The sequence below is a fragment of the Micromonospora sp. A202 genome, assembly GCF_006715105.1.
In the GTDB taxonomy this organism is placed as follows: domain Bacteria; phylum Actinomycetota; class Actinomycetes; order Mycobacteriales; family Micromonosporaceae; genus Micromonospora; species Micromonospora zamorensis.
In genome coordinates, this window is the sequence record NZ_VFMP01000001.1 from 6187356 (window position 1) to 6648728 (window position 461373).

Sequence of the window (461373 nt, forward strand, 5' to 3'; positions counted from 1 at the left end):
GGAGACGACAACGCCGGCTTCTACCGGCCGCGGCCCGGCTACGGTGCCCCCGCGGACCGCGACGGGGTGACGCTTGAGGCGTACCGCTGGAGCCGGCTGACCGGCGGCACCGCGACCCGGACGTTCTCCCTGGTCCTGCTCCTGCCGTTCATGCTCAGCAACATCGCGGTCTGGATGCTGCCGGTGACCGGTGGCGGCGGCCGTGCCGCGCGGGCGCTGTGCCGACTGCTGGCCGCGACGATGACCGCGATGTACGTGCTCTCCACCGTCGGGGTGTCCCTCGACCTGATCGCCTGGCAGTGCGCGGCCTACCCGAGGTGTCTGGAGGGGCGGCGGGAGTTCTCCTGGCTGGGCGGCGTGCCGCCCGGGCAGCGGCTCGCGCTGCTGGCCGTACCGCCGGTCATCGCGATCGTCCTGATCTGGCGGCTCGGTGCCCGGACCTGGCAGCTCCCCGAGGACAGCGACCACGCTCCCGGCGTGGGTGCGGACCGGCTCGACGCGCCCGCCTTCTGGGACACCCGCTCCCTGCTGCGCCGACTGCGCTCGGTGCATGTCGCGGTGGCGCTGGGCACGCTCGACGTCACTCTGCTGCTGGCTCTGGCGCCGCACGACGCCACACTGCCCGGCTGGCTGCTGCTGGCCGCGAATGTGGTGCTGCTCGCCGGCGCGGTGGTGCTGCTCTGCCGGCCGGCAATCGAGCGACGCGGGGAGCAGGACCAGCGGAGTTCGCGGACGATCCGCTGGGCGGCCGTCGCGCTCACCGCGCTGACCCTGGGGTACGCCCTGGTGCCTCGGCCGCCGTGGGCGGTCGAGGGGATGTTGCCGGGGTACGGGATGCTGGTCGCCGGGTTGTTCGCCGGGCAGGTGGCGCTGCTCGCGATGCTCGGCCTGGTGGTGGCGGTGCAGCGCCGTTCCCTCCCCCGCCCCTTCTTCCTGCTGGCCGGGCTGGGCGCGCCGGTGCTGATCACCGTCGCGATCGGGCTGGGCGTCGCCTACTCCTCGGGTCTGACCTACGGGCTCGCCGAGTATCTGGACCGTGGGTCCAGCCCGACGCCCGCGCGGCCGCTGCCGCCCGGGGCGCCACCGCTGTCGCCGCCGATCGCCTACCGCTGGGTCACCCTCGGCTTCAGCCTTGCCGTGCTCCTGGTGGTCGTGACGGCAGTGCTCGTACCCCGGATCCGGCGTGGTCGTCGCCGCCGGGAGGCCGAGGAACTGGTCCGGCGGGACTACCCGGAAGCCTCCCGCGCGGCCCCCGAACGGGTCCGGGCCGTCCGCGACGCGATCGTGCGTGCCAGGCTGACGGATCGGCTCGGGCCGCTGCTGGCCACCGCATACGTGGTGTTGGCACTGCTCACCCTGGTGGCGGCCGGGCTCTCGGTGATCGGTCCCGGCCCGGGTGCGCTCGCTCTGCGACTGGGCGGCGAGCAGCTGGCCCGTCCGGTGATCTTCGTGACCGACCTGGGCGCCCTGCTGATCGGGCTGTTCGCCACGGTCCTCGCGGTGATGGGACTGGTCGCCTACCGATCCGGCGCGATCCGGCTGGTCGGTGTGCTCTGGGAGCTGGCCACTTTCTGGCCGCGCGCCGCGCACCCTCTCGCCCCGCCGTGCTACGTCGAGCGGGCGGTCCCCGAACTGACCCGCCGGATCGGGCAGCTCACCGCCGACGGGAACGCTGTGGTGCTGTCCGGGCAGAGTCACGGCAGCGTGATCGCGGCGGTGACGATCCTTCAACTCCCCGACCACTGTCAGCGGCGGGTGGCCCTGCTGACCTACGGAACCCCGCTCGGAAACCGGTACCGGCGGATCTTCCCGGCGTACGTCAACGACGAGATGTTGCGCGAGGTCGGCGGCCGGTTGGCCTGGCGGTGGATCAACCTGTGGCGGTACACCGACGCGGTCGGCGGACCGGTGTTCGTCCCGCTCCTGGACGGACCTGACGACCCGGCAGCCCGGGTCGACCGTCGGGTGCGGGACCCGAAGGGACTGCTCATCCCACCGACCGACACCGTGCCCCCACCGGTGCAGGGCCACCGGTTCACCCCGGACGACGACTTCCTCGACGCGATCCGCGAGCTGGTCGGGCGATTGGAGCGAACCGACGGGTGACCGCCCGGGTCAGAGGGTGAGCTGCCAGTTGTTCCAGGCGTCCACCGGGCGGAAGCCGAGTTGCTCGTTGATCGCCACCATGTAGCTGTTGCTGGCGGCGTTGAAGGTGTCGATGACGCGGACCGTCGGCTCGTGGGTCAGCAGGTGGTGCAGGTTCTCCGCCTTGGCGATGAGACCGAGCCGGTGCCCACGGTGGGCCGGGTCGACGATGGTGATCTGCTGGTAGGAGTGCCAGTCGGTGGAGGCGCTCACGTCCAGCAGGGTCCAGGCGACCAGCCGCCCGGACGCCTCGTGGCGCATCCCAAGGTGGTAGCGCCGCCGACCCCGGGCGTCCAGGGCGCGCTCGGTGCCACGGATGCGCTCGGCGTCCACCTGCTCCGGGTCCCACTGCACGTCGCCCATGGGCGCGTCCATGAGCAACCGGCCGTCCAGGTAGGCGATGTCCGCCACGTACTCCTGCGGGGTGGAGCCCTGCCAGCAGACCGATTGATAGCCCTCCGCCCGCGGCCGGGCCTCGGCCAGCGCCGCGCGCAGGGCGATCCGGTCGATCGCGTCGACGTCGAGGCGGCGACGCACCTCGGGCAGCGCCGACTGGGCGCCGGTGGTGGCGGCGAACGCATCTCCCGCCGCTGATCGCGCCGGCCCGTCGGGCAGCGCGGAGACGGTCATCGCGACGACCCGCTTGCGGCCGCGCTCGCGGAGCAGGCGTACGCCGTACTCGTGCAGCGCGCGACCGACACCCCGGCGCCGCAGCTCGGGATGCACCGTCAGCTCGGCGGTGGCGTTGTCGGTGTTGTCGAGCTGCGGCAGGTCCAGCTGGAGGTAGCCGGCCGGCGCGCCGTCCAGCCGGGCCAGCGCCCAGAGCGATTCGGTGCCGGGCATCGGCGTGTGGAACAGCGCGTCGAAGCGGCGTCGGCAGGAGGGTGGGAAGTCCGGCAGGTCGACCTCGATGGCCGCCGCGCCGATCCGGTACGCCTCGTCGACCGAGGTGCGGTCGGCGCCGTCGAACGACGCGATGGTGATGCTCATGCCGGTGAGCGTGCACCGTACAAAAGCGATCGGGCCAGCGAATTACTCGCTGGCCCGATCGAACGTTGGTCGGGAGGGACACTCGCACAACGCCTCCGGCGTTGGGTCGCAAGAACTTCAAAAGTCTTCGGCGAAATGCCCTCCCGCACGGAGCATCTTGCGCCGTCCGGTTCCTGCCGTCAAGTCCGTAGCGGCGGGTTTTCCACACTCACAGCTAAAACCCAGTTACGGACTGATCGACTCGGTTTCACTGAAGTCGGGGTGTCCAGTCAGCCCGGACACCCCGACTTCCGTAAACCCGAGTTGATCAAGACCGGCCGCGGGTCAGCCCAGGAGGCCGGCGTCGCGGGCGGCGCGCAGCGAGGGCTTGATGTGGTGGGTAGGCCCGACCTGACCGGCCACCGCGTCGATGGTCTTCAGACCCTCGCCGGTGTTGAACACCACGGTCTCCGCCGTCGGGTCGAGCCGGCCGGACTCGACCAGCTTGCGCAGCACCGCCACTGTCACCCCACCGGCGGTCTCCGCGAAGACGCCCGTGGTGCGGGCCAGGTCGCGGATGCCCGCCCGGATCTCGTCGTCGTCGGCATACTCCATCCAGCCGCCGGTGCGACGGACCGCCTCCAACGCGTAGAGGCCGGCGGCGGGGTCGCCGATGTTCAGCGACTTGGCGATGCCGGTGGGCTTGACCGGGGTGATCGTGTCGGTGTCGGCGTGCAGGGCCGTGGCGATCGGGTTGCACCCGGCGGACTGCGCGCCGAAGACCTTCCAGCCGCCGACCGGCGCCTCGACCAGACCGATCTCCACCAGCTCGGAGAACGCCTTGTCAATCTTGGTGAGCAGCTCGCCGCTGGCCATCGGGATCACCACCTGCGCCGGGATCCGCCAACCGAGCTGCTCGGCCACCTCGTAGCCGAGCGTCTTGGAACCCTCCGCGTAGTACGGGCGGACGTTCACGTTGACGAACGCGGTGTCCTCGAACTCGTCGGTCTCCACCAGCTCGCCACAGAGCCGGTTGACGTCGTCGTACGAGCCGTCGATGGCGACCAGCTCGCCCCCGTAGACGGCAGTGGTGATGACCTTGCCCTGCTCCAGGTCGCTGGGAATGAAGACCACCGAGGGCACCCCGGCGCGCGCGGCGTGCGCGGCCACTGAGTTGGCCAGGTTGCCGGTCGACGCGCAGGCGAACCGGGTGAAGCCGAGCGCCTTCGCGGCGGTGAGCGCCACCGAGACGACCCGGTCCTTGAACGAGTGCGTGGGGTTGGCGCTGTCGTCCTTGACCCAGAGCTGCGCGGTGATGCCCAGCTCGGCGGCGAGGTGCGGGGCCGCCACCAGCGGGGTCAGCCCCGGGTCGAGGGTGACCCGGCTGGCCGGGTCCTGACCGGCGGGGAGCAGTGCGGCGTACCGCCAGATGTTCTTCGGCCCGGCCTCGATCTGCTCGCGGGTGACCGTCGCCAGGGCGGCCGTGTCGTAGTCGACCTCCAGCGGGCCGAAACACTCGTAGCAGGCGTGCTGGGCGGCGAGCGGGTAGCGCGCCGAACAGGCGCGACAGACCAGGGCGCGGGCGGGGCTGGCGGAGGTGTCGATGCCGGAGGCGGCGAGCGTCGACGTCATGTCGAGAGTCCTCTCATCTTTCCCCGCATCGCACGGTGCGGCGGGGACGGAATTGGCACCTGCCCCGCGGGTCGCTCAGCGGTGAGCGCGCGGGGTGGTTGCCGGGGCGTCGTCGGGCCGTATCCCTCAGCCCCTCTGGATGAGGTATGCAGTTGTGTCGTCGAGTCTAGGCAAAGCCGGGCGCGGCCTCCAGGGCAGATCCCAGGTAGTGGGTCAGCGGACGCTCACCGCTGCGGGGTCGGTCACCGCGATCGGGTCCGTGACCGCTGTGGTCCGTGGCAGCGCCGCGGCGCGGGTCCGGGGCCGGGTGGCCAGATTCGCGGCGACCAGGGCGGCGATCGTGATGGCGGCCCCGACCAGCTCGACGGGCTCCGGGCGGTAGCCGCGGGCGATCTGCACCGCGAACGTGGTCACCGGGACCAGGTTCATGAACAACGCGGCGTTGGCGGCACCGAGTCGCTGCACGCCGGTGTTCCAGGCCAGGACCGCGACCACGGCGCCCAGGATCACCGCGTACGCCAGTTGCGGGGTGACCGCCACGAGGTCGGCGGCGGCCGGCGCGTGCTGCCAGCCGACGGCGTCGGCGCCGATGCTCGCGGCCAGCATGGCGGCCGTGCCGGCGAGTGCGGTCAGCGTGGTGAAGCGCAGCGGCGACCACTCGCCGAAGCGGCTGGCACCGTGCGTGTAGATGCCCCAGCCGAGCACCGCGCCGATCATCATCAGCCCACCGAGACCGAACTGGCCGAGCCCGCTCAGGCTCCCGCGGGTGATCACCAGGCCGACACCGAGAAGCGCCACCAGGGAGAGACCCAGCAGGAGCGGCTTCGGGCGTACGCCGTCACGGGCCCAACGGACCAGTTGGGTGATCACCGGGGTGGTGGCCACGAAGAGCGCGACCTGCTGCGGGGCGGCGTGTTCGAGGGCCAGGCTGCTGAGCAGGTTGAAGCCGGCGAAGCCGACCACTCCGAGCACCACCACCTCGGCCGTCCGGCCGCCCGACCGCAGCGCGTCGGCACCCTCCCGGAGCAGGAGGACGGCGAGAAGGATGACGGCGGCGAGAAGGTAGCGGGCAGTGGTCAGGTTGAGCGGGTCGACCCGGGTCAGCGCGCTGGCCAGGACCGGGAACATCACTCCCCAGGCGAGCACGGCGAGCAGCGGATAGGCGGCGGCGCGGGATCGCATCGTCAGCTCCAATGTTCGAGTATCGTCGAACCAACGGAACCGACATTAGGAGCTTGTTCGATAATTGTCGAACAAGGGTTACACTGGTCACATGGAGCCGCACGAACCCGAACTGACCGCCGTACCGGTCACCGCCGTGCTGGCCGCACTCGCCGACGACGTGCGGTTGCAGATCGTCCGGGCGCTCGCCGAGGGCGGCGAGGCCGCCTGCGGCAGCTTCGACTTCGGCGTCTCCAAGGCGACCCGCAGCCACCACCTCAGGGTGCTGCGCGAGGCCGGCCTGACCCGCACCCGCGCCGCCGGCACCAGCCGCCTGGTCCGACTCCGCCGCGACGAGCTGAACAAGCTCTACCCCGGCCTCCTGGACGCGGTCCTCAGCCCTCGCCCGCCGGCCTGACCCCCGCCACCACCGTCGCCGAGCGCGTCGCCGGAGCCGCCTCGTCGAGGCCCCGGCGACGCGCGGCACGCGTGCGGTCAGACAGCCACCGAGCTGGGTTCGACCGTCGAGGCGGGCGCTGGTGCAGACGGGGAGTCGGTGCGACGCCGGGCGAACAACGTGTCGAGCGCCCAGGCGCCCGGGCCGAGGGTCGCTATCAGCAGGAACGACCAGCAGAAGAGGGCGGACAGCTCGCCCCCGTTCTGCATGGGCAGCAGGTGATCCGGCTGGTGCACAACGAAGTAGGCGTACGCCATCGAGCCGGATGCCAGTAGAGCGGCGGGTCGGGTGAAGAGCCCGGCCAGCACCAGCGCGCCGCAGACCAACTGGATCAGGGCGGCCCACCAGCCCGGCCAGGTGCCGAGCGGTACCGCCTTGCCGGTCATCGGATTGCCGCCGAACAACCCGAAGACCGAGGTCAGGCCGTGCAACGTGAACAGCAGGCCGATCACGATGCGGAACAGGGACAGGGTCGGCCCGCCGAGCCGAGAGACGTTCATGGGACCTCCATTGAGGTGAATGGATGGATCCCGTCCATCGTGACGCATGGTTACATCGAAGTTAATAAATTCCTTGCTGGTGGGAAGATCCCCGGTTGAAATATGTCGGCGCCGCGCCCGCCGGTGACGAGCAGGCGGGGCGGCGAATGCGTCGTGCCGAGGCTCTGAGCTGCGGCTGCGCAGGAAAATCGACCTCAGCAGGGCGTTGGTCGCTCGATGGGAGCGCTCCCGAATGACGGTACAGCCCACCGGGCGGTGCGCGCAGCCCGCCGACCCGCCGCAGACGCGGACGGCCGGCCGACCCCGATGATCCACTCGGCTTCCTTGAAGGCGCGGTATCCCGAGGCCAGGATGCCCCGGGTTCAGGGAAACCGAGTCGATCAAGCGCCGGAGACCGGCTCAGCGGCCGGGGACGGGCAGGGTGGGCAGCGGCGGGACGCCTCCGTGCGCGAGGATCGGTGGATGATCTCCCGCGAGATGACAGCGCGACGGGCCGGCCGGTCGCTCGCGGTGTTCGCGTCAGCGCTGGCGCTCGGCGCCTGCGCACCCGGCGATCATCGCGGCCAGTCCGGGGACGGCCCGAGCCGGCCGCCGATCGCGCCCAGCCCGTCCGCGAGCACCGACCCGCTGGCCGAGTGCCCGGCGTCCGGCGTCCGGATCCGGTCGACCGGGTCGGACGCCGCGATGGGGCTTCGCGCCCTCGGCCTGGAGCTGGTCAACTGCGGCGACCGCCCCTACCAGCTCAACGGTTATCCGGTGCTGCACGTCTACGACGAGCAGCGCGAGCCGATCATGCTGCGCGTGGTCAACGGCGCCAAGGAGATCACCTCGGGCTTCGACCAGCCGCCCCGGAAGGTCACTCTCGCCCCGAACGAGCGAGCCACCGCCGTGGTGCTCTGGCGCAACCTGGTCACCGATTCGACAGTGGTGGCCACCAACGGGGAGTTCCTGACGGTGGCACCCGCGGCCGGCCAACCGCCCCACGAGGTCGACCCGGACGGGCCGGTCGACCTGGGCAACACCGGCCGGATCGGCGTCAGCGCCTGGAAGAAGGCCGACCCGTCCGCGCCGGCACCGACGCGCCCGGCCCCGCTGCCGATACCGAGCGTGGTGCCGTCCTCGGTGAGCCCGCCCGACAGCCGGCTGTGAGCCCGGCCCGTCAGCTGGTGATGTCCTTGCGGGTGAAGCGCCAGAACGCCAACCCCCAGAACAGCGTCGCGTAGCTGATCGCCGAGATGCAGCCGCGTACCACGTCGTCGGTCTGCACGGGAGTCGAGAGCAACCCCAGCCAGGCGGTGCTGAAGTGGGTGGGCAGGAAGTCGCGTATCGCGCCCAGGGCGGTGATCTGGTCCAGGATGCTGGACAGGATCCACAGCAGCACCGCACCACCCACCGCGCCCAACGCGGCGTCCGTGGTCACCGACAGCAGGAACGCCAGCCCGGCCACCACCAGGAGTACGACCGCCAGATAGCCGAGCACCGCCAGCAACCGGAGCAGCCCCTCGGTGGGTTCCAGCTCGGCGGCGACAGTGCTGCGCAGCGGCGACCAGCCGTAGCGCAGGGTCCCCGCCAGCAGCGCGGTGCCGGCCAACAGGATCAGGGCCAGCCCCGAGTACGCGAGCGCGACCACCAGCTTCACCGTCAGCAACCTGGCCCGGGGCACCGGGATCGCCAGCAGGTAGCGCAGGCTGCCCCAGCTCGCCTCACTGGCGACGGTGTCGCCGCAGAACAGCGCGACCACCACCACCAGCAGGAACGACGCCGAGACGAAGATCGAGAACAGGGTGAAGTTGAGGCCACCCGAGGTGGCCAGCTCGACCAGGCTGGAGAACTCGTTGCGACCGTTGTCGTCGTCCCCGCCCGAGTCGAACTGGAACGCGATCAGGATGATCAGCGGCAGCAGCACCATGAACCCGAGCGCCAACTGGGTGCGCCGCCGGGACGCCTGCCGCCGGAACTCCGCCGCGAAGGGCATGGTGGCCGACGGCCGGTAACCGCGGGCCGCACCGGCCGGGTCGGTCACGCCCAGCGGCGTCTCGACGGAAGAGCCTGCCATCACCGGTCACCGCTTCCCCGAGAGTTCTCGCCCACCAGGGCGAGGAACGCGTCCTCCAGGCGCCGCCGGGGCACCACCCGGTCCACTCCGATGCCGGCGCGCACCAGCTCGGCCACCACCTCGCTGCGGGCCGTGCCGTTGGTGTCGACCACCAACTGGCCGTCGCTCTCCGGCAGGACCCGGACCCCGTGCAGCCGGTCCAGCACCGCGCGCGCCGCCACCGGGTCGGTGACGTCGAACAGCACGCTCGGCGACTCGCCCACGATCTCCTCCACCGGCCCGGACGCCACGATCCGGCCCTTGTTGACCACCACCGCGTGCGTGCAGGTCTGCTCCACCTCGGCCAGCAGGTGGCTGGAGACCAGCACCGCGCGCCCGTCCGTGGCGTAGCGCTGGAGCACCCGGCGCATCTCGGCGATCTGCGGCGGGTCGAGCCCGTCGGTCGGCTCGTCCAACACCAGCAGCTCGGGAAGACCGAGCATGGCCTGGGCGATGGCGAGGCGCTGACGCATCCCGTGGCTGTAGTTCTTGATCTTCCGGTGCACCGAGTCGCCCAGTCCGGCGATCTCCAACGCCGCGTCGAACTGCGCGTCCTCCCACGGCCGTCCGGTGGCCCGCCAGTACGCCTTGAGGTTGTCCAGACCCGACAGGTGCGGCAGGAAGCCGGGGCCCTCCACCAGCGCGCCGATCCGGGACAGCACCGGCGAGCCGGGCACCAACCGGCGACCGAAGACGTAGATCTCCCCGGCGGTCGGCTGGGTCAGCCCCATCAGCACCCGCAGGGTGGTGGTCTTGCCGGCGCCGTTCGGCCCGAGCAGACCCACCACCTGACCCGGGTGCACCTCGAAGTCCACGTTCGACACCGCGACGAAGCCGTCCGCGTACTCCTTGCGCAGTGCGCGCACGGCCAGCGGGGTGTCCGCGTACTCCGGGTGCACCGAGCGGTCCTGGCGGCGGTGCCGGCGGCGGACCACGGCGACGACCACGACGAGCCCGACCGCGATGGCGGCGAGCAGGCCGGCGAGCACCCAGCGCCAGAGCGTCGCGGCGGTGGGGATCGGCTCGCCGCTGACCGTGGGCAGGGTGACAGCGCCGTCCACGGCCACCGTGTAAACGGTGGGCTGGGCGGGCGTGGTGTACGCCTGGTCGGAGGTGGCCACGACGAGGCGCAGCCGGTGGCCGGCCTCCACCCGTCGGACGATCCCGGGCAGCGTCACGGTGACCGGGCGGGCGTCCTGCACCTGCTGCGGCAGGCCGGTGAGCCGGATCGGGGCGACCAGCCCGTTCGGCAGGGTGGCCGCGCCGTCCGGGTCGACGTCGTAGAGCTTGACGAACAGCACCGCCTCGCCGGTGGGCGACGCGGCCCGCACGGTGACGGTCGGCGCACCGGCAACGTCCACCGCCTCGGTCAGCGGCGTCGACTCGAACCGGGCGTGCTGGCCGGGCACGTCACCGGCCACGCCGTCCAGCAGCGAGGCGAGCCCGCCGGCGAACGGGATCGAGGAGATCGCAGCCGGATTGCCGTTGGGCGGGTTGGCGATCGGCTGGGCCGGGCCGGCGACCGGGATCTCCCGGCGGGCGTTGCCGGTCAGGCCCGGGTAGTCGGCGCGGCGGAAGCCGGTGGCGACGAGACCCCTGTCGAGCGCGTCGAAGCCGGCGATCCGCGACCAGGTGAAGTCGTCGCCGGGTGCGTCGCCCTCGCCCTTGACGTAGTGGTCGAGCCACTGGACGGTCAGGAACTTCACCCGGTCTTCGTCCGAGCGGGGTCCACTGCCACCGTCGTGCCCGCCGGTGAACCAGGCGACCCGCACCGGGGTGCCGGCGGCGGCGATGCCGCGAGCGTTGGCGTCCGCCTCAGCGAGCGGGAAGAGAGTGTCCGCCTCACCCTGCACCAGCAGGGTGGGGGCCTTGATCCGGTCCAGGACACCCGCCGGGCTGGAGCGGCGCAGCAGGTCCACGGCGGCCTGGTCGGCCCGACCGGTGGTGGCGATCCGCAGGTACGCGGCGCACACGTCGGCGGCGAACCGGCCGCAGGACGGGTCGGCGGCACCGGCCGGGGCGCCACCGGGACCGGTGCCCGGGCCAGCGCCCGGCCCGGGGCTGGGCGGACCGGCCGACTCCGGGGCTCCCTGCGGCTGGGCGGCGGTCGCACCGGACAGCCCGGCCGGCCCGGAACCCACGTTGCCGCCGCCACCGAAGAACAGACCGGCCCAGCCCTTCTTGAACACGCCCTCGGTCGGCGCTCCGCCGGTGCTCTCCGGCAGGAAGGCGCGCGACAGGTCGTTCCAGGTGATCATGGGGACGATCGCGTCGACCCGACTGTCCTGGGCGGCCAGCAGCAGTGCCAACCCGCCGCCGTACGAGCCGCCGACCACACCGACCTGCGGGTCACCGGCGGCGTTGGTGCGCACCTCCGGCCGAGCGGCCAACCAGTCCAGCAGCCGCTGAGCGTCGCGCACCTCGTGGTCCGGGCTGTCCAGGTGGATCTCACCGCCGCTGCGGCCGAAGCCCCGGGCCGTCCAGGTGAGCACCGCATAGCCGCGCCCGGCGAACTCCTCCGCGTCGGAGCGCACCGACTCCTTCGTGCCGCCGAACCCGTGTGCCAACAGCACCGCCGGCACCTTCCGCCCGGACGACGCGTCGTCGGGCAGGTAGAAGGTCGTGTCCAGGTCCACCGGCTGGTCGCCGGACGGTCCGGAGCGGACGGTGAGCATCGCGCTTTCGGTGCGTACGCCCGGCCCCTGCGGCCACACCGCCCAGGTCACGGCAGCGGCCAGCAGCACGACGACCGCCGCTGCGGCGATCGCGCGACGGCGGGTGGGCAGGGCACGCCGGAACCACGCGGCCGGCGACGGCGATGTCATGCGGCACACGGTACGGCCCGCAGCCTGAGCGTTGGCTGAGATCCGCCGTACGTCCGTCCGGTTGCCCCGATCGGTGTCGAGATGGGTGCAAGCGCGCAACGTCGGACGCGGCACAGTGAGTTGACTTCGGATTCCGTGAATTCCGATCTATGCCGGATATCCACCTCGATCCCTCCATGTCACACCCATCGACGAAACAAAGTGGGCTGGAGGCGCGGACAAATGCTGACATTGCTCGAACTGACGCGAACCTGACTCGCCGACTGAGGTCTGACCGGTAGGCGGTTCGATTAGTTTTCCGGTCCGGTGCACGGGACTTTTCGGCTGACCCGAGACCGCGCCAATTCGCGCTTCCCCGCCGGAGGAGACACACATGACAGTCCCCGCGCCGCGGGCCCGTCGACGGCCGTCCACGCTGGGCCGACTGCTGCCGCTGCTGCTCGTCGGGGCACTACTGGCGCCCGTGGGTCTGCTCGTCACGACTGCCTGGCGGCAGACCAACGACGACCGGACCCTGGCCGCCCGCGAACGACTCGGCGTGCAGTACCTCGGTGCCCTGGCCGGGGTCACCGACGCCCTGGTCGAGGCCCAGTCGGCCGCGGTCAGCGGTCGCCCCGTCGCCCGGGAGCCGTTGGACCAGGCGGTCGAGAAGGCCGCCGCGGTGGACGCCCGCATCGGCGTCGAGCTGCTCAGCCAGGAGCGCTGGGCCGGGGTACGCGCCAAGCTGGAAGCACTGCGCGGCCGCAGCCCCGCCGACCCGGAGTCCGCCTATACCGCGTACGGCGAGGCCGCCGACCTGCTGCTGGCCCTGCACCGCAAGGTCCGGGAAAGCTCCGGGCTGGTACGCGACCCCGCGGTGGACTCCTTCTTCCTTCAGGACAGCGTCGGCGAGGAGTTGCCCAAGGCGGTGGTGGCCGCCGGCCGGCTCGCCGACCTGGGCACGCTGATCTCCCGCCGGCCCGCCGCCGAGCAACCCCGTGGCCTGATGGAGCTGACCGGCCTGCGGGTGACCGCCCTGGCGCCGGCCAACGACGTCGTGGACAACCTGCGCTCTGCCGTGGACGGCTCGGAGAGCACCGATCTCGGCGCCAACGTGCTGACCCCGCTCGACACCTACCAGCGCTCGGTGGAGGCGCTGGCCGCGTTCTCCACCCCCGGCGCCGGAGGCGTGGACCAGGGTCAGTTGGCTGCCGCCGGGCTCAACACGCACCGCGCGGCGCGCCAACTCCAGCCGATCATCCTCGCCGAGCTGGACGCCCTGCTGGTCGAGCGTGTCGACGGGCTGGACCGGGGCCGCTGGCTGACCATCGCCGCAGGGGTCGTCGCCGTGCTGTTGCTGGGCTGGCTCGCCGCGCTGCTGATCGGGGCCGGTCGCCGGGCCCGACGCCGGGCCGCCCTGGCCACGACCCACACGGAAGCCCCCGACACCCCGTCCCGGGCAGACCCCTGGCAACCGGCCGTCGCCGAACCGCGAGAGCTGCAACCGACCGGCGGTCTCCGGGCCCCGGAGACCGCGCAGTGGGGGGCGTTCGATGCTGCTCGGTAGGCTCCGCATCCGCGGCAAGCTCGCGCTGCTCGTGGTGATCCCGCTGCTCAGCATGGTCGGCCTGGCCGTGCCCGTGATGCTCGACCGGGTGGCCGCGGCACAGCGGGCCGGCGACACCGCCGACCGGGTACGACTCGCCAGTCGCGTCGGCAGCCTGGTCCAGGACCTCCAGCAGGAACGCATCCTCTCCGTCGGTTTCCTGCTCGGCCGGGTCGACCGCAGTGAGCTGATCCGCAAGTCCGCCGACGTGGACGACCGGGTCGCCGACCTGCGGGCCGACGGGAGCGACGCGCTGACCGACCGCGTCGACCGCGCCCTGGACGGTGTGTCCAGCCTCAGCGACCTGCGCACGGCAGTGCTGGCCCGGGCCGCGAACCCCGGGCAGGTGATGGAGGCGTTCGGTCCGGTCAACGTGGGCATGATCGACTCGCTGCGGCTGGCGTTCGGTGTGGACACCGAAACGCAGGCGGGCCGTCAGGTGCTCGCCCTCGACGGGCTGCTCCGCGCCGACGAGGGCCTAGGCGCCTGCGCCACCCTGATTGTGCTGGTCAAGGTCATCGGCAGCCCGGACACCAGCGCCGCCTACGTGGCGTGCATCGCCGCGCTCCAGGTCGACAGTCGGCGCTTCCGCGCCCTGATCACGCCCGAGCAGCTCGCGGTGGCCCAGCTCAACGACGCGGCGGTGGCCGCGCGTACCAGCCCCGACTTCCTGGTCACCAGCGCCCGGAACCCGGCCGGCGCAGTCCGCGACGTGCCGATCGAGGCGCTCTTCCCGGCCGTCCGCACGATGATCCGACTCGGCCAGTTCGTCGAGAAGAAGCTGGTCGCCGACGTGCTCAGCGAGGTGACGGCCGAGCAGCGCCGGGCGCTGACCGCCGCGTACCTGGTCGGTGCCGCGGCGGTGCTGATCCTGATGCTGGTGGTGATGCTCAGTGCGGCGGTCGCACGGACGGTGGCCCGACCGCTGACCCGCCTCACCCGCTCGGCCGACCGCGTTGCCCGGGTCGCCGAGGCCGAACTGGTCCGGGTCACCGACGACGAGACGGAGAGCCCACAAGCGGTCCGGCTGGAGCCGGTGGACGTCCGGGCCAACGACGAGATCGGCGACCTGGCACGGGCCTTCGACCGGGTGCAGACCACCGCCGCGCGGCTGGTCGAGCGGCAGGTCGCCGGCCGACGCAACGTGGCGCAGATGTTCGGTCACGTCGGGCGGCGCACCCAGAACCTGGTGAGCCGGCAGATCGCTCTCATCGACCGGCTGGAGCAGCAGGAGGCCGACCCGGGCCGGCTGGAGCACCTGTACCGCCTCGACCACATCTCCAGCCGGCTGCGGCGCAACGCCGGCAGCCTGGTGGTGCTCTCCGGCGCGGCCGGAGCCGACGCGCACACCGCGCCGGTGCCGCTGGCCGACGTCGTCCGGTTGGCGCTGGGCGAGATCGAGGACTACACCCGGGTGGAGGTGCGGGTGCCGGCGGGCATCTCGGCCGCGCCGGCGGTGGTCGGTGACCTCATCCTGGCGCTGGCCGAGCTGATGGAGAACGCCACAGTCTTCTCCCCGCCGCACACCCGGGTGCTGGTTGCCGCCGAGGCGTCCGGCCTCGGCGCCCGGATCACCGTGGTGGACCACGGCATCGGCATGGGCGAGCAACGCCTGGCCGAGGAGAACGCCCGGCTCACCCGCCGGGAACGGCTCGACCTGGCACCGACCGAGGTGCTGGGCCTGTTCGTGGTGGGCCGGCTGGCCCGTCGCCACGGCTGGGAAGTGGGCCTGACCGCCACCGGCGGCGGTGGGGTGACCGCACACCTGGAGATCCCGTCGGCGTCACTGGTGCTGCGCCGCGCCGACCGGGCCGGGGCCGCCGTGGCCCGGGCCGCCGTGCCGGCACGGGACCGACGTACGGCCACCCCGGCGGTCGACGACCACGACACGCGGTCCCTCGCGGCGGCCGTCGCCGCGCCGGCCCGCTTCGACTCGGACCTGCTCAGCCGAGCCACCCTCAGCCTGGAGGCCGGCCCGTCCTGGAACGCGTTCGGCCCCGGCCAGACGGAGCAGGTCGCTCCCGCACCCCAGGCGCCGGAGCCGCCGGGCACGCCGGCCGGACCGCGGGTCCGGCAGCGGGTGCCCGGGGCCAGCCTGCACGCCACCGCCGCGCCGACCCGGCCGGTGGACGCCACCGCCGCGGACCCCGCCGCCGCCCGCGCCCTGGTCGAGGCGTTCCAGGCCGGGGTACGCCGGGCCGAGGCCGCATCCGGTGTCCGGTCGACCACGACGGACCCGAGTGTGACCGTCGACCTGCCGAGCACACCGGGCGGCGCCGGCCCGACGGTGACGGACAACGCGGGACTGTCGGATGGCACACCGGGTCGGGGCCGGCTGAGCCGGCGGGTGCCGGGGGCGAACCTGACCGCCATCCCGGCCTGCCAGCCGCCCAGTACGCACCTCGGTGACCCGGCCGAGGTCCGAGATCAGATCAGCGAGTTCGAGGAGGGCGTCGCCCGCGCTCTCCGCGAAGTCAGCCCAGACCACCGGAACGAAGAGGGATCATCACGGTGACCAGCCCCTTCCTGCACGACAACGTCGACCAGAGCCCGACCGGCGCCATCGGGGATCTCAGCCCGGAGGCTCGCACGTTCAACTGGCTGCTGGACTCCTTCACCTCCAGCACCGCCGGGGTCCTGGAGGCGATCGCGGTCTCCTCGGACGGCCTGCTGATGGCCATGTCGGCGATCAAGGATCGGTCCAACGCCGAGCGGTTGGCCGCCGTGGTCTCCGGAATGACCAGCCTCGCCGGTGGGGCGGCCAGTTGGTACGCGCTCGGCGGCCTGAACCGGGTGATCGTCGACATGGCCGACGGCTATCTGCTGATCAGCGCGATCAGCAGCGGTTCCGTGCTCGGGGTCGTCGCGGACCGGTCGGCCAACCTGGGCACCGTCGCGTACGAGATGACGCTCTTCGCCGGGCGGGCCGGTGGCGCCCTGACCCCGCGGTTGATCGTCGAGTTGAAGAACGCCGTCCAACAATGACCCCCGAGGTCGCCGGCGAGGATCCGGACCCGGACCCCCGGGTCCGGATCCGCCCGTACCTGCGCGCGTTCTCCCCGACCGGGGAGAGCGTGGCGGCACCGGCGCTGCCCGAGCCGGAGGAGGGTGGCGGTGGTCCGGCCGGTCCCCGTCCATTCGTGCTCACCTCCGGGCGGGTGGCGGGTGCCGATCCGGCGATCGGGCTGGAGACGCAGGTGACGGTCCGCCCGGACAGCGGCTGGTGGAGCAGCCCTCCCGGGGTCCTGATGGCACCGGAGATCCAGGCGATCATCGCGCTCTGCGCCGAGCCGATCTCGGTGGCCGAGATCTCGGCCCGGACCCGACTGCACTTCGGGGTGACGCGGGTCCTGGTCGGTGACCTCCGGGCGGCCGGGCACCTGGACGTGCACGTCACCGACACCGACGACGCTCTCGACCCCAACCTCATCCTGCGAGTGATTGATGGACTCCGTGCGATCTCCTGAATGGCCGGTCGCCCCGCTCGGCGGGGTCGCCGCGAACAGCGCCGCCGCCCGGTACGGCATGTCATCGGGCACCGGGCCGATCGTCGGGCGGGCCGGGCCGCCGTCGAGCGCTCCGCCGCCGCCGTACCAGCCTCCGTCCGCTACGCGGGCGTCATCGCCTCCGGTCAAAAGACCCGCCGCGCCGCCGGTCCCGGTCAAGATCCTGGTTGCCGGCGGCTTCGGGGTGGGCAAGACGACCACAGTGGGCGCGATCTCGGAGATCGCGCCCCTGACCACCGAGGCCGAGATGACCACCGCCGGGATCGGCGTGGACGACCCGGGCGCCAGATCATCCAAGACCACCACCACGGTGGCCATGGACTTCGGCTGCGTGACCATCGACCGCAGTCTCAAGCTCTACCTGTTCGGCACCCCGGGGCAGTCCCGGTTCGGCTTCATGTGGGACGACCTCGCCCGGGGTGCGCTCGGCGCCCTGGTGGTGGTGGACAGCGCCCGGCTGGACGACTGCTTCCCTGCGATCGACTTCTTCGAGCGGGCCGGGTTGCCGTTCGTCGTCGGGGTCAACGCCTTCGACGGGCGGCTGGCCCTGGAACTCGGCGAGATCCGCTGGGCGCTGGCCATCGGCGACCACGTTCCCCTGGTGCAGTTCGACGCCCGGGACCGGCTCTCGGTGCGGGACGCCCTGCTGGTCGTCCTGGACCGTGCGCTGGACCGGGCTACGCGGGACCGGAGGGCCTGAGCTGACCGGCTCCGGCCGTGGCGGGAAGGAGGTCTGTGGTGAGGGGTGACCTGGACGAGACGCTGGCCCGACTGGCCCGGCGCGAGGAGGCGCTACGCCGGCGGGTCAACGACCGTGCCGACACCACACCGCCCTCGGGCCAGCCCGAGCTCGGGCGCGGCGACGAGCGCGACGCGGTGCCGGGCGGCCACGGTCCCCGCCACGCGGGGGCGGACCCCTCGGCCGACGTGGCCGGTTGGGGGCCGGTCGAGGAGGTGGCCGAGGCGGTGCGTCAGATCGTCGGCGCCCACCCAGGGCTGGCGGTGACCGTGCACGTGGAGCACGCCGGGCGGACGTACCCGTTGCGGGTTTCCTGGGACGGGCCGGACGTCACGGTCGGGCCGGTGCCCCCGGCGGCACCGCCGGTGGCACCGGTGACACCTCCACCGACCTGGCCGCTGTCCGGCCGGACGGTTCCCGGCTGGGCGCCCGGCCCGAACGGGTTGACCCCGGACCCGGCGGCCCGACTGGCCGAGCTGATCCGACGGGACCCGTCGCTGTTGGACGAGCTGGATCCGCGGCGCTGACCGGCAAGGCTGGCTGTCGGCGGCTACGGTCGGGCAGTGGCGCAACCCGACCTGACCTTGACGGCGAGCCTTCGGCCGGCCGCGCTGGACGCCCGACGGGGCATCGTCCGGCTGCACCCGGAGGCGCTGACCGCGCTGGGGCTGCGCCCCGGCGACCCGGTCCGGCTTGTCGGCCGCCGGGAGACAGCCGGGATCGTGGCGGCGGCTGCACCGGGCGCGAGCAGCGCCCTGCTGTACGCCGACGACCTGATCCTGGGCAACCTGGGCCTGCGCGACGGCGGTCAGGTGCTCCTCACCCCGGTGCCGCTGACCCCGGCGGGCCGGGTCGTCCTGGCCGGCCCGGTGGAGGTGGTCGCGGCGGTCAGCCCGGAGATGCTCCGGCTCGCCCTGCTGGGCAAGGTGCTCACCGCGGGCGACGACGTGTCGCTGCTGCCGCAGGACGTGCTGCCGGACGCGTCGGTGCGCAGCCTGGTCGAGGCGGCTCGACGCAGCCTGGCCAACACGGTCGGCTTCGCCTGGACCAGCACCCTGCTCACCGTGGTCACGATCGAACCGTCGGCCGGTGCTCTGGTCACCATGAACACGGTGATCGCCTGGGAGCATGGCGCGACCACCCACGGCGGGCCCACCCCGGTCGACACCACGCCTGGCCGGCCGCGCGGGGCGACCGACGCGACGCCGGCGGCCGACGTGCCGGACGACGCGCCGGACGTGGACGAGCTGCCCGGGCTGCGGGCCCAGGCCGAGGAGCTGACCGAGCTGCTCGACCTCGGCTTCCACCACCGGGAGGTGCTGGGCCGGCTGGGCACCACCATCTCGTTGGGCGTGCTGCTCGTCGGCCCGGCGGGTTCGGGAAAGTCGGCGCTGGTCCGCGCCGTTGCCGCCCGGGTCGGTGCCCGCGTCCATCCGCTCTGGGCGCCCGAGGTGGCCGCGTTGACCAACCAGGCCGCAGCCGACCGGTTGCGCGGCGCGGCGGCGAAGGCCCGGGACGGCGGGCCGGCCGTGCTGCTGGTCAGCGACGTCGAGGCGCTCGCGCCGGCGGAGAGTCCCGGCCCGGTGGCGACGGTGTTCCGCCAGGTGCTCACCGAGTGCATTCGAGCCGGCGTCGCCGTGGTCTGCACCACCAGCCGACCGGAGGCGGCCGATCCCGCACTGCGCGCGCCTGACCTGCTGTCGCTGCGGATCAGCATCCCGCTCCCCGATCAGGCGCTGCGCCGCGAACAACTCACAGTGCTCACCCGGCAGGTGCCGTTGGCCGACGACGTCCGGCTGGACGAGGTGGCCGCGCGTACCCCCGGGTTCGTCGCGGCGGACCTGGCCGCGCTGGTCCGGGAGGCCGGGGTACGCGCGGCGCTGCGGCAGAAGTCCGCCGAGACGCCCACGGTGTCGATGACCGACTTCAGCGCTGCATTGGAGGTGGTCCGGCCGACCACGATGGCTGCGTCCACACTGGATCTGGCCTCGGTGACCCTCGACGACGTGGGTGGCCTGGACGAGGTCAAGCAGACCTTGACCGAGTCGGTGCTGTGGCCGTTGACCTACCCGGACACGTTCGCCCGGCTCGGGGTGCAGCCGCCACGCGGCGTGCTGCTCTACGGGCCGCCGGGCTGCGGCAAGACCTATCTGGTGACCGCGCTGGCCGGGTCGGGGCGGGCCAACGTGCTGTCGGTGAAGGGCGCGGAGCTGCTCTCCAAGTGGGTCGGCGAGAGCGAGCGCGCGGTCCGGGAGCTGTTCCGCCGTGCTCGCGAGGCGGCTCCCACCCTGATCTTCCTGGACGAGGTGGACGCGCTGGCCCCGGTACGCGGCCAGGCCACCGACGGTGGCACCACGGACCGGGTGGTCGCCGCGCTGCTCACCGAACTGGACGGGGTGGAGACGCTGCGCAACGTGGTGGTGGTCGGTGCGACGAACCGGCCGGACCTGGTCGACCCGGCGCTGCTGCGACCAGGCCGGTTGGGACGCCTGGTCTACGTGCCACCGCCGGACGGGCCGGCACGCTCGGAGATCCTGCGGGCCGCGTCCCGACAGGTGCCACTGGCCCCGGACGTCGACCTGGCCGCCCTCGGCGACGAGCTGACCGGCTTCTCCGCGGCGGACTGCGCGGCGCTGGTCCGGGAGGCGGCGCTGGCCGCGATGCGTGAGTCGCTCGCCGCCGCCACGGTGACCGCCGAACACGTCGCGGCCGCGCGAGCGCGGGTACGCCCGTCACTCGACCCGGCCCAGGTCGCCTGGTTGGCCGCGTACGCCGCCAACCGGGAGTGATCAGAGAAGGACAACCTTTCGCAATACCCCGAGCGTTCCTAGGACGTCACTTTCCTCAGTGGAGTCATCCACTGCGACGTCAGGCGGTGTTCCTTGCGGAAGTTGTCCTCTCTTCTCCTCGTCCCCCTGGTGGCGGCGGCGACCCTGGTCACGGTTGGTGCACCGGCGACCGCACATCCGGCGAAACCGTTCCCTGCCCGGATCGCCCTGCCGAACGGATTCACCCCCGAAGGGCTGACGATCGGTCGCGGGACGACCGTGTACGTGGGATCTATTTTGGACGGAGCGGTGTGGCGTGGCGACTTACGCACCGGCCGCGGGTCGGTGCTGATCCCCGGCACACCGGGCACCGACAAGGCGGGCCTCAAGCTCGACCCACAGGGCCGACTCTGGACAGCCGACTTCTCCGGAGGCGGCGCCAGCGTGTACGACGCGGGCACCGGCGCCAAGCTGGCCCACTACCAGTTCACCGATGAGCCGGGCAGCTACGTCAACGACCTGGTGATCACGGACCGGGCGGTCTACTTCACGGACTCGGGCCGGCAGGTCCTGTACGTCGTACCGCTGGGTCCGGGTGGTCGCCTGCCGGCCCCCACCGCGTTCCGGGTCCTCCAGCTCACCGGCCCGGCCGCGACGCCGGACGTCTACCACAACGGGATCGTGGCGCTGCCGGACGGGGATCTGCTGGTCGCGCAGATGCTCAGCGGCCAGCTCGTGCGGGTCGACCCTCGCACCGGCGGCAGCCGCGTCGTCGACCTCGGTGGCTACTCGGTGGAGCGGGCCGACGGGCTGGTGCTGCGGGGGCGCACCCTCTATGTGATCCGCAACCTGACCAACGTCATCGCTGTGGTCCGCATGAACGCCGGGTACACCACCGGCGTGGTCCAGCGGGAGATCACCGGCCCGCAACTGCGGTCGCCGGCCACGGGCGACCTGCTCGGCTCGGCGTTGTACGTGGTCAACGGCCGCTTCGACGTGGAGTCGACGCCGGACACCGACTACGACATCGTCCGCGTGCCAGCCTGATCCAGACGGTCGGCGGCGGCCCACCGCGGTCGCCGCCGACCAACCGGGGTCACCGTCGACCGGCCTCGCTCAGAGCGCGGGCGGCGTCGAGTCGAGGCAGATTTCGGCGCGCACCTTTCCGCCGTCCTCGCGCAGTTTCGCGCCGCATTTCTCGAGTACGGAGACCGCGCCGAAATTGTCCCGGGTCGTCTCCGCCACGACGGCCCGCATGCCGGCCCGCGCGGCCTCGTTCAGCAGCTCGCGCAGGGCGACGACGCCGATCCCCTGGCCCCGGGCCGAGCGCCCGAGCCACATGCCGGTCTCCACCGTGCCGGGCTCGTCACAGCGCGTCATCCGGACCATGCCCATGACCTCGCCGCCGACGAGGATCGCGTACATCTGGGAACCGGTCGGGCCGTCCAGGCCACCGAAACTCGCCCGGTGAAAGTCCCGGAACGCCTCCCGGCGGGCGAGTGACCAACCTGCGGGCGCCTCGACCGGAGGCATCACGTCATCCGGCTCGGCCTCGGCAGCCGCTACGGAGAGCAACGGCTCCAGGTTCCGCTCGTCCACCGGCTCCAGCCGGACCGCACCCGCCACGTGCCGCAGTCTGCCGGCCTCATTGGTCGAAGTCCACCCCATTGGACATCCAGTGGCGGTCCGGTCAGTCGTACCGGCCGGTCGGGCGGCGTGGGTGTTCCTCCTCACGCTCCGTTGTCACCCGTCGGTGTAGAAAATTTCTGATCCGCCTACTCGAACTCGCAGAACACCACCGAGGCGTCGTCGGTGGGCTTGTGCCGGCGCAGCCGATCGGGGTGGTCGCGCTCGGCGGCCCGGACCCGGTCGATCAACTCGCCCGGCCCGTCGGTGCTCAGCAGGTCCAGCAGACCGGCCCAGTCGGTCAAGCCGAACTGCTCGACCGCGCTGGACGCGCCGTCACTGAGCAGCGCCGCCCGGCGTAGCGCCGCCGGGCCATGCCGTGACAGGGTCCCGGTCACCGCGTGAAAGGCCGCGTCGGGGTCGGCCGCCGCGACCCAGTAGCCGTGGGTGCGGTTCATCCGCTCCCGCTGGACGCTCACGGCGTGCCGGAACCGGGTGACCGGGTCCGCGGCACCACCCGGCACGGCCGCGACCGTCTCCCGCAGCTCCGCCATGGCCGTGTCCAGCCGGTTGTCGGTCACCACGCTGACCTGGCCGCCGGTGTCCAGGACCAGTGGGCTGTCGCAGAGCACCAGGTAGTCCACCTGGTCGCCACAGTCACGCAGCAGGCAGACCGTGCTGGACGGGGTGCCCGGATGGTCGAGGTCGCACTGCCCGCCGTGGTCGGCGCGTACGGCGAGGATGGCCGCGGCAAGGTTGCTGGTCAGCCGGGCCGCCGGGCGGACCGCTTCCGCGACACCGATCCGGGCCGCCAGGTGCCGGACGTACCACTCCGGCCCGTGCACGCAGCCGGTGTCGAAGCCGTCCGGCACTGTCGCGCCGTCCAAAACGCCGACCAGCGGACCGAACCGGAAGACCAGGTCCTCGTTGACCGGCCGGGCCGGGGCCGGCGCGGACGCGGAGCGAACCCGCATCGCCCGCCCCGGCCCCGACGCACCCATCGGGTCAGCGCTGCCGAAGGTCGTCGGCGGCCGCATGGGCCTCCCCCTGCACCTGACCGGCGGCCGAACGGCCCTGGTCGCGGACGGCGGACATGCCCTGCTGGGCGCTGGACCGCACCGACTGTGCCGCCTGCTGTGCGGGCTCACGCAGGTTGTCCTGCACCTGGTGGCCGGCCTGACTCGCCTGCTCACGCAGCTGATCAGAGTGCTCGCTGACCATGGTCCGCGCGCGCCCGGCGAGTTGCCGCTCGCGCCCGCTCGGCGGGATGAGCGAGGCAGCCAGCAGACCGACGCCGAAGGCGACCAGGCCAGCGGCCATCGGGTTGCCCTGAGCCCGCTCGCGGGACTGCTGCCCGAGAGAACGGGTCTCGTCCCTTACCGAGCCCATGGCCTCCCGAGACTGGTGCCCGAGCGACCGGGTCTCTTCGCGTACCGAGCCGGCCATGTGCGACATCCGCTGGCTGGCCTCCTGCCCCATGTGACTCGAGCTGCCCATCACCTTCTCCTTCGCTCGGGTGAACGCGTCCCGGGCCTGCCCGGCACGGTCACCGGCGATCCGACGCGGGTTGACCTTGTCAGTCAGCGCGTCGACGTCATAGCTCAACTCGGTGCGGGTGGTCTCGATCTCCCGCCGGATCCGATCCGGATCACTGGACACGATCTGTCTCCTCCCGACTCGTTCACCGACCCCGCAGGGCGTCCGGCAACTCCCGAGCAGTCTGCTTCGTCCGGGGCAGAACCGCACGTGCCCGCTTCAGCTGGGTCCGGGCGTTGATGAAGAGACCACCGGCCACGGCGGCCCACAGCACCGCGACGATCAACGCCGCCCACCCCTGGTCCATGGTGTTGGACAGCCCCCACCAGAGGGCGTACGACACGAAGAGCACGGCCAGGAACCCGGCCAGCCCGGCACCGCCGAACATGCCGCCAGCCTTGCCGGCCTGGCTGACCTCTTCGCGGAGTTCGGCCTTGGCCAGCTCGACCTCCTTGCGCACCAGGGTGGACATGTCCCGGGTCACGTCGCCCAGCAACTCGCCGACCGAGGCCTGGGTCCGTTCCTTCTCGGGGGCGCTCACGTGCCCACCCCGCCCGGCAGGTCGGACGACGAGCGGCCGGCGGGCGAGACGTTCTGCGCCCGTGCCGTACCCACGTAGGGCTGATCAGCCTCCGCCGGCGCGCCCTGCGGTCGCGACGGCCCGCCGGCTGCGCTGCCCGTTCCACCGTTACCGGAGGCCGACGCCGTCAGGCCACGGGTGAGCCGCCCGACCAGCAACCCAGCCACCGCCGCGCCCGCGAGGAACGTCCCCGGGTGGCGCCGCGCGTACGTGCGTACCTCGTCGAGCACCTCGCCGGGCTCGCGCTCGTCGAGCCACCCGGCGGCCTGCTGGGCGGCGTCGGCGGCCTTGCGCACCACCTGACCGGCGAGTCCGGAATCGCCGTCCCGTTCGGCCATCGAGTTGAGGTTCTGACCCAGGTCGCGAAGTCCCTCAGCTGCCCGTCGCTGCTGCGTCTGCGCCTGGTCACGCAGCTGCCCAGTGGCCTGGCCGGTCAACTGCTGGGCCTGCCGCCGTGCCTCGGCGGCCACCTGCCCGCCCTGTTCGGCAGCGGTATGTGCGACCTGACCCCCGGCCTGGGTGGCCTGCTGGCCGACCCGGGAGGCCTCCTGTCGGGCCTGTTGCGCTCTGCCGCTCTGGTTCGTAGCCGTCATCCTCCGCTCCCTTCCTGAGTCCGGGGTCGCGTGGCGACCTCGGAACGCCTCCCGCCTACCCGCCTCATCAGCCGGCATGCGGTTCTGCCGCCGGCCCGGTCGCGACGATCGGAGGGGGAGGCAGCAACGGGAGAAAGCGGAGGAATCAGCCGGCAGGGCACGAAGGGAGCAACGCGGTCAGCGACGCCGGTTACGGGCGCGCGACGAGCGCAGGCGACGCAGCCGGCCGATCAGCAGCGGCTCGGCGGCGAGCGCGGCCGGGTTGTCCAGCAACCCGTTGAGCAGCTGGTAGTACCTGGTCGAGGAGATCCCGAAGGTGTCCCGGACGGCCTGCTCCTTGGCGCCGGCGTGCCGCCACCACTGCTGTTCGAAGGCGAGGATGGCCCGCTCCCGCTCGGTCAGCCCGGGCGGCGGATCAGCGGGCGGCGCCGGCTCGTCGATGGTCTCGGCGGACAGCGCCGACTCGTCCGTGGTCTCGATGGACGGCGCCGGCCGCGGAGTCGGGACGATCGGCCCGGCACCACCCGCCGCGTCACCCGGACGAGCGTCGGTGGACGGCTCGGGGGCGGCGGGGGTGGCGTCGGCGGACATGTCGCTCAGCCTAGTCAGCGGCGACCAGGGACGCAGCAAGCGGCGCGGCCGCTCCGCACCGTCGGGAACCCCGACGGCCGGGCCGGCCGCGCCGCGTCACTTCGGTCAGGTCAGGAGATGTCGCGGCGACGCATCGCCCAGAGCGCCGCCCCGAGGATCACCACCACCCCGACCGAGAACAGGACGGAAGACTGCTGCCAGGTGATGTCCAGAGTGTCCGGCTTGCACTCTCCGTAGTAGGTTGCGTTGCAGGAGTTCCAGTCCTGGAGGGTGACGGTCTTCGTCATCCAGGCCAGCGCGTACGTGGGCAGCAGGAATGCCTCGGCCCAGCGCACGTTCGCCATCGCCAGCAGGATGCCCAGGCCGAACTGGCCGACCACCATCAACGCCACGACACCGCCGAGTGCCATCGCGGTGTGCCGGCCCAGCGACGCCAGGGCGAAGCCGATGGTGGTGAGGACCAGCACCAGAACCACACCGCGCAGCCCGGTCAGCATGAACGACTGCCAGGCACCCGAGGTCATCTTCTCGGTGCTGCCCCGGAAGGACGCGACCGCCCAGAACCCGGCGAACCAGAGCACCGCGGCGGGCAGCGTCACCGCCAGGATGCCGGTCAGCAGCGCGGCCAGCTTGGTGAGCAGCACGGTGAGCCGCTTGGGCCGCCAGAGCAGCAGGTTCATCATGCCGCCGGTGCTCCACTCGGCACCGACGAAGGACGCGCCGATCACGAACCCGACCAGGGCGAGGATCGCCGCGAACGGGATCAGCGTCTCGTCGAACGTCTCCCGGAAGTCGAACGTCGAGGGCAGGAACCACTGCGCCTCGATCTGGTCCCGCGACGGCGGCGTGATCATCGAGCAGTCGTCCGGGTAGCGGCCGTCGTTCGGCGTGCCGGCCTTCTTGGCCTGCTCGCACGCGACGCGCTCCTGCTCGATGTAGCGCACCTGCTCCTGGTACTGCTGGTCGGCCTGACGCTCAGCCCGGGCGAGCTGCTCGGCGCCGAGCTTCTGGTTGCTGAAGAAGACCCCGATCACCACCGCGGCCAGCACCAGCAGACCGAGCAGTGTCATGTACCGGGTGAAACGCCGCTTGGTGAGCCGGCGCAACTCCGTCCGAAAGAGGCTCACGCGCCCCACCCTCCTCCGGCGGGGCCGGGCTGACCCGCCCCGCCGACCTTCATGGACTCGTCGACCTGCCGGTGCTGACCGGGGACCGGCGCGGTGGCGGTCAGTTCGAGGAAGACGCTCTCCAGATCGACGGCGATCGGCGCCAACTCGCTGACATAGAGGTTCTGCTCGGCGAGCAGCCGTGTCACCGAGGCAGGCTTGTCGACGCCGGCGAGCATCAGGTGGTCGGGGTGCCCGGCGACCTGGATCCCCGCCCGGGTGAGCACCTCGGTGGCCGCCGGCAGGTCGCTGACCGCTTCCAGCCGGATCCGGACCGCACTGGACGAGTGCTGCGCGAGCACCTCGTCGACCGGGCCGAAGGCGACCCGCCGACCCAGCGAGATGATGGTGACCGAGTCGCAGATCAGCTGGATCTCGCCGAGGATGTGGCTGGACAGCACCACTGTCATGCCGGATTCGGCAAGGGTACGCATCAGCGTGCGCATCTCCCGGATGCCGCCCGGGTCGAGGCCGTTGGCCGGCTCGTCGAGGATGAGCAGCTTCGGGTTCTTCAGCAGGGCCGAGGCCACGGCGAGCCGCTGCTTCATGCCCAACGAGTACGTCTTGACCCGCTCACCGGACCGGTCGCGCAGCCCGACGAGTTCCAGCACCTCGTCGACCCGGGTGGCCGGCACCTCGCCGGCACCGGCCAGCAGGGACAGCGTGTCCCGTGCCGAGAAGTGCGGGAAGAACTGCGGGCTCTCCACGATCGCGCCGACCTGGCCGGCGACGGCGGGCAGCGCGGCGGGCACCTCGTGCCCGAGCAGTGACATCCGCCCTCCGTCGGGCCGGATCAGGCCGAGCAGAGTACGCAGAGTGGTCGTCTTGCCGGATCCGTTGGGGCCGAGGAAGCCGTGCACCTGCCCCGCGTCGACCCGCATGTCAAAGCCGTCGAGCGCGTTGCGGGTGCCGCGTCGACGACTCTTGTACGTCTTACGTAGACCTTCGATCTCCAGGACAGCTGGCAAGCTGCACCTCCCCCGATGGGTGGGCGTGACAGGCGACACCATACGCGGTATGCAGATGGCCGCAATACGCGGTATGCATCGACGCGCCGATCGGGCTACTCCATCGACGGAACGTGACGGCTCAGGCGCAGATGACCTGTACGCCGGCGGCGCGGAACCCCTCCACCACCGTCGGGTCGGCACCGGAGTCGGTCACCAGCGTCTCCACCCGTTCGACCGGGCAGATCCGGGCGAAGGCGTGCCCGCCCAGTTTGGACGAGTCCGCGATGATGACCACGCGCTTGGCCCGGGCCACCATCAGGTTGTTCATCGCCGCCTCGCCCTCGTGGTGGGCTGCGGCGCCGAGCTGCGGGTCGATCGCGTCCACGCCGAGCAAAGCGACGTCCAGGGTGACCTCGCGCAGCAGCGCCCCGCCCAGCGGGCCGACGAGTTCGAACGACTTCGGGCGCACCACCCCGCCGGCCACCACGACCTTCATCCGGGACCGGACCAGCAGCTCGTTGGCGATGTTGAGCGCGTTGGTCACCACGGTGAGCTGGGCGCCTTCGGCACTGGTGTTGAGGTCCGGCCGGACGGCGAGGGCCCTCGCGACCTCGGTGCTGGTGGTGCCGCCGTTCAGGCCAACCACCGTGCCCGGTGTGACAAGCGCGGCGGCGGCAGCCCCGATGCGCTGCTTCTCCGCCGAGTGCTTGGCCGTCTTGTAACGCAGGGGCAGGTCGTACGAGACGCCGTTGGCGACCGCGCCGCCCCGGGTCCTCGTGATCATCTGCTGCTGGGCGAGCTGGTCGAAGTCACGCCGGATGGTGGCCTGGGAGACGTCGAGCCGCTCGGCTGCCGCCTCCACGCTGACTCGGCCGTTGTCGGTCAACATTTCGAGCAGGGCGTTCCATCTGGCGTACCGGTCCACCGCGGAGGCCCTCCCAGTAACTGCACGGACGGTGATTGATTGCGTGCACACTAGTGCGCGAAACTAGGCTGGCGCAAAAGACTGACCTGCGCGATCGGCTGGTCGGTTGCCACGGCCACCCGCGTTCGCGCAGAATAACGCGCGAAATGCGGGTCAAACGAGCCGTATTGCGCACCGGCCGCCCCTGCGAGGAGTTTCCCATGGCGTACGTGGACGCGGAGATCGCGAGCCAACCCGACTGTTGGCGGGAGGCCGCCGAGCTGGCCGACGTCGTACGCGGTGACCTGCCGCGCCCCGGTGAGCGGGTCGCCGTCGTCGGTTGCGGCACGTCGTGGTTCATGGCGATGGCGTACGCGGCCCGCCGCGAGCAGGCCGGCCAGGGCGAGACCGACGCGTTCCAGGCATCCGAGTTCCCCGCCGGCCGCCAGTACGACCGGCTGATCGCGATCACCCGCTCCGGCTGCACGACGGAGGTGCTGGACCTGCTCGCCGCGCTGCGCGGGCGTACACCCACCACCGTCATCGTCGGCGACCCGGCGTCCCCGGCGGTCGACCTGGCCACCGCCACGGTCGCCATGCCCTTCGCCGACGAGCGGTCGGTGGTGCAGACCCGCTTCCCGACCACGGCCCTGGCTCTGCTCCGGGCCCACCTGGGCGACCCGGTGACCGCGCTCGCCGCCGACGCCGAGGTGGCCGTGCGCTCCCCGCTGCCAATCGACCCGGCCACCATCGGGCAGGTCACCTTCCTCGGTCGGGGGTGGACGGTCGGGTTGGCCCAGGAGGCAGCGCTGAAGTGTCGCGAGACGGCCACCTTCTGGGCCGAGGCGTACCCGGCGATGGACTACCGGCACGGCCCCATCTCGGTCGCCGCGCCCGGCCGGCTGGTCTGGGCGTTCGGCGAGCTGCCCGAGGGTCTCCCCGAGGACGTGGCCGCCACCGGCGCCGCATTCGTGCACAGCCGCACCCACGGTTGGCGCACGGTGCTGGGCAGTTGGTCCGCCGGTCGCACCCCGGTCGACCCGATGGCCGACCTGATCCTGGCGCAACGCTTCGCTGTCGCGCTCGCCACCAGCCGGGGTCTCGACCCGGATGCGCCCCGGCACCTGAGCCGGTCCGTGGTGTTGGCGTGAGCGCGAGGAGTGAGCCGGGTTTGCGAGCCCCGCAGTCGCGAACCGAGCTGGCCCAGTGAGCGACGCCGTGGACGCCGACCAGGTCGTCGTCGCGCTGGACGTGGGCGGCACCGGCATGAAGTGCGCCCTGGTCCGGCCGGACGGCGTGACGGTACGCACCGAGCGGCACCCCACCAATGCCAGCCGCGGCCCGACGGCAGTGGTCGGCACAATCCTGGACGTGGCCGAAGGGCTTGCCGAGAAGGCCCGCGCCGACGGCCTCACCCCGATCGCTGTCGGCATCGCCGTGCCCGGGGTGGTGGACGAGGCACGCGGAGTCGCGGTCTGGTCGGCGAACGTGGGCTTCCGGGACGTACCCCTGCGGGACCTGGCGGTCAGGCGGCTCGGCCTGCCGACGACGCTCGGCCACGACGTGCGCGTCGGTGGTCTCGCCGAGGCCCGGCTCGGCGCCGGGCGCGGCACCGGGCACGTGCTGTTCGTGGCGATCGGCACCGGCATCGCCGCCGCGCACGTCGTCGACGGCAGAGCCGCCGTGGGTGCCCACGACGCCGCCGGGGAGATCGGCCACATCCTGGTCCGACCCGACGGCCCGCGCTGCGGCTGCGGTCGACCCGGCTGCCTGGAGGCGATCGCTTCGGCCTCCGCGATCGGACGCCGCTACGCCGAACTCTCCGGTGCGACAGCCGACGCCCCGGTGACAGCCGCCGAGGTGGCCGAGCGGGCCGCGGCCGGCGAGCCACTCGCCGGCGAGGTCTGGCAGGAGGCCGTCGAGGCGCTCGCCGACGGCCTTGCCACCGGGCAGGCGCTGTACGACGTGGCGACGATCGTGCTCGGCGGCGGCCTGGCCCAGGCCGGCGACCGGCTGCTGACCCCCCTGCGGGCAGCGCTGCACGAGCGAATGACCTTCCACCGGGAGCCGCGGCTGGTCGCGGCTGCCCTCGGCGACGAGGCCGGCTGCCTCGGTGCCGCCCTGCTCGCCCTGGACGCCGTTCGCGTCCGTGACCACCAGGAGAAACGATGACCGTACGGGTGAACGGCCGCGTGGTGACCCCGACCGGTGTCATCCGACAGGGCTGCGTCGAGTGGGACGGGGATCGGATCACCGCGGTGGCCGAATATCCCTCGGTCCGCGACGGGCACTGGATCCTGCCGGGCTTCGTCGACATGCACACCCACGGCGGTGGCGGGCACACCTTCACCACGGGGGATGCCGCCGAGGCTCGGGCGGCAGCCGACTTCCACCTCGCGCACGGCACGACCACCCTGCTGGCGAGCCTGGTCAGCTCGCCCTTCCCACTGATGCGCGCGGCCACCGAGGCGTTCGCTCCCCTGGTCGACGAGGGTGTGCTGGCGGGCGTCCACTTCGAAGGGCCCTACCTCTCCTCAGCACGGTGTGGCGCCCAGAACCCGGAGTACCTGCGCGACCCGTCGACCGACGAGCTGGCCGAGCTGATCGAGCTGGGTCGGGGCGCGGTGCGGATGGTCACCCTCGCCCCGGAACGCGACGGCGCACTGGAGGCGATCAAGCTCCTCACCGCGCAGCGGGTGGTGGCGGCGGTCGGCCACACCGACGCCACGTACGAGCAGACCCGCGCAGCGGTCGCCGCCGGCGCCAGCGTCGGCACCCACCTGTTCAACGGCATGCGTCCCGTGCACCACCGCGAACCGGGTCCGGTGGTGGCCCTGCTCGACGAGCCCACCGTGATCTGCGAGCTTGTCGCCGACGGGGTGCACCTGCACGACGGCATGTTGACCTTCGCGACCGCGACCGCAGGCCCGGACCGGGCCGCGCTGATCACCGACGCGATGGCCGCTGCGGGGATGGCAGACGGCGAGTACGAGCTGGGCGGCCAGGCCGTCACCGTGACCGACGGGGTGGCGCGACTGGCCCGTGACGGGTCGATCGCCGGCAGCACCCTGACCATGGACGCCGCCCTGCGGCACGCCGTGGACGCCGGGATCCCGATCTCGGACGCCGCTCGGATGGTGGCCACCACCCCGGCACGGGCCATCGGCCTGGGCGACCGGGTGGGTGCCCTCCAGGTGGGCCTTCGCGCCGACCTGGTGGTGCTGGACGCCGACCTGAAGGTGGTCCGGGTGCTGCGCCGAGGCTCCTGGGTGGAGTAACGGCGGCCGTCGCCCTGGCCGGGCCCGGTCTGGCGTGCTCCGGCGCGGCGCGGCGTGCTCCCGGCGGGCCCGGCGCTGCTCGGCCTGGCGCGGCGTGGCCTGGCCTGGCCCGGCGCGGCGTGGCACCCCGCGGCCCCTTTGGAGCTACCACATACTCCCGATGCGACGCGGAGCAGGCATAGCCCCAGCTCAGCCGATGGCGGGGACTTCCACGCCGAGGATGGCCTGCTCGTCGGGACGGTGCACCAGCACGTCGGCCAGGTACGACTGGACCGCGTGGCGCATCCCGACGTCCCGGCCGGCCTGCTCGGAGAGCAGCCATTTGTGCTCGATGATCTGCGCGAACAGCTCCTGCGGCTCCAGCTTGCGGCGCAGGTGCGCGGGAACGGCCCGGACCACCGGCTCGAAGACCTCGGTGAGCCAGCGGTGTGCGGCCTGCTGCTCGTCGGTCAGGTCGCTCTCCGCCCGATAGGCGTCCAGGTCGTTGAGCAGCTTGCGAGCCTGGTTCTCCTCGGCGTCCAGACCGGTCAGCCGCAGCAGCCGCCGGGTGTGGTAGCCGGCGTCGACCACCTTCGGCCGGACCAGGTAACGCCCGTCGTCGATGGACGACATGGCCACCTCGGCCACGTCGAAGCCCAGCTCGTTGAGGCGGCGGATCCGGCCCTCGATGTCGTGCCGGGCCTCCCGCTCGACCGCCTGCTCGTAGGTGATCTCGTGCCACAGTCGCTCGTAGCGCTGCACGACCTCCTCGCAGACCACCTCGGGGTCGATGGACTCGTGCAGCAGGCCGGCGGCCTGGAGGTCCAGCGCCTCACCGAAGATGTTCACCCGGGCGATCTCCAGGTCCTCACCGCGCTGGCCGTTGGAGAGTGAGTTGTGCAACGCGCCCGTCTCCGCGTCCACCAGGTAGGCGGCGAACGCGCCCGCGTCCCGGCGGAACAGCGTGTTCGACAGCGAGCAGTCACCCCAGAAGAAACCGGTGAGGTGCATCCGCACGATCAGGGCGGCGAGCGCGTCGAGCAGCCGGCTCATCGTCTCCGGCCGCAGGGTGTGCGAGAACAGAGCCCGGTACGGCAGGGAGAACTGGAGGTGCCGGGTGATCAGCACCGATTCGAGAGGTTCCCCGTCCTCGGTCTGCCGGTCGGCGACGACCGCCACCGCCTCGACCGAGGGAAAATCGATCCGCTCCAGGGCCCTGAGCAGGTCGTACTCCCGCTCAGCGATCCGCTCGCGGGTCTCCTTGAACGCGTACACGTAGTCACCGAGCCGGACGAACCGGACGATGTGTCGGGAGATGCCCTGCGGCAGGGCCACCAGGTGTTGGGCAGGCCACTCCTCCAGCGGTGTCGACCAGGGCAGGTCGAGCAGCGCCGGGTCCACGAGGGCAGACGTGATCCGCACGGGCACAAGCATGACGCCTCGCCCCCCGCATCCGCCTCACATCGTGGTTGGGCCCACAGCGCCGAACACCCCGGCCTGGCGCCGGGCCGGTAGCGTGGTCGCGTGCTCAAACCCACGGCGGTACGACGTGACCTGCGGCTACGGCCCGTCCGACCAGCCGGCTGGTGGTTCGACGCGCTGCTGCTGGTCGGTCTGGTCGGATTGACGGTGGCGCTCGCCGCCGACCAACTCTTCGGGTTGGACCGGGCGGTGGCCGACTGGGCCGACGGGCACCGACCGACGGTCGCCTACTGGGTGGCCCGGGTATTCAACCTGCTCGGCCAGGGCACTCCACTGACCCTGATCGCCGCAGGGTTGGGCGTGCTGCTGGCCGTCCGGCTGCGGTCGGTGCGGCCGATCCTGCCGCCGGTGGTCGGGTTCGTGCTGACCTACCTGACGATCGGTCCGCTGAAGGTCTGGACCGCGCGGGCAGCGCCGAGCGCCAGTGTCAAGGAGCCCTTCCTGCCGCCCGAGCAGACCCTGCCGCTGTTCCACGACGACCTGCCGGTCCGATTCGCCCAGTCCTACCCGTCGGGGCACGTCGCCAACGCCATCGTCTGGTACGGCGTCATCGCGCTACTGCTCGCCCCGCTGGCCCGCAGCTTCGGCCGGCAACTGCCCGCCCGGCTGATCACCGTGATCCGCATCGTGCCACCGCTTGTCGTCCTCACCACCACCACCTACCTCGGCTGGCACTGGCTGACCGACTCGGTGGCCGGGCTGCTGCTGGGCCTCCTGCTGGACCGGCTGCTGCACCGGGTGCCCTGGGACGACATCCCGCTCCCCCGCCGGCTACGCGATTGGGACCGGCCGTTCACCTCGTACCCCTAGGGTTTCGGTCCGTGGACCAACTGTCGCGGCGGCTCGGCGTACCCGATGCGGTTGTCATCGGGTTGGGCTCGATGCTCGGCGCGGGCGTCTTCGTGGTCTTCGGCCCGGCCGCGGCGGCGGCCGGCGGCTCCGGGTTGCTGCCCGCGCTGGTGCTGGCCGGTTTCATCGCCTTCTGCAACGCGACCAGCTCGGCGCGGCTGGCGGCCCGCTACCCGGAGTCCGGCGGCACGTACGTCTACGGCCGGGAACGCCTCGGGCCGTTCGCCGGGTTCCTGGCCGGCTGGGGCTTCGTGGTCGGCAAGACGGCGAGCTGCGCGGCGATGGCGTTGACCATCGGGGCGTACCTGTGGCCGGGCCAGGCCCGGTTGGTCGCGGTCGGCGCGGTGCTCGCGGTGACCGGGGTCAACCTGCGCGGCATCGGCAAGACGGCCACCGTCACGAAACTGCTGGTGGCGCTGGTGCTCGCGGTGTTGGCCCTGGTCGCGGTCGTCGGAGTGGCGGGCGGGCCGGTGCACCTGGATCGGCTCGGTGAGCCCGGCGGCTCCGCCCGAGGTGTGCTCACCGCCGCCGGGCTGCTCTTCTTCGCCTTCGCCGGGTACGCCCGGATCGCCACGCTCGGCGAGGAGGTCCGCGATCCGCAGCGGACCATTCCCCGCGCGGTGCCGTTGGCGCTCGGGGCGGTGCTCGCGATCTACCTGGTGTTGGCCGTGGTCACGCTCGGCGTACTCGGCGCCGACCGGCTGGCCGGATCCGCCGCGCCCCTGGTCGACGTGGTGACCGCCGCCGGGCTACCCGGCCTGGCCTGGGTGGTCCGCGCCGGGGCCACGATCGCGGTCGTCGGGGTGCTGCTGTCCCTGGTCGCCGGAGTCGGCCGGACCGCCCTCGCGATGGCCCGCCGCCGCGACCTGCCCGGTGCGCTGGCCGCCGTGCACCCGGTGCAAAGGGTGCCGCACCGCGCGGAGCTGGCGGTCGCCGCCGTGGTGATCGTGGTCGTGCTCCTCGGCGACGTACGGGGGGCCATCGGCTTCTCCAGCTGCACGGTGCTGGTCTACTACGCGATCACCAACGCGGCGGCGCTCACACTGGGGCGGGAACCCGGTCGGCGGCTGCCGGTGCAGGTGCTCGCCGGCCTGGGGCTGGTCGGGTGTCTGCTGCTCGCGGTCAACCTGCCCGTGACCAGCGTCCTCGCGGGCTTCGGTGTGCTCGCCGCTGGCGCGGCCTGGTACGCGCTGCGCCTCGCGCGCCGGTGACCTGAGCGGGCCACCGGCGCGCGGGGGTCAACGGCTCAGGCGTCGGTAGCGGCGCACCGCCAGCGGAGCGAACGTCGCGATCAGCAGCATCGGCCACAGCACCGCCAACAGCATGGCGTGCTCCGCCGGCCAGGAGTTGCCACCCAGACCCGGGTTGCCGAACAGTTCGCGGATCGCCGCGACGGTGGCCGACAACGGGTTCCACTCCGAGATCGTCCCGATGACCGGGGGCATCAGCTCCGGCGACACGAAGACATTGGAGATCGCGGTGAGCGGAAACGCCGCCGGGAAGACGATGACGCCGACGGTGTCCGGGCTGCGGACCAGCAGCGCCAGGTAGATCCCCATCCAGGTGATCGCGACCCGCAGCAGCAGGAGCAGCCCGACGGCCAGCAACGCCTTGCCCACACCCTCTCGCCACTGCCAACCGACGAGCAGGCCGCAGACCAGCAGCGTGGACATCTCCAGCAGGGCGCGCAGCAGATCGGCAGCGCTGCGGCCGGTCATCAGGGCGGACCGTGCCATCGGCATCGACCGGAACCGGTCGACGACACCCCGGCTGAGGTCCAGCGCCACGCCGGTCGCGGTAGCGCCGAGGCCGTACAGCATCGTCATCACGAAGACCCCGGGCAGCAGGAACTCGCGATAGTTGCCACCACCGGGGACCTGCATGCCGCTGCCGAACACGTACCCGAAGACCAGCACGAACATGATCGGCAGTGAGAAGTACAGGATCACCTCCTCCGGCTGACGGACGACATGGATCATGTTGCGCCTGGTCATCGTCCAACCGTCGGCTACCGCAGTGGTCATGCCACGTCCGCCTTTCGTCCGGCGCCAACCGGTTCGCGGGCCTCGTCGGGACGATGCCCGGTCAGGTGCAGGAACGCCTCGTCCAACGTGGCGCGACGCAGGCCGATGTCCTCGACCGCGACCCCCGCGTCGTCCAACGCCCGCACGACGTCGACCAGCCCGGCGACCCGGTCGGCCACCGGCACGCTGAGTTGCCGGATCTCCGGGTCACGCTCGGGCTCCGCGCCGCAGATCGGCGCGACGATGCCGGCGGCCAGATCCAGGTCGGCCGCATCGCGCACCACCACCTCGATCCGGTCGCCGCCGGTCATCGACTTCAGCTCGTCCGGTGACCCCTCGGCCACCACCCGACCGGCGTCGATCACCGAGATCCGGTTGGCGAGCTGGTCGGCCTCCTCCAGGTACTGCGTGGTGAGCAGCACCGTCGTCCCCTCGGTGACCAGGGCGCGGACCAGGTCCCACACCTGGTTGCGGCTGCGCGGGTCCAGGCCGGTCGTCGGCTCGTCGAGGAAGAGCACGCGCGGCGTACGGATCAGGCTGGCGGCGAGGTCCAGCCGACGGCGCATCCCACCCGAGTACTCACCGGCGGAGCGGCTCGCCGCCTCGGCAAGCCCGAACCGTTCCAGCAGTTCGGTGGCGCGTTGCCGGGCCTCCCGCCGGCCCAGCCGGAACAGGCGGCCGAACAGTTCCAGGTTCTGCCGACCACTGAGGGTTTCGTCGACCGCGGCGTACTGCCCGGTCAACCCGATCCGGGCCCGCACCTCGTCCGGCTGTCGCAGCACGTCGAACCCGGCCACGGTGGCCCTGCCCGCGTCGAAGCGCAGCAGAGTGGTGAGGATCCGTACGGCCGTCGTCTTTCCCGCGCCGTTGGGCCCCAGCAGCCCGTACACAGTGCCGGTCGGTACGGCCAGGTCGAACCTGTCGAGCGCGCGGGTGGGGCCGTACCGTTTGCCCAGACCCTCGGCGACCACCTCGTATGTCGTCATGACCCCACGGTGCGGTCAGGCGCTGACGGGTCACGCACCGTCCGCTGACGGCAGGGCACCAGGCCTGCTCGCGGCTTCGGCCTTCTCCTGCTCGGTGATCTCGTCGAGCACGAGGATGATCTCCGACCGGGTGGCCTCGCCGACGTACCAGCCGGTGAGCCCGCCGACCAACGCCTCCTCGCAGAGCCGTCTCGCCTCGAACAGATCGCCGCGCAGCCGGGCCACCTGGGCGAGGCCGAGGCGAGCGCTGGCCACGAACTCGGGCGCGCCACTGCGCTGCGCCAGGAGCAGCGCACCGGCGAAGTCGTCCCGTGCCGCGGCGAGGTCACCGGCACGCAGCCGGATCTCGCCCCTGGTCCGCAGCATGTCGGCCTGGTCGACGGCCGACCCGAGCGCCTCGACCAGTCCCATGGCCTCGTCCATGTGGACGCCCGCCGTCTCCGGATCACCCTGCCAGGCAGCCAGTTCGCCGAGCGCACCGAGTGTGATCATGCAGCCCCACCGGTCCCCCGTGCTCCGGAAGCCGTCCAGCGCGGTGGTCAGCGCGCTCCTGGCCCGGTCCCACTCGCCACTCCACATCAGCGCCGAGCCGCTTCCCATCGCGCCGAGCGCGTTGATCCACACGTCCGGACCGACCAGTCGCCGCAGCTCCCGCATCAACTCCTCGACGTGCTCGGCGCCGCCGGACGGCGGCCCGGTCGAGATCCCCGACAGATACAGCAGGAACGGTTGTCGAGGTGCCCGATCGAGGCTGCGGATCACGGACCGCTGATTTCCGAGCGAGGGCAGGTGGCCGGCACCGGCGAGCGAGCTGTTGTAGACGCAGAGGGCGAACTCCTCGCTCAGCCCCGGCGGCGCTTCGGCCCCCAGCAGGTCGAGGACGTTGGCGGCCAACCGGGCCGCTTCGCCGCGCATGCCGCGCAGCCACCAGTAGAACGACAGGGCCGCGACCAACCCGGCCGCGTCGGGCGCGTCACCGGCCGCGGTGGCACGGCGCAGGGCTGCGTGCAGGTTGTCCCGCTCGGCGTCGAGCCGCCGCAACCAGTGCAACTGTTCGGCTCGGCGAAGGTGGTCGCTGGCGGTCCAGGCGAACTCCAGGAAGTACGCGGTGTGCGCACGACGTAGCTGGTCGGCCTCGCCGGCTTCGGCGAGACGCTCGGCGCAGAAGGCACGCACCGTCTCCAGCATCCGGTAACGGCCGCCGGTCAGCTCCACGAAGGACTTGTCGGCCAGCCCGCTCAGCGCGTCGACGAACTCTGCCGCAGGAAGGCTGGAGACCCGCCCGGCGGCCTCCAGCGTGGCGCCGCCAGCGAAGACGGTCAGCCGGCGGGCCAGTCTGCGTTCGGCATCGTCGAGAAGGTCCCAGCTCCACTCGACCACAGCCCGGAGCGTGCGGTGTCGGGGCGACGCGGCCCGGCTGCCCATGGACAGCAGCCGGAACCGGTCGTCCAGACGGGCGGCCACCTCCGCGACGGGCAACGCCCGCAGCCGCGCGGCGGCCAGCTCGATCGCCAACGGCAGGCCGTCGAGGGTGCGGCAGATCCGCAGCACCACGTCGACGTTGGCCGGTGTGACGGTGAAGTCGGGTGCGACGTCGGCGGCCCGTTGGACGAAGAGGCTGACCGCGGCGTAGTCGTCGGCATTCTCCGTCGACGCGTCGGGTGGCGGCAGGGTGAGCCCGGACAACGGGCACAACGCCTCGCCGGCCAGCCCGAGCGGCTCGCGACTCGTGGCGAGCACCCGCAGCGCCGGGCACGCGCTCAGCAGTCGTGCGGCGAGCCGGGCCACGTCGGCGATGACGTGCTCGCAGTTGTCGAGCACGAGCAGCAGCCGCCGCTCGGCCAACGCCTCGACCAGTCGGTCGGTGGACTGCCGGCCCGGCTCGGCCGGGGCCCGCAGACCCGCGTCACGCAGACCGAGCGCGCTCAGCACCGCCTGCGGCACGTCCGACCCGTCGGCCAGCCCGGCCAGCTCGACGAAACGGACGTCGCCGTCGACGCGTCCCGCAGCCTCGATGGCCAACCGGGTCTTGCCCGCTCCTCCAGGGCCGGTGAGGGTGACCAGCCTGCGCTCGCCGAGCAACGCTCGAACTCGCTTGAGCTCCTCCTCCCGCCCGACGAACGTGGTGAGCTGGCTCGGCAGCGCCTGCTCGGCCGCCGCGCGTTCCTCACCACGCAGCACCGCCAGGTGAACGGCAGCCAGCTCCGCCGATGGGTCGACACCGAGCTGATCGGCCAGCGTGTGCCGCGCGTCCTCGAACTCGGCCAGCGCCTCCGCCGGCCGACCCAGTGCCGCCAGGGCACGCATGAGCTGGCCTCGCGAGCGCTCCCGCAGGGGATGCGCCACGACCAACTCCCGCAGCTCCGCGATCAGCGCGCTCTGTGCGCCCAACGCCAGGTCCGCCTCGACCCGATCCTCGATGGCGGCCAACCGCAGCTCGTCCAGCCGGGCCGCCTGGGCGGGCGCGCCGGCTGCGCCGACGGCATCGGCCAGGGCGGGACCACGCCACAGCTCCAGCGCCTCGCGCAACACCGCCGCTGCCCGGGGCCAGTCACCGTCGGCGAGCGCGCGCCGCCCCGTCTCGGCGAGCCGTTCAAAGCGGTACGCGTCGACATCGTCGGGATCCACGGCCAGGCGATAACCGGCCGGGTGAAACTCGACCGGGTCGTGCCCGGCAGGCAGGGCCTGGCGCAGCCGCGACACCTGGGACTGGAGCGCATTGGCCGCACCACGAGGCGGATGCTCCCCGTACAGGCCGTCGATCAGCCGCTCGGCGGAGACCACCCGACCCGCGTCGAGCAGGAGGAGTGCCAGCAGTGCGCGCAGCCGCGGACCGCCCACGGGGACCTCTCGCCCGTCGGCCAGCACCACCTGGGTCGGACCCAGGATGCGGAAACGCATGCCGTCCATTGTCGCTCAGCTCCGGCCGGTTCCGGCTGACCGATCCGCCGAGCTTGCGGGTCGGAGGGTGAACCGCAATTTCTGTGCCCCACACAGGAAGGAGAAGTCCCTATTCACGCTCGCTTTGGTGTCGGAATCTAGCGTAGACAGGGGTGTAATCAGGTACATTATCGGGAACATTCGGGTAGCGAATGATGCCCTCAGTCTCCCACCAAGAGCTTATGTACTCGCCTGGATTCTTGTATTCAAATATCGCTACCAGGCCGAGTAGGGAAACTGGGTTGTCCGCCCTGAAGTCCCAGCCATCCCGCTGAGCACAAAAAGTATCGGTTCCCTGTCGTACCAAATCGAGAATCGCTTATTTTCGAGGACTGTGATTGCGTTGTGTAGACATTCATGTGTTCGCTCAGCGCTGCCATACCGACTCCTTTCCGCGTCGTACGGTTGTCTCATCGGCCCCCGCTCAATCAAGTCGTGCGCATACCACCCACAACTCGTACTCCTCTGCCGTTACCCCGCATACGGCATCGCCGGCCAGTGACATCGCGACAAACTCCGGCTCGCCAGGATTCGGACCGAGCGCGTCGAGCGCCAACGGCCCGTCCGGCAGCCGCACCGCCACCCAACGCCTTTCGTCACTGTGCCCTGTGAGGCCGATTAGCAGGGTGCCATCGCCGCTCGTCAACCCGCGCTCATGCACCAAGCGGCGCCACCGTCGCTCCACCTGTTCCACTGCATCGACCGCGGCGAGTGCGACCGACCATCCGGGGCTTGCCGGCGAACTGACGACCGGCTTCCAGGCTTCCTGTTCGGACGGCAGCCCTTCCGCCATGTCATACGCCTCGAGCACGTGGAAGCCGGCCACCCTCAACCGATCTTTAATCACTTACGAAGCGGCCGAGAAGCTGCCCAGGGTCTGACAGGGAGCGTCCGTGTCGCCATTAAGAACACCGTCGTCCCACGGCAGTTGCCGCACACCACCGACCGGAATTCGTCGAGCAGCGGCGCGAAGCTCTGCGACGGCTGACCGGTCACCGGCGGAGTCTCCGAGAATTGTGAGAGCCTCCGCCTGCCGCCGCAGCTCAACCTGGACTGACGGCGACCCAAGCAGAGCCTCACGGTCATCGGCGTCGAGCACCCCAAGGCCCTGCTCCCGAGCCGAGAGCTCGTCGGCCGCCGCATATGCCCGCTCGGCTGCGTAGACGGCGTAGGTGACGTCATCGCTGCCCACCAGCTCAAGCAGGTAGATGAGCGACGCGACCGCATCCTCCGCCTGAGGCGCCCAGTCATTCCAGTCATCCTCCGAGGGCAGCAACTCCTTCACTGCGTCCGGCGAGGGCAACTCGGGACAGTGCACAGCCGGCTGATGACCGGCCGAGGCCGACCAGACAGCATCGACGCTGGCTCGCACGAGGTCAGCGTCACCGATCTGGTCCGGCTCGCTGAACTTGACATAGGACGGCACCAGAACCTCAACACAACTGACCGCGAACGCAACACGCTGCCACGGTTCGAGTGCGGCAAGGACCGTGCGCAGCCGCTGACCGTTGAAGCTCTCGGTAGACGCTGCTCCAGCTTCAGGACGGCAAGAGGGCTCAGTTTCCTTGCTCAAGGAACACCTCCGCGTCGAATGGTCGGCCCGCCAGGCGAACAGCCTCTCGAACCTCTTCGGAGGTCATCCGTGAGACCAGCTTATGGGCCTCGTGCACTCCGTCGCCACTGCCCTCATTGAGCATCGCAATGAACCACCGCAGACCCTGCACCAGATCCACGCTCGTCCCAATGCCGTCCCGGTACCAACTGCCCACGACGAACATACAGTTGGACTGACCCGCCGCGGCGCCGAAGAGATACCACTCGAACGCTTCTTCATCAAGGTCAAGGGCAGCCAGATGGTTTCCCAGGAACGGGTACGCCTCAGTGACTTCCGCCTTCGCAGCTACCCTCAACCATCGCACGGCGTTAGGGATGTCGACCGCAAGGAATTCGCCATCGGCGTAATGCAGGCCAAGGTTGAAGGCAGCTATCCCGTCTCCACCCTCGGCTGCCGCACGATAGAGCCGCATCGCCCTTTCCTTGTCAGAGGCGACCCCCTGCCCTCGCTCCAGCAGGTACGCCAGAGTCCGCTGAGCGACCACGTCGCCCTCGGCGGCGGACTGACTCAGGAGGTCGACAGTCTCCTCCGGAGCGTCGACATACAGCATGAAAATGACGCCCAACATCGTACGTGCACGAGTGTTTCCGAGGTCAGCCTGCGCCTTCAGCACAGGGCACAGGCGAAGCAGTTCAGCGACAGCCGAGTCATCGCCTGCGGCAGCAGACCTGAGGCACGAGTCCGCCACTTCAACCGGATCCTGGCGGTCCCAACTCCCCCGGTCATAGATCGAATGCAGCATCATCCAACTCCACCTCCATGACCAACCCGGTGACGTCGACGTAGGTCACGTATTCCGGGTCGTCCGAGAGAATCCCTGCGTGGGAGAACGAATCAAGCAGTTCCAGACCGCCGGGCTGCCTGGACCCCACTCGCACCGCTCGAGCCAGGCCATCAGCACGATAGAGCCCGTTCTTGATCGGCAGGCAACCCGATGACCACGAGTCGGTGATTGACAACCACTTACGCTGCCCTTCTTCCCTGACCAGGTGGATAGCGCAGCGGCCGCGCCGCCGGGTGATGTCAGCTCACCTCGCCGCTCTCGTCATGTCGGCGGGTCAGCGCGAAGTCGTCCGGTGGGCCGCCAGCGATTGTCGAGGAAGCGCCTGCGGCGGGGGCAACGGGGTGGGCCACGCCGGCCCCCGAGTCCGTCTGGCCCGGCACCGAGGGAGACGCCGCCGCTGGAGTGGGCACTCCGCCGTGGACCGCTCCGGCCGGCCGGGAGACCGGGCCCGGGCGGGCTGGCGGGGCACACTGCCGCGTCAGCCAGTCCAGTCCGCGCCGCCGGGCGACCACTGTCAACCGGTCCCCCGCGAAGACCACCTGGCGAGGGTCGAGGTCCTTCCACCAGATCGTCCTGCCGCCACCGGCCGGGGTCCGGGCGATCAGCCGGACCTGCCCGTCCCGGTTGACCATGCCCAGGGGCCGGCCGTCCAACTCGGAGCCGGCGGCGACCGGCACCTCGGCGACCGGCAGCGCGTGCCGGTCGACCGGGATGGTGGTGATCACCGCCCGTTCGGTGAGGGCACCGATGAAGGCCGGGGCGGCCAGGTAGGAGACCGACCGGGAGACGCCGAGGGCGAAGGTCTCCTCCACCCGCTCGGCGAAGTCACCGTCGAAGAACCGCAGCACCACCCGCAGGTCGCCACGAAGATCACGGGCCGCGAGCGCCGCCTCCAGGTTGGCCACGTCGTCGGTGGACGCCACCACCAGCGCCTGACAGTCGGCCACCGACGCGGCGACCAGCGTCTCCGGCAGCGCGGCGTCACCGACGATCAGCGGCACCTCCAGCTGACGGGCCAGGGCGGCGCCGCGCGGCTCCGGGTCCTTGTCGATCGCCACCACCTCGACGTCGTACTCGCGCAGCTGCGCCATCACCCGGGTGCCGACGTTGCCCAGGCCGATCAGCACGACGTGCCCGGCCCGCGCGGGTTGCAACTGGCCTGTGTGCAGGGCCAGTCGTGCGTTGACGATGCCGTCCACCACGACGGCGGTGATCAGCGGAATCAGCGCCAGCCCGGCCAGGTTGAGCACCACCTGCATGATCTGCGCGCCGGCTGGTTTGGTGGTGTCCGGGTCGGCGCCGCTGAGCGTGGTCACCAGCGTCAGGTACAGGGCTTCCAGTGGGGAGGCGCCCTCGGTGCGGGAGATCAGCGCCCCCAGCACCGCGATCACCGCGAGCACCAGCATCACCGCGACGCCGATCTTGCGGGTTGCGAAGCCGCGTACCGCGCCCAGCAGCACCGCGACCGGACGGCGTCGCCGACGGGCCCGGACCAGTCGACGGGCGGCGACCTCGGTGGCGGGTGGCTGCCCCGTCGCCTCGGCGAGCACCAGGTCCGCGCCAGCCTGCTCGGCCGGAAGCAGCTCCACCCCCTGCGCCTCGGTGAGGTGGGCCAGTGCGCAGACCACGTCCTGCGGTCGGACGTCGGCCCTGCGGGCCACCCGCAGCGTCTTGTCCCGGTGCTGGAAGGAACTCGGGTCGACCTCGCCGAGCGCGGCTGCCACGAAGGCCGGCGCGGCCATCTCGGCGTCGGAGAGCACCTCGACCGATGCCTTGAGCAGCTTGCGCACACCGTCGGCGAGGGTGCCGTTGAACATTCGCAGCACCTGGCGGACCCGCTGGTCGACGGCCTGGGCGCAGAGCGCTGCGTGCAGGTTGCCCACGTCGTCCTGGTGCAGCAGGGCCAGCCCGGACGCCCCGGCCAGGCCGGCGGCCTCGAAGGTGGCCACGTCCAGCCGATCCGAGCGGACCACCCGGACCCCCCGCAGCGCCGCCACGTCCGGGCCGTTGCTGCGGTAACGCTCCGGCACCACGACGGTCACCCGGGCGCCACCCGTCGGCAGTTCGGATTCGAGCATCGCCCTGGCCACGTAGTAGGCGAGCGCGTCCTTCCCGCAGATCACATAGTGCGGGCGTGGATCACCGACGGAGCGCAGCCGCCAGTTCCACTCGACCGCCCGTCGCGCCCGGTCCCGCCACGGCTCCGCCATGCCCGGATCGTAATCAGCACGGCCACGGTGGGCGACCCCGTCCGGATCATCCCCCGGCCAGGCATGCCCGCCCTGGCGACGGGTAGAGCAGCGACATGCAGACGTTCCTCCCGTACCCGGACTTTCTGGCCAGCGCCCGGACGCTGGACCAGAAGCGGCTGGGCAAGCAACGGGTGGAGGCCATCCAGGTGCTGCGCGGGCTCACCCGACCCGGGTACGGCTGGCGCAACCACCCGGCGGTGAAGATGTGGGCCGGGTACGAGGAGGCGCTCACCCGCTACGGGCTGGACATGTGCGCGGTGTGGACCGAACCGGGGCGGGCGGACACCTGTGCCACCACGATGACCGTCGACCTCGCCGCCGCCTGCGGGGCCGGTGTCGTACGGACCCAGGACGAGCTGGCCCGGGACGGCGAGCTGCCACCGTGGCTGGGCCGCGACGACCTGCACCTGAGCCACCGCTCGTCGCTGGTCCGCAAGGACCCGGCGCACTACCGGCCACTCTTCGGTGACGACGTTCCAACGGACCTGGAGTACGTCTGGCCTGCCTCCGACCGCGCGCGCCGATGCCTGGAGTAGGGGAGACTGGGGCCCGAGGAAGGTAGGTGCCCATGGCGCTGTCGCAAGTGGTGGGTCGGCTCATCGGCGTACGCCAGCACCTGGTGGACCCGGGCGGCGGTGGCGCGGACCGCGTGCCGCGACCGGCCACGGCGGTGGTGGTTGGTGGCGGCATCGCCGGCATGTCGGCGGCGGTGGTGCTGGCCGAGCGGGGTGTGGCGGTGACGGTGCTGGAGGCGGCGCCGACGCTCGGTGGTCGACTGGGTGCCTGGCCGGAGGCGCTCGCCGACGGCAGCCAGCAGAACGAGCACGGCTTCCACGCGTTCTTCCGGCAGTACTACAACTGGCGGTCGATTCTCCGCCGGGTCGACAGTGACCTGGGTTTCCTCAAGCCCATCCCGGGCTACCCGATCCTCAGCGAGCAGTGGCCGACCGAGGAGTTCGGCAAGCTGCCGCCGGCACCGCCGACGAATCTTCTCGCGCTGCTGTTGCGCAGCCCCAGCCTGCGCCTGGCCGACCTGCGACTGATGGATCGGGACGCCGCGCTGCCGCTGCTCAGCTACGACCCGGTACGCACCTACGCCGAGTTGGACGACACCACCGCCGATGAGCTGCTGGCTTCGCTGCGACTGCCGGACCGGGCGCGGGCCATGCTGTTCGAGGTCTTCTCGCACTCGTTCTTCAACCACGAGGCGGAGATGTCGGCCGCCGAGATGGTCGCCCAGTTCCACTTCTACCTGCTCGGCAACCCGGAGGGGCTGGCGTTCGACTGCCCCGACGAGGACTACGCCACGGCTATCTGGGAGCCCCTGACCCGGCACGTCGAGAAGCACGGCGGCCGGGTGCTGACCAGCTCCGCCGCGACCGGTGTGCACCGCGACGGCGACGGCTGGCGGGTGACGACCACCGACGACGGCAGCCACCCGGCCGGTCACGTCGTGCTCGCCGTCGACCCGCCGGCGCTCGCCGCGCTGGTCGCGGCCTCCCCGGACCTGACCGGGCAGGCACCGGAGCTGGCGGCGCGGATGCCCGCCTTCGGCCAGCCCGGCCCGCCGTACGCGGTGGCGCGGTTCTGGTGTGACGGGGACGTGGCCGCCGAGCGGGCGGTGTTCAACGGCGTGTCCCGGCAACCCACTCTGGACTCGGTGACCCTCTACCACCGGTTGGAGAACGAGCCGCGGCGCTGGGCGCGGCAGACCGGCGGGTCGGTCATCGAGCTGCACGCGTACGCCTGCGAGCCCGGCGTGCCGGCGGAGGAGCTGGCCGAGCGGATGCGCCGCGAGCTGGTCGCGCTCTGGCCGGAGGCCGGCGACCTGCGGGTCCGCGAGCTGCGGGCCCGGGTCGAGGCGCAGGCGCCAGCGTTCACGCCGGGCAGCCACGCCTGGCGACCGGGGGTACGCACCGACGCGTCCGGCGTCTACCTGGCCGGGGACGGCATCGCCACGGACTTCCCGAGCGCGTTGATGGAACGCTCCGCGGCGACCGGAATCATCGCCGCGAACCACATCCTGCGCGCCGAGGGCGCCTCGGCCGAGCCGGTGCGCTCGATCCGACCGCGCGGACTGCTCGCCCGGAAGCCCTGACCCGCGTGGAAGACCTGGCGCGGGAGTGCGGGTGCGTGCCCGCACCCCCGCGTCGGATCAGTTGACAGTGACCGAGAACGACCGGTAACTGGACAAGCTGCCGTCGGCGTACTCGACGGTGAACCAGAAGTAGGTCCACCCGGCCCTCGTGGGCGTCCAGGTGATCGTGGCCTTGCCGTCGGCGGCCAGCGGAACCACTCTGGGGTTGTTGTCGACACTGTCGAACCACCGCACCGAGGTGGCGCCCTTGGTCACCGCCGGAGAGACCGTGAAGATTCCGGGGACGCCGACGCCACCGCCGGAGCCGTCGATCGGATAGACACCGTCCGAGGTGATGGTGGGCCCATCGTCGACGAAGAAGGTCGTCTCCTGCTGATACTCCGGTTCGCCGGAGGCGCTCCGGCCGACGTAGCTGAGCTGGTGCTCGCCGCCCTTGAGGGGCGCCAGGACCGGCTCGGCGACCCCGTCGGCTCCCACGGTCGCCAACTGCTCCGACCCACCGTCCACCCGATAGGCGATGGTGGTGATGCCGTTGCCGGGCTGGGTGCTGAACCGCATCGTGACCGCCATTCCGTTACCGGAAGGGTCGGGCTGTTGGGCCGTCGACCACGCGTTGACGGTCAGGTCGCGCACGTTGAACGTGTAGGCCCGCACCGGAGAGCTGTTGCCGGCGCGATCCATGCTCGCCACGTACAGCGTCTGTTCGCCCGCGTCGCGAGGTCGCCACCGAATGGTGGCCGCGCCGCCGAGCTGGTCGGCTGGCACCTGGTTGTAGAGAGCTCCCTGGCTGTCGCCGTACCGGAAGCTCACCACGTCTGCGACGCCATGCGACGTGAACAGGAAGGTGCCCTCGGTTTCACGGCTGCCGGTCGGGTTCGCCGGGTTCTCCGGATATTCCGGAGAGGCGACGGTCGGCGAGACGGCAGGCTTGGTGCGATCCACAGTGAAATGGCACGGATCGCTCCAGGGTGACCAGGCCCGCTGGTCGAATGTCCGGGCGTGCCAGGCGTACTCCCCGTCCGCGAGCGAGGCCACCGGCATCTGGCCGACCGCGTCGAGACCGTCGGGGCCGCTGGAAATGCCGGGGTCGACAGGCGTGACAGCAGACGGGTCGGCGAGCGGCCAGTACTCGATCTCGGCGGTCAGCGCGTCGTACGGGTCCCGATCCCGGTCCGTCATGTTGGCGTATGCGGCAAATTCTGATCCGGCGAAGTACTCCGGACCGCAGGGGGTGTCGGTGTTCGCGTTGAAGAGCTTGGTCGGCTTGAGCGGGGCGGTGTTCGTCAGCTCCACCTCGAACCGGAACTCGTTGGTCTCCAGCCAGCGGCCGTAGGAGACATCCCCCTCGTTCCGCTTGGGGACCCGAAGCTCGGTGGTGAGTTGGTGCTCACCCCGGCCCAGCGCCCTGGTCAACGCGGCGGTCAAGTCCCATTTGGTCCGCCAGGAGGCACAATCAGCGCCCTCGGCGGTCGCGGCGACCGCCTTGCCAACCGTGGCCGGCGGGTGCGACCAACTGTTCTCACCGGTGAAGGCTGCCGTGGCCTGGGCGACGGTGGCACGCGCGCGTGCGCAGTCGTTGGCGCGGCTTTCCCGCCCGACGAGGGTCGCCTGGCTCAGCCGACCGACGTAGATCCCGCCGATGTCGAACGTTACGTAGATGCGGGAGGAGTGCGTGCTGCCGGCGTCATCCCGCCACGACCCGACCGGGATCTCTCCCCCGCTGGGGTAGAAGACCGCGGTGTCCGGGGTGGTGGAGTCGGTGTAGGCGAGGAGCGACGGTGTGAACACGTGGTGGGGTTCGGCGGCGGCGGCCGGACCGGGCGAGAGGACGACAGCTCCCAGCGCCAGCGTGGCGACGGCGGCCAGCACCGGCATATGCCCGCCCGGCCGGACACCGCGACTTATGAATCTCAAGTGGAGTTCCTCCTGTACGGTCGCCAGCAGAGCGGCGGCGACCGCTCGGATCGTAGTGACTTGGACCGACGGCGGCGGCCCCGTTTTCGATCGACGCGGAGCATCAGCCAGAATCCGACGGCTGCGCCACACCCTCCGCCTGAACGGGGAACGATGAACAGACCCGCCCGCAGAATCTTCATGCTCGCCTCGGCGACCGCGCTCACCCTCGCGGCCACTCTGGCCGCAACTCCGGCGCAGGCCGTGGAGCCCGATAGCGGCGCCATCACCGGCCACGTGGTGACCGAGAAGCCCGGCAACGTCACGGTCAACCTCTTCACCACAGATGGTGCCAGCGGTGGGCAGGTCGTGTCCGACGCTGACGGCAACTTCCGGTTCGCCTCCGTCCCGGTTGGCACCTACAAGATCCAGTATGGCTTCCTCGGCCGGTTCCAGTGGTCGCACCAAAAGCTCGGCTACTCGACCGCCGACGTGGTCACCGTCGCGCCCGGCGTCACCACGACGGTGCCGGAGGAGCAGATGCTCCTGCCAGGCGTCGTCGAGGTGCTCGCGACCGACGCGGTCAGCGGCGGCCCGGTGAACGCGTACTGCGCGGGCGTCCGCCCGTACGACCAGCAGTGCGGCGCCACCGACGGCCGGATTCGCCTGGCGAACCTGGAGTCGGGAACGTTCACCCTGGAGCTGCGCTCCTCGGACGGCCTGCATGCCGCGCAGGAGGTCAAGAACGTCAAAGTGACCCTCGGTCAGACCACCACGGTCGAGGTCGCCCTCCGCCCAACCACCGCAATCACCACCACCGTCGTCGACCGGGCCAGTGGGGATCCGGTCCCGAACGTCTGTGTCGCGGCACTGTCACTGACCTTCGGCTCGGTGGACAGCGACACGTGCGAATGGGGCGTCAACTACACCGACGAGCAGGGCCGGATCACCATCGGAGAGTTGCAGCCGGGTGAGTACACCCTGCTGGCGCTACCGGCCGACGAGGTGCACGGCATGCAGTGGGTGGGACGCCGTGGGGGCGTCGGCCGGCAGTATGACGCGCTGCGGGTCGATGGTGATGCCGGGCTGCTCAGCACCGTGCCCACCGTCAAGCTGGACCCGGCGGCCCGGATCACCGGCACGATTCGGGACACCGAAACCGGCCAGCCTCTCACCAACGGCTGCGCGTCGGTCCTGCCGACACGTCAGGGCTCCGGCGCGCCCGGGATCGGCCCGTTCTGCACCGACTCCGACGGCACCTACACGGTGCCGAACCTCGGGCCGTACGACTGGCCGCTGGAGTTCTCGCACTTCTACGACTACACCGAGCCGTATGCGGCGGTGTGGACGGGCAACGCGTCGGACCGCAAGACCGCCGCGACGACCAGGGCCGGAACCGACCAACCGGGCGTCGCCGACATCTCGCTCGGCAAGAACGGCCCCCGGTTGAGCATCGGCGTGACGTCGGCGGACGGCCAGCCGTACAACGGCTGGCTCGCGGGCGAGGTCTACAACGCCCGCACCGGGGACCTGGTCAAGGAGTACTCGTTCTACGGCCAGCGGGTCATCGAGGGGATGACCGACCAGTCGGTCAAGATCCGGTACGTGCCGAATCCGCCGTGGGTCGGCGGCTGGTACGGGGGGTCCGACCTCGCCTCCGCACGTGGCGTCGCCCTTCGTGACGGCGCCAACAAGGAGATCACGATCGTCCTGTCAGATCCCTCCTGACCTGGGCAGATTCAGAACGAGGGGCCGCGCCGGTACGCCCGGCGCGGCCCTTCGCTCACTACCGCCGCTAAAACCACCAAAGCTGCTATAAGCGACTATTTGCTGTCGTACGCTCGATTGATCAACCGTCGATCGACCGGGCGGGAGGGCAGCGGCAGATGTCACCACTGCACCGCGTCGGCGCGGAAAGCGGCCCGCCGAACGACGAGATCGGCCGCGACGACGCGTACCCCCTGATCCGCGACGAACGCGCGTGCATCGTCACAACGCTGCGGCTGGGCTGGTGGATGGCGGACGCCTACCACCACGGGCAGCACGCGGAGCTCGGCGCTCCCGTCGAGGCCCGACCGGCCGTACCCCCGGCCAAGCTCTCCAACCTCACCGAGATGTCCGCCCACCGCCGGATGCGGATGTACCTCGACGGGGTGGACGTCGCCCTGGCCCAGATCGCCGACCTCACCCGGCACAACGGGCCGGTGCCCGACACCGCCTCCGCCCGGGCCCTGCTCCCCGACCTGGACCGGGCCGACCCCGCAGACCCGGTACCCCTGCTGCTCGCCCTCGACGACCTCAACGTGGACGTGCTCCGCTGGACGATGGCCACCAACCACCGGGTCGGCCTGGCCTACCGGCTGGGCCGATCGGTGGCCGACACCGTCCGAGCCGGCGACGCCGCCCAGCTGCTGAGGCAGTTCGGTGGGCGGCAGATCCAGATCCGCCGGTGGTTGGACGAGCTGGCCACCGTCCTGCCGCCGTACTCGGCCGCGGTGGTGCGCCGGTCACTCGCCGCCTGGTCGAGCGCTGTCGACCGGGCCGGCCTCGGGGACCCGGCCGTGCCGGCGCCCGCCGAGCTGAGCCGGGCCCTGCGCGGCCAGGGCGACCTCTGGCGCGACGTGCTCACCGGCGGCCTGCACCCGCGCGACCTGCTCGACGAGGAGGACTACGCGGTGATCGCCAGGAATTTGATGATCCGGGACCGGCGGCTGGTGGCGCAGGCGGCACGGGGCATCTTCTGGCCGGTGCTCGTACCCGTGCTGTTGGTGCTCTTCGCGGTGGTCGGGGTGAGTGCCGCCGCGGCCGCCGGCTCACCGGCCACTCGGGCCACCGTCGCCCTGGTGGGCCTCGGCGCCGGTCTGGCCGCGATCTGGCGATCGGTCTCGGGCCCGGCGCTGGCGGTCGCCGGTGAGGTCAACCGACCCCTGCTCGACAGCGAACTCACAGTGCGGATGGCCCTGCGGCTGAACCGCCCGCTGGACACCGCCCACATCTCGACGGAGGCCACCGCCCCCACCCGCCGCCAGCGCCGTTCCGACGAGGCCAACCGATCGAAATCCGTTGCCCGTCTGTCCCGTCCTGGCCTACCGTGATCGCGCAAGGTCAACCACCACCGCGGGAGCAGCTCATGGCGATGTCGCACGTCACCATCGTGCCGTCGACGCTGCCCGGCGGCGGTTGCCGAGCGGAAGGTCCCCGGGCGGGCCGGCCCGACTGACGCGTACCCGTACGCGCTGAGCCGCCCCGTCCGACAGCCGGACCGGGCGGCTCTTCGCTGTCCGTCAACCTCTGGAAAGGAGTCCCGGTGGACGCCGTCCTCGTCATCAACGCCGACCTCGGCCCGCTGCACCGGGTCACCGTCCAACACGCCGTACGGATGCTCTGCCGTCGGGTGGCCGAGATCCACGAGGCCGAACCGGACCGGGTGATCGGGATCTTCCCGATGCCGCGGGTGGTGCGGCTGGTCCGCTTCGTGGTCACCCGTTGGAGGTTCCACTCCGGGCCGGCCTGGTCCCGGGCCGGGGTGCTGCGCCGCGACGGCAGGTGCTGCGCGTACTGCGGTGGGTCCGCCTCCACGATCGACCACATCCTGCCCCGCTCGCGCGGCGGTCGGAACACCTGGCGGAACACCACCGCCGCCTGCTACGCCTGCAACCAGCGCAAGGGTGACCGGACGCCGTCGGAAGCGGGCATGCCGCTGCGCCGGGAGCCGGTCAACCCCGGGTGGGGGGCGCTGGCCGGGCGGTGACGGACCGGCCGGCGGGAACGGGGGGCCGCGTTCCGGGTACGTCCCGGGCGCGGCACCCGCCGGCCCCCGGTCAGACGGCGCGTTCCCTGACCCTCGATTTCGGGCTGCCGCCGGGGCAGCGCACCCGGACCTCACTGCGGTGCTCGGAGGAGACCAGCTCGACCTGGATCTGCTTCGCCGGGCCCGGGTCGTACGCCTCGACCCGGAACCCGGGCACGAGCGTCACCGCGAGCACCTCGACGGACTTCCCGACGCAGCGAATGGTGACCGTCCCGCCTCGCGCGTCCACGGACGCACCCGAGCCAGGGGTGGGCGTGGGCGTGGGCGCAGCCCTGGTCGGGGTCGGCCCGGGGGTGGTGACGGTCGGGCTCGGCCTGGCCCGAGGGGCTGACCGGGAAGCGGGCGCGGTGCTCCCGGCCGGCGGGACGGCGGCCGATCCGGTGTCGGCCGGCTCCTCACTGCGCGGCATTCCCACAGTGGTGGTGCCCGGGCCGATCCCCGTCGAGGGCCCCTTCTGCCCCAGCCGGCGGTTGTGCGAGTCACCGAGCGACCCGGCAATCGCCACCGCGGCGATCACCGCGCAGCTGACCGCCAGCACGGCCCGCCCCCGACGCCACGCTCCTCGCCGGGACGTGGACCCGGCAGCCGCCTCGCCCGTCTCGACCTTCGGCCCGGTCGGCTCGCTCGCATCGGCGGGCGTGTCGCCGGGCTGCTCGGTCCCGTCGGCCGCCGGGTCGACAGCGCCGGCCGCCTCGACCACGGCAGTCGCTGCGCTGGCGGCGGCGAGCAGGATGCGGGCCGCCTCGACGGCCGGCGGCCGGTCGACGGGGTCGCGGGCCAGGCACCAGCGGTAGAGCCGGTGCACCTCGGGCGGTACGCCGTCGACCGGAGGCAGCGGACCCGGCTCGACGTGCGTGTGGGTGCGGAGCATCCCGGTCTGCGCCTCGGCGGGCAACGGCAGCCGGCCGGTGAGCACCCGGTGCAGCAGCAGGCCGAGGGCGTACACGTCGCAGGCCGGCAACACCTCGCCGGCCTCCAGTCGCTCCGGGGCCAGGTAGGCCGGCGTGCCCAGCAGCCGCCCCTCGAAGTCGATCTCCGACTCACCGGCGGCCGCAGCGATGCCGAAGTCGAGCACCTTGGCGCCGGTGGGCGTGAGCATCACGTTGCCCGGCTTGATGTCGCGGTGCACCAGATCCTGGTCGTGCGCGGCGGCCAGCGCGGAGGCCACCTGGGCGCAGACCCGCAGACCCGCGCGGGGCGGCAACGGCCCGGCCGCCAGCCGTTGTTCGAGGGTGTGACCGCCGAGCATCTCCATCACCACGAACGGGATCTGGGCACCGTCGACCAACGACTCGCCGAAGTCGTAGACGCTGGTGACATGCGGGTGCGACAGACGGGCCGCGGCCTTGGCCTCAGCCCGGATCCGCTGCCGCGCGTTGTGGTCGGTGGCGACGAGCACCTTGACCGCGACGTCCCGTTCGAGCACCTCGTCGTACGCCCGGTGCACCGCGGACATGCCACCACTGCCGAGGCGTTCCAGGAGCCGGTAGCGCCCCGCAAGCAACTGATCACGCTGCACGACCGACAGCCTGCCGTACCGACCGGCGGCGGGCCACCCCGGATCGAGGTGTTGCGATGGGTGGGACGGAGCTTCGGCTACTGCTCGCTCAGATCCGGGTGGTTCCGGAGGAACGCCTCACCCCGTCGGGCGTTCCGAAGGACCGACACGATCAGCACCGCCCAGATCACCACCAGCAGCCCGCCGATCACCGCGTGGAACGGCGCGAACCCCACGAAGACCTGACCGACGCTCGTCATCACCAGCCCAGCGCACAGCACCGCGAGATAGCGCTGACTGACGAACTGTCTGGCGGTCTCCACGAGCAGAGCCCGGTCTTCGTCGGCCTCGGGTGCGTCGCGTCGCACCTGCCGATCCAGCCGACGACGATGCGACCAGCTGAGCCCGATCAGGGGCGACTGTCGTCCCGACCGGTAGCGGCCGGTGGCGACCAGCCAGATGGCTGCGGCCACCTCGATGACGACTCCGACGATCACCAGGACGAGGCCGAGGTTGCTCGCCCAGCGCGCTGGGTCGCCGTCGAAGATGCCGGTGTTCTCACCACCGGTCGCGACACCCACCGCGAGACCGCCGACCACGGCGGGCAGCAGCACGAAGAGAAGAATCAGACGGAGTCGCCGTTGGCCCCGCTCGGTCTGCCCCCGATTCGATGCTGCCGCATCCATGGTGGTCCCCCGATCACCGTGTGAAGCGGGGACTACCCATCGACGGCGACGGCTCAAACCGGTCAGTCGTCGGCCGGTGCCCGCCAGGCGAAGCGGGGCGTACGTCGCTCGGCCATCGCCGCGACCCCCTCGCGGGCCTCGCCGGTGGTCGCCACCTTCCGGTGCCACCAGGCGATCCGCGCGGGCCCGGCACGGTCGTCGATGATCTCCTTGGCGGCGGCGACGCTCAGTGGTGACCGCTGGGCGATCGTCATCACCAGTTCGTCCACCCGCCCGGCCAGCCGATCGGCAGGCAGCACCTCGTCGACCAGGCCGATCCGCAGGGCCCGCTCGGCGTCGATCAGTTCGGCGGTGAACAGCAGATGCTTGGCGGCGGACGGGCCGACCAGCCGGGCCAGCCGGCGCGTCGTCGGTGCCGGATAGACCAGACCGAGCCGGGCCGGCGGTACGCCGAACCTGGCGTCGTCCGCAGCGATCCGCAGGTCGCAGGCGACCGCGAGCTGAGCGCCACCCCCGACGCAGGCGCCTCGGATGGCCGCGACGGTCGGCTTGGCGAAACTGGCCAGCCGTTCCTCGGCGGCCACCGCGATGCTGGCGTCGCCCGCGTCCAACAGCTCGGCCAGGTCGCCGAGGTCGGCACCCGCGCAGAAGGCGTCGCCCGCGCCGGTGAGCACCAACGCCCGTACGCCCGGGTCGGGTTCCAGCCGGTCGAGCAGTTCGGGGAGCTGACGCCACATGGCTGCAGTCATCGCGTTGCGCCGGGCCGGGTTGTGGATCACCACGGTTGCGACCGGCCCGGTCACCTCGACGGTCAACTCCGCGTCCGACATACGGCGACCATAACGGCGCGGGCCCAGCGGCCACCCCGAGGGGCGGTCGCTGGGCCCGCGGTCAGGTCAGGAGACGGTCAGCGCGGTGTCGTCGACCACGAAGGACGTCTGCAAGGAGGAGTCCTCGGTGCCGGTGAACTTCAGGTTGACGGTCTGGCCAGCGTACGCCGCCAGGGAGAAGGACTTCTGGCTGTAGCCGGTGGCCTTGTTCAGGTTCGAGTAGGTCGCCAGCGTGGCCAGAACGGTTCCGCTCGAGTTCAGCACCTGCACGTTGAGCTTGTCGTAAGCGACGCTGGTGGTGGTCTCGGCCGAGTCGATGTGCAGCCAGAAGCTGAGCGCGTAAGACGAGCAGCCGGCCGGCAGGCTCACCGACTGGGCGAGCGTCTCGGTGCGGGTGCTGCCGTACCCGTTCAGCCATGCCTTGTACGACCCGGTGCGGGCGGCCTGGCCGCTGGAGGTGGTGATGACGCCGGAGCTGGCGGTCCAACCGGTCGCGCCGGACTCGAAGCCCGGGTTGGCCAGCTTCTGCCCCGGCGCGGTGCAGCCACCGCCGGTGCCGTTCACGGTGAGTCGGTAGGTGGCGCTGCGGGTGACCGCGCCCGCACCGTTCACGGTGATCGAGTAGGTGCCGGGCGGGGTGCTCGCCGAGGTGCTGATGGTGAGGGTGGACGAGCCGCCCGAGGTCACCGAGGCGGGGCTGAACGCGGCGCTGGCCCCGCTGGGCAGGCCGGACGCCGAGAACGTCACCGTCTGCGCCGAGCCACTGGTGGTGGCGGTGGCCACGGTGGTGGAGACCGCGCTGCCCGGGTTGACCGAGCCGGCGGTCGGCGAGAGCGCGACCGAGAAGTCGTTGCCGGTCGAGCAGGCCGAGTCGCTGCCGGCCACGTTCACCGCGGTCCAGGCGGCCTGCACGGCCTTGTACTCGGTGGAGCAGCTTCCGTACAGGTCGGTGGCTGCCCGCAGGCTGTACGCGCGGGAGGTGTTCGCCGGGTTGCTGGTGCTGACGTACGCCGTGTTGGACGTGAAGTAGACGTCCAGCGCCCGGTACCAGATCTTCTCGGCCTTGGCCCGGCCGATGCCGGTCACCGCGGGGGCGGAACCACAGACCGGGGAGGTGCCGTACGAGGTGGCGCCGGTGCCCTCGGCCAGGTTGAAGAAGAAGTGGTTGGCCACGCCGGAGGAGTAGTGCACGTCCTTGTTCTTGGTGCTGGTGGACCAGCAACTGTCGGACGAGCCGTCCAGCGACGGGTTGTACATGTAGCGCAGCGGCGTGCCGTTGTTGTTGATGTTGATCTTCTCGCCGACCTGGTAGTCGCCCGGGTCGCTCGGCGCGGCGGCGTAGAACTCCACCATGTTGCCGAAGATGTCACTGGTGGCCTCGTTGAGGCCGCCGGATTCGCCGGAGTAGACGAGGCCGGCCAGCGCTTCGGTGACACCGTGGCTCATCTCGTGCCCAGCCACGTCCAGCGAGACGAGGGGGCGGGAGTTGCTGGAGCCGTCACCGTAGGTCATCTGGGCGCCGTCCCAGAAGGCGTTGACGTAGTTGTTGCCGTAGTGCACCCGGCTCGGCACGCCGGAGCCGTTGCCGAAGATGCCGTTGCGGGCGTGCACGTTCTTGAAGTAGTCGAACGTCTTCGCCGCGCCGAAGTGCGCGTCCACGCCGGCGGACTGCCGGTTGGAGTTGGCCCCGGTGCCCCACGCGTTGTCGGCGTCGGTGAAGGTGGTGCAGCTCGACGTGCCGTTGTTCATGTCGCAGGTACGGCCGTTGCCGTGCGACGGATCGATCATCTGGTACGTGCTGCCGGAGAGCGTCGTGTCGATGCTGACCGTGCCGGTGTAGATGCCCTGGCCGCTGCCGACCACCGACTCGATCTCGTCGTACGACCCGACGGTCGCGCCGGTGGCGGCGTCGGTGATCACGTGCAGCCGGGACGGGGTCTGCCCGTCGGGCTGCCACCCGCTGACCACGGTCTCCCAGGCCAGTCGACCCTGCCCGGAACTGGCGTCCACGAACAGCTCCGGTGTGCCCACCGTCTCGGCCTTACCGACGAACCGGGCGCTGGCGGCCTTCTTCGCGGCCGCCGCGGTGGTCCTGGCCGAGGTGGCGAGGGTCAGCGGCGCGGCCAGCCCGACCGAACTGCCGGCGTACGTGCCGTTCGGCGCGGTGTGGATGACGAAGTCACCGCCGTACACCCGTAGGCCCTGGTAGGTCCTGGTGTAGCGGGTGTGGGCAGCGCCGCTGGGGTCCACCTTGGTGCTGCGCACCTGGTAGGACTCGGCGCTGGAACCCTGGACGGCGCCGGGGTTCGCTCGTAGGACGGTTGCCGCTCGGGCCGCAGCGGAGGCGTCCGGCGCGGGAGAGGTGGGCGGGGCCGCATGCGCCGGGGTGACGACGCAGGTCAGCAGGCCGCTGGTGAGCAGCACTGCACTGACGGCGGCAAGAGCTCTTTTCAAGTGCGCTCCTGAGAGGAGAAGGATGTGACGGAGGTAGTCACGCATGTAGATATAGCTATGTATTGAAGAAAAGAGAAGCCCTGAACTGATGTCAGGCATCGACATTGACCGAACGGATGAGGGGCTTGACGAGGGAACCAATACCTGCCCCAGCACGTCCGACGGACATGAGACCCGTCTCGACAGCCGGCGTCACGTTCGCCCTACTGGTCGCGCTCCTGGCCGGCTGCACCAGCACCGACCGCACCGGCGACGCTCGTGACCAGCCGCCGACCAGCACCGGCGACGCTCGTGACCAGCCGCCGACCAGCGCCGACCCCGTCCCGACCGGGCCGGCCACCGACGCCCCGCGGACGCCAACCGCGGGCCCCGCCTCCACGTTGCCGACCGGGCCGCCGGCCACCGATAGCGCGTCGACGCGGGTGATGCTGTTTCGCTCCGGCGGCTTCGCCGGCCGCGCTGACACCGTGACCGTCGAGCCGGACGGCCGGTGGACGGCCGTGGACCGCGCCGGCGGGCGGCGTACCGGCCAACTCACTCCCGCCGACCTCGGCCGGCTGCGCGGGCTTACCGCCGACGCCCGGCTGGCCGCCGAGGCCCGCCAGACGGCCGGCGCGACCATCTGCACAGACGTGTTCAGCTACCGGCTGACCGTCGGCACCATCGAGATCGGGTACGACGACTGCCCCAGCGACGACACGCAACAGCTGCCGGCCACCCGCGCGCTGGTCGAGCTGCTGCTGCGGGCCACCGGCACTCAGACCACGTAGTCCGGAGGCAGGCCGGTTGCACGCAGCTCCGGCGGCAGGTGGGCCACGTCGTTGAGGGCGATCAGGTTGGGTGGGCCACCGGAGCTGTACCGGATCACTGTCAACCCCGCGTTGTGCAGGTTCAAGCCCAGCCATCGCCGCTCCGGCGCGTCGAGGGCGTGCCGCACCAGCCAGGCGATCAGGAAGGTGTGCGTCACGACCAGCTCGCGGACCGGCTCGCAATCGGGAGCTTCCTCGGGGACCGGGCCGGCGAACCGCCGCACGGCCTCCGCCGTCACCCGCGGCCCGTCGGCCCGCTCGGCAGCCGAGAACTGCGCCAGGAATGTGGCGTACGCGGGCGGCAGGCCGGCCGGGTCCGTGTCGTGTGGGAGGTGGTCGCCGGCCAGCTCCGTCGCGTACACCGGAGCTTCGGGCAGCGACCTGGCGATCAGCTCGGCGGTCTGCGCGGCCCGGCGCAGCGGTCCGTGGTGGACGGCGGCGAACCGGCGGCCTCGCAGGCGCTCGCCGAGCAGCGTGGCCTGCTGCTGGCCGCGCTCCGTCAGGCCCGTGTCCGGTTCACCGGCATCCGACTCCCGCAGCGCGGTCAGGTCCTGCTCGGCGTGTCGGGCGAGGTACAGCAGGCGAGTCACCATGCCGCCCACCTCAACACACCGGGAGGTGCGGGCTCCACCCCGCACCTCCCGCGCCTGCGGCCGTCAGCTCAGTCGGCCTGGCCGGACGCCGCTCGCGCGAAGGTTACCGACACCCACAGCCAGCCGGCCGTCACCGCCAGACCGAACGCCACCATCACGGCCGGAGCCGGTCGGACGATCAGGGCGACCCAGGTCGCCGCGAAGAAGACCCCGATCACCAGGCTGTACGCGGCTCGACCACGTGCCCCCTGCCGTGCGGCCCGACGGCCCGCCACCACGGTCGCCGCGATCAGCGACACGAAGGCGACCGCCGCCACCAGGAAGTGCAGGCCGCCGTGCCAGCTGATCTGACCGGCGCCCCGGGGCGTGCCGACCGGGAACCCGTCGGCCGGGTCGGCGCTGAAGATCGCCGCCCCGATCAGGCCCAGCCCGTACAGCGCGAGCAGCCGGGGAAGCCAGACGGACCCGCCGCCTCCGCCGGTACGGCGGCGCAGCGCGTCGGCGGCCAGCGCGCAGAGCGCGCCGGTGACCAGGAACGTGACGATCTGGATCCAGCCCAGCTCGCCGGTGCTCAACACGCTGACCGGATGCCGGCGAAAGTCGAAGCCGTCCCGGGTCGACGCCTGCACGATCGCCGAGCCGACGAAGATCGGGCCGGCCAGCACACCGCCGATCAGCAGTGCGCGGTCCCGACCGACAGCAGCCGGTCCTACCAGCGGGAAAGGTGCAGCCTGGCTCATCGTCGGCTCCCCTACGCCCGTGGGAACATCTGGCCGATGCGGATCCGGTTGCCGAACGGGTCCCGGATGCCGAAGTCGATCCCGTACGGGCGTTCGGTCGGCTCGTCGGTGATCTCTACACCCTTCGCCACAAGATCCTCGTGCGTCTTGCGGGCGTCGTCGGTGGTCATGAAGAGGTACCCGCCGAGGGCCCCCTTGGTGAGCAGCTCCCGGACCTGCTCGGCGGTGGCCGGGTCCAGTGCGGGCGGGCCCGGCTTCTCCAGCAGGATCTCGCGCTCCGGGTCGCCGGGCAGGTTGACCGTCAACCACCGCATGAAACCGAGGTCCTGGTCGGTGTTGACCTCCATGCCGAGCTTGTTGACGTAGAAGTCAAGCGCGGCGTCCTGGTCGAGGACGTAGATCTGGGAGCGGCTGATCGCGTTCATCGTCATGCCCATGACGCTAGAGGTAGACCGTGACCTGCGGCTTATCCAAAACTGCTGGGTCGGGTCCACGCTTTGGCGAAGCACGACGGCACATTGGCCGCCGCGACGCGGTGCCGCCGGAAATCCGAGGGCGACTCCCCGACGATCTGCCGGAACGTACGGCTGAACGTGCCCAGGCTGCCGAAGCCGACGGCATAGCAGATGTCCGTCACATCCCGGTTCGACTCCACGAGCAGTGCCATCGCGCGCTCCACCCTGCGGCGTTGCAGGTACCGGTGCGGGGTCTCACCGAACGTGGCCCGGAAGGTCCGGATGAAGTGCGCCTCAGAGACGAGCGCGATCCGGGCCAGCGCCGGGATGTCCAGCGGCTCGGCGTACGCCCGGTCCATCGCGTCCCGGGCGCGCAGCATCGCCCGGTTCGACTCCTCCACCGCGCCACTCATCGCCCCCCGTCCCGCCCTGCTCGTTGCCCGGCCCCAGGCTACCGCCGACCCCGGTGACCCGGCTTTCAAACCCGTCTCCGCTGTGACATCGGCCTATGGCCGGGACGGACCGACCACGCCAGCATGGAGGGCATGACTCGTGCACTCATCGCCCTGACCAGTCACTCCGAGCTGGGCCGCACCGGCCGCTCGACCGGCTACTACGTCGGCGAGGCCGCCGAGCCGTGGGAGGTGTTCCGGGCCGCTGGCTACGACGTAGACCTGGTGTCCGTGGCCGGCGGCGAGCCGCCGGTAGACGGCCGGGACGAGAACGACAGCACCCAGAACGACTTCCTCGCCACCGCCGGCGTAACGGACACCCCGAGGGCCGCCGACGTCGACCCGGCCGGGTACGACGTGATCCTCTTCGCCGGAGGTCACGGCACCATGTGGGACTTCCCCGACGACCCCGACCTGGCCCGCATCGCCCGCTCGGTCCACGAGCGCGGCGGCGTGGTGGCCGCCGTCTGCCACGGTCCGGCGGCGCTGGTGAACCTGACCCTCACCGACGGCTCCCGGCTCGTCGCCGGCAAGCGGGTGGCCGGCTTCACGAACAGCGAGGAGGCCTCCGTCGGCCTCACCGACGAGGTGCCTTTCCTGCTCGCCGACAAGCTCACCGAGGCTGGCGCGCAGCACGTACCGGCGCCGGACTTCACCGAGCACGCGGTGGTCGACGGCCGCCTGGTGACCGGTCAGAACCCGCAGTCCGCCCGCGCCGTGGCCGACGCCGTGGTGAAGCTGCTCAGCTGAGCGCCGGTCGGATCCGGTAGTCGTCTGGCGGGCCGGTGGCACCGCGCGACTCATCGACCCCCGTCCACTCGGCTCGTCGCCTGGCCCCAGGCTACCGCCGGTGCCTTCGCCGGTCGGGTGGCGCGCCGCCCGGTGAAGGCAGCGGCGACCACCATCAGAGCAACCACGCCGAGCAGCGCGCCCAGCAGCACCGTGCTGCGCACCCCGTGGCTCGGTAGCGCGAGGCCGGCGACCAGGGCTCCACCGGTGATGCCGACGTTGACGGCGGCAGAGACGGTGGCGGCGGCGAGGTCGGAGCGCCCGGGCGCAACCTCGAGCACGATGCCACCGAGCACCGCGGTGAACGCCGCGAACGCCAGCCCGGCCAGGGCGAGCAGGCCCACGGCAGCCGCCGGACGGTGGCCGACCGCGTACAGGCCGAGCAGTGCCACCGACTGGAGCGTGACGGTCGCGGCCAGGGCGAGCCACGGGCTGCGGTCCACCACCACTCCGACGGCGAGGATCCCGAGCACGCTCGCAACGCCGCGCACCAGCAGGATGACCCCGACCGCCGAGGCGGCGAACCCGCTGACCTCGGTGACGAAGAGGGCGACGTAGGTGTAGCCGGCGATGGCACCGGCGGTCGCCAGGATGGCCACCGCGACCAGCAGCCAGAAGCGGTAGACGTCGGGTGTCGCGCCCCGGGCGGCATGTCCCTCGTTGGGTGGCGTCGACGGCAGGAGCGAGGCCACCGCGACGAGCACGATCGCGCCGAGCCCGGCCACCGCCAGGAACGACATCCGCCAGCCGGTGCGTTCGCCCAGCCAGGTGCCCGCAGGCACGCCCAGGACCAGAGCGACGCTGCCGCCGGCGAACACGATCGCGACCACCCGACCGCGAAGCCCGGGTCGGAACAGCTCGGCCGCGGCCGGCACCACCACCGCCCAGAACAACGCATGGGTCGCCGCGGTTGCCATCCTGGCCGCCAGCAGGAACGCAAACGAGCTCGCGAACACCGTGATCGCGGTGCTCACCACGAAGCCGGCCAGGAGCGCGGACAGCAGTCGCCGACGGGGGATTCTCCGGGCCAGCGCCGTCAACGGGATCGAGGCGACGACCACCACCGCGCCGTACGCGGTGACGAGCATGCCCACCTGAGACGGCGAGACGGCAAGATCGGCTGCCATCGGGAGCAGCAACCCGATCGGCAGCGCCTCCGCTGTGGTGTAGAGGAACGTCCCGCCCGACAAGCCGATCAGTGCTCCCACTGCTCGCCTGTGGCCCATGCGACCTCCCTTGTTACCAGCTAAATCGTGTACGCCAGAAACAAGCTAGCGATCCCCCTTGCCGACGGTCAACTGGTAAAGTTGGTTTTGATGGAAACAGTCGAGGGCGTCACGCGGATGAACCTGGTGGGCGGCAACCTCGCCCTGGACTTCATCAACACCCGCTCCGGTCCACCCGTCGGGCTCCCGGACGACGACGTGCTGACGGGCTATCCCGAGCTGGTCGCCTGGGGGGTGCACGCGGGGGCCCTCACCGAGACCGAGGCGACAGCGTTGCGACGGCTGTCCCGCAACGACCCAGACGGCGCTCACGCTGCCTTCTCGCGAGCGCTGCACACCCGCGACTACCTCGACGAGGTGTTCCGGCCGCTGACCGTTGGAGAAGCCCCGAGCACGTCTGCACTGGCCCGGCTGCGTGACGACGAAGCGGACGCGCTCGGCCACGCACACCTTCAGGGCGGCAGCACGTTTGACTGGGTCTGGCGAGACGACCACACGCTTGCCCGACCTCTGCGGCCAGTGGTGCACGCAGCGGTCCAGTTGCTCACCACGGGTGCGCTGGACCGGATCAAGGGATGCGGAGGCTGCCGCTTCATCTTCATCGACGAGAGCAAGAACCGCAGTCGCCGCTGGTGCAGCATGGACGACTGCGGAACTGCCGAGAAGATGCGCCGCTACGTCGCAGCGCGACGCACGCGCGCGACGCAATGAGCGCGCTGCCGCCGTCGGGAAAGCCTGGTGGATACCCGTTGCTGTCGACAGCCCACCGCGCTCGCGCGCCGGCCGCACCAGAACGCCTGATAACCGCTGTAACGGTCACGGTGCATTCGGGCAGGATCATCGGCCGTGACACTTGTCCTGCCGCCGCGCCTGACCGCCTCGGCTCAGAGCTTGCGCGAAGCCGATCAACGACGCGGACTACGCACCGTCCAGCTTCGCACTTTCGAAGTGCCCGCCGGGTGTACGCGGCCTCACGGGCGGCCTGTTCCTCGCCGGACGGATCGGTCACCCGAAAGCCGTGCAGGGAAGTCGTACGGCTTGCCGATGTTCTCCTGGATGCCTCCGTCCGGTGACAGGCTCAGCGACCTGATCAGCACACCGTTCTCCCAGACCGCGAAACTGAGCCAGTCCACGACCGAGTGCATGCCGTGCCTGATGATCCGTCGACCCGCCCCGGCCTGGCGCAGACGCTCCGGCAGCTCAGACGCTCCTCACGATTTCGGCGAACGACCGTCGCACGCCTCTGGCAGACGCCTCCCGACGGCGTCGACCCGGCTCGCTCGTAACACTCGTTCTTTCAGGCTACGGACGCGCGCAACGGATCCGTTGGGTCGATCGCGGCATCGTCGAATCGCTGTTCCAACGCCTCGGTGTCGTGCTGCTGGCGGAACGCCTTCTCGGCTGCGGTGATCGGCAACAACCACAAGAGCCGGGCATGCCCAGACGGCAACGCGCATGCCTCCAGGTCTGGGCCGTGCAGATAGGGCAAGCTGACGAGTAGGTGATCACACGCCGAGCCCGGGAGCCAAGGGACGCCAATCGGCATCGTGTGCCAGTGGTCGAGGCGATGGCCCGCGTGGTAGTAGGCGGCCATGGCGATCAGATCGACCATTGTCGATTCCCGCAGTTTCGACGTCATCACGAACTCGATCCCGTGGCCGTCCTGGTTGACCGCCGACCAACAGCCGGCGGTGACATATGCCCAGGAGTCGCTGCGGGGTCCTGGACCGACGACCATGATGCGCAGGTCGGGCACAGCCCTGCGACGGCCGAACCCAAGGTCGTAGTCGACGATCTCAACGTCATGCCCAGCGAAGAAGGCCCGCACGTGAGCCTCGGTCGCTTCCACAGCCGCCAGCCGTTGCCGCCTCCGTTTCACCGTGCCCTCCTCCTCGCCTCAAATCCTGGCGCGCACGGCCTCACCGTGATCATGTCGGCCATTATTCGACGCCGCTCTGTCAGGCATCAAACGAGACCCGGCATCGCCCGCAGCCGGTTGTCCGGCCGGCCCGATCAGGGGCCGAGGCATCTCTGATGCTCGCCGAACGATTGGGTGAGGCTGTCCAGAGCGGCTTTGCCCTCCTCGGCGGTGCCGAGTGAGGATCGGCCGATGACGCCGCTGGTGATGTAGGCAGCCATGCCGAGGGCGAGGAGGCGCGGCCGGTGGTCGGCCGTCCACCGTCGTATCGCTTCTGATGGAGCTGGGCGTACCGCCGCACGTTGCTCATGCCATCGCTCGACACGCCGACGTGAAGATCACCCTCAAGGTCTACGCCCACGCCAACCTCGACGCGATGCGTCAGGCACTCGGCACTGCCGTCGCTGTCAACCGGTTGGCTCGTGGCAGTGCCGATCGGGAAATGCCTGGTGGAATTGGAGCCCCCGGCCGGGATCGAACCGGCGACATCTCGCTTACAAGGCGAGTGCTCTGGCCAGCTGAGCTACAGGGGCGCGTGCGTCGAGGTCAGCATAGCGAGTGACGTCCGGATATCCCGCTCGCGATGCCTCCCGAGCACGGGAAACGTCAACAACCCGACGCCTGTACGCCTTTCCGCCGTCTAACCCTGTGTCGATTGATGTCCGACCGTGCCGGAGTGACCGGAATGTGTAATCCCTATGTCACCTCCGACGCTCCCTGACCTTGGCAGCAAGGGGAAACACGTTTACGGTTCACACACGGACGACAGCCCGGCGCCCCCGCGTGACCGAGCCGCCGTCCGCTGACCGGCACGGATACGCGCCGGTTGCTCCTTCACTCGGATCGTCCGGCACGTTCCTGCCGGTGAAAGGAAGCGCTTCACCATGGCTACGGTCACCTATTCCAAGGCGTCCCGGGTCTACCCGGGCCAAGAGCGTCCCGCCGTCAACGAGCTGGACCTCGAGATCGGCGACGGCGAGTTCCTCGTCCTGGTCGGCCCCTCCGGTTGTGGCAAGTCCACCAGCCTGCGGATGCTCGCCGGTCTGGAGGACGTGGACGCCGGCTCGATCTACATCGACCAGCGTGACGTCACCCACCTTCCTCCGAAGGCCCGCGACATCGCGATGGTCTTCCAGAACTACGCGCTCTACCCGCACATGACGGTGTACGAGAACATGGCGTTCGCCCTCAAGCTGCGCAAGACCTCCAAGTCGGAGATCGACCGGCGGGTCAAGGAAGCGGCGGCGCTGCTCCAGCTGGAGGAATACCTCGGCCGTAAGCCGAAGGCGCTCTCCGGTGGTCAGCGTCAGCGTGTCGCGATGGGCCGGGCGATCGTCCGCGAGCCGCAGGTCTTCCTCATGGACGAGCCGCTGTCGAACCTCGACGCCAAGCTGCGTGTGCAGACCCGTACCCAGATCGCGTCCCTGCAGGCCAAGCTGGGCGTCACCACGGTCTACGTGACGCACGACCAGGTCGAGGCCATGACCATGGGTCACCGGGTCGCGGTGCTGCTCGACGGTGTCCTCCAGCAGGTGGACACCCCGCGGGCGCTCTACGACACCCCGGCCAACGTGTTCGTCGCCGGCTTCATGGGCTCTCCCGCCATGAACATCAAGACCGTTCCGCTGAACGAGCAGGGCGCCGAGTTCGCTGAGCTGCAGATCCCGCTGACCCGGGAGCAGGTCGCGGCGGCCCGCGCCGAGGGTGGCGACGGCAAGGTCACCGTGGGCTTCCGCCCGGAGGACTGCGAGCTGGTCAGCCCGACCGAGGGCGGCATGCCGGTCGTGGTCGAGCTGGTCGAGGACCTCGGCTCGGACGCCAACGTCTACGGCCACGCCGCGCTGGGTGGCAACTCGGAGCGCTTCGTCGTCCGCACCGACCGGCGCACCATGCCGAACATGGGTGACACCGTGTTCGTCAAGCCGGTCGCCGGTCGCAGCCACGTCTTCCACGCCGCCACGGGTGGCCGGATCTGACGTAACGCCTCACCGACGGGGGCGGTCCGCTTCGGCGGGCCGCCCCTTTCGTCGTACCGGCAAGGGCTCTTCACCCTGCGGAGCCAGCGCGGAGGTGGCTCTGTGGGGTGACTCGGCACGGCGGCTCTTGCTCGTACCGTCACGGCGACCCGAGCCCGAGGAGACGCCGTGCGCACCGTTCCCGCCCAGTCCACTGCTCACCCGACCGCGCGTGCCCGGCCGTACCAGGTGGTTCGCCTGGCGGGCCGCAGCCTCGCCTACTGCGCGACGCTGGTCCCGGTCGCCGTACTCGCGCTGGTGACCGCCCCGCTGGGCGGGGCCGGCGCCGCCGTCGCACGCTGGCGTGCCCTGCGTACCGGGCTGCTCGGGATGCCACCGACGACCGTGCCCGGCCGGCGGCCCGGCACAGTCGCGGTGCTCGGCCACGCGCTGCTCAGCCTGCTCCTCGGTGCCGTGGCTCTGCTGCCGCTCGGCGTCCAACTGCTGATGGTGCTGCGCGGCGCGCTGTACGGCCTGGTGGACCGGGGGCCGTACGACGATTCCTGGGGTGGTCCGACCCGGGCCGGCGCGTGGGTGGCGCACTTCCTCGTCGGCCTGCCGATCACGGCTGCTGGGCTGGCCGCTCTGATCGGCATCGCCGCCGTGCACCAGCGGCTCACCCGACGCCTGGACGGGGAGCGGGGTCCTCGCTGGCTGATCCCGGCCGCGCTGCTGATGGCGCTTGCCGGGGCGCTGCTCTTCGTCGCGTGGACCCGTCAGATCTGACGGCGAAGCCCCCTCCCGCGCTGGCGGAAGGGGGCCTCGTCGACGTGGTTACAGCTCGGCGGAGCGTCGGCGGGCGACCTCGGCCAGGGTGACCGCGGCGGCCACGCTGGCGTTGAGCGACTCCACCTCGGAGATCATCGGAATGCTGACGGTCAGGTCGCAGGTCTCCCCGACCAGGCGGGACAGCCCGCGCCCCTCGGAACCGACGACCACCACCAGCGGACCGACAGCGGCCTCCAGGTCGTACAGGTCGGTGTCACCGTCAGCGTCCAGGCCGACCACCATGAAGCCGGCGTCCCGGCACGCCTTCAGCGACCGGGTCAGGTTGGTCACCTGCGCCACTGGCACCCGCGCGGCCGCGCCGGCGCTGGTCCGCCAGGCGGTCGCGGTGATTCCGGCGGCACGTCGCTCGGGTACGAAGACACCCTGCGCGCCGAACGCCGCAGCCGAACGGATCACGGCACCCAGGTTGCGCGGGTCGGTGACACCGTCCAGCGCGACCAGCAGGGGGGCCTGCTGCTCCAGGGCGGCGGCGACCATGTCCTCGAAGGGCTGGTACGCGAAGGGCGGCACCTGCAACCCGACGCCCTGGTGCAGCACCCCGCCGGTCATCCGGTCCAGCTCGGCCCGGCTGATCTCCAGGTTGGCGATGCCCCGGTCGGCGGCGGTCCGGATGATCTCGTTGATCCGGTCGTCCATGTCGATGCCCTGGGCGGTGTAGAGCGCCGTCGCCGGCACGTTGGCGCGCAGCGCCTCCAGCACCGGGTTGCGCCCGACCAGCAACTCCGGGGAGTCCTTGGACGGGTTGGACTTGCGCCCCGGCGCGACCCGCGGGCCGGACCGGCCGGTGGGCTTGCCGCCCCGACCGCCGCCGCCGGCGCCCCGGCCGACCGGTACGCCCCGACCGCCGCCCCTGCCCCAGGTGGTGTCCTTGCTGCCCGGCTGACCGATCTTCGGGGCGCGCCCCTCCTCGGCCGCCGCGCGGCGCTCCTTGTCCTGCTTCCAGGCGGTGCGCTGGGGCAGCTTCTCGGTGCCCGAGTAGCCCTTGTGCCAGGGACGCTCGTCCGCGGGCAGGGTGCGACCCCGCCCGGCCAGGGAGTCCTTGTTCTTGCCGCCGGTGCCCTTGGGGGCGCTTGCCTTTGACGTCAGTCGCCGGCCACGGCGCTGCGAGTTGCCGGCCATCAGTCCTGCTCTCCAATAGTCCAACGGGGGCCCTGGGGGGTGTCCTCGACCACCACGCCGGCCAGCTTGAGCTGGTCACGCACCGCGTCGGCGGCAGCCCAGTCCTTGCGGCCCCGGGCCTGCGCGCGCTGCTCCAGGGCCAGCGCGATCAGGGAGTCCACCACGGCACGCAGATCATTCGATCGGCTGCCACCGGTCCACGCCGGGTTGAGGGGGTCGATCCCGAGGATATCCAGCATTGCCCGTACCACGGCCAGGGTGGTGCGGACGGTCACATCGTCACCGGCGCTCAGCGCGGTGTTGCCGTCCCGGAGGTGCTGTTGCAGCACGGCCAGCGCGGCGGAGGTATTGAGGTCGTCGTTCATCGCCGCGACGAAGCCGGCCGGCAGCTCACCGGGCTGCCCGGCGCCGATCCGCTCGGCCGCCCGCTGCACGAACCCCTCGATCCGGCGGTACGCGGTGGCCGCGTCGCGCAGCGAATCCTCCGAGTAGTCGATCACCGAGCGGTAGTGCGCGGCGGCGTAGTAGTAACGCAGCTCGACCGGCCGCACCCCGAGCGAGTCCACGTACGCCAGGTCGAGCGCGTTGCCGGCGGACTTGCCCATCTTGGCCCCACCGATGCTGAGCAACCCGTGGTGCACCCAGTAGCGCGCGAACGGCAGCCCGGCGGCCTTGGACTGGGCGATCTCGTTCTCGTGGTGCGGGAACGTCAGGTCCAGCCCACCGCCGTGGATGTCGAACTCCGGGCCCAGATACCGCCAGCACATCGCCGAGCACTCGATGTGCCAGCCCGGACGACCGAGCCCCCACGGCGACGGCCAGTAGGCGTCCGCCGGCTCGTCCGGTTTGGCACCCTTCCAGAGCGCGAAGTCGCGCGGGTCCCGCTTGCCCCGGTCCGGGGCGTCCCCGGCCGACTGCATCGCGTCCGGGGACTGACCCGACAGCGACCCGTACGCAGGCCAGGACGCCACATCGAAGTAGACGTCGCCGGAACCGTCAGTCGCCGGGTACGCGTGCCCGTCGGCGATCAACTTCGTGATCAGCTCGTGCATCTCCGGGATGTGCCCGGTGGCGCGCGGCTCGTAGGTGGGGGGCAGCACGTTCAACGCCCGGTACGACTCGGCGAGAAGCAACTCGTTGACGTACGCGATCGACCAGAACGGCCGACCCTGCTCGCCCGCCTTCACCAGAAGCTTGTCGTCGATGTCGGTCAGGTTGCGGATGAAGGTGACCTCGTAGCCGGCGGCCAGCAGCCAACGGCGCAGCACGTCATAGTTGACGCCAGAGCGAAGGTGACCGATGTGCGGCGGGGCCTGAAGAGTGAGACCACACAGGTAGACCCCCACCTTGCCGGCTTCCCGCGGGACGAAGTCCCGCACCGATCGGGTGGCGGTGTCATACAGGCGTAGCGTCACCGCACAAGGGTAGCTGTCCGTGCCTGTCCGGGTCCGGCGGTGCCGGGTCGTACGCTGCCAGGCGTGGATGCGACCGCACGCTCGGGTGAGACTCCGGCCAACCCCAGCGGCCCCGCTGACGCCGTTCCTGCGCAGGCGGGCGCGGCGGGGCATGTCAATGCGGCCGGACAGGCTGGTGCGGCCGGACAGGTCGATGAGGTTGTCGGGCGGGCTGCCGCTGTTGCGGGACGGGCCGTTGAGACGTCGCAGACCCTCGACCGAGGTCTGCGGCTGCTGCACCTGGTCGCCGACGCCTCGGGCGGCCTGACCGTCACCGAGGCCGCCAACCAGCTCAACATCGGTCGGGCGGCCGTCTACCGGCTGGTCAGCCCGCTGATCGGGCACGGCATGCTGCGCCGCGACGGCGACGGCAGGCTGCGCCTCGGGGCCGGGTTGCTGCACCTGGCCCGACGGGCCCAGCCACTGCTCGCCGAGGGTGCGCTACCCGCGCTGCGCCGCCTCGCCGAGCAGGCCGGAGCGACCGCGCATCTGACCGTCGTCGAGGGTGGCGAGGGCGTGGCCCTGGCGGTGGTCGAGCCGAGCTGGACGTCGTTCCACGTCGCGTACCGCGCCGGAGCACGGCATCCGCTGGACCGAGGGGCGGCGGGCCGGGCCATCCTGGCCGGTCGAGCCGGGGATGCGGCGCCGGTGAGCAGCAGCGGGGAATTGCAGGCCGGGGCGTACGGGGTGGCTGCGCCGGTGCTCGGCGTACCCGGTCTGGAGGCCAGCGTCGGCGTGGTCGCGCTCGCCCCGCTGGACGTCGACACGATCGGTCCCCAGGTGCTGGCCGCAGCGACGGCCATCACCAACGCCCTCCGCTGACAAACGAGCCACCCGCCTGTTCCGACCAATTGCGGCGGGCTCGCGCCCCGCTTGATCAACTCGAGTTCCTGAAACTCGCGGTATCCCGTTGCCGACGACACCCCGACTTTCATGAACGCGAGTGGATCACAGCAGCACGATCGCGTCATACCACGATCGCCGCACGGATTTTCGGTTGTCCACAGGGTCGGACGGCCGCCCGGGGCAGCTTGTCCACAGGGGTTTCGGCGGTCCAAGGATGGTCGGCAGGCTGCTCGGCATGCCACCACGTCCGCACCGCCCCGACGCCCTGACGTGGTGGGTCTTCCGCGGCTCCGATGCTGTCCGGGATGGCCTGCTCACCGAACATCAGCTGCGCAGTGCCGCCTGGCTGCGGCTGCGCCACGACATCTACGCCGACGCACGGCTCGACCGGGACCACACCCTGGCCTGTCGCGCCGCACTCCTCCGACTCCCGCCCGGGGTGGTGATCGGAGGCCCGTCAGCCGCCTACCTGCACGGTGTCGAACACGCCGCCGCCTTCACCGACGACGTGCACGTCCTCGTGCCCCGGCCGATGCGGATCGGCCCACAGCGCGGCCTTCGCGTGCACGTCAACGCCATCACCCCGCTCCTCGACGACGAGATGCCGACTATGGCCGCGCCGTCACCGGCCTCGCGCCGCCCACCAGGCTCAGGGCGTCCACCAAGCGCGGGGCCTCCACCAGCGGCGGCGCATCCACTGGAAGCAGAACGGTCGCCGGACGCAGAACGATCACATGACATAGCGCGCCCATCGCGAGCCGGGCTCCCCACGGGAGCAGGGCGCCCGCCGACCATGGGAGCACCATCACGCCCAGCTCGGCAGCTTGCCCGACCGGAAGCGGTGACGGCGAGGACGGGCAGCATGGCGATCACCAGACTGGGCAGCGTCGCGGTCGCCAGACTGGGTGGAGCGGGTGTCACGTCCCAGCCCAACTGGGACCCGAGCGGCCCGATCCCCCGCTCCGACCCGGGGCGGGCCGCCTGGGAAACGGCGGTGTGGCTCGACCCGATCCCGGCAGTCGCCGTCGTCGACTCGCTGCTTGGGCAGGGGCTGACCGATCGCGACACGTTGGCCGCACTGGCTGCCCGCAACGCCGAGCGGCCTGGTGGGCGGCGGGCACGATGGGTCTTCGACCTGGCTGACGGCGGAGCCCAGTCACCGCCGGAGTCACACCTGCGCGTACGGCTGGTGCTCGGTGGGCTGCCACGGCCGGTCGTTCAACATCCGGTACGCCTGGTCAGCGGCGTCGTCCTGCACCCCGACCTGGCGTGGCCGGAGTATCGGGTCGCGGTCGAGTACGACGGCAAGTGGCACTCCGACGCAGATCAGCTACACCGGGACCGTCGTCAGCTCAACCTGCTGGTCGGCGCGGGTTGGCTGGTCCTGCATGTGACGAGTCGGCGGCTGCACACCGAGTTTCCGGCGGTGCTCAGAGAGGTGCGCGACGCCCTGGTGAGCCGCGGATGGCGACGGTGATCCCCAACCTGCCCACGATCGACTCGGGTTCCTGGAAACCGTGGCATCCACCGGCCCCCGACACCCCGCCTTCAAGAAACCCGAGTCGATCAAGGCGAGGAACGAAGCCGCGCACACCGACCTGGCCGCGCACACCGACAGGGCCCGGTCGACGATTGTCGACCGGGCCCCGAGGTGGTGCTTTACGGGCGGGCGTTCGGCTTGAGCGGGGTCTTCACCGCCGCGTAGGCGTCAACGATCCCGTAGCCGTAGAAGCCGTTGAAGTTGACTCCACCGGCGCAGTAGGCGTCGTAGGTCTCGTCCCGGCCCTCGTTGCGGTACTGCTGGAGGCGCGGCTCCGGGCAGGCGTGCTCGGCTGCCGTCCGGTACAGGTGCTGCTCGACCAGGTCCGGCGACATCCCGAAACCGCCCCGGCGCTCCGGCTTGCCGTACCGGCTGACGATCAGCGCGGCGACGCCGGCGGCGTGCGGGGACGCCATCGAGGTGCCCTGCAGGTAGGTGTAGTAGCCACACTCACCGTTGGCCTTGCACTGCTTGAAGACCGACTCCTCGAACCCGGCGACGATGTTGCCGTCGGCGTCGACCGAACCCTCCTCCTGAAGCACGTGCTTCGGGTACGAGGAGAGGATCATGTTGGCGTCGGTCCGGAACGTGTCGGTCCCGAAACCGTCCCGGAACCAACCGCCCGGGGCGGCGACCGAGGTCTGCTCGGTGCCGTAGTTGGAGAAGTCCGACTTCTTGCCGGACGGGCCGACCGACGACACACCGATCACGTGTGGGCCTTCGGCGGGCATGTCCCAGCAGCTGTTGTTGTCGATCGGCCGGGGGTACGGGTCGGCGCCGTAGTCCGGGCTCGTGACGTCGGTCCGGGGTGCGCCCAGGTCCTCGTTGTTGTTGCCGAGCGCACCGACGAGGGTGACGCCCTTGTTGTGAGCGAAGATCAACGCCCGCTTCATCGCCTTGATGATGGCCCGCTGTTCGGCCTGGTCCTCGGGCGAGTCGGCAGGGTTGGCGGTGCAGTTGTAGAGCCATGGGTCGACGTAGAACGACATGTTGACCACGTCGATCCCGGACCGGCCGGCGTAGACCAGGGCGTTGACGACCGGGTCGAGGAAGAAGTAGCCGGAGTCCTGTCCACCCTTGAGTTCGACCAGCGAGACGTTCGGGGCAACGCCGGAGAGGCCGAAGCCGTTGGCCGCTGCGCCGATGGTGCCGGCCACGTGGGTGCCGTGCCCGCCGTCGTCGGTGCCGACCGGGTCGAGGCAGCTCGGCACCTCACAGGGGCCGTCCACGTCGGTCAGGTCGGGCGCGAAGTTGCGCGACAGCGACCAGTTGAAGTTCGGCGCGATGTCCGGGTTGCTGGCATCGACGCCCGTGTCCAGTACGCCGACGGTCACGCGACGGTCGCCGGGCTCGATCTTGCGGGCCTTGTCGGCCCGAATCATCTCCAAGCCCCAGAGCTTGTCGTCGAGCGGGTCGAGCTTGGTGCCCTTTTTGGCTGCGGCACGAGCGGCACCGTTGGCGGCAGCGGCCGTCAGGTGCTCCTGCTCGACGCGGTCCAGCTTCGGCTTGCGGCCGATGGCCTTCTGCTCGGCGGCACCGAGCAGCGTCGGGGCGGCGTTCGCCCTGGCCGCGAAGTCGGCCCGGTCACTGGTGACCTGGAACATGCCGACCTCGTCGGACCGCGACACCACCGTGCCGCCGGCTGCCCGGATCGCGGCGACCGCCGTGTCGGCGGCGACGCCGTCCTCGGCGACGACGGTGAAGGTGCGGGAGTCGCTTGGCGCGGCGCTGGCCGGTACACCCAGCCCCGAAGCCGTAAGTGCCAGCACTGCCGCGGTTGCGACAGTGCCGACGGTGAAGCGCTTGCTCACCACATCAGATCCTCTCGTTGAGGGACGTGGCAGCCATCACACAACAACCTTCGGGTTTGCGCCAGGTGAACGCCCGTTATGGCGGTGAATCTCTCCTTCATCCACCCAGTTCGACGTCAACGCCGCCCACACCAACGCCGCCCACACCAGCGCTGCCCACCCCAACACCGCCCGGACCAGCGCCCACACCAATGCCACCCACAGCGGCACCGGCATGCAGATGAGCGAGCGCGATCGGCAGTTCGGCCATGCTGGACACTTCGGCGTCGGGCGTGCACCCGGCGGGGCGGGGCAGCCCTTGCCGGTTCAACCACACCGACCGCAGGCCGGCCCGCTGGGGTGCCACAACGTCGTGTTCCCACGAGTCTCCGACGTACACGATCTGCTCGGCCGGCACCCCGGCCGCCGCCACCACCGCTGCGAAGAACTCCGGCGCAGGCTTCTTGGGCAGGCCGTTCACGTGCGCGTACACCTCGAAGGCGAACTCACCGGCGAGCCCGCACCGTTCGGTGCGGCTGTTGCCGTTGGTGGCGAAGCCCAGGGTGTACCGGTCGCGCAGCGTGGCCAGCGCCGGTGGCACGTCCGGGAACGGTCGGGTGAGGGCGAACCGGCGCGCGAAGAAGAGGGTCGCGACCTCGTCCAGGTGGTCGTCCAGTCCGGCGCGGGCCAGCGACCGGGCCAGCGCGGCCCGGCGGATCTCCACCACCGGCGCGGCCTTCATCTCGCCGAAGACCGCGCCCCAGTCCGACTCCAGTTCAGCGAGCGTCACCTCGGCCGCCCCCGGGATGAGCCGCCGCATCTCGTCGAGGACGGCCACCAGCCCGCCCGTCACCGCCGGCCGCAGATCCAGCAGGGTTTCGTCAGCATCGAACACCACAGTGGTCAGCACGCCACCCACTGTCTCACCGACCACCGACCGCGGCCGCCGAGCACCAGCACAGTCACCAAGCACCGAACACGCTCACCGACGGGCGAGCACCAGCTCCGGCTCGGTCGACACCGGCGCGGACGCCGCCGGTGTCCCGCGCAGTTCGTCGAGGCGTACCAGCGCGACCCCGGCAATGATCATCGCGCCGCCGAAGAGCTGCCACCCGGTGGGCAGCTCGTTCAGGAACAGCCAGGCGATCAGCACCGCGAAGAGCACCTCGGTCAGCCCGACGAACGACGACAGGCGGGGGCCGAGGATCCGAGTGCCGGCGATACCGGCGAGGTATGCGATGACGGCGGCCACCAGCGAGAGCCCGGCGATGGGCAGCAGCCAACTGGTGGGCTGCCCGGCGAAGGTGACCTCACCGAAGGTGGCGTGCAGCGGCAGCAGACCCGTCAGCCCGACGAGGAGCAGGACAGCGGCGCCGACGGCCATCCCGCCGCTGGCCAGGGCGACCGAGGGCAGCCGTGGGTCGACCCGCCCGGCGAGCACGAAGTACCCGGCCAGGCCGATTGCCGCACCCAGTCCCCAGAGCACACCGACCGGGTGGAAGTCGGCGGTGCCGGCGAGGTCGAGCACGAACGCCAGCCCGGCGAGGGCGGCTACCGATCCGGCCACGGTGAGCCGGCGGGGTCGCTGCCCGTGCCGCACCCACATCCAGCCGACGACGAGGATGATGCCGAGGTATTCCAGCAGCAACGCGACACCGACCGGCAGGTAGCGCACGGCATTGAAGAAGCAGACCTGGGCCAGCGCCACCCCGAGGAGGCCGAACAGCCCGATGGCCGTGGCGTTGCTCCGCAGCACGGCCCACCTGCCCCGCAGCGACAGCAGGGCGGGGATCGCCAGCACCAGGGCGGCGATGCCGACCCGGGCGATCACTGCGGACCCGGCCGACCAGCCGGCGTCGATGAGTGAGCGCGCGAAGGTGCCGGAAGTGGCGAAGGTGACTGCGGAGAGCAACGCCAACGCGGCGCCGGCAGCAGGTCGTGAGTGCATGTCGCGCTCCTCGGGACGGCACCGTGTCATGAGCAAACTATCCTTGTGCCCGTGACGTTAGGCGGAAGCCATGACAGGAGTCAAGATGCTATTTGCTCATGACACTGAATGTTCCCTGATCGCCGCCGCCGCGCTGGTCAACACGACGGGTCGGGACGGCGAGCAGCTGCCCGACGTCGCCGCGTTGGACGCGTTCTTCGTCCGCTACTCCTACAGCGGGCGACACGAGCACACCGACGCCGAGTTGCGCGCCGTCCGGGAGTTGCGGCCCCAGCTACGCCGCATCTGGTACGCGGAGCCACCCGAGATCGTCGCGCTGGTCAACGGCCTGCTGCTGGAACACAAGGCGCTGCCCCAGCTCATCGAGCACGACGACGAGCCGTACCACCTGCACGCCGTACCCCGGGACGCGCCTCTGGCCACCCGGATCGCGGTGGAGGCGGCGATGGCGATGGCCGACCTGGTTCGCGCTGGCGAGCTGCGCCGGCTGCGGATCTGCGAGTACCCGGACTGCGACAGCGTGGTCGTCGACCTGTCCCGCAACCGGTCGCGGCGGTTCTGCGAGGCCGGTTGCGGGAACCGCGCCGCGGTGACCGCCTACCGCGCCCGGCGGGCGGCGGGTCGCTCCTGAGCGGCGGCCCACTCCTCGGCCCGCAACTCGTACTCCACCTCGCCGTGCTCGGTGCCCGGAATCGGGTGGTCCCACTGAAGGTGGAAGGTCCGTAGGTAGCGCAACCCCGCCTTCGCCATCACCCGCCGGGACCGCTCGTTGACCGTCATCGTCTCGGCCCAGACGCGACGCACACCTACGGTGTCGAAGGCGTGCCGGACCAAGGCCCGCGACCCCTCCGTGGCCAGCCCGAGCCCCCACGTCGAGCGCCGCAGCCGGTAGCCCAGCTCGGCCTCGGTGCCGTCCGCCGACGGGTCAAGCGCGAACCAACCCAGGAAGTCGCCGGTTCCCCGGTCGAGCGCCGCCCAACGGCCCAACCCGGGATGCCGCTCGTACTGGGCCAGCAGCCTCGGCAACTGCTCGTCGCGGACCGTAGCCAGCGGCGTGGCCACACCACCGCTGAGGAACCGCATCACCTCGGGGTCGCTGTCCAGGTCGACCAGCGCGTCCACGTCAGCCATGGTCAACCGCCGAAACCGCAGCCGCTCGGTGCAGGGCAGGTCACTCATGACGGGATCATCCCGCCGCCCCACCTCACCGTCGAGCCGTTTTACCCGCGCCGGTCCGCAGGCAAGATCCGCGCAACATCGGGGGAAGTTGCTGCGTCAGGCCGCGACGAGGCAGCAACTTCCCCGATGTTGCGGGCAACCAACCCCGCGACCACCGTCGCGGGCGAGGCGGCCGCGTCAGCGCGGGGGCGCGACCACGAAGAGCCGCCAGGAGTACGCGTCGACAACCAGCACGGGCCCGTCCAAGTCCTTGCTGTCTCGCACTCCGACCACGTCCCCCAGATTCGTCGCCACCTCGACGCAGTTGTTGTCTTGGTTGCTGCGGCTGCTCTTGCGCCATCGAGCGTCAGTCAGCTCCACGACTCGGCCACCTCGCTGATCAATTCGATGGACGCCTGCGGGGGAAGGGCTTCGCCCAAGGTAGCCTCCCAGACCCGCTGCAACCGCAACAGATCCCGCGGCTGGTCAAGCTCCTGGCCGCGAACCTGGCACTCCATATAGGCCAGCTCCGTGCCGTCGGGCAGGGCGGCAAGCGCAAACTGCCCGCCTAGCCCCGGATATTCCTCGGCGGATCGCGGCACGACGTGCAGCCGGACCCGCGGATGCCCGGTGGCGATGCTGGCCAGGTGCAGCGTCTGTTCGCGCATCACCTTCCGCCCGCCCACCCGTCGCCGCAACACCGCCTCGTCCAGCACCGCCACGATCTGCGGCGCCCGTTCGCTGTGCAGCACGTCCTGGCGATTCATCCGGTCGGTTAGCCGCCGCTCGACCTCCTCGGGAGCGAGCAGGCCGCCGGCCTCGAAGACCGCACGGGCGTAATCCTCCGTCTGGAAGAGCCCCGGCACGTAGCGAGGCTCGTACCACCGGACCGTTCGCGCCTGCTCGAAGATTGCCTGCCAGCCGCGTAGCCAGGGCTGCGCCCGGTCCAGGCTGACCAGCTCGGTGGACATGCGGCCGAACAGTCCGCCGGTGTCCAGGGCGCGGTCGACGAGTTCCAGGTATTTGGCGGTGGGTGGTTGCTGGCCCAGCTCGACCGCGCTGACCATCGACTCCGAGTAGTTGACCGCCTTGGCCAGCTCGTCCTGACTCCAGCCCCGCCGAGCCCGGGCCCGGCGCAGCTCCGCGACCAGGAACGCCGCCGCCGTCATCTGTCCATCGGCCATGCCGTGCCGCCCCTCCACCCCACTGACGATCAACTCCAGTCGGCCGCCAGCGGCGGCGCCACCCGAAACAGGGCGACTGTGACGACGCGGCCAAACCCTTCCGACCGTAGTCGCCTGATCACCAGACTGTGAAGTGCGGCGCCGCTCCCCGTCCCCCGGGTCTGTCGGCGCCGCACGGGACCGCCCGCTCCCCCGGCCGGGCGGTCCCACCTCCGGTGGAAAAGGGATGAGCGAGGGGCGAACGGGGCCGATGCCACAAACGATTCAGCTCCAAAGGAAGGCAGCAGCATGTCCCGGACCGCCCCGGACAACCGCGCCACGACGCCCTGTCGGCCACACCTGCCGTTGCGCCCGCTCTGGCTGTGCCGGGTCTGCGCCGCACCCTGGCCCTGCCCAGTCGAGCGGCTCACCCTCCGCCAGGAGTACGCCGACGACCGGGTCGGGTTGAGCGTCTACCTGTGCGCGGTCCTGCACGAGGCGGCCGCCGACCTGTACCGGCTCAACCCACACGACGGCCCGGAGCCCGCGGCGCTCTTCACCCGCTTCCTCGACTGGGCCAGACCACGCGACACCCGCTGAGCCGGGCAGGCCGGTTGTCAGGGGTGGGTCATCCGCAGCAGGTCCAGCGTCTCGTCGAGCTGGGTCTCGGTGAGCTTGCCGGAGTCGACGTGCCCCCGGGAGATCACCACCTCGCGGATGGAGGTCTGCTTGGCCAACGCCTCCTTGGCGATCGACGCGGCCTCGTCGTACCCGAGGTAGCGGTTGAGCGGGGTGACGATCGACGGCGAACCCTCGGCGTACGCCAGGCAGACCTCGGCGTCCGCGACCAGGCCGACCACCAGCCGGTCGGCGAACAGCCGGCTCACCGCGGAGAGCAGCCGGATCGACTCCAGCAGGTTGCGGCCCATCACCGGGAGCATCACGTTCAGCTCGAAGTCGCCCTGCGAACCGGCGAAGCCGACTGTCGCGTCGTTGCCGATCACCTGTGCGCAGACCTGCCGCATCGCCTCGGCCACCACCGGGTTGACCTTGCCCGGCATGATCGACGAGCCGGGCTGGAGGTCGGGGATGCGCAGCTCACGGAGGCCGGCACGGGGACCGGAACCCATCCAGCGGATGTCATTGGCGATCTTGTAGAGGCCGACCGCCACGGTACGCAGCTGCCCCGAGGTCTCCACCAGCGCGTCCCGGGCGCCCTGCGCCTCGAAGTGGTTGCGCGCCTCGGACAACGGCAACCCGGTCGACTCGCGCAGCTTGTCGATCACCGCGGCGGCGAAGCCGAGCGGGGTGTTGATCCCGGTGCCGACGGCGGTGCCACCCAACGGCAGCTCGGCCAGTCGGGGCAACGAGCCCTCCAACCGCTCGATGCCGTAGCGGACCTGCGCGGCGTACCCGCCGAACTCCTGGCCGAGCGTGACCGGGGTGGCGTCCATCAGGTGCGTACGCCCGGCCTTGACCACCGTCTCGAACTCGGCGGCCTTGGCCTCCAACGCCGACGCCAGGTGTGCCAGCGACGGGAGCAGATCCTCGACGATGAACTGGGTGGCAGCGAGGTGGATCGAGGATGGGAAGACGTCGTTGCTCGACTGGGAGGCGTTGACGTGGTCGTTCGGGTGCACGGGCGACCCCAGCTCCCGGCTGGCCAGGGTGGCGATCACCTCGTTGGTGTTCATGTTCGACGACGTGCCGGAGCCGGTCTGGAACACGTCCACCGGGAACTGGTCGTCGTAGCCGCCGTCGGCAACGTGCGCGGCGGCGGCGGCGATCGCAGCGGCCACGTTGGCGTCGATCACGCCCAACTCGCCGTTGACCTGGGCCGCCGCGCCCTTGATCTGCGCGAGCGCCTTGATCTGGGCCGGTTCGATGCCCCGGCCGGAGATCGGGAAATTCTGCACCGCGCGTTGGGTCTGTGCCCGCCACAGCGCCTCGGCGGGCACCTCCACCTCGCCCATCGAGTCGCGTTCGATCCGGTAACCGGTCGCCTCTGGAGTCGTCACGCGTACCATCCTGCCGCGCCCGTGGCCGACTCGCAGATGATCCGTCAGCCCAATTCGGCCAGCAGCCGCTCCACCTCGTGCTGCTCCGGTGACTCGATCTCGCGGAACAGGGACAGGGCCCGGGTCAGGTGCGCGCGCGCCGCCGCCGGGTCGGTCGCCAGCAGGCAGCGGGCGATGCCCTCCAGCGCCCGGCCCTGCTCGTGCCGGGAGCCCAGCCCGGTGGCGTCGACGAGCACTCGCCGATGCAGGTCGAGGGCACTGGTCACGTCCCCCTGATCCAGGATGGCTCGTGCCAGCAGGTTGCGCGAGCCGCACTGGCCGATGCGATCCCCCGCCTCGGTCATCGCGACCAGTGCCGCACGGTGCAGGTCGGCGGCCTGTTCCGGACGGCCGGCCTCCCGTTCCATCATCCCGATCTCGTTGAGCACCTCACCCTCCCCGAACCGGGCGCCCCTCTGGCGCTTGAAGCGCAGCGCCACCCGCAACAACCGTGCGGCCGGCGCCACGTCGCCCATCCGATGTCGGACCATCCCGAGGTGCCCGAAGGCGTTGCCGATCCGCCGCGTGTCGCCGACCTCGCGAGCGATCCCCAGGTGCCGCCGAGCGGTGCGCAGCGCCTCGTCGTACCGTCCCCAGAGCAGCAGGGTCATCGTCAGATTGTTGAGTTCGTTCGCCAGCGCCGTCGTGTCGCGCATCCGCGTCGCCAGCGTCCGAGCGGCGTCGTAGGACTCGCGAGCCCGGCGGAACTGGAAGTTGGCGGCGTACGCGGTGCCCAGGTTGCCCAGGGTGTTGCGGTATTCGTACTGCAGACCCAGGTGGCGGAAGATGTCGAGTGACCTCTCCATCACCCGGATCGCGGTGGGGAAATCACCCAGCCGGTAGTGGGCCGAGGCGAGATAGTTGAGCATCATCCCCACCGCCCTGTCGTCACCCAGCACCTCGGCGGCGCGCAGGCCGATGGTGTGTGTCTCGATCAGTTCATCCAGGCGACCGCCCTCGAACTGGGCGTACCAGCAGGCTCTCGCCAACTGCCAGCAGTAGCGGGGGAACCCCTCGGTCTCCGCCAACCGGACCAGGGCGGTCCACGCGGCCAGGTTCTCGTCGAGCCAGGCGCGACCCTGCTCGGCGACGAGCATGGCCAGTTCAGGACGGAGCGGCTCCCCCACCACGATCAGCGAGCGAAGCGCGGAGAGTTCCCTCTCGCGGGCGATCGCCGTGGCGACGTGCAGGTGGTGATCGAGCAGACGCTCGATGCCGCCCCGCCGCTCGACCGCCCGCCCCGGCTCGGCCACCAGCGTCCGCGCGTACTCCCGGACCAGGTCGTGCAACCGGTACCGGCCGGGCTCCGCCTCCTCCACCAGGTGCGCGTCGACCAACTCGTCCAGCAGGTTCTGCGTGTCGGGTAGGGACAGTTCGGCGAGGACGGCGGCGACCGAGTTGTCGAACCGTACTCCCGGGTGCAGACCCAACAGCCGGAACGCCCGCTGCGCAACCGGCGACACCTGGGCGTACGACAGGGCGAAGGCGCGGCCGACGGACCGTTCGCCGGCTTCAAACTCGGCCAACGGATCCGGTCGGGTGCTGAGCCGCTCGGCCAGGTCGGCGATGCGCCAACGGGGTCGGTGCGCCAGTCGGGCACCGGCCAGCCGGATGGCGAGAGGCAGGTGGCCACAGCGTCGAACCACCTCGGTGGCGGCCTCCGGCTCCGCCGCCACCCGCTCCGCGCCGACGACCCGTCCCAGCAGCTCGACCCCCTCGTCGGTGTCGAGGACGGGAAGCGATGACGGCCGTCCCTCGTCCACCCCGACCAGCCGGCGACGGCTGGTGATCAGGACCAGACAGTGCGAGCCGTTGGGCAGAAGCGGTGTCACCTGGTCAGCGCTGGCTGCGTTGTCCAGCACCAGCAGCGCCCGCCGGCCGGCCAGCTCGCTGCGCCAGAGCGCCAACCGGTCGTCCTGGTTGGCCGGCACCCGCTCGTCGGGCACACCGAGCTGCCGCAGGAGAGTGGCCACCGCTGCGGCCGGCGTCAACGGGGTGCGCTCACTATGCCCGTGCAGGTCGATGTAGAGCTGGGCGTCCGGGTAGTCGTCCGCGAGAACGGTCGCGACGTGCACCGCGACGGTGGTCTTGCCGCTGCCGGCCATGCCGTCGATGAGCTGGATCCGCGCGCCGGCCTCCACCTCCTTGACCAGGCGGGCCAGGGTGTGCTGCCGGCCGGTGAAGTCGCCGATCGCCCGCGGCAGCGAGCGGACCGGGGCGATCGGTCGGGCATCCCGACCGGCCAGGGCCAAGTCACCGGCGAGCACCCGTTGGTGCAGCTCCTGCAGCTCGGCGCCCGGCTCGATGCCCAGCTCGTCGGCGTAGAACCGCCGACCCTCGCGATAGACGGCGAGCGCGTCGGCCTGCCGACCGACCGAGGACAGGGCGAGCATCAGCTGGCCCCGCAGCCGTTCCCGCAGCGGATGCTGGTCGACGCTTTCGGCGATCTCCTCGATCAGCTCGGCGGCCCGCCCGAGGCGCAGCTCGACGTCGACGCGCTCCTCCAGCGCGGTGAGGCGCTGTTCGTCGAGGGTCTGTGCGCGACGGCGGACGCTGCGGCTGGGAATGCCGCTGAGCGCCGACCCGCGCCAGAGCGCCAGGGCCGCGTGGAACCGCTCAGCCGCCTCGGCGAACCGACCGGCCGCGACGGCGGATCGGGCCTCATCGACGCCACGGGCGAAGGTGTCGGCGTCCAGGTCGCTCGGGGCGATACGGACGCCGTAACCGGCCGGGTCGGTGACGATGATTTCCGGTGCCAGCCCCAGCTCGGCGAACCGTCGCCGCAACCGCGACACGCAGGTCTGCAGCTGGGCCCGGGCGGTTGCGGGAGGGCGCTCCTCCCAGACCGCGTCCACCAGATCCTCGACGGGCACCAGCCGGCCGGAGCGCAGCAGCAGCATGGCGAGCACGATCCGGTCCCGGCCGGCGGTGACGGTGGACTCGCCACCGCCGACGCGCAGAGGTCCCAGGATCCCGAAACGCATCTGCTCCCCCGCTGTGATCTGCAACTTGCAGCAGCGTAACCCGGCCGTCACACATTGACGCAGTCCGGTGATAGTGATGTGAGAGTGGATCGACAGGGGTGCGCCTCAGACTCGCACCGGGTTGTCGGTGACGGCATCCGACGGGGGCGGTGCGCCCGCCCCACCCCAGCGGGGCGGGCGCACCGATGTCGGCAGAGCACGGACGACAGAGGGGGTGCCGGGCGAGTTCGCCCGGCACCCCCTCGCGTACGTGTCGGTCAGCGGCGGCCGACGGTGAGCACCGGTTTGGTGACCTCGGCAAAGAAGTCGTTGCCCTTGTCGTCGACCACGATGAAGGCCGGGAAATCCTCCACCTCGATCTTCCAGACCGCCTCCATGCCCAGCTCCGCGTATTCGAGGACCTCGACGTGCTTGATGCAGTCCTGGGCGAGGCGGGCCGCGGGGCCACCGATCGAGCCGAGGTAGAAGCCGCCGTGCTGCTGGCAGGAGCGGGTCACCTGACCCGACCTGTTGCCCTTGGCCAGCATCACCTGTGAGCCGCCCGCGGCCTGGAACTTCTCCACGTACGCGTCCATCCGGCCGGCGGTGGTCGGGCCGAAGGAGCCGGAGGCGTAGCCCTCGGGGGTCTTCGCCGGGCCGGCGTAGTAGACCGCGTGGTCGCGCAGGTACTGCGGCATCGGCTCGCCGGCGTCCAACCGCTCAGCGATCTTGGCGTGCGCGATGTCCCGGGCCACCACGAGCGGGCCGGACAGCGACAGCCGGGTCTTCACCGGGTACTTGGACAGTTCGGCGCGGATCTCGTCCATCGGCCGGTTCAGGTCGACCCGCACGACCAGCTCGGCGTCGAGCGAGTCGTCGGTGACCTCGGGCAGGAACCGGGCGGGGTCGGTCTCGAGCCGCTCCAGCCACACACCCGACGGGGTGATCTTGGCGACCGCCTGCCGGTCCGCCGAACACGAGACGGCGATCGCCACCGGGCAGGACGCACCGTGGCGGGGCAACCGGACCACCCGCACGTCGTGGCAGAAGTACCGGCCGCCGAACTGGGCGCCGATGCCGAAGTTGCGGGTCAGCTCCAGCACCTCCGCCTCCAACTCCAGGTCACGGAAGCCGTGCGCGCTCATCGAACCCGAGGTGGGCAGCGCGTCGAGGTACTTGGCGCTGGCGTACTTCGCGGTCTTCAGGGCGTACTCGGCGGAGGTGCCGCCGATGACGATGGCCAGGTGGTACGGCGGGCAGGCGGCGGTGCCGATCAGCCGCAGCTTCTCCTCCAGGAACTGCATCATCCGCGTCGGGTTGAGCAGCGCCTTCGTCTCCTGGTAGAGGTACGACTTGTTGGCCGAGCCGCCACCCTTTGCCATGAACAGGAACTTGTACGCGTCGGGGTGCCCGTCCGGGTCCTCGGCGTACAGCTCCACCTGGGCCGGCAGGTTGCTGCCGGTGTTCCGCTCGTCCCACATGGTCAGCGGGGCGAGCTGGGAGTAGCGCAGGTTGAGCTTGGTGTAGGCCTGGTAGACGCCCCGGGAGATGGCCTCGGCGTCGCCACCGTCGGTCAGCACGTGCCGGCCGCGCTTGCCCATGACGATCGCGGTGCCGGTGTCCTGGCACATCGGCAACACCCCGCCTGCGGCGATGTTGGCGTTGCGCAGCAGGTCCAGTGCGACGAACCGGTCGTTCGGCGAGGCGGCCGGGTCGTCGATGATCGCCCGGAGCTGGGCCAGGTGCGCGGGGCGCAGGAAGTGCGCGATGTCGTGCATCGCCTCGGCGGTCAGCGCGGTGAGCGCGGCCGGCTCCACAGTGAGGAACCGGCGGCCTCCCGGGCCGTGTACGACGTCCACGCCCTCGTCGGTGACCAGGCGATAGTCCGTCTGGTCGGGGCCGGTCGGCAGCAGAGGGGCGTACGAGAATGCGGCGGCACTGCTCATGAGCGGCAAGCCTAGGGCAGACCGGTCGATCACTCCCACCCGCCGGGCGGGTCCTGGGACGCCGCTCTCATCGCCTCGGGGCCCACCACGCCTCCCCGCCGTCCGGATCAGCTGGTGACTCGCCCGCTCAGCCGTCCTTGCCGCCGTCCGGCTCGGGGCAGAGTTCGCCCTTCGGCCCGCAGTCGCCGTTGTTCGACCCGCCCGGCCCGGTGCCACCCGGCGCGGGATTACCGCCGTCGCCTGGCGGTCGGACGGGCGAGCCCCCGGCCGCACCGAAGCGGACGTACCCGATCTCCCGCCCCTCGCCGACGATCATGCCCTGCGACCCGACCGCGAGGGCGTTCGCCGAGGTGCGCAGGACGGCCAGTTCCCGGCCGGTGCGTGGGTCCAGTGCGGCCAACCGGGACGGCTTCTCGTCGGCGACCACCGCCGCGTACGGGGTGAGCGCGGCACCGGCCTTGCCGCTGGCGGGTCGGGTCCACAGCACCTTCTCGGTGCCCAGCTCATGGGCGGCCACCGACCGCTTGTCGGCCGCCCGGAACACCGCCAGGCGGTCGTCGACCGCGATCAACTTGGTGCCCGAGCCGCCGACCCAGAGCAGTCGCCCGTCGTACCCGTCGATGACCGCCTCGCGGCCGTCCGGGCCGACGCCGATCAGCACGTTCCGCGCGCCCTGCGGGTCTTCGCGCTGCACGCAGCCGGCGGAGTCGGCGGTGCGCAGGTTGACCCCGGCCCGCTGCCAGGCCTCCTGCCCGGTCGCCGAGTCCCGCGCGGAGATGGCGAAGTAGCAGGTGCCGTCCTGGGAGCGGGCGGCGATTCGCAGCATCCGGCCCCCCACCACGGACAGCCGCTCGTCCCGGCCGGGTTCGACGTTCTGCAACACACGACCGGTGGCGGTGTCGACCACGTGCACGCGGCCATCCACCGGGAACCCGAGCAGCGGTGGTGCGGGTTCCGCCCCGGCCACCCCGTCGTCGATCCGGGTGTGGGTGAGCCGGCGGGTGCCGCGCAGGCCAGGGTTGTCGGCGAGCAGGCCGCTGTGCACACCGGGCAGGAACGCCGTCCAGAGTGGCGTGGTGCCGCGCGGGTCCCAGGCGCTCAGGGTGCAGTCGGTGGCGTCCGTGCAGCGGGCGTCGAGGAGCAGGTTGCGGTACGTCCACACGGCCACCGCGTCGTCGTCACGTCGCCGGGTCACCCCGGTGGCCGGGTCGAGCAGCTCGTACCCCTTGACCAGGAGCTTGCCCACGGCGACGACCGGGTCACGGTCGCCGCCGGCGACCGCCGACCAGTCCGCCTTGCGCTCCCACAGCTGGGTGCCGGTGGCCAGGCTGCGGGCCTCCACCCGGGTGCGCTGCTCGACCACGACGGAGTCGCCGGCGATGGTCACGCTGCGCGGAGTGCCGCCGACCCGTTGCTGCCAGACCACGTCGGGCTCGGAGATGGGTTCGCTGCGGTCCACCCAGTCCCACAGGCCCGGGAAGGGGTTCCACACGCCGGTCGCGGCGAGGGCGACGACCATGGCAAGGCCGAGCAGCAGCCCACCGCGCACGCTCCCCTTCGCCACACCGCACACCGTAGCCACGATCACGGATCTTCCGTACGCCCGCGCCGCCGTGTCGCCACGCTTTCTGGGCTCGGAGGTGTTAGAGCGCCCTTCCTTCGGCCCGAACGGCGCTCCGCACCAACGGAAGCGTGCGGTAGGGGATCTGCTCGGCCAACGCGATGATCGTGGACGCCCGGGTGATGCCGGCGGACGAGACGATCTGGTCGATGACCCGTTGCAGGTCGGTGTTGGAGCGGGCCACGATCCGGCAGAGCAGGTCGCTGGAGCCGGTGATGGTGTGCGCCTCCAGCACCTCGGGGATGGCGGCGAGGTGGGTGGTGACCGGGTCGTGGCCGTGCCGCTGGCTGATCTCCAGGGTGACGAAGCTGGTCACTCCGAACCCGATCGCGGCCGGTGAGATCTCCGGGCCGAAGCCCTCGATGACCCGCCGCTCGACCAGCTTGTCGAGCCGGGCCTGCACGGTGCCCCGGGCCACGCCGAGGCGACGGGAGCACTCCAGCACCCCGATCCGCGGTTCCTCGGCGAGCAGTTCGATCAAGCGCACATCGAGCCCGTCGAGCTGTACATTCTGCTCACCATTCATGGGTGCCAACCATACCGAATGCGCAACCTGACCAGCATTTCCGCCAACAGTTGCCCACCCGGTGCCGGGCCAGCGATCCTCGCCACAAGAACCGACCACGGCGGCCCACAAGGCCGGCCGGTACGCGAGGGAGCCCACCATGACCCAGGCGATCGACCGACCCCAGTCGACCGAGGACGTCGACGTCGACCGGCTCGTCGGCGCAGTCGACCACGACATCAGCCACGACCCGTTCCCGGTCCGGGGCCTCGACCACGTGCACTTCCTGGTCGGCAACGCCAAGCAGGCCGCCCACTACTACTCCACCGCGTTCGGCATGACCTGCGTGGCGTACCGAGGCCCCGAGCAGGGCTACCGGGACCACGCCCAGTACGTGCTGACCAGCGGCTCGGCCCGGTTCGTGCTGACCGGCATGGTGCGCCCGGACGCCGACGGCGCCGACCACGTGGCCCGGCACAGCGACGGGGTCAGCGACATCGCGCTGGAGGTCCCGGACGTCGACGCCGCGTACGCGCACGCCGTCGCGCAGGGCGCCACCAGCGTCGTCGAGCCGCACGAGGTGACCGACGAGCACGGCACGGTCCGGATGGCCGCCATCGCCGCGTACGGCGACACCCGGCACACCCTGGTGGACCGGTCCCGCTACACCGGCCCGTTCCTGCCCGGCTTCGTGGCCCGTGGCCCGATCGTGAACCGGCAGCCGATGATCGACGCGGGCATCCAGCCGAAGCGCTTCTTCCAAGCCGTCGACCACGTGGTCGGCAACGTTGAGCTGGGCCGGATGGACGAGTGGGTCGAGTTCTACAAGCGGGTGATGGGCTTCTCCAACATGGCGGAGTTCATCGGCGACGACATCGCCACCGACTACTCGGCGCTGATGAGCAAGGTCGTGGCGAACGGCACCCGCAAGGTGAAGTTCCCGCTCAACGAGCCGGCGATCGCCCGCAAGAAGTCGCAGATCGACGAGTACCTGGAGTTCTACCAGGGGCCTGGCGCCCAGCACATCGCCGTCGCCACCAACGACATCCTGGCCAGCGTCGACGCGATGCGGGCCGCCGGTGTGGAGTTCCTGGACACCCCGGACTCGTACTACGAGGACCCGGAGCTGCGCGCCCGCATCGGCAACGTGCGGGTGCCGATCGAGGAGCTGAAGGCTCGCAAGATCCTGGTCGACCGGGACGAGGACGGCTACCTGCTCCAGATCTTCACGAAGCCGGTGCAGGACCGCCCGACGGTCTTCTTCGAGCTGATCGAGCGGCACGGCTCGCTGGGCTTCGGCAAGGGCAACTTCAAGGCGCTCTTCCAGGCGATCGAGCGGGAGCAGGAAGCCCGCGGCAACCTGTAACACTTGCGAGCGTGACGCAGCCTCCGTCGTACCCGACGCCGCCGGTCGGTGGGCCTCAGCCCGCCGCCGGCGCCGTCGCGCCGCCGCCCGGACCACACCCGCAGGGGTACGCCGCGCCGCCGCAGTACGCTCCACCCGGTTACGCCCCGCCGCAGTGGCACGCCGGACCACCCGGCCCGCTGCCCCCGCTGCTGAGCCCGGGCGGTCAGCCGCTGGCCAGCTTCGCCGACCGGCTGCTGGCCTGGCTGATCGACACGGCGCTGGCGACCGCCGTGTCGCTGGCGTTGTTCAGCCCGTTCTTCGTCATCCTGTGGCTGCGCATGTTCAGCGAGATGACCCGGACCAACCCGGACGGGACCCTCGTGGAACCCGACCCGGCCGTCTTCCTCGTGGAATTCTTCCTGCCGATGGTGTTGCTCCAGCTCGGGCTCCTCGTGGTGATGCTCGGGCTCTACTGGCTCTACCACGTGGAATACCTCAAGCGCCGCGGTCAGACCCTCGGCAAGAAGGTCATGAAGCTGCGGGTGGTGCCGCTCGACCCGACCCGCACGCTCAACCGGGGAATGGCCGGGCGACGGTGGGTGGTGCAGCACCTGGCGGGCTCGCTGGTTCCCGGGAGCAGCTACCTCGATGGGCTCTGGCAGCTCTGGGACAAGCCGTGGCAGCAGTGCCTCCACGACAAGTTCGCCGAAACGGTCGTCGTTAAGGTGTCCTCGTGAGTGTGCAACCCGGCTGGTACGTCGACCCCGCCGACACCGAGACCCGGCGCTACTGGGACGGCGAGGGTTGGCTCGGCGCGCCCATTCCCGTCGACGCCACCCCGCCGGACGGCCCACCGCCGCCCGAGCCGGTCACGCCGCCCGAGCCGCCCACGCCCCCAACCTCCGGTCCGACCTCCCCGGGGCCCGTCGCACCGGGCTGGCCGCCACACCAGGGCCCACAACCCGGACCACAACCGGGGTACGGCCCGCCGCCGGGTCACGGCCCGGGCTGGGGACCGCAGGCCGGCCCGCCCGGCTGGGGTCCGCAGGGCGGCCCGCCCGGCTGGGCCCCTCCGGGTGACCAGTCCGCCGGGACGCCCCCGGCCGGTCAACCCGGCTGGGCGCCTCCGGCTGGTCACCCCGGCTGGGTGATACGACCGCCCGAGCCTCGGCCGCATGGCCTCAGGCTGGCCGGTTACGGCCGCCGGCTCACCGCGCGGCTGATCGACCTCGCGCTCCTCCTCGCACTGAACGTGGTGGTCAACGGCTGGTTCGTCTGGCGCTGGGCACAGGAGTGGGCACCGTACTGGCAGGAGTTGTTCCGGCGCGCCGCGCGCGGCGACACCTCCGCCGAGGGCCTGCCCGTTCCCGGGGAGCAGGCAGGGTCGCTCCTCGTGGTGATCCTGCTGATCGCCACCGCGCTGTGGCTGGCGTTCGAGGTGCCCGCCATGGCCGCCGGTGGGCAGACCGTCGGCAAGCGGGTGATGCGGATCCGGGCGGTGCCGATGGCCGCTGACCAGCCGTTGGGCTTCGGCCGGGCGCTGAGCCGGTGGAGCACGCTGGGCCTGCCGACGCTGCTCTGGTACTGCGCCGGGATCGGCCTGGTGCTGCAATTCGTCGATTCCCTGTCCCCCCTGTGGGACCACCCCCTGCGCCAGGCGCTGCACGACAAGCGCGCGCAGACGGTGGTCGTCGAAGTCCCCTACCGCCCCGCTTCCGCCCCCTCGAACGACCGCGACCAGCCCCCGGGAGACACCCCATGACCGACTCCGGACGTCACCAGCCGGCGCTGCGGCTGACCCGCGCCGACCTGGACGCGTTGCCCAACTACGTGCCGGGGCGCAGCCCTGCCGACCTGGCTCGGGAGTTGGGCCTGCCGGAGGCCATCAAGCTGGCCAGCAACGAGGTTCCCTACGGGCCGCTGCCCGGCGTGGTGGAGGCGGTCACCGAGGCGATCACCACCTCGCACCGCTACCCGGACATGGGCGTGGTCGCGCTGCGTGACGCGCTGGCCCAGCGGTACGGCGTGGACGCCGACCGGATCGCCACCGGCTGCGGTTCGGTGGCGCTGGCCGAGCACCTGGTCCGGGCCACCTGCCTGCCCGGCGACGAGGTGCTCTACTCGTGGCGGTCGTTCGAGGCGTACCCGATCATCGTCGCGACCAGCGGCGCGACCAGCGTGCGGGTCCCCAACGACGCCGGGCACGGGCACGACCTGGCGGCGATGGCCGCGGCGGTGACCGACCGGACCCGGGTGATTTTCGTCTGCAACCCGAACAACCCCACGGGTACGGCATTGCGCCGGGCCGAGCTGGACCGGTTCCTCGACGCGGTGCCGGACGACGTGCTGGTGGTGATCGACGAGGCGTACCGGGAGTTCGTCACCGACCCGGAGGTGCCGGACGGGCTCGACTACCTGGACCGGCCCAACGTGGCGGTGCTGCGCACGCTGTCGAAGGCATGGGGGCTCGCCGGGCTGCGAATGGGCTGGTTGGTCGCCCAGCCGGTGGTGGCCGCCGCCATCCGCAAGGTGGCGACGCCGTTCTCCAGCAGCACGGCGGCCCAGGCCGGTGCGCTCGCGGCGCTGACCCAGGCGGCCGAGATGGAGCGCCGCTGCGCCCTGGTCGTCGCCGAGCGGGACCGGGTCACCGAGGCTGTCCGCAAGTTCGTGCCGGACCTGCCGACGAGTCAGGCCAACTTCGTCTGGCTCCCGCTGGCCGACCGCGCGGTGGCGTTCGGCAAGGCGTGCGAGGCGCGTGGCGTGATCGTCCGGCCGTTCGCCGGGGACGGCGTCCGGGTCACCATCGGCACCCCGGCCGAGAACGACGCGTTCCTGGCCGCCGCCGAGGCGGCGCTGACCTGAGCGTCGATCTGGTGTGACCAACCAGTGACATAAGAGGCGTTTGTCCTGTTTAGGGCGTTTTTACCCCTATCTTTCGAAGTAGCCAGCCGTGCGAGGACGCGCGCCGGCTCACTTCGAGAAAACGGGGTAACGAACAGTGCGTACTGCCAAGATCTGTCTCGCCGGGGCGGCCGCCGCCGCGATGGTGGGAGTCCTCGCCGCACCGGCCGCTGCCGCGCCGACCGACACCACGACCACCACCTTCGAGGTGCTCGCCGGCACGCTCGACATCGACGCGCCGGCCGCCGCCGACCTCGGTGACGGCGCCCCCGGCGGCACCATCACCGGCCAGCTCGGCACGGTGACCGTCACCGACTCCCGGGGCGCCACCGACGCGTCCTGGGTCGCCTCGGTGACGGCGACGGTCTTCCAGACCGGCGGTGGCTCACCGCCCGAAACGGTCCTACCGGAGGAGATCAACTACTGGTCTGGCCCGTCGACGGCGTCCACCGGCGACGGCACCCTCACGCCCGGACAGGCGGCCGCCGGCGACGCCGATCCGCTGTCCAGTGTCACCCCGCTCACCGCGTTCACCCACAGCGGCGGCACCGGCGGCAACACCGCCAGCTGGAACCCCACCCTGGTGGTCAACGTCCCGCTGGACAGCATCGCGGGCGTCTACACCGGCACGGTGACGCATTCGGTGGCGTAGCCCCCGGGGGCGGTCGACCATCGCGGTCGCGCTCGCTCTGTTCTGCCTCGCCGGTCCGGGTCTGTCGACCCGGGCCGGCGCGGTCGAACCGGACGCGGGGTCGGACGACGGGGCCATCGGGATCCGGCTGTTGGAAGCCCCGGCCGACCGCCGCACCGATCCTCGTGCGCTGCGCTACGTCGTCGACCACCTACCGCCGGGCACCACCATCAATCGGCAACTGCTGATCGTCAACCGCACCGACGAGACCCGTCGCGTCGACGTGTATCCGGCAGCCGCGACCCTGGAAGCCTCGGCGTTCCGCTTCGGCGAGGGTCGTGCCGAGAACGAGCTGACCTCCTGGGTCACCCTCGACCAGCGCGCGCTGGAACTGCAACCGTGGGGCGAGGCCCGGGTCCGGGCGACCGTCACGGTGCCGCCGGCCGCCTCGAAGGGCGAGAGGTACGGGGTGATCTGGGCGTCCACCGCTTCGGCACCCCGGGCCAGCGGTGAGGTGACACAGGTCCACCGCGTGGGCGTCCGGATGTACCTCGACATCGGGCCCGGCGGCGAACCGGTCTCCGACTTCTCGATCGGTGACGTACGTCCCGCCCGCGGCCCGGAGGGTGACCCGTCGGTGACCGTCCAGGTCCGCAACACCGGCGGCCGCGCCCTCGATCTGACCGGCACGGTCTCCCTGACCGACGGTCCAGCCGGCAGCCGGGCCGGCCCCTTCCCGATCGGGCAGGGCGTCACGCTGGCACCGGGTAACGCCGGGCAGGTCATCGCCCGATTCCCGGTCGAGTTGCCGAACGGCCCCTGGAAAGCGGAGGTGAACCTGGAGAGCGGGTTGGTGAAGCGAAGCGTCACCGCGCAGGTCCAGTTCCCCGATGCGGGTCAGGTCGGAAAACGGGGCAGCGTCGTCAGCCGGATCATGTCCGGCTGGGCCGTGGGGGCGGCCGTCGCTGGCCTGCTGTTGGTCACCGGCCTCGCGGTGCTGGTCCGCCGATCCCGGCGATCCGGTCGGCCGCCAGCCGGCCGGCCGAGGGAGCGGATCCGCGCTGGCGGCTGACAGCACGCCAGCGACCGCACGGGCCGCCGGCCGGAGGGCACAGGCCGCCGGCCGGAGGCCGCACGGGCCTGGCCGGAGGTTCAGGTCAGACCGGCCGCCTCCGGCGGACAGCGAGCCAACCGACGAGGAGCAGACCCCCGCCCAGCCCGACGAGCGACAGTGTCGACCCGCCCGGGCCGGTGACCGGCAACTGACCACCGTGGCTGGGCGTGGGTTGAGGAGGGTCGGGCGTGGGAGTGGGTGGAGGCTGGGTCGGTGTCGGTGTCGGTGTCGGTGTCGCCGGCAGGATCTCGAAGGTGACGCCGGTGTCCGCCGACGGCTCGGCCCGGACGGCACTGATCCCGCGCGCCGATGCGGGGTCGGCGCTCAGCACCGGCGGGACCGCCAGCACGAGGCTCGCGGTCGCGGCGAGCGCGCCGCCCACGAGGTAGCTGGCTGCTGTCCGACCCATGCGCCGACCCCTTTCCCGGAAACCTGAACCATGAAAAACCTACCCTTTCTGGACAAAGGGTATGGGCTGATCGAGGGTTCAGGTGCCGAAGACGCCACGATCAGGTGGCAGCCAGGATCACCGCTTCGCCGGTGTAGTAGTAGCGCTGGTCGTCACCGTCCGGGTCGACCGGCTTGCGGAGTCGTTCGACAGCGACGTAACCGTCCGCCGCCGCCACCGCCCCGGGGGCCCAGCCGGTCCCGTCCAAGCCGACGTTGAGCAGGAAGCGGGACAACTGCCCACCCGTCGCCGGATCCAGCGTCACCAGGTCGTTCGCCTCGGTCAGCAGGTGCACCCGGCCAGGCTGCGCGGCCAGCACCCGGGCCGCACCCAGGCCCTCGGACCGCCACAGCTCCGTGCCGGTGGTCGCCGACCGGCCCACCGCGACCCCGTCGAGCACGACAACGGCCTGGTCACCGACCAGCACCGCGCCGGCCGGATCCAGCGCCGGGGCAGCGACCGGCACACCAGCACCGAGCAACCAACCCCGGCCGCCATCGTCACCCGGACCGGAGGTCCGCAGGGCCAGGCAGTCCGACTGGCCGGTACGGCAGCCGAGGGGAGTCACCACCAACTCGTCCGGGCCACCCGGCGGTCGCCAGCGCTCGCGCACCACGCCGGTCGCGGCGTCCCGGAACTCGATCGTGGCCGGCCCGGCGCAGGTGTCCAGGCCGATCAGCTGTCCCGAGGAGCTGGTGCCGACGTCGCTGCGGCACCTGCCCGGCAGGTCGACCCGCCACAGCTCCCGACCGTCGCTCAACTCGACCCCACGCGCCTGGGTATCCCCGCTGACCAGCAGCACCGTCCGGCCGCCCGGGAGGGCGGCGAGCTGGAGCCCGCGCGGTTCCCACACGGGGGCCGCCCAGGTACGTCGCACCACCGCCGTGCTTGCGGCCGGCTTCGGACCCTCGGCCTTCCAGAGCACCCCGCCGGTCCGCGCCTCGAGGGCGACGAGTTGGCCGTCGGACCAGCGGCTGACCACCGTGCTGCCGCTGGCGACGATCCCGGTCAGCTCGGCGGGCCAGCGCCGGTACGACCAGTACGGGCTGGTCCGGTACCGCCCGTCGACCGGCCAGTCGGCGTAGACCTGGCGGTGTGCGGCGTACACCCGCAGTCGCCCGTCCACGATCAACGGGGCGACCGGCAACCGACCGATCACTCCGGCAGCCGGTCGGGCCGGGGCCGGGTAGTCACCCCGCGCCAGCGTGCTCACCTCCGCCGGTGCGAGCACCCGGTGGACGATGACCGCGACAACTGCGATCGCGAGCAGCGCCGCGACCGCCATCACGAGCCGTCGTCGACCCCTCGGGAACCCCATGCCGCACCTCCGACCGGCACCCTACCCAGCGGAACCGGCCGCACCCCGCTCAGGTCACGGCGACGACGGTCGCGCGGAGGGCGGATCTGACGGGTCGGCGCTCAGGCGGCTTCGACCGAGCCGAGGACGCCGGCCGCGACGGTCAGGTCGGCGAGATCACGCCGCAACGCCACCTCGACCGCCCGCGCGGCGAGGCCGCCGAGCAGCAGCGCCACCACGCGACCGTACGGGTCGGTCGGCGCCGCCTCCTGGCTGACGGTGATCGCCGTGCAACCCCGGCGGCGACGACGGACCGGACGCAGGCTCCAGGTGATGCGGTAATCCACGCCGGCGCCGGAGGAACAGAGAACCAGCCGATGGGGAGCGACTGCCTCCACCACCAGGAACTCCTCGCTCAGCGTGCCGCCGCCCGGCTGGGCGCGCTCCTCACGCCAGGCGGTGCCCGGGCCGAACGGCCCCGGGGTGAGGATCTCGATCGGGCCGGCGGCGCTCAGCCGGGCCGCACGGTCGGGCAGGTCGGTCAACAGACGCCAGACATCGACAGCGTGCGCCTGGATGAACCCGGTAACCGCGACCGTCGACATGCCACCCTCCCGTGTCCCCGACGGTACGCGGAGTGAGGGCCGGACGGGGCCCCCGGGACGGAATTTCCACCACCCGGAGGCCACGCTGTCCGTTTGGACCGTTGCTCGGCACCGGACGTCGTCGACCGGTGCCGATGCTCCGGTCAGTGCTCGAATCGACCGGCCCGGATCGCGCCGATGAAGGCTGTCCACCCCGGCGGGCTGACCGCGAGCGTGGGGCCGGCCTGGTCCTTGGAGTCGCGGACCGCGACCAGACCGTGGACGTCAACCAGGTTGTCCGCGACCTCCACGCAGAGCCCCTGGTCGTTCGAACGGCTGCTGGTACGCCAGATCGCGCCCGTAAGATCGTGCATCGTCGTTACCTCCGTGTGCAATGGAAGCCCCACCGCTGAGAGCCGGGCGGAGCCCGGCCCGGATCGCGCGGCGAGGCAACGGGATCCGGACGATCAACGGGTCAACCGGGGCCGGTTATCGCACGGGCTGTGCGATGACCGGTCCCGTGCACGAGACGGATGGAATGCGACCGTTCAGTTGGCCGGACGAATGGTGCCGCTGACCTCGCCGAGGGCGATGGTGGTGCCGTCCGGGCCGGGCGCGGTGGCGGTGATGGTCACCGTGTCGCCGTCGGCGAGGAAGGTGCGGCTCTCGTCGCCCACCTTCACCGGCTCCGCCCCACCCCAGGTCAGCTCCAGGAACGAGCCGACCTGCGATCGGTCCGGACCGGAGACGGTGCCGGAGGCGTACAGGTCGCCGGTGCGCAGTGACGCGCCGTTGACGGTGAGGTGCGCCAACTGCTGAGCCGGCGTCCAGTACATGGTGGCGAACGGCGGCTCGCTGACCTGCTCGCCGTTCCACTCGACCGCCAGTCGGAGGTCCAGGCCCAGGTGCGGCACGTCACGCAGGTAGTCGACCACCGGCGGGTCCTGGTCGGGGGCGGGCACGAACGCGTCGCCGAGCGCGTCCAGCGGCGTCACCCAGGCTGAGACCGAGGTGGCGAACGACTTGCCGAGGAACGGCCCGAGCGGCTGGTACTCCCAGGCCTGGATGTCCCGGGCCGACCAGTCGTTGACCAGCACCACTCCGAAGACGTGGTCGGCGAAGTCGTCGACCGACACCCGACGCCCCAACGGGCTGGGCACGCCCACCACGAAGCCGACCTCGGCCTCGATGTCGAGGCGTACGGACGGGCCCGTGACGGGGCCCTCGGCGGAGGCGCGCTGCCCGGTCGGTCGGATCACCGGTGTGCCGGAGACGATCACGGTGCCGGCCCGCCCGTGGTAGCCGATCGGCAGGTGCTTCCAGTTCGGCAGCAGCGGCGGCTGGCCGGGGCGGAAGATCTGCCCGACGTTCGACGCGTGGTGCTCGGACGAGTAGAAGTCGACGTAGTCGGCTACCTCGATCGGGAGCAGCATCTCCACGTCGTCGAGGGGCACCAGCAGCGGCTCCACCGCGGGTCGGTGCGCCGGGTCGGTCAGCAGTTCGGTGATGCGCTGCCGCACCGCCGTCCACTGCGGACGGCCCAGCGCCATGAACTCGTTGAGGGTGGGCCGGCACAGCGCACCGGCGGCCAGCACCAGGTCGGCTGCCTCCGCGGCGGCCAGGTCGAACACCCAGGACCCGATCCGTACGCCGATCCGCGGCTGGCCCTCGTCGGACCGGAACACCCCGTACGGCAGGTTCGTCACCCCGTACGGCGATCCGTCAGCGCCGGTCACCCAGGTCATGCGTCGTAGCCCCCGTTCACCAGCCCCAGCCGGATCAGATCGGTCAGTGGTTCCAGGATGCTGCACGAGCCGAAGCCCACCCACAGTGGGCGCGGTAGGTCTAGTCGTGTCGTCGCCCGCTCCACCAGTGGGCGTGGGTCGACCACGGTCAGCAACTCGGCGACCGCCTCCACACCGTCGCCGTCGGCGGCGGCCAGGGTGGCGGCCAGCACGTTGGCGTAGCCGTGGTGGGTGAACCCGGTCTCCGAATCCAGGTGCCGGACCGCCTGGTGCAGCCCGGCGGTGAGCTTGAAGGGCAGGCCCCGGTCGCGGCAGGCGCAGATCACGGCGGCCAGCTCGGCTGGCGTGGGAAAGAGTTCGGCGGCCAGGCCACCGGTGCGGAACTTGGCCGCGACCGGCACCCCGTCGTGCCGGGCCGCGGCCAGTGCGTCCAGCGCGCCCATCAGCCCGAAGGTCAGCGGCAGCTCGGCGTAGACGGCCTCGACGTCCGGCAGCGCATCGGTCAGCCGCAGCAGCTCGGCGATGCCGGGCAGCGGGTCCTCGCCGCGCTTGGCGACAGCCACCTCGACCTGGCGGGCGGTGACGCCGTCCGGGGTGAGAAACGAGAGCGCGTACGGCAGGTGCCCGATCCCGGTGTCACCGATCAGCCCGATCACCAGGCCCTCACCCGGGTCGACCAGACCAGTCAGCTCGCCCGCCGAGACTGTCGAGGCGGGGATCAGCAGCGGGCCGACCAGGTCGGCGTACCAGGCTGCGCGGTGCCTGCGGTGGGCGGTCAGCGCGTCGGGCAGCGTGGCGCTGCCCGGGGGGAAGACGGCGGCGTCGTCCACCAGGCCGTCGAGGAGTGCGGGCACCTGCGTTGACACGGAACAAGAATGTACGGGACGCTACGAGGAACGGACAACAGCGTCCGATTATCGGACGCGGTTGATCGGTGAACGGAACATATCGGGAGGCGAGATGCCGTATTACCGCAGCGTCGGCGATGTGCCGCGCAAGCGCCACACCCAGTTCCGCCAGCCCGACGGCACCCTCTACGCCGAGGAGCTGATGGGCCAGGAGGGCTTCTCCTCCGACTCGTCCCTGCTCTACCACCGGCACGCGCCCACCGCGATCCTGGCCGCCGACGAGTTCACCCCGCCCGCGTTCACCCGGGCACCGAACCTGCCGCTCAAGCCCCGCCACCTGCGCACCCACAAACTGGACACCGGCGGCTCCGACCCCGTCCTCGGCCGGCAGTACCTGCTCGCCAACGACGACGTACGGATCGGCTACGTGCTCGCCGACCGCCCCTCACCGCTGTTCCGCGACGCCACCGGCGACCACTGCCTCTACGTCGAGTCGGGAACCCTGCGGGTCGAGTCCCCGTTCGGGGTGCTGGACGCGGTGGCCGGCGACTACGTCATCATTCCCACCTCGACCATCCACCGGCTGGTGCCCACCGGTGACCAGCCCGTCCGCCTGCTCACCGTCGAGGCGTCCGGGCACATCGGCCCACCCAAGCGCTACCTCTCCGTCCGCGGCCAGTTCCTGGAGCACTCGCCGTACTGCGAGCGCGACGTCCGCGGCCCCGACTCGCCGCTGCTCGTCGACGGTGAGGAGGTCGAGGTGCTGGTCCGCCACCGCCGCGGTTGGACCCGCTACGTCTACGCGAACCACCCGTTCGACGTGGTCGGCTGGGATGGGCACCTCTACCCGTGGGCGTTCTCCATCCACGACTTCGAGCCGATCACCGGGCGCATCCACCAGCCCCCGCCGGTGCACCAGACCTTCCAGGGCCCCAACTTCGTCATCTGCTCGTTCGTGCCCCGCAAGGTCGACTACCACCCGGACGCGATCCCGGTGCCATACAACCACCACAACGTCGACTCCGACGAGATGCTCTTCTACACGGGCGGCAACTACGAGGCCCGGCGCGGCTCCGGCATCGAGCAGGGCTCGATCTCCCTGCACCCGTCCGGGTTCACCCACGGCCCCCAGCCGGGTGCGGCCGAGCGTTCCATCGGTGCGGACTACTTCGACGAGTTGGCCGTCATGGTCGACACGTTCCGTCCCCTGGATCTCTGCGACGCCGCCACCGGCTGCGAGGACGAGGGATACGCCTGGACCTGGGCGCGGCGCGGCTAGCGGATCGCGGTTCTGGTGAAGACGGCGAACTCGGCGATCGCCGTGGCGGCGATGGCCAGCACCAGCGGCCATGGCGAGCCGATCACCGCATACACCAGCAGCAGCACCGGCGCGGCGGCCACGGCGTAGACCGCCAGGGCCATCGCGCGGTCCGAGTGCAGCATGGCGGGCAGGACGGTCCGGGCCAGCCCGGGCAACCGGGCCGCGAGCTGCCAGACGACGATCCCACCGGTGAGCGCGGCGAGCACCGCCAGCATGCGGGAGAACCCGTCGCTCGCCGACGCCGCGACCGCGACCAGCACCGCCGCCACCAGCGACCAGCCCGCCCCGTAGAGCACCAGGCGGTGCAGGCCGGACGCGAGGGTTCGCGGCGAGTCGACCCGGCTCGGGGTGATCGACACCGCGTCCGCCACGTGCGCCAACGCCTCCGACCAGCGGCGCTGCTCCAGACGCATGACACCGACCTCGTGCCCGGCCTCGGCGAGGCGCGGGTCGAGCCGCAACGCCTCCCGGTAGGCCCGCTCGGCCAGGTCGAACAGGTCCAGCCGGGCGGCGACCAGGCTGAGCACCAGATGGGCCTGCGGCTCCTCCGGTGCCAGCTCGACCCCGCGCCAGGCCGCGTTCAGCGCCGGCTGCCCGTTGCGAGCGCCGGCCAGGATCGCCGCCGCGCTGCGCTGGGCGTACGCGTCGGCCGGGCCGAGGGCGAGGATCCGGTCTGCGGTGGCAGCCGACTCGGCGTAGCGCTCCAGATCGGCCAGGGCCATGCCCCGGGCGACCAGCGGCGGGAGCGCCTCCGGTGCGGCGGCCACGGCCGTGTCCGCGGCGGTGAGCGCCTCGGCCGGACGGTCGGCGGCCAGGTGCACCCGGGCCAGCATGGTGAGGGCATCCACGTCGTCCGGCTGGAGGGCCAGCCCGTAGGTCAGCTCGCCGGCCGCCTCGTCGTGGCGGCCGAGCTCGGCGAGGAGTTGGGCGCGCTGGACGTAGCCGTCGGCGGCGGACTGGTCGGGAGCGGGATCGCTGGACATCGCGGCGAGCTTAGGCGGCCGGCGCGTCGTACACCAGAGCCACCGCGATGCCGGTGAGCCCTTCCTCGCGGCCGGTGAAACCGAGCCCGTCGGTGGTCGCGGCGGACAGCGTGACCGGGGCGCCGACGGCGGAAGAGAGCACCTCCTGCGCCTCCGCGCGACGCTTGCCGATCTTGGGGCGGTTGCCGATGACCTGCACGGACACGTTGCCGATCTCCAGGCCGGCGGCCCGCACCCGGCGGGCCGTCTCGGTCAGCAGCGCCACACCGGACGCGCCGGCCCACTCCGGTTGACCCACTCCGAAGACGGCGCCGAGATCACCGAGGCCGGCGGCGGAGAGCAGCGCGTTGCAGGCGGCGTGCGCGACCACGTCGGCGTCCGAGTGCCCGGCGAGGCCGTCCTGGTCGGGCCAGAGCAGCCCGGCCACCCAGCAGGGCCGGCCCGGCTCGAACGCGTGCACGTCGGTGCCGATGGCCACCCGGGGAACGATCATGATCAGAGCGTACGCGTCAACCGCCGGCGGCAAGCAGATGCTCCGCCAGAGCCAGGTCGAACGGTCGGGTGATTTTCACTGCGTACTCCGAGCCCGGCACGCAGGTCACCGTCACGCCCTGCTTCTCGACGAGACCGGCGTCGTCGGTGAGGGAGTCACCAGCCGCGGCGTGCGCGGCGCTGAGCACCGCCCGGCGGAAACCCTGCGGGGTCTGCACCGCACGCAGGGCGGAACGGTCGACGGTGCCGAGCACCACGTCACCGGCGCCGACCTCCTTGATCGTGTCGACGACCGGCAGGACCGGGATCACCGCGTCACGCCCGCCACGGACTGCCGCGGCGACGGATTCGACCAGCTCGGGCGGCGTGAGCGCGCGGGCGGCGTCGTGCACCAGGATGATCGTCGGGCCAGCGGGCACCGCGGCCAGCGCGGCGGCCACCGACGCCTGTCGCTCCGCACCGCCGGCCACCACGATCACCGGCGCGACCGGGGCCAGCAGCTCACGGACGGCCGCCACCTCGGCGCCCGGCGCGGCCACCACGATCGTGTGCACCGACGGTGCGGCGGCCAGCCGTCGCACGGCGTGCACGAGGAGCGGCTCGCCGCCGAGCAGGCGCAGCGCCTTGGGTCGGCCGGGGCCGAGACGTACGCCGGCACCCGCCGCAGGCACGAGGACCGCGACGTCACCGCGCGGATTGAGCTGCGCGGTCACGTCACGGTCCTCGGTGGTTTCTTTGCTACGAAGTGGGTACGACGATGCTGTGCGGACTAGGCCTCGGTGAGGACCTTGTCGAGCAGCGTCTCCGCCTCGTCCTTGGTGCTCTTCTCAGCCAGCGCGACCTCACCGACGAGAATGTCGCGGGCCTTGGCCAGCATCCGCTTCTCACCAGCGGAAAGGCCCCGCTCCCGCTCCCGGCGCCACAGGTCGCGAACGACCTCGGCGACCTTCAGCGGGTTGCCGGAGGCCAGCTTTTCCAGGTTGGCCTTGTAACGCCGCGACCAGTTGGTCGGCTCCTCGGTGTGCGGAGCCCGGAGAACGTCGAAGACCTTGCCCAGGCCTTCTTCGCCGACCACCTCGCGCACACCCACGATCTCGGCATTCTCGGCGGGCACCCGGACCGTCAGGTCACCCTGCGCGACCCTCAGGACGAGGTATTTCTTAGGCTCGCCCTTGATGATCCGAGTCTCGATTGCCTCGATGAGTGCGGCCCCGTGGTGGGGGTAAACAACGGTCTCGCCGACACTGAAAACCATAGGTTCGAAACCCCTTTCGCTGTGTCTAGGGTAACACGGTCAGGCACTGATGTCTCTCCGATGTCCTGACCATTGGCGCAGCTCAGGGGCCCTGTGAGAGGTCTTGCTTCAGCTTGACAGGCGGTCAAACCAATGGTTCGAACACGCTCCGTAACGAACGAATGACTGCCCGGTACGGGTGAACGGAACGTCGAGATCAAGGGCTACGCGCTCCTCCCATGGTAGCCCGGCCAGCGGGACTGCGCCCAGGTGTAGCGGGAGGAGCCCCTGGTGCGCGACCCTGGAGACCGAGCCGCACTCCGCTCTCGAGACGCTTCCAGGAGGTCCGATGGGCAAGCCGGACGCAGAGGGCCACGGGCCGACCGACGGCCTGCCCGGCCTGCCGCCCGAGTGGGGCCGTGTCGTGGTTCCCGACGACGCCTCCGCGCTCGCCGCCGAGGCCGCCCAGATCCGCCGTGAACTCCGCAGGGCCACCGGCCTGCCCCGAAGCCGCGCTCTGGGCCTACCGCTGCTGGTCCTGCTGGTGGCGGTCCTCACCACGCTGACCGGCCTGGTCGCGGTCACCTGGCCACGCGCCAGCCGCAGCGACCGGCCGACCCCGGCGCCCTACTCGCCACCCGCGACCCTCGCCGGGCGGGCCCTGCCCGCCCTGGACCTGGTCGACGAGGGCCAGGCACCGGTGCCACTGCGCGGCCTGCTGCCCGCCATGATCATCCTGTTGGACGGCTGCCCCTGCCCGGACCGCGTCGCCGACGCCCTGACGGCTGCGCCCGCCGGGGTCTCCGTGGTGACCGTCAGCGGCGGCCGGACGGCGCCAGCCCCACCGACCAACCGACCGCAGGTCCGGGCGCTGGCAGACCCCGCCGGAGGGCTGCGCTCGTTCCTGGGCCAACCGGCCCGCCCCGGCGTCGCCACCGCCCTGCTGGTCGACCGCGCCGGCACGGTGACCCTGGTGCTGCCCGACCTGGGGCCGGTGGACACCTACCGAGGTGAGCTGACCGCCCTCGGCGCCTGAGCGCGGCTCGGCGCCTGGGCGGCCTGGTCGCGGCTCGGCGCCTGAGGGCCGGCGCGACGCGCCCGAGCGCGGCCTGCCGGCCTAGCGGGGCAGGAGGACGAGCTGCGCCTGCACGTCGATCTCCCGCTCACCCGTCGCCGACAGCGACACCCGGAACGGCCTGCCGTGCGCCAGCACCTCGGCGCTGGCGACCGTGCCGTCGCAGTCGATCTGGGACGGCCCGGCAAGCCCGGCCCCGGAGACGCTCACCAGCATGGCGCCCGGCCTGGTGCACCGGTATTGCAGGAGGTGACGCCCACTGTCGCCCGGTGCCTGCCGGACCACGCTCTGCCCCGGAGCGAGTGCCGCCCGCTCCCGCCACACGGTGTCGCGGAACGAGGGCAGATCGCCCTCGAAGAAGAACCCAGCGAGATTACCGTCGATGTCGACGATCTTGCCGGTCTCCGGGTCGATCTCCGTCCGTACGCCGTCCGGAGCGCTGACGACCTCACCGCTCGCGTCCACCCGCATCGTCAGCCGTTCACCGGGCACCCCGGTGACCAGGGCGCGTTCCAGCGCCGTGCTCACACTCGGCCCGGTGGACGGGACGGTCTCCGAAGGAGCAGCCGACCTGGCCGTCGAGGCGGGCGCGGCGGCCTGCCACCACCAGCCACCAACGGCCAGCACGGCCACCGCGGCACCCACCAGGACGGCCGAGCGCAGTCGGTCGTCCGCCGTCGTATCCATCCAGCGAGCGTACCGGCCGGAGGAGGAGGTGATCAGTCCTGTCGATCGAGCAGAGCGGCGTACAGGGTGAGGCCGGGACCGAACGCCAACATGACGACGCGTCGAGCCGCAGGAGTCGCAGGAGTCGCACGGCCCAGCCGATCCAGGATCAGCAGCACGGTCGGGGACGAGCAGTTGCCGTGCTCGTCGAGCGTCGCCCGGGACGCCGCCAGACCCTGCGGCGGCAACGCCAACTCACGCTCCACCACGTTGAGGATCCGCGGCCCGCCCGGATGCACCGCCCAGCCGTCCACCTCGGAACTGGTGAGACCGTGCCGGGCCAGCAGGTCGTCGACCAGCGCACGGACGTGCCTCGACAGCACCTGCGGCACCTTCGGCGACAGCCCCATCCGGAAACCAGCGTCGGTGACGTCCCAGGTCATGTGGTCCGCCGTCGATGTGTCGGTGACGGACGTGACCTCGCGCAACGCGTACCCCGGGCCGCTCGGCGTGACCACGGCGGCGACCGCCGCATCCGAGAAGAGCGCGTGGGAGACGATCTGCTGGGTGTCCACCCTGGCACTCGACGGTTGGATGTGCAGGCTGGTCAGCTCCGCGCAGAGCAGCAGCGCCGGTCGTCCTCGCGCGGTGACGAAGTCACTCGCCGCACCGAGGCCCGGCATCGCCGCGTAACAGCCCATGTGGCCGATGAACATCCGCTGGGTGTCCGCGGCCATGCCGAGGTCCCGGGCGAGCAGAATGTCCAGCCCGGGGGTGGCGTAGCCCGTGCACGAGCAGACGATGAACAGCCCGATGTCGCCGGCGTCCAACCCGGCTGCGGTCAACGCGCGGCCCACCGCCTCCTTGCCCAGCGGCAGCGCCTCGACCTGATAGCGACGCATCCGGCGCTCGGTCGGCCAGTCCGACACGTCCTCCAACAGCGGGTTGACCGCAGCCTGACGCCGGGTCACCCCGGAGTGCGCGAAGATCCGCTGGGCCAACGACCTGGTGGTGCCGGTGAAGTGCCGGGAGAAGTAGCCCTCCCACAACTCGTCCTGCGAAGCGGACGGCGGCTGTGCAATCCCGAGCCCCGCGATCACTGGTACGGACACGATCCCCACCTCTCGTCAAATGCTGTCCTCCCCCTGGCCGTCCCACCAGCCGCCTCGGCTGGCCTATCTTGCGTGCGAGTCCCCGGCCGGCTCACCAACGCGGTGCCGATCCGTCGCGGTCCGGGTCGCCGCCCAGGGCGGCGATGCCCAGCCAGTCGGCGCAGACATCCGAGGTGGCCGGGTGCAGCGAGCCGCAGCGGGCATCGCGGTAGAGCCGCTCCAACGGATGACCACGTCGGGTCGCCGAGGTGCCCGCCGCCTCCAACACCGACGCCGCCACCTCGGCGGCCGTGGTGCCGGCGAGCAGCTTCGCCCGCCACACCCAACGGTTGGTCTCCTCGTCGCCCGGCGCCTCGTCCACCCGACGGGCCGCCTCGGCGACCACCAGCTGGGCGGCCGCCGTGGCTGCGTCCGCCCTGCCCAGTCGGGCCCGCACCGCCGGCAGACCGGCCAGGTTGCGGGCGTTGAGGTGCTCGGCCGCCGCGTCGATCGCCGCCCGGGCCACCCCCACATACACTGCCGCGTAGCTGGCCACCAGCCAGTGCGGCATCAGTTGGGCGACCACCAGCGCCAGCCCTTCCACACCACCGAGCAGCCGGTCCGCCGGAACCGTCACGTCCAGGTGCAGGTCGTGTGAGGAGGTGGCGCGCATGCCGAGCGCATCCCAGGTCGGCTCCACTGTCAACCCGTCACCGGCCGGCACCAGGAACTGCGAGACCACCGACTGGTCGGCCGCGCTGCGCGCCGCCACCAGGTAACCGTCGGCATGCCCGGCGCCGGAACAGAAGGTCTTGCTGCCCTTGAGATGCCAACCCTCGTCGGTCGCCTCGTACGCCGTGGTCAGCTGGGACAGCCGGGCACCGGCGCCACGCTCGCTCATCGCGACCGCATACCAGGAGCCCTGAGCCGCAGCGGTGAGCAGCCGGTCCCGGGCGACCAGCGCCTCGTCCGGCACACCCAACGCCTCGGCCAGCTCCTCGGTGACCGCGCCCAGGGCACCTGTCACCGAGGCATGCATGTTGAACACCAGGGCCGTCGCGCCGTTGCCCCGGGCAAGCTCAGTGGCCACCGCGGCGTACTCGGCGAAGCTGGCCTCCATGCCGCCCAGTGCCCGGGGCACCATCAAACCGAAAAGGCCAGCCTCCCGCAGGTCACGGAAGTCCTCGACGGGGAAGGAACCGTCCCGGTCGTGTTCCGCCGCACGCGCGGCGAACCGCGGCGCCAACCGGCGGGCCGCCTCAAGCGCCTGCACCGTCATATCGTCTCCTCCTCGGCGTCCCATACCCCCGCCAGGCCCGGACTATCCTTTGCGGACCCCCCGGCCCTGGTAGAGCACGGCGGTGGACCGGATCGGCACGATGCGTGGCGCGCGGCCCGTGGACGTCGCACCGGACGTCCGGGTCGCGCGGGCCCGGCGCAGCAACCAGGCAATCATGCCCCCGACCTGCGGACGGATGCCTCGCAGCCGCAGGTCGACACCGTGCCGGGCACACTCGGCCACCAGTGCCCGGGCGTCCACGAACAACCGTGGATCGTGGATGCCGCGTGGCACGGTCGGCAGCCGCTCGGCGATCCGTACCGCGACGAGCCGGGCCAGCGCCGTGTCGTTCAGGGTGTCCAACACCAGCAGACCGCCCGGGCGCAGCAGACGGCACGCCTCGGCCACCGCACTCGGCCAGGCCGGCACATGCTCCAGCAGCTCACCTGCGGAGACCACGTCGGCGCAACCGCTCGGCAGCGGGACGGCGGTGACGTCGCCCTGGACCACGCGCACCCCGTGCTCGGCCGCCTGGACCAGCGCCGAGCGGGTCAGATCCACACCGACGTGGCGGTAACCCTTGCCGGCCAGGTGCGGCGCGAGCAGACCGGCGCCGCAACCCAGATCGACCAGCAGCGCGCCCGGACGGGTGGCCGGCGGCACCAGCGCCGCGCGGGCCTCCGCCAGCCAGTGCAGCATCGCGAACGCGCCATCGGGCCGCCACCACTCACCGGCCAGGTCGTCGTACTGGCGCGGATCGTTACGCGGCAGCACCCGGGGGCCGGTGGACGCCGCGGACGCAGCCACGTCTCGCATGGCACCGAGCGTGGCACGACTGCTCGGTAACGACCAGACTTCCCTTATGTCGTCGAGGGTGTTAGGGCTGGTCAGAGCGAGCCATCCGGAACCGGCCGCAGCGGTGACCGCGGTTTCCGGCCTGCTGGCCTGGGGAGTGGGTCACCGGCCGACCGGAATCGTGTCCGTCGTGCTCGCCGTTCTTGCCAGCCAGCTCGCCGTCGGCTGGACCAACGACGCGCTGGACGCCGAGCGGGACGCCACTGTGGGGCGTACCGACAAACCGGTCGCCGCCGGCGCTGTCGGTCGGCGCACCACGGCCTGGGCCGCGGCGGTGGCCGCGGTGGCCTGTCCGTTGCTGGCGCTGACCACGAACCCCACTGCGGCGTTCTGGTTGACCGTCGCACTGGTCTCGGCGCTGCTCTACGACTGGCCGCTCAAGGCCACCGCGTTCTCGGTGCTGCCGTACGCCGTCTCGTTCGGCGCGCTGCCCGCCTTCGTGGTGCTGGCGCTGCCCGGTCAGCCGACCCCACCCGCCTGGCTGCTGGTCGCGGCGGCATGCCTGGGGGCCGGGGCGCACTTCGCCAACGTGCTGCCCGACCTGGCCGATGACGCACGGACCGGGGTGCGCGGACTGCCGCACCGGCTGGGCGCCACCGGCAGCCGGATCGCGGCGGCCGGCCTGCTCCTCGCGGCGACCGCGGCCCTGGTCCTCGGGCCACCCGGGCGGCCGTCGGCGATCGGGGTGGCGGCGGTCGTCACGGCCGCCGTGGTGCCACCGCTGAGCTGGTACGCCGGGCGCTCGGCGGTCCGGGCCGGCCGGCGGCCGGTGTCGGCCTTCCGGGCGGTGATGCTGGTGGCCCTCATCGACGTGGTCCTGCTGGTCGCGAGCGGTCGGGTGGTGTGAACGGCACCCGGGCAGGTGGCATTGCCGGGTCCGCGTGCGGGCCTCGATCAGTCCCAACTACCCTGGAGCGCGGTCTGCGCGGGTATGGCCACCGTGCCCGGCGTGCGGCCCGGGTGGGGATTGTGACGAGGAGGACCGACGTGACGCGCTCGATCAGGGGATCCCGGCGTGCGGCCCTGTTGCTGTCCGGAATTGCGGCGGCCAGTCTGCTGACGTCCGGCTGCGGCGCCGGACAGATCGCCGAGACCGCCACCAAGGAGGCGTCGGTCCAGGGCGTCAGCCTCACCACCAACAACGGTTCCTTCTCCGTGCGTGGCCTGCTCGTGGACTACCCGGGCACCGAGGGCTACAAGGCCGGCCAGGACGCTGGGCTCAACGCGGTGATCTACAACGACTCGAAAGAGACGGTGACGGTCACCATCACCACCGAGAGCGCCCGTGAGGTGGTGATCAGCGGCGGCTCGGCGAGCCCGTCGCCGTCCGCCTCGGAGTCCGCCTCCACCAGCCCGTCTGCCTCCGGCTCGGCCAGCCCGTCGACCTCCGGGTCCGGCTCGGCCAGCCCGTCGGCAACCCCGTCCGAGACCGGGTCGTCCTCGGCCACCCCGTCCGCCCCGGAGTCGGCGCGGGCGTCCGGTTCGGCCAGCCCGTCCGCTCCGGGCACGCCGGCCCGGATCGAGCTGGCCCCGCTGAGCTACGTCCAGCTCAACTCCGAGGCCACCACGCAGCTCCGGCTGCTTGGCCTGACCGAGGCGCTGCGCTCCGGTCAGAACGTCTTCGTGACCTTCGACTTCGGCAACGGCAACACAGTGACCGGCCCGGCGCCGATCGCGGTGCCGCTCACCCCGGCCGCACCCCCCTCGCCGATCATCGAGCGCGAGGGCGGCTACGGAGACGACGAGGGCGGCACCACCCACGAGTGACCCGAGCGCACATCGACGAACGCCCCGGCGTGGTGACCACCACGCCGGGGTGTTTTCGTCGTACGCGAGGGCTAGCGTCCTGATGTGACCACCTCCCGATCGACCCCTTCGCGCGGCGGCACCGCCGGTGCCGCCCGTGGCCGGTCCGCCGCCCGCGAGCCGCGTCCGGCCTACCAGTGCGACGCGTGCGGGCACCAGCCACCCAAGTGGGTGGGGCGCTGCCCGGAGTGCGGCGAGTGGGGCGCGGTGGTCGAGAGCACGGTGACCGGCCCGACCGTCTCCGGTCGCGTGGTCAGTTCCCGGATGCCGACCGAGCCGGCCCGGCCGATCGCCACCATCAGCGCCGCCCCGGCCCGCGCCGTGCCCACCGGGGTGAGCGAGCTCGACCGGGTGCTCGGCGGCGGCCTGGTCCCCGGTGCCGTGGTGCTGCTCGCCGGCGAGCCCGGTGTCGGCAAGTCGACCCTCCTGCTCGATGTGGCGCAGCATTGGGCGGTCGGTGCCGGCAGCCCCTCACTGGTGGTCAGTGGCGAAGAGTCGGTCAGCCAGGTGCGCCTGCGCGCCGAACGGATGGGCACCCTGCACGAGCAGCTCTACCTCGCGGCGGAGAGCGACCTGGCGTCGGTGCTCGGTCACCTCGACGCGGTCAAGCCGGGCCTGTTGGTGCTCGACTCGGTGCAGACCATCTCGACCACCGGCACCGAGGGCGTGCCCGGTGGGGTGACCCAGGTGCGCGCGGTGACCGCCGCGCTGGTCTCGGTCGCCAAGGAGCGGGGCATCGCCACCGTGCTGGTCGGGCACGTCACCAAGGACGGCCAGGTGGCCGGGCCCCGGGTGCTGGAGCACCTGGTCGACGTCGTGCTGCACTTCGAGGGCGACAAGCACTCGTCGCTCCGCCTGGTGCGCGGCGTGAAGAACCGGTTCGGCGCGGCCGACGAGGTCGGCTGCTTCGAGATGCACGAGGGTGGCATCAGCAGCCTGGCCGACCCGTCCGGGCTGTTCCTGACCCGCTACGCGGAGCCGGTCCCGGGCACCTGTGTGACAGTGGCCATGGAGGGGCGGCGGGCCCTGGTCACCGAGGTCCAGGCCCTGATCGGCGCAACGGTGGCCGGCTCACCCCGACGCACCGTCTCCGGCCTCGACTCGGCGCGTCTGGCGATGGTGCTCGCGGTGCTGCAACGACGCACCGAGCGGCTGACCCTGCACGACCGGGAGGTCTTCGCCGCCACTGTGGGCGGGATCCGGGTGGTGGAGCCGGCAGCCGACCTGGCGGTCGCGTTGGCGGTCGCCTCCGGCGGGCTCAACCTGGCCATCGCGCCGCACCTGGTGGCGATCGGTGAGGTGGGGCTGACCGGCGAGGTGCGCCGCGTCGGGGCGGTGCCGCGCCGGCTGGCCGAAGCGGCCCGGCTGGGGTTCAAGGTGGCCCTGGTGCCGACCGGTTGCGGGCCGGCCAGCACCGGCGCCGGCCCCGAGCACATGCGGGTGACCGAGGTCACGGACGTCCGTTCGGCACTGCACCATGCGGCCCGCGCGTCCGCCGAGTGACGCACCGTGCCGACGGAGACGGCGATACCGGACAGCACGTCGCAAGCGGGAATCGGTTGGAAGGGCCGCATCGTGACACATCACAGTAACCACGACAGCACCCACCGCACGGCAGTCCGTAGACTGTGCCCGTGCCGATCGACCGCGAAACCACCAAGCCAGCCGGCGCGCCGCCCCAGGCCCGCACCGGCGCCGTGGGCTCGCCCGCCCGCCCGATCAGCGTGAGCGTGACCGCGGGAGCCGCCGGGAGCGCCGGCGACCCGTTGCGGGCCAACCTCGCCCTGATGGCCCCGGGCACCGCCCTACGCGACGGTCTGGAGCGCATCCTGCGCGGCCGCACCGGCGCGCTCATCGTGCTCGGCTACGACAAGGTCGTCGAGGGCCTGTGCACCGGAGGCTTCCCGCTGGACGTGGAGTTCTCCGCGACGCGCGTCCGGGAGCTGTGCAAGATGGACGGCGCCGTCGTGCTCTCCAGCGACGGCACCAGGATCGTCCGGGCGGCCGTGCACCTGATGCCCGACCCGTCCATCCCGACCGAAGAGTCCGGCACCCGGCACCGCACCGCCGAGCGGGTGGCCCGACAGACCGGCTACCCGGTCATCTCGGTCAGCCAGTCGATGCGGATCATCAGCCTCTACGTCAACGGCCAGCGGCACGTGCTCGACGACTCGGCCGCCATCCTCTCCCGGGCCAACCAGGCGCTCGCCACCCTGGAGCGCTACAAGCTCCGGCTGGACGAGGTCTCCGGCACGCTCTCCGCACTGGAGATCGAGGACCTGGTCACCGTACGGGACGCGGTGGCCGTGGTGCAGCGACTGGAGATGGTTCGCCGGATCGCCGACGAGATCGCCGGCTATGTGGTCGAGTTGGGCACCGACGGTCGCCTGCTCGCCCTGCAACTCGACGAGCTGATGGCCGGCGTGGACGCCGACCGCACGCTGGTCATCCGGGACTACCTCCCGATCGGCCGCAAGTCGCGCACCCTGGACGAGGCACTCGTCGAGCTGGACCTGCTCGGCGCCACCGAGCTGATCGACCTGGTGGCGGTGGCCAAGGCGATCGGCTACCCAGCCGCGTCCGACGCGCTGGACGCCGCGGTCAGCCCTCGCGGCTTCCGACTGCTGGCCAAGGTGCCCCGGCTGCCGGTCGCGGTGGTCGACCGCCTTGTGGTGCACTTCGGCAGCCTCCAGCGCCTGCTGGGCGCGACAGTGGAGGATCTGCAGGCCGTCGAGGGCGTCGGTGACGCACGGGCCCGAGGCGTCCGTGAGGGGCTGTCCCGGCTCGCCGAGGCATCCATCCTGGAACGGTACGTCTAACCCCGGCTCAGCCGGTGATGGTGAGCTTCACGGGCGAGCTGAGCTTCGTGCCCACCCGGGCGAACACCTGGTACGACCCGAGCGGCGGGAACGGCCCGCCGGCCAGCGCACCGTCGCACCGGCTGGTGTCCCGCCCGTTCCACGGCACCTGGTAGGCGCGCTCGAAGTTCGGCGTGAAGGTCTGCACGTCCAAGCCCTGGACCTTGCCGCAGGTGTCCGACGACCAGATCTTCTCCGCACCGGACTTGATGAAGATCTCCTGTAGGTCGGCACCGACGTTCCGACTGCACGTGCGGTCCGACGTGTTCTTGATCTTGAGTTGCAGCTCGACCACCGCCCCACGCTGGACCGAGGTCGGGCTCGCCGACGAGACCACGCTGATCTCCGCGTCGGTGCAGGTGCCGTCGTCCTCCGAACCAGCCGCCGCGCCCAGCGGAGGTGTGTTGCTGGTGATCGCGGGGCTCGGGCTCGTCACAGCCGGATCGGCGGACGCGGGCGGCGGCGGAGCCCCGGTCTCCGGGGTCAGCACCGGGCCCCCAGGAGCGGGCGTGCCGGCGGAGGTCGGCGTCGAAGTCGCCCCCGCCGTCGGCTTCTCGCCGGAACGACCCGACTGGGTGCACGAGTAGAGCAGGACAATCAGGAAAAGTAGCCCCACTCCGAGTACGACAACGCGACGCCGCCAGTACACGGCGGGTGGCAGGGGGCCGACCGTCAGACGCATGATGCCTCCCACCGTAGCCGCGCTCCCCCGGCCAGTACGGCGCGACGCGCCGGGGCCGCCCGCGGGCACCCGATCCACTCTCCACTCAGGACAAAACTGCCGACCCTCCGGCGACCGGTCAGAGGTAGACCTTGCGCTGGTAGACGGCGTGCGCACCGGCCACCCGATCCAGGAAGAGCAACCCCGCGCAGTGGTCAATCTCGTGCTGCAACGCCCGAGCCTCGAAGCCGTCGGTCACCAACCGGACCGGCTTACCGGTGCCCGGCAGGTCACCCTCCACCACCAGCCGGCTGGCCCGCTTCACATCCCCCGTCAGGTCCGGCACCGACATGCACCCCTCCCGGCCGGGCTTCCACCGCGTCGCTTCGACCACCCGGGCGTTGCAGAGCACGAAGGTGCCATGCACCGTGACCGCCTTCGGGTGCCCGGTCACATCGACGGCGAACACACGCGCACCCACCCCGACCTGCGGCGCGGCCAGGCCGACGCAGCCCGGCGACACCCGCATCGTCGCCACCAGGTCGGCCGCGAGCTGGACGGTCTCCTTCGCGGTCGGATCGACCCCCTCGGCGGCCCGACTCAACACCGGATGAGGGGCCGACACAACCGGCCGCACCTCACCGGGCACGACCAGCGACTCGGGTGTCCAGTCGCCCAGACCGACGTACGCCTCGACGTCCGGCCCGTTCTCCTCGCCGCTCACAACAGATCCGGGTCCGCCGGCCGGAGGGTGACCTCCACGCCCAGCTCGGCAGCCGTCCGGTGCAACCGGTCGATCAGTGTGTCGGCCACACCAGCCGGCAACTCGACCTCGGCCAGCACCACGTAGAGCGACCCGGCCAACCGCGTACTCAGGTCGGTGACGTTTCCGCCAGCGTCGACCAGCACCCGGGTCATCGCCGCGACGATGCCCATCCGGTCCGAACCGTGCACCGCCATCACGTACGGCTCACCCGCCGCAGGCACCTCGCCGTCCGGCGTGACCGCGCGTACCGTCGCCAGCAGTTGCCCCTCGGCGGCCAGCGGCGCCAACGCGGCCTCGACCTCGGCGGAGGCCGGTCCGGTGCAGATCAGGGTCATCGCGAAATGCCCCCGCAGGCGCGTCATCGTGCTGTCGGTGAGGTTCGCACCCAGTCGGGCGAGGACCTCGGCGACGTCGGCCACGATGCCCGGCCGGTCCCTACCGATGACGGTGATCGCGAGCTCGTTCATCCGGGCATTCTCTCCGATCCGTCGGGCGCAGCCGTGGCACCCCGCCCGAGCCGCCCATCCAGCGGGATCGCCAGGCGTGACATCATCGACGGCGCCATGACTCAACCCGATTTCGCCACGCTGGTCAGCCGGTGGTTCCAGCAACACGCCCGTGACCTGCCGTGGCGTGCACCCGGGGTCACCCCGTGGGCCATCCTGGTCAGCGAGGTCATGCTCCAGCAGACCCCCGTGGTCCGGGTGGTGCCGGCCTGGCAGGCATGGCTGGCCCGCTGGCCGGACCCGGCGGCGCTGGCCGCGGACACCCCGGCCGAGGCGATCCGGATGTGGGGACGTCTCGGCTACCCGCGCCGGGCGGTGCGGTTGCGGGAGTGCGCGGTCGCGATCGTGGACCGGCACGGCGGCCAGGTGCCGGACCGGTTGGAGCAACTGCTGGCACTGCCCGGGGTCGGCACCTACACGGCGCGGGCCGTGGCCACCTTCGCGTACGGGCAGCGGCACCCGGTGGTCGACACCAACGTTCGCCGGGTGGTCTGCCGGGCGGTAGCCGGCGAGCCGGACGCCGGACCGGTCACCCGGCCAGCCGACCTCGTCGCCACCGAAGAGCTGCTCCCGGTGGAACCGGCCGCGGCGGCACTCGCCAGCGCCGCGTTCATGGAACTGGGCGCGGTGATCTGCACAGCCCGGTCACCACGCTGTACCGCCTGCCCGGTCGAGTCGGTCTGCGCCTGGCGGGCCTCAGGCCAGGAGGCGCCAGCAGGGCCAACCCGGCGACCCCAGCGGTACGCGGGCACCGACCGACAGGTACGAGGTCTCCTGCTCGGGGTGCTCCGGGAGACCACCGGGCCGGTCCCACACCAGCGCTTGGACCAGGTCTGGACCGATGACGTCCAACGTGCCAGAGCCCTCGCCGGCCTGGTGCAGGACGGGCTGGTCGAAGCGGCCGGAGCCGACAGCTTCCGCCTCGTCGGCGACGGCCCGTCCCACCCGACAGCCGACCTGACCACCTGACCCACCCCGCCCTGACCCTGTCTTGTCCTGCCCCCGCCCGCCGCGCGGGCCGCGCCCCGCCGCGCGGACGGCCCCGCGCCACGCCGGGCCGCCAGCCGCACTCCGCCCACAACATCAGGGAAGTTGCTGCCTCCGGACGCCGTGAGGCAGCACTTTCCCTGATGTTGCGCGGATCTTGCGTAGCGCGGCGGGCGCGGGCAGGGCGCGGCGGGCGCGGGCGGGCGCGGGTGACCTGTGGGGTAGCGCAAAAGGCGGGGCCCCGGTGGCTCACGCCACCGGGGCCCCGCCCTCTTACTGCTTGTTACGCCACCTCGTCCGTCGCCGCTGCCGCGGTGCCGGCGGCCGTGCCACCGAGGTCGGCCGGAACGGCGTCCGGAACCTCGACCGGCTTCTCGGCACCCCGGAAGACGAGCTTGGACTTGTCAATGTCGTTCGGGTCGCCCTCGCAGTCCACCACGACGATCTGACCCGGGGTCAGCTCGTTGAACAGGATCCGCTCGGAGAGGTTGTCCTCGATGTCGCGCTGGATCGTGCGACGAAGCGGACGTGCACCGAGCACCGGGTCGAAGCCCTTCGCCGCCAGGTACTTCTTGGCGTTGTCGGTCAGCTCCAGACCCATGTCCTTGTTGCGCAGCTGGCCCTCGATCCGCTGGATCATGATGTCCACGATCGAGAGGATCTCGGTCTGACGCAGCTGGTGGAAGACGATGGTGTCGTCGATCCGGTTGAGGAACTCAGGCCGGAAGTGCTGCTTGAGCTCGTCGTTGACCTTCTGCTTCATCCGGTCGTAGTTGGACTCGGAGTCCTCCGACGCCTGGAAGCCCAGCGACACCGCCTTGGCGACGTCACGGGTGCCCAGGTTGGTGGTCAGGATGATGACCGTGTTCTTGAAGTCCACGATCCGACCCTGACCGTCGGTGAGCCGACCGTCCTCCAGGATCTGGAGCAGCGTGTTGAACACGTCCGGGTGGGCCTTCTCGATCTCGTCGAAGAGGACCACCGAGAACGGCCGACGCCGCACCTTCTCGGTCAGCTGCCCGCCCTCGTCGTAACCGACGTAGCCGGGAGGGGCACCCACGAGCCGGGAGACCGTGTAGCGGTCGTGGAACTCGGACATGTCCAGCTGGATGAGGGAATCCTCGCTGCCGAAGAGGAACTCGGCGAGCGCCTTGGACAGCTCGGTCTTACCGACACCGGACGGACCGGCGAAGATGAACGAGCCCGACGGGCGCTTCGGGTCCTTCAGGCCGGCCCGGGTACGCCGGATCGCCTTCGAGACCGCCTTGACCGCGTCCTCCTGGCCGATGACGCGCTTGTGCAGCTCGTCCTCCATGCGCAGCAGGCGTGAGGTCTCCTCCTCGGTCAGCTTGTAGACCGGGATGCCGGTCCAGTTGCCGAGAACCTCGGCGATCTGCTCGTCGTCAACCTCGCTGACGACGTCCAGGTCACCGGCCTTCCACTCCTTCTCCCGCTGAGCCTTCTGACCAAGGAGCTGCTTCTCCTTGTCACGCAGCTGAGCGGCGCGCTCGAAGTCCTGAGCGTCGATCGCGGACTCCTTGTCGCGGCGCACCTGGGCGATGCGCTCGTCGAAGTCACGCAGGTCTGGCGGCGCGGTCATCCGACGGATCCGCATCCGGGCACCGGCCTCGTCGATCAGGTCGATCGCCTTGTCCGGCAGGAAGCGGTCGGAGATGTATCTATCGGCCAGAGTTGCGGCAGCCACCAGGGCTGCGTCCGTGATCGAGACGCGGTGGTGCGCCTCGTAGCGGTCACGCAGGCCCTTGAGGATCTCGATGGTGTGCGCCAGCGACGGCTCACCCACCTGGATCGGCTGGAAGCGGCGCTCGAGAGCGGCGTCCTTCTCCAGGTGCTTGCGGTATTCGTCGAGGGTGGTGGCACCGATGGTCTGCAGCTCGCCACGGGCCAGCATCGGCTTGAGGATGCTCGCGGCGTCGATCGCGCCCTCGGCGGCACCCGCACCCACCAGGGTGTGGATCTCGTCGATGAACAGGATGATGTCGCCGCGGGTGCGGATCTCCTTGAGCACCTTCTTGAGGCGCTCCTCGAAGTCACCGCGGTAGCGGGAACCGGCGACGAGCGCACCCAGGTCGAGCGTGTAGAGCTGCTTGTCCTTCAGAGTCTCGGGCACCTCGCCCTTGATGATCTTCTGGGAAAGCCCCTCCACCACGGCGGTCTTACCGACGCCGGGCTCACCGATCAGGACCGGGTTGTTCTTGGTACGGCGGGAGAGCACCTGCATGACCCGCTCGATTTCCTTCTCGCGCCCGATGACCGGGTCGAGCTTGCCCTCGCGGGCGGCCTGAGTCAGGTTGCGGCCGAACTGGTCCAGCACGAGGCTGGTCGACGGCGCGGCCTCACCCGGCGTGGCGCCCGCCGCGGCAGGCTCCTTGCCCTGGTAGCCGGAAAGCAGCTGGATCACCTGCTGGCGGACCCGGTTGAGGTCGGCGCCGAGCTTGACCAGCACCTGGGCGGCAACGCCCTCGCCCTCACGGATCAGCCCGAGCAGGATGTGCTCCGTGCCGATGTAGTTGTGGCCGAGCTGCAGCGCCTCGCGCAGCGACAGCTCCAGCACCTTCTTGGCCCGCGGCGTGAACGGGATGTGCCCGCTCGGCGCCTGCTGGCCCTGGCCGATGATCTCCTCGACCTGCTGGCGGACGCCCTCCAGGGAGATGCCGAGGCTCTCCAGGGCCTTTGCCGCGACGCCTTCACCTTCGTGGATCAGGCCCAGCAGGATGTGTTCCGTACCGATGTAGTTGTGGTTGAGCATCCGGGCCTCTTCTTGGGCCAGGACGACAACCCGTCGCGCTCGGTCGGTGAACCGCTCGAACATGCCCTCGTGCTCCTCACGTGCCGTGCGCCTTGATGGTCAAGATCTTGGCGGGGCCGGTGCACGAACGTCCGGGACGGGCGTCCGTGCCTCCTTACTCTATCGTCGTTGACCGACTCAGCTGAGGTCGTGTGTCTCTGCTCTGGGTCGGTTCCACGTCGTTTTGGACAACCGTCCGCGCTCAGGAGGTGTTCCGGTAGCCCTGTCGCTACGCGCAGAGCGAAATCCGACTGGCGTGACAGAAGCCCGATCCGGGCTCCGGAAGCGCTGTGGAGGCGCTCCGAGGGGCTCGGAGGGGGTGGGCCGGAGGTCGCGACGAACGCCGCGCCGGGCCCTGAGGAAGGTTGTCCACAGGTTGTGGATAGCTGTTCCACTGGTTGTGGACAACGCCGCCGGGTGCCGAATGCTTCCCGGGCCCCGGACGGGCGTCGGCGGATACGGCGACGCCGGCCCGGAGAGGTGCTCCGGCCCGGCGTCGGTGTCGCCTGCGGTGGCGGAAGAGCCACCAGGTCGCTGACGGATCAGCGCTTCGCGTGGTACTCGTCGACGATCTCCTGTGGGATACGACCCCGGTCCGAGATGTCCTTGCCGGACTTCTTGGCCCACTCCCGGATCGCCTTGTTCTGCTCCCGATCGGCGGTCGCGCCACCCCGACCGCGGGCGGCACGCCCACCGATCACGACGCCGCCGCGACCGACCTTGGTGCCAGCGCCCACGTACGCGGCAAAAGCGTCGCGCAATTTAGCGGCGTTGGCCTTCGACAGGTCGATCTCGTACTGAACGCCGTCGAGGGCGAACTTGACGGTCTCGTCAGCGTCCCCACCGTCCAGGTCATCGACCAGCTTGTGAATGATCTGCTTGGCCACGTCCCACATTCCTTTCGAGCAGGGCGCTCCTGCTTAACGAGAGCACAATAACCCGCGCGCCGCTCGCCGCGTCAATAGGATGCCGTTACGGCCCGGCGTGAGCCGGGCCCGACTACTCGGGGCGGACCAACGGGAAGAGGATCGTTTCCCGAATTCCGAGCCCCGTCAGGGCCATCAACATCCGGTCGATTCCCATTCCCATGCCGCCGGCCGGCGGCATTCCATACTCCATCGCCCGGAGAAAGTCCTCGTCGAGACGCATCGCCTCGTCGTCGCCCCGCGCGGCCAGCTGCGCCTGGGCCACCAGCCGCTCGCGCTGCACCACCGGGTCGACCAGCTCGGAGTACGCGGTCCCCAGCTCGAAGCCGAGCACGTAGAGGTCCCACTTCTCGGCCAGACCCGGCTCGCTGCGGTGGGCCCGGGTGAGCGGGCTGGTCTCCTCCGGGTAGTCGCGCACGAAGGTGGGCGCCACAAGGCCGGGGACGACCAACTCCTCGAACAGTTCCTCGGCCAGCTTGCCCGGCCCCCACTTGGGGTCCACGGCCAATCCCACCTTGTCCGCGTACTCGACCAGGCGGGAACGATCGGTGCGGACCGTGACCTCCTCGCCCAGCGCTTCGGAAAGCACGCCGAACAGCGTCACGGATCGCCACTCGCCGCCCAGGTCGAACTCCCGACCGTCGGCGTGGGTCACCACCATCGAGCCGCTGACCGCGATCGCCGCCTGTTGCACGAGATTGCGGGTCAACTCAGCCATCGTGTTGTAGTCGCCGTAGGCCTGGTACGTCTCCAGCATCGCGAACTCCGGCGAGTGCGAAGAGTCGACACCCTCATTACGGAAGTTGCGGTTGATCTCGAAGACGCGGTCGACGCCACCGACCACAGCGCGCTTGAGAAACAGTTCCGGCGCGATTCGCAGATACAGATCGGTGTTCAACGCATTGCTGTGGGTCACGAACGGTCGGGCCGCCGCGCCACCATGCAGCAGTTGCAACATCGGTGTTTCCACCTCGATGAAGCCCTGCCCGTGCAGTGAATCGCGCAGACTACGTACGGCGGCGGCCCGGGTGCGAACCATCTCCCGCGCCTGCGGCCGGACGATCAGGTCGACGTAACGCTGCCGGACGCGCGCCTCCTCGGAGAGCGGCTTGTGCGCCACCGGCAGCGGACGCAGCGCCTTCGCGGTCATCTCCCATTCCTGCGCCAGCACCGACAGCTCACCCCGGCGGCTGGTGATCACCTCACCGGTGACGCCGACGTGGTCGCCGAGGTCGACCAGGCGCTTCCAGGCCTCCAGTCGCTCCGGGCCGACCCGGTCCAGCGAGAGCATCGCCTGCAACTCGGTGCCGTCGCCGTCCCGGAGGGTCGCGAAGCAGAGCTTGCCCGTGTTGCGTACGAAGATCACCCGGCCGGTGACCGCGACCTGGTCACCGGTCGCGGTGTCGGTCGGCAGGTCGGCGTAGCGCGCCCGGACCTGCGCCAGGGTGGTCGTGCGGGAGAAACCGACCGGGTAGGGCTCGACGCCCTCGGCGAGCATCCGGTCCCGCTTCTCCCGGCGGACCTTCATCTGCTCGGGAAGGTCGTCTGCGGGGTCCACTGGCACGGGGTTCTGCTCGCTCACGGCACGCTTCCTCGTCACGGGAGATACAGGGGTCAGGCCCGAGCGTACTCAAGCCCTCAGGGGGTCGTTACCGGATAACCTGCCCGGCATGTCGGATCACACCCAGGCTCTCTCATTCGGTGCGGCGGCAGCCGAGTACGACCGGTTTCGCCCCCGTTATCCGGAACCGGCAGTGCGGTGGGCGCTGGACGGGTTGGGGAGTTCCGCCCGCATCGTCGACCTGGGCGCGGGCACCGGCATCCTCACGCGCGGCGTGCTCGCCCTGGGACACGAGGTGACACCCGTGGAGCCGGACCCCGCCATGCGCGCCCAACTGGCAGCCGCCACCCCGGGACTCACGGCGCTGGCCGGTGGCGCGGAGTCGGTGCCCCTGCCCGACGAGGTCGCGGACGCCGTGGTGGTGGGGCAGGCGTACCACTGGTTCGACCGGGAGCTGGCGCACATTGAGATCGCCCGGGTGCTGCGGCCCGGCGGGACGTTCGCCCCGATCTGGAACATGCGCGACGATCGGGTGGACTGGGTCGCCGAGCTGGGCCGGATCGCACACCTGGGGGACAACGCCGGCAACGTGATCGAGAGGTACACCGACTTCGGCCCCGCGTTCGAGCCGATCGAGCTGGGCGAGTTCAACCACCACACCACGCTCACACCGGACGACATCGTCGCGATGCTGCACACCCGCTCGTACTGGCTCACCGCCCCGGCCGAGCGGCGGGCGACGATCGACCAGGAGCTGTGGGAACTCCTGGCCACCCACCCCGAACTGGCCGGTCGGGAGACCGTCGAGCTGCCGTACCGCACGATGGTCCTGCGGGCCCGGCGGCGCTGACACCACCGCGACCACCGGCTCCGCGTGGGCCGGTCAGAGGTTGCGCTCGTAGACCATCCGCAGGCCGATCAGCGTGATCATCGGCTCGTGGTGGGTGATGGTGTGACACTCGTTGATCACCAGGGAGGCCAGGCCGCCGGTGGCGATCACCGCCCGCACCTCGCCCAACTCCTCGGTCATCCGCTCGACGATCCGGTCCACCTGACCGGCGAAGCCGAAGTACAGGCCGGCCTGAAGGCACTCCACGGTGTTCTTGCCGATCACCGAGCGAGGCTTGGTGGCCTCGACCTTGCGCAGCTGCGCGGCCCGGGCGGCCAGCGCATCGAAGGAGATCTCGATGCCCGGGGCGAACGCGCCGCCGAGGAACTCGCCCCGACCGCTGATCACGTCGAAGTTGGTGGTGGTGCCGAAGTCCACCACGATCGACGGCCCGCCGTAGAGGGTGTACGCGGCCAGGGTGTTCACCACCCGGTCGGCGCCCACCTCCTTCGGGTTGTCGATCGCCAACTGCACCCCGGTCCGCACCCCGGGCTCGACGACGACACTCGGCAGGTCGGCGTAGTAACGGCCGAGCATGGTGCGCAGCGACCGCAGCGCGGCCGGCACCGTGGAGCAGGCGGCCACGCCGGTGATCTCGACGTTGTCCCCGGCGAGCAGGCCCCGGAACATCAGGCCCAGCTCGTCCGCCGTCGAGCGGGCATCGGTCTTGATCCGCCAGGAGTGCACCAGCTTGTCGCCGTCGAAGGTCGCCAGCACGGTGTTGGTGTTTCCGATGTCGATGCAGAGCAGCACGCACGCAGCCTAGACAACGACCGTGCGGGCAGGTGCGGACCGGCCGGCGGACCGTATCCTTGGAGCATCGCGACATGAACATAGGTCGATCCACGGCGCGGCCGGACGGGGAGCGGACATGTCGGGGACGTGGTGGGTGCGGGGTCGTAACACCCTGCGCCGACGTCGACGACACGTGCTGGTGCTGGTCGCCTTGGCCGGCGGCGCGATCTGGATGATCGTGCAGGCGTGGCGGGCGTCCATTCGGGAGAGCGGCAGCTTCACCGGTGACCTCTACCTCAACATCGGCGCCGCTCTGATCATGACGCTGCTGACCTACGTGGTGCTCAACCCGCTCTTCCGCGAACTCCAGACGGTCAGCATCATCGAACACCCCCGACTGGACCGGGACGCCCTGATCGAACGGGTCGCCCAGTCCCGGGAGATCGTGGCCATCCTGGAAACCTGGACCAGCATGCTGGAGGGCCCGTACGCTGCCCGTTTCGTGGCCGCACTGCGCTCCGCGCTCGTCAACGGCGCCGCCGTCAAGGTGCTCCTCCTCGACCCGGACTCACCGGCGGTCCGGCTGCGCGGCGAGGAGGTGCGCCGGCGGGACGCCTCGGTCGCCATCCTCAACAACCTGTGGCACTTCGCGCGGCTCAGCGAGGAACTGCCCGAGTCGGCCCGCGCCCGGCTCCAGGTCCGGGTCTACAGCGCCGCGCCCTCCGTGCAGATGTACCGCTGGGACGGCAAGGCGTTCATCTCGTTCTTCCCCGTGCAGGGCAGCACCTTCGACACCCAGCAGATCGAGGCGTTCGTGTCGACCCCGCTGGGCGAGTTCGTCGACGACCGGTTCGCCGAGCTGTGGGACACCGCCCCACTGGAGGACCTGGCGGCCTGCCTCACGCTGCGGCTCTGCCTGCGCCAAGCCGGTCGTGACCTGGAAACCTGCGACGCGCTCTACGTCCGCTCCGACGGTGAGTGGTACATCGCCGGCACCGACCTGGTGCGCAACGTGGCCCGGCACGGCCTGGCCGGGCTGACCGTCGTGCTGCAGCGGCCCGAGGCGGCCGGCGAGATCTTCGCCATCGGAGAGGCTGACGAGCTGCCGCCCGAGATCTACAACCGGGTGCTGGAGCTGTTCCGGGCCAAGTACGGCCTGGACGGCCGACAGGACACCGAGAACCGGGTGATCTTCAACCTCACCACCAGTTCGTTGACCACCGTCTGAGACGCCGACGCGCGCCGCTACTCGGTCCGCAGGTCCAGCGCGATGTCCAGGATCGGCGAGGAGTGGGTCAACGCGCCCACCGAGAGGAAGTCGACGCCGGTCGCCGCGTAGCGGCCCGCGACCTCCAGGGTCAGCCCACCGGTCGCCTCCAGCTCGGCCCGGTCACCCACCGCGGCCACCGCCTCGGCCAGCAGCTCCGGCGTCATGTTGTCGCAGAGCAGGAAGTCCGCCCCGGCCTCCACCGCCTCGACGGCCTCGGCGACAGTGGTCACCTCGACCTGGACCGGCACCTCCGGGAACGCCTCCCGGACCCGCCGGTACGCCGCCGTGATGCCCCCGGCCGCCAGCTTGTGGTTGTCCTTGATCATGGCCACGTCGTAGAGGCCCATCCGCTTGTTGGTGCCCCCGCCGGCGCGCACCGCATACTTCTCCAGCGCCCGCAGGCCCGGCGTCGTCTTGCGGGTGTCCAGCACCATCGCCTTCGTGCCGGCCAGGGCGTCGGCCCAGGCGCGGGTGTGGGTGGCCACCCCGGACATCCGGCAGAGCAGGTTGAGCGCCGTCCGCTCGGCCGTGAGCAGCAGCCGGGTCGGGCCGGTCACCGTAGCCAGCACGTCGCCGCGGGCCACCCGCTCGCCGTCGCGGGCCAGCACCGACACCTCGACGGTACGACCGAAGCCCGTCACCTCGCCCACCAGCTCGAACACGGCGGCGGCCACGGCCATCCCGGCCAACACCCCGTCCGCGCGGGCCACCAGGTCGGCGGTGTCGGTCTGCTCCGCCGGGATGGTGGCCACGCTGGTGACGTCCAGGAAATCCGGGCCCAGGTCCTCGACCAGCGCACCCTCGATCACCTGTCGTACGTGCGCCGGGTCCAACCCAGCCGCCCGCAACGCCGTCTCCGTCGACTCGATCACGAGTTTCCCTCCCACTGTTGCGTCACCCGGCCCTGCGCCCCGACCGACCCGACCAGGTGGCCCAGCCACCGCTCGTCGGCCGTCGGGAAGTCCTCCCGCCAGTGGCAGCCCCGGGTCTCACCACGGGCGTACGCGGCGGCGACCAGCGTCGACGCCACTGTGAGCAGGTTCGTCGCCTCCCAGTCGGCGGTCCGCGGCCGGCCCCGGGCCACGCCCAGCTCGGTCAGCGTCGCCGCCGTCTCCGCCAGCGTCGCCGCGGACCGGAGCACCCCGGCCCCCCGGGTCATCGCCCGTTGCAGGGGGGGCGTCACCTCCGCGGGCAGCACCCAGCCCGCACCACCACGCCAGGCGCCTGTGTCGGCCGGCTGAACCTGCTCGGGCAGGCCGGCCGCGATGTCCTCGGCGATCCGCCGGGAGAAGACCAGACCCTCCAGCAGTGAGTTGCTGGCCAGCCGGTTCGCGCCGTGCACACCCGTGCAGGCCACCTCGCCGCACGCGTACAGGCCCGGGATGGAGGTGCGGCCACGCAGGTCGGTGCGGACACCGCCGGAGGCGTAGTGGGCGGCCGGTGCCACCGGGATCAGGTCGGTCGCCGGGTCCACGCCGATCGCCAGGCAGGACGCCACGATGGTGGGGAACCGCCCGGCCAGGAAGTCCCCGCCCAGGTGCCGCGCGTCGAGGAAGACGTGATCCGCCCCGGAGGCCAGCAGCACCCGGTGGATGCCCTTGGCCACCACGTCCCGGGGGGCCAGCTCGGCCAGCTCGTGCTGACCCACCATGAACCGCTTGCCGTCCGCGTCCACCAGGTACGCGCCCTCGCCGCGCAGCGCCTCGGAGACCAGCGGCTGCTGCGCGTGCCCGGCACCGGGCACCCCCGCGCCGGGCGGGGTGATCAGGGCGGTCGGGTGGAACTGGACGAACTCCACGTCGGTCACCGCCGCGCCGGCCCGCATGGCCAGCGCCACCCCGTCCCCGGTGGAGACCGCCGGGTTGGTGGTGGCCGAGAAGATCTGCCCCATGCCGCCGGTGGCGAGCACCACCGCGCGGGCCAGCAGCGCGCCGACGCCGTCCTCGCTGCCCTCGCCGAGCACGTGCAGGGTGATCCCGCAGGCCGGGCCGAGCCCGTCCGGGCCGTCGCCCGGGGCTCGCAGCAGGTCCAGCACCAGGGCGTGCTCGAACAGTCGGATCCACGGGTCGCGTTGCACGGCGGCGTGCAGGGCCCGCTGCACCTCGGCGCCGGTGGCGTCCCCGCCCGCGTGCACGATCCGGTCCGCCCGGTGGCCGCCCTCACGGGTCAGCATCAGCGAACCGTCGGGGTGGCGATCGAACTCGGCGCCGATCCGGATCAGTTCCCGCAGCCGGGTCGGGCCCTCGTCGACCAGCACCCCGACCGCCGCCGGGTCGCAGAGACCGACTCCCGCGATCTCGGTGTCCCGGGCATGGGCCGCCGGAGTGTCCGTCGGGTCGAGCACGGCGGCGATGCCGCCCTGCGCCCACCTGGTCGAGCCGTCATCGATGTTGACCTTGGTGACCACCGTGACGTGCAGACCCGCCTCACGCAGGTGCAAGGCCGCGGTCAAGCCGGCCACCCCGGAGCCCACCACGATCACATCTGTGGTCTCGACCCAGCCGGGCGCGGGCGCGGCCAGTAACGCGGGCAGGGCCGGCAGGTCGACGGTCGGAACGTCCATCCTCCCAGTCAACCCGAACGGTCCTCGCTCGGGGCGGCGGGGGCGGGACGAGTGTTTTCGGCTACCCCGTCCGGCACCGTCCGCGTCACGCCAGCCGGGGCCCTGCGGTCACTTCGTCCGGACCGGAAGACCGGCCGGGCCCGCGCCCTTCAGCGAGGCGGTCACCGTACGGTCGCTGAGCCACAGGTAGCAGCGGACGCCCCGGTCACCGACCCGCCAACGCCCCGCACCCGGCGGACGGACCACCACGCCGCTGCGGAAGCTCAGGTCGGCGTCGTCCGGCACGCCCACGTACCGGCCGAGGACGCTGCGACAGCCGTCGTACAGCGGGGACCAGTCGCTGTCCCTGGTCGGGTACGCCGTGTCCGGCGCGCGCCACACCCCGACGAACTCGGCGTCATGCTGCTTGCCGCACTCCACCGGCGCCAGCGTCTGCACCCGGCTGTCGGTGCGGCCGGTCTGCTGGCACCCCAGCCGCAGCCCCGAGGCCCCCTTCAACGTGTCCCGCAGGCTGCCCGACCGGACGACCACGGTGGGCGCCGCCTCCACGGTGGTCAGCTCCGTCAGATCGCACCGGAACCAGCGGGAGCCAGCCGCCCAGCCCGGCCCGGAGGGCAACGCCACGGACAGTCGGAGCCGACCAACCCGCCATTCGTCGCCCACGTAGCCGGTCGCGCGGGTGTCGCACTCGGCGAACGCGCCGCGCAGCTCGGCCGAGCCACCTGCCGGGGCACTCGCCCGCTCGACGGGGAACGCCCCCACGTGGACGGTCTCCACCCGGTGCGGGCCGGCGCAGTCCACCGGCTCATAGGCGGCGAGGGTGACCACGTCGGTGAAATCGGCGGCCTGACACACACCGGCGGCCGGGGTGAACGCCGACGGTGCCGGCAGGGCCGCCCAGTCGTCGGTCAGATCACCATCCAGGCCGCCGGAGCCGGCACAGCCGACCAGCAACGTTGCCGTCACGGCAGCGGCGAACAGGGTCGTCATGGCACTGCGCATATAGCGGCCTCCCCCAGCCACCCGCCGGCTTACGCCAGCGCGCCCAGGGTAACCGCAAATGACCTTCTGGTGACAGAGCGGAATCGGGCCGCTCGGGGTCAGACGGCGGACACTGCCAACGGGCTGGGCACCGGGTCGCCGGCCATGCCGGGTGCCACGCCGGCCGGGTCCACACCCAACTCGATCACCCGGTTGTCGGCGTCCACGTGCACCACCCGTGGCCGGTACGACCGGGCCTCGGCGTCGTCCATCTGCCCGTACGAAATCAGGATGACCAGGTCACCGGGGTGCACCAGGTGCGCGGCCGCACCGTTGATGCCGATCACGCCGCTACCCCGCTCACCCGGGATCACGTACGTCTCCAGTCGGGCACCGTTGGTGATGTCCACGATCGCCACCTGCTCGCCGGGGAGCAGGTCGGCGGCGTCGAGCAGGTCCTCGTCCACCGTCACGGAACCGACGTAGTGCAGATCGGCCTGGGTCACGGTGGCTCGGTGGATCTTCGACTTGAGCATGGTCCGGAACATCGGGGTGGCCTTTCGCGGATTGGTGGAGGGTGGCGGCCGGGTCAGGGACGCGGGGCGAGGTGGATGGCCGCGTTGTCGATCAACCGGGTGGCGCCCACCCAGGCGGCGATCACCAGCCGGGCCGGCCCGGAAACCGGCCCCGGCTCCAGCTCGGGATCGGTGAGCACCAGGTAGTCGAGGCGGGCGCCGGGCGTACCGGCTCCGAACGCGGCGTGCGCGGCGGTCAGCACCGCCCCCGCGTCGCGGCCGTCGTCGGCGGCCCGCGCACCGGCCCGCAGCGCGGCGGACAGGCTCAGCGCTGCGGCCCGCTCCGACTCGCTCAGGTAGCGGTTGCGGCTCGACAACGCCAACCCGTCCGACTCCCGGACGGTCGGCACGCCGACCACCTCGACCGGCACGTCCAGGTCCCGGGTCATCCGCCGGACCAGGGTCAGTTGCTGGTAGTCCTTCTCGCCGAAGAACGCCAGGTCCGGCCGGGTGAGCTGGAGCAGCTTCAACACCACGGTGAGTACGCCGTGGAAGAAGCCGGGACGACTCGCGCCCTCCAGCTCCGCGCCGAGCGGGCCCGGGTCGAGGCGTACGCGGGGCTGGCCGTCCGGATACATGTCGGCGACCGACGGGGCGAAGACCAGGTCGGCGCCCGCCCGGCGGCACACCTCCAGGTCCGCGTCGAGGGTGCGCGGGTAGCGGTCGAAGTCCTCGTTCGGCCCGAACTGCAACGGGTTCACGAAGATCGTCACCAGCACGTGGTCGGCCTGTTCCCGGGCCGCGCGCAGCAACGTCTCGTGCCCGGAGTGCAGCGCGCCCATGGTCATCACCACCCCGACCGTGCCCTTCAGCGCGGCCCGAGCCTCGGCCAACTCGGCGCGCGTGTGTACGAGTTGCGTCATCGCTGCACCTCGGTTCGCGACTGCGGGGCTCGCAAGATCGGCTCACTCCTCGCGCTCACGCGGCCACCTCCCTACCGTTGTCGGCCAGCACGCCGAGCAGCGACTGCGCGTCCACCGGCTGGAGCCGGCCGGCGGCGATCGCCCGGTCGGCGGTACGTCGGGCCAACGCCAGGTACGCGGGGACGGATTCCGGCGCGGTGGCGGCCAACCGGGCCAGGTGCCGCGCAACGGTGCCCGCGTCGCCCCGGGAGACCGGGCCGGTCAGGGCATCGTCGCCGAGCCGCAGGGCGTTCTCCAGGGCGGCGCGCAGCAGCGGGGCCAGCACCTTCTCCGGCCGGTCCACCCCGGCGTCGCGCAGCCGGTCGGCCGCCTCGTTCACGAGGGTCACCAGGTGGTTCGCGCCGTGGGCCAGCGCGGCGTGGTACAGCGGGCGGTCCGACTCGGCCACCCACTCGGGCACGCCACCCAGGTCGGCGACCAGCCGGGCGGCCAGTGGACGCAACTCGGCCGGGGCGGTCACCCCGTACGAGATGCCGGCCAGCCGGGTCAGGTCGTCCGGCGTACCGGTGAAGGTCATCGCGGGGTGCAGGGCCAGCGGCCGGGCACCGACCTCGGCGGCCGGCGCCAGCACGGCGAGGCCGTGCGCGCCGGAGGTGTGCGCGACCACCTGGCCGGGGCGCAGCGCACCCCGGTCGGCGAGGTCGGCCACCACACCGGCCAGGGCATCGTCGGGCACCGCGATCAGCAGCAGGTCGGCGGCGGCGTGGGCCACGGCGGCGGCCGGGCGGCGCGGCACCTCGGGCAGCAGCAGCGCCAACCGGGCGCGGCTGGCGCTGGAGCCGCCGGCGACGGCGACCACCCGATGCCCGGCGGCGGTGAGTGCGGCGCCCAGCACGGCTCCGACGCGGCCGGCACCGATGACACCGACGGTCAGCAGACGGGGGGCGACAGGGGCGCCGGGAACGGCGCGATCCCGCGATGCGGCGGGCCCGTGAGGGGCTGCCGGACGCGGGCGCAGCGGTGCGCTCATGACGATGATCCAGTCCTCGAGAAGGGGTACCGGTCGATCGCAAGTATGCGCCCGCCCCGCCGAACCAGGACAAGCATGTGTGAAAACCTTCACCACCGAAACAAGGGTCCCCCGCCGACCCATCCGATTGCACAGGAGACCCCTACTAACAGGCGGAATGCCACCATTTGGGGCCTCCGGGGTGTTCGGTCCGCGTCGTAACCACTGACCGTAGGGTCGGCATCGTGACGCAGGCTGAACCAGAGGTGATCTGATGTCGATCCGGTGGCGGGACGCGATGAGCCGAGCCCTCTACGGTCCGAACGGCTTCTTCGTCGCCGGCACCGGACCGGCCGACCACTTCCGGACCAGCGTGCACGCCTCCCCCGCCTTCGCCACGGCGCTGCTGCGGCTGATCTACGACGTCGACGCTGGTCTCGGCCACCCGTCCCGGCTCGATGTGGTCGACGTGGGAGCTGGACGTGGGGAGCTGTTACGAGCCCTGCTGAGGCTCGTCGGCTCTGAGGGCGCCGCCGGGGTTGCGGTCGGGGTTTCCGGGGAGCCCACCCGCTCCGGGCGGTCAGGCTTGATCCCTACGCGGGCGGGCTCCCCGGAAACCCTGACTCCCGCGGCCTCCGCCCGTTCCTTACGGGACGAGCCGTCGTCCGGCACGGCTCGACCGTCGCTTGCGGAACGCGTCCACTTCACAGCAGTCGAGTACGCGAGCCGCCCCGAGAACCTGCCTGAAGAGATCACCTGGGTGTCTGAGGTCCCCGCCGAGATCAACGGGGTGTTGCTGGCAACCGAGTGGTTGGACAACGTCCCACTCGACGTGGCGGTGCACACCGCCGACGGCTGGCGATACGTGCTGGTTGACCCCGAGAGCGGCGCGGAAGAGATCGGCGAGCAGGTGAGCCCCGCCGATCTCGACTGGCTCAGCAAGTGGTGGCCCACGGGCCTACCCAGCGCGGCCAGTGACTCGGATCTGGGGGTGACCTGGCCGGACGCGACCAGCGCAAGCGAGTCGGGTTTCCGGGCAGCCCGGCCGGCGCAGGGATCAAGCCTGACCGCCCGGAGCCGGCCGGGCTGCCCGGAAACCCCCAACAGTGACTACCTACGAGCCGAGATCGGCCGCAGCAGAGATGAAGCGTGGGCCAACGCGGTACGACAGATCAGCCGAGGGCTCGCGGTGGCCGTGGACTACGGGCACCTGAGCGGCGCCCGGCCTGTCGACGGGACGATGACCGGGTATCGGGGTGGGCGGCAGGTGCCTCCGGTGCCGGACGGGTCGAGTGATGTGACAGCGCACGTGGCCATGGACTCGGTCGCCTCCGCTGGTTCGGCGGTCGCCCGGTGCGCGTACTCCCTGGTCCTTCAGCGTGAGGCGCTGCGGGCGCTCGGGGCCGACGGCGGCCGACCGCCGCTCAGCCTGGCCGGCACCGACCCGGCGGGGTATGTGCGGGAGTTGGCCGCGGCGTCGGCGGTGGCCGAGCTGACCGACCCGGCCGGGCTCGGCGGGCACTGGTGGCTGCGCCAACCGGTCGGCATCCCGCACGAGCCGGCCGTGGCACGATGACGGGCATGACCACCGACGCCGGGGACCTTCGTGAACTGACCGTCGGCACCGGGGCCGGGCTGGTCGCCGGCACCGGCGACCAGCAGCTCGGCACCGACATGGTGTTGAACATCGGCCCGCAGCACCCGTCCACGCACGGTGTGCTGCGGCTGAAGCTGGTGCTCGACGGCGAGCGGGTGGTCGCCTGCGAACCGATCATCGGTTACATGCACCGGGGCGCTGAGAAGCTGTTCGAGGTGCGTGACTACCGGCAGATCATCGTGCTGGCCAACCGGCACGACTGGCTCTCGGCGTTCTCCAACGAGCTGGGTGTGGTGCTCGCTGTGGAACGCCTGATGGGCATGGAGGTGCCGGAGCGGGCCACCTGGCTGCGGATGGCCCTCGCGGAGCTGAACCGGGTGCTCAACCACCTGATGTTCCTCGGTTCGTACCCGTTGGAGATCGGGGCGATCACGCCGATCTTCTACGCCTTCCGGGAGCGGGAGACGATCCAGGCGGTGATGGAGGAGGTCTCCGGCGGCCGGATCCACTACATGTTCAACCGGGTGGGCGGCCTCAAGGAAGAGGTGCCGTACGGCTGGACCGGTCGGGCCCGCGCGGCGATCGGTGAGGTACGTCGGCGGCTGCCCGACCTGGACCACCTGATCCGGCGCAACGAGATCTTCCTGGCCCGGACGGTGGGCGTGGGCGTGCTGTCCGCCGCGGACGCCGCCGCGTTCGGGGCGTCCGGGCCGGTGGCCCGCGCCTCCGGGCTCGATTTGGACCTGCGCCGCGACGATCCCTACCTGGCGTACGACGAGTTGGATGTGCCGGTGGTCACCCGCACCGCCGGCGACTGCCACGCTCGCTTCGAGGTGCTGCTGGACCAGGTGTATGCGTCGCTCGACCTCGCCGAGCAGTGCCTGAACCGGGTGGACCAGCTGACCGGGCCGATCAACACCCGGCTACCGAAGGTGCTCAAGGCGCCGGAGGGGCACACGTACGCCTGGACGGAGAACCCGCTCGGCATCAACGGCTACTACCTGGTGTCCCGGGGTGAGAAGACGCCGTGGCGGTTGAAGTTGCGCACCGCCTCGTACGCGAACGTGCAGGCGCTGGCGACCCTGCTCCCCGGCTGCCTGGTGCCGGATCTGATCGCGATCCTCGGCTCGATGTTCTTCGTGGTCGGCGACATCGACAAGTGAGCCGGGCGGCCTGACCGGTCAGCGCCAGCGGTCGCCGGGCGGGGTGCCACCGGCACGCGGTACGTCGTCCTGCGGCGGGTAGCCGTAGCGCTCGTCGACCCGGCGTCGGCCGGCCCGTTCCGGGGCGGGTTCGGCCTGATGGCCGCGCTGGCGCGGTGGACGCCACTCGTCCGGAACCGGGACGCCACCCGTCGGCAGCGCCGGCCGGTCCGTCGGCTCGGCCCGGTGGTACGACTCGCGCTCCTCGTGCCGGCGCGGCTCGTCATAACGGTGCGCATCCTCGTGCCGACGCGGCTCCTCGTAGCGGCGCGGCTCCTCGTAGCGGCGCGGCTCCTCGTAGCGGCGCGGCTCCTCGTGTTGACGTGGCCCGTCGTAACGGCGCGGGTCCTCGTGCCGGCGCGGCTCGTCATGGCGGCGCGGTTCCTCGTGGCGGACCTCGGCCCAGCGGTCGGCCACCCGGTATTCGGTGCCGGTGGCGTCGGCGTGCACCTCGGCCCGGCGCTCGCCGACCCGCAGCTCACGGCCGTTCTCGTCGTCGCGGACGGCGGCCCACCGGTCGCCGGCCCGCAACTGCGACCAGTACTCGCCGGTGTCGTCGGCTCGCAGAGGTGGCCCGGGCTGCGGTGCGGCCGCCGCCCGGTCGTCCTGCTCGGACCAGCCACGATCGTCCGGGTTGTCCCAGGAGGGCGCGTCGGGCCTCTCCGGGGTGCGGTGCGACCGCGCCGCCGGGGTGGGCTCGTCGGGCTGGGCGTACGCGTCGCGCCGATCGGTCCACTCCTGCGCTGGCGGGGTCCACTGGCCCGCGTATCCACCGCCGTAGCGCCCAGCCGGCTCGGCCGGCCCGCCATCCACCACCGTGTGCCTGGTGGTGACGTGCACGGTTTCGGTGTGCCGGACCACGCCCGGCCGGTGCCCCGGTTCGGGGCGGTCGTGCTCCCGGGGGCGGGCTGAGCCGTACGCGGCGGCGGCCGGTCGTTCCGCGCCGTACATCCCGGAGGCGGCCGGCGGCGTCGCGGCCTCCCGTGGGTACGCCGGCTCGTCGTCCTCCCTGTGCTCGGAGCGAGCCCGCCGGGGTGCGTCGGCCGGGCCCGCGACCCGGGCGCGGCCCGCGGACGCGTCACCCGGTGCCTGGACCCGGCTGCGGGCCACCGGCACGTCGTCCACTGGTGGCTCGACGGCTGGCACCCGCGCCCGCCCGGCGCCGGCCGGCTCGGCGGCGGGGGCGGCGCCGGCGAGGGCGGCACCGTTGGCGTCGAGACGGCGGCGGACCGCGACGATCCCCTCCTGGGCCCGCTGGGCCTGGTCGAGTGCCTGGTTGCCGCGTTGCGCGGCGGCCACTATCTCGGCGCGCAACTCCCGGCGGAGTTCCTCGATCTCATCCAGCAGCTCGTCGGCTCGTGCCGAGGCGCCCTCCGCGTCGGGACGCAACGCGATGGAGAGACCGATCAGCACCACCGCGAGGATCGCGAGCACCGCGGCGAAGCGCAGCGGCCCGTTGCCGTCGGCGACCAGCAGGATCAGCGCCGCCACCGGCGCCAGAGCGACGCCCGCCCAGAAGAGCATGGTCAACAGCGGCGGTTGTCGGGCTTCAGAGGTGGCCGGGGCTGGCATGGATGTGCAGCCTACCGAGGAGATTCGCCGGAGGGAACGGGGTCCCGGACGCACGGACGCCCCCGCCCGGGTCGGGGCGGGGGCGTCCTCAGCGCCCGGGGGGAGAGGTCAGCTCGTGGCGAAGGCGCCGTCCGAGGAGAAGATCAGGCCCACGCTGATCGAACCGTCACGCAGGCCGCTCTTGGTCAGCGGTCCGCCCTGGTCCAGCGAGGAGAACTTGCCCACCGACAGCCCGTAGGTCTTCTCCAGACCCGGCTTGCAGAACGGACGCTGCTCGCACTCCGGCGGGCCGCCCAGCACGGTCGCGCTGCCCGAGCACTTCGCGGCCAACTCGGACAGGGTCCGAACGCCGTACTTGTCAGCGAAGGCCTGGGTCACCGCGAAGGCGTTCTGGTCCTGAGCGGCGGCCGGGGTGCCGAAGGTGAGGCCGGCCTTGTCGCCCTCGGTCTTCAGCGCGGTCACCGTCGTGTTGATGTCGGGCGAGGAGATCGGCTGGGCGTTGGCGCCGTTGGCCTTGGTGTTGAGGAACTCGGCCATGGTCGCCGCGTACTCCGGGACGACCTGGATCTCGCCCTTCTCCAGCGCCGGCGCGTACAGCTCACGGTTGCCGATCTGCTGCACCTTGACCTGGTAGCCCGCGGCGGTGAGCGCGATCCGGTACAGCTCGCCCAGGATCTGACTCTCGGCGAAGTTGCCGGCACCCACCGTGATGTCGCCGCCCGGGCCCTTGGCGATGCCCGCAGTGAGGTTGTTCGCGCTGGCGAACTCCTCGGCCGCCACCTTGGGGGTCTTGCGGTCCTCGTTGACGGCCTTGTTGAGCTGGATCAACTTCGGGGTGTCGAGCGTGGTGGAGACCTTGTCCAGTGCGGCGATCAGCTGCGGGTTGGCCGCCTTGCTGTTGACCGCGGGAATGACGTTGTCGGAGTTCTGGAGCTTCTTGTCGTCCTGCAGAGCGATGAGCTGCTGACCGGCGACCGGGGCGCACCCGGCGCCGGAGGCGCTCGTCTGCGGTGCGTCGGTGCCGGACGAGCCGGCGCCACCGCATCCGGTGAGGAGTGCTGCCCCGGCGACGACGCCGACAGCGCCGATCGCCAGACGTGAACCTGCGCGCATGTGCCCGCCTTCCGTGTCCCGGCGCGGCCCGTTCGGGCCGGCCGCGTGTCCGACGGGCGATCCTGACTGTCGGCCGCCCGCGAATGTCCACCCAACATCCTCCGGAACCGACCGACAACCTGAGGTGGACTTCGTCACCGCATCGTCACCGATCGGATGGATGCGGGTCGTCGGCTCGACGCAGGGCTCACCCGGACGGGTCAGGCGTTCCCGGTGGCGTCGGCGGGCCGGGGCCGTCCGAGGCGCTGCCGGCCGCGCCGCAGTGGCCGGGGGGTGACCAGTCGTTCGACGCCGCCGAGGACCACCTCGGCCAGCAGCGCGAGCCCGGCCACCAGCACACCGCCGGCGACGATCTGACCCCCGCCGACCGCAACACCCAGGCCGAACCCGGTCCGGATGATCTGGCCCAGGCCGCCGCCGTTGACGAACGAGGCCAGCGCCGCGGTCGCAATCACCTGGACCGCCGCGGTCCGGAAACCGGCCGCCAGGTACGGCACCGCGAGCGGCAACTCGACCCGGCGCAGCAGCTGCCCGCCGGACAGGCCCATCCCCCGGGCCGCGTCGCGGGCCTCCGGGTCCACCTGCCGCACCCCGGTGTACGCGTTGGCCAGCAGCGGTGGCACGGCGAAGACGGCCAACGCCACCACGACCGGCGTACGCCCGAAGCCGCTGGCGAAGACCACCGGCAGGATGGTCAACAGCGCCAGGGTGGGGATGGCCAGGGTGGCGTTGGACACCAGCACCACAAGGCCACCGCCCCGGCCGAGGTGCCCCAGCCAGAGCCCGACCGGCCAGGCCACCAGGCAGCCGAGCGCCACCGCCATCGCCGAGATCGTCAGGTGCTCACCGAGGCGGTCCAGCATGCCGCCGGGGTTGGTCCAGTTGAGTGGGTCGTTGATCCAGACGATCGCCTGGCCGATCGGGTTGTCCGCGACGCTCACCGTGCCCTCCGGGCGGACCAGGGGGTCACCAGCCGGGCGACCAGGACGAGCAGCAGGTCGAGCACGACCGCAAGCGCCACGCAGAGCAGCGCGGCGGTCATGATCTCAGCCTTGTAGAGGTTGTTCTGGAAACCCGCAAAGATCAACTGCCCGAGACCGCCGTGCCCGACCAGCACCCCGACTGTGACCAACGCCACGGTCGAGACGGTCGCCAACCGTACGCCGGTGACGATGCCCGGCAACGCCAACGGCAGATCGATCCGGAACAGCCGACCCCACCGGCCGTAGCCCATGCCCTCGGCGGCCTCGCCGACCTCCGGAGGCACCTGGTTGAGCCCGGCCACCACATTGCGCACGATCAGCAGCAACGCGTAGAGGACCAGCCCGACCAGCACCGTGGTCGTCCCGGTGCCCAGGTAGGGGGCGATGAACGCGAAGAGCGCCAGCGACGGGATGGTGTAGACGACCCCGCTGACGGCGAGGATCGGGCCGGCGAGCGGCCGGAACCAGTACGCCAGAACGGACAACGGCAGGGCGATCAACACCGCGAACAGCACCGCTCGCCCGGTGAGGGAGGCGTGTTCGCGCACCGCAGCGAGGATCGTGTCAGAGTTGTCCCGCACGTACTGCCAGGAGAACCAGGGGTTACCCGGGTCGGCCCGGTAGCTCAGGCGGAAGGACATACGTGGACGTTACCCCGGAGGCCGCCGACGTGGCCGAATCCCCTCGCGCGGCGCCGATCCGCCTACAGGGCATCCAGAAGCGCTACCCGAACGGCACCGAGGCCGTCCGGGACCTCAGCCTGGACGTCCGGGCCGGCGAGCTGGTGGTGCTGATCGGCCCGTCCGGCTGCGGCAAGTCGACAGTGCTGCGCATGATCAATCGCCTGATCGAGCCGACCGCCGGCCGGATCCTGCTGGGCGACGAGGACGTCACCGACGTCGACCCGGTCCGACTGCGCCGCCGAATCGGTTACGTGATCCAGAACGTCGGCCTCTTTCCACACCAGACGGTCCGGGCCAACGTGGCCACAGTGCCGGGCCTGCTGCGATGGCCCAAGAACCAGACCCGGGCACGGGTCGACGAGTTGCTCGACCTCGTCGGGCTGGACCCGGCCGAGTTCGGCGGTCGCTACCCGCACGAGCTGTCCGGCGGCCAGCGGCAGCGGGTCGGGGTGGCGCGGGCACTCGCCGCCGACCCGGTGGTGCTGCTGATGGACGAGCCGTTCTCGGCCGTCGACCCGATCGTGCGGGCGCGCCTCCAGGAGGAGTTCCTCCGCCTCCAGGCCGAGGTCCGCAAGACGATCGTGCTGGTCACCCACGACCTCGACGAGGCCGTCCGGCTCGGCGACCGGATCGCGGTGCTCTCCGAGGGCGGGCACCTGGAGCAGTACGACACGCCTGCCGCGTTGCTCGGCGCACCCGCCACCCCGTTCGTGCGTGAGTTCGTCGGCGCCGACCGGGGCATCCGCCGGCTGGCGGTCACTCCACTGGACCGGGAGTCGCTCGAACCCGTACCCGGGGACGCCGCGGCGGACCTGCCGACCGTCGCGCTGGACGGCTCCGCGTACGACGCGCTGGCCGTGCTGCTCACCTCGGGACGGGACCAACTCGTGGTGACCGACGGCGGCCGACCGGTGGGCACGCTCAGCCGACAGCGGCTGCTCGACCTCGGCCGCCCGGCACACTGACCCGACGATGACCGGGCTGCCGCAGTCGGCGGCCCGGTCCCGCTGCCGGCGGCGGTCACGTCCAGGTGGCCGCCGGCCGTCCGGGCGACCGCGCCGACCGGCTCAGGCCCGACCGCCGAGGCTGGCGGTGCCGATGATCCACCCGGTCAGGAAGCCGTAGCCGGCGCCCGTGCTGGCATCCTGCAGGGCACCCAGCATCGACGGGTTCGGCCCGAGCAGCGCCGCGAGCACGGCGGCGAGCCCGCCAGCCAGCACGTACGCGGCCCAGCCCGAGAAGAACTGGCTGACCGAGCCTGGCACCCGGGCCACCTGGGCGGCGGGCAACAGGTAGAGCAGGCCCACCGCGAGAACCACCAGCAGCACAGCCCGTACGTCGGCGGCGAACAACCCGCCGGCCTGTCCGTCCGCGTCGAGCCGCCAGGCCGGCCACGCGAGCAGGCGCACGTAGAAGGCGGCGGCCGAGTCCGGGTCGGTCTGCGTACCGGCCCAGCTGGTGAAGGCCGGGCTGCCACAGATGCCGACCAGCAGCAACACGGCGAGAGCACCGGTGCCGGCCGCCGTGCCGTAGCGCCCGACCGGGCCGGATCGGTGCATGAGCGACGTGATCCGCCCAGGCCCCGAACCGGTCGTTCGGGCGGACCTGGGCTGCCCCGAGCGGCTCAGTGCTTCATCAGGTAGTCGATGAAGGCGGCCCGCAGCAGTGGCGCGGACTCCTCATAACCGTGACCGGTCAGCTCCCGCCACAGCGCGTTGGCCTCGTCGATCGTCGGGCCGATCGAGTTCGGTGCGCCGTCCAGCACGGTGGCCTCGTCCGCGTTCGGCAGGTGCCGCAGCACCGACCAGTAGAACTTGACGTCGCGACGCTCCCGGGCCAGGGCGAACGCCCGCTCCCGCAGCTCGTCGGTGGACAACGCGTCGAGTTCCTCGAACGAGGTTCCGCCGGGGGCGGCGGCAGGTGTGTCGGTCATGTCGCCGAGCCTAACGGTCGAGATCAGCCCCGGCCCGGCGGACGCGACGCGGCTCACCGCTCGTCGGTGTCCCACCGGCGTGGGCTGTCCTCCCAGCGCGGATCCCGCCACGGGTCGGCCGGTTGGGGCGCGGCGGGAGTCGGCAGCGTCGGGGGCCAGTTGTCGACCGGCCGCGACTGGGGCATGGTCCAACCCGTGCTGATCGTGCCGTCGCCGACCGGCTCGGGCCGGTCGGTGCTGCCCGGTCGGGGCCGCCCGAACGTCTCGACCAGCCTGGTGACCAGCAGGCCGACGCCGAGCGCCACCCCGCCGACCGCCCAGTTGCTCAACGTCCAGCCACGCTCCGGCGCGTACGTCTGGAAGAGGGTGACCACGCCGACCGCCAGCACCGTGCCGAACACCCCACCCCGACGGCCGTACGCGCTGGTGCCCGCGAGCATGGCCACCCCCACCGCCAGCACCGTCCAGTCCAGGCCCGAGGTGGGCGCGACCGCTTCGAGGCCGTTGGCGGCGAACAGCACGCCGGCGAGGGCGGCCAGCACGCTGGAACCGACCAACGCAACAGCGGTGACCATTGCGGCCAACGTGCCCCGCCGACGGGCCGGATCGGCGATCGGCCGGTACCGGCCGGCCAGCCGGCGAACAGCGCGGGTGGTGCCGAACAACCCGCCGAGGATGGCCACCGCGGCGAAGCCGGCGATGAGGTACCCGGCGTTGCGCCCCGGGTCGTAGTCGCCCTGCACCAGCACGGGCGCCGACCGACGTTCGATGTACACCACCACACCGGCAGCGCCGGCCAGGCTGGCAGCCCAACCGGGCACGTGCAGCACCACCACGACCAGCGCCAGCGCCAGCCCACCCAGCGCGGCGACGCCCACTGCCGGGCCGACCGACGCCGGCAGGCCCCGATCGCCCTGCTCGGCGTAGTGCAGGGCGGCGGCGAGCGCGATCGGCCCGACGGCCAGGTTCGGTGCTGCCGATCGCAGGCTCAGCCCGGCAGCCAGGGCGAGCAGCCCCAGGCCGACCGCGGCGACCAGCAGCGTCCGCAGGTTGTCGCCGCGCAGGGCGGCCGAGTCTTCCTGCCAGAGCAGCCAGCCCAGGGCCGCCAGCCCGGCCAGCAGCAGGAACTCCCAGCCCAGGTGCACGCCGATCCGATCCCGGCCGGGCTCTCCGTGGGTGGGGTCGTCGAAGACGTTCTCCAGAACGGCGGCAGGCACCCCCGACGAGGGTTCCGCCGACCGGTCCCGGCCAGCTTCTTCGTACCCCATACGCCGCCTCCCCAGTGGCCGGCCGTCCCCGGTCCGGCGCGCGGACGAACAGGGGGCGGCCCTTGCTCCCCGATCGCAGGCACCGTACCCGCGCCCGCAGCCGGGCGTAACCCCCTGCTCAGCGCTGGCCGGGGCGGCTCTCCCGTGGGTCCTGCTCGCGCTCGTCGTCGGGGCGTTCCGGCACCCGGCAGGAGCGTTCCAGCCACAACGCGGCACCGACCAGAGCCAGCGAGGCGAGCAGGCCTCCGGCCGCCGCCGGACGGTCGTCGAGGGCGGCGCGGGTGGTCTCCACGAAGAGCCAGCCGGTGAGCCCCGCGTAGAACCCCGCGAAGATGGCCGCGGCCAGCGCCGATGCCTTGGCCAGCACCACGAAACGGGCGACCATCAGCGGGTTGACCGGCTCCCGGCCGGGCTTGCGCTCGATCCGGCCCCGGGTGTTGATCGCGGCGTACGCCTCGAGCACGGCGAGCCCGGCCAGCGTCACCACCGGCAGCCAGGGCAGCCGGGGGATGCCGCTGTAGTAGAGAGTGCTGATCAGCAGCCAGGCCACCGCCGCGGCGGCCAGGGCGGCCACGACCAGGGTCGAGATCCGGGTGGGACCCATCCTGGACCGGTCCGGGCCCGACCCGCCCGGTGGTGGGGACTTCGCCTGCGTCATGCCGGCCGGCTCCGCTCGGTCATGCCGTCGACTCTAACGCCAACTCCGGCCGAGGACGCAGTTCCAGCGCCTCGTCCGCAGCGGGGCCGGTGGTCAGCAGGTCGGTCAGCCAGCCGTGACCGGGCAGCCGACCGTACGGCTGGATGTCGATCCACGGTCGCAGCACGAAGGCGCGCAGGTGCGCCCGTGGGTGCGGCAGGGTCAGCTCCGGGTCGTCGCTGAGCACCGGCTCGTCGTCGTCGCCCCAGACGGCGATCACGTCCACGTCCAGGGTGCGCGGCCCGAACCGCCGCTGTGGGTCACGCACGCGACCGGCCGCGCGCTCCGCGTCGCGGGCCCGCTCCAGCCAGTCGCGCGGTGTCGCGCTCTCGTCCTGGACCAGCAGCACCGCATTGAGGTACGCGGGCTGGTCGGCGTCGCCCCACGGTGGAGTCTCGTACACCCCGGAGAGCACGAGCACGGCGTCGCCGAGCGTGGCGACAGCCGTGCGCAGGTGCTCCAGACGGTCGCCCAGGTTGCTGCCGAGCGACAGAACCGCCCGGGTCACCGGGCACGCGCCCGGGTCATCGTGACGGCCACGTCGCTGAAGGTGTGCGGCACCGGGGCCTCCGGTTTGTGCACGGTGATCGTGGCGACGCCGACCCGTTCGTCGGCCAGGCAGACCGCGAGGAGCCGGTCCGCGAGGGTCTCGATCAGGTTGACCGGCTCGCCGGTCACCACGGCGACCAGGCGTTCGGCCAACTCGCCGTAGTGGACGGTGTCGCTGACGTCGTCGCTGGCAGCGGCCGGGGCGAGGTCCAGTTCGAGGACGGCGTCGACCACGAAGTCCTGCCCCTGCGCCCGCTCGAAGTCGTACACCCCGTGCCGGCCGTGGGCCCGCAGGCCGGTCAGCTGGATCCGGTCCGTCGTCATCGTTGCACCTCTTGCCGGTGGTGGTGGCTGCGCGTGCCCTGCTGGCGGTCGTGGTGCGCGCCGGCCAGGCGCGGGCTGCCGGTCGCGGCCCAGACGGCGAGCGCGTCGGCGGTGGCCCGCACGTCGTGCACGCGTACGCCCCAGGCGCCCGCGGCCACCGCCAGCACGCTGGTCGCCACTGTGGCCGCCTCCCGCTCGGCGGTCGGCCGTGGGGTGCCGTCGGGGGCGGCCAGCAGCCCACCTAGATAGGACTTGCGGCTGGCCCCGAAGAGCAACGGGTAGCCGAGGTCCAGCAGCTCCGGAAGTCGGGCGCTGAGCTCCCAGTTGTGCGCGGCCGTCTTGGCGAAGCCGAGGCCGGGGTCGACGACGAGACGGTCGGCGGCCACCCCGGCGGCGAGCGCCGCCTCGATGCGTTGGGCCAGCTCGGCTCGGACGTCGGCCACCACGTCGGTGTAGGTGGCCAGCTCGCGCATCGTGCGGGAGTGCCCCCGCCAGTGCATCAGCACCCAGGGGCAGTGCGCGTCGCGGACCACGCGGGCCATGTCCGGGTCGGCGAGCCCGCCGGAGACATCGTTGACCACCGCCGCACCGGCGGCCAGGGCGGCTTCCGCCACCCGCGCCCGGCTGGTGTCGATGCTGACCGCGACGCCCGCCGCGGTCAGCTCGCGGATGACCGGCAGGACCCTGTCGACCTCGGTCGCGGCGTCGATCCGCTCGGCGCCCGGACGGGTCGACTCGCCGCCGATGTCGACCAGATGCGCGCCAGCGTCGCGCAGACGGACGCCGTGTCCGACGGCCGCTTCGAGGTCGGCGTACCGTCCGCCGTCGGAGAAGGAGTCCGGTGTGACGTTGAGGACGCCCATCACCACCGGGCCCGGAGCCCGCACCAGATCGGTCACGACTAGACGGTACCGGTCGCGGCAGCGGCGTTCGCCGGCCCGGGTCGGGCTCCCATCACCACCCCTGACGTGCTCGTTAGAACAGGTGTACGATCGGTCATTCGGGCAGCATCGGGCAGGCCCTTCGCGGCTTGTCGCAATCCGGGGCGGCCCGTACGCTTTGGAATTGGCCAGCATCGAGATGGCGAAGCTTGGAGGGAGGGCCGAAGCGGGGGAAAACCGCCCAAACCTCGCCACCCTCCGTGGTGAGTAACGAACGCAGGGTCAAGAACGCTGCGCCCTGTGGAGCACATTTCCCGCCAGGTTCGTCCATTGCACCGCCGCGGCACCGCCGGCCGCGCTATGGGGAGGTTCCAGTGATCGCCTTCGAGCTCATGGAGACGGCGTCTTCGGGCGTCGCCCACGCGCTCTCCACTCTGGCGTCGACTCCACTCGCGGAGCCGGCACCGAAGGGGATCGACACCAACAGTGTCGTCACCTTCTTCGCCAGCAAGATCGCGCCGATCCTGCTCGCCGTCCTGGGCGTCATCTTCATCGGTCGCGCCAGCCGGGGCGAGATCTCCAAGGTGCTGACCAGCTCCGCGATCGCCATCGTCGGGCTCGCGTTCATCGCTGGCGCGGCAACACTCTTCTTCGTCGGCGATTACCTGATCGACCTGATCTTCGAATAGGCGCGTTCACCAGATGCGGCTGCGCACCGACGACGACATCTACCGGGCCCGCCTGGTCTACCTCGGGCCGCCCGGTTACACCCTTCCGGTCCACCTGCCCTACGCCCAGTACGGGCTCTTCATGCTGCTGGTCCCCCTCTACATGTTCATCCACTGGCTGTTCACGTTGACGGTCGAGCTCTTCCCGGCCTGGGAGATCGCGCTCGCCATCGTGACCACGTCGTTCATCTTCCGGCACGTCGACCCCGATCGGCCGGCGCGGGTGGTCATCCGCACCGCGCTGACCGACTGGCGACGCACCCGGGAGCCGGCGATCGAGCAGCGCGATCCGCGTCTGGTCGGCAGCCGGATCAGGATTCGGGAGGAGCTGGCATGACCGGGCGTACGCCGATCGGTCCGTCGCACGACGCGGGCGACACCGTGCCCACAGTCGCTGAGGCGGTCGCATGAGCCGCTCTTCCACGCCGGGTTCTCCGGCCGACCGCCCGGCCGGGCCGGCAGGTCACCGTGCGCACTCGTTCGACTACACCGAGGACGAGGACGAGGTGGCGCTCGACCCCGCGCTGGTGACGTCACCCGGCCACGGCGCGGTCGGCGTGTTCCAGGCGCCCCGGCCGATTCCGCGCCGGACGCCCCCGGCCGAGCCCAGCGCGGTCTCGGCCGGCGAGAACGCCGACATCGACTCCCCTTTCCTGGACCTCTTCGGCGGGGCCCGGCCCGGCGGGGCGCGAGCCGTCACGGCCGGCCCGAGCACCCGGGAGCAGCCGGCGATCCCGCAGCAGCAGCTCCCCGCACCAGCTCGACCGGCTCCCGAGCTGGAGCCACCGTGGACGCCCGACGACCAGGCCGGCGGCCGCAGTGTCGAGCCCCGACACGGCGGCGCTCACCTGGGCGGTGAGTCACGGGTGCCGCATCAGGCCGGCGATCGGCTGCCGATGGTCCGTCCGCCGCGCGAGCCCGACGTCACCCCCGACGGCACATCCGGGTCTCGGACCAACGGCCCGACGACCCGACAACCTGACACCGCACCCGCCGCACGGCCGACGGCAACGCCGTCGAGTCGACCAACGGCACCGGTGGACCAGCCAGTGTCACCGGTTGGCGGGCCAACCGCCCCGGTGGATCGCCCGGCAGTCCGCGCGAGAGCGGCCCGGCCAGCTCTGGAGGGGCCCCAGCGCCGCGCCGCCGACTCGGAGCGACCCAAGGGTGCCGGGAAAGAGGTCGCCCCACCCCGCGAACGTGGTGCCAGCCGCCAGGACCGACCGACCAAGCCGACCCGGATCCGCGCCCCGAAGATCAAGTTCGGTGACCGGGACCCGTCGGTCGAGCTGGCAATCACCGAGATCGCCGGTCACCTGACCTTCACTCCCAACACGGTCACCGCCTGGTACTGGCTGCCCGAGGTTCGCTGGGCGTTCCGCCCGGACGCCGAACGCGAAGCGTTGTTGTCGGCGATCTCCGAGCAGTACGCCGGCCTGGCCGGCTTCCGGCTGCACCTGCGCCGCACCACCCGGCCGTTCCCCGCCGACGAGTGGGCGCGCACCATCGACGCCCACACCGCCGCACCGCTCGCCGACGTTCCTGGCACCACCGGCTGGGCCGACCACCTGGTCGCCGCCCAGCGGCACCTGATGGCCGTCAACCACGCCGAAGGCCAGACCTACCTCGGTGTCACCTTCGCCCGCCGATCCCTCGGCGACTCGCTCACCGAACGCCTGCTGCGCACCTTCGGTCGGGGCACCGCCGACGGCGAACGCCGCAAGCTGGGCCGCACCGTGGAGCAGTTCGACGAGGTGCTCGGCGCATTCGGCATGCGCGGTCGCCGGGTCACCGCACAGGAGCTCGAATGGCTGCTCTACCGCTCGGTGGCGCTGTGCATGGCACCCCCCGGGCGACTCTCCCCGGTGACCAACGGGCAATGGGAGCGCGGTGACCTGCTCGCCCTGACCGAGCAGGTCGAGCGCTACCGCACCCCGTACGGCTCCACAGTCAAGCTGGTCAACCGGATGACCGGCGAGGAACGGCACGTGGCCGTGCTCGCGGTCGGCCGGATGGAGCCGCTGGAGATCCCGGAACGGCACGAGCCCTGGCTGCACTTCCACGAGCGGCTGCCCTGGCCGATGGAGATCTCCACCCGCGTCGACATCCTCGGCTCCGGCGACTCCTTCCGTAACCTCGAACACCGGCTACGGATGATCCGCTCCCAGCAGCTCGACTACGCCGAGCACGGCATCGACGCACCGCCGGAGCTGGAGCGACTGGCCAAGCGGGCGCTGGTGATCGGCGACGAGATGACCACCGGCCTGCCGGTCGACTCGGCCCGCGCGCACGGCTGGCACCGGATCGCCGTCGGCGGCCGGACCAGGGAGGAGTGCATGGAGCGGGCCCGCCGGCTCATCCAGCTCTACTCCCGGGAGCTGCGCATCTCGCTGCAACACCCGAAGAACCAGGACTGGCTGGCCCGCGAGTTCATCCCCGGCGAGCCGATCGCCAACACCGGCTACGTTCGCCGCATGCCGGTGCCGCTGCTGGCCGCCGCACTCCCCCAGGCCGCATCGAACGTGGGCGACCGGCGGGGCGACCTCATCGGCCGGACCGCTGGCACCTGCCGCCGCCCGGTCTTCCTCGACCTGCACTTCCCCATGGAGGTCCGGGAACGCTCCGGGCTCGCTGTCTTCGTCGCCGAACCGGGCGGTGGAAAGTCCACCCTGCTCGGCGCGCTGGGCTACCTGGCCGCCCGCAGAGGTGTCCAGGTGACCCTGCTCGACCCGTCCGGGCCGCTGGCCCGACTCTGCGCCATGCCCGAGCTGCGGCCGTACTCCCGGGTGTTGAACCTGACCGGCTCGGAGCACGGCACCCTGGCGCCCTACTCGCTCATCCCGACGCCACTGCGCAGCGAGTTCGGCGCCGGGGCCGCCGGTGACCGGGAGTTCGAGATCGCGGTCTCCAACGCGCGGGCCGAACGGCGAATGCTGGTCCAGGACATCTGCATGATGCTCGTTCCGCCGCAGGTCGCCCGGGAGGCATCGACCGCCACCCTGTTCCGGCACGCGGTCCGTCAGGTCCCCGCCGAGGAGACGTCCACCCTGGACGACGTCGTGAGCTGCCTCGGGCGCCTCGACGACGACGCCGGCAAGGAGCTGGCCAACCTCCTGCTGGACACCGCCGAGATGCCCCTGGCCATGCTCTTCTTCGGCCGGCCACCGGAGGGGCTGCTCGGCGCCGACGCGGCACTCACCGTGATCACCATGGCCGGGCTGCGGTTGCCCGACCTCAAGATCGAACGCGAGTACTGGTCAGCCGAGGAGGCACTGGCCCTGCCGATGCTGCACACCGCGCACCGGCTCGCCGTACGCCGCTGCTACGGCGGCTCGATGTCGTCGCGCAAGCTCGTCGGCCTGGACGAGGCGCACTTCATGGAGGGCTGGCGATCCGGGCGTTCATTCCTGGTCCGGCTCGCCCGCGACTCCCGCAAGTGGAACCTCGCCGCGCTGGTCGCCTCGCAGAACCCCAAGGACATCCTCGGCCTCGACGTGCAGAACCTCGTCTCCACCGTCTTCGTCGGCCGGATCGCCGAGGACGCCGAGATCGCCTCCGAAGCACTACGACTGCTGCGGGTGCCCGTCAACGACGGGTACGAAGCCACCCTCGCCTCACTCTCCGCCGCCGACACCAGCTCGTCCAACCGGCTCGGCTTCCGAGAGTTCGTGATGCGCGACGTCGACGGGCGGGTGCAGAAGGTCCGCGTCGACGTCTCGTACGTCGAAGGGCTCCTGGACCACCTCGACACGACGCCCGCCGCGATCGCCGCAGCGGCCGGAGTGTTGCCGAGCATCCCCCTGCCGGACCTGGAGGCGTGACATGGCGAGGGCCCGAGCGAGGATCGTGTCGTTCCTGCTCGCCCTCGGCGTACTGGCCGGGGCTTCACTCAGCTGGCCGCTGATCGGAGCGGAAGCCGCAGCCGCCGCACCGCCCGTGGCCCAGGCCCGCGCCGACCTCTGCACCACGGCCGAGTGGCAGGCCGACTTCCGGGCCTGCGTCGGGAAGCTCCAAGCGGTCAGTGAGGACGAGGTCAAGTGTCGTAACGCGCCGACCCCCGGCACGCCGGACTCTGGACTCGCCGGCTGGTTCGCCGCCGCGCCGCCAGCGGAGGGAACGAATGGCGTAGCTGGCCGATACAGCCTGTACGGCTACGGGGGCTACAGCTATTCCACCTACGACATTGAGGGCGGCTGCGCGTCGAGCGTGCTTCATCCGGACTACAAGTTCACCACCACGATTGCCAATGGCGAGTTCATGGCCGCCACGGCAATCATCGGCGCGTCCAACGCGCTGCGGGAGCGAGCCTGGGACCCGGGCTCCATGTGGGGCTGGGCCGACCCGCTGGTCGAGCAGGCAACCAAGGCCGTTTACCAGAAGGTCTTCAGCGTCTTCGGCATCGTCACCCTCTGCGTGGTGGGGCTCTATCTGCTCTGGCGGTCCCGCCAGTCGGACATGAGTAACGCGATGACCACCGCAGGCTGGGCGCTGCTCGTGATGGTCGCGGTCACGGCCCTGGCCGCCTGGCCGGTCAAGTCGGCGAACATCGCGGACGGTGCGTTGGTCACCAGTCTCGGCGTGGTCCACGACGCCGTTGGACCACAGGCGAAGGAGCCGGACCCGGGGCGGTGCATCGATCCTGACCCGAACCGCTGCAAGGATCTCCGCACCCCTGCCGTACGAGCCAGTGACACCGCCACCGAGACCATGCTCTACCGGAACTGGCTCCGCGGGGTGCTTGGTTCGGCGGATAGCGAGACCGCCCGCAAGTACGGACCGGCCTTGTACGACGCCAAGGCACTCTCCTGGGATGAGGCAAAAAAGCTGCGCGCCAACCCGGCTACCCGGGAGGCGACGATCAAGGCGAAGCAGCAGCAGTGGGCGCGGGTGGCTCAGCAGATCCAGACTGAAGATCCGGAGGCGTACGAATACCTCCAGGGTGTGCGGGACATGGATCGGGTGGGCGCAGGATTCATCGCGATGCTGGCCGCATTTCTCTTCGCGATGTTCGACCTGACTGCGTCACTGCTGGTTCTGCTGGGCTTCCTCATCTTCCGGTGGGCGGTGATCGCGGCACCCATCCTCGGCACGGTCGGGCTGCTCCGGCCGGCCAGCGCTGGGCTGCGCCGGCTGGCGAATGCCGTCGTCGCCGCAGTCTTCAACATCGCCATCTTCGGCACCGGGGCTGCCATCTATCTGTTCGCTGTCGACCTGATCATGAGCACGCCCACCCTGCCGGGCTGGCTCCAGGTGGTGCTGGTCTGGCTCTGCGGCGTGGTCGGCTGGCTGCTGCTGCGGCCATACCGGCGAATCACCCAACTCGGCGGCAAGGACAGCAGCGAAGCGGTCAGCTCCGCCGGGTCCTGGCACCGCCGGTTCTTCCGGGACATGCGGACAGCCGCACGACTGGACGTGGCCGAGCCGGGTGGCACGGCCGAACCGGTCGGTGGGCTTCGACGGTCGCCGAACGCGGAGCAGACCCGGCTGCGCCCGGAGGCCCGCCGGGAGGACCCGGTCTCCACGCCGACGGCTGTTGCCGAGGGCCAGCGTGCTGGCGCCGGGCGACCCGACGGTCGGGAACGGCCCGACGAGGCACCGGCGGAGGAGACCAGAGGCCGAGGTCGTCCGGTCGCTCCCCAACCTCGTCGCCGACAGCCGGCGACGTGGACCGAGCCGGACGTGCCGGCCGAGAACCCGTCGTTCGTGGTCTACCGTCCGGGCTCCACGGAACGTACGCCGGACCGGACCGGACCGCGGGTGCGCTCAGAGGCACGGTGACGGCGATGCGACGGGCCCTGGAGTTTCTCTTCACCCGAGCGCTGCGGTCCCGGCTGGGAGTGGCACTGGTCATCGCGGTGATCGTCCTCGGTGTGCTCGGGGCGGCACGGCTGATCTCCGACCCGGCCGCCCCGGCGGACGGGTTGAGTAACCGGCCGAACCGGCCGATCACCACCGTGGACCCGACGGCTGGCGATGATGGCGTGCTCACCAGCCCGGCGCCGCCGTCACCCGTGACGTCGCCCGGCGCCGGCACGCCGGAGCAGACCTCCGACCGTTTTGCCGCAGCCTGGCTCGGCCGACCTGGAATCACCGCTGAGCAGTGGCAGGACGGCCTCAAGCCGTTGTCCACACCGGCGCTGACCGAGAAGCTCGCCGGTGTTGATCCCGAGGGCGTCCCGGCTGAGAAGGTCAGCGGCGCACCGTCGGTGCGGGCGCGCACCGAGACGTTCGTCGAGGTACTACTGCCGCTCGACAACGGCCAGCTGCGGCTGGAACTGGTGGCTGCGGATGGCGGCTGGCTGGTCGACGTGGTGGATTGGGAACGGCCATGACCGCCGTCAGCCGGCGGTCAGTGCGGATCGGCGTGATCGCCAGCATCCTCACCGGTGTGCTGCTCCTCCTCTGCTGCACCGGGGGTACTGCGGCGTTCTTCCTCAGTGGGCTCGGTGGCGACGGTGAGGACGGGGACTCCTTGGCGGGCTTCGGCTGCGGCCCGATCCGCCCGGTGGACATCGTGGGCGAGCTGCCGCGGTTCACCGAGTACGGCGACGCGCAGGTCCGCAACGCCGCCATCATCATCAAGGTCGGCCAGGACCTGGGGGTGCCCTCCCGGGGCTGGGTGATCGCGCTGGCCACCGCGATGCAGGAGTCCGCGCTGCGCAACCTGGCGAACAGTGACGTGCCCGAGTCCCTGGCCCTGCCACACGAGGGCGTCGGCGCGGACCACGACTCGCTGGGCCTGTTCCAGCAGCGGCCGGGGTGGGGCTCGGTCGCCGAGCGGATGACCCCCTCGTACACGGCTGGCAAGTTCTACGAGAAGCTCGTCAAGGTCCGGAGCTGGCAACGCCGACCGCTGACGGTGGTGGCGCAGCAGGTTCAGATCAGCGCCTATCCGGACGCGTACGCCAAGCACGAGGAGTTGGCCAGCAAGATCGTGGATGCGCTGGCCGGTGGGGCGGCCCGTACCGTCGAGATCAACGGCAAGGCGGTGTGCGACGCGGCCGAGCGTGGCGAGATTGCTGCCTCCGGCTGGACCGCGCCGATCCCTGGCGACGTCGGTTCCGGCTTCCGCACCGCCAGCCGGCCCAGCCACAACGGGGTGGACATCGGCGCGGCCAAGGGCACCGAGATTCGCGCCGCCGCAGCCGGTCGTGTGCTGGTCGCCCGCTGCGACCCGGACAACAGGGGCCGGCGGGACTGCGACGTGGACGGGTACCCCGACAAGGGCGGCTGCGGTTGGTACGTCGACCTGCTGCACGCTGGCGGCTACATCACCCGGTACTGCCACATGGTGGTTCAGCCGCGCGTCAGACTGCATCAGATCGTCCCGGCCGGTGAGGTCATCGGGCAGGTTGGCAGCAGCGGCAACTCGTCCGGGCCGCACCTGCACTTCGAGGTGCACCTGCGCAACGACCGGTCCAGCCGGGGCGCGGTCGATCCGGTCCCGTTCATGCGCGCACGGGGCGCCCCGCTGCGCGCCGCCGAGTGAGACCGCCACGGGGATGACCGGACCGCTGCCGGACCCGTTCGCCGACCAGCCCGACTGGGCACCACGGCCACCCCGTCCGCTGACCATCGTCCCCGCCACCGAGCGGGTGGAGCTCCGCGGGCGCCGGGTTCTCGTCGGGCTGCCGGGGCTGGGCTGGCGCGGCGACCTGCGCGCGGACGACCGGGTGGTGCAGAGCGCCCGGACCTACGTGCCGGTGATCCCCGAGCACGAGTGGTACCGCGCCGAGGCCGACCAGGTCGAGGTGTTCGCGCCGCTGGTGCCGGTGGAGCGGGTCTGGGTGGAGACGGTCGGCAGGCAGGTTGACTCGGAAGGTGGTCGGGACACCGGAATTCGGCTCGTCTCGCTGGACGGTCCGGCACACCGGACCCCCACACCGGTCTTCGAGGCGGACGCCGTCACCGGGCGCAGGGTCGTGCACGTCGAGGGCGGTCTGGAGCACCGCGACCTGCGAGCGGTCACCGAAACCTACTCCGGTGCCGAAGGGGACATCTGCGTGCGGATCACGCCCGAGGTGGAGTGGTACCGCTGGGCTTGGCGCGGTCAGTCCCCCACCACGCTGGAGGTCCCGGTCCATCTGTTGTGGATCGAGTGAGAGTCAATCGGTTTGATTGCCACTACAAACCCGCCAGCCGTCCTGCTCTTCGAGCTCGAACCGCCATGTGTCCGTCAGGCTTTGCTGCACGCCATCTATCGTGGCGCTGCGTCGGACGACCGTCACAACCGAGGCGACTTTTCCTCGATCATCGACGCCTAAGCTGCCCCAACTCACCAGAATAGTCGCGCCAAGTTGTTGCTCGCGTGCGAGAAGGTCGGCCCGCAGGGCGTCCAGTGCCTCCAACTGCGACCCGCGCTCGCAGGTGTAGAGAGCGGCCCTCGCGTCGTTGCGATCCACGAGGAATGCGCGCAGGTAGTTGTCCACCGCCACGTCGGGTGCGCTGCGATCCGGGGCTGCCGCTCGGTTGTACAGCACATATCCCGCAATGACCCCGCCCACGCAGAGCAACGCCAGCACCCCAGCCACGACCGTGAGCACCGTCCGCATTCGGCGGCGCGGCGGCTGCGGCGCCGGCGTCGGTGGGGCCGGCGGCAGTTGCTCGGACGGTGCCCGTTGGGCCGGTACGCGGGAGACCTGGGAACCGGCGGGGGGCTGCACTGATTCCACCTCCTGAAGTTATCGGCTGGACGCCCCGGAGCCAATAGCCTCAGATCCAGCGGATCGTGACGGACCCCTCCCCACCGGTGAGATCCACGACATCCCCGGCGCATCGCCGGGGCACCTCCCGGAGGAGCGGACCCGGCTGGGATACCGTCTCTGCTCGGGAGGGGTTGCCAACCTCGGGCAGAGGGGGTGGACGCGGTGGCCGGTCCGAAGGCACGTACGAACCGCGCCGCAGCTCTGCACCGACGGGCGGCAGCCGTCGCGACCGCCGCTGCCGGGATCCTGGACGAGACCCGACCCGCTCCGGCCGATCAGCGCCGCCAGTACGAGGCGGCCGACCGCCTGCGGGAGGTTGCGGCACGACTGGCGCCGGGTTGGTCGGGCGCGGCTCTGGACTCGCTCACCGTGGACACTCCGGCGGGTGATTGTCCGCCGCCGTTCGTCCGGGTCGGCACGGCAGCGCCGTTGGACGACGCCCGCTTTCCCGCGTTGGTGCCACTGGTCGGCACCGGTCATCTGAGCGTGGACGCTGACGCCCGGGAGCCGCGGGTGGCGGGGTTGCTCCGGGCCGTACTCCTGCGGTTGTTGGGTGCGGCACCGGCGGGTGCCCTGTTGATTCGCGCGGTGGATGCCACGGGTGTCGTGCTGACGCCGTTCGGTGCGCTCGCTGATGCTGGCCTGCTGCCGCCGCCGGCGGTGGACGTGGCGAGCCTGCGTGCGGTGCTGACCGAGGCGGAGCAGTGGGTCACGCCGGGTGCGAGCGGGCGACGCCGCCACGACCGGACGTTGTTGTTGGTGGTCGCGGCGCTGCCGGATTCGACCGGTCCGAGTGATCTGACGCGGATCGAGGCGCTGGCCGAGCAGGGGCCTGCGGCGGGGCTGCACCTGGTGGTGGCGGGCTGGCCGCCGGCCGGCCCGTATTCGGCCCGGGCGCCGCTGCCGCACACCACCTCGTTGGTGCTGCGCAACGCGTACGCGTTGCTCGGTGATCCGCCGGGGGCGTCCTTCGCCGGGCCGGGCGCCGATCCGCCGGGTGGGTTGAACTCACCGGTCTTCGTCGAGTCGGACCCGCCCGCTGAGCTGGTCGATGCGGTCTGTCGGCGGCTCGCCGAGCAGGTCGAGGCGGGTTCCCGGCTGGGGTTGGCGGCCCTGTTGCCGCCGACGGGTGAGCGGCTGTGGGAGTCGAGTTCCGCGGACGGGTTGACGACCACGGTCGGTGACGCCGGGGGCCGGTCGGTGCCGTTGGGCTTCACCGAGCTGACTCCGCACTGGCTGGTGAGCGGCCGGTCCGCCGGGGGTCGCGCGGCGTTCCTGACCAACGCGTTGCTCGGTCTGGCCGCCCGGTACGGCCCGGACGATCTGGCGCTCTACCTGGTGGATCTCGGTGACGGTGAGTCCTTCGTGGAGTTCCTGCAGACCGAGCGCGACCGGTCGTGGATTCCGCAGGTGCGCGCTGCCGCGATGGCCGCCGACCGGGAGTACGTCCGGGATCTGCTCGACGAGCTGACGGCGGAGGTGCAGCGGCGGACGGAGGCCGGTGCGCGGGCTGGCGGGCAGCGCTTCGCGGAGTTGCGTCAGCATCGGCAGCTGCCGCGAATCGTCTGTGTGTTGGACAATGTGCCGCTGCTCTTCGCCGAACGGGACCGGTTGGCGGCCGAGGTGGCGGCGCAGTTGGACGGGCTGGCCCGGGCCGGGCGGGCGTACGGCGTGCATCTGGTGCTGGCCGGTGCGGGTGAGCTGGGGTTGAGTGCCCGCGCGGATGCCGGTCACCGGGATTCGGTGCTCGGGCAGTTCCCGGTGCGGGTGGCGTTGCCGGGTGGCAGCCCGGTGTTGGAGCCGACGAACGATTCGGCGGCTGGTCTGCCGGTGGGCAGCGCGGTGGTCAACACCGCTGGTGGGCTCGGTGGTCCCCGGGGCGCGATCCGAGGTCACGAACGGTTGATCCGTCACCCCGACCCGCAGGACCACCCGGATGTGGTGGAGGCGCTGCGGCACGAGCTGTGGGCGGCCCGGCCGGCCGGTTCGGTGCCACCTGTGGTCTTCGCCGGTTACGCCCGCCCCCTGTTGAGCAACGATCCGCGACACCGGGCGGCCCTGGCGGGGCAGGCCCACGGTCCGGCCGCTCTGCTGGGTCGTGCGGTGGACGTGACCCGCTCGACGGTCGCCGTGCCGTTGGGGCCTGCGGCCGGGCGCAACCTGGCGGTGCTCGGGTCGGGTGTCGCAGCGGGCGGGCTGCTGGTCACGGCGGCCCGGAGCACCGCGGACCATCACCCGCCGGGCACCGCCCGTTTCCTGGTGGCGGCACCGGACCCGGGCTCCCGAGCGCTGGCGGAGGCGTTGACGGCCGAGTTGGCGGCCCGGCATTCGGCCGAGATGGTGGATCTGCCGACGCTGCTCGCGGACCCGGCCGACGAGTTGCCGACGTACCTGGTGGTCTTCGGCCTGGACCGGCCGGGTCCCCGGGAGCTGCCGGTGGACCGGCTGCGGGCGCTCCTGCGGGACGGGCCGCCGGCCGGCAGACACCTGCTGGGCTGGTGGCGGGCGGTGCCGCCGTTCGCTGCGCTGTTCGAGCCGGCGGGCGAGGTCGACAAGCTGGCCGCCGTGGTCGTGTTGGACGTGCCGGTCGCGCAGCTCACTCCGGTCTTCGGGCGGCCGGTGGAGTGGCGGGCCCGCCCCGACCGGGCGGTGCTCTGGGACGGCCCGGACGAGCGGGGCCGGGTCCTGGTGCCGTTCGCCGACGAGGCCGGCTGATCCGGTGACGCGAGCGGGGGGTGTCGAGATGGGTCCGAACGCGACGGTGACCGGGCCGGGGCGGCAGCGGGCTGCTGCGGCGGGCGGAGACGCCACGCCGACGGCGGTCGAGCCCGGCGCGGCCTGGGGTGAGTATCTGGCCGCGGCACGTCAGCTGGACGGGGTACGCCGCAGCGCGGCTGCCGCAGCGGGTGAGCAGGCCCGGTCGGCGGAGGCTGCCCGGGAGGAGCTGACGGTGGTCCGTAGTGGGCTCGCGAGTCAGCAGGAACTTCTGCGGGAGCTGGGCGTACCGGCGATCTCCCTGGTGCCGTCGCCGCCGGAGCTGACCGAGGCGGCCCGGTCGATGGCGGGCGGCCCAGCTGCGGTGTTGGCGGCGCTGCGGGCCGCGCGGGGTCGGGCCGAGGCGGCGGACACGGCCCTGGCCGCGCGCGGCCGGTTCCGGCCGGGGTCGTGGCCGGCACGGGCCCGCAACCTCCTGGTGTACGGGCCGTTCGCGCTGGTGGTGCCGCTGATCCAGATCGCGGTGTACGCGGCCACGGGGATCGGGCCGGCCAGTGTGGCGGCGTTGATCTGCGGGCTGCCGATGCCGGCGGTCGCGTTCGTCGCCGGGTGGGTGGGCATCGGTCGGTTGTTCCGTGTGGGCCCCGCCGAGCGGCTGGACCGTACGGTGCGCTTCGGCGCGCTGGTGTGCCTGGTGCCGGCGGTGCTGGTCACGGCAGGCCTGTTGCTGGCCCTGCTGGCCGGCTGACCCACCGGGTCTCCCGGGAGGACGGGCAGCAACGGAACCGGCCGGCCGTCCCGGGAAGGGGTCGGCCGGCCGTGGTGTGCCCAGGGGTGTCAGCGGGGGATGATCAACGCCATCGCCTCGGCCCGCGACTTGGAGTCCGTCTGCAGGATGCCGCGCACGGCTGAGGTGATGGTCTTGGCACCGGACTTCTGGATGCCGCGCATCGCCATGCACATGTGCTCACACTCCAGCACGACGACGACGCCGCGTGGGGCGAGCTTGCTCATCAGCAGGTCGGCGACCTGCGAGGTGAGCCGCTCCTGCACCTGGGGTCGACGGGCGAAGACCTCGACCAGTCGGGCCAGCTTGGACAGGCCGGTGATCCGCCCGTCCGGGCCGGGGATGTAGCCGATGTGCGCGCTGCCGCGGAACGGCAGCAGGTGATGCTCACAGAGGCTCATCACGTCGATGTCCCGGACGATCACCAGCTCTTCGTGGTTGGCCTCGAAGGTGGTGCTGAGCACCTGAGCCGGGTCGACCCGCAGGCCGGCGAAGAGTTCGGCGTACGCGCGGGCGACCCGGGCCGGGGTCTGCTGGAGCCCGTCGCGGTCCGGGTCCTCACCGACGGCGATCAGGATCTCGCGGACGGCCTTCTCGATCCGGCCAAGGTCGACGGCGTCCTCGACGGGACGGCCGGTCAGCTTGCCGCTGATCAGCCGCGCCGCCACGTAGTCGAGCTCGTCGTCGGGTTCGGTCGCGGAGACGGCCAGCTCCCGGTGTGGGGAGCTGGCCGTCGGGTCGTTGCTCAGTGCGTGCCGTCCGAGTTGTTGGACGGCGCCCCGCCACCGACGGACGCCTGCGCGCCGTCAGCCTCGGCCTGCGCCTTGAGCTTGTCCTTCTCCGCGGGGGTGAGCACGGGCGGCTCGGTGGACGGCTGGCGCTTGCCGAAGCCGTTGTACGGAGCCAGCGGCGGGCGCTTGACCACCCGGGAGCAGATCCGCGCCATGTCGGCCGTGGAGAGGGTTTCCTTCTCCATCAGCTCGAGCACGATGTTGTCCAGGACGTCCCGGTATTCCACCAGGATCTCCCAGGCCTCGTCGTGCGCCAGCTCGACCAGTGCCCGCATCTCGCCGTCGATCTCGGCGGCCACCGAGTCGGAGTAGTCCCGCTCGTGGCCCATGTTGCGACCGAGGAACGGCTCATCTCCGCTGGTGCCGTACTTGATCGCACCGAGCTTGGAACTCATGCCGTACTGGGTGATCATCGCGCGGGCCAGTTGGGTGGCCTTCTCGATGTCGTTGCCGGCACCAGTGGTGGGCTCGTGGAAGACCAGCTCCTCGGCGGCCCGGCCGCCCAGCGCGTACGCCAGGGTGTCGATCATTTCGGCGCGGGTCTGGGTGTACTTGTCTTCGGTCGGGAGCACCAGGGTGTGGCCCAGCGAGCGGCCACGCGACAGGATCGTCACCTTGTGCACCGGCGCGGCGTGCGGCAGCGCCCAGGCGACCAGCGCGTGCCCACCCTCGTGGTACGCGGTGATCTTCTTTTCGTTGTCGCTCATCACCCGGGTCCGTCGCTGCGGACCGGCGACCACCCGGTCGATCGACTCTTCCAGCGAGTCGTTGGTGATAGCCCGCTGCTCCTTACGAGCGGTGAGCAGGGCCGACTCGTTGATCACGTTGGCCAGGTCGGCGCCGCTGAAGCCCGGCGTGCGACGGGCCACCGCGTCGAGGTCGACGTCGGGCGTGAACGGCTTGCCCTTGGCGTGCACCCGCAGGATTGCCTTGCGGCCCTCCATGTCGGGGGCGTCCACCGGGATCTGCCGGTCGAACCGGCCCGGGCGCAGCAGCGCCGGGTCGAGGATGTCCGGCCGGTTGGTGGCCGCGATCAGGATGACTCCACCCTTGGTGTCGAAGCCGTCCATCTCGACGAGCAGCTGGTTGAGCGTCTGCTCCCGCTCGTCGTGGCCGCCGCCCATGCCTGCGCCACGGTGCCGGCCGACGGCGTCGATCTCGTCGACGAAGACGATCGCCGGGGCGTTCGTCTTGGCCTGCTCGAACAGGTCACGGACCCGGCTGGCGCCAACGCCGACGAACATCTCCACGAAGTCGGAGCCGGAGATGGAGTAGAAGGGCACCCCGGCCTCGCCGGCGACCGCGCGGGCCAGCAGCGTCTTGCCGGTGCCGGGCGGGCCGAACAGCAGCACGCCCTTCGGGATCTTGGCGCCCAGGGCCTGGTACTTCGCCGGGTTCTGCAGGAAGTCCTTGATCTCGTACAGCTCTTCGACGGCCTCCTCGGCACCCGCGACATCCGCGAAGGTCGTCTTCGGAGTGTCCTTGGTGATCATCTTGGCCTTGGACTTGCCGAAGTTGAGCACCCGGGAGCCGCCGCCCTGCATCTGCGACATGAAGAACAGCAGCAGGAGCACGAGCAGCGCGATCGGCAGCAGGTTGACCAGCAGGCTCACCCAGATGCTGTCCGACGAGACCTTGGCGTCGGCCGGGCCGGTGACCCGGTTGTTCGCCTTGGCGTCCAGCACCTCGTTCCAGATCTGGTCGCCAGCCTGGTACGGGAACTGAGCCTCGATCTTGTTGGTCTCGGTCTTACCGAACTTGGTCTTCTGGGCCAGGTCGAGCTGGAGCGTCTGCTCCTTGTCCTGGAAGACAACTTTGTTGATCTTGGCGGTGTGCAGCTGATCGAGCGCAACGGAAGTGTCCACGCGGTGGTAGCTGGGACCAGCGGTGAACAGCTGACTGAGCACAACGGCGCCGAGGATGACCAGGATGATCCAGACCACCGGTCGGCGGAAGAAACGCGTACGTTCCATACTGTTGTCGAGCGCCGGGGCGCCCGCATCCTCCTGATCGACGTCCTGACCGTCTGATGGTGTCGCCGCGGTGAGCGGCAGCCGGAGCCGCCGTGCGGGCCGGCCTCGACCCCGAGGCGCGAAACTGCCGCGCCGCGGTCATTCGACGGTACACCGTGTACGCGAGGAGTGAGCTTGCGAGCCCCGCAGTCGTGCACCATCAAAAGCCGCGCGTACGCGAGAAGCGAGCTTGCGAGCCTCCACACCAGGCGCACCTTCGGGATCGACGGCACGCACCGTGGGCAGGCCCACCAGCCCGGCACCGAACGTACGGCGGGTCCGGGTAGGAACCGGCGTGGCGGGGAGTCCTGCCCGGCCACCTGAACGCCCGGTCACGCGGTCGAGGGGGTCGAGCGCGGAGTTACCTCCGGGCCACCGTGGTCCACGGTAACCGCAAGAGCTGAGAGCGCGCTGAACGTCGGCTTGATGGATGCCGATGCGAGTTGGCCTCACGACGCCACCGGGTCACCCCGACAGCTCGCGTCCCGCGTCAGGAGCGGGCGTAGACCTCGGGCTTGAGCACACCGACGTACGGCAGCTCCCGGTAGCGCTCACTGAAGTCCAGGCCGTACCCGACCACGAACTCGGTGGGGATGTCGAAGCCGACGTACTTCACCGGGACCGGCACCTTGACCGCGTCCGGCTTGCGGAACAGCGCGACCACCTCGACGCTGGCCGCCGAACGCGACTCCAGGTAGCGCAGCAGCCAGGAGAGGGTGAGCCCGGAGTCGACGATGTCCTCGACGACCACCACGTGCCGGCCGGCGATGTCCCGGTCCAGGTCCTTGAGGATGCGGACCACCCCGGAGGAGGTGGTGCCCTGGCCGTAGGAGGAGATGGCCATGAAGTCCAGCTCGGCCGGCGGGCCGTTGCGGCCCAACGCCCGGGCGAAGTCCGCCATGAACATCACCGCGCCCTTGAGTACGCACACCAGCAGCAGGCCGTCAGTCACGTGGGAGTAGTCGGCGGAGACCTGCTTGGCCAGCTCCGCCGTCTTCTCGCGGATCTGCGCCTCCGAGATGATCACGTGGTCGATGTCGGCGTCGTACCAGGAGCCGTCAGCCATGACTCCTAGCCTGCCGTACGTCGGATGGCCTCCGTCGGCGGGGCCGCACCTTTTGGCGCGGTCCCGCCGGGGATTTTCTCGGCAAATTACGCTAATCACATCAGTTGGTGCGTGACCGCCAGCGGCGGCCGTCGTCGGTGGGCTTCCAGTCGGCCGAGTCGTGGCTGTCGGCGGTGAGGCCGGCGGCCGAGGCGGCGACGAGCAGGACGAGGAACAGGAGGAAGAACAGGAACTCCATGGCGGCGCTCGCTTTCGCATGATTGCTGTCGGTTTCGCCGCCGGTGCGCACCGGACTGAGACCAGTCTGCGACCACTCACGCCGACCGGACAGTGGCAGCAATGCCATTGGTCATCGATTTACTGCCACCCGTCGGGTTACCCTCGTCACATGCTCCGGTCCATCGCCGTTCTCGCTCTCGACCAGGTCGCCCCCTTCGAGCTCGGCGTGCTCGCCGAGGTGTTCGGCACCGACCGCACCGCCGACGGTTTCCCCGGCTACCGCTTCCAGGTGTGCAGCCCCGACGGTGCTCCGGTGCGTACGTCGTCCGGCTTCCACCTCACCCCGCACGCCGACCTCGGCCCGGTCGACGAGGCCGACCTGGTGGCCATCCCCGCGCACAGCCAGGGCACCACAGTTCCCGGCCCGGTGCTGGACGCGTTGCGCCGGGCCGACGCGCGCGGCGCGCACCTGTTCAGCGTCTGCTCGGGCGCCTTCCTGCTCGGCGAGGCCGGCCTGCTCGACGGCCGGGAGTGCACGACCCACTGGCGGTACGTGGACGAGTTGCAACGCCGCCACCCGCTCGCCCGGGTGCGCTGCAACTCGCTCTACGTCCAGGACGGTCGCCTGCTCACCAGTGCAGGCACCGCAGCCGGCATCGACGCCTGCCTGCACCTGATCCGCCAGGAGCACGGCTCGGCCACCGCGACCCGACTGGCCCGGCGGATGGTGGTCCCACCGCACCGCGACGGCGGTCAGTCCCAGTACGTCGAGGCGCCCATCCCGAAGGCACCCGAGGCGCCCACCCTGGAGCCGGTGCTGGAGTGGCTGATGGGTCACCTGGACCGGGCGATCACCGTGGAAGAGCTGGCCGCCCGTGCCGGGATGGCGCCTCGCACGTTCGCCCGCCGTTTCCGCGCCGAGACCGGCACCACCCCGCACGACTGGCTGACCAACCAGCGGGTGCTCCTCGCCCGACGGCTGCTCGAAGAGACCCCTTTGAGCGTGGAGGCGGTCGCCGACCAGGCCGGCTTCGGCGACGCTGCGGCGCTGCGGCACCACTTCAGCCGCCGGGTCGGTGCGACCCCGCACAGCTACCGGACCACCTTCCGGGACCGGGCGCACAGCGCCTGACCAGGACTCAGCCCGGGATGACGGGTGACAGTCGGTCGGCGCGGCGGAGCACCCGGACACCGCCCGGCAGATCGGTCGGGCCCTGGCCGTGCCAGTCGGTGACCAGCGCGTCCAGCGCGGCGACGTGCCGGTGCGACAGCGCCCCCGGCAGGGCGCCCAGCTCACGTGCCCAGGAGTGCAGCACCCGGCCACGCACCGCGGGGACCAGGCCGACCAGCTCCGGCACCGACAGGCCGCCGGCAGGGTGCCGGACCGCCGCCAGTGCCGTTTCCGCCAACTCGTCCAGCGCGGCGTTGTCGGCCGCCACCAGCCGGGCGGTACGCGCGAGGTTGTCCACCACGCCGGGACCGAGCGCGCGTACCAGCGCCGGCAGCAGGTCGGCCCGCACCCGGGACCGGGCGTACGACGGGTCGGCGTTGTGCGGGTCCTGCCATGGGCTCAGCCCCAGCACGGCGCACGCGGCCCGTGTCTGGTCCCGGCTGATCTCCAGCAGAGGGCGCAGCAGCGGCACGCCGTCCAACTCCCGCCGGGCGGGCATCCCGGCCAACCCGCGGGGGCCGGCGCCCCGGGCAAGGGCGAGCAGCACCGTCTCCGCCTGGTCGTCGCGGGTGTGCCCGGTCAGCACCGCTACCGCGTTCTGCTGTTGGGCCGCCTCGGCCAATGCCTCGTAGCGGGCCTCCCGGGCGGCCGCCTCCGGCCCACCTGGGCGCCCGGCCACCTCCACCGGCACCACTGTCGTCGACGAGAACCCGACCTCGCGGCCCCAGGCGGCCACCGCCTCGGCGCGCTCGGTGGAGCCGTCCTGCAAGCCGTGGTCGACGGTGACGAGCACCGCGCTGCGGCCCAGCCGAGGCGCCACGAACACGGTGGCTGCCGCGAGGGCGAGCGAGTCGGCGCCGCCGGAGCAGGCGACCAGCACCGGCCCGTTGGACGACAGACCGGTCAGAGCGCGGCGAACCGCCACCCGGATCGCGGCCACCGGCGGGGCGAGCGCGGCCACCGGCGGGTGATCAGCCAGCGGCCGGGATGGTGCCGGCCGGGCCGTGCACCCGGGCGACCCAGGCGTCCGGGTCACCCAACTCCGACAGCCGGGGCAGGGTGAGCGGCGAGTTGAAGATCGAGTTGAACCCCTCCATGCCGACCCGTTCCACTACACCGTGGACGAACTTGCGTCCCTCGGCGTACTGGCGCATCTTGACGTCCACCCCGAGCAGCCGGCGGATCGCCTTCTCCACCGGGTTGCCCGCCTCCCGGCGCCGGTTGAACGACGCCCGGATCCGCTCCACGCTGGGGATCACCTGGGGGCCGACGCCGTCCATGACGAACTCGGCGTGCCCCTCCAGCAGGGTCATCAGGGCGGTGAGACGGTCCAGTACGGCCTTCTGCGCGGGGGTCTGCACGATGTCCAGCACGCTCGTGCGGCTGTCCGGGTCGCGGACCACGTCGGACAGCGTGGAAACCCCCCGCCGCAGGCGCTCGACCATGTGCTCGCCGCCGCTGGACGAGGCGTCCACGAAGGCCTGCACCTCGCTCAGGAAGTACGCGCGCATCCACGGCACCGCCGTGAACTGGGTGCGGTGGGTCACCTCGTGCAGGCAGACCCAGAGCCGGAAGTCCCGGGGGTCGGCGCCGAGCTTGCGCTCCACCTCGACGATGTTCGGTGCGACCAGCAGCAGTTGGCCCGGGTCGGCCGAGAAGACCTCGTACTGGCCGAGCACCCGGCCGGAGAGGTACGCCAGCACGGTGCCGGCCTGGACGCCGGTCAACCGGGACCCGATCGCCTCGGTCAACGCGCCCGGCTGCTTGTCACCGGAGAGCCGGCTCACCAGCGGAGTGATCACCTCGCGGAGACCGGCGATGTTGGTCGCGGCCCAGTCACGCCGGTCGACCACCCGCACCGGCGGGTGCGCCACCTGCGCCTTCAGCCCCGTGTAGTCGGCCACGTGCCCGGCCGCCTCGTCGGTCAGCCGACGCAGGTCACCGACCACGTCGGTGGCCTCGGTGTACGACACCCGGGGGCCCGACTTGCTCAGCGCCCCCGCGGTGGCGGCGGCCAGATCCCAGTCCACGAACTGCGCCATGGACCCACCGTACCCGCGCCGCGACACCCCGGCCCGGCCTCGCGCCCTCGATCGACGCCGATGGCGGTGGCCGGCAGGCGCGGAGACCCGCGACCGGCGACGGTCAGCGGCAGCCGCAGCCGGCCAGGGCGGCGGCGATCCGGTCCAGCGCCGGTTGGGCGGTTTCCTTGCCGCCCGGCACCTGGTCGGTGAGCACCGCGAAGGTGAGCAGCCGACCGTCTGCGGTGGTGACCAGGCCCGCGATGGAGTGCACGGCGGTCAGCGTGCCGGTCTTGGCCCGGACGCTGCCCGCACCGGGAGCGGTGCCGGGTGCGGTGCGGTAGCGCTCATCCAAGGTCCCGGACCAGCCGCCCACCGGCAGACCACCGAACACGCCGGCCAACTCCGGGTGGTCCGGGCTGGCCGCCAGCCGGACCAGGTCGGTCAGCAGCGACGGGCTGATCCGGTTGCGTCGGGACAGCCCGCTGCCGTCGGAGAGGGTGATCTCGTCCGCCGGCAGGCCCAGCTCGGCCACCTCCGCGTCCATCGCGGCGGCGCCCCCGTCGAATGAGGCCGGCTGGTTGCGGGCCAGCGCGACCTGACGGGCCAGCGCCTCGGCCACCAGGTTGTCGCTCTCACTGATCATGATGTCGACCATCCGGATCAGCGGTGGGGACTGCACCACGCCCAGCTCGGTGCCCGGTGCCGGGGTGCCACCGGCGGCGGCCTGGGCCGGCGCCGCGCCACGCTTCACGGCGTCGGTGGGCACGCCGAGCAGTCGGGCGAACGACTTGCCGGCGGCCAGGTCCGGCTCGGCGAACCGCTCGGCGGCCCCGTGTTCGGCGCCCGGGTCCCTGCGCCCGCCGTCGGTCATCAACGCGGTCACCGCGCCCCCGGACCCGCCGGTGGGGATGTCGGCGTCCCAGCCCGGGCCGTAGACCGGGCCGGAATAGACCGAGCCGTCCACTGTCACGCTGGTCGGGGTGGTGCCGCCGAGCGCGGTGCGCACCTGGGCGGCCAGGTCGTCGAGGCGCGCAGCTCCCGGGTAGTAGCCCTTCTTGTCGATCGCCAGGGTCGGGTCGCCGCCTCCGATGATCACCACTTCGCCGGCCTTCGCGCCGGCCACCGCGCGAGTGGGTATGCGGTAACCGGGTTCCCGGGCCGCCAGGACGGTCACCGCGGTCGCCAGCTTGGTCACCGAGGCGGGCACGGTGCCGTCGTCCGCCCCCTTGGCGAACAGCGTCTGGCCGGAAATCACGTCGGCCACCGAGACGTTCACCCGGCTGCCCAGGACGGCGGCGCCGACCAGCGGGTCGAGCGCGGCACGTACCCCGTCGGGGGTGGGCACCGGGGCGTTCGGGTCCGGGCCGGCCAGCACGTCCGACGGGTTGGGCTCCGGGGTCGCCCCGGCGGCGTTCGACGCAGACTCGGGCTCGTCGCCCAGCCACCCGGCGACCGGGCCGGGCCGGGCGACGACGACTCCGACGCCGGCGAGCACCAGCAGCAGCACGGCCGCCAACACCACAGGTAGCCGTCGGCGGCGCGGCGCGACGGACGCGGGCGCAGGCCCGGCGTCACCGGGCGCGGGCAGTGCGGAGACCGGCGGACCCAGCGGTGGAACCCGGCCGGGGTCACTCGGACCGGGGCCCTGCGGGCCGGTCGGTGCCGGACTGACCGGAACCGAAGCGCTCCCACGCGACGGGCCGCCCGCGGCGGGGCTGACCGGAACCGAAGCGCTGCCGCGCGACGGACCGCTCACCGGCCGGTCGCCACCGACCACCGGAAAGCGACCCGGATTCGGGCTGGGCGGGGGCGACCCGGTCGGCGAGCGCCAGGGCAGCGGCGCGGGCCGCTCGGGCATCCCCGAGCCCGGGTTCGCCGGTTCGGGGGCCCGTGGGAGGTGGGCGTCGGGCACCGGGACCCGTCCCGTCGCACCGCCGGATCCGGATCGTCCGGTACCGTGCGCGGAGCCCCCGTCCGGGCGGTAGTGTGAATCTTCCCTCCCCACGACCCCCTCCTCCCCCAGCGAAAATCGGCTTGGGTGACACTACTTCGGTCCGAAGACTATGCGGCGGCCGGAGTCGGCGGGTGGGCATTCACCTGTCCGGAGGGCCGCCAGTGGTTCCGTTAGCCAGCGTGGGCAGACGAGGGAGCGTGCAGATGGATTTCGACGTGACGGTTGAGATCCCCAAAGGTCACCGGAACAAGTACGAGGTGGACCACAAGACCGGCCGAATCCGGCTGGATCGCACCCTCTTCACCTCGACTCAGTACCCGGCCGACTACGGGTTCATCGAGGGCACTCTGGGTGAGGACGGCGACCCGCTGGACGCGCTGGTGCTCGTCCCCGAGCCGACCTTCCCGGGCTGCCTGATCCGCTGCCGCACCATCGGCATGTTCCGGATGACCGACGAGAAGGGCGGGGACGACAAGGTCCTCTGCGTGCCCTACGAGGATCCTCGCCAGGAGCACCTGCGCGACATCCACCACCTCGGCGAGTTCGACCGCCTGGAGATCCAGCACTTCTTCGAGGTGTACAAGGACCTGGAGCCCGGCAAGTCGGTGGAGGGCGCGACCTGGGTCGGCCGCACCGAGGCCGAGGCCGAGATCCACGCCAGCTACAAGCGGGCCCGGGACGCTGAGGCGCGCGGCGAATCCATGCACTGACCGATCGCTGACGCACCGGGCCCGGGGGCCGCTCAACCGAGCAGCCCCCGGGCTCGGTCGTACAGGTCGAGCACCGCGCAGGCGATCGGCACCACGGCGACCACCAGGGCCGTGTCGGTGAGGTCCGCGACCCTTCCGACGTAGGGCGAGACCGGCCGACGGGCGTACGAGGTGCCGGCCACGGCGGCCACCAGGGCCAGCGCCGCAGAGCCCAGGACCAGCGCCAGCCGCCCCGTGTCGTCGGCCCGGCCGACAAGTGCCACGCCCAGCACCGCGTAGCCGGCCAGCCCGGCGAGCACCGTCGGGACCCGGTGTCGCAGTGCCACGAACAGCCGCGACCGCAGCAGCAGCACGGCCGAGGTGACCGCCACGAGCACCCGGCCGGCCGTTCCGCCGACCGCCCCCAGGACGACCGCCGCGGCCACCGCCAGCAGGGCGTGCCCGATCAACATCCCGGTGAGCATCTCCTCGGTGCGGGTCACCGCGGCGTGTACCCGACTCCGGTCCGGCAGGTCCCGGGCCCGCTCCGGCTCTTCGGCGAGGGCCGAGGTCGGCAGGGTGATGGGCGGCAGGGGCAACTTGCCCAGCCGGATGGCCAGCAGCGGGATCACGCCGACGGCGAAGACCAGTGCGCTGAGCAGCACCGCCGCCGTGCCGGCCGGGGTCAGCAGCAGCCCACCGAGCGCTGCGCAGGCGCCGGTCAGCCCAACCGTGACACCGGCCACGAAGACCCTCAGCCGGCTGGCCACCCCGAGCAGGCCGATCAAGGCCACCAGCAGCAGCGCCACCGAGCCGGCCAGCAGCTCGGGAGCTCCCACCCAGCGGGCCGGCCCGAACGGCACGACCGGGTCGCCGGAGCCGACCGCGAGGGCGCCGGCCGTGAACGCGTACGGCAGCGCGTAGCCGCCGAGCGTGGCCCCGGCGGTGCCGTCGCCGTTGGCGCGGGAGGCCACCGCGCCGGCCACGGTGAGCAGCAGCGCCACGGCAGCGGCCGCCAGCCAGCCCGGCCGGTACGTCGGCCCACCGGCGAGCAGGGCGAGCAGCCCGACGGCGAGCGGCACGCCGGCACCGGCCAGACCGGCGGCCCGGGTGGCGGCGGGCGACCATGCGCCGCCCCGGCGACGGGCACCGTCGGCGATCGCCTCGACCACGTCGTCGTACTCCAGCTCGGGCCAGTGCGCGCGGGCCGGCACCAGGTGCAGCACCTCGCCGTCGCGGACGCCCTGGGGAAGCAGCGCCTGGGCGGTCGCGAGCAACGCGCCGTCGGTGCGGCGCAGGACCCAGCCGCCGTGCTGTTCGCCGTCGTCGGCCAGCCCGACACCGGCGTGCCGGAGCACGTCGGGCAGCAGCTCGGCCAGGGGCACCTGCTCCGGCAGGGCGACGTCCACCCGTCGTTGCGGCGCGCTGATGGTGACGCGTGCCAGCCCGGTAGTCATCGACTGGTCTCCATATCGAGGGGGATCGGAGGCTGCGCGGACGACAGGACTTTACCTACCATGAGTCCGGCTCGGGTTACCCAGCGCTGTCAGGAGGCCGAGTGTCCACCGTCGTCATCAAGCGTCCGCCACGTCGACCAGCGCCGGAGATCCCCGGCGGCGAGCTGCCGGTCGAGGCCCCACCGGAGATTCCCGTGGTGGCCGGCGGGCGGTGGCAGCAGATGCTCATGCTGCTGCCCATGCTCGGCGGCACGGTGGCAATGGCCATGATGTTCGGCCGGGGCGGTGGCGCCTATTCGTACGTGGTGGGTGGGATGTTCGGGCTGTCCTCGCTGGCGATGTTGGTGACGTCCTGGGGCAGCGCCTCCGGCACCCCGAAGAAGTCCGAGATGATGGCCGCCCGCAGGGAGTACCTGCGGCACCTGGCCACGCTGCGCCGGCGGGTACGGCGGACCGCCGGGCAGCAGCGGGCCGGGCTCTTCTACCGGCACCCGGACCCGGGCGGGCTCTGGTCGACGGTGGACAGCCACCGGGTCTGGGAGCGGCGCCCCGCCGACCCGGACTTCGCGGTGGTGCGGGTCGCCGTCGGGCCACAGACACTGGCCACCCCGCTCGTCCCACCGGTCACCCGGCCACTGGAGGAGCTGGAGCCGATGACCGCCGGCGCGTTGCGTCGCTTCCTGGACGCGTACTCCGTGGTGCCGGACCTGCCGGTGGCGCTGTCGCTGCGCAGCTTCGCCCGGGTGCACGTCCGGCCTGCCGGCCGCACCGGGGGTGGCGGGCCGGCCATCAGCGGGCCGCCCACCGGCGACCCGGGGGCGCAGGCGCTGGCCCGGGCCGTGCTGACCCAACTCGCGGTCTTCCACGCCCCCGACGAGCTGCTCGTCGCGGTGTGCGCGGGACCGGAACGCCGCACCTGCTGGGAGTGGGTGAAATGGCTTCCGCACGCCCATCACCCCAGCCGCACCGACGCGCTCGGCCCGGTACGACTGGTGACCAGCTCCGCCGCCGAGCTGGAAGCGTTGCTGGCCGACGTGCTGGCCAGCCGCTCCCGGTTCAGCCCGGCCGGCCCGGCCACCGACGGCCCGCACGTGGTGGTGGTCCTCGACGGCGGCGAACTGACCGGGGCCAGTGACCTCACCGGTGACGGCGGCATCGACGCGGTCACCGTGCTGGACCTGGACACTCCGCCGCCCCGGCTGCTCGACCGGTACGCGCTGCTGCTGGAGCTGCACGGCCGGAGACTGCACTCGCGGTCGTCCGACGGGCATGCCGAGGTGGGCATCGCCGACCAGCTCGACCTCGCCGACGCCGAGGCGGTCGCCCGACGGTTGGCGCCGCTCCGGCTCGCCGGTACGGCACGCGGGCCGGACGCCCCGCTCCAGGCCGACCTTGGCCTTCCCGAGCTGCTCGGTCTCGGCGACCCGGAGAGCTTCACGGCCGAGCAGGGCTGGCTGCCACGCTCGGCGCGGGAGCGGCTGCGGGTGCCGATCGGGGTGGGCACCGACGGCGGTGCCATCGAACTGGACCTCAAGGAGTCCGCCCAGGACGGGATGGGCCCGCACGGCCTGCTCATCGGGGCGACCGGTTCCGGCAAGTCCGAGCTGCTCCGCACGCTGGTGCTGGGGTTGGCGGCCACGCACAGCTCCGAGCAGCTCAACTTCGTGCTGGTCGACTTCAAGGGTGGTGCCACCTTCACCTCGTTCGACCGGCTGCCGCACACCGCGGCCGTGATCACCAACCTGGCCGACGCGTTGCCCCTGGTCGACCGGATGGTCGACGCCATCAACGGGGAGCTGGTCCGCCGCCAGGAGCTGCTGCGGCGCGCCGGCAACTTCGCCAGCGTGCGCGACTACGAGCGGGCCCGGGCGGCCGGCAGCCCACTGGCCCCGCTGCCGTCGCTGCTGCTGATCTGCGACGAGTTCTCCGAGCTGCTCTCCGCCAAGCCCGACTTCATCGACCTGTTCGTGCAGATCGGCCGGCTGGGCCGGTCCCTCGGTGTGCACCTGCTGCTCGCCAGTCAGCGACTTGAGGAGGGACGGCTTCGCGGGCTGGACACCCATCTGTCGTACCGGATCGGACTGCGCACCTTCTCCGCACTGGAGTCCCGCACGGTGCTCGGGGTGCCGGACGCGCACGAGCTGCCCCGCTCGCCCGGCCACGGCTACCTGCGCGCCGGCACCGACCCGCTGGCCCGGTTCAAGGCCGCGTACGTCTCCGGTGCCGTCCGCCGTCGGAGCGCGACGGCCGGCGTCGCCGTCGAGGGCGGCGCGCGGCTGCTCACCTTCACCACCCACGTCGTGCCGGTCCCCGAGCCGACCGCCCCGGTCGTGCCCGTCGTCGCCGAGGAGGAGGGCAGGGGCACACTGCTCGACCTGCTGGTGGACCGGCTCGTCGGGCAGGGCCCACCGGCGCACCAGGTCTGGCTCCCGCCGCTCGGTCAGCCGCCGACCCTGGACGAGCTGCTCGGCCCGGTCGAGGTGAACCCGCAACGCGGCCTGACAGTGGGCAACCCGGAGCTGCACGGCGCACTCGGCGTGCCGCTGGCCGTCGTGGACAAGCCGTTGGAGCAACGCCGGGACCTGCTCTGGCTGGCCCTGGACGGCGCCGCCGGGCACGTCGCGCTGGTCGGCGCGCCGCAGAGCGGCAAGTCCACAGCGCTGCGCACGCTGATCTGCGCGCTGGCGCTCACCCACACACCGGCCGAGGTGCAGGTCTACTGCCTGGACTTCGGTGGTGGCGGGTTGGCCGCGCTGCGCGACCTTCCGCACGTGGGCGGGGTCACCGGCCGGGCCGACCCGACCGCCGTCCGGCGCACCGTCGGCGAGATGACCACCCTGCTGGCCGATCGGGAGCGCCGCTTCGCGGAGCTGGGCGTGGAGTCGATGGCCACGTACCGGCAGCGCCGCGCCGCGGCGGGAACGACCAACCAGCCGGGCACCGACCCGTTCGGTGACGTGTTCCTGGTGATCGACGGTTGGAGCACCGTCCGAGGCGAGTACGACGACCTGGAGCCCCTGGTCACCGACCTGGCCACCCGGGGCCTGTCGTACGGGCTGCACGTGGTCGCCACCGCTCTGCGCTGGCTGGACTTCCGCCCGGCGATCCGGGACCTGTTCGGCTCCCGCCTGGAGTTGCGCCTCGGCGACCCGTCCGACTCGCTCGTGGCCAGGCGTGCGGCGGCGAACGTGCCGGAGCGTCCGGGTCGAGGGGTGACCGCGGAAGGGCTGCACTTCCTCACCGCGCTACCTCAGCTCGCCGCCACCAACGGGGACACCGCCGACCTGGTCAAACGGGCTGCCGACGGGTGGGCGGGTCCTCCGGCGCCCCGGGTCCGGCTGCTCCCGCCCGTGCTGCCGTACGCCGATCTGGACCTCGCCGCGACGACCGGGCTGCGCTTGCCGATCGGGATCGCGGAGGCGGACCTGCGCCCGGTGCTGCTCGACTTCGCCACCGAGCCACATTTCGTGATCTTCGGGGACTCGGAGTGCGGCAAGTCCTCGTTCCTGCGCGCGCTGGCCACGTCGATCACGACCCGGTTCACTCCCGAGCAGGCCCGGGTGATCCTGGTCGACTACCGGCGCAGCCTGCTGGGTGCCATCGAGACGCCACACCTGATCGGGTACGGCACCGCTGCGGCGCACACCGCCGAGCTGGTCGAGTCGGCCGCCGGCTATCTGGAACGGCGGGCCCCCGGGCCGGAGGTCACCCCGCAACAACTGCGGGACCGCTCCTGGTGGTCTGGCCCGGAGCTGTTCGTGCTGGTGGACGACTACGACCTGGTGGCGTCCGGTCCTGCGAACCCGCTGCGGGCGCTGGAGGAGCACCTGCCGCACGCCCGTGACGTCGGGCTGCACCTGGTGCTGGCCCGTCGCTCCGGTGGCGCGGGCCGTGCCCAGTACGAGCCGATAGTGCAGCGACTGCGGGAGCTGTCCACAGCTGGTCTGGTGATGGCGGGCAGCCCCGAGGAGGGCGCACTCGTCGGATCGGTGCGACCCGGCCCGCTGCCGCCGGGCCGTGGCCGACTGGTCACCCGGCGAGAGGGCGTACGCCTCGTTCAGCTCGCGCAACTTCCGCCACCGTGACCTGACTCGCCGGTTCTTCCCGTGACAGGTGGGGAAACCGGTAATCTCCGATCGTCATGGTTCCGTCGGGATGAATGGCTGAGGATGTGACTGGGGTTCGGCACAGCGGTCCGTCAGTGGCCCGCCGGACGGCAGGCCGGGCGCTGCTCGGTGTGGCCGCGGCGCTCGCTGTCGTGGCCCCGACCGCGGCGGCCGCCCCCGTCGCCGCGCCCACCAACGGCGGACAGCTCGCCGGCGCGCCGATGGCGTTCGCCCCCGGTGACACCGTCACCCGCACCGACCAGGTCCGCGACGAGCAGTGGCAGCTCGACGAGTTGCGGGCCGACACGGCCTGGCGCAGCTCGACCGGCCGGGGCGTGATCGTCGCGGTGGTCGACTCCGGAGTGGACGGCAACCATCCCGACCTGGTCGGCCAGGTGCTGCCCGGTAAGGATCTGGTCGGCCCCGCAGGTGGGGCTGGTCCGGATCCGGTGGGGCACGGCACGACCGTCGCCGGCCTGATCGCCGGGCGCAGCGACGACAAACGAGGCGTGGTCGGCCTGGCACCGGACGCCCGGATCCTGCCGGTCCGGGTGCTCGACGAGCAGAACCGCTACGACGACGCGTTGATCGTCGCCCAGGGGGTCCGGTGGGCCGTCGACAACGGTGCCCGCGTGATCAACCTGTCGCTGGGCGGCAGCGGCGACAGCCCGGCCCTGGCCGCGGCCCTGGACTACGCGTTCGTGCGGGACGTGGTCGTGATCGCCTGCACCGGCAACCTGGCGACCTCCACGAGCACCAAGGTCTGGTACCCGGCCCGCGAGCCTGGCGTGATCGCGGTCGCCGGCCTCGAACGCAGCAGCGACAACCTGTGGTCCGGGTCGATCACCGGCCAGGCGACGGTGCTCACCGCTCCCGCCAGCGGGCTCGTCGGCGCCAAGTCTCCCGACGGGTACTGGCGGGTGCAGGGCACCAGCTTCGCCGCGCCACTGGTGACGGCCACCGCCGCGCTGGTCCGCTCCCGCTACCCGCAGATGCCCGCCGGCGAGGTCGTCAACCGGTTGCTGGCCACCGCCCGGGACCTCGGCCCGACCGGGCGGGACGACCGCTTCGGGTACGGGGTGGTCGACCCGGTGGCCGCGCTGACCGCCCAGGTGCCGCCGGTGACCGCCAACCCACTGGACGACCAGACGTCGCCGGGCGTGACGGGTTTCGGCCCCGCCCCCGGCTCGGCCGACGACGAGCCGGTGGCCGGCGCCGGCAGCGACCCGCTCGGTCTCGCCGCACCCCGCCAGCAGACCAGGTGGACGGCCCGGGCGGCGGGCGGCCAGGACACCTCGGCACCGGAGCAGCTGTGGACCGGAGTCGTGCTGATCGTCGCCCTGGTCGGGGGCGCCGCCCTGGTGGTGCGCCGGCTCCGGCAACGGGCCCGCTGATCGCTGCCCACCGTCAGGCCTGACCGACCGCCCGGTCGGGTAGAACCGACGCATGAGTACGCACCGGCCGCCCACCCTCGCCCCCGCCGGCCAGCCGTCCTGGCGGCGGCGCCGACTTGATCCGGACCATTCGCTGGGTCTGCGGCTGACGCTGGCCGCGACGGCGGCGTTTCTGGTGTTGGTGCCCTTCGCGCTGCTCACACTGCTGGTGCTCGGCGCCTGGGCGCCGCTGCACCGGCTGGACACGGCGGTCACCCACGCGTTGCACGGTTACGCGCTCGATTACCCGGCCTGGGTCACGCTGATGCGGATCTGGACCGAGGTGTTCGCCCCGATGCCGCTGCGCGCCGTCGCACTGGTCCTGGTGATCTGGCTGCTGCGCCGGGGCGCCCGCCGGCTGGCCCTCTGGGCGACCACCACCATGGTGGTCGGTGGGCTGATCGGTCCGCTCCTCAAACTGCTCGTCGGCCGGGACCGGCCGGAGCTGCTAGACCCGGTGGCACGGGCCGCCGGTTACTCGTTCCCCTCCGGGCACGCGTCGAACGCCACCCTGGCCGCCGGGGTGCTTCTGCTGGTGTTCCTGCCGTTCGCCGGGCGGGGGGCGGCGCGGGTCGCGCTCTGGGCCGCCGCGCTGCTGATCACCGTGCTGACCGGGCTGAGCAGGGTGGCGCTCGGCGTGCACTTCGCCAGTGACGTGCTGGGCGGTTGGCTGCTCGGTGTGGCGGTGCTGGCGGCGACCACCGCCGCGTTCACCAGTTGGCGGGCGCACACCGGCCTCCGGCCGGTCCGACCCACCCGTGACGGCGTCGCTCCCGAGGTGGAGCGGCACCCGGGATCGGCCTGAGGCGTGCCGAGGAGGTCGGCAGGGTAATGGGCGGCACATGTCCGAGACCGCGCTCCAGATCGTCCGCCGGGTGCTGCTGCCGGTGTCCCTCCTGCTCGGCGTCATGGTCCTGCTCGGGATGCTGGTCACCCGCGTGTTCGCCCGAACCTGGCCGTTCACAGTGGAAGACGCGGTGAACCGGGAGTTGGCCGCCGACCGCACCGGCGGATGGAACGACGTCTCTCTGGTGTTCAGCACGCTGGCCAGCACCCAGATGATCGTCGTGGTCACGGTGTTGGTGGCGCTGGCGCTGCGGCTCTGGTTGAAGCGCTGGCGGGAGCCGCTGTTCCTGTGCGCGGCGGTGATCGCCCAGGCGCTGGTGTTCCTGCTGACCACGCTGGCGATCGATCGGCAGCGGCCGGCGGTGGAGCACATGGATGTCTCACCGCCCACGTCGAGCTTCCCGTCCGGGCACACCTCCGCGGCGGTGGCGCTCTACGTCGGCATTGCCGTGCTGATGGCGTTGCGGGCGCGCAGCACCGGGGCGAAGGTCGCCTGGTGGAGCCTGCTGCTGACGGTGCCGTTGGGGGTGGCGCTGACCCGGATGTACCGGGGGATGCACCACCCGAGCGACGTGGTGGCGTCCTTCCTCAACGGCGGCACCTGCGTCTTGATCATGGCTCGGGCCGTCCTCGACCGGGGGCTGCGGTGGGGGCGGGCGAAGCTGCCGACCGTGGGGCGGCCGGCGCTGTCGACCCGAAGCTGACCCCGCGCGGCTCTCAGGTGCACTCGCCGGTGGCGACCTGCCGGTTGCGTTCGGCGCCGGCCAACGCCACCGGGCGGGCCTCCGCGGCGGTCACCGCGAAGCCGGTGTTCGGGTCGTCGGCCGCCGCCGCGAAGATCACGCCGAGCACCACGCCGTTGGCGGAGAGCAGCGGGCCGCCGGAGTTGCCGCTGCGAACCAGCGCTCGGATGGTGTAGATCTCCCGGGTGACGTCGCCGGACGAGTAGATGTCCGGGCCTTTGATCCGGTCGACGTCGCGGACCCGCGCCGACTGCGCGTTGTAGGGGCCGTCGAGCGGGAAGCCCAGCACGATGGCGTCGGAGCCGCTGCCCGCGTTGCCGACGGCGAACCGCAGGGACGGGCCGGGCAGCCCGGGCACGAGCAGCACGGCCAGGTCCCGGTCCGGGTCGTAGACCACCACCTTGCCCTCGTACCGCTCGCCGCCCAGCTCCACAGCGACCGAGCGGGTGCCGGCGACGACGTGCGCGTTGGTCATCACCCGGTCGTCGGCGTACACGAAGCCGGAGCCCTCGATGCGGCGCGAACAGCTGGGCGCCGAGCCGAGCACCTTGACGACCGACTTCTGGCCGTTGACGACGACCTGCGAGCCGGCCAGTGCCGGGTCCGGTGGGTCGACCTGCCGGGCCCGGGTGGGCGTGAGGTCACCGAAGACGTCCGGGAACCCGTCGGTGTCGACGGTGTCCTCCAGCGCGGTCGACAACTGGTGGGCCTGCTCCGGCACGACCCGGTTGACCACCGAGATCAAGGCGCTGTTGCGCACCGCGGCGGCGAGCCAGGGCACCGAGGACGAGCCGAGCGGCACCGCGACCAGCCAGGCGAGCAGCAGCACCGCGAGCAGTGAGACGAACGCCCCACCCACGTCGTCGACCCGTTTGCCCACGTCGCTGGTGATGGTCTTACGCAGGTGCGAGCCGAGCCAACCCGCCAGCGCCTGCCCGACCACGGCCAACCCGAAGATCGCGACGAGCGAGATCAGAACGCGGGTGCCGGCATCCACGAACTGTCTGGCGAACAGCGGCCCGAGCTGGAGGCCCAGCAGCAGACCCAGGAAGAAGCCTGACAGCGACGTGATGCCGATGACGAAACCCTGGCGGTATCCGCTGATCGCGAACACGAGCATGAGCAGCAGGAGGACGAGATCCACGACGGACACGGGTCAAGCGTACGGGCAGTGCGCCTCCCAGATGACCATCGCTTGCCGAAGGTGACCGTGCGATCAGCGCAGGGCTGTCTCGTCCGCGTTGTCGGTGCCCGCCGAGGGCGCCGGCGTCGCCCCGCTCGGCGGGAGCTCGACCACCCGGCCGTGCGGCCACGGACGCGCCCAGCCCCCCATCTCCAGGAGGGTGGCCAGCACCCCGGCAGTGAAGCCCCAGACGAGCATTCCGCGCGCCGAGAACGCCGGCCCGATCCAGCCGCTCGGGTGGCGGACCCGCATTCGGTTGGCCGGGTCGACCAACTCGCTGACCGGCAACCGGGCGACGTGCGCCACCTCGGCCGGCTCCCGGGGGTGCACCGGGTGCGGGTCGTGCCACCAGGCCAACACCGGGGTGACCACGAAGTCGCTGACCGGGATCCACAGTTTCGGCAGCTCGGCCAGCACGGTCACGCTGGTCGGGTCGAGACCGACCTCCTCGTTCGCCTCGCGCAGGGCGGTGGCGCGGACGTCGGCGTCCTCCGGGTCGGCAGCGCCGCCGGGAAAGGCCGGCTGGCCGGCGTGGTTGCGCAGGGTGGCGGCGCGTTGCAGCACCAGCACGTCGGGGCCTTCACCCGGTTGCTCACCGAGCAGCACCAGCACGGCGCTCTCCCGACCGCCCTCGGCCGGCGTGGTCAGCCGGGTGAAGTCCTCGGCGCGGGCGGTGCCGAGCCGGGTCAGCAGGGGCTCGATCCACTCGGGTGGTCGACGGGTCACGCCGGCACCGCCAGGCCGAGGTGCTGGCGGACCAGCTTGGCGAGCTGGGCATCGTCGAGCGCGCCGGTGGCGTCGATGTGCCGGATCTGGCCCTGCGCGTCGACGAAGAGGGTGAGCGGGAAGGCGTTGCGCTTCAACTCCCGTTGCAGCGCGTCGCCCTGGTCGACCAGGATCGGGAAGCGTACGCCGAAGTCCTCGCCGATGGACTGGGCGCCGCCCCGGCTGTCGCGGGTGTTCACCCCGACCACCTGGAGGTGGCCGGCGGTCCGTTCGCTCAGCCGTTGGAAGGCGGGCAGTTCCTTGCGGCACGGCCCGCACCAGGACGCCCAGACGTTGATCACGGCCGGCCCGGCCACGTCCCGCAGGGCGACGGGGGCGCCGCCGGTGAAGCAGGACAGCGTCAGCTCCGGCAGCGCCTTTCCACCGGCGGCGGCCGTCGTGCCGGTCGTGGTGGGGGCCGTCGTCGCGGTCGACGTCGGCGCGGTGCCGAGCTTCGAACAGTCCCGGAACGGCGACGGCCGCTCAGCGGCGGCCGGCGGCTGGGGGGCCGGGTCGTCGTCGGCCTTTCCTGCGGTGCAGCCGGCGACGACCAGCAGCAGCGGCAGGACGAGCAGGGTGAGCCGCCGGTTCACGGCACCTCCGCGGCGATCGCCTGTGCGGGCACCAGCTCCGGGTCGACCCCGGCCGCCACCGCCAGGTCACGCGCCCGAGGGCCCTTGAGAAGCTTCGCGGCGGCTGCCGGATCGGTGGGCCCGGTGCCGTACGAGGGGCAGAGCTTCGCGAGTGTGCACGCCCCGCAGGCGGGCTTGCGGGCATGGCAGACCCGTCGCCCGTGGAAGATGATCCGGTGCGACAGCATCGTCCAGTCGCGCTTCGGGTAGAGAGCGCCGACCGCATGCTCGATCTTGACCGGGTCGGTCTCGGTGGTCAGCCGCCACCGGTGGACCAGCCGCTGGAAGTGTGTGTCGACGGTGATGCCCGGGACGTCGAACGCGTTGCCGAGGATCACGTTGGCGGTCTTGCGGCCGATGCCGGGCAGGGTCACCAGGTCGACGAGCCGGCCCGGGACCTGGCCGTCGTACCGGTCGAGGAGCGCCTGGCCGAGCTTGAGCAGCGAGTCGGTCTTGTTGCGGTAGAACCCGGTGGGCCGGATCAGCTCCTCCATCTCGGCCCGGTCGGCCCCGGCGTACGCGGCGGCGCTCGGGTAGCGGGCGAAGAGCTTGGGGGTGACCTCGTTGACCTTCTTGTCCGTGCACTGCGCGGAGAGGATGGTGGCGACGGCCAACTCCAGTGCGTTGGAGTGGTCCAGCTCACAATGCGCGTCGGGGTGCGTTTCGGTCAGCACTCGACCGATCTTGCGGGCACGGCGGGTGCGCCCGAGGTCGGTCTCGCTGGCGCCGGGAGGACTGTCGGTCACGACGGTCAGCCTACGTCGCGCCCCGGACGTTCCTGGCGGGTCAACCGCCGGCCGGCGGCGAGATCTTGCCCTGCCCGTCGAGCCGGGCGCCACCCTTGGGGAAGTCGGTGCGGCTCAGCTCGGTGACCAGGCCCAGGCCCCGGTCGTTCGGGTCCATCGTCGGCTTGCCGGCGTCGTTCATGTACGTCGAGGTGAACGAGCCACCGGCCCAGGTGCCGTCCGGCTTGAGCGACACCTTCAGCACCCCGCCCCAGCCGAGGCGGCCGTCGTTGTTCAGCGAGTTGCCGCCGCCGGCGAAGTTGCCCAGGCTGTACGCGATCAGCCGCCCCTGGTAGAACTCCATGCCGCGCAGCACGTGCGGCCCGTGCCCGACGATCAGGTCGGCGCCGGCGTCGATCATGGCGTGGGAGAACTTGACCGGGTCGCCCCGGTTCTCGCCCAGGAACATCTCGGTGCCCGGCTTGACCCGGGTCTTCTCCGCGCCCTCGCCACCCATGTGCACCTGCACCACGACCAGGTCGGCCATGGTGGCGGCCTTGGCGACCACCGTCTTCGCCTTGGCGATGTCGACCAGGCTGTTGGACCAGACGTACGACGAGAAGCCGGCCACGGCGACCTTGACGCCCTTGACGTCGACCACGGTGATCTGGTCCGGGGCACCAGTGTGCTTGAGGTCGTACTTCTCCAGCGCCTTCTGGGTGTTCTGGTAGCCCTTCGGCCCGTAGTCGTAGCCGTGGTTGTTGGCCTGGTTGAGCACGTCGAAACCCGCGTCACGCAGGTGTGCGGCGTATTCCGGCGGGGCCCGGAACTGGAAGCAGCGGGTGGAGTTGGCCCCGCACTTGCCGGTGCCGGTGTCCACCGTCAACGGCTCCTCCAGGTTGCCCATCACCAGGTCGGCCTTGAGCGCCTCGGTGACCGAGGTGAAGAAGCCCTTGCCGCCGGCTGAGGGCAGCCGGCTCGGCGCGTTGCCCATGATGATGTCGCCGGTGGCGGAGAGCGAGATCGCGCCACCCACGCCGGAGGTCGCGCCCCCGCTGGCATCCGGGCCGGCCGTGGCCACCGGAGCGCCCGTGCCACCACCACCGGCGCCGGGCTGCCACACGGGGGCCTCGCCGCCCGCATCGGAGCAGCCGGCGACGAGCAGGGCGGCCAGCAGCGCGGCGAGGGCGATGCGGCGACGCGGGCGGAACGCAGGGAGGGCGGGAGCATACATCGCCCGCGACGCTACCTGTCGGCAAACGCGCCGACGACAGCCGATCGGTCGAATCTTCAGCTGGTCAGCTGGTCCGACCAGGGCACGACCGTCCGGGAACCCCCGGCGAGCACCGCCGCGTGCACCGCGCGAGCCAGCGGGGCGCCCCAACTGGAGCGCGGTCCCCCGTACGCGGCCTCGGGCCCGTCGACCGGGCAGAGGACGGTGACCGCGTCGGTCGGGGTGCCGGTCCCCGGCAGTCCCAGCTCGCTGATCGCCTGGGTCTTCGCCTCGGTCGCGGTGGCCACCGCGTTGACCAGTGCCGAGTCGGCGAGCCGCGCCGGCACGTACACCACGATGTTGACCGTGCCGACCCGCTGGACGAGCCCGGCCGGAGCTGGCGCGGCCGCGAGCACCGGCGTGCCGAGCCCGACCGTCGCCCAGGCCCGCACGCCGGTGTCGGTGCGCGCCACCACCTCGCCCACGTCCACCCCGGTCAGCAGACCCACCCCGGGCCCGTCGAGGGCCAGGTCGGCGGCGAGGGCCGTCAGGTGCGCGGCGGGGTCACCCCGGTCGTACGACATCGGTACGGTCGCGTTCAGCACCCAGTGCCGGACGCCGATGCCACCGCCCAGTGGGCCGCTGCTGACAGCTCGTAGGGGCACTTCCGCGCGCCAGACGAGCAGCGGAATGTGAAGCCCATCTTCGGCGCGGCTGGTCAGGGTCGGCTCGCTCAGCACGTCGGGCAGGTTACGCCCACCGATCAAGATTCCAGGGGCGACCTCTGATTCGTGCTCACGTGCGCCTAGACTTGGCGGCGCGCGAGGGGATCAGCGGACGGCGGACCCGGCCGACGGACGGCACGCGTAAGCGGAGGTGCGCGATGGACGAGGTACTGGCCCGCAGCGGGATCTTCCAGGGTGTTGACCCGGAAGCTGCCGAGGCGCTTGCCAAGGAGATGGAGACGATCGAGGTCCGCAAGGGCGAGATCGTCTTCAATGAGGGCGAGCCCGGTGACAGCCTCTATATCCTGCTGTCCGGGAAGATCAAGGTTGGTCGCCGCGCAGCGGACGGCCGACAGAACCTGATCGCGGTGATGGGGCCGTCGGACATGGTTGGTGAGCTGTCGCTCTTCGACCCTGGCCCACGTACGGCGACCGCCACCGCGGTGACCGACACCCGGCTGGTGCGACTGCGCAAGCAGGCGCTGCGGCCGTGGCTGAACAACCGCCCGGAGATCGCCGAGCAGTTGCTGCGGGTGCTCGCCCGGCGGCTGCGTCGGACCAACGACTCGCTCGCCGACCTGATCTTCACGGACGTGCCGGGCCGGGTCGCCAAGAACCTGCTCCAGATGGCTGGGCGGTTCGGCACCCGCGACGGCGGTGTCCTGCGGGTGACCCACGACCTCACCCAGGAGGAGATCGCCCAGCTCGTCGGCGCCTCGCGGGAGACGGTCAACAAGGCGCTCGCCGACTTCGCCTCGCGCGGCTGGCTGCGTCTGGACGGCAAGAGCATCATCATCCTGGACCCGGAGCGCCTGGCCCGTCGCGCCCGCGTCTGAGCGGTACGTCGCGTCCCCGCCTTCCGTCACCGACGGACGGCGGGGACGTTTCGTCTCCCCGGCGCAAAAATGCTGGCTCGGGGCGGCCGAAGCGGTGAGGGTGGAGCCCCGGTGAACAGCGTTGCGGTGCTCTCCGACATCCACGGAGTGCTGCCCGACGCCGACGCGCTGGCCGTCTTCGGCCCACGCGACGGCCGTTGACCCGGCCGGTCGGGGACCTGGGTCAGCGTCCTTTGGAGCTGAGTCGTCTGCGACATCGGCCGGCGCGTTCGGCTGGATGACTCGTTTGCGATATCAGCTCCACAGCGAGCCAACAGTCCGTAACCCACCCCCCTGAGCCGCGTCCCCCGCGCCGAGCGACACAGAAAAAGTCAGTCTTGACTGTTTGTTTCTCAGGCCGCAGGCTGTTCGCGTGTCCCCCGCATCAACCCGCGTCCCTCAGCAGGAACGCAGCCGCGCCACTCAGGCCCGGCTGCTGGAGGCGACCGTCGACTGCCTGATCGAGCACGGCTGGTCCGGCACCACGACCACCGTCGTCGCCGCGCGCGCCGGTGTCTCGCGCGGGGCCCAGCTGCACCACTACCCGACGAAGGCCGCGCTGGTAACGGCCGCCGTGGCCCATCTCGCCGAGCGACGGGCCGCCGAGTTGCGCAGCGAAGCCGAAGCCCTGCCGGCCGGGCCGCAGCGGCTGGACCGGGTCATCGACCTGCTTGGCGTGGCGTTCACCGGGCCGCTGTTCGTGGCCGCTCTCGAGCTCTGGGTCGCCGCCCGCACCGATCGGGAACTCCGGGACGCCCTGGTGCCGTTGGAGGCGATGGTCGGCCGGGAGATGCACCGGCTCACCGTTGCCCTGCTGGGCGTCGACGAGCGTCGACCCGGCGTCCGCGAGGCGGTGCAGGCCACCCTCGACCTGCTGCGCGGGCTCGGGGTGGCCAACCTGCTCAGCGATGACTCGGCCCGTCGTACCGCCCTGTTGACCACCTGGAAACGCCAGCTCGCCACCCTGCTCACGCCCTGACCGCCGGCCGCACCGGCCACCACCGACCGGAGGCACCATGGTCGACCTCACCGACCTGCTCGCGGATCTGGCCGCCGAGTCCGCCCAGCTCGATGCCCTGGTGGCTCCGCTGCCGGCCACCGACTGGGCCCGGCCAACCCCTGCGCAGGGCTGGAGCATCGGGCACCAGATCGCCCACCTCGCCTGGACCGACCATGTGGCGTTGCTCGCCGCCACCGATCCCGAGGCGTTCTACGCGACGGTGACCACCGCCCCGGACGCGACCCGGCTGGTCGACGCGGGCGCCGAGGAGTTCCTCGCGCCGCCGGTGGAGCTGCTCGAACGCTGGCGGGTCGGCCGGACGGCTCTGGCCGACGCGCTGGCCGCCGTTCCGGTCGGCGAGAAGCTGCCCTGGTACGGCACCCAGATGTCTGCCACCTCGATGGCGACGGCCCGGATCATGGAGACCTGGGCACACGGTGAGGACGTGGCCGACGCGCTCGGCGTCGTCCGTCCCGCCACTGACCGGCTCCGGCACGTCGCGCACCTCGGTGTGCGTACCCTCGGGCACGGCTTCGCCGCCCACGGCCGGGCGACACCGACGTCGCCGGTCCGGGTCGAGCTGCTCGGGCCCGGCGGCGACACGTGGAGCTGGGGTCCGGCGGACGCCGCCGACCGACTGAGCGGCCCGGCACGGGACTTCTGCCTGCTGGTCACCCAGCGCCGCCACCGCGCGGACCTCGCCCTGGTCGCCACCGGCCCGGTCGCCGACGAATGGCTCGACGTGGCGCAGGCGTTCGCCGGCCCGCCGGGTGTCGGCCGCGAGCCGGCCAGCGCGGACGGAGCACGCGCGTGATCCGGATCGGCAACGCCTCCGGCTTCTACGGTGACCGGTTCACCGCCTGGCGGGAGATGCTCGACGGCGGCGAGCTGGACGTGTTGACCGGCGACTACCTGGCCGAGTTGACCATGCTGATTCTCGCCCGGGACCGGTTGCGCGACCCCGACCTGGGCTACGCGAAGACGTTCCTCCGTCAACTGGAGACCTGTCTCGGCACCGCCCTCGACCGTGGGGTGCGGATCGTGACCAACGCCGGCGGGTTGAACCCGGCCGGCCTGGCCGCAGCCATCGACACCCTGGCCACCCGGTTGGGCCTGCCCGCCAAGGTGGGGTACGTCGAGGGCGACACGATCCAACGCCCGGACGCGCTGAGCGCGAACGCCTACCTCGGCGCGTTCGGCATCGCCGCCTGCCTGGACGGCGGCGCGGACGTGGTGGTCACCGGCCGGGTCACCGACGCGTCGCTGGTGGTCGGCCCGGCCATCGCCCGGTACGGGTGGGGCCGCGACGACCTCGACCAGCTGGCCGGGGCGACAGTCGCTGGGCATCTCATCGAGTGCGGCGCGCAGGTCACCGGTGGCAACTTCAGCTTCTTCACCGAGCTGCCCGACGGCGGGCACCGGCCCGGCTTCCCGATCGCCGAGGTGTCCGCCGACGGCTCGACGGTGCTCACCAAGCATCCGGGCACCGGTGGCGCGGTCACCGTGGAGACGGTCACCGCACAACTGCTCTACGAGGTCGGTGGGCCGGCGTACCTGGGACCGGACGTGGTCGCCCGACTGGACACGGTGACGTTGCGCCCCGACGGGCCGGACCGGGTCCGGGTCTCCGGCGTCCGGGGCACCCCGCCACCGCCCACGCTGAAGGTGGGCGTCAACAACCTCGGCGGCTTCCGCAACTCGATGACGTTCGTCCTCTGCGGACTGGACATCGAGGCGAAGGCGGCGCTGGTCCGCGGGCAGGTCGAGGAGTCGGTCGGCAAGGACGGCCTGGAGTTCGTGCTGGCCCGGACCGACCACCCGGACGCCGCCGACACCGAGGCGGCCAGCGCCCTGCTGCACGTCCACCTGCGCGACGGCGACAAGGCGCGGGCCGGCCGGGCCTTCTCAGCCGCCGCCGTGGAGTTGGCCCTGGCCTCGTACCCGGGCTGCACGTTGACCACCCTGCCGGGCGACGCGACACCGTACGGCGTCTTCACCGCCGACGTGGCGCCGCAGGACGCGGTGCCACACATGGCGGTGCTGCCCGGCGGCGCGCGGGTCCCGATCGCCCCGCCGATCCGCACCGCGCCCATCTCGGCGGCCGAGACGGCTCCGGAGGGCGACGCGACCCACGACGGTCCCACCCGGCGCGGCCCGCTCGGTGAGCTGGCCGGTGCGCGTTCCGGGGACAAGGGCGGGGACGCCAACCTCGGCGTCTGGGCGCGCAACGACGAGGCGTACGCGTGGCTGCGCGGCTGGTTGACAGTCGCGCGGCTGGCCGAGCTGCTGCCGGAGACCGCGCCGCTGTCGGTGCGGCGCTATGACCTGCCGAACCTGCGCGCGGTCAACTTCGTGATCGAGGGCCTGCTCGGTGCGGGGGTGGCCGCGTCCACCCGGTTCGACCCGCAGGCGAAGGCGCTCGGTGAGCTGCTGCGCGCCCGGATCGTCGACCTGCCCGCCGACGCGCCGACGGGGGCGGCGCGATGAGCATCGTGGACACTCCGGAACGGCGGCAGCTGCGGGAGCTGACCCGCGCCTTCGTGACCCGCGAGGTGCTGCCGCACCTTGACGACTGGGAACGGGCCGGCGAGGTGCCGAGAGCCCTGCACGCCACCGCCGCGAAGCTGGGCCTGCTCGGCGTCGGCTTCCCCGAATCGGTCGGCGGCAGCGGCGGTGACCTGCTCGACTCGATCATCGTGACCGAGGAGGTGATCCGCTCCGGCGGCTCGTCCGGCCTGATCGCGGCCCTGTTCACGCACGGCATCGCCCTGCCGCACATGGTGGCGGCCGCCGGTGTGAGCATCGGCGGCTCGCTGGGCGGCCGGCTCGGTGGCACCTCGGCGCCCGGCGACGACGACCTGGTCCAGCGGTACGTCCGGCCGACCCTGGCCGGCACGATGATCGGGGCGTTGGCGATCACCGAGCCGGACGGCGGTTCGGACGTGGCCGGCATTCGCACCACCGCCCGCCGCGACGGCGACCACTACGTGGTGAACGGGTCGAAGACGTACATCACCAGCGGCCACCGGGCGGACTTCGTGACCACGGCGGTCTGCACCGACTTCCCCGGCAGCGGCGAGCTCACCCTGCTAGTCATCGACAAGGGGCTGCCCGGGTTCACGGTAGGGCGCCGGCTGGAGAAGCTGGGCTGGCACTGCTCGGACACCGCCGAGCTGTCGTTCGTCGACGTGCGGGTGCCGGTGGCCAACCGGATCGGCGCGGAGGACACCGGCTTCCTGGCGATCATGCAGAACTTCGCCGCGGAACGACTCTCGCTGGCCACCCAGGCGTACGCCACCGCGCAGCGCTGCGTCGAGTTGGCGGTGCGCTGGTGCCGGGACCGGGAGACCTTCGGGCGTCCGCTGGCCAGCCGGCAGGTGGTCCGGCACCGGCTGGCCGAGATGCACACCCGCGCCGAGGCCGCCCGGGCGTACGTGCACGAGGTCGCCGTTCGGGTGGCGGCCGGTGAGCCGGTGGTGACCGAGGTGGCGATGGCCAAGAACGTGGCGGTGGCCGCCTGCGACGAGGTCGTCGACCAGGCGTTGCAGTTGCACGGCGGGTTCGGCTACATGCGCGACGCCGAGGTGGAGCGGCACTACCGCGACGCCCGGATCCTCGGCATCGGCGGCGGCGCCACCGAGATCATGAACGAGATCATCGTGAAGGGGATGGGCCTGTGACCACACTGGACACCACGGTCGATCCGTCCGCGCCCGGCTTCGTGGCGAACCGGACGGCGCTGCTGGAACGGCTCGCCGAGCTGGACGCGGCGCTGGACCAGGCCCGCGCGGGCGGCGGCGAGAAGTACGTGGCCCGGCACCACAAGCGGGGCAAGCTGCTGGCCCGGGAGCGGATCGAGCTGCTGGTGGACGCCGACAGCCCGTTCCTGGAGCTGTCGCCGGTCGCCGCGTACGGCACGGACTTCCCGGTGGGCGCCAGCGTGGTCACCGGCATCGGCGTGGTCGAGGGCGTGGAGTGCCTGATCGTCGCGAACGACCCGACGGTACGCGGCGGCGCGGTCAACCCGTGGTCGCTGGCGAAGACGCGGCGGGCCGGTGAGATCGCGCTGGCCAACCGGCTGCCAATGGTCAACCTGGTCGAGTCGGCCGGGGCGGACCTGCCCACCCAGGCGGAGATCTTCATCCCGGGTGGTCGGGTGTTCCGTGACCTGACCCGACTCTCGGCTGCGGGCATCCCCACGGTCAGCGTGGTCTTCGGCAACGCCACGGCCGGTGGCGCGTACGTGCCGGGGATGTCCGACCACGTGATCATGATTCGGGACCGGTCACAGGTCTACCTGGCCGGGCCGCCGCTGGTGAAGATGGCGACCGGCGAGGTCACCGACGACGAGTCGCTGGGCGGTGCGGCGATGCACGCCGGCACGTCCGGGCTCGCCGACCACCTGGCCGAGGACGAGCGGGACGGCATCCGGCTGGCCCGGCAGTGCGTACGACGGCTGAACTGGCGCAAGCACGGCCCGTCGCCCCGTACGGCGGTGCCGCAGCCGCCGAAGTACGACCCGGACGAGCTGCTCGGCATCGCCAGCGCCGACCTGAAGGTGCCGTTCGATCCCCGTGAGGTGCTGGCCCGGATCCTCGACGGCAGCGACTTCGACGAGTTCAAGCCCGCGTACGGGGGCGCGTTGGTCACCGGTTGGGGCGAGCTGCACGGCTACCCGGTGGGCGTACTGGCCAACGCCCGCGGTGTGCTGTTCAGCGAGGAGGCGCAGAAGACGGCTCAGTTCATCCAGCTCGCGAACGCCTCGAACACCCCGCTGATCTTCCTCCAGAACACCACCGGCTACATGGTCGGCACCGAGTACGAGCAGCGCGGCATCATCAAGCACGGCGCTTTGATGATCAACGCGGTGTCCAACTCGACGGTGCCGCACCTGACGGTGAACCTGGGCGCCTCCTACGGGGCCGGCAACTACGGCATGTGCGGCCGGGCGTACGACCCGAGGTTCCTGTTCACCTGGCCGAACGCCAAGTCGGCGGTGATGGGCCCGGCGCAGCTCGCCGGGGTGCTGTCCATCGTGGCCCGGCAGGCGGCGGCCGCACGGGGGCGCGACTACGACGAGGACTCCGACGCGGCGATGCGGATGATGGTCGAGCAGCAGATCGAGTCCCAGTCGGGCGCGCTGTTCCTCTCCGGCCGGCTCTACGACGACGGCGTGATCGATCCCCGGGACACACGGACCGTCCTCGGGCTCTGCCTCTCGGCGATCCACAACGGCCCGGTCAAGGGTGCCGACGGCTACGGCATCTTCCGGATGTGAGAGGCGAACTGATGATGATTCGGAAACTGCTCGTTGCCAATCGCGGTGAGATCGCGCGTCGGGTCTTCGCGACCTGTCGCGCCCTCGGCGTGGAGACGGTCGCCGTGCACTCGGACGCGGACGCCGCCGAGCCGTTCGTCGGTGAGGCCGACCAGGCGGTCCGGCTGCCCGGGGCCACGCCGGCCGAGACGTACCTTCAGGTCGAGAAGATCCTGGACGCGGCCCGGCGCAGCGGCGCGGACGCCGTCCATCCGGGTTACGGCTTCCTCGCCGAGAACGCCGAGTTCGCGGCGGCGGTGACCGACGCGGGGCTGACCTGGGTGGGTCCGCCGGCCAAGGTGATCGCGGCGATGGGCGACAAACTCGCGGCCAAGGCGATGCTCGCCGAGGCAGGCGTGCCGATGCTGCCGAGCTGGACCGACACCGATGGGATCTCGGACTTCCCGGTGCTGGTGAAGGCGTCCGCCGGCGGTGGTGGGCGGGGCATGCGGATCGTCCGGGACGCCGCGGGGTTGGCCGAGGCCGTCGCGTCCGCGCGCCGCGAGGCGGCCGCCGCGTTCGGCGACGGCACGGTCTTCATCGAGCGGTACGTCGAACGCGGCCGGCACGTCGAGGTGCAGATCTTCGGTGACGCCCACGGCCGGGTGGTGGCCCTCGGTGACCGGGAGTGCTCGATCCAGCGCCGGCATCAGAAGATCGTCGAGGAGGCGCCGGCGGTCGTTCCGGAGCAGGTGCGCACGGCGTTGCACGAGGCTGCGGTGGCCGCCGGTCGCGCTGTCGACTACCTGGGCGCGGGCACTGTGGAGTTCCTGCTCGCCCCGGGCGGCGAGTTCTTCTTCCTGGAGATGAACACGCGCCTCCAGGTGGAGCACCCGGTCACCGAGCTGTGCACCGGCCTCGATCTGGTGGGGTTGCAACTGCTCGTGGCCGAGGGTGAGCCGCTGCCGGCGACCCTTCCGGTCAGCACCGGGCACGCGATCGAGGTGCGCCTCTGCGCCGAGGACGCCGGGGCGGGTTGGCGGCCGGCAACCGGCACTCTGCACCGGTTCACGGTCCCCGCGGTGGCTGCCGAGTTCGGCGGGCTGACCCGGCCGGGGCTTCGGCTCGACTCGGGCGTGGTGGCCGGCTCGGTGGTCGGGGTGCACTACGACTCGATGCTGGCGAAGCTGATCGCCTGGGGGCGTAACCGTGCCGAGGCGACCAGGGTGTTGTCCACCGCGCTGGCCCGGGCCGAGTTGCACGGGGTGACCACCAACCGGGACCTGCTGGTGCGGGTGCTGCGCAGCCCCGCGTTCGCCGCCGTGGAGATCGACACCGGTTTCCTGGACCGGCACGCGGAGGTGTTCGCCCCGCTGCTGCCCACCGAGCGGCTCCCGCTGGCCGCGCTCGCCGCGGCCCTGGCTGCGGCGAGCCAGCGTCGGGCGACCGCACCGGTGCTCGCCGGGCTCCCGTCCGGCTGGCGAAACGTGCCCGCAGTTCCCCAGACCACCCGTTTCGCCGTATCGGGCGGCGACGAGATCGAGGTCCGCTACCGCCTGGACCGGGCCGGCCGGCTCGCCGAGTGGTCCAGCACCTCGGCGGCCTCCGACTCCGCAGATGGACCCGAAGCTCCCGAACCGGCCGCCGAGCCCGTCGTGGCACTGGTCGAGGCGGCCCCGGAGCGGGTGGTGCTCGACATCGACGGGGTGCGGTGCGCGTACCGCGTACACCGGGTGGGGTCGGCGGTCTTCGTGGACGGCCCGGACGGTGCGGCGAGCCTGGCCGAGCTGCCGCGTCTCCCCCTGCCCACGGCGGAGGTGGCCGCCGGGTCGCTGCTCGCGCCGCTGCCCGGCGCGGTGACCCGGGTGCATGTTCAGGTCGGTCAGCGGGTCACGGCCGGCGAACCACTGCTCACGCTGGAAGCGATGAAGCTGGAACATCCCGTGCTCGCCCCGACCGACGGTGTGGTCGCCGAACTGCCGGTGCCGGCCGGCGGTCAGGTCCAGACGGGCGCCGTGCTGGCCGTCATCGACAGCTCCCCCGCCACCGGCGGCCTGGAGCCGTCGAATCCCGAGGAGGACCCCCGATGACCTTCGACCTCACCCCCGAGCAGGACCAGTTGCGCGACGCCGTGCGGGCGTTGGGCCGTCGCTACGGCCACGGCTACTTCGTCGAGAAGGCGAAGTCCGGCGAACACACCACCGAGCTCTGGGCCGACGCCGGACGGCTCGGTTACCTGGGCGTCAACATCCCCACCGAGTACGGCGGCGGGGGCGGTGGCATCACCGAGCTGGCGATCGTCTGCGAAGAGTTGGCGGCGGTCGGCTGTCCGTTGCTGCTGCTGGTGGTCTCCCCCGCGATCGCGGCCACCGTGCTGAGCCGGCACGGCACCGAGGAACAGCGCAAACGGCACCTGCCCGGCCTCGCCGACGGCTCCCAGAAGATCGTCTTCGCGATCACCGAGCCGGAGGCCGGTTCCAACTTCCACCGCCTCGGCACTGTGGCTCGCCGCGACGGTGAAGGCTGGGTGCTCAACGGCCGCAAGTGCTACATCTCGGGCGTCGACGAGGCGGATCACGTCCTGGTGGTGGCCCGGACCGAGGACTCCTCCACCGGCAAGCTCAAGCCGGCGCTGTTCCTCGTGCCGACCGACGCGGCCGGGCTGACCCGGTCCAAGTTGGACATGGAGATCCTGTCTCCGGAGAACCAGTTCCTGCTCTACCTGGACGACGTCCGGGTCCCCGCCGACGCACTGCTCGGTGAGTCGCTGGACGCCGGGCTGCCGGCGCTCTTCGCCGGGCTCAACCCAGAGCGGATCACAGTGGCCGCGATGGGGGCCGGCACCGGCCGGTACGCCATCGAACGGGCCAGCGAGTACACCGCCACCCGCAAGGTCTGGGGTGGTCGGAGCATCGGCTCCCACCAGGGGGTGTCGCACCCGTTGGCGCACGCGGCGGTGCAGGTGGAGCTTGCCCGCCTGATGATCCAGAAGGCTGCCACCCTGTACGACGCCGGCCGTGACCTGGAGGCCGGGGTGGCTGGCAACATGGCGAAGTACGCGGCCGGGGAGGCCGCCGCGCTCGCCGTGGACACCGCCGTCCAGGTGCTCGGCGGGGCTGGCATGACCACCGAGTACGGGGTGGCGACCCTGCTCGGCGCGGTGCGGGCCGGCCGGATCGCCCCGGTCAGTCGGGAGATGATCCTCAACTTCGTGGCGCAACACGTCCTGGGCCAGGACAAGTCGTACTGACCCGGGGCCACCGCGCCCAGGGCGGTCGTGCCGGGCCATGGCCGCGCGCGCCCGCGTTCCCGCACGTGCCCCCGCTGCATGATCGACTCGGTTTTCTTGATTCCGGGGTGTCCGAGAGCCAGTGACACCCCGATTTCCAGGAAGCCGAGTCGATCAGCGTGACGGTGGTCAGCCCGGGGTACGACAGGTGGCATCGATGCGGTGGACCGGGCGGACCCGCCGACCCATGCCCTCCAACAGTGAATCCTCGACGTGGAAGTCGTGAATGCGCAGTTGGTGGCGGGGCAACTCCTCCTCGCTCGGGCAGAGCACCTGCGCGCGGACCAGATCGACCGGCACGTACCGGACGCCGCCCTGCTCCTGAAGGATCACCATGTTGACGTCGTCAGTGGTGACCACGTGCCCGCGTACGTCCTCGGTCGGCCCGTTCTCCTCGCCGACGGTGGTGACGGTCAGCGGCAACACCGGCGTGCTGATCACCGGCACCGCGGCCCAGACCAGCGTGGCCAGCACCGCCACCTCGGTCGCCGACGCCAGCGGCCGGATCACCACACCCGGCAGCGGCCCCGCGATGAACAGTGCCAGCAGCGGAGGCACCACGATGAGCGCCAGCACCAGCCCCTCGTCGCCCTGCTGCACCGCTTCCCGCAGGGTGGGCAGCATCAGCCAGCCGTACCCGGCCAGCAGCGCGACGATGATCAGCAGCCGTGGCAGCACCCGTTCGTGCAGGCGCGCGGGACGGAGTTGGAACGCGGCCACGAATGCCGGCAGCAGCAGCGGGAGATAGAGCAGCGGCCAGGTGATCAGGGCGAGCAGGAAGCTGGCCAGCACCACCCAGGCGGGGGTGATGTCGGCCCAGCGGGCGAAGAGCGGACGACGCCGGGCGCCCGGCGGCAGCCGGTCGGCGCTGACGGCCAGCACCGCGCCGAGCGCGAAGACGGCGACCAGTCCGGTCGAGAGCAGCCGAGCGGCCGTGGTCAGGAAGCCGGCGAGCAGATTGACCGGCCCGACGTTCGCCACCAGCAGCAGTGTGGTCTGGAGTTCGCCGCCGGCCTCCACCCCGAGGCGGAGCACCGAGAAGATCGCCGGTACGCCCACCACGGCGGTCCAGAACGACTGGCTGGCGCGAGCGCGTCGCTCCGCCGGGTCCCAGCGGACCCGCCCGGGCTCGACGTCGGCGATGATCGGCTCGGCGGGTTCGGCGACGGGCACACCGGCTGGCCAGTCGACACCGTCCACCCCGGCGGGCGGCGCCGACTCCGTACCGTCGATTGTCGGTGCGGCTGCGACGCCCGGCACGGAGCTGCGGGGCGGCGGGACTGGGCCGTCGCCCCCGGCGGCGGTGGTCGCCGCGCTCACTTCGTGGGCGCCTTGTCGTCGAAGTCGACCAGCTTCGGCACCTCCAGCGGCTGCGGCTGGCGCTTCTCGGCCTTGAGCCACGGACCCAGCGTCCGGTTGTACGAGGTCTGCCACGGGCTCGCCTGCTCGTCGCGCCCCTGCTGGTAGCTCTTCTGCAGGAAGAACGCGACCAGGTCGCGCAGTGCCGGGTCACCGATCGGCACGCCGATGCCCAGCAGCTCGCTGGTGCCGAACGGCATGTCGACGATCTCGAACTCCTTCGGGTGGCGGGCCAGGAAGCCGGCGAGGATCGTCTCGTCGGAGCTGACCGCGTCGTAGCGGCCCGCCCGGATGCCGGCGACGCAGTCACCGACGGTCTTCACGACCAGGGCCTTGACCTGGTGACCTCCCAGCTCTGCCTCGGAGGTGGAGCCGCCACTGGTGCAGATCTTGTAGTCCGGGTTACGGAGGTCCTCGATGGTGCTGATCTTGCCTCTCAGCCGGGTCGGCACCATCACCTCCTGGGTGGTGACGAAGTACGGCCCGGCGAAGCTCACCACCTTCTTACGCTCCTCGGTGATGGAGAAGCTGGACACCACGAGGTCGACAGTGCCGCCCTGCAACGCGGGGATCCGCTCCTCGGTGGCCACCGGAACGAACTCCAGCCGCTGGTCCCCCTCGTAGCCGAGGGAGGCCGCGATGTACTTGGCGATCTCGACGTCGAACCCGACGTGCTGGCCGTTGCGCAGCTCACCCATAAGCGGCTCGTTCGTGGCGACGCCGATGCGCAACTTCGACTGACCGTAGATGTGCGTCTCGCGCATCTTCTCCTGCACCGAGGGCAGGTCCGGTTCCTTCCGGCTGTCGCACCCAGCGGCGGCGGCAAGGGTGAGCGTGAGGGCCACCGCCAGCGTCGACGCGACCGAGCGGAGCCGGGACTGCGAACTGCCTGCGTTCATGGGCGACCTCGCTGCCGGATGAGCTTGCGGGACACCGAGAGTAGCGGCTCTTGTCCATTGAGTGTGGACGTCGTCGGCCTTGTCGGCGGGTCCTGGCGGATCGACGGCGATCTGCGCGGCGGTCGGTTCTGCGGTTGACAGCCGGCCCCGTGACGACATGCTGGACAGGTGAGTCGATTGCCCAGACCCGATGCGCGGACGGTGGCGGTGCTCGCGGCGCTGGGAGCCCTCGCGCCGCTGGTCATGCTGGTCATCTGGCGCCGACAAGATCTTGTCGGCGTGGTCCTCGCGCTACTCTGCGTCCTGTTGACCATGGTGGCCGGGGTCGCCGTCTCGGCCGCCCGTCAGGCCGACGACCCGGAGCCGGCGGACCGGTCGGCGACCGTCGGGCCGCCCGAGCTGATGCCCTACGGGATCGACGCGGACACCCTCGACGCCCTGGACAGCCGGGCCACCCTGCGTGCGGTACGTGACCGGCGGCGCGGGTCGAACGGACTCAGCGGCGGCCGGTGAGGGTGGGCGCGGCGAGCGCGTCCACGCCTCGCCCGGCCAGGCACCGGTACGTCCGGTCGATGCTGCCGTCGACCGGCGGTAGCACCTCCAGGTGCCAGCCGGTCGGCTCGGCGATCCCGGTGGTCAAACGGAACGTCGTGGCGCTGCACACCTGCCGCACCGGGGCAGCGGCGGCCACCTCGTCGTAGTCGGCACCGACCAGCGCCACCGGCAAAATCCCCTCGGCGTACGTCTCCCAGGTGTGCCGACCGACGCAGGGGAGCCTCGCCGCCTCGGCGCGGCTGCCGCGGATCCGTACCGGGCCGAAGCACTCCAGCTCGGGCAGACAGCGGGCGCCCTCGGGCAGGGCGGTCGGCGAGCCGGCGCCGGTCACGCAGCCGGGCAGCGGGCCAGTGGCCGGGGCGGCGACCTGGGTGACCGACGGGCTCGGGGTGGGTGATGGCGCCCGGTCGGCGACCCAGGCCCCGGCGGTGGCGGAGGCGGCGAGCGCGAGCACGCCCGCGCCGCCGAGGAACCAGCGCCGCCAGCGCCGGTCACCGGTCACCACCTGCTGAGTGTCCTCAATGGGCGGGCGGGGCACCGGCTGACTGGCCGCGTACGGGCCGGAGAGGGTCACGCCGCCGCTGACCGGGGCGCCGCTGACCGGTGCCGACGGTGAGCCGAGGGGCAGGTTGGCGAGCAGGTCGTGCAGTTCGAGGGCGGAGGGACGCGCGGCCGGGTCGTTGGCCATGCCGAGGCGCAGGACGTCGATCAGCTCGTCCGGTACGCCGGGCAGGGCGGGAAGCGGCTGGTTGAACAACTCCAGCACGGTGACCAGGCTGGGGTTGCGCTCGGACTGCCAGCGGGGCGGCCGGCCGTGCATCACCGCGTAGAGGGTGGCGCAGAGCGCGTACACGTCGACGGCCGGCGACGGCGGGCTGTGGCTGAACATCTCCGGTGGCGCGTACGCCGGGGTGAGCACCTCCAGGGTGACCGAGGCGTCCCGGTGCTCGGCGAGCACCGCCAGCCCGAAGTCGGCGAGCACTGCCGAGTTGAAGTGCGAGTGGAGGATGTTGGCGGGCTTGACGTCGCGGTGCAGCACTCCGGCCCCGTGTGAGTGGGCCAGCGCGTCGGCGATCTTGATGCCGAGGTCACGGGCCTCCACCGGGCCCAGCGGCGACGTACGCATCCGTTCGGCGTACGAGCCGTCGCAGAGTTCCATGATCAGGTAGGGGTGCTGGTCGACGGTGACCCCGACGTCGAAGAGGTCCACCACGTGCGGGTGTGACGACATCCGGCCGGCAGCCCGCGCCTCGCGAAGGAAACGGGCCTGATCCCGCTCGCTGTCCAGCGTCCGGTTTTCCACCTTGACGGCGACCTCGCGACCCACCGAGATCTGGGTGGCCTGGTAGACGGTCGCGTAGCCGCCCCGGGCAAAGACCCGCAAATCAGTCAGACCGGGCACGATCGGAACTCGCAAGCCGCCGGTCGGGGTGTCGGTCACCGCTCGAAAATACCCAACCCGACCGATGGCTCAGCGCACCGCGTCCGCCGGAGCGGCACCGGTCGGACCGGTACCCTCCTCAGCGTCCGCAGTCGCCCCGGCACCGTCGGACGTCACCACGTCGTCAGCCGGCGCGCCCCGGCGGGCGTCCAGGCGCAGGCCGACGGCGGTGGCCACCGCCCCCAGGCCCTCCCAGGCCGCCACGCCGAAGAACCGGCCCGGAGCGATGTCGGCCAGCACCGCGATGGTGAACACAGTGAACGTGACCAGCCGGAAGACGACGGTGAACCGGTAGAACACCCGCCACTCGGTGACCGTGGCCAGCAGGTAGTAGACGCCCATGTTGAACGCCGCCATCGAGGACGCCAGCAGGAACGTGCCGGTGTGGTCACCGACGGCACGCGTCTCCGGCACCTCGAACCCGAGCATGCGCAACTGCGCCTCCGGCCAGAGCAGCCCGACCGTGCCCATCACCAGCGCCAACACGCCGAAGACCGCGATGGTCCAGCCCGCGATGGAACGCGGCAGCTTCATGAAGGGCCTCCCCAGGCACGGCGACGATCACACTGTGGACCGGCACACGGTGGTGACACGCTAGCCGCTCACCCCGACCGCCACATCCCCGGAACCGGCAGAAACCGTGCCGGGTGGGGTCAGGTGAGGGCGGGGGTCAGGCGGGCGCGGAGGGCGTCGGCGGCGGCGCGTTCGCTGCGCTGCTCGGTCGCGTACGCCAGGCGGACCGCCTCGTCTGCGCTGGCCAGGGCCTCCGTCGGCTGGCCGCAGGCAGCCAGCGCCTCGGCCAGCACGCTGGCCGCGATCACCTGACTGCGCACGTCCTCGGCCGGCGCGGTGACCGCCCGGCGGGCCCAGTCCAACGCCTGCTCCCGCTGACCGTGGGCGAGCAGCGCCGCCGCGTACTGGGCCATCGTCTGGCGACGGGAGAAGAGCAACGAGGGCGCGTTCGCGGCGGCCGTGGCCACCGGGGCGAGCAACCCGACCGCAGTCGCCGAGTCACCGGCGGCCAGACGTGCCGTCGCCAGCAGCACCCGGGGCGCCACCTGCGCCGGGGCCTGCGGGTTGTGCGGCTCCACAGCGGTCAGCACCGAGCGGGCCACCCGCTCGGCCGTCTCGCAGTCGCCCATGTCCAACGCGACGAAGCCGCGCAGCGTGCCGGCCATCCCGGTGAGCAACGGGTGCGAGGTGCGCTCCGCGTACGCCAGGGCGTCGGTGAGCAGGTCCGCCGCGTGCTCCGGCTCGCCCAGCCCACGCGCCACCACCGCGCGCACCACCAGCGCGAACCCGCGCCCCCAGTCGTCGGAGGCGGCGGCGAACTCCCGGTACGCCCGTCGGGCCTCCCGGTCCGCCTCGGCCAGATCACCCAGCTCGGCGGTGGCGAAGGCGGCCACCGCACGCAGCGTGCCCACCGCCCACGCCTCACCGACCCGCTCTCCGAAGGGCAGGAACACCTGCGCCATCCGACACGCCTCGCGCAGTCGGCCGGCGAGCAGTCGGGCGAACGCCGTGGTGCCGCGCAGCCAGGCCCGCCCGTACGGGTCCTTCAACTCGGCGAAGAGCCGGGCAGCCCGGCCGAGCACCGCGTCGGTGCCGGCGAAGTCACCCCGGGTGGTGGTCACCCAGGCCAGATTCTGCAACGACCAGGCCTGCCCGCGTCGGTCCTTCGCGCCGAGGCTGACCTGGTACGCGGCAGCTAACCGGCTGCTCGCCTGACTCAGCCGGCCAGCCACGAAGTCGGCCATGCCGAGCCGGCGCATCGCCGTGGCGCGTTGGATGGGCAACTGCCCTGCCGTGGCCACCTGCAACGCCTCCTGCCAGGCGGTCACCGCCCGACCCTGATCACCGAGGGTTTCCTGGGCCTGCCCCGCGAGCAGCAGCGCGCTGACCCGTGTGACCTCGTCCCCCGCGTTCGCGGCGATCTTCTCGGCGTACGCCAGCGCGTCGGTCACCCGGCCGACCTGGAGCAGCGCCCGTGCGTGCACCACCCGATCGGCCGCCGGCATGCCGTCGCGAGCCAACTCGGTGGCGCGCTCGGCGTACTCCACGGCCAGCACCGGCTCACCGGCGGACAGCGACCGGCGGGCGGCCCGGCCGAGCGCGGCGACGCCGAGCGGGACCACCGCACGGGCCGGCGCGTCGGGGCGCAGCTTCACCGCGTCGGCGAGCGTGGCGGCCCGTTCGACGTGCATCGCCACGAAGTCGTCCCGGGCCTCGTCGGTGAACCCGCCCGGCGCCCCGGCGGCGGCCTCGTTCGCAGGCGCCGCCCAGCGGGCCAGCGCGGCGTGCCGCTCGGCCAGCTCCGCCTTGCTCACCCCTGCGTACGCGGCCTCCCGCATCAGCGGGGTCGCGAACGAGTAGCCGGTGCGGGAGCGGTGCAGCATCCGGCGTTGCAGCAGCTCCTCGACAGCCCTGTCGAGTTCCACGGCGACCACGGCCGACGGCCGGCCGTCGCGGCCGGCGCGCTGCTCACGCATTGCCTCCAGGGCCCCGGTCGGCACCGTGTCACCGATGACCGCGGCGTCACGCAGCACCGAACGGGCGTCCGGTGGCAGCGCGTCGATCCGGGCGGCGAGGACGGCGGCGAGGTCGCGGGAGAGCAGTCGGCTGCCCAGCGACCCGGGCACCAACCGCCAACCGGTCGACGGGCTCTGGTCGCGTTCGCCGGAGCCGGGACGATCAACCGAGGCACGCAAACCGGGCGCCGCCTCCGGGGCACCGACACCGCGCGCTGCCTCCGAGGCGCGGATACCGCGCGCTGCCTCCGAGGCGCGGATACCGCGCGCTGTTTCCGTGGTGAGCGCTCCGCGCTCGATGAGCAGGGTGACGAGCTCGGCCAGGTAGAAGGGGTTGCCCTGAGCGGTGGCGAGCAGCCGGTCCGTGTCGGCCTGCGGCAGCTTGCCGCCGCTGAGGTAGCTGGTGAGCAGCCGCGCCGCGTCGGCACCGCGCAGTGGCGGCAGGGAGTGCACCTCGGCGTCCGCGACCCGGGTCAGCGCGCCGGCCGTACGCACCAGCTCCGGCCGGCCGAGCAGCAGCACCAGCACCGGGCCGGTGAGCCGGGAAAGGGTCAGCCCGAGGGCACTGATCGTCTCGGGGGTGGCGTCGTGCAGGTCGTCCACCACGATCACCAGTGGCGCTTCCGAGGCGAGCCCGCTGAGCAGGTTGGCGACAGCGTTCGGCACCGCCTCGGCATCCGCGGCCGGGACGCTCGACCCGCCCCACTCGCCCGAGTCGGTGCCGCCGTGGGCCGGGAGCTCGCCGTAGCCGAGCAGGGCGAGCAACTGCTCGACGGCGATCGGGGTGGTCTCGCCGCCGGAGCGGGCGAGCCGCTGCCCGAGCCGTCGCAGCCTCTCGTCCACCGCCGGTCGGGTCAGCGCGGTGGAGGCGTCACTGGGCAGGCCGACGGCGGCACGCACCAGGTCGGCCAGCGGCGCGAGCCGACGTCGCTCACCGAAGGCGGCACACCGCACCGACAGCACCCGGGCGCCCGTGTGCGCCGCGTACCGGCCAGCGCCCACGTCGTACCCGGCGGCGAGGCGCTCGACCTCCGCGGCGAACCGGGACTTGCCGATGCCCGCCTCGGCGGTCATCAGCAGCACCCGCGGGTCACCCTGGTCGATCACCTCGGCGAGCCGGCCGGCGACCCGGCCGATCTCCGTCTCCCGGCCGACGTACGGCGCTTCGTCGCCCAGCCCCGAGCGGGTGCCCGGTGCGTCCAGCAGGCCCAGCAGCTCGTACGCCTCGACCGGCTCACGCTTGCCCTTGAGCCGCAGCGGGCGCAGCACCCGCCAGGACGACACGTGTCGGGTGGCGGCGGCGGTGCGGCCGCCGGCGTAGACCGCGCCGACCGCTGCGGCGTCGGCCAGCCGAGCGGCGGTGTTCACCGTGTCGCCGATGACCGTGTATTCGATGGCGGCCTGGATGCCGGCGATGACGTCGCCGGTGTTCAACCCGACGCGCAGCCCGAGCGGCGCGCCGCCGCCCCGCTCGTCGTCGAGCACCCGGCGGACGGCCCGCTGCATGGACAGGGCGGCCCGGACGGCGCGTTCGGCGTCGTCCTCGTGCGCCACCGGGGCTCCGAAGACGGCCATGATCCCGTCGCCGGTCAGCTTGTCGACGTGCCCGCCGAAGGTCTTCACCGCACCGGCGAGCGCGGCGAGCACCCGGTCGGTGACCGCACCGACCCGTTCCGGGTCGAGGTCCTCCGACCAGGAGGTGAACTCGGAGAGGTCGCCGAACAGCACGGTGACCACCCGGCGCTCGGCTGCCGGCAACGTGGCGGCGGCCGGCAGCGCGGCACCGCAGTTGTGGCAGAACCGCGCGCCGGGAACGGCGACGGTTCCACACACGGGGCAGGTCACATGTGCTCCAACCCACTGACCCCCGGCGCAGATTCCCCGATGCCGACACCCAGATACTCAAGCTGCGCACGGACCGACCACTCGGCCGCCCACCAGAGCGAGCGGTCCACGTCCGCGTAGACCGCCGCCACCACGTCGGCGGGCGTGCGGGCGCCGGCCGCGACCGCCGCCCGGACCTGGTCGAGCCGGGCCCGACGATGCGCGAGGTAGAAGTCGGCGGCGGCGGCGCAGTCGGCCAGCGCCGGGCCGTGCCCGGGCAACGCCGGGATCCCCCGGTACGCGGACAGCAGCTCCAGGCTGGTCAGGTAGGCACCGAGATGCCCGTCCGGATGGGCGACGACGGTGGTGCCCCTGCCGAGAATGGTGTCGCCGGTGAACACCACCCGCTCGTCACCGTGCCCGACCAGGAAGCAGACCGAGTCGGCGGTGTGCCCTGGAGTGTTAAGCAGGCTGATCTCCAGGCCGAAACCGCCGAGGCGTTCACCCGGTTCGGTCAGTGGCTCCCCGCCGATCGTGTGCGCCGGGTCGACGGCGAGGACGTGCACGCCGCCGAGCAGTTCGCTCAGCCGGGCGGAGCCCTCGGTGTGGTCGGGGTGGCCGTGGGTGATCAGGACCAGCCCGATCGTGCCGTGCTCGGCGATCCGGGTCAGGTGTCCCTCGTCCGCCGGCCCCGGGTCGACCACGACGGCGTGCTCGGCCGACGGGGCGCGCAGAACCCAGGTGTTGGTGCCGTCGAGGGTCATCGGCCCCGGGTTCGGTGCACGCAGCAGTGTCACCCAGGTCGGCAGCTCGTCGGCCAGCGCCGCAGGTGGTGCCGTCACGTGCCCGCTCATGGCTGCGATGGTACGACCCCGCCCGCAACACCCCACGATCTTGCCCAACGAACCTGGAGGAAGGGCCCCGTCGACGCCTGGTGGCGAGGAAGGGGCCCCTCCTGAGCGCGGATCGCGGGGTGCTGGTGACGCGTCAGGCGACCTCGACGATGAGTTCGATCTCCACCGGGGCGTCGAGCGGCAGTTCGGCCACTCCAACCGCGCTGCGGGCGTGGCGGCCAGCCTCGCCGAAGACGGTCCCGAAGAGGTCGGAGGCACCGTTGATCACCGCCGGCTGACCGGTGAAGCCGGGCGCGGAGGCCACGAAACCCGTCACCTTGACGACCTTGACGACGTTCTCCAGGCCGACGAGCGAGTCGACAGCGGCCAGCGCGTTGAGCGCGCACCGCTGGGCCAGATCCTTCGCCTGCTCGGCGGAGATCCCGGCGCCGACCTTGCCGGTCGCGAGCAGCTTGCCCTCGGCGATCGGCAGCTGGCCGGAGACGTACACGTGCTGCCCGGACTGTACGGCCGGCACGTAACTGGCCACCGGTGGCACCACCTCGGGCAGTTCGAACCCCAGCTCGGCGAGTTTCGCGTGCGGACCGTTGCTCACGCCTTGGGCCGCTTCAGGTAGGCGACCAGCTGGTCCGGATTGGGCCCGGGGATCACGGCGACGAGCTCCCACCCGTCCTCGCCCCAGTTGTCGAGGATCTGCTTGGTCGCGTGGACCAGCAGCGGGACCGTGGAGTATTCCCACTTCTGCATCGCTGAAGGGCTCCCTCTCGGTGCGGAATTGTTCGAGGGACAGCCTACGGTCCGCTGGCGGGGCGAGGTGCGGGACGCTGCTCCGGAGCGGCCGGCAGCTCCCCGCAGAGCCCTTCGTGCTCGTATCCCTGGGGGCAGCGGGAGCGGTCGGGCAGCAGCAGGTCGCAGAACACCCGGTGCCGGTTGTTCTGGTCGTCGGCGTTGGACACGGTGGTCTCGCCGGCGTCCAGCTCGGGCAGGAAGCCCAGGGACACCGCGACCCGGCCGGCCAGTACGGTCGCCGCGGCCAGACTCGGCACCCGGATCGGCAGGTGGATGACGAAGCCCGGCTCGTCGTCGTCGCGGGCCCGCTCGGCGGGGCGGCCCGGCGCCCGAGCCGCCTCCGTCTGCTCCGGCATCCGGCGGTACGACCGTTCGTTGACCGGCTGGCTGCCGACGGGCCCGCCGGTCTCGACCACGGACCCGGGCCGGCGCGGCCGGTCGTTGGTCGGGAACTGGGTGCGAGGGATGTTGTCCGCGTCGCGCATGCACTGCCTCCGGTCGTACCTCTCGGATCATGCTTCCGGTCCGGACCCATTCGTCCGTTCCGGCCCCCGCACCGGGACGAAGGTAGGTCGGTGGCCGCAGTCCCGCCAATAGGACGCGCACAACGGTCACCAACAGTCACATATGCGACAGATCGACAGTCGGAGGATGGACTGCCGATCCGAGCGCTGCTCAGCACTGACCGAAACGATGGCCGCGCGGCATGGCAGGGGCGACGCCGATCCGCTCATCGACCGCTACCCTTCCGGTCGGACGGTCGCGCTGCGCCCGGACGCCCGCTCGATCACGCTCGGCGCCAGGGGTGGCGGCGGGCGCCGCACCCCCGGGGGAAAGACCATGACCCAACCGCCCAGCGGCGACCAGGCCGGCCCACCCGCTCACCCGCCGGCCCACCCGGATCCCGCCGGTCAGCCAGGCTCTCCGAGCATTCCTGCCCAGCCAGCCCCCGCCGCACCTGCCGGGCGGCTCGCCCTCCCCGCATCCCCGGCCCAGCCGGCGCTCCCCGCTGAGCCGGCGGCTCCCTCCCCACCGGCCTTCCCCAGCCAGTCGAGTGGCGCTGACGGTGCCGGGCAGCCGGAGGGGCCGGGTGGCTCCACGTCGACCGCGGCACCGACCCAGCCGGGCAGCCCGGAGATCCCGCCACCGCCGTCGGGATACCCGCCCTACCAGGGCACGGCCGCGCCGAAGAAGAAGCGCGGCCTGCTGATCGCGGCGATCGCACTGGTCGTGATCATGGTGCTCTGCGTGGGCGGCGGCGTTGTGGCGTTCCTGACCCTGCGCAATGCCGAGACCGGCGAGGGCGCGAAGGAGCCTGCGATCGCCGTCGACGAGTTCCTCACCGCGGTCTACAAGGATCGCGACGCCTCCAAGGCTGCCGATCGGGTCTGTGCCGCCTCCCGCGACGACGAGAAGATCGCCGCGAAGGTCGCCGAGGTGCAGAAGTACGCCTCAGCGCACCAGAATCCGCGTTTCCGGTGGACCACCCCGAAGGTGGACAACCAGACCGGGGACCGGGCCACCGTCTCCACCCGGATCACCATGACCACCTCCGACGAGAAGGTGGCCGACCAGGACCTGCGCTTCACTGTGGTGCAGAAGACGGGTTGGTGGGTCTGCGAGGTCGCGTGACCGTCGGGCCTGGATAGGCTCGACGGGTGTGTGCAGCTGAGCGGCCGATCGAGCCGGCCGGTACCGGATGGTCCGCCCGCCTTCATGTGGTGACCGGCAAGGGGGGCACCGGCAAGACCAGCGTCGCCGCGGCCCTGGCCCTGGCGCTCGCCGCCGGCGGCCGACGCACCCTGCTGGTCGAGGTCGAGGGGCGGCAGGGCATCGCCCAGCTGTTCGGCATCGACCCGCTGCCCTACGAGGAGCGGCACCTCGCCGACGCGCCGGACGGCGGCGAGGTACGCGCTCTCGCGGTGGACGCCGAGGAGGCGCTGCTCGAGTACCTCGACATGTTCTACAAGCTGGGCGCGGCGGGCCGGGCGCTGCGCAAGCTCGGTGCCATCGACTTCGCCACCACCATCGCGCCGGGGCTGCGGGACGTGCTGCTCACCGGCAAGGTGAAGGAGGCCACCACCCGCACCTCCGGGCAGCGGCGGGTGTACGACGCGGTGGTGCTGGACGCCCCGCCGACCGGGAGGATCGGTCGCTTCCTCAACGTCACGGCCGAGACCGCCCGGCTGGCCAAGGTGGGCCCGATCAAGACCCAGAGCGAGGGGGTCGCCGCGCTGCTGCGCTCCCCGATGACCGCTGTGCACGTGGTCACGTTGCTGGAGGAGATGCCGGTGCAGGAGACGGTGGACGCGATCGCCGACGTGACCTCGCTCGGCTTCGGCATCGGGAAGGTGATCGTCAACGGCGCCCGGCCCCCGCTGCCCGCCGGCCGGGCGATCACCGCTGCGGAGCTGCGGCGTGGGCTGGTCGCCGCCGGCCTGCCGGCCGATCGGGACACCGTGGCCGGTTTGCACGATGAGGCCCGGGACCAGGTCATCCGTCGCGAACTGGAAGATTCGCTCCGCGCCGAGCTGGTGGAGTTGGGGCTGCCGATGGTCGAGCTGCCGTTGCTGCCCGACGGGGTGGACCGTGCGGGCCTCACGACACTGGCCCGGGCCCTCGTCAGCGCCGATTGACTCACACCTGAGCTCAGCACCGGCGCATGGACCGACGCGGCCCGATACGCTCGATTGGTGCCTTCCGAAGACGCGGCGCCGCAGCTGGACGTCGACCAGATCCTCGCCGACCCCGGCGTGCGGATCGTCGTGTGTTGCGGTGCCGGCGGAGTGGGAAAGACGACCACCGCTGCGGCGCTGGCCCTGCGGGCCGCTGAGCACCACGGCCGACGCACCGTGGTGCTCACCATCGACCCGGCCCGCCGGCTGGCCCAGTCGCTGGGCCTGACCGAGCTGGACAACACCCCGCGCCAGGTCAAGGGCATCGACGTCGAGAGCAGCGGCGGCGAGCTGCACGCCATGATGCTGGACATGAAGCGCACCTTCGACGACGTGGTGCTGCAGCACACCGATCCGGCGAAGGCCGCGGAGATCTTCGCGAACCCGTTCTACCAGGCGATGAGCTCGACCTTCGCCGGCACGCAGGAATACATGGCGATGGAGAAGCTGGGCCAGCTGCACGCCCGGGGCGAATGGGACCTGATCGTGGTGGACACGCCGCCGTCCCGCTCGGCACTGGATTTCCTGGACGCGCCGGCCCGACTCTCCCGCTTCCTCGACGGCCGGATGCTGCGACTGCTGCTGGCTCCGGCCCGCAGCGGCGGACGGAGCATGTTCAGCCTGGTCACGGCCTCGTTCGGGATGTTCTCGAAGGTGGTGCAGAAGGTGCTCGGCGCACAACTGCTCACCGACCTGTCCGGCTTCGTGGCCGCACTGGACTCGATGTTCGGTGGTTTCCGGCAGCGCGCCGAGCAGACGTACCGCATCCTCCAGGCCGGGGAGACGGCCTTCCTGCTGGTCGCGGCGCCCGAGCCGGACGCGGTCCGGGAGGCCGCCTACTTCGCGGGCCGTCTGCGGGACGAGCGGATGCCGCTCGCCGGCCTGGTGCTCAACCGGGTGCACCGTCCGGCGGTGCCGGAGCTGGATGCCGAGCAGAGCCGGCTCGCCGCCGAGCGGCTGACCGAGCTTGGTGGGCACGAGGCCACCGCCGACGTGCTGCGGGCGCACGCGGCGCTGGCTCGTCAGGCGGTACGCGAGCAGCAGGTCGCCGCGCGGTTCACCGAGGCGTTCCCGGCGGTGCCGGCCGTGTCAGTGACGGCACAGCCCGCCGACGTGCACGACGTCGACGGGCTGCGAACGATCGGCGCGGCGATCAGCCGGCCGTGACCGGCGTCAGGTGGCCGCGCTGACGAGGATCTTGTCCTTGCCGGCCTTGTCCTTGCCGTTCTTCTTCATCGCTGCCTCGAACATCTTGCGCCAGCTCGTCACCTGCGGGTGACGACGCAACAGCGCCCGCCGTTCGCGTTCGGTCATGCCACCCCACACACCGAACTCGATCCGGTTGTCCAGCGCGTCGGCCAGGCACTCGTACCGAACTGGGCAGCTCCGGCAGATCCGCTTCGCCACGTTCTGTTCGGCGCCTTGTACGAACAACGCGTCCGGGTCCCCGTTCTGACATGCCGCAAGCGACGGCCAGTCAGTGATCATGCCCATGTGTACACGTCCCCCCTTGCAGTACCTACCGACCTCGTCGATGCACGTCAGCCGGCAATTCCCCCCGATCGCCCGGCCTGCCTTCCCCAAGGCGGCGCGGACGACATCTGGCGCTGTCGCCGCCCCCATCATGCTCTGTAGTCACCCGATTACGCAACGTTGTCGGCGAAATCCATCATTCCGGACACTCCCGGCTTCCCGGGCCTTCAACCGCCGGTTACCCCGCCGAGGTCAGCGATAACGCCGCGCCGCCTCCCTGAATTGGAGGAGACTCACGCCAGGTCACACGCAACCAAGCACGGGGGGTCGTGCGTTTAGCACAACGAGGGCAGCGCACGCAGGAAATGGGGAAAGAACGCCCCAGCGCACCTCGTTCCCTACTCGCGTACCCTGCTGAGGTGACCTGGATGCGGAAACGTGACCACAATGTGCTGACCAACGCCGCATCGCTACTCGTGTGTGGCCTGTTGGCCGGCGTGGTGGTCGCTGCGGCGGCCTTCCCCGCGGTGGCGATGTCCGGCTTGGCCGCGAAGGCGGGCGCCGAGACATTCGGTAACCTGCCCACGGAGCTGACGGTGGCCCGAGCGCCGCAGATCAGCTACCTGCTGGCCTCGGACGGCAAGACACCGCTCGCAACGATGTACGACGAGAACCGGCGCGACGTGAAGCTCGCCGACATCTCTCCCTACATGCAGAAGGCCATCATCGCGGCCGAGGACCACGACTTCTACAAGCACAACGGCGTCGACATCAACGGTGTCGCACGCGCGTTCGTCAACAACCAGGCCGAGGGCTCCGGCCGGCAGGGCGCCTCGACGCTGACCATGCAGTACGTCCGGCTGGCCATCGCCTACTCGGCCACCCACCCGGCCGACGTGGTCGCGGCGACCGAGGACACCAGCGCCCGCAAGCTCCGCGAGATGCGGCTGGCCCTCCAGGTCGACAAGGAATTCTCCAAGGACGAGATCCTCACCCGCTACCTCAACCTCGCCTCGTTCGGCAACGGCGCGTACGGCATCTTCGCCGCCAGCCAGGTCTACTTCGGAAAGCCGCCGAGCAAGCTCACGATCGATGAAGCGGCACTCCTGGCCGGCATGGTCAAGGCACCGACGACGAACGACCCGACCACCAAGGCCGGCCGCCCGCTCGCACTGGACCGACGCAACTACGTCATCGACAACATGGTTGAGATCAAGGCCATCACCCAGCAGGAGGCCGACGCGGCCAAGGCGATCAAGCTGGTGGTGAAGGACAAGCGCACCCCGAACGGTTGCGTCTCCGCCAACGTCAACAGCTGGGGCTTCTTCTGCGACTACTTCTACCGCTGGTGGATGCAGCAGGAGACGTTCGGTTCGACCACCTACGACCGGGAGCGGCGACTGAAGAGCGGCGGCTACACCGTCGTGACGTCGATCGACGTCCAGGCGCAGCGCGGCGCGGACAAGGCGGTCCGCAAGGCCAAGAGCGTGAACAGCAAGGAAGCCGCCATGGTCGCGGTGGTCGAGCCCGGCACCGGCCGGGTCCGGGCGCTCGCGGTGAACCGGCAGTTCAAGCTGGACGACCCGAAGAACCCGAAGAACAAGATCTCCAGCGATCCCGCGAAGAGCAAGAAGAAGATCCGGGGCAACTACCCGGCGACGGTCAACCCCCTGCTCACCGGTGGCGACGGCATCACCGGTTATCAGGCAGGCTCGACCTTCAAGATGTTCACGATCGTGGCGGCGTTGGAAAAGGGCATCCCGCTCAGCTACCCGATCAACGCGCAGAAGCAGTTCAAATCGGAATACATCATCCAGCCGGGCCCCGCGGCCTGCCCAGGCACCAACTTCTACTGCCCCACCAACTCGACGGAGAGCATGGCCGGCCCACACAACATGTGGAGCGCGTTCGGCCGTTCGGTGAACACCTACTTCGTGCCACTGCAGCAGCAGGTCGGCGCGGAGAACGTGGTCAAGGCCGCCAAGCGGCTGGGCATCAACTTCCGGTCCCAGGAGGATCTGGACCTGGAGAAGGGTGCGCACCAGTGGGGCGCGTTCACCCTGGGCGTCTCGCAGACCACCCCGCTGGATCTGGCCAACGCCTACGCCACCCTGGCTGCGGACGGCACGTACTGCGAACCGATCCCGGTGCAGGAGATCCGCGACCCGGAGGGCAACAAGCTCGACATCGCCAACCCGCGCTGCGAGAAGCGGTTCAGCACCGACGTGGCCCGCGCCGCGGTGGACGCGGCCCGCTGCCCGGTCGGTGACAAGTCGTCGTCCTCCCGGTGCGCGGGGGCGACCGCCCCCAACGTCCGTGGCGACGTCGGTTTCCCGGTGGCCGGCAAGTCCGGCACCACCGACTCGGAGAAGACCGCCGCACTGGTCGCGATGACCAAGCAGTACGCGGTGGCGGGCATCATGGCCGACCCGGACTGGCCGCAGACCAACGTGAAGATGAAGCACGGCGAGAAGGACGGCATCAACCCGCCGGTGTGGGAGACGCTGCGGGACGCCATGAAGGGCAAGAAGGCGATCCAGTTCGAGCCGCCGGGCCAGAAGATCTCCGAGGGCGACCAACGCAGCATCCCGAGCGTGAGCTGCATCCCGCTGGATCAGGCGAAGTCCCGGATCAAGGGTGCCGGCTTCGAGCCGGTGGTCTCCGATGCCAAGGTCAAGTCTTCCTGTCCTCCGGGCACCGCCCATGGCACCAGCCCGGACGGGCGCACCATCAAGGGTGGCATCGTCACCATCCAGGTCAGCAACGGTGGTGGCGGCACCACGCCGGGCAACACCGGTGGTCCCGGTGGCCCCGGGCAGCCTGGCAACCCGCCCGGTCGACCCGGTGGCGGTGGTCGTCCCGGCGGCTGAGCCGACGAGCAGGACACAACGGGCGGGCACCCTTCTCGGGTGCCCGCCCGTTCGTCTGTCCGGTCGACCGGCTACCGGCGCCGATCCCGAGGGCGGCAGTCGCGGTGCCGCCGGTGGGTCAGAGGCCCAGCTGTCGGCGTACCTCGGAAGCCACCCGGCCGCCCTCGGCCTGGCCCGCCACCGCGGCCTGGGCCGCCTTCATGGCCGGGCCCATCTGGGCCTTGCCGGTGAAGCCGCCCGCGGCGAGCGCCCCCGACACCAGCTCGGCCAGCTCGGCGTCCGAGAGCTGCTTGGGCAGGTAGCGGTCCAGCACCTCACCCTCGGCCGACTCCTTCGCGGCCTGCTCGGCGCGGCCGGCGTCGGCGAACGCGGTGGCTGCCTCCCGGCGCTTCTTGGCTTCCTTGGTCAACACGGCGAGCACCTCGTCATCGGTGAGCTCGCGCTTGGCCTTGCCGGCGACCTCGGCGGTGCCGACGGCGGCCAGGGCCATCCGCAGCGTGGAGGTGGTCAGCTCGTCGCGCGCCTTGAGCGCGGAACGCATGTCGGCAGTGAGGCGGTCCTTCAGCGTGCTCATGGACGGTCAAACTACCCTGAACGCCATGCGAAAGCGCACACTATTCCGGCTTGCCGCCGGAACCGCCACGGTCGGCGCGGCCACCCTCGCGTACGCGTCGCTCATCGAGCGCAACATGTTCACCCTGCGGCGGTACGACGTGCCGGTGCTGCCGGCCGACGCGGAGCCGCTGCGTGTGCTGCACCTGTCGGACCTGCACATGATGCCCGACCAGGCGCGCAAGCAGCGCTGGGTGGCGTCGCTGGCCGCCCTGGACCCCGACCTGGTGGTGGTGACCGGCGACAACATGGCGCACCCGGACGCGGTGCCCGGGGTGCTGCGCGCCCTACAGCCGCTGCTGGACTATCCGGGGGCGTTCGTGTTCGGCTCCAACGACTACACCGGGCCGGTCCTGAAGAACCCGTTCACCTACTTCCTGCCCGACCGTGAATACACCGAGGGCGTCGAGCTCCCCTACGAGGAGCTGCGTCAGGTGTTCACCGGCGCCGGCTGGGCGGACCTCAACAACGTCCGGACCACGTTGAAGGCCGGCGGTCGACAGCTCGACCTGGTCGGCGTTGACGACCCCCACATCGACCGGGACGACTACCCCTCCGTGGCTGGCGCTGTCTCGTCGTCAGCGGATCTGTCCATCGCGCTGACGCACTCCCCGGAGCCACGGGTGCTCGACCAGATGGCGGCGGACGGCTTCGGGCTGATGCTGGCCGGGCACACCCACGGCGGTCAGGTCTGCGTACCGGGCTTCGGTGCGCTGGTCACCAACTGCGGCCTGCCCCGCTCGATGGCGCGAGGTCTGCACCGCTGGCCGGGCTCGGACTCCTGGCTGCACGTCTCCGCCGGCCTCGGCACCCACCCCACGGCCCCGATCCGCTTCGCCTGCCCCCCGGAGGCCAGCATCCTCACCCTCATCCCCCGCTGACCCGCCCACACCCCTGCGCCCCGCGCAGGCGGTGTGGGCCTCAAGATCCGCGCACACCCCTGCGCCCCGCGCGGGCCTCAAGATCCGCGCCGGCCTCAAGATCCGCGCAACATCAGGGATGTTGCTGCCTCACCCCGCGCCGAGGCAGCAACATCGGGGAAGTTGCGCGGATCTTGAGGCCCGCGCGGGGTCCGGGCAGCGGGGGTACCGAGTTTGACCATCGGGGCGGGTGGGCTACTATTTGTCGGCACGCCTCGGGGTGTGGCGCAGCTTGGTAGCGCGCTTCGTTCGGGACGAAGAGGTCGTCGGTTCGAATCCGGCCACCCCGACCAGGTCAGAGGGCACATCCGATCCATGGATGTGCCCTCTAGTGCTTCCTGGGGTCCAACTGCGGCCGGATCGAGGCCAGCCAGGGTTGCGACCCGGCGGAAGGCCCGGCGGACGGTGTCCGCATCGGGGGCAGTGCCGACAGTCGAGGGAAGATCAACCCGAGCTTGACGTTTGGCCTAGGAGCCGTCGCCCGCGCTCTTCCAACCGTCCCGCTCGGGTAACTCGGCGAGAAGCCGCTCGTACTCGGCCTGGCTACCGATCGTTGCCCGGTGTTCGGGGTGAGCGACGTAGTGCCCGATCACAGCAGCGAGAAATTCCGCGTCGACGTTGTCGGTGCGCATGGCCTTCCGGCTCCACGGAATACCGCGTCGCCGCACCAGCTGGGGTTCCGCGATCGCCATCCGGAGCCGCGAGGGGCGGTCGACACCTGGGGGGACCTGAGCGGCCGGTAGGGCCTCCCACGGCACAGTGAGTGAGCCGAGAGCCCAACGCTGCCGTATCCCGTAAGGATGGAGCTGCACCCCGTAACCCCGCCACGCCTCGACCAGCAACAGCGCGACCAGCAAAAACCAGGGAACATTGACGATCACGTCGAACGTCGACGCAATGCCTGCCCTGGTCGAACGCACCACTGCGCCGATGCTGGCCGATGCAGGCGCGAGGAAGCCCAGGGCAATGAGCACCTTCCACGCCGGAGCGGGTGTGGCGAAGGCCGGAACGTGCGGCTGCACCACAAGGTAGACCGGACGGCTCCCCATGGCGATGAGCGCCAGGACCAGGACCGCCAAGGTAAGGAAGAGCAGCGGGAAGAACAGGCGCTGCCCCAGGGTAGGCACGAACCCGACGGCCGCGACGTTCACACCCGCCACCAGTAGACCAAGCATCAAGACAACGTGCCGGTGACGCACCATGGCATCCGAAACCTTGCCGATCATGCCCGTGACCATACGAGCCGGCGGTTGCAGGACTGGCTAGCCGATCGGTCGACGCTGAACAACGAAGCGTCGATCATGTCAAGCATCCTGTCCCGCAAAGTTTCTGCACGCCTTCAATGCGGCCCGAGACGGGCCCGCACCCGGTCGCGGTCCGTGAGCGGTTGCGCAGGGCCACCCCGCCAGCGTCGACGCGGGCAAGCCGAGCAGACCGCCACCCGGGCCGCCAGCGTCCGAACGTGCGTCAAGGCCGTCTTGACGTGGGGGACCGGGGTGGCGGCCCGCTCCCCAGGAGGGCGGGTCGGCGGCAGGCGGGATGGCAAGCAAGGCGACAGCGGTGACGATCTCAGTAGGATGCGCACATGTCTCGGCCGGTGATCTTCGATCTCTTCCATACCCTGGTTCACGGTGCCGATGACGAGCGTGACCGGGTAGTTGGCGAGATGGCGCTCGTGGTCGGGGTGGCTCCGTCCGCGCTGATCGCTGCGTACCACGCCACCTGGCGTGACCGGCTGGTCCGGTGGGACGTGGAGGAGACCGTCCGCATTCTCGCCGGACGCCTTGGTGGCACGCCAACCGACGCACAGGTGACACGGGCCGGTGGACATCGGCGAGCCCTCGCGCGCCGGGTGCTGGGCACTGTCTCGACCGCCACCCTGGACGTGCTTGACGCGCTGCGCGACGACGGGCGTCCGCTGGCCCTTATCAGCAACGCCACCTCGGAGACCGCCGAGGCGTGGCCGCAGAGCCCGCTTGCCCGCTGCTTCGACGTCGCGGTCTTCTCCTGCGAAGTCGGGCTGGCCAAGCCCGACCCGGCGATCTACCGCATCGCCGCTGAGCGGTTGGGCGTTGCGCCGGCAGAGTGCGTCTTCGTCGGTGACGGCGCAGACGGCGAACTGGCCGGCGCGGCAGCGGTCGGTATGACCGTGCTTCGTACCACTGAGCACAACGACACCGACCCGAGCTGGGGCGGACGTGCGTTCGCCACCCTTGGCGAACTGCCCGCCCTGCTGCGTGAGTCGGCCGGTATAAGTTCCGCTTCAACGTCTGACGGTCGGGTTGGGTGACCAACTGGGTGACGACGGGCGAAGAGGTCGAGGTGCGGCTGCAGATGTTGTGCCACGATCGGCCCGTGCGTACCTGGGGTGACCTAAGCCATGAGGAGCAGTGCCTCATGGTCAACGCTCAAGAGCATGACCTGCTCCCGAGCGTGCTCTGGGACTGGCGGACCGATCTCGACCAGGAAGACAAGTTGACACTGCTGCCGGTGCTTGCCACTGCCCTGGTCTCACTGATCAATGATGGGCTCATCGAGGTACGCCAGCTGGTCGTCGACGTAAACGGCAGCGGCAGCTACGAGGTGATTCCCTGCGGACAACTTCCTGACGTGCTCGCCGACCAGGCTGTCTGGGAGTACACAGATCACAGCTGGATCCATCGTGACGAGGGCCTGGCGATCGTCGAGACCCACGCGGGGCGAGAGTTGTCGCTCACCGATCGCGCGGGTGTGCCGGATCCCCAGAGCTCGAACCCCTACCTGAAGTAGCCGGTCTGTCGGGGCGGGCGGTGAGCCAGCGGTCCGGGAAGCTGAACGGCGCGGCGATGATCATCGGGCACAGATCCGGCACAACTGACACCTGCAAGGGCTGTCAACCGCCGTAGGGCAGCGGAAGAATCGGCTCTGGTCACGTGGCCGATACGTGCAGTTCGGGATGATCGACGCAGCGCCGGAGGGGTTGAGGGTTCTAGTCCGCCCCGGCGGTCCGAACCACGGCGAGCGGCTGCAACCGCACAACCTGAGCTGTCCAGCAGTCCGGGCGGCCCGAACGGATCGACGTCGACGGCGAACTTCCCCACCGGCCGTTCGCGCTGCCGGCAGTGACGTTCTTGCGGGCGCTGTCGCTATGACTTACGCCTGTCTATGACGAATCCCCGGGATCTGGAGATGTGCATGGTGTCGCAACAGCGAAGGCTGGGCCGTGGCGTGATGATCCTGCTGATGGCCCTGGCCGCGATGGTGGCGTCCACCACGCCGGCGTTCGCGGCGGCATTGCCGCCACCGGCCTCGGTTGGCGCGGCGGCGGTCTCCGCGACCCGGGTCGAGGTGAGCTGGCAGGCTGTGGCAGGCGCCGGCAGCTACCAGGTACGGCGCGGAACCGTGTCGGGTGGCCCGTACCAAACGGTGGGGACGGCCAGCGGGACGTCTTACGTCGACGAGACCGTCGCGCCGGAGAAGGCGTACTACTACGTCGTACGGTCCCGGTCCGGCAAGCGGACGTCGGGCGACTCGACCGAGGCGTCAGTGCAGACCTCGCTCCCGAAGCCCGTCAACGTGCGGGCGACCGCGGCGGAGACGAGCATGACCCTGCGTTGGAAGGCCGCGGCCGGCACAGCCCGATACGAGATCGTCCGGCTGAGCGAGGCGGCACCGGTGGAGACGGTGGTCGGCACCACGACCTCGACCGAGTACGTGGACAGCGGCCTCACGGTCGCCACCCGCTACGTCTACTGGATCCGGGCGGTCGGCGCGGGCGGCGCCACGGCCACGTCCGACGCCGTACGGGTCTACACCGGCCCTGCCACGACAACGACGGTCACGGTGTCACCAGGCTCGGTGGAGCAGGGACAGCGGATCCTGCTCATCGCGAACGTGCGATACGCGGACGGCCGGATTCCCAGCGGTGAGGTGGCGTTCATGTCTGCGGCCGGCGCGGTCGCGTTCGTCAACGTCGACGGCACCGACGGCACGGCGATCGCCATGGTCAACGGCACTGGATGGACTCCGACCTCGGTCTACGCGCAGTTCCAGGGGTACGACTGGCAACCGTCCGGGGCGAGCGTGTCCGGCGATGCCGTGCCCGTGGTCACCCAGCCCTACGGCTCAGTGGTCTTCGCCGCTCCCTCCTGGCTGAAGCTCGGCTCCTGGGAGGAAGCGGTCGCCACCGGCGACCTGACCGGCGATGGGCTCTCTGACGTGGTGGTGACGACGACCGAGTACGCCGATGACGCCCACGACCATTCCGCCTTCCTGTTCGTGCAGGAGGCCGAGAACCAGCTCGTGCTGAAGCAGCAGTTGGCGACGTCGACACCCACCGGCGGCAGCATGTACCCGGTCATCGGTGACCTGGACGGCGACGGTGCCGACGAACTGGTCGTCGCTACGGGCGACGGGGTCGACGTGTTCCGCCGTACCGGATCCGGGCTCTCGACGGCCGAGCACCTGTCGTTCGCCGACGACCTCATCGACCTCAAGCTCTGCGACCTGGACGGTGACGGTCGGACGGACATCGTCGCGGTGAGCGACAACGGCGTCCTCGTGCGGTACGGCGACGACAGCGGTGGCTTCGCACCCGTGGCTCTCGTCTCGCCGCACCGCGGTTTCGTCCTGGACGCGGTCGACATGACGGGGGACGGCCGGCCGGACCTGGTGGTGCAACTCGGACAGCTGATCCAGATCAGCACCCAGACGGCGCCTCGATCGTTCGCCGACCCGGTCGGGTACCAGGCTCCCGCCGGACACCTGCGCACGGTCAGTTCCATGGCCGTCGGCGACGTGACAGGGGACGGTAGGAAGGATGTCGTCGTCACCGTCTCCGGCAACGCACCGAACGCCCAGGTGCAGGTGCTCACCCACGACAGCGGGGGCGTGTTCGGACGGTGGATCCGCTACCCGGTCTACGAGATTCCGGACGCCATCGCGATCGCCGACGTGAACAACGACGGTCGTGACGATGTCGCCATCACCCACGGCGGCTGGAGCTCAGCGGGCGTCCTGCTGCAACGGCCGGACGGCTGGCTGGGCAACGAGTTCCGCGTCTCCCAGCTGCCGCCCGCCAGTTCCTTCACTCCGCGCGGGCTCGCGGTCGCCGACATCAACAACGACGGCCTGAAGGATCTGCTGATGGCCAACTACAACTACGGGCTCGTGGTGGTGCCGCAACGCCCCGCGGCGACGTCCGCGGCGACGTCGCCGAAGGTCCAGGTGGGCCGGGCCTGAGCGACGTTGGAGGACTCGTCGGTGGAGGGCACATCCGATCAACGGATGTGCCCTCCACCGTTCCCGGGCGTGCCTGCGCGCTCAACCCACAAGGATGAGTTCCGGGACCAGCGGATGCTGCCGTCGCGGCTGACGACGGAGCGACGCCCCGCTGACTAGCATCGATCGCGATGGAGCTGCTGGAGCGCACGGACGCGCTCGCCACCCTGGACCGGCTGCTGGCCTCCCCCGGTGGCGCGATCGCGCTCGTCGCGGGCGAGGCAGGAGCCGGTAAGTCCACAGTGGTTGGTGCGTTCGCGGCGACGGCCGGGGCCAGGGTGCTCTGGGGCAGCTGCGACCCACTGCTGACCCCACGGGCGCTCGGCCCGGTGCACGACATCGCCCGGCAGGTCGGCGGCGTACTCGCGGAACGACTGAGCGCACTGCACACGGCGACGGAGGCCGAAGGGCGCGGCGCCGTGTTCGACGCGCTTCTCGGCGAGCTGACCGACCCCCGGCCCGGTCACCGGACGGTGATGGTGGTGGAGGACGCGCACTGGGCGGACGGCGCCACCCTGGACCTCATCGCGTACCTGGGGCGGCGGCTGACCCGCCACCCGGCGCTGCTCGTGCTCACCCTGCGCGATGACGAGGTGGGGGCTGATCATCCCCTGCACGCCGTGCTCGCAGGGCTGCCCCGGCCACTGGTCCGCCGGTTGCCGCTGCCGGCCCTGTCCACCGATGCCGTCGCGCGGCTGGCCCGCCGCGCCGGCCGCGACCCTGACGGGTTGTACCAGGCCACCGGCGGCAACCCGCTGTTGGTCACCGAGGTGCTGGCCGCCACCGGCCCGGGTGTGCCGCCGACCGTACGCGATCTGGTGTTGGCCCGGCTGGCCGCGTTGTCGCCGCCGGCCCGGGAGGTCGCCGCCCTGGTCTCGGTGGTCCCGTCCCGGGCCGAGCCGTACCTGCTCGACGGTCATCCACCGGCTGCCGTGCAGGAGTGCCTGGATCGCGGGGTGCTGGTGCCGGCGGGCAATGCGGTGGCGTTCCGGCACGAGTTGCTGGGTCGGGCGGTACGCGAGTCACTGTCCCCGGTGCACCGGGTCGCGCTGCACGCGGCCGTACTGGCCCGGCTCACGCCCCGGCCGGACGTGGACGCCGCCCGGTTGGTGCACCACGCCCACCACGCCGACGATCCGGCGGCCGTGCTGCACTGGGCACCCGTAGCGGCCCAACGGGCCAGCCGGGCGGGCGCGCACCGGCAGGCAGCGGACCACTACACCGTCGCACTCCCACACGCCGCGGGCCTGCCGGCACCGCGCCGGGCCGAGTTGCTCGAGGCGTACGCGACTGCCGCGTACCTTGCCGGGCTGGCCGCCCAGGCGCTGGACGCCCGGCAGGCCGCGCTCGCCCTGCGGGAGGCCGAGGGCGACCCGCTGCGGATCGGCGAGAACCTGCGCTGGGTGTCCCGGCTGTGCTGGTGGACCGGGGACAGCGCTGCGGCCCGGACGACGGGTACCCGGGCGGTTCAGGTGCTGGAGTCCGCGCCGCCCGGCAGGCAGTTGGCGATGGCCTACAGCAACATGTCGCAGCTGCTCATGCTCGCCGACGACAACGGCCGGGCCATCGACTGGGGTGACCGGGCCCGGGAGCTGGCCCGGCGGCTCGGCGACGTGGAGACCGAGGCGCACGCCCTGGTCAACGTCGGTTCGGCCCGCCTCCAGAGCGGTGATGTCGCCGGCATCATCGAGCTGGAACGTGGGCACACCCTGGCCGTCGCCCACCATCTCGACGACCACGCGGCCCGGGCGCTGGTCAACCTGGCCACCATGTCGGTGGAGTGGCACCGGATCGGGCGGGCCGCCGAGGCCCTGGACCGGGCGTTGCGCTTCACCGAGACCCGGGACCTCGACGGGTACGCCCGGCACCTGCTCGGACACCGGTCCCGACTGCGGCTGACGACCGGCGACTGGGCGGGTGCCCGCGCCGACGCCGAACGGGCGCTGACCGGCACCGTGCAGCCCGGCGGGAGCCTGGTCCCGGCCCTGGTCGCACTGGGCCGGCTCCATGCACGCCGGGGCGAGCCGAGCACCGAGGACCATCTGGACAGGGCGGCGCGCTGGGCGACGCAGAGCCGGGAACTCCAGTTCGTCGTGCCGGTCGCCGCGGCCCTGGCCGAACGACACTGGCTGGCCGGCGAGCCGGAACGGGCGGTCCCCGAGCTGCGCCGTGCCCACCGGCTGGCTCTCGACGCGGGCCAACCCTGGTACGCCGGCGAGCTGGCGTACTGGCTGTGGCGGGTCGGCGAACCGCTCGGGGACAGCGACGCGCTGGCGTCGCCGTACCGGCGGCTCATCGAGGGTGACTGGGCTGGCGCGGCCGAGGAGTGGCACCAGCTCGGCTGCCCGTACCCCCGGGCCGAGACGCTGGCCTGCGGCGACGACCCGGCGGCCGCTGAGGCGCTGCGGGTCCTGGACGGGCTGGGCGCGGTCGCCGTGGCCCGCCGGATCCGGGCTGAGCTGCGCGGCCGCGGGATGGCCCGAGTGCCGAGAGGGCCGCGCCCGAGGACGGCCGGGGACCCGGCGGGCCTGACCGCCCGGCAGCGGGAGGTGCTGGCGCTGCTCGCCGAGGGGCTCAGCAACGCCGAGATCGCGGCCCGGCTGTCGCTCTCCGTTCGGACCGTCGGCCACCACGTGTCGGCGGTGCTGGACAAGCTCGCGGTGCCCAGCCGGGGCCAGGCTGCGGCGACGGCCCGCCGGCAGGGCCTGGCGCCCCCAACATAGGTGTTTCTACCGATCCCTCGCAGTGCCACTCCGCCTACGGTCGGTGACACACCGAACCGTCCGAGGGGGACCATCGATGACCACCGCAATCGATCTCAACGCCGTCAAGGCACGCCAGCAGGTGACCTGGGCCAGCGGCGACTACGGCGCTGTCGCCGCCCTCATCCACCCGATCTCCGAGTTGCTGGTGACGGAGGCCGACCTGTCGGCCGGTGCCCGGGTGCTGGACGTGGCGACCGGCACCGGCAACGCCGCCATCGCCGCCGCGCGCTGCGGCTGCGTCGTGACCGGCGTCGACTACGTACCCGAACTGTTGGAACGGGGCCACGCCCGCGCCGCTGCGGAACGACTCCCGGTCACGTTCGTGACCGGGGACGCGGAGCGCCTGGCGTACGCCGATGGGTCCTTCGACGCGGTGCTCTCCGTCGTCGGCGTGATGTTCGCGCCCAACCAGGAACAGGCGGCAGCCGAGCTGGTCCGGGTCTGCCGGCCCGGCGGCACGGTGGCGCTGGCGTCGTGGACGCCGCAGGGATTCATCGGCGACCTGTTCCGCACGGTGGGGCGGCATGTGCCGCCGCCGGCAGGGCTGCGCCCACCGGTGCAGTGGGGCGACGAGGGCCGGGTTCGCGAGCTGCTCGGCGGGGCCGTGGGTGAACTGCGGGCGGTACGCCGGGAGTACGTCTTCCGCTTCGGCACCCCGGCGGAGTTCGCCGACTTCTTCCGGGCCAACTACGGGCCGACGCTGAAGGCGTTCGAGGCGCTGCCCGAGGAGCAACGATCGAATCTACACGCCGATCTGGTGGAGCTGGCCCGTACCCACAACCGCGCCACCGACGCCACGCTGCGGATCGCCGCGGAGTACCTGGAGGTCGTGGCGCGGCGGACCGCCGACCCGGTCTGACGCACATCACCGAAGATCATTTGATCCGTTCGACCGGCTCCCAAGCCGGTTGAGCGGTGATTGTCGCCCGACAACCGGTCACATACGCCTGATCATCCGCTCAGCAGGCGGATGACACGGGGCAGATCATCCACTGTGATCAGACCCAGGCCGCGCCGTGCCATCGTCGGCGCGGCCCGGCCGGTCAGTCCTGTCGTTCGGTGCGCTCGATCTCGGAGAACGCGGCGGCCAGGTAGTCGTCCAACGGCACGCCGGTCGCCGCCAGCAGATCGGCCACCAGCAGCGGGGCATGCCGGGCCAGGGCGGACGCGTCCGGGGGTGACTCGTCGCCCTCGGGGTCGTACACCCCCAGAGCGCCGGCCAGCAGGACGAGCACCACGTGCGGGTCGACGTCCGAACGCCACCGTGCCGCCCCCTGCACGCAGCGGGTCAACACCTGGCGGATGTCGTCACCGGTCAGCCCGTCCGGGTGGCTCTCCTCCAGCAGCAACCGGACCACCGCGCCGAGCACCAGCCCGGAACGCTCGTCGGCGGCGAGCTTGCCGACCACCTCGTCGTACGCCTGACCGTCGCGTGCCTGGGCTGCGGCGACGGCCGCGGTGGCGGTCACCGCGATGGCGCGGGCGGTAGCGGGCAGATGTCGCCAGGTGCCGGTCATCGGGTCAGCATCGCAGACCCGGCGGACACCGCCGGACCGGCGAGAGGGTCAGGTGGATGATCGTGGGATCGGTCACTCGTCGACCTCGACGACGGCGCGGCGCGGCCGAAAACGAGTCGCGTGGTGTCACACCCGACCAACAGAATGCCGGACATGCTGCGCCGCGCTCTGCCCCGCCGTTCGGAAGCTCGCCGGATCCTTCTCGGCACCCTGCTGTCGGCGATCGGGCGCGGCTTGACCCTGCCGTTCCTGTTCATCTACCTGACCGACGTACGCGGGCTCACCGACACCCGCGCCGGGCTCGTGATCGGCTGGTACGGTGCCGTCACCCTGGCCCTGTCACCGCTGGGCGGGACGCTGATCGACCGGTTCGGCGCACGCCGGGTGGTGGTGCCCTGTCTGCTGATCGAGGCGGTCGGCACCGGCTCGCTCGCGCTGGTCAACTCGAGCGGGTCGGCGCTGCTGGTGATGACGGTGATCGCCGTCGGCAGCTCGGCGATCTGGTCCGGGCAGAACACGATCCTCGCGTCGCTGACCGACGACGATGAGCGGCAACGCGTCTTCGGGCTGAACTTCGCCCTGCTCAACCTGGGCATCGGCATCGGTGGCATGACCTCCGGCGCGGTCGTCGACACCGGCCGGCTCGCCACCTTCCAGGTGATCTACCTGCTGGACGCGGTGACCTACCTGCTGCCGGCCCTGATCCTGCTCACCCTGCCCGGCGTGGGCCACCGACTCGGCAACCGTCGGGGCGTCGACGAGCCGTCGGCCGGCGGCTACCTGACAGTGCTCCGGGACCGCCCGTTCCGGCGGCTGGTGATCTTCGGGTTGATCCTCACCACCTGCGGCTACGCACAGGTCGAGGTGGGCTTCGCCGCGTACGCGGTGCGGGTCGTCGAGGTGAACCCCCGGGTGGTGGCGTGGGCGCTCGCGGCGAACACCGTGATGATCGTGCTCGCGCAACTGCTGGTGATCCGCCGGATCGAGGGGCGTAGTCGCACCCGGGCACTGGCGGTGGTGGGTGCGGTGTTCGCCGCAGCCTGGTTGGTCCTCGGCGCGGGCGGTCTGGTCAGCGGTGAAAGCGCCCTGTTCGCCGCCCTGTGCGTGGTGGCCTGCTCGGCGATCTTCGGCTTCGGCGAGACGATGCTCTCGCCGGTGATGCCCGCGCTGACCAACGCACTGGCCACCGACGAGCTACGCGGCCGATACAACGCCATGAGTTCGATGATCTTCGGGGTCAGCGGTGTGATCGGTCCGGTGACCGCCGGCCCGCTCATTGGCGCCGCCAACGGCATGGTCTGGGTAGCGACCGTGGTCGGCGGCTGCCTGGTCGCCTCGCTGGTCGCGCTGTCCCTGCGCCGCCTGCTCAGCACCGAGCAGGACGGCCTCGCAACCACCGCCCCGGCATCCCCCGCCCCCACGCCCGCCACCGCCTGACGACCTCCGAGGCCCCTCCCCCGCGCCACCCCACGCCCTGGACGCTGCGCCCGCGCGCTGCGCCCGCGCGCTGCGCCCGCGCGCTGCGCCCGGCGCCCCGCCCCGCGCCCCGCATCCCGCATCCCGCATCCCGCACCAAGATCCGAGCAACTTCCCGGATGTTGCTGCCTCCGGCGCGCAGGAAACAGCAACATCCCTGATGTTGCGCGGATCTTCCTCGTTGATCTCGCCGCGCGGGCACGGCAGGCGCGGGCGGGCACGGCAGGCGCGGGCGGGCACGGCGGGCGCGGGCGGGCACGGCAGGCGCGGGCGGGCACGGCAGGCGCGGGCGGGCACGGCAGACGGGGGATGGAACGGGTCGGGCCCCGGAGCGGATGCTCCGGGGCCCGACGTGGCGCGGGGTCGGCCGTCAGGCGGCGGGGACCTCGGCGGTGGTGCGGATCCGGTCCAGCGTCGGCGCGGAGACCGGCGACTGGGCGGTCAGGTACGCCACGAAGGCGTCCAGGTCGATCTGGCCGGTGACCAGGTTCGTCCCGCCGGTGAGGACGCTGAACCCGTCACCACCGCCGGCCAGGAAGTTGTTCACCGTCACCCGGTAGGTGGCGGCGGTGTCGACGGCGGTGCCGCCGATGGTCAGGCTGCCCCGGACCACTCGGGTGCCGGCGCACGGGTCGGCCACCGTGCCGGTGGTGCCGTTCGGGTCGACCACGTAACCCACGGTGGACGAGGGGTACAGCGTCCGGCCGGTGACGAACTGCTGTTCCAGGACGCAGTAGAGCTGCGCGCCGGTCAGGTCGAGTGTCACCAGGTTGTTGGCGAACGGCTGCACCGTGAACGCCTCCTCGTAGGTGACCGGGCCGGCGTTGAGGTCGGCCCGGACCCCACCCGGGTTCATGAAGGCGGCGACCGCGTTCTGCTCGTCGTCGGTGGCGGCGAGCTGCGCGTCGGCGATCAGGTTGCCCAGTGGCGATTCACCGAGACTCGTACCGAAGAGGGTTTCCTGGGTCTTGGTGATCGCGGTGGTGGTCTCGCCGACCTGGCGGTCGGCGACCGGGCCGAGCACCGTCTTGTACCGGTCGATCAGCGCGGTCTGCTTCGGGTCCTTGGCGACATCCCGGGTGACCACCACGTTGTTCGCGGCGGCGGAGATGACATCGCCCGACCGACGGTCGATCTTGAGGTCGATGTCGGTGACCAGGCGGCCGAACGAGCTGGCGCTGGTCACCAGCTTGCCGTTGATGTCGCAGTTGTACGCCTGGTGGGTGTGCCCACTGACCACCACGTCGATGGACGGGTCCATCCGGTTGGTGATGTCCACGATGGGGCCGGTCATGCCGACGCAGTCGTTGATGCCACCGGTCGCCGCCTGGGCACCGCCCTCGTGCAGCAGCACGACGATCGTCTCCACGCCCTTGCGGCGCAGCTCGCGGGCGTACCGGTTGGCGGTGTCCGCCTCGTCGGCGAAGCTGAGGCCGGCGACGCCCTGCTGGCTGACGATCTGCGGGGTGCCCTCCAGGGTCATCCCGATGAAGCCGACCTTGACGCCCTGCACCTTGTGAATGGCGTACGGCGCCATCAGCGGCTTGCCGGTCGCGGTCTTGAAGGCGTTCGCGGACAGGTACTTGAAGCCGGCGCCCCGGTAGGGGGTGCCGTCGGCGCAGCCGTCGACCGGGTGGCAGCCGCCGTTCTGGATCCGCAGCAGCTCGGCGGCACCCTCGTCGAACTCGTGGTTGCCGACGCTGGCGTAGTCCAGGCCTGCCATGCTCAGCGCTTCGATGGTCGGCTCGTCGTGGAATGCGGCGGAGAGCAGCGGGGACGCACCGATCAGGTCACCGGCGGCGACGGTGATGGTGTTCTTCTTCTTGGCGGCGGCGCGCAGCTCGGCCAGGTGCGTCGCCAGGTATTCGACGCCACCCGCGGTCTGTCCGGCGATGGTGCCGCTGGAGCCGCTCGGCGGTTCGAGGTTGCCGTGGAAGTCGTTGAGGGCCAGCAGGGTGACGTCGACCGGCTTCGGCCGTGCGTCCGCTTGCTCAGGGCTGGTGGCGACCGCGCCGAACGCGGCCACCGCAAGCACGGTCAGGCCGACAGCGGCCCGACGCATCCTGGTTATGGACATGGATCTCCTTGTGAGAATCGGCGCGTGCGGTGCCCGGCCTCTGGGTCGACCGGGCCGCCGGCCAGCGCCGTCGAAAGGGTCGCGATTGGCGGCGGTTGGGGTTGGCCGCCCGCCCCGACAGCCTCTCATCCGGACGCCGCCCGGTCGACCCAGGCAGCACATCAGAGCTGCGGGTACGCCCCGACCTCGGATCGACGGGCGTTTGGTGGGTCTGCCAGACAGTGTCGGACCCAGGGTCTAGAAAGGACGGGACGGTCAGCGCGGACGGAGGCGGCATCGTGAGCGGAACGACACCGGTGGTCGAGCAGGTGAGATCGGCGGATGGCACGCCCATCGCGTTCGAACGGGCCGGGACGGGGCCTGCGATGGTCCTGGTCGGCGGCGCGTTCAACGACCGCAACACGACCCGCGCACTAGGTGCGGCGTTGACACCGGATTTCACCGTTTTCGGCTACGACCGCCGGGGTCGGGGTCAGAGCGGCGACACGCTGCCCTACGAGATCGGCCGCGAGATCGATGATCTGGCTGCCGTGATCGCGGCGGCAGGTGGTTCCGCCGCTGTCTACGGGGTCTCTTCGGGGGCGATCCTCGCCGCCCTGGCCGCCGCGCAGGGTCTGCCGGTGACCGGGTTGGTCCTGTTCGAGCCGCCGTTCCAGGTGGGCTCGCACGTCGGCGTCCGGAAGGACATCACCGCGCAGCTCATCGAGCTGATCGCCGCCGACGACCGGGATGGCGCGGTGGAGACCTTCCTCAGCGTCTCGGTCGGGCTGCCCGCCGAGGCGATCACCGGGATGCGGGCGCAACCGGTTTGGGGCGCACTGACCGCCATCGCGCACACGTTGCCGTACGACGCCATTGTGAGCGCGGGAGGGCGACTGCCGGCCGACCGGCTGGCCGCGATCACCGCTCCGACCCTCGCGGTGGACAGCACCGGCAGTCCACAGTGGTTGCGGGATGGGAGCCGGGCTGCGGCCGAGGCAGTCCCTGGCGGTCGGTCCATCAGCCTCGACGGTGGCTACCACGAGGTGCCGCCTGCGACGCTCGCCCCCGCGCTGCGCGAGTTCCTGCTCGGCTGACGACCACACCGGCGCACGGCCCGCCAGCCGGACGCGCGCGACGCAGGGCCAACCGCCGGACCGGCGCGCGACGCAGGGTCAGTCGGCCAGACCGGCGCGCGACGCAGGCGTCAACCGCCGGGCCGGCCTGACGTCGACGGTGAGCCGCCGACCAGCGCCTCGTCGACCAGGGCTTCGTCGACCAGCGCCGCGACGGCGTCCGGCGACCAGGCGTCCGCCACGCCGGGCCGGCCCGCCAGATAGCTCGCGATCCGCTCGGCTGGCCAGCCGTGTGACTCGCGCAGGCCTCGGACGATCATGCCGAGGTAGGTCGGCGCGGGTGGCCGACACCGCACACCGGACGCGCCCTCGGGTGCGGTGAAGGTGAGCATCGGGACGCCGCTGCGGCTGCCGGGGCAGACCAGCGTCTCGTACCGTCCGGGGCCGAGCGTCGCCCGCCCATTGGAGACGGCGGCGTCGATGGCCGCGCCGGTCGCCCGGATGAGGTCGGTGGCGTCATCCACTGGGCGGTACATCTCCTGTGCCGCGATGTCGGTGAACTGCTCCAGGGTGACCAGGTAGGCGCGTGCGGCGGCCTCGCCCGGCAGGTGCGGGTCGTAGAAGGCCATCCCGCCGGTCCAGGCGCCGGACTCGCCGGCGAAGTAGATGCCGCCGGGCAGCGACACCGGCACCGACCGGCTCGGTGGGCGTCGGTCCCGGCAGCCCGGGTACGTCCGCTTTCCGCCGGGCGGGCAGCCTCCTCCGATGTACCACGCCAGCCGGGCGGCGTGCATGTTCGAGCCGTACGCGACGTACCAGACCTCCATGAGCGGTGCCGTCAGAAGCCGCCGGTCTGGCCGGCGGCGTGGCTCACCTGCACGGTGTGTGTCACGCAGCCGCCCGCCTCGACCAGGTGCAGCAGGAAGGCGGTCGGCTCGTCGACCCAACCGATCTGCTCGTCGGCGCTCATGGTGAGCGCGCTCTGCCTCCAGGTGCTGGGCGCCACGGTGAGCACCGTGCCCGCGTACGCCGTGGTGACCGCGCGGTGCAGGTGGCCGGCGGCTACCCGGACGACGTGCCGGTGCCGGCCGATCACCTCGGCGAGCGCGTCACCGTCGGCGAGCCTGATGGAGTCGGCCACGGGGAAACCGACAGCGACCGGAGGATGGTGCAGGCAGACCACGGCGGGCACCTCGGGTCGCCCGGCCAGCACACCGTCGAGCCAACCCAGCTGCTCTTCGCCGAGTTGGCCGCCGTCGCTGCCGGCGACGAGCGAGTCGAGCACCACGACCGTCGCCGCCTCGTGGTCGACGTGGTAGTAGGCGGAGAAGCCGCCGCCGAGCCACGGCGTACCCCCGAAGGCGTCGAGCAGCGACTCCCGGTCGTCATGGTTGCCGGGAACGAGGTGCACCGGCAGCGGGAACCGGCCGATCAGCTCGCGCAGTGCCGCGTACTCGTCGGGTCGTCCGTGGTCGACCAGGTCACCGGTGATCACCACGCAGTCCGGTCGGGGCCGCAACGCGAGCACCCGGCCGAGCGCACGGTGCAGGCCTGCGGCCGGTGCGGCGGCGAGCAGGCCGGTGGTCAGGTGCGGGTCACTGAGCTGGGCGATGATCATGGGTCGCTCCTCCGCGCCGGGATCTCCACGCTATCGCCGGTCACCGTTTCGCGTTGCCCGCGACCGGGACCCGCAGCCCGAAGCCGCAAGCCCGAAGCCCACAGGCTGCGTCCACAGCCTGTGGATAGAACATGTGTACGACGTCAGTCGACTCTCAGCAGCCGGAAGTACGCTTGATCGCGCGGCTCGGCGACGCCGGGCTCCTCCCCTACCTGGAACGACGTGCGAGTGGATCATCAGCGAGTCATCCGTGACGTCACCGTCCGCCTGCCGATGGCGTCGAGCACGCCGGAGGCCTGTCGGTGGACGGTCAGCGCACTGTCCCGCCACACCCCGGCGACCATCTCCGTACTGCTCGCGGTCCACGACCGCCTGCGCTGCGTCGCGGCGACCGGGGCCTGGCAGGTCTTCGCGACCGTGCCGGCGCGGACCGGCATCGTCGGCCGGGTGTACGACACCGGCACCCCCGCTGTCGTCCCGGACGTCACCGTCGACCCGGACTACCTACCGGTACGCCCGGACGTGACCGCCGAGCTGTGCGTACCGGTGCTGGACCCGACGGGCCGGGCGATCGGCGTCCTCGACCTGCAGTGGAGTGAGCCGATCGACCTGGAGCCGTGGCGGGAGACCACGCAACAGCTTGCCGACCAGCTCGGCGCGCGGATCGCCGCCCTCGGTGGCCCACCGGCGGAGAGCCGCAGCGAGAAGCTGCTCCGGCACGCTGCCGCCCTCTCCTCCGCACCGACCGAGGCGGACGTACTGGGCGTGGCGGCCTGCGCCGCGCGCGAGGTCTCCGGCCTCTCCACAGCGGTGCTGCTGATCGCGGGGCAGCTCGGCGCACCCCCGGCGGCCCCGAGCGACCTGGAGACCCGGATCCGCGCCGAGCTGACCGAGTCGGGTCCGGCCGCACTGGTCCGGATGGTCGACCGGGCACACCGGTACGGCGCGGGGTACACGCTGGGAGAGGCCGGGCACCCTCCGACCGAGGACTATCGACCGCTGACCCGGGCGGGGGTGCGCACCCTGGTCGCCGTTCCGGTCGGGCCGCCGGACGCCGGCGGGGTGCTGCTGGTCGCCGACGAACGGGCCCTGCGCCCGGACCCGACCACGGTCAGCCTGATGGAACTGCTCGCCGGGCAGGCCTGGACGAGCCTGGACCGGCTGCGCACTCTGGCCCGGCTGCGCGAGCAGGCCAGCTCCGACCCGCTGACCGGGTTGCGGCACACCGGCCCGTTCGGGCAGCGGATCGCGGCGGCCACCCCGGGGCGTACGGCCCTGTTGGCGATCGACGTGGACGGCTTCAAGACCGTCAACGACACGTACGGCCACCAGGCCGGCGACCGGGTGCTGGTCGGGTTGGCCCGGGCGCTGGAGGGGGCGCTGCGCCACGGTGACGAGCTGTACCGGATCGGCGGCGACGAGTTCGTCGCGGTGATCGAGGTGAGCCGCCCGGAGGAGGCGGTCCGGATCGCCGAGCGGCTGACCGAGGCGGCCCGGCGAGTCGGCCGCACGATCAGCGTGGGCGTCGCGCTACCCCGCCCCGGCGAAACCCCCGACCGCACCCTGAGAAGAGCTGACCAGGCCCTGTACGCGGTGAAACGCCAAGGCCGAGACGGAGTCCACCTGTCCGCCGCGTAACCCCAACCCCCGCCCCGCCGATCATGCAGGCGGGGCGGGGCGGGGAGTCGCTGGTTAGGGGGTGCGGAGTTCCTTGGCTAGGAGCTCGGCGATCTGGGCCGTGTTGAGGGCAGCGCCCTTGCGGAGGTTGTCGCCGGTCACGAAGAAGTCGAGGGCGCGAGGGTCGTCCAGGGCGCGGCGGATCCGGCCGACCCAGGACGGGTCGGTGCCGACGGCGTCGATCGGCATCGGGAACTCCCCGGCGGCGGGGTCGTCGACAAGGATCACCCCGGGTGCGTTGCGCAGTGCCTCGCGGGCGCCCTCGGCGTCCACCTCGGTGGCGAAGACCGCGTGCACGGCCACCGAGTGGGCGGTGACGACCGGCACCCGGACGCAGGTGGCGGACACCTTGAGGTCGGGCAGGCCGAGGATCTTCCGCGACTCGTTGCGGATCTTCATTTCCTCCGACGACCAGCCACCGTCTGCGGGCGAGCCGGCCCACGGCACCACGTTGAGCGCCATGGGGGCCGGGAACGGGCCCAGGTCGTCGCCGACCGCCTGCCGCACGTCGCCGGTGCGCGAGCCCAGCGCTCGATCGCCGGCGACCTTGGCGAGCTGGTCGTGCAGGATGTCGACGCCGGACTTGCCCGCGCCGGAAACCGCCTGGTAGGAGGCGAGCACGAGCTCCCGTAGGCCGTACTCGCGGTGCAGCGGCGCGACCGCGACGATCATCGCGAGGGTGGTGCAGTTGGCGTTGGCGATGATGCCCCGGGGCCGGTTGCGGACCTGCTCGGGGTTGATCTCGGGCACGACCAGCGGGACGTCCCGGTCCATGCGGAACGCGCCGGAGTTGTCGACCGCGATCGCGCCTCGGGAGACGGCGATCGGTGCCCACTCGGCGGAGACCTCGTCGGGCACGTCGAACATCGCCACGTCGACCCCGTCGAACGCCTCGGGGGTCAGCGCCTGGACGACCATCTCCTCGCCCCGGCAGCGCACCCGGCGCCCGACCGAGCGTTCGGAGGCGAGCAGCCGGATCTCACCCCAGACGTTGCGACGCCCGGTGAGCAGCTCACACATCACGGTGCCGACGGCACCGGTCGCTCCGACCACTGCGAGGGTGGGCAGCGCCGTCATCGGCGCTACCTACCCGTCCCCGCGTAGACCACGGCTTCGGTGTCGCCGCCCAGCTCGAACGCGTCGTGGATGGCGCGGACGGCGGCGTCGAGGTCGGTGTCCCGGCAGACCACGGAGACCCGGATCTCGGACGTGGAGATCATCTCGATGTTGACCCCGGCCGCGCCGAGCGCGGCGAAGAACCCGGCGGCCACACCGGGGTGCGAGCGCATGCCGGCACCGATCAGCGAGACCTTGCCGACGTGGTCGTCGTAGAGCAGGCCCTTGAACTTGACCGGCTCCTGGATCTTGCTGAGCGCGGCCATCGCGGTCGGGCCGTCGGTCTTGGGCAGGGTGAACGAGATGTCCGTCCGGCCGGTGCCCTCGGTGGAGACGTTCTGCACGATCATGTCGATGTTGATCTCGGCGCCGGCGACCGTGTCGAAGATCCGCGCGGCGGCACCCGGCTCGTCGGGCACCCCGACGATCGTGATCTTGGCTTCGCTGCGGTCGTGCGCGACTCCGGTGATCAGTGCCTGCTCCACGGAAAGGTCCTCCATCGATCCAGTGACCATCGTGCCGGTGTTGGTCGAGTATGACGAACGGACGTGGATCGGCAACCCCGCTCGCCGGGCGTATTCCACGCTACGCAGGTGCAGAACCTTCGCGCCGCACGCGGCCAGCTCCAGCGTCTCCTCGTAGGTGATGTGCTTGATGTGCCGGGCGTTGGGCACGATCCGAGGGTCGGCGGTGAAGATGCCGTCGACGTCGGTGTAGATCTCGCAGACGTCGGCGTGCAGGGCCGCGGCGAGCGCCACGGCGGTGGTGTCCGAGCCGCCCCGGCCCAGGGTGGTGACGTCCTTGGTGTCCTGGGAGACGCCCTGGAAGCCGGCCACGATGACCACCGAGCCCTCGTCGAGCGCGCCCTTGAGGCGCCCGGGGGTGACGTCGATGATCCGCGCGCGGCCGTGCACCGAAGTGGTGATCACGCCGGCCTGGGAGCCGGTGAACGAGCGGGCTTCGTACCCCAGGTTGTGGATGGCCATGGCGAGCAGCGCCATGGAGATCCGCTCCCCGGCGGTGAGCAGCATGTCCAGCTCGCGGCCCGGCGGCAGCGGGCTGACCTGGTTGGCCAGGTCGAGCAGCTCGTCGGTGGTGTCCCCCATCGCGGAGACCACCACCACCACGTCGTCGCCGGCCTTGCGGGCGGCGACGATGCGCTCGGCCACCCGCTTGATCCGCTCGGCGTTGGCGACGGAGGACCCGCCGTATTTCTGCACCACGAGTGCCACGACGGTGCACTCCCTCCCAGTAACCCTGAGCGTGCCGACGCCGCCGGAACCGGGGCCGGCGGCGCGTGTCAGACCCCTTGAGGGTATCCGGCGGGCAACGACGGCGGGTCAGGTGATCCCACCATCCGGCCCGCACGGGCCGGCGAGGGTCGGTCCCACCAGGTCGGGCGGTACGCGGGGAAGACCCCGTCCGACACGCCGGAAGGAGCCCGGTACGCGTCGGCACCCACCAACCGCCCGCACCCACCAGAATGGGCCGGTGCCCGCCCTCATCCGCCCGACCGGCCGTGTGCTCGGGCCGCTCGTGATCGCCCTGCCAGCACTCCTGATTGCCTGCACCACTGCGCAGCCCCCGAGCCCGATGCCCACGGAAACCGGGGCGGTCGAGGTGGAGGCGGCCCGGGACGAGCTGGCCGCGCTGGCCGCGGCCGCCCAGGACCGCCACCTGGTGGCGCAGTACGTGTACAGCCGGACGGGTCAACCGGACCGCACCATCGTCTTCACCAGCGCGAACGATGGCAGCTGGCGGGTCGACGTGCCGGGGGGCGCCCTGGGCGGCGCCGCCGATGTCTCGATGGCCGCCACGGCCGACGGGCTGTTCCAGTGCGCCCTGCCGTCGGCTGGCCGGCCGGAGTCGGCGAGTTGCGTACGCCTCGGTGACCGCGACGACGCGATCCCGCGCCGGTCGGACCCCCGGATCCAGCATCCGCTCACCGACTGGCTGGACGTGCTCACCGACCGGCGCGCGCCGTTGGCGGTGGCCCCGGCCAGCGCGCCGGAGGGCGTCACCGGCACCTGTTACTCGGTGGAGTCCACCTCGGCGTCGCTCAACGCCCCGCTGGACGTGGGCATCTACTGCTACGACCAGGACGGCACGACGACCGGCGTGCGGACCGGAGCCGGGACGCTGCGGCTGGCCGCACCACCCGGCCCGGCACCGGCCACCGTGCAACTCGCCGGGCCGGTGGTGGTCGACCGGGACCCGCTCGACACCGCAGCGCCGCCGACGCCTGACCCGTCGGACAGCCCAAGCGCGGGAACGTCGTGATCTTCGTCCCGTTACGGGTGCGTTTGACCACATTTTGCAGGCCCGCCCTGAGCCGCGAATCACCCATACAGGACGATTCACGCCATGGCTGACCTGACCCCGCTGCTCGCCTACCGCTGGAGTCCCTGGGCCTTCGACCCCAGCGCCGAGCTGACCCCGGACGAGGCGGCCTCGCTGCTGGAGGCGGCGCGCTGGGCGCCCTCGGCGGAGAACCGGCAGCCCTGGCGGTTCGCCGTGGGCCACCGGGAAGACGAGACCTGGAAGCGCATCCTGATCAGCCTCCCGGGCAGCGACCAGGGATGGGCTCGACACGCGGCCACCCTGGTGGTCGGCGCACACACCGGCGGCGACGCCGAGCGGGCCGCGTACGACCTCGGTCAGGCGGTCGCCCACCTGACGTTGCAGGCCACCGCGCTTGGCCTGCACGTGCGCCAGCTCACCCGCTTCGACCAGGCCGGCCTCGCGACCGAGCTCGACCTGCCCGGCGCCGTCCGTCCACTGGTGGTCGCCGCCGTGGGCCGGCTCGGGGACCCGTTCGCCCTCCCGCCCGACCTGCGCGCCCGGGAGATCGGCCTGCGCCGCCGTCGCCCGGTCGCCGATCTGCTGCTCGCCTGATCACCCAGGCGGGTCACCCTCCCCGGCTGGCCCGGAGCAGGACACTCGCGGCGTCGCTGTTGCGGTAGAGGACGTGCCGACCCTGTCGAGACCGGTGGACCAGCCCGGCTGCGCGCAGCGCGGCCAGGTGCTGGGAGACGTTTCCGGCGGACATCCCGGTGAGTCGGGCCAGGTCAGTGGTGGTGGTCGCCGTGTCGAGCCGGTGCAGCAGCGCGGCTCGCCCCGGGCCGATCACCCGTGCCAGCGGGTCGCCGGGCGGCGTGCCGGTCGCCTCCCAGAGCGTCCCGACCGCCCGGACCGGGTACGCGCCGGCCGGCAGTGAATCCTCCAGCAGGTTCCACAGCACATTCCGCCCGCTGAACACCGTCGGGTTCAGCGCCAACCCGCGACCGCGCAGGTCGAAGTCCCGCTCGAACGTGTCGTCGCTGATCACCCGGTCGCCGTGCCAGCGCAGGCTCGGGTGGAGCTGCTCGAAGAATCGACCGGCGCCGCTCTCGGCGAGCTGCGCGGCGCGGTACGCCACGTCGGCGTCGAGCAGCGCCCGCATCCGCGGCCAGTCCGGGGCGATCGCCTCGTCGTACCAGACACGCACCGCGTCGACGAGATGCGGCAGCAGCCCGCCGGGGTCGGCGAGCAGCGCCTGCCCGAACGGATTGAGCGGCCGGCGCGGGGTGGTCGCCAGCAGGTCCTGGACCACCACGGCCGGCGGGGTCGCCGCAATCTGGTCGAGCTGCTCGGCCATCTCCACGTTCGGCCGGGCCGCCGGGGTGAGGAAGTCGGGCAACCAGCGCCCCCGCTCGACCAGGTGCGTCAGCGGTCCGACCCGGTCGGCCACCTCGGGACGACGCAGAGTCACCCGGGCCAGGTCGATCCAGGGCAGGTGCACCGCGTAACGGATCGGGCTGGCCAGCGCCCACATGCTCATGACCGTCTCGTTGACCGGCGACACGGCGAGGCGCACTCCCGCCACGTCGGCCAGACTGAACCGCAATTCGGACATGCCACCCCCGGCGCAGGATTTGGTTCAGCCTAAAAGGCTCGACCGAGGCCGTGGGGGCACGGTTCACTGCCGGCCATGGGGGCCAGAGAAACCATCCGTACCGCTGTCCGAAACGTCGTACCGCCGGCCGGGCTGACCCGCGCCCTGGCCGTGCAGGCGATGGTCTACGCCGTCGGCAGCGGCCTGTTCCACGCCGGCAGCGCCGTCTTCTTCACCCGGGCGCTGGGGCTCAGCGCCGCCCAGGTCGGGCTGGGCCTGTCCATCGCGGCGGGAGTGTCGCTGCTGGGCACGGTGCCGCTGGGCGGGCTCACCGACCGGTACGGACCGCAGCGGGTCTGGATCGTGGGGCTGGTTCTGAACGCGGCGCTCTTCGCGACCTACCCGTTCGTGGGCGGCTTCGCCGGGTTCCTCGCCGTGGTGGTGGCGCTGGCCGCCGTGGAAGCCGCGAGCGGCGTGGCCGTGCAGGTCTACTCGATCAACGCGCTTCCCCCGGAAGAACGAGTCACGGCGATGGCGTACCAGCGCTCGTCGCTGAACGTCGGCTTCGGGCTGGGAGCGGTGATCAGCGGCCTGGTGCTGGCGGTGGACACCATCGAGGCGTACCGGGGAATGGTGTGGTTCATCTCGATGGTCTTCCTGGTCACGGCTCTCTTCGTGCGGCGACTGCCCCGGCTGCCGCAGGTGGCCCGGCCAACGGAGCCGATGAGTCGGCTCGCCGTGCTGCGGGACCGCCCGTTCATGGCGGTGTCCCTGCTCTCCGGGCTGCTCACCGCGCACCAGACGCTCTACCTGACGGTGATGCCGCTGTGGATCCTCACCCACACCGACGCCCCGAAGACGATCATCGCCGGGCTGGTGCTGCTCAACACGGTCCTGATCGTGCTGCTCCAGGTACGCGTCAGCCGGGGCGCCGACACCGCGTCGGGCGCGGCTCAGGCCTCCCGCCGGGGAGCCCTGCTGATCGCCCTGTTCTGTCTGGTCCTGCCGATCTCCGGGCTGACCCGGGGCGCGCTCACCGTGGTGGTCCTGGTGGCCGCCGCGACGGTGCTGATCCTGGCCGAGCTGATCGAGTCGGCGGGCGCCTGGGGCCTCACCGCCACCCTGCCGCCGGCCGACCAGCGCGGCGCGTACGTGGGGGCGTTCCGGCTCGGCTCCCAGGTGCAGTATCTGATCGCCCCGGTCGGTCTCACCGCGCTCGGGGTGACCACCGGCGGGTGGGGATGGTTACCGGCCGCAGCGATCTTCGTGCTGGTCGGGCTGGCGATCGTACCCGTGGTGGGTTGGGCCGGGCGGACACCACGGCTGGGTGCTGCGGCGCCGGAGCGGACCATGACGCCGGTCCCATAGTCCGGACCTACCTTCCCACCCCCCTTTTCATCACGTAGGGTGACCTGGTCATGTGGCAGGCGCTTGTTCTCCTTAGCCGCCGCGACGAGGCCTGACGGGCCGGCACCTCGTCGCGGAGTCGCATCGCGCCGTCCAGCACATCCGATTTTCTTCTCGGCACCGCCGCGCACCGTTGCCCGGCATCTCGCCGACACCTTCCGATCTGCTGACGCCACATGTTCCAGGGAGCACTCTGAGATGGCTCAACCTGTCACCGACGCCGAGACCGATCCGTTCGCTCGGCAACGCCCGAGCCGGATGCCGTACCACCGCTACCAGCCCTACCGGGAGCAGTTCCGGGTCGAGCTGCCGGACCGCAGCTGGCCCACCCGCACCGTCGAGGCGGCCCCACGGTGGTGCGCGGTGGATCTCCGCGACGGCAACCAGGCACTGATCGACCCGATGTCGCCCGAGCGCAAGCGGCGGATGTTCCAGCTGCTGGTCCAGATGGGCTACAAGGAGATCGAGGTCGGCTTCCCGTCGGCCAGCCAGACCGACTTCGACTTCGTCCGGCAGCTCATCGAACAGGACATGATCCCGGACGACGTGACCATCCAGGTGCTCACGCAGTGCCGGGAGCACCTCATCGAGCGGACCTTCGAGTCGCTGCGCGGCGCGAAGCGGGCCATCGTGCACTTCTACAACTCGACCTCCACCCTCCAGCGCCGGGTGGTCTTCGGCCTGGATCGGGACGGCATCTCCGACATCGCCACGACCGGCGCTCGGCTCTGCCAGAAGTACGCGGAGATCCACACTCCGGACACCGACATCTTCTACGAGTACTCGCCGGAGTCGTACACGGGCACCGAGCTGGAGTACGCGCTGGAGGTCTGCTCCCGGGTGATCGACGTGATCGACCCGACGCCGGACCGGCCGCTGATCATCAACCTGCCGGCCACCGTCGAGATGGCCACCCCCAACGTGTACGCCGACTCGATCGAGTGGATGCACCGGCACCTGCCGCGCCGCGACAGCGTGATCCTGAGCCTGCACCCGCACAACGACCGGGGCACCGGGGTGGCCGCCGCCGAGCTGGGCCTGCTGGCGGGCGCGGACCGGATCGAGGGCTGCCTGTTCGGCAACGGCGAGCGCACCGGCAACGTGGACCTGGTGACGCTGGGGCTCAACCTCTTCTCCCAGGGCATCGACCCGATGATCGACTTCTCGAACATCGACGAGATCCGGCGCGCCGTTGAATATTGCAACCAACTGCCGGTGCACGAGCGCCACCCGTACGCGGGCGACCTGGTCTACACCGCCTTCTCCGGCTCCCACCAGGACGCCATCAAGAAGGGCTTCGACGCCCTGGCGGCCGACGCGAAGGCTGCCGGCGTACCGGTGGACGAGCAGACCTGGGCAGTGCCGTACCTGCCGATCGACCCGAAGGACCTGGGCCGCACCTACGAGGCGGTCATCCGGGTCAACTCGCAGTCCGGCAAGGGCGGCGTCGCGTACATCATGAAGAGCGAGCACCAACTGGACCTGCCGCGGCGGCTCCAGATCGAGTTCTCCGGGGTGGTGCAGCAGGTCACCGACCACGACGGTGGCGAGGTCGACCCGGGCGCCATGTGGGAGATCTTCGCGACGCACTACCTGCTCGACCACCAGCCCGACCCGGCCGTCCGGTTGTCCAGCTACACGATCGGCACGATCGACGGCAAGGTCGAGATCGAAGCCCAGGTCGGCGTGGGCGACGAGCACCGCTCGCTCACCGCGGTCGGCAACGGCCCGATCGACGCGTACGTGAACGCGCTGCACTCGATCGGCGTGGGCGTGCGCGTGCTCGACTACCACGAGCACGCGCTCTCCTCCGGTGGGGATGCGCAGGCCGCCGCGTACGTGGAGTGCGAGGTGGACGGTCGCACGGTCTGGGGTGTCGGCACCGACGCCAACATCGTCACCGCCTCGATCAAGGCGGTCACCAGCGCCGTCAACCGCGCCCGCCGCTGACCTACGCGCGACACCCCCGGAGCAGCTACTTCGGGGGTGTCGCGGCGGGCATCGAGTGGCAGGGCTGCGACGGCGGGGCTGCCCGAGGCGGTCGGTGGACCAGCACGAGGGCCAGCACCGCCCCGGCCACGAGCAGGCCGGCGCACCACTCCATCGCGCCCCGGAACGCGTCGGTCAGCTCGGCCTTCTGCTCGTACCCGCCGCCGGACAGGCCGACCAGCAGCGGCAGCGCCGCCACCGCGAGCAGACCACCGGCCCGGGACGCCGCGTTGTTGAAGCCGCTGGCCACCCCGGAGAACCGGTCCTGCACGGCGGCCAGCACCGACGCGGTCAGTGGTGCCACGACCAGGGTCAGCCCGATACCGAAGAGCAGCACCCCGGGCAGTACGTCGGTCCAGTACGACGCGCCCGGTCCCACGCCGCGCAGCAGCAACAGACCGATCGCGGCCACCACCGGTCCGATGGCCAACGGCAGCCGGGGGCCGATCCGGGCCGACAACGCTCCGGCTCGGGCCGACCCGACCAACAGCAGCAGGGTCATCGGCAGCAGCGCGATGCCGGTGCGGAAGGCCGACCACTCGACCACGTTCTGCAGGTAGACGGCGAAGAAGAAGGTGAAGCCGCCGAGCGCCGCGTAGACGACCACAGTGAAGATGTTCAGCACCGAGAAGAGCCGGCTGCTGAACAGTCCGGTGGGCAGCATCGCGGCGTCGCCGCGCCGCCGTTCCAACAGGACGAAGGACACCGCCGACAGCACTCCGACCACTGCCGCGATCAGCACCGGCGCGGAGTCGAAGCCGCGCGCCGGCGCGTCGATCAGGGCGTACGTGACACCGGCGAGCGCGAGTGCTCCGAGCAGGGCTCCCGCGACGTCGAACCGCCGTCGGGTCCGCCCCGGGTCTTCGGTCCGGGAGGCGCTCTCGTCCCGGCTCTCCGGCACCCAGTGCATCGCGGCCAGCACCACCAGCACGGCGATCGGCAGGTTGAGGAAGAAGATCCAACGCCAGGAGAGCGCGTCGATCAGCCAGCCACCGATGAACGGGCCGAGCGCTGTGGACACCCCGGACAGCCCGGCCCAGGCGCCGATGGCCCGGCCCCGGTCGTCCGGGTGGAAGCTGGCCTGGAGCACCGACAGCGACCCGGGCGTGAGCAACGCCCCGCCGGCTCCCTGGAGGAACCGGGCCGCGATCAGCCAACCGGTGCCCTGGGCCAGCCCGCACAGCACGGACGCGGCGGTGAACCAGACCACGCCGATGAGGAAGATGCGTCGCCGGCCGAAGCGGTCCCCGAGTGCGCCGCCGAGCAGCACGAAAGCCGCCAGCATCAGCAGGTAGCCGTTGATGGTCCACTGGAGATCGGCCACGTTCGCGCCGAGATCCTGCCCGAGTTTCGGCAGCGCCACGTTGACGACAGTGCTGTCGAGGAAGACCATGCCTGAGGCGAGTACGGCGGCGAGCAGCGTCCCACGGCCGGCGGCGGTGCCCATTCGGAGGGCAGGCGCCGGTACGGGTGCGGTCATCCCACCAATCTGCCCTGCCTGATGTGGGAGACGCCACGAAATGCCAAAACCATCCCCGGGTACTGTGCGCAATCGCCGGGAGACCGCAAGCTGGAGAGGTGTCGTCTGTGCGTACCACATCAGGACCGCGAGCGGCGGTGATCGCGCTCGCCGCGACGCTGACGCTCGGCGTGGCCGGTTGCGTCCCGCAGGACGAGCCGGACACTCCGCCGTCGAGCGGCGGCGGCAATGCCGTGCAGCAGCTCGGCCAGCTCACCGTCGCCACCGCAGGCTCGATGAAGGGCTACAGCCGGGACCACTTCCCGCACTGGCGGGACACCGGGAAGAACTGCGACGTGCGGGACAGCATCCTCCAGCGCGACGGCAAGGACGTGAAACTCTCCGGCTGCAACGTGGTCGGTGGTCGCTGGGAGAGCGTGTACGACGGCCGCAGCGCCGCCGATCCCGCCGATGTGGACATCGACCACATGGTGCCGTTGGCCAACGCGTGGCGCTCGGGTGCCGACGAGTGGGACGACCGCAAGCGCGGCGACTTCGCCAACGACACGACACGTCCGCAGCTCCTCGCGGTTTCGGCGTCCTCGAACCGGTCAAAGGGTGACCAGGACCCGTCGCAGTGGAAGCCGGCGAACCGCGAGTACTGGTGCAAGTACGCTGAGAGCTGGGTGACGGTCAAGCACTACTGGCGGCTGACGGTGACCACCGCCGAGAAGGCTGCCCTGACCGACATGTTGGAGGGCTGCACAGTGGGGAGTGAATCGTGACCGCCGCCGAGGAGAGCGCTGGCACCGGCTCGGCCGCCGCCGGCATGACCGCGGACGGCACCGCCGAGGCGCCCGCCGCGGTGCCGGGTGCCGGCATGGTCGCGGATGCGGGCGGGGCCGCTGGCCCGCAGAGCCGCACCACCGACATCGTGCCCGGCCCAGGCGGGGTGATGACCGACGAGGTCGGCGTCGTCACCGGTGACCTGACCCTGCGCACCGAGTACGCGGACGGCAAGGTCACCCTGCGGGTGCAGTACAAGGACGCCGACGAGTGGTATGTGGTCACCGGCGCGTCGGTGACTTTGGCCGACCCGGCGGGGCTGGACGCGGTGCACGGCGTCGCGGTGGGCCTGCTCAACCGCCCGGAGGGCTGAGCAGCTCCGACGTCGCCGGCACCGCGTCCAGTCTCAGACGTACGAGCCGGGCTCGGTGGGCGCGGAGACCACGGCCGGCGCGTCCCCCTCGCCCTCAGGGCGGACGATCTGCGCGCTGACCCCGTGCGGGCGCAGCTCGCCGCTGGCGATCTGCTCGGCCCAGTGGCAGGCCACCCGGCTGACACCGATGTCCCGCAGCACGGGCCGCTCGTCCGCGCAGCGGGTGGGCTGTGCCCACGGGCAGCGCGTGTGGAAACGGCAGCCGGACGGCGGGTTGGCCGGCGACGGCAGGTCACCGGCGAGCAGGATCCGCTCCCGACGGTCCTCCACGTCCGGGTCCGGCACCGGCACCGCGGACATCAACGCCCGGGTGTACGGGTGCAGCGGCTCGTTGTAGAGACGGTCGCTCGGCGCCTCCTCGACCAGCGCGCCCAGGTACATGACGCCGACGGTGTCGGAGATGTGCCGGACCACCGCGAGGTCGTGCGCGATCACCAGGTAGGTCAGCCCCAGGCTGTCCTGAAGTTCGTCGAGCAGGTTGACGACCTGGGCCTGGATCGACACGTCGAGTGCCGAGACCGGCTCGTCGGCCACGATCAGCTCCGGCCCGAGCACCAGCGCCCGGGCGATGCCGATGCGCTGCCGCTGCCCGCCGGAGAACTCGTGCGGATAGCGGGACAACGCCCAGCGGGGCAGCCCCACCGCATCCAGGGTCTCCCCGATGATCCGCCTGCGGTCGGTGCGGTCGGCGCCGATCCCGTGGGTCTGGAGGCCCTCGGTCAGGATCGACTCGACGTTCTGCCGCGGGTCGAGGCTGGACATCGGGTCCTGGAAGATCATCTGCATCCGGCGACGCATGCTGCGCAGCTTGCCGGACGCCAGCGTGGTCAGCTCGACGCCGTCGAAGCTCACCTCGCCCGCGGTCGGCGGGGTGAGCTGGAGCAGCGCCCGACCGAGCGTGGACTTACCGCAGCCGGACTCGCCGACCAGGCCGTACGTCTTTCCACGCGCGATGCTCAGGTCGACCCCGTCGACGGCCTTCACGTGGCCGACCACCCGGTCGAAGAGCACACCCCGCTTGATCGGGAAGTGCACCTTCAGGTCACGTACCTCGACGAGGATGTCGTTCTCGCTCACGCTGATTCCTCCTCGCGCGGGGCGGGCACCGTGCCGGGCACCGGCTCCGGGTTCACGCACCGGTAGCTACGTCCGTCGTACGCCTGCACCAGCTCCGGCGGCTCGCCCACGCACTCGTCGATCCGTCGGGAGCAGCGCGGGGCGAAGGCACAGCCGTCCGGCCAGGGCAGCAGGTCGCGGACCGAACCGGGGATCGGGTTGAGCTTCTCGCCCCGCCCGGCGTCCAGGCGCGGCACCGAGCCGAGCAGACCCACTGTGTACGGGTGCCGCGGCTGGCGGAACAGTGGACGACGGCGGGCCGTCTCCACCACCCGACCGCCGTAGAGCACGTTGACGGTGTCGACCATGCCGGCCACCACACCGAGATCGTGCGTGATCATCAGCAGCGCGGTGCCGGAGTCCCGGACCAGGTCCTTGAGGAGCTCCAGGATCTGGGCCTGGATGGTGACGTCCAGAGCGGTGGTCGGCTCGTCGGCGATGAGCAGCCGAGGCTTGCAGGCCACCGCCATCGCGATGAGCGCACGCTGGCGCATGCCACCGGAGAGCTGGTGCGGGTATTCCTTCAGCCGCCGCTTCGGGTCCGGGATGCCGACCCGGTCCAGCAGCTCCGCCGCCTCCTTGGCGGCGGCCGCACCCTTCATCCCCCGGTGCCGGGTCAGCACCTCGGTCACCTGCAACCCGATCGGGATCACCGGGTTCAGCGAGGAGAGCGGGTCCTGGAAGATCATCGCGATGTCCCGGCCACGGATGTCCCGCCGTGACCGGTCGTCGAGCTGGAGCAGGTCCGTGCCGTCGAAGACGGCCTTGCCGCCGACCCGGAGGCCGGGTTGCTTCGGCAGCAGACCCATGATCGCGAGCGAGGTGACGCTCTTGCCGCAGCCGGACTCGCCGACCAGGCCGACCACCTCACCGGCGTCGACCGAGAAGGACACCCCGTCGACCGCGTGCACGGCCCGCTGGCCGCGCCGGGCGAACGTGACGGACAGATCGTCAACTTCGAGCAGTGCCATTGGGGCCTACTTCCGCAGCTTCGGGTCGAGGGCCTCACGCATCGCCTCACCGAGCAGGGTGAAGCCGAGCGCGGTGATGATGATCGCGACGGCCGGGTAGATCGCCAGCGACGGCCGGATACCGAGGTACTGCTGCGCGTCGGCGAGCATGACACCCCACTCCGGTACGGCCGTGTCCGGGTTGCCGAGGCCGAGGAACGAGAGCGCCGCAGCCTCGATGATCGCGGTGGCCAGGGTCAGCGTGGCCTGCACGATCACCGGGGCGAGCGAGTTCGGCACCACGTGGGTCAGCGCGATCTTCGACTTCTTGACACCGAGCGAGGTGGCCGCCAGCACGTAGTCGCTGTTGGCCTGGGAGATCATCGAGCCGCGCAGCAGCCGGGCGAACACCGGCACCGAGACCACGCCGACCGCGATCATCACAGTGGTCAGGCTGGCCCCGAGCAGGGCGGCGATGCTCACCGCGAGCAGCAGGCTCGGCATCGCCAGCAGCATGTCGATGAACCGCATCAGGGTCGTGTCGATCCAACGCCCCCACCGGCCACCGAGACCGGCCGCGGCACCGGAGACGCCACCGATGACCGCGCCGATCGCCAGACCGATCAGGGTGGAGACCACACCGACGAGCAGGGTCTGGCGGGCACCCACGATCATCCGGCTGAACTCGTCACGGCCCTGGTGGTCGTAGCCGAACCAGTGGTCGCCGTTCGGACCGGGAATGACACCGGGCTTGATCAGCCCTTCCCGGATGCCGATCGTGTCCGTCGCCGCGTACGGCACGAGGAACGGTCCGATGACCGCGACCAGCACGAAGAGCGCCAGGATGACGGCACCGACGATCGCGGCCGGGTTGCCGCGCAGCCGGCGGAACGCCTCCTGCCAGAGGCTGACGCCACGCTCGTCGTCACGGGCGGCCAGTTCGGAGAGCCGGTCGATCTTCTCGCGCTTCTTGCCCGGGCTGAGTGTCATCGCACCCTCACCCTCGGGTCGATGAAGCTGTAGGAGAGGTCCACCAGGAGGTTCACCAGCACGTACACCACCGCGATGATCAGAATGAAGCCCATCAGCACCGGATAGTCGCGCTGGCCGATGGCCTCGGCGACGAATGCTCCGATGCCACTGAAGGCGAAGACGGTCTCGGTCAGCACGGCGCCGGAGAGCAGGCCGCCCGCGAGCAGACCGATCGAGGTGGCCACCGGCAGCATCGCGTTGCGCAGCACGTGCCGGCGACGGACCGTCTGCTCGGTCAGGCCCTTCGCCTCGGCGGTGCGCACGAAGTCCTCGTTGAGCACCTCCAACACGCTCGCCCGGGTGATCCGGACGATGATCGCCAGCGGGATGCTGGCCAGCGCGATGGCGGGCAGCACCAGATGCCAGAGCGCGTCGGCGGCGGCGTCCCATTCGCGGGTCATCAGGCCATCGAGGACGAAGAAGTTGGTGACCCGGGTCGCCTCGAGCGTCGGGTCCTGCCGGCCACTGGACGGGAACCAGTGCAGGTTCTCCGAGAAGATCGCCTTGAGGACGTAGCCCAGGAAGAACACCGGGATGCAGATGCCGATCAGCGAACCGCCCACGGACGCGTGGTCCAGGAAACGGCCGCGACGGCGGGCGGCCAGGTAGCCCAGCGGGATGCCGATGCCGATCGCGATGATCATCGCGGTGATGGTCAGCTCGACGGTGCCGGGGAAGCGCTCGATGAACTCCGTGGTGACCGCCCGCTTGGTGGAGGTCGAGGTGCCCAGGTCGAGCTTGATCATCCGCCGGACGAACCGGCCGTACTGCACCAGGATGGGCTCGTCGAGCCCCATGTTGCGGCGGATGGCGGCACGCATCTCGGGCGTGCCGCGCTCGCCGAGGATGGCGGTCTCGGGGCCGCCGGGGAGCCGGCGGAGCCAGATGAAGAGCAGAAGGGAGAGCCCGAACAGCGTGGGTATCAGCTGAAGCAGGCGCCTGACGATGAACCGGAACACGGCGGCCTCGAAGGGGTGCGGAGGGTTGCGGGCGGGCGCTGTGCGACAGCGCCCGCCCGCGTTCCTTGCGTCAGATCAGGACTTACTTGAACTCGGCGGTTGCGAAGCGCTCGTCGGTGAGCGGGCTCGCCTTGACGCCGGTCACGTCCTTGCCGAACACGATCGCCGGCGGCGAGTGCGAGATCGGCACACCGGGCAGGAACTCCATCACGGACTTGTTCAGGGCCTTGTACTTCTCGGTCCGGGCCGCGATGTCCGCGGTGGTGTCCGCGTCCTTGAACTGGTCGAACAGGGCCTTGTTGTTGAAGCCCCACTCGTCCTTCGGCCGGTCGAAGAAGGTGCCGATGAAGTTGTAGGCGTCGCCGTAGTCACCGGTCCAGCCCAGGAAGTGGATGTCGTGCTTGCTGCCCGAGGTGGTGGCGTTGAGGTAGTCCGGGCTCCACTTGAGCGGGATCGCCTCGACGGTGATGCCAACCGCCTTCAGGTCCGCCGACAGCAGCTCGAAGATGTCCTTCGGGTTCGGCATGTACGGCCGGGTGACCTCGGTCGGGTAGTGGAACTTCAGCGTCAGGTTCGACGCGCCCGCCTCGGCCAGCAGCGCCTTCGCCTTGGCCGGGTCGTAGTTGTACTTCGGAACGTCGCCGCTCCAGCCCTCGACGGTGTCGGGCATGAAGTTCTCGGCGACCTTGGCGCCCGGGGGCAGCTTCGAGTCGACCAGCTGCTGACGGTTCAGCGCGTACGCGATGGCCTGCCGGACCTTCGGGTCGGCGAGCTTCGGGTTGCCCTTCTGGTTGATCGCCAGGTAGAGCACGTTGAACGCCGGGCGGGTGAGCATGTTGAAGCCCTCGCCCTTCAGCGGCTCGACGTCGGCCGGGCCAACCAGGTCGTAGCCCTGGATGTCACCGGAGCGCAGCGCCTGCTTGCGGGCGTTCTCGTCCGAGATCGTCTTGAAGATCAGCGTCTTCAGCTTGGCCTTGGCGCCCGAGTAGTCCTCGTTGCGCTCCAGGGTCAGCGTCTTGTTGGCGACGTCCCAGGCCTTGAACTTGAACGGGCCGGTGCCGGTCGGGTGCGCCGTCGCGTACGCCGGGTACTTGATGTCCTCGGCGGTGCCCGCGACGTTGCTCGCGTCGAACTCCTGCAGCGCCTTCGGGCTGTGGATGGAGAACGAGGGGAGCATCAGCGCGGCCGGGATCTTGCTGGAGACCCGGGTGAACGCCAGGTCCACAGTGGTCGCGTCCTTGGCGGCGCACGACTTGAAGAGGCTCGCCGGCAGGTCTTCGCTCTCGTTCTTCGCGAAGCCACCCATGACGTCCTGCCAGTACGCGGTCACGTCCGGGCTCTGCATGAGGCCCTTGGCGTTGTACCAGCGGTTGAAGTTGACGCAGACGGCCTCGGCGTTGAAGTCGGTGCCGTCGTGGAACTTCACGCCCGAGCGGAGCTTGAAGGTCCAGGTGGTGCCCGTGGCGTCCGGGGTCCAGGACTCGGCCAGGCCGGGGGTGACCTTCGTGCCACCCTCCTCCGGTCGGACCAGGGTCTCGAAGACCTGACGCGCCACGCGCAGCGACTCACCGTCGCTGGCGAAGCTCGGGTCGAGCACCTTCGGGTCTCCGGCGACGCCGAAGACCAGGGTGTCCTTCTTGCTACCGCCGGATTTGTCGTCGTCGCGGTTGCTCTCGGCGCAGCCTGCTACCGCGAGGGCCGCGACCGCGATGGCCGCGATCGCGACCTTCGGCCTGGGTGCACGCATGTGTGCTTCACCTCGTCCTTGGGGGTACGGACAACGTGGTGACAGGGGTCACCGATGGCGGTGACCATAGCTCCCGTTGCGTCCACCCGGAAACCGCCAGGTGGACGGTTGGTATCGGATCGTGCCTCAACCGCCGCTTGACATTCGATTCGAAGGTAAACGGCCCCAAAAACCGATCAATCTGCATCCGCGATGCCAAACTGTTACGTCGAACAGCCCCGATGAGGGATCAAGTGTCAGATCAATTCCGGGCAGTGACGTCCACCGACACGACGATGGCCGGCCCCCGGTTCGGGCGCCGGCCATCGGTCGGAGATGAATTTTCAGACGGCCCGGCGACCCTCGAAGGCCCGACCCAGTGTGATCTCGTCGGCGTACTCCAGGTCGCCGCCGACCGGCAGCCCACTGGCCAGCCGGGTCACCGCGATGCCCATCGGCTTCACCATCAGCGCCAGGTAGGTGGCGGTCGCCTCGCCCTCGGTGTTCGGATCCGTGGCCAGGATCAACTCCCGCACCGCGCCACCACCGAGCCGGATCAGCAGCTCCCGGATGCGCAGATTGTCCGGGCCGATCCCCTCCAGCGGATTGATCGCGCCGCCCAGCACGTGATAGCGACCGCGGAACTCACCGGTCCGCTCGACGGCCACCACGTCCTTGGGCTCCTCCACCACGCACAGCACCTCGTCGGTGCGGCGCGGGTCGCGGCAGATCCGGCACTGTTCGGACTCGGCCACGTTGTAGCAGGTCGTGCAGAACCGCACTAGCTCCTTGACCTTGCGCAGCGCGCCGGCCAGCCGGTTGACGTCGGCAGGGTCCGCCGACAGGACGTGGAACGCGATCCGCTGAGCGCTCTTCGGGCCCACGCCCGGCAGCCGACCCAGCTCGTCGATCAGGTCCTGGATGGCACCTTCGTACATCTGCCGCCTCAGAAACCGGGCAGGCCGAGGCCGCCCATGCCACCGGCGACCGGGCCCATCTTGCGCTCGGTCAGCTCCCGGGCCGCCTCGGCGGCGTTGTGCACGGCCGCGACGACCAGGTCCTCCAGCGTCTCCACGTCATCCGGGTCGACGGCCTTCGGGTCGATCTTGATGGCCTTGAGCTCACCGGAGCCGGAGACGGTCGCGGTGACCAGCCCACCGCCGGCGGTGCCGGTCAGCTCGGCCTCGGCCAGCTCAGCCTGGGCGGCGGCGATCTGCTGCTGCATTTTCTGCGCCTGCTTCAGCATCTGCTGCATGTTCGGCTGTCCACCTGGGCGCACGGATGGCTCCTTCTCGCACTCGTCTGCTCGGCCGCCGCCCAGCCTATCCGCTGGGACCGACCCCGCCCCGCCCGGAGGCGTCCGCCCACGCCGGGGCCGTCCACCCGCAACGGATACGGCTACCACTACCCCGAACCGGGCATCTGCCGGTAGTGCGTCGAGAGCCGTCGCACTGGTGTGCTCGTGGCATGAATCTCAACCCCACCGGCCGGGCCGGCGCGCTGTGCTGGGCCGCGGCAGCACCGATCTTCCTCGTCGCCAGCCTGGTCACCGGTCTGCGGTGGCGCGAACCGACCTACAGCTGGGCCCTGCACAACATCAGCGACCTCGGCAACGCCCACTGCGGCATCTGGGACACCACCAGGCCCCGCTACGTCTGCTCACCCTGGCACCCGCTGATGAACGCCGCGATGCTGACCACCGGAGTGCTGCTCGCCGCCGGGCTCCTGCTGACCTGGCGACTGCTCGGTCGCGGCGGCGTGGTGCGCTCGGCCCAGATGCTCCTGCTGGTGGCCACCGGCGGGTACGCCCTGGCGGCCCTCTACCCGGCCGACGTCGACGAGAACCTGCACGTCCTCGGCGCATTCCTGATCATGGGCCTGGGCAACGTCGGCCTGCTCCTCTCCGGCTTCGCGCCGGGCACCACGACGCTCGGCCGGTGGCGACCGCTCACCCTCACCGCCGGGCTCATCGCCCTGGTAGGCACCGTGTTGTTCTTCGCCCAACAGGGCGTCGGGATCGGGGTGGGCGGCATGGAACGGGTCGCAGTGCTGCCCTTCCCCCTCTGGGCCTGCTGCCTCGGCGTCCTGCTAGCCGAAAGACCTGCCAGCCTGCCTCGCTCAAACCCAAGCAAGGTCCACTAGTTCCTTGATCGTTGGCAGCTGAGCAACTCGACACGCCGCACACGGCACTGCTGAGCTGCCACCGATCGCCGCGACGCAGTCCCCTACCGGGCGTCGACCTCGTTGATCTTTTCCGCTCCGAAGGTCTCCCGGAGCAGCCGTACCGCCTGCTCCTCGCTGGACTCCCGGGCGGTCTTCTCGTCGATGACCTCGTCCAACGGCTCGTCGCCCGGGTCGAACCCCTCGTAGACCGGGGTCGCCGGCGCCGCGCCGCCCGGCCGACCACCGCGCGTCGGGCCGTCGAAGTCCGGGTCGTAGGGAGGCTCGCCGGCCCATTCGGCGTCCGCGACGGGCCGGGCTGCCGCTGGGGTACGCGCACCGCGCCCCGCCGCCGCCGCACGAGCCGCGGCGATGGCGCTGCTCACCGGTGCGTTACCGGCTGTCGCCGGCTGCCGGGCCGCCGGTGTCGGGTTGTCCCGTCCGCCCGGCTTACCGCCACCGGCCGATGCGCCGGTGCCACCCGCAACACCTGGTCCACCGCCGTTCGCGGTGCGGCCGTTCGTGCTGCCGCCGTTCGTGCTGGCCGATGCGGGGGCGGAGCCGGAGCCGCCCGACGCGGCGTCGGCACCTGATCCGTCGCCCGACGCGCCGCCGGGGCGGGCGGCCTCCGGCCAGTCCTCGTCATCGGTCGCCGCCGCGGCGGAGGCACCGCCGCCTGGGCGCGCCGCCTCCGGCCAGTCGTCCTCGTCGTCGGCTGCGCCGGACTGCGCTGCGCCCGGCCCACCCGCCCCGTCTGCGGCAGCGGGCTGGGCTCCGCCCTGCCGACGTGCACCGTGATCATCCGCAGCGGTGCGCGGTGCTGCGCCCTGCTGACCCGCACCGGAGCCGCTTCCGTTCACGCCGACAGCGCCGCGCGCACCCGGGCCGGTGGTGCCGGTCGCATTCGCTGCGCTGGACGGCGCATGAGTCGGCCCAGCGGCATCGGTCGAGGTCGGTGCGACGGGCGGCGCGCTCGCCGCGCTGGTAGCAGTCGGTGCGGCCGGCGGCGCACTCGTCTGGCTGGTAGCAGTCGGTGCGACGGGTGGTGCACTCGTCGGGCTGGTAGCAGTCGGTGCGACGGGTGGTGCACTCGTCGGGCTGGTAGCGATCGGTGCGGCCGGCGGGTTGGCAGCAGTCGGTGCGGCCGGCGGCGCGCTCGTCGGGCTTGCGGCGGGTCGGGCCGGAGCGGCCTGTTGTGAGCGCTGCGAGCCGGACAGCGACACGCCACCGCGCTCACCGGCCACCTCGCAGCGGATCTGCCAGCGCCCGCCCAACTCCTCGTAGAGCGCGTCGGTCAGCACAGCCGCATGGTCGGCCATCATCTTGGCCAGCACTGTCGACTTCACCGTCAGCACCAGCATGTCGCCGTCGAGTTCGCGTACGACCGCGTCGCGCATCAGTGCCGCGATCCGCTTGTTGGTCCGGTTGACCTTGCCGACCACGTCAGGCCAGACCCGGCGGACCGCGACCGCGTCCAACGCGGCAGCCGGCGCACCCGGCCGGGGTGGCACGGGCGTGGCCGGGTCGGGGAGCACCGCCGACGGCGGCACCACGCGACGCTGGGCGGGTGAGCCGGCGCCCGGCCCGGCGGGCGAGACAGGTGCGCCCTGATCAGCGGGTGCCGACCCGACGGTGGCACCGGGTGACGCCGGGATGGGCGAGTCGGCAGCCGAGGCCGGCACGCCCGACACTGGCGCGCCCGAGGTCGGGACGCCCGAAGCCTGTGCGGTCGACGCCGGAGCGGTCGGGACCCGGCCGGCCGAGGCCGGAGCACTCGACACCGCAGCGCTCAGGTCGGCGGCGTTCCGGGTCGGGGACGCCGCCGGATCGACCTCCCACGGCGGTGCGGAGGTCGGGGCGTTGGCGGGTGCCGGGCCTGCGGCAGCCGGAATCGGTGGGGTCTGCTGTGGGCGTACCCCCGGGTGGGCCGCTGGAGCGAAGCCGGCGGCGGCCGGCGGCGCGTCGGTGCCGCTCAGGGTGAGCCGACGTTCCATCCGCTCAAGCCGCTGGAGGAGGCCACCGGCGGAGTCGTCCACGCCGGGCAGCAGCATCCGGGCGCAGATCAGCTCCAGCAGCAGGCGGGGCGCGGTGGTGCCACGCATCTCCACCAGGCCGTCGTGCACGATGTCGGCGCAGCGGGAGAGAGTGGCCGGGCCGAGTTGCGAAGCCTGGGCGGCCATCCGCTCGATCTGGTCCGCCGGGCCGTCGATCAGGCCCTTCGCGGCGGCGTCCGGCACCTGCTGGATCACGATGAGGTCGCGCAGCCGTTCCAGCAGGTCGGCGGCGAAGCGGCGCGGGTCGTGCCCGGCCTCGGCGACCCGGTCGACGGTGGCGTACGCGGCGGCGCCGTCCCCGGCGGCCAGCGCGTCGCACATCTCGTCGATCAACGCGGCGTCGGTGACCCCGAGCAGCGCGGCGGCCCGCGCGTAGGTGACACCCTCCGGGCCGGCCCCGGCCATGAGCTGGTCGAGCACCGAGAGGCTGTCCCGGGCGCTGCCTCCACCGGCACGGACCACCAGCGGGAAGACCGCCGGCTCGACGGCGACGCCCTCGGCCTGGGTGAGCTGCTCCAGGTACGGGCGGAGCACCTTCGGCGGGATCAGCCGGAACGGGTAGTGGTGGGTCCGCGACCGGATCGTGCCGAGGACCTTCTCCGGTTCGGTGGTGGCGAAGATGAACTTGACGTACTCCGGGGGCTCCTCGACCAGCTTGAGCAGGGCGTTGAAGCCCTGGGTCGAGACCATGTGCGCCTCGTCGATGACGTAGATCTTGAAGCGGCTGCTGGCCGGCGCGAAGAAGGCGCGCTCACGCAGCTCGCGGGCGTCGTCGACACCACCGTGGCTGGCCGCGTCGATCTCGATCACGTCGATCGAACCGGCACCGTCGGTGGCCAGCGAGCGGCAGGACTCACACTTGCCGCACGGCTCCGGGGTGGGGCCCTGCTCACAGTTGAGCGAGCGGGCCAGAATCCGGGCGCTGGAGGTCTTGCCGCAGCCGCGCGGGCCGGAAAAGAGGTAGGCGTGGTTGAGCCGTCCGCTACGCAGCGCCTGCGACAGCGGCTCGGTCACGTGCTCCTGACCGATGACCTCAGCGAAGGTACGCGGCCGGTACTTGCGGTAGAGCGCCAGCGTCACTCGTCCCGCCTCCTCTCGACCGAGCCATTCTGCGCCGGTCGGGCGCGGGTGACCACCCACCACCCCGGGCGCCTGGGCCTTCGGGCTTGATCGACTCGGCTTCCCGGCCGCCGGCGCTTGATCGACTCGGCTTCCTGGAAACCGCGGTATCCGCGTGGCCGGGACACCCCGACATCACGGAAGTCGAGTGGATCAACCGGCCCACAGACAAAAAGGCCTCCCGTGCACCCGGCAGAGCTCGCTTATCCTTGCTGCCTTCCGGCCCTGGGGAGGTTCACGAGATACCGCCGCACGGGAGGTGCCGCCCAGCCTACCCGACCGCCCGTCGATCTTCAGGGGGTGGTGGGGTGGCCCGGCCGACGGAGGCCTGTATCCTGGCTCGCGGAGGATTCGCCTAGAGGCCTAGGGCGCACGCTTGGAAAGCGTGTTGGGTTTACACCCTCACGAGTTCGAATCTCGTATCCTCCGCTCGCTGAGCAGCACGAACGACAGGGCCGGCCCCCACGGGGACCGGCCCTGAATCGTTTCTGTGGCGGTGTCAGCCCAGCACCTGGACGTTCTCCGCGCCCTGCGCCGAGAACCACGCCTCCAGCTCGGCGCCACCGAGGGACCGGGTCGCTTCCTCGTCGACGAGGACCGGGCCGATGACGGCACCCTTCGCGCCCTCAAACTGGCAGCCGAACATCCTCGCACCGGTCAGCGTCGTCGGCATGCTCGTGCCGCCGAGGGTGCACCAGCGCAGGCTGGCCAACTCAAGATTGGCGCCGCGCAGATCGGCCTTGTAGAGCTTGGCGGAATTGAGGATCGCGTGGCGGAGATCCGCCCCTTCCAGAACGGCGTCGTCGAGCTGCACCGCGAACAGCCGAGCCGAGCGGAATAAAGCGTTACCGGCCGAGCAACCGACCATTTCCGCCTTTGCCAGGTCGGCAAAGGAGAAATCGGCGCCCTGCAACTCGGCGTTGGTCAGGTTGGCGTCGCCGAGGTTGGCTTCCTCGAATCGGACACCGACCAGGTGGGAATTGGCGAGATAAGCGCCGGCCAGGTCGAGACGGCTGAGGTCCGCGCCGCGAAAATCAAGAAAATCCCCGGCCAGGTACGCCCCGTCGGCCGAATCGGCGAACCACTCCTCCAGCGCTTGCCGAGCATCGGGGCTGTCCGGCCAACGGATCACGTCACCGCTGGCACGCTTGTACTTACTCATTTGTCGAACACCACCTTGCCGTCCCACTCCGGTCGATCTGCGACCCGCGCCCTGAGATCGGCCAACGCACTCGGCGACAGGCTCCGGGTGTTGAGAATGACGTTCTGTCCACCAGCGACCTCGTCAGCGAGCTTCTGCTCGAACTCCTCGCCATCGTAGCGGCCCTTCATACCCTCGGGCATCGGCTCACCAGCCCGCCGTCCGGCCGGGAACAAATCATTTGGCGACTTGACGTCCCAGTTCCCCCCATTGGAATCGATGAACTCACCCTGGTCCTTCTGGAATGCGGGATCCGAGTTGTCGAGTTCGGCCCGCCGGATCGGCCCGGGGATCTTTCCATCCGCCTCGGCCGCGAGCCCGACCTCGGCCTCGATCCGGGACTTCGCGCTGATGTTGCCGTTGTGAGCCGGGTCGGCGGCGAGTTCCTCCAGCCGCCGGTCGTACTCGGGAGTGCCCGGCTTGGGGGTCTGGTATCCGTCGTCACCGCCGGAGGGCCTGCTCGGCGAGTCACCGGAGTCACCGCCCGGCCGGCCGAGCCGGAAATCCTCGGCGGTGACCTCCTGCGCCCCGGTGACATCGTCGGGCACCTCGTTGGAGCTGCGGCGTCGCTGTCCCGGGATACCACTGTCGCCGTCACCATCACCGGGACGCGACGGCGTTCCACCGTCACCGTGCCCACCGGGGGGCGTCCTGGGTTTCGCCATCGTTGCGGCCTAGCCGTTCAGCAGCTTGGACAGGTTGGTCAGGCTGGAGATCAGTGCGCCGACGTACGTCAGGATGCGTCCGGACCACTTGACGACAGCCGCCACGATCGACGCGGCAATCGCGGGGATCGTGACGACGAAGATCGCCTCGATGGCCCACACGATCACGCGCGCGACCAGGTCGGCGATGAGATCACGGACGATGTCACGGGTGAACGCCACCAGGTTCCCGGCGGCCTGGGTCGCGGCGGCCATCGCGGCGGAGATTCCGCTCAGCCCATCGATCCCCGTGACGTTGTGTGCCATCAGAGCCTGGTACGCGGTGGCGGCCTGCCCCTGCCAGCCCGGCAGGTCCACCGCGAGGTGTGACTTCAGGTCGCTGGCCATGCTCTCCAGCTCGGCGGCCATGTTGTTCCACGTGTTCGCGTGTGAGGTCACCACGTCGGGCATGCCGGTGAGTTCGTCGAGGATCTCCCGCAGCGGCTCGAAATACTCCATCGCCCAGCCCAGGCCATTGGCTAGTAGGGCGCTGAAGGGATCCAACACCGTCGCGACGGCCTCGACGCCGAACGCGGCTCCCGCCAGGAGATCGTCGACCCAGCCTTCGCTATGGATGGCGTCGACCAGACCTTGGAAGCTGTCCGCGGCGGCCGCACCGGTCCAGGGTTTGCGGGTCGACTGAACCCCGGCGATCAGTGAGGCGTCGGTCATGACGCCGCGTTCAGTTGGCTGCCGACTTTGCGGATGGTGCTGTCGGCGTCCACGTCGGCGTTGTCGTAGTTGTCGGCGGTGGTGCCCAGTCCCTTCACGACCAGGGACAGGTTCTCCTCGGCGTAGGCGATCAGCTCGTCCTGCCGCGTGTGCCGGCCCTCCAGGATCCCGGAGATCCACCCACACAACAGCCCGTACGCCCTGTCGTCCTGGGTGATGTGCGCGCTGGCGCTCTTGACCGCGCCGAAGCGGGCGCGCAACGCCTCGATGTTGCGCGCGTGCTGGCGGATCTGTTCGGCGTCGACCTCGAACCCGCCGTTCACCGACTCACCACCGGTGGTGCTGCTCGTCCGGGCCGTTCACCGGGGAGTCGGCATCGCGCAGTTGCTGCCCGACCCGTTCGGCGATCGCTCGCGCGGCCGGCGAATCGGTTCCCAGGGTGTCGCCGATGATCTCCTGGGCCCGGTCGGCCAGTTGCCGCTTGGCTGCCGCGATCGTGCTCATGATCGTCCTGGCGACGACATCGGGTGCGACCCGTTGAACCCGCTGGCCCAGCTGGAGGTCGACCAACGCGCCCACGGAGTCGACAGTGACCTCCACGAGCCCGTTGCCGTCGGCGACCGTCACCCGGAGATCGTGGATGCGGTTGCTCATCGCGTCGGTGGCTGTCGCCAGTTCGTGCAGGCGACCCTTCCACCCGGCGAGTCGATCCATGGCGCCGTCCGGGTCCAGCAGGCCTCCCGCGTGTGGAACCTCGGCCGTCATGTGTCCCCTCGGTCGCTCAAGGTGATCATGCGTAGCTGAGGGAGATTAACATGAGCGGACCTGCGCGGCTGTCCACCTGGGACGTCGTAACCACCCATTCGCGCCGCCCTGCGGTCTGGCACCCCTGACGCCCGTCAACTGCGGGCGCGCGCCCAGGAGAGGAACCGGTCGGTCAGCCGACCTGGGTCAACCTCTCTGAGCTGCGCGCTGGCCTCGGCTTGAAGCGTCGCCAGGTAGACGGTCAACGCCAGCCGGTCGTGCCGGTATTCGCCGAGCAGCCGCAGCTTCGCCGCCGAGCAGGGCCAGGCGATGCCGCACGCCGCGCAGCGCCAGGTGGGTCGGGTCGGCAGATGGTTCCGGTAGCGGCGGCGGGGCACAGGCGAACCTCCTTCGCAGTGGACGGGGGTCGCCCCGTCGGGGCGACCCCGGACTGACGCCGACCGCCGGGCTCCTGCGCCTCCACCGGTCACGCCGTCTTCTGCGGACCACCCTCTGGCGCGTCACCGGACAGGTACACCGCGTAGCGATATGGTCCTCAGATATTCGAGACATCCGATGGAGGGGCCGTGAACGATGCGCTTCGGGTGGCGCTCAGCGACACCGGGCACACCACCGAATCCCTCGCCGAGACGGTCGGCGTCGACCCGAAGACCGTGGGCCGCTGGTTGAGCGAGGGGCGCATCCCGCACCCCCGGCACCGCCTGGCGGCAGCGGAGGCCCTCCACAAGGACGTGTCGGACATCTGGCCGGACACTTCAAGACGTCGTGACCCCATCTGGTTTCGTCCGTGGCAGGAGATCGAGCGCGAGGCGGTGTCACTGCGCTGGTACGAGTCGACCGTGCTGCCGGGGTTGTTGCAGACCGAGGCGTACGCCAGGGCGGTGCTGAGCGGCGCGGGCCTGATCCCCCGGGGTGACATCGAGCGGCATCTCACGGTCCGGCTCGGCCGACAGGGCGTGCTCAAGCGAGATGACCCGCCGCAGTTCACGGCGGTCGTCGACGAGGCGGTCATCCGTCGCCCGGTGGGCGGCGGATCGACAATGCGCGAGCAACTGCTGGCCGTCGTCGCGGCGTGCGCCGAACCGCACATCCGGGTGCACGTCGTGCCCAGCGCGGTCGGCGCCTACGCCGGGCTGAACGGGCCGTTCGTGATCGCACACAGCCACGACCACCGGGTCGCCGGCTATCTGGACAACCAACTCCAGGGACAAGTCGCTAGCGACCCCGAGGACATCGCGGCCATGATGGCGGCATGGGAGAACGTGCGCGGGGAGGCGCTGTCCCACTGGCAGTCGGTCGACCTGATGAGGGAAGTGGCGCAGACATGGAGTTGAACGGCGCACGGTGGCGTAAGAGCAGCCGCAGCAGCGGCAACGGTGGCGCATGTGTCGAGGTCGCCGACAACCTGCCCGGCGTCGTCGGCGTACGGGATTCCAAGGACCCGACCGGCCCGGCGCTCACCTTCGCGCCGGCGACCTGGCGCGCGTTCGTCAGCCGGCTCGCCATGCGGCTCTGACCAGGGCCTCAATCCGTCGTACACATGTTCTATCCACAGGCTGTGGACAGGGCTTGTGTCAGGAGCCGTCGCGGAGATCGGCGAGGCGTTCCGGCCCGAAGCTGATCTCGTCGAAGGTCACGTGGCACCCGTCGCCGGTCGGCGACTGGCCGGCGAAGCCGATCCGGTCGCGGGTCGTCTCGCCGTCGAAGCTGAACACGCGGATCAACTGCCAGGTCGTGCCGTCGCCCGAGGCGTGGTACGCGTAGACCCGGCCAATTCGCGAGACGCGCAGCCACACCGACCGGTCGGCCACGACGAAGGCGTTCGCGTCGTCGGCGACACCACGGCAGATGACGGAAACGATCATGGGCTCACCCTCGGGCGAGAACTCGAAGCACAACTTGCCCCAGCACCGCTCGTCACGCCAGATCAGCAGCACCCCGGCGTCGAAGGTGGCGGCGAAGGCGACGCTGACCCGGGCGCTGAACTGGAAGTCACCCTCCGGCGGCAGGTCACCGAGCAGCGTCGCCGCGTTGAGGACGGGCGCCGGACTCGGCGCGGCGTTCTCGTCCCCGTCGACGCCGACTCCGCTCGGGTCGATGAAGATGTCCGTGCGCGGCTGCGCCGACACCGTCACGGCGCCGGTCGTCTCGTCCACCCGCCAGAGCCCATCGGGTGAGGGCACGAGCGCGGACGGCATACCGGGGACGGTCAGTTGGTCAGCCATGACCAGGACCGTACAACGGGTCCCGGCAGGGAGTCTGTCGCCGCTGGGCGGGTACGGTCCGGGAATCGACGCCGGCTCGCCGGAGACCGTCGTACACATGTTCTATCCACAGGCTGTGGACGGCGGAGGGTTCGATGGCTTACCAGCTCAGCGCGGTGGTCGCGGACGCCGAGCTGCTCCGCGAGCAGACCGCCGAGCTGGATCACGCGGTCCTCGGCGAGCTGCGCCAGGATTTCGGGTTGTTGCCGGTCACGCCGCAGTTGGTGGTGGAGCTGACCGGGTCGCTGCCGGATTTCGCGGCCGACGACCGGAGCGTCGAGCACCCGTTCGGCCTGGTGCTGTCGCCGACGCTGGCCGAGTCGCTGACCCGCTGGTCAGAGGCGGGGCCGGTGGCATACCTGGAGGCGGAGTTCGGCGGTGGCACCGGCTACCAGTCGGCGGCGGTGTGGCTGGGCGGGACGCTGTCGTGGGGTCCAGGCTTCGACGACGTGTTGGACGCGCCGCGCGAGCAGTGGCCGATCAACGCGGCGCTGACCCGGCTCGGTGTCGAGCCCGGCGAGTGGATCGACCCGTTCGCCGAACTGGGGTTGCACCTGGAGCGCAACACCGAGGGTTGGCTGGCGCACGGGCGGCGTCGACTCAGCGCCGACTACTGGGATGAGCTGGTCGAACAGTGGGAAAATCAGTAATCCGGCGATCGCCAGCAACCTGAGCGCCCTCGTTCCGTTGGGGACTGGGGGATTCCATGAAATTGCGACAATTTGCTTTTATAGCCATGCTGATGACGGCTGCCTCGATCGCTGGCAGCGGCGTACCGCCAACCGGGTCGATCCCGCACGGCCGGCCCGCCGGCAGCGTGGAGATCATCGACCTGAACGGCCTGCGCAACATCGAGTTCGGTGACACCGAGGATGAGCTGACCCAGCGCGGCATACTGCGTACCAGCCTGGACGCCTGCGGGCCGATGCTCGTCGGCCACGACACGGTCAGCCCGGTTTTCATGGACGACAGACTGGTGCTGCTCTGGGTCGGCGACCCGATGCGGACACCGGAGGGCATAACGGTGGGCTCGCCCGTCGACCAGGTCTGGGCCCGCTACCAGTTGGTGACCAGACTCGATGCTCCACAGGGGACGCACCGCCTCGACGGGTTGCTCGCCCGCAGCGGCGACCGCGCGTACCTGTTCCTGCACGACGGGCGCACGGTCCGAAAAACCATCGCGGGGTACGCGGACTGGGCCCGCCGCCTCTTCGACGAGGGCGTCGGCCCCTGCTGAGGCGAACCGCACCGACGTGGCGCTGACGGGCGGGCTGATCCGATGTGGATCAACCCGCCCGGCACGTCGGGTCGATGCTTCAGTGTCGGGAACACCCGGCGGGCTGTTCGCGGCTCACTGAGCGCTCAGACCGTCCCGGTGGCCTGCTCGGGCAGCCGCGCCCCGGACGCCGCGGCGAAACCGGCGAGCGCGATCTCAGCGGCCTGTCGCAGGTCCTCCCGGCTGACACCGGCGGCGGCATGCACCGCCTGCCCCTCGCTGACGATCATGACGAAGCGGGCGAGCGCGACCGGGTCGGCGTGAGCGGGTAGGTCGCCTTCGGCGACAGCGCGGGCGAACCGGTCGGCGAGAGCCCCTTCGCCGGCCAGGCGGCTGGCGGCGAGGAACCCGGCGACGGGCGCGTTCTCGCTGGAGCAGGCGGTGCCCCCCTGGATCGACAGGCACCCGGCCGGACGGTCGGGCCGGGTCACGGCGAGCACGTTCTCCCGCAGCAGGGTGGCGACCACCTCGTACGCGGTGGGTTGGGCGAACGCGCTCCGGGCGTACGCCATGTCCTTTTCGGCGTAGCGGGCCACGGCCTTGCGGAACAGCTCCTCCTTGCCCCCGTAGGCGGCGTAGAGGCTGGGTTTGTTGATGCCCATCGCGGCGGTGAGGTCGCTCACCGACGCGCCCTCGTACCCCTGACGCCAGAACACCTCCACTGCGCGCTCCAGCGCCTCGTCGGCGTCGAAACCCCGTGGTCGCCCTCGCTGTGGCATGGCCACCACCTCCCTCGGTCCACCCTACCCGCGACCCAACCGATCGGTACAGAAATTTGCGGACGCCGCCGCCGGTTGCTACGGTCGGATCCGTACCGCTCGGTACAGAATAGGTGGGAGGACGGCGTGGCGAATCACTTGAACACCCCGCTACCTGCGGTCGGGCTCTGGAGCATGGAGCTACGCGGTGCCGCCGATCCGGTCATTCGGGACGCGGCGACCGAACTCGACGATCAGGGCTTCCGGGCACTGTGGGTGCCTGGCCTGGACGGTGGCGGGGCCGTGAACGACATCGGGCACCTCCTGGGAGCCGCGCCGCACGCCACGATCGCACTGGGAGTGCTGGCGATCTGGGGCCAGGACCCGGCCGCTCTGGGCGATCGGCTGGCCGCGCTGGACGCCGCGCACGGACCCCGGACGGTCTTCGGCTTCGGGGTCAGCAACGCCCACTCCGCCGCCCAGGCCGGCCAGGACTACGGCCGACCGGTGGAGTCGATGAACCGCTGGCTGGATTCCCTGGACGCCGCGCCCCGGCCGGTTCCCGTCGAGCGCCGCATCCTCGGTGCGCTCGGGCCGAGGATGGCGGACCTGGCTGCCGACCGGACGGCCGGCTGGCACCCGTTCATGGTGACCCCGGACTACAGCGCCGTGCAGCGCGAACGCGTGGGGGCGCAGCCGCTGATCGCGCCGCACCTGGCCGTCGTCCTCGAAAAGAACCCGGAGCGGGCCCGCGCCGCCGCCCGGGCGGGGATCGGCATGTTCATCGGCTTTCCGACCTACCGGGCCAACCTGGCCCGCCTCGGGTTCACCGACGACGACCTGGTCCCCGGCGGGAGTGACCGCCTGATCGACGCCCTCGTCGCGTGGGGCGACCTGGACGCGGTGGCCTCGCGCATCCGGGAGCACCTGGACGCGGGCGCGAACCACGTCGCCCTCCACGTGCTGCGACCCGACGACCCGGGCCGGCCGGCGCTGCCCCTGCCGCAGTGGCGCGACCTGGCCGCCCTCCTGCCGACCTTCACCCCAACCCCCGCAACCCATTGACCACCGGCCGCAACGGCCGGCCGGACCACTCGCACCGCAACAAGAGGAGATCCATCGTGGGACAGCTCGACGGCAAGACCGCCCTCGTCACCGGGGGCACCACGGGCATCGGCCTGGCCGCCGCCCGCCGATTCGCCGCCGAAGGCGCGTACGTCTTCGTCACCGGCCGGCGCAAGGGCCCGCTGGACGAGGCCGTGGCCAGCATCGGCACCAACGCCACCGGTATCGCCAGTGACGTCGGCAACCTCGACGACCTGGACCGGGTGATGCGGGCGATCGAGGCCCGGGGCGCCGGGCTGGACGTGGTGTTCGCCAACGCCGGCGGCGGCGAGTTCCTCCCGCTCGACTCGATCACGGTCGAACACATCGCCAGCACCTTCGACACCAACATCTACGGCACCGTCTTCACCGTGCAGAAGGCCCTGCCCCTGCTCAACGAGGGTGCCTCGATCGTGCTGACCGGCTCGACGGCCGCCAGCAACGGCACCCCGGCGTTCAGCGTCTACGCCGCGTCCAAGGCCGCCATCCGCTCGTTCGGCCGCACCTGGGCCGCCGAGTTGGTCGGCCGGAACATCCGGGTCAACACCCTGGTCCCCGGCTCGACCGAGACCCCCGGGCTCGCGGGTCTGGCGCCCAGCCCCGAGGAGGCCCCCGGCCTGCTCCAGTCCATCGCCTCGGGCGTGCCCATGCGCCGGATGGCCCACCCGGACGAGATCGCCAACGCGGCGCTCTTCCTCGCCTCCGACCAGAGCAGCTTCATGACCGGTGGCGAGCTGTTCGTCGATGGCGGCGAGCAGCAGCTCTGAGCGAAGCGCCCGGCCGATCCTCGCGGATCGACCGGGCGCTCGTCTACCGCCACCTCGGCTCGGCGTTCAGACGGTCGGGAAGAACCAGAGGACATCGCTCAGGCCGCTGTCGTTCGACACGACGATGTCATCGCGCCCGTCCCCGGTGAAGTCGTCCACCACGGGCACGCCGGGCACGTTGGGCGTGGCCAGGGTGATCGGGGCCTGGAAGGTGCCGTCACCGTTGCCGAGCACCACCAGCACGCCGTAGTAGCCGCCGCCGAACGCGAGATCCGCCCGACCGTCCCCGTCGAAGTCGCCGCCGGTCGCGTTCCGCTCACCCTGTCCGAAGAAGTGGGTGCGCTCCTCGGCGAAGGTGCCATCGCCGTTGCCCGCCAGATAGAGCGCGTCACCCCACTCGGCTCCCGGTACGAGCGCGTCGACCCGGCCGTCCGTGTCGAAGTCGGCAACCACGGCCGGGTTGCGCGCGGTCCACAGTTCCCTCCACACCCCCGGTGCAAATGTGCCGTTCCCGGCGTTCAACCAGGTCACCACCCGGCCGTACACGCCGCCGGTCGCCACCAGGTCGACGTGACCGTCCCCATTGAGGTCGGCGCCGGTCAGCCCGTTGTTGGCGGTCGGCTCGGCCGCCAGAGTCGCACCGAGGGCGAACCGGCCCCGTCCGTCGTTGCGCAGCACCTGGACCTGTTCCCGCCCGGCGAGGGTCAGCGCCAGGTCGACGTCCCGGTCACCGTCGAAGTCGGCCGCCACCAGGTTGCGGGGGATGCTGTTCACGGCCAAGTCGATCACCCGAGGCGCGTGGAAACGGCCGTCGCCCCGGCCGAGAGCGATCACCACCTGGTTGAGACCGATGTCGACGACCGTGGCGACCAGGTCCCGCCGGCCGTCGCCGTTGACGTCGGCGAGCGCGACCGAGAGCGGCGAGCCGCCGAGGGCCACCACGCTCCTCGCGCGGAAGCCGGTCGCCCCCTGGCCGAGCAGGATCGAAACCCGGTCCGCGTCCGGGTGCGCGACCGCCAGGTCGGGCCGCCCGTCGCGGTTGAGATCACCGGTGGCCATGGCACCCGGCACGGCGCCGGTCGCCACGTCGACCGGTGGGCCGAAGCTGGCGGTCGCGGCGGCCGCGGCGGCCGGGGTGACGGCCGTCAGCAACGCGACGACCAGGGCGGGCACCCCTAGGGTACGGATTCGCATGCGTGATCCTCCCGTGACGATGTACCCGGACCGGGTCCATCGCCCGCCCGGGCAGGGACGAGCCTCGCGCGCGGTGAGATAACGCCGGGTTAAGCCGGCACTAACTCGATCACCTCGCCCATTGACTGAGACCACTGGCGAAAGCGCCCGGACGATCCTCGAGGATCGTCCGGGCGCTTTCGCACTTCAGAGCGGTGGCGGAGGGATTTGAACCCTCGGAGGGCGTTAACCCTCACACGCTTTCGAGGCGTGCTCCTTAGGCCGCTCGGACACGCCACCGCCGACGAGGGTACAGGACCGCTGGTTCCGACGCCGAACCGGTATCGCCCGTGCCGGCCTGGCAGGATCTTTGCCATGAGTACGCACATCGGCGCGAAGCCGGGCGAGATCGCCGAGCGGGTCCTGATGCCGGGCGACCCCCTGCGGGCCAAGTGGATCGCGGAGACCTACCTCGAGGGCGCCACCTGCTACTCGACTGTCCGGGGCATGCTGGGTTTCACCGGCCGCTGGAACGGCGTCGAGGTTTCCGTCCAGGGCTCCGGCATGGGCATGCCGTCGGCCTCCATCTACGCACACGAACTGATCAACGAGTACGGCGTGAAGACGCTGATCCGCGTCGGCTCCTGTGGTGCCCTCAGCACCGACCTGCAACTGCGGGACGTGGTGGCGGCCATCGGGTCCTCCACCGACTCCAACATGAACCGGATGCGCTTCGACGGGCTGATCGACTACGCCCCGGTGGCCGACTTCGGGCTGCTGCGTACGTCGGTCGAGGTGGCTGAGCGGCGCGGCATCACGATGCACGTCGGGCCGATCCTGGCGGCGGACGCCTTCTACACCGACCGGCCGGACCTCTACGACACGCTCGCCGACTACGGCGTGCTGGCGGTGGAGATGGAGTCGGCGGCGCTCTACACGATCGCCGCCCGCTTCAAGGCCCGCGCGCTGACCGTGCTGACCGTCAGCGACCACATCAAGACCGGCGAGAAGACCACCTCCGAGGAGCGGGAGCAGACCTTCAGCCAGATGGTCGAGATCGCCCTCGACACGATCATCGCCTGACCCGTCCGGGCGGCGTCACCGCGGAGAGCGTGATGACTGTGTGGCATAAATATGCCGCACAGTCATCACGCTCTTCAGCATCAGGCCGGCCCAACCCGCGCCACGCCAACCCGCGCCACGCGACCCGAGCCCGGTCCAGCCACCCAGGTCACACGGCGGCCAGCGCCCACGTCGGCGAGAGGCGAGAGGCCCGGCCTCAGCGGAAGAACGCTCGCAGCACGGCGGCGGTCTCGGCCTCCAGCACCCCGCCGTAGACCTCGGGGCGGTGGTTGAGCCGGCGGTCACGCAACACGTCCCAGAGCGATCCAGCTGCGCCGGTCTTGGGCTCCCACGCGCCGAAGACGACGGTGGAGACCCGGGCCAACACCAGCGCGCCAGCGCACATGGTGCACGGTTCGAGGGTGACCACCAGGGTGCAGCCGTCCAGCCGCCACCGGCCGACCTGCTCGGCACCTCGGCGCAGGGCCAGCACCTCGGCATGGGCGGTGGGGTCGCCGGTCAGCTCCCGCTCGTTGCGCCCGATGGCCAACTCGGTCCCGTCCGGCCCGTAGAGCACCGCGCCCACCGGCACGTCGTCCACATCCGTGGCACCGGTGGCAGCGTCGGCAACGCCCGTGACGGCGACCTCCAGGGCGCGGCGCATCCACAGCTCGTGCCGCTGCCGCCGGCCGACTTCGCCCAGGTCGGCCAGGCCCTCGTGCGCGCCCGGGCCGGCGCGGCCCACCGCACCGGGGGTCGGCTGCCCGGGCCGGATCGACTCCAGCGACGGATCGGTGGCGTCGGCCGGCTCAGACCTCACGCAGCTCCTCGACCTCGTCGACGCAGCCGAGCACCTGACAGATCTCGGCGGTGACGTCCGCCGGCATCATTCCCTCGTGCGTACACAGGGTCAGCAGCTTCTGCGCGGAGATGCCCAGGTTGGCCAGCAGGTCGGCATCGCCCACCGGGTCGGCCTCCGGGTCGACGACGGGCTGCTCGCTCTCCTCGTCACCACTCGTCACCGGGCGCGGCTCCTCGTCGCCGTCGAGCCCGGTGACCGAGGTCTTCAGGTCACCGACCAGCAGCGAACCAAGAGCGGACTCCTCGGCGAACGCGGAGTCCGAACCGAACACCCGCAGGTCGTCGCCCTCGTCGAGACGCAGGACCACCAGATAGGCGTCATCGGCCTCGACGAACAGCAGCGACACGTCGGCCTCCAGGTCGACGTCACGCAGTCGGTCAGCGACCTCGTCGATGTCGGTGGCGCCGCGCAGGCTGACCTCGGCGGCGGTCCAGCCACTGTCGTCGCGCACCACGGCCGCAGCGAAGTACGACACGGTCCCCCCAATAGCCCCTCGGCACAACGCCGACCCGTTACGCGTGCACGTTAGCCGGTCGGGTCGGCAGCCGACCGGTCAACGCCCCGAAGCGCCGGTCATTCCTGACAAAATCGGATCAGCCAGCGACCCGACGGCGGGTGGCGATGAGCTGGCGCAGACGCTCGGTGCGCTGCCGCTGCGGTCGGCTGCGCTGACGGACCGCGCGGGCGCCCGCCAACTCGGCCAACAACTGAAGGCGGCGGCGGGTGCGATCCGGGTCCTGTCGCGGGGTGGTCCAGGCCATGGTGCCGAGCGTGCCGAGTCTCGGCAGCCACGTCAAGACGGCGTTCGCTACGCAGCCAACCGGGCACACGGCGCAGTCATGGACACTCGTTTCGGAGCCGTTTCGGCACTGTCACGGGAGCAGTCGGTGACGCAGTCGGCGGTCACCACAACGGCCAGTCACCGCTGGTTCCCCAGCGGACCGCCAGCACGGCGGCGGCGATGCTCCAGCCTCCCGCCGTGACGATGGCGACCCCGGTGGCGACCCCTCGGTCGCCATAGCGGACCAGCACCAGGGCGGTCAGCCACGCCAGCAGACCGGCCACCACCGTCCACCATGCGTAACTGGCCACATCGGTGCCGAGCAGGCCGAACAACAGGAACCAACCGGCCGCCGCGCCGCCGCCAGCGGCGACACCACCGCCGGTGACCGGGTGCGGCTCGCGGTAGGTGGGGCGGGCCGGCGGGCCGGCGGGGAAAAGACCCGAGGGGGTACGCGCCACCGGGCGGACGAAGGCACCGGGATCCGAGCCAGGTTCTGGTCGGGCGATGGTCACCGTCGCTGCCCTCCCTCACGCGCGTCGCTCGTGCCCACGGTACCGGCTCTGCCAGGATGACCGGATGCCGTCGCCGACGATCGGCCGCCGCGCGCGTCCGGCGTACCCGATCCTGCTGCTGCTCGTCCCGGTGCTGGCCGCCGGCTGCGCGACGACCCGGCCGGGGGTGCCGGCCGACGGCGCCGCGCCCACGCCGTCGGCGGTCTGGGCGACCGCCGAGCAGCCGGCGGCACCGTCGCCGTCGGCTGCCACCCCGACCCCGGCCTCGACACCGTCGTCGGCCGCGCCGTCGGCGACGGCACCGCGCACCGGGCTGCGGCATGTCTTCCCGGTACGCGCCGGCAACGTCGACTACCACCCGACGCACGGGGCATATCCGGCCACGGATCTCTTCGCCGACTGTGGTGAACCGTTCGTCGCGGTGACCGACGGGACGGTGCTGGAGGTGAGTCGGGTCGACAGGTACTCGAAGCGGGGGCCGCAGGGCCCGGAGAACGGTGGCCTGTCGGTCTCCCTGCTCGGCGACGACGGGGTGCGCTACTACGGCTCGCACCTGAGTGCCGTGTCCGGCGGGGTCGACGCAGGGGTGCGGGTCCGCGCCGGGCAGCAGCTCGGCAAGGTGGGGCGCACCGGCAACGCCAACAACGTGTGCCACGTGCACTTCGGCATCTCGCCGCCGTGTGCGGGCAAGGACGGTTGGTGGATTCGGCGCGGGTTGCTCTGGCCGGCCCGCTACCTGGATTCGTGGCGACGCGGCGGCAATCGGGAACCGGCCGCCGAGGTCACCGCGTGGCAGCGCAAACACGGCTGTCCGAAGGCTCCCTGACCGGCGCGGCACCGACTAGGTTCGGTGGGATGAAGGCCCGGGACCCCATCGCCGACCTGCGCCGGATCGCGTTCCTGTTGGAGCGTGCGAACGAGGCCACCTATCGGGTCCGGGCGTTCCGGTCGGCGGCGAAGGCGCTGGCCGGCCTGCCTGCGACCGAGGTGGCCGACCGGGCCGGCAACGGCACGCTCACCGAGCTGGCCGGGGTTGGTGACGTCACGGCCCGCTGTGTGGCGGAGTCGCTTGCCGGTGAGGAGCCGGTCTACCTGCGGCGGTTGGTGGCGACCGAGGGCAGCGACCTGGACGCCGAGGCGACGGCGCTACGCGCCGCTTTGCGGGGCGACTGCCACACCCATTCGGACTGGTCCGACGGCGGCTCGCCGATCGAGGAGATGGCGCTGGCCGCTGTGGAGTTGGGCCACGAGTACCTGGTGCTGACCGACCACTCGCCACGACTGACGGTGGCCCGGGGCCTGACCGCGGCCCGGCTGCGCCGGCAACTCGACCACGTCGCGCAGGTCAACGCGGCGCTGCCCGAGGGTTTCCGGATCCTCACCGGGATCGAGGTGGACATCCTCGCGGACGGCTCACTCGACCAGGACGACGAGCTGCTGGCCCGGCTGGACGTGGTGGTCGGGTCGGTGCACAGCAACCTCAAGGACGAGCGGTCGAAGATGACACGTCGCATGCTGACCGCGGTCGCCAACCCGCACCTGGACATCCTCGGCCATGTCACCGGCCGGATGGTGTCGTCCCGCCCGGCCGGAGTGACCGGCCCGGGCGACCGGGGTCACCGGGCCCGGACCCGGGCGGAGAGCGATTTCGACGCGGACGCGGTCTTCGCCGCCTGCGCCGAGCACGACACCGCCGTCGAGATCAACTCTCGGCCGGAGCGCCAGGATCCACCGAAGCGGCTGATCCGCCGCGCGCTGGAGGCGGGCTGCCGGTTCGCCATCAACACCGACGCCCACGCGCCCGGCCAGCTCGACTGGCAACGGTTCGGCTGCGAACGGGCCGCCCTCTGCGGCGTCCCCGCCGACCGGGTGGTCAACACCTGGTCCGCCGAGCAACTCGTGGACTGGACCCACAGCCACGCCTGACCTGGAGGCCCCGCCCGACCCCTTCCGCGGGCCGGCCGGCGGTGGCCGGCCCTCCAGTGACCAACCCCTTCCAGCCGCCGCCCCGGCGGCACGGCGGGCCTCAGTGGCGGACCGGTTCGGCGGCGGGTGCTGCGGGCGCACCGACCCCGACCACCGGCCGGGGCTGTCGGCGACCGAACACACCCTGCGAGACCGCGACCCCGAGCAGCACGATCAACGCGCCGACCGGTTGGTGCCAGTTGAGGCGTTCGTCGAGCGCCACGGCGCCGATCAGCACCGCGAAGATCGGGATCAGGTACGTGACGGTGGAGGCGGTGCTCGCGCCAGCCACCCGGATGTTGCGCATGTTGATCACGAAAGCGAGCCCGGTGCCGAGCGCGCCTAGGGTCAACACGCTGGCCACCACTCCCGCCGACAGCTCGGTGGGCAGCGGCGGCATGCCGGCGACGAACGGGGTGACGATGGCCAGTTGCCCGGCGGCGAGCAGCAGCTGCGCGGCGGACAGCGACAGGCCGGAGTGCGCGCTGCCGGCGACGAACCGCTTCTGGTACGGGATGGCGACGCCATAGCAGGCGGCCGCGCCGAAGCACATCAGCTGGCCGGTGAAGTGGGCCCCGCCGATGCCCTCCCAGACCCCGAGCACTACCAGCACACCGAGGAAGCCCAGCCCGAGCCCGACCGCACGGCGCACGGTCAGCCGCTCGGTGCGGAAGACCAGGACCGCCAACGGCAGCACGATCAGCGGCGTGGTGGCGTTCCAGATACCGGCCAGCATCGACTCGACCCGCTGCTCGCCGTAGCCGAAGAGGGTGAACGGCACTGCCACACCGAACGCGGCGACGACGCTCAGGTGTGCCCAGACGCGAGGCTCTCGGGGCAGCCGGTCGCGCAGCATGGCGAGGACGACGAGCAGGGTCAACGCGCCGGCGACGACCCGGTAGAGAGTGAGCTGGACCGGGTGCAGCTCGGCCACCCCGACCTTGATGAAGAGGAAGCTGGAGCCCCAGATCGCGGCGAGGGCGACGAAGCCTGGCAACCAGGAACGGATTGGCGCTTTGTCAGGAGTGGTATCGGCGTTCACCCCTGACACTCTGCCGTAGCGCTCCGACAAAGTCGCACGCCTTTTCGGACGTCACACGCTGCCGGAACCTGTTGCTGAACACGACAAACGTCATCGACACGGGGGCGGGGTGGTCACGTAGTGTCGCAGCGTGGGACGAATCGATGAACTAGCCAACCGATACGTGGCCGAGTGGGCGCCCTTGAGCCCCACCGGCGCGACCTTCGTCGGCATCGCCGGCCATGACGACCAACTCGACGACCTCTCGCCCGAGGGTTACCGGGCGCGTGCGGACCTCACCCGCCGGACTCTCGCCGACCTGGAGGTGACCGAGCCGGCAACCGAGTTGGAGCGGACCGCCAAGGAGGCCATGCAGGAAAGGCTCGGTCTGGACCTGGCCCGGTACGACGCCGGCGAGGTGACCAGCGAGGTCAGCGTCATCACCAGCGGGCTGCACGAGATTCGCATGGTCTTCGACCTGATGCCGACCGCGACGGCCGACGAGCAGGCCAACATCGCGGCCCGGCTCAACGGCTTCGCCGGCGCGCTGGAGGGCTACAAGACCACCCTGCGCGAGGCGCTCGCCGCCGGTCAGGTCAGCTCGAAGGTGCAGCTGGTCGAGGTGGCCAAGCAGTGCGACATCTGGGTCGACCCGACCGGGGACAACTTCTTCCACGGGCTGGTCGAGCGGCTGGACGCGGAGGGCTCGCTCGGCGCGGAGCTGCGTAGGGGTGCGGCGGCGGCGACTGCGGCGACCGCCGAGTTCGGCCAGTTCCTGCGTACCGAGATGGCCCCGCACGGGCGGGACAAGCAGGCCGCTGGCCGGGAACGCTACGAGTTGGCCTCGCAGTACTTCCTCGGCGCCAAGGTCGACCTGGACGAGACGTACGCCTGGGGTTTCGCGGAGCTGGCCCGCCTGGAGGCGGAGATGCGGGTCGTCGCCGGGCGCATCGCCGGGTCGGGCGCCACCGTCGACGAGGCCGTGGCCCGGTTGGACGCCGATCCGGCCCGGACCATCCAGGGCAAGGAGGCGTTCCGGGACTGGATGCAGGAGCTCGCCGACAAGGCGATCACCGAGCTGAACGGCACCCACTTCGACATCCCGGAGCAGGTCCGCCGCATCGAGTGCTGCCTCGCCCCGACCAGCGACGGCGCCATCTACTACACCGGCCCGAGTGAGGACTTCTCCCGCCCGGGCCGGATGTGGTGGGCGGTGCCGCAGGGCATCAGCGACTTCTCCACCTGGCGGGAGGTGACCACCGTCTTCCACGAGGGCGTGCCGGGTCACCACCTCCAGGTGGCACAGACCGCCGTCCGGGCCGACCTGCTCAACCGCTGGCAGCGGCTGCTCTGCTGGGTCTCCGGGCACGGCGAGGGCTGGGCGCTCTATTCCGAGCGGCTGATGGACGAGCTGGGCTACCTGGAGGATCCGGGCGACAAGCTGGGCATGCTCGACGGTCAGGCGATGCGAGCGGCGCGGGTGATCGTGGACATCGGCATGCACCTGGAGCTGGAGATCCCGAAGGACAACCCGTTCGGCTTCCACCCCGGTGAGCGGTGGACGCCCGAGTTGGGCTGGGAGTTCATGCGGGCGCACTGCCGGGTGCCGGACGAGAACCTGCGCTTCGAGCTGAACCGCTACCTGGGTTGGCCGGGGCAGGCCCCGTCGTACAAGGTCGGTGAGCGGATCTGGCTCCAGGCCCGCGAGGACGCCAAGGCCCGCAAGGGCGCGGATTTCGACCTTCGCGAGTTCCACCGGCAGGCGTTGGACCTGGGCGCGCTGGGCCTCGACCCGCTGCGCCGGGCGCTGGCCCGGCTCTGAGCCGCTGACGGTTCCGGATGCTGGCGGTACGAACGAGCCGCCAGCACCCGGAGCCATCGGGGCGGATGTGTCGTTCAGCCGAGGGCAAGCGCCAACGACGGCCGGGCGGTCAGCGTGTCACTTGTGACGTACGCCAGGTCCATGACCGGGTCGGTGAACGTGATCGAGATCGGCAGGGTGACCGGGATCCCGTCCGGCAACGGCAGGTCCGGCGTCAGGGTGAGCTTGATGCCGAGCAGCTTGCCGACGAACCGGGTGGAGTAGAAGGCCACGTCACCGCGGACGGTCAGCCGGTCGGTCTTGTACCGCTGGGTGCGCCCGTCGGGGCCGTCGGCGACCAGCAGGAAGTCGTCGGTCACCGCCTCCCGCATGCTGAACTTCAGCACCTTGAGGCTGCCCTTCTCGGTCTGCAGCTCGGTGGTCCCGTCGAACCGCAGCCCGGTCATGGTGACCTTGGAGCCGGTGAGCTTGGACGGCGTCTGGCCCACCATTGGCAGATTGGGGTCGGCGGCGATGCGGGGCAGCGGTTTGCCCGGCTCCGCTTTGTCTGGCTTGTCGGGTGTCGTGGCCCCGGGCTTGCCCGACCCGCCCGGTTTCGGTGACGGGCAGGCCGTGGAGCCGGGACGGGCCGTCGGCGTGACTGTCGGCTTCGCCGACGCGCTGGCGGTCGGGGTGGCCGACGGCGTCGCTGTCTTTTCGCTGCGTCCACCGGTGAACAGGTCCCCGATGCCGTCCAGGATGTCGGTGATGATGTTGCCGTCCCGCTCCGGGCTGGCGCTCGGTGTCGGGGTCGGCGTCCCGGTGGGAGTGGTGGGGCTGGGCGACGGCGTGACGGAGCGGGACGGGGTCGGGCAGGCGGTCGCGGCGGGTCGGGTCGGTGCGGCCTGCACCGCTCTGGGCTGGGTGGCCAGGCCGGCCGCAGCGAGGCCCAGCACCAGCAGCGCAACCCCGAACACCCGCGGATCAGCGGAACGTCCCGGCCACTCGGGGGGTGCGCCCGCGTCGGTCGCGCCGCCCGTCGGGTGATCCACCCGTTCGTCGGCCGCGTCGGCCTGCACGACTCCGATCCGCTCCGTGTCGAGCCGCTCGACTCCGATCCGCTCCGTGTCGAGCCGCTCGACTCCGCTCTGCTCGGCGTGGCCCTGACCCGCGTCCGCCTGATCCGCGCCAGGCTGATCCGCCTCCGCCTGGCCCGCATCGACCTGGTCGGCGAGGGGCAGCTCGGTGTCGGACAGGTCGGTGTCGGATAGTTCGGCGACGGCTGGCGCGGGTCGGATCGGGGTCCAGGCGAACGCGAGCGCGCTGCCGACGATGCCGAGCAGCAGACCGACGAAGAAGCCGCCGAGGTTGAGCCCGATCAGCGAGTAGACCGTTGTGACCGCCGCGACGACCGAGTAGAACAGCCGCTGCGCCGGGCTCAACCAGAGCAGCAGGGCGCAGGTCACCAGGATGACCGGGATCAGGAGCGAGAGCAGACCGGTGGCTCCGCTGTGGAAGCTCAGGCCGTTGATCGTCATCCGGGTGGAGGCGAACATCGCCACCCCGGCCAGGGCGATGAAGAGACCACCCCAGAACGGTCGGCTCCGCTGCCAGCGGCGGAAGGTCTGCCACGCCTGGGCCGTGCCGCCGGGCCGGGTGTGGGACGCGTTGGCGGTTGTCACGTACTCCTCCTGGCGGAGCGGGGACGGGGACGTGGACGTGGCCTGCGGTGGTCGGCCACCGCGGGCCCCGGCTCACCTCAGAAGCACTCCTTGCCCTTGGCCTCGTCGCCCACGTTGACCTTCAACCGGAGTCCGACCAGGTTGAAGGTGGCCGCCGTGGTGTACCGGGACACCTGCTGCAGGTTCGTGATGGTGACGTGGTCGGAGTTCTGGCCGAACGAACCCTTCTGCGCCGTCGCGTTCAGGTCGGTCGCGTCCCGGCCAATCTTGATGTTGGTGAACGTCGCGTTGCCGTCGAGCGAGTCCATGGCGATCAGCAGGTCCTTGGCCCGGGCAGGCTCCTTGCCCTCACCGGCGTTGATGGTGAGAACCACAGGCAGGCCAGGCAGGTCAGAGCGGATGGACTGGCAGAGGTTGTAGAGCTCTGCGCTGCTGATCTCGGCGACGGCGATCGGGTGGGTCCTGCCGTCCTCACCCTTCTCGCGCACGACGCCGCCGTACTGCTTGAAGCCGTCGCCCTCAAGGCGGGCCGCGCCGATCTTGAACGTCTGCCCGGACACGGTGACGTCGGACGCGATGGCGCCGGTCGACATGCCGAACAGGATGGCTCCGACGGCGGCGGTGGCGGGGACCGCCATGGCGACGAACCGCCGCCACCGGGTACGACCCTGATCCTCAAACCGAGCCTGCACGGGTTCCTCCTCAGGTGGCCGGTCCCGCACTGGCGGCCCGCACCGGGCCCGTCATGTGTTACCGGCGGGTAACGATCGAGCCTGATCGTGCACCCGTTGCGGCGCGGCTCACAACCCCCTGGCCATCCGGCGGCAACACGAGGGCGACTCAACAGCAGGCCGCCGTCACGAATCGTGGAATTATCTGTGTGGACAGAACCCTCGACAGGCGACAAAGACGACATAACCTTGCCCCCCAACAACGGAGAGTGGCAGGGCATCGATGAATTACAATTAGGTAACGGATGTAAAGCACGCAATCGCGGAGAGCCGTTCGGCTCACTCCTCTCGTCCGAACATCCAGGCGATCCCGGGAACAGCAGGACCCCACCGAACGGCCGGAGGTCCTAGGGTTTCGACGTGCAACTGAACGACGTGCGACGCGACTGGACCAAGCTCGGAGCTGAAGATCCGCTCTGGGCCGTACTCGTTGAGCCCGGCAAACGCGGCGGACGGTGGGACGTGGAGGAGTTCCTGGCCACGGGCCGCACCGACGTCGAGGGGACATCCGGCCAACTTCGCCAACTCGGCCTGCCCACCCGCTGGGAGCGGGTGCTCGACTTCGGCTGCGGCGTCGGGCGACTGTCTCAGGCACTCGCCCCACACGCGGACGAGGTCGTCGGTGTGGACATAGCTCCGACCATGCTGGAGGCCGCTCGGCGACTCAACCGGAGCGCCGAGAACATCCGGTTCGTCCTCAACGACGCACCGGACCTGAGCCAGTTTCCCGACGGCCACTTCGACCTGGTCTACAGCGCCCTGGTGTTGCAACACCTGCCGCGCCCCGCCATCGATCACTATCTGGCCGAGTTCCTGCGCGTGTTGCGGCCGGGCGGCATCGCCGTCCTGGGGCTGCCAACCGAGCCGGGGCGTACGGCCAGGGGCATCGTCTGGCATCTGGCGCCGTCCCGCCTGATCAGCTGGGCACAGTGCCACCTGCTCAATTATCCGGCGCCGATGAAAATGACTGTCGTACCACACGCCGACATGGTGCGGCTCATGGCCGCACATGGTGGGGACATCGTCGGGCAGTGGCGCGATCTGCTGTACAGCGAAGACTGGGTCTGCATGCGGTACGCGGTACGCCGCGCAGGGCATCCGAGGCAGGAGCCGCTCCACGACTGAGGGGTGGGCCGCGATGCGGCCCACCCCTCGGTCGTGCTTCCTGTCGTACCCGTTAGCGCTGCTCCACCTCGCCGTGCGCCGGGCGCTGGGCCGGCACCGTCGGGTCCTCGGACTTCCAGTTCGTCGACGCCGGCGGGATCTCGTCGGTCAGTGGACCGCCTGCGGGCTCGGTCCTGGGCTGCTCGGCGGTCTCCGCGTCGCGCACCGGTTCCTGGTCCACCCGGGTCTGAGTCGGGTCGGCACCGGGTGCCACAGCCGGGTCGGCGCGGTGCCGGGCGGCACCGTCGTTGGTCCGCGTCACCAGCCATACGCCGACGACCAGGGCGATCAGACCAAGGACACCGGCGGCGATCGGGCCCCAGAAACTGATCAGGCCGATCTTGAAGCGGTTGTCCTTGACCGTCTCGACACTGCGGCTGACCGTGTCGTCGTTGTAGTTGAAGTCCGCGTCGAGCAGCACCGTGGCGGTGCCGGTGTCCGGGCGCAGCTCCTTGTTCTGCTGTTCCCGGACGTTCACGTAGGAGCCCGTCACCGGGTCGATCCAGAGCGTACGGGTGTTGCTGTAGACGATCTGGCCGCTGGTGGCGCCGGGGGCGAACCGGCCCAGAAGCGGCTTGAGGCTCGCCTCCGGGGTGTTCAGTACCTCGTTCTCGATCCGCTGCTCGAAGCGATATGCCTCGATGCCCTTGATCTTTTCCGTGCCGATGTACTTCGCCGGGACGGCCCGCTTCAGGTCACGGTCGAAAACCTGGTAGTCCCGCTTGCCGGCACCGAACGGGAACTTGTAGATCTGGCCGGAGTAGTTCACGTTCCCGACCGGAGTCTGCTCCGCGCCGCTCTCGTTGAGCCACTGCTCCTTCCACGGGGCGGCCGCGCCGGAGATCCGGTAGAGGGCCAACTCGGTGCTGTACTGGCTGACCACGTCCGGGGTGTCGGCACGCCTGACCGTCTGGTAGACGTCCCAGATCACCGCGTCGCCCTTGAGTTCCTTGGGTAGCCGGTCCTTCGTGTCGTCCGGCTGAGGAATGACCTCGACGCTGGAGACGAGGTCACCTTGCAGGACCTCGATGCTCACCGACTCGCCGACGCGAGTGAGCTTCAGGAACTTGGCGTTCTTTGCCTCCGCGACGGACGTCGTTGGTTCAAGATCATAAGGGAGCTTGGTCACGGAGGGGGCCACATAGAACGGCAGCCCAGCCGCGAAGACCAGCAACAAAACACCGAGCCCGAATAGCGCGGCGCCCACGCGAAGCTTCACTCATCCTCCTGTAACCTGCCGCCCTACGACCTGTTGTCCGGGGCACCCGATCCTTAACATGGCGGGAGGTTACTCCCCGGTCACCTTCGAAAGCGACCCCCTGGATGTCCAGATGTCCACAGCCGCCGCGCCAATAGTTCCGCAGACTTCGGCAACCGATCGACTCCCCGCCCTCGATGCGCTGCGAGCAATTGGCGCCGTGGCGGTCGTCGGTCACCACGTCGGGTTCCAGACCGCCGCCACCATGAACACCACGTGGGGCGGCTGGCTGGCCCGGCTCGACGTCGGCGTTGCCATCTTCTTCGTGCTCTCCGGATTCCTGCTGTTCCGACCGTGGGCCCTGAACGCCGCGACGGGACAGGCCCGACCGCGCGCCGGGCGGTACCTCTGGCGACGGGCCCTACGAATCCTGCCGGCCTACTGGCTGGCCGTGCTGGTCTGCCTGTTCGTCCTGCCGCAGAATCGGCCGGCGTCCGCCGGTGACTGGATTCGCCACCTCACCTTCACCCAGATCTACGGGCCTGGCCAGTTGCGCTCGGGGCTGAGCCAGACCTGGAGTCTCGCCACCGAAGTCGCGTTCTACCTGATCCTGCCGCTGGTCGCCGTGCTCGCTGTTGGTCGGTCATGGCGTCCCGTCCGAACCGTCGTGATCGTCTGCGGGGGTTTGTTGGTGACCGCGGGATGGCTCGCCCTGATGGGGATCGGCTGGCTCGACAACGGCCTGCACACCACGTGGCTCCCCTCGTACGCGGCCTGGTTCGGCGCAGGGATGGCCATGGCGGCGGCGCACGTCGCCCTGCGCACCGGGACCGCGCCCGCCGCATTCCGCGTACTGGACGACCTCGCCTCCGCACCGATTGCCTGCTGGGCAGCGGCGGTCGGGCTGATGGCGATCGCGACGACGCCCATCGCCGGACCCCGCGACCTCGCCGGTCCGACAGCCGCCGAGTTCGCGGTCAAGCTGGCCCTGTACCTCGCGATCGCGTCGCTGATCCTGATCCCGGTGGCCTTCGGCGGGCCAACGCGGGTCAAGGCGGCCTTCGGCGCCGAGTCCGCCCGATGGCTCGGCACCGTCTCGTACGGACTGTTCCTGTGGCACCCGCTGGTCATCGAACTCATCTACCTGATCGACGACCGACCGCTCTTCACCGGCGGGCTGTTGAACATCTTCGTACTCACCATGGTCTTCGGCCTGGTGTACGCCGCCGTCAGCTACTACGGCGTCGAGCGGCCCCTGCAGGTCCTCGGATCGCAGCGTCGGAACCGACGGGCCGGGCGCGGGCAGGCATCCGATAAGCCCGTCGTCGATGTGGCCGCACCGGCCCGCACGGCACCGACAGTCCCGGCGGGTACGCCGACGCCCACGGTCGGCGCGTAGCGCAGCCGATCAGCGCTGCCCCACCTGGGCATTGCCGGGCCGGCACCCCAGCCCCTAGTGTGACGCGCGTCCCTAAATTACTTGAGAGTAGGGTTCGCGTGGAGCGTCGCTTCGGCATGCCCGGACACGTGCTGTTCCTCAACTGGCGAGACACCCGTAACCCCGAGGGCGGCGGTTCCGAGGTGTACGTGGAACGGATCGCCGCCGAGTTGGTGGCGCGCGGTTTCCGCGCCACCCTCTTCTGCGCCGCCCACAGCGAGGCACCCGGCGACGAGATCAACGAGGCGGGTGTCCGGCTGGTGCGGCGCGGCGGCAGACACACCGTCTACCTCTGGGCGGCGCTCAGCTACCTGGCCGGCGCGCTGGGCGTGGGCCCGCTGTCAAGCCGTCGGGGCGGCCGGCCCGACATCCTGGTCGACGTCTGCAACGGATTGCCGTTCCTCTCCCCGCTGTGGGCACGGCGACCGGTGGTCAAGCTGATCCACCACGTGCATCGCGAGCAGTGGCCGGTGGTCCTTCCGCAGTGGGCGGCCCGGTTCGGCTGGTGGGTCGAGTCGTCGCTCGCCGTACGCGTCTACCGGCGGTGCCGGTACGTCACCGTCTCCGAGGCCACCCGCCGAGAGTTGGCCGTGCTGGGCGTACCGCCGGAGCAGGTCGCCGTGGTGCACAACGGCACCCCGGCGCTGCCCCGCACCGACGCCGAACGGGCGCCGTTCCCGCTTCTGGTGACGCTGAATCGGCTGGTGCCACACAAGCGGGTCGAGGTGGCGTTGCGGGCGGTCGCGGCCCTCGCCGACGAGCTGCCCCAGCTGCGGCTGGTCGTCGCCGGCCAGGGCTGGTGGGAGTCGCACCTGCGCGAGCTCGCCGCGGAGCTGGACATCACCGAGCGGGTGGATTTCCGGGGCTTCGTGACGGAGGAGGAGAAAGCGGCTCTGCTCGCCTCCGCCTGGGTTGCCCTGACCCCGTCACTGAAGGAGGGCTGGGGTCTGACGATTGTCGAGGCGGGTTCCGCGGGCACGCCAACGGTCGCGTTCCGGGAAGCGGGTGGAGTCGCCGAAGCTATCGTCAACGGGCGCACCGGCCTGCTGGCCGACGACATCGACGATTACCTGGCGAAGGTGCGCACGCTTCTGCACGAGGACGAAATGCGGCGAGAGATGGGGGCGCAGGCCCGGAAGCACGCGGCGAGCTTCACCTGGCAGGCCGCGGGTGGGCACTTCGCGGACCTGCTCAACGGTGTGGAGTCGCCCCGCCCAGTGCAGCAGCGGGGCGAGCCGTCCTACCTGTCGCCGTAGACCTCGGGGGCGTACGGGTCCTTCTTTCCGGCACGCTTGGCCGCTTCCGAAACACTCTTGGCCTCGTTGGCCGCCTCTTTGTCGGTGGCGGTCGCGGCGGCCGAGAGCCCGCCGAGGGCCAGGATCCCCAGCAACGCCGCCACCATGCCGGAGACGACCAGGGTCAGAGCTCTACGCATGCCAATCCTCCAATGGCGAGACGTGCGAGCGGACGTTACCACGCGGTAGGGCGCCGGTGTAGTGCCGAAATGGCAGCAGCCATAACCACCAGAAGGGCAGCGACGAGCGTCATCACGACTGCCCACGCGCCATGTCCAGGGGGGTCCGATTCGGGATGAACAGCGGGATTTCGGTAGAGAGTGAGAAACGGTCCCTCGTGGACGGTTTCGAGATCACGAAGGGTCGCCGGGTCGACCTCGCTGGGCCCTTGGTGGTGCACCACCACCCAGCGCACGCCGGTGGCCGAGACGGGCCGCCCCTCGGCCAACACCCGGCGCACCTCGCGGATCCGTGGATTCTCCCCGGCCACCGCGACATCGCCGACCCGGAGTGTGTCGTCGGTCAGCACCGTCCCCGGCAGATAGCGCGGCAACGGATCCAGGACGACACGTCCCGGGTTCCACGGGTAGGCCCGGTAGGCGGACAGCGGCAGCGCGAGGATCTCCCCCGGCTCGCCGGCCACCCGCTCGGCGACCGCCTGCCAGTCCGCCGGATAGCTCACCGGACGAAGCCGGCCGGCACCGCCGTAGGCGAGGTCCGGCATGACGGCCACCGGCAGGAGCAGCAGGCCGACCAGAACCACCCCCGCCACCTCCCGGTCGATCCTGGCCACCAGCCGCTCGGCGCCCAACGCGGCACACACCACCAGCAGCAGGGCGTACGGGGCCAGGAACTTCTGGCCGTCTCGAAGCAGCCCCGCGCCCGGCAGGTGCACCACCGCCCAACGCAGCGCGGCGGCCCCGCCGGGGAGCACCCCGAGGGCAGCGAGGAGGAAGGCGATCCCGGCGAGCACCGCCAGCCGCACCGCCGTACCCGGGGACAGCCGGCGCCGCAGCAGGCCGGCACCGACACCGGCCAGGATCAGCAGGATCAGGGTCGCCAGCGGCACCAGCGGTGCCGCGCGACTGGAGGGAGTCGCCTGTGCGCTCCAGACGCCACCCGTACCCGCGAGCGCCACCAGCGGGCCAGCCCAGTTCTCCGAACGCGCCGCGAACGCCGCCACCCCCGCCGAATCGGATGACCCGCCAGCACCGGTGACCAGGGCGGCGGTCACCCAGGGGGCGTTGAGGAACGCGACGCCGCCCACCACGAGCGCCGACCGGCGAAGGCGCGTCCGGTCCGACACCAGCAGGATCACCGTGCCCAACGCGATCAACCCGCCGGTCGGGGTGATCGCGGCGGGAGCGGCGGCGAGAACCACCCGAGCGAGCGCGCCATCACGACCCGCCCGCAGGTCCAGCGCCGCCCGGACCAACCAGGGCAGCGCGGCGTACGCGAGCAGCAGCCCCCACTGTCCGATCAGCAGTCGCTCGGCAAGGTAGGGCGTCCACGCGTACGCCACCGCGGCGAGCAACCGGACCGCGAGCCGTTCGGTCGGCACCAGACGGCCGGCGCCGACCGCAGCCAGGAGAACCGCCCCACCGAGCGCCACCCGCTGCACCGCCCAGCCCGGCACGAGCTGGGTGACCAGGGACATCACTGCGTCCATCGGCACCGCCCGGGGCAGAGTCTGCGCCGGGGCGACGAGATCCCAACTCAGCGGCTGCCGGGGTACGAACACCATGTCGTACAGCAGCGCGTAGCCAGGTGCCGCAAGCGGGGCCAGCACCAGCACCGTGATGGCCGCCGCAACGGCGTACAGCGGCAGCGTGTCGCGCACCCACCGCACCGGCGGGGCGCCGACGCCGGTGGTCTGCTCAACCATTCACGGTGCCGGCACCGCCCGGCCGACGGTGATCAGTTGGGTGCACACCCTGACCTCCGAGGTGCTCACGGTGACCTCGACGGCGTCCCCAGCCCCCTCCAGCAGGAAGAACACGTCGTTCAGCCCGCGCTTCAGCGTGATTACCCGGACGGCGTCCCCGAGACGGAAGATTGCCGTCGAGTCGCCCGAACTGACGTAGCCGAAATGGACCGCGTACGGCCACTCCTCCAGGTACCCGTCCAACGGGATTCGGGCGGGCCGACCACCCTCCGCCAGGTGCCCGCAGCCGGGCACCGTCCCCGGCACGATCTTCCGCCCCTGCACCACGACCGGACGGATCCGGCCGAAGTCGTCGAACATGAACGGTTTCTCGGCCTCCGCCACGAAGGTGGGCCGACGCTCGGCCGGGCGGAAGAAGTGCGACTGGAGATTGTCCGGCCAGAAGTAGCCGGCGATGACGCGGTCCGGGACGGTGGTTTCCAGGAAGACGGTGCCCGGCGCAGCGGCGGCAAGCTCGATCTGCGTCGTCGCGAGGTAGTCCCGCCCGTACTTGGTGCTCCAGTTGTCCCCGAAACGGGCCGTGCTCCACAGAGTGCCCACCCCGATGGTGGCCAGGACGACAATTATCGAGACCAGGCCGACCGCGAAGGCACCCGGCTCCCGCAGAACGGTCGGCACCGGCCACGCGGACACGTCGTCCTCATCGGCGTCCTTCGTCCCCAACAGGGCCGCGCCGACACAGATCGCGGCGACCAGCACCACGTCGGCGACGTACCGGGGGATGATTCCCACCAACGTGCCGAGCGGCCCACCGAGGCGGGTCACGGCGAAGAGCCCGGCGACCAGCCCGAGGTAGCACGCGAGCAGCAGCCAGGCCCGCCGGGCCGACGGGCGCCGCCGCGCGGTGATCACGATGAGAGCACCCAGCACCGCCCAGGACAGCCACTTGGCGATGTCGTACGGGTTCACGGCCGGAGGACCGTCACCGGCGTACGCCCAACGCCAGGGGCCTCCGAGCAGACCCGGAACGACGGTTTCGCCGACCAGGTCACCGAGGAATTTGAGGATCTGACCGACGGATGTGGGTTCGTCCAGCTCGCGGGCGGGACGGGTCAGATAGAACGCCAGGTACGCCCCTGACAGCGCACCGAGCGCCAGCCACACCGGCCAGTGTCGGCGGACCGTCGTCACCAGGCTGCGCCAGGCGCCACCCGACGTGAAGAGAAAGACGGTCAGCAGGAACAGCAGCGGCACGATCAGCAGGGACTTGGTGTCGAAGAGCAGGCCGAACACCACCCACAGGACGACCGCCACCAGGTGCCGCAGCCGACCGGTCCGCACGTACCAGACCTGGGCCGTCGCCGCCATGACCAGGGCCAACTGCATCGGCAGCACGAGCAGCCCGACCAGCCACAGCGAGGAGACCTCAAGCGTCAGCGGGCTGAACACGAACAGGCACAGCGGGATGAGCAGCCCCCAGCCTGGCCGGAGCAGATGGCGCAGCAACCGGTAGACGGCGAACCCGGTCGCCGCCTGGCCGACCGCCAGCAGAAGCACCCAGGGCCAGGTGACAAAGCCCGCCACCCGCACCATCGCCCACGCCACCAGCAGGCCGCCGGGCATGAGGTGGTTGTTGAAGGTGCGCAGGAGGTAGTCCGCGTCCAGCCGGGTGTCGAGAACCTGGGCAGCGATGACGAACTCGTCCTGCGAGAACCAGCCACGGGTGGCGAGGCCGGCGCGCCAGGCGACGGACACGACGATGAGGGCGAACGCTACCGCGCGGACACGGTCGGCACGGAACCATCGCCCGATCGGCCCCGGCCGGTCGCCCTCGGACGCGACGCCTTCCGGATGCGTCTCGACCTCAGCTTCTGGCATTGACATGGTCGGCAGCCTGCCACACGCTTACACGCCGTGGGGGTGGCCGTTCTCCCGATAACGCCACCGCAGCACCCCTGGTGGCCCGTCCGTGCCCGATCCGGATAACGTCGCGCGACGGTCGTCGGTTGCAGGTGCGCGTCCGGCTGGCGAAGACAGGAGCCGAAATGCGTGCAGAGGTGACCAATGATGCCGCTCCGGGGTCCAGCCGTACCCGGCACACGGCCCGACGGTTTCGGCACCTGACCATTTGCATCGCTCTCACCGCCCTCGCCTTTCAGCAGGCCCCTGGTCAGGTCGTCCCCGACACCAAGATCGACCTGAGCGTCAACGCGGCCGGGTGGCTGCTCCGCTCGCTGCACCTCTGGGACCCCACCGGCACGTTCGGTCAGCTGCAGAACCAGGCGTACGGATATCTCTGGCCGATGGGCCCGTTCTTCCTGCTCGGATCGGAACTCGGCCTCGCGCCGTGGGTGGTCCAGCGGCTGTGGTGGGCGCTGATCTTCTGTGTCGCCTACCTGGGAGTGGTAAGGCTGTCGGGCAGGCTGGGCATCGGCACGCCCGCCGGACGCATGATCGCCGGTGTCGCCTTCGCGCTGTCACCCCGCATCCTCACCCAGCTCGGCTGGGCCTCGGTGGAGTCCTGGCCCAGCGCCATCGCCCCCTGGGTGCTGATCCCGCTGGTGGGCCTCGCCCGCGGTACCCCCCTGCGGCGCGCCGTCGCCGGGTCGGCCGTCGCCGTCGCCTGCGCCGGTGGAGTCAACGCCACAGCCGTGGCCGCGGTGGTGCCACTCGCCCTGCTCTGGCTCGCCACCCTCCAGCCCTTACGCCGCCGCGTCACCGCCATCGCCGCCTGGTGTGGCGCGGTGGCGCTGGCCACGGCGTGGTGGTTGGTTCCGCTGCTGGTTCTGGGGCGGTACAGCCCGCCCTTCCTGGACTACATCGAGACCGCCCGGAACACGACCAGCGTCACCGACGCGGTGACGACGCTCCGCGGCGCCTCCTACTGGCTCGCCTACGTGGCCTCCCCGTTCGGGCCGAACCTTCCGGCCGGCGCACGACTCGCCAACGAGGCGTTACTGGTCGCCGCGACCCTGGTGGTCGCCGCCCTCGGTGTCCTCGGGCTGTCCCGACGCGGGATGCCGCACCGCCGGTTCCTCATCACCGGTCTGGTGCTGGGCGCCGCGCTCGTCGGTCTGGGGCACGTCGGTGACCTGCCGAACCTCCTCGCCGGCCCTCAGCGGGAGTTCCTCGACGGCGTCGGTGCCCCCCTGCGCAACGTGCACAAGTTCGACGTCCTGCTCCGCCTGCCCCTGGCCCTGGGCATGGCGCACCTGATCGGCCTGGCCGTCCGCGCGGCACGCACCGCGCCCGAGCAGCACCGCCCACGAACGGTCGCACGGGCCTGGCTCACGGCCGGCGTGGCCATGGTCGCCGTGACGGCGGTTGCCACGCCCGCGCTCGCCGGCGGTCTCGCCACGCCAGGCGGCGTCAAGGCGGTGCCCGGCTACTGGCATGAGGCCACCGACTGGCTCGACGCGAACACCGGGCGCGGGCGGGTACTCGTCGTACCCGGGGCGCGCTTCCCCTCGTACGACTGGGGCAACACCACCGATGAGATGACCCAGCCCCTGCTGAACAGCCGGTGGGCGGTACGCAACGCCATCCCCTTCACCCCACCGACCACGATCCGGCTGCTGGACGCGATCGAGTCGACACTCGCCACCGGCGCCGGCTCGACCGGCCTGGCCGACCTGCTCGCCCGGTCCGGGATCAGCCACGTCCTGTTCCGCGCCGACCTTGACCACGGCCGCTCCGACACGGCCCGCCCGGCAGTGGTCCGCCAGGCACTGGATCGCTCACCCGGGTTGACCCGCGTCACCTCCTTCGGCCCCCTGCGCGGCGGGCCTTCGTCCCCGGGCGAGTTCCGCGACCAAGGGCTCGACGTGCCCGTCCGGGCATTGGAGGTCTACCGGGTCGACCGGCCAGTCGAGCCGGTGGTCGCATACGACCGTGACGACGTGAGCACCGTGGTGGGAGGCCCCGAATCGCTCCTCGACCTCGCCGCGGCAGGGCAGCTCGGCGCGGCACCAACGGTCCTGGCAGGCGACGCGGCGGCTGCCGGCGTTGCCGGCCCGGTCGCGATGACCGACGGGCTGCGCAGGCGGGACGTGTCGTTCGGACGATCGCGCGACAACGCCTCCCAGACTCTCACCGCCGATGACACCTTCGAGGTGTCGGCACCCGCTCACGACTACCTGCCCGAGTGGGGGGCGCAGCAGTTGACCGTCGCCCGTTTCGAGGGCATCAGCGCGATTCGCGCGTCGACCGCCCGTTCGCAGGTGGACTCCCCCGGCGGCGCCCGCCCTGAGCACCAGCCTTACGCGGCGATGGACGGCAAACCCGAAACCTCCTGGCAGTCCGCGCCGTACTCGCCCAGCGACCGCCAGTGGGTCGAGGTTGGCCTCGCCAACCCGACACGGGTCACCCGGGTCGAGGTTTGGTTCGACCTGAAGGCCGACACCCTGCCCACGACGGTGACCGTCACCGCCGGGTACGAGAGCCGCACCGTCGAACAGTTCAGCGATCACATGGTCTTCGAACTGCCCGGCGTCCATGTCACCCGCGAGGTCCAGATTTCGATCGACGAGGCTTACGACCTCCGCCCGCTCGGTAACGGGTCGGTGGGCATCGCCGAGATCAAGATTCCCGGCGTCCAGACGAGCCGGACCCTTGTCCTTCCCGCCGCACCGGCCACCGATCGGCCGGCGACCGTCGTCGTGTCGGCGGCGCCCACCACGCCGGCCTGCTTCTCCGTCGACGGCCACCCTCGCTGCTCCACCGACGCCGTACGCGGTTCTGAGGACGCCTCCACCATCGACCGGACCCTCACCCTGCCCGCCGCCGGCACGTACGACGCCAAGCTGTGGGCGCGGCCGACGGCCGGCCCGGATCTGGACAACGTCCTCGACAAGCTGGTGGCCGACGCACAGCCGCTGCGCCTCACCGCGCAGGTCACCGCCTCCTCAACGGCCGTTGCCGACCCGACCGGTCGGGCCGGCGCGGCGTTCGACGGGGACCCGACCACCAGTTGGTCACCGGCGGTCAGCGACGAGGCACCGATCCTTCGCCTCAAGTGGCTCAAGCCGCAGACCATCACCGGGCTCCGGTTATCCGTAGACGACGAAACAGCCGCCACCCGCCTCGGAAGTGTGCGGGTGGTCGGCGACGGCGGTTTCCGAAGCAGCCTGCTCGGCGACGACGGGCTCCTTCGCCTGGACCCGCCGATGCGGACCGACGAAATCACCATTCAGTTCCTCGACAAGCCGTCCGCCACCAGCACGGACCCGTACAAGCTGCGGTTGCCGGAAAAGCTGCCCGTCGCGGTCGGCGAGGTGACCGTGCTGCCCGGAGCGCCCATCGTCAGATCACGCCTCGACGCACCCGTGACACTGGCCTGCGGGTCGGGTCCGACGCTGCAGATCGGCGCGTCCCGGGTGACCACCACGCTCCGCGGCACACTCCGCGACCTGCTCGAACTGCGCGAGATGCCGGTGGCACCATGCGGGGCCACGCCCCGACAGCTTGACCTGGGCCGCGGGGAGCACCGCCTCGTGACCACACCGAGCAATCTCTCCTCGCCGACTCGGGTCGCCCTGGTGCCGCGGACGTCCACGCCGACCCCGGCGGCGGTCGCCAGCGCCATCGAGGTCGGCTCCTGGGCAGCCACCGAACGACGCGTACGGGTGACCGGCCACCCCGTCGACCGCGTACTCGCCGTGCGGGAGAACACCAACACGGGCTGGGAGGCGACCATCGGCGGGCGGACGCTGAAGCCGCTGGTGGTGGACGGATGGCAGCAGGGCTGGATTCTTCCCGCCGGCACCTCCGGGGAGGTGGTACTCCGCTTCGCCCCGGACACGACGTACCGAGCGGGCCTTCTGCTCGGCGGCATCCTGCTGGCGGTGGTGGTCCTCCTCGCGGTGCTGCCCGCCCGGCAGCCCACCGGGCGCACCCCGTCGACCGCCGTACCGCGAGGCCGTCGTCGGGTCACCCGATCCCTGCCGCTGCTGGCCGTCGGCGCCGCCGCGCTGGTGCTGTCGAGCGGACTCATCGGCGGCCTGTTGGTCGCGGCTGGGTTCATGCTGGCGGTACCCGGCCCTCGCCGCCTGCCCTGGACAGCCGACCCACGCCGGGCCAGGACGATCAGACGGGCCGTCGAGACGTGGCTCCCCGGCGCGCTCATCCTGCTCGCCGGGTGGGCCTACCTCGAGTCGACGCAACGGAACACCAACGCCCTGCTGCAACTCGCGATCGTCGTCGCCCTGGGCGCTCTCTGGCTTTCCACCGCCGCCCGGCGACGACCCGTACGCCGAGTCACGCCGAATCCGGCGGCCCCAGCCGTTCCGGCGGAACCGGATCCGGCGGTCGCGGAGGCATCGATGCCGGACACGACCGACGGGCACCACCCCGCCCTGTCCGACATCACGTGAGCGCCCGGCGACCCGGCCGTCCGGAGGAGACCGCGGAGCCGGAGCCGACCGGCGGACGGACCAGAGCACTGGGCGCGGCGGGAGTCGGTGTCACCCTGGCCGGCGTCCTCGTCAACGGCCTCGCCTACCTGGTCCCGGTGTTGGCCGCCCGGCGGCTCGACCCGGCCGACCTCAGCGCACTCGCAACCGCCCTCGGTCTGGTGGCCATCGTCAGCGTGCCAGGGCTCGGTCTGCAACTGGCCGTCGCCGTGCACCATGCCCGGCACGGAACCTCCGACACCCGGCGGCTCACCGCGGTCACGGCCGCCGTGTGCGCCGGGAGCCTCATCGTGGCGACGCCACTGCTGGTCGCCGCTCTTGACCTCCCGGTCGAGGTGCCCGCACTGCTGGCGGTCACCACGGCGGCGATCGTGCTCTCCGCCCGCTCCCTGGGAGAGTTGCAGGGCAGCCAGCGCTTCCTGCGACTCGCCACCGGGATGGCCCTGCTCGCCGTGGGCCGCTACGGCGGCGTGATCGCCGGGCTGTTGCTCGGCGCGGGCCTGACCGGAGCGCTGGCAGTCGGCGCGCTGACCGCGGCGCTCGCTCCGGCGGTGCTGGCCCGACTCGCCCGCGCACCCGGACGACCGTCCACCGCACCACGGCTGACCACCGCTCAGGTGGTCGCCGGCTGCGGCGCGACCCTGGCGATGCTCGTCGTCTCCTACGCCGATCTGCTCCTGGCCCGGCAACTACTTCCCCCGTCGGGTTCCGCGGCGTACTCGGTCGGCACGGTCCTGAGCAAGGGCGCGCTCTGGGCACCCCAGGTTGCCGCCGTCCTCGCCCTGCCGCGTCTCGCCCGCGGTGACCGCCGCAGCCGCACGGTGGCGCTCACGGTGACGGGTACCTGCGGCCTGGTGCTGGTGCTCGCGTCGACCCTGGCCGGAGGGCTGGCCTTCCGCCTCGCCGGTGGACCCGTCTACGCCCACCTCGGCCGGTACGCGCCGCTCTTCGCTGCGATCGGCGCGCTCTACGCGGTGGTGTTCGTGTTACTCAACGACCGCCTCGCAGCCGGTGTGCGGTGGGCCGCGGCACCGCTGTGGGTGGGCACGGCCGGCCTGGTGACCGTCGCGGCGACGATACGGCCACGCACCGTCGCCGATCTCCTCCTCGCGGCTCTGGGCACCGCTATCGTCACCACTCTGATCATGGCGGTGACCGCCCGCCGACCACCCGGAGCACCAGCGATCGGGCCCGGCTAGCCCTCCACGAGCCAGTCACTCAGAAGGCGGTGGTCAATCGCGTCCACCCGACCGAGGCTCCGGCCGGAGGCCATCCGGTCCCGCAGCTCAGCCCTGGTGAACCAACGCGCCTCCAGCAACTCCTCGCCGTCGACGCGTACCTCCTCGGACGTGGCGGTGGCCCGGAAGCCCACCATCAGGCCGGCGGGGAACGGCCACGCCTGCGACCCCTGGTAGGTCACGTCGGTGACGGTCACGCCCGCCTCCTCGGCCATCTCCCGACGGACCGCGTCCTCCAGGCTCTCGCCGACCTCGACGAACCCGGCCAGCGTCGAGTAGGCGTCCTCCGGCGCACCCGCGTGCCTGGCCAGCAGGCATCGCCCCGGTGGGCCGGGCGCCTCGATCAACACGATGATCGCCGGTTCGATCCGGGGAAACAGGATCCGCCCGCACTCACCGCCGGTGCAGGTCCGCAGGTGCCCGCCGCCACCGGCCACGGCCGCCGCACCGCACGTCCCGCAGTACCGCTGCTGCCGGTGCCAGTGCAGCAACCCCCTGCCGTACGCCTGGACGGCCGCGTCGCCTGGTTTCAGGCGCCCGACCAGGGCCCGTACGTCGACGGACCGCGTCGCACCGGCCATCTCGACGGCGGCCCGCTCGGGAAGCCCGGACAGGTCAGCGGCGAACACGGCCGCGTCCCCGTCGAGCCCCAGGAAGACGGTCTCACCAGCGGCGGACCGGACGAGCGACGCGCGCTCGGCGGTGAGCCGGACCGGCCCGTCCCCGTCGACGAGACAGCGGTCCCGCCACATGGGCAGCACCACCGTGGTCGACTCGGTGAGCAGCGCACTCATCCGGGCCGGATCGGTGCGCAACGGGCCCGCCCGGTCCAGCCAGCCGCCCCCGTACGCCAACACCCGTTCCGCTGTGTCCACCCGGCCACCGTGCCACGTCTGCGGTTCGCCGCCGGCAGCGCCCCCGGGGCCAGCACGACACGCCGGGAGACACGCGGTAGCTGGGCCTGGTGGGCGTAGCCGCCAAGGACGGCCGCGCATTCGTTACCGTAGGTGCCTCCGGGAGGGGAACTCCCGCGGCACCCTGGCGATCGAGGTTGCAGTGACGCTGTACGGCGAAAAGAGTCCACCCGCCGACGACCGGCCCACCGTGCAGGTCACCGCGGTCACCTGGCCGGACGACGGACCGGCGCCCGGGCCGGCGCCCGTCCCCGGCGAGCCGGAGGGCGGCCCGCGCCGCCCCGGCCGGATGCGGATGCTGCTCGCCGCCGGCGTCACCGGTGGTGTGTTCGCCGCTGTCGCGGGTGCCGGCGCCTGGGCGTACGCCGGGGACGTTCCCCGCGGCACCAGCGTGCTCGGCACCGAGCTGGGCGGCCGGAGCCGCGCGGACGCCGACCGCGAGTTGCGGGCGGAGCTGGAGCGGCGGGCGGCAGCGCTCGCCAAGCCTCTGAAGGTCACCGTCGACGGACGCACCGCCGAGATCAACCCGGCCGACGTGGGGCTCGCCGTCGACGTGCCGGCGACCGTCGCGGCAGCGGCTGAGGCCGACGCGCACCCGGTCAGCCGGCTGGTCGGCTCCCGCACTGTCGACCCGGTGGTCACCGTCGACGCGGGCCGGCTGGACGACGCGCTCCGCAAGGTGCTCGGCGACCAGGCCCAGGGCATGACGATGCCGGCGATCAGCTACCAGGGCACCACGCCGAAGGTGGTGCAGCCCAAACCGGGGTTGGCCCTGGATCCGCAGCGGTCCGCCGAGGTGGTCCGCGCCGCCTGGCTGGCCGGAAACCCGGTCACCGTGCCCCTGGTGGAGAGCCACCCGGCGACCACGCCGGAGGAGTTGGACAAGCTGGTCACCGAGCTGGCGAAGCCGGCGGTCGCCGCGCCGGTCACCCTGCGCACCGACAAGGGGTCGGTGAAGGTCCCGCCCGCCGCCATCGCGAAGAGCCTGCGGTTCACCGCCGACAAGACCGGCAAGCTGACGCCGTCGGTGGACGTCAAGCGGCTGCGCGCGGCGCTCGGCGATGGCTTGAACGCCATCGAGGTGCCGGCGAAGGACGCCACCGTGACCATCGCCGGTGGCCGTCCCACCATCACCGAAGGGCGTTCCGGCCAGCAGCTGGACACGGCGACCCTGGGCACCGAGCTGCTGGCGGTGCTGCCGAAGTCGGAGGGTCGTGAGGTGACCGGCGAGCTGAAGCCGACGCCACCGGAGCTGACCGCGGAGAAGCTGACCAGCCTGGGCATCAAGGAGCGGGTGTCCACCTTCACCACCCGATTCACCGGTGGTCTGGCCTCATCGCGTAGCCAGAACATCGCCACCATCGCCAAGGACGTGGACGGCACGGTCGTCCTGCCCGGAAAGACGTTCTCTTTGAACGGCCACACCGGTGAACGCGGTTACGCACAGGGCTACCGGGACGCCCCGGTCATCCTGAACGGCAAACTGGTGCCGGGTGTCGGCGGTGGCACCTCCCAGTTCACCACCACGCTGTTCAACGCGACCTACTACGCCGGGTTGGAGGACGTCGAGCACAAGCCGCACTCGTACTGGTTCGACAGGTACCCGGCGGTCATCGAGTCGACGATCTTCTGGCCGGACCTGGACTTCAAGTTCCGCAACAACACCGACTACGGCGTTCTGATCGACACCTCGTACACGTCGAGCACGATCACGGTGTCAATCTGGAGCACGAAGATCTACGACAGCGTGAAGACGGAGTACGGGCCGCGTCGCAACATCACCATGCCGAAGCTGATCCACCTGGAGCCCGGCCCCTCGTGCATCGCGACCAACGGCATCAACGGCTTCACCCAGGACGCCTTCCGGGTCATCAAGAAGGGTGGCGCGGTGGTCAAGCGGGAGAAGTTCACCTGGCGCTACGACGCGGAGCCCCGCTACGTCTGCGGGCCGAAGCCCTCCTGACGCCTCACCTGCTCTGATGTCTCACCGGGACTGACGTCTCACCCGCTCTGAGGGTCTCACCCGCTTAGGTCTTGGCCGCGCTGAGGTCTTACTCGCCGGCGTCACGGCCCTGGCCGTGGCGCCGGCCACCATGCGGCGGCATTGGCACCACCCGTGCGTCCTGCACCCGGATCTCGGCACGGAACCGGTGTGCGGCCGGGATGCCACATCTCCTCGAACGGGCCCATGACCTCACCACCGATACCGCGCCGACGCACCCCGGACGCCAGCCACCACAGGATCCTCAGGGTCGCTGCCACGCCGCGAGGACGTTGATCGACTCGGGAACACCGAAACCGCGGTATCCGGGGCGGCCTGATACCCCGATTTCACGAAAACCGAGTCGATCAACGGCCTCGAGACCACGCAAAACCATGGGGAAACGCAGAAAGGGCCACCCGATACGGGTGACCCTTTCTGGAAAGATTGTCCGGCGGCGTCCTACTCTCCCACACCCTCACGAGTGCAGTACCATCGGCGCTGGAGGGCTTAGCTTCCGGGTTCGGAATGTAACCGGGCGTTTCCCCTCCGCCATGACCGCCGTAACTCTATCGACATGTCAAACAACACCAACACCAAACGTGTGGTCTGTTGTTCGTTTATCGAGAGTTGCACAGTGGACGCGTAGCAGCTTAGTAGTCAAGTCCTCGGCCTATTAGTACCGGTCAACTGAACCCGTTACCGGGCTTACATTTCCGGCCTATCAACCCAGTCGTCTAGCTGGGGGCCTTACCCCCACAAAGTGGGGTGGGATACCTCATCTTGAAGCAGGCTTCCCGCTTAGATGCTTTCAGCGGTTATCCCTTCCGAACGTAGCTAACCAGCCGTGCCCTTGGCAGGACAACTGGCACACCAGAGGTTCGTCCGTCCCGGTCCTCTCGTACTAGGGACAGCCCTTCTCAAGTATCCTACGCGCACGGCGGATAGGGACCGAACTGTCTCACGACGTTCTAAACCCAGCTCGCGTACCGCTTTAATGGGCGAACAGCCCAACCCTTGGGACCTGCTACAGCCCCAGGATGCGACGAGCCGACATCGAGGTGCCAAACCATCCCGTCGATATGGACTCTTGGGGAAGATCAGCCTGTTATCCCCGGGGTACCTTTTATCCGTTGAGCGACACCGCTTCCACTCGCAAGTGCCGGATCACTAGTCCCGACTTTCGTCCCTGCTCGACCTGTCAGTCTCACAGTCAAGCTCCCTTGTGTACTTGCACTCAACACCTGATTGCCAACCAGGCTGAGGGAACCTTTGGGCGCCTCCGTTACCTTTTAGGAGGCAACCGCCCCAGTTAAACTACCCACCAGACACTGTCCCTGAACCGGATAACGGTCCGAAGTTAGATACCCAAATCAACCAGAGTGGTATTTCAAGATTGCCTCCACCCATACTGGCGTATGGACTTCACCGGCTCCCACCTATCCTACACAAACTAATTCGAGTACCAATGTCAAGCTATAGTAAAGGTCCCGGGGTCTTTCCGTCCTGCCGCGCGTAACGAGCATCTTTACTCGTACTGCAATTTCGCCGGGCCTGTGGTTGAGACAGTGGGGAAGTCGTTACGCCATTCGTGCAGGTCGGAACTTACCCGACAAGGAATTTCGCTACCTTAGGATGGTTATAGTTACCACCGCCGTTTACTGGCGCTTAAGTTCTCCGCTTCGCCCCGAAGAGCTAACAGGTCCCCTTAACGTTCCAGCACCGGGCAGGCGTCAGTCCATATACATCGAATTACTTCTTCGCATGGACCTGTGTTTTTAGTAAACAGTCGCTTCCCCCTGCTCTCTGCGGCCATACAACGCTCCACCCGCGCGGGGCTTCACGTCTCCGGCCCCCCTTCTCCCTAAGTTACGGGGGCAATTTGCCGAGTTCCTTAACCACAGTTCGCCCGATCGCCTCGGTATTCTCTACCTGACCACCTGTGTCGGTTTGGGGTACGGGCCGCTAAGAACTCGCTAGAGGCTTTTCTCGGCAGCATAGGATCACTGACTTCACCTGAATCGGCTCGGCATCACGTCTCAGCCTTAAATGTGTTGCGGATTTGCCTACAACACGGCCTACACGCTTACCCCGGCACAACCACCGGCCGGGCTCAGCTACCTTCCTGCGTCACCCCATCGCTTGACTACTACCCATCAGGTTCCCAGCCTCCCCAACATCCGTCCGAAGACATCAGTCAGTTCAGGTGGTTAGCACAACGAGGTTCATCAGGGACGCTCTTTCGCGGGTACGGGAATATCAACCCGTTGTCCATCGACTACGCCTCTCGGCCTCGCCTTAGGTCCCGACTCACCCAGGGCGGATTAGCCTGGCCCTGGAACCCTTGGTCATCCGGCGGAAGGGTTTCTCACCCTTCTTTCGCTACTCATGCCTGCATTCTCACTCGTGCCGCGTCCACAACTGGGTCACCCCGCTGCTTCACTCGCGGCACGACGCTCCCCTACCCATCCACACACCTGCACAAGGAATCAAGTCCAAGCGAGGTTAAAATGTGAATGCCACAGCTTCGGCGGTGTGCTTGAGCCCCGCTACATTGTCGGCGCGGAACCACTTGACCAGTGAGCTATTACGCACTCTTTAAAGGGTGGCTGCTTCTAAGCCAACCTCCTGGTTGTCTATGCGACCCCACATCCTTTTCCACTTAGCACACGCTTAGGGGCCTTAGCTGGTGATCTGGGCTGTTTCCCTCTCGACTACGAAGCTTATCCCCCGCAGTCTCACTGCCGCGCTCTCACTTACCGGCATTCGGAGTTTGGCTGATTTCGGTAAGCTTGTGGGCCCCCTAGACCATCCAGTGCTCTACCTCCGGCAAGAAACACGCGACGCTGCACCTAAATGCATTTCGGGGAGAACCAGCTATCACGGAGTTTGATTGGCCTTTCACCCCTAACCACAGGTCATCCCCCAATTTTTCAACATTGGTGGGTTCGGCCCTCCACGCGGTCTTACCCGCGCTTCAGCCTGCCCATGGCTAGATCACTCCGCTTCGGGTCTAGGACACGCGACTGAATCGCCCTATTCAGACTCGCTTTCGCTACGGCTCCCCCACACGGGTTAACCTCGCCACATGCCACTAACTCGCAGGCTCATTCTTCAAAAGGCACGCCGTCACCCCGCAAGGCTCCGACGGATTGTAGGCGAACGGTTTCAGGTACTATTTCACTCCCCTCCCGGGGTACTTTTCACCATTCCCTCACGGTACTTGTCCGCTATCGGTCACCAGGAAGTATTTAGGCTTACCAGGTGGTCCTGGCAGATTCACGGCAGATTTCAGGGGTCCGCCGCTACTCGGGAACACCCACAGAAGGTCAGCAACTTTCACCTACCGGACTTTCACCGTCTACGGTCAGCCATTCCAGACTGTTCGACTAGCCACTAACTTTGTAACTTCTCGAACAAGTGTCAGCTTGTTCAGCAGGGTCCCACAACCCCGACCACGCAACCCCTGACAGGTATCACACGCAGCCGGTTTAGCCTCGATCCGCTTTCGCTCGCCACTACTCACGGAATCACTAAATTGTTTTCTCTTCCTACGGGTACTGAGATGTTTCACTTCCCCGCGTTCCCTCCACACACCCTATGTGTTCAGGTGTGGGTGACACCACATGACTGGTGCCAGGTTTCCCCATTCGGACACCCTGGGATCACAGCTTGGTTGACAGCTCCCCCAGGCCTATCGCGGCCTCCCACGTCCTTCATCGGCTCCTGGTGCCAAGGCATTCACCGTTCGCCCTTGACAACTTGACCACAAAGATGCTCGCGTCCACTGTGCAATTCTCAACAAACGACCAACCCACAACCCGATCCGCCCCACACCAAACCCAGTCCAACGACCAGCGGTATGTGGGGCCAGGCCATGCCTGGCAGACTCCCAGCCCCCACACCGGAGGGCTGGCCAAGTCTCTGAAACAACAACCACATGGTTGTTCCTTCAGGACCCAACAGGGTGCTCACATTTCTTCTCAGCCGCACCAGGGACTTCGTTCCCACCACCCGAAAGCAGCTGTACTAGAAGGAACCCGGCCGTTGCCGAGGAAAAACTTGCCAGTGTCTCCGCCATCTGAGCACCCCACCACCACAGACGGGCGGTGCGGGCTCCTTACCGACTTTCGTCGGAAGGTGCTCCTTAGAAAGGAGGTGATCCAGCCGCACCTTCCGGTACGGCTACCTTGTTACGACTTCGTCCCAATCGCCAGCCCCACCTTCGACGGCTCCCTCCCACAAGGGGTTGGGCCACCGGCTTCGGGTGTTGCCGACTTTCGTGACGTGACGGGCGGTGTGTACAAGGCCCGGGAACGTATTCACCGCAGCGTTGCTGATCTGCGATTACTAGCGACTCCGACTTCACGGGGTCGAGTTGCAGACCCCGATCCGAACTGAGACCGGCTTTTTGGGATTCGCTCCACCTCGCGGTATCGCAGCCCATTGTACCGGCCATTGTAGCATGCGTGAAGCCCTGGACATAAGGGGCATGATGACTTGACGTCATCCCCACCTTCCTCCGAGTTGACCCCGGCAGTCTTCGATGAGTCCCCGCCATAACGCGCTGGCAACATCGAACGAGGGTTGCGCTCGTTGCGGGACTTAACCCAACATCTCACGACACGAGCTGACGACAGCCATGCACCACCTGTGACCGCCCCCGAAGGACCTCACATCTCTGTGAGTTTTGCGGCCATGTCAAACCCAGGTAAGGTTCTTCGCGTTGCATCGAATTAATCCGCATGCTCCGCCGCTTGTGCGGGCCCCCGTCAATTCCTTTGAGTTTTAGCCTTGCGGCCGTACTCCCCAGGCGGGGCGCTTAATGCGTTAGCTGCGGCACAGGAAACCGGAGAGGTCCCCCACACCTAGCGCCCAACGTTTACAGCGTGGACTACCAGGGTATCTAATCCTGTTCGCTCCCCACGCTTTCGCTCCTCAGCGTCAGTATCGGCCCAGAGACCCGCCTTCGCCACCGGTGTTCCTCCTGATATCTGCGCATTTCACCGCTACACCAGGAATTCCAGTCTCCCCTACCGAACTCTAGCCTGCCCGTATCGACCGCAGGCTTGGGGTTGAGCCCCAAGTTTTCACGGTCGACGCGACAAGCCGCCTACGAGCTCTTTACGCCCAATAAATCCGGACAACGCTCGCACCCTACGTCTTACCGCGGCTGCTGGCACGTAGTTGGCCGGTGCTTCTTCTGCAGGTACCGTCACTCTCGCTTCGTCCCTGCTGAAAGAGGTTTACAACCCGAAGGCCGTCATCCCTCACGCGGCGTCGCTGCATCAGGCTTCCGCCCATTGTGCAATATTCCCCACTGCTGCCTCCCGTAGGAGTCTGGGCCGTGTCTCAGTCCCAGTGTGGCCGGTCGCCCTCTCAGGCCGGCTACCCGTCGTCGCCTTGGTAGGCCATCACCCCACCAACAAGCTGATAGGCCGCGAGCCCATCCCAAGCCGAAAAACTTTCCACCCCCAGCCATGCGGCCGGAAGTCCTATTCGGTATTAGCCCCCGTTTCCGAGGGTTATCCCAAAGCTTGGGGCAGGTTGCTCACGTGTTACTCACCCGTTCGCCGCTCGAGTACCCCGAAGGGCCTTTCCGCTCGACTTGCATGTGTTAAGCACGCCGCCAGCGTTCGTCCTGAGCCAGGATCAAACTCTCCAACAAAAAATTAGTTGAACAGCATCCTGACAACAAACAAATGTTGCCAAAGGAATCCCAACCAGCCAGCAAAAACTGACCAGTCCGGGGTATAAATCATAATTGGCACTGGCTTTACAAGCACCCTGTTGAGTTCTCAAAGAACAACCACACACCGACCAGAAGCCCCACCTCAGTGGAACCCCAACCGGGGCTTTTCGTTCCGTGTCCCCGCCGCTCTCGCGCCGGGCACTTTTACTACGTTACCTCACCGTCTTCGCCGTGTCAAACCGTGTGTCCCGGTCTGTCATGCTTCATACGGGTTGGCACCGGCGCACTCACGCAGCAGCGGACCGCTGCGTCAGGTCGTCGGATTTGGCAGAACCGGCCGCTGCGGTTTCCCGCAGTCTCGCCCGGTGCCCTGCCGGTCGTGAACCTTACCCGGTCGGCTTCGCCGCACCAAATCCGCCTCGCGGCCGATCCGGCAAGCCCCGCCCGGACCGTGTCCCGCAGGAGCGAACCCCTGCTTGACCCGGTTGCCAGCTCGTTCCGGGCCCTCAGGACTTTCGTCCCGTTTGCCCCGTTCGCGCTGACAGAGAGAAAGTTACGCGTCCGCGGGTTTGATCGTCAAATCGACGGGTAGCGGCGCGCGTCACATTCGCGTCGTCGACCGATCGCCGAGCTCGGACTGACGCCCGATCGGTTCTGCGACAGCCGCTGCCACCGGAAGGCGGGGCAGGTCAGTTCGCTTGCCGCCGACGAGCGGCGAACCAGGCGCGGATGCCGAGGACACCGACAGTCGTGCCAATGGCGAGAGAGGCCGCGATCAGCAGCGCGTGCACCCACAGGAAGCTGGTGGCGGCGCCGTCGGCGACAGTGCCGGACGCCCAGGACCGCGGGTCCTGCCAGATGGCGATCGCGAACCTCGGCCAGATCACCCAGGTCCAGATCCCGACCCCGACCAGGAAGACAGCCCACCCTCGCGACAGCACCATGGCAGCCGAGTATGCCAGTGCACCTGCTCACCTGGCCGATCAGCAGAGACATGCCCCCACTGGGAGGCGACCCGGTCTGTTTCCGACGGCAGCGGGATGGGCACTTCGAAACAGGACAGCTGAGGACCGTCCCCCCGGAGGTGCCCCATGCAACCCTCGATCTTCAATCCCTGGGCCTGGCGTGACCCGTCCGCCCTGGCCGGCGGATACACGCAGACCACCCCCTCAGTCACCCCGCCCGACGACCAGAACGGCGGGCACGACGGTCCGGACGCTCCCGGCCCCGGCACGCCTGTGGACCTGGTGGGCTACCAGGTGCAGGCGAGTGACGGGCGGATCGGCACCATCGACGAGGCGAGCAACGAGGCGGATGCCGGCTACCTGGTGGTGGACACCGGGCCCTGGATCTTCGGCCAGAAGGTGCTGCTGCCCGCCGGCACTGTGGAGCGAGTGGATCACCAGGATCGCGTCGTGCACGTCGACCGGTCCAAGGAACAGATCAAGGACGCACCGCCGTTCGATGCGGATCCGGCCGATCCGGAGTACCGGGAGCGCGTGGGCAGCTACTACGCCGGCGGTCACCTTCCCCCGCCCGGGGCTGTCCCGCGGGTAATGTGAGGCCGTGGTCCGGATGGGCAGCTGCACGTCGGAGGCGGTCGACAAGGTCGACGGCCTCCCGCGCGGTGCGGCGCCCAGGATCCCGACCAGCTCCGGCGACGGCCGTGAGCAACTTCTGAACGTCCTCCGTGCCGGTGGTCTGCGATACCGCGCCGGCGCGCGATGGCGGACGGCTCGCTGAGCCGATCCCGCTGACCGAGGGGGCCTGAACATCGGCCCCACTCGGCGCGCGCCCACGCGTCACCCAACCTCGGATACGAGAGGCACACCACCATGTCCGTCGCACGAATGCTCACCGGCGACCGGCCCACCGGCCGCCTTCATCTCGGTCACTACGTCGGCAGCATCGCCAACCGGGTGCGGCTGCACCGACGCTACGAGAGCTTCTTCATCATCGCCGACCTGCACATGCTCACCACGCGCAACCGCCGCGAGGACATCGACCAGGTCTCCGGCAACGCCCGGGAGATGGTCACCGACATCCTCGCCGCCGGCGTCGACCCGGAGAGCGCCACGTTCTACCTCCAGTCCGCCATCCCGGAGGTCGGCGACCTCAACACCCTCCTACAGAACCTGGTGACCGTCCCCCGGCTGGAACGGGTGCCGTCGCTCAAGGACATGGCCCGCGACGCTGGCAAGGAGGAGATGCCGTACGGGCTGCTGGGTTATCCGGTGCTCCAGGCCGCGGACATCCTCTGCGTGAAGGGCGAGGTGGTCCCGGTCGGTCGGGACAACGCCGCGCACGTCGAGGTGACCCGGGAGATCGCGCGGCGGTTCAACCATCTCTACGGGCCGGTCTTCCCGGTGCCCGAGCTGATCCCGGCGGACACACCGAGCCTGGTGGGCACCGACGGCGCGGCCAAGATGAGCAAGAGCCGGGGCAACTCGATCGCGCTCTCCGACGATGCCGCCACCGTGCGTCGGAAGGTGCTCGGCATGTACACCGATCCCAACCGGGTACGGGCCGATGTGCCGGGCACGGTGGAGGGCAATCCGGTGTTCGCGTACCACGAGGTCTTCAATCCGGACCGCGACGAGGTTGCCGACCTGGCCCGGCGTTACCGGGCCGGGCAGGTGGGTGATGTGGAGGTCAAGGAACGGCTCGTGGCCGCGCTCGAAGGGTTCCTGGCGCCGATCCGGCAGCGCCGGGCCGAGATCGAAGCCGACCGGGGGTTGGTCGACCGGCTGATCGTCGAGGGCACCGAGCGGACCCGCCTCGAGGTACGCCAGACCTTGATCGAGGTACGCCGGGCGATGGGGCTGACCGGCGCGTACCAGCAGGTGCGGCGGCGGGCCGAGCGGAGCCGGCGGCGGACCGACGCCTCGGCCTGAGGCCGGCGACAGACCGGTCCGGAAAAACCTGACGTGCCGTGTCGACATCCCCGTGGGTCGTTCGTCGTCATGCTGTACGGCGACACGCCGCACCGAGAGGAGCCGAAACGTGAAGTACATGCTGCTGTTCATGAGCCCCATGGTCGACGGGGAGGTCGTCGACAACGGGTGCAGTTTCGAGGACTGGATCCGCTACGACCGGGAGATGAAGGACGCCGGGGTCTGGGTCTCCGGGCACCCCTTGCAGGACCTGACCACCTGCACGACAGTGCAGGTGGGCCCGGACGGCGAGCGCACGATCACCGACGGGCCGTTCGCCGAGACCCGCGAGCTGCTCGGCGGGTACGACGTCATCGACGTGCCGGACCTCGACGCTGCGCTGGACTGGGCGGCCCGCAGTCCCGGGGCCATCGGCACCGGGACGGTCCAGGTCCGTCCGATCTTCGAGATCGACATGCAGGCCTGACCGTGCCGGACGAGAGGGCAGCAGTCGGGTCGTCGGTGGAGGCGGTGTTCCGGGAGGAACGCGGCCGACTGCTCGCCTCGCTCGTGCGCCGCTTCGGTGACCTCGACCTGGCCGAGGAGGTCGCCTCCGAGGCCATCGAGGCGGCTCTGGTGCACTGGCCGACCGACGGCGTCCCGAGCCGGCCGGGCGCCTGGCTGCTCACCACGGCGCGGCGTCGAGCCGTGGACCGGCTGCGTCGCGACCGGGTGCTGGCGACGCGGCTCGCCGTCCTCCGGGCGGAGGCCGAGCGGGCCGACCCCGCCCCACCCGCCGACGCGGACCGCGATCTGCCCGACGACCGGCTGGCACTCTTCTTCACCTGCGCACACCCGGCCCTGGCCGCGCAGGACCGGGGAGCACTCACCCTGCGGTTCCTCGCCGGCCTCACCACGGCCGAGGTCGCGCGGGCCTTCCTGGTGCCACCGGCGACCATGGCCCAACGGCTGGTCCGGGCCAAACGCAAGATCCGGGACGCCCGCATCCCGTTCCGGGTGCCCGGCGACGACGAGCTGCCCGGTCGACTGCCCACGGTGCTCCAGGCCGTCTACTCGGTCTTCACCGAGGGGTACGCCGCCAGCTCCGGCCCGGATCTGCAACGGATCGACCTGGCCGAGGAGGCCATCCGGCTGGGCCGGATCCTGCGTCGGCTGCTGCCCGCGGAGCGGGAGGTCGCCGGGCTGCTCGGCCTGATGCTGCTCGTCCATGCCCGACGTGACGCGCGTACCGGGCCGGATGGCGCCATGGTCCTTCTCGACGACCAGGATCGCGGACGCTGGGACCGTCAGATGATCGAGGAGGGGCGGGAGCTGGTGGTGGTCGCGCTGACCGGCCCGGCGCCCGGCCCGTACGGCGTGCAGGCCGCCATCGCCGCGCTGCACGACGAGGCCGCCGACGTGGCCAGCACCGACTGGCCGCAGGTGGTGGCCCTCTACGACGTCCTGCTCAGCCTGGTGCCCTCACCTGTCGTCGCGCTGAACCGGGCCGCAGCGGTGGCGATGCGGGACGGGCCGGAGGCGGGGCTCGCCCTGCTCGACGGGTTGGCCGACGAGCCGCGGCTGCGCGGCCACCATCCCTATCCGGCGGCGCGGGCCGACCTGCTGCGCCGCCTCGGCAGGTACGACGAGGCCGCGACGGCGTACCGCAGCGCGTTGGCGCTGGTCGGCACGGAACCGGAGCGGGTGTTCCTGCTCCGCCAGTTGGAAGCCGTCACGAGCCCGTGAGCGGAGCTCGATGGCCGGCGCGCGCTGTACCCTTCCCCGGTGACTCTGCCTCTGCCTCCCGGTGAGTTCGCCGCGTACCTGTTCGACTGCGACGGCACGATCGTCGACTCGATGCCGCTGCACTACGTGGCCTGGCAGCGGGCTCTGAACGAGTGGGGCTGCGAGTTCCCGGAGGACCTCTTCTATGCCTGGGGCGGCCGGCCGACGGCCGACATCATCGTCGCCCTCAACGAGCAGCAGGGTCTGAGCATGCCGGTGGCGACGGTCGTCGAGCGCCGGGAGACCTACTACGAGGAGCTGCTGCCGCAGCTCGCGGCCGTGCCCGAGGTGCTGGCGCACATCCACGACGCGCACCGGCGTGTCCCGTTCGCCGTCGTCTCGGGCAGCACCCGCGCCTCGGTCACCGCCTCCCTCGACGCGCTCGGTCTGCTGGACCGGTTCGACGTGCTGGTCTGCGCCGACGACTACACGCGGGCCAAGCCCGACCCGCAGGCATTCCTGCTCGCGGCGGAACACCTCGGCGTAGCGCCCGAGTCGTGCCTGGTCTTCGAGGACACCGACCTGGGCATCCAGGCTGCGACCGCCGCCGGCATGGCATCGGTACGCGTGCCGCAACAGCGCACGCCCTGAGGTCTCAGGCCACCGTCAGCAGGAGCTTGCCGGCGTAGGAGGTCTCCAGGCGCTGGTGCGCGTCCCGCACCTTGCCCAGCGGGAACTTCTCCGCGACGTGCACCACGAAAGGCCCGGCCTCGATGAGATCGTTGAGGCGCTGCAACTGTCGAGGGCTCGATTCGCCGTCGTAGGCCCGCACCGTGACGCCCGGCCGTTCCTGCGGCTCCGGCCGCACCCCGTGGGCGAACGCGACGACCCCGCCGTCGGCCAGCGCCTCGGTGAGCCGGTCGAGGGTCGCACCGCCGGCCATCGCCAGGATGGCCTTCACCCCGTCCGGCGCCGCGTCCCGGATCCGGGCCAGCACGTCGGTCATGTCGCCGTGGCCGTCGAGGGAAACGTCGGCGCCGAGCCGGGTCACCAGGGCGACGCCGTCCGCACCGGATGCCACGGCGATCACGTTCAGTCCCTGCCGTTTGGCCAGCTGCACGGCCAGGTGTCCCTGACCGCCGCTCGCACCGAAGATCAGCAACCAGTCGCCGGTCGACAGGCTGACGGTGTCGAGTCCGGCCAGCGCGGTCAGCGCGTCGGTGGGCATGGCGCCGGCGTGCTCCGCCGGCACGCCATCGGGCACCCTGGCCGCGTACTCCGCCTTGACTGCCGCGTACTCGGCGTAGAAGCCGCCCTTCGGCCGGGTGGTGGCGGAGACGTAGACCAGGTCGCCGACAGCGACGTTGGACACCTTGCTGCCGGCCGAGATGACGGTGCCGGCACCGTCGGAGCCGGGCACGATCGGAAGGGCAGAGCCCTCCGGTACGAGCACGCCCTGCCGCTCGTACACGTCCCACACCCCCACGCCGGCGCTCCAGACCTTGATCAGCACCTCGTCGTCGGCGATCTCGGGGATCGGCAACTTGCGGAGGGTGATCACCTCCGGCCCACCGAAATCGTCCAGGGCCGCGGCCTGCATCCGCTCTGGCACATCCCCGTCAACCATGTGGATTCCCCTCCCGTGCCGGCGTCACCGTCGCAGCATGCCGGCTCGGGGACAGACGTGACCCCGGTGCCGGGTGCCGTTCACCCACAAGGGCGACCGTCCGCTCGCGGCGTGTCCCGGCGGGCGTAGTCGGGACGGGCACGGGAATGGCTGCGTGCCCGGAGTCAGTCGGCGCCGGGCCAGGGCTGGTGGCAGGACGACGGGAGGCAGCACCGTGCGCGCACCGTCGACGCGGGCCACGGCCTGGCTCCTGGTGACGTTGGCCGCGGCTTCCGGCTGTATCGACGTGATCTGCCTGACCAGGCTCAACGGGTACTTCGCCAGCGTGGTCACCGGCAACCTGGTGCACTTCGGCCACGCGCTCGCCACGGCGGACGCCCGCTCGTTGATGGGTGCGGTGGTGGCGGTCGGTGGCTACGCGGTGGGGGTGGCCGCCGCCACGCTGCCGCTGCGCCGCACCCCACCGGGGTGGAACGGCCGTACCGCCGTGGTCACCTCGGCCGAGGCGGTGCTGCTGCTCGGCTTCACCGTGGGCTGGTTCGCCTGCTCGGCCCGTCCCGGGTACGGCTTCGGGCTGGTGCTGCTGGGGATGGCCGCCGTGTCGAGCGGCATCCAGAGCGTGATCACCATTGGTGCCGGCGTGAAGGGCGCGTCGACCACCTATCTGACCGGCTCGCTGACCGAGCTGGTCCGACGTCGCATCGTCGACCCGCACCGGTTCGCCGACGTGGGTGGCGTCGGCCGATTGGCCGGGCTGGTGCTCGGCGCCGCGCTCGGCACGGTGCTGCTGCGCACCGCCCCGACCTGGGCACCGGCGCTGGCGGCGGCGCTGGTGATCGCGGTGATCGCGGTCGCCGTCGGTCTGACCCGCCGCGCGAGCGCCGCCGGCGACCACCGCCAGCGGCGCTGACGGCAGCTGGGATCAGGACGTCTGCGGCTCCTGGCCGCGCAGCGCCTGCGCGACGGCGTCGCGCACCCGGGCGTCCTCGCGCACCTTGCGCTGCGTCCGGTTGCGGCGCCGATACAGGTACGCCCCGACGAGCGCGGCGACCAGGACGACGAGCGCCAGCACCAACGTCCACGGCAGGGCCCAGCCGTGCGCGGTGACCGTGACCGGCTTGAGCGAGGTGGTGGAACCCGACGCGTCGGTGAGCAGCGGCGTGAGGGTCGCGGTCGAGGCCAGCGAGATGGCAGGGGCGACGCCGTGCACGGGCACCGTCACGTTCCAGCTCTCACCCGGAAGCAGCTCCGGCGGCGCGGCGATGTCCCTGGCCCGTACCCGCAGCAACCCGAACGGGCCCGAGACCGACACCGCCTGCTGCCCGGACAGGGCGGCGTTGCCGACGTTGTGCACCTTGTAGGTGATGGTGGCGTCGCCCTTGCCGAACGGGTTGGCCGAGCCGGCGTACGTCACGTGCAGGTCCTCGATCGCGAGGTTCGGCTTCAGCTCACCGCCGACCCGCAACTTGATCCGGATGCCGAGGCGCCGGTCGACGTTGATGCCCTCGGCCTGGTCGGCCTGCGTCAGCGCGGTGAGGATGCCGCCGACGTAGTCACCGGGCGTGGCGTTGTCCGGAACGCCGATCGTGAAGGGGACCTGCGCGGTCTTCCCGGGCTGGATCACGACACTCTCGGCTTTCGCCTTCACCCAGGCGCCGACCGCGATGGACTTCTTGTCCTTGGTGAGCAGGTCGAGCTGGCCCGCGTCGGTCGTGAAGCCGTCGGCTGCGTACACGGACAGGGTCAGCGGCGACGGGCCGCGGTTGGCCACGACCATGGCGTCCTCGACGGCGCCACCGGGATTGACGTTGTAGCTGTAGCTGGACCGGGCTTCGCCGTAGCCGTTGGAGGCCGTCCGGACCGTCCAGGCGACGTTGCCGTCCGCCGCCGAGGCGGGGCCGGCACCGACACCGACGGCCGCGACGGCGGCGAGCAGGGAGAGCGCGGTGGTGCGAAGGACTGTCTTCCAGCGCGTTTCGGACGGATACATGTCGGTTCCTTGAGGTGATCTTGGGAGGGTGACACATGGGTGGCGGGGCAGGCCCCGAAGGTGCCTACCCCGCCGAGTGGAACGTCCGGTCAGCTGCTCAGGGCAGTGATCGTGAGGGTGGTGCGGTAGCTGCCCTTCGCGATGCTGTCCGGGATCTTCAGGTCCAGGTCAGCGCCGAGCTTGGCGCCGCCCCGGGGGTGACCCTGCGCGGCCGCGCCGAGCCCGCTGGAGACCGAGAGGCCCTTGCCCTGGTCGTCGTAGGACGACAGGATCGGCGCCCCGGCCTCGGCGCCCGCGCCGCCGTCGAGCACGTACGGAGTCCAGCCCAGGTAGGAGCCGGAGAACTTCTTCTCGGCGTCCTGGAAGTCGCCGACATTGGCCGAGATCGACCACGGGGCGAGCGAGCGGCGGCTGTCGGACACGAGGATCGGGTTGATCTTGCCGGTCGCCTCGAAGAAGGTGCCGTCGCGCTCCTGCGCGGTACCCAGGTCGACCAGACCGTTGTAGCCGTCGATCGTCCAGCCGAACTCGCCCGGAGCCGGGTTCGGCACGTTGACCTGGATGGCCTGGCCGTCACCGTGGAACGGGTGCACCGTCACGTTGTCGACGATCGAGCCGACCGGCTGGCCGTCCGGGGTGTTGACGCAGGAGAGGCCCTTCTCCACCGCCGCGTTCGGTGCCGCGCAGGTGCCGCTGCGGACGTTCGCGAGGACCAGCTTGTCGCCGCGGACCTGCACCTTGACGTAGCTGCGGACGTGCTCCTGGTTCTGCACGGAGTTGTACCAGTACTTGTTCGGGTCCAGCGGATCCGGGCCGTTGCCCCGGATGCCGGTGCCGGTGTTGTCCGGCTTCTTGATGTCGTAGTACTTCGAGCCGGAGGCCGAGTTGGCCGTCACGTAGATGACGCCACCCGGGCCGGGGAACACGTCGGCGGAACCCGGCTTCTCGGCCGGGTTCTCCTTCTGGCCGTTCTTGATGGAGTAGCTGCGGGTGTAGCTGTGGTCGTGGCCCTGGAGCACCATGTCGACGCCGAGGTTGGAGAACGCGGTGGTGAAGTCCTCCCGCCGCTGCTTGTTGTCGGTGTCGGTCGCGTGGCTGGCCGGCGAGTAGATGGAGTGGTGGTAGACCAGCACCTTCCACTTGGCCTCGGAGCCGTGCTTGTTGATGACGTCGGTGACGTACGCGACGTGCGCCGCGTCGCCGCCGGCCGAGCCGTCCGCCGGGTTGACGTAGCTGTTGCTGTTCAGGTCGATGAACAGCACGTCCTTGTGGATGAACCAGTAGTCGCCGCCGGACCGCGTCGCCTGGTCCCCGTTGTAGTACGCAGACGAGCGGTCGGTGTTCGGGGTGAAGTGGTGCTGCTCGTACGACTTGCCACCGACGTCGTGGTTGCCGATGGTGGCCACGAGGGGGATCTGGCGCAGCTGGTCGGGGGCCAGGAACGAGGTCCACTGCCCCTCGTCGTTGGCACTCTCGACGTGGTCGCCGGCGGACACCAGCAGCTCGGCGTTCGGGTTGGCCGCGGTGGCCACCTTCAGGGTGTCCTCCCAGCCGGCCTGGTCCTTCAGCCGGTCGCCGGAGGAGCCGATCTGGGGGTCGCCGAAGAACAGGAAGTCGTAGTCGCCCTCGAAGTCCTGCGTCTTGAAGGCGTACGTCGGGGACCAGCTGCCCTCGGCGCCGACCCGGTACGAGTAGGCCGTCTTCTCGCGCAGGTTGCTGATCGTGGCGTGCCGGTTGAAGCCGGTGGTGGAGGTGTTCGCCGCACCGACGGCGTCGAAGCTGACGGCGCCGGCCGGGAACTCACCGTTGACGATCTCGGCGGTCGGGGCGAGCTGGATCTTCTGCGCGGTGTCGGCCGAGGAATACCAGCTCACGATGCGCTGGGTCTCGTTGGCGCCGACGCCGAGGACCACGCTGCTGATCGTGGTGGACTCGGCCGCACTCGCGGTGGCCAGCAGGCCACTGCCGAGGGCCGCGCCCATTCCCAGGAAGCCGGCTGCGACCCCGGCCACCAGACGCCGCCGCACAAGCCCGGAGGCCCGTGTCGAGGTCTTCAATGTCATCGACATTGTTCCCTTTTCAAATAGAGAAATGGATTGTGCCTTCACCCGACGCTGGGGAAGCAGATCCACGCTTTCGCCGCCTGATGAACCAACCATGAACGTGATCTTGCGAAAGACTGCACTTCACGAACTACTTAGCCCTACTCATGATCCAGAAATGCGCTGGACAAACCAGATCAATCCCATAATGGACACGCTCGCAGAAACAACCCCGGTCGCCCAGAGGCCGGCTTTCGGCGCACGGCGGCGCAGCACGAACAGCAGCGGGAAGACGACAGCGATAATCGTCAACTGAACGACCTCGATGCCGACGTTGAACACCAGCAGCGACCACAGCAGGGTCCACGACCACGCCTCGTCGACGCCCAACGCGCCGGCGAAGCCCAGACCGTGCACCAGGCCGAAGCAGAACACCACCCCGAGGCGGATCCAGCCCGCCCGGTCGAGGCTGAAGTGACCGGCCCCGGGCGTCTCCAGGTCGGCCGCGTGCGTACCGCGCCGCCAGATCCCCCACAGGTGCCAGCCAGCGACGACGGCGATCGACAACGCGATGACCGGCTCCACGATCGCCGCCGGCACCTCGACCATGCCGAGGGCGGCGAGCATGAACGTCACCGAGTGCGCCAGGGTGAAGCTGGTGGCGGCGAGCACGATCTCGCGAAGGCGCCGCGATCCCGCGATCAACGCCAGCAGGAACACGATGTGGTCGATCCCGGAGAGCAGATGCTCGGCGCCCAGCAGGAAGAACTCGCCGAACCGCTGGTACCAGGCCTGCCCGGTGGAGAAGGTCGAGTGGTCGGCGTCGAGCGCCGCACTGCCCGACCGGCCGTCGATCTCGTACGTGACGATCGTCTTGGTGTCCTTGACGTATCCCTCGCCATCGGGGAAAAGACTGCTGCGCACCTCGTGCTCGTCGCGCCGCTCAGGGCAGGTCCAGTCCAGCAGCAGATCCGCGTACGGCACGCCCTCGCGCTCGCCGATCGACGCGTCGCCCACCTCTGTCGGTCGGCAGGCCGCACTCCCCGACGTGACCGAGAAGCGGTCGGCGACGTACGCGAGGACCGTCGAGGCATGGCTCTTCAGGGCCGTCGCCTGGGCGGTGGCGTCACCCGCCTCGAACGCGGCCGTTCCCGCCTGGAAGAGCGGGTCGGCGTCAGCGGAATCGGCGGCGGACACCACGAGAAGGTCGTATTCGAGCTCCAACGCCGTGCGGACGTGACCCTCGTCTCCGGCGGATATTTTCGCGTACACGGTCGACGAAAAGCCGTGCGCGGACGCGGTTCCGGCGCCCAGCAAAGGAATCACCGCTGCGGCGATCCCGACAGCGGCGACGATTACGGTACGGCGGACGCGCCCTGACATGCGACTCCCTCGGTTGGCCAGTGCACGTTGCACGGCGCGGGTGAACGCCAGCCCGCGCGCCGACGAACCGCCGGAAAACAAAGACCCCTAGCGCCCACTCACGGATAGTTGGCGACCAGAATTGAGATAGGAATACGAAGACGTACGCGCACTTTCCGCCATCACTCGAAAGGACGATCGCCTTGCGCCCCCCGCTCCGGGCCGTTGCCATGCTGGCCGCGACCGTCGCCCTGATCACCGGCTGCGACTCCGGCGACGACTGGTCACAGCCACACCCCGAGCCCGCCGCCATCGGCACTCTCGGCCCAGGATTCGTCGCCCCCTCCACCACACCCGCTCCGGAGGCGACGATCACGCCGCAGCCGGGCTCATGGGACGGCGTCCACCCGCCGAAGGACTACCGGGTGGTGTTGCTGACCTCCGGGGACGACGACCCGACCAAGGTGCTCGTGACAGCCGTCAAGGAGTGGGCCGACGACGAGCACGTCGACCTCCGGACGATCGTCGTCGGCACTGCGCACGACGCGGTCTCCAGCATCGCCAAGGCCATGGAGATGGGCCCGGACCTCATCGTCGGCGCCGGCAACGACCTCATCGACCCCCTCGCGCTGGTCACCCCGAGCCACCTGGACGAGAAGTTCCTGGTGGTGGGTGCGGAACTGGCCGAGCCCACCCACAACGTCACAGCGGTCGACTGGGACGGCGCGTCGTTCCGCGGGGAAGGGCTGGGCGCGTCCTCGACGTACGACCCGAAGTCGTTCACGGCCGAGCGCTGCGCGGCCGCCATCCGGGCCGGCGTGGCCGCGGTCCTCAACGACCTGACCGGGATCGTCGTCTGGCTCTGACGCTCAGCAGGGCCCGGCGCGGAGGTGTTGGGCCTCCGCACCGGGCCCGCGGATCAGGTGGACGAGCAGGTGGGAGTCATCTCTGCACCGGTGCCGGTGCCCTGGAAGCCGAACTCGGTCGACTGGCCGGGGGCGATGGCGCCGTTGTAGGCGACATTGGTGAACTGGACAATGCCGGTGGTGCCGCTCCGATCGGCACCCCAGATGTTGGTGATGCTGGCGCCCGACGGCAGGGTCATGGTGATCGTCCAGCGGTTGACCGGCGCAGATCCGGCGGTCACCCGGACCGTGGCGACGAAACCGCCCGTCCACTGGTTGATCGACGCCGTCGCCGCACAGCCACCAGCGGTCGGAGGCGGCGTGGTCGGAGGCGGCGTTGTCGGGGGCGGCTCGGTCGGAGGGGGTGTCGTCGGGGGCGGCGTGGTCGGCGGCGGCGTGGTCGGGCCGTCAGCCAGGACCGGCGTCTGCCAGTCCCGCCAGTCGGCCAACCGGCCGAGCGCCCTGCTCGAAATCCGGATCACACCCGGCTCGCTCCCCGTCTTCAACAGGAACTTCCGGATGTTGTTCTGCAGGGGAACCCGCCACTCCGGGCGGTTGGCGCAGTGGGTGCCGTCCTGGACGTCGGACCAGTAGGTGATGTTGTCGCCGGCACCGAGCGCCCGGTAGACCTCCGCGCCACCCAGGGCGGCCACACTCGCCGACCGGGGACCGAGGTTGGCGATGTGCGGGTTGTCCATGATGAACAGCCCTCGTGGCGCCACCATGGCGACCATCTCGTGCGTGTCCACCGGGAGCCTGTTCGGGCTGCCCGTAAAGGACCCGAACGCGTCACCCAGCCACGGCTGCTCCCCGTACGCGCTGCTCAGGCTCTGGGCACCCTCCCCCGGGATGCCCCGGAAGATGGGAACGCCAGCGCTGCCCGACTCGATGGGCATGGTCAGGGCGATGCGCTGGTCGAACACACCGATCGCGAAGGCGCCCTTGCCGTATCGCGAGCAACCGGTGACACCCATCGCGTCGGCCTTGAGGATGCCGTTGCCGGACTGCTCGACGACGTCGATGATCCGGCTCACGCCCCAACCCCAGGCGGCGAGCAGACCGGTGCTGCTCGACGCGCCGTAGATGCTGTAGAACGCGCCCTGCTTGTTGTTGCGGGGCGTGCCCTCACGGCCGACGACCATGGGGTCGTAGCTGATGACGGCGGCGCCGGCGGCCTTGATGGTGGCCGTGTCCGCGCCGAACCCGCCGACGACCACGACGGCCGGGAACGGGCCGGTGCCGCCGGGCAGCTCGACCCGCGCCGAGAAACTGGCGCTCCTGCCGTTGTGCGACACGTTCACGGTGACGGTGCTGTTCGAGACCGTGCCTGTGACGGTGGCCGGCTTTGCCGGCTTGTCGCCGAAGACGAACTTCTCCGCCAACTCCTTGATCTCGGCTCGACGGCAGCGCCAGTCGGACCTGGAGGTGATGGTCTGGCCGTTCAGCTTCTTGAACGGATCGGGGAGTTTGGCGTTGGTGGGCAGCGAGCCCAGGTCCGGCAGACCGGACACCGCGCAGTCGGCGCCCTCGTCCTCCACTGCTGCGGCGGCCATGACGCCGGTGGCGGCGTGTGCCGTTGTCGTCCTTGTTGTTACCGATACCGATCCGGCGATCGTGAGCGCTGCTACCGCCAGCGCGACGACCGCCGATCGGATCCCAGAGCGGCCCGAGCTGATGATCATCAGGCTCTCCTTCCGAGTGCGGTGGTGGTGAAGGGAAGGAACGAAACGTGATCGATGATCACGAATGCCAGCCACGTCAAGTCTGGGTCCGGTTATCGGAAAGTGTCAATATCTGAGCCGAAAGTTTCGGCCTTTCCGGCCCACAGCCGTCGCCCGTGGGGGTGCAGATGCATGCAGCTCAGGCAGACGGGTCGAGGCCGGCAGGCTGTCCGAGCTGTCGGTGCCGGAGTTCACGCCTGCCAACGGGGGGCATCGAAACGTTTCGGTAAAAGAGCGTCCCCGTCGGCTCAGCTCGGGGCGGGCCCGCGATCCTCGAACTCGTACGTGGTGGTCAGGCCCTCGGGCAGGTCGGGCACCAGGGCGTTCGTGCCGTCGACCACCTGGACGTAGCGCTTGCCCTGGAAGATCGAGTAGCTGCCGTCGGGGACCTGATCGATCCGGAAGAGCTGCGTCTCGGCGGCCGGGTCGCACCCCCGGCCGCGCACGCTGCCCGGCGCGGCGTCGTGCACGACGGTCATGCAGACCGCACCGGCACCCGCCGCCGAGGCGATCTGGTACCTGTCGCCCTGCGGGCGTAGGACCCAGAGCGACACGTCGTCGGTGCCCGGCTCGCTGGCGGCCCGCACCTGGTCGGTGCCAGGGCGGACCACCAACGCGGCTCCGCTCATGCCGAGCACCACGATCCGGACCTGGCGCCTGCCACCGAGGATCTCCTGCGGACCGGCGGTGGCGGTCACGGATGGCACGACAGCCGGTGGGGCCTGGCCGGCCGGGCCGACATCGGGCGTGTCGACGTCGGCCCGCACCTGCGACAGGGCGGTGCCGGCGGCAACGGCCACGACAGCCAGCCCGGCTGCGGTGGCGGCCGTCCGGCGTCGCCGTCGCCGGTCGCTGCGGCGACGCAACGCCTGCGCCCCGGGCAGCGTGGTGACTCGCCGGACCTCGTCGGCGATCGCCGTGAGGTCGTCGCGCGGATCAGCCATGGGAGGTCTCCTCCTGGTGGGCATCGGTCAGCAGCCCGGCCATCGCTCTCCGACCTCGGGCGAGGTACGTCTTCACGGTCCCGACGGGCGCCTGCATCTCCGCTGCCACCTCGGCGACGCTGAGATCGTTGAGGTGGTGCAGCACGACGGCCCGGCGCTCGTTGGCACTGAGCCGCTGGAGCGCCTGCAACAGGGCGACGTGGTCCTCGTTCAGTCCGGGCACGCCCTGGTCGACGGCGGCCCGACGGTGGGCGCGTACCCGGTTGAAGGCCTTGCGCCAGCTGCTCACCGCGATCCGCGAGGCCACCCGGCGGACCCAGGCCTCCGGGCTGTCCGTCTCCCGCACCGTCCGCCAACGCTGCCAGGCCCGCATGAACGCCTCGGCGACGGCGTCCTCCGCCTCGGCGCGGTTGCCGGTCAGCGCGTACACGTGACCCACGACCCGACCCGCACAGGCCGCGTAGAGGGCGTCGAACTCCTCGGCATCACGCATCCGGCCGGTGCCCTCCCACGCCTCGTCCCCTGGTCACCGCGCATGCAACTCGCCCGGGCCGACCGGCCACGTCGGCGCGGGGCAGGAATGTGACCGCCATCACACCGTGGTGATCAACCTGACGCCCTGGCCAGGCGTCATCGTGCCGTCCCGGGAGAGGCCCGTGGCGGAGAGGACGATGTGCGACGACGGCAACGACGCGCCCTGACAGCCGGCGTACTCGCGACCGCGCTGGTCGCGGCAGGCCTGGCGGCCCAACCGGCGAGCGCGCAGGAGAGGCCGACGGCCACCGGCTCCGGCACTTCCGGCACGTTCACCCTGATCACCGGTGACCGGGTGACGCTCGACGCGGACGGGCGGCCTGACATCCAGCGGGCGCAGGGACGGGCCGGCATGCGGTTCGTGAGCAGTCGGGAGGACGGTCACCAGTACGTCATCCCGGTCGACGCGATGCCACTGCTGCGCGACGGTCGGCTCGACCGGCGGCTGTTCGACGTCACCGCGCTCGGCGAGTTCGGCTACGACGACCGGGCAGCCGAGTTGCCGCTGCTGGTCGCGTACCCCGAGAACGAGGCGGCGCAGGCGCGGACCGCGACCGTCGGCGGTGACGGGCGGGTGCGGGCCGACCTGCCGGCCGCCCACGCGCTCGCGGTCCGGGCGGGCCGGGACGACCGGGTCACGCTCTGGGCCTCGCTGACCCGCGGGACGACCTCCGCGCGCACCCTCACCACCGGCGTCACCCACATCTGGCTGGACGGCAAGCGCAAGGTCTCCCTGGATCGCAGCGTGCCGCAGATCGGTGCGCCGGCGGCCTGGCAGGCCGGGTTCGACGGCACCGGCGTCACCGTCGGCGTGCTGGACACCGGGATCGACGCCAGCCACCCCGACTTCGCCGGGCACCTCACCGAGGTCCGGGACTTCACCGGCGGCAACGACCCCGGCGACGCGGTCGGCCACGGCACCCACGTGGCGTCGACCATCGTCGGCAGTGGGGCCGCGTCCGGCGGCAGGTACCGAGGTGTGGCGCCGGGAGCCAAGCTGCTCGTTGGCAAGGTCTGCGCCACCACCGAGTGCCAGGACTCGGACATCATCACCGGCATGCAGTGGCTCGCGCCGCAGACGCGGGTGGTCAACCTCAGCGTGGGCGGCGACGACGCGCCCGGACTCGACCCGTTGGAGACCGCCGTCCAGGAGCTGAGCCACCGGTACGGCACCCTCTTCGTGGTCGCGGCCGGCAACGAGGGCAAGCCGAAGTCGGTGTCCTCGCCGGCCTCCGCCGACGACGCCCTCGCCGTCGCCGCGGTCGACGCCGACGACCAGCGGGCCTACTTCTCCAGTCGGGGTCCGCGCATCGGCGACAACCACATCAAGCCCGAGATCAGCGCGCCCGGCGTCGACATCGTGGCCGCCGCGCCCGGGGGCGAGTACGCCACCATGTCCGGCACGTCGATGGCCACTCCGCACGTGGCCGGCACCGCCGCGATCCTCGCCGGGCAGCACCCGGACTGGGCCGGACCGCAGCTCAAGGCCGCCCTGATGGACTCGGCAAAGCCGACCGGCGAGGACACCATCTACGAGCAGGGCGCCGGCCGGGTCGACATCGCCCGCGCGGTCGCCCAACCGGTCGCCGCCGAGGTCGCCGCCATCGACTTCCCGGTCCAGCGCTGGCCGCACGCCGACGACACCCCGGTCACCCAGGTCGTCGGCTATCGCAACACGGGCACCGCGCCGGTCACCCTGACGCTGGGCATCGCCCCGGCCCCGTCCGGCATGCTCACCGTCAGCCCGACCACCCTGGTGGTGCCGGCCGGTGGCCGCGCCCGGGCGACGATCACCGTGGACACCCGGGTGGACGCCCCGGACGGCGTCTACCAGGGGGCGCTGACCGCGACCGGCGCCGGCGATCTGCGGGTACGGACGCCGTTCGCGCTCAACCGCGAGATCGAGAGCTACGACGTACGGCTCGACCACACCGGGCGCGACGGCAGGCCGGCCACCGAGTACACGACAGTGGCCGCGAACCTGGCCACCGGAGAGTTCAGCACCCTCGCCGTGGCCCCGGGCGGCGGAATCCTGCGCCTTCCCAAGGGCCGTTACGCGCTCTGGAGCACCATCCACGAGGCCAACATGTCGACCCTGCTCGTGCAGCCGGTCCTGGACGTACGCGGCCCGGTCACCGAGACGCTCGACGCCCGTAACGCCAAACCGGTCGCGTTGACCGTGCCGGAGCGCGACGCCGCAGCCATCTCGATCAACGTGAGCGCCAACTGGGACGACGGCTTCCGCTATCCAGGCGTGCAGCTCACCGGCGTGTCCTTCGCGGACGTCTTCTTCGGCCGGATCGGGCCCGCGGTCGCGGCACCCGAGTTCACCGCCACACTCGGTGTCGGGCTCGCCCGACCGGGCAGGGACGGCACCTTCCGGAACAGCCCCTACACGTACGACCTGGCGTACGTCCGCCCGGGCGACATGTTCACGGGCCTGACCAGGAAGCTCTCACCGAAGAACCTGGCCACCGTGCGGACGACCTACCGGAGCCAGTCCACGGCGACGACGGCCGTCCGGTTGCACCGTGCGGCGGCGCCTGGCGGCTCAGGCCCGATCGGTTCGAGGACGCCGGTCGATCTGCCGTTCCGCGGCACCGAGTACCACAACACCGACGGCGGCATCAGCTGGACGTCCACGTTCGTCGAGGGCGACAACTCCGCCACGCAGACGTCGACCTTCACGGCGGGCCGGTCGTACACCCAGACCTGGAACGCGGCGCCCTTCGGGCCCACCGTGGCCCAGGCACCGACGCTGTCGCCCCTGGGGTACGCGGGCCGCGACGGCGACACCATCTCGGTCGCGTCGTTGCCCCTGTTCGGGGATGCCACGGGTCGCCCCGCGAACCGCGATGACCTGCCAGTGCAGATCCGGCTGCTGCGTGACGGCAAGGAGATCGGCACCTCGGACAGCCCGTGGGCCGAGTTCGCGGTGCCCGCCGGCAAGGCGACCTACCGTCTGGAGGCGACGGCCACCCGGGGCGCACCGGACACCCTGTCGACGTCGGCCTCGGTGGCCTGGACCTTCACGTCGGCGCACACCACGTCGCCGCAGCGGTTGCCGCTGACGACGGTCCGGTCGACGCCCGTGCTCGACGACACCAACACGGGCCGGGCGGGCCGGATCACTACCATCCCGCTGGCGCTGGATCGGCAGGCGGGCTCGACGGCGGCGGCCAACCGCAATCTCGGCGTGTCCGCGTCGTTCGACGACGGCAGGACGTGGATCGCGTTGCCGGTGCTCCGGAACGTCGCCCTCATCAGTCACCCCCGGCGAGCCGGGTTCGTCTCGCTGCGCCTGACGGCCACCGACACCGCCGGCAACACGGTCACGGAGACGATCCAGCGGGCCTACCGGATCGCCTGAGACACTGCCCGGTCCGGGGTGGCGGCCGCTTGAGCCGCCGCCCCGGACCGGACCTCAGTACCTCAGTGCCTCGGTGCCGGGCCTGGCGTTCATGCCCGATGGCGGTGCCGCAGGCCATCGGGGCCACGCAGGTCGGCGCCCGGCTGCCCACCGGACATCGCGCCCTTACCCGCGCACTGATCGGGGCGACTCCGCGTGCCGGACGCGCCACCGGTGATCGAGGACACGGTGCACCGACGCGTCCGGCAGGGTGGAATCAGATGCGTGAGCAGAGCAGGCACCACGGGTGACGTTGTGAAGCGCACTCTGCCCATCCACGATCCGGCTTCCGCCACCGGCGATGCCGCCTCCTCGCCGGACGAGCCGGTGCGGCCGACGACCGCCCACCGGCAGCGCTGGGCGATCCAGACGATGGCTGTCGCATCCGACGACGAGGTGCTGGAGATCGGATGCGGTCGGGGGGCCGCCGTTTCTCTGGTCGCCAGCCGACTCACGACCGGCCGGATCGTCGCCATCGACCGGGCCGCGACGATGGTGCGAATTGCCACCAAACGGAACATGGCCCATATCAATTCCGGCCGAGCTGAAATTCGATGTGTCGGATTCGAGTCGGCGGACTTCGGTTCGCTCCGTTTCGACAAGATCTTCGCAGTGAACGTCAGCATCTTCTGGCTGGGCGACGCAACACAGCAGATCGAACGGATGCGGAGCCTGCTGACGCCTGGTGGGCGGCTCTACGTGTTCGGCGAACGGCCCACAGCCGCACACGCCACAGCGAACCTCACCTCGACCACGATGCTGCTCGAAGCCCACGGGTTCGCGACAACCACAGCAAGCGCCACTCGCGGTAAGAGCCAGGTGCTCACCTGTGTGAGCGGTGCACCAACCGACTGAGTCGTTGCATCTGCGGATGCGTGTGGCCATCTTCGGTGCCCGCCGAGACCACCGCTATTTGATCTATCGCGGTCGGTGGATGTCTAACCGGGTGGCGCGGGTGACGTAGCATTGACCGCGAACGTTATTCATCCCGGCACGGGGAGGAGCGGCATGAAGTTCGACATGGGAGCGCAGACTCTCGGCAGCCTCACCAAGCAGACCCAGGGTTCGTCTGATGATCTCGGCAGCCTGATCAAGCAGTTGATCGCTGCCGCTGAGCCGCTGCAGGGCAACTTCAACGGTGCCGGGCGGGTGGCATTCGATTCGTTCAAGGCCAACGCCGATTCGATCACCGCCTCTCTCAATTCGGCGCTGGGCGCGATTCTGGGCGGGCAGGGCGGAATGGATTCCGCGTTCGGCCAGGGTGACACCGAGATGGCCGACAACGCGTCGTCGGCGGCGGGCACCGCCAACTTCGACGCGGCCAGGTTCTCGAGCAGCCGCTGATCCCGGGGGAGTGACAGGTTATGAGCACAGATCGACGCAGCTTTGACGTGGGCACCTCGCAGCAGGTCCAGAGCGACCTCGCCGGGATCATCGCCCGGCTGGAGGCCGTGATCTCGCAGCGCAGCGCCGACGTGTCGGCCGCGATGGCCGACTTCCAGGCCGACGGCGTCTCCGAGGAATACCGGACCGTCGAGGATCGGTGGAACCGCGCCGCCGGCGAGGTGCGCACGATCATCGATCTGGTCAAGACCACGATGGTCAAGAACGACGAGACGGCGACGACCACGCTGTCCAAGGCGCGCACGGCGGTGCAGTCCATCGGCTGAGTTGTTTTCCATCGAGTGTTGACGAGGGAGCACAAGCGTGAGCGCCTGGGATATCTCCCCCGGTGGAGTGCGCGACGTCCTGAATCGCACCCATGCCGCGGCCGCCCCGTTCGAGGGGCAGATGACCAAGTTCAACTCGGCGCTGGAGGGTTCCGCCGTCCAGTCGAGTTCGGAGATCGTCGGCCAGGCACTTCAGGGCTTCGTTGAGTCGATCAAAACGGACCTCGAGTTCGTGTTCACTCGCACGGGGGCGTGCATGAATGCGGCGGCACAGGCGACCAACGCCTACGTCCAGGGTGATCTGGACATGGCCGCCAACGCGCAACGCAGTGCCTCGGCGGCACCCGACCCCTCGGCGACGATGCCGGGGCCGGGCCGTGGGGCGGTGCCGCGATGATCAATCCGGGGGAGATCCCCCAGATCCCCGGCAACATGGAGCAGTTGGCCACCCACGCACAGACGATCAAGACGACCGGTGTCGACTTTGCCAACACCGGTCAGACGATCGACACCACCTGGCAGGGGTTGGCCGCGGTCTACGAGGCACCGGAGGCGGCACAACTGTTCGCCGCCTCCGGCCCGATCCGCACCGTGTCGGCCTCGGTCGGTGAGGACGTCCAAGCCGTCGGCACCGCCCTGGCCACGTACGCCAGCGAGGTCAAGGAGATCAAGGCCCAACTCGCGGCACTGAAGGGCCAGGCGGAGCAGTTCGTCGAGTCGACAAAGGACGACGACGACTGGCGTGAGGACGAGGGCAAGGTCAACCAGCACAACGGCCTGATCTCTGCGGTGAACACGCAGGTCGCGGCGTTCTTCGAGGCGCAGCGCAAGTGCGCCAACACAATCAACGCCCTGTACGGGGGCCGCCAGTACCGCGCCGACAACGCCGACGGCCGAGCCGACGACGGCGAGTACGGCTTCAACGCCGACACGCTCAACGCCGCGGCCGGCGAGGACGGCGCCCTGCCCTGGGGCAGCAACGAGGAGCACGACCGCGGGTTCCTCGGTGACGTGGGCGCGTTCTTCAGTGGCATCGGTGAAGGCTTCGTCACCATGCTCGAAGACCTCGGCGGGCTGATCGGCCGCGACCCGACGACCGGCGAGTGGAGCTGGGGCACCGCCGGCCAGTCATGGTTGGGCCTCGGCAAGTTCGTCTGGGCGGTCTCCATCTACATCAACCCGGTCACCATCGTGATCGACCAGACGGTCGGCATGCCGTTCCTGGAGAAGCGCGAGGCGGGCAACCTTCTCCTCAACGCCGGCAAGAGCATCATCGCCTACGACATGTGGAGTGAGGACAAGTCGAGGGCCGGCGGCCTCGCCACGTTCAACATCGTCTCCGCCGTCATCGGCACCAAGGGGGCCGGCTCCGGCGTACGCGGCGCAGGTGCCGCGGTCAACAGCATCCGGGGCAGCGCGACCGCCGCCCGAATCGGCGCCGGGCTGGTCCGCGCCGGCAACTGGCTCGACAACCTGCCCACGGTGGGCGAAGTCGCCATCAACTTCGCCAAGAAGTTCGACATCCAGATTCCGCAGATCGGGCCCTTGCCCGCCATTGCCGGCGACGTGCCGGTCGGACGCGGCTTCGACGTCGAGATGCCGAACGACCGCGGCGGCAACCCGATGAACATGGACGCTGGCAACGGCCCCGGCAACACACCCGGTGGGCGCACCCCGGGAGAGTCGACAACCGGCAACCTCCCCGGCGACAACACACCCGTCCGTAACGGGCCGGAAGACACGCCACCCGTGCGGAACATGCCGGAAGACAACACGCCGCCGGGCAACCTGCCGGAGGACAACACGCCTCCCGGCAACCTTCCGGAGGACACCACACCGGGCAACGTCCCCGACGACACCACGCCGGGCGGGGGGAGCCCGGACCGAGGGCGGGATCTCACTCCGGCCGAGCAGCAGCGGTTCGTCGATCAGGCCGAGCGTCTGGGTCCTGCAGCGCGGACCCAGGTGGAGAACCTGCTCGCCCGTACCGACCTGCCGGACGGTATGGCCAACCAGGCCGTCCGGGACTTCATGGACCTTCAGGACTCCGGGCGGCTGGCGGGAAGCGTCGACCGGCAGGGAGACATCTTCCGCGACATGCTCGACAACCTCAGCGGGGACCGCTCCGCCTTCGATGGCGCGGCGACGGAGTTGCGCGCCGCGAACGACGTGCTCCAGAGCGGTGACCTGGCGCCGGGCAGCAGGATCGGTCTGAATGTCGTCGCTGGCGAACGGGTCAACCTGGGCAACGGCACGGTCGTCGACACCGGTCGCATCCCCGAAGCCGATCTCGTCTACCAGACCGCTGACGGCAACGTGCATGTGGTCGAGGTCAAGGCCACCGCGCAGACCGTGGCCAACAAGTTCCGATCCGACCCCGCTCAGTTGGAACGCATGCTCGAGTGGCGTGACGCCGCGCCGGGCCGGGAGGTCAGCATCCGGGTCGGCACCGACGAGGGTTGGACGGGGCTCTTCAGTCGCGCTGGCAACAACCCGCCGCAAATGGCGATCGAACGGCTCGCCGCCCAGAACGTACCGATTACGATCGGCGGGCGTACCTTGTCGGGTGAGCAGATGAACGCGCTGCACCAGGCGGTGGAACGGGCCGCCGTCGACCCGGCGCACCCGATGAAGAAGCCGGCTGCCTGGTTCGGCGAACACCTGCCGAACCTCGACGCCGCGCGTGACTTCCTCAGGCCCTACGGAGTTGATTTCCTGTGACCGGTCCCTGGGTTGCAACCGAATTGCTGGCCGCCCTGCCACTTCCGTGGCGGCTGGCGGATCCCGTCGAGCGTGGCAAGGCGACACGAGAGCTGTTGCCCGACCCACAGCAGCGGGCTGAAGCCCTACAGGCGTTGGAGATGTGTCTCGCCTACCTGGTGGACGTCAGGGACCGTTACGGCGACGAGACCGACTGGGGGCTTCCTAAGGAGTTCTTCGACGACTATTGGTTCATCCTCTACGCGGGGCTCAAGCAGTCGATGCCGACCCTCGCCGACGTCACGCCCGAGAGGGTGCGCGACTGGGCCGAGGCGTACCTGGACCCGGAGGACGTCTTCGGTGCCAGCTGGACGACGCCACCGGACGAGGTCGTTGACAGCATCGGTCGGTCGTGGGTCTTCTTCATCGTGCAAGGGGCGACGGAGAGTCTGGTTCGATGGCTCCGCGGCGTTGGGCCTGAGCATCTGGACGATTGGGAGCGGTCCCGAGTGGTCGACCTGCTCAAGGAAGCCACTCCTCGTCTGCAGTGGCGTCTGACGATTATCACCATCCCGACGATTCTTGATCTCGGGGGCCCCGACCAGAAGAGCTACTTCGATCGACTGGCCAACGACCAGGGCCTGCACGAGAAGACCCGCGCCGAGGCGGAGAGTGTGAACTCGTTCATCAACCGCGCACACGAGCCGATCTAGGCCGTGTCTTCAAAGGTCACAACCATTGGAGTAGCGCGGCGATGGTGACGGTGGCCTGGAACGAGGTTGCGGTCTTGTCGTAGCGGGTCGCGACGCTGCGGCACTGCTTGAGCCGGTTGAAGCACCGTTCGACGACGTTGCGCCGCTTGTAGAGCTGCTTGTCGAACACCGGTGGTCGGCCGCCACGGCTGCCGCGTCGGTGGCGGTTGGCCTGCTGGTCGGCGCGCTCAGGGATCGTGTGTCCGATGCCGCGTCGGCGCAGGTGCTCTCGGATGGCCTTCGAGCTGTAGCCCTTGTCGGCGATGACATGGTCCGGGCGGACCCGAGGTCGGCCGGGACCTGAGCGCTCGACCCGGATGGCGGCCATGACGTTGGTGAAGCGGGTGCAGTCGTTGACGTTGCCGCCGGTGAGCACGAACGCCAGTGTCCGACCCAGCCCGTCGCAGGCGAGGTGAATCTTGGTGGTCAGTCCACCTCGACTTCGACCGAGGGCGTGATCTTGTGGTTCGTCCGATTCACAGGCCCCCCTTTAGCGCCCGCGGCATGCTGGTGGGCTCGCACGATCGTGGAGTCCACCGACACCAGCCAGTCAATGTCCCCGGCCGCGTCCGCGTCGGCCTGGACCCCGGCGAGCATCCGCTCGAACGTGCCATCAAGGGCCCACCTGCGGAAACGGGTATAGATCGACTGCCACGACCCGTAGCGGGAAGGCACATCCCGCCACGCCGCCCCGGCCCGGATCTTCCACACGATCCCGTTGAGCACCCGCCGATCATCGACCCGAGGCCGACCACCCGTGACCGCCGACGGCAGATACCGCGACAGCGCTTCCCACTCGACGTCAGACAACTCGTAGCGACGACCCACGCCCTACATCATCCGACACCACGATCCTTTGAAGACACTGCCTAGGGCCGTCGCGAGTGCGGCGGCCACCCTCGAGGCGGTGTCGGCCCTGGTCCTGTGCCGTGGTCACGACGACTCGGGATCCGTCACCCCCCGGAGTAGGCACATGCGAGTCGAGTACGACGACGTTGAAATCGAGGACGACCTGCGGGTGACCCACCAGGGCGAACTCTTCACCGGCGAGGTGGTCGAACGCTCACCGCAGGGCCAGGTCATCGCCCTCACCACGTACTTCAAGGGCATGGAGGACGGCCCCTCCGCCGAGTGGTACCCGAGTGGCGAGCGCAAGGCGGAGGGCAGCGCGCACTATGGCATAGCTGTCGGCGTCCACGAGGAGTGGCACCGCAACGGCAACCCCGCCGCCCGTGTCGAGTTTGACGACCAGGGCAAGCTGATCAGCCGCCAGCGCTGGGCGGAGGACGGCACCCCGATCAAGAACTAGTACTCCAACGTCATTTGATCTGCCGACTGGCTTGCTCGGCTAGCTCATGAAGAAGATCATGGCCGCGAGGCTCGCCCCCATGGCCAGGTGCTCCCGACGGAGCAGGTCCGTGATCGGTCGATTGCGCAGCCGGACGAGTGCGGTCGCCATCCAGCAGAGGTAAGCCGCCGTGGCGCCGCTTAGCAACACGAGCGCCGGGTCATGGCCGGTGACGGTGCCGTGGTCCGTCCGGGGCCCGGCGGTCACGTGGTGGGTAGCCATCGACTCGCCGTGTTGATGCATCAGCACGGCGAGCGCCATGAGCACGGCCCCGGCCATACGGTGCCACGCCAGCTCCGGGCCGCGCTCGGTCGGACCGCCGACGACGATTGCCACCGCCAAGCCAGGAGCAGCAGCGTGCCCGCGCGCTGCACAACTGGTGCGGCGCCGAGGGTCACCGCGGCCACGACAGCCACTGTCGCACCCGCAAGTATTCGGGCTCTACGGGAAGCGCCCGCCCGCGGCACGACGCAGCAGCAGGCGGAGACTGCGGCCGATCCGAGCATGATCATCTTGATCATCAGGACGTCATCGCGGTGCGACGCCGGGGCGTGACCATTGCGCGGTGGGGCGGCCGTTGAGACGCCACGGGTGCCCGGTGACCCGCGGCCAGCCTTCAGGCGAGTTTTCCCAGTTCTCCTGCCGGCCGTACACCGTGAGGTCCAGGGCGTGGTAGGTGGTCATCAACGCCTCCACGCCCCGCCCGGTGGTCCAGTAGGTCTCGTAGACCTTGTCGCCGTCGCGCAGGTAGCACGCGATGAACCCGAAGTCACGACCGTCGGCCAGAGCCGGGTCAGAGTCTTTCGCCGAATACCAGGGGAACCTGTAGCCCATGAACTCCGCGAACGGGGCACTTTCTTCGTAGGGACCCTCGCAGAACACGGCGTAGGTGACGTCCCGAGCGTGCAGGTAGCCCAGCATCTGCATGTGACAGGTCGAGAAGGTGCACCCCTCACACTGATGCTCGTGCGGTTTACCGTCGTGCCACATGTGGAAGTAGGCGATGAGCATCCGGCGGCCCTCGAACACCTCCACCAGCGGGGTGTCCCCGCCTGGGCCCCGCACCGTCACCGTCGGCATCAGAGTCATCGGCAGCTGACGACGAGCGGCTGCGATCGCGTCTCCTTCGCGGGTATGGGCCTTCTCCCGGACCAGCAGTTCGTCGCGCTCGCGCAGCCAGGTCTCCCGGTCGACGACCGGGGGCGCGGCGGCGCTGGACGCGGGGGTTGCCGTCATGGCTATCTCCTTCGTGGAGTGAGGATCGGTCACAGATACAGACGACCGAGTCGGCGATCGTCATCGGTGACCGATGACGGATGGGTCCGCGGTCGTCAGTACGGTTGTGAGGACCAGTCAGCCCCGGGGAGATCACATGTCTGACTCGCCTGATGAGCAGGCGGTCTGGCTGCAGCGCGCCTTCGACGAGCACCGGCGTGAGCTACACGTCCACTGCTACCGCCTCGCCGGGAACGTCACCGACGCGGAGGACCTGGTGCAGGAGACCTTCCTGCGTGCCTGGCGGGCTCGCGACCGCTTCGAGGGTCGGGCGTCGGCGCGCACCTGGTTCTACCGGATCGCCACGAACGTCTTCCTCGACAGCCGCAAGGCGGCCGGTCACCGGACGGTACCGTACGGTGATCCGCTGGAGTGGTCCACCGAGCTCGGCCCCTATCCCGACGCCCTGCTGGCCGACGATCCGCAGACCGGTCTCGCCGCCCGGGAGACCGTCGAGCTGGCCGTGATCGCAGCGCTCATGTACCTGCCGCCGCGGCAGCGGGCGGCCTTCGTGCTGCGCGACGTCTACGGCTGGACGCCGCAGGAGATCGCCGCCGCGCTCGACACCGCCGTAGCGGCCGTCAACAGCCTCCTCCAGCGGGCCCGCCACACCCTCCGGCGGCGCGCTCCGTCGGACCCGAAGGACTGGCGCCGCCCGCAGCTCACCCGTGAGGACGAAGAGATCCTGCGCCGCTACGCCAACGCGAAGGACCCGGAGACTTTCCGGGCACTGCTCGCCGAGGACGTACGGATCACGATGCCGCCCGAGCCGCCGGTCGTCGGGATCGACGCGGCCGCGGAGTTCCTCGGCCGACCGCTCGACTGGCGTACGTTCCCCACCTCGGCCAACGGGCGCCCGGCACTGATCAACTATCTCCGCCGGCCCGGCAGCCCGCACTACGAGGCGTTGGTCGTCGACGTACTCCGGATCGAGAACGGGAAGATCGTAGAGAGCAACGCCTTCATCGGTGCCCGTCACGTCGCCGCCTTCAGCATGCCCGCCACGCTCGACGCCGAAGCCACGTGACGTTGGAGTACTAGGCGGCGGAGAGCTGAGCAGGTGATGCTGACAAGCGGTCGGCGAAGAATCTCGCGCGACGGCTCGTCGATCCCTCAGCCGGTGCCTTGGCGGTCGGTACGCAGGCCGTACCTGCGCAGCACTGCCGAAAGGTTCTCGTACGGGGCGCCCGGCCCGCTGTCCAACCTGTACCACCAGGATCGCCGCGCGCCCCTGCCGAGCGCCCGGCCCGGAATCACCTCGGGCTCGGAGTCGAGCGCCTGTTCCTGACGGCCGACCAGGATGCCCCACGGCAGCGCGGGAAGGCTCGGCGTGCTGGGCCGCACTCCGCCGGACCGGCCCGGGTGCACGGCCACGATCATGCTGCGGACGGTCGACGCCAGCTTCTCGGCGAGCGCCTCGATGGTCGCCTCGTCAACAGCCGACAGTGGGGGGCCGGCCAGCCGGAGTTGCTCACGGACGCCGACGTCGACCCGCTCGACAGTGAGGACACCGAGCAGCGCCGACCGGTTGTCGCCCCCGACGATCGCCACGCTGGTCGGTGCCGGTGCCCGCGTACGACAGAAGGACGTGAGGTCGCGGCGCGACCACGTCTCGGTCACCGGCTCGGCGACGCCCCACCCGACCGGGTCGTTGCCGGTGAGAGCGCGTACGGCGGCCTCGGTGCTGGCGCCGAGGTCCAGGGCCTCGGTGGCCGGGTGCAGCGTGACGATCTGGATCTCCAGGCCGCCGGTCCACGGTTCGGAGGCCGGCAGCGCGCCGGCGCCCTGGGAGCCGTTGGCCGACGAGAAGCGGTGGCCGTCCCACTGCAGCGGCAGGCCCGTGAGACCGTCGCGGTACTGGTCGCCGGCGCGCACCACCCACTGCCCCTGTGCCTGCGCGAGCATCACCTCGACCGGGTACGTGATGAAGCCGTCGGCCGGAGTGACGAGCTGGAGCATCAACCCGTTGCGGACCGCGTCGACAGCGGCTTCGGCGAGCCAGGGCGACAGGCCGACCACCGTACGGTGCTGGTGCAGGACGACGGCCTTGTCGCTGATCGTGTCGGTCGTACCCGTCATCGGTCCGCCCATGTCAGCCCTCCCGTTATCGATACGAGCGCGGCGGTGAACCGGCGGGTCACCTCGGCGGCCCGCGGGTCGTCGTCGGGTGCCCGGCTCTCCACCCACCAGACGCGGCCGCCGAAGGAGTCGTCGAGCGTGACCCCGAGCAGCCGCTCCGCCTCCCCTGGTACCGGTACCAGTCGCGCGGTCTCGACGGTCAGCAGCAGCCGCCCGTCGCCGGGGTCGAACAACTGCACCAGCCCGGCCGAGTCGACAGTGTCCATCTTGAGGTCGGACCCGACCGCGAGCAGGGCGCCGAGCATCGCGGCAGCGTCCGGCTCGGCGCGGCACAAGGCCACCGTGTCGTACGTCATCAGTGCTCCTTGGTCTCGCCGAGGTACGCGGTCTGGGTCATGCGTGGAGGGTGCCCGGGGCGGATGAGCTGCCCGCGCCCCACCGGTAGGACCATCGGCCGTACGCCAGTGAACAGTTGCCCCTCGGTGCGGTCACCGGACATGAGCAGGCCCAGGCAGCCGGCCTCGCGCACGGCCAGCGGGAACGGCTCGAACAGGCCACGTGAGGCGCCGGACACCCGGCGGGTCATCACGACGTGCAGCCCGGTGTCGCGCCCGGCCGCCACGTACGGGACGAACGCGCCGAGCGGTTGGCTGGCCGACGCGGCGAGGATGTCGTAGTCGTCGATGAGCAGCACGATCCGTGGACGTGCCGCCTCGGACGGCTGCCTCTTCGCCAGCTCCTTGCACACCGCCGCTGACAACTGCTGGGCGAGTGTCGCGTTGGTGGCGTAACCACCGAGGTAGGACTCCGGCACCACGTCGGCGAGCCCTCGACGCGGATCGAACACGGCGAACACCAGCTCGTCGGAGGTGAACTGCCCCATCAACTCCTCGGCCACCAGCCGCAGCAGGTTCGTCTTGCCGGTCCGCGGATCGCCGAGGACGAGGAGGTGCTGGTCGCGGCCGAAGAGGTCGAGCACGGCAGGGGTGAAGTCGCTCTCGAACCGGCCGAACGGCACCACCCCGTGCCCGGCCGGCGTGCCGGCGAGGTCGGCCACCGGCAGCACTGCGGGCAGCACCCGGACGGGTGGCGGCACGGGCCCGGACCACGATCCTCGTACCGACTGCACGGCCGCGACCAGGCCGGCGTTCGACGGGTCGGGCTGGCCGTCCAGGCGCGGAAGGGCAACCTGGGCGAACAGCTTGCCGCTGGTCAGCGCCCGGCCGGCCTGGTCCGCCGGGATCCCCCGGGCCAGCCTGCCGTCAATGCTGGACTCGGCGGGCTCGGTGAGCCGCAGCTCGATCCGGTTGGCGAAGGCGACCTGCTGCGCGGCGCGCACCTCGTTCCACCGCCGGGCGGTGCCGATCACATGGATGCCGTAGCGGCCACCCCGGGCGAGCAGGTCGTGCACCTTGGGTTCGAGGTTCTCGAACTCGGCGTTGAGCTGGCCGTACCCGTCGATCAACAGCACCACGTCGACGCAGCCGACCTCCGCGCGTACGCGCTCGTCGGCGGCACGCAGGTCGTTGATCGTGTCGAACTGGTGCTGGGTGTAGATGCGCTGACGTTGCGCGAGCATGGCGTGCACCTCGTCGACGGTGCGTCGAATGCGCTCGCGGTCCTCTCGACTGGCGACGCCGCCGACGTGGGGCAGCTCGGCCAGGCCGGCCAATCCGTTGCCCAGCAGGTCGATGCCGTAGATCCCGACGTCGGTCGGACGGTAGGTGGTGGCCAGGCCCAGCGCCAGGGTGCGCAGCGCTGTCGTCTTGCCGGTGCCGGGTCCACCGAGTACGAGGGCGTTGCCCCCGCCCACGGCCAGGTCGATCAGCCAGGGGCCCTGCCACTGGCGGGCCGGGTCGTCGAGGCGGCCCAGCGGCACCGGCAGCCCGGTGGCGGCCTGCTCGACGATGTCCAGGCGGAGACCGTCCGGGGTGCTGCGGATCCCACCGGCCGCCTGGTCGAGGGTGAGCGCGGCCGGCAGCGGCGGTAACCAGATCGCCTGGACACGCTCGTCGCTCATCGACATCTGCTCCACCACTGTCGACAACAGCGTCGGGCCGGTGGTGCGTCTGGTCGCCTTCGGCTCCTCGGGTGCGTCGTCATCGGTGTCCCGGCGGACGGTGCCGAACACCGGCATCGGCTTCGCCAACGGGCCGACGATCGGGGCGAGCTCTGCTTCGGCGCCGTCGGTGAGCGGGCCGGACACGTAGGCGGCCTTGAACCGCTGGTAGATCGAGACGTCGACCTTCAGATACCCGTTGCCGGGCAACGGCGGCAACTGGAACGCGTCGACCGTGTCGAGAACGGTGCGCGACTCCATCTCGGTGAGCGTGCGCAGCCCGAGGCGGTAGGCCAGGTAGTTCTCCAGGCCGCGCATCTTGCCCTGCTCGACCCGCTGGCTGGACAGCAGCAGGTGCACCCCGATGGACCGGCCGATCCGCCCGATGCGGAGGAACAGGTCGATGAACTCCGACTTGGCGGCGAGCAGCTCGCCGAACTCGTCGATGAGCACGAGCAGATGCGGCAGTGGTGGGAGGGTGCTGCGCTCGCCCTGCACCGCGCGGAGCAGGTGGTACTCGACGATGTCGGTGACCTTGCCCGCGTCGGCGAGCAGCTGCTGGCGGCGCTGCACCTCGCCGTCGAGGCTGGTGTACATCCGTTCCACCAGCGCGGCGTCGGCGACCAGGTTGGTGATCAGGCCGGAGACGTGCGGCATCTCGGCGAACGGTGCGAACGTCGCGCCACCCTTGTAGTCGACGAGCACCATCGCCAACCGGTCGGGCGGGTGGCTCGCCGCCAAGGCGAGCACGAGCGTCCGTAACAGCTCACTCTTGCCCGAGCCGGTGGCACCGACGCACAACCCGTGCGGACCCATCCCGAGCTGCGCGGACTCCTTCAGGTCGAGCAGCACCGGGCGTCCCACCGGGTCGACCCCGATCGGTACGCGCAGGAAGTCGCGCTCGCCCCGCGGCCGCCACAGCGTGGCGAGGTCCAGGTTCGTGGGATCGGACAGCCCCAGCAGATCCTGGAAGTCCGCCGGCGGGGTGCCCGTGCCGTCGTCGTAGGAGTCGGCCGACAGCCGCAGCGGCGCGATCCCCCGGGCGAGGCCCTCGACGAGCGGCACCGGCACCTCGTCGACAGTGCCGGTCACGGTCATCGGCGGCGACGCGGTGAGGTCCTCCAGGACGAGTGAGCTGCCGTCAATGGTGATCCGCCGGGAGATGTCGCCGGGCTCGTGCAGTCGGTCGGCGAGCAGGTGCACGACTGTGACACCGAGGCTCCCGAGGCCCACGAACTGGTCGGGGCTCGCTAACCCGCGTGCGACCTCGCCGTGGGCGTCGTCGATGACCAGCAACCTCGACCGCGTACGGGCCTCGGCGCGCCCGGCGTTGTGGCGGAAGGACTTGAGCGCGTTGGTGGCCCGCTCCTCCAGGTCCACGGCGAGCAGCTCGGCGAGCGTCTCGGGGGCGGTGACCAGCAGCGGGGTCGGGCCACTCGGGCCGATCGACGTCCGGTCGAGCAGGTGCGGCAGCCAGCGCGCCCACTGCCAGGTCACCGCCCGCTCCGGGGCGGTGACGATCGCGAGCGTCACGTCGTCGGGGGCGTGGAACGCGGCGACCTGGACGAGGATGGCGCTGGCGAGGGCGACCACCTCCTGGTGGTCCGGTGAGATAACGCTGACATCGCCGGCACAGTCCAGGTCGACCCGCAGTGGCAGCCCCGGCGTCAGTTCGAAGCGGCGCATCAGCGAGTGGGCCTCGTGGCGCATGAACGGGTCGAGGGGGTTGGTCGGTGTGCTCTGCTCGCGCAGTTGGATCGGCCGGACGGGCAGTGCGCCCATGCCGACCCGTACCCGCAGGAAGTCGATGTCGGCGCGGCGGCGCTCCCACAAACGCGCCGGGCTGCGCACGACGTCGAGCAGTCGACTGACCGGCGGGTCGAGCACTGTCGCCTGCTCTTGGAGGCGCTGCTCGTCCTCGCGCAGTTGCTCGCGTAGCTCTTCCAGGTAGTCCTGGTACCGCTCGCGCTGGACCCGGCGCTGCCGACCGGCCTTGCCGAGCTGGGTGAGGTACATCGCCCCGGCAGCGGCCAGCGCGACGACCATGACCACCGCACCCAACGCCGCGAAGCCGGAGCCGCGCATGAACATCATCATGCTCATCGCCACCCCCGCGCCGGCCATCGGCAGCAGCGCCTGGAGCCCCACCGCGGATCGGCCGTCGGGCAGCTGCGGTGGCGCGTCCAGCACGAGCGGGTCCATGGTGGATGCCGGGCGGGCCATCCGGGTGGGGCGGTGCACCATGCGCGTCGACATCGGGGCGTCCTCCGCTTACATCCGCCTGGCCGCAGCCAGGGCGAACGCGGCCGCGCGGGTCGCCTCGACGAGCGTCGCCTCACCGATCCGCGACGGCGTGATGAGCGCGCCGGCAGCCAGGTGACGGTCGTAGGGCAACACCACCACGGGTACGCCCGTCTGCGCCATCAGCTCGCGCGCGGCATCGTCGACGAGGGCGGCCCGGCCATCGGGGTTGCTGGAGTTCAGGACAACCACCACACGTGCCAGCCACGACCCGTACCCGCCGTCGATGATCCGCCGCACTGCCTGGTAGGTGGCCCGGACCCCGTCCGGCGTCGCCGCGGCGACGAGCACCACCGAGTGCGCGTCGGACATGGCCGCCGCCGCGGTCCGCGACTCCAGGCCAGGTGGGCAGTCGACGACGGCGACAGCGAAGAGGCGCGACAGTGACCGCGTCACTTCGCTGCACAGGGTCGGGTTCGCGGTGCCGCTCGGCAGCACCCACAGGCCCGTGCCGGTGCGCGGAAGGAACGGTTCGAGCGCGCGGAGATCACCGCCCCGGGCCGCGATCAGGTCGGGTGCAAGCCGGTCCAGGGGCGGCTCGCTCGGCACGCCGAGCCGCCAGGTCAGCGAGCCCTCGTACGGGTCGGCGTCGGCGGCGAGCACCGGATCGGACCGGCGCGCCGCGAAGACCGATGCCAGCACCGCCGCCACCGTGGTCTTTCCTGCCCCACCGTGAACGGAGGCCACCGCGATCCGCCGGCCGGTGTGCACCGGCACCTGCACCTCGGCGGCGAGGTCGGCGAGCGCCCGGGTCGCCTGGCTGCTGGTGAACATTCGGCTGGCGCTGCGCCACATTCGCCGCAGTGGCGGATCGCCGGCACGGATCCGCCGGACGATCGACAGGTCGTTCGGCTCCGACCCCGCAGCATCGCCAGGTGCCCGGGGCGTCGGTGTCGGTCGGGGGGCCTGCGCGGGCTGCGGCGGTGCCTGCGGTGCCGACGCCGGCTGCCGAGGAGCGGCAGCGGGGGTGGTCGAGCCGTCCTGCACCCGCCGCTGTGGTGGGTACGGTCCGTGCCCCCCGGAGTGGGTCGGGCCGGGCACCGGTGGAGCGCTCATGCCACCGCCTCAATCAGAACGTGGTGAGAAGTCGCGAGTAGAGCCCGAACACCCCGACCGCAACGGGCACCAGTGCCATCACGGTCAACGCCTCGGCGCGGTCGGCGTACTGCCGGGCTCGGGCCAGCGCGTGCGGTGGCGGCCGGTACGCCAGGATCACGAGGGCCACCGCGCAGACGGCCAGCGCCGTGAGCGCCGGACCCCACCACGCGTCGGGCGTGTCCCGCACCCAGCGCGTCAGCAGGCCGCCCACGATCACCAGAGCACCGGTCACCAGCCCCACCACCTCGACGGCCAGCGGGAACGCACGCATCCGCAGCAGCAGAGCGCTCGCCACCAGAGCCGCCAGCACCAGCGCCCACGGGCCCGCCGCAGCCGCCAGGACGAGACCGCCGAGCGTCGCCGACGTCGCCGTCGCCACGGCGGCCACGGCCAGCCCGCGGTGCGCGGAGTTGACAGCGGCCTCCACCGTCACGCGACTCACCAGCTCGTCGTTGCTCCGCCGGTCGTCGAGGCGGGTGAGCCCGGACGCGATCATCGCGATCCGGGGCAGGAGCCCCAGCATTCCGACGGACACGATCGCCAGCACCGCCGCGACACGCTCGGAAGGCATGTCCAGCGCCAGCGGTACGCCCCAACCAGCCACCAGGGCCAGCACCGTCCCGCCACCGAGAACGCCGGCGCGACGGTTGCCCGTCACCGTGCCCACGGCGAGCACGACGCAGCCGACGCCGGCAGCCCAGAGCGCCCAGCGCAACGTCTGCCCGTTCGTCAGCCCGGGCACCATGCTCATCGCCATCGCTGCACCGCTGAGCAGCACCGCCATCCCGACGGCCCTCTTGGCCACCAGCCCGACGAGGAGGCCGGACAGCGCGATCACGCCGCCGATCGCGCTCACCAGCGCGGCCCCCAGTCGCGGGGCGGCGAGCACGGCCGCCATCGTCGCGGCGAGCAGGCACACGGCGGTGGCGGTCCACATCCGGGCGGCAACGCCCCAGCGGCCGTACCTCCGGGAAAGGTCGTCGCCGACCTCGTCGGCGACGTCGTGCACGATCGCCGCCGGCGGCGCCTCGGAGATCGGGTCGACCCGTAGCATCGCGCCGTCCGGGACGGCCGCCTGTCGCAGGCTGCCGGCCGGATCGAGCACCGTGCCGTCGAGGGTGCTGATCTGGTATCCCCGTGAATCGTCCATCGGTCGGTGGCCGACCATGGCGACGATCTCGGGCAGGAGGAGGCCGAGGGGTTCGTCGGCCGGCAACACCAGGTCGATGCGTCGACGCGCGCCGGCCAGGGTCACCCGGCTGAGCTGGCCTGCGGCGGCGGGCGACTGTGCCTGGGTCATCGCGTGCCCTCCGACTGGACCGTCGGAGGGTTGCGGGCCTTCTGCTGATCGGCGATGACGTCCTTGAGGAAGGACCAGCCCACACACCCGGCGCAGGCCACGGCCGCCAACACGAGCCCGATCCGCAGCCACCTGAACCCGTCACCCGTGGCACGGACCCGGCGCTGCCGGCCCCACAGCAGCAGCTCACGCATCCGGGCGCGGCGAACCGCGACCGACTCGATGAGCTGGGTGTCGTATTCACGAGCCACGGGCCGATTCTATCCACGCCCGCTAATCCGAAGGGGGTGTCGATCGTGGGGCGGCGACGGAGGTCGGGCCGCCAGCAAGATCCACGCGCCTGCATGTTCGCTCTTCGTGGCAAGAGCCCCGGCGGATCACTCCGCCGGGGCCCTTCTCCACCACTTCGGTTACCTGGCCTGCCCGAACCCGCCGAGGACGACGATCCCAGGGGGCCGACAATCCGCGACGAGTCAGACCTGCGTCATGACTCAGCGCTGCAGGGTCAGCAGACCCGGCCGGTACGGCAGGAGGCCGTAGTCGACGCCGTTGGAGCTGGGGGAACGACCCTGGTAGAGCAGTTGCAGGTTGCAGGCGTTGACCGTCATCGTCTGGTCGGCACTGGTCCGCAGCAGCTCGCCGTGGCTGATGTCGTTGGTCCAGGTGGCACCGCTGTTGGCCTTGCCGGCGAAGGGGTTGCTCTCGCTGGCGGCCTGCGGCGTCCACGAACCGCCAAGGCTGGTGGCCGTGAACGAGCGGAAGTAGCGGCCCTGCGAGCCGATCGCCTCGACGATCATGAGGTACTTGTTCAGACCCTGGAGCTTGTAGACCTGCGGGGCCTCGAACAGGTTGTTCGTGGTGTCGCTCATGATGGTCGTGTAGCTGCTGCCGAAGCTGCCGGGGAAGTTCCCGATCGGCATGCTGGCCCGGTAGATCTTGCCGTTGTCCCCGGCGAAGAACAGGTACATGTTCGTACCGTCGCCGATGAGAGTCTGGTCGATCGGGCCGGTGCCGGAGCCGGTGATGCTTCCGGTGAACAGCGTCTGCGGCGACGACCAACCGTTCGGGTTGGTCGGGTCGGTCGAGGTCCGGTAGGAGAACGCCGGCCCACCCCACTGGTAGGCGAGCACCCAGATGTTCTTCGGCGCGAAGTAGAACAACGACGGCGCCACAGTCCCCGAGTTCATCGCGTTCTGACTGGCCGAGGCCATCTGCGAGTAGTTCGAGAAGAGGCCGAAGTTCATCGAACCCCAGCTGGACCCGAAGTCGTGCGTGGTGGCGTAGACGAGCTGCTGGCCGTTGAACGGAGCAACAGTGAAGTCCTTCAGCGACACCCAACCCGACCTCGGGTTGGCCAACACCCCGGTGGAGGACCACCGGTACGTCGAGGGAAGGTCGCACGTGCCACCCGGCGGCGGGGTCGTCGGAGGCGGCGTGGTGGGGTTGCCGCCACCGTCGACGCGGACGAGCTGCCACTGCTGGTTCGCGCCGTTCCAGTCGTCGTACTGCACGATGTTGCCGCCGTCTGCGGTCGAGGCGCCCTGCACCTCCATCACCTTGTTGCTGTTGCGGTTGATCAGCCGGACGTAGCCGCTGTCCGAGTCGGCCAACCGGAACTGCTGGTTGGTGCTGTTGTTGTCAGTCCACTGCACGATGCTGGCGCCGTTGGCCGTCGAGAAGCCCGAGACGTCCAGCACCTTGCCGGACAGCCGGGACTTCAACCGGTAGTTGCCACTCCCGGAGTCGACAAACTGCCACTGCTGCTGGTTGCCGTTGTTGCGGGCCCACTGGGTGATCCGGGCACCGTCATTCGTGGCCAGGTTGTAGACGTCCAGGGCCTTGCCGCTGTTGCGGTTGACCAACACGTACCACGCGGTCGTGTCGACCGTCGCCGCGGCGGCAGGTGACGACACCACTGCTGCGGCGACACCGCCGACCATCACCGCCATAGCGCCAGCAGCGAGAACTCGGGGCAACCACCATCGCCGCCGCGCCGGCGGCGCGATCGATGGAGACCTATCAAGGGCAGACATGATCCTCCTTCAATGACCAAGAGCCGAGCGGCCTGCCCGAAGATGGGCGCACCGCGACGCGTGGCCGGGCACATGCGTCGTAGTAGTTAGCGCTAACAAGACTTCTGCATGCCCTGGCGCACGCCTGATTCGAGGTCGACGAAGCAGGCTCGCCCGGTAAGCCAGAGGTGTCGTCGTCCTTAAGCATCGACTGTGAGCGATAACATGGCGTTCGTCAAGTCGTAACTTGCTGGGAACATCGGTCGATGGCGCACGGTGCTCCTTGGACGTGATCACCATCCGCAGACACCACCCCCTGCCTCCGGCCCGGACGCCACTCGGACCCTTGAGCGAGGCGCCTCGTGCGCGCTAACATCGACGGCTGCCCATCTAGGCGGCGATTTTCGCCCCTGATGGATCCGGGAGGTGCGATGAGGTCGATCGACTACGACACGGAGCAGCACCAGGACTACGCGCGAGGCCGGGCACTCGCCCAGCAGCAACTGCGCGAATGGATCAGGGCCTTCGAAGCGGTACTGCCCGATCGGCGTCCGCTCACGGGGCTCGACGTCGGGTCGGGGACCGGCAGGTTCACACCCGCGCTGGCGGAGGCGTTCGGGCCTGTCACCGGTGTTGAGCCATCGGTCCGGATGCGCGAGGTCGCACAGACGCAACCCCAGCACCCGGACGTGCGGTATCTGGCCGGCGCCGCCGAGGACCTGCCGGTGGCGTCCGACAGCGTCGACTACGCACTCATGTTCCTGTCCTGGCACCACGTCCAGGACAAGCCCCGGGCAGCCCGGGAGCTGACCAGGGTGATCAGGCCCGGCGGCCGGCTGCTGCTGCGGGCGAACTTCAGCGACCACCATCCCCGGCCGTGGTGGCTGGCGCACTTCCCCAACGGGTACGAGGTGGACGCTGCCCTGTTTCAGCCACTGCACGAGGTCATCGCGATGTTCACGTCCCTCGGCTGGCGCGTCGCCAGCTTCGACACTGTCGCCGAGCCGTCCTCCGGCACCTACGGCGACATGCTCGAACGGCTGCGCCTGCGTACTCTCTCGTTCTTCGCGCAGCTCAGCCCCGACGACCTGGAGGCCGGCTTCCGCCGGTTGGAGGACGCCGTCGCCGCGGACCCCGACGCGCCGGCACCCGTCTTCGCCGAGCCGTTGCTCACCCTCGAACGCGCCAACGATTACTAGGTGCGCACATCAGGCGGTTGCTGGGGCGTCTCTGCGGTCCGTTGCCGCGCCATCGGGCAGGGCGGAGCGGATCACGAGCGGACCGCGACGCCCCAGCGCCCACACTGCGAGCGCGAAGCAGCAGAGCGCCGTACCCGTGATCGTGACCGCTGCCCAGCCACCCACGGACCAGAGCGTGGTCGCGACGGCGGAGCCGACAGCCGCGCCGATGAAGTTGCTGACGGCCAGCGCAGTGTTGAGCCGGCTGCGGGCTTCGTGGGAGAGGGCGAACAGCCGCGCCCGATTGAGGAGGGCCTGCGTCTGGAGAGCAACGTCGATCATGACGATCACGGTGATGAGAAGGACGACGGACCGACCGGCGAACACCGCGACGACGAAGGCACACAGGGCCAGCACCCAGGCCGCACCGGTGGCCGGCAACGACCAGCCGCGGTCGTGCAGACGACCGCCGCGCAGGCCGGAGAGGACACCAGCGAGCCCAGCCAACCCGAACAACCCGATCACCGGCGCCGGATACCGGAACGGTGGGCCGCTGAGCAGGAACGTCAGCGCCGTCCAGAACAGCGAGAACGCGGCGAAGCCGGTGGCGGCCAGGACCAGCGTCCATCGAGACGCTCGCTCACGCATGACCACCGCGCCGACCGAGACGAGAAGCTGTGGGTACGGCATGCGCGTCCGCGGTGCCAGCGGCGGAATCGCGCGGTAGAGCAGGACCGCGAGCAGCACGGCGACGGCCGCGGCGAGGACGAAGATCGCACGCCACCCCGCGGCCTCGGCAACGAACCCGCTGATGGTGCGGGAGGCCAGGATCCCGGTGAGGGTCCCGGACCCGACGGTGCCGACCACCCGGCCACGGTCGGCAGCACCGGCAAGATCACCGGCGAGCGGCGTGAGGACCTGCCCGGAAATCGTCGTCACGCCGAGCAGGCCGAGTGCGAGCAGGAGTACGCCCATCGACGGCGCCAGCGCGCACAGCAACAGTGCGGCCGCCGAGGCCAGCAGCATCAACGGGACGAACCGACGACGGTCGAGGACATCGCCGAGCGGCACGAGCAGCAGCACGCCGACGGCGTATCCGACCTGCGTCGCGGTGACGAGCCAGCCGGCCGTCGCGGTCGCGGTATGCAGGTCGCCTGCGATGAAGCCCAGCAGCGGCTGCGCCCAGTACAGGTTGCCGATGGCCACTCCCGCCGCCACCGCGAACAGGAACGTCAGTCGTCTGCTCATCTGCGACGGCGCTGCCATGCGGCTACTCCCGTCCCGGTCAACCAGTTGTCGGCGGGTGGCCCCAGAACTCTGCCTTCCACCCATTACTGCTCCGGCGGCGGCCGGATATCACCGTACGCGCCTGAGTGACAGCTCATGATCGCCGTTGGCGACCATGTCCCTGACCGCTGAGAGCATGTTTCGAACCCCGGGGCTCTGAATCACCACCAGATCGGGGCAGGTGAGGTAGCTGCCGTCGAGGCATTCTCCGGTCACCCGCCACCTGTCCATGATTCGCCCAAGCTCGGCATAGGTCAGAAGGGTGGCCGACCAGCTCGTCCCGTCCAAGAGCGTGACCCAACCGTCGGCGTTCTCGATCGCCTCAGGAGAGTTATCGCCCTACTCCACTTCGAGGAGCAGATCATCTTCTCTGATCTGCTGACGTCCTCAGCTGGGCCTTTTCCCGAAGTACGGTTGCACGGTCCGCGCCAACTTACGCTGGATCGAACGAAGAGTTTCGACGGTCGCAGCATCAGTGAACCCGGTGGTCGTCTGCCAGTCCACACCGGAACCAGAAAGATCGCTGATAAAGACAACCTCAACCGCGAGAAGCATGCGCGCCCAGTCTGACGGAGCCAGCGGAGCATCATTCGCCAGCGCTGACCGGAAGGACCCGGACCTTCTCAGCAGATCGGCCTTTGAGTCGAACCCCATGCCGAAGGCCAGTTCGTCGCTGCACTGCCCGGGGCCTCCCCACTCCGCCAGCGCTCGCCGCAACAGGCTGACCTCACCCGGAGCCAGTAGGCCACTCGGGGCAACTGCCACTTCAGGTGTCATGTCGGTTCGTCTCCCCGATACACATCCATTGATCCTTCGCCGCCGGTGCTGTCGGCGGGCGCATCGTACGGATGCGAGATTGGCGACCGTGGGCGCGGACCCCGCGAGGTCTGTGAAGCTCTCACCCCGTTGTAAAAGCATCATCCGGTGGCGCGACCATAGACGACCAGAGCCCAGGAGAGGCAGCCGAAGGCGGCCGTGCTGGCCAGCGCGCGGACGATGTTCCAGGTGACCCAGCTCGATTCGAAGTGCGCGCGTACGGCTGCGAGATCAGCGATATGGCCGGGATCGCCGGCCGACGCCAGCTTGTCGTTGAGCGGGACGTTGACGGCGGTGGTGATGACGAACATCGCCAGGTACAGGGTGAGCCCGACGATGATCCACGGCAGCGCCGGGCGGCCGTCTCCGCGCCAGGCCAGGAGAGCCGAGAGTGCGGCGAACACCAGTGCGCCCAGGAAGCTCAGCATGAACCAGCCGTTGACGATGGCCACGTTGATCCGCTGCATCACGCCGACGAACGTCTGGTCGTCGGCCGTTCTGAGTGCGGGCATGACCGCGTAGGCGAAGGCGGCGAACAACCCCGCCATGAGTCCGCTGGTGATGGTGGCGGCGATCAGCGACACCTGCTGCGCAACTCTCATGATGTCTGTCCCTTGTCCCAGACGCCGGTGGCGGCGGTGTCGGTGGCGTAGTCGGCGAAGTCGCGGGGCGGTCGACCCAGGGCGCGCTGGACCCCGTCGCCCAGATGGGAGTTGCGCCCGTCCAGCACGGTCGTGAACAGGTACATCAGCAGCTCCACGACCCCGGGCGGCGTGCCCTCCGCAGTGAGCGCCGCCGCGTAGTCGTCGGGGGGCACCTGAACGAAATCGATACGGCGGCCCGTCGCTGCGGAGATCTCGGCGATCGCCTCAGCGAAGGTGAGCAGCCGGGGACCGGTCAGCTCGTAGACCTGCCCCGCGTGCCCGTCCTCGATCAGGGCCGCCACGGCCACCTCGGCGATGTCGTCGACGTCCACGAACGGCTCGGGCACGTTCCCCACCGGCAGGACGACCTCGCCGCCCAGCACCGGCTCCAGCAGATAGTCCTCGCTGAAGTTCTGGCTGAACCAGCTGGACCGCAGGATCGTCCACTCGACCCCGGCCGACTGGACGAGTCTCTCGCTCGCCCGTGCCTCGTCCTCACCGCGACCGGACAGCAGCACCAGCCGGGAGACCCCGGACGTCACCGCAAGCTCGGTGAACGCCCCGACCGTCTCGGGCGCGCCCGGCACCGCCAGGTCCGGGTAGTAGGACACATACACCGATCCGACCCCCTGAAGGACCGGCGCCCAGGTCGCCCGGTCCGCCCAGTCGAACGGCTCCGCAACGGAGCGGGAACCTGCCCGAACAGGCACTCCGCTCCCCTGCAGCCGCTCCACGATTCGGCGGCCGGTCTTGCCGGTTCCACCGAGTACCAGAACCGTCTTCCGCTCTCGTTCCTTCGTCATAGGGATCATTGAAATGCAGCGGGGTGAGACTGTGGATAGCCAAAGCTCGCGACTCTGTGTGTAATCGTCTACGTGGACGCAGTCGCCAGTCTCCTCAACGGACCCCGAGCCCAGGGCGCGTTCCTCCTCCGCTCGGTCCTGACCCCGCCCTGGTCGATGCGGATCGAGGACCAGGCGCCACTCACCCTGGTGGCCATGCTCCACGGTGACGCCTGGGTCCTCGCCGACGAGAGTGCCGCCGTACGCCTCGGTCCCGGCGACCTGGCGATCATTCGCGGCCCCGACCCCTACACGGTCGCCGACGACCCGGCCACGGCGCCGCAGGTCATCATTCATCCGGGCCAGCTCTGCACGACCCCGGACGGGCAGGAACTGCCCGAGATGATGGAGCTGGGCGTACGCACCTGGGGCAACAGCCCGGACGGCCCGACAATGCTGCTCACCGGCACCTACACGATGCGGGGCGAGGTCAGCCAGCGGCTCCTGAGCGCACTGCCACCGCTGCTGGTGGTCGCGGGCCACTCCTGGGACTCCCCGTTGGTCCCGCTGCTGGCCGCCGAGATCGTCAAGGACGACCCGGGGCAGGAAGCGGTCCTCGACCGGTTGCTCGACCTGCTGCTCATCGCCGCGCTGCGCGAGTGGTTCGCCCGACCTGCGGCCGAAGCCCCCGGCTGGTACAGAGCGCACAGTGATCCGGTCGTCGGCCGGGCTCTGCAGATGCTCCACAACAACCCGGCCCAACCCTGGACCGTCGCCTCGCTGGCCGCTAGGACCGGGGTCTCCCGGGCGGCGCTGGCCCGCCGCTTCACCGCGCTCGTCGGCGAACCGCCCATGTCGTACCTCACCGAGTGGCGGCTGGCCCTGGCAGCCGACCTGCTCCGTGAGCCAGGAGCCACAGTCGGCGCCGTCGCCCGGCACGTCGGCTACGGCAGTTCCTTCGCCCTGAGCACGGCCTTCAAACGCATCCGCGGTGTCAGCCCGCGGGAACACCGACTGGCTGTCGGACAGTAGCGGGCATCGGCATCGAGACGGCGCTGCCGGCCGGACGTTGGGTCGGTAACCGGGCGCGGTTGATCCGTCGCAGGCCGGGTAGCTGAACATCATGCGACTACCAACCCTGGTCAAGACCGCAGCGGCGGTCGCCGTGACGGCCGCCGCAGGAGCGACGGTCACCGACGCTTCCTCGCGCTGGTACCAGCGGCTCCGCAAGCCGACCTGGCAACCCCCACCCGTGGCGTTCCCGCTGGCCTGGACGCCGCTCTACGCGCTGATCGCAGTAGCCGGCGCCCGTGTGCTGGACCGCACCAGCGAAGCCGACCGCGCCGCGTTCACCCGCGCCTACGCACTCAATCTGGCCCTCAACTTCGGGTGGAGCGCGCTGTTCTTCAAGGCCCAGAAGCCTGCCGTCGCGCTGGCCGAAATCGCCGCGCTCAACGCCTCCAACTTCGTGCTGCTTCGCCGCGCCTCGCAGACCGACCGCGTTGCGGCCGTCGCACTGGCCCCGTACGCCGCGTGGACACTCTTCGCCACCGCCCTCAACGGAACCATCGTCCGTCTCAACGCCAACAGGTGAGCAGATCGGTCAACACCCGAGCACCGACGGAAGCGCCACCGCCGACCGGACCGGAGAGGCCGAAGCGAAAATTGGGGAAAGAAGAAGGCCGTGACCTCGATCTTCCAGGTCACGGCCTTGATCATTGGTGCGCCCGAAGGGACTCAAACCCCTACCCTTCTGGTCCGTAGCCTCGGCGAGGCTGTCCGACTCGGTGCAGGACGGTCGTCAAACTGCTGATCGCGACGCTCTACTCGTACGCTGCCGCGTCGGCCGGTCCAGCCCTTTTGCTGTCATCGGTTGCTGCCATCGCCGCCGCGGTTGCTGTCAGCTCGGCAAGCAGCTCATCCGAGGGGTGCAAGGGCGCCAGCAGGCTACGGACGCATGCCGTGCCTGCGCGGCCGGTTTCCCCGCCTCCTCGACGATTCGGACCGGCCCCTCACGGAACTCCGGTCGTACTTCTTGCGCTTCTGAAGGTTGTCGGTCCTGATTGTCGACGTCGCTAGCCTCAGGAGGGAACCTCGGCAGATTGAAGACGGAGAAGGCCATGGCGTTGCGGTTCGAGCATCGCGACACCGAGATCGACGTGAGCCTCGTCGACCGCGTGTGGCGCACCCGCTCTGACGCGGAGGAGACGATGACGTCCGCAGCACGCACCTGCTGGCATCTGATCCTCTCGCGGGCGCAGGGACGCCTACTCGCCAGCCTGCGCGGGCCAGAAACGAGGGCGACTACGGCACCGGTCCCGCCGGGCACCGAGTTCCTCGGGGTCCGGTTCGCATTCGGCGCGGTTCTTCGGCCGCATCCTGCAGCCTCGATCGTCGATGGGTACGTGCCGTTCCCAGTGACGGAATCGGGCAGGATCGTCATCGGCGGCGAAAGCTGGGAGGCGCCGACGTTCGAGAACGTCGAGCATTTCGTCCGGCGATTGCAGGACGCAGGTCTGCTGGTGCGATCGCAACTCGGGGACGACGAGCAAATCGCCGAGCATCCCGAAGCCAGCCCGACCGAGCGAACCCTGCAGCGTCGCTACCGCGCGATCATCGGACTGTCGCAAACCGCCGTAAGGCAGATCGACCGCGCGAACGCCGCAGCCACGATGCTGCGCGACGGCCTTGACTGGCGCGCAGTCGTCGAGACGTTGGGGTACTTCGACCAAGCCCACCTCGCGCATGCGCTGCGTCGCTACGTCGGATGCACCGCACGCGAGCTGCAGGCGGACCACTTTGCCGCGATGTCGTTCCTGTACAAGACCCACCCTGGGCCCGGCAGCTAGCGTCCGTCTGCCAGCCAGCCCTGGCCGGCTGTACGCAACCAGAACTTGAAGGAAAACCGTGCTACTCAGCGTCAACATCTTCGTCAGTCTCGACGGCGTCATGCAAGGACCCGGAAATCCCGACGAGGACCGCTCCGGCGGCTTCGACCGCGGCGGGTGGCTCGTTCCGCACGCCTCGACGCACACCAACGAAGTCGTCGAGAGCTGGTTCCGTGAGGCCGACGCGTTCCTCTTCGGCCGCACCAGCTTCGGCCTGCTCGGCGGGTACTGGCCGAAGGTCACCGAACCTGACAACCTGATTGCCGCCAAGCTCAACCCGCTGCCAAAGTATGTCGTCAGCTCTACGCTGACCGACGATGAAGCCGATTGGAACCCGACGACGGTCCTACGCGGTGACCCGGCCGACGAGGTACGCCGCCTCAAGGAGCTTCCCGGCAAGGAACTCCAGGTTCACGGAAGCTGGAAACTCGTGCAGACGCTGCACCAGACAGGACTCGTCGATGTCTACCGGCTACTCCAATTCCCGGTCATCGTCGGCACGGGAAAGCGCCTGTTCCCGGACGGATCGACGCCCGCGACGTTCGCAACCGTCGAAGAGGGCTCGCGCGTACTGCCCAGCGGCGTCGTCTCGCTGACCCTCAACCCCACGAGCCTCGGCGCGATCTCCGCAGGCGCGTACACGGTCGACGGAGGGCGCTCGGCGACGGTCCTCGACTGACAACGGTGCCCGACCGGCTTCGAGGGAGCGCGGGAACGGTTGCTGGTTGCCGCACTCAACAGCACCGACTGAGCGGCCGTTCAAACCTGCTTGAGCCGAGAGTTGTTCGCCTTGAGGATCTCGTCCGCCAGGGCGGGGGAGGACCTGACGACCGCTCGCGAGACGACGAGCGCGCCGACCATCTGGCTGAACAGAGCAATGGCCTGCTCGCGGGCCTGTCCGGCATCCAGGTGAGTGCCGGACTGACTGGCGTTCTCAAGCACCATCTCTGTGATGACACTGAAGAAGCCCTCAAGCCCGTGCTGGTACTCGGATTGGGCCGCGACGCCTTCACGTCCGACGTCCGTGACCAACGCGGCGGACGCGCAGCCGATTTCGGGATGGTCACGGTGCTCGACGGCCAGGTACTGGTCGAAGATGTGATCCAGGGCCGCCCGGGCCGAGCCGGGATGTTCTTCGCGGATGCCGGCCAGGTTGCCGAGGGAGGTGCCGAAGCCCTGCCGGATGACTTCCAGGGCGAGCTCATCCTTGGAGCCGAAGTGATTGTAGAAGCCGCCGTGCGTCATCTCGGCGGCCTTCATCAGCTCGGCGATGCCGATCCCGTTGACACCGTGGGCCCGGAAACCCCGACCTGCGGCCTCGATGATCCTGTCGTGGTTGAGCTTCTTCCGCTCCGGCGTGAGGCGGGGCACGTGAGTCTCCTTCCCGGGCGGGTGGCGCACCCGAGCCACTGCTGAACAGGGCCGACGCCACCCGAACCTTCGATGATACCCATCATCAATGACGCCGTCACGTCGGCACCCACCTTGACAGTAACGATGTCAACCATCATTATTCCTTTTGATGACGATCGTCATCGTAAGAGGCCTCAAGGGGTCTGCAACGGACAGAGGTTGGGTATGGACGTGGGAACGATCGGGGCGGGTACTGTCGCGCAGGCCATTGCCAGCCACCTCGTGGCTGCGGGCCACCGCGTGATGCTGAGCAACAGCCGCGGGCCGGCGTCGCTGAACGAGGTCGTGGCCGGATTAGGGCCGCTGGCCAGCGCCGGCACGGTCGCCCAAGCCGCGGCAGCCGACATGGTGTTCCTCGCCGTCCGGTGGAGCGATGTACCGACTGCGCTGGCCGGTGTGCCCGCCTGGAAAGGGCGCATCCTGGTGGACGCCACCAATCACATCGTAGGTCAGACGCCCGCCGACCTCGCCGATCTCGGCGACGAGACCAGCAGCGAGATTGTCGCCCGCCACGCCCCCGGCGCGCGGGTGGTGAAGGCCTTCAGCACCTTGTATGGGCAGTACATCGCGGCTGATCCCCAGCACGCCGAGGGCCGTCAGCTCCTCTTCTGCGCCGGAGATGACACCGAGGCGAAAACGCTCGTCCAGCAGACGTTCGAAGCCGTCGGCTTCGCGCCGGTAGACGCGGGGCCGTTGCGCGAAGGCGGCCGTCTCATGCAGGTCGGAACGGGTCCGCTCTCTGCTCTGCACGCTCTCAAACAGGACTGACCCCCAACATCCGACGGGAGATCCAGTGAAGGCACTGGCCTATGAGAAGGCCCACCCGCTCGAAGAGTTCGCCCTGAAGCTCACGGATACGGACGAACCGCAGATGCGTGAGAGCGATCTGCTGATCGAGGTTCGGGCCGTGGGCGTCAACCCGGGCGAGGCGTCCGTCCGAAAGCTGCGCAGTGCACCCCCGGGTGGGCGGGTCATCCTCGGCTGGGAGTTCGCCGGAGTGGTGGCCAGGACAGGATCGGCGACGCAGGGATTCGCCGTCGGAGACCGCGTCATGGGGACCGGAGACGTCACCCGGGACGGCTGCTGGGCCGAACGCCTGGCGGTTGACCACCGGGTCGTCGCCCGGATTCCGGATCAGCTCTCCTTCGCCGATGCCGCCTCCTTGCCGATCGGCGGCCTCACCGCCTCCGAAGCCTTGTTCCGGGACCAGGACGGCCTGCCCACTGGGGTCGAGAACGTCCTGGTGGTAGGCGGCGCCGGAGGCGTGGGCTCGCTGGCGACGCAACTGCTCAAGAGCAAGACCTCCGCCCTGGTGCTCAGCACGGCTTCCCGGCCTGACTCCCGCGAGTGGTGCACGGCCATGGGGGCCGACCTGGTGCTCGACCACACAGCGGACGTCGCCGGCCAGCTGCGGAACGCGGGCGTCGACCGGATCGATCTGGTGCTCTCCACCAAGGGAACCGCCGCCAACATCGGCTGGATCGCCGACGTCCTGCGGCCGTTCGGCCATGTGGCAACCACCGACCTCACCGGCACCACCGACATCGAGCCCCTGATCCAAAAATCCGTTTCCCTGCACGTGGAGATGGTTTTCAGCCGGGTCATCGCCGGCCACGACCTCCACCGCCAAGGTCAGATTCTTGCCGATCTGGCGGGCCACGTACGTCCCATCGTGACGACGCACCTGCACGGTCTCACTGCGGATTCCATGCGGGAAGCTCACCGGCTGGCCGAAAGCGGACGCACCATCGGCAAAACCGTCATCAGCGTCTGAACACCGATCGAACCTACAGAAAAGGAATCGACACATGGAAAAGCTGCTCGTCACTGGAGCCACGGGAAACCTGGGCCGCCTGACCCTGCAACTCCTCCTTGAACGCCTGCCCGCCGAGCAACTGGCCGGGCTTTCCCGCAGCCCCGACCGGGCAGCCGATCTGACTGAGCGTGGTGTGGACATCCGCCAGGGCGACTACTTCGACTATGCCTCGCTCGTACGGGCCTTCGACGGCGTGGACAAGCTCCTGCTCGTCTCGGCGGTGGCCTTCACCGATCGAAACACCCAGCACTACAACGCCATCACGGCCGCGAAGCAGGCCGGTGTTAAGCACGTGATCTACACGGCGATCCAGCGCGACGAGGACCTCGGCATCAATCAGGTGGGCGTCACCGAGTCCGACGTCTTTACGGAGCAGACCCTGCGTGCTTCCGGACTGACCTACACCATCCTCCGTAACCCGATCTACCTCGACTATCTGGAGCAATACCTCGCGGCCGACGTATACGAGAAGGGCCTGCGAGTTCCCCCCGGCGAGGGCACTATGGCGCCCGCGCTGCTGCGCGACCTCGCAGCAGGCAACGTGGCCGTGCTCACCCAGGCCGGCCACGAGAACAAGACCTACACGCTCAACGGCAGCCAAGCGGCGTCGTACCGGGACATCGCCGCCACATTGAGCGAGATCCACGGCCAGCCGGTCCCCTACCTGCCCGTCCCGGTTGAAGAATTCCTCGAAAGTTACCTCCAGAAGGACGTTCCCGGCCCGGTCGCCGAGTTCCTGACGGCCTGGGTCGCAGGTGTCGGCCTCGGATCGTTCAGCAAGCACACCGACGATCTGGAGCGGCTGATCGGGTACCGGCCCACCGGCTACCGCGAATTCCTCGAGAAGAACTACCCGGCGGTTGGTCCGGGAACGACGAATGAATCGGCGCGCAGCGCGTGATCGCCCAGACCAGCTCGGAGCCTCGCAAGCCGTCCGGTAGTGGGCGGCGCTCTCCCAGACGGGGTAGTTGAGTAACGCGCCGGCTCTACCGGTGCCGGCCCGGAACCGCGCAGAGACGAACCTCGGCGCCGACCTGAACCGACGCAGGACATCACCCCGGTAGGCAACCCGATCCACACTCTGGTCCGGGGACAAGTGCTTCGTAAGCATCGCCCAGGAATTGCGGCAGGCGCCCGTGCCCGACGGGGTCGGGCGATCCACCTCTGAGGCGGCAGTTGGGGAGGTCCTCGCAGCGGCTTCACTTACCCACGCCGACATCCGTCTTGCCGTTCAGCAAGACCGCATAGCCCATGACATGCACCGCCAGGTCGCGGCGGTCTGGCTCGCTGGCCGAGGAGTGGGGCTAGTGACGGTGAGGTAGATCGCCTACGCATCGCCTGCACTGCGGTCCCGCTGCACTCGGACGGCCGACCAGGGGAAGACCACCGCTTTCTGCTGGCCTGAGAAATGGCGGCCATCGCAGATCCTTCGGATTGTCTGAAGATCACGAAGGAGACCTGCGATGGCCGCAGAACCGAGTCTGAACGTCGCACAGCTGCTGCGCGAGCACCTTCAATCGGCGAGCCCTGATCTGTTGCGGGCGATGGTGAAAACGTTCGCTGACGTGCTGATGTCCGCCGAGGTCGACGCGGTCTGCGGCGCCGAGTACGGCGAACGCAGCGATGAGCGAACCAACTCGCGTAACGGCTACCGCCACCGCCGCTGGGACACCCGGGCTGGGACGGTCGAGCCTCTCATACGCCCGGGCCGCTCCATATCCTGCTTCTGGTTAGGCATTCAGCGTTTTTCATCCTCTGTAGGTCGGGTTCTCGAAGTGGTACGGCGGGAGGACGGGCTCCTCCCAGTTGATCAGGGCGGCGGCCTTCGACCACTTCCACTGCAGGTCGAGGAAGGCGGTCTTCAAATGCTCCGCCGCGGCGGCATCCTCGATGAAGAAGCCGTGGTCCTGGGTGGTGTCGGGGTAGACGTTGCGGGAGCCGATGTAGAACGCCACGTCGTCGACCATGACTATCTTGGTGTGCAGCCGGTATTTGTAGCCGCCGGGCCAGGTCGGCTCGGCCGAGACACGTAGCGGGGCAAGCTGCAGATTATTGGCCAAAAGGGCTATTGCTCGATCGTGCCCACCGGTTCTCAATCGTGCGCGCTGATACAGGACCGCGTACGACTCGTCCAGGTGGGACGTGTTCGAGTAGTCGGGCCGGCCGGGATTGCTGATGACTATCCGGACCTTCACGTCCGCCTGCATCCGGAGGATCAGGGCGTCGATCAGTCGGACGTCGAACAGGGCATGGAAGAGCGGGAACTGGTTGAATCCGCAGATGTCCTGTTGGGAGAGGACGACGTTCCTCTTGGCGTTCGCGATCAGGACCCGCAGGGCGTTCGCGTCCGGGTTGACCGTCATGAAGTCGCGGTCGGTATTGGTCTCGTTGTTCGAATTGTCTAACGGGTAGGTGCAGGCGGCCTGTTCCAGATCGCCGGCCAGCAGCGGCTGATAGGTGGTCGCCTTCTCGTCCCGCTCTTTGATCCCGTATCCCAGGCTGCCGACCGCGAGGACGGTCAGGTTGCCGCAGGCCTTCGGCGCGACACCCTTGTACAGGTTGGGGATGCACCCCGCCACGTCGTCGTTTTTGGTCGCCAACCAGACCCGCCCGCCGTAGTTTTCGTACTCTTCGGTCAACGCGGTGGCGACGGCCCAGGTCCACAATTCGTCCAGGAAGCGGCCGGCCGAGGCGGCCGCGGGGCCGGACAGCACGATGTCCGCGTCGGTCACCGGTGCGGTGCCCCCGAAGCCCCGATAGCCGAGCGTCCCGTCCTCGATGTAGTAGTTGGTCATCCAGTTGATCCCGCCGTGGATCACGACCTCGCCGTCGACCAGCACGAACTTGGTGTGGTTGTACGAGCTGATGCCCCGGGTCGTCATCGCGGCGACGTTGATGTCGACCACGCCTTTGATGTCGACCAGGCCGGCCGCGCGCCCGGCGGCCTCGATCGCCTGCATCAGCTGGTTGCGGAAGACCCACGGGTCGGCGGTCCAGTCGATGCCCAGCACGCCGGTCAGCACCCGCACGGTCAGCCGCCGGCCGGCCTTCTTCGCCCCGACGGCGGCTTCTCCCAGGCCCGCGCCCATGACCTCGGCGAACTTCCCGTCCGGAAAGGCCCCCGCCGGAGAACCGGGCAGGCTGGGCACGCCGAAGCTGGTGATGTCCACGGTGCGCTGGGCTTGGGCGATCGTGGTCCGGATCCGGTCCAGCAGGGCCGTGACGCCCGGCTTGGCGCTCGGGACAGTTGTCGAGCCCCAGCAGTTGGGGACCTGCAGCAGCCACGGTCCCGGAGCCTCCGGGAGGGGGCCGAGAGCGTTGCCGTCGGTGCGTTCCCAGATCCGCCCTCGCATGCCCGGTGACACCTCCTTGAGTTCGGCTTCGATGGCGTCCAGGAAAGGGGTCTCGACCCTCGACGGCTGCATGCGCGAAATCCTTTCACAAAGTAGCGGTGCGATTACCACGCGAATGTTGAGAGTGGACAGCATTCACACTGGTTGCCCGAAGGCGCACGCGCCGACCACCCGGCTGGCACCCGCCAGCACCAGCGGATGCCACCCGCTTGCGCCTCAGCGGCACCGTGCGCTTGACGGGAGCGGGGAAGTGGTACGCGGCTTACCGGAGGGTCTCCTTGGCCCCGCCGAGCAGGGACGCGACCGGCAGGGACTGGTTGCTGTTCATCTTCCGCAGCCGCACCGTCGTCGGATACCACGTGATCGAGGGAGAACCCAAAACAGACGCGAGCACCCGTGCTGTCACCCTCGACAAACACACCGTGGCCGTGCTCCGCAAGCACCTACGCCGACAACGTCAGCAGCAAGCCGTCCGCGAGGCGGCAGGCAGAGCCTGTTACGAAAGCGGTTACGTGTTCATCAGCCCCCGACGGCAGGCCGCTGCACCCCGGATACGCCACGCGGCACTTCACCCGACTCGTCAAGCGAGCCGACATCCACCGATCCGCCTGCACGACCTCCGCCACGGCACCGCATCTCTCGCTCACCAGGCCGGTGCCGACCTCAGACCCGTTCGAGACCTACTCGGCCACGCCAGCATCGTCACCACCGCCCACACCTACACCAGCGTCCTGCCATACGCCCACTGCAAGTGCGCCGAGGCCACAGCCCGCCTGGTCCTCGCCGTAGCCCGCCGCACCCGCGAAAGATCAAAAAGAGGGACCAGAGCAACCGCCCCAACCCCAAAAGAAACAAGCACACCACCCACAAAGCAGCGTTTACCCCCCACAAAAGGGCAGGTCAACACCTATGGGACCCAAGATGATTACAGAAAGTGACGGCGCCCACGCGACAGCCACTGTCCAAGCGGGACGATCAACAAAAACGCCTGACCGCGTTTCCGCAGGTCAGACGTCTGATGATCTTGTGCGCCCGAAGGGACTCGAACCCCTAACCTTCTGATCCGTAGTCAGATGCTCTATCCATTGAGCTACGGGCGCTCGTGCTCAGCCAGTGTACACACCTGACTTTCGCGCGGAGACTCCGGGATTCGAACCCGGGAGGGGCTTTAAGACCCCAACCGCATTAGCAGTGCGGCGCCATAGACCAGACTAGGCGAAGTCTCCCTGGTGGCCCGTAGACCACCGCGCCCGAGGATACAGGTCGCCACCCACCGGGAGCAAAACGACTTCCGGGGTACGCCCACCGGGACCGCCCGCCCTCGTGTTTCACCGCTGTGCGGCGGCGGGATCGGGACTACGCTCCATCGATATGCAGGAGCAGCCGCCCAGCGAGCCGACCCGTCGAGAGCCTGCTGAAAGAGCGCGTCGGCGCTCCCCGCGGGCCACCTTCACGCCGCCGACTGCCGCCGAGCAGCCCGCCGAGACGGCGGTGCCGCCGCCAGCCGCTCCGGCGAGCCAGCGCCCCCGCCGGGCGAAGCCCGCCCCGGCGGTGCTGTTCCAACCCCCGGATCCGGACCGGCCGCTGCCACGACAGCCCAGGCGCGCCCCGACCAGCGACGCGGGCGCCGAGCAGCCACAGCCGCCGACCGGCGACGCGAACGGCGACCGACCAGCTCCCCCGAGCGTCGACGCGAGCACCAGCCAGCCAGACCCGGCGAACGCCAAGCAGGCAGACCCGGCAAACGCCGAGCAGCCACGCCCGGCGACCCCCGACCAGCCACGCCCGGCGACCCCCGACCAGCCACGCCCTGCGACCGACGACCAGCCGAGCCCGCAGGCCGCCACGGCAGCCACCGACCCACCACGACAAGCAGCACGCGTCGAGCCCAAGGCCCGGACCACCTCCGTTCGCAAGGCCGCCCCGAAGAAGGCAGCCGAGACCACAGTCGAGGTGACCCCGACCACACCGGCACCCCGCAAGCGCGCCAGTCCCACCAAACGCACGGCATCCCCTCGCAAGACCACCGCGCCGAGGAAAGCCGTCCCCGAGCCCGCGGCCGAGCAGCACACGCCGCTGGCATCTCCCGCCGGGCAGCAGGTCGAGCCCGCTTTGGCGCGTACCCCGGAATCGGAGCTGCGGGCGGTCGCCGCGCGCGTGCTCGACCACCCGGGCTTCGCGCCGGAGCTGTTGGCTCTGGCGGCCGTGCGGGCGCTCGGGCCCGGCGCGGCCGACTGGGCAGGGCGGTTGCGTGCCCGCTATCCGGACGCGCCGGCGGACGGCCTGGCCCGGTTGGCCACCCGGCGGTTCGTCCGTTCGGCGGGCGCGGGTGGGGCGACGGCGGCCCTGGCCGGGTTCTTCGCGCCGCTGGCCGAGCTGACGTCGGTGCTGTGGACGCACGCCAACCTGGTGCTGCACCTGGCCGCGGCGTACGGCAGGGATCCGGCGCATCCCGACCGGGCCGTAGAGCTGCTGGTCCTCACCCAGGTGCACCCGGACGCGGCGAGCGCGGAGGCGGCCCTGGCTGCCGCGCAGGCGGCGGGCGACCCGGTCGAGGGGGCCTGGCCGCGGGCTGCGGAGGCCGCCTGGCGGCTGGCCGCCCCGCTCACGGCGCAGGCCGGTGGCTGGGTGGCGTTGCGGCTGGCGGCCCGGTTGCTGCCGGGCGCGGCGGTGCTGGCGGCGGCGCTGGGTGACGCGGCGGCGGCCGACCGGCTCGCGTCCCGAGCGGTGGCCGTCTACCGGCCCGACCGGCGCTGAGTCGTCAGAGCCAGTCGAACCATTCCCGGGGCAGCAGCGCGTAGCCGACGAAGGCGACCACGTCGAGCAGGGTGTGCGCGATGATCAGCGGCATCACCCGCCGGGTGCGCAGGTAGAACAGGCTGAACACCACGCCCATCACCGCGTTGCCGACGAACGCGCCGAAGCCCTGGTAGAGGTGGTAGGAGCCGCGCAGCAGGGCGCTGGCCGCGATGATCGCGGCGAGCCGCCACTGGAGTTGGCGAAGCCTGGTGACCAGGTAGCCGACCACGATCACCTCCTCCAGCACGGCGTTCTGCACGGCCGCGAGGATCAGCACCGGGACCGTCCACCAGACCTGCGGGAGTGCCGCCGGCACCAGCGTGGCGTTGATGCCGAGCTGGGCCGCCACCCAGAACAGGGCCAGCCCGGGCAGGCCGATCAGCGCCGCCAGGCCGGCACCACGGGCCAGGTCCTGACCGGGCCGCCGCGCGTCCAGGCCGAGCGCCCGTGCCGGGTCGCCGGGGTCCCGGGTGAGCAGGTGTACGGCGAGCAGCACCGGAAGCAGCGCGAACACGATGCCGAGCAACTGGTAGGTGAGGTCCAGCCAGGGTCGGCTCGACGCCGAGGTGTTCAGCGAGGCGGTCTGCTTGGAGAGCGGACCCTCGGCGGTCAGCTTCGCGATGATCGAGACCACCGCGTAGACCGCTGACTGACCGAGGGAGAGGCCGAGGACCAGCAGCGTCTCGGTGCCCAGCAGTCGGCGGGACACCGGGCGGGTCAGCTCAACGGTCACCGCACCACTCTGCCCGACGGGCGGCGCCCGGGGCACGGCCGACCGGCCAGCATGAGCCGATCGCACATTCTGTGCGACCAGTCGACACTCTCCGTGGAGATTCTATGGGCGCCCGATCCGCCGCCGTCTGGAGAAGGAGCGCCCCGTGGACAACCTCGCGCGGTTGCTGAAGGAGAGCTGGACCCTGGTCGAGGACGACCGGGCCCGGCTGACCGACCACTTCTACGCCCGAGTGTTCCTGCTCGACCCCGCGCTGCGGCAACTCTTCCCGGTGCAGATGACCGGCCAGGGCGACCGCCTGCTGGAAGCGATCATCGCGGCCATCCACACGGTCGACGACCCGGAGAGCTTCGACGAGTTCCTCCGGGCGCTGGGCCGCGACCACCGCAAGTACCACGTCGATGACCGGCACTACGCGACGATGGGAGTCGCCTTGCTGGACGCGCTGCGCAGCACCGCCGGCGACGGCTGGAACCTGGAGTACGACCAGGCCTGGCGCGAGGCGTACGCCGCGATCGCCGCCCTGATGGTGGCCGGGGCGGAGGCCGACGACGGCCCGCCGTTCTGGCATGCCGAGGTGCTGACCCACCAGCGGTACGGCCCGGACACCGCCGTGCTGACCTGCCGGGCGTTGCAGCATCCGCTGCGCTGGAAGGCGGGCCAGTACGTGAGCCTGGAGGTGCCGCGCCACCACCCCCGGGTGTGGCGGAACTACTCGGTGGCGAACGCCCCGAACGACGACAACGTGCTGGAGTTCCACGTGCGTTCGCCGGGTGCCGGCTGGGTTTCCGGTGCGCTGGTGCGTCGGGTGCGACCGGGCGAGCTGCTCCGCCTCGCGGCGCCGATGGGGTCGATGACCCTGGACCGCTCCTCGGAACGGGACATCCTCTGCGTGGCCGGCGGGGTCGGCCTGGCGCCGATCAAGGCCCTGGTGGAGGAACTGGCCAGCTACAACCGGACCCGCTGGGTGCACGTCTTCTACGGCGCCCGGCAGGCGGGGGACCTGTACGGCCTGGCCGGTTTGCAGGAGCTGGTGGCCGTACACCCGTGGTTGTCGGTCACCCCGGCGTGCAGCGAGGACCCGGACTTCGACGGTGAGCAGGGCGACATCGCGGACGTGGTGGCCCGCTACGGCCCGTGGACCACGCACGACTGCTTCGTCTCCGGCTCGGCCCGGATGGTCCGGTCCACCCTGCGGGTGCTCGCCGCGGACGACGTGCCGCCGCCGCAGATCCGCTACGACACCTTCGGTGACCTCTAGACGTTCCTCCCCCCACACCGGGGCGCGTGCCCCTGCCCCCTGGGGCACGCGCCCCGGTCCCTCGTTGGTCAGTAGCGCCAGGGGTGCCCGGTCTCGCGGTATTCCTCCACCGGCACCAGCGGCACGCCGGGCGCCATCCGGTCGACGTAGAGCCGCCCCTCCAGGTGGTCGATCTCGTGGGCGACCAGCCGGGCCATGCCGAACTCGAACGAGGTGATGACCCGGCTGCCGTCCCACTGGGCGTGCTCCACGTCCAGTCGGAGCGGGCGGGGCACCAGACCCCGGAAGTCGAAGAAGGAGAGGCAGCCCTCGTACTGCTCGTCGGTGTCCGGGTCGGCGTCGACCACCCGGGGGTTGAGCAGCACGACCGGCTCCGCCGAGCGATCCGGCGGCCGGACCACGGCCACCGCCCGGTCGATGCCGAGCTGCGGGGCGGCCACCCCCACCCCCTTGCTGAACGGGTGCAGCTCGTCGAGCCGGGCCAGGGCCGTGACGAGCCGGTCGACCAGGTCCCGGGCAACCGGCTCCTCCACGGGCAGGTCGAACGGCCGGACGCGTCGGCGGAGCAGGTCGGCGCCGCGTTGCACGATGCCGAGCCCGCGCATCCGGTCGCTGGGCCGGACCCGGACGCCGCCGGGGCCGCTGTCGGGTTCGGTCTCCGGTCGGGCGCGGAAGCGCCACTGCATCCGGTAGCGGGCGTTCAGCGGTGGGTCGTCGGTCTGCCAGTCGTAGATCGCCCGGTCGGCCTCGTCGTGCCGTTGCGGGGCCGTCCGCAGCGGGCCCTCCTCCGCGGAGAGGGAGGTTTCCACGCCCCAGACCTGCGGGTCGAGCCTCACCGGCAGGTCCAGGCGTACGGCGAGCTGCCGGGTGGGCAGCCGGACGGCGCGTTGGAACCAGGGGCCCCACTTCTCGTGCCCGACGCTGTACGCGTACTCGATGGTGGCCCGGTCGCCCGGGTAGAGCGGGAAGCGCCGTTCCCCGTTCTCGAAGAGCAGCCAGATCTCCTTGAACGCGTCCCGATCGTGTTTGGCCCGCCAGTGCATCGGCTCCGGGTCGCCGCCGCCGTCGTCCCTGCGGGCCTGCAGTTGCAGCTCGGCGAACGTGAGCGGGTGCTCCCGGTGGTGCCGGTTGGAGCGGCCGGGGTCGTTCGGGTAGCGGTCGACGGCGACCCTGGCCAGGTAACGGGTGACGGGCTCGGTGCCGGCGTTGTACAGCTCGCGGTGGATCACGCACCGGTAGCCCTCGTCGATGTGGGTGAGGGAGGCGAGTTCGCGCTCCACGACGAGGCCGGTGCCCGGCGGCAGCCACTGACCGGGCAGGTACGGCTCCCGGTGTGGTTGACCGGCGCGGGCGTGCCGCAGGTCGTCGTACTCCCGGAAGCGCTGCCAGATCGCGCCGCTGGCCTCCAGGACGGCCTCGGCGCGGCGGGCGAAGTCCTCGGTCGGACGGTGCCGGCGCCCCTCGACGTGACTCACGTAGGAGGGGTCGAACCCCATCAGGACGGCCAGTTGCTTCTTGGACAGCCCCCGCCCGGTCCGTTGCCGGGCGAGCTCGGCCGCGAAGGAGTCGGCAGCCCGTTCGAGGGGTGAGGTCGTCATCAGCATCCTCGTGGCCGGGGCTATAAGTTTCACGTTCTGTGCCCGAGCACACACGCATCTGGCACCTTGCCGACACACTGCTTGACAATCCACCGACAAACGTCGATCCTCTGGCAACGTTTCCCCGTGTTGACGCCGGGTAGTACGCGAGGCACGGAGCGCTGTTCCCGCCGGAAAACCGGCGTGACCTGGGCCTCCCGATATGGCCAAGGTGAGGCTTCCCTTAGACCAGAGGGCATGGTTAGGCTAGCCTTAGCTCAGGACGGCACTGGTCGTCCGCCGAGGTTCGCTCCTCGGTCACGCGGACGGGGGACCTCAGGTGACAGCGGTGCTGCCGAGGCGCGACGCCACCGCCACGCCACTCGCCCCCGTCACCGCGGCGCTCCGTGCCATGTTCGGCACCGACGACCTTCCCGGGCTCGCCCGGGGCCTGGTGGTCGAAGACGAGCTCGGCTGGGCGCCCGCCACCACCCTGATCGACGGCAGCCGGCTGCCAGAGCTGCTGAACGGCGCCGCCGTCCGCTGGGGTGGCACCCCGCACGCCTGCGCCGCGTTGGCCTGGAAGTCGTACAGCTACTGGACCGCACTGCCGGTCGTGCTCGGCTGGGCCTCCGCCCGGCGGGTGCCGCTGCTCGACCCGGCCGACGTGCTGATCCACTTCGAGGACCACCGGCAGCTGCTCACCATGGGCCTGCGCCGTGGCATCACCGTGGCGGTGCTGCCGAACGACCCACTGGCGCTCGCCGGCCTGCCGGAGGTGCGGGTCGTCGCCGACGAGGCGGAGCTGCTGGGCGCACTGCGAGCCTCCCTGCTCGACGCCCACCTGGCACCGCTCATCACGGCGATCCAGTCAGAGGTGCGGGTGGGCACCCGGACGCTGCTCGGCTCGGTCGCCTCCGGCATCGCACACGGCATCCTGCGGGCCGCCGACAACCTGCCCGGCTCCACGGTGCAGAGCATCGACACCCTGCTCGGCGCACTCGACCTGGCCGACCTGATCGAGCTGGTGCCGGGGCCGACCGGTGAGCCGAGCGTGCAGCGGCGCACCTGCTGCCTCGCCTTCACCCTGCCGCGGCCGAAGGTCTGCCAGGGCTGCTGCGTCCGCTAGTGGGATTCAGTCGGTCAACGGCCGTACGTCCCACACCCACGCACCGCCGGTGAAGACCGGCTGGATCCCGGTCAGCTCGGTCATCCCCCGACGCAGCGCGGCCTCGTGCTCCTGCGGGCCGAGGATGACCACGCCGGCCCGCCAGAACCGCAGGTCGTCGACCGCCTTGACCCGGGCCTGCGGGGTGATCGGCGGCACCGCCCCGGTACGTCGGATGGTGGAGAAGAAGCTGCTGGTGGGGCGCGGCGTGGCACCGAACAGGGCGACCTTGGGAGGGTCGGCGTTCGGACGGGTGTCCGGGCCCAGGAAGTAGCCACGAGCCAGCGGCATGTCCAGCCGGGTCTCGGCGGACCAGCGCAGCGGCTCCGCGTAGGTGGTGTCCGGCAACGGCAGGGTCACCACACTGCGCCCACCGGTCACGTAGGGACGCCAGGCCCCACTGGTCACGAAGGTCGGCACCGGGTCCAGATGGGCCACGGGCAGCGGAGTGGGCACGATCGGCAACAGGGCCATCACGAGCACTGTGGCGGTGACGAAGCGGATCTGCCCGCGGGCGGCCGGGTGCGAGCGGGCCAGCTCGTGGGCGCGTTGCGCACCGAAGGCGAGCAGCAGGCCGACGATCGGGGTGATCGCCAACGCCCACCGTGTCGGCACGACCGAGTGCAGGATGGGCAGGTTCTCCAGCGCCGCCCAGGGACCGGGCACACCCGTACCCCGGTTGTCGAAGCGGACCTCGCGGCCCAACGAGAGCACCGCGAAGAGCAACCCGAGCGCGGCGAGCGCGAGCACCACCACCGAGCGGCGCATCCACCACACCAGGGCGATCACCAGCACCACCAGCGCCCAACCGAAGAAGCTGTTCTCCTCGGTCGGGTTCTTGGCCAGGCCGGCTGCGGTGCGCGGGCTGCCGGCGAGTGACTCCCGGGAGTACGCGACGAACGATGCGAGGTCGCTGGAGTAGCCACGGATCAGACGGGACAACCCGGAGTACGCGCCCGGCCCGAAGAACTGCACGTAGAGCGGGTACGCGAGCAGCAGCCCGGAGACCCCGGCGGCGACGGCGAGGCCGGCGAGGAAGGGCGGGATCCGCGATCGCAGCTCCGGGCGGCCGAGGGCGAGCACGCCGACGACCACGCCGAGCCCGATCGCGGTCATCAGCAGGATCTCCAGGTTGAGGAAGGCCTGCCAGACGATCACGAGCGCGAGGAGGACCCCGTTGCGCAGCCAACGGCCCGGTTCACCGAGTCGCAGCGTGCGCCAGATGATCAGTGGCACGACGAACTGCGACACGATGTTCGGATGCCCGTTGGCGTGCGACACCATGGCGGGCGCGTACGCGCAGAAGCCGGCGCCCAGCCACGCGGGCCCCCGGGTGCCGATCAGGACCCGGGAGAGCAGGAAGTACCAGGCTGTGGCGGTGGCAATCATGCCGAGGGTGAGAAAGACCAGGAATGCCGCCCGAGGCCCGAACAGCAGAGTGATCGGGGTCAACGGCAATGAAATGGATAATACGGACGTATTAGCCATCAGATTCACGCCGTCCGGGACGTTCATCTGGTCGGAATGGAATGGATATGCAAAATGCGTCACGACCCGCGCACCGTGCGCCATCATCCATTCGAACTGCGACTGATCTGACTGGTTGTCCCGCACATCACTGCCCGGGTCCAACCAGAGCCGACCGGTGACCCAGAAGCCGAGCAGCACGAAGCTCAGCACGGCGGCCAGATCGGCCCACTTCCCGCTGCGGGACGGCCGAGCATCACCAGAGGCCCCCTGCGCCGACGACGCGGCGGCCGGACCGTCGCTGGGCACGTCCGGTTCGGGAGTAGTCATGACAATTCATAGGGTAGTCAGGGCCTGGCGCTGCCGTGACATGTTTCGGGGTACTGCCGTACTATGTGCCGGGTTCGCCGACCGCCGATCACGAACCCACCCCCCGACCACAATTCGGCCACCCCCGATGCCCCGATTCTTCTGCCGTCCCAGCGGATGATTCACTCTGTCGGTCCAGGCACGGGTCGAGTTCATATCGTGAGGAATCGACGCATGGCAGAAATCACTGGGGATCAGCGCGTGCAGTCCGAGGTGCTGGAAGGCCTGGCCACCGCTGTCAACCACCGTCGCTGGTTCATCGAACTGGCCGTGCCGTACCTCGGCGACGACCCGATCGAGATCGGCAGCGGCCTCGGTGACTACGCCCTGGAATGGTCGCAGCGGCTGCCCCGGTTCACGGCCACCGAGGCCGACCCGGACCGGCTGCTGCAGCTCAAGGAGCGCCTCGCCGAACGGCCGAACATCGACGTCCGGCAGATGCTGCTGCCGCACGAGGACGGGGGCGACTACAGCGCCGCGGTCTCGTACAACGTCCTGGAGCACATCGAGGACCACGTGGGCGCGCTGCGCAGCATGCGCGACCTGGTCCGACCCGGCGGCGCCGTGATCATCATCGTGCCGGCATTCCAGTTCGCGATGGGGCCGGCCGACATCGCCACCGGGCACGTCCGCCGCTACACGAAGAAGACGCTCCAGGCGGCGATGACCGAGGCCGGCCTGACCGTCGAGAAGATCCACTACGCCAACGCGCTGGGGCTGATCGGCTACTTCATGGCCACCAAGGTCTTCCGGCTGATGCCGAAGGAGGGCCCGATGGTGAAGGTGTACGACACCGTCGTCCTGCCCGCCACCAAGGCCGTCGAGCAGCTCGTCCGGCCCCCGTTCGGGCAGTCCGTCTTCGCGGTGGCCCGCGTTCCGTCCTGACCCGCCACCCCCGCGATCTTGCACTCTGTTTCGCCAGCACGTGCAAGATCGCGGGGTACGGATCACTCCTTGATCTGGTACGTCGGGCGGATCACCGCTCGGGCCAGGGTGTGGAACGTGAGGTTGAAGCCGACGTAGGCGGGCGTGGCGTCCGGGGTCAGGTCCAGCCGGTCGACGTCCACGGCGTGCACCGCGAAGACGTACCGGTGCGGGCGGTCACCAGCCGGCGGAGCCGCACCGCCATAGCCGTGCTGGCCGTAGTCGTTGCGGACCGAGAACGCCCCGCCGAGGTCCGTGCCCGCCGCGCCGTCGGCGCCGCTGGGCAACTGCGTGACGTCGACCGGCAGGTTCACCAGCACCCAGTGCCAGAGACCGCTGCCGGTCGGCGCGTCGGGGTCGTAGCAGGTCACCGCGAAACTCTTCGTCTCGGCGGGGAAATCCGACCAGGTCAGCTGCGGCGAGACGTCGTCACCTCCGACGCTGTCATGCGCGTGCCGGACGTCCATGGGCTCGCCGTTCTGCACGTCGTCACTCGTCAACGTGAACGAGGGCAGCGTCGGCAGCAGCTCGTACGGGTCCGGGGCAATCGGTCGTTCCAGGGTCATCGGGACGCGTCCTTCCGGTGTGCGGAGTTACCAGCCCCTTCTTACCCCGCCGCAGCCCCTCCAACGACCGGAAGTACGCGCTCACCGAGGGTGGTTTGCCAGAGCTACCGTTGAAGTCGGGCAACGTTCCTCAGGGGGACACCGTGGCCGGCATCTGGCGGGACTTCGTGGCAGCGGTCTTCACCGCGTTCCGCCGCCGTGACGAGCAGGCCATCGCCGAGGAACGCCGACGCGCGGTGGAGCGACTGGCCGAGGAGACGATCCGCGAGGCCCGACGGCCGACAGACCCGCCGGAGTGACCGGCCCATGACCCACCCGCCTTCAGGCGGTATCCAGGGCGCGCCGACACGCCGATTTCATGGCAACCGAGTCGATCAGCGATCGCGAGCGTCGTGGCGGAGGGTGTGGGATTCGAACCCACGAAGACATCGCTGCCTTACCGGTTTTCAAGACCAGCGCCATCGGCCACTAGGCGAACCCTCCCAGGCCGCCACCCGCAGGCGTACGGCCACGCATAGTCTGCCACGGCTCCCGTCGGGCGGCCCGGCGTCCCTCCCCGAATGCGGCGGCCAGGCGGTCCGTCGCGTCCACAGTGGGCTGGAGGGTGCACCTGCGGTGCCGGGCGAGATCGGGTAAGACTGACTCCATGAAGGCGATCACCATCCCGCAGCCCGGTGGACCCGAAGCGCTGGTCTGGGCCGAGGTGCCCGACCCGGAGCCGGGCCCCGGCGAGGTGATCGTGGATGTGCGGGCCAGCGGGGTCAACCGCGCTGACCTGCTGCAACGGCAGGGGCACTATCCGCCACCGCCGGGCGCGTCCGCGTACCCCGGGTTGGAATGCTCTGGGGTGATCACCGAGGTCGGTTCGGAGGTCGCCGGGTGGGCGGTCGGGCAGCAGGTCTGCGCGCTGCTGTCCGGCGGCGGGTACGCCGAGCGGGTCGCGGTCCCCGCCGGGCAGTTGCTCCCGGTGCCGGCCTGCGACTCGGTGGACGCCGCAGGGCTGCCCGAGGTGGCCTGCACGGTCTGGTCGAACCTGGTCCAGGTGGGTCGGCTCAGCGCGGGCGACACGCTGCTGGTGCACGGCGGGGGCAGTGGGATCGGCACCTTCGCGGTCCAGCTCGGGGCGGCCCTCGGCGCGACCGTCGTGACCACCGCCCGGGCGGCCAAGCACTCCCGACTGCGTGAGCTGGGCGCGTCGCACCCGATCGACTACCGCGAGCAGGACTTCGTGGAGGAGGTCCGGCGGGTCACCGACGGTCGCGGCGCGGACGTGATCCTGGACATCATGGGCGCGTCCTACCTGGGTCGGAACGTCTCCGCGCTGGCGACCGGCGGTCGGCTGGTGGTGATCGGCATGCAGGGTGGGCGCAAGGCTGAGCTGGATCTCGGTGCACTGCTGACGAAGCGGGCGACCGTCGCCGCGACCTCGCTGCGCTCCCGACCGATCGCGGAGAAGGCGGAGATCGTCCAGGGCGTACGGGACGAGGTGTGGCCGTTGATCGAGGCGGGCAGGATCCGCCCGGTGGTGGACCGGCGGCTGCCGATGACCGAGGCGGCCGAGGCGCACCGGCTCGTCGAGTCGAACGATCACTTCGGCAAGGTCCTGCTCACCCTCGGGTGAGCAGCCGGCGTCAGGCGGGTGAGCCCGCCGGTGTCGGGTCGTCGGCCGGTCGGGGCAGCACCAGCCGGGCGCCCGGGCCCTCGCCGGCCAGCGCGTCCCCGGGGTTGTTGAGCGTGCAGCGCTGCAACGACAGGCAGCCGCAGCCGATGCAGCCGTCCAGGTCGTCGCGGAGCTTGGTGAGCAGCCGGATCCGCTCGTCCAGCCGGCTCCGCCAGCTCGCGGAGAGCCGCGCCCAGTCCTGTGGGCTGGGCGTACGGGCTTCGGGGAGCGAGTCCAGTGCCGCGCGGATCTCGTCGAGGGAGACGCCGACCTGTTGGGAGATCCGGATGAAGGCCACCCGCCGCAACTCGGCGCGGGCGTACCGGCGCTGGTTGCCGCCGGTCCGATCGGCGCGGATCAGCCCCAGTCGCTCGTAGTAGCGCAGCGCCGACGGCGCCACACCCGAGCGGACCGACAGCTCGCCGATCGTCAGTAGATCCTGCATCACCAGGTCCTTGAGTTGAAGTCCACTTCAACTTACACAGTAGTGGCATGACGATCACAGTGACCACCAACACCGGCTCCCGGCTTCCCGGGCTGATCCGACGACTGACCGGCGACGAGAAGCACGCGCCGAGCGCGCACTCGACCATCGACGTGCTCCAGGTGCTCTACGACCGGGTGCTGCGGGTCACCCCCGACACCGCCGACGACCCGGAACGCGACAGGTTCCTGCTCTCCAAGGGCCACGGACCGGCCGCCTACTACGCGGTGCTCGCCGCGCACGGCTTCATCCCGGAAGCCTGGCTCGACGACCTGGCCGGGCCGGCGAGCCGACTCGGCCATCATCCGGACCGGCTACTGGTCCCCGGAGTCGAGATCGGTTCCGGCTCGCTCGGGCACGGGCTCGGGCTGGCCGTCGGCAGCGCCCTCGGGCTACGGGCCCAGGGGCTGCTCAAACCCCGGGTGTACGTGTTGCTCGGCGACGCCGAACTGGACGAGGGCTCCAACCACGAGGCGATCGCGTACGCCGGTGCCACCGGCCTGGCGAACCTCACCGCGATCGTGGTCGACAACTCGTCGGCCACCCACGGCTGGGCGGGCGGCATCGCCAGCCGGTTCACCGTCAACGGCTGGACCGCCGACACCGTCGACGGCCGCAACCACACCGACCTGTACGTGGCGCTGACCGGGCACCGGCCGGGACGGCCGCACCTCGTCGTCGCCCACGTCGAGAACAAGGGATGACCGCCATGCGTGACGCCTTCATCGACGCCACCACCGCGCTGCTCGACGACGACCCGCGCACCGCAATCGTGCTGGCCGACATCTCGGCCACCCAGTTCGCGCCGGCTGGCACCCGCCACCCGGACCGGGTGTTCAATGTCGGCATCCGGGAGCAACTGATGATCGGGGTGGCCGGCGGGCTCGCCCTGACCGGGCTTCGCCCGATCGTGCACTCCTACGCGACGTTCCTGGTGGACCGGGCGTACGAGCAGATCAAACTGGATCTGGACCACCAGGGCGTGGGCGCGGTCATGGTCAGCATCGGAGCATCGTTCGACGGGTCAGCTGAGGGCCGGACCCACCAGTCGCCCGGCGACGTGGCGCTCTTCGACTCGTTGGGCGACGGCTGGACGGTGCGGGTGCCCGGCCACCCAGACGAGGTCGCACCGCTGCTGCGCGAGGCGGCGATCACCGACGATCCGGTCTACCTGCGGCTGAGCGAGCAACGCAACGCCAGGGCGCACCCGGACGCCGACCGGTTGCGGGTGATCCGGCAGGGTGGGACGAACGCGCCGCTCGTGCTGGCTGTCGGGCCGATGCTCGATCCCACCCTGGCAGCGACCGAGGGGATGGCCGTGACGGTCGCGTACACCCACACTCCCCGGCCGTTCGACACGTCCGGGCTGCGGGCGCTCGCCCCGACCGAGGTGGTGCTGGTCGAGCCGTACCTGTCAGGAACGTCGAGCGCGGTCGTCAGCCGGGCCATGGCGGAGGTGCCGCATCGGCTGCTCGCCCTCGGGGTGGATCAGACCGACCTGCGCCGATACGGACATCCGGCCGACCACGCCCGGTGGCACGGCCTGGATGCCGACGGTCTGCGCCGGTCGATCAGTGCGTTTCTGGGATCAGCGCGCGGGTGACGCGGTGGAACGGCGGCGGGCGCGTTCGCGGCCGAGGATCCAGATCGCCTCGACGCCGTCCTTCCAGGTGATCTTCTTGCCCTCTTCCCGGCCACGAGCCCGGTAGCTGATCGGCACCTCGTAGGGGCGGATCCGGCGACGCAGCAGCTTGCCGGTCACCTCGGCCTCCATGCCGAAGCCGCGCGAGCGCACTTCGAGCGACCGGTAGAGCGCCACCGGCATCAGCTTGAAGCAGGTCTCCAGGTCGCCGATGTACGAGTTGAACAGCACGTTGGCCGCCATCGTGACGCCCTTGTTGCCCATCACGTACCAGAAGCTGTAGGCGCTGTGGCTGCCAAAGGTGCGATTGCCGTAGACGACAGTGGCCCGCCCGTCGAGCACCGGGTCGAGCAGCTTGGGGATGTCCTGCGGGTCGTACTCCAGGTCGGCGTCGAGGATGACCATGTAGTCGCCCTCCGCGCTGTCGACCGCCGTCTTGATGGCGGCACCCTTACCGGCGTTGCGCTGGTGGGTGATGACACGCAGACGTGCGTCGTCGGCGCGGCCGAGGACCTCGCCGGTGCCGTCCCGGCTGCCGTCGTCGACGACGACCAACTCGATTTCGCAGGGATAGTCAACCGCCAACGCCTGCTTGAGGGCATCCGCGATGCGTTCTTCCTCGTTGTAGACCGGCATGAGGATCGAGAGCTTCAAGGGAATCTCCACGGTGGCGGCAACACGTCGGGCACAGCCTAGCCTGGCTGGTTGACCTTCGATATGCCGCCACCATCGGGGCCGTCGGCGTGGCTAGCGCAGACGAATGGTGTTTACTACCCGCCATGTCGGCTGGCGGCTCTCTGCTCGCGGCGGTTCCCGCCGCCGGGGCGCTCCTGCTCACCGTCGCGATGAGGCCGCGCGAGGTCGGCGCGGTCGCGCCTCTACGGCTCGCCGTGGTGCGCGCCGCGCTGCTCACCGGCGTGTACGCGGTGCTCGTCGTCGAACTTCTCGGCGCGTTGCACGCGCTGACCCGGCCGGCCTTCGCCGCCGCGTGGCTGCTCTTCCTGGCCGCCGCCGCGACAGCAGCCGGTCTGCGGCAGCGACGCGCGACCCGTACCGCGCCGACGCTCACCGCCGCACCGCGACCGGTGCCGGTCGGTGCCGTGGTGTCCGGCGGCAGCGCCGACCCGCCCGCCGCCGTCGAGTGCGGTGCGACCGGGCCCGACCCCACGCCGACCCGCGCCGTCCGGGCACCGTCCGGCCTGCTCGCCGTGGCCCTCGACGCCTGGCGTACGGCGGGACGCGGCGAGCGGCTGCTCGTCGGCGCGATCGGCGGACTGGTCCTGCTGGAGCTGCTGGTCGCGCTGCTGGCCGAGCCGAACAACTTCGACTCACAGACCTATCACCTGCCGAAGGTGGAGCACTGGGTGGCTCAGGGTGACCTGGACTTCTGGCCCACCGCCATCCACCGACAGGTGACCATCCCGCCCGGAGCCGAGTACCTGCTGCTGCACCTTCGCCTCCTCACCGGCGGGGACCACCTGTACAACCTGGTGCAGTGGGCGGCCGGAGTGCTCTGCCTCCTGGTGGTCGCACGGATCACCGCGCAGCTCGGCGGCAGCCGGCGGGCCCAGCTGCTCACCGCGTTCGTGTTGGCGACCACGCCGATGGTGGTGCTCCAGGCGACCAGCACGCAGACCGACCTGGTCTGCGCGGCGTGGGTGACCTGCGCGGCGACCCTCGTGCTGGACGGGCTGCGTCGGCGGACAGGCTGGGGCACGGTGCTCGGGTTGGGGGCGGCCACCGGTCTGACCGCGGTGACCAAGACCAGTGGTCTGATCGCGGTCGGGCCGCTGCTGCTGCTCTGGGGGTTGGCCCAGCTCCGGCTGGCGCTGACCGCGAGCACGGCGACGCCCGGCCCGACGGCCGCCGGCGCGGCACCACCCAACCCGACGGCCGGCGCGGCATCGCCCGGCCCGACGGCGGCCGGCGGGGATCGGCGGCCTCGGCCGGTCGGCGGGCTAGCTCGCACGGTCGGCGCCTCGGTGTTGATCCTGCTGGTCGCGGCCGTGGTGGTCGGCCCGTTCCTGGCCCGGGTGACCGCGGAGTTCGGGCACCCGCTGGGGCCGCCCCGGCTGCGCGAGTCGATCCCGATGGAACGGCACGACCCGCAGTCGATCCTGGTCAACGCTCTGCGGATCGGGCACACCGCGTTCGACACGCCGCTGGCGCCCCTGCGCCGGGCCGGAGCCGAGGCGATCATCGACGGAGCGGGCGCGATCGGGGTCGACCCGCAGGACCGTGCGATCACCTTCGGTCGGGAGATCTTTCCGGAGCCGGCCTGGTATCCGGACGAGGACCGGGTGGCGTTCCCCCTGACCGGGGCGCTGGTGTTGATCGGTGCGGTCGTCGCACTCGCCCGTCCGCGCCGGATCGATCCCGAGCAGGCCGGGCCGCTGCGCGCGTACGCGGTGGTGGTGTTGGCCGCCGTCCTGTTGCACACCTCGATGATCAAGTGGCAGCCGTGGGGCAACCGGCTGATCCTCTACGCCGTGGTGCTGGCCGTGCCGCTGGCCGGGCTCTGGCTCGACGCGCTCTTCCGCCGCCGCCGCGCCAACCCGGGTCGGCAAGGTGCCCGCCGGTCGGTGGCCACGCTGACGGCGGTCACCGTGCTGGCCACCTCGGCGCTGGCCGGTGTGCTGGCGCTGTCGTACGGCTTTCCGCGACGGCTGGTCGGTGCCGGTTCGGTCTTCACCACCTCGGACTGGGACACCCGGTTCCTGCGGCGTCCGCAGTGGGCCGACGAGTTCCGCTGGGCGGCGACGGCGGTCCGCGACAGCGGCGCCCGACGGATCGGGCTGGTGCAGCAGAACGACAACTGGGAGTACCCGTGGTGGCTGCTGCTCCGGCATCCGGACGGGGGTTCGCCGGACCTGGTGGCGTTGCAGTCGGTGCTGCCGGAGCGACCGCCGGCGGACCCTGCCTCGGTCGACGCGATCGTCTGCACCGGCAGTCGTCCGGCCTGCACGAAGCTGGTCCCGGCCGGCTGGCGGCTGGAGTTCCGCGGCTACGTCGGCTACGCCCTGCCGCCGGGCCGCTGACCCGGCGGTCCGCTTCGGCGCATCTCGATCGCCCGGATAGTCCGATCCGGGCGGTTCTGCAGCCTGCGCGCAAGGATCCGAGACGCATTCACATCCATTGATCCGCACGTTACCTTCTGGTAACTCAGTCGACGTCCCGCGACTGAGCCGAAAGGAGTGCGTCGATGCCTGCAATCCCCGCCAGGCCCGAACGCGCGACCCGACGACGGGCCATCACCGTCGCCGTGGCCGTCGCCGCCCTCGTCCTACCGATGCTCGCCGGACCGGCCACCCCCGCCACCGCCGCCGACCGTCCAACCGTCCAACCACTCCCCGCCAACCTCGAGGCCATCCGGGCTGCCGAGGCCACCGCCCTCTACGGCACCCCCGCGATTCGCCCGATCGAGCAACGCCGCACCGCGCTGATCACCATGGGCGACAGCCAGATCTCCGGTGAGGGAGTCGGCAACTACGTGCCCGGCACCCACCAGGACGGCAACTGGTGCGACCGCTCGTACGACCAGGCGGTGTTCCGCACCGGCATCCCGTCCGACGCGAGATACAACATCGCCTGCTCCGGTGCCACCCCGTGGAACCTCATCGCCGGCGGCCCGACCCAGCACAACGAGCTGAACCAGGGCGACTACCTGGGCATCAAGGCGCGCAACACGCACGTGAAACTGATCTGGGTGGTGGTCGGCGCGAACGGAGACGGCACCATCCAGTTCGGCCCGGTCGCCACCGACTGCGCAGTCAGCCGGGTCTTCCTCCAGGGCAACTGCTACCCCGACTACACCGACCAGTGGACGATCCGCACCGACGGCAGCCGCCGGGCGGTTGCGGACGCCCTCACCGACATCCGGCAGACCATGACCAGGGCCGGCTACCTGCGCACGGACTACGAGCTGGTGCTCATGTCGTACCCGAGCCCGGCCAGCCCGGACGTGGAGGACAACCCGAACTTCCCCGGCTGGTACTCCGGCGGCTGCCTGCTCTACCTGGCCGACGCCGCGTTCGCCCGCAACAAGGCGGTGCCGCTGTTCGAGTCGGCGCTGCGCGCGGCGGCCACCCAGACCGGCACCCGCTACCTGGACGCCAGCCGGCTCTTCCACGGCCACGAGGTGTGCACCGACAACACCTCGGTCCGCGGCCTCAACATCGAGATCGGGATCTGGAACGAGAACGCCGCCCGGCAGTCGTTCCACCCCAACGCCCGCGGGCACGGCATGTTCGCCCAGTGCATCACCCAGTTCTGGAACTCCGGACAGAACCAGGCCACCTGCGTCGACCCGGCCAGCACCGGCGCTGGCGTGCTCTACCCGGGCCTGATGCAGTTCAAGCAGTTGCGCAACCCTGCCACCAACACCTGCGTCGACGGTAAGGGTTACGACTCCCGCAACGGCACCGCCCAGCAGTCGTACGGCTGCCACGGCGGGCGCAACCAGGGCTTCTGGTACGACTCGGCCAAGCGGTCACTGCACTCGGAGCTGTCCCACGACCGTTGCCTCGATGTCGCCGGCGCATCGATGACGGCCGGCACGGCGGTCAACATCTACGACTGCAACGGCACTGCCGCCCAGCAGTTCGCCTTCGTCGGCAACCAGCTCAAGGCAGCCGCCGCCAGCAACCTCTGCGTGGCGTTCGACAGCCCGTCGTCGGGCGCTCCCCGGCTGCGGTTGGCCACCTGTTCCACCAGCACCCGGCAGCAGTGGTCGTTCGAGGCCCGTACCGCCGCCAACCCGGTCGGCTACGGTCACGACGACTTCATCGGCTCCCGCGTCTACTGACGGAAGGAGGGGCCCCTGATCGACTCAGGGGCCCCTCGCTCACTTCGTGCGGGGGATGAGGACGAGTCGCGCCACGCCCTTGTCGCCGTCCTTCGCGCCGGCGACGCCGAGCGTCGCGCCGGCCTTCACCTCGCTCGGCTGCACTGTGGCGCGCCGCTCGACGACCCGCAGGTCCTCGCCGAAGGTCCAGGTCATGGTGAAGCCGTCGGTGGACCTGACGGTCATCGAGTCGCCGTCGATCGCGGTCACCTCGCCGCGCTGCACGGCGACGGTCTGCGTACCGCCGTCCTTCGTCTTCACGACCGCCTCACCGTGCAGGGTGTTCTTCCGCAGCAGCACCCGGGCCTGCCGGCGCTTGCGCCACTCCTCGCCGCGCTTCTCCCGGGCCTTGTCCCTGGCGGTGGGGGAGGCACCCGGCGTCGGGGCGGCCGGCGCGGCGACGGTCCGCACGTCCAGGTCGTCGGCGTCGAAGCCCATCGCGGTCAGCGCCTGACCCTCCACGCCCATCGCGGCGGCGACCTCGACGGCGGCCTCCCGGGCGGGCTGGCTGGCCACCTCGGCCGCGCCACAGCCGCTGACGCCCAGCGTGACCGCCGCGAGCAGTGCCGTGGTGCCGGTGGCGAATCCCCAACGTGGCATGACGTTCCCTCTCGTCCGTGGAGCCCTCAGCATCTCCGTCGAGGGCGAGCGGAGCGTCAGGCCGATGTTCGAGCCAGGTAAGGATCGCCGGGCAGTCGGACCGTGAAGGCGGCACCGCCCTCCGGCGCGTGCCCGGCGGCGATCTCCCCGCCCAGCCGGCGGACCAGGCCGGCGGCCAGCGCCAACCCCAGCCCGCTGCCCACCTTGCGCACGCCCCGGTAACGCTGGTGCAGTGCCCCGCGTTCGAACGCCACCGCCAGGTCGTCGTCGGTGAAGCCGGGCCCGCCGTCCCGGACCTCCAGCTCACCGCCGGAGGCCGGGTCCGCACCCGCCGCCCGGACCGCGAGCACCACCGGCGACCCCGGGGGTACGACCCGCAGCGCGTTCTCCAGTAACCCGTCCAGCACCTGCCTGATTCGCCCCGGATCGGTGTACGCGGGCACCGGCTGACCTGGCGTCTCCAACCGGAACGGCACGCCCACCGCCGCGCACCGGCCGGACCAGGTCGGCTCCGCGTCAACGGCCAACTGGGTGAGGTCCACCGGCACCGGTTCGAGCGGGAAGTCGGCGGCCTCCAGCCGGGCCAGCGCCAGCAGGTCCCCGATCAGCCGGTCCAGGTGTTGGGCCTCAGCCAGCATCGTCCGACCGGTGTCGACGGTGTCGTCCGGGCCGAGCACCCCGTCGGCGAGTGCCTCGGCGTACCCCCGGATCGCGGTCAGCGGGGTGCGCAGCTCGTGCGAGACGGACAGCAGGAACTCCCGCTGCCGCCCCTCACTGGTGGCCAGCGCACCGGCCAGACCGTTCAACGCCTCGGCCAGGTCGGCGACCTCGTCCGGTGACTCGACCGGCACCCGGACGGCGCGGTCGCCGGCGCGTAGGCGGGCGGCTGCGGTGGCCGCGACGCGGATCGGCCGGGCCAGCCGGCGGGCCAGCAGCAACCCGGCCACCACGCCGGCGGCCAACCCGGCCAGCAGCGGTAACCAGAGGCTCAGCAGCACCCGGGCCCACAACCCGTTCGCCGAGGGGCGGGACAGCACCACGCCGTTGCCGTTGGCGAGCGCCCGGCCCTCGACCAGGGCACGTTCGCCGTTGACGACGCGCCGGACCGACACGTTGCGCCCCTGCCCGATTCGCTGCACCACCCGAGGTGGCAGACCCGGCCGGTCGACCGCTCCGCGCCGGATCAGGTACGCGTCGATGCCCTGGTTGCGCAGTTGCTGGATGAGCCGCTCCTCGTCGGCGCTGCGACCCCGGTCCAGGCGGGTGCGCAGCACCTCGGCGGCGAGCCGGGCCTGCGCGGCGAGCGCCTCCTGGTCGCGTCGCTCTGCGCCACGGATCGCCAACGGCACCGCCACGATCGCGGTGACCAGCACTGACACCAGCGCCACCGCGCAGGTGACCAGCACCGCACGGGCGGTGAGCGTACGGCCGAGGCCGCCGCGTCGAGGTGCGGCGGGTGGGGAGGTGCCAACCACCGGCAGCGACATGGTCGGCGACCCGGCGCGCCCGGATTGGTCAGGCATCGACCGCGTACCCGACGCCTCGGTGGGTCCGGATCACGCTGGCCGGGCCGAGCTTCGCCCGCACCTGGGCGACGTGCACGTCGACCGTGCGGGTGCCGGCGTGCGCCGCGTACCCCCAGACCCCGGCCAGCAGCTCCTCCCGGGTGAAGACCCGACCGGGCCGGGCCATCAGATGGGCCAGCAGGTCGAACTCGGTGGAGGTGAGCTGCACCGGTGCGCCAGCGGCGGTGACCGTTCGGCGGGCCGGGTCGAGCGTCACCGGGCCGACGACGCGCTGCCGGTCCGCGCCCTCTGGTCCGCCAGCGGAGCGACGCAGCACCGCGCGCACCCGGGCTACCAGCTCCCGGGGGCTGAACGGCTTGGTCACGTAGTCGTCGGCGCCCAACTCCAGGCCGACGATCCGATCGACCTCGTCGTCGCGGGCGGTGAGGAAGATGACCGGGGTCCAGTCGCCGGCCTCGCGCAGCTGGCGGCAGATCTCGGTGCCGGGCAGGCCCGGCAGGGCGATGTCCAGGACGCAGGCCACCGGGCGGATCCGGCGGGCGGCGCTCAGGCCGGCCGCACCGTCCCGTTCCAGGTGGACGCCGAAGCCGTCCCGGGTGAGGTAGAGCCGGACCAGGTCGGCGATGGCCGGCTCGTCCTCGACCACGAGGACGAGCCCGCGGTGCGGCGGTTCGACGGTCACCGGCCCATGATTGCCGACCCGGTGGACCCGGCGCGATCGGTGCGTGTTCGAGTCAGGTAAAGGCGACGCAAAGCCCGGTCAGGCGTCAGCTCACCACGGCGGGGCGGAACGCGTTGGGCCGCGCGGCGGCCGGCGCGTCACCGATGGTGGCGAGGATGCGCTCACGGGGCACCCGCAGGCGGGTCCGAAAGGCATGGTTGAGCAGCGCGTCGAGCTGCCAGACCTGCTTCGGGTGACTCGTGCGGATCAGGAACCGCTCGCGGATCCCGTCGATCGCGGTGGCCGCCATCTCGACCGACTGGAGTCGCGGGTCCGGGCTCCAGGTGACGTTGCTCAGCTCGCGCAACTCGGTGTTGAGATGCAGGCGCAGACGGTGCAGTAGTCGGGTCTGCTGGGTGACCACCAGTCGACGGTGGGTGAGCAGCAGCAGATAGTCGCCGGTGACCGGGCGGTCGGGGCGGCTGCAACGGGTGACCAGGATGGTGGCGTCACCGGAGCCGACGCAGCGCCGGAAGACCGGCATGTGCCGGCTCACGGTCTGCACGGCCAGGCCAGCCTCGGCGGCGGCCGGAAGGAACGTTCGGGAGAAGACGTCCATGACCTGCCCAACGACGTCTTCGGCGGGGTGACGTGGGTCACGCGGGTTTTTTGGAAGTTCCACGCCGCGGGTCGCACTGCCTGTCCGACTTCCGACTTGGACGGATTGTGGTCAGGAGTCCGGTTGAAGAGGGCTTGCGGCGAACAGCTCCTCCAGCCAACCGGGGATCGCGTCGGCGTACTCGGCACGGGACTCGTCGACGGTGTCCAGGGCTCGCCGCCACGACAACGACCGGCTCACCGGCCCCAGGCCGATCGCGAGGTCGGCGGCCTCGACAAGGGTTCGGCGGTCGTACCGGTCGGTCCACGCCTCCAGGTAGGCGTCGCGCAGCCGCGCCAACCCCGTGTCGTCGGCCGCCAGCTTCTTCGCGTGCCGGATGGACCGCAGAGTCACCAGCAGCGTGCCGAACGGGTGCGCCACGGAGGCGTCGCCCCAGTCGAAGTAGCGGTAGCCGTCCGGGCCCGCGAAGACGTTGTCGTCGTGCAGGTCGTCGTGCTGCACGGTGGCCGGGATGCCGATGTCGGCGAGCCGGCGGCACCGCTCGGCGTACGACGGCAGCTCCGCCCGCAGCCGCTCGTGCAGGTCGGGGCTGAGCCCGCCCTCGGCACCGATGAGCAGCGACTCGCGATCGTCGAGCAGCTCGGCGAGGAGCCCGGCCAACACCTCGGGGCGGTGGTCCGGCACGCCCAGCGCGACCAGTTCGTCGGCGCGCGGCGCGGTGGTCAGTTGGAGCGCAGCGTAGCCGGGTAGTGCCCGCTCCCAGTGCGCCAGATCGGGGTCGCGCGCCAGCACGTCGCGCAACGACTCGCCGCCGTCGGGCAGCAGTGACCAGCCCTGCCCCGGGTCCACCGCGATCGGTGTCAGCACCCGTTCCGGTGTCAGCTCGGCGAGCGTCGCGATCAGGGCGGCCTCGTGCACGGTGCCGGGGTTGTTGGCCTTGAACCAGACCGGGCCGTCGTCGGTGGGCACCCGCCAGACCAGAGACCACGGGCGCACCCGAGGCTCCACCAGACCCGTCACCCGCCGGCCGGCCTGGCTCAGCCGCGCGTCGACCCAGGACCGGGCCCGCACCTGCCACTGCTCACTGGACCAGTCGGGGGCACGCTCACCGGCGATCGTCGTCACGCTGGGCACCTTAGGCGGCCCTCCCTGGCCGGGGCGAGGCGTTTTCCCCAGCGGTGTCAGACCAGCTCGACGATGGTGGCGTTGGCCATTCCGCCGCCCTCGCACATGGTCTGCAGGCCGTAGCGGATCCCGTTGTCCCGCATGTGCTGGAGCATCGTGGTCATGATCCGGGCACCGGAGCCGCCGAGCGGGTGACCGAGTGCGATCGCCCCACCACGCGGGTTGAGCCGCTCCGGGTCCGCCTCGGTCTCGGCCAGCCAGGCCAGTGGCACCGGGGCGAACGCCTCGTTCACCTCGTACACACCGATCTCCTCGATGCCCAGCCCCGCGCGGCGCAGCGCCTTCGCGGTGGCCGGGATCGGGGCGGTGAGCATGGTGACCGGGTCGTCGGCGGCGACCACGGCGGTGTGGATCCGGGCAAGCGGCCGAAGGCCGTGCCGGCTGGCCCACTCGGATGTCGTCACCGCGAGGGCCGCGGCGCCGTCGGAGATCTGGGACGCGGACCCGGCGGTCACCACGCCGTCGGCACGGAACGGCGTGGCCAGCTCGCCGAGCTTGGCCAGGGTCGTGTCCCGGCGGATGCCCTCGTCGGCGGCGAACTTGCCACCATCGCCGAGTGGCACCGGCGTGAGCTCCGGGTCGAACGCGCCAGCGTCCTGTGCGGCGGCTGCCTTCTCGTGGCTGGCCAGCGCGAACTCGTCGAGCTGGGTGCGCGAGAGGCGCCACCGCCGGGCGATCAGCTCGGCACCGACGCCCTGGTTGAACGGCAGTGGCGCGTCGTCGGCGAAGCCCTCGACACCCCGGTAACGGTCCCGGAGCTGGTCGCTGAACGGCATGCCGCCGGCCACACTGGAACCCATCGGCACCCGGGTCATCGACTCCACCCCGCCAGCGACCACCAGGTCAGCCTGGCCGGAGAGCACCGTCGCGGCGGCGAAGTGCAGTGCCTGCTGGCTGGAGCCGCACTGCCGGTCCAGCGTCGTGCCGGGGACCGTCTCGGGCCAGCCGGCGGCGAGCACGCCGTTGCGGGCGATGTTCCACGACTGCTCGCCGACCTGGGACACGCAGCCCCAGAAGACGTCGTCGACCTGCCCCGGGTCGAGCCCGGTGCGCTCGGCGAGGGCGCGCAGCACGTGCGCCGAGAGATCGACCGGGTGGACGCTGGCGAGGCTGCCCTTGCGCCGCCCGACCGGGGTACGTACCGCGCCGACGATGACCGCGTCACTCATGTTTACTCCCCGGTAACTTGGGCTGTCCCGATCCTACGTCGTCCCAGGACCGACCGTCCGGCCCCACCATCACGAGATGCCGGAATCCGACGGCCGCTGGCATGCTGGGCGGGTGGATGAGATCACCGGGGCCCGGCAGTGGCGAGTGCCGTCGAGTCTGCCAGCGGCGAAGCTGGCCGGCGCCGTCCTGCTCGTCGCCCTCGGGCTGCTCTTCGCCGACGGCGACCCGGTCCGCCTGGTGGTGGCAGTCCTGGCCGCGGTGACGGTGGCCGTCTGGGCGGTACGCGACCTGGTCGTGCCGGTCCGGTTGGCGGTGGACCCGGCGGGGCTCACCGTCATCCACGGGTTCGCGGGCCGGCGGCTGCTGCCCTGGTCGACGGTCGAGGCGATCACCGTCGACCGTCGGCCACGGTTGGGGCTGACCAGCGAGACCCTGGAGATCGACGCGGGCAACTCGCTGCACCTCTTCGGCCGCTACGACCTGGGAGCCAACCCGGAAGAGGTCGCCACCGCACTGCGTGCCGCCCGCCCGAACCCCTGAGCTGTCAGCCGAGCAGTTGGGCGGTCCGGAAGAGCACGAGCGCGAGCAGGACCACCAGGATGATCGCCGCGCCGGCGACCTGCACCAGCGTCCGCCGGCCACGCGGCGCGTACGCGAGCACCAACGCCATCAGCGCGCCGACGACCAGCCCACCGAGGTGCCCGGGGATCGAGATGCCCGGCACCGCCAGCGTGAACACCAGGTTGATCACCAGGATCGGGATGATCCGGGAGATGTCCCGACCCAGCTTGCGTTCGATGATGATCAGTGCGGCGAAGAGACCGAACACGGCTGTCGACGCCCCGACGGTGGCGGCCCGCGGGCTGCTGAACAGGTAGGCGGCCACGTTGCCGCCCAGACCGGCGATCAGGTAGAGCGCGGCGAAACGGACCCGCCCGAGGTTGGCCTCCAGCGACCGACCGAGCACCCACAACGCCCACATGTTGAGCAGCAGGTGCAGCACGCCGTAGTGCAGGAACATCGCGGTGACCAGCCTGTACCACTGGCCCTCGGCGATCCCACCGAGCGTGTAGTCGGACAGGTACGCCCGGCCGAGCACCGCACCCCACTCGGTCAGCGGCGTGCTGCCACCCATGAGGCCGCCGAAACCGGAGCCCCCCATCGCCGCGTCCCCACCCCGGGCCGAGGCGATGGAGAGCAGCAGGAGCAGTGCGTTCACCGCGATCAGGGTCTTCGTGACATAGCCGTGCCGGCCGGCCGTACCACCACCGAAGGCGGTACGCGCCGGCCGGACACTGCGACGACCCTCGTTGACGCACTCCGGGCACTGGTGCCCGACCGACGCATCGCGCATGCAGTCCGGACAGATCGGCCGGTCGCAGCGGCTGCACCGGACATAGGTCTCCCGGCCGGGATGCCGATAGCAGACCGGGGTGGTCGGCGGAGACTCGCTCACCGGGCCGACCCTCCGTCCACCGCCGCGCGAACCACCGGCGCAGGCCGGTGCGGTGCTCCGGAGCGCTCAATCATGCGAGCAAAGGTACCTCGCCCGTTGGTCAGGAAGCAGACCGCTCGATCTCGACCCGCTCGATGACGACGTCCTGGAGCGGACGGTCGCTCGGGCCGGTCGGGGTGCTGGCGATCGAGTCGACGACCTTCACCGACTGCTCGTCGGCGACCTGCCCGAAGATGGTGTGCCGGTTGTTGAGGTGCGGCGTCGGCGACACGGTGATGAAGAACTGCGAACCGTTGGTGCCCGGTCCGGCGTTCGCCATCGCCAGCAGGTACGGCCGGTCGAAGCGCAGCTCCGGGTGGAACTCGTCCGCGAACTTGTAGCCCGGTCCGCCCCGGCCGGTGCCGGTCGGGTCGCCCATCTGGACCATGAATCCGCTGATCACGCGGTGCGAGATGGTGCCGTCGTAGTACGGCCCACTGCCCGGCTGACCGGTGCGCGGGTCGGTGTACTCCCGGTTGCCCTCAGCCAGGTCGATGAAGTTGCGGACCGTCTTCGGCGCGTGGTTCGGGAAGAGCTCCAGCCGGATCGGGCCAGCGTTGGTGTGCAGGGTGGCGTAGACAGCCTCGGCCACGGGTACTCCTCACTTGTTGGTCAGTTCCATGCGGATCCTCCCATGTGCCCGATCTGGCATCGCGGAGGCATCCGAAGGTGGAGGATGACGAAGGAACAACTCCCAGGAGGTAGGACCGTGTTTGGATTCGGGCGGCGTAAGTCCCAGGGGCAGCTGGCCAAGGCCGAGCTGAACCAGAGCATCAGCCACCTGATGCAGGCAGCCAACCACGCAGCCAAGGGCGCTGGCGCAACCGTCGGTCCGCGGGTCCAGGTGGCCCGGGGCTACGTGGCACCGACCGCAGTGAAGGTGCGCGACCGCGCGTCGACCGGCTGGGGGACGACACTCACCACGCTGGCACCGCTGGCCGCGGCGGCCCGTGACGGCGCCGCGCAGGCAGGGCCGCTGACCAGGAAGGCCAAGTCGAAGACCATGCGGATCACCGGTAAGAAGAAGCAGCCGCGTCGTCGCGGCTCGATGATGACCGGCCTGTTGGCAGCGGGTGTCGTCGCCGGCGTGGCCGGCGCGGTGGCCATGCGCCGTCGCCGCGAGCAGCAGGAGTGGGCCGAGTACGACCCGACCCGCACCTTGGACCCGATGCGCGACGAGGTCGACTCGATCGAGGTGCGCACGCCGTCCGCCACCAAGGGGAGCGACGGGTCCGCGATGACCGGCGGGTCCGCCATGACCGGTACGGCGGGGATGACGGGTGCGGCGGGGATGACGGGTGCCGGCAGCTCGGCGGTGGCCGGCGGCAGCAGCGCCAGCACCACCGGCACGGCCAAGCAGACCAGCGTCCGGCCGACCGACAAGGTCCCCTCGGTCGCCGAGGGTGCCACGGACGTCTCCGGCCGGCCGACCGACGACCTCACCAAGGCACTGGGCAAGGACACGGCCCGCACCAACGGCCGTCGCTGACCCAGCGACAACGCATCGAGCGCCGGCGCAGCGGGGTCACCCCGCTCGCCGGCGCTGTCGCGTGCCAGCGCTCGCCGCGCCCCCGCGTGAGCGGCGGTCAGGTGGCAGAGCGGGTGCTTCCGCCCCCGGCGGTCAGAGCCAGCCGTTGCGGCGGAACCAGCGGTAGAGGGCCAGCGAGATGCCGAGCATGATGGCCAGGACCACCGGGTAGCCGTACGTCATCTTCAGCTCGGGCATGTTGTCGAAGTTCATCCCGTAGATACCGGCGATGGCGGTCCACACCGCGGCGATACCGGCCCAGGCGGCGATCTTGCGCATGTCGTTGTTCTGGTCGACGGTGACCTGGGCGAGCCGCGCCTGGAGGATCGAGTTCAGCAGGTCGTCGTAGGAGTTGACCTGCTCCACGGTGCGGCTCAGGTGGTCCTGCACATCCCGGAAGTAGCGGCGGATCTCCTTGGGCACGTCCCGGTTGACCTGGGAGGTCAGCGTCATCAGCGGCCGCTGCAACGGCACCACCGCCCGCTTGAACTCCACCAGCTCCCGCTTCATCTGATAGATCCGCTGGATCCGCCCATGGCTGTGGCGGTCGAAGACCTCGGCCTCCAGCATGTCCAGGTCGTCCTCGAGTTGGTCGGCCACCTCCAGGTAGAGGTCGACCACCCGGTCGGTCACCCCGTACGCCACCGCCCACGGGCCCTGGAGCAGCAGATCCTCCTTGGTCTCCAGGTCAGCGCGGATCGGGGCGAGCCGGCAGGCGTCCCCGTGCCGGACGCTGATCACGAAGTTCGGGCCGATGAAGAGCATCACCTGCCCGGTCTCCACGACCTCGGAGTTCTCGGTCAGCTCGGCGTGCTCGCAGTACCTCGCGGTACGCAGCACCAGGAAGACGACATCGCCGAACCGCTCCAGCTTGGGGCGCTGCTCCGCCTTGACGGCGTCCTCGACGGCGAGTTCGTGCAGACCGTAGGTCTCCGCGATGGCGGTCATCTCGGCCAGCTCCGGTTGGTGCACACCGAGCCAGACGAAGCCGTGCTCCTCGCGGCGGGCCGCCGCCAGGGCGTCCGCGTACGTCCACTCGCCGGGTTGCCGCTTGCCGTCGACGTAGAGCGCGCAGTCGACCACCGAGCTGCGGTCGGTGCCGGTCGGGGTCGGTACGGGCGGCGAGCCGTCGGCGTTGAGGATCCGGGTCATCGCCCGGACCGGGGAGGGCCAGGCCCGAGGTCGCAACACCCGACCGGGGGTGGACGACGCCGTCCGGTCCCGCTCTGTGCGATCCGTCATCGCGTCACCTCCCACGCTCGGCTGCGGCTTGCAGGCTACGCCGACTGCGGTCGAGGACATCTGTGACGGCGGTCGCGTGGGGTGGTGCGGGTGGGCCGGGCCGCATCGGGGGGTGTGCGGGGACGACACGGCCCATCCGACACCGGTGGGGGCGGGAGGTTGTGCTGCCGCATCGTCCGAGATGGGGGGCCGGCCCGGAGGCCGGGCAGTGATCTCCGCTACATCACGGGCGACGCTCGCAGCATTGTGGGCCGCCGGCCGCCCCGGACGGGAGTCCCGGGACGGCCAGCATCGTCGTTCTGTCAGGAACCCGACAGTTGACTCAGGCGCGGACGGCCTCGACGGCCTCCGCGAGGCGACGGACACCCTCGTCGATCCGGTCGGCGGTCACCGCCGAGAAGGCCAACCGGAGGGCGTGCTGCCCACCGTCCAGCACGAAGTCACTGCCCTTGACCACGGCGACCCCACGCTCGGCGGCAGCCGGAGCGAGCCTGTCGACCAGCACGTCCTCCGGGAACTCCACCCAGAGGAAGTAGCCGCCGTCGGGCTCCACGAAGCGCGCCTGCGGCAGGTGCCGGCGCAACGACTCGGCGAGCACCTGGGCCCGCTCACCCAGCGCCGCGCGGACCGTCTCGATCGAGCGGTCGATGTCACCGGAGACGCAGAACTGGTGCACGATCGCCTGCGACACCATGCCGGGCGAGATGTAGAGGCTGGTCGCGTTCTTGGCGATGTCGGCGATCAGGTCCGCCGGGCCGACCAGATAACCGACCCGGACACCCGGGCAGACCGTCTTGGTGAAGCTCGACGCGTGCACCACCACGTTGCGGGTGTCCAGCGAAAGCATCGACGGCAGCGCCTCGCCACGGAAGCGGATGTCCGCGTACGGGTCGTCCTCGAAGATCGTGAACTCGTACTCGGCGGCAAGGTCGAGCAACTCCCGACGCTTCCCCTCCGAGAGCGTCATACCGGCCGGGTTCTGGTAGTTCGGGATCACGTGCGCGAGCCGGGGTCGGACCCCCGACTCCAGCAGCTTGCGCAGCTCGGCAGTGTCCAGGCCGTCCGGCTGGACCGAGATGCCGTGCAGCTCACTGCCCATCCGCTGGAGGTTGAGCAGCGTCCGGTCGTACGTCGGGCGTTCCACCACCACCGCGTCGCCCGGGCGGACCAGGTGGTCGAAGAGGAACGCGTCGGCCTGAAGCGACCCGTTGGTGACCAGCACCTGGTTGGCTTCCACCCCGTGCTTCTCGGCGATCCACTTTCGCAGCGGAAGGTAACCGACGGAGGTGCCGTACGCCGTGACCCCCGCAGGGTCGGCGTCGAAGGCGCGGACGGCGGCGGCCTTGAGCCCCTCGACATCGACGATGTCCAGCGAGGGAGCCCCACGGGCAAAGGAGATCAACTGCTCGGCGGTCATGGATGTTGAGCGTACGGGCGGCGATGGGGGACGCGCGGACGGCACGGCGATGTCCGCATCCTGAGCCACCGGGACGGGTGACCCGACTCCACCGGTCGGCGACAGATCAGACCGGAAGGGCGAGCGCGTCGTGGTGCGCCGCGCGGGAAAGTCCCTCCAACTGCACGCCGAGCGCGTCGAGGAGCTGGCTCCAGTCGAAGTAGGAGCGCCAGGCGGTGATCCGACCCTTGCGGGCCCGGACCACGTCGGCCACCTCCCAGCTCACCAGCCGGCCGGTGGGAGCGACGGTGCCGTACGGCGAATGCAGCGTGCCGGTGTGGGTGCCGGTCAGACGCAGCTCGACGGCGGCGCCACTGCCGGTGCGAACCGCGCCCAGCGGGTCGACCCGCAGGTCCGGGAAGGCGCCCGTCCAGGTGCGCAGGAGTGCGGGCAGCTCGATCGGACGGACCGTCACGCCCGGCATGGCGTAGAACGCCTCCGGGGCGTAGAGATCCGGTAGACGGGCCACGTCCCGACGCAGGAGCATGGCGTACTGCTGCTCGACCAGCCGCTCCGCGTCGCGCATCGGGACCTCCCCCGCGGGCCACGGCATCTCCGCGCCCGCGAGGAATCCCTACCCGTCTATCCGGGCACGCACACCTGCGCGGGCCGAGATTCCGGCCCCGGCCCGGTCAGGTCGTGGAGACGGCGGCCTGATCCTCCGCCCACACCCGCATGATGTCCCGCACGGAGATCACCCCGGCCACCTCCCGACCGTCCAGCACCACCAGGTGCCGGAACCCGCCCCGGGCCATCGCCGCGGCGGCCTCGGCCACCGTCCACTCCGGCCCCGCGTAGACCACGTCCCAGGTCAGGTGGGCACCGGTGCGTTCCACGTCACAGTCCAGGCCGGCGCCGATTGCCTTCAACACGTCGCGTTCGGTCATGATCCCGACGCCCTCGGAGTCCGGGTCGATCACGACCGCCGACCCGACACCGCGGGCCGACATCATCCGGGCCGCCTGGCGGAGCGTGTGCTCCGGACCGACGACGAGGACCTGGCTGGACATCGCATCCCGTACCTGCATCACACATCACTCCCTTGGGACGGTGGCATCCGGTACCGACATGGTCGTCCGTGGATGTTTCCGGGACAAGACCGAGCCTCGGGGCAACAGCGGACGCTCGCTACTGTCGAGCGGTGTCCACCGAGCCCCTGCGCTGCGCCGGCGCGCTGATCGTCGACCACGACGGCCGCATCTTCTTTCAGCGCCGCTCACCCCAACGGCGCCTCTTCCCCAACTGCTGGGACATCGTCGGCGGCCACCTGGACCCCGGCGAGGACATCGACGAGGCGCTGCGCCGGGAGATCACCGAGGAGACCGGCTGGGTCCTCTCGCACGTCCTCGGCCAGGTGGGCGAGTACCGCTACGTCGGCGACGACGGCCTGGCCCGCATCGAGTACGACTTCCTGGTCCGCGTCGACGGCGACCTCGACCGCCCGAGGTTGGAGGCCGGCAAGCACACCGAATACCGCTGGCTGGCCGAGGACGAGGTGACAGTGCTGGACGAGCACCGCCACGTCAACGACGGGCTGATCCGGTGGATCGCGGAAGAGGGCTTCGCCGTCCTGCGGTCGATCGGTCTGTGAACACCGTCGAGCTGGCGCCGCACCGGTTCGCCGGGCTGCTCGCCCCGGCCGTGGACCGGGCCTTCCGCGCCGGCATGCTGGCCGGCCGCGACGGTGGCGGAGCCGTTCTGTCCCAGCGGTACGGAGGAGTGGCGGCGACCGGCTTCCTGGTCGACCTGCGCACCCGACTCGCGGCACCCGGTGGCACTGTCGACGGGCCCGGGTTCGCGGCCATCACCCGTTACCAGGACCCGGTCGTCTGCCGGCGGACGGTGGACAAGCAGGTGGCGTACGGGATGCTCCACCGCGGCCCGGACGGCACACTCTCCGCCACCGAACGGGGAGCGGCCTTCCTCACCGAGCTGTACCAGGTGCACGCCGAGGTCACCGAGGAACTGTGGGCCGGGCACGGCGAACGGGTGTCACGGCTGGTGGCAGCCCTCGGCCGGCTGCTGTCGTACGCCCTGGTGCTGGCCGACGAGGCCGGTGACCGCGGCGGCTCCGCCTTCGCCGCGATGGCACCCCCGCACGAGCCGGACGGCATCCCGTCGGGCGTGCTGCTGCTCAACCGGCTCGGCACGCTGCGATACCACCGGGCCGACGCGCACGCCGCAGCCTGGGAAGCCGCCGGGCACACCGCATCGAGCGTCGCCGCCCTACCGGCCGGCCCCGAGCGGACCGCCATCGAGCTGGAGACCGACCGACGGGCGGCCGGCCCGTACGCCGCTCTTGGCGCGGAGGAGCGACTGACGATGCTCGCTGACCTGGCGGCGTTGCCCGGCTGACCCGGTTGACCACAGCGGCCCGACCAAGCGGCGCTATCCTCCAGCGATGACGGGGAGCAGGACAAGGGAGGATGTCGCGATGATCGGAATGGTGCTCGCGGCCGGAGCGGGACGCCGGCTGCGCCCGTACACCGACACCCTGCCCAAGGCTTTGGTGCCGGTGGACGGCGAGACCACGATCCTGGACATCGCGCTGGGCAACCTCGCCGAGGTCGGGCTCACCGACGTCGTGATCGTGGTCGGCTACGCGGCGGACGCGGTCCGTGAGCGGCAGGCCGACCTGGAGAAGCGGTACGGGGTGACGATCACCCTGGTGCACAACGACAAGGCCGAGGAGTGGAACAACGCCTACTCGCTCTGGCTGGCCCGGGAATACTTCGCGCGCGGGGTGCTGCTGGTCAACGGGGACACCGTGCACCCGGTGAGCGTGGAGAAGACCCTGCTCGCCGAGCGTGGCCCGGGCATCCTGCTCGCAGTGGACACCCTCAAGCCGCTGGCCGAGGAGGAGATGAAGACCACCTTCGACGCCGCCGGTCAGCTCACCCGGATCACCAAGATCATGGACCCGGGCGAGGCGTACGGGGAGTACATCGGCGCCACGCTCATCGAGCCGCAGGTCGCCGACGCCCTCGCCGACGCGCTGGAGGCGACCTGGCGACGGGACCCGAACCTCTACTACGAGGACGGCTACCAGGAGTTCTCCGACCGGGGCGGGGAGGTGCGGGCGGCGCCGATCGGTGACGTCCCCTGGGTCGAGGTCGACAACCACGCCGACCTGGCCCGCGCGCGGGAGATCGCGTGCCGCTACTAGCTCGGAGCATCCTCACCCCGCTGCACATCGACGTGCGACGCGGGGCGGTCGCCGACCTGGGCGCGATCCTGGCCGACGGGCGAATCTCCTCCGGGGGCGACGTCGCGGTGGTGGTCGGCCCGGGTCAGGGCGCCCAGATCGCGGAGCTGATCCGACCGTCGCTGCGCTCCGCGGACGTCTTCACCGTCTCCGGCGGGACGCTGGACGCCGCCGACGACCTGGGCGGCAAACTCCGCGCCCGGTCGTACGACGCGGTCGTCGGCATCGGCGGCGGCAAGACCATCGACGTGGCCAAGTACGCGGCCACCCGTCGGGGCCTCCCGATGGTGTCGGTGGCGACCAGCCTCGCCAACGACGGGATCGCCTCCCCGGTGGCCAGCCTGATCACCGACGGGATCAAGGGCTCCTACGGCGTCCACATCCCGATCGGGGTGATCGTCGACCTGGACTTCGTGGAGAGCGGCCCGGACCGGCACAACCGGGCCGGCATCGGCGACGTGATCAGCAACATCAGCGCGCTGGCCGACTGGGAGCTGTCCCGGCAGGTACGCGGTGAACCGGTCGACGGGCTGGCCGCCTCGCTCTCCCGAGCGGGCGCCGAGGCGGTGCTCAACCACCCGGGCGACATGAGCGACGACGCCTTCGTGATCGTCCTCGCCGAGGCGTTGATCTCCAGTGGCCTGGCGATGGCTGTCGACGGCACCAGCCGTCCGTGCAGCGGCGGCTGCCACGAGATCATGCATGCGGTCGACTCGCTCTTCCCCGGCACCGCCTCACACGGCGAGCTGGCCGGGCTGGGCGCGCTGTTCTGCACCTGGCTGCGCGGGGACCTGCGCCGGTTCGGGGAGATGTCGGCCTGCCTCGCCCGACACGGTCTGCCCCGGCTCCCCGCCGAGGTGGCGCTCACCGACGACCAGTTCGTCGAGGCGGTGCAGTTCGCGCCGCGTACCCGGCCGGACCGCTACACGATCCTGGAGCACCTGGCGCTGTCGCCTACCGAGACGCGGGAGCGGCTGGCAGACTACGCCGGTGCAATCCGCGACCAGCTTGGCTGACCCCCGTCCCACCGTCGCCGACTTCCACCGGGTGAACCGGGGCGGCGGCCTGTTCAGCGAGTCGATCAGCCAGTGGCTGGGGGCCGTCTTCGCGTTGGTCGCCCAGCGGCTCGGGTTGCGCCCCACCGCGTTGACCATCAGCAACCTGGTGCTCGGGCTGGCCACCTCGGTCACCATCGTGGCCCTCGCCGGCCCGGTCGCCGACGGCGACGTACCGGCCTGGGCGGTCGGCCTGCTCGCCCTGATCGGCTGGCAGGTGGCGTACTCCCTGGACTGCGCCGACGGGCAGCTGGCCCGGGTGACCGGCCAGGGCAGCGCGGCCGGCGCCCGGATCGACATCCTCTGCGACGTGGCCGCGCAGATCGCCCTGGTGGCCGCGCTCGCCGCGACCGCCGTGGCGCAGGAACCCTCCACCCCGACCTGGCTGGTGGCGACCTTCGCGGGCACCTGGATGGTCAACCTGGTCACCTCGGTGATGCAGGCTGGCCCGAACGCCGCCAGCATGGTCACCTCGACCTCGCTGCCGGTCCGCGTGGTGAAGCTGATCCGCGACTACGGCGCGGTGATCTTCGTGGCCGCCCTGGTGCTGGCCGTGGCGCCCGCGCTGGTGCTCTGGGTGATGGTCGCGTTCACCATCGTCAACGGCGGCTTCCTGCTGGCGAGCATCGCCTTCTCCGCCCGCGCCTCCCTGCGCTGACCGCCACCGCCCAGAACGCGTCCGCACGAGCCACCCGCGCCGCTCGCCCGCACAGGCGCGCCGCTCGCGCCGTCGGCCCGCTCGCCCTCACGCCGCACGCCCGCACGCCGCACGCCCGCAAGATCGACCCAACTTCCCCGAAGTTGCTGCCTCGGGCTCGCGGGAGACCCCAACATCCCTGATGTTGCGCGGATCTTGCCGGCAGATCCGCCCGCCCGCTTCCGCGGCGCGGCGCGGCGCGGCGCCAGGCCGGACGCGGACGCCAGCGCACGACGCACACGCCCACGGCGCACGCGGAGGCGTCAGGGACGCGGGAGCGTCAGGTGCGGCGGTTCAGACGTGGTTGGGGTTGCGGGCTACGCCCGCGTAGATGTCGATGAGCTGCTTGGTGACCACGTCGGGGTGGAAGGTGCGCTCGTAGCGAGCGCGGGCGGTCAGCGCCAGCCCGGGGGCGCCGGCCCGAGCGACGGGCAGGGCGGCGGCGAGCGCGGCGGGCTCCGGTGCGACGACCCAGCCGGCATCGCCCAGACCGATCCCGTCCGGCATCGGCGACCCACCACCACCGCCGGCGACGGCGGAGGCGACCTGCGCCGGGCCGGTGCCGGCGGGCTCGTGCGGGGCGTCGGCTCCGACCAGGTAGGGGATGCCGCCCAACGCCGTGCCGAGCACCGGCCGGCCGCTGGCCAACGCCTCAATGATCACGGTCGGCAGTACGTCGTGCCACATGGAGGCGGCGATCACCACCGCGCTCGCCTCGACGGCGGCCCGCACCCCGGCACGGTCGAGTTGACCGAGGTAGACGACGTCGGCCCGCTCGGCGGCGGCTGCCTCCACGAGCGGGCGCAGCTCGCCGTCGCCCGCTATGCGCAGCGTGCCCAGCGCACCCACGGGGTGCCGGCGCCAGGCGTCCAGCAGCAGGTCGACGCCCTTCTCCGGGGAGAGCCGGGCCATGTAGAGGAACCCGTCACCGAGCGGCGTCGGCCGGCCCGGGTCGGGCACCGAGTTCGGCTTCACCACGATCCGTTCGTCCGGTATGCCGTAGTCACGGAGGTGATCGGCGATCGCCGAGGTGAGCGCGACGTACCGGTCGACGGAGCGCCAGGTGCCCCGGTGCACGGCAAGGGTGGTCGCCATCAACGCGCTCTGGGCCGCCGAGTCGCGGTAGCAGCGGTGCTTGATCGCCGGCACACCCAGCGCCCGGCCCTTGCAGTCCTGGCAGATCACGCCGTCGCGGAAGTAGATCCCCGAGGAGCAGACCTGCCGGTAGTTGTGCACCGTCTGCACCACCGGCACGCCGTGGCGGTGCGCGGTCCGCACCACCCACGGCGACAGCAGGGGGTACGGGTTGTGCAGGTGCAGAACGTCCGGTCGGTGCTCGGTGAGCAGTCGGCTCAGGTCGTGCTGGGCGCGCGGCGCCCAGATCGGCGAGATCGGCAGCAGCGCCTTCGCCACCTTCGACATCGACGGAATCTCGTCCGAACTGCGGATGAACGGCAGCACCTCGACGCCGGCGGCGGTCAGCTGGGCGATCTCCGAGTCGACGATCGTGTTCTCGCCGGAGGGCTGTGCTTCCCGGTACCGGTTGTGCGCCACCACGATTTTCACGGAGCCTTGCCTTTCGTTCCCGGCCGTGCCGGCTTCTGCCCCCCGCCTGCGCGAAGGCTCGCTAGATCACGTCTGCGGGGCTCGCAGGCTCACGCCTCGCGCTCGCGACAGGGACTCGCGAGCTGATTCCGCATGCTCACCGGAAAGAAGGCTACCGTTGTGTCGTGCCCGAGCTACCGGAGGTTGAGGCGCTCGCGGGTTACCTGCGACAGCGCGCGGTGGGGCGGCGTGTCGACCGGCTGGAGATCGCCGCGATCAGCGCCCTGAAAACGTATGAACCGGCACCGACAGCGGTTGCCGGTCGAGCGGTGGTCGATGCCAGCCGGCACGGCAAGTTCCTCGACGTGCTCTTCGAGGGCGACCTGCACCTGGTGGTGCACCTGGCACGGGCTGGCTGGCTGCACTATCGGGAGGCGTTCCCGTCCACCACCCCGTTGCGTCCCGGCAAGGGCCCGATCGCGGTGCGCGTACGCCTCGACGACGGGTCCGGCTTCGACCTGACCGAGGCCGGCACCCAGAAGAAGCTGGCCGCGTACCTGGTCAACGACCTGGCGACGGTGCCCGGGGTGGCCAAGTTGGGCCCGGACGCGCTCTCCGCGGACCTGCCCACCTTCGCCGAGCGGCTGCGGAGCCGGCGGGGGCAGGTCAAGGGGGTGCTGACCGACCAGTCGGTGCTGTCCGGGGTCGGCAACGCATACTCCGACGAGATCCTGCACGCCGCGAAGCTGTCCCCGTTCGCGATCACCAACCGGCTCACCGACGACCAGATCGCCACCCTGCACGCCGCCACCCGGCAGGTCCTCGGCGACGCGGTCGAGCGGTCCCTCGGTCAGCGGGCGGCGGAGCTGAAGGGCGAGAAGCGGTCCGGGTTGAAGGTGCACGCCCGCACCGGGCTGCCCTGCCCGGTGTGCGGGGACACCGTGCGTGAGGTGTCGTTCGCCGATTCGAGCCTTCAGTACTGCGCGACGTGCCAGACCGGCGGCAAGCCGCTCGCTGACCGACGGTTGTCCCGTCTCGTACGGTGAGTAGCCCCACTCGGCGACTACGGAGCGGAATCGCCCTTACTGAGCGGAAGCTCCGGTCCGCCATTCTGGCCACGCGCGCATCCATCGGTATAGTGGCCCGGTCCCCGGCTTCTGAAATGGTGCGGAGCCGGCCAGATCCCGCCGGCACCATCGGTCGCCAATCTCCTTCGGGGCGGCGACCGGTCGGAGCCCGCGTGGGAGACTGGGACGGTGGGCGACCCGGGCCCTCACTGCGAGTGAGCGGCCCGTGTCATGCGGGAGGACATGGGTGAGGTGACGGCAAGCCTCCAGCGCCCGGTATCCAACGAAGGCCGGAGCAAACTCGTGCGGCACGTCGACAGCTTCGAGATCCAGCCGCCGACGCCGTCGTCACACAACGGCGTCCCCCGATCGGCGTGGACCAGGGCGCGACGTCGTGTCTCCCGTTGGCACCGCCCCTACATCGCGATCCTGCTGCTGCTCGACTTCGGCGCGGCAGCGTTCGCCAGCTGGATCGCGATCCAGCTCTTCGACCAGGCCGCCTCCGGTTTCTCCGGCACCCAGCAGGACCCGACCTGGTTCCACACGGTGTCCTACCTGCTGCTCCCGCTCGGCTGGGTGATCATCCTCTGGAGCAACCGGGCGTACGACCGGCGCTACCTTGGGCTGGGCCCGGACGAGTTCAAGCGGGTGATCCGGGCGGCGGTGACGGTCGCCGCGAGCGTCTCGTTCCTCGCCTTCTCCACAGTGACCCAGCTCTCCCGGTTCACCGTGGGCACGGCGTTGCTCGGTGCGGCGCTGCTGATCCTCTGGGGCCGGTTCGTGGCCCGCTGGGCGCTGCACTACATCCGGCGGCGGGCCGGTCAGGCCGCTCACCGGATGGTGCTGGTCGGCACCCTGCCGGAGTGCCTGGAGGTCTACGCGGCGGTCACCCGCAACCCGAACGCCGGGCTGGTGCCCGTCGCCATCCACATCACCGACGGCTATGCGGCGGCCCGGGGCATGCCGACCCCGGTTCCGATCTATGCCGGTCGCGACGTTCTCGCCCTGGTCCGGGAGGTCGGTGGCGACACGATCGCCGTCTGTGGGTCGGCCAGCGCCGAGCCGGGCGAGCTGCGCCGACTGGCCTGGCAGTTGGAGGGCTCCGGGGTCGACCTGGTGGTCGCACCGCAGTTGACCGACATCGCCGGCCCCCGGGTGCACATCCGGCCGATCGAGGGTCTGCCGCTGCTGCACGTCGAGGAACCGACCCTCTCCGGGCCGGCGCTGCTGGCCAAGAACCTGATGGACCGGGTCGCCGCCGGTCTCGGCCTGCTGCTGCTGATCCCGCTCTTCGCGGGCATCGCCGTGGCGATCACGATCTCCGACCGGGGTCCGGTCTTCTTCCGCCAGCCCCGGGTGGGGCACGAGGGGCGCACGTTCCGGGTGTGGAAGTTCCGGACCATGTACGTCGACGCCGAGGACCGGCTGGCCAGCCTTGTCGACCGCAACGAGACCGACGGCATGCTGTTCAAGATGAAGCAGGACCCGCGGGTCTTCCCGGTGGGTCGCTTCCTGCGGGCCACCTCGCTGGACGAGCTGCCGCAGCTGATCAACGTGCTCTGGGGTGAGATGTCGCTGGTCGGGCCCCGCCCGCTGCCGGCCGACGACGGCGACTTCCTGGGCGACGTGCGCCGCCGCCTGCTGGTCCGCCCCGGCATGACCGGGCTGTGGCAGGTCTCCGGCCGCTCCGACCTGTCCTGGGACGAGTCAGTCCGGCTGGACCTCTACTACGTCGACAACTGGTCGCTGGCGTACGACCTCAGCATCCTGTGGCGCACCGTCGGCGTGGTGCTCGCCCGCAAGGGCGCGTACTAGGGGCTTGGCGCGCAGGCCCGCAGGGGCAAGGATCGCTGCGTGGCTGCCAACCTCTCCGCCGTGGTCGGCGTCGTGTCTCTCGTCACCGCGCTGACCGCCGCCCTGTTGGCGGTGCTGCGTCTGCGGGCTCGCCGGGGCATCGCCACCGCCACCCAACGGGCCACCTACGAGGTGCTGCACACCGCCGGTCTGGCCGCCGAGCCGCTGCGAGCCGGGCTGAGCGAGGCGGGCGCCGCGAAGGCCGTACGCCATCTGCGGGCTCTGGTGGGCGCGGCCGGGCTGGCGCTCGCCGACGCCGACCGGCTGCTGGCCCTCGACGGGCGCGGCACGCATCACGGCGAGCAACTGCTCGCGGCGGCCCAGCGGACTGTGGACACCGGCCGCTCGACGGTGCTCGGTGAGCAGGAGCTGCACTGCGACCGGGTCGACTGCCCGATCCGAGGGGCGGTGGTCGCGCCGTTGCAGGGGGCGGACGGCCGGGTGGTCGGCGCGTTGGTCGCCATCGCCGACGGCCCACCACCGCCGGGGTTGGTGCAGGCCACCCTGGAGACGGCGCACTGGGCCGGTAACCAGCTCGCCCTGGCCGAGCTGGATTCGTCCCGCGAGCGGCTGGCCCGCGCCGAGATCCGCGCGTTGCGGGCGCAGATCAGCCCGCACTTCATCTACAACGCGCTGACCGCGATCGGGTCGTTCGTCCGCACCGACCCGGAGCGTGCCCGCGAGTTGATCCTGGAGTTCGCGGAGTTCACCCGGTACTCCTTCCGGGCGCACGGGGAGTTCACCACCCTTGCCGAGGAGCTGCGCTCGATCGACCGCTACCTCACCATCGAACGGGCTCGATTCGGCGACCGGTTGCAGGTGCGGTTGCAGATCGCCCCGGAGGTGCTGCCGGTGACGTTGCCGTTCCTCTGCCTGCAACCGCTGGTGGAGAACGCTGTTCGCCACGGGTTGTCCCGCAAGCCGGGCACGGGCATGGTGAGCATCGAGGCCCGGGACGCGGGCGCCGAATGCCACATCACGGTGGAGGACGACGGAGTGGGAATGGATCCGACCACGCTGACCGCCGGCATCGCCGAGCTGGCCCGCGGCACTGGCGACCCGGGCGACGACACGGGCCAGCACGTCGGTCTTTCCAACGTCGACGAGCGGCTGCGGTCGGTCTTCGGGGATCGGTTCGGCCTGGTCGTGGAGACCGGGCTGGGCTCGGGCACGAAGGTGAGCATGCGGGTGCCGAAGTTCCACCCCGGCGTACGGGCAGGGTCGTGAGCGAGCGAAGCGGGACGGGTGCGGTGAACGCGTCCGGTTTTCTGCGGGTGCTGGCGGTGGACGACGAGCCGCCCGCACTCGACGAGCTGGCGTACCACCTGCGGGCCGACCCTCGGGTGGCCCGGCTGCACACGGCCGGTGACGCGACGGAGGCGCTGCGGCTGCTCCGGGACGGTGACGTGGACGTGGTCTTCCTGGACATCCGGATGCCCGGGCTGGACGGGATGGAGCTGGCCCGGGTGCTGCGCCGGTTCGCCCGGCCGCCGGCGATCGTCTTCGTCACCGCGTACGACGACGGCGCCGTGGACGCCTTCGACCTGGGTGCCACCGACTACGTGCGCAAACCTGTTCGCGCCGACCGGCTGGCCGAGTCACTGCGTCGGGTGATCGGGTCGCGGGTGGTGCCGTCGCACCCGGCGGCGCTGGCCCGCGCCGAGGAGGACCCGACCATCCCCATCGAGTTGGCCGGCACCACGCGGATGCTGCCCCGCTCGGCGGTGCGGTGGGTGGAGGCGCAGGGTGACTACGCCCGGTTGCACACCGCCGAGGGGTCGCACCTGGTGCGGGTCTCGCTGGCCACACTGGCGGAGCGTTGGGCGGATGCCGGTTTCGTCCGGGTGCACCGGTCGTACCTGGTGCAGTTGAAGTTGATCGCAGAGCTGCGGCTGGTCAACTCCGGCTACGTCGTGGTGATCGACTCCACCGAGCTGCCGGTGAGCCGGCGGCACACCCGGGAGCTGAAGGACAAGCTGGTCAGGGCCGCGAAGCAGGACTGGAGTCGCTGATCCGGGAATGAGACGACAGCTGTCGTACGTTGTACGCTAAGCCGTACGACTTCCGGAGGCTGCCGTGACCGATTCCCCGTTCGACGCCGAGACCGAGTTCGACCGTCAGGTCGACCGACTGGTCCAGCTCGGCTACCCCGCCCTCGCCGGGCTGCCCGAGAGCGCCTTCCGCGACCTGGTCGCGCCGCTGCGCGCGAGGGCGATCGAGGGTGCCGACGGGCTGTCCGCCCCCACCGACGCCCGGGTGCCCTTCCTGCTGGTCATCACCCGCGACCTGGTCGGCGTGCAGGAACGACTGGAGCTCACCACGCTGGCCGGCAAACGCAAGCCCGGCATCCTGGACCGCCACTACGCCGAGGACGACCTGCCGCGCTTCGACCCGATCAAGGAGCTGGAGGTGCCGGCCGGACCGGCGTACCTGCTCTTCGACGTCGACCGGGGCGAGGAGTTCCGCAACCTGGCCCCGGCCACCGCCATGGAGGGGATCACCGCCCAGGGTCGGCTGCCGCTCACCATCGACGAAGGTCTGGCCTTCGTCACGCTGCACCCGGCCGCGCTGGCGAGCAACCGGTGCTTCTCGCTCGTCGGGTCCCGATGCGGCGACAAGCGGGTGCCTGCGCTCTGGATCAGCCAGGGCGCGCCGAAACTGGGCTGGTGCTGGTACGGCAACCCGCACACCTGGCTCGGCTCCGCCTCCGCCCGCCCGGAGCGCATCGGTCTGGAGTGACCGGCGGCCGGTGCCACCAGGCCCGGCCTCGATCGACTCGGATTCCTGGAAGTCGGGGCATCCGGCCCGCCCGGATGCCCCGACTTCCCGCATGTCCAGTCCACAAGGCAGTTATCCACAGCCGTGAACGGTTCTCCACAGGTTATTCACAACGCCACCCACTGATCTCCACGGCGGCTCCCTACAGTCGAGACCCATGACGCAACGCCGGGTACTGGTGGTCGAGGACGAACGGACCATCGCCGAATCCATTGCCGCCCGCCTCCGCGCCGAGGGCTTCAGCGTGGAAATCGCGGCGGACGGGCCCAGCGCGGTCGAGCAGTTTCGCAACGGTCAGCCGGACCTCGTCGTCCTGGACGTGATGCTGCCCGGCTTCGACGGCCTGGAGGTGTGCCGGCGGATCCAGGCCGACCGTGCGGTGCCGGTGCTGATGCTCACCGCCCGCGACGACGAGACGGACCTGTTGGTGGGGCTCGCGGTCGGTGCGGACGACTACCTCACCAAGCCTTTCTCGATGCGGGAGCTGGCCGCGCGGGTGCACGTCCTGCTGCGCCGGGTGGATCGGGCCGCCACCCCCGCGCCGCCAGCCATCCGCCTCGGCGACATCGAGATCAACGAGGCCGAGCGGCGGGTCCGCCGGGACGGCGCCGACGTGCACCTCACGCCGACGGAGTTCGACCTGCTGGTCCACCTCGCCGGGCGGCCCCGCACGGTGCTTCCCCGCGAACGGCTGCTCTCCGATGTCTGGGGATGGGTCGACGGGAGCGGCACCCGCACGGTGGACAGCCACATCAAGGCCCTACGCCGCAAGCTGGGCGCCGATCTCATCCGCACCGTGCACGGGGTCGGCTACGCCCTGGAGCTGCCGTCGTGACCGCCGCCCTGCCCACCCGTCTGGACCGGGTGCTGGAACTGCTGCCCCGCCCGCTGGATCCGGTGCGCTCGATCAAGCTGAAACTGGGCGTGCTGCTGGTCGTCTCCGGTGCGGCCGGCCTCGGGTACTTCTCGTACGGCATCGGCTGGCCACCACCGGTGACCTCGGCGACCGCCATCGCCGTCGCCCTGCTCACCTCCCAGGTCCTCGCCCACGGGATGACGTCGCCGCTGCGGGAGATGACGGCGGCGGCCGGCGCGATGGCCCGGGGCGACTACACACGACGGATACGCGCCACCTCCCGCGACGAGGTCGGTGAGCTGGCCCAGGCGTTCAACAAGATGGCCGCCGACCTCCATGCCGCGGACCAGCGCCGGCGTGAGCTGATCGCCAACGTCTCACACGAGCTGCGTACGCCGATCACCGCGTTGCAGGGCGTGTTGGAGAACATGGTGGACGGGGTGGCCGATCCCGAGCCCGCGGCGCTGCGCTCGGCGCTGGCCCAGACCGAACGGCTCGGACACCTCGTCGCCGACCTGCTCGACCTGTCCCGCCTCGACGCCGGGGTGGTGCCGCTGCGCCGGGTACGGATGGACGTGTGGGACTTCCTGGACGAGGCGGTGGAGCACGCGACGGCCAGCGCGTCCGGCGCCGGCATGGATGTGCACTTCGAGCTTCGCGAGTTGCTGACACCGCTGACGGTCGACGCGGACCCGTGGCGGTTGCACCAGGTGTTCGCGAACCTGCTCGACAACGCGGCGCGGCACAGCCCACCCGGCGGCGTCGTGCGGGTCAGCGCCGAGGAACACGGTGACCAGCTCCGGTTCGAGGTGAGCGACGAGGGCCAGGGCATTCCGGCGGACGAGCGTTCCCGGGTCTTCGAGCGGTTCACCCGCGGCGACCGCGCGGCCGGCGGCGGGACGGGTCTCGGTCTGGCGATCGCGCGATGGGTCGTCGAGTTGCACGGCGGCCAGATCCGGGTCCTCGATCCGGTCGGACCGCACCGGGGAGACCAGCCCGGCTGTCGCATCCAGGTCACCATCCCGATCGACGGGCCACACCGAAAAGAGGCCGCATGACCAGCCCTGGCAGCGTTCCCGTTCCGGCCACCGGGCCGACCGGAGCGCAGATCCCCCCGCCCGTACGACCCGGCATGGTTGCCCCGGCGGCCACCGGTCGGCCCCAGCCGTGGCCGGTCACGCCGGCCCTGCCCAGGCCGCCGTCACTGATCGCGCGCCGCTGGCCAGGGCCGTCCGGCTCCGCCCGACCTCTGGTCCTCGCGGCCTTGACGGCGGCGACCGTCGTCGGCGCGTCCACGCTCACGATGGTTCGTCCCGGTCTCGGCTGGCTGGTGGCCGCGCTGGCCGGCACCGCCGCCCTTGTCACCGCCGCGCTGAACACCACCGCCACGCCTCCGACGAACACCCCCACGACCGCGGCACCATCCGGGCCGACGAGCCCCGGAACGGTCGCCGCGACACCGACCGCCACGCCGGCTCCGCCAGCTGCGGCGGCCACCGCCCGTCCCGGTGCCACGGGGGCACCGGGGCGGGCGGCACAGGTCGCCTGGGCTGCCGCGACGGTCGCGTTGGTCGCCGTCGGCACGGTCCGGGCTGCCGGCTGGCTCTTCGCCCTGTGCCTGCTCGCGGCCGCGGTGACCGGGACGCTCGCGGTGACCGGTGGGCGAAGCCCGCTCGGGATGCTGGTCGCCGCGACGCTGCCGCCCGCCGCGACGGTACGGGCGCTCCCCTGGGCGGTACGCGGGCTGCGGTTCGGGCAGCCGGCCACCTCCGGTATCGCGGTCGGGCGCATCCTGACCAGCCTGGCAATCTCGGCCGGCCTGCTGCTGCTGTTCGGTCTGCTCTTCTCCTCCGCCGACGCGGTATTCGAGAACCTGGTCACCGGCCTGCTGCCAGACATCTCGTCGGTCGGAGTGCTCGGCTGGCTGGCGCGGCTGGCGCTGATCGGCGGAGCCCTGCTCGGTGGCGCGTTCCTGGTCAGCCGTCCACCCGATCTGGAGGGGCTGCGCCCGACACCACCCCGACCGGCTCACCGGTTGGAGTGGACCCTCCCGCTGGTGTTGCTGGTCGCCCTGTTCAGCGTGTTCGTGCTGGTCCAGCTGACGGTGTTGTTCGGCGGCGCGGGGCACGTCCTGCGCACGGCCGGGCTCACCTACGCCCAGTACGCCCGCGGCGGGTTCTGGCAGCTGCTCGCCGTCACCGCACTCACCCTGCTGGTGATCGCGATCGCCGCCCGCCGGGCACCGAAGGCCACCCGGGCGGACCGCCTGCTGGTGCGCGTCCTGCTCGGCACGCTCACCGGGCTCACCCTGGTGATCGTCGCTTCGGCCCTCTACCGGATGCAGGTCTACGCGGACGCCTACGGCGCCACCCGGCTACGGCTCGTGGTGGCGACCATCGAACTCTGGCTCGGGCTGCTCTTCGTGCTGGTCGGGGTGGCGGTGGTGCGGTTGCGGGCCGACTGGCTGCCCCGGTTGGTGATCGGCACGGCGGTGCTGGCCCTGCTCGGACTGGCCCTGGTGAACCCGGACCGGTTGATCGCCGACCGGAACGTCGACCGGTACCTGCAGACCGGCCGGCTGGACGTCACCTACCTGTCCGGGCTGTCGGCGGACGCCGTACCGGCACTGGCCCGGCTGCCCGAGCCGATGCGCGTCTGCGCGTTGGGGCAGATCGCCGCCGAGCTGCCCTCGGACGGCCTGTGGGGGACGAACCTCGGCCGGGATCGGGCGCGGCGTGAACTCAGCAGCATCCCGCTGACCGCGCGGGCCGACTGCAACGGTGGCCGGTCCTGGTGAGCGGAGCAGCTTGACAATCCCGCGCGGCGGGCGAGACTGCCGGGGTGGCCAAGCAACTCCCTGACGTGGGGTCCGGCGGTGCGGTACCGCCGCCCCGGCGGGCTCGGATCGTGCTGGCCGAGATCACCCGGCAGGACACCCGCGCCGAACGGACCCGCGCCGAGCTGGCCCAGCAGACCCAGGTCGGTGAGGCGCTGGTCCGCGGCCTGGTCCGGGCCCAACTCGCGCTGGCGTTGCGGCTCTCGCTGGTGGTGGTCATCGGGTTGGGTGGGCTGCCGTGGCTGTTCGCCATCGCGCCGTCGCTGGGCCGGACCACCATCGCCGGCGTCAACCTGCCGTGGCTGCTGCTCGGGGTTGCCTCCTTCCCGTTCCTGATCGGGGTGGGCTGGGCGTACGTGCGGCTGGCCGAGCGCAACGAGCAGGACTTCAGCGACCTGGTGCAGCGGCCGGAGCGCTGAGGTGAGCAACGATTTCGTGGTTCCGGCCATCGTGGCGGTCACCCTGGTCACCGTCGGGATCGGCTTCTACGGGCTGCGGCTGGCCCGGACCACGTCGGACTTCCTGGTCGCGTCACGGGCGATCAGCCCAACGTGGAACGCCGCCGCGATCGGCGGGGAGTACCTGTCGGCGGCGAGCTTCCTGGGCATCGCCGGCCTGGTCCTCAAGGACGGCGTGGACGTGCTCTGGTACCCGGTGGGGTTCGCCGCCGGGTACCTCGCCCTGCTGCTCTTCGTGGCGGCACCGCTGCGCCGCTCCGGCGCGTTCACCCTGCCCGACTTCTGCGAGCTGCGGCTGGGGTCCCGCCGGCTGCGCATCCTGGCCACCGCCTTCGTGATCTTCATCGGTTGGCTGTACCTGGTGCCGCAGCTCCAGGGCGCCGGGCTGACGCTGGCAACGGTGGCCGGCTCCCCGTACCCGGTGGGCGCCCTGCTGGTGGCCGCCGTGGTCACCGCGAACGTGGCGCTGGGCGGGATGCGGGCGATCACCTTCGTGCAGGCGTTCCAGTACTGGCTCAAGCTGACCGCGCTCGCCGTACCGGTGATCTTCCTGGCGTTGCAGTGGCAGGCCGACGGCCGCCCGGCGGTGACCCCGCCCGACGGGCCGACGTTCCGGGTCGCGACCACCGTCGTGGTCGAGCACCGCGCGACCCTCACCCTGCCCGACGGCGAGATCCGGGAGGTACGCCCCGGCGACGAGCTGACCTTCGCCGCCGGCGATCCGGTGCCGGACGTGTCCGGGGTGGCCGCCGACGCCAGCGACTGGTTGCTGCCCAGCGCCGCGGGTGACGACGACCGAGGGCTCTTCGGGACGTACTCGCTGATCCTTGCCACGTTCCTGGGCACCATGGGCCTCCCGCACGTGCTGGTCCGCTTCTACACCAACCCCGACGGCGCGGCGGCCCGCCGGACCACCCTGGTCGTGCTGGCCCTGGTCGGTGCCTTCTATCTGCTGCCCACCCTGTACGGGGTGCTCGGCCGGATCTACACCCCGCAGTTGCTCGTCAGCGGGCAGACCGACGCGGTGGTGGTGCTGCTGCCCGGCGCGGCCCTCGGCGACGGGACGGTCGGGCGGCTGCTCACCGCGCTGGTCTCGGCGGGCGCGTTCGCGGCCTTCCTCTCCACGTCGTCCGGGCTGCTGACCAGCGTCGCCGGGGTGATCTCGACGGATGTGCTCGGCCGAGGCTCGGTACGCGGCTTCCGTCTGGCCACGGTGATCGCCGGAGCGGTGCCGACGGTGCTGGCGCTGCACGTCTCCGGACTGGACGTGTCGCAGGTGGTCGGGCTGGCCTTCGCGGTCGCCGCGTCGAGCTTCTGCCCGCTGCTGGTGCTCGGCATCTGGTGGCGTGGCCTGACCGACCTGGGCGCCGCCGCCGGTGTGCTGGTCGGCGGCGGGGCGGCGATCGGCGCGGTGCTGGTGACGGTGCTGGGTCCGCCGCTGTCCGGCTGGCCGGCCACGCTCACCACCCAGCCGGCCGCCTGGACGGTGCCGTTGGCCTTCACCGTGATGATCGCCGTGTCGATGGCAACCCGCCGGCGAGCCCCGGCCGACATCGCCGCAACCATGCTCCGCCTACACACCCCGGAAGCCCTCCGCATGTAGGCGCGAATCTGTCGAGACCGGCTGTCCCGGCCAACGGTCCGCTCAGCAGGCGTCGGTGCCGGCGCAGAGTCGGTCGGCTGCCCGTTGTGCCAGCCGTCGGGCCTCCGTCTTGTTGGTCAGGCTGCCCAGCCAGACCTCCGCCACCAGATCACCCTGTCGGACGAAGAGCGTGTAACTGATCAAGCCGGAGCCGTCGAATCTGATCAGGAGCGAACCGTCCCCGGCGAATCCCGAGTCGGCGATCGACAACGAACTGTACTCGTCCCTCGGCTCGCATTCGGTCACCGTCCGGGCCCAGGCGATGGTGGCCTTCGCGCCGTTGAGGGAGTACCGCCGCACCCGCTCGATGACCGATGACGCATCGGGTTTCCCGAACACCGCACCCCGCTCGGCGCGCTCCTTGGCCGACAGCGTCGGCGTGTCCGCGCAGGCATTGCTGGCAGCAAAATTGAACGACCAGTCACCGTCCAGGTCACTTCCGGCCGCCCGGAAACCGCGCGGGAGGTCCGACGCACGCAGCAGCGCCTCCGCTGGGATGGCCGGGCTGGTGGAACCATTCGACGGGCTGCCGCTGGTCGTCGACGGGCTCGACGGTGGTGCGCCGGGGGTGTTGCGGGTCGAGGGCGTCGGAGACGGGGTCGGGGTGGCTGACGGCGTCGGTGTCGGGGTGGGTGATCCGGTCGCCGGCAGCACCGGTGTCGGCGCCCCCTCCCGGCCGCCGGCCAGCGCCACCGCTCCGGTGGCCACCACGGCCACCGCCACCACTCCGGCGAGCGTCGCCACGATCCTCGTCCGACGGGTCCGCCGCCGGCCGTGCTCCCGCACCTGTTCGGTCGGTGCCCAGGTCAGGTGCTCGGTGTCGCGGTAGATGTCGGTGAAGAACTGATCAGGCATTGCTGACCTCCTCGGGGAGGGTGGTGCCGAGCATGGGGGCCATGGCCTGGCGGCCCCGGGAAAGCCGGGCCTTGACGGTGCCGAGCGGCACACCGATCTGAGTCGCGATGTCAGCGACCGAGAGGTCCGCCAGGTAGTGCAGGACGATCGCCTCGCGTTGCTCCAGCGGCAATCGACGTAACGCCGCGACCAGCGCGACGGTGTTCTCCGAGGGTGGTCCCACGGCAGTGGCCGGACCGTGCCGCCGGTTTGCGCGGATACCGTTGCGGATCTTGCGCCATCGGTTCATGAGGAGGCGGTGCCCCACGCCGCGTACCCACGCCTCCGGATCGCCGTACTCGCCGATGCGCTGCCAGCGCTGCCAGGCCCGGACGTACGCTTCCTGCGCGGCGTTCTGCGCCTCGTGGATGTCGCCACCGAGCGCGTACAGCACTGTGACGACCCGGTGTCTGGTGGCTCGATAGAAATCCTCGAACCCGTCGTCTCTGTCCAATGTCCCCTCCCCCGTTGTCGCTCCTGCCACTGTCACCCGCCAGCACGACGGCCGGTTGCATCAGGATGGGCACGGAGAGTGGGAGTTGGCAGGAACGAGGTTGCCGAGCTCGTTCCGCGATCTTGCACTTCCTGTCCCGACACAAGGGTCATATGAAGTCATTTCGGCAACCGAAGCTGCAAGATCGGCGCGATCCTCGTCCGCCTCGGGGATGATCGCGGGTCCGCCCGTCGCCGGACGGCGGAACTGGCTTTCGACGGATAACGTCGGCGCATGACTGTTGAGCACCCCGCGCTCGCACTGCGTGGCCTGGCCAAGCGGTTCGACGGCACGATCGCGGTGGCCGGCGTCGACCTGGACGTCCCCGCCGGCTCCTTCTATGGCCTGCTCGGCCCGAACGGCGCCGGCAAGACGACGACCCTGTCGATGGCGGTCGGGCTGTTGCGCCCGGACGCCGGCTCGGCCCGGGTGCTCGGGCAGGACGTCTGGCAGGACCCGGTGGCCGCCAAGCGGCTGCTCGGCGTGATGCCCGACGGTGTGCGCCTGTTCGACCGGCTGACGGGGGCGGAGCTGCTGGCGTACAACGGTTTGTTGCGGGGGATGGACCCGGCGGTGGTCGACCAGCGGGCTGCCGAGCTGCTGGACGTGCTGGCTCTCGGCGACGCCGGTCGCACGCTGGTGGTGGACTATTCGGCGGGCATGAAGAAGAAGATCGGCCTGGCCTGCGCGCTGCTGCACGGCCCTCGGGTGCTGGTCTTGGACGAGCCGTTCGAGGCGGTCGACCCGGTCTCCGCGGCGCTGATCCGGGACATCCTCACCCGCTACGCGGCCGGCGGCGGCACTGTGGTGTTCTCCAGTCACGTGATGGAGGTCGTCGAGCGGCTCTGCTCGCACGTGGCGATCCTGGCCAGCGGCACCATCAAGCGGGTCGGGACGATCGGCGAGGTCCGTGGTGAGCGCTCGTTGGAGCAGGTCTTCGTCGAGGTGGTCGGCGGGCGCACCGCGACGGGCGAGGAGCTGTCGTGGCTGTCCCGGTGAGCACGGACGCCGCGCCCGTACGCACGGTCTCCGCCCGGCACTTCGTACGGCTCAAGCTGCGGGTGATGGGCAACAGCTTCCGTGGTCAGGGCTGGCGGATCGCGTTGTTCATCGGTGGCGTGTTCCTCGGCCTCTGGTTCGCCGCCAGCGGCTTCTTCCTTTTTGCCCTGCCCGGCCTGACGGGCGATGGCCAGTACGCGGTGCTGGTCGCGGCGGCGGGCGGTGGGCTGCTGGTGCTTGGTTGGCTGCTCCTGCCGCTGGTCTTCTTCGGTGTGGACGAGACACTGGACCCGGCCCGGTTCGCGCTGCTGCCGCTGCCCCGCCGCACTCTGGTGACCGGCCTGTTCGCGGCGGCTCTGGTGAGCGTGCCGGTGCTGGCGGTGCTGATCGCGTCGTTCGGGTTGGTGCTCACCGCCTGGTCGTTGGGCGGTTGGTCGGCGGGGCTGGTGGCGGTGGTCGGTGTGATCGCCGGGCTGCTGCTCTGCGTGGCCGCCAGCCGGGCGGTGACGAGCGCCTTCGCGACCATGTTGCGGTCCCGTCGGGTCCGCGACCTGGCGGCCGTGCTGCTGGCGGTGACCGCCGCGCTGCTCGGTCCGTTGCAGGTGTTCGGTCTCGCCGCGTTGCGGGAGGCCGACTGGACCCGGTTGACCGGTGTGGCGACCGTGATCGGTTGGACGCCGTTCGGCGCGCCGTGGACCGCCGGCATCGACGTCGCCCAGGGGCGGGTGTGGGCGGCCCCGGTCAAGTTGCTGATCACGGTGGTGGCGCTCGGCGCCCTGCTGGCGTGGTGGTCGCGGTCGCTGGAGTCGGCGATGGTGGGTGCGGCGAGCGCCGGTAAGGCTCCGGTACAACGCGGTGTCACCGGCGGCGCGATCGCCCAACTCTTTCCCAAGGTCGCCGGCTGGGCCCGTCGGGACCGGTTCGGCGCACTGGTCGCCCGGGAGGCCCGTTACTGGTGGCGGGACGCGCGCCGCCGGGCCAACCTGATCACGATCGCGGTGGTCGGCATCTTCGTGCCGGTTTTGATCAACGTTACGGGCGGGGACTTCGCATTCGAGGACGGTGCCGGGGTCACTGCGGCCGCCAGCGACAGCTCACCGGTCGTGGTCACCATCTCCATGCTCCTCGTGGGTGTGCTCGCCGCCGTCACCCTGGCCAACCAGTTCGGCTTCGACGGCAGCGCGTACGCGGCGAACGTGGTGGCCGGGGTTCCCGGCCAGGTCGAGTTGCGGGCCCGGATGACGGCTTTCTCGCTGTACGTGCTGCCGATGTTGGGCGTCGTCGCGGTGGTGTTGTCGTTTCTGCTCAGCCGACCGGAGTGGATCGGGCTCACCATCGGCGGCCTGGTCGCCACCTACGGCGCCGGGCTGGCGGTGAACAGCCTGATCTCGGTGCTCGGGGCGTACTCGCTGCCGGAGACGAGCAACCCGTTCGCCATGAACAGCGGTGCGGGCCTGGCAAAAGGGCTGCTCACCCTGTTGGCGATGCTCGCCTCGGCGGTCGCCGCGGTGCCGATGGTGGTGGCCGCCGCGCTGCTCGGCGACGCGTGGCTCTGGCTGGCCCTGCCGGTCGGTGCCGCGTACGGGTTGGGCGCGGCGCTGCTGGGGGCGTACCTGGCCGGCGACGTGCTGGACCGACGGCAGCCGGAGCTGCTGGCCACTGTCACCCCACGCCGCTAGCCGGTCTGTCGGCTGGGGGCCAGGGCAGCGTCGGCGACGAAGCCACGCCAAGCGGCCGGAGCGAAGGTGAGGGTCGGGCCGGAGCGGTCCTTGCTGTCCCGGACCAGAACGACGCCCGGCAGGTTGTCCGCCACCTCGACGCAGGCTCCACCCGTGTCGCCGGACCTGGTCGATGTCCGCCAGCGGGGTTGAGGAACGGTCATGGCGTCACCTTCAGCTTCCGGATCAGGTCCAGCGAGGCGCTCGTGGAGAGCGCTTCGCCGAGCAGGCTATCCCATTTCCGACCAATCAGACGCACGACGTCCGGGTCGTCGATGACGTGTCCGCGAGCCACGTCTTCGACATAGGTGACCCGTTCACCGTCGGGCAGTTCAGCGAGCAGAAATCCGCCTGTCAATCCGACATGGGCTCCGGCGTCGAGCGGCTCGACGTGCAGTCTGACGTTTGGCATGACGGCGAGTTCCATCAGCCGACCAAGCTGAGCGTCCAGTACCGCCGGTCCGCCGATCGGGCGGCGTAGAGCCGTCTCGTCCAAGACGAAGACGCATTGCGGCGACTCTGCCCGTTGCCACAACTGCTGTCGATCCATCCGAACCGTAACCAACTCGTCCACCAACTTGGTCGGATTCAGACCACCAGCGGAAATGACCGCGCGGGCATAGTCCTCGGTTTGCAGGAGTCCCGGAATCAGGCACGGCTCGAATTCGCAGAGCCGGATCGCCTGCTCCTCATGGTTGCGCCACGGAACGAACCACGTCGGCAGCCGCTGCCGATCAGCGGCCCGCAACAGTTCAGCCAGGAGGCCGCCGGTGGCTAGGGCTTCGTCTGCTGCCACCGCGAACTCCATGGTCGGCCGACGCCGGCCGGTCTCGATGGCGGCCACCGTGGATGGACTCCACTTGGTCAGCGTCGCCAACGCCTCCTGGGAGATCTCGGCCCCGGCTCGGGCGGCCTTCAACGCCCGGACCCACATCTCGACGTTCATCCTTACCTCTCCGGTAAGTACGTGACCCCGCTGCGTAGTAAGCCCTGGCATCCTCCCCTCTCCGCGCCCCTCAGTCCAGGGTGGATGACACGCGGCCCGGCCGGTGGAGGCGATGTCCCGGCGTCCGGTCCTGCGTTCGGGCCGCCCTGGTCATCCCCCCGATCGGGGCGGCCCTCGTCGACCGGGAGGAGATCAGCCATGTTCGGGTTCATCCGTGGCAGGAACGGGGCACGGTGGTCGTACCGGAAAAGGAAGGTTGCGGCACCGGCGGCCGTGCCGGGCGCGACCGGATCGGAGCGGTCGGCAGGCCCGCCGAATCGACCACCCGCCGACGCCGTCCGGAAGCGTCGTGCCACCGGCGCGGCCGCCCGCACCGAGTGCTCGTGGCCAAGATCCGCGCAACATCAGGGTTGTTGGTGCCTCCCGCGTGTCGGAGGCAGCAACATCCGGGAAGTTGCTCGGATCTTGGAGCGTGACGTGGAGCGTCATCGGTGAGCCGCCCGCACCTGCCAATGCGGCCGCTGTGGCGGTGTCGGGGCTGCGGCGCGCTCTGGCCGTGTCAGCCGGCGCGGCTGGCGCTGCTCGCCGAGTACCGAGACGACCGCGTGGGGCTGCTGGTCTACCTGGGCTCGGCGATGGCGGAGGCGGGCGATCAACTCGCCCGCCTCAACGGGCGCCCCGCCGACCTGCACGAGCGCTTCCTTGGTTGGGCGAGGGCCCGGGGCGGCACAATGTTTCACGTGAATCATGAGCCGGGCGCCGAGATCCATTCCACCGACCCGTTCGCGGTGCCGAGCGGGCAGCGATCGCCGGTACGTCGACTGCGCGGCCGGCTCGCCGCGCCGGTGACTCTCTGGACGGCCCCCGGCCCGGCCGGGCTCACGGTGTCGTCCACCCTGGTCGCCGAGGGGGAGCCGGACCGGCTGGTCGGGCTGATCGACGCGGAGTCCGACTTCTGGGCGGCAGCCGAGGAGGCGGGCCGGTTCGCGGTCACGCCGCTCGGGCCGCCGCACCGGCAGCTCGCCGACCGGTTCGCCGGCCTGTTCCCCTCTCCGGGCGGGCTCTTCGCCGCGGACACGTGGATCGAGACGCCCTACGGGCCGGTGCCGGCGGACGCGGGCGGTTGGGCCGCCTGCCGGCTGGACACCGCCCGGGAGTACGGCTGGGGCCTGCTGGTGGAGGCCACCATCGAGGCTGTCGACCTGGCCGAGGAGGCCGCTCCGCTGCTGCACTATCGCGGTCGGTACCACGAGCTGCCGAGCTGAACGGGCGACCCCCGGGGACCGACCGGTCACCGGGGTGATCTGAGTCACTCGGCGCAGCCAGGCAACCGCTCGGCGCACTCGACGACCGACGTCGATCTCGGCCTTCCCCGTCGGGGAGCGCGCTCTTTACGGTGCGCGAAACTCCCTCTGACGCCTGTGAAGGTGGTGATCCACAGATGTCCACGGACACACCCGCTCCGGCCGCTTCCCAGTCGGACAAGTACCTGGCCGTACAACGGTCGGACGAGTTCGCCGGGCTGCGGCGTGCGCTGCGCGGCTTCGTCTTCCCGATGACCGTCGCGTTCTTCCTGTGGTATGCGCTCTACGTCATTCTCTCCGCGTACGCCCGGGACTTCATGGGCACGAAGCTGTTCGGCAGCAACATCAACGTCGCGCTGGTCTTCGGCCTGCTCCAGTTCGTCTCCACGTTCCTGATCGCCTGGCTCTACTCCCGGTACGCGGACCGGAAGATCGACCCCATCGCCGACCGGATCCGCGCCGAGATCGGGGAGGTGACCCGTGAAGACGGTTCACGCGGTTGAGACGTTCCTCGCGGCTGAGGCTGGCAATCACACCGCCCGCAACCTGACCATCACGCTGTTCCTGGTCTTCGTGGCGGTGACCCTGGCCATCACGATCTGGGCCAGCCGGCAGACCAAGACGGCAACCGACTTCTACGCGGGCGGCCGGTCCTTCTCCGGTTTCCAGAACGGCATGGCGATCGGCGGCGACTACATGTCGGCCGCGTCGTTCCTCGGCATCGCCGGCATCATCGCGCTCTATGGCTACGACGGCTTCCTCTACTCGATCGGCTTCCTGGTCGCCTGGCTGGTGGCCCTCCTGCTGGTCGCGGAGCTGCTGCGTAACTCGGGCCGGTACACGATGGCCGACGTGCTGGCCTTCCGGATGCGCCAGCGTCCGGTGCGTACGGCGGCGGCGGTCTCCACCATCACCGTGTCGATCTTCTATCTGCTCGCGCAGATGGTGGGCGCCGGCGCGCTGGTCGCGCTGCTGCTCGGCATCCGGCCGGGGACGACCTTCCTCGGCATGGACGCATCCACCGCGAAGATCGCCACCATCATCATGGTCGGCGCCCTGATGATCATCTACGTCACCGTGGGTGGCATGAAGGGCACCACCTACGTGCAGATCGTCAAGGCGTTCCTGCTCATGGGCGGCGCGCTGCTGATGACGATCCTGGTGCTGGCGAAGTTCAACTTCAACCTGTCGGCACTCCTGGGCCAGGCCGCCGAGGCGTCCGGCAAGGGCAGCGCGTTCCTCGAACCCGGGTTGCGGTACGGGGTCGAGGTCGCCGGCAACTCGACGCAGACCTTCTACAACAAGGTGGACCTGCTGTCGCTGGGTATCGCCCTGGTGCTCGGCACCGCCGGTCTGCCGCACATCCTGATCCGCTTCTACACGGTACCCACCGCGAAGGCGGCCCGTAAGAGCGTGCTCTGGGCGATCGGCATCATCGGCACCTTCTACCTGCTCACCCTGGCCCTCGGCTTCGGTGCGGCGGCATTGGTGGGCAGCGCGGCGATCACCGCGCAGGACAAGGCCGGCAACACCGCGGCGCCCCAGCTGGCCGAAGCGCTCGGAATCGACTTCTTCGGCGGCGAACTGGGTGGTGCGGCGCTGCTGGCGATCATCGCGGCGGTCGCCTTCGCCACCATCCTGGCGGTGGTCGCCGGGTTGACACTGGCCTCGTCGTCCAGCCTGGCGCACGACTTCTACGCCAACGTCATCAAGCGGGGTGACACGTCGGAGCGGCAGGAGGTACGCGTCGCCCGGATCTCCGCCCTGGTGATCGGCGCGGTGTCGATCGCCCTGTCGATCTTCGCGCAGAACCTCAACGTGGCGTTCCTGGTGGCGCTGGCCTTCGCGGTCGCCGCCTCGGGCAACCTGCCGGCGATCCTCTACAGCCTCTTCTGGCGGCGGTTCAACACCTCCGGCGCGGTGTGGGCGATCTACGGCGGTCTGGTCTCGGCCGTGCTGCTGGTGTTCTTCTCGCCGGTGGTCTCCGGCGCGGCGACGTCGATGTTCCCGGACCACGACTGGCAGTGGTTCCCACTGTCCAACCCGGGCATCCTCTCCATCCCGTTCGGTTTCCTGTGCGGGTGGATCGGCACCGTCATCTCGAAGGAGCACGACGAGGACAAGTACGCGGAGCTGGAGGTGCGGGCCCTCACGGGCTCCGGCGCCCACTGATCCGAGCGCTCGTCACGAGAGGCCCCCTGTGCTCAACAGGGGGTCTCTTCGTGCAAATGGGAGTCGGTAGGCTGACTGGCATGAAGGTTGCTGAGCGCTTCGGTTCCGGTCACCGCGTTCTCGTCACCGGCGGCGCCGGTTTCGTCCCGTCGCACCTGGTGGATTCCCTGATCACCCGGGGCTGCACGGTGGTGGCGCTGGACAACTTCGTGACCGGCTCCAAGGAGAACATCGCCCACCTGGTGGACCGGCCCACCTTCACGCTCGTCGAGGCGGACCTCTCCGACGGCCTGCCGACCGACCACCCGGCGCTGGCCGAGCGGTTCGACGCGATCCTGCACATGGCCTCGCCGGCCAGCCCCACCGACTTCGCGCAACTGCCGGTGGAGATCCTCCGGGTCGGCTCGGTGGGCACGCTGCACCTGCTGGAGCGCGCGGTCGCCGACGGCGCCCGGTTCCTGATGGCCTCCACCTCCGAGGCGTACGGGGACCCGAAGGAGCACCCGCAGCGCGAGACCTACTGGGGCAACGTCAACCCGATCGGGGTCCGCAGCGTCTACGACGAGGCCAAGCGCTTCTCCGAGGCCGCGACGATGGCGTACCACCGCTACCGCGGGCTCGACGGGGCGATCGTCCGAATCTTCAACACGTACGGCCCACGGATGCGCCCGGACGACGGCCGCGCCATCCCCACGTTCATCTCCCAGGCGCTGCGCGGCGAGCCGATCACCGTGCACGGCACCGGCAACCAGACCCGGTCCATCTGCTTCGTCGAGGACCTGGTGCGGGGCATCCTGCTGCTGCTCGACTCGACCGAGACGGGCCCGGTCAACTGCGGCACCGAGCACGAGCTGACCATGCGGCAACTCGCCGAGTTGATCGTGTCGCTCTCCGACAGCAGCTCCGAGGTGACCTACGTCACCCGCAGCTCGGACGACCCGGAGATGCGCCGCCCCGATCTCACGCTCGCCCGTGAACTGCTCGGATACGAGCCGACGGTCGCGCCCGAAGATGGCCTGCGACGCACGATTGAGCACTTCCGGGCACGGCTAGGGTAACCAGTTCACCGCGTACCGCCTGCCGCTGAGTGTCGCCTGAAGGCGGCGGTGGCTCCCGCTACGTACCCTGAGTTACATGTCCGCGACTTCGTCTGCCGGCGTCCCGCATCCGTACCTGCACCGCAGCGCCGGGCGCGCGTCGGTGCCCGGCCCCGACCGGGGCGCCTCCGGGCGTGCCCGTCCGACCGAGGCACGCTTCTACCCGTCGTACGACGAGGATGAGCCCAGGCCCGGCGGCCCGGCGGGGCCACGTAGGCCCGGCGGTCCGGGTGGTGCCGGCGGCTCCGGTCGGCGTGGCCCGCGACCGCGCTGGGGTCGGATCGCCCTGGTGGCCGGGGTCGCGGTGCTGGTGCTGGCGTTGCTCGGCAGCGTGGGGGCCTGGCTCTACGCCCGCAACCTCAACAACGACCTGGCCCGCACCGACCCGTTCGCGGAGATCACCGGTGGCCGGCCGGTCAAGGCCGTCGACGGCGCGCTGAACATCCTGCTGGTCGGCAGCGACTCACGGGACCCGGACGCGCCTGTCGACGCCAGGAGTGAGTGGCGCGCCGACACGGTCATCGTGATGCACATCCCGGCCGACCACCAGGAGGCCTACCTGGTCTCCATTCCGCGTGACCTCTACGTGCCGATCCCGGAGAGCGCCGGCGCGGACTGCGACTCCGGTGAGCGCGCGAAGATCAACGCGGCGTTCGCGTTCGGCGGGCTGCCGCTGGCGGTACGCACCGTGGAGTGCTTCACCGACGTGCGGATCGACCATGTGATGGCGATCGACTTCGGCGGGTTCAAGGAGGTCACCGACGCCCTCGGCGGGGTGGACCTGAAGGTGGAGCGGACGGTCACCTCGATCCACAAGCCGTACCGGACGTTCACCAAGGGCACAAACCACATGGACGGCGCGGAGGCTCTGGACTGGATCCGGCAGCGTAAGCAGTTCCCGGATGGGGACTTCGCCCGGATGCGGCACCAGCAGGAGTTCCTTCGGGCGCTGATGGACAAGGCGGCGAGCAGCGGCACGCTGGCGAACCCGAAGAAGCTCAACGATTTCCTCCAGTCGGTGACCGCGGCCGTAACCGTTGACCAGGGTTTCTCGGTTACAGACATGGCGCTGCAGTTCCGCAACCTGCGCGGCCAGAACCTCACCTTTGTGACCAGCCCGAACTCGGGCAGCGAGACGAGAAACGGCGAGTCGGTGGTCGTCTCGGACCGGGAGAAGGCGCTTGCCATGTACAAGGCCATGTCGGCGGACACCATGGCGGACTGGGTCAAGGCCAACCCGCCGAAGGGCAACGCCGGCGGCTGACCGAGGCGGGCACCCCGCTGCCGACGGCCCGACGGCGAACCCGCCGTTCGGGTCATCGAGTGGCGACGATCGACTGAATCCGGGAAGATCGACATCCGATTCATCCGAGATGAACTCGCCAAGTCGTTTTCATGTCCGTACAGTGGTGCCGCCCCCTCCTGATCACGAGCTGGAGCACGAATGCCGGTTCAGGCCAGTCGTCGCCCTTCCTCCTCCGGGTCTGCCGCGCCCAGCGGCCGGATCTCTGCGGCCATACCAGTGCAGTCACGCCCCTCGGGCGGCGGACCGGGCGGTCGTCCGCCCGGCGGCGGCGACGGCGGCAGTTCGGGTGGCGGCGGCGCGGGTGGCGGTGGGTCGGCGAAGAAGCGGACCAAGCGCAAGGACCCCCTCTGGGCCCGGCTGACAGTGGTGTTCGGGGCGGTGCTGATGCTCAGCAGCGGGGCGGCCATCGTCGGCAGCAAGGTGGTGATCGGGCAGGCGACCGGCGGCATCGCTCAGCGCAACCTGCTGGGGGAGGCCGGCAAGTCCGACGCCGAGGGCGGGGCGAGCCTGGAGGGGCCGATCGACATGCTGCTGCTGGGCGTGGACGCCCGGGAGCGCTGGGCCGCCGACGACGTCCGCTCGGACAGCATCATCATCCTGCACATCCCGGCCACGCACGACCAGGCGTACCTGATCTCCATCCCCCGGGACACCGAGGCGCAGATCCCGGCGTTCCCGAAGAGCGGCTTCACCGGCGGCACCGACAAGATCAACGCCGCGTTTCAGGCGGGTGCCCGCAACGGTGGTGGCTGGGAGGGTGGCGCGCAGCTGATGGCGCAGACGATCAAGCGCCTCACCGGGATCAGCTTCGACGGCGCGGCGATCATCAACTTCGGTGGCTTCAAGAACGTCATCGACACCCTGGGCACGGTGCGCATCTGTGTCAGCCAGGAAGTCAAGTCGCTGCACATGTCGTACGTCGACGGCAAGCCGATGTGGAACGCCGACGCCAAGAAGACCGGCAAGGCGCGCACCCCGGTGGTGCACAAGAAGGGCTGCCAGGAGATGGAGGGCTGGGCTGCACTGGACTACTCCCGGCAGCGCAAGACCCTCCGCAACGGCGACTACGACCGCCAGCAGAACCAGCAGCAGCTGATCAAGGCAATGGCCAAGAAGGCCACCGACCGCGGGATGCTGACCAACCCGGCCAAGATCAAGCAGTTGATCAAGGCGGCCGGCGAGGCGTCCGTGCTGGACACCGGCGGCGTGCCGATCGAGGACTTCATCTTCACCATGCGCGGGGTCACCGGCAACGAGCTGACCATGCTCAAGACCAACAACGGCACCTTCAACGCCAACGGCAACAACACCGAGGGTCTGAACGAGGAGACCAAGGAGATGTTCCGGGCGGTCAAGCAGGACAAGCTCGCCGACTTCGTCTTCACCCACCCCGAGGTGATCTCCAACCGCAAGTGACGGCCGGGAGTCGCGAAAACCCAGCGACGGCATCGTCACCGCCCGTAGCCTGACGTGAGCAGGTTTCACGTATCGGCTGCGGGGAGGCGGTCACGTCCAGGTGGGGACGGAACGCGGCGGGCCGGGCCGGAGCGGCCCCGTCGGCCCGAGCACGCCGCGCCCGCGGGTCGCGGATCATGCTCGGCGTCGGCCTGGTCCTCGTGCTGCTGGCCGGGCTCGCCGTGGCCGGGATCAGGACGCTGAGCAACCGGTACGAGCGAACGGTGACCAAGGAGCAGTTGCTCGACGCAGGCTCCCGCACCGACCGCACCGACCTGGACGGGCCGCTCAACTACCTCCTGGTCGGCTCCGACCGCCGCCCCGGAGGCAGCGGGCCGGACCAACGCTCGGACACCATCCTCATCGTGCACGTACCCGCCGGCCAGCGGGAGGCGTACCTCGTCTCCATTCCCCGTGACCTGCTGGTCGCCATCCCTGCCGGGAACGGCTTCGGCGGCGGCCAGGACAAGATCAATGCAGCGTACGAGCACGGCGGCGGCGGGCAGGCCGGCGCCCAACTGCTCTCCGCCACGCTGACCCGACTCACCGGCATCCGGTTCGACGGTGCCGCACTGATCGACTTCTCCGGCTTCCGCAAGGTCATCGACCTGCTCGGCGGGGTCCAGATGTGCGTGGACACCGAGGTCCGCTCGATCCACACCAACCGGGTCTTTCCCGTCGGCTGTCAGCAGATGGACGGGGCACAGGCACTGGACTACGTCCGGCAGCGATACGACCTGCCCGGCGGCGACTACGACCGGCAGCACCACCAGCAACAGTTGCTCCGGGCGATGTTGGACAGCGCCGGCAGGGCGGACCTCCGCAGCAACCCGATCAAGCTCGACCAGGTGCTCCGGGCGGTCGGCGGGTCGTTGACCGTCGACACCAACGGCGTACCCCTGGAGGACCTGCTCCTCGCGCTGCGCGCGCTGCCGCCCGACGGGATGCGCGGTGTCCAGGTGCCCTCGTCACCGCAGACCATCGACGAGGTCTCGTACGTGGTGCTGGACAACGGGGGCAACGGGCTGTTCGAGGCGGTTCGCGGCACCCGGGTGCCCGCCTGGGCGCAGGTCAACCCCCGCTGGGTGACCCGGTTGTGACGGTGTCGTAGGCCGGGTCGGTGCCGAACCGGCCTACGAGGATCTAGTGTTGCTTCCTGTGTTCGGACCCCAGGTTCCCACCGTGCCCGTGACCGAGATTGCCGACGAGACCTACCTGCTGGATGTGCGGGAGCACGACGAGTGGGCGGCCGGCCACGCCCCCACCGCTCACCACCTGCCGATGATGGAGTTGCCGGCACGGCTGGCCGAGGTGCCCACCGACCGGGAGGTGGCGGTCGTCTGCCGTTCCGGCGGCCGCTCCGCCCAGGTCGTCGCCTACCTGATCAACAACGGCTGGGAGCAGGTGCGCAACGCCGACGGCGGGATGCGCCAGTGGTCTGCCGTCGGCCGACCGGTGGTCGACGCGAACGGGCAGCCCGGCCAGGTCATCTGAGGCGGACGGCATGGGCGGTCCACTGGTCTTCGCGCACCGCGGCGCCTCGTACGACCTTCCCGAGCACACCCTCGCCGCGTACCTTCGCGCTCTCGACGAGGGCGCCGACGGCCTGGAGTGCGACGTCCGGCTGACCCGGGACGGGCACCTGGTCTGCGTACACGACCGTCGACTCGACCGCACCAGCAACGGTCGCGGTCTGGTCAGCGCGCGTACGCTCGCCGAGCTGGACGCACTGGACTTCGGCTCGTGGCATCCGGGCAGTGCACCGAGCGGCGACCTGCCGCCGGACGACTCGCACACCCGGCTGCTCACCCTGGCCCGGCTGCTGGACGCGGTGCTCGACGCCGGCCGGCCGGTCCGGCTGCTGGTCGAGACAAAGCACCCGTCCCGCTACGGCTCGAACGTGGAACGCCGACTGGTCAGCCTGCTGCGCCGCTACGGGCTGGCCGACCCGGCGCCGGACGACAGGGTGCAGGTCACCGTGATGTCGTTCTCCCCGCTGGCGGTCCGCCGGGTGCGCGAACTCGCCCCGACGCTGCCCACCGTGCTGTTGCTGGAGGTGTTGCCGCCCTGGCTGCGGTTGGGCCGGCTGCCGTTCGGCTCCCGCATCGCCGGGCCGGGCATCGGCCTGGTCCGGGGCCGTCCGCAGCTGCTGCCCGCGCTCCAAGCGGCCGGCAACGAGGTGTACGTCTGGACGGTCAACGAGCCCACCGACCTGGAGCTGGTGCTGTCCGCCGGGGTGGACGGGATCATCACCGACCGGCCGGCGTACGCCCTCGCCCGGCTGGGCCGCTGACGGGCGGGGGTGCCCAAATCCGGGTCGACGGGGCAGACTCGCCCCCATGCCGGAGCGTATTGACTTCCCCGCTCTCCTCGCCGGCCACACCGTCGTGATCGAGATGATCAATTCTGGGGACGCCGGCCTGCCGGTCCTCACCCAGCTCCTCCGGGTGGCCCAGCCGGCACTCGGCGCGACCGGTATGGCGTTCGTCGAGTTCGGTCCGACCGGTGGTCGCGTGATCTCCGCGACCGGCGCGGCGGAATGGGCCCTCGGTCGTCCGCTGGCCGCCGACGACCCGGACACCGTCTGTCTGCTCGCCGGGCCACGGGTACGCCAGGTACGGGTGGACCACCTCAACGGCAAGCTGGCCGGCGAGCTGAGCGGCAGCGACCTGCACTGGATGGTGGTCTCCCGGGCGGAGGTCGGCGGCCACATCGTCGGGAGCATGCACGCGCTCTACTCGGACGACGACGAGCCGGGCCCGGACCAGCAGGCGGTGATCGGCTACCTCGCCTCCTGCGTCGCGCACATGTACGGCGACCAGAGCGGCCTGCCGGTGCACGGCGACGGCCCGGTGGTGGCGGCACTCGCCGACGGGCTGGCCGTCGTCGACCGGGACGGGCACGTCCGACTCTGGAACCCGGCCGCCGCCCAGGTCACCGGGCGGTCGGTCGAGCAGGCGCTGAGCGCGCCGTTGCCGTTCCCGCTGCCCCCCTCCGGCCAGGTCCGGGACCACCGGATGCCGGACGGCCGCTGGCTGCGGATCACCTCCGGCGAGCTGCCCGGCCCGGGCACGTTGCGGGTGGTCACCTTCCGCGACATCACCGACCAGCAGCGCCGCGACCACGACCGGGAACTGTTCGTCGCGGTGACCAGCCACGAGCTGCGCACCCCGGTCACCGTCATCAAGGGGTACGCGGACACCCTCACCGACCACTGGGAGTCGCTCACCGAGGTGGACCGGCGGCAGGCCGCCCGGGTGATCGGGCAGCGTGCCAACGAGTTGGCCCGGTTGGTCGACCGTCTCCTCTCCTCGGCCGCCGAGACCGGGCCCGGGGACGACCCCGCGACCCCCTTCGACCTCGGCGAGGCGCTGCGCTCCGCCGTCGGCGACCTGCCGGCGGACCTGCGTCGACGGCTGGTGCTGCTCCTCCCGACCGACCTGCCCAAGGCGCTCGGCCACCGGCCCAGCCTGGCCACCGTGTTGACCGAGCTGACGACCAACGCCGGCAAGTACTCGGCACCGGACTCCCCGATCGAGATCACCGCCTCGGTGGACGGTCAACTGGTGGCGTTCCGGGTCAGCGACCGGGGCATCGGCATCCGACCGGAGCACGTGGAGCGGGCCTTCGACCGGTTCTGGCAGGGCGAGTCCGGCGACCGGCGCGGCTATCCGGGGGCAGGGCTCGGCCTCTATCTCGTCCGCCGGATCGTTGAACAACAGAATGGATGGGTATCCCTACGTCCGAGGACCGGCGGCGGTACGGTCGCAGAGGTGCGGCTACCACGCGGTTGACCGAGGTGGCGCGACGTGGAGGCGACGGTGGCAGCGGCAGCGAGAGAGCGGGCGTGGTGCGTGGTGGTTCCCCACCACCCGGTCGGGGCACGGCTGGCCCGGCACCGGCTCGCCGGCGAGTTGGCGGACGTCGTACCCCCGACGCTTCTCGCGGATCTGATCGCGGTGCTGGCGGAGCTGGTGGGTAACGCCGTGCGGCACGCCCGGCCGCTGCCCGGCGGAGTCATCCGGGTGGCCTGGCACCTACGCCCCTCGGCCGAGGGCGCTCTGATCCAGTTGCGGGTCACCGACGGCGGTGCGAGCACCGGGCCGCGGATCCGGACAGCCAGCCTCGACGCGGCGGACGGGCGAGGGCTGCACATCGTGGCCGGTCTGGCCACCCGTTGGGGAGTCGAGCGCGACGGCATGGGCCAGCGCGTCTGGGCCGAGTTCGACCCGGTGCCGGCACCCCGACCCGACCTGGTGCCGGCACGCTGACCGTCGCTGATCCTGACCTCGTCGCCGGGACCGGTGCTCGACCGGCTCGGGATGGGTGGGTCCCGCCCACGGAAAGCCGGTCGGGGCTCTAGGCTGTGACGCCGTGAGCAAGCGTCGAAAGAGCCAGCGCACCGCAGCCGACACCGCCCCCCGCCGGGAGAAGGTGCGGGACATCTTCGTGCCGCGTCCGTTCGACGGGCTGGTCGACGAACCCGAGTGGATCGCCCTGCGCGAGTTGGTGCCGGCCGCCTCCGCGCCGCTGCGACTGGCACCCGCCCTGGTCGAGGAGTTCGGCGACCGGTCGGCGACGCTCGCCACGGTGCTGCCGATGGCCGCCCCGGCGATCAGCAAGCCGGACGGTCGGGTGCTCATCGGCCTCCAGCGCCACCAGCAGTCCGGTGACGTCTCCCGGGACCTGGCCGAGGCGCTGCTCTGCGCACTGCGGACCGAGCCGGGTGGCCAGGTGGCCGTGCCGCCGCTGCCCGGCCCCGGCCCACGCCTCCAGGACATCCTCGCGGACGGTCCACTGGACATCACGATGCACGAAGGTTTCGAGTTCTGGCTCGACCCCGGGGCCGGCGATGATCCGACCGTCCAGGCGTCTCTGGAGCGGGCGAACGCGGCCATCTACCCGACCGTGCGGTTGACCGCCGCGAAGGCCGCGTACTGGTGTCAGGTCCCGGAGAAGGCACACGTGCGCTGGGTGTTGCCCGAGGACGAGGACGCCGCCCTGGACGCGCTGGCCCGCCTCGGCGCGGCCGGTTCGCTGACGCTCGGCGAGCAGACCAAGTTCGCCGGCATGTTCCGCGCGCACGGCCGTCTGGTGCCGGTCTGGGACCTCCCGGAGGAGACTCCGGCCGCCGACTGGGAGGACCCGGTGGCGCAGTTCGCGAAGCGGTACGCGGAGGCGCTCGCCGCCACCGACCCGCTGGACGCCGCCGGCCGACGCGCCCGTCAGGGGCTACTCGGCCGCCAGCTCACCCTCCGCTGAGCCCGGCCCGGCCCGTTCCGGCCGGCAACGGCTCGCGGCTGATCGGGCAGGACATGCAGCGCGGCCCTCCCCGGCCGGATCCCAGCTCGGAGCCAGCGATCGGGATCACCTCGATGCCGGCTCGCTCCAACTGTGCGTTGGTCTCGGTGTTGCGCTCGTAGCCCACGCAGAGCCGGGGCGCCAGCGCGAGGGTGTTGTTGCCGTCGTCCCACTGCTCGCGTTCCGCGGTGACCGGGTCCAGCCCGGTGTCGATGACCCGGAGCAGGTCGAGGTCCATCGCGTCGGCGGCGGCCCGCAGGAACGGCGCCGGCCCGTCCACCCGCGGGTCCTCACCGTCCGCGCCGGCGATGACGGTGTACGCCGACAGCGTGCTCGCGATGTTGGGGTACATCAGCACGGCGTCCACGTCGACCATCGTGCAGACGGTGTCGAGGTGCATGGTGGCGCGCTTCTGGGCGATCGGCACCACCAGGATGGTGTGGGCCAGGCCGGCGGCGAAGACCTGCCGGCCGAGGCGTTCGGCACCGGCCGGTGTGGTCCGTTCGCCCACCCCGACCGCCAGCACCCCGGGCGCGAGCAGCAGCACGTCCCCACCCTCAAGGTGTTCGAGGTTGGGGCGGTAGACGAACTCGGTGCCGGCGAAGCGCGGGTGGTGCCGGTAGATGGCGTCGGTCAGCGTGGTCTCGCGGCGGCGGGCGGGCATGGCCAGGCTGGTGACGCCGACCCGGTCGCCGATCCAGAGCGACGAGTCTCGGGTGAACAGCAGGTTGGGCAGCGGGTCGATGACGAAGTCGTGCCGATCCATCAGGGTGTAGACCAGCCCGCCGGGCCGCTCCGAGCTGATCCGCAGTTCCTCGTGGGCCAGCCCGGCGGTCAGCACGTCGGCCAGTGCCGCCGGGTCCAGGTAGGAGAGGTGGTCGGCGACGCGGGCCCGCAGGGTGTCGCCGAGCCGTCGGGAGCGCAGCACCTGTTCGGTGAGCTCGGCGCGGGCGTCCGCGACGGCAAGCGTCTCGGCCAGCAGGGTGGCCAGGTACAGCACCTCCACCCCGCGCTCGCGCAGGGCGGCGGCGAACGCGTCGTGCTCCTCCTGGGCCCGCCCGACCCAGGGGATCGCGTCGAACAGGAGCGAGTCGTTGTTGCGTGGGGTGAGCCGGGCCAGTTCGGGGCCGGGCCGGTGCAGCAGTACGGTGCCGAGCCGCCCGACTTCACTGTCGACGTAGTGGGTCACTCCCGCAGCGTAGGGCAGGGTTTGGCGGCATCCGAGAAAAGAACTGTGGATGAATATGGCATTCATCCACAGTCATTCCGGCGCTCCGGCTTGCCGAACCCCGGTAGTGGCAACGTAGGGTAGTGGGGACATAACTTCGAGGGACCTTTTGCCGGAGGTCGACGACGATGACTGTCTTTCCCGCACGACGAGCCGTACCGTCCGCTCGGGCACTGCCGCCCGTCGCGGTGCCACACCCCCGTGCCGAGTCGACGGGGGTTCTCGAACCAATCCGTCCGACACCGCTCGAATGGGCCCGCCGCCGTCGGGCCGAGCGAGGGGCGCGCCGCCTGGAGGCGGCCGGGGCGCGGGCGCTGGGCCAACTCGATCACCTCGGGCCCTCCTGGCACGTGATCGAATGGCCGCGCACCGACGTGACAGACGTCCTCGACCGTGGTCAGGACGAGCGCGCCGGGTTCCTCGCCATCGGGCCGAGCGGCCTCTTCGCCGTGACCATCGCCGACCACGGCCGGGCCAGAGTGCTTGTCGCGGGGGACGTCGTGCAGATCAACGGCAAGCGACCGCCGTACGTGGCCGAGTCCCGCCGGGACGCCAAGCGGGCCAGCAAGGCCCTCTCCGACGCGGTGGGGCTGCCCGTCCCGGTGACGCCGGTGCTGACCTTCGTCGGCTCCGGCGTTATCAGTGTCTACGGCCTTCCGAAGGACTGTCTGATGGCCACCCACCGCGAGCTGGATCGGCTTCTCGTGGCCGGTGGCAGTCGGATCAGCCCTGCCACGGCCGAGAAACTGTCCCGGGTCGCACAGCACCCTGGCACCTGGCTGAACGGCACGTACCGTCCAGCTGCCGACTACCGGTGGTATGACGAGGGCCGAACGGCCGCTGACAAGCCGGCCAGTCGCCGGTAACGTCACCGGCGACGCCACGCGGCTCCGGTCCCCCCGTCCACCTCACCGGCTTCCCGCGCCGTCACCGGCCGCCTCGGTTCAGGCTGTGCGGCCTGGGTGACCAGGTGCGCTCGGTGATTCGTCGGCGACCCGCTAGCGTGGACAGTCGATCGGTGCACATAGGAGGCGCGGTGGCCCACGTCGAACTTTCGCTCTCGGAAGCGTTCGTGCCGGCGGCGCGGGCCTCGACAGAGCCGGAGTCCGACAATGTCGGCCAATGGTCCTCGACAGTGTCCCGGGCCGACGAGCCGTGCCTGCTGATCGACGCCGACACGAGGGTGGTGGCGATCTCCACGGCCGGCTGCGAGCTGCTCTGTCTGGGCGAGCCGGGCGCTCTGATCGGGCGACCGCTGCTCGACGGAGGGCTGCGCCTGCTCGATTTCACCGCCAACCGGGGCGAGCTGACCGAGGCCGAGGCCGACAAGATCCCGCCCCTGCTGGCGCTCTCCTCCGGCCGACTCGCCCGTGGGCTGCTCCGGGTGCAGGCCGCCTCGGCCGACAACTCCGACGCGACCGTCGACGCGATCTCCACTCCGGTGCTCACCGACGGCACCGTCGCCGGTTCGCTCACCTTCTTCTCCGAGGTCTGACCTGCGGCGGAGTGTGTTGTTCGCCGCACGCGGCGTTGCTGGGATGAGCCCGCGCGCAGGCCGTAGGGTGCCCTCATGCTCGATATCGCGCTGCTGCCGGGGGACTACGCCGTGTGCCGCCTGGCCGCCGGCACCACCCTGCCGTACGCGTTGTCCAGCGGGCTTCGCGACACCGACGTGGTCACGGTGAGCTGGACCTCCGACGGGATCTCCGTGATCTGCCCGACCGACCGGGCTCCGGCACAGGCCGTGGTGGAAACCGTGTGGCGCTGTCTGCGGGTCACCGCCCCGGTGGGGATGGCCGCCATCGGCAGCCTGGCCGCGCTGGTCGACCCGCTGGCCGAGGCACGGGTCAGCGTGGTCACGTTCTCCACCTTCGACACCGACTATCTGCTGGTGCCGGCCGTCCGGCTGACCGAGGGCACTGCCGCGCTACAGCGCGCCGGGCACCGCGTCACCGGCTGAGCTTCACCCCCACCGGCCGCTCACCCTACGATGGGCTCGGCCACCCCGGCCGCGACGAATTCTCCGATGTCCCGAGGATCGGCCCGTGCCGTTCACCCCACCCCGCCCCGCGTCTCCCCCATCGCGAGCGACGATCCACATCTCACCGGCGACTCCTGGCCGGTCGACCGGTCGCGTCCCCGTGCGGACCGCCGCCCGGGTCCTGCCGGTCGCACTCGCGGTGTTCGTCGTCACGGTGCTGGCCGGCTGTGGCGCCCCACCCGAGCTGAGTGAGCCGACCGCCCTGCCCACCCACACCGCGGCACCGACGCCACCTGGCGCGAGCACCGCTCCCTCCACCCCGCAGGTGACCGCACCGCCGCCCGTCACGGTCACGCCCACCGCCGATGCCGGTCTGGTCGCGACCGCCTGCCGCAACGGGCCGACCGGGCAGCGGGTGGTGCAGCTGTTGCGCGGGCGGGCGGGAGTCCTCCCGGCCAATGTCCGGGTCCAGGTCCGCACCGGCCCACTCTGCGCCGCCGACTGGCAGTTCACCGTGCTGGAGGTGACCGGCCACGAGGAACTCCAGGTGGTAACCCGGGGCCAGGCGGCCGCACCGACGCTGGTCACGGCCGGCACGGACGTCTGCACCATCGAGGTACGCGCCACCGGCCCCGCCGGGATCCGTGCCCTCGCCTGTGAGGCCGGTCCGGCCGCCGGCCCGGGTGCGTAGGCTGATCGGCATGCCGGGAACACCGCCGACACGTTTCGTCTACCTCGGGCCGGAGGGCACCTTCGCCGAGCAGGCCCTGCGTTCCGTCCCCGCCGCCGAGCGCGGCACCCGTACGCCCGCCCGCAGCGTCGGTGAGGCACTGGACAGCGTCCGTGACTCCGACGCCGATGCCGCGCTCGTGCCGCTGGAAAACTCGATCGGCGGCGCGGTCGGCGTCACGCTGGACGAGATGGCCGAGGGCGAGCCGCTGGTGATCACCCGGGAGGTGATCCTGCCGGTGGAGTTCGTGCTCGGCGCCCGACCCGGGACGTCGCTGACCTCGATCCGGACGGTGGCGGCCCACCCGCAGGCGTCCACCCAGTGCCGGGGCTGGCTGCGCGACCACCTGCCCGACACCGTCGTGGTCGACGTGCTGTCCAACGGCGCGGCTGCCGCCGGTGCCGGTGCCGGCGAGTACGACGCGGCGATCTGCGCACCGATCGGGGCGGCCCGGCACCGGCTCGCGATACTCGCCGACAAGATCGCGGATCATCCCGACGCGGTGACCCGGTTCGTGCTGGTGTCCCGCCCGGGGCCGCCCCCACCGCCGACCGGCGACGACCTCACCTCGCTCGCGGTCTACATCGCCCACGACCGGGTCGGCGCGCTGCTGTCGGTGCTGATGGAGCTGGCCGTCCGCGGGGTCAACCTGACCCGCATCGAGTCCCGCCCGACCGGCGAGGCGCTGGGCCGGTACGTCTTCTTCCTGGACTGCACCGGTCACGTGGCCGACGTACGCCTGGGCGAGGCGTTGCAGGGGCTCCGCCGGGTCTGCGCCGACGTCCGGTTCCTGGGCTCGTATCCCCGGCACCGGTGGGCCGAGTCGGCGGGCGAGCGGCCGGTGCCCGCACCGGCCGGCCTCTCCGACGTCGACTACGCCGACGCAGCGGCCTGGCTGGCCCGACTGCGCACCGGCGAGTTGACCTGACCAGGCGGGACGCTCCCAAACTCGGGAGCGCCCGCACCGCCGCTGTCAGCTCAGCAGACCGCCGAGCAGACCGCCCTCCTGCTGCTGCTGGCCACTGCCCATGACCGGCGGCTCCTCGGACGGCTGCACCACCACGAAGCCCTGGCCGGCGAAGCTCATCGTGAACGACTCACCGGTGCGTCGGCCCAGCAGCGTGCCGAGGCCCATCTGCTCGGCCCGGTGGTAGCCGGTCTGGAGGTTGGCCGACCAGCAGACCGCGGCCTGCGGGTCGACGTACGTCGGGGCGTCCACGTTGAGCACGACCGGCGTGCCCCTGGTGGTGATGGCGATCCGGCCGTAGCCGCTGAACACACAGTTGAACAGGCCGGACGACGAGGCCATCCCGGCGCCGCCGACCATCCTGATGTCGTACTGCAGGGTCGAGTCGAAGGCGAGCACGCTGGAGCCGTTGATGGAGAGGGCGTCGCCCGGCTCCAGGTCGATGATGTGCACGTCCTTGGCCAGCTCGGCGAGGAAGACGTCACCCTGGCCGGAGACCTTCATCAGCGGGACGCCCTCGCCGGTGAGCTTCTGCTTGAGGAACTTGCCGAGCCCACCCGAGCCCAGCGCCTGGAACTGCACATTTCCCTGGTAGGCGACCATCGACCCGACCCGGGCCATCGCCTCACCGTTGAGCTCGATCTTCAACATCTTGGAGTTCTGCAGCCGCATGCCGGGCTGTGCGGACTCCTTTTCCAGATTCTCCGAGGAGAACAGCTCGCTGCGCATGAAAGGGTGCCTCCTGACAGGGTTGCGGTCGCTGCACCGAAGGTAGGCGACCCGGGCAACCACGTGCCAGCGGCCGCGCTGCGAGGACCGGCTGCCGCTGAGCGGTGGCGCTCAGCCCCAGCCCAGTGCGTGCAGCCGCTCGTCGTCGATGCCGAAGTGGTGGGCGATCTCGTGCACCACGGTCACCGCCACCTCGTCGATGACGTCATCGTCGTTGTCGCAGATCCGCAGGATCGGGTGTCGGTAGATGAAGATCCGGTCCGGCAGGACGCCGGAGTAGTCCCAGCCGCGGCTGGTGAGGGCGTGACCCTCGTAGAGACCGAGCAGGTCGGCCTCGCCCGGCGGCGGGTCGTCCTCGACGAGGATCACCACGTTGCTCATCAGGCCGAGCAGTTCCTCGGGCACCTCGTCGAGGGCATCGCCGACCAGTTCCTCGAAGCGCTCGCGGGTCATCTCCACCGGCACCTCACCCATTCTGCCCGATGCGGGGTGCGCCCGGCCCGGTCAGTTGGAGCACCGCAGGGATCCGCGGGGCCACGGAGAGAGTGATTCCCGAGGTGGGCGAGGACTCTCTCCGTGGTCGAGCGGTTCGTGGGTCGACCGGCTCAGGAAGCCAGGCGGGCGTTGAGGGTGATCTCGGCGCCGGGCGAGAGCAGGCGGGAGATCGGGCAGTTGGCCTTGGCGGCCTCGGCGAGCTTCTGGAACTCCGCGTCGTCGATGCCTGGGACCTGGCCGACGGTCTCCAGGTCGATCCGGGTCACGGTCATCCCGGCGTCGGTCTTGTCCAGGTGGACCTTGGCGGTGGTCTCGACCGAGGTGGCCGTCGAGCCCGCGTCGGCGAGGGCCTTCGAGAACGCCATCGAGAAGCAGCCGGCGTGCGCGGCGGCGATCAGCTCCTCGGGGTTGGTGCCCTCGCCCTCCTCGAAGCGCGACTTGAACGAGTAGTTGCCCGACAGGCCGCCCTTACCGGTGCGGACGGTGCCGGCGCCCTCGGTGAGATTGCCCTGCCATTGTGCTGAAGCGGTACGGATAGGCATGGGGAGAACGCTAGCGGAAAGGTGACCGCCGAGCGACCGACCGGGGCGGACGCCCGCCCTGCGATCCCCGTCACGCACAGCTGGCTGTGCCATGATGCGACCCAGGTCCGTGACCCGGGCGGAAGGATGACCGATGTCCGAGGAGCTTCCCATCCCACGGCAGGGCGACCGCTCCGACGGTCTGGCCGTGATCGAGTGGGGTGCCGACGACGACCCGGCCCCGCGCCGCCGGTTCGGCTGGTCCCTGGCCGGGCTCACCCAGGACCCTCGGCTGCCCCTGCTGCTCGCCGGTCTGGGCGCGGTGGCCGGGGTCGCCTCGATGGTCGGTGAGTGGCTGGTGATGAGCCTGCCGAACGGCGGGCCCGAGGGGGACGCCACGATCGAGGTGCCCGCCGGGGTGTCCGAGGTCGGCGGCTTCGGAATCGGCTATCTGGTGGGGCTTCTCGCACTGGTCTGCACCGTGGTGTTGGCGCTTCGCGGCACCGCGTCCGTGCGGTCGAATGCCCGGCTGACCGGCCTCACGCTGGCCGGTGCCCTGCTGGCGTTGCTGGTCGCCGCCACGGCCACCCTCAACGATTCCGGTCAGCGGACCTTCTTCTACTCGGCACAGGACGGCTTCAAGGCCGAGTACGGTCGCGGCCTGATCATGGCCTTCGTCGCCTGTGTGCTGCTCGGTGCGGCCCTGCGGCTGGCCCCGGCCGGGACGCCGGAGGACGACCAGCCCGGGGATGCGCCGGCGGCCCGTGCCTGGCGCCGTCGCCGGGACCGCGACCCGGTGCAGGAGGACGGCCTGCCCGCGCCGGCCGACCTGACGGTCACCCCCGCCGCGCCTTTCGCGCGCCCCGACACCCCGTCCTGAGCTGCGCGGATCCCGGCAACGGCTGTCCGCGCCGCGACCGACGGACACCGGAGGGGTGCCGCTCGTTGGCGTCCGATTCGCCTGGAAGTCATGGATGCGACCCGTTCCGCGAGGTACGGTTGCTGCCCGCCGTTACGCCGGGCCTCGGCTTTTCGACCGCACGGCAGGCTGCGACGGCGGCGGGCGAAGGAGGAACGATGACCCGCCCGGGACTACCCAAGCTGATCGCGACCGACCTCGACGGGACACTGGTCCGCAGCGACGAGACCGTCTCCGCGTACACCCATGGGGTGCTCGACCGGGTGCGGGCCGCCGGAATTCCGGTGGTCGGCGCGACCGGTCGCGGCCCCCGGCTGACCGAACTGACCCGCAACGACATCCGCGCCGCCGACTTCCTGGTGATGGCCGGCGGCGGACGGGTGGTCGACCAGAGCGACCCCTCCGGCCCGCTGGTGCTCCGCGACGAGCGGCTGCCCGCCGAGGTGCTGGCCCGGCTGCTCGCCGACCTGGAAGCCGCTGTCGGCCCGCTGACCGTGATGGTCGAGGCGTCCGACGAGCATGACGCGCCGCTCTGGGGTGACTACCACGAGAGCTGGCCCTACCAGGACCGGTTCGAGGCGCGGACCCGCGCGGAGTGCCTCTCCTGCGATGTGATCAAGGCGTTCGCCCGGACCGCCGACCACCACGTGGACGAGCTGCTGGCGGTGGCCCGCCGGATCGTCTCACCGCAGGTCGCCACGCTCACCCAGGCCGGGCTCGGCTTCATCGAGATCTGCCCGCCCGGCGCGGACAAGGCGAGCGGGCTGACCGTGGTGGCGCAGACCCTCGGGGTCGACCCGGCCGACGTGCTGGTCTTCGGTGACATGCCCAACGACCTGCCGATGTTCGAGTGGGCCGGCTGGGCGCGGGTGGCGGTGGCCAACGCGCACCCGGACGTCCGGGCCGCCGCCGACGAGGTGACCCTGCGCAACGACGACGACGGAGTGGCGGTGTACCTCGACCGGCTACTGTCCCGGTGATGCAAGAGACACCCCGCCTGATCGCCACCGACATCGACGGCACGCTGATCCGCGACGACCACACCGTCAGCCCACGCACCGCCGACGTGCTCGCGCGGATCTCCGCGCAAGGCACGCCGGTCGTCCTGGTCACCGGCCGTCCGGTCCGCTGGCTCAAGATGGTGTACGACCAACTGGCTGAGCCTCTGCCGGCCGTCTGCGCCAACGGGGCAGTGGTCTACGACCCGTTCACCGACGAGGTGCTGCGGGCTGACCCGCTGGCGCCGCAGCACCTGGCCGAGGTGGCCCGGAGGCTGCGCGCCGAGGTGCCCGGCATCAGCTTCGCCGTCGAGATCCTCAACAGCCGGGAGATGCGACACGAGGCGCACTACCCGCTGCGCTGGGACGCCGACGCCGCCGGTATCCGACCGGTCGAGACGCCTGAGGAACTGCTCTCGGCCCCTGCGGTGAAGCTGCTGGTCCGGGCCGGCGAGCAGGACCCGGACGCGTTCGCCGAGCTGATCGCGGCAGCGGTGGCGGGGCTGGCGGAGGCCACGCACTCGTCGTCCTCCGGCCTGGTGGAGATCTCCGCCGCCGGGGTGACCAAGGCTGCCGGCCTGGACTGGTACTGCGATCGACTCGGGGTGAGCGCCGCCGACGTGCTGGCCTTCGGCGACATGCCCAACGACGTGCCGATGCTCACCTGGGCGGGGCGGGGCGTGGCGGTCGCCAACGCGCACCGCGCCGTCCTGGCGGTCGCCGACGACGTGACGACGGCGAACACCGAGGACGGCGTGGCGGCGTACCTGGAGAAGGTCTTCGGTCTGGACTGAGCGGGCCGCGACCGCTCGGTCAGAGGTACTGACCGGTGTTGTGGCCCTCACCGCCGCCCGGCTGAGCGATGCCCGGCATCCCGGGGACCATCCCACCGGGGCCGCTGGGCAGCGCCTGCCGGCCGCCACGCATCTGCTCCAACTGGACCCGGGCGGCCATCTGCTGCGCCACCAGGGCCGCCTGGATGCCGTGGAACAGGCCCTCCAGCCAGCCGACGAGCTGGGCGTGCGCGATCCGCAACTCGCCCTCACTGGGGGCCTTGTCCTCGGCGAAGGGCAGCGAGATGCGCTCCAGCTCGTCGCGCAGCTCGGGGGCGAGGCCCTCCTTCAGCTCGACGATCGACCGCTCGTGGATCTCCCGCATCCGGTTGCGGCTGGCGTCGTCCAGGGGTGCGGCCTTCACCTCCTCCAGCAACTGCTTGATCATGCTGCCGATCCGCATCACCTTGGCCGGCTGTTCGACCAGGCGGGTCGGGTCCTCGCCCTGGCCCTCGTCGGTCTGCATCGTGCCGATCGGCCGGCCGTCCGGGCCGACCACCACAACGGTGCCGGAGTGGCCGGAGTCGTCGGGGCCGGGCTCGTCGTCTTGTCCAGCGGAGCGTGCTTCGGTCATGGGGTCCATCTTTACCCAGCGAGCGCGACCCATGCCGCCCGGGACCTACTCCCGGGGCCGAAACACCCGGGCGGGGCGCGCTACCGTCGCGCCATGCCTGTCGACCCGCGCGCCGTGCTGACCCGACCCGCGCCGGAACCCGACCGGACCGTCGCGTACGGCGACCACCCGGATCAGGTGGCCGACCTGCGCTTCCCGGCGGAGACCGGCCCCGCGCGACCGCTGGTCGTCGTGGTGCACGGCGGTTTCTGGCGGGCCGAGTACGACCGGCGGCACACCAGCCCGCTCGCGGCCGCTCTCGCTGCCTGCGGCTACCCGGTGGCGCAGCTGGAATACCGGCGGACCGGGCAGCCGGGAGGCGGTTGGCCGGGCACGTTGACCGACGTGCTGACCGGCGTGGCCGAGCTGCCGGCGCTGGCCGCCGAGGCGCTGCCCGGCCGGGTGACCCGGGCCGCGCCGACCCTGCTCGGGCACTCTGCCGGCGGCCACCTGGCGATGTACGTGGCGGCCAGCGCCCCGGCGACCGTGGCCGGGGTGCTCGCCCTGGCCCCGGTCGCCGACCTGGGCGAGGCGTACCGGCGGGACCTGGACGCGGGCGCGGTGGCGGCGTTGCTCGGCGGCGGCCCGGCGGAGGTGCCGGACCGGTACGCGGCGGCGGATCCACGAATGTTGGTACCCATTCGAACACGCACCGTAGTCATTCACGGCTCGGAGGATCAACAGGTTCCGGCGGAGATGAGCCGCGACTTCGTCACAACAGCCCGTGGCGCAGGATCCGATATCTCCCTTGTTGAACTGCCCGGATGCGAGCATTTCGGGCTGATCGACCCTGAGTCGTCCGCCTGGCCTCAGGTTCTCGACGCTTTACGGGCCCTGCACGATGATCTATAGCCATTGACGCAGCGTCGCGGACCAGGTAGAACGCCGGAGGGGCGGTGTTCGGCCCTGCAACGCTCCTTGGAAGGAACTCGGTGTCGCAGATGAATCGCAGGCGGGCGCTCCAACTGTTGGCCGCGCTCGGTACCACCGGGTTCGTCGCCGGGTGTGGCTCCGACACCGACGCCCAGTCGGCCGCCGACCGCAGCCCGGTCAAGATCGGGTTGATCACGCCGCAGGGCGGCGGGTTCAAGAGCATCGGCGACGACATCACCAACGGCTTCCAGGTCTTCCTCGACCTGCACGACCAGCGGCTGGGCGGCCACCCCGTCAACCTGCTGACCGCCGACGAGGGTGACACCGCCAAGACCGGCAAGGCCGCCGTCGAGGGCCTGCTCAAGCAGGGCGTGCTGGCGCTCACCGGCGTGGTCAACTCGGCGGTGATGGTCGGCATCCGCGACACCGTCGAGGAAGCCCGCGTCCCGCTGATCGGCTCCAACGCCTCACCGAGCAGCCTGCAGAGCGTCTTCTACATCTGGCGGACGTCGTACGTGCTGGACGAGGCCGGCCGGGCGCTGGGCCGCTACCTGCGCGACCAGCTGAGGGCGAACAGCCGCGTCGCGATCATCATGCCGGAGAACGTCGGCAGCCCGGACGTGGTGCGCGGCTTCCGGGAGGAGTTCGGCGCGAACGACGCGCGCATCTCCGACCCGGTGACCTACACGAGCGCCAACCCCAACCCGGGCAAGACGACGTACGCCTCGGACATCACCAAGGCACTGGCCAAGAAGCCCACGGCCGTCTTCTGCTTCTTCGCCGGGGCTGCCGCTGTGGAGTTCATCAAGCAGCTTCGGGAGAAGTTCGCCGGCCCGGTCTACGCACCCGGCTTCCTCACCGAGGGCTCCGTGCTGGAGAACCTGAAGGACAACGCGCTGGGCATCCAGACCGCGCTGAACTACTCGGCCGACCTGAACAACACGTCCAACCGGGTCTTCGCCTCGGCCTACCGCAAGAAGTACCAGGTCACTCCCACCACGTACGCGATGGCGTCGTACGACGCGGCGCAGGTCCTCGACCAGGCAATCCAGCTGACCGGCGGGAAGCCCACGCCGCAGCAGGTCAACCTGGCCCTCGGCAAGATCGGCCAGATCGACAGCCCGCGCGGCATCTGGCAGTTCAACCAGCCGCGCACGCCCCAGCAGAAGTGGTATTTGCGGGAGGTGCAGCGCGACGGTCAGGTCATGTCGAACGTGCTGATCAACGAGCTGGCCACGCTGGGCTGAACGCCCACCCGGAGCACGATTCGGGGCCGGCCTCCCAGTGGGAGGCCGGCCCCGAGGCGTTCGCGGGTCAGTGCCGCAGTTCGGCGATGCAGCACTTCACGCTGCCGCCACCCTTCTTCAGCTCGGCCAGGTCGACCGCCACCGGGTTGTATCCGGCGGCCTTCAGCTTGCCGGCCAGCCGGGTGGCCTCGCTGTTGAGCACCACGTTGGCGCCGTCGCTGACCAGGTTGAGCCCGAAGGCCATCGCGTCCTCGTCGTCGGCGATCACCGCGTCCGGGAAGAGCTGGGTGAGCACCCGCTGGCTGGCCGCGGAGAACGCGCCCGGGAAGTAGACGACGTTCGAGTCGTCGATGGCCGCGAGCGCCACGTCCAGGTGATAGAAGCGAGGGTCGATCAGGCGCAGCGACACCACCGGCCGACCCAACGCCTCCTGCGCCTCACCGTGCGCCGGAAGCTCGGTGCGGAAGCCGTGCCCGGCCAGGATGAGCCCGCCGTGCGCCTCCGGCACGTACGCGAAGTCGCCCTCGCCCTCGTTAATCTCGCTCGGTGCGATGAACCGCCAGCCCTGCGACTCGTAGAAGGCGTGGTGAACGGCGGCCTCGGCGGCTCGCTGCTCGTGCTTGAACCGAGCGCCGTACACGCTGCCGTCCACGGTGAAGCCGCCGTTGGCGGCGTAGACCATGTCGGGCAGGCCCTGCTCGGGGGTGAGCAGGTGCACCTCGTGACCGAGGCCGACCAGCGTCTCGCGCAGCCGGTCCCACTGTTTGACGGCCAGATCCCTGTCGACCGGGGTGGTCACGTCCATCCACGGGTTGATCGCGTACTCAACCGCGAAATGCTCCGGTGAGCACAAGAGATATGTCCGCTTTCGCGGGACTCGGTGCTGGTTCACGGTCACCAAGAGTAGGTACCGTTGAACTTTAGGAACAGCCACAACCGTTGCTTCCCAGAGGCGGAACGTTGCAGATAGACGCGGTAGACCAGCGGATCATTGCGTTACTCGTCGCCGACGCCCGTGCGTCGTACGCCGACATCGGCACTCGGGTGTCACTCTCCGCCCCGGCAGTCAAGCGTCGCGTCGACCGGCTGCGGGCCACCGGCGTGATCAGGGGATTCACCGCCGTCGTGGACCCGGCCGCCGTCGGGTGGACCACGGAGGCGTTCGTCGAGCTGTTCTGCGCGGGCCGGACCACCCCCGCGCAGATCGGGGTGGCCGCACGTCGACACCCGGAGGTGGTCGGCGCGTACACGGTCTCCGGGGAGGCGGACGCCCTCGTGCACCTGCGCGCCGCCGACATCGCCCACCTGGAGGCGGCGCTGGAGCGGCTGCGCGCCGAGTCCTTCGTGACCTCCACCCGCAGCACCATCGTGCTCTCCCGGCTGGTCGAATCCCCGGGCGTGGGTCCCTCCACCCGACCTTGACCTCAAGCCCGCTTCAACAGGTGCAATGGTCGTGGCGTGGCACGAGGCCCGCCGAGGCCGAGGGGGACCACATGCGGGCGATCTGGTTGCGGGAGTTCGGCGGGCCCGACGTGCTGGTGCCGGGCACCGCCCCCGACCCGACGCCCGGCCCCGGGCAGGTGCTGATCGACGTCGCGCACGTGAACATCACCTTCGTCGAGACGCAGCAGCGCTCCGGTCGCCCCGGGCCGTTCCAGGTCACCCCACCGCTGATCCCCGGCAACGGCGTCGGCGGGACGATCACCGCCGTCGGGCCGGACGTCGACCCGGCACTGATCGGGCGACGGGTGGTCAGCGCCACCGGCGGGTCCGGCGCCTACGCCGAACGCGCGGTGGTGGACGTGTCCGCACCGATGGAGGTGCCTGCCGGGTTGGCGCTGGACGACGCGGTGGCACTACTGGCCGACGGGCGTACCGCCACCATGCTGATCGAGGCGGTGGGCGTACAACCCGGTGACCGGGTGCTGGTGGAGGCCGCCGCTGGCGGCGTGGGCAGCCTCCTCGTGCAGCTCGCGTCCCGGGCCGGCGCCCGGGTGATCGGCGTCGCCGGCGGACCCCGCAAGGTGGAGCTGCTGACCGGCCTGGGCGCCGACCTGGCCGTCGACTACCGCCTGCCCGACTGGGCCGACCGCGTCCGAGCTGCGACGGGTGGGCTCGACGTGGTGCTCGACGGGGTCGGCGGGGCGGTGGCCCGAACGGCATTCGAGCTGCTGGACCCGGGTGGCCGCATGGTCAGCTTCGGATTGGCCAGCGGGGAGTGGTCGCCGGTCTCCGGGGAGGCCGCCACGGCACGGCAGGTCACACTGATCCGGCCGGACGTGCCGCCCGCCCGGCTGCGGGCGTACACCGAGCAGGCCCTGGCGGACGCGGCAGCCGGCCGCCTGCGACCGCTGATCGGCCAGCGATTCCCGCTGGACCGCGCCGCCGACGCGCACGCCGCCATCGAGGCGCGCGCGACGGTCGGCAAGACCCTGCTGGACGTGCGCTAGGGCGCGTTTCGGAGGTGTCGGTCGAGCCGAGCACTTCCGAAACGCGCCCTACAGATACATGCCGGTGCGGTGCTCCGAGTCGTCGCGTCGGACCGGCTTGTCGCCCTCACCGAAGAACCGCTTGCCGCCGAACTCGCCGTGCAGACGGTCGTCCAGCTCGTCCGCGAGACCCGTCATCACCTGCACCGCCAGCATCAGGTGGGTGGCCTGGAAGTTGCGGCCGAAGACCGGGATCGACGCCCAGACCGTGTCGTCGGCGCAGTAGAGGCGGCCGATCGGCATCCGGTTGGTCAACTCGGAGAGCTTGACGTAGAGGCGTTCGGTCGGCTCCACCTCGGTGAGCACCGGGGAGAAGACGTCCACCAGAGGTGGATTGTCCCGCACCCGCACGAAGACCATCGCCGAGCCGGCGCGGATGGTGATGTCGCCGTCCGAGTCGATCTGCAACCGGTCGGTGTCCGACTTCAACATCGTGGAGACCACCGTACGGACCCGGTCCGCCAGGTCGAGCACGTCGTCCCGATCGACCTGCGCGGCGGCCGCCTCGGCGAGCGCCTCCTCCAGGTCCGCCTCGACATCGGCGTCCGGACCGAACTCGCTGCGCGCGGTGCCGAGCGGTTCCGAGGACAACGGTTCGCCCTCGGCGTCGTGCACCAGATAGACCAGGAAGGCCGGGTGCGGAGCACCGTAGACGTCGCGGAGCGTGCGGGAGAGCAGCGTGGCGACCCTGGTCGACTCGCCCGTCGTGGCGTTCAGCCCGAAGGAACCACCGGAGCCGGGGACCACCCCCGGCGGGGACCAACCGAGCGCGACCATGTCCGCCACCGCGCCCCGGTCCAGTCGGTAGCCCGCCGGCAGGGCGGCGTTTCCCACCGCACGGGCGGACAGCACGCCGTCGGCGTCCACGTCGACGCTGATCGAATAGACAGCGTCTCCGGTGCCGGAGGCGGTCGGGTCCAGCGTCACGTCGAGATGCGCCCCCACCGGAAGGTCCCGCAGTCGCACGGCGAGCGCGCGAGCGAACTCCTGCCACGCCTCGGTCACCTTCGCCCGCAGGTCGGTGGTGCTGGGCTCGTCGAGCAGGATCGATTCCACCGGCTCAGCCGTAGCGCCAGGCAGCTCACCGTGCGGCGCCGAGGGGTGGTCAGCCGTCATGATCGCCTCCGTCCGTCACGATCACCCTACCCACGCCGCCCATGGGCCGAATCAGCCCGGACCGGGATCGGACAACGGCAGTCAGGGCGCCGTCGGGTCCGCAGGGTCGGCGCCCAGCTCGACGGGCCAGGTGCCCGCCAGCGCGCTGACCCGGGCCGCGGCGTCGGCCGGGTCCGCCCCTCGACCAACCGCCAACCCCAGGAGGTACGCGGTGACCGGCGCCCCGGGCCGCAGCACCTGGTGGGCGACGTCCCGGGCCAGATCCAGCACCGCCGGCACGGGCACCCCGGCCGGGTCCAGATCCAACTCCGTGCACACCGCCGTGACCCAGTCGTCCATCACCGTCATCGCACCCACTCCTCCGCCCGGCGTACGTCCTCGTCAGTGTCGCAGTCGAACCAGGGCGGCGGGCCGTCGCCGGACCAGGGCACCTCCCGTACGACGAGCCCGGCCAGCAACGCCCGGACCGGCGCCCCGCTCAGGCTGCCGCCGCGCTCGACCGCCAGCCGGTCCAGCCCGGCGCGGAGCGCGGCGACGCGCCAGACACCGCAGAGCGACTGCCGCCGCCCGTCCCCGTCGACGAAGCAGGCCCCGTCGGGCCGTCGCTCGCCACCGCCTGCTGCGGCCTCCTCGGCGACGTGACCCAGCAACTTTCCGATCGCGGAGCGGGTGAGCAGCGGCAGGTCGGCGGCGAGCAGCGCGACAAGTGCCGTGTCGGGATCCAGCAGCGCCAGGCCGGCAGCCGCTGCGGCGACCGGCCCGCCGCCGGGTGGCTCCTCCCGGATGACCCGCACGCCTGCGGGGACGGCGTCGGCCGAACCGACCAGTACCCGGAGCGTGGCATCGCTGACGGCGGCCAGCACCCTGTCGCGCATCGGCCGGCCACCTACCGGAAGCGCGGGTTTGTCGACTCCGCCCATCCGTCGGGCGGCCCCACCCGCGAGCACCACGGCGGCGTACGTCCCCATCCGGCCACCGTAGCCGTATGGACGCCCCGGCTGCGCTGGCCGTGTGGATGCCCAGACGGCGGCTGGTCGTGTGGACGCCCCGACGCGCTCGCTGCCGGTGCCTGGTGGCCGGTGGCCGTGCGGGCGTGCCGGCCTGGGGTGGAGGATGGCGGGATGGGACGGGCAACTGATCGACGGGGCGTACTCCGGATCGACCTGGACGCGGCGGCTGACGGACGCGGGTCGGTCCGCCGACCCGACACGCTCGCGGTGGAGGAGCCGCTGGAGATCCGGGTCGGTGCGGCCGGTCCCGGCCGCCGGCGACCGCTCGCCGTCACGATGCGCACCCCGGGCGACGACCTGGACCTGGCCATCGGGTTCCTGCTGACCGAGGGGCTGATCCGGTCGACCGATGACGTGTTGACCGCGCAGCTCTGTGCCGGCGCGGAGACGCCGAACACGTACAACGTGGTGGACGTGGTGCTCGCGCCCGGTGTGCCGGAGCCGACCACCGATCCGTCCCGGAACTTCTACACGACCAGTTCCTGCGGGGTCTGCGGCAAGGCCAGCATCGACGCGGTCCGCACCCGGTCGCTGTTCCCGGTCTCGGAGGATCCGCTCAGCGTGCCGGCCGCCCTCCTCACCGAACTGCCGGACCGGCTGCGCGCCGCACAGCGCGGCTTCGATCGGACCGGCGGACTCCACGCGGCGGGGCTGTTCACCCCGGACGGTGAGCTGGTGGTGCTCCGGGAGGACGTGGGCCGGCACAACGCCGTGGACAAGGTGATCGGCTGGGCGGTGCGGGAACGGCGGCTGCCGCTGGCCGGGCATCTGTTGCTGGTCTCCGGACGGGCCAGCTTCGAGCTGACCCAGAAGGCATGGATGGCGGGGTTGCCGCTGCTGGCCGCTGTGTCCGCGCCGAGCACCCTCGCCGCCGAGTTGGCCGAGGAGGCCGGCATGACGCTGGTCGGCTTCCTGCGCGGCAACACCATGAACGTCTACGCCCGTCCCGAACGGGTCACAGTCTGATCACCAGCTCATCGAGCAGCCCCAGCCGGATCACGGCATCGCGGGCAACCAGGAAACCGGCGATGCCGAGGACCCAGCCGAGCATGCCGCCGGAGTGGCGTGCGATCCAGCCGTTGAGCCGCACCAGCACCGGCTCGACCAGCCTCGGCCACGCCATTCGCGCCACGAGCAGCAGCACCGCAGGCAGGACCATGACCACGCAGTAGGCAGCGAGCAACCCCACGATCTCCGCCGCACCGATCCCGGAGGTGGTCAGCAGACCGACCGCACCGAGGTACGGCAGCATCGTCGCCACCTCCGCGAGCGCGGCGAGTAGCGCCAGCCCCACCAGCCAGCGCATCGAGGAGTCACCGGCGGTGACCCGGTCCCGCCACCGCAGCACCCCGCCGCCGCGTGGCCGTCGTTTCCCGTCGTACCGGAAGCTGAGAGCGAACAGCCCAACGCCGAGAACGAGCTGCGCCCAGAGCACCGGCCGGTTGTCCATCGCCCCGCCGAGGACGTCGGCCAACTGGCTGCCACCCACGGCGAGCAGCAGCCCGACGGCGAAGTAGAAGAGGGCGATGGTGCCCAGGTAGACGAGGATCCGCCGCGCGTTGACCGTCCCGGGCGCGAGCAGCAGCCAGATCGGGATGAAGAGGGTGCCGATGCTGGTGCTGTCGATCAGCGCCAGCCCGGCCAGCGACAGCAGCAATTCGGGGGTCACGAGATCATTCTCCGGTGGTTGTGGCGCTGCCGCGTCGGCCGTGGACAGGAGCACCGCCTACATCCTTCGACGGATGCCCTGGACCTTCGCGCACGGATCGGTGATCGACTCGGGTTCGTTGAAATCGGGGTATCGCGGAAGCGGGGACACCCCGAGTTCCGGAAAGCGGAGTCGATCAAGCCCGAGTCGATCAAGCCGGCCCGCCGCCCACTGGGACGCCGCACGCCGATGGCCTCGCCGCCGGGTCGCCTGGTCAGGCCAGGTCGAGGATGCTCCAGTTGGTCGGCAGCACCTTCGCCGCCAGCTTGGGCTGCACTGTCGCGTAGTGCGCCTCGTGGGCGAGTGCCGCACTGGCGGCCTGACCGAGCGAGATGTCTCCATCAACGGCACGGGCCAACGTGCCGGTGTCCCGCACCTCGGCTGCGTCGAGCGGCAGCAGACAGATCACCGGCGCGCTCATCATCAGGGCCAGCAGTGCCGCGCCGACCTCGTCGCCCGCGCCCGCGATGGCGGCCGCCAGACAGGTGGCCGGGACGGCAACCTGCCGGCCCTCGTCGGCGACCTCCAGCATCAGCTCCCCCACCGAGACGTTGCCCTCGATGTAGGCCGTCAACGCCGACGCGTCGAACACGGCCGCGATCTGATCGCTCATCCGGCCCGTCCCAGCATCCGGCGGCCCTCCGCCAGTGCGTCCGCCGGAATCGGTGTGGCCAGTCGCGCCCGCCACCGCGCCCGGCCCGCCTCGGTCGGCTCAATGCCGGCTCGCCGCAGCACCTCGTGAAGATGCCCGGCGGCCATCTGGGCACGCACCGCAGCGGTGATCGCGGCCGAGACGTTGGGCTGCTGGTCGAGCCACTCCGCGACGTCGTCGGGGAGGCTCACGGAGCGCTTCACGGTCATGCCCGGCAGCCTACCCACTGCGGTAGCACCCACGGTATTACCACGCTGGTCAGCGGCGGCCACGTCGGCTCCGTCTGCGGGGACGGACCACGCCAGGCATTCCGACCGACGGCCAGCCGTCCAGCTCGGACGGGGGCACGCCGCGGCGGAGCAGGTCGTCCAGCAGCACGGCGAGCGAGTAGTCCGGGTGCAGGCTCAACGTGCGTTCCAGTGCGACCGCCGCCAACGCCCCCTGCCCCGCTCGCCACGCCGCGAACGCCAGCAGCGCGCCCGGGGCGGCAACCAACTCCGGCTCGACCCGACGCAGCACGTCGGTCCAGAGGGCGATGTCCCGGTCCCGACCGTCGGTGCGTTCCCAGGCGTGGTCGCGGACCGGCAGGTGGGTCATGAGCAGGCTCAACCAGGCCACCTCGTCGTCGTCGAGCCGCTCACCACGTCGCTGCCGGCGCTGGGCCTCGCGGACAGCCGTCACCCCTGCGGAACGCACCGCACGACCGCCGAGCAGATCGCTATCGGGCGCCTGCTCGATCAGCTCGGCCAGCCTCAGCCGGGCGCGGGCGGTCGCCGCGCGCGTCGCCTCCCGGGCCGAGCCGTCCACGGGTGACACCTGCGCCACGAGGGCCGCCCGGTCGGGGAGCGCGACCTGGCCGGCGAAGACAGCGGATGCGGTCAACGGGTTGGCGTCGGGGTCGTAGCGCCGGCCCTCGGGTGGGCAGCAGTCGGGCTCGGTGCAGAGATAGGACCACCACCGGCCGTCGGTCACCCGCAGCGCGTCGAGCACGTCCATCCCGCCGGCGCTCAGTGCGGCGCGCACCGCGTCCACGGCCGGCGTCACCCGATCGGGTTGCCCGTAGCCGACCACGGTGGCGGCCTCCGCGCCCTGCCGGCGGATCACACCGGCCAGGTGCCGGGCCCGCTCGACCTGGTCGGTCGACGGGTCGGGCAGGTCCGCACGAGCGGCGAAGATGATCTGCCGACCGAGCAACGCCACGGCGACCACGCTGTCGGTGGGATGAAAGCCGAGCAGGTACGGCACCGCGGCGATCAGGTCGGCGGGTGAGCGGACGGCGAGCTGGGGGCGGTCGGTCGAGGTCATGACGGAAGCGTGCGGCGGGTCCGCCCGGCTCGACAGACCCTGTGGATGACACGCGGCTTATCCACAGCTACTCAGCGTGTTTTCCCTGCTCAGCCCGCACCTACGGGTTGCCGGAACGGTGTCGGTGTCCTCGGGCGGGACCGTGCTGTCGTGGGGAGCGGTTACGGTGCGCTGATGGACCTGGCGTACCTGCGCGCGCACCCGGCACACCTGCCGACCTTCCGGACCCATCAGCGGCTGCGGGAGACGCCGGTGGCCGGCGGAAACATCTGTGCTGCCGCCCGGCTCACCCTGGACGACGGCCACTCCGTCTTCGCCAAGTCCTGGCCGGAGGGGGCCGACCGACCGGCACCGGAGGGCTTCTTCGCCGCCGAGGCGGCCGGCCTGCGCTGGCTGCGGGAGGCCGGCGCTGTCGGCGTACCCGAGGTGGTCGTGGCATTGCCGGACCTGCTGGCGCTCGACTGGGTGGAGCCCGGCGAGCCGACGCCGGAGGCCGCGGACCGCTTCGGCCGTGAGTTGGCCGAGCTGCACCGGGCGGGTGCGGCCACCTTCGGCGCCGCCTGGGCCGGTTTCATCGGGTCACTTCCCCAGGACAACACCCCGACCGACGGGCCCTGGTCGACGTGGTTCGCCGAGCGACGCCTCACCCCCTACCTGCGGCGCTCGGTCGACGCCGCTGCGCTGACCAGCGCCGACGTCACTCTGATCGAGCGGGTGATCGAGCGGGTCGGCGGGCTCGGCGGCGACGAGCCCGCCGCCCGCATCCACGGCGACCTGTGGCCGGGCAACGTGCTGTGGGGCGCCGACGACCGGGCCTGGCTCGTCGACCCGGCGGCGCACGGCGGGCACCGGGAAACGGATCTTGCCCAGCTCGCCCTCTTCGGCGGCATCCCCCACCTGGATCGGGTGCTGGCCGCCTATCAGGAGAGCTGGCCGTTGCCGGACGGCTGGCGCGAGCGGGTGCCACTGCATCAACTGCATCTGCTGCTCGTGCACACCGCCCTGTTCGGCGGCAGTTACCGAGATGTGGTGGTCCAGACCGCCCGTGCCGCCCTGGGCGGCGCCGAGCGCGCTACGGTCGACAGGTGAGCGCCGCCCCGGGGACCAACGGGGTCCTCGTCGACCGGTACGGCCGCGTCGCCCGGGACCTGCGCGTGTCCCTCACCGACAAGTGCAACCTGCGCTGCACCTACTGCATGCCGGCCGAAGGTCTGCCCTGGCTGGCCGGCCCCGAGTTGCTGACCGACGAGGAGATCGTCCGGCTGGTCCGGGTGGCCGTCGAGCGGCTCGGTGTGACCGAGGTGCGGTTCACCGGCGGTGAGCCGCTGATCCGGCCCGGGCTGGTCGGCATCGTGACCGCGGTCGCCGCGTTGCAGCCCCGCCCCCGGATCTCACTGACCACCAACGGCATCGGGCTGGACCGGCTGGCCCCGGCGCTGAGCGCCGCCGGCCTCGACCGGGTGAACGTCTCACTGGACACTCTGGACGCGGACCGGTTCACCCGGCTCACTCGCCGTCCCCGCCTCGACGCGGTGCTGGCGGGGCTCGCCGGTGCGGCGGCCGCCGGGCTCAGTCCCGTGAAGATCAATTCTGTGCTGATGCGCGGCGTCAACGAGGACGAGGCGCCGGCCCTGCTGCGCTTCGCCCTCGACCACGACTATCAGCTACGAATCATCGAGCAGATGCCGTTGGACGCCCAGCACGGCTGGGACCGCAGCACGATGGTCACCGCGGAGGAGATCCTGACCTCCCTGCGGACCGCCTTCGACCTCGGTCCCGACCCGGCGGAGCGCGGCGCGGCACCCGCGGAGACCTGGCTGGTCGACGGAGGCCCCGCCCGGGTCGGTGTCATCGCCAGCGTCACCCGCCCCTTCTGCGGAGACTGCGACCGCACCCGGTTGACCGCGGACGGCCAGGTCCGCGCCTGTCTCTTCGCCACCGAGGAGTCCGACCTGCGTGCCGCCCTGCGCACCGGCGCGGACGACGACGAGCTGGCCCGACGCTGGCGCACCGCGATGTGGGGCAAGCGCGCCGGGCACGGCATCGACGACCCCACCTTCCTCCAGCCGACCCGGCCGATGTCCGCGATCGGGGGCTGAGCCGTGACCCCGGGCCCGCTGACCGTCCGCTACTTCGCGGGCGCCCGCGCCGCCGCCGGCCAGACCGAGGAGGTCCTGCCCGCCGGCCGGTCCCTCGACGACCTCACGGCCGAGCTGGTGCGACGCCACGGCGACCGGCTCGCCGCAGTGCTACGAGTGGCGAGTTTCCTGGTGGACGGCGTCACCTGTCATGATCGTCAGGCACCCCTGCCGGCCGGGGCCACGATCGATGTCCTGCCCCCGTTCGCGGGCGGCTGAGGGAGGCGCACGCATGTTGGCGGTTCTGGGGTTCGTGGCCGTCCTGGCCCTGATCACCGGCTTGATCCACCTCTACCTGTGGAAGCGGCTCGTTCGGGACACCACCACACCGGGCCGCTGGCGCCGGATCGGCGCGATCGCCGCCCTGGTGCTGGCGCTGCTCGTGCCGGTCACACTCGCCGGGACGCAGGCCGGGCTCTACTGGCTCGCCTGGCCGGGCTACGTGTGGCTCGCGCTGATGTTCTACCTGCTCGTCGTGCTGATCGTGCTCGAAGTGCCGATGCTGGTCACCCGGCTGGTGCTGCGTCGCCGGGTGGTCGCCGCGGAGCCGACCGCCGCCGCGCCCGAGCCGGTGCTGGTCGGTGCCGCCGGGCCGACCGACCCGCCGGCCGCCGGCGCCGTCGCGGCACCGGATCACGACCCGGGCCGCCGGCTGCTGCTGGCCCGTGGGGCGGCCATCTTCGCCGGCCTCACCGCTGCAAGCACCGTGGGGTACGGCGTCCGCACCGCCCTCGGCCCACCACGACTCGACCGGGTGCAGATCCCGCTCGCCAAGCTCCCCCGCAGCATGGACGGCCTGCGCATCGCCACCGTCTCCGACATCCACCTCGGTCCGCTGCGCGGCCGCGCGCACACCGAGCGGATCGTCGCCGCGATCAACCGCCTCGACGCGGACCTGGTCGCGGTCGTCGGGGACCTGGTCGACGGTTCGGTCGCCGAACTCGGCTCGGCCGCGGCGCCGCTGCGCGACCTGCGCTCCCGTTACGGCAGCTTCTTCGTCACCGGCAACCACGAGTACTACTCGGGGGTGGAGGAGTGGGTCCAGGAGGTCGACCGTCTGGGCCTGCGGGTCCTGCAGAACCGGCGTCAGGAGATCCAGGCCCGGGGTGGCGTGCTGGACCTGGCCGGCGTGAACGACCTGGACGCCACGGGAGACAGCGGCCTGGCGGCCGGGCCGGACTTCGCCGCCGCGCTCGGTGACCGTGATCCGAGTCGCCCGGTGGTGCTGCTCGCCCACCAGCCGCTGGCCGCGGTTGAGGCGGCCCGATACGGCGTCGACCTGCAACTGTCCGGGCACACCCATGGTGGGCAGATGGTGCCGTTCAACCTGGCCGTGCGGCTGGAGCAGCCGGTGGTCAGCGGGCTCGGCGAGGTCGACGGCACCAAGGTCTACGTGACCAACGGCGCCGGTTTCTGGGGGCCACCCGTCCGGGTCGGCGCCGAGCCGCAGATCAGTCTGGTCGAGTTGCGCTCGGCATAGCGGAGGTCACGTCCGCGCGTGGCGGCGGGCGGCCGGCGCGGCGGGCGTGACAGGATGCGGCGTGCCTCCGTTCAGCGCCGTACCCCCCGGTGGCCTCCCGCCATTCGTCGCGGACCTGCACATCCACTCGAAATACTCGCGCGCGTGCAGCCGCGACCTCACGCTGCCGAATCTCGCGTGGTGGGCCCGACGTAAGGGCATCGGTCTGCTCGGCACCGGCGACTTCACCCACCCCGCCTGGTACGACCACCTGCGGGAGACCCTGCGCCCGGCGGAGCCGGGGTTGTACCGGCTGGACGCCGAGGCGGAACGGGACATCGCCCGCCGGCTGCCGCCGAGGCTCGCCGGGACGGCGGAGGCGGACCCGGTCCGGTTCATGCTGAGCGTGGAGATCTCCACCATCTACAAGCGGGACGACCGGACCCGCAAGGTGCACCACCTGATCTACCTGCCGGACCTGGACGCGGTGGCGCGGTTCAACACCGCGCTCGGCCGGATCGGCAACCTCGGCTCGGACGGCCGGCCGATCCTCGGCCTGGACTCCCGCGACCTGCTGGAGATCACCCTGGAGGCCAGTCCGGACGGCTACCTGGTGCCGGCGCACATCTGGACGCCGTGGTTCTCCGCACTGGGCTCGAAGTCGGGCTTCGACGCGATCGCGGACTGCTATGCCGACCTGGCCGAACACATCTTCGCCGTGGAGACCGGTCTCTCCTCCGATCCGGCGATGAACTGGCGGGTGGGCAGCCTGGACGGCTACCAACTGGTGTCCAACTCGGACGCGCACTCCCCGCCGGCCCTGGGCCGGGAGGCGACGGTGCTGACCGCCGAGCGGGACTACTTCGCCGTCCGGGAGGCGCTGCGGACCGGCGACGGCCTGGCCGGCACGATCGAGTTCTTTCCGGAGGAGGGCAAGTACCACGCGGACGGGCACCGGCTGTGTGGGATCAACTGGTCCCCGGAGCGCACTCGCGCGGCTGGCGGGCGCTGCCCCGAGTGCGGCAAGCCGCTCACCGTGGGCGTCCTCAGCCGCATCGAGGAGCTGGCCGACCGACCGCAGGGGCACCGGCCGGCGCACGCCCGGGACGTCACCCACCTGGTGCCGCTGGCCGAGATCCTCGGCGAGATCAACAAGGTGGGTGCCCGGTCGAAGAAGGTCGAGGGGCGGTTCAACGAGCTTCTCGCCGCGCTCGGCCCTGAGCTGGACATCCTGACCACGACGCCACTGAGCGACATCGCGCAGGCGGGTGGCGAGCTGCTCGCGGAGGGCATCGGGCGGTTGCGGCGCGGCGACGTCCGCCGGGTGCCGGGTTACGACGGCGAGTACGGGGTGATCACCCTCTTCGACCCGGCCGAGCTGGGCGCCCACGCGGGCACGGCACAGGAGACGCTGTTCGACGTACCCGTGCCGGCGCAGCGGCGACCCGCGGAGCCGGCGGCCAAGGCCACGGCCAAGCGCCCGGCGGCGACCAGGGCGGAGCCGAAGCGCAAGCCGGCCCCGGCGCCAGCACCGCCGATCGCGTCGCCGCCGTCTCCCCACGAACCGTTCGAGCCGATGCTCTCCGGGATGGAGGAGGTCGGCACCGGCCTGCTGGACCGGCTGGACGCGATGCAGCGGGTGGCCGCCTCCGCACCCGGTGGTCCGCTGCTCATCGTGGCTGGTCCGGGCACCGGCAAGACCCGGACGCTCACCCACCGGATCGCGTATCTCTGCGCGGAGCTGAACGTCTTCCCCGAGCACTGCCTGGCGATCACGTTCACCCGCCGGGCCGCCGAGGAGCTGCGGCACCGCCTCGACGCCCTGCTCGGCCCGGTCGCCGAGGACGTCACCGTCGGTACGTTCCACGCGCTGGGGTTGACCATCCTGCGGGAGAACGCGGACGCGGCCGGCCTGCCGGTCGACTTCCGCATCGCCGACGACGCCGAGCGCGCGGCCGCCCGTGCGGAGGCGGGCGACGACAACGCCAGCTACGCGGCGCTGCTGCGCAAGCAGGACCTGGTCGACCTGGACGAGCTGGTGAGCCTGCCGGTGGAGTTGCTGCGGGCCGATCGGAAGCTGGTCGCGCGCTACCGCGACCGCTGGCAGTGGATCTTCGTCGACGAGTACCAGGACGTGGACGCGACACAGTACGAGCTGCTGCGGCTGCTCAGCCCGGCGGACGGCAACCTGTGCGCGATCGGCGACCCGGATCAGGCGATCTACTCGTTCCGGGGCGCCGACGTCGGCTACTTCCTGCGCTTCTCCGCGGACTTCACTGACGCGCGGTTGGTGCGGCTCAACCGCAACTACCGCTCGTCGGCGCCGATCCTGGCCGCCGCCGTGCAGGCCATCGCGCCGTCCTCGCTGGTTCGTGGCCGGCGATTGGACCCGGCCCGGCTCGACCCGGAGGCCCCGCTGGTCGGGCGCTACCCGGCGGCGTCGGTGGCCGAGGAGGCCGACTTCGTGGTCCGTACCGTCGACGAACTGGTCGGCGGGCTGTCCCACCGCTCGCTGGACTCGGGCCGGATCGACGGCCGGTCCACCTCGTTGTCCTTCTCCGACATCGCCGTCCTGTACCGCACCGACGCGCAGGCCGCGCCGGTCGTCGACGCCCTGACCCGGGCCAACATCCCGGTGCAGAAGCGGTCACACGACCGGCTGCGGGACCGGCCCGGGGTGGCGGCCATCGCCCGCGAGCTGCGGCACGCCGACGGGCTGGCCGGCTCGCTGGCCGCCCGGGTGCGGCTGGCCGGCCAGGTGGTAGCGGAGCGGTTCGCCGTGCCCACCCTGGACGGCGCCGCCAGCACTGTCCGTCCGGATGACGTCCGCTCCGCCGTGGACCTCCTGACCCCGCTGGCCCGGCGCTGCGGCGACGACCTGGAGACGTTCCTGTCGCAACTGGCCACCGGAGCGGAGGTGGACGCGCTCGATCCGCGCGCGGAGGCGGTCACGCTGCTCACCCTGCACGCCGCGAAGGGCCTGGAGTTCGCGGTGGTCTTCCTGGTCGGCGTCGAGGACGGGTTGCTGCCGCTGCGCTGGCCGGGCTCCACGCCCGACGAGGACGCGGTCGCCGAGGAGCGGCGGCTCTTCTTCGTCGGCCTGACCCGCGCCCAGGACCGGCTGTACGTCACGCACGCGGCCCGCCGGACCCGGCACGGTGTGGAGCGGGACTGCGCCCCGTCACCGTTCCTCGGCGTCATCGACCCCGGCCTGTTCGAGCGGTTCGGTGAGGCAGAGCCGCGCCGTCCGAAGGACCGCCAGCTCCGGTTGATCTGACGATCGCCACGCCGTTCCGGCCACGGTGCCGGCGACCGGTCCGGTGGGGCGCCGGGGCATCACCCTGAGGAACGCCGGTCAGCCGACGAGCACGCCGAGCCACGCGCCAGCGAGCAGAGCCGGCCCGAGTGGCAGCAGCGTGTCCCGGCGTACCCGCCGCGCCGCGAGCAGACCGAGCACCAGAGCACCGTGCAGCACATGCGCCAGGATCAGCCCGGTGAGCAGGGCGTCCCGGCCCAGGCAGCCAAGCGGCAGGCCCAGGACGGCAGCGAGTTTCACGTCTCCGAAGCCCAGCCGGGAGCCGGGGAGCAGGGCCAGCAGCACGTGCGCCGCCCCGGCGACGACCGAGCCGGCCAGCGCGCCGAGCAGCCGGTCCGGGTCGTCGGCCAGCACCGCCACGCCGGCCAGGCCGGCGAGGGCCAGCAGCCCGGCGGCGAGGACGAGCGGGTTGGGCAGCCGCAGGCAGGCCAGGTCGACCGCAGCCAACACCAGCCCCACCGCCGCCAACGCGAGGAACACCGGCAGCGCGGGGTCGTCACCCCGAGCGACGGCGAGGCTGCCGTACACGACGGCCGCCACCGTCGGGCCGAGCAGGACCCAGGCACCGCGCACAGGTCGCGGCCGGGCCGGCGGGGTCGCGAAACGCCGGGCCAGCGGGGGTACGACGAGACCGACCAGCCCGCCGAGCAACGCCACCCCGACCAGTGCAGCGGTCGGCATGAGCCGGACGTTAGCTGTGGTCGCCCGTCGGCGCGGTCCCCGATCGCGCTTCCGCGCTCACCCGACGGGGGCGTTCGGTGCTCACCACCAGGGCCACCCCGGCGACGATGACCGCGCCGCCGAGCAGCACCTGCGGGGTGATCGGCTCGGCGACCAGCAGCGCGCCGAGGGCCACCGCGACCGCCGGGTTGACGTAGGCGTAGGTCGACACCAGCGAGATGGGCGCGTTGTGCAGCAGCCAGACGTACGCGGTGAAGGCCACCAGCGAGCCGGCCACCATGAGGTAGCCCAACGCCAGCCATGATCGGGTGCTGACCGCGGCCGGGTGGAAGTCCCCCAACTCGCCCCGGCAGGCGGCGACGACGGCCAACACCAGCGCGCCGGCAACCATCTCGTACACCGTGGCCACGAAGGGGTCAGCCGGCATCCGGATCCGTCCGGACAGGAACGACCCGACCGACCAGGAGGTGGCCGCTGCCACCACGGTCAACGCCCCCACCAGTGGTACGGCGTCCGAGCTGCCGGCGGGCAGCACCAGCAGGACCAGACCGGCGAAACCCACTGTGACTCCGGCGAACGTCCAGAGCGGCGGCCGGTCGGAGTTGGCGGAGCGCAACAGCACCACGAGCAGCGGGACGGTCGCGACCAGCAGCGCGGCGATGCCGGAGGGCACCGCCACCCCGGGCGGTCCGGATTCGGCGAGCACGACCAGTCCGTTGCCGCCGGCGAGCAGGAGCGCCCCGACCAGCGCGGCGGAGCCGAGTTGCCGGCGGTCCACCCGCAGTGCGCCGGGTCCTCGGCGGAGCCGCAGCACCACCGCCAGGATCAGTCCGGCCACGGCGAACCGCAGTGCGGCCGACAGCAGCGGCGGCAGCGTCTCCACTGTGATGCGGATGGCCAGATAGGTGGAACCCCAGAGCAGGTAGACCACGATCAACGCGGTCCAGATCAGGGTCGGCGTGGCGCCGGCGCGGCGGCCGGCGAGGGCCGCGGCGCTCGGTGGAGGTGAGCTCATCAGTGGACCACGCTACGGTGACCTCGGAGTCGGCGTCCCGCATTGGTGGCCGGCCTCTCACCACTCGTGCAGGAGGGCGGCATGACGAACTACGGACCACCGGGTGGCGGCAACCCTGGACCGTGGCGTGGGCAACGACCCGACGAGACGCCCGGACGGCCGGTGCAGCAGCCGTACCCGCCAGCAGCCGAGCCCTACCCGCCGGCGGTCCCGTCCTACCCGCGCGAACCCCAGGGGCATCCCGGGCCGTACAACGGCCCACCCGCCGCGCCCTACGGTGGCGGAGCGCAGCCGCCCTACGGCCGTGAGCAGGGTGCCCCCTACGGCGGGGCCGAGACGCCCTACGGTGGCGAACCCGGTACGCCCTACGGCGGCTCGTACGGGTCGACAGGGGTGAACCCGACGTACGGCGGGCAGCCGTACCGGCCGGAGGGCGATCCGTACGGCGGCGATCCCTACGGTGGCGATCCGGCTCCGGCACCGGGCCGGCGCGGTCGAGGGCCGCTGGTCGCGGTGCTGGCCGTCGTACTGCTGCTGGTGGTGGCCGGCGGTGCGTTCTGGTTCCTGCGCGGGCAGGGCGACGACGCGGCGCCGGTGGCCGCGCCGTCCGGTTCGGCCGTCGCCGGTGAGCCCAGCGCGGGCACGGACGCCGCCGAGCCGGCGCCGAGTGCCGCAGCGCCGGAGTCGTCGGCGGATCCCCGCTTCGCCAAGGTCGGCCAGTGCGTCCGTAACGAGGGGGCCGCAGGCGGCAAACCCAAGTTGGTGATCAGCGGTTGCGCCGCGAAGTCGTACGAGGTGCTGAGCCGGATCGACGGCGCCACCAGCGGCGAGCGGGACGCCGAGGCCAAGTGCGGCAAGGTCGAGGGCTACACGAACTGGTACTTCTTCGACAGCGAGCTGGACACTCTCGACTTCGTCCTCTGCCTCAAGCAACGCTGAGACCACCCGGGGATGACATGACGACCTACGGACCAGCGGGCTCCGGTCAGCCGGACGACCCTTACCAACGCCCACCCACCGGGTCCGACGGCTCGCCACCGGTCGATCCGACAGTGCCCCAGTGGGGCCCGCCGCCGCCCGCCGAGGATCCGACCCGGCAGGAGTGGGGCCCGGCACCGAGCGGTGGGGAGCCGCCCACCGCGCCGATGTGGGCACCGCCGACCGCCAACCCGGAGCCGCCGACCGCGCCGATGTGGGCGCCCCCGCCCACCTCCGGCCCGGGCTATCCACCGCCCGGTCCGTTCCCGCCCGCCGGTCCGATGCCAGGTCAGCAGCCCACACCGTGGGGTCAACCGCCTCCCGGCGGCTACGGGATGCCGCCCGCCGCACCGGTGAAGAAGACCGGCGGCAGGATCGCCCTCATCGTCACGCTGGTGGTGCTGCTCGTGCTCTGCCCGTGCCTTGGCCTGGCCGGTTGGGCGGTCTGGAAGATCGCCGACGCCAGCGACGACGTCGCGCCCAGGCCGTCGTCGAGCGCGCCGGTCTTTCCACCCGCCCTGCCCAGCGACGCACCGCCGTCGGCGGCACCGACCCCGGACCGGGAGTTCGCCAGGGGCGACTGCGTGGTGAACGAGGGCACCGAGGAAAACGCGGAGCTGCGCAAGGTGCCGTGCGGTCCGGACACCTACCAGGTGCTGCTGCGGATTCCGGCGACCACCGACGGGGACCGGTGCGAGACGCTCGCGCCGCAGGCGACCGCGAACTACGTGCACGACAACTCGGTCGACCTGTTCGACTACGTGCTCTGTCTGAAGAAGCGGTAGCTCACGATTGCCGAAACTAGGGCTGTCTAGCGTCCAGGCTAGACAGCCCTAGTTTTGTCTCGACGGTGTCGACACGCCGGTAGCCCCATCTATCCATGTCTAGCCCCGCAGCTAGATGGCCCGATACTCTCCGATGCGTGGATCCGGTCCGCAACCCGTACGCGCCGGGCGCCGGCCAGCGCCCGCCCGAACTCGCCGGGCGGGGGCGGGAGCTGGACGTCTTCGACATCGTGCTGGAACGCATCGCACGGGGGCGCCCCGAACGCAGCCTGATGCTCACCGGGCTGCGTGGCGTCGGCAAGACGGTCCTGCTCAACACGCTCCGGTCGCAGGCGATCAACCGCCTCTGGGGCAGCGGCAAGATCGAGGCACGTCCGGAGCAGTCGTTGCGTCGCCCGGTCGCCGCCGCGCTGCACATGGCGGTCCGGGAGCTCGCCCCCCGACACCGCGCGCCCGATCGGATCGACGCGTTCCTCGGCGTCCTCAAGGCGTTCGCCCAACGATCCGCCCCGACCGGCCGGGCCGGTGCTGCCCCGAAGCTGCGCGACCGGTGGCAACCCGGCATCGACGTGCCGGCGGCCAGCGGCCGGGCCGACTCCGGCGACATCGAGATCGACCTGGTCGAGTTGTTCAGCGACGCCGCCGCGGTGGCCAGTGACGTGGGCACCGGCATCGCCATCTTCATCGACGAGATGCAGGATCTCGGCCCGGAGGACGTGTCGGCGCTCTGCGCCGCCTGTCACGAGCTGTCCCAGCTCGGCGCGCCGCTGATCGTCGTCGGCGCCGGCCTGCCGCACCTGCCTGCGGTGCTCAGCGCCGCCAAGTCGTACTCCGAACGGTTGTTCCGCTACCAGCGCATCGACCGGCTCGACCGGATCGCCGCCGACCAGGCGCTCTGCGCGCCCGCCGAGCGCGAGGAGGTCGAGTACGAGCAGAAGGCACTCGACCTGCTCTACGAGAAGTCCGGCGGCTATCCCTACTTCGTCCAGGCGTACGGCAAGGCGACCTGGGATCACGCCCCGCGCTCGCCGATCACCGCCGCCGACGTACGGGTCGCCGCGCCCGAGGCGGAGGCCGAGCTGGCGGTCGGGTTCTTCGGCTCCCGGTTCGAACGGGCCACCCCCGCCGAACGCGAGTACATGCGGGCGATGGCCACGATGTCCGCGGTCGAGGGCGAGTCCGGAGCGGTGGCCCGCGACGACATGGATGCCGCAGTGCCCACCGCCGAGATCGCCCGGGCCCTCGGTCGCAAGCCCGCCAGCCTCTCCCCGGCGCGGGACGCGCTGATCAAGAAGGGGCTCATCTACTCCGGTGAGCGGGGCACTGTCGCCTTCACCGTGCCGCACTTCGGCAGGTACCTGCGCACCCAACCGGCCTGACCGCCGACCGGGACGACGGGGTCAGACCTTCGACCAGGGCGTCGGAAAGAGCACCTCGCCGCAGGGCGGGGGGCCCTCCTCGCTGGTGGACGGCGGCAGCACCAACGCCTGCCAGGGCTCACCGAGACCAGCCCACGGGCCCGTCAGGCCCAGCTCCGTTGCCGGGCTGAAGCCGAACCGGCGGTAGAAGGCCGGGTCACCGAGAACCACGACCAGCCGCTCGCCCAGCTCGGTGGAGGCGTCCAGTGCGGCCTGCACGACCGCCGTGCCGTGCCCGACGCGCTGCCGGTGCGGTGCGACCGCCACCGGGCCGAGGGCCAGCACGGGCACGTCCGAGCCTCGCTCGGGCCGCACACGCACCCGGGTGAGCAGCGCGTACCCGACCACCTCGCCGCCGTACTCGGCGACCATGGCCAGCTGCGGCAGCCAGGCGGGGGTGCCGCGCAACTCGTTGACCAGGATCACCTCCGGCGGTGTTGCCACGTCGGGGCGGGCGAAGGCGGCGGCCAGCACGCGGCGTACCGGGCCGGCGTCGGCCGGGTCCTCGGGGCGTAGCCGCAGCGTGGTCACCCGCGCGACGTTACCCTCCGCAGCCGGTCCATCCGTGACGGTCGCTCGAATCGGCGTGGCGCACGTGTACGAGCACCGATCCGATCCGGCCGTTGGCGGGGTAGCAAACGTCGCGAAGGGGTATGACTGATCCATGACGCCCGTACGCTCCCTCGCCCGAGTCATGCTGAGCGGCATTTTCGTGGTCAGCGGTTACCGCAACCTCCGCTCCCCGGAGCGGCTGGCCAAGAAGGCCGCGCCAGTGACCGACCGGGTTGCCCCGACACTGCAGAAGTTGAACCCCCGCATCCCCACCGACACCGTGCAGCTGATCCGGCTCAACTCGGCGGTGCAGCTCGGCGCCGGGCTGATGCTCGCCACCGGACGGCTCACCCGCCCCGCCGCACTGGTCCTCGCCGGCACGATTGTGCCGACGACCATCGCCGGGCATCCCTTCTGGAACGACGACGACCCGGTCACCCGTGACACGAACAAGGTCCACTTCCTGAAGAACCTCGGCCTCCTCGGGGGTCTGCTGCTGGCCGCGGCCGACACCGAAGGCAAGCCGGGTCTGCGTTGGCGCACCGGCCACCGCATCGGCCACTCTCGACGTTCCATGCAGCGCGCCGTCCGTACGGCCCGGCGCGAGGCCCGGATCGCCGTCCGATCCGCCTCCACCGCACGTCGCCTCCCCGGCTGACCTGCGTCGATCCGTCTCCGTGCCACCCCCACCCCCGCTAAGGCCGCGAATTACCTGAACCACCCGGTAGGCGTTAACGCGGTGGAAATGTCAAAAACATGTGTGGGATCGGACACGGTCGCATAACGCGGGAGGCACTGACGTGAGGCGCCGTTCTAGGCTCCGTGCAGGACCTGGACGGGTAGGACGACCTTGGTATGGGGGTGGCCACGCCATGCCGACGGCTGTCGGTAGACGGGCGGACCGCCTCGCCCCAATCCAACGCGTGACGCGTGGGATCGATCGCAGGAACGTCGTACGGGGTGCCATCGTGGCCGCCGTCGCCTACGCCGCATGGCTTGCCATCGGCGCCTTCGGGCGGCCGTACAACTTCTTCGACATGAAGATCTATCACGGTGCCGTGGTGTGGTGGGCGAGCGGTCATGAGCTCTATGAGTTCATCGCGCCCGGAACCACACTCGGTTTCACCTACCCGCCCTTCGCCGGCCTGGTCATGCTGCCGATGGCGCAGCTCCCGATCGGCATGGCCGGCATGGTCAACGCCGCCGCCAGCATCGCCGCGTTGGCGCTGGTGCTGGCCGGGTTGCTCCGCCCCATCGTGGATCGGCTGGCGTGGCCACTGTGGTTCGTCGTGGCCCTGGCGGTGCCGCTCGCGGTCGCCATCGAGCCTGCCCGGGAGACCCTCGGCTACGGCCAGGTCAACATCCTGCTGTTCGCGTTGATCATGGCGGACCTGATCGGCCTGCGCTGGCGCTCGCGCCGGGGCACCCACTACTCCGCGACCGACGGTCCCCTGCTGCGCTTCCTCTACGGCGGCGCCTGGGCTGGCGCGGGCATCGGCCTGGCCACCGCGGTCAAGCTCACCCCGGCACTGTTCATCGCCTACCTGCTGATCACCCGCCAGTGGCGGGTGGCAGCCACCGCCATCGGCACCACGATCGGCGTGACGGTGGCGAGCTTCGCGATCGTCGGTGACGAGTCGCGGGCGTACTTCGGCAGTGTGCTCTGGCAGACCGAGCGCGTCGGCGCCGCGGACATGACACCCAACCAGTCCCTCGCCGGTCTGCTCGCCCGGCTGTACGACTCGATCGAAACCCCCGGGCTGCTCTGGTTCGCCTTCTCAGTGCTGATCCTGGCGCTGGGCCTGTCCCGGGCGGCGAGTTCCCGTGCCGACGGTGACGAGCTGACCGCGTTCACGCTGGTCGGCCTGACCGCGAACGTGATCAGCCCGATCTCCTGGACCCACCACCTGGTCTGGGTGATCCCGGCGATCATCGTGCTGGCCGACGCCGCAGTGCGCCGCCGGGAGGCCAGTCGGGGGATGCCACAGCGCACCGGCCAGGGCACGGTGTTCGGCGGGCTGCCCGGGGTCAACGGGCTCCGCCCACCGATCTGGTATCCCACTCTGACCGGGCTCCGTCACGGGGTCGCCGCGATCGGGCTCTATCTGCTCTTCCTGATCTCCCCGATCTGGCCGTACGAGCACCAGCTACCGGAGATGTCGCACTACCAGGACGGTCTCTTCGGAGCGCTGATGGAAAACTCGCTCGCGGTCGCGCTGATCGTGCTCGTCGCCGCGCTGCCCTGGCGGCCCGGCGCGGAGCCGGCGTTCTACGGCGAACGGATCACCAGGGCCGCGCTGGTCAACGGCCGCCGCTGAACGGTCAGGGGCAGTTGACCCATTCCTCGGTGCCATCGGTGAAGACCTGCCGCTTCCAGATCGGCAGGCGCGCCTTGACCTCGTCGACCAGGCGGGCGCAGGCCGCGAAGGCCGCCGCCCGGTGTGCGGTGCTCACCGCCGCGACCAGCGCCACGTCACCGATCGCCAGCGGGCCGACCCGGTGCGAGACCGCCACCGCGTAGACGTCGGGCTCCGCAGCGATCTCGGCGGCCACCTCGCGCAGCACCTGCGCGGCGCTCGGGTGCCCCTCGTACTCCAAGCTCGTGACCTGACGCCCGTGGTCGTGGTCGCGGACCACGCCCTGGAAGGAGACCACGGCGCCGGCCCGACGGTCGGCGACCGCCGCCTCGTGGGTGGCCAGGTCGAGCGGCTGGTCGGTGACCTCGCCGAAGGTGATCGCCGGTGCGGTCATGAAACACGCTCCCCAGGAAGCAACGGCAGTGGCACGATGGGCACCCGGTCACCCGGCTCGCCGCTGGTGCCGGGCCTGATGACGGCGAACCCGTCCGCGCCGGCCAGGCCACGCAGCATCGCCGAACCGACGTGTCGCACCGGAGTCGCGGTGCCGGCGGCCCGGTCCAGTCGGACCAGCGCCAGGTGGGTGTGGTCACCGCGACCAGGCACCGCCTCGGCCAGGGTGATCTGCGGCAACACCGGCATCGAACGGCCCTGCAGACCGGCGAGCAGCGGCGCCACCAGCGACACCAGCGCGACGATGGCGGACTGCGGGTTGCCCGGCAGCCCCGCCACGAAGCGGATCCGCCCGTCGTGCCCGGCCAGCCGGGCCAGGAGCATCGGGAAGCCCGGCCGGACCGCGACCGTGTTGACCACGTAGTCGGCGCCCAGCGCCTCCAGGGTCGGGTGCAGGTGGTCGACCGGGCCGTTCATCGTGCCCCCGGTGGTGCACACCAGGTCGGCGCCGGCCAACGCCGAGCGCAGGGCCGCCACGTGCGCGGGCAGCGTGTCGGCCACCGGGCCGACCACGTCGGACGGGCGGATCTGGCAGCCGTACCGCCGCAGCCACCCGGGCACCGCCGGGCCCAGCGCGTCCCGGACACGACCGGCTGCCGGCGGGCCGGCGGTCAGCAGCTCGTCGCCGAAGACGAGCAGCGCGGCGCGCGGCGCTCGTCGAACCCGCAGTGTGTCGTGCCCACAGGAGGCCGCCAGGCCGATCACCGCCGGGTCGACCGGCGTGCCGACCGGCAACAGCTCCTCATCGGCGTACGCCTCCTCGCCGGGTTGCCGCCACTCGGGCGTCTCCCGGGGAGTGCCGCGGACCAGACCGTCGACGGTCGTGGACTCCTCCACGCGCAGCACGGCGCTGGCACCCTCGGGCACCATGGCACCGGTAGCGATCTCGACGGTCGTGCCGTCCTCGGTGAGCGGCGCGGGGGTGCTGCCCGCCAGCACCCGGCCGACGACCCGCCACGGGCCGGTGCCGCGCACCGCCCAGCCGTCCACGCTGGAGGTCGGGAAGGCGGGCAGGTCGGTGCGGGTGGTCAACGGCTCAGCAAGGGTGGACCCGTCGATGTCGGCCAACGGTCGGGCGACGGCGGGCAGCGCGGCGGCCAGACCGACCGCGTAGACCCGCGACCGCGCTTCCTCCCAGCCGGCCGGTGGAGGTGCGACGACCCGATCCGCGGTGGGTGCGGTTTCCGTGCTCACCAACCGAGCCTATCGGCACGGACCGACACCCGTCGGGGCCTGGCGTGGACCGGTCGGTGGGCGCAGCCGCGAACCTCAGTGGTCGCCGCCGCGCAACTGGTCGACGGTGTGCCCGAGGATCGGCCCGAGCACGGCCAGGCCGTCCCGGGCGCCGCCGGTCGAGCCGGGCAGGTTGACCACTAGCATCCGACCAGCCACCCCGGCCAGACCCCGGGACAGCACCGACGTGGGCACCCGGTCGCGGCTGTGCGCGCGGATCGCCTCGGCGATGCCGGGGATCTCGTAGTCGAGTAGGCCCCGGGTCACATCCGGTGTGCGATCCGACGGGGTCACCCCGGTGCCACCACTGGTCACCACCACGTCGACACCGTCGGCGCGGGCGGCCTGCAAGGCGGCACCAACCGGCTCCCCGTCGGGCACCACCACCGGCTCGTCGACCTCGCACCCCAGCTCGCGCAGGCCGGCGACGAGCAGCGGACCGCTGGTGTCGGCGTAGACACCGGCCGCGGCCCGGTTGGACGCGACGATCACCCGCGCCCGGATCACGGCCGGTCCTCCGGCCGGACCCACTCGCCGGTCTTGCCGCCCTCCTTGCGCAACACCCGGACTGCCTCCACCGAGGCCGCCGGGTCGACCGCCTTGACCATGTCGATCAGAGCGAGGCCGGCGACGGCAACCGCGGTCAGCGCCTCCATCTCCACCCCCGTGCGGTCCGCCGTGCGGGCGGTGGCCGTGATCTCCACGGTGTCGGCGGTCAACTGCAGGTCGACGGTGACGCCGTGCAGGGCGATCGGGTGGCACAGCGGGATCAGATCGGGAGTGCGTTTCGCCCCCATGATCCCGGCCAGCCGACCGACCGCCAACGCGTCACCCTTGGGCAACCCGTCACGATGCAGCAGGTCGATGACCTCGGGTGTGGTCCGCAGACGGCCGGCCGCGACGGCCAGCCGGCCCGTCACCGCCTTGGCGGAGACATCGACCATGCGGGCCGCGCCAGCACGATCGACGTGGCTGAGCTGTGCGGGTTCGGTCACGGTCGTGAGCCTATCGGTGCGGTACGACGGCGTTCGGCAGGCGAGGACGGGCCCGGGCGGGACGCGGCAAGCATCGGACCCCGCCACCGAGCCAGGGCGCGCCCCAGCAGCTCGCGAGTACGGTCCGGGCGACCGGCCGTCAGTGCTTCCCGACCCGCTTCCGTTCCAGCTCGAAGCAAAAGACGTCGACCCGTTCCGGGTCCACAACGAGTCGACAGCCGTTGCGTTGGCGTTCGATGGCACCGTAACCGTCCGGGACAGCCTCGAAAGTCCGGCGCAGATTGCCGCATTGGTCCGCACATTAGCCACAGCTGATCGCGGTGGGCAATCGACCCATAACTCGTCGACGAGGTCGTCCAATGTCACCAGCCGACCGGGCTGCACTGCGCAGTATCGCGAAGATTGCCTGCTGTTTGGGCGTACCGAGGCGCACCATGCGGGTAGAGAGTTGCACCGAAAGACCGCCCAGAACCTGAATCTCCACCGGTCCCTCGTTCGAGCCGTGCCGAGTATTCAGTCGATCACGCAGCGAAGTCTGCGGCCTCGCTTCGGTGACGTGCCGCTTCACGGGGCGAAGCGGGATGGCCGTTGGTGACCTCGGGATTACCGCGAGGAGGGTAGTCCGTTGCCTGTCCGCAACCGCACCATGTCGGCAGCAAGTTGCATCGGCGCCAACCGTTCCACGTCGCCGCCCTCGATCCCCTCGAAGGCTGACGCCTTTACCCCTCCTGCCTGGAACCTCGGACGCGTCAACTCTGCCCATGTCGCGTTGACGCCTCTCCTAACTCCGGATGAGGCAACTCCTGGGGTGCCGCAGACTTAGCGAATAACGCGACCATTACCTCGTCGGATACCGTCTGCAGTTGCCAGCCGTCTCACGAATCCAGCAAGGGCGAGTTCGACCGCACTCCGTTCAGCAGTCATGGACAGAACGTCACAAACAACCGCCAACTTGGCTAATGTTGCGCATACCGACATTTAATTCTTCTAAGCTGCCGATCCTTCTCTTAAGCTGCCATTCCAAGGAAGACCTCCCCTTTGGGCAGGTCCTCGAATTGGCTCAGCGAGAAGGGGGCAACGCGATGCGCGGCACCGACTGGAACTGACAAGTTCGACACAGGACTTCTGAGGGCCCGGGCAGTAGGCTGCGAGAACGCGTAGGCAGTCCTTCGGGAGCGGCATGACCCTTCCTCAGCGACGAGAGATTGAGACCGATCGGCGGCTGTTGCTGCTCGTCGGTCTCGTCGTCGTTGTTGCCGCGGTCATCGTCGCCACGTCACTTCCGGCCGCATGGCGTTCGGCGAAGCTGGAGAAGGTGAGCGACGCCGCAGTCCTGGTCATGCTCACGCTCATGATCGCGTTGGGCACGCTGGTCAAGGCTCGCGTGCGGATCCGGTCGACGACTCAGTCGATCAGCTGGAACGAGACAGCGATCATCGTCGGTGCGGCCATCGCTCCGACTTCGGTGATCGTGCTCTGCACCGCGGTCGGGATCGCCCTCGCCTCGCTTCGCCTCACACCGATGAAGCTGGCCTTCGGTATCGGCAAGAACGTCATCGTTGCCTGGGGCGCTGGCACGGCACTCGCGATGACGACCTGGACTTGGCCGCCCACGGGTATGGGCCCCCTCATGCTGCTGGGTCCGTTGGCGCTCGCCTACCTGGTCGCGGCGCTCTTGGACGATCTGCTCGCCATCCCGGTCATCGCGCTCGCCTCCCAGACCAGGATCGCGAAGCACTTCCGCAGCAATCTCGACCTTCGGCTCGCTGGCTTCGCCGTGCGGTTCGCCGTTGCGGCCTGCACGCTGCTGATCATCCGGATGGACCCCCGGCTACTGCTCGCCGTCCCACCCCTGGTCCTGAGCCTGCACCTCGCCTACTCCGCACGCATCCGAGGCCGCACCGAACAGCAGGCGTGGCAGCGGCTCGCCCGCACCACCGACGCGCTCAACGTGGTCGACCTGGACACCGTCCTCACCACCGCCGTCACCCAGGCCGCCGAGTTGTTCTCCGCCGACGAGGTCGAGATCGAGCTGCGCGACGGCGGCCGCACAGTCCGCGGTGGCACCGGCGGCATCACCTTCGACGGCCCGATCGGCACGCCCGCCGAGGTGGACGGCACCATCGTCCCCACACCGCTGGAAGGACACGACCGCACCATCGACATCGGCATACTTCGACTGCGTTTCCGCGGTCCCGTGCAACTCTCCGAGCGGGAGCAGTACACCCTGCGCACCTTCGCCTCCGCGCTCTGCACCGCCGTTCGCAACGCCCAGGCGTACGCCGAGCTGGCCCGGGTCGCCGACGAGCACGCGTACGCGGCCTCGCACGACGCGCTGACCGGCCTGGCCAACCGCCGACACCTCCTCGACGAGGGCACCGAGCAGTTGAGCACCCGCCACGCCGACGGGGTGACCGCGCTGGTGCTGATCGACCTCAACCACTTCAAGGAGGTCAACGACACGCTGGGGCACGCCGCCGGCGACCAGGTGCTGGTGCAGGTCGCCGACCGGTTGCGCGGTGCGGCCCAGGCGAGTGACCTGGTGGCCCGCCTCGGCGGCGACGAGTTCGCCGTACTCCTGCGAGGTCTGCCGGCCCCGGCGGTCGCTGCACACCGGGCCGAGTCCCTGCTCGCCGCCCTGCACGAGCCGTTCGAGCTGGACGGCATGCGGATCAGCGTCGAGGCCAGCGGCGGAATCTCCGTCGCCCCGTCCAGCGGTGGCATGGCCGAGCTGCTGCGCCGCGCCGACGTCGCCATGTACCAGGCCAAGCGAGCCGGGCAGCGGATCGCCACGTACGCACCGACCCGGGACACCGCCGACCTTGGCCGCCTCACCCTCGGTGGCGACCTGCCCCGGGCGGTCGCCGACCACGAATTCGTCGTCAACTTCCAACCGATCGTCGACCTGGGCACCGGCGAGGTGACCAGCGCCGAAGCGCTGGCCCGCTGGCACCACCCCACCCACGGCATGATCGACCCACTGCGATTCCTGGAGGCCGTGGAGCGTTCGGGCCTGCTGCCGGCCTTCGCCGAGGCGATCCTCGACCAGGCGCTGATCGCGGCGGCCAACTGGCGCGACGCCGGCTTCGACGTCCCCGTCGCGGTCAACGTGTCCCCCCGCAGCCTGCTCGACGCGCGGTTCCCAGGCTCGGTGCTGGCCCGCCTGCGCGCCCACGACCTGCCGCCGGACCGGCTGGTGCTGGAGCTGACCGAGACGCTGACCCTCAGCCAGCTCGACGTCGTCGACCGGGTGCTCAGCCGGCTCCGCGACGAGGGTGTCCGGCTGGCGCTGGACGACTTCGGCACCGGCTACTCGTCACTCTCGCTGCTCTCCCGCATCCCCGTGCACGAGCTGAAGATCGACCGGAGCTTCGTGACGACGATGGAGAGCTCGGCGGAGGCCGCCGCCGTCATCCGCTCCACCCTCGACCTGGGCCGCAGCCTCAACCTGGACGTCGTAGCCGAGGGCGTGGAGAGCGAACCGCAGCGGCGGGCCCTGTGGGAGTTGGGCTGCGTCGCCGGCCAGGGCCACCTGTTCGCCCGGCCGATGCCGGCCGGCACCCTGCTCGCGGCGATGCAGCGCGGTTCGGGCGGCCGACCCGGCACCCTGGCCGCGCCACTGCACGACGCCGGCGCGGTGATCCGGCTGAGCCAGAACCGCCGCCAGGCTGGCCGTTCCCGCCCCGACCGCCTCCCGCACCTGCCCGCCTGACCCAGCATCGGCCAGGTGCCGACGCAGGCCGGTCTGCCAGACTGGCGCCGTGATCGCCGACGACCCGACCGCCCGCCGCCGTCGCTGGCACTGGCGAACGCTCGACGCCGCTGGCGGCGGGCTCGCCCTCGACCTGGGCCTCTACGCCGCCTCGGCCGCCTTCGCCGCGATCACCGCGGTCACATCGACCCTGCTGCCGCACCGGGCATGGGGCGCCGTCGCCGCCGTCGGATACCTGGCCGCGACGCTGGTGGCGCTCGTCCAACTCCTGCTGCGTCGGCGCTCCCCGACCTCACCCCTGGTCGGGCTGCCGGCCCGCTGGGCGGTCACCGGTCTCGCCTGGGCGGGCACCGCACTGCTGCCCCTGCTCTGGCAGAGCATCGACCGGGCCGGCGGACGCACGGACCGGGCCCAGGAGGAGGTGCTGGTCGTGGAACAGGCCGGCACCCGCCTCCTGGAGCACGGCACCCCGTACCTCGGGCCCGACGCGATAGCCGCCCTGCCACCCGGCGAACAACTCATGGGCTACACCCCGTACCAGCCCGGCATGGCGATGTTCGGCCTGCCCAGAGCCCTGGCCGACACCTGGTGGACCGACTCCCGGGTCTGGTTCGCGGTGGGCACCGCAATCGCGCTCGCCCTGGCCGTGGCCGCCCTGCGCAGAACACCGGCCGCCACCGACCAGGTCGACACGCGCCACCGCCGGGACGCCGCGTTGCTGCGCGGCGTGCAGGCCGCCACCGTACTGCCGATCTGCGCCCTCACCCTCGCCACCGGCGGCGACGACCTACCCGTACTCGCGTTCTGCCTGCTGGCCCTCGCACTCGCCGCCACCGACCGACCCGGCCGGGCCGGCCTCGCGGTCGGCCTGGCCGGCGCACTGAAGCTGTTCGCCTGGCCGGTCGCCCTGGTCCTGATCGTCTGGGGTCTGACCCGGCGCGCCGGCACCCGAGTCGCCGCCGGCGCGATCGGCCTGCCCGTCGCCGCCCTCCTGCCCGCCATGCTGGTCGACCGGGACGCGCTGACCGAGAACGTGCTGCGCTTCCCCCTCGGCCACGGCCTGGTCACCAGCCCCGCACAGTCCCCGTTCCCCGGCTACCTGATCGCCACCGCACTGCCCGCAGGCCGGCTGATCGCCGCCGCACTGCTGGTCGCGGCGGGAGTGGCCATCGCCGTCCGACTCGCCCGCCGTCCGCCCCGCACCGCCGTCGCCGCCGCGCTCATCTGCGGGTACGGGCTGCTCGTCGCCATCGCCCTGATGCCCTCGACCCGCTTCGGCTACCTGCTCTACCCGCTCGCCCTGCTCACCTGGGCACCTGCCCTGCACCGCCCGGTCGACACACCGCCGACCCCGGTCCCCGACCACCTGCCCGGTCGGGCCACTTCCGCGTAACTGGCGGGCGGAACGACGCGTCAGGGCGTAGACCTGAAGACATGACGACGTACCGCGACCGAGCCGACGCCGGCCGGGTGCTCTCCGACCGGCTCACCGCGCTCATCGGCGAACCCGACGTCGTCGTCCTCGGCCTCGTCCGCGGCGGCGTGCCCGTCGCCCGGGTCGTCGCCGAACGACTCGGCGCACCACTGGACGTGCTGGTCGTCCGCAAGCTCGGCATGCCGTGGGCCCGGGAGGTCGCCTTCGGCGCGCTCGGGCCGGGAGGCGTCCAGGTGCTCAACGACGCGGTCGCCAGCCGACTCAGCAGCGACGACATCGCCGAGGTCAGCCGTCGAGAACAGGCCGAACTCGAACGCCGGGAACGCCTCTACCGGGGCGGTCGCGCGCAATTGGACCTCACCGGGCGTACCGCGGTGATCGTCGACGACGGCCTGGCCACCGGCGCGACCGCCCGCGCCGCCGTGGAGGTCGTCCGCCAACTCGGGGCACACCGCGTCGTGGTCGCGGTCCCGGTCGGCGCGCAGGAAGCCTACGAACTGCTCGCCGCCGAGGCAGACCAGGTCATCTGCGCCCAACGCCCAGCGGATTTCGGCGCGGTGAGCGTCTACTACGACGACTTCCACGAGGTGTCCGACGAGGAAGTCACCGAGGCGCTCACAGCAACTGCCTAGGTCCACCAGGTACCGTCGGGCGATGAGTAGTCTCACCTGTCCCAAGTGTCACGGAGAAATGCGCCAATACGAGCGCAGCGGCGTCGTCATCGACCAGTGCGGGGAATGCCGAGGCATCTTCCTGGACCGCGGCGAGCTGGAGAAGCTGTTCGAGGCGGAGGCCAACTGGAGCCGCCAACAGAGCGCCGGTGCGCCGCCGCAGCCTGCCCAGCAGCCGGCCGGCTACCCGCCCCCGCCGCCCCCGCCCGGTTACGGTGCCGTCCCGCCGCCGCCCCCGCCCGCCCACGGCTATCCGCCGCAGCCCGCGTACGGCCACCAGCAGCAACAGCACCACGGCTACCACGGGCACTACCGGCAGAAGAAGCGCAAGGGCTTCCTCGACGACATGTTCGGCTGAGCCCAGAGCCGACATTCCGCCCGGGTCGATCGACGTGTCGGCCCGGGCACACCGCCCACCCCATCGATGGTTGGCGGCGCGCGATCGTCCATGCCAGGGTGATTCGCATGACCGTGATCCGACCGGACGAGGCGCTGGCCCAGGCGTACGACGGGATCACCGCTGCCGTCGACGGCCTGGACGACGCCGGCCTGCAACGAACCACCCGCTGCCAGGGTTGGCTCATCGCCGACCTGCTGCTGCACGTGCTCGGCGACGCCCAACGGGCACTGGTCGCACTGGCCAGCCCCGTCGACGGCCCCGCCGACGTCGACGACGTGAGCTACTGGCGCGACTTTCCCGGCGGTGATGACAACGCCACCCGGCACGCCTGGTGGGTCCGCCGATCGGCCGCCGCCTTCGACCGTCCCACCGGGATCGTCCGGCTCTGGCAGGAGACCGCCCCGGCGGCGGTCCGCGCCGCCGCGTCAGCCGACCCCGAGGGGTACGTGACCACGCAGGGGCATGTGCTGCGCGTACCGGATTTCCTCGCGACCCTGACCACCGAGGCCGTCGTGCATCACCTGGACCTGACCGTGGACCTGCCCGGCGCGCCCCCGCCCGGCCCACTGGCGGTACGAATCGCGGTGGCGACCATGGACGGTCTGCTCAGTGACGACACCGTCCGCCCCACCGCCTGGGACGATCACGACTTCCTACTGAAGGCCACCGGGCGCGTGCCCCTCACCGAACGGGATCGGCTGGAGTTGGGCGAGTCGGCGGGCTGGTTTCCGCTGCTCGGCTGACCGACGGCGGGTCGTCGCACCGGGTCAGCCGATGGCCATGTCCACGAAACGGGACAGGTGCAGCTGCGCTGCCACCGTCACGGTGTCGGTTGGCCCATTTCGATGCTTGGCAATTATGAAATCCGCCTCGCCCGCTCGCGGCGACTCCTTGTCGTAGTAGTCGTCACGGTGCAGAAGGATTACAACGTCAGCATCCTGTTCAATTGATCCACTTTCGCGCAAATCGGATAGCTGAGGTCGCTTGTCCGTGCGCTGCTCGGGGCCACGGTTCAGCTGACTGACCGCGATGACCGGGCACTCGACCTCCTTGGCCAACAGCTTCAGGCCACGGGACAGGTCCGCGACCTCCTGCTGGCGGCTCTCGGTGCGCTTCGGCGACGTCATCAGCTGGAGATAGTCGACCACGATCATCTTGAGGTCGTGCCGCTGCTTGAGCCGTCGAGCCTTGGCGCGGATCTCCATCAGGTTCATGCTCGGCGTGTCGTCGACGAAGAGCGGCGCCTCGCTGATCTCACCCATGCATCGGGCCAGCTTGGTCCAGTCGTCGTCGGAGAGCTGCCCGCTGCGCAACACGTGCAGCGGCACCCGCGCCTCGGCGGAGAGCAGTCGCATGACGATCTCGACCTTGCTCATTTCCAGCGAGAAGATCGCGGCGGCCTGGTTGGCACGAATCGCAGCATGTCGGGCAAAGTCCATGCTGGCCGTGCTGTTGTGGGTAGGGATCATCGCCCGGCTGGCCAGGTACAGGTGTTCGTCGTTGTCGACGGTCACACACCGCACCGGAACGCTGGGGACCGGCCGGACGTCGACGATGAACCGCGAGGTCGTTCGCACGTCGGAGGTGGTGCGGCGGCGTGCGGTGTGTGCATCCTGCTTGCGCCCGAGCCGGAATATGACGTCCGGCGTGGAGAAGTTCAACGTGTACGCGATCGACGACTCGCTGGTGCGGCCGCGCACCGGTTTCGCGTTGACCGTGCAGCGGTAGCCGAGGCTGACGATGAGTTCGCGTACGTCATCGGCCAGCCGCTTCGAGGTCGACGTGTACTGGAGGTTGCCGGAGGGGGCGACGGTCCCATCGGTGTCCATCAGCCCAGCGAGCAACGCCCTGCGCTGAGCCTCCGAGGCGCGCAGATAGACGCCCGGGATGTGCTTGTTCCCCGCTACCCCGACCTGACGCAACAGCCAGAGGAAGGAGCCGTTCCGGTGACGGCAGTCGGCACACTTCCTGGTCGCTGGATTCTCACGCAACGCCCTGGTGGAAACACCACAGTCCACGCAGAAACCGTTCTGAGGAGCAGCGGACGTGGGCTGCAGCAGAATGGTGTAGACCATCGGTCCGCTGGGCCGCACGACAAAGCCGTCAGCCTCGACGTGCGTGACCATCTCCGGATCTGCCGTGGTGAAGCGGCTGGCGTCGCTGTGCCCGTCACCGAGCCACGCCCCCATGGTGTAGGGCGGGACCAGCAGCTCACGCTCCGGGAGTTGGATGGGAGCGCAGTTCCGTACGGCATGGTTGAGCCGCCGCTGGGCGGTGTCAGTACGCAGCGTGGCCGCGATCTCGGCAGTGGTGACGACGCCGTCGTGGTCGGCCCGGCTGCCGGCATTGACCTCCCGCTCGGCTCGTTCAAGGAGCGCGCTCAGAAGCGGCCCGGCCGGATAGCCGGGCGCAGTCCAGTTCTGCGGCTTGCCGTTGCGGACGATGGGACGGCTGATCCGGCCGACCGACCCGACCTCGTGGGCGACGGTGTGCAGGACATGCCGGAACTCCGGCCCCACCTGCTCAATCGTGTCGAAGAGCGTGATCGGCTGATTCCGTTGGGCGCTCAGCCGCTCGTGTGCCGCACGTACGTTGGCGAGTGACGACTCGGGCCAGTGTCGCCTTCGCCGCGCCGGCTCCTGCCGCCGACCAGCCCGGCTGGTGGTCTTCCACAGGTGCTCCGCGTCGGCCACGATGACCGTGCCGTCGGAGAACTCCACCTCGTAGCAGGGGCGGTCGTGCATGACGTCGAAGGCGTGTGTGACCGTGGTGGGTCTGCCGTCTGCCGCCAGCAGCTGATCGCCCGCCTTGACCTCGCCCATCGTGGTCCAGCCGTCAGGCGTGGGTAGCGGGGTGTCCAGCGCGAGCGCCTTCCCGAGACCCGGCCTGCCAGCCACGATGATCAATTGGCCGGCGTGCAGGCCGTTGAGCAGTCGATCCAGGTCGCTGAAGCCGGTCGGCACGCCGGTCATCATGCCGCCGGTCGCCCCCACCGCCTCGATCTCGTCCAGCGTGGGCTGCAACATGTCGGCCAGGATCGCGAAGTCCTCGCTGACCCGGCGTTCGGTGACGTCATAGACGGCCTGCTGGGCGAGGTCCACGACGTCGTCCACGTCGCGGCTGCCGCCGCTGGCGGTGCCGTAGCCCAACTGCACGATCTTGGTGCCGGCCTCGACCAGGCGGCGCAGCACCGCCCGTTCGCTGACGATCCGCGCGTAGTAGGCCGCGTTCGCGGCGGTGGGCACGCTGGCGATGAGGGTGTGCAGGTAGGGCGCGCCACCGATGCGGACGAGATCGCCGGAGTCGGCGAGCGCCGCCGCGACGGTGATCGAGTCGGCCGGCTCACCCCGGCCGTAGATGTCCAGGATGATGTCGAAGATGGTGGCGTGCACCGGCCGGTAGAAGTCGTTGGTCTTGAGGATCTCGACGACGTCGGCGATGGCGTCCTTGGAGAGCAGCATGCCGCCGAGGACGCACTGCTCGGCGGCAACGTCCTGGGGCGGAGTCTTGTCGAAATGGCCGTCCCGCGGCGCAGGTGGCTGGCCTCCGCCGGAGCGTGACTCTGCCCGCATGTCGTCGGTGACCGACACGGGTCCCCCCTCCACTGCGCCGGATCTGATTCCAGCTCTACCGCTGGGGTGCGACACTTCCGTCCGACCGGGCCGGTCGATCGGGGGCCATCGCGCCGGCGGTCGAGGGCCAACCATACGGACCCCGAGGTCAGAGACTCAACAACGCCGGTGGACGAGCCTTGGGACAACCTGTGGATGCCGGGGGACAGCATGTGCGCGGCGTGTGCACAGCCTGTGGAAAACTGTTGGGGAATTCTTCGCCATAACTCGTTGACCTGCGGAAACGTGCTCCCCAGCCTGTGGAGGAAGATATTTCGGTCGGGCCTGTGACACGATCGTCCCGTACTATCTCCAGCGAACGGCTACACCTGGACAGCGGATTCCGCTTTCGGTTCAGAAGGGTCACACTCCGGCCGTGAGTTACCGGGACTGGGGACGCGGGGATGGCAGCCCGCGCGAGCGCCAGCCGACCGCCTCGTGGGGTGAACGCGCGGCGTCCGTTCCGGTCGACCCGTACGACGAGGATGGGCGATACCGCACCTCCAGTCGGCGGCGTGCACTGGACCGGGGCCAGGACGAGCCCGTCGACGCCTACCTGCCCCGGTGGGCGTTGGAGTCGGGTGTCCGGCACGCTGACGGCGGCGGGCGTCACGCGGCACCGGACGAGGACGAACGCGAGCGACCCACCTCCGGTCCTGGCCGACGCTCTGCCGAGGCGCCGAGCGGCCGAGGTCGGCGCAGCGAGGGGGGTTGGCGCGAACAGGCGGCGATCGGTGCCGGCCCGAACTCCGACCACACTCGGGAGTGGACGCTCGACCGCCCGCAGGACCAGGGATACGCCGGCCGTCGACGCGCCGACGCCGGGGAGGACGAGCCGGTCTCCGGTGCGATCCAGGACCGTCGCCCCCGCCGCGCCCCCGCTGGCCGTCCTCAGGTGATCTGGTCGGGCGGGGATCTGGAGTCCGCCCCGAGCGAGCCCGCGCCTGAACCGGACGTGAGCCGCCCCACCCGGCGTAGCCGCCGTGCGGCGGAGGAGTCCTGGTCCCGTCCGGCGGCCGACCCGTGGGTGCGCGGGTCCGACCGGGTGGCTGAGCCCGAGCCGTCGTACCCGCCCGCTGTGGATCCCTGGGATGCCTCGGGCGTGCACGCGTGGCCGCCGGCCGCCGGGGCGGACGGGACGGATCTGAGCGGGCAGTGGTCGGCCGTGGAGAGCGTCGGTGGCTGGGAGCGGTCCGACCGCACCGGCCAGTGGGAGCGGTCCGCGATCGAGGACGACCAGTGGGACCGTACGCTGCCGCCGCGCTCGGACCGGTCCGTGGCTGCGGAGGGTTGGCCGGCACGGGACGACGGGTTCTGGCCCGGCACGCGGCTGGCCGATGACGACCCCCGGTGGATGGATCCGGCGACGTCAGCGCCCAGGTCGCCGGTGGTGGGTTACACCGCTCCGCGACCGCGCAGTGCGCCGGTGCCGCGTGGCGGAGCGCCACGGCGTCGGCCGGACCGGCCTGCGGTCGGGGCGGCGTCGGTGCGTCAGCGGGTCGAGTCGGCGGCCAGCGGTGCCTTCTCGCGGCGCCTGGAGGACGATCTGCTCGACCCTGATCCGGGCGGGCCCTTCCGGCCATTGCTGTTCACTGCGGCTTGTTATCTGGTGCCGGCGATGCTGATCTTCGGTTGGTTGTTGACGTTGGACAGCCAGGCGCCGGCTGGTTGTGTGACGGACATCAGCGGGGGCGGCTGCGAATCGGCCCGGTCGCGCGCGTTGGAGTCGCTGCTCGCGGGCTCGCCGCGCTTCGGTCTGGCGCTGGTGAGCAGTCTGGTGGTGGCAGCGCTGCTGCGTCGGGTGGGTACGACGTGGCGCTCGGCGACCATCGCGCTCGCCGCGGCGGTGGTGGGCGGCGGCCTCTCCACGGTGTTGATCAGCGCGGTGACCGGCCAGCCGATCGGGTGACCTGCCCTGCGAGGGAGGGCGGCACCGACCGGGCGTCCGCCTGACCTGCCCGGCAGGTCAGGGGGCACCGACCGGGGCCTGGTCGGGCTCAGATGACGTACGCACGAAGGCCCGCACCGATCGCTCGGTGCGGGCCTTCGTGGTGGTGTTGCGGACGTCAGCCCTGAACGACGTTCAGGTTGAACGACGCGGTCACCTCGGGGTGCAGCTTGATCTTCACCGGGTAGGTGCCGGTCGACTTGATGTGACCGGGCACCTCCAGCCGACGCCGGTCGAGGACCGGGCCGCTGGCCGCCTTGACGGCGTCGACGATCTCGGCCGGAGTGACCGAGCCGAAGAGCCGTCCGCCGTCGCCGGCGCGGACCTTCATGTTGACCTTGAGACCCTCGAGCTGAGCCTTGACCTCGTTGGCGTGGTCGAGGTCGCGGATCTCGCGGGCCCCACGGGCCCGCTTGATGACCGTGACCTGCTTTTCCGCGCCCTTGGTCCAGGCGATCGCGAAGCCCTGCGGCAGCAGGTAGTTACGGCCGAAGCCGTCCTTAACCTCGACGATGTCGCCCGGGGCACCGAGGCCGGACACTTCCTGAGTCAGGATGATCTTCATATCGGTGCCTCCTCTCAGCGGGTGGTGGCCGTGTACGGCAGGAGCGCCATCTCACGGGCGTTCTTGACCGCACGGGCGATCTGCCGCTGCTGCTGCGAGGTCACGCCGGTCACCCGACGAGCGCGGATCTTGCCGCGATCGGAGATGAACTTGCGCAGCAGCGCGGTGTCCTTGTAATCGATGTAGGCGATCCCGTCCTTGTCGAGCGGGTTCACCTTCTTCTTGGGCTTGCGCAGTGCCGCAGCCTTGGCCGTTGCACGTGCTCCTGGTTTGCGATCGCGAGCGCTAGGCGCCATTAGAACGGTGGCTCCTCGTCAAAATTGGTGCCCGAACCGGCACGCGCGGGAGAGGGAGAGGGAGCAGCCGAAGCCCAGGGGTCGTCGAAGTTGCCTCCGCCGCCACCCTGGTTGCCACCGCCACCGCCGCCACCGAAGCCGCCGCCACCGCCGCCGGAGCGGGACATCTTCTGCACCTTCGCCGTGGCGTAGCGCAGCGACGGGCCGATCTCGTCGACCTCAAGCTCGATGACAGTGCGCTTCTCACCCTCGCGGGTCTCGTACGACCGCTGACGCAGCCGGCCCGACACGATCACCCGAGCGCCACGCTGCAGCGACTCGGCGACGTGCTCGGCGGCCTGCCGCCAGACGGTGCATGCGAGGAACAGCGGCTCGCCGTCCTTCCACTCGTTCGACGCCTTGTCCATGAAACGGGGCGTCGAAGCGACTCG

General features: G+C 71.0%; 423 protein-coding genes, 7 tRNA genes, 3 rRNA genes, 1 other RNA gene, 3 pseudogenes and 1 riboswitch (2 of these 438 running past the window's edge). Of the genes and pseudogenes, 206 read left to right on the top strand and 231 right to left on the bottom strand.

Annotated features, from left to right (window positions below; translation table 11 throughout):
• Positions 1-2106, top strand: the 3' portion of a protein-coding gene (locus FBZ33_RS28670) for a hypothetical protein (protein ID WP_141911423.1). The gene continues 87 nt to the left of window position 1, outside the view; only the last 2106 of its 2193 coding nucleotides appear in the window; its start codon lies beyond the left edge, outside the window; the stop codon is at positions 2104-2106.
• 9 nt (positions 2107-2115) lie between these two features.
• Here FBZ33_RS28670 and FBZ33_RS28675 read toward each other — a convergent pair whose 3' ends face one another.
• The 3 genes from FBZ33_RS28675 to FBZ33_RS28690 form a co-directional block, all read right to left on the bottom strand.
• Positions 2116-3135, bottom strand: coding sequence for a GNAT family N-acetyltransferase (locus FBZ33_RS28675; protein WP_141911425.1), 1020 nt, complete (start codon positions 3133-3135; stop codon positions 2116-2118).
• Positions 3136-3459: 324 nt separating this feature from the next.
• Positions 3460-4746, bottom strand: a complete 1287-nt coding sequence (gene thrC / locus FBZ33_RS28685) for a threonine synthase (RefSeq protein WP_088950426.1) — start codon at positions 4744-4746, stop codon at positions 3460-3462.
• A 10-nt stretch (positions 4747-4756) separates the two neighbouring features.
• A riboswitch (SAM riboswitch) is annotated at positions 4757-4892 on the bottom strand.
• 67 nt (positions 4893-4959) lie between these two features.
• Positions 4960-5928 carry a DMT family transporter gene (locus FBZ33_RS28690; protein WP_141911426.1) on the bottom strand — a complete coding sequence of 323 codons (969 nt, stop codon included), beginning with the start codon at positions 5926-5928 and terminating at the stop codon, positions 4960-4962.
• Between the two features lie 91 nt (positions 5929-6019).
• Here FBZ33_RS28690 and FBZ33_RS28695 point away from each other — a divergent pair, with 91 nt between their 5' ends.
• Positions 6020-6325 (top strand): helix-turn-helix transcriptional regulator, encoded by a 306-nt coding sequence (locus FBZ33_RS28695; protein ID WP_088950428.1) that lies wholly within the window; start codon positions 6020-6022, stop codon positions 6323-6325.
• A gap of 77 nt (positions 6326-6402) precedes the next feature.
• Here FBZ33_RS28695 and FBZ33_RS28700 read toward each other — a convergent pair whose 3' ends face one another.
• Positions 6403-6864, bottom strand: coding sequence for a DoxX family protein (locus tag FBZ33_RS28700; protein WP_141911428.1), 462 nt, complete (start codon positions 6862-6864; stop codon positions 6403-6405).
• Positions 6865-7326: 462 nt separating this feature from the next.
• On the opposite strand from FBZ33_RS28700, the gene FBZ33_RS28705 reads away from it, so the two are divergent.
• Positions 7327-8013 (top strand): DUF4232 domain-containing protein, encoded by a 687-nt coding sequence (locus FBZ33_RS28705; protein WP_255509062.1) that lies wholly within the window; start codon positions 7327-7329, stop codon positions 8011-8013.
• 10 nt (positions 8014-8023) lie between these two features.
• On the opposite strand, the gene FBZ33_RS28710 is transcribed toward FBZ33_RS28705, so the two are convergent.
• Complete coding sequence (locus FBZ33_RS28710) at positions 8024-8920, bottom strand: ABC transporter permease (RefSeq protein ID WP_141911431.1); 897 nt, start codon at positions 8918-8920, stop codon at positions 8024-8026.
• Positions 8920-11784, bottom strand: a complete 2865-nt coding sequence (locus tag FBZ33_RS28715; RefSeq protein WP_141911433.1) for an alpha/beta fold hydrolase — start codon at positions 11782-11784, stop codon at positions 8920-8922. Before FBZ33_RS28715 ends, FBZ33_RS28710 begins: the two co-directional genes overlap by 1 nt.
• 373 nt (positions 11785-12157) lie before the next feature.
• Here FBZ33_RS28715 and FBZ33_RS28720 point away from each other — a divergent pair, with 373 nt between their 5' ends.
• From FBZ33_RS28720 to FBZ33_RS28755, 8 genes are all read left to right on the top strand, one after another.
• Entirely contained in the window at positions 12158-13330 is a 1173-nt protein-coding gene (locus tag FBZ33_RS28720; protein ID WP_141911435.1) for a hypothetical protein, read from the top strand.
• Entirely contained in the window at positions 13317-15884 is a 2568-nt protein-coding gene (locus FBZ33_RS28725; protein WP_141911436.1) for a nitrate- and nitrite sensing domain-containing protein, read from the top strand. Before FBZ33_RS28720 ends, FBZ33_RS28725 begins: the two co-directional genes overlap by 14 nt.
• Positions 15881-16354 (top strand): roadblock/LC7 domain-containing protein, encoded by a 474-nt coding sequence (locus FBZ33_RS28730; RefSeq protein ID WP_088950435.1) that lies wholly within the window; start codon positions 15881-15883, stop codon positions 16352-16354. The genes FBZ33_RS28725 and FBZ33_RS28730 overlap by 4 nt, the downstream gene beginning before the upstream one ends.
• Complete coding sequence (locus FBZ33_RS28735) at positions 16351-16836, top strand: DUF742 domain-containing protein (protein WP_088950436.1); 486 nt, start codon at positions 16351-16353, stop codon at positions 16834-16836. The genes FBZ33_RS28730 and FBZ33_RS28735 overlap by 4 nt, the downstream gene beginning before the upstream one ends.
• Positions 16814-17575, top strand: coding sequence for an ATP/GTP-binding protein (locus FBZ33_RS28740; RefSeq protein ID WP_185755431.1), 762 nt, complete (start codon positions 16814-16816; stop codon positions 17573-17575). Before FBZ33_RS28735 ends, FBZ33_RS28740 begins: the two co-directional genes overlap by 23 nt.
• Positions 17576-17613: 38 nt before the next feature.
• Positions 17614-18141 carry a hypothetical protein gene (locus FBZ33_RS28745; protein WP_141911438.1) on the top strand — a complete coding sequence of 176 codons (528 nt, stop codon included), beginning with the start codon at positions 17614-17616 and terminating at the stop codon, positions 18139-18141.
• Between the two features lie 36 nt (positions 18142-18177).
• Entirely contained in the window at positions 18178-20403 is a 2226-nt protein-coding gene (locus FBZ33_RS28750) for an AAA family ATPase (protein WP_141911440.1), read from the top strand.
• Between the two features lie 102 nt (positions 20404-20505).
• Entirely contained in the window at positions 20506-21429 is a 924-nt protein-coding gene (locus FBZ33_RS28755) for an SMP-30/gluconolactonase/LRE family protein (RefSeq protein ID WP_141911442.1), read from the top strand.
• A 69-nt stretch (positions 21430-21498) separates the two neighbouring features.
• On the opposite strand, the gene FBZ33_RS28760 is transcribed toward FBZ33_RS28755, so the two are convergent.
• From FBZ33_RS28760 to FBZ33_RS28800, 9 genes are all read right to left on the bottom strand, one after another.
• Positions 21499-22008 carry a GNAT family N-acetyltransferase gene (locus FBZ33_RS28760; RefSeq protein ID WP_141911443.1) on the bottom strand — a complete coding sequence of 170 codons (510 nt, stop codon included), beginning with the start codon at positions 22006-22008 and terminating at the stop codon, positions 21499-21501.
• 149 nt (positions 22009-22157) lie between these two features.
• Positions 22158-23045 carry a hypothetical protein gene (locus tag FBZ33_RS28765; protein ID WP_141911445.1) on the bottom strand — a complete coding sequence of 296 codons (888 nt, stop codon included), beginning with the start codon at positions 23043-23045 and terminating at the stop codon, positions 22158-22160.
• Entirely contained in the window at positions 23014-23667 is a 654-nt protein-coding gene (locus FBZ33_RS28770; RefSeq protein WP_141911447.1) for a DUF3618 domain-containing protein, read from the bottom strand. Before FBZ33_RS28770 ends, FBZ33_RS28765 begins: the two co-directional genes overlap by 32 nt.
• Before the next feature lie 22 nt (positions 23668-23689).
• Positions 23690-24085 carry a phage holin family protein gene (locus FBZ33_RS28775; RefSeq protein WP_088950443.1) on the bottom strand — a complete coding sequence of 132 codons (396 nt, stop codon included), beginning with the start codon at positions 24083-24085 and terminating at the stop codon, positions 23690-23692.
• Positions 24082-24717 (bottom strand): hypothetical protein, encoded by a 636-nt coding sequence (locus tag FBZ33_RS28780; RefSeq protein ID WP_141911448.1) that lies wholly within the window; start codon positions 24715-24717, stop codon positions 24082-24084. Before FBZ33_RS28780 ends, FBZ33_RS28775 begins: the two co-directional genes overlap by 4 nt.
• A 177-nt stretch (positions 24718-24894) precedes the next feature.
• Entirely contained in the window at positions 24895-25308 is a 414-nt protein-coding gene (locus FBZ33_RS28785) for a DUF3263 domain-containing protein (RefSeq protein WP_141911450.1), read from the bottom strand.
• A gap of 110 nt (positions 25309-25418) precedes the next feature.
• On the bottom strand, positions 25419-26435 hold the full coding sequence (locus FBZ33_RS28790) for an ABC transporter permease subunit (RefSeq protein ID WP_141911451.1): 1017 nt from the start codon (positions 26433-26435) through the stop codon (positions 25419-25421).
• A complete protein-coding gene (locus FBZ33_RS28795; RefSeq protein WP_141911453.1) occupies positions 26432-27442 on the bottom strand; it encodes an ABC transporter ATP-binding protein in 1011 nt (336 codons plus the stop codon). Before FBZ33_RS28795 ends, FBZ33_RS28790 begins: the two co-directional genes overlap by 4 nt.
• A 121-nt stretch (positions 27443-27563) precedes the next feature.
• On the bottom strand, positions 27564-28349 hold the full coding sequence (locus tag FBZ33_RS28800; protein ID WP_088950447.1) for a DeoR/GlpR family DNA-binding transcription regulator: 786 nt from the start codon (positions 28347-28349) through the stop codon (positions 27564-27566).
• A gap of 200 nt (positions 28350-28549) precedes the next feature.
• Between FBZ33_RS28800 and FBZ33_RS28805 the strand changes: the two genes are divergently transcribed.
• The 3 genes from FBZ33_RS28805 to nagA are packed head-to-tail and all read left to right on the top strand — an operon-like array spanning position 28550 to position 31606.
• Positions 28550-29479 (top strand): SIS domain-containing protein, encoded by a 930-nt coding sequence (locus FBZ33_RS28805; RefSeq protein WP_088950448.1) that lies wholly within the window; start codon positions 28550-28552, stop codon positions 29477-29479.
• A 55-nt stretch (positions 29480-29534) separates the two neighbouring features.
• Entirely contained in the window at positions 29535-30500 is a 966-nt protein-coding gene (locus FBZ33_RS28810) for an ROK family protein (RefSeq protein ID WP_255509063.1), read from the top strand.
• On the top strand, positions 30497-31606 hold the full coding sequence (nagA, locus tag FBZ33_RS28815; RefSeq protein ID WP_141911455.1) for an N-acetylglucosamine-6-phosphate deacetylase: 1110 nt from the start codon (positions 30497-30499) through the stop codon (positions 31604-31606). Before FBZ33_RS28810 ends, nagA begins: the two co-directional genes overlap by 4 nt.
• A 189-nt stretch (positions 31607-31795) precedes the next feature.
• On the opposite strand, the gene FBZ33_RS28820 is transcribed toward nagA, so the two are convergent.
• Positions 31796-33007 carry a DUF4032 domain-containing protein gene (locus FBZ33_RS28820; protein WP_370453056.1) on the bottom strand — a complete coding sequence of 404 codons (1212 nt, stop codon included), beginning with the start codon at positions 33005-33007 and terminating at the stop codon, positions 31796-31798.
• A gap of 132 nt (positions 33008-33139) precedes the next feature.
• Here FBZ33_RS28820 and FBZ33_RS28825 point away from each other — a divergent pair, with 132 nt between their 5' ends.
• Positions 33140-33877 carry a phosphatase PAP2 family protein gene (locus FBZ33_RS28825; protein ID WP_185755536.1) on the top strand — a complete coding sequence of 246 codons (738 nt, stop codon included), beginning with the start codon at positions 33140-33142 and terminating at the stop codon, positions 33875-33877.
• An 11-nt stretch (positions 33878-33888) separates the two neighbouring features.
• The gene (locus FBZ33_RS28830) at positions 33889-35127 is read left to right on the top strand and encodes an APC family permease (protein WP_141911458.1); all 1239 of its coding nucleotides are present in this window, start codon (positions 33889-33891) and stop codon (positions 35125-35127) included.
• A 27-nt stretch (positions 35128-35154) separates the two neighbouring features.
• Here FBZ33_RS28830 and FBZ33_RS28835 read toward each other — a convergent pair whose 3' ends face one another.
• The 8 genes from FBZ33_RS28835 to FBZ33_RS28875 all read right to left on the bottom strand — a co-directional run bounded on the left by FBZ33_RS28835 (position 35155) and on the right by FBZ33_RS28875 (position 44475).
• On the bottom strand, positions 35155-35940 hold the full coding sequence (locus tag FBZ33_RS28835) for an ABC transporter permease (protein ID WP_141911460.1): 786 nt from the start codon (positions 35938-35940) through the stop codon (positions 35155-35157).
• The gene (locus FBZ33_RS28840) at positions 35937-36926 is read right to left on the bottom strand and encodes an ATP-binding cassette domain-containing protein (RefSeq protein ID WP_141911462.1); all 990 of its coding nucleotides are present in this window, start codon (positions 36924-36926) and stop codon (positions 35937-35939) included. Before FBZ33_RS28840 ends, FBZ33_RS28835 begins: the two co-directional genes overlap by 4 nt.
• Positions 36927-36956: 30 nt before the next feature.
• Positions 36957-39827, bottom strand: coding sequence for a BTAD domain-containing putative transcriptional regulator (locus tag FBZ33_RS28845; RefSeq protein WP_255509064.1), 2871 nt, complete (start codon positions 39825-39827; stop codon positions 36957-36959).
• 463 nt (positions 39828-40290) lie between these two features.
• Entirely contained in the window at positions 40291-40692 is a 402-nt protein-coding gene (locus FBZ33_RS28855) for a hypothetical protein (protein WP_141911466.1), read from the bottom strand.
• Positions 40693-40713: 21 nt separating this feature from the next.
• The gene (locus tag FBZ33_RS28860; protein WP_185755432.1) at positions 40714-41439 is read right to left on the bottom strand and encodes a DUF416 family protein; all 726 of its coding nucleotides are present in this window, start codon (positions 41437-41439) and stop codon (positions 40714-40716) included.
• Positions 41423-42226: a tetratricopeptide repeat protein gene (locus tag FBZ33_RS28865; RefSeq protein WP_141911470.1), complete on the bottom strand. Its 804-nt coding sequence runs from the start codon at positions 42224-42226 to the stop codon at positions 41423-41425. The genes FBZ33_RS28860 and FBZ33_RS28865 overlap by 17 nt, the downstream gene beginning before the upstream one ends.
• Positions 42204-42440, bottom strand: coding sequence for a hypothetical protein (locus FBZ33_RS28870; protein WP_141911471.1), 237 nt, complete (start codon positions 42438-42440; stop codon positions 42204-42206). Before FBZ33_RS28870 ends, FBZ33_RS28865 begins: the two co-directional genes overlap by 23 nt.
• A gap of 64 nt (positions 42441-42504) precedes the next feature.
• Positions 42505-44475, bottom strand: a complete 1971-nt coding sequence (locus FBZ33_RS28875) for an NAD-binding protein (RefSeq protein ID WP_255509065.1) — start codon at positions 44473-44475, stop codon at positions 42505-42507.
• A gap of 95 nt (positions 44476-44570) precedes the next feature.
• Here FBZ33_RS28875 and FBZ33_RS28880 point away from each other — a divergent pair, with 95 nt between their 5' ends.
• Both FBZ33_RS28880 and FBZ33_RS28885 read left to right on the top strand, forming a co-directional pair.
• Positions 44571-45053, top strand: coding sequence for an MSMEG_6728 family protein (locus FBZ33_RS28880; RefSeq protein ID WP_141911473.1), 483 nt, complete (start codon positions 44571-44573; stop codon positions 45051-45053).
• Positions 45054-45085: 32 nt separating this feature from the next.
• Positions 45086-46615 carry an FAD-dependent oxidoreductase gene (locus FBZ33_RS28885; RefSeq protein WP_141911475.1) on the top strand — a complete coding sequence of 510 codons (1530 nt, stop codon included), beginning with the start codon at positions 45086-45088 and terminating at the stop codon, positions 46613-46615.
• Between the two features lie 57 nt (positions 46616-46672).
• On the opposite strand, the gene FBZ33_RS28890 is transcribed toward FBZ33_RS28885, so the two are convergent.
• On the bottom strand, positions 46673-48529 hold the full coding sequence (locus FBZ33_RS28890) for a hypothetical protein (RefSeq protein WP_141911476.1): 1857 nt from the start codon (positions 48527-48529) through the stop codon (positions 46673-46675).
• Between the two features lie 153 nt (positions 48530-48682).
• Here FBZ33_RS28890 and FBZ33_RS28895 point away from each other — a divergent pair, with 153 nt between their 5' ends.
• The 3 genes from FBZ33_RS28895 to FBZ33_RS28905 all read left to right on the top strand — a co-directional run bounded on the left by FBZ33_RS28895 (position 48683) and on the right by FBZ33_RS28905 (position 52259).
• A complete protein-coding gene (locus tag FBZ33_RS28895; protein ID WP_185755433.1) occupies positions 48683-50236 on the top strand; it encodes a collagen binding domain-containing protein in 1554 nt (517 codons plus the stop codon).
• 158 nt (positions 50237-50394) lie between these two features.
• Positions 50395-51603 (top strand): hypothetical protein, encoded by a 1209-nt coding sequence (locus tag FBZ33_RS28900; protein WP_141911480.1) that lies wholly within the window; start codon positions 50395-50397, stop codon positions 51601-51603.
• A gap of 212 nt (positions 51604-51815) precedes the next feature.
• On the top strand, positions 51816-52259 hold the full coding sequence (locus FBZ33_RS28905) for an HNH endonuclease (protein WP_141911481.1): 444 nt from the start codon (positions 51816-51818) through the stop codon (positions 52257-52259).
• A gap of 70 nt (positions 52260-52329) precedes the next feature.
• On the opposite strand, the gene FBZ33_RS33660 is transcribed toward FBZ33_RS28905, so the two are convergent.
• The 4 genes from FBZ33_RS33660 to FBZ33_RS28925 form a co-directional block, all read right to left on the bottom strand.
• Entirely contained in the window at positions 52330-53838 is a 1509-nt protein-coding gene (locus FBZ33_RS33660) for a serine/threonine-protein kinase (protein ID WP_305069673.1), read from the bottom strand.
• 77 nt (positions 53839-53915) lie between these two features.
• Entirely contained in the window at positions 53916-54431 is a 516-nt protein-coding gene (locus FBZ33_RS28915) for a hypothetical protein (protein WP_141911483.1), read from the bottom strand.
• 134 nt (positions 54432-54565) lie between these two features.
• Positions 54566-55333 carry an enoyl-CoA hydratase/isomerase family protein gene (locus tag FBZ33_RS28920; RefSeq protein WP_141911485.1) on the bottom strand — a complete coding sequence of 256 codons (768 nt, stop codon included), beginning with the start codon at positions 55331-55333 and terminating at the stop codon, positions 54566-54568.
• 66 nt (positions 55334-55399) lie between these two features.
• Complete coding sequence (locus tag FBZ33_RS28925; protein WP_141911487.1) at positions 55400-57787, bottom strand: M4 family metallopeptidase; 2388 nt, start codon at positions 57785-57787, stop codon at positions 55400-55402.
• A 167-nt stretch (positions 57788-57954) separates the two neighbouring features.
• Here FBZ33_RS28925 and FBZ33_RS28930 point away from each other — a divergent pair, with 167 nt between their 5' ends.
• A complete protein-coding gene (locus FBZ33_RS28930; RefSeq protein ID WP_141911489.1) occupies positions 57955-58557 on the top strand; it encodes a hypothetical protein in 603 nt (200 codons plus the stop codon).
• Here the strand turns inward: FBZ33_RS28930 and FBZ33_RS28935 are convergent.
• The 4 genes from FBZ33_RS28935 to FBZ33_RS28950 all read right to left on the bottom strand — a co-directional run bounded on the left by FBZ33_RS28935 (position 58545) and on the right by FBZ33_RS28950 (position 60797).
• Complete coding sequence (locus FBZ33_RS28935; RefSeq protein ID WP_141911491.1) at positions 58545-59189, bottom strand: histidine phosphatase family protein; 645 nt, start codon at positions 59187-59189, stop codon at positions 58545-58547. The two genes, FBZ33_RS28930 and FBZ33_RS28935, sit on opposite strands and share 13 nt — an antisense overlap.
• A gap of 68 nt (positions 59190-59257) precedes the next feature.
• Complete coding sequence (locus FBZ33_RS28940; RefSeq protein WP_141911492.1) at positions 59258-59929, bottom strand: DUF998 domain-containing protein; 672 nt, start codon at positions 59927-59929, stop codon at positions 59258-59260.
• Positions 59930-59940: 11 nt separating this feature from the next.
• Positions 59941-60360 (bottom strand): VOC family protein, encoded by a 420-nt coding sequence (locus FBZ33_RS28945; protein WP_088952055.1) that lies wholly within the window; start codon positions 60358-60360, stop codon positions 59941-59943.
• A gap of 35 nt (positions 60361-60395) precedes the next feature.
• Positions 60396-60797, bottom strand: a complete 402-nt coding sequence (locus FBZ33_RS28950) for a helix-turn-helix domain-containing protein (protein ID WP_141911494.1) — start codon at positions 60795-60797, stop codon at positions 60396-60398.
• A 132-nt stretch (positions 60798-60929) separates the two neighbouring features.
• Here FBZ33_RS28950 and FBZ33_RS28955 point away from each other — a divergent pair, with 132 nt between their 5' ends.
• Complete coding sequence (locus FBZ33_RS28955; protein ID WP_231927158.1) at positions 60930-61586, top strand: type 1 glutamine amidotransferase domain-containing protein; 657 nt, start codon at positions 60930-60932, stop codon at positions 61584-61586.
• 50 nt (positions 61587-61636) lie between these two features.
• Here the strand turns inward: FBZ33_RS28955 and FBZ33_RS28960 are convergent, their stop codons facing one another.
• Entirely contained in the window at positions 61637-62851 is a 1215-nt protein-coding gene (locus tag FBZ33_RS28960; protein ID WP_141911496.1) for an MFS transporter, read from the bottom strand.
• Positions 62852-62878: 27 nt separating this feature from the next.
• Between FBZ33_RS28960 and FBZ33_RS28965 the strand changes: the two genes are divergently transcribed.
• Complete coding sequence (locus FBZ33_RS28965) at positions 62879-63562, top strand: ABATE domain-containing protein (RefSeq protein ID WP_141911497.1); 684 nt, start codon at positions 62879-62881, stop codon at positions 63560-63562.
• 586 nt (positions 63563-64148) lie between these two features.
• On the opposite strand, the gene FBZ33_RS28980 is transcribed toward FBZ33_RS28965, so the two are convergent.
• Both FBZ33_RS28980 and FBZ33_RS28990 read right to left on the bottom strand, forming a co-directional pair.
• The gene (locus FBZ33_RS28980) at positions 64149-64730 is read right to left on the bottom strand and encodes a suppressor of fused domain protein (RefSeq protein WP_141911499.1); all 582 of its coding nucleotides are present in this window, start codon (positions 64728-64730) and stop codon (positions 64149-64151) included.
• 495 nt (positions 64731-65225) lie between these two features.
• Positions 65226-65302 (bottom strand) — tRNA-Thr (locus FBZ33_RS28990).
• Positions 65303-65653: 351 nt separating this feature from the next.
• On the opposite strand from FBZ33_RS28990, the gene FBZ33_RS28995 reads away from it, so the two are divergent.
• Complete coding sequence (locus FBZ33_RS28995; RefSeq protein ID WP_088950475.1) at positions 65654-66745, top strand: ABC transporter ATP-binding protein; 1092 nt, start codon at positions 65654-65656, stop codon at positions 66743-66745.
• Positions 66746-66913: 168 nt separating this feature from the next.
• On the top strand, positions 66914-67510 hold the full coding sequence (locus FBZ33_RS29000; RefSeq protein WP_141911500.1) for a hypothetical protein: 597 nt from the start codon (positions 66914-66916) through the stop codon (positions 67508-67510).
• 48 nt (positions 67511-67558) lie between these two features.
• Here FBZ33_RS29000 and rlmB read toward each other — a convergent pair whose 3' ends face one another.
• Positions 67559-68692 carry a 23S rRNA (guanosine(2251)-2'-O)-methyltransferase RlmB gene (gene rlmB, locus FBZ33_RS29005; protein ID WP_141911502.1) on the bottom strand — a complete coding sequence of 378 codons (1134 nt, stop codon included), beginning with the start codon at positions 68690-68692 and terminating at the stop codon, positions 67559-67561.
• Positions 68692-70107 (bottom strand): cysteine--tRNA ligase, encoded by a 1416-nt coding sequence (gene cysS / locus FBZ33_RS29010; RefSeq protein WP_141911504.1) that lies wholly within the window; start codon positions 70105-70107, stop codon positions 68692-68694. The genes rlmB and cysS overlap by 1 nt, the downstream gene beginning before the upstream one ends.
• 63 nt (positions 70108-70170) lie before the next feature.
• On the opposite strand from cysS, the gene FBZ33_RS29015 reads away from it, so the two are divergent.
• Positions 70171-70968, top strand: coding sequence for an IclR family transcriptional regulator (locus FBZ33_RS29015; protein ID WP_255509066.1), 798 nt, complete (start codon positions 70171-70173; stop codon positions 70966-70968).
• An 886-nt stretch (positions 70969-71854) separates the two neighbouring features.
• Complete coding sequence (locus FBZ33_RS33545; RefSeq protein ID WP_255509067.1) at positions 71855-72469, top strand: endonuclease domain-containing protein; 615 nt, start codon at positions 71855-71857, stop codon at positions 72467-72469.
• 182 nt (positions 72470-72651) lie between these two features.
• Here FBZ33_RS33545 and FBZ33_RS29025 read toward each other — a convergent pair whose 3' ends face one another.
• The 3 genes from FBZ33_RS29025 to FBZ33_RS29035 form a co-directional block, all read right to left on the bottom strand.
• Positions 72652-74343, bottom strand: coding sequence for a S8 family serine peptidase (locus FBZ33_RS29025; RefSeq protein WP_185755434.1), 1692 nt, complete (start codon positions 74341-74343; stop codon positions 72652-72654).
• Positions 74344-74440: 97 nt separating this feature from the next.
• Positions 74441-75232 (bottom strand): HAD family hydrolase, encoded by a 792-nt coding sequence (locus FBZ33_RS29030; protein WP_141911509.1) that lies wholly within the window; start codon positions 75230-75232, stop codon positions 74441-74443.
• A 72-nt stretch (positions 75233-75304) separates the two neighbouring features.
• Positions 75305-76270 carry a DMT family transporter gene (locus FBZ33_RS29035; RefSeq protein WP_141911510.1) on the bottom strand — a complete coding sequence of 322 codons (966 nt, stop codon included), beginning with the start codon at positions 76268-76270 and terminating at the stop codon, positions 75305-75307.
• Positions 76271-76355: 85 nt separating this feature from the next.
• Here FBZ33_RS29035 and FBZ33_RS29040 point away from each other — a divergent pair, with 85 nt between their 5' ends.
• On the top strand, positions 76356-76901 hold the full coding sequence (locus FBZ33_RS29040; protein WP_141911512.1) for a CGNR zinc finger domain-containing protein: 546 nt from the start codon (positions 76356-76358) through the stop codon (positions 76899-76901).
• On the opposite strand, the gene FBZ33_RS29045 is transcribed toward FBZ33_RS29040, so the two are convergent.
• The 3 genes from FBZ33_RS29045 to FBZ33_RS29055 all read right to left on the bottom strand — a co-directional run bounded on the left by FBZ33_RS29045 (position 76868) and on the right by FBZ33_RS29055 (position 78612).
• Positions 76868-77449: a GNAT family N-acetyltransferase gene (locus FBZ33_RS29045; protein ID WP_141911514.1), complete on the bottom strand. Its 582-nt coding sequence runs from the start codon at positions 77447-77449 to the stop codon at positions 76868-76870. The two genes, FBZ33_RS29040 and FBZ33_RS29045, sit on opposite strands and share 34 nt — an antisense overlap.
• 177 nt (positions 77450-77626) lie before the next feature.
• Entirely contained in the window at positions 77627-77809 is a 183-nt protein-coding gene (locus tag FBZ33_RS29050; protein ID WP_141911515.1) for a DUF397 domain-containing protein, read from the bottom strand.
• Positions 77800-78612 carry a helix-turn-helix transcriptional regulator gene (locus FBZ33_RS29055; protein WP_141911517.1) on the bottom strand — a complete coding sequence of 271 codons (813 nt, stop codon included), beginning with the start codon at positions 78610-78612 and terminating at the stop codon, positions 77800-77802. The genes FBZ33_RS29050 and FBZ33_RS29055 overlap by 10 nt, the downstream gene beginning before the upstream one ends.
• A gap of 288 nt (positions 78613-78900) precedes the next feature.
• Between FBZ33_RS29055 and FBZ33_RS29060 the strand changes: the two genes are divergently transcribed.
• Entirely contained in the window at positions 78901-79191 is a 291-nt protein-coding gene (locus FBZ33_RS29060) for a hypothetical protein (RefSeq protein WP_141911518.1), read from the top strand.
• A 17-nt stretch (positions 79192-79208) separates the two neighbouring features.
• On the opposite strand, the gene FBZ33_RS29065 is transcribed toward FBZ33_RS29060, so the two are convergent.
• The 5 genes from FBZ33_RS29065 to FBZ33_RS29085 all read right to left on the bottom strand — a co-directional run bounded on the left by FBZ33_RS29065 (position 79209) and on the right by FBZ33_RS29085 (position 87704).
• On the bottom strand, positions 79209-80618 hold the full coding sequence (locus FBZ33_RS29065) for a class II fumarate hydratase (protein ID WP_185755435.1): 1410 nt from the start codon (positions 80616-80618) through the stop codon (positions 79209-79211).
• A gap of 35 nt (positions 80619-80653) precedes the next feature.
• Positions 80654-83632, bottom strand: a complete 2979-nt coding sequence (locus tag FBZ33_RS29070) for a BTAD domain-containing putative transcriptional regulator (RefSeq protein WP_141913001.1) — start codon at positions 83630-83632, stop codon at positions 80654-80656.
• 257 nt (positions 83633-83889) lie between these two features.
• Positions 83890-85557 carry a fumarate hydratase gene (locus FBZ33_RS29075; RefSeq protein ID WP_141911521.1) on the bottom strand — a complete coding sequence of 556 codons (1668 nt, stop codon included), beginning with the start codon at positions 85555-85557 and terminating at the stop codon, positions 83890-83892.
• A gap of 127 nt (positions 85558-85684) precedes the next feature.
• Positions 85685-87076 (bottom strand): PQQ-binding-like beta-propeller repeat protein, encoded by a 1392-nt coding sequence (locus tag FBZ33_RS29080; protein ID WP_141913002.1) that lies wholly within the window; start codon positions 87074-87076, stop codon positions 85685-85687.
• 124 nt (positions 87077-87200) lie between these two features.
• A complete protein-coding gene (locus tag FBZ33_RS29085; RefSeq protein WP_141911523.1) occupies positions 87201-87704 on the bottom strand; it encodes an Lrp/AsnC family transcriptional regulator in 504 nt (167 codons plus the stop codon).
• 139 nt (positions 87705-87843) lie between these two features.
• Here FBZ33_RS29085 and hppD point away from each other — a divergent pair, with 139 nt between their 5' ends.
• The 6 genes from hppD to FBZ33_RS29115 all read left to right on the top strand — a co-directional run bounded on the left by hppD (position 87844) and on the right by FBZ33_RS29115 (position 93635).
• On the top strand, positions 87844-89049 hold the full coding sequence (hppD, locus tag FBZ33_RS29090; protein WP_141911525.1) for a 4-hydroxyphenylpyruvate dioxygenase: 1206 nt from the start codon (positions 87844-87846) through the stop codon (positions 89047-89049).
• A gap of 11 nt (positions 89050-89060) precedes the next feature.
• Positions 89061-89768 (top strand): RDD family protein, encoded by a 708-nt coding sequence (locus FBZ33_RS29095; protein WP_141911527.1) that lies wholly within the window; start codon positions 89061-89063, stop codon positions 89766-89768.
• Positions 89765-90793, top strand: a complete 1029-nt coding sequence (locus FBZ33_RS29100) for an RDD family protein (RefSeq protein ID WP_141911529.1) — start codon at positions 89765-89767, stop codon at positions 90791-90793. Before FBZ33_RS29095 ends, FBZ33_RS29100 begins: the two co-directional genes overlap by 4 nt.
• Entirely contained in the window at positions 90790-91893 is a 1104-nt protein-coding gene (hisC, locus tag FBZ33_RS29105) for a histidinol-phosphate transaminase (RefSeq protein WP_099849068.1), read from the top strand. Before FBZ33_RS29100 ends, hisC begins: the two co-directional genes overlap by 4 nt.
• 136 nt (positions 91894-92029) lie before the next feature.
• Positions 92030-92584, top strand: coding sequence for a hypothetical protein (locus FBZ33_RS29110; protein ID WP_255509068.1), 555 nt, complete (start codon positions 92030-92032; stop codon positions 92582-92584).
• A gap of 130 nt (positions 92585-92714) precedes the next feature.
• Positions 92715-93635, top strand: coding sequence for a hypothetical protein (locus tag FBZ33_RS29115; protein WP_221629512.1), 921 nt, complete (start codon positions 92715-92717; stop codon positions 93633-93635).
• Positions 93636-93720: 85 nt separating this feature from the next.
• Here the strand turns inward: FBZ33_RS29115 and FBZ33_RS29120 are convergent, their stop codons facing one another.
• The 6 genes from FBZ33_RS29120 to FBZ33_RS29145 all read right to left on the bottom strand — a co-directional run bounded on the left by FBZ33_RS29120 (position 93721) and on the right by FBZ33_RS29145 (position 98617).
• Positions 93721-94086, bottom strand: a complete 366-nt coding sequence (locus FBZ33_RS29120) for an LPXTG cell wall anchor domain-containing protein (protein ID WP_141911532.1) — start codon at positions 94084-94086, stop codon at positions 93721-93723.
• Positions 94087-94186: 100 nt separating this feature from the next.
• On the bottom strand, positions 94187-95443 hold the full coding sequence (locus tag FBZ33_RS29125; RefSeq protein ID WP_141911533.1) for a PQQ-binding-like beta-propeller repeat protein: 1257 nt from the start codon (positions 95441-95443) through the stop codon (positions 94187-94189).
• Positions 95444-95544: 101 nt separating this feature from the next.
• Positions 95545-96027 (bottom strand): SRPBCC family protein, encoded by a 483-nt coding sequence (locus tag FBZ33_RS29130; RefSeq protein ID WP_141911535.1) that lies wholly within the window; start codon positions 96025-96027, stop codon positions 95545-95547.
• Between the two features lie 143 nt (positions 96028-96170).
• Positions 96171-96380, bottom strand: coding sequence for a DUF397 domain-containing protein (locus FBZ33_RS29135; RefSeq protein ID WP_088950494.1), 210 nt, complete (start codon positions 96378-96380; stop codon positions 96171-96173).
• 174 nt (positions 96381-96554) lie between these two features.
• Positions 96555-97751 (bottom strand): fumarylacetoacetase, encoded by a 1197-nt coding sequence (gene fahA, locus FBZ33_RS29140; RefSeq protein ID WP_141911537.1) that lies wholly within the window; start codon positions 97749-97751, stop codon positions 96555-96557.
• A complete protein-coding gene (locus FBZ33_RS29145; protein WP_141911538.1) occupies positions 97748-98617 on the bottom strand; it encodes a hypothetical protein in 870 nt (289 codons plus the stop codon). Before FBZ33_RS29145 ends, fahA begins: the two co-directional genes overlap by 4 nt.
• A 94-nt stretch (positions 98618-98711) precedes the next feature.
• Between FBZ33_RS29145 and FBZ33_RS29150 the strand changes: the two genes are divergently transcribed.
• On the top strand, positions 98712-99878 hold the full coding sequence (locus FBZ33_RS29150) for a homogentisate 1,2-dioxygenase (protein WP_141911540.1): 1167 nt from the start codon (positions 98712-98714) through the stop codon (positions 99876-99878).
• On the opposite strand, the gene FBZ33_RS29155 is transcribed toward FBZ33_RS29150, so the two are convergent.
• Genes FBZ33_RS29155 through FBZ33_RS29170 form a run of 4 tightly spaced genes read right to left on the bottom strand, consistent with a single transcriptional unit; the run spans position 99875 to position 102650 of the window.
• Positions 99875-100903: a tetratricopeptide repeat protein gene (locus FBZ33_RS29155; protein ID WP_141911542.1), complete on the bottom strand. Its 1029-nt coding sequence runs from the start codon at positions 100901-100903 to the stop codon at positions 99875-99877. The genes FBZ33_RS29150 and FBZ33_RS29155 overlap by 4 nt on opposite strands.
• Positions 100904-100913: 10 nt before the next feature.
• On the bottom strand, positions 100914-101399 hold the full coding sequence (gene ispF, locus FBZ33_RS29160; protein ID WP_099849081.1) for a 2-C-methyl-D-erythritol 2,4-cyclodiphosphate synthase: 486 nt from the start codon (positions 101397-101399) through the stop codon (positions 100914-100916).
• 13 nt (positions 101400-101412) lie between these two features.
• A complete protein-coding gene (ispD, locus tag FBZ33_RS29165; protein WP_141911543.1) occupies positions 101413-102108 on the bottom strand; it encodes a 2-C-methyl-D-erythritol 4-phosphate cytidylyltransferase in 696 nt (231 codons plus the stop codon).
• A gap of 56 nt (positions 102109-102164) precedes the next feature.
• On the bottom strand, positions 102165-102650 hold the full coding sequence (locus FBZ33_RS29170) for a CarD family transcriptional regulator (protein ID WP_088950500.1): 486 nt from the start codon (positions 102648-102650) through the stop codon (positions 102165-102167).
• 328 nt (positions 102651-102978) lie between these two features.
• On the opposite strand from FBZ33_RS29170, the gene FBZ33_RS29175 reads away from it, so the two are divergent.
• On the top strand, positions 102979-103665 hold the full coding sequence (locus FBZ33_RS29175; protein WP_141911545.1) for a hypothetical protein: 687 nt from the start codon (positions 102979-102981) through the stop codon (positions 103663-103665).
• Positions 103666-103746: 81 nt separating this feature from the next.
• On the opposite strand, the gene FBZ33_RS29180 is transcribed toward FBZ33_RS29175, so the two are convergent.
• From FBZ33_RS29180 to FBZ33_RS29195, 4 genes are all read right to left on the bottom strand, one after another.
• Positions 103747-104391, bottom strand: a complete 645-nt coding sequence (locus FBZ33_RS29180) for a hypothetical protein (RefSeq protein WP_141911547.1) — start codon at positions 104389-104391, stop codon at positions 103747-103749.
• A 32-nt stretch (positions 104392-104423) separates the two neighbouring features.
• Positions 104424-105482 carry a type III polyketide synthase gene (locus FBZ33_RS29185; RefSeq protein ID WP_141911548.1) on the bottom strand — a complete coding sequence of 353 codons (1059 nt, stop codon included), beginning with the start codon at positions 105480-105482 and terminating at the stop codon, positions 104424-104426.
• A gap of 91 nt (positions 105483-105573) precedes the next feature.
• Positions 105574-106740: an acyl-CoA dehydrogenase family protein gene (locus tag FBZ33_RS29190; protein WP_099849089.1), complete on the bottom strand. Its 1167-nt coding sequence runs from the start codon at positions 106738-106740 to the stop codon at positions 105574-105576.
• A gap of 42 nt (positions 106741-106782) precedes the next feature.
• A complete protein-coding gene (locus FBZ33_RS29195) occupies positions 106783-107556 on the bottom strand; it encodes a bifunctional 2-polyprenyl-6-hydroxyphenol methylase/3-demethylubiquinol 3-O-methyltransferase UbiG (protein ID WP_141911550.1) in 774 nt (257 codons plus the stop codon).
• A gap of 46 nt (positions 107557-107602) precedes the next feature.
• On the opposite strand from FBZ33_RS29195, the gene FBZ33_RS29200 reads away from it, so the two are divergent.
• The 4 genes from FBZ33_RS29200 (at position 107603) to disA (ending at position 112220) form a co-directional block, all read left to right on the top strand.
• Positions 107603-108442 carry a UbiA family prenyltransferase gene (locus FBZ33_RS29200; RefSeq protein ID WP_141913005.1) on the top strand — a complete coding sequence of 280 codons (840 nt, stop codon included), beginning with the start codon at positions 107603-107605 and terminating at the stop codon, positions 108440-108442.
• A gap of 140 nt (positions 108443-108582) precedes the next feature.
• On the top strand, positions 108583-109362 hold the full coding sequence (locus FBZ33_RS29205) for a hypothetical protein (RefSeq protein ID WP_099849092.1): 780 nt from the start codon (positions 108583-108585) through the stop codon (positions 109360-109362).
• Positions 109363-109446: 84 nt separating this feature from the next.
• Positions 109447-110904 (top strand): DNA repair protein RadA, encoded by a 1458-nt coding sequence (gene radA, locus FBZ33_RS29210; protein WP_088950507.1) that lies wholly within the window; start codon positions 109447-109449, stop codon positions 110902-110904.
• A 131-nt stretch (positions 110905-111035) separates the two neighbouring features.
• Positions 111036-112220, top strand: coding sequence for a DNA integrity scanning diadenylate cyclase DisA (gene disA, locus FBZ33_RS29215; RefSeq protein ID WP_088952067.1), 1185 nt, complete (start codon positions 111036-111038; stop codon positions 112218-112220).
• A 7-nt stretch (positions 112221-112227) separates the two neighbouring features.
• Here the strand turns inward: disA and FBZ33_RS29220 are convergent, their stop codons facing one another.
• The 3 genes from FBZ33_RS29220 to FBZ33_RS29230 all read right to left on the bottom strand — a co-directional run bounded on the left by FBZ33_RS29220 (position 112228) and on the right by FBZ33_RS29230 (position 114153).
• A complete protein-coding gene (locus FBZ33_RS29220) occupies positions 112228-112941 on the bottom strand; it encodes a hypothetical protein (RefSeq protein ID WP_141911552.1) in 714 nt (237 codons plus the stop codon).
• A 118-nt stretch (positions 112942-113059) separates the two neighbouring features.
• Positions 113060-113644, bottom strand: a complete 585-nt coding sequence (locus FBZ33_RS29225) for a peptide deformylase (protein ID WP_141911553.1) — start codon at positions 113642-113644, stop codon at positions 113060-113062.
• Positions 113641-114153 carry a glycine cleavage system protein R gene (locus tag FBZ33_RS29230; protein ID WP_088950510.1) on the bottom strand — a complete coding sequence of 171 codons (513 nt, stop codon included), beginning with the start codon at positions 114151-114153 and terminating at the stop codon, positions 113641-113643. The genes FBZ33_RS29225 and FBZ33_RS29230 overlap by 4 nt, the downstream gene beginning before the upstream one ends.
• A 96-nt stretch (positions 114154-114249) precedes the next feature.
• Here FBZ33_RS29230 and FBZ33_RS29235 point away from each other — a divergent pair, with 96 nt between their 5' ends.
• Positions 114250-115161: an A/G-specific adenine glycosylase gene (locus FBZ33_RS29235; protein ID WP_141911555.1), complete on the top strand. Its 912-nt coding sequence runs from the start codon at positions 114250-114252 to the stop codon at positions 115159-115161.
• Positions 115162-115462: 301 nt separating this feature from the next.
• Here the strand turns inward: FBZ33_RS29235 and FBZ33_RS29240 are convergent, their stop codons facing one another.
• The 3 genes from FBZ33_RS29240 to lysS form a co-directional block, all read right to left on the bottom strand.
• Positions 115463-118012, bottom strand: a complete 2550-nt coding sequence (locus FBZ33_RS29240) for an ATP-dependent Clp protease ATP-binding subunit (RefSeq protein WP_141911557.1) — start codon at positions 118010-118012, stop codon at positions 115463-115465.
• Positions 118013-118530: 518 nt separating this feature from the next.
• The gene (locus tag FBZ33_RS29245) at positions 118531-118875 is read right to left on the bottom strand and encodes an Lsr2 family protein (RefSeq protein WP_088952068.1); all 345 of its coding nucleotides are present in this window, start codon (positions 118873-118875) and stop codon (positions 118531-118533) included.
• 112 nt (positions 118876-118987) lie between these two features.
• Positions 118988-120496 (bottom strand): lysine--tRNA ligase, encoded by a 1509-nt coding sequence (lysS, locus tag FBZ33_RS29250; protein WP_141911558.1) that lies wholly within the window; start codon positions 120494-120496, stop codon positions 118988-118990.
• 88 nt (positions 120497-120584) lie between these two features.
• On the opposite strand from lysS, the gene FBZ33_RS29255 reads away from it, so the two are divergent.
• Positions 120585-121325 carry a class I SAM-dependent methyltransferase gene (locus tag FBZ33_RS29255; protein ID WP_141911560.1) on the top strand — a complete coding sequence of 247 codons (741 nt, stop codon included), beginning with the start codon at positions 120585-120587 and terminating at the stop codon, positions 121323-121325.
• A 33-nt stretch (positions 121326-121358) separates the two neighbouring features.
• Here the strand turns inward: FBZ33_RS29255 and FBZ33_RS29260 are convergent, their stop codons facing one another.
• On the bottom strand, positions 121359-122117 hold the full coding sequence (locus tag FBZ33_RS29260; protein ID WP_088950515.1) for a type III pantothenate kinase: 759 nt from the start codon (positions 122115-122117) through the stop codon (positions 121359-121361).
• Positions 122118-122235: 118 nt separating this feature from the next.
• On the opposite strand from FBZ33_RS29260, the gene FBZ33_RS29265 reads away from it, so the two are divergent.
• Positions 122236-123327 carry a hypothetical protein gene (locus FBZ33_RS29265; protein ID WP_141911562.1) on the top strand — a complete coding sequence of 364 codons (1092 nt, stop codon included), beginning with the start codon at positions 122236-122238 and terminating at the stop codon, positions 123325-123327.
• 17 nt (positions 123328-123344) lie between these two features.
• On the opposite strand, the gene nadC is transcribed toward FBZ33_RS29265, so the two are convergent.
• The 6 genes from nadC to FBZ33_RS29295 form a co-directional block, all read right to left on the bottom strand.
• Positions 123345-124241 carry a carboxylating nicotinate-nucleotide diphosphorylase gene (gene nadC / locus FBZ33_RS29270; protein ID WP_141911564.1) on the bottom strand — a complete coding sequence of 299 codons (897 nt, stop codon included), beginning with the start codon at positions 124239-124241 and terminating at the stop codon, positions 123345-123347.
• Entirely contained in the window at positions 124238-125932 is a 1695-nt protein-coding gene (locus FBZ33_RS29275) for an L-aspartate oxidase (protein WP_141911565.1), read from the bottom strand. The genes nadC and FBZ33_RS29275 overlap by 4 nt, the downstream gene beginning before the upstream one ends.
• Positions 125933-126040: 108 nt before the next feature.
• The gene (locus FBZ33_RS29280; RefSeq protein ID WP_141911567.1) at positions 126041-126934 is read right to left on the bottom strand and encodes a septum formation family protein; all 894 of its coding nucleotides are present in this window, start codon (positions 126932-126934) and stop codon (positions 126041-126043) included.
• 98 nt (positions 126935-127032) lie between these two features.
• Entirely contained in the window at positions 127033-127461 is a 429-nt protein-coding gene (panD, locus tag FBZ33_RS29285) for an aspartate 1-decarboxylase (RefSeq protein ID WP_141911569.1), read from the bottom strand.
• Positions 127462-127502: 41 nt separating this feature from the next.
• Complete coding sequence (gene panC, locus FBZ33_RS29290) at positions 127503-128351, bottom strand: pantoate--beta-alanine ligase (protein ID WP_141911571.1); 849 nt, start codon at positions 128349-128351, stop codon at positions 127503-127505.
• A 55-nt stretch (positions 128352-128406) separates the two neighbouring features.
• Complete coding sequence (locus tag FBZ33_RS29295) at positions 128407-129381, bottom strand: Rossmann-like and DUF2520 domain-containing protein (RefSeq protein ID WP_141911573.1); 975 nt, start codon at positions 129379-129381, stop codon at positions 128407-128409.
• A gap of 253 nt (positions 129382-129634) precedes the next feature.
• On the opposite strand from FBZ33_RS29295, the gene FBZ33_RS29305 reads away from it, so the two are divergent.
• The gene (locus FBZ33_RS29305) at positions 129635-130936 is read left to right on the top strand and encodes an SAM-dependent methyltransferase (protein WP_255509070.1); all 1302 of its coding nucleotides are present in this window, start codon (positions 129635-129637) and stop codon (positions 130934-130936) included.
• Positions 130933-132120 (top strand): NADH-quinone oxidoreductase subunit D, encoded by a 1188-nt coding sequence (locus FBZ33_RS29310; RefSeq protein ID WP_172862124.1) that lies wholly within the window; start codon positions 130933-130935, stop codon positions 132118-132120. The genes FBZ33_RS29305 and FBZ33_RS29310 overlap by 4 nt, the downstream gene beginning before the upstream one ends.
• A gap of 18 nt (positions 132121-132138) precedes the next feature.
• Here FBZ33_RS29310 and FBZ33_RS29315 read toward each other — a convergent pair whose 3' ends face one another.
• The 4 genes from FBZ33_RS29315 to FBZ33_RS29330 all read right to left on the bottom strand — a co-directional run bounded on the left by FBZ33_RS29315 (position 132139) and on the right by FBZ33_RS29330 (position 136468).
• On the bottom strand, positions 132139-133731 hold the full coding sequence (locus tag FBZ33_RS29315; RefSeq protein ID WP_185755437.1) for a hypothetical protein: 1593 nt from the start codon (positions 133729-133731) through the stop codon (positions 132139-132141).
• A 108-nt stretch (positions 133732-133839) separates the two neighbouring features.
• On the bottom strand, positions 133840-134844 hold the full coding sequence (locus FBZ33_RS29320; RefSeq protein ID WP_141911575.1) for a glycine betaine ABC transporter substrate-binding protein: 1005 nt from the start codon (positions 134842-134844) through the stop codon (positions 133840-133842).
• Between the two features lie 200 nt (positions 134845-135044).
• A complete protein-coding gene (locus tag FBZ33_RS29325) occupies positions 135045-135785 on the bottom strand; it encodes an ABC transporter permease (protein ID WP_088950526.1) in 741 nt (246 codons plus the stop codon).
• Positions 135782-136468, bottom strand: coding sequence for an ABC transporter permease (locus FBZ33_RS29330; RefSeq protein WP_099849114.1), 687 nt, complete (start codon positions 136466-136468; stop codon positions 135782-135784). The genes FBZ33_RS29325 and FBZ33_RS29330 overlap by 4 nt, the downstream gene beginning before the upstream one ends.
• A gap of 2 nt (positions 136469-136470) precedes the next feature.
• On the opposite strand from FBZ33_RS29330, the gene FBZ33_RS29335 reads away from it, so the two are divergent.
• On the top strand, positions 136471-137475 hold the full coding sequence (locus FBZ33_RS29335) for an ABC transporter ATP-binding protein (RefSeq protein WP_141911577.1): 1005 nt from the start codon (positions 136471-136473) through the stop codon (positions 137473-137475).
• 102 nt (positions 137476-137577) lie between these two features.
• Here the strand turns inward: FBZ33_RS29335 and FBZ33_RS29340 are convergent, their stop codons facing one another.
• The 7 genes from FBZ33_RS29340 to folP form a co-directional block, all read right to left on the bottom strand.
• A complete protein-coding gene (locus FBZ33_RS29340) occupies positions 137578-138069 on the bottom strand; it encodes a hypothetical protein (RefSeq protein WP_141911579.1) in 492 nt (163 codons plus the stop codon).
• Between the two features lie 65 nt (positions 138070-138134).
• Positions 138135-138443: a hypothetical protein gene (locus tag FBZ33_RS29345; RefSeq protein ID WP_141911581.1), complete on the bottom strand. Its 309-nt coding sequence runs from the start codon at positions 138441-138443 to the stop codon at positions 138135-138137.
• 53 nt (positions 138444-138496) lie between these two features.
• Complete coding sequence (locus tag FBZ33_RS29350; RefSeq protein WP_141911583.1) at positions 138497-139711, bottom strand: ABC transporter permease; 1215 nt, start codon at positions 139709-139711, stop codon at positions 138497-138499.
• A 118-nt stretch (positions 139712-139829) separates the two neighbouring features.
• On the bottom strand, positions 139830-140369 hold the full coding sequence (locus FBZ33_RS29355) for a DUF3180 domain-containing protein (protein WP_088950531.1): 540 nt from the start codon (positions 140367-140369) through the stop codon (positions 139830-139832).
• 19 nt (positions 140370-140388) lie between these two features.
• A complete protein-coding gene (folK, locus tag FBZ33_RS29360; RefSeq protein WP_088950532.1) occupies positions 140389-140916 on the bottom strand; it encodes a 2-amino-4-hydroxy-6-hydroxymethyldihydropteridine diphosphokinase in 528 nt (175 codons plus the stop codon).
• Positions 140913-141281, bottom strand: a complete 369-nt coding sequence (folB, locus tag FBZ33_RS29365) for a dihydroneopterin aldolase (protein WP_088950533.1) — start codon at positions 141279-141281, stop codon at positions 140913-140915. Before folB ends, folK begins: the two co-directional genes overlap by 4 nt.
• Complete coding sequence (gene folP, locus FBZ33_RS29370; RefSeq protein ID WP_141911584.1) at positions 141278-142180, bottom strand: dihydropteroate synthase; 903 nt, start codon at positions 142178-142180, stop codon at positions 141278-141280. Before folP ends, folB begins: the two co-directional genes overlap by 4 nt.
• Before the next feature lie 356 nt (positions 142181-142536).
• Between folP and FBZ33_RS29375 the strand changes: the two genes are divergently transcribed.
• From FBZ33_RS29375 to FBZ33_RS29405, 7 genes are all read left to right on the top strand, one after another.
• Complete coding sequence (locus FBZ33_RS29375) at positions 142537-142851, top strand: hypothetical protein (protein WP_074315118.1); 315 nt, start codon at positions 142537-142539, stop codon at positions 142849-142851.
• A gap of 13 nt (positions 142852-142864) precedes the next feature.
• Positions 142865-143227: a hypothetical protein gene (locus FBZ33_RS29380; protein ID WP_007466101.1), complete on the top strand. Its 363-nt coding sequence runs from the start codon at positions 142865-142867 to the stop codon at positions 143225-143227.
• Between the two features lie 70 nt (positions 143228-143297).
• Positions 143298-146711 (top strand): ATP-binding protein, encoded by a 3414-nt coding sequence (locus FBZ33_RS29385; protein ID WP_141911586.1) that lies wholly within the window; start codon positions 143298-143300, stop codon positions 146709-146711.
• Position 146712: 1 nt separating this feature from the next.
• Entirely contained in the window at positions 146713-148668 is a 1956-nt protein-coding gene (locus tag FBZ33_RS29390; RefSeq protein WP_141911588.1) for an MFS transporter, read from the top strand.
• The gene (locus FBZ33_RS29395) at positions 148665-149222 is read left to right on the top strand and encodes a hypothetical protein (RefSeq protein WP_141911589.1); all 558 of its coding nucleotides are present in this window, start codon (positions 148665-148667) and stop codon (positions 149220-149222) included. The genes FBZ33_RS29390 and FBZ33_RS29395 overlap by 4 nt, the downstream gene beginning before the upstream one ends.
• Complete coding sequence (locus FBZ33_RS29400; RefSeq protein ID WP_141911591.1) at positions 149219-150379, top strand: M23 family metallopeptidase; 1161 nt, start codon at positions 149219-149221, stop codon at positions 150377-150379. The genes FBZ33_RS29395 and FBZ33_RS29400 overlap by 4 nt, the downstream gene beginning before the upstream one ends.
• A 13-nt stretch (positions 150380-150392) precedes the next feature.
• Entirely contained in the window at positions 150393-150992 is a 600-nt protein-coding gene (locus FBZ33_RS29405; protein WP_088952070.1) for a hypothetical protein, read from the top strand.
• Between the two features lie 3 nt (positions 150993-150995).
• Here FBZ33_RS29405 and FBZ33_RS29410 read toward each other — a convergent pair whose 3' ends face one another.
• Positions 150996-151553: a hypothetical protein gene (locus tag FBZ33_RS29410; RefSeq protein ID WP_141913008.1), complete on the bottom strand. Its 558-nt coding sequence runs from the start codon at positions 151551-151553 to the stop codon at positions 150996-150998.
• Between the two features lie 195 nt (positions 151554-151748).
• Between FBZ33_RS29410 and FBZ33_RS29415 the strand changes: the two genes are divergently transcribed.
• Entirely contained in the window at positions 151749-154310 is a 2562-nt protein-coding gene (locus FBZ33_RS29415; protein ID WP_141911593.1) for an FtsK/SpoIIIE domain-containing protein, read from the top strand.
• A 28-nt stretch (positions 154311-154338) separates the two neighbouring features.
• Positions 154339-155058 (top strand): hypothetical protein, encoded by a 720-nt coding sequence (locus tag FBZ33_RS29420; RefSeq protein WP_141911595.1) that lies wholly within the window; start codon positions 154339-154341, stop codon positions 155056-155058.
• A gap of 89 nt (positions 155059-155147) precedes the next feature.
• Here the strand turns inward: FBZ33_RS29420 and folE are convergent, their stop codons facing one another.
• The 4 genes from folE to FBZ33_RS32985 all read right to left on the bottom strand — a co-directional run bounded on the left by folE (position 155148) and on the right by FBZ33_RS32985 (position 159204).
• Entirely contained in the window at positions 155148-155807 is a 660-nt protein-coding gene (gene folE / locus FBZ33_RS29425) for a GTP cyclohydrolase I FolE (protein ID WP_141911596.1), read from the bottom strand.
• Between the two features lie 35 nt (positions 155808-155842).
• A complete protein-coding gene (gene ftsH, locus FBZ33_RS29430) occupies positions 155843-157861 on the bottom strand; it encodes an ATP-dependent zinc metalloprotease FtsH (RefSeq protein ID WP_088950543.1) in 2019 nt (672 codons plus the stop codon).
• A 529-nt stretch (positions 157862-158390) separates the two neighbouring features.
• Complete coding sequence (hpt, locus tag FBZ33_RS29435; RefSeq protein WP_141911598.1) at positions 158391-158966, bottom strand: hypoxanthine phosphoribosyltransferase; 576 nt, start codon at positions 158964-158966, stop codon at positions 158391-158393.
• A gap of 100 nt (positions 158967-159066) precedes the next feature.
• Positions 159067-159204, bottom strand: a complete 138-nt coding sequence (locus tag FBZ33_RS32985) for a hypothetical protein (protein ID WP_185755438.1) — start codon at positions 159202-159204, stop codon at positions 159067-159069.
• A 150-nt stretch (positions 159205-159354) separates the two neighbouring features.
• Between FBZ33_RS32985 and FBZ33_RS29440 the strand changes: the two genes are divergently transcribed.
• Entirely contained in the window at positions 159355-160317 is a 963-nt protein-coding gene (locus FBZ33_RS29440) for a GlxA family transcriptional regulator (RefSeq protein ID WP_099849138.1), read from the top strand.
• Between the two features lie 7 nt (positions 160318-160324).
• Here FBZ33_RS29440 and tilS read toward each other — a convergent pair whose 3' ends face one another.
• The 3 genes from tilS to dacB all read right to left on the bottom strand — a co-directional run bounded on the left by tilS (position 160325) and on the right by dacB (position 164238).
• Positions 160325-161317, bottom strand: a complete 993-nt coding sequence (gene tilS / locus FBZ33_RS29445; protein ID WP_141911600.1) for a tRNA lysidine(34) synthetase TilS — start codon at positions 161315-161317, stop codon at positions 160325-160327.
• Positions 161318-161327: 10 nt separating this feature from the next.
• Positions 161328-162398 (bottom strand): zinc-dependent metalloprotease, encoded by a 1071-nt coding sequence (locus FBZ33_RS29450; RefSeq protein WP_141911602.1) that lies wholly within the window; start codon positions 162396-162398, stop codon positions 161328-161330.
• A 103-nt stretch (positions 162399-162501) separates the two neighbouring features.
• Positions 162502-164238, bottom strand: a complete 1737-nt coding sequence (dacB, locus tag FBZ33_RS29455; RefSeq protein ID WP_370453057.1) for a D-alanyl-D-alanine carboxypeptidase/D-alanyl-D-alanine-endopeptidase — start codon at positions 164236-164238, stop codon at positions 162502-162504.
• 299 nt (positions 164239-164537) lie between these two features.
• On the opposite strand from dacB, the gene FBZ33_RS29460 reads away from it, so the two are divergent.
• On the top strand, positions 164538-165044 hold the full coding sequence (locus FBZ33_RS29460) for an inorganic diphosphatase (RefSeq protein ID WP_099849144.1): 507 nt from the start codon (positions 164538-164540) through the stop codon (positions 165042-165044).
• A gap of 32 nt (positions 165045-165076) precedes the next feature.
• Here FBZ33_RS29460 and eccD (FBZ33_RS29465) read toward each other — a convergent pair whose 3' ends face one another.
• Positions 165077-166480: a type VII secretion integral membrane protein EccD gene (gene eccD / locus FBZ33_RS29465; RefSeq protein WP_141911606.1), complete on the bottom strand. Its 1404-nt coding sequence runs from the start codon at positions 166478-166480 to the stop codon at positions 165077-165079.
• A 101-nt stretch (positions 166481-166581) separates the two neighbouring features.
• On the opposite strand from eccD (FBZ33_RS29465), the gene eccCa (FBZ33_RS29470) reads away from it, so the two are divergent.
• The 4 genes from eccCa (FBZ33_RS29470) (at position 166582) to FBZ33_RS29485 (ending at position 173569) form a co-directional block, all read left to right on the top strand.
• Positions 166582-170565 carry a type VII secretion protein EccCa gene (eccCa, locus tag FBZ33_RS29470; RefSeq protein ID WP_141911608.1) on the top strand — a complete coding sequence of 1328 codons (3984 nt, stop codon included), beginning with the start codon at positions 166582-166584 and terminating at the stop codon, positions 170563-170565.
• Positions 170566-170639: 74 nt separating this feature from the next.
• Positions 170640-171980 (top strand): type VII secretion-associated serine protease mycosin, encoded by a 1341-nt coding sequence (mycP, locus tag FBZ33_RS29475; RefSeq protein WP_141911610.1) that lies wholly within the window; start codon positions 170640-170642, stop codon positions 171978-171980.
• A 52-nt stretch (positions 171981-172032) separates the two neighbouring features.
• Positions 172033-172824, top strand: a complete 792-nt coding sequence (locus FBZ33_RS29480) for a phosphatase PAP2 family protein (RefSeq protein WP_141911612.1) — start codon at positions 172033-172035, stop codon at positions 172822-172824.
• 37 nt (positions 172825-172861) lie between these two features.
• Positions 172862-173569: a phosphatase PAP2 family protein gene (locus FBZ33_RS29485; protein WP_141911614.1), complete on the top strand. Its 708-nt coding sequence runs from the start codon at positions 172862-172864 to the stop codon at positions 173567-173569.
• A 13-nt stretch (positions 173570-173582) separates the two neighbouring features.
• On the opposite strand, the gene FBZ33_RS29490 is transcribed toward FBZ33_RS29485, so the two are convergent.
• The 6 genes from FBZ33_RS29490 to FBZ33_RS29515 all read right to left on the bottom strand — a co-directional run bounded on the left by FBZ33_RS29490 (position 173583) and on the right by FBZ33_RS29515 (position 178866).
• Positions 173583-174761, bottom strand: coding sequence for a MarP family serine protease (locus FBZ33_RS29490; protein WP_141911616.1), 1179 nt, complete (start codon positions 174759-174761; stop codon positions 173583-173585).
• A gap of 63 nt (positions 174762-174824) precedes the next feature.
• Complete coding sequence (locus tag FBZ33_RS29495) at positions 174825-175517, bottom strand: CoA pyrophosphatase (RefSeq protein WP_141911618.1); 693 nt, start codon at positions 175515-175517, stop codon at positions 174825-174827.
• Positions 175514-176149 carry a TlpA disulfide reductase family protein gene (locus tag FBZ33_RS29500; RefSeq protein WP_141911619.1) on the bottom strand — a complete coding sequence of 212 codons (636 nt, stop codon included), beginning with the start codon at positions 176147-176149 and terminating at the stop codon, positions 175514-175516. Before FBZ33_RS29500 ends, FBZ33_RS29495 begins: the two co-directional genes overlap by 4 nt.
• Entirely contained in the window at positions 176146-176934 is a 789-nt protein-coding gene (gene nth / locus FBZ33_RS29505) for an endonuclease III (protein ID WP_088950558.1), read from the bottom strand. The genes FBZ33_RS29500 and nth overlap by 4 nt, the downstream gene beginning before the upstream one ends.
• A gap of 40 nt (positions 176935-176974) precedes the next feature.
• On the bottom strand, positions 176975-178147 hold the full coding sequence (locus tag FBZ33_RS29510) for a CapA family protein (RefSeq protein WP_141911621.1): 1173 nt from the start codon (positions 178145-178147) through the stop codon (positions 176975-176977).
• A 56-nt stretch (positions 178148-178203) separates the two neighbouring features.
• Complete coding sequence (locus FBZ33_RS29515; protein WP_141911623.1) at positions 178204-178866, bottom strand: adenosylcobinamide amidohydrolase; 663 nt, start codon at positions 178864-178866, stop codon at positions 178204-178206.
• Positions 178867-179009: 143 nt separating this feature from the next.
• Here FBZ33_RS29515 and FBZ33_RS29520 point away from each other — a divergent pair, with 143 nt between their 5' ends.
• From FBZ33_RS29520 to FBZ33_RS29555, 8 genes are all read left to right on the top strand, one after another.
• Complete coding sequence (locus FBZ33_RS29520) at positions 179010-179687, top strand: Crp/Fnr family transcriptional regulator (RefSeq protein WP_007466162.1); 678 nt, start codon at positions 179010-179012, stop codon at positions 179685-179687.
• A gap of 412 nt (positions 179688-180099) precedes the next feature.
• A complete protein-coding gene (locus FBZ33_RS29525; protein ID WP_088950560.1) occupies positions 180100-180705 on the top strand; it encodes a TetR/AcrR family transcriptional regulator in 606 nt (201 codons plus the stop codon).
• Positions 180706-180742: 37 nt separating this feature from the next.
• On the top strand, positions 180743-181540 hold the full coding sequence (locus tag FBZ33_RS29530) for a TIGR03084 family metal-binding protein (RefSeq protein WP_141911625.1): 798 nt from the start codon (positions 180743-180745) through the stop codon (positions 181538-181540).
• 56 nt (positions 181541-181596) lie between these two features.
• A complete protein-coding gene (locus FBZ33_RS29535) occupies positions 181597-183213 on the top strand; it encodes an acyclic terpene utilization AtuA family protein (RefSeq protein ID WP_370453111.1) in 1617 nt (538 codons plus the stop codon).
• The gene (locus FBZ33_RS29540) at positions 183210-184406 is read left to right on the top strand and encodes an acyl-CoA dehydrogenase family protein (RefSeq protein ID WP_088950563.1); all 1197 of its coding nucleotides are present in this window, start codon (positions 183210-183212) and stop codon (positions 184404-184406) included. The genes FBZ33_RS29535 and FBZ33_RS29540 overlap by 4 nt, the downstream gene beginning before the upstream one ends.
• Positions 184403-186004 carry an acyl-CoA carboxylase subunit beta gene (locus FBZ33_RS29545; protein ID WP_141911629.1) on the top strand — a complete coding sequence of 534 codons (1602 nt, stop codon included), beginning with the start codon at positions 184403-184405 and terminating at the stop codon, positions 186002-186004. The genes FBZ33_RS29540 and FBZ33_RS29545 overlap by 4 nt, the downstream gene beginning before the upstream one ends.
• Positions 186005-186018: 14 nt before the next feature.
• A complete protein-coding gene (locus FBZ33_RS29550) occupies positions 186019-188073 on the top strand; it encodes a biotin carboxylase N-terminal domain-containing protein (protein WP_141913010.1) in 2055 nt (684 codons plus the stop codon).
• Complete coding sequence (locus FBZ33_RS29555) at positions 188070-189233, top strand: acyl-CoA dehydrogenase family protein (RefSeq protein WP_141911630.1); 1164 nt, start codon at positions 188070-188072, stop codon at positions 189231-189233. Before FBZ33_RS29550 ends, FBZ33_RS29555 begins: the two co-directional genes overlap by 4 nt.
• A gap of 168 nt (positions 189234-189401) precedes the next feature.
• On the opposite strand, the gene FBZ33_RS29560 is transcribed toward FBZ33_RS29555, so the two are convergent.
• Both FBZ33_RS29560 and FBZ33_RS29565 read right to left on the bottom strand, forming a co-directional pair.
• A complete protein-coding gene (locus FBZ33_RS29560) occupies positions 189402-190592 on the bottom strand; it encodes a hypothetical protein (protein ID WP_141911632.1) in 1191 nt (396 codons plus the stop codon).
• Positions 190589-191530 carry a transporter substrate-binding domain-containing protein gene (locus FBZ33_RS29565; protein WP_141911634.1) on the bottom strand — a complete coding sequence of 314 codons (942 nt, stop codon included), beginning with the start codon at positions 191528-191530 and terminating at the stop codon, positions 190589-190591. The genes FBZ33_RS29560 and FBZ33_RS29565 overlap by 4 nt, the downstream gene beginning before the upstream one ends.
• Before the next feature lie 177 nt (positions 191531-191707).
• Between FBZ33_RS29565 and FBZ33_RS29570 the strand changes: the two genes are divergently transcribed.
• Complete coding sequence (locus FBZ33_RS29570; protein ID WP_141911636.1) at positions 191708-192043, top strand: hypothetical protein; 336 nt, start codon at positions 191708-191710, stop codon at positions 192041-192043.
• On the opposite strand, the gene FBZ33_RS29575 is transcribed toward FBZ33_RS29570, so the two are convergent.
• From FBZ33_RS29575 to FBZ33_RS29605, 7 genes are all read right to left on the bottom strand, one after another.
• On the bottom strand, positions 192027-193526 hold the full coding sequence (locus tag FBZ33_RS29575; protein ID WP_141911638.1) for a serine/threonine-protein kinase: 1500 nt from the start codon (positions 193524-193526) through the stop codon (positions 192027-192029). The two genes, FBZ33_RS29570 and FBZ33_RS29575, sit on opposite strands and share 17 nt — an antisense overlap.
• A gap of 30 nt (positions 193527-193556) precedes the next feature.
• Positions 193557-194060 carry a hypothetical protein gene (locus FBZ33_RS29580; RefSeq protein ID WP_141911639.1) on the bottom strand — a complete coding sequence of 168 codons (504 nt, stop codon included), beginning with the start codon at positions 194058-194060 and terminating at the stop codon, positions 193557-193559.
• A 119-nt stretch (positions 194061-194179) separates the two neighbouring features.
• Complete coding sequence (locus tag FBZ33_RS29585; RefSeq protein ID WP_141911641.1) at positions 194180-197899, bottom strand: adenylate/guanylate cyclase domain-containing protein; 3720 nt, start codon at positions 197897-197899, stop codon at positions 194180-194182.
• On the bottom strand, positions 197896-198732 hold the full coding sequence (locus FBZ33_RS29590) for an MBL fold metallo-hydrolase (RefSeq protein WP_141911642.1): 837 nt from the start codon (positions 198730-198732) through the stop codon (positions 197896-197898). The genes FBZ33_RS29585 and FBZ33_RS29590 overlap by 4 nt, the downstream gene beginning before the upstream one ends.
• Positions 198733-198865: 133 nt before the next feature.
• Entirely contained in the window at positions 198866-199327 is a 462-nt protein-coding gene (locus FBZ33_RS29595) for a RidA family protein (RefSeq protein WP_088950573.1), read from the bottom strand.
• Complete coding sequence (locus FBZ33_RS29600) at positions 199324-199479, bottom strand: DUF4177 domain-containing protein (RefSeq protein ID WP_088950574.1); 156 nt, start codon at positions 199477-199479, stop codon at positions 199324-199326. Before FBZ33_RS29600 ends, FBZ33_RS29595 begins: the two co-directional genes overlap by 4 nt.
• A 44-nt stretch (positions 199480-199523) precedes the next feature.
• Positions 199524-200006, bottom strand: coding sequence for a hypothetical protein (locus FBZ33_RS29605; protein WP_141911644.1), 483 nt, complete (start codon positions 200004-200006; stop codon positions 199524-199526).
• 559 nt (positions 200007-200565) lie between these two features.
• On the opposite strand from FBZ33_RS29605, the pseudogene FBZ33_RS33550 reads away from it, so the two are divergent.
• The 3 genes and pseudogenes from FBZ33_RS33550 to FBZ33_RS29620 all read left to right on the top strand — a co-directional run.
• Positions 200566-201153: pseudogene (locus FBZ33_RS33550) on the top strand (hypothetical protein); the annotation flags it as partial.
• 26 nt (positions 201154-201179) lie between these two features.
• On the top strand, positions 201180-202157 hold the full coding sequence (locus FBZ33_RS29615) for an ArsA-related P-loop ATPase (protein WP_141911645.1): 978 nt from the start codon (positions 201180-201182) through the stop codon (positions 202155-202157).
• A 54-nt stretch (positions 202158-202211) separates the two neighbouring features.
• On the top strand, positions 202212-203363 hold the full coding sequence (locus FBZ33_RS29620) for an ArsA-related P-loop ATPase (protein ID WP_172862126.1): 1152 nt from the start codon (positions 202212-202214) through the stop codon (positions 203361-203363).
• Positions 203364-203369: 6 nt separating this feature from the next.
• On the opposite strand, the gene FBZ33_RS29625 is transcribed toward FBZ33_RS29620, so the two are convergent.
• A complete protein-coding gene (locus FBZ33_RS29625; RefSeq protein WP_141911647.1) occupies positions 203370-203690 on the bottom strand; it encodes a WhiB family transcriptional regulator in 321 nt (106 codons plus the stop codon).
• A gap of 407 nt (positions 203691-204097) precedes the next feature.
• On the opposite strand from FBZ33_RS29625, the gene FBZ33_RS29630 reads away from it, so the two are divergent.
• On the top strand, positions 204098-206539 hold the full coding sequence (locus tag FBZ33_RS29630) for a transglycosylase domain-containing protein (protein WP_141911649.1): 2442 nt from the start codon (positions 204098-204100) through the stop codon (positions 206537-206539).
• Positions 206540-206657: 118 nt separating this feature from the next.
• Here the strand turns inward: FBZ33_RS29630 and FBZ33_RS29635 are convergent, their stop codons facing one another.
• On the bottom strand, positions 206658-207113 hold the full coding sequence (locus FBZ33_RS29635; RefSeq protein ID WP_088950579.1) for a GatB/YqeY domain-containing protein: 456 nt from the start codon (positions 207111-207113) through the stop codon (positions 206658-206660).
• A 25-nt stretch (positions 207114-207138) separates the two neighbouring features.
• On the opposite strand from FBZ33_RS29635, the gene FBZ33_RS29640 reads away from it, so the two are divergent.
• Positions 207139-208032, top strand: a complete 894-nt coding sequence (locus FBZ33_RS29640) for a metallophosphoesterase (RefSeq protein WP_141911651.1) — start codon at positions 207139-207141, stop codon at positions 208030-208032.
• A 255-nt stretch (positions 208033-208287) separates the two neighbouring features.
• Positions 208288-208364 (top strand) — tRNA-Pro (locus tag FBZ33_RS29645).
• Positions 208365-208538: 174 nt separating this feature from the next.
• Here the strand turns inward: FBZ33_RS29645 and FBZ33_RS29650 are convergent.
• Positions 208539-209297 (bottom strand): hypothetical protein, encoded by a 759-nt coding sequence (locus FBZ33_RS29650; protein ID WP_141911653.1) that lies wholly within the window; start codon positions 209295-209297, stop codon positions 208539-208541.
• Between the two features lie 359 nt (positions 209298-209656).
• Here FBZ33_RS29650 and FBZ33_RS29655 point away from each other — a divergent pair, with 359 nt between their 5' ends.
• From FBZ33_RS29655 to FBZ33_RS29675, 5 genes are all read left to right on the top strand, one after another.
• Complete coding sequence (locus tag FBZ33_RS29655) at positions 209657-210361, top strand: HAD family hydrolase (protein ID WP_141911655.1); 705 nt, start codon at positions 209657-209659, stop codon at positions 210359-210361.
• The gene (locus FBZ33_RS29660) at positions 210358-210840 is read left to right on the top strand and encodes a hypothetical protein (RefSeq protein ID WP_141911656.1); all 483 of its coding nucleotides are present in this window, start codon (positions 210358-210360) and stop codon (positions 210838-210840) included. Before FBZ33_RS29655 ends, FBZ33_RS29660 begins: the two co-directional genes overlap by 4 nt.
• A 405-nt stretch (positions 210841-211245) precedes the next feature.
• Positions 211246-213291, top strand: a complete 2046-nt coding sequence (locus tag FBZ33_RS33855) for an FG-GAP-like repeat-containing protein (protein WP_141911658.1) — start codon at positions 211246-211248, stop codon at positions 213289-213291.
• 170 nt (positions 213292-213461) lie between these two features.
• On the top strand, positions 213462-216053 hold the full coding sequence (locus tag FBZ33_RS29670; RefSeq protein WP_141911660.1) for an AAA family ATPase: 2592 nt from the start codon (positions 213462-213464) through the stop codon (positions 216051-216053).
• A 76-nt stretch (positions 216054-216129) separates the two neighbouring features.
• Positions 216130-216954: a class I SAM-dependent methyltransferase gene (locus FBZ33_RS29675; protein ID WP_141911662.1), complete on the top strand. Its 825-nt coding sequence runs from the start codon at positions 216130-216132 to the stop codon at positions 216952-216954.
• Between the two features lie 184 nt (positions 216955-217138).
• Here the strand turns inward: FBZ33_RS29675 and FBZ33_RS29680 are convergent, their stop codons facing one another.
• Positions 217139-217612: a hypothetical protein gene (locus FBZ33_RS29680; protein WP_141911664.1), complete on the bottom strand. Its 474-nt coding sequence runs from the start codon at positions 217610-217612 to the stop codon at positions 217139-217141.
• A 153-nt stretch (positions 217613-217765) separates the two neighbouring features.
• Here FBZ33_RS29680 and FBZ33_RS29685 point away from each other — a divergent pair, with 153 nt between their 5' ends.
• Positions 217766-219049, top strand: coding sequence for an MFS transporter (locus FBZ33_RS29685; RefSeq protein ID WP_141911665.1), 1284 nt, complete (start codon positions 217766-217768; stop codon positions 219047-219049).
• A 409-nt stretch (positions 219050-219458) separates the two neighbouring features.
• Here the strand turns inward: FBZ33_RS29685 and FBZ33_RS29690 are convergent, their stop codons facing one another.
• Complete coding sequence (locus FBZ33_RS29690) at positions 219459-221165, bottom strand: bifunctional UDP-sugar hydrolase/5'-nucleotidase (protein ID WP_141911667.1); 1707 nt, start codon at positions 221163-221165, stop codon at positions 219459-219461.
• A 278-nt stretch (positions 221166-221443) separates the two neighbouring features.
• Here FBZ33_RS29690 and FBZ33_RS29695 point away from each other — a divergent pair, with 278 nt between their 5' ends.
• Positions 221444-222241 (top strand): alpha/beta fold hydrolase, encoded by a 798-nt coding sequence (locus tag FBZ33_RS29695; protein WP_221629513.1) that lies wholly within the window; start codon positions 221444-221446, stop codon positions 222239-222241.
• Between the two features lie 110 nt (positions 222242-222351).
• Here FBZ33_RS29695 and FBZ33_RS29700 read toward each other — a convergent pair whose 3' ends face one another.
• Together FBZ33_RS29700 and FBZ33_RS29705 are read right to left on the bottom strand one after the other, a co-directional pair.
• Positions 222352-223047 (bottom strand): histone deacetylase, encoded by a 696-nt coding sequence (locus FBZ33_RS29700; RefSeq protein ID WP_141911669.1) that lies wholly within the window; start codon positions 223045-223047, stop codon positions 222352-222354.
• An 11-nt stretch (positions 223048-223058) separates the two neighbouring features.
• Positions 223059-223838 carry a phosphodiesterase gene (locus tag FBZ33_RS29705; RefSeq protein ID WP_141911671.1) on the bottom strand — a complete coding sequence of 260 codons (780 nt, stop codon included), beginning with the start codon at positions 223836-223838 and terminating at the stop codon, positions 223059-223061.
• Positions 223839-224066: 228 nt separating this feature from the next.
• Between FBZ33_RS29705 and FBZ33_RS29710 the strand changes: the two genes are divergently transcribed.
• Entirely contained in the window at positions 224067-225476 is a 1410-nt protein-coding gene (locus FBZ33_RS29710) for a sensor domain-containing diguanylate cyclase (protein ID WP_141911672.1), read from the top strand.
• A gap of 54 nt (positions 225477-225530) precedes the next feature.
• Here the strand turns inward: FBZ33_RS29710 and FBZ33_RS29715 are convergent, their stop codons facing one another.
• Together FBZ33_RS29715 and FBZ33_RS29720 are read right to left on the bottom strand one after the other, a co-directional pair.
• Positions 225531-226592, bottom strand: a complete 1062-nt coding sequence (locus FBZ33_RS29715) for an aspartate-semialdehyde dehydrogenase (protein WP_088950591.1) — start codon at positions 226590-226592, stop codon at positions 225531-225533.
• A 5-nt stretch (positions 226593-226597) separates the two neighbouring features.
• Entirely contained in the window at positions 226598-227863 is a 1266-nt protein-coding gene (locus FBZ33_RS29720) for an aspartate kinase (protein ID WP_088950592.1), read from the bottom strand.
• 259 nt (positions 227864-228122) lie between these two features.
• Here FBZ33_RS29720 and FBZ33_RS29725 point away from each other — a divergent pair, with 259 nt between their 5' ends.
• Together FBZ33_RS29725 and FBZ33_RS29730 are read left to right on the top strand one after the other, a co-directional pair.
• A complete protein-coding gene (locus FBZ33_RS29725) occupies positions 228123-228911 on the top strand; it encodes a hypothetical protein (protein WP_255509071.1) in 789 nt (262 codons plus the stop codon).
• A gap of 84 nt (positions 228912-228995) precedes the next feature.
• Positions 228996-229526 carry a nitroreductase family protein gene (locus tag FBZ33_RS29730; protein WP_141911674.1) on the top strand — a complete coding sequence of 177 codons (531 nt, stop codon included), beginning with the start codon at positions 228996-228998 and terminating at the stop codon, positions 229524-229526.
• Positions 229527-229539: 13 nt separating this feature from the next.
• Here FBZ33_RS29730 and FBZ33_RS29735 read toward each other — a convergent pair whose 3' ends face one another.
• Positions 229540-230526, bottom strand: coding sequence for an ArsR family transcriptional regulator (locus tag FBZ33_RS29735; RefSeq protein WP_141911676.1), 987 nt, complete (start codon positions 230524-230526; stop codon positions 229540-229542).
• 75 nt (positions 230527-230601) lie between these two features.
• Between FBZ33_RS29735 and FBZ33_RS29740 the strand changes: the two genes are divergently transcribed.
• Positions 230602-231873 carry an MFS transporter gene (locus FBZ33_RS29740; RefSeq protein WP_141911677.1) on the top strand — a complete coding sequence of 424 codons (1272 nt, stop codon included), beginning with the start codon at positions 230602-230604 and terminating at the stop codon, positions 231871-231873.
• A gap of 237 nt (positions 231874-232110) precedes the next feature.
• Positions 232111-233862: a 2-isopropylmalate synthase gene (leuA, locus tag FBZ33_RS29745; protein ID WP_141911679.1), complete on the top strand. Its 1752-nt coding sequence runs from the start codon at positions 232111-232113 to the stop codon at positions 233860-233862.
• Between the two features lie 25 nt (positions 233863-233887).
• Here the strand turns inward: leuA and FBZ33_RS29750 are convergent, their stop codons facing one another.
• Complete coding sequence (locus tag FBZ33_RS29750; RefSeq protein ID WP_141911680.1) at positions 233888-235381, bottom strand: MFS transporter; 1494 nt, start codon at positions 235379-235381, stop codon at positions 233888-233890.
• 107 nt (positions 235382-235488) lie between these two features.
• On the opposite strand from FBZ33_RS29750, the gene FBZ33_RS29755 reads away from it, so the two are divergent.
• Together FBZ33_RS29755 and FBZ33_RS29760 are read left to right on the top strand one after the other, a co-directional pair.
• Positions 235489-236145, top strand: coding sequence for an HNH endonuclease family protein (locus tag FBZ33_RS29755; protein WP_141911682.1), 657 nt, complete (start codon positions 235489-235491; stop codon positions 236143-236145).
• Positions 236142-236519, top strand: a complete 378-nt coding sequence (locus tag FBZ33_RS29760; protein ID WP_370453058.1) for a hypothetical protein — start codon at positions 236142-236144, stop codon at positions 236517-236519. The genes FBZ33_RS29755 and FBZ33_RS29760 overlap by 4 nt, the downstream gene beginning before the upstream one ends.
• Before the next feature lie 33 nt (positions 236520-236552).
• On the opposite strand, the gene FBZ33_RS29765 is transcribed toward FBZ33_RS29760, so the two are convergent.
• The 7 genes from FBZ33_RS29765 to FBZ33_RS29795 all read right to left on the bottom strand — a co-directional run bounded on the left by FBZ33_RS29765 (position 236553) and on the right by FBZ33_RS29795 (position 243617).
• A complete protein-coding gene (locus tag FBZ33_RS29765; RefSeq protein WP_141911685.1) occupies positions 236553-237656 on the bottom strand; it encodes an ABC transporter ATP-binding protein in 1104 nt (367 codons plus the stop codon).
• Positions 237653-238666, bottom strand: coding sequence for an ABC transporter ATP-binding protein (locus FBZ33_RS29770; protein ID WP_141911687.1), 1014 nt, complete (start codon positions 238664-238666; stop codon positions 237653-237655). The genes FBZ33_RS29765 and FBZ33_RS29770 overlap by 4 nt, the downstream gene beginning before the upstream one ends.
• Positions 238667-238672: 6 nt before the next feature.
• Positions 238673-239635, bottom strand: coding sequence for an ABC transporter permease (locus tag FBZ33_RS29775; protein WP_088950602.1), 963 nt, complete (start codon positions 239633-239635; stop codon positions 238673-238675).
• Positions 239632-240636: an ABC transporter permease gene (locus FBZ33_RS29780; RefSeq protein ID WP_088950603.1), complete on the bottom strand. Its 1005-nt coding sequence runs from the start codon at positions 240634-240636 to the stop codon at positions 239632-239634. Before FBZ33_RS29780 ends, FBZ33_RS29775 begins: the two co-directional genes overlap by 4 nt.
• Positions 240637-240718: 82 nt before the next feature.
• Complete coding sequence (locus tag FBZ33_RS29785; protein ID WP_141911688.1) at positions 240719-242383, bottom strand: ABC transporter substrate-binding protein; 1665 nt, start codon at positions 242381-242383, stop codon at positions 240719-240721.
• Positions 242384-242706: 323 nt separating this feature from the next.
• A complete protein-coding gene (gene recR / locus FBZ33_RS29790) occupies positions 242707-243300 on the bottom strand; it encodes a recombination mediator RecR (RefSeq protein WP_141911690.1) in 594 nt (197 codons plus the stop codon).
• Positions 243301-243308: 8 nt separating this feature from the next.
• Positions 243309-243617 carry a YbaB/EbfC family nucleoid-associated protein gene (locus tag FBZ33_RS29795; protein ID WP_007466279.1) on the bottom strand — a complete coding sequence of 103 codons (309 nt, stop codon included), beginning with the start codon at positions 243615-243617 and terminating at the stop codon, positions 243309-243311.
• Between the two features lie 212 nt (positions 243618-243829).
• On the opposite strand from FBZ33_RS29795, the gene FBZ33_RS29800 reads away from it, so the two are divergent.
• Positions 243830-244504, top strand: a complete 675-nt coding sequence (locus tag FBZ33_RS29800) for a DUF998 domain-containing protein (protein WP_141911691.1) — start codon at positions 243830-243832, stop codon at positions 244502-244504.
• Positions 244505-244587: 83 nt separating this feature from the next.
• Here the strand turns inward: FBZ33_RS29800 and FBZ33_RS29805 are convergent, their stop codons facing one another.
• Together FBZ33_RS29805 and ffs are read right to left on the bottom strand one after the other, a co-directional pair.
• Positions 244588-247656, bottom strand: coding sequence for a DNA polymerase III subunit gamma and tau (locus FBZ33_RS29805; protein WP_141911693.1), 3069 nt, complete (start codon positions 247654-247656; stop codon positions 244588-244590).
• Positions 247657-247867: 211 nt separating this feature from the next.
• An RNA gene (gene ffs, locus FBZ33_RS29810) (signal recognition particle sRNA small type) lies at positions 247868-247957 on the bottom strand.
• Between the two features lie 82 nt (positions 247958-248039).
• On the opposite strand from ffs, the gene FBZ33_RS29815 reads away from it, so the two are divergent.
• Positions 248040-248124, top strand: a tRNA-Ser gene (locus FBZ33_RS29815).
• Between the two features lie 70 nt (positions 248125-248194).
• Here the strand turns inward: FBZ33_RS29815 and FBZ33_RS29820 are convergent.
• The 6 genes from FBZ33_RS29820 to FBZ33_RS29845 form a co-directional block, all read right to left on the bottom strand.
• On the bottom strand, positions 248195-248857 hold the full coding sequence (locus FBZ33_RS29820; protein ID WP_141911695.1) for a pentapeptide repeat-containing protein: 663 nt from the start codon (positions 248855-248857) through the stop codon (positions 248195-248197).
• Positions 248854-249444 carry a hypothetical protein gene (locus FBZ33_RS29825; protein WP_141911696.1) on the bottom strand — a complete coding sequence of 197 codons (591 nt, stop codon included), beginning with the start codon at positions 249442-249444 and terminating at the stop codon, positions 248854-248856. Before FBZ33_RS29825 ends, FBZ33_RS29820 begins: the two co-directional genes overlap by 4 nt.
• A 126-nt stretch (positions 249445-249570) precedes the next feature.
• The gene (locus FBZ33_RS29830; RefSeq protein WP_141911698.1) at positions 249571-250272 is read right to left on the bottom strand and encodes a WXG100 family type VII secretion target; all 702 of its coding nucleotides are present in this window, start codon (positions 250270-250272) and stop codon (positions 249571-249573) included.
• Positions 250269-250595, bottom strand: coding sequence for a type VII secretion target (locus FBZ33_RS29835; RefSeq protein WP_141911699.1), 327 nt, complete (start codon positions 250593-250595; stop codon positions 250269-250271). The genes FBZ33_RS29830 and FBZ33_RS29835 overlap by 4 nt, the downstream gene beginning before the upstream one ends.
• A 4-nt stretch (positions 250596-250599) precedes the next feature.
• Entirely contained in the window at positions 250600-251037 is a 438-nt protein-coding gene (locus tag FBZ33_RS29840) for a YbaB/EbfC family nucleoid-associated protein (protein WP_141911701.1), read from the bottom strand.
• Between the two features lie 134 nt (positions 251038-251171).
• Positions 251172-251414 carry a flavin reductase gene (locus tag FBZ33_RS29845; protein WP_141911703.1) on the bottom strand — a complete coding sequence of 81 codons (243 nt, stop codon included), beginning with the start codon at positions 251412-251414 and terminating at the stop codon, positions 251172-251174.
• A 189-nt stretch (positions 251415-251603) separates the two neighbouring features.
• Here FBZ33_RS29845 and FBZ33_RS29850 point away from each other — a divergent pair, with 189 nt between their 5' ends.
• The gene (locus tag FBZ33_RS29850; protein ID WP_141911705.1) at positions 251604-252371 is read left to right on the top strand and encodes a helix-turn-helix transcriptional regulator; all 768 of its coding nucleotides are present in this window, start codon (positions 251604-251606) and stop codon (positions 252369-252371) included.
• Positions 252362-252553, top strand: coding sequence for a DUF397 domain-containing protein (locus FBZ33_RS29855; RefSeq protein WP_088950610.1), 192 nt, complete (start codon positions 252362-252364; stop codon positions 252551-252553). The genes FBZ33_RS29850 and FBZ33_RS29855 overlap by 10 nt, the downstream gene beginning before the upstream one ends.
• A 58-nt stretch (positions 252554-252611) precedes the next feature.
• On the opposite strand, the gene FBZ33_RS29860 is transcribed toward FBZ33_RS29855, so the two are convergent.
• Positions 252612-253262 (bottom strand): DUF1349 domain-containing protein, encoded by a 651-nt coding sequence (locus FBZ33_RS29860; protein WP_141911706.1) that lies wholly within the window; start codon positions 253260-253262, stop codon positions 252612-252614.
• A 134-nt stretch (positions 253263-253396) separates the two neighbouring features.
• On the opposite strand from FBZ33_RS29860, the gene FBZ33_RS29865 reads away from it, so the two are divergent.
• Together FBZ33_RS29865 and FBZ33_RS29870 are read left to right on the top strand one after the other, a co-directional pair.
• Positions 253397-253951 (top strand): hypothetical protein, encoded by a 555-nt coding sequence (locus FBZ33_RS29865; RefSeq protein ID WP_141911708.1) that lies wholly within the window; start codon positions 253397-253399, stop codon positions 253949-253951.
• Positions 253952-254043: 92 nt separating this feature from the next.
• On the top strand, positions 254044-254538 hold the full coding sequence (locus FBZ33_RS29870) for a hypothetical protein (RefSeq protein ID WP_172862127.1): 495 nt from the start codon (positions 254044-254046) through the stop codon (positions 254536-254538).
• 125 nt (positions 254539-254663) lie between these two features.
• Here the strand turns inward: FBZ33_RS29870 and FBZ33_RS29875 are convergent, their stop codons facing one another.
• Positions 254664-255296 carry a TetR/AcrR family transcriptional regulator gene (locus FBZ33_RS29875; protein ID WP_099856814.1) on the bottom strand — a complete coding sequence of 211 codons (633 nt, stop codon included), beginning with the start codon at positions 255294-255296 and terminating at the stop codon, positions 254664-254666.
• 126 nt (positions 255297-255422) lie between these two features.
• Here FBZ33_RS29875 and FBZ33_RS29880 point away from each other — a divergent pair, with 126 nt between their 5' ends.
• Complete coding sequence (locus FBZ33_RS29880) at positions 255423-256340, top strand: TIGR03620 family F420-dependent LLM class oxidoreductase (RefSeq protein ID WP_255509072.1); 918 nt, start codon at positions 255423-255425, stop codon at positions 256338-256340.
• A gap of 56 nt (positions 256341-256396) precedes the next feature.
• Positions 256397-257146: an SDR family oxidoreductase gene (locus FBZ33_RS29885; RefSeq protein WP_099849238.1), complete on the top strand. Its 750-nt coding sequence runs from the start codon at positions 256397-256399 to the stop codon at positions 257144-257146.
• A 66-nt stretch (positions 257147-257212) separates the two neighbouring features.
• Here FBZ33_RS29885 and FBZ33_RS29890 read toward each other — a convergent pair whose 3' ends face one another.
• Together FBZ33_RS29890 and FBZ33_RS29895 are read right to left on the bottom strand one after the other, a co-directional pair.
• The gene (locus tag FBZ33_RS29890; RefSeq protein WP_141911710.1) at positions 257213-258340 is read right to left on the bottom strand and encodes a VCBS repeat-containing protein; all 1128 of its coding nucleotides are present in this window, start codon (positions 258338-258340) and stop codon (positions 257213-257215) included.
• 192 nt (positions 258341-258532) lie between these two features.
• Positions 258533-258619 (bottom strand) — tRNA-Ser (locus tag FBZ33_RS29895).
• Between the two features lie 75 nt (positions 258620-258694).
• On the opposite strand from FBZ33_RS29895, the gene deoD reads away from it, so the two are divergent.
• Complete coding sequence (deoD, locus tag FBZ33_RS29900; protein ID WP_074315244.1) at positions 258695-259402, top strand: purine-nucleoside phosphorylase; 708 nt, start codon at positions 258695-258697, stop codon at positions 259400-259402.
• A gap of 196 nt (positions 259403-259598) precedes the next feature.
• Here deoD and FBZ33_RS29905 read toward each other — a convergent pair whose 3' ends face one another.
• The 4 genes from FBZ33_RS29905 to FBZ33_RS29915 all read right to left on the bottom strand — a co-directional run bounded on the left by FBZ33_RS29905 (position 259599) and on the right by FBZ33_RS29915 (position 261539).
• Positions 259599-260045 (bottom strand): nucleoside deaminase, encoded by a 447-nt coding sequence (locus tag FBZ33_RS29905; protein ID WP_172862243.1) that lies wholly within the window; start codon positions 260043-260045, stop codon positions 259599-259601.
• Between the two features lie 145 nt (positions 260046-260190).
• Positions 260191-260718, bottom strand: coding sequence for a tRNA adenosine deaminase-associated protein (locus FBZ33_RS29910; protein WP_141911712.1), 528 nt, complete (start codon positions 260716-260718; stop codon positions 260191-260193).
• Positions 260719-260836: 118 nt separating this feature from the next.
• Positions 260837-261004, bottom strand: coding sequence for a hypothetical protein (locus FBZ33_RS32990; protein ID WP_185755439.1), 168 nt, complete (start codon positions 261002-261004; stop codon positions 260837-260839).
• A 142-nt stretch (positions 261005-261146) separates the two neighbouring features.
• Positions 261147-261539 carry a hypothetical protein gene (locus FBZ33_RS29915; protein ID WP_370453060.1) on the bottom strand — a complete coding sequence of 131 codons (393 nt, stop codon included), beginning with the start codon at positions 261537-261539 and terminating at the stop codon, positions 261147-261149.
• A gap of 64 nt (positions 261540-261603) precedes the next feature.
• On the opposite strand from FBZ33_RS29915, the gene FBZ33_RS29920 reads away from it, so the two are divergent.
• Entirely contained in the window at positions 261604-262365 is a 762-nt protein-coding gene (locus FBZ33_RS29920; protein ID WP_141911713.1) for a M23 family metallopeptidase, read from the top strand.
• 29 nt (positions 262366-262394) lie between these two features.
• Complete coding sequence (locus FBZ33_RS29925) at positions 262395-263465, top strand: PHP domain-containing protein (protein WP_141911715.1); 1071 nt, start codon at positions 262395-262397, stop codon at positions 263463-263465.
• Between the two features lie 100 nt (positions 263466-263565).
• Here FBZ33_RS29925 and FBZ33_RS29930 read toward each other — a convergent pair whose 3' ends face one another.
• On the bottom strand, positions 263566-264546 hold the full coding sequence (locus FBZ33_RS29930) for a DMT family transporter (protein WP_088950623.1): 981 nt from the start codon (positions 264544-264546) through the stop codon (positions 263566-263568).
• A gap of 130 nt (positions 264547-264676) precedes the next feature.
• Between FBZ33_RS29930 and FBZ33_RS29935 the strand changes: the two genes are divergently transcribed.
• Positions 264677-266347, top strand: coding sequence for a DUF885 domain-containing protein (locus tag FBZ33_RS29935; protein ID WP_088950624.1), 1671 nt, complete (start codon positions 264677-264679; stop codon positions 266345-266347).
• 74 nt (positions 266348-266421) lie between these two features.
• Here the strand turns inward: FBZ33_RS29935 and FBZ33_RS29940 are convergent, their stop codons facing one another.
• Together FBZ33_RS29940 and FBZ33_RS29945 are read right to left on the bottom strand one after the other, a co-directional pair.
• Complete coding sequence (locus FBZ33_RS29940) at positions 266422-268008, bottom strand: DUF6114 domain-containing protein (protein WP_141911716.1); 1587 nt, start codon at positions 268006-268008, stop codon at positions 266422-266424.
• A 77-nt stretch (positions 268009-268085) separates the two neighbouring features.
• Complete coding sequence (locus tag FBZ33_RS29945; RefSeq protein ID WP_141911718.1) at positions 268086-268700, bottom strand: DUF6230 family protein; 615 nt, start codon at positions 268698-268700, stop codon at positions 268086-268088.
• Positions 268701-269099: 399 nt separating this feature from the next.
• Between FBZ33_RS29945 and FBZ33_RS29950 the strand changes: the two genes are divergently transcribed.
• A complete protein-coding gene (locus FBZ33_RS29950) occupies positions 269100-269864 on the top strand; it encodes a class I SAM-dependent methyltransferase (protein ID WP_099849252.1) in 765 nt (254 codons plus the stop codon).
• Positions 269865-269916: 52 nt separating this feature from the next.
• On the opposite strand, the gene FBZ33_RS29955 is transcribed toward FBZ33_RS29950, so the two are convergent.
• Complete coding sequence (locus FBZ33_RS29955; RefSeq protein WP_141911719.1) at positions 269917-271122, bottom strand: DUF3068 domain-containing protein; 1206 nt, start codon at positions 271120-271122, stop codon at positions 269917-269919.
• Between the two features lie 112 nt (positions 271123-271234).
• Between FBZ33_RS29955 and FBZ33_RS29960 the strand changes: the two genes are divergently transcribed.
• Together FBZ33_RS29960 and FBZ33_RS29965 are read left to right on the top strand one after the other, a co-directional pair.
• Positions 271235-272500 (top strand): acyltransferase, encoded by a 1266-nt coding sequence (locus tag FBZ33_RS29960; protein ID WP_141911721.1) that lies wholly within the window; start codon positions 271235-271237, stop codon positions 272498-272500.
• Between the two features lie 116 nt (positions 272501-272616).
• Complete coding sequence (locus tag FBZ33_RS29965; protein WP_141913018.1) at positions 272617-273795, top strand: glycosyltransferase family 4 protein; 1179 nt, start codon at positions 272617-272619, stop codon at positions 273793-273795.
• On the opposite strand, the gene FBZ33_RS29970 is transcribed toward FBZ33_RS29965, so the two are convergent.
• The 3 genes from FBZ33_RS29970 to FBZ33_RS29980 are packed head-to-tail and all read right to left on the bottom strand — an operon-like array spanning position 273780 to position 277597.
• The gene (locus FBZ33_RS29970) at positions 273780-273974 is read right to left on the bottom strand and encodes a hypothetical protein (RefSeq protein WP_030328187.1); all 195 of its coding nucleotides are present in this window, start codon (positions 273972-273974) and stop codon (positions 273780-273782) included. The genes FBZ33_RS29965 and FBZ33_RS29970 overlap by 16 nt on opposite strands.
• Positions 273975-274009: 35 nt before the next feature.
• A complete protein-coding gene (locus FBZ33_RS29975) occupies positions 274010-275719 on the bottom strand; it encodes a hypothetical protein (RefSeq protein WP_141911722.1) in 1710 nt (569 codons plus the stop codon).
• Positions 275720-277597, bottom strand: a complete 1878-nt coding sequence (locus tag FBZ33_RS29980; protein ID WP_370453112.1) for a hypothetical protein — start codon at positions 277595-277597, stop codon at positions 275720-275722. It abuts the gene before it with no gap.
• A 167-nt stretch (positions 277598-277764) separates the two neighbouring features.
• On the opposite strand from FBZ33_RS29980, the gene FBZ33_RS29985 reads away from it, so the two are divergent.
• Together FBZ33_RS29985 and FBZ33_RS29990 are read left to right on the top strand one after the other, a co-directional pair.
• Positions 277765-282090, top strand: coding sequence for an alpha-(1->3)-arabinofuranosyltransferase (locus FBZ33_RS29985; RefSeq protein ID WP_141911725.1), 4326 nt, complete (start codon positions 277765-277767; stop codon positions 282088-282090).
• Between the two features lie 68 nt (positions 282091-282158).
• Complete coding sequence (locus FBZ33_RS29990; RefSeq protein ID WP_370453113.1) at positions 282159-283328, top strand: polysaccharide biosynthesis protein; 1170 nt, start codon at positions 282159-282161, stop codon at positions 283326-283328.
• Here the strand turns inward: FBZ33_RS29990 and nudC are convergent.
• Positions 283325-284242 (bottom strand): NAD(+) diphosphatase, encoded by a 918-nt coding sequence (gene nudC / locus FBZ33_RS29995; RefSeq protein WP_255509074.1) that lies wholly within the window; start codon positions 284240-284242, stop codon positions 283325-283327. The genes FBZ33_RS29990 and nudC overlap by 4 nt on opposite strands.
• Before the next feature lie 181 nt (positions 284243-284423).
• Here nudC and FBZ33_RS30000 point away from each other — a divergent pair, with 181 nt between their 5' ends.
• Complete coding sequence (locus FBZ33_RS30000; RefSeq protein ID WP_141911728.1) at positions 284424-286244, top strand: VanW family protein; 1821 nt, start codon at positions 284424-284426, stop codon at positions 286242-286244.
• A 467-nt stretch (positions 286245-286711) separates the two neighbouring features.
• On the opposite strand, the gene rrf is transcribed toward FBZ33_RS30000, so the two are convergent.
• The 4 genes from rrf to FBZ33_RS30025 all read right to left on the bottom strand — a co-directional run bounded on the left by rrf (position 286712) and on the right by FBZ33_RS30025 (position 292898).
• A 5S ribosomal RNA gene (gene rrf, locus FBZ33_RS30010) occupies positions 286712-286828 on the bottom strand.
• A gap of 90 nt (positions 286829-286918) precedes the next feature.
• Positions 286919-290030: ribosomal RNA gene (locus tag FBZ33_RS30015) — 23S ribosomal RNA — on the bottom strand.
• Between the two features lie 383 nt (positions 290031-290413).
• Positions 290414-291930: ribosomal RNA gene (locus FBZ33_RS30020) — 16S ribosomal RNA — on the bottom strand.
• Together the 16S, 23S and 5S rRNA genes form the textbook arrangement of a ribosomal RNA operon.
• A 713-nt stretch (positions 291931-292643) precedes the next feature.
• Positions 292644-292898 carry an SCO4848 family membrane protein gene (locus tag FBZ33_RS30025; protein WP_141911730.1) on the bottom strand — a complete coding sequence of 85 codons (255 nt, stop codon included), beginning with the start codon at positions 292896-292898 and terminating at the stop codon, positions 292644-292646.
• Between the two features lie 147 nt (positions 292899-293045).
• Between FBZ33_RS30025 and FBZ33_RS30030 the strand changes: the two genes are divergently transcribed.
• From FBZ33_RS30030 to FBZ33_RS30050, 5 genes are all read left to right on the top strand, one after another.
• The gene (locus tag FBZ33_RS30030) at positions 293046-293516 is read left to right on the top strand and encodes a PRC-barrel domain-containing protein (RefSeq protein WP_141911731.1); all 471 of its coding nucleotides are present in this window, start codon (positions 293046-293048) and stop codon (positions 293514-293516) included.
• A gap of 273 nt (positions 293517-293789) precedes the next feature.
• Positions 293790-294848 carry a tryptophan--tRNA ligase gene (gene trpS / locus FBZ33_RS30035; RefSeq protein ID WP_141911733.1) on the top strand — a complete coding sequence of 353 codons (1059 nt, stop codon included), beginning with the start codon at positions 293790-293792 and terminating at the stop codon, positions 294846-294848.
• 118 nt (positions 294849-294966) lie between these two features.
• A complete protein-coding gene (locus tag FBZ33_RS30040; protein ID WP_141913020.1) occupies positions 294967-295314 on the top strand; it encodes a YciI family protein in 348 nt (115 codons plus the stop codon).
• Positions 295315-295316: 2 nt separating this feature from the next.
• A complete protein-coding gene (locus FBZ33_RS30045; RefSeq protein ID WP_141911735.1) occupies positions 295317-296573 on the top strand; it encodes an RNA polymerase sigma factor in 1257 nt (418 codons plus the stop codon).
• A 39-nt stretch (positions 296574-296612) separates the two neighbouring features.
• The gene (locus FBZ33_RS30050; protein ID WP_141911736.1) at positions 296613-297203 is read left to right on the top strand and encodes an HAD family phosphatase; all 591 of its coding nucleotides are present in this window, start codon (positions 296613-296615) and stop codon (positions 297201-297203) included.
• 4 nt (positions 297204-297207) lie between these two features.
• Here FBZ33_RS30050 and FBZ33_RS30055 read toward each other — a convergent pair whose 3' ends face one another.
• Positions 297208-298179 (bottom strand): NADP-dependent oxidoreductase, encoded by a 972-nt coding sequence (locus FBZ33_RS30055; RefSeq protein ID WP_221629515.1) that lies wholly within the window; start codon positions 298177-298179, stop codon positions 297208-297210.
• Between the two features lie 214 nt (positions 298180-298393).
• Between FBZ33_RS30055 and FBZ33_RS30060 the strand changes: the two genes are divergently transcribed.
• Positions 298394-299089 carry a YoaK family protein gene (locus FBZ33_RS30060; protein ID WP_141911738.1) on the top strand — a complete coding sequence of 232 codons (696 nt, stop codon included), beginning with the start codon at positions 298394-298396 and terminating at the stop codon, positions 299087-299089.
• 12 nt (positions 299090-299101) lie between these two features.
• Here the strand turns inward: FBZ33_RS30060 and FBZ33_RS30065 are convergent, their stop codons facing one another.
• The 3 genes from FBZ33_RS30065 to FBZ33_RS30075 all read right to left on the bottom strand — a co-directional run bounded on the left by FBZ33_RS30065 (position 299102) and on the right by FBZ33_RS30075 (position 303594).
• Positions 299102-300169: a WxL protein peptidoglycan domain-containing protein gene (locus tag FBZ33_RS30065; protein ID WP_141911739.1), complete on the bottom strand. Its 1068-nt coding sequence runs from the start codon at positions 300167-300169 to the stop codon at positions 299102-299104.
• 89 nt (positions 300170-300258) lie between these two features.
• Positions 300259-302232: a metallophosphoesterase family protein gene (locus FBZ33_RS30070; protein ID WP_141911741.1), complete on the bottom strand. Its 1974-nt coding sequence runs from the start codon at positions 302230-302232 to the stop codon at positions 300259-300261.
• A gap of 144 nt (positions 302233-302376) precedes the next feature.
• On the bottom strand, positions 302377-303594 hold the full coding sequence (locus FBZ33_RS30075; RefSeq protein ID WP_141911743.1) for a HupE/UreJ family protein: 1218 nt from the start codon (positions 303592-303594) through the stop codon (positions 302377-302379).
• Between the two features lie 182 nt (positions 303595-303776).
• Here FBZ33_RS30075 and FBZ33_RS30080 point away from each other — a divergent pair, with 182 nt between their 5' ends.
• Positions 303777-304439, top strand: coding sequence for a hypothetical protein (locus FBZ33_RS30080; protein WP_088950647.1), 663 nt, complete (start codon positions 303777-303779; stop codon positions 304437-304439).
• A 53-nt stretch (positions 304440-304492) separates the two neighbouring features.
• Here the strand turns inward: FBZ33_RS30080 and FBZ33_RS30085 are convergent, their stop codons facing one another.
• The 3 genes from FBZ33_RS30085 to FBZ33_RS30095 all read right to left on the bottom strand — a co-directional run bounded on the left by FBZ33_RS30085 (position 304493) and on the right by FBZ33_RS30095 (position 307636).
• Positions 304493-306160 carry a cellulose binding domain-containing protein gene (locus FBZ33_RS30085; protein WP_141911744.1) on the bottom strand — a complete coding sequence of 556 codons (1668 nt, stop codon included), beginning with the start codon at positions 306158-306160 and terminating at the stop codon, positions 304493-304495.
• Positions 306161-306447: 287 nt separating this feature from the next.
• Complete coding sequence (locus FBZ33_RS30090) at positions 306448-307143, bottom strand: hypothetical protein (RefSeq protein ID WP_141911746.1); 696 nt, start codon at positions 307141-307143, stop codon at positions 306448-306450.
• A complete protein-coding gene (locus FBZ33_RS30095; RefSeq protein WP_124822440.1) occupies positions 307136-307636 on the bottom strand; it encodes a sigma-70 family RNA polymerase sigma factor in 501 nt (166 codons plus the stop codon). Before FBZ33_RS30095 ends, FBZ33_RS30090 begins: the two co-directional genes overlap by 8 nt.
• Positions 307637-307816: 180 nt before the next feature.
• Between FBZ33_RS30095 and FBZ33_RS30100 the strand changes: the two genes are divergently transcribed.
• The 7 genes from FBZ33_RS30100 (at position 307817) to FBZ33_RS30130 (ending at position 316169) form a co-directional block, all read left to right on the top strand.
• On the top strand, positions 307817-311047 hold the full coding sequence (locus tag FBZ33_RS30100; RefSeq protein WP_141911748.1) for a S8 family serine peptidase: 3231 nt from the start codon (positions 307817-307819) through the stop codon (positions 311045-311047).
• Between the two features lie 294 nt (positions 311048-311341).
• Positions 311342-311941 (top strand): trans-aconitate 2-methyltransferase, encoded by a 600-nt coding sequence (locus FBZ33_RS30105; protein WP_141911750.1) that lies wholly within the window; start codon positions 311342-311344, stop codon positions 311939-311941.
• A 153-nt stretch (positions 311942-312094) separates the two neighbouring features.
• The gene (locus FBZ33_RS30110) at positions 312095-312430 is read left to right on the top strand and encodes a hypothetical protein (protein WP_088950652.1); all 336 of its coding nucleotides are present in this window, start codon (positions 312095-312097) and stop codon (positions 312428-312430) included.
• A gap of 20 nt (positions 312431-312450) precedes the next feature.
• Entirely contained in the window at positions 312451-312756 is a 306-nt protein-coding gene (locus FBZ33_RS30115; RefSeq protein ID WP_088950653.1) for a pore-forming ESAT-6 family protein, read from the top strand.
• Between the two features lie 37 nt (positions 312757-312793).
• Positions 312794-313153: a DUF6507 family protein gene (locus FBZ33_RS30120; RefSeq protein WP_088950654.1), complete on the top strand. Its 360-nt coding sequence runs from the start codon at positions 312794-312796 to the stop codon at positions 313151-313153.
• Positions 313150-315477: a hypothetical protein gene (locus FBZ33_RS30125; protein ID WP_141911752.1), complete on the top strand. Its 2328-nt coding sequence runs from the start codon at positions 313150-313152 to the stop codon at positions 315475-315477. Before FBZ33_RS30120 ends, FBZ33_RS30125 begins: the two co-directional genes overlap by 4 nt.
• Positions 315474-316169 (top strand): hypothetical protein, encoded by a 696-nt coding sequence (locus tag FBZ33_RS30130; RefSeq protein ID WP_141911755.1) that lies wholly within the window; start codon positions 315474-315476, stop codon positions 316167-316169. Before FBZ33_RS30125 ends, FBZ33_RS30130 begins: the two co-directional genes overlap by 4 nt.
• Positions 316170-316185: 16 nt before the next feature.
• Here FBZ33_RS30130 and FBZ33_RS30135 read toward each other — a convergent pair.
• A pseudogene (locus FBZ33_RS30135) lies at positions 316186-317036 on the bottom strand (IS5 family transposase).
• A gap of 145 nt (positions 317037-317181) precedes the next feature.
• Here FBZ33_RS30135 and FBZ33_RS30140 point away from each other — a divergent pair.
• Complete coding sequence (locus FBZ33_RS30140; protein ID WP_141911757.1) at positions 317182-317517, top strand: toxin-antitoxin system YwqK family antitoxin; 336 nt, start codon at positions 317182-317184, stop codon at positions 317515-317517.
• Positions 317518-317556: 39 nt separating this feature from the next.
• On the opposite strand, the gene FBZ33_RS30145 is transcribed toward FBZ33_RS30140, so the two are convergent.
• The gene (locus tag FBZ33_RS30145) at positions 317557-317892 is read right to left on the bottom strand and encodes a hypothetical protein (protein WP_141911759.1); all 336 of its coding nucleotides are present in this window, start codon (positions 317890-317892) and stop codon (positions 317557-317559) included.
• A gap of 192 nt (positions 317893-318084) precedes the next feature.
• Positions 318085-318792: a DUF899 family protein gene (locus FBZ33_RS30150; protein ID WP_141911761.1), complete on the bottom strand. Its 708-nt coding sequence runs from the start codon at positions 318790-318792 to the stop codon at positions 318085-318087.
• A gap of 136 nt (positions 318793-318928) precedes the next feature.
• On the opposite strand from FBZ33_RS30150, the gene FBZ33_RS30155 reads away from it, so the two are divergent.
• Positions 318929-319858: an RNA polymerase subunit sigma-70 gene (locus FBZ33_RS30155; protein ID WP_141911763.1), complete on the top strand. Its 930-nt coding sequence runs from the start codon at positions 318929-318931 to the stop codon at positions 319856-319858.
• 86 nt (positions 319859-319944) lie between these two features.
• Here the strand turns inward: FBZ33_RS30155 and FBZ33_RS30160 are convergent, their stop codons facing one another.
• The 7 genes from FBZ33_RS30160 to FBZ33_RS30190 all read right to left on the bottom strand — a co-directional run bounded on the left by FBZ33_RS30160 (position 319945) and on the right by FBZ33_RS30190 (position 329701).
• Positions 319945-320910: a DUF6177 family protein gene (locus FBZ33_RS30160; protein WP_221629516.1), complete on the bottom strand. Its 966-nt coding sequence runs from the start codon at positions 320908-320910 to the stop codon at positions 319945-319947.
• A complete protein-coding gene (locus FBZ33_RS30165; RefSeq protein ID WP_141911768.1) occupies positions 320907-321266 on the bottom strand; it encodes a hypothetical protein in 360 nt (119 codons plus the stop codon). Before FBZ33_RS30165 ends, FBZ33_RS30160 begins: the two co-directional genes overlap by 4 nt.
• Positions 321266-325225: a type VII secretion protein EccCa gene (gene eccCa / locus FBZ33_RS30170; RefSeq protein ID WP_141911769.1), complete on the bottom strand. Its 3960-nt coding sequence runs from the start codon at positions 325223-325225 to the stop codon at positions 321266-321268. The genes FBZ33_RS30165 and eccCa (FBZ33_RS30170) overlap by 1 nt, the downstream gene beginning before the upstream one ends.
• Before the next feature lie 15 nt (positions 325226-325240).
• Positions 325241-326326: a MinD/ParA family protein gene (locus tag FBZ33_RS30175; protein ID WP_221629517.1), complete on the bottom strand. Its 1086-nt coding sequence runs from the start codon at positions 326324-326326 to the stop codon at positions 325241-325243.
• A gap of 13 nt (positions 326327-326339) precedes the next feature.
• Complete coding sequence (eccD, locus tag FBZ33_RS30180) at positions 326340-327668, bottom strand: type VII secretion integral membrane protein EccD (protein ID WP_141911771.1); 1329 nt, start codon at positions 327666-327668, stop codon at positions 326340-326342.
• Complete coding sequence (locus tag FBZ33_RS30185) at positions 327665-327919, bottom strand: hypothetical protein (protein WP_088950666.1); 255 nt, start codon at positions 327917-327919, stop codon at positions 327665-327667. The genes eccD (FBZ33_RS30180) and FBZ33_RS30185 overlap by 4 nt, the downstream gene beginning before the upstream one ends.
• Positions 327920-328159: 240 nt before the next feature.
• On the bottom strand, positions 328160-329701 hold the full coding sequence (locus FBZ33_RS30190; protein ID WP_141911773.1) for a non-reducing end alpha-L-arabinofuranosidase family hydrolase: 1542 nt from the start codon (positions 329699-329701) through the stop codon (positions 328160-328162).
• Positions 329702-330111: 410 nt separating this feature from the next.
• Here FBZ33_RS30190 and FBZ33_RS30195 point away from each other — a divergent pair, with 410 nt between their 5' ends.
• Positions 330112-330879 (top strand): class I SAM-dependent methyltransferase, encoded by a 768-nt coding sequence (locus tag FBZ33_RS30195; RefSeq protein ID WP_141911775.1) that lies wholly within the window; start codon positions 330112-330114, stop codon positions 330877-330879.
• Between the two features lie 9 nt (positions 330880-330888).
• On the opposite strand, the gene FBZ33_RS30200 is transcribed toward FBZ33_RS30195, so the two are convergent.
• The 4 genes from FBZ33_RS30200 to FBZ33_RS30215 form a co-directional block, all read right to left on the bottom strand.
• Entirely contained in the window at positions 330889-332124 is a 1236-nt protein-coding gene (locus FBZ33_RS30200) for an MFS transporter (RefSeq protein WP_141911777.1), read from the bottom strand.
• A 408-nt stretch (positions 332125-332532) separates the two neighbouring features.
• Entirely contained in the window at positions 332533-332922 is a 390-nt protein-coding gene (locus FBZ33_RS30205; protein ID WP_141911778.1) for a hypothetical protein, read from the bottom strand.
• Between the two features lie 140 nt (positions 332923-333062).
• A complete protein-coding gene (locus FBZ33_RS30210; protein ID WP_255509075.1) occupies positions 333063-333545 on the bottom strand; it encodes a DUF1772 domain-containing protein in 483 nt (160 codons plus the stop codon).
• 14 nt (positions 333546-333559) lie between these two features.
• The gene (locus FBZ33_RS30215) at positions 333560-334408 is read right to left on the bottom strand and encodes an NAD(P)H-binding protein (RefSeq protein WP_141911782.1); all 849 of its coding nucleotides are present in this window, start codon (positions 334406-334408) and stop codon (positions 333560-333562) included.
• Positions 334409-334480: 72 nt separating this feature from the next.
• Here FBZ33_RS30215 and FBZ33_RS30220 point away from each other — a divergent pair, with 72 nt between their 5' ends.
• From FBZ33_RS30220 to FBZ33_RS30235, 4 genes are all read left to right on the top strand, one after another.
• A complete protein-coding gene (locus tag FBZ33_RS30220; RefSeq protein WP_141911783.1) occupies positions 334481-335419 on the top strand; it encodes an AraC family transcriptional regulator in 939 nt (312 codons plus the stop codon).
• A 91-nt stretch (positions 335420-335510) separates the two neighbouring features.
• Positions 335511-335981, top strand: a complete 471-nt coding sequence (locus FBZ33_RS30225; RefSeq protein ID WP_141911785.1) for a TspO/MBR family protein — start codon at positions 335511-335513, stop codon at positions 335979-335981.
• A 526-nt stretch (positions 335982-336507) separates the two neighbouring features.
• Positions 336508-337236, top strand: a complete 729-nt coding sequence (locus FBZ33_RS30230; RefSeq protein WP_141911787.1) for a helix-turn-helix domain-containing protein — start codon at positions 336508-336510, stop codon at positions 337234-337236.
• 58 nt (positions 337237-337294) lie between these two features.
• A complete protein-coding gene (locus tag FBZ33_RS30235) occupies positions 337295-337954 on the top strand; it encodes a dihydrofolate reductase family protein (protein ID WP_141911788.1) in 660 nt (219 codons plus the stop codon).
• Positions 337955-338034: 80 nt separating this feature from the next.
• Here the strand turns inward: FBZ33_RS30235 and FBZ33_RS30240 are convergent, their stop codons facing one another.
• A complete protein-coding gene (locus FBZ33_RS30240) occupies positions 338035-338646 on the bottom strand; it encodes a TetR/AcrR family transcriptional regulator (RefSeq protein ID WP_141911790.1) in 612 nt (203 codons plus the stop codon).
• A 207-nt stretch (positions 338647-338853) separates the two neighbouring features.
• On the opposite strand from FBZ33_RS30240, the gene FBZ33_RS30245 reads away from it, so the two are divergent.
• From FBZ33_RS30245 to FBZ33_RS33560, 4 genes and pseudogenes are all read left to right on the top strand, one after another.
• The gene (locus FBZ33_RS30245; RefSeq protein ID WP_141911792.1) at positions 338854-339456 is read left to right on the top strand and encodes an NADPH-dependent F420 reductase; all 603 of its coding nucleotides are present in this window, start codon (positions 338854-338856) and stop codon (positions 339454-339456) included.
• 25 nt (positions 339457-339481) lie between these two features.
• On the top strand, positions 339482-340462 hold the full coding sequence (locus FBZ33_RS30250) for a zinc-binding dehydrogenase (protein WP_141911794.1): 981 nt from the start codon (positions 339482-339484) through the stop codon (positions 340460-340462).
• Positions 340463-340496: 34 nt separating this feature from the next.
• Entirely contained in the window at positions 340497-341405 is a 909-nt protein-coding gene (locus FBZ33_RS30255) for an NAD(P)H-binding protein (protein ID WP_141911796.1), read from the top strand.
• A gap of 562 nt (positions 341406-341967) precedes the next feature.
• A pseudogene (locus FBZ33_RS33560) lies at positions 341968-342183 on the top strand (transposase); the annotation flags it as partial.
• Between the two features lie 69 nt (positions 342184-342252).
• Here the strand turns inward: FBZ33_RS33560 and FBZ33_RS33565 are convergent.
• Positions 342253-343992 carry a phospholipase gene (locus FBZ33_RS33565; RefSeq protein WP_141911800.1) on the bottom strand — a complete coding sequence of 580 codons (1740 nt, stop codon included), beginning with the start codon at positions 343990-343992 and terminating at the stop codon, positions 342253-342255.
• Positions 343993-344285: 293 nt separating this feature from the next.
• On the opposite strand from FBZ33_RS33565, the gene FBZ33_RS33860 reads away from it, so the two are divergent.
• Positions 344286-344795 (top strand): tyrosine-type recombinase/integrase, encoded by a 510-nt coding sequence (locus FBZ33_RS33860; RefSeq protein ID WP_370453114.1) that lies wholly within the window; start codon positions 344286-344288, stop codon positions 344793-344795.
• An 89-nt stretch (positions 344796-344884) separates the two neighbouring features.
• On the opposite strand, the gene FBZ33_RS30275 is transcribed toward FBZ33_RS33860, so the two are convergent.
• Together FBZ33_RS30275 and FBZ33_RS30280 are read right to left on the bottom strand one after the other, a co-directional pair.
• Positions 344885-344957, bottom strand: a tRNA-Arg gene (locus FBZ33_RS30275).
• A gap of 35 nt (positions 344958-344992) precedes the next feature.
• Positions 344993-345083, bottom strand: a tRNA-Ser gene (locus tag FBZ33_RS30280).
• 145 nt (positions 345084-345228) lie between these two features.
• On the opposite strand from FBZ33_RS30280, the gene FBZ33_RS33570 reads away from it, so the two are divergent.
• A complete protein-coding gene (locus tag FBZ33_RS33570) occupies positions 345229-346614 on the top strand; it encodes a hypothetical protein (protein ID WP_255509076.1) in 1386 nt (461 codons plus the stop codon).
• Positions 346615-346618: 4 nt separating this feature from the next.
• On the opposite strand, the gene FBZ33_RS30290 is transcribed toward FBZ33_RS33570, so the two are convergent.
• Complete coding sequence (locus FBZ33_RS30290; RefSeq protein WP_088950679.1) at positions 346619-347389, bottom strand: CPBP family intramembrane glutamic endopeptidase; 771 nt, start codon at positions 347387-347389, stop codon at positions 346619-346621.
• Between the two features lie 145 nt (positions 347390-347534).
• On the opposite strand from FBZ33_RS30290, the gene FBZ33_RS30295 reads away from it, so the two are divergent.
• Positions 347535-348650: a globin domain-containing protein gene (locus FBZ33_RS30295; protein ID WP_141911801.1), complete on the top strand. Its 1116-nt coding sequence runs from the start codon at positions 347535-347537 to the stop codon at positions 348648-348650.
• A gap of 68 nt (positions 348651-348718) precedes the next feature.
• Here FBZ33_RS30295 and FBZ33_RS30300 read toward each other — a convergent pair whose 3' ends face one another.
• Positions 348719-350248, bottom strand: a complete 1530-nt coding sequence (locus tag FBZ33_RS30300) for a peptide deformylase (protein ID WP_141911803.1) — start codon at positions 350246-350248, stop codon at positions 348719-348721.
• Positions 350249-350579: 331 nt separating this feature from the next.
• On the opposite strand from FBZ33_RS30300, the gene FBZ33_RS30305 reads away from it, so the two are divergent.
• Positions 350580-351356, top strand: coding sequence for a hypothetical protein (locus tag FBZ33_RS30305; protein ID WP_088952084.1), 777 nt, complete (start codon positions 350580-350582; stop codon positions 351354-351356).
• Between the two features lie 6 nt (positions 351357-351362).
• Here the strand turns inward: FBZ33_RS30305 and FBZ33_RS30310 are convergent, their stop codons facing one another.
• Positions 351363-353192 carry a hypothetical protein gene (locus FBZ33_RS30310; protein ID WP_255509077.1) on the bottom strand — a complete coding sequence of 610 codons (1830 nt, stop codon included), beginning with the start codon at positions 353190-353192 and terminating at the stop codon, positions 351363-351365.
• A gap of 213 nt (positions 353193-353405) precedes the next feature.
• Between FBZ33_RS30310 and FBZ33_RS30315 the strand changes: the two genes are divergently transcribed.
• Positions 353406-354116 carry a class I SAM-dependent methyltransferase gene (locus FBZ33_RS30315; protein ID WP_141911805.1) on the top strand — a complete coding sequence of 237 codons (711 nt, stop codon included), beginning with the start codon at positions 353406-353408 and terminating at the stop codon, positions 354114-354116.
• A 62-nt stretch (positions 354117-354178) separates the two neighbouring features.
• Here the strand turns inward: FBZ33_RS30315 and FBZ33_RS30320 are convergent, their stop codons facing one another.
• Positions 354179-354721 carry a YbhB/YbcL family Raf kinase inhibitor-like protein gene (locus tag FBZ33_RS30320; RefSeq protein WP_141911806.1) on the bottom strand — a complete coding sequence of 181 codons (543 nt, stop codon included), beginning with the start codon at positions 354719-354721 and terminating at the stop codon, positions 354179-354181.
• A 143-nt stretch (positions 354722-354864) separates the two neighbouring features.
• Between FBZ33_RS30320 and FBZ33_RS32995 the strand changes: the two genes are divergently transcribed.
• Entirely contained in the window at positions 354865-355020 is a 156-nt protein-coding gene (locus tag FBZ33_RS32995; RefSeq protein WP_157744092.1) for a hypothetical protein, read from the top strand.
• 94 nt (positions 355021-355114) lie between these two features.
• Here FBZ33_RS32995 and FBZ33_RS30325 read toward each other — a convergent pair.
• Positions 355115-355204: transfer RNA gene (locus tag FBZ33_RS30325), tRNA-Ser, on the bottom strand.
• A gap of 163 nt (positions 355205-355367) precedes the next feature.
• On the opposite strand from FBZ33_RS30325, the gene FBZ33_RS30330 reads away from it, so the two are divergent.
• Positions 355368-356342, top strand: a complete 975-nt coding sequence (locus FBZ33_RS30330) for an NAD(P)H-quinone oxidoreductase (RefSeq protein WP_141911808.1) — start codon at positions 355368-355370, stop codon at positions 356340-356342.
• Between the two features lie 10 nt (positions 356343-356352).
• Here FBZ33_RS30330 and soxR read toward each other — a convergent pair whose 3' ends face one another.
• On the bottom strand, positions 356353-356826 hold the full coding sequence (soxR, locus tag FBZ33_RS30335) for a redox-sensitive transcriptional activator SoxR (protein ID WP_088950686.1): 474 nt from the start codon (positions 356824-356826) through the stop codon (positions 356353-356355).
• Positions 356827-356873: 47 nt separating this feature from the next.
• Between soxR and FBZ33_RS30340 the strand changes: the two genes are divergently transcribed.
• Together FBZ33_RS30340 and FBZ33_RS30345 are read left to right on the top strand one after the other, a co-directional pair.
• Positions 356874-357569 carry a transketolase gene (locus FBZ33_RS30340; RefSeq protein WP_141911810.1) on the top strand — a complete coding sequence of 232 codons (696 nt, stop codon included), beginning with the start codon at positions 356874-356876 and terminating at the stop codon, positions 357567-357569.
• 5 nt (positions 357570-357574) lie between these two features.
• Positions 357575-358468, top strand: coding sequence for a transketolase family protein (locus FBZ33_RS30345; protein WP_141911812.1), 894 nt, complete (start codon positions 357575-357577; stop codon positions 358466-358468).
• Here FBZ33_RS30345 and FBZ33_RS30350 read toward each other — a convergent pair.
• Positions 358454-359161 (bottom strand): glycosyltransferase family 2 protein, encoded by a 708-nt coding sequence (locus FBZ33_RS30350; protein WP_088952086.1) that lies wholly within the window; start codon positions 359159-359161, stop codon positions 358454-358456. The two genes, FBZ33_RS30345 and FBZ33_RS30350, sit on opposite strands and share 15 nt — an antisense overlap.
• A gap of 125 nt (positions 359162-359286) precedes the next feature.
• Between FBZ33_RS30350 and FBZ33_RS30355 the strand changes: the two genes are divergently transcribed.
• Both FBZ33_RS30355 and FBZ33_RS30360 read left to right on the top strand, forming a co-directional pair.
• A complete protein-coding gene (locus FBZ33_RS30355) occupies positions 359287-361545 on the top strand; it encodes a glycosyltransferase family 39 protein (RefSeq protein WP_185755441.1) in 2259 nt (752 codons plus the stop codon).
• A gap of 164 nt (positions 361546-361709) precedes the next feature.
• A complete protein-coding gene (locus FBZ33_RS30360; protein WP_141911814.1) occupies positions 361710-363311 on the top strand; it encodes a ricin-type beta-trefoil lectin domain protein in 1602 nt (533 codons plus the stop codon).
• A gap of 39 nt (positions 363312-363350) precedes the next feature.
• Here the strand turns inward: FBZ33_RS30360 and FBZ33_RS30365 are convergent, their stop codons facing one another.
• The 6 genes from FBZ33_RS30365 to FBZ33_RS30390 form a co-directional block, all read right to left on the bottom strand.
• Positions 363351-363950, bottom strand: a complete 600-nt coding sequence (locus FBZ33_RS30365; RefSeq protein WP_141911815.1) for a hypothetical protein — start codon at positions 363948-363950, stop codon at positions 363351-363353.
• A gap of 56 nt (positions 363951-364006) precedes the next feature.
• A complete protein-coding gene (locus FBZ33_RS30370) occupies positions 364007-365473 on the bottom strand; it encodes a HAMP domain-containing sensor histidine kinase (RefSeq protein ID WP_141911817.1) in 1467 nt (488 codons plus the stop codon).
• Positions 365466-366158, bottom strand: a complete 693-nt coding sequence (locus FBZ33_RS30375) for a response regulator transcription factor (protein ID WP_088950691.1) — start codon at positions 366156-366158, stop codon at positions 365466-365468. Before FBZ33_RS30375 ends, FBZ33_RS30370 begins: the two co-directional genes overlap by 8 nt.
• A gap of 85 nt (positions 366159-366243) precedes the next feature.
• Positions 366244-366756 (bottom strand): hypothetical protein, encoded by a 513-nt coding sequence (locus tag FBZ33_RS30380; RefSeq protein ID WP_088950692.1) that lies wholly within the window; start codon positions 366754-366756, stop codon positions 366244-366246.
• 111 nt (positions 366757-366867) lie between these two features.
• Positions 366868-367881, bottom strand: a complete 1014-nt coding sequence (locus FBZ33_RS30385) for a phosphotransferase (protein ID WP_141911818.1) — start codon at positions 367879-367881, stop codon at positions 366868-366870.
• Between the two features lie 56 nt (positions 367882-367937).
• Positions 367938-369110, bottom strand: a complete 1173-nt coding sequence (locus tag FBZ33_RS30390) for an acetyl-CoA C-acyltransferase (protein WP_141911820.1) — start codon at positions 369108-369110, stop codon at positions 367938-367940.
• 76 nt (positions 369111-369186) lie between these two features.
• On the opposite strand from FBZ33_RS30390, the gene FBZ33_RS30395 reads away from it, so the two are divergent.
• Positions 369187-369651 carry a PH domain-containing protein gene (locus tag FBZ33_RS30395; RefSeq protein WP_141911821.1) on the top strand — a complete coding sequence of 155 codons (465 nt, stop codon included), beginning with the start codon at positions 369187-369189 and terminating at the stop codon, positions 369649-369651.
• Positions 369652-369655: 4 nt separating this feature from the next.
• Here the strand turns inward: FBZ33_RS30395 and FBZ33_RS30400 are convergent, their stop codons facing one another.
• Together FBZ33_RS30400 and FBZ33_RS30405 are read right to left on the bottom strand one after the other, a co-directional pair.
• Positions 369656-370567: a rhomboid family intramembrane serine protease gene (locus tag FBZ33_RS30400; RefSeq protein WP_141911823.1), complete on the bottom strand. Its 912-nt coding sequence runs from the start codon at positions 370565-370567 to the stop codon at positions 369656-369658.
• 100 nt (positions 370568-370667) lie between these two features.
• Complete coding sequence (locus FBZ33_RS30405) at positions 370668-371198, bottom strand: peptidylprolyl isomerase (protein WP_088950697.1); 531 nt, start codon at positions 371196-371198, stop codon at positions 370668-370670.
• An 84-nt stretch (positions 371199-371282) separates the two neighbouring features.
• Here FBZ33_RS30405 and FBZ33_RS30410 point away from each other — a divergent pair, with 84 nt between their 5' ends.
• Positions 371283-372095 (top strand): hypothetical protein, encoded by an 813-nt coding sequence (locus FBZ33_RS30410; protein WP_088950698.1) that lies wholly within the window; start codon positions 371283-371285, stop codon positions 372093-372095.
• 132 nt (positions 372096-372227) lie between these two features.
• Here FBZ33_RS30410 and corA read toward each other — a convergent pair whose 3' ends face one another.
• From corA to FBZ33_RS30430, 4 genes are all read right to left on the bottom strand, one after another.
• Positions 372228-373376, bottom strand: a complete 1149-nt coding sequence (corA, locus tag FBZ33_RS30415) for a magnesium/cobalt transporter CorA (protein WP_141911824.1) — start codon at positions 373374-373376, stop codon at positions 372228-372230.
• 322 nt (positions 373377-373698) lie between these two features.
• Positions 373699-374793 carry a PLP-dependent aminotransferase family protein gene (locus tag FBZ33_RS30420; RefSeq protein ID WP_088950700.1) on the bottom strand — a complete coding sequence of 365 codons (1095 nt, stop codon included), beginning with the start codon at positions 374791-374793 and terminating at the stop codon, positions 373699-373701.
• Between the two features lie 106 nt (positions 374794-374899).
• Positions 374900-375358: an ester cyclase gene (locus FBZ33_RS30425; RefSeq protein ID WP_141911826.1), complete on the bottom strand. Its 459-nt coding sequence runs from the start codon at positions 375356-375358 to the stop codon at positions 374900-374902.
• A 106-nt stretch (positions 375359-375464) separates the two neighbouring features.
• Positions 375465-375860: a cyclic nucleotide-binding/CBS domain-containing protein gene (locus FBZ33_RS30430; RefSeq protein ID WP_088950701.1), complete on the bottom strand. Its 396-nt coding sequence runs from the start codon at positions 375858-375860 to the stop codon at positions 375465-375467.
• Positions 375861-375973: 113 nt separating this feature from the next.
• Here FBZ33_RS30430 and FBZ33_RS30435 point away from each other — a divergent pair, with 113 nt between their 5' ends.
• The 5 genes from FBZ33_RS30435 (at position 375974) to FBZ33_RS30455 (ending at position 379750) form a co-directional block, all read left to right on the top strand.
• Positions 375974-376423: an NUDIX hydrolase gene (locus FBZ33_RS30435; protein WP_185755442.1), complete on the top strand. Its 450-nt coding sequence runs from the start codon at positions 375974-375976 to the stop codon at positions 376421-376423.
• Complete coding sequence (locus FBZ33_RS30440; protein ID WP_088950703.1) at positions 376420-377187, top strand: hypothetical protein; 768 nt, start codon at positions 376420-376422, stop codon at positions 377185-377187. Before FBZ33_RS30435 ends, FBZ33_RS30440 begins: the two co-directional genes overlap by 4 nt.
• Positions 377188-377266: 79 nt before the next feature.
• On the top strand, positions 377267-377998 hold the full coding sequence (locus FBZ33_RS30445; protein ID WP_088950704.1) for a sugar phosphate nucleotidyltransferase: 732 nt from the start codon (positions 377267-377269) through the stop codon (positions 377996-377998).
• Positions 377986-379053: an iron-containing alcohol dehydrogenase family protein gene (locus FBZ33_RS30450; RefSeq protein ID WP_141911830.1), complete on the top strand. Its 1068-nt coding sequence runs from the start codon at positions 377986-377988 to the stop codon at positions 379051-379053. The genes FBZ33_RS30445 and FBZ33_RS30450 overlap by 13 nt, the downstream gene beginning before the upstream one ends.
• Positions 379028-379750: a CDP-alcohol phosphatidyltransferase family protein gene (locus FBZ33_RS30455; protein WP_141911831.1), complete on the top strand. Its 723-nt coding sequence runs from the start codon at positions 379028-379030 to the stop codon at positions 379748-379750. The genes FBZ33_RS30450 and FBZ33_RS30455 overlap by 26 nt, the downstream gene beginning before the upstream one ends.
• Before the next feature lie 333 nt (positions 379751-380083).
• Here FBZ33_RS30455 and FBZ33_RS30460 read toward each other — a convergent pair whose 3' ends face one another.
• On the bottom strand, positions 380084-381355 hold the full coding sequence (locus tag FBZ33_RS30460; protein WP_141911833.1) for a glycosyltransferase: 1272 nt from the start codon (positions 381353-381355) through the stop codon (positions 380084-380086).
• A 164-nt stretch (positions 381356-381519) separates the two neighbouring features.
• On the opposite strand from FBZ33_RS30460, the gene FBZ33_RS30465 reads away from it, so the two are divergent.
• The 10 genes from FBZ33_RS30465 to FBZ33_RS30510 all read left to right on the top strand — a co-directional run bounded on the left by FBZ33_RS30465 (position 381520) and on the right by FBZ33_RS30510 (position 392786).
• Entirely contained in the window at positions 381520-382380 is an 861-nt protein-coding gene (locus FBZ33_RS30465; RefSeq protein ID WP_088950708.1) for an Fpg/Nei family DNA glycosylase, read from the top strand.
• A gap of 264 nt (positions 382381-382644) precedes the next feature.
• Positions 382645-384216 carry a sugar transferase gene (locus FBZ33_RS30470; RefSeq protein WP_185755540.1) on the top strand — a complete coding sequence of 524 codons (1572 nt, stop codon included), beginning with the start codon at positions 382645-382647 and terminating at the stop codon, positions 384214-384216.
• 39 nt (positions 384217-384255) lie between these two features.
• Positions 384256-385482, top strand: a complete 1227-nt coding sequence (locus tag FBZ33_RS30475) for a sensor histidine kinase (protein ID WP_141911837.1) — start codon at positions 384256-384258, stop codon at positions 385480-385482.
• A gap of 23 nt (positions 385483-385505) precedes the next feature.
• Positions 385506-386267 (top strand): LytTR family DNA-binding domain-containing protein, encoded by a 762-nt coding sequence (locus tag FBZ33_RS30480; RefSeq protein WP_088950711.1) that lies wholly within the window; start codon positions 385506-385508, stop codon positions 386265-386267.
• 64 nt (positions 386268-386331) lie between these two features.
• Positions 386332-386994 carry a DUF5701 family protein gene (locus FBZ33_RS30485; RefSeq protein ID WP_141911839.1) on the top strand — a complete coding sequence of 221 codons (663 nt, stop codon included), beginning with the start codon at positions 386332-386334 and terminating at the stop codon, positions 386992-386994.
• Between the two features lie 196 nt (positions 386995-387190).
• Positions 387191-387868, top strand: coding sequence for a response regulator transcription factor (locus FBZ33_RS30490; protein WP_141911840.1), 678 nt, complete (start codon positions 387191-387193; stop codon positions 387866-387868).
• Complete coding sequence (locus FBZ33_RS30495) at positions 387865-388947, top strand: cell wall metabolism sensor histidine kinase WalK (protein WP_221629568.1); 1083 nt, start codon at positions 387865-387867, stop codon at positions 388945-388947. The genes FBZ33_RS30490 and FBZ33_RS30495 overlap by 4 nt, the downstream gene beginning before the upstream one ends.
• Complete coding sequence (locus tag FBZ33_RS30500; protein ID WP_141911842.1) at positions 388944-390686, top strand: DUF4153 domain-containing protein; 1743 nt, start codon at positions 388944-388946, stop codon at positions 390684-390686. The genes FBZ33_RS30495 and FBZ33_RS30500 overlap by 4 nt, the downstream gene beginning before the upstream one ends.
• 44 nt (positions 390687-390730) lie before the next feature.
• On the top strand, positions 390731-391144 hold the full coding sequence (locus tag FBZ33_RS30505) for a hypothetical protein (protein WP_231927173.1): 414 nt from the start codon (positions 390731-390733) through the stop codon (positions 391142-391144).
• Between the two features lies 1 nt (position 391145).
• Entirely contained in the window at positions 391146-392786 is a 1641-nt protein-coding gene (locus tag FBZ33_RS30510) for a cation acetate symporter (protein ID WP_141911844.1), read from the top strand.
• A 42-nt stretch (positions 392787-392828) separates the two neighbouring features.
• Here FBZ33_RS30510 and FBZ33_RS30515 read toward each other — a convergent pair whose 3' ends face one another.
• Both FBZ33_RS30515 and FBZ33_RS30520 read right to left on the bottom strand, forming a co-directional pair.
• A complete protein-coding gene (locus FBZ33_RS30515) occupies positions 392829-393680 on the bottom strand; it encodes a hypothetical protein (protein WP_141911846.1) in 852 nt (283 codons plus the stop codon).
• Entirely contained in the window at positions 393673-394173 is a 501-nt protein-coding gene (locus FBZ33_RS30520; protein WP_141911848.1) for a SigE family RNA polymerase sigma factor, read from the bottom strand. The genes FBZ33_RS30515 and FBZ33_RS30520 overlap by 8 nt, the downstream gene beginning before the upstream one ends.
• 273 nt (positions 394174-394446) lie before the next feature.
• On the opposite strand from FBZ33_RS30520, the gene FBZ33_RS30525 reads away from it, so the two are divergent.
• Both FBZ33_RS30525 and FBZ33_RS30530 read left to right on the top strand, forming a co-directional pair.
• Positions 394447-395211, top strand: coding sequence for an ABC transporter ATP-binding protein (locus FBZ33_RS30525; protein ID WP_099849376.1), 765 nt, complete (start codon positions 394447-394449; stop codon positions 395209-395211).
• Positions 395196-396890 carry an ABC transporter permease gene (locus FBZ33_RS30530; protein ID WP_141911849.1) on the top strand — a complete coding sequence of 565 codons (1695 nt, stop codon included), beginning with the start codon at positions 395196-395198 and terminating at the stop codon, positions 396888-396890. Before FBZ33_RS30525 ends, FBZ33_RS30530 begins: the two co-directional genes overlap by 16 nt.
• Here the strand turns inward: FBZ33_RS30530 and FBZ33_RS30535 are convergent.
• The gene (locus FBZ33_RS30535) at positions 396887-397093 is read right to left on the bottom strand and encodes a DUF397 domain-containing protein (RefSeq protein ID WP_141911851.1); all 207 of its coding nucleotides are present in this window, start codon (positions 397091-397093) and stop codon (positions 396887-396889) included. The genes FBZ33_RS30530 and FBZ33_RS30535 overlap by 4 nt on opposite strands.
• Positions 397090-397875: a helix-turn-helix transcriptional regulator gene (locus FBZ33_RS30540; RefSeq protein WP_141911852.1), complete on the bottom strand. Its 786-nt coding sequence runs from the start codon at positions 397873-397875 to the stop codon at positions 397090-397092. Before FBZ33_RS30540 ends, FBZ33_RS30535 begins: the two co-directional genes overlap by 4 nt.
• Positions 397876-398387: 512 nt before the next feature.
• On the opposite strand from FBZ33_RS30540, the gene FBZ33_RS30545 reads away from it, so the two are divergent.
• The 12 genes from FBZ33_RS30545 to FBZ33_RS30600 all read left to right on the top strand — a co-directional run bounded on the left by FBZ33_RS30545 (position 398388) and on the right by FBZ33_RS30600 (position 410471).
• The gene (locus tag FBZ33_RS30545) at positions 398388-399140 is read left to right on the top strand and encodes a flavin reductase family protein (RefSeq protein WP_141913032.1); all 753 of its coding nucleotides are present in this window, start codon (positions 398388-398390) and stop codon (positions 399138-399140) included.
• Between the two features lie 176 nt (positions 399141-399316).
• Complete coding sequence (locus FBZ33_RS30550; RefSeq protein ID WP_088950720.1) at positions 399317-399682, top strand: DUF485 domain-containing protein; 366 nt, start codon at positions 399317-399319, stop codon at positions 399680-399682.
• Positions 399660-401351, top strand: a complete 1692-nt coding sequence (locus FBZ33_RS30555; protein ID WP_141911854.1) for a cation acetate symporter — start codon at positions 399660-399662, stop codon at positions 401349-401351. Before FBZ33_RS30550 ends, FBZ33_RS30555 begins: the two co-directional genes overlap by 23 nt.
• 80 nt (positions 401352-401431) lie before the next feature.
• Positions 401432-402409, top strand: coding sequence for an NAD-dependent epimerase/dehydratase family protein (locus FBZ33_RS30560; RefSeq protein ID WP_141911856.1), 978 nt, complete (start codon positions 401432-401434; stop codon positions 402407-402409).
• 76 nt (positions 402410-402485) lie between these two features.
• Positions 402486-403712: an LCP family protein gene (locus FBZ33_RS30565; protein ID WP_141911858.1), complete on the top strand. Its 1227-nt coding sequence runs from the start codon at positions 402486-402488 to the stop codon at positions 403710-403712.
• Positions 403713-403892: 180 nt separating this feature from the next.
• The gene (locus FBZ33_RS30570) at positions 403893-405170 is read left to right on the top strand and encodes an LCP family protein (protein WP_141911859.1); all 1278 of its coding nucleotides are present in this window, start codon (positions 403893-403895) and stop codon (positions 405168-405170) included.
• Between the two features lie 200 nt (positions 405171-405370).
• Positions 405371-406309 (top strand): LCP family protein, encoded by a 939-nt coding sequence (locus tag FBZ33_RS30575; RefSeq protein ID WP_185755541.1) that lies wholly within the window; start codon positions 405371-405373, stop codon positions 406307-406309.
• Positions 406310-406367: 58 nt separating this feature from the next.
• Complete coding sequence (locus FBZ33_RS30580) at positions 406368-406703, top strand: rhodanese-like domain-containing protein (RefSeq protein ID WP_141911863.1); 336 nt, start codon at positions 406368-406370, stop codon at positions 406701-406703.
• Positions 406704-406713: 10 nt separating this feature from the next.
• Positions 406714-407502 (top strand): glycerophosphodiester phosphodiesterase family protein, encoded by a 789-nt coding sequence (locus FBZ33_RS30585; RefSeq protein WP_141911865.1) that lies wholly within the window; start codon positions 406714-406716, stop codon positions 407500-407502.
• 46 nt (positions 407503-407548) lie between these two features.
• Entirely contained in the window at positions 407549-409003 is a 1455-nt protein-coding gene (locus tag FBZ33_RS30590; RefSeq protein ID WP_141911866.1) for a PAS domain-containing sensor histidine kinase, read from the top strand.
• Between the two features lie 60 nt (positions 409004-409063).
• A complete protein-coding gene (locus tag FBZ33_RS30595) occupies positions 409064-409480 on the top strand; it encodes an ATP-binding protein (protein WP_088950728.1) in 417 nt (138 codons plus the stop codon).
• 103 nt (positions 409481-409583) lie between these two features.
• Positions 409584-410471, top strand: a complete 888-nt coding sequence (locus FBZ33_RS30600; RefSeq protein WP_088950729.1) for a DUF5926 family protein — start codon at positions 409584-409586, stop codon at positions 410469-410471.
• On the opposite strand, the gene FBZ33_RS30605 is transcribed toward FBZ33_RS30600, so the two are convergent.
• On the bottom strand, positions 410458-411699 hold the full coding sequence (locus tag FBZ33_RS30605; protein ID WP_141911868.1) for an arginine deiminase: 1242 nt from the start codon (positions 411697-411699) through the stop codon (positions 410458-410460). The two genes, FBZ33_RS30600 and FBZ33_RS30605, sit on opposite strands and share 14 nt — an antisense overlap.
• 167 nt (positions 411700-411866) lie before the next feature.
• Between FBZ33_RS30605 and FBZ33_RS30610 the strand changes: the two genes are divergently transcribed.
• The 5 genes from FBZ33_RS30610 to pheA all read left to right on the top strand — a co-directional run bounded on the left by FBZ33_RS30610 (position 411867) and on the right by pheA (position 415377).
• Positions 411867-412604, top strand: a complete 738-nt coding sequence (locus tag FBZ33_RS30610) for a hypothetical protein (protein WP_141911870.1) — start codon at positions 411867-411869, stop codon at positions 412602-412604.
• Between the two features lie 170 nt (positions 412605-412774).
• The gene (locus FBZ33_RS30615; RefSeq protein ID WP_088950732.1) at positions 412775-413233 is read left to right on the top strand and encodes a hypothetical protein; all 459 of its coding nucleotides are present in this window, start codon (positions 412775-412777) and stop codon (positions 413231-413233) included.
• Positions 413234-413308: 75 nt separating this feature from the next.
• Positions 413309-413698, top strand: a complete 390-nt coding sequence (locus FBZ33_RS30620; RefSeq protein WP_141911871.1) for an ACT domain-containing protein — start codon at positions 413309-413311, stop codon at positions 413696-413698.
• Between the two features lie 181 nt (positions 413699-413879).
• Entirely contained in the window at positions 413880-414410 is a 531-nt protein-coding gene (locus FBZ33_RS30625) for a hypothetical protein (protein ID WP_255509079.1), read from the top strand.
• Positions 414411-414420: 10 nt separating this feature from the next.
• Complete coding sequence (gene pheA, locus FBZ33_RS30630; RefSeq protein ID WP_141911873.1) at positions 414421-415377, top strand: prephenate dehydratase; 957 nt, start codon at positions 414421-414423, stop codon at positions 415375-415377.
• A 45-nt stretch (positions 415378-415422) separates the two neighbouring features.
• On the opposite strand, the gene FBZ33_RS30635 is transcribed toward pheA, so the two are convergent.
• From FBZ33_RS30635 to FBZ33_RS30645, 3 genes are all read right to left on the bottom strand, one after another.
• Complete coding sequence (locus FBZ33_RS30635) at positions 415423-416145, bottom strand: AIM24 family protein (protein ID WP_141911875.1); 723 nt, start codon at positions 416143-416145, stop codon at positions 415423-415425.
• 111 nt (positions 416146-416256) lie between these two features.
• Positions 416257-416604 carry a metallopeptidase family protein gene (locus FBZ33_RS30640; protein WP_172862248.1) on the bottom strand — a complete coding sequence of 116 codons (348 nt, stop codon included), beginning with the start codon at positions 416602-416604 and terminating at the stop codon, positions 416257-416259.
• 146 nt (positions 416605-416750) lie between these two features.
• A complete protein-coding gene (locus FBZ33_RS30645; RefSeq protein ID WP_088950735.1) occupies positions 416751-417182 on the bottom strand; it encodes an OsmC family protein in 432 nt (143 codons plus the stop codon).
• Positions 417183-417315: 133 nt separating this feature from the next.
• Here FBZ33_RS30645 and FBZ33_RS30650 point away from each other — a divergent pair, with 133 nt between their 5' ends.
• The 3 genes from FBZ33_RS30650 to FBZ33_RS30660 all read left to right on the top strand — a co-directional run bounded on the left by FBZ33_RS30650 (position 417316) and on the right by FBZ33_RS30660 (position 419872).
• Complete coding sequence (locus FBZ33_RS30650; RefSeq protein WP_141911877.1) at positions 417316-418041, top strand: hypothetical protein; 726 nt, start codon at positions 417316-417318, stop codon at positions 418039-418041.
• Between the two features lie 197 nt (positions 418042-418238).
• Positions 418239-419060, top strand: coding sequence for an HAD family hydrolase (locus FBZ33_RS30655; protein ID WP_141911879.1), 822 nt, complete (start codon positions 418239-418241; stop codon positions 419058-419060).
• Complete coding sequence (locus tag FBZ33_RS30660; RefSeq protein ID WP_141911881.1) at positions 419060-419872, top strand: HAD family hydrolase; 813 nt, start codon at positions 419060-419062, stop codon at positions 419870-419872. Before FBZ33_RS30655 ends, FBZ33_RS30660 begins: the two co-directional genes overlap by 1 nt.
• Before the next feature lie 19 nt (positions 419873-419891).
• Here FBZ33_RS30660 and FBZ33_RS30665 read toward each other — a convergent pair whose 3' ends face one another.
• A complete protein-coding gene (locus FBZ33_RS30665; RefSeq protein WP_088950739.1) occupies positions 419892-420494 on the bottom strand; it encodes a bacterial proteasome activator family protein in 603 nt (200 codons plus the stop codon).
• 84 nt (positions 420495-420578) lie between these two features.
• Between FBZ33_RS30665 and FBZ33_RS30670 the strand changes: the two genes are divergently transcribed.
• Both FBZ33_RS30670 and FBZ33_RS30675 read left to right on the top strand, forming a co-directional pair.
• Positions 420579-421376: a S9 family peptidase gene (locus FBZ33_RS30670; protein WP_141911883.1), complete on the top strand. Its 798-nt coding sequence runs from the start codon at positions 420579-420581 to the stop codon at positions 421374-421376.
• A gap of 80 nt (positions 421377-421456) precedes the next feature.
• Positions 421457-422644 carry an ABC transporter substrate-binding protein gene (locus tag FBZ33_RS30675; protein ID WP_141911885.1) on the top strand — a complete coding sequence of 396 codons (1188 nt, stop codon included), beginning with the start codon at positions 421457-421459 and terminating at the stop codon, positions 422642-422644.
• 67 nt (positions 422645-422711) lie between these two features.
• Here the strand turns inward: FBZ33_RS30675 and ddaH are convergent, their stop codons facing one another.
• Complete coding sequence (ddaH, locus tag FBZ33_RS30680; protein ID WP_185755443.1) at positions 422712-423545, bottom strand: dimethylargininase; 834 nt, start codon at positions 423543-423545, stop codon at positions 422712-422714.
• Positions 423546-423604: 59 nt separating this feature from the next.
• Here ddaH and FBZ33_RS30685 point away from each other — a divergent pair, with 59 nt between their 5' ends.
• Together FBZ33_RS30685 and FBZ33_RS30690 are read left to right on the top strand one after the other, a co-directional pair.
• The gene (locus FBZ33_RS30685) at positions 423605-424066 is read left to right on the top strand and encodes an Lrp/AsnC family transcriptional regulator (RefSeq protein ID WP_088950743.1); all 462 of its coding nucleotides are present in this window, start codon (positions 423605-423607) and stop codon (positions 424064-424066) included.
• Between the two features lie 71 nt (positions 424067-424137).
• A complete protein-coding gene (locus tag FBZ33_RS30690; RefSeq protein WP_141911887.1) occupies positions 424138-425094 on the top strand; it encodes a zinc-binding dehydrogenase in 957 nt (318 codons plus the stop codon).
• A 48-nt stretch (positions 425095-425142) separates the two neighbouring features.
• Here FBZ33_RS30690 and FBZ33_RS30695 read toward each other — a convergent pair whose 3' ends face one another.
• The 3 genes from FBZ33_RS30695 to FBZ33_RS30705 all read right to left on the bottom strand — a co-directional run bounded on the left by FBZ33_RS30695 (position 425143) and on the right by FBZ33_RS30705 (position 427217).
• The gene (locus tag FBZ33_RS30695) at positions 425143-426249 is read right to left on the bottom strand and encodes a YbjN domain-containing protein (protein WP_141911889.1); all 1107 of its coding nucleotides are present in this window, start codon (positions 426247-426249) and stop codon (positions 425143-425145) included.
• Between the two features lie 81 nt (positions 426250-426330).
• On the bottom strand, positions 426331-426597 hold the full coding sequence (locus FBZ33_RS30700; protein ID WP_088952096.1) for a DUF6457 domain-containing protein: 267 nt from the start codon (positions 426595-426597) through the stop codon (positions 426331-426333).
• A complete protein-coding gene (locus FBZ33_RS30705) occupies positions 426594-427217 on the bottom strand; it encodes a molybdenum cofactor guanylyltransferase (protein ID WP_141911891.1) in 624 nt (207 codons plus the stop codon). The genes FBZ33_RS30700 and FBZ33_RS30705 overlap by 4 nt, the downstream gene beginning before the upstream one ends.
• 153 nt (positions 427218-427370) lie before the next feature.
• On the opposite strand from FBZ33_RS30705, the gene fdhD reads away from it, so the two are divergent.
• A complete protein-coding gene (gene fdhD / locus FBZ33_RS30710; protein WP_088950747.1) occupies positions 427371-428225 on the top strand; it encodes a formate dehydrogenase accessory sulfurtransferase FdhD in 855 nt (284 codons plus the stop codon).
• On the opposite strand, the gene FBZ33_RS30715 is transcribed toward fdhD, so the two are convergent.
• The 4 genes from FBZ33_RS30715 to FBZ33_RS30730 all read right to left on the bottom strand — a co-directional run bounded on the left by FBZ33_RS30715 (position 428215) and on the right by FBZ33_RS30730 (position 430924).
• Positions 428215-428982: a GAP family protein gene (locus tag FBZ33_RS30715; protein WP_255509080.1), complete on the bottom strand. Its 768-nt coding sequence runs from the start codon at positions 428980-428982 to the stop codon at positions 428215-428217. The genes fdhD and FBZ33_RS30715 overlap by 11 nt on opposite strands.
• Positions 428983-429181: 199 nt before the next feature.
• Positions 429182-429580, bottom strand: coding sequence for a hypothetical protein (locus FBZ33_RS30720; RefSeq protein ID WP_099849424.1), 399 nt, complete (start codon positions 429578-429580; stop codon positions 429182-429184).
• Positions 429577-429828: a hypothetical protein gene (locus FBZ33_RS30725; protein WP_088950750.1), complete on the bottom strand. Its 252-nt coding sequence runs from the start codon at positions 429826-429828 to the stop codon at positions 429577-429579. Before FBZ33_RS30725 ends, FBZ33_RS30720 begins: the two co-directional genes overlap by 4 nt.
• Positions 429829-429877: 49 nt before the next feature.
• Positions 429878-430924 (bottom strand): DUF4192 domain-containing protein, encoded by a 1047-nt coding sequence (locus FBZ33_RS30730; RefSeq protein WP_141911893.1) that lies wholly within the window; start codon positions 430922-430924, stop codon positions 429878-429880.
• A 174-nt stretch (positions 430925-431098) separates the two neighbouring features.
• Between FBZ33_RS30730 and FBZ33_RS30735 the strand changes: the two genes are divergently transcribed.
• From FBZ33_RS30735 to FBZ33_RS30755, 5 genes are all read left to right on the top strand, one after another.
• Positions 431099-432013, top strand: a complete 915-nt coding sequence (locus FBZ33_RS30735) for a fructosamine kinase family protein (protein ID WP_141913039.1) — start codon at positions 431099-431101, stop codon at positions 432011-432013.
• Positions 432010-433023 (top strand): GTP 3',8-cyclase MoaA, encoded by a 1014-nt coding sequence (gene moaA, locus FBZ33_RS30740; protein ID WP_141911895.1) that lies wholly within the window; start codon positions 432010-432012, stop codon positions 433021-433023. The genes FBZ33_RS30735 and moaA overlap by 4 nt, the downstream gene beginning before the upstream one ends.
• Positions 433024-433026: 3 nt before the next feature.
• Positions 433027-433281 (top strand): MoaD/ThiS family protein, encoded by a 255-nt coding sequence (locus FBZ33_RS30745; protein ID WP_099849429.1) that lies wholly within the window; start codon positions 433027-433029, stop codon positions 433279-433281.
• Between the two features lie 13 nt (positions 433282-433294).
• Positions 433295-434542 (top strand): metallophosphoesterase, encoded by a 1248-nt coding sequence (locus FBZ33_RS30750; protein WP_141911897.1) that lies wholly within the window; start codon positions 433295-433297, stop codon positions 434540-434542.
• A 61-nt stretch (positions 434543-434603) separates the two neighbouring features.
• Complete coding sequence (locus FBZ33_RS30755) at positions 434604-437798, top strand: UvrD-helicase domain-containing protein (protein WP_141911899.1); 3195 nt, start codon at positions 434604-434606, stop codon at positions 437796-437798.
• Between the two features lie 78 nt (positions 437799-437876).
• On the opposite strand, the gene FBZ33_RS30760 is transcribed toward FBZ33_RS30755, so the two are convergent.
• The gene (locus FBZ33_RS30760; protein ID WP_141911901.1) at positions 437877-438518 is read right to left on the bottom strand and encodes a prepilin peptidase; all 642 of its coding nucleotides are present in this window, start codon (positions 438516-438518) and stop codon (positions 437877-437879) included.
• A gap of 10 nt (positions 438519-438528) precedes the next feature.
• A complete protein-coding gene (locus FBZ33_RS30765) occupies positions 438529-439533 on the bottom strand; it encodes an EamA family transporter (protein WP_185755444.1) in 1005 nt (334 codons plus the stop codon).
• Between the two features lie 393 nt (positions 439534-439926).
• On the opposite strand from FBZ33_RS30765, the gene FBZ33_RS33575 reads away from it, so the two are divergent.
• From FBZ33_RS33575 to FBZ33_RS30780, 3 genes are all read left to right on the top strand, one after another.
• Entirely contained in the window at positions 439927-440472 is a 546-nt protein-coding gene (locus FBZ33_RS33575; protein ID WP_370453115.1) for a hypothetical protein, read from the top strand.
• 374 nt (positions 440473-440846) lie between these two features.
• Entirely contained in the window at positions 440847-441296 is a 450-nt protein-coding gene (locus tag FBZ33_RS33865) for a hypothetical protein (protein ID WP_141913043.1), read from the top strand.
• Positions 441297-441433: 137 nt separating this feature from the next.
• The gene (locus FBZ33_RS30780) at positions 441434-442675 is read left to right on the top strand and encodes an ATP-binding protein (protein ID WP_141911905.1); all 1242 of its coding nucleotides are present in this window, start codon (positions 441434-441436) and stop codon (positions 442673-442675) included.
• A gap of 21 nt (positions 442676-442696) precedes the next feature.
• On the opposite strand, the gene FBZ33_RS30785 is transcribed toward FBZ33_RS30780, so the two are convergent.
• Positions 442697-443245, bottom strand: coding sequence for a GNAT family N-acetyltransferase (locus FBZ33_RS30785; RefSeq protein ID WP_141911906.1), 549 nt, complete (start codon positions 443243-443245; stop codon positions 442697-442699).
• A gap of 133 nt (positions 443246-443378) precedes the next feature.
• Here FBZ33_RS30785 and FBZ33_RS30790 point away from each other — a divergent pair, with 133 nt between their 5' ends.
• Both FBZ33_RS30790 and FBZ33_RS30795 read left to right on the top strand, forming a co-directional pair.
• Positions 443379-443924, top strand: a complete 546-nt coding sequence (locus FBZ33_RS30790) for a DoxX family protein (RefSeq protein ID WP_088950759.1) — start codon at positions 443379-443381, stop codon at positions 443922-443924.
• Positions 443925-444138: 214 nt separating this feature from the next.
• Positions 444139-445584: a glycosyltransferase 87 family protein gene (locus FBZ33_RS30795; RefSeq protein WP_141911908.1), complete on the top strand. Its 1446-nt coding sequence runs from the start codon at positions 444139-444141 to the stop codon at positions 445582-445584.
• A gap of 4 nt (positions 445585-445588) precedes the next feature.
• Here the strand turns inward: FBZ33_RS30795 and FBZ33_RS30800 are convergent, their stop codons facing one another.
• From FBZ33_RS30800 to FBZ33_RS33870, 5 genes are all read right to left on the bottom strand, one after another.
• Positions 445589-446017: a molybdenum cofactor biosynthesis protein MoaE gene (locus tag FBZ33_RS30800; protein WP_130405760.1), complete on the bottom strand. Its 429-nt coding sequence runs from the start codon at positions 446015-446017 to the stop codon at positions 445589-445591.
• Positions 446014-447270 carry a molybdopterin molybdotransferase MoeA gene (locus FBZ33_RS30805; RefSeq protein WP_141911910.1) on the bottom strand — a complete coding sequence of 419 codons (1257 nt, stop codon included), beginning with the start codon at positions 447268-447270 and terminating at the stop codon, positions 446014-446016. The genes FBZ33_RS30800 and FBZ33_RS30805 overlap by 4 nt, the downstream gene beginning before the upstream one ends.
• Positions 447271-447345: 75 nt before the next feature.
• Positions 447346-447816 (bottom strand): molybdenum cofactor biosynthesis protein B, encoded by a 471-nt coding sequence (locus FBZ33_RS30810; protein WP_088952101.1) that lies wholly within the window; start codon positions 447814-447816, stop codon positions 447346-447348.
• Entirely contained in the window at positions 447813-448304 is a 492-nt protein-coding gene (gene moaC / locus FBZ33_RS30815) for a cyclic pyranopterin monophosphate synthase MoaC (RefSeq protein ID WP_141911911.1), read from the bottom strand. The genes FBZ33_RS30810 and moaC overlap by 4 nt, the downstream gene beginning before the upstream one ends.
• On the bottom strand, positions 448301-448606 hold the full coding sequence (locus FBZ33_RS33870; protein WP_141911913.1) for a BTAD domain-containing putative transcriptional regulator: 306 nt from the start codon (positions 448604-448606) through the stop codon (positions 448301-448303). The genes moaC and FBZ33_RS33870 overlap by 4 nt, the downstream gene beginning before the upstream one ends.
• Before the next feature lie 878 nt (positions 448607-449484).
• Between FBZ33_RS33870 and FBZ33_RS30825 the strand changes: the two genes are divergently transcribed.
• The 5 genes from FBZ33_RS30825 to FBZ33_RS30845 all read left to right on the top strand — a co-directional run bounded on the left by FBZ33_RS30825 (position 449485) and on the right by FBZ33_RS30845 (position 455265).
• Entirely contained in the window at positions 449485-452016 is a 2532-nt protein-coding gene (locus FBZ33_RS30825; protein WP_141911915.1) for a bifunctional diguanylate cyclase/phosphodiesterase, read from the top strand.
• A gap of 49 nt (positions 452017-452065) precedes the next feature.
• A complete protein-coding gene (locus FBZ33_RS30830; protein ID WP_141911916.1) occupies positions 452066-453409 on the top strand; it encodes a glycosyltransferase family 87 protein in 1344 nt (447 codons plus the stop codon).
• A 41-nt stretch (positions 453410-453450) separates the two neighbouring features.
• A complete protein-coding gene (locus FBZ33_RS30835) occupies positions 453451-454083 on the top strand; it encodes a phosphoribosyltransferase (RefSeq protein ID WP_141911918.1) in 633 nt (210 codons plus the stop codon).
• A 22-nt stretch (positions 454084-454105) separates the two neighbouring features.
• Positions 454106-454480 carry a zf-TFIIB domain-containing protein gene (locus FBZ33_RS30840; RefSeq protein WP_141911920.1) on the top strand — a complete coding sequence of 125 codons (375 nt, stop codon included), beginning with the start codon at positions 454106-454108 and terminating at the stop codon, positions 454478-454480.
• 107 nt (positions 454481-454587) lie between these two features.
• Positions 454588-455265 (top strand): maleylpyruvate isomerase N-terminal domain-containing protein, encoded by a 678-nt coding sequence (locus FBZ33_RS30845; protein ID WP_141911921.1) that lies wholly within the window; start codon positions 454588-454590, stop codon positions 455263-455265.
• A 24-nt stretch (positions 455266-455289) separates the two neighbouring features.
• Here the strand turns inward: FBZ33_RS30845 and dnaB are convergent, their stop codons facing one another.
• Positions 455290-458112 carry a replicative DNA helicase gene (gene dnaB, locus FBZ33_RS30850; RefSeq protein WP_141911923.1) on the bottom strand — a complete coding sequence of 941 codons (2823 nt, stop codon included), beginning with the start codon at positions 458110-458112 and terminating at the stop codon, positions 455290-455292.
• Positions 458113-458509: 397 nt separating this feature from the next.
• Between dnaB and FBZ33_RS30855 the strand changes: the two genes are divergently transcribed.
• Positions 458510-460042, top strand: coding sequence for a hypothetical protein (locus FBZ33_RS30855; protein ID WP_141911924.1), 1533 nt, complete (start codon positions 458510-458512; stop codon positions 460040-460042).
• A 157-nt stretch (positions 460043-460199) separates the two neighbouring features.
• On the opposite strand, the gene rplI is transcribed toward FBZ33_RS30855, so the two are convergent.
• The 3 genes in view from rplI to FBZ33_RS30870 are tightly spaced (at most 14 nt apart) and all read right to left on the bottom strand, a layout consistent with a single transcriptional unit that may run on beyond the window.
• On the bottom strand, positions 460200-460646 hold the full coding sequence (rplI, locus tag FBZ33_RS30860) for a 50S ribosomal protein L9 (RefSeq protein WP_088950772.1): 447 nt from the start codon (positions 460644-460646) through the stop codon (positions 460200-460202).
• 14 nt (positions 460647-460660) lie between these two features.
• On the bottom strand, positions 460661-460942 hold the full coding sequence (gene rpsR, locus FBZ33_RS30865; RefSeq protein WP_051723758.1) for a 30S ribosomal protein S18: 282 nt from the start codon (positions 460940-460942) through the stop codon (positions 460661-460663).
• Positions 460942-461373, bottom strand: partial view of a single-stranded DNA-binding protein gene (locus FBZ33_RS30870; RefSeq protein WP_172862133.1) — the 3' portion only. 111 nt of this gene lie beyond the right edge of the window; the window shows 432 of its 543 coding nt (coding positions 112-543); the start codon falls outside the window, past its right edge; its stop codon occupies positions 460942-460944. The genes rpsR and FBZ33_RS30870 overlap by 1 nt, the downstream gene beginning before the upstream one ends.

Bases quoted from the DNA above. Each gene is read 5' to 3' on its own strand.
- FBZ33_RS28675 (WP_141911425.1), bottom strand. From the start codon at position 3,135: ATGAGCATCACCATCGCGTCGTTCGACGGCGCCGACCGCACCTCGGTC.
- thrC (WP_088950426.1), bottom strand. From the start codon at position 4,746: ATGACGTCGACGCTCGCCGCCTCCGGCATCGACACCTCCGCCAGCCCC.
- FBZ33_RS28690 (WP_141911426.1), bottom strand. From the start codon at position 5,928: ATGCGATCCCGCGCCGCCGCCTATCCGCTGCTCGCCGTGCTCGCCTGG.
- FBZ33_RS28695 (WP_088950428.1), top strand. From the start codon at position 6,020: ATGGAGCCGCACGAACCCGAACTGACCGCCGTACCGGTCACCGCCGTG.
- FBZ33_RS28700 (WP_141911428.1), bottom strand. From the start codon at position 6,864: ATGAACGTCTCTCGGCTCGGCGGGCCGACCCTGTCCCTGTTCCGCATC.
- FBZ33_RS28705 (WP_255509062.1), top strand. From the start codon at position 7,327: ATGATCTCCCGCGAGATGACAGCGCGACGGGCCGGCCGGTCGCTCGCG.
- FBZ33_RS28710 (WP_141911431.1), bottom strand. From the start codon at position 8,920: ATGGCAGGCTCTTCCGTCGAGACGCCGCTGGGCGTGACCGACCCGGCC.
- FBZ33_RS28715 (WP_141911433.1), bottom strand. From the start codon at position 11,784: ATGACATCGCCGTCGCCGGCCGCGTGGTTCCGGCGTGCCCTGCCCACC.
- FBZ33_RS28720 (WP_141911435.1), top strand. From the start codon at position 12,158: ATGACAGTCCCCGCGCCGCGGGCCCGTCGACGGCCGTCCACGCTGGGC.
- FBZ33_RS28725 (WP_141911436.1), top strand. From the start codon at position 13,317: ATGCTGCTCGGTAGGCTCCGCATCCGCGGCAAGCTCGCGCTGCTCGTG.
- FBZ33_RS28735 (WP_088950436.1), top strand. From the start codon at position 16,351: ATGACCCCCGAGGTCGCCGGCGAGGATCCGGACCCGGACCCCCGGGTC.
- FBZ33_RS28740 (WP_185755431.1), top strand. From the start codon at position 16,814: ATGGACTCCGTGCGATCTCCTGAATGGCCGGTCGCCCCGCTCGGCGGG.
- FBZ33_RS28765 (WP_141911445.1), bottom strand. From the start codon at position 23,045: ATGCGGCCGCCGACGACCTTCGGCAGCGCTGACCCGATGGGTGCGTCG.
- FBZ33_RS28780 (WP_141911448.1), bottom strand. From the start codon at position 24,717: ATGACGGCTACGAACCAGAGCGGCAGAGCGCAACAGGCCCGACAGGAG.
- FBZ33_RS28785 (WP_141911450.1), bottom strand. From the start codon at position 25,308: ATGTCCGCCGACGCCACCCCCGCCGCCCCCGAGCCGTCCACCGACGCT.
- FBZ33_RS28805 (WP_088950448.1), top strand. From the start codon at position 28,550: ATGGCGTACGTGGACGCGGAGATCGCGAGCCAACCCGACTGTTGGCGG.
- nagA (WP_141911455.1), top strand. From the start codon at position 30,497: ATGACCGTACGGGTGAACGGCCGCGTGGTGACCCCGACCGGTGTCATC.
- FBZ33_RS28835 (WP_141911460.1), bottom strand. From the start codon at position 35,940: ATGACCACTGCGGTAGCCGACGGTTGGACGATGACCAGGCGCAACATG.
- FBZ33_RS28840 (WP_141911462.1), bottom strand. From the start codon at position 36,926: ATGACGACATACGAGGTGGTCGCCGAGGGTCTGGGCAAACGGTACGGC.
- FBZ33_RS28845 (WP_255509064.1), bottom strand. From the start codon at position 39,827: ATGCGTTTCCGCATCCTGGGTCCGACCCAGGTGGTGCTGGCCGACGGG.
- FBZ33_RS28865 (WP_141911470.1), bottom strand. From the start codon at position 42,226: ATGATGCTGCATTCGATCTATGACCGGGGGAGTTGGGACCGCCAGGAT.
- FBZ33_RS28875 (WP_255509065.1), bottom strand. From the start codon at position 44,475: ATGGCGGAGCCGTGGCGGGACCGGGCGCGACGGGCGGTCGAGTGGAAC.
- FBZ33_RS28880 (WP_141911473.1), top strand. From the start codon at position 44,571: ATGCAGACGTTCCTCCCGTACCCGGACTTTCTGGCCAGCGCCCGGACG.
- FBZ33_RS28885 (WP_141911475.1), top strand. From the start codon at position 45,086: ATGGCGCTGTCGCAAGTGGTGGGTCGGCTCATCGGCGTACGCCAGCAC.
- FBZ33_RS28895 (WP_185755433.1), top strand. From the start codon at position 48,683: ATGAACAGACCCGCCCGCAGAATCTTCATGCTCGCCTCGGCGACCGCG.
- FBZ33_RS28900 (WP_141911480.1), top strand. From the start codon at position 50,395: ATGTCACCACTGCACCGCGTCGGCGCGGAAAGCGGCCCGCCGAACGAC.
- FBZ33_RS28920 (WP_141911485.1), bottom strand. From the start codon at position 55,333: ATGTCGGACGCGGAGTTGACCGTCGAGGTGACCGGGCCGGTCGCAACC.
- FBZ33_RS28930 (WP_141911489.1), top strand. From the start codon at position 57,955: ATGAGACCCGTCTCGACAGCCGGCGTCACGTTCGCCCTACTGGTCGCG.
- FBZ33_RS28935 (WP_141911491.1), bottom strand. From the start codon at position 59,189: ATGGTGACTCGCCTGCTGTACCTCGCCCGACACGCCGAGCAGGACCTG.
- FBZ33_RS28940 (WP_141911492.1), bottom strand. From the start codon at position 59,929: ATGAGCCAGGCTGCACCTTTCCCGCTGGTAGGACCGGCTGCTGTCGGT.
- FBZ33_RS28945 (WP_088952055.1), bottom strand. From the start codon at position 60,360: ATGACGATGAACGCGATCAGCCGCTCCCAGATCTACGTCCTCGACCAG.
- FBZ33_RS28950 (WP_141911494.1), bottom strand. From the start codon at position 60,797: ATGAGTGGCGCGGTGGAGGAGTCGAACCGGGCGATGCTGCGCGCCCGG.
- FBZ33_RS28955 (WP_231927158.1), top strand. From the start codon at position 60,930: ATGACTCGTGCACTCATCGCCCTGACCAGTCACTCCGAGCTGGGCCGC.
- FBZ33_RS28960 (WP_141911496.1), bottom strand. From the start codon at position 62,851: ATGGGCCACAGGCGAGCAGTGGGAGCACTGATCGGCTTGTCGGGCGGG.
- FBZ33_RS28995 (WP_088950475.1), top strand. From the start codon at position 65,654: ATGGCTACGGTCACCTATTCCAAGGCGTCCCGGGTCTACCCGGGCCAA.
- rlmB (WP_141911502.1), bottom strand. From the start codon at position 68,692: ATGGCCGGCAACTCGCAGCGCCGTGGCCGGCGACTGACGTCAAAGGCA.
- FBZ33_RS33545 (WP_255509067.1), top strand. From the start codon at position 71,855: ATGGCGATCACCAGACTGGGCAGCGTCGCGGTCGCCAGACTGGGTGGA.
- FBZ33_RS29035 (WP_141911510.1), bottom strand. From the start codon at position 76,270: ATGCACTCACGACCTGCTGCCGGCGCCGCGTTGGCGTTGCTCTCCGCA.
- FBZ33_RS29040 (WP_141911512.1), top strand. From the start codon at position 76,356: ATGCTATTTGCTCATGACACTGAATGTTCCCTGATCGCCGCCGCCGCG.
- FBZ33_RS29045 (WP_141911514.1), bottom strand. From the start codon at position 77,449: ATGAGTGACCTGCCCTGCACCGAGCGGCTGCGGTTTCGGCGGTTGACC.
- FBZ33_RS29055 (WP_141911517.1), bottom strand. From the start codon at position 78,612: ATGGCCGATGGACAGATGACGGCGGCGGCGTTCCTGGTCGCGGAGCTG.
- FBZ33_RS29060 (WP_141911518.1), top strand. From the start codon at position 78,901: ATGTCCCGGACCGCCCCGGACAACCGCGCCACGACGCCCTGTCGGCCA.
- FBZ33_RS29065 (WP_185755435.1), bottom strand. From the start codon at position 80,618: ATGGTACGCGTGACGACTCCAGAGGCGACCGGTTACCGGATCGAACGC.
- FBZ33_RS29070 (WP_141913001.1), bottom strand. From the start codon at position 83,632: ATGCGTTTCGGGATCCTGGGACCTCTGCGCGTCGGCGGTGGCGAGTCC.
- FBZ33_RS29075 (WP_141911521.1), bottom strand. From the start codon at position 85,557: ATGAGCAGTGCCGCCGCATTCTCGTACGCCCCTCTGCTGCCGACCGGC.
- FBZ33_RS29080 (WP_141913002.1), bottom strand. From the start codon at position 87,076: ATGGTCGTCGCCCTCGCCGCGACCGGCGTGTGGAACCCCTTCCCGGGC.
- FBZ33_RS29085 (WP_141911523.1), bottom strand. From the start codon at position 87,704: ATGAATGGTGAGCAGAATGTACAGCTCGACGGGCTCGATGTGCGCTTG.
- hppD (WP_141911525.1), top strand. From the start codon at position 87,844: ATGACCCAGGCGATCGACCGACCCCAGTCGACCGAGGACGTCGACGTC.
- hisC (WP_099849068.1), top strand. From the start codon at position 90,790: ATGACCGACTCCGGACGTCACCAGCCGGCGCTGCGGCTGACCCGCGCC.
- FBZ33_RS29120 (WP_141911532.1), bottom strand. From the start codon at position 94,086: ATGGGTCGGACAGCAGCCAGCTACCTCGTGGGCGGCGCGCTCGCCGCG.
- FBZ33_RS29125 (WP_141911533.1), bottom strand. From the start codon at position 95,443: ATGGGGTTCCCGAGGGGTCGACGACGGCTCGTGATGGCGGTCGCGGCG.
- FBZ33_RS29130 (WP_141911535.1), bottom strand. From the start codon at position 96,027: ATGTCGACGGTCGCGGTTACCGGGTTCATCCAGGCGCACGCTGTCGAT.
- FBZ33_RS29135 (WP_088950494.1), bottom strand. From the start codon at position 96,380: ATGCACGATCTTACGGGCGCGATCTGGCGTACCAGCAGCCGTTCGAAC.
- fahA (WP_141911537.1), bottom strand. From the start codon at position 97,751: ATGACCTGGGTGACCGGCGCTGACGGATCGCCGTACGGGGTGACGAAC.
- FBZ33_RS29150 (WP_141911540.1), top strand. From the start codon at position 98,712: ATGCCGTATTACCGCAGCGTCGGCGATGTGCCGCGCAAGCGCCACACC.
- FBZ33_RS29155 (WP_141911542.1), bottom strand. From the start codon at position 100,903: ATGTCCAGCGATCCCGCTCCCGACCAGTCCGCCGCCGACGGCTACGTC.
- FBZ33_RS29170 (WP_088950500.1), bottom strand. From the start codon at position 102,650: ATGGTTTTCAGTGTCGGCGAGACCGTTGTTTACCCCCACCACGGGGCC.
- FBZ33_RS29175 (WP_141911545.1), top strand. From the start codon at position 102,979: ATGGGCAAGCCGGACGCAGAGGGCCACGGGCCGACCGACGGCCTGCCC.
- FBZ33_RS29180 (WP_141911547.1), bottom strand. From the start codon at position 104,391: ATGGATACGACGGCGGACGACCGACTGCGCTCGGCCGTCCTGGTGGGT.
- FBZ33_RS29190 (WP_099849089.1), bottom strand. From the start codon at position 106,740: ATGACGGTGCAGGCGCTTGAGGCGGCCCGCCGGTTGGCGCCGCGGTTC.
- FBZ33_RS29195 (WP_141911550.1), bottom strand. From the start codon at position 107,556: ATGCGAGACGTGGCTGCGTCCGCGGCGTCCACCGGCCCCCGGGTGCTG.
- FBZ33_RS29200 (WP_141913005.1), top strand. From the start codon at position 107,603: ATGTCGTCGAGGGTGTTAGGGCTGGTCAGAGCGAGCCATCCGGAACCG.
- FBZ33_RS29220 (WP_141911552.1), bottom strand. From the start codon at position 112,941: ATGCGTCTGACGGTCGGCCCCCTGCCACCCGCCGTGTACTGGCGGCGT.
- FBZ33_RS29230 (WP_088950510.1), bottom strand. From the start codon at position 114,153: ATGAACGAGCTCGCGATCACCGTCATCGGTAGGGACCGGCCGGGCATC.
- FBZ33_RS29235 (WP_141911555.1), top strand. From the start codon at position 114,250: ATGACTCAACCCGATTTCGCCACGCTGGTCAGCCGGTGGTTCCAGCAA.
- FBZ33_RS29240 (WP_141911557.1), bottom strand. From the start codon at position 118,012: ATGTTCGAGCGGTTCACCGACCGAGCGCGACGGGTTGTCGTCCTGGCC.
- FBZ33_RS29255 (WP_141911560.1), top strand. From the start codon at position 120,585: ATGTCGGATCACACCCAGGCTCTCTCATTCGGTGCGGCGGCAGCCGAG.
- FBZ33_RS29265 (WP_141911562.1), top strand. From the start codon at position 122,236: ATGTCGGGGACGTGGTGGGTGCGGGGTCGTAACACCCTGCGCCGACGT.
- FBZ33_RS29275 (WP_141911565.1), bottom strand. From the start codon at position 125,932: ATGGACGTTCCGACCGTCGACCTGCCGGCCCTGCCCGCGTTACTGGCC.
- FBZ33_RS29280 (WP_141911567.1), bottom strand. From the start codon at position 126,934: ATGCGCAGTGCCATGACGACCCTGTTCGCCGCTGCCGTGACGGCAACG.
- panD (WP_141911569.1), bottom strand. From the start codon at position 127,461: ATGTTCCGGACCATGCTCAAGTCGAAGATCCACCGAGCCACCGTGACC.
- panC (WP_141911571.1), bottom strand. From the start codon at position 128,351: ATGACGCAACTCGTACACACGCGCGCCGAGTTGGCCGAGGCTCGGGCC.
- FBZ33_RS29295 (WP_141911573.1), bottom strand. From the start codon at position 129,381: ATGAGCGCACCGCTGCGCCCGCGTCCGGCAGCCCCTCACGGGCCCGCC.
- FBZ33_RS29305 (WP_255509070.1), top strand. From the start codon at position 129,635: ATGTCGATCCGGTGGCGGGACGCGATGAGCCGAGCCCTCTACGGTCCG.
- FBZ33_RS29310 (WP_172862124.1), top strand. From the start codon at position 130,933: ATGACGGGCATGACCACCGACGCCGGGGACCTTCGTGAACTGACCGTC.
- FBZ33_RS29315 (WP_185755437.1), bottom strand. From the start codon at position 133,731: ATGCCAGCCCCGGCCACCTCTGAAGCCCGACAACCGCCGCTGTTGACC.
- FBZ33_RS29320 (WP_141911575.1), bottom strand. From the start codon at position 134,844: ATGCGCGCAGGTTCACGTCTGGCGATCGGCGCTGTCGGCGTCGTCGCC.
- FBZ33_RS29330 (WP_099849114.1), bottom strand. From the start codon at position 136,468: ATGTCCTTCCGCCTGAGCTACCGGGCCGACCCGGGTAACCCCTGGTTC.
- FBZ33_RS29340 (WP_141911579.1), bottom strand. From the start codon at position 138,069: ATGCACCGATCCGGCCCGGTCGGGCGCTACGGCACGGCGGCCGGCACC.
- FBZ33_RS29345 (WP_141911581.1), bottom strand. From the start codon at position 138,443: ATGACCGACACACCTGCCGCCGCCCCCGGCGGAACCTCGTTCGAGGAA.
- FBZ33_RS29350 (WP_141911583.1), bottom strand. From the start codon at position 139,711: ATGGGGTACGAAGAAGCTGGCCGGGACCGGTCGGCGGAACCCTCGTCG.
- FBZ33_RS29355 (WP_088950531.1), bottom strand. From the start codon at position 140,369: ATGACGCAGGCGAAGTCCCCACCACCGGGCGGGTCGGGCCCGGACCGG.
- folB (WP_088950533.1), bottom strand. From the start codon at position 141,281: ATGACGACGGACCGGATCCAGCTGACCGGCCTGCGGGCCCACGGCCGG.
- FBZ33_RS29380 (WP_007466101.1), top strand. From the start codon at position 142,865: ATGCGGCTGCGCACCGACGACGACATCTACCGGGCCCGCCTGGTCTAC.
- FBZ33_RS29385 (WP_141911586.1), top strand. From the start codon at position 143,298: ATGAGCCGCTCTTCCACGCCGGGTTCTCCGGCCGACCGCCCGGCCGGG.
- FBZ33_RS29390 (WP_141911588.1), top strand. From the start codon at position 146,713: ATGGCGAGGGCCCGAGCGAGGATCGTGTCGTTCCTGCTCGCCCTCGGC.
- FBZ33_RS29400 (WP_141911591.1), top strand. From the start codon at position 149,219: ATGACCGCCGTCAGCCGGCGGTCAGTGCGGATCGGCGTGATCGCCAGC.
- FBZ33_RS29405 (WP_088952070.1), top strand. From the start codon at position 150,393: ATGACCGGACCGCTGCCGGACCCGTTCGCCGACCAGCCCGACTGGGCA.
- FBZ33_RS29420 (WP_141911595.1), top strand. From the start codon at position 154,339: ATGGGTCCGAACGCGACGGTGACCGGGCCGGGGCGGCAGCGGGCTGCT.
- ftsH (WP_088950543.1), bottom strand. From the start codon at position 157,861: ATGGAACGTACGCGTTTCTTCCGCCGACCGGTGGTCTGGATCATCCTG.
- hpt (WP_141911598.1), bottom strand. From the start codon at position 158,966: ATGGCTGACGGCTCCTGGTACGACGCCGACATCGACCACGTGATCATC.
- FBZ33_RS32985 (WP_185755438.1), bottom strand. From the start codon at position 159,204: ATGGAGTTCCTGTTCTTCCTCCTGTTCCTCGTCCTGCTCGTCGCCGCC.
- FBZ33_RS29440 (WP_099849138.1), top strand. From the start codon at position 159,355: ATGCTCCGGTCCATCGCCGTTCTCGCTCTCGACCAGGTCGCCCCCTTC.
- FBZ33_RS29450 (WP_141911602.1), bottom strand. From the start codon at position 162,398: ATGGCGCAGTTCGTGGACTGGGATCTGGCCGCCGCCACCGCGGGGGCG.
- dacB (WP_370453057.1), bottom strand. From the start codon at position 164,238: ATGCCCGAGCGGCCCGCGCCGCTGCCCTGGCGCTCGCCGACCGGGTCG.
- FBZ33_RS29460 (WP_099849144.1), top strand. From the start codon at position 164,538: ATGGATTTCGACGTGACGGTTGAGATCCCCAAAGGTCACCGGAACAAG.
- eccD (WP_141911606.1), bottom strand. From the start codon at position 166,480: ATGACTACCGGGCTGGCACGCGTCACCATCAGCGCGCCGCAACGACGG.
- mycP (WP_141911610.1), top strand. From the start codon at position 170,640: ATGGCTGAGGATGTGACTGGGGTTCGGCACAGCGGTCCGTCAGTGGCC.
- FBZ33_RS29480 (WP_141911612.1), top strand. From the start codon at position 172,033: ATGAGTACGCACCGGCCGCCCACCCTCGCCCCCGCCGGCCAGCCGTCC.
- FBZ33_RS29485 (WP_141911614.1), top strand. From the start codon at position 172,862: ATGTCCGAGACCGCGCTCCAGATCGTCCGCCGGGTGCTGCTGCCGGTG.
- FBZ33_RS29510 (WP_141911621.1), bottom strand. From the start codon at position 178,147: ATGTATGCTCCCGCCCTCCCTGCGTTCCGCCCGCGTCGCCGCATCGCC.
- FBZ33_RS29520 (WP_007466162.1), top strand. From the start codon at position 179,010: ATGGACGAGGTACTGGCCCGCAGCGGGATCTTCCAGGGTGTTGACCCG.
- FBZ33_RS29530 (WP_141911625.1), top strand. From the start codon at position 180,743: ATGGTCGACCTCACCGACCTGCTCGCGGATCTGGCCGCCGAGTCCGCC.
- FBZ33_RS29535 (WP_370453111.1), top strand. From the start codon at position 181,597: ATGCTCGACGGCGGCGAGCTGGACGTGTTGACCGGCGACTACCTGGCC.
- FBZ33_RS29540 (WP_088950563.1), top strand. From the start codon at position 183,210: ATGAGCATCGTGGACACTCCGGAACGGCGGCAGCTGCGGGAGCTGACC.
- FBZ33_RS29550 (WP_141913010.1), top strand. From the start codon at position 186,019: ATGATTCGGAAACTGCTCGTTGCCAATCGCGGTGAGATCGCGCGTCGG.
- FBZ33_RS29555 (WP_141911630.1), top strand. From the start codon at position 188,070: ATGACCTTCGACCTCACCCCCGAGCAGGACCAGTTGCGCGACGCCGTG.
- FBZ33_RS29565 (WP_141911634.1), bottom strand. From the start codon at position 191,530: ATGAACGCAGGCAGTTCGCAGTCCCGGCTCCGCTCGGTCGCGTCGACG.
- FBZ33_RS29580 (WP_141911639.1), bottom strand. From the start codon at position 194,060: ATGAAGCTGCCGCGTTCCATCGCGGGCTGGACCATCGCGGTCTTCGGC.
- FBZ33_RS29590 (WP_141911642.1), bottom strand. From the start codon at position 198,732: ATGAGCGGGCACGTGACGGCACCACCTGCGGCGCTGGCCGACGAGCTG.
- FBZ33_RS29600 (WP_088950574.1), bottom strand. From the start codon at position 199,479: ATGCAGAAGTGGGAATACTCCACGGTCCCGCTGCTGGTCCACGCGACC.
- FBZ33_RS29605 (WP_141911644.1), bottom strand. From the start codon at position 200,006: ATGCGCGACGCGGACAACATCCCTCGCACCCAGTTCCCGACCAACGAC.
- FBZ33_RS29625 (WP_141911647.1), bottom strand. From the start codon at position 203,690: ATGGGCATGATCACTGACTGGCCGTCGCTTGCGGCATGTCAGAACGGG.
- FBZ33_RS29630 (WP_141911649.1), top strand. From the start codon at position 204,098: ATGCGGAAACGTGACCACAATGTGCTGACCAACGCCGCATCGCTACTC.
- FBZ33_RS29635 (WP_088950579.1), bottom strand. From the start codon at position 207,113: ATGAGCACGCTGAAGGACCGCCTCACTGCCGACATGCGTTCCGCGCTC.
- FBZ33_RS29640 (WP_141911651.1), top strand. From the start codon at position 207,139: ATGCGAAAGCGCACACTATTCCGGCTTGCCGCCGGAACCGCCACGGTC.
- FBZ33_RS29650 (WP_141911653.1), bottom strand. From the start codon at position 209,297: ATGATCGGCAAGGTTTCGGATGCCATGGTGCGTCACCGGCACGTTGTC.
- FBZ33_RS29655 (WP_141911655.1), top strand. From the start codon at position 209,657: ATGTCTCGGCCGGTGATCTTCGATCTCTTCCATACCCTGGTTCACGGT.
- FBZ33_RS33855 (WP_141911658.1), top strand. From the start codon at position 211,246: ATGGTGTCGCAACAGCGAAGGCTGGGCCGTGGCGTGATGATCCTGCTG.
- FBZ33_RS29670 (WP_141911660.1), top strand. From the start codon at position 213,462: ATGGAGCTGCTGGAGCGCACGGACGCGCTCGCCACCCTGGACCGGCTG.
- FBZ33_RS29675 (WP_141911662.1), top strand. From the start codon at position 216,130: ATGACCACCGCAATCGATCTCAACGCCGTCAAGGCACGCCAGCAGGTG.
- FBZ33_RS29680 (WP_141911664.1), bottom strand. From the start codon at position 217,612: ATGACCGGCACCTGGCGACATCTGCCCGCTACCGCCCGCGCCATCGCG.
- FBZ33_RS29685 (WP_141911665.1), top strand. From the start codon at position 217,766: ATGCTGCGCCGCGCTCTGCCCCGCCGTTCGGAAGCTCGCCGGATCCTT.
- FBZ33_RS29690 (WP_141911667.1), bottom strand. From the start codon at position 221,165: ATGTCCATAACCAGGATGCGTCGGGCCGCTGTCGGCCTGACCGTGCTT.
- FBZ33_RS29700 (WP_141911669.1), bottom strand. From the start codon at position 223,047: ATGGAGGTCTGGTACGTCGCGTACGGCTCGAACATGCACGCCGCCCGG.
- FBZ33_RS29705 (WP_141911671.1), bottom strand. From the start codon at position 223,838: ATGATCATCGCCCAGCTCAGTGACCCGCACCTGACCACCGGCCTGCTC.
- FBZ33_RS29715 (WP_088950591.1), bottom strand. From the start codon at position 226,592: ATGACGGCGCTGCCCACCCTCGCAGTGGTCGGAGCGACCGGTGCCGTC.
- FBZ33_RS29730 (WP_141911674.1), top strand. From the start codon at position 228,996: ATGGCTGACCTGACCCCGCTGCTCGCCTACCGCTGGAGTCCCTGGGCC.
- FBZ33_RS29735 (WP_141911676.1), bottom strand. From the start codon at position 230,526: ATGTCCGAATTGCGGTTCAGTCTGGCCGACGTGGCGGGAGTGCGCCTC.
- FBZ33_RS29740 (WP_141911677.1), top strand. From the start codon at position 230,602: ATGGGGGCCAGAGAAACCATCCGTACCGCTGTCCGAAACGTCGTACCG.
- leuA (WP_141911679.1), top strand. From the start codon at position 232,111: ATGGCTCAACCTGTCACCGACGCCGAGACCGATCCGTTCGCTCGGCAA.
- FBZ33_RS29750 (WP_141911680.1), bottom strand. From the start codon at position 235,381: ATGACCGCACCCGTACCGGCGCCTGCCCTCCGAATGGGCACCGCCGCC.
- FBZ33_RS29770 (WP_141911687.1), bottom strand. From the start codon at position 238,666: ATGGCACTGCTCGAAGTTGACGATCTGTCCGTCACGTTCGCCCGGCGC.
- FBZ33_RS29775 (WP_088950602.1), bottom strand. From the start codon at position 239,635: ATGACACTCAGCCCGGGCAAGAAGCGCGAGAAGATCGACCGGCTCTCC.
- FBZ33_RS29785 (WP_141911688.1), bottom strand. From the start codon at position 242,383: ATGCGTGCACCCAGGCCGAAGGTCGCGATCGCGGCCATCGCGGTCGCG.
- recR (WP_141911690.1), bottom strand. From the start codon at position 243,300: ATGTACGAAGGTGCCATCCAGGACCTGATCGACGAGCTGGGTCGGCTG.
- FBZ33_RS29795 (WP_007466279.1), bottom strand. From the start codon at position 243,617: ATGCAGCAGATGCTGAAGCAGGCGCAGAAAATGCAGCAGCAGATCGCC.
- FBZ33_RS29800 (WP_141911691.1), top strand. From the start codon at position 243,830: ATGAATCTCAACCCCACCGGCCGGGCCGGCGCGCTGTGCTGGGCCGCG.
- FBZ33_RS29820 (WP_141911695.1), bottom strand. From the start codon at position 248,857: ATGAGTAAGTACAAGCGTGCCAGCGGTGACGTGATCCGTTGGCCGGAC.
- FBZ33_RS29830 (WP_141911698.1), bottom strand. From the start codon at position 250,272: ATGACCGACGCCTCACTGATCGCCGGGGTTCAGTCGACCCGCAAACCC.
- FBZ33_RS29840 (WP_141911701.1), bottom strand. From the start codon at position 251,037: ATGACGGCCGAGGTTCCACACGCGGGAGGCCTGCTGGACCCGGACGGC.
- FBZ33_RS29855 (WP_088950610.1), top strand. From the start codon at position 252,362: ATGGAGTTGAACGGCGCACGGTGGCGTAAGAGCAGCCGCAGCAGCGGC.
- FBZ33_RS29860 (WP_141911706.1), bottom strand. From the start codon at position 253,262: ATGGCTGACCAACTGACCGTCCCCGGTATGCCGTCCGCGCTCGTGCCC.
- FBZ33_RS29865 (WP_141911708.1), top strand. From the start codon at position 253,397: ATGGCTTACCAGCTCAGCGCGGTGGTCGCGGACGCCGAGCTGCTCCGC.
- FBZ33_RS29870 (WP_172862127.1), top strand. From the start codon at position 254,044: ATGACGGCTGCCTCGATCGCTGGCAGCGGCGTACCGCCAACCGGGTCG.
- FBZ33_RS29875 (WP_099856814.1), bottom strand. From the start codon at position 255,296: ATGCCACAGCGAGGGCGACCACGGGGTTTCGACGCCGACGAGGCGCTG.
- FBZ33_RS29890 (WP_141911710.1), bottom strand. From the start codon at position 258,340: ATGCGAATCCGTACCCTAGGGGTGCCCGCCCTGGTCGTCGCGTTGCTG.
- deoD (WP_074315244.1), top strand. From the start codon at position 258,695: ATGAGTACGCACATCGGCGCGAAGCCGGGCGAGATCGCCGAGCGGGTC.
- FBZ33_RS29905 (WP_172862243.1), bottom strand. From the start codon at position 260,045: ATGCGCCGCGCCCTGGAGGTCGCCGTCACGGGCGTTGCCGACGCTGCC.
- FBZ33_RS32990 (WP_185755439.1), bottom strand. From the start codon at position 261,004: ATGGCCTGGACCACCCCGCGACAGGACCCGGATCGCACCCGCCGCCGC.
- FBZ33_RS29920 (WP_141911713.1), top strand. From the start codon at position 261,604: ATGCCGTCGCCGACGATCGGCCGCCGCGCGCGTCCGGCGTACCCGATC.
- FBZ33_RS29925 (WP_141911715.1), top strand. From the start codon at position 262,395: ATGAAGGCCCGGGACCCCATCGCCGACCTGCGCCGGATCGCGTTCCTG.
- FBZ33_RS29960 (WP_141911721.1), top strand. From the start codon at position 271,235: ATGTCCACAGCCGCCGCGCCAATAGTTCCGCAGACTTCGGCAACCGAT.
- FBZ33_RS29965 (WP_141913018.1), top strand. From the start codon at position 272,617: ATGCCCGGACACGTGCTGTTCCTCAACTGGCGAGACACCCGTAACCCC.
- FBZ33_RS29970 (WP_030328187.1), bottom strand. From the start codon at position 273,974: ATGCGTAGAGCTCTGACCCTGGTCGTCTCCGGCATGGTGGCGGCGTTG.
- FBZ33_RS29975 (WP_141911722.1), bottom strand. From the start codon at position 275,719: ATGGTTGAGCAGACCACCGGCGTCGGCGCCCCGCCGGTGCGGTGGGTG.
- FBZ33_RS29980 (WP_370453112.1), bottom strand. From the start codon at position 277,597: ATGCCAGAAGCTGAGGTCGAGACGCATCCGGAAGGCGTCGCGTCCGAG.
- FBZ33_RS29985 (WP_141911725.1), top strand. From the start codon at position 277,765: ATGCGTGCAGAGGTGACCAATGATGCCGCTCCGGGGTCCAGCCGTACC.
- FBZ33_RS30025 (WP_141911730.1), bottom strand. From the start codon at position 292,898: ATGGTGCTGTCGCGAGGGTGGGCTGTCTTCCTGGTCGGGGTCGGGATC.
- FBZ33_RS30030 (WP_141911731.1), top strand. From the start codon at position 293,046: ATGCAACCCTCGATCTTCAATCCCTGGGCCTGGCGTGACCCGTCCGCC.
- trpS (WP_141911733.1), top strand. From the start codon at position 293,790: ATGTCCGTCGCACGAATGCTCACCGGCGACCGGCCCACCGGCCGCCTT.
- FBZ33_RS30040 (WP_141913020.1), top strand. From the start codon at position 294,967: ATGCTGCTGTTCATGAGCCCCATGGTCGACGGGGAGGTCGTCGACAAC.
- FBZ33_RS30055 (WP_221629515.1), bottom strand. From the start codon at position 298,179: ATGGTTGACGGGGATGTGCCAGAGCGGATGCAGGCCGCGGCCCTGGAC.
- FBZ33_RS30065 (WP_141911739.1), bottom strand. From the start codon at position 300,169: ATGTATCCGTCCGAAACGCGCTGGAAGACAGTCCTTCGCACCACCGCG.
- FBZ33_RS30070 (WP_141911741.1), bottom strand. From the start codon at position 302,232: ATGACATTGAAGACCTCGACACGGGCCTCCGGGCTTGTGCGGCGGCGT.
- FBZ33_RS30075 (WP_141911743.1), bottom strand. From the start codon at position 303,594: ATGTCAGGGCGCGTCCGCCGTACCGTAATCGTCGCCGCTGTCGGGATC.
- FBZ33_RS30085 (WP_141911744.1), bottom strand. From the start codon at position 306,160: ATGATCATCAGCTCGGGCCGCTCTGGGATCCGATCGGCGGTCGTCGCG.
- FBZ33_RS30090 (WP_141911746.1), bottom strand. From the start codon at position 307,143: ATGGCTGATCCGCGCGACGACCTCACGGCGATCGCCGACGAGGTCCGG.
- FBZ33_RS30095 (WP_124822440.1), bottom strand. From the start codon at position 307,636: ATGCGTGATGCCGAGGAGTTCGACGCCCTCTACGCGGCCTGTGCGGGT.
- FBZ33_RS30110 (WP_088950652.1), top strand. From the start codon at position 312,095: ATGAAGTTCGACATGGGAGCGCAGACTCTCGGCAGCCTCACCAAGCAG.
- FBZ33_RS30115 (WP_088950653.1), top strand. From the start codon at position 312,451: ATGAGCACAGATCGACGCAGCTTTGACGTGGGCACCTCGCAGCAGGTC.
- FBZ33_RS30125 (WP_141911752.1), top strand. From the start codon at position 313,150: ATGATCAATCCGGGGGAGATCCCCCAGATCCCCGGCAACATGGAGCAG.
- FBZ33_RS30140 (WP_141911757.1), top strand. From the start codon at position 317,182: ATGCGAGTCGAGTACGACGACGTTGAAATCGAGGACGACCTGCGGGTG.
- FBZ33_RS30150 (WP_141911761.1), bottom strand. From the start codon at position 318,792: ATGACGGCAACCCCCGCGTCCAGCGCCGCCGCGCCCCCGGTCGTCGAC.
- FBZ33_RS30155 (WP_141911763.1), top strand. From the start codon at position 318,929: ATGTCTGACTCGCCTGATGAGCAGGCGGTCTGGCTGCAGCGCGCCTTC.
- FBZ33_RS30160 (WP_221629516.1), bottom strand. From the start codon at position 320,910: ATGACGGGTACGACCGACACGATCAGCGACAAGGCCGTCGTCCTGCAC.
- FBZ33_RS30165 (WP_141911768.1), bottom strand. From the start codon at position 321,266: ATGACGTACGACACGGTGGCCTTGTGCCGCGCCGAGCCGGACGCTGCC.
- eccCa (WP_141911769.1), bottom strand. From the start codon at position 325,225: ATGTCGACGCGCATGGTGCACCGCCCCACCCGGATGGCCCGCCCGGCA.
- FBZ33_RS30175 (WP_221629517.1), bottom strand. From the start codon at position 326,326: ATGAGCGCTCCACCGGTGCCCGGCCCGACCCACTCCGGGGGGCACGGA.
- eccD (WP_141911771.1), bottom strand. From the start codon at position 327,668: ATGACCCAGGCACAGTCGCCCGCCGCCGCAGGCCAGCTCAGCCGGGTG.
- FBZ33_RS30190 (WP_141911773.1), bottom strand. From the start codon at position 329,701: ATGTCTGCCCTTGATAGGTCTCCATCGATCGCGCCGCCGGCGCGGCGG.
- FBZ33_RS30195 (WP_141911775.1), top strand. From the start codon at position 330,112: ATGAGGTCGATCGACTACGACACGGAGCAGCACCAGGACTACGCGCGA.
- FBZ33_RS30200 (WP_141911777.1), bottom strand. From the start codon at position 332,124: ATGGCAGCGCCGTCGCAGATGAGCAGACGACTGACGTTCCTGTTCGCG.
- FBZ33_RS30205 (WP_141911778.1), bottom strand. From the start codon at position 332,922: ATGACACCTGAAGTGGCAGTTGCCCCGAGTGGCCTACTGGCTCCGGGT.
- FBZ33_RS30215 (WP_141911782.1), bottom strand. From the start codon at position 334,408: ATGACGAAGGAACGAGAGCGGAAGACGGTTCTGGTACTCGGTGGAACC.
- FBZ33_RS30225 (WP_141911785.1), top strand. From the start codon at position 335,511: ATGCGACTACCAACCCTGGTCAAGACCGCAGCGGCGGTCGCCGTGACG.
- FBZ33_RS30230 (WP_141911787.1), top strand. From the start codon at position 336,508: ATGGCGTTGCGGTTCGAGCATCGCGACACCGAGATCGACGTGAGCCTC.
- FBZ33_RS30245 (WP_141911792.1), top strand. From the start codon at position 338,854: ATGGACGTGGGAACGATCGGGGCGGGTACTGTCGCGCAGGCCATTGCC.
- FBZ33_RS30255 (WP_141911796.1), top strand. From the start codon at position 340,497: ATGGAAAAGCTGCTCGTCACTGGAGCCACGGGAAACCTGGGCCGCCTG.
- FBZ33_RS33565 (WP_141911800.1), bottom strand. From the start codon at position 343,992: ATGCTGTCCACTCTCAACATTCGCGTGGTAATCGCACCGCTACTTTGT.
- FBZ33_RS33570 (WP_255509076.1), top strand. From the start codon at position 345,229: ATGCAGGAGCAGCCGCCCAGCGAGCCGACCCGTCGAGAGCCTGCTGAA.
- FBZ33_RS30300 (WP_141911803.1), bottom strand. From the start codon at position 350,248: ATGACGACCTCACCCCTCGAACGGGCTGCCGACTCCTTCGCGGCCGAG.
- FBZ33_RS30310 (WP_255509077.1), bottom strand. From the start codon at position 353,192: ATGACTACTCCCGAACCGGACGTGCCCAGCGACGGTCCGGCCGCCGCG.
- FBZ33_RS30315 (WP_141911805.1), top strand. From the start codon at position 353,406: ATGGCAGAAATCACTGGGGATCAGCGCGTGCAGTCCGAGGTGCTGGAA.
- FBZ33_RS30320 (WP_141911806.1), bottom strand. From the start codon at position 354,721: ATGACCCTGGAACGACCGATTGCCCCGGACCCGTACGAGCTGCTGCCG.
- FBZ33_RS30330 (WP_141911808.1), top strand. From the start codon at position 355,368: ATGAAGGCGATCACCATCCCGCAGCCCGGTGGACCCGAAGCGCTGGTC.
- soxR (WP_088950686.1), bottom strand. From the start codon at position 356,826: ATGCAGGATCTACTGACGATCGGCGAGCTGTCGGTCCGCTCGGGTGTG.
- FBZ33_RS30340 (WP_141911810.1), top strand. From the start codon at position 356,874: ATGACGATCACAGTGACCACCAACACCGGCTCCCGGCTTCCCGGGCTG.
- FBZ33_RS30345 (WP_141911812.1), top strand. From the start codon at position 357,575: ATGCGTGACGCCTTCATCGACGCCACCACCGCGCTGCTCGACGACGAC.
- FBZ33_RS30355 (WP_185755441.1), top strand. From the start codon at position 359,287: ATGTCGGCTGGCGGCTCTCTGCTCGCGGCGGTTCCCGCCGCCGGGGCG.
- FBZ33_RS30360 (WP_141911814.1), top strand. From the start codon at position 361,710: ATGCCTGCAATCCCCGCCAGGCCCGAACGCGCGACCCGACGACGGGCC.
- FBZ33_RS30365 (WP_141911815.1), bottom strand. From the start codon at position 363,950: ATGCCACGTTGGGGATTCGCCACCGGCACCACGGCACTGCTCGCGGCG.
- FBZ33_RS30370 (WP_141911817.1), bottom strand. From the start codon at position 365,473: ATGCCTGACCAATCCGGGCGCGCCGGGTCGCCGACCATGTCGCTGCCG.
- FBZ33_RS30380 (WP_088950692.1), bottom strand. From the start codon at position 366,756: ATGGACGTCTTCTCCCGAACGTTCCTTCCGGCCGCCGCCGAGGCTGGC.
- FBZ33_RS30390 (WP_141911820.1), bottom strand. From the start codon at position 369,110: ATGAGTGACGCGGTCATCGTCGGCGCGGTACGTACCCCGGTCGGGCGG.
- FBZ33_RS30395 (WP_141911821.1), top strand. From the start codon at position 369,187: ATGCCGGAATCCGACGGCCGCTGGCATGCTGGGCGGGTGGATGAGATC.
- FBZ33_RS30410 (WP_088950698.1), top strand. From the start codon at position 371,283: ATGACGAAGGAACAACTCCCAGGAGGTAGGACCGTGTTTGGATTCGGG.
- corA (WP_141911824.1), bottom strand. From the start codon at position 373,376: ATGACGGATCGCACAGAGCGGGACCGGACGGCGTCGTCCACCCCCGGT.
- FBZ33_RS30420 (WP_088950700.1), bottom strand. From the start codon at position 374,793: ATGACCGCCGAGCAGTTGATCTCCTTTGCCCGTGGGGCTCCCTCGCTG.
- FBZ33_RS30425 (WP_141911826.1), bottom strand. From the start codon at position 375,358: ATGCGCGACGCGGAGCGGCTGGTCGAGCAGCAGTACGCCATGCTCCTG.
- FBZ33_RS30430 (WP_088950701.1), bottom strand. From the start codon at position 375,860: ATGCAGGTACGGGATGCGATGTCCAGCCAGGTCCTCGTCGTCGGTCCG.
- FBZ33_RS30445 (WP_088950704.1), top strand. From the start codon at position 377,267: ATGATCGGAATGGTGCTCGCGGCCGGAGCGGGACGCCGGCTGCGCCCG.
- FBZ33_RS30470 (WP_185755540.1), top strand. From the start codon at position 382,645: ATGGGTGAGGTGACGGCAAGCCTCCAGCGCCCGGTATCCAACGAAGGC.
- FBZ33_RS30490 (WP_141911840.1), top strand. From the start codon at position 387,191: ATGACGCAACGCCGGGTACTGGTGGTCGAGGACGAACGGACCATCGCC.
- FBZ33_RS30500 (WP_141911842.1), top strand. From the start codon at position 388,944: ATGACCAGCCCTGGCAGCGTTCCCGTTCCGGCCACCGGGCCGACCGGA.
- FBZ33_RS30515 (WP_141911846.1), bottom strand. From the start codon at position 393,680: ATGCCTGATCAGTTCTTCACCGACATCTACCGCGACACCGAGCACCTG.
- FBZ33_RS30525 (WP_099849376.1), top strand. From the start codon at position 394,447: ATGACTGTTGAGCACCCCGCGCTCGCACTGCGTGGCCTGGCCAAGCGG.
- FBZ33_RS30535 (WP_141911851.1), bottom strand. From the start codon at position 397,093: ATGACCGTTCCTCAACCCCGCTGGCGGACATCGACCAGGTCCGGCGAC.
- FBZ33_RS30540 (WP_141911852.1), bottom strand. From the start codon at position 397,875: ATGAACGTCGAGATGTGGGTCCGGGCGTTGAAGGCCGCCCGAGCCGGG.
- FBZ33_RS30545 (WP_141913032.1), top strand. From the start codon at position 398,388: ATGCGGCCGCTGTGGCGGTGTCGGGGCTGCGGCGCGCTCTGGCCGTGT.
- FBZ33_RS30550 (WP_088950720.1), top strand. From the start codon at position 399,317: ATGTCCACGGACACACCCGCTCCGGCCGCTTCCCAGTCGGACAAGTAC.
- FBZ33_RS30560 (WP_141911856.1), top strand. From the start codon at position 401,432: ATGAAGGTTGCTGAGCGCTTCGGTTCCGGTCACCGCGTTCTCGTCACC.
- FBZ33_RS30565 (WP_141911858.1), top strand. From the start codon at position 402,486: ATGTCCGCGACTTCGTCTGCCGGCGTCCCGCATCCGTACCTGCACCGC.
- FBZ33_RS30570 (WP_141911859.1), top strand. From the start codon at position 403,893: ATGCCGGTTCAGGCCAGTCGTCGCCCTTCCTCCTCCGGGTCTGCCGCG.
- FBZ33_RS30585 (WP_141911865.1), top strand. From the start codon at position 406,714: ATGGGCGGTCCACTGGTCTTCGCGCACCGCGGCGCCTCGTACGACCTT.
- FBZ33_RS30590 (WP_141911866.1), top strand. From the start codon at position 407,549: ATGCCGGAGCGTATTGACTTCCCCGCTCTCCTCGCCGGCCACACCGTC.
- FBZ33_RS30610 (WP_141911870.1), top strand. From the start codon at position 411,867: ATGACTGTCTTTCCCGCACGACGAGCCGTACCGTCCGCTCGGGCACTG.
- FBZ33_RS30620 (WP_141911871.1), top strand. From the start codon at position 413,309: ATGCTCGATATCGCGCTGCTGCCGGGGGACTACGCCGTGTGCCGCCTG.
- pheA (WP_141911873.1), top strand. From the start codon at position 414,421: ATGCCGGGAACACCGCCGACACGTTTCGTCTACCTCGGGCCGGAGGGC.
- FBZ33_RS30635 (WP_141911875.1), bottom strand. From the start codon at position 416,145: ATGCGCAGCGAGCTGTTCTCCTCGGAGAATCTGGAAAAGGAGTCCGCA.
- FBZ33_RS30645 (WP_088950735.1), bottom strand. From the start codon at position 417,182: ATGCCTATCCGTACCGCTTCAGCACAATGGCAGGGCAATCTCACCGAG.
- FBZ33_RS30650 (WP_141911877.1), top strand. From the start codon at position 417,316: ATGTCCGAGGAGCTTCCCATCCCACGGCAGGGCGACCGCTCCGACGGT.
- FBZ33_RS30655 (WP_141911879.1), top strand. From the start codon at position 418,239: ATGACCCGCCCGGGACTACCCAAGCTGATCGCGACCGACCTCGACGGG.
- FBZ33_RS30660 (WP_141911881.1), top strand. From the start codon at position 419,060: ATGCAAGAGACACCCCGCCTGATCGCCACCGACATCGACGGCACGCTG.
- FBZ33_RS30665 (WP_088950739.1), bottom strand. From the start codon at position 420,494: ATGGACCCCATGACCGAAGCACGCTCCGCTGGACAAGACGACGAGCCC.
- FBZ33_RS30670 (WP_141911883.1), top strand. From the start codon at position 420,579: ATGCCTGTCGACCCGCGCGCCGTGCTGACCCGACCCGCGCCGGAACCC.
- FBZ33_RS30690 (WP_141911887.1), top strand. From the start codon at position 424,138: ATGCGGGCGATCTGGTTGCGGGAGTTCGGCGGGCCCGACGTGCTGGTG.
- FBZ33_RS30695 (WP_141911889.1), bottom strand. From the start codon at position 426,249: ATGACGGCTGACCACCCCTCGGCGCCGCACGGTGAGCTGCCTGGCGCT.
- FBZ33_RS30700 (WP_088952096.1), bottom strand. From the start codon at position 426,597: ATGACGGTGATGGACGACTGGGTCACGGCGGTGTGCACGGAGTTGGAT.
- FBZ33_RS30705 (WP_141911891.1), bottom strand. From the start codon at position 427,217: ATGGGGACGTACGCCGCCGTGGTGCTCGCGGGTGGGGCCGCCCGACGG.
- fdhD (WP_088950747.1), top strand. From the start codon at position 427,371: ATGGGACGGGCAACTGATCGACGGGGCGTACTCCGGATCGACCTGGAC.
- FBZ33_RS30720 (WP_099849424.1), bottom strand. From the start codon at position 429,580: ATGAGCGATCAGATCGCGGCCGTGTTCGACGCGTCGGCGTTGACGGCC.
- FBZ33_RS30725 (WP_088950750.1), bottom strand. From the start codon at position 429,828: ATGACCGTGAAGCGCTCCGTGAGCCTCCCCGACGACGTCGCGGAGTGG.
- FBZ33_RS30730 (WP_141911893.1), bottom strand. From the start codon at position 430,924: ATGACCTCGACCGACCGCCCCCAGCTCGCCGTCCGCTCACCCGCCGAC.
- FBZ33_RS30735 (WP_141913039.1), top strand. From the start codon at position 431,099: ATGGACCTGGCGTACCTGCGCGCGCACCCGGCACACCTGCCGACCTTC.
- FBZ33_RS30750 (WP_141911897.1), top strand. From the start codon at position 433,295: ATGTTGGCGGTTCTGGGGTTCGTGGCCGTCCTGGCCCTGATCACCGGC.
- FBZ33_RS30760 (WP_141911901.1), bottom strand. From the start codon at position 438,518: ATGCCGACCGCTGCACTGGTCGGGGTGGCGTTGCTCGGCGGGCTGGTC.
- FBZ33_RS30765 (WP_185755444.1), bottom strand. From the start codon at position 439,533: ATGAGCTCACCTCCACCGAGCGCCGCGGCCCTCGCCGGCCGCCGCGCC.
- FBZ33_RS33865 (WP_141913043.1), top strand. From the start codon at position 440,847: ATGCCGCCCGCCGCACCGGTGAAGAAGACCGGCGGCAGGATCGCCCTC.
- FBZ33_RS30790 (WP_088950759.1), top strand. From the start codon at position 443,379: ATGACGCCCGTACGCTCCCTCGCCCGAGTCATGCTGAGCGGCATTTTC.
- FBZ33_RS30795 (WP_141911908.1), top strand. From the start codon at position 444,139: ATGCCGACGGCTGTCGGTAGACGGGCGGACCGCCTCGCCCCAATCCAA.
- FBZ33_RS30800 (WP_130405760.1), bottom strand. From the start codon at position 446,017: ATGACCGCACCGGCGATCACCTTCGGCGAGGTCACCGACCAGCCGCTC.
- FBZ33_RS33870 (WP_141911913.1), bottom strand. From the start codon at position 448,606: ATGTGCGGACCAATGCGGCAATCTGCGCCGGACTTTCGAGGCTGTCCC.
- FBZ33_RS30825 (WP_141911915.1), top strand. From the start codon at position 449,485: ATGACCCTTCCTCAGCGACGAGAGATTGAGACCGATCGGCGGCTGTTG.
- FBZ33_RS30835 (WP_141911918.1), top strand. From the start codon at position 453,451: ATGACGACGTACCGCGACCGAGCCGACGCCGGCCGGGTGCTCTCCGAC.
- FBZ33_RS30840 (WP_141911920.1), top strand. From the start codon at position 454,106: ATGAGTAGTCTCACCTGTCCCAAGTGTCACGGAGAAATGCGCCAATAC.
- FBZ33_RS30845 (WP_141911921.1), top strand. From the start codon at position 454,588: ATGACCGTGATCCGACCGGACGAGGCGCTGGCCCAGGCGTACGACGGG.
- rplI (WP_088950772.1), bottom strand. From the start codon at position 460,646: ATGAAGATCATCCTGACTCAGGAAGTGTCCGGCCTCGGTGCCCCGGGC.
- rpsR (WP_051723758.1), bottom strand. From the start codon at position 460,942: ATGGCGCCTAGCGCTCGCGATCGCAAACCAGGAGCACGTGCAACGGCC.